This is a genomic window from Psychrobacillus sp. FSL K6-4046 (assembly GCF_038624605.1).
Lineage (GTDB): Bacteria > Bacillota > Bacilli > Bacillales_A > Planococcaceae > Psychrobacillus.
In genome coordinates this window covers 2,997,431-3,458,803 of the sequence record NZ_CP152020.1, presented here as the reverse complement: position 1 = coordinate 3,458,803, position 461,373 = coordinate 2,997,431, and the positions used below count along the sequence as shown (strand labels likewise).

Here is a 461,373-nt window from a genome sequence, read left to right as displayed (position 1 = left end):
ACCAATGTTGATTCAGATGCCAATTGTTATGGGATTATATTTTGCAATCTTATATTCAGCTGATATAAAATCACACGAATTTTTATGGTATAACTTGGGGTCACCTGATATCGCTATGACACTTATTGCTGGGGCTGTATATTTTGCACAAGCAAAAGTTTCTCTATGGACAGTGCCTGAGCAACAGCAACAACAAATGAAGCTGATGGTTTATATTTCACCGATCATGATTATGTTCATCTCGTTCAGTTCTATGGCAGCATTACCGCTATATTGGGCTGTAGGTGGTATCTTGTTAATATTCCAAACATATTTAGGTCGTAAGTTTTATTCGAACCATCCAGAAAAAGCAGAAGAATCTGTATAATAGAGAGAGGAGCTTTTTGTAAAAAGAGCTTCTTTTTTTTATGTCTAGCTCCACCGCCTTGCCCCTCGGGGGCAAATGGATAAAAGCTCCGGTGGCTGGGGAACTGCCTCCTCGCTTTTCTCCATTTGCCTGTCGGGGCAGACATAGGCGGTTTCGCTTTTCTTGTTGTCTAGCTCCACCGCCTTGCCCCTCGGGGTCAAATGGATAAAAGCTCCGGTGGCTAGGGAACTGCCTCCTCGCTTTTCTCCATTTGCCTGTCGGGGCAGACATAGGCGGTTTCGCTTTTCTTATGAAAAAGTTATAATAATTGGGTCAGTGCTTAGCCTGTCGGGTCAGAGATAGACTGCTTGCGCATTAAATGGTATCCAGCGCAAGCAGCCTTGCCCCTCGGGGTCAAATGGAAAAAAGCTCCGGTGGCTGGGGAACTGCCTCCTCACTTTTCCCCATTTGCCTGTCGGGTCAGAGACAGACTGCTTGCGCATTAAATAAATAGAGGTGTTCGTATGAAAAGAAATTGGATATTTGGTATTTTAATTGTAGCTGTTAGTATTGCTTCTTTAGTATTTATTATAAAAGGAGATATAAATTTAGCTGTTTTGTTTATGACTCTTATCTTTGTCTTAAGTAATGGTTACAGAGCTATTGTATTTAAGGAAAAAGGGCATGAACGAGAGGCGAAATGGATGAAAACAATGGCAATCGTTTTCGCTGTCCTATTTGTACTCGTATTATTTCTAACAATTACCTAAAAAAAACGTGAAATCATGTGTAGATGATTTCACGTTTTCTTTATTGTTTAGGAAATTATAAAGTTTTGAATCTGTGGATAAATTGATGTCTAGCTCCACCACCTTGCCCCTCGGGGTCAAATGGATAAAAGCTCCGGTGGCTGAGGAACTGCCTCCTCGCTTTTCTCCATTTGCCTGTCGGGGCAGACATAGGCGCTTGCGCTTTTCTTGTTTTGTTTAAAGTTCTTTAAGATTTAATAGCTAAACTTTTTTCTAGACAGAACAATGAGTATAATAGCTGGAACCGTGCAAAATGCCATTCCTAAAAAGGCTAGTTTTGGTTCTATATCATATAAATAACCACCAGCTAGTGTTAGGACGGCACTACTTAAACTCATGGATAGAGCAGCATAAATTCCTTGGGCAGCAGGTATGAGCCTTTTGTCTAGTGTTCTAGATATATATTGAATAAAGGCATAATGTGCAACTCCAAAAGAAACGGAATGTAGTGCCTGAGTGAGGATAAACATCCAAACCGATGGAAATAGATAGATTCCAATCCAACGAATGGTGGCGCCAATCCCGGCTAAGAGAAACATCCAAGATACTTTCTTACTTGAAAATAACTTGTCAGCAATAAGAAAGAATACAATTTCAAATATAACAGCAACATTTAAAATGATTCCGATATAAAGGCTGTTGACCCCGATATCCTGAAGATAAATAAATCCATAATTATTATATGATGCGTGAGACCCCTGTATAAGTACAGTTAACGTTAAAATAATGATAAATTGCTTAGAAGTAAAAAGTTCTTTCCATTTAACAGAGTTTTCTTTTGTTGTTCTCAAGGGTATTTCACTCAAAGAGGCTGGCATTGGTCTAGAGTAGGTCAGCATGATGATTGCAAGTGCAGCTAACATCGTCCAGAGTATTGCTTGCTCGTCCCATATAGCAGTTACTCCTCCGATAAACAACAGGGCAACCATGAAGCCGACTGATCCAAACGAACGGCTTTTTCCATAGTGAACTTTGTCCTTTTGCATGAGAATGGATGCACTACTCTCCATAGCAGGTAATAAGTTAGGATAGATTAAGCTAAACAAAACAGTAATAGTTAATAAAGAATAAAAAGAATTAAAGGGTATGTATAAAACAAGTGCTGCAAAGGAAAGTAACGCGAGCAAGCGAAGCACCTTCTGCATACTATACTTACTAGTAGCTCGTGGGAATAAGGCAAACGTGGAAAAGGCTCTTGCAAGCATTCCAGCACCCATAATAATACTAGCGGAGGTGACACTCAGACCTTTAGCATTGGTTAGATAACCGGTCCAATAGGGCATAAAAACTCCCCATGTGAAGAAAAATGTGAAAAAATTAATGGATAACCATTTTTGAGACTTCATAGAATGACCTCTTTACTTTCGACTTATTAAAGCTAAGTAAATGAGTTAGCTAGCTGTAATAACTGTCTAGATTTAATTTTTGGTGCGAATTTATTTCCGCATAAGTTACAATTTTGAAACGAGTTTAATAACATTATAAAGCATTTTAAATTGATTAGGGATAAGTTCTATGAAAAATGTTAAACTAGTAATATCGCTAATTGGAAAGAAGGAAGAGCAAGGGATGCAATCAAGATTTAGTTTAATGAAGGCAAAAAAGAAAAGAAAGTGGCCAAAAATTGTAGCTACTATTATTTTGGGTTTAATAGTTGTAACTGCCGTGGGATGGATTGGTATAAATGATTGGAATATAGATAAAAGTTTAAGGGCGTTAGGTATTACAGTTCAGGAAGAAAAACCTGAGGTTGAACTAGAGAAACCAACGCAAGTAATAGAGGAAGCAAAAGATCCAGTAAAAGAGGAGCCTCCAATTGTAGAGGAGCCTATAGAAGAAGTAGATCGTTCAGGGGCAAAAGGTTATGAAGGCAATGAAACTTTACCTGCCGAGCCAACCTATATAGATGGAATTTTAATAGCAAGCAAGCAATATCCCCTACCTGCCACTTATGCACCTGGGGAAAGTAAAGAAGCAAGACAAGCTTTCGAAGCAATGGCAGCTGAAGCAAGGCTTTCCGGTTACGAATTAGTAGCATTTAGTACATACCGTTCTTTTGACTATCAACAGCAGCTATATAATAGATATGTGAGCAATGATGGAGTGGAAGCGGCAGATCGATATAGCGCTCGCCCTGGATACTCTGAGCATCAAACTGGGCTTGCATTCGATATCGGAGAATTACACTTTGAGCAGCACTTCGCAAGAGAGAGCTTTGGAGAGACGCCAGCTGGCCAATGGGTAGCATCTAACGCCCATAAATATGGATTTATTATGCGTTTTCCGAATGAAAAAGAAAAAATTACAGGGTATATGTATGAGCCTTGGCATTTTAGATATATAGGATTGGACCATGCAGCTAAAATATATGAAGCAAATACAACATTAGAAGAATATTTAGGCATATAAGAAAAAGATCCCATCATTCGTGGGATCTTTTTCTTGTATTAAGGCAATGGCTTAAATCATCGTTTTATAAAATTGGAGATATCAGTCGAGCAAGTGATTCCTTAAACTTAATCATAGTCGACCGTTTTTCATAAAGTTCCCATGTAAGTTCAGTAGAAAGCTTCATATCCTCTTCAAATAACTCCGCTAATTGATGGGAAGTTTCATTGTCATAAATAAATGCGTTTACCTCGAAATTTAACTTGAAACTTCGAACGTCAATATTAGCAGTACCTACAGTAGAAGCTTCATCATCAATAACAATCATTTTCGTGTGTAGGAATCCATTTTCATAAATGAATACTTTTGCCCCAGCTTTGATAAGCTCTCCAACATATGAATAGGTTGCCCAGTATACAAATAAATGGTCAGGCTTGTTAGGTATCATAATTCTTACGTCTATCCCTGAAAGACAAGCTACCCGGAGAGTATCCATAAAGCTAGCATCTGGTATGAAATAGGGGGACTGAATATAAATGTATTTCTTTGCCATCATGATTAATTTTAAATAACCATTTTTAATTTGCTCCCACTCAGAATCAGGTCCACTCGAAACAATCTGTAATCCAACAGAACCTTTCAATGGGATAGCTGGGAAAAAACGATCGGAATATTCGATATCGTGTTCTGCAGAAGCTTGATTCCAATCGAGTATAAAACGAGTTTGGAGCGGATGAACGGAGCTTCCTTCAATTCTAAGGTGAGTATCTCTCCAGTAACCAAATTTCTTTTTCTTACCTAAGTATTCATCACCGACGTTGAATCCTCCTATGTACCCAATTCGTCCATCAATGACTACTATTTTGCGGTGGTTTCGGTAGTTCATCCGCGGATTAATCAATGGAAGAATGGATGGAAAGAATGCTTCCACGCGTCCCCCTAACTTAATGAGCTCATGAAAGTGTCGCTTTCGTAAAGAGCGAGAGCCTGTATCGTCGTACAGTATGCGAACCTTTACTCCTTGTTTAGCTTTTGCTAGTAGAACCTTATAAATCTCTTGTCCTAAATTATCTAAACGGAAAATATAGTATTGAATGTGTATATGGTCCTTTGCATTTTCTAAGTCGAACAAGAGGGCATCAAACTTTTCACGCCCGTCTGTAAAGATATCCACTTTGTTATCTTGTGTTAAAACGGCATGGTTATTATTAAGATGCATAATAATCAAATCTTTGTAATGACTAGCGTCATCCAATCTAAAATCAAAGGATTCATCTTCAATAGCTTCCATTTGAAACTCAATTAATTTATCGATACCTATTTTACTTTTCCCTTCCCAGCGAAAAAGGGTTTTGCGTCGCAATCTTCTTCCAAACAGTAAATAAATACCGAAACCTAGGATGGGGATAAAGAATAGAACTAAAATCCAAGCCCAGGTGGAGGACGCATCTCGTCTCTCTAAAAATATCAAGGCAATCGCTAAAGAAATATTTAAAATTAGTATGCCTGTACCAACAAAACCATATATACTTGCAGCCAAAATTACACCCCCAACCCTTTTATATCTGTCTTTTCTAGTATAGCCGATTTAGTTAAAAGAAAGAAGAATTGTAACATATTGAGTAAACCTATAAGCATAAGTAATTAGCAAAATGAAATATACATATAAGGTGTTTGAATAGTCTGATATAATCAAGGTGGGAATTTAGACTTAAGGAGATGGGAAAAATGCTTCAAGCAAAAAATCTTCAGAAGAAGTTTAAAACAAAAGAAGTAGTGAAAAAGATAAATTTGGAACTTGGTGAAGGAGAATCAATTGGACTGTTAGGTCCGAATGGAGCAGGAAAATCAACTACTATATCCATGCTTTCATCATTAATGAAGCCTACAAGTGGAACTGTTCTTTGGAATGGGACTTCCATTGAGGAGAATCCTCAAATGCTTCGTAAGAATTTAGGGGTGGTACCTCAAGAAATAGCCTTGTACCCAGAGCTTACAGCACAAGAAAACCTAGAGTTTTTTGGACGAATTTATGGGCTGAAAGGAAAAAATTTAGAAACACGGGTGGAGGATGTGCTTGAAAAGATTGGTTTAAGTGACCGGAGAAAGGACAGAGTAAAAACCTTTTCCGGTGGGATGAAGCGTAGACTTAACATTGGAGCGGCTTTACTACATAAGCCTTCCTTTCTCATTATGGATGAGCCTACTGTAGGAATAGATCCTCAGTCTCGTGCTTACATATTAGAGGCCGTAAAGCAGCTAGTAGAGGAAGGTATGACGTTACTTTACACAAGTCACTATATAGAAGAGGTAGAGCTGCTTTGCGAAAAGATATACATTATGGACCAAGGTGAAATTATTGCATCGGGAACAAAAGAGGAATTAAAGTCTTTAGTTTCCGACCAACAAACAATTGAGTTAAAAGGACATTCACTTTCAGTTGCATTTGAGGAAAGCTTACAGAAGCATTTTCCAACTGCTAACATCCACAGGGAAGAAGAAAAGCTTTTAGTCTCTCTTTCTAAGTTTATGGAGCCATTATCAAGTATTTTTGCAGTTGCTGCCGAAAACGAAGTGACGATTACTTCTGCAGTAGTTAAAATTCCTTCTCTCGAGGATGTTTTTTTACATTTAACAGGAAGAGCTTTGAGAGACTAGGGGGAAATAGAATGCTTTTTAACTTAATTAGTAAGCAACTAAAGGTGATTGTTCGTAATAAGCAGCCGTTTATTATCCTTTTAGCTATGCCTATTATCTTGATTACTATTTTATCATCAGCCTTGGCTGGGATCATGGATACAGACGGATCTTCTGCTATTCAGGCTCACTTGGTAATTATAGATGAAACTAGCTGGGAGAAGGAACAGGCATCTATTACAGCCTTTCTAAAAGAGTCTGGACTGGAAGGGTCAACTCTTAATACTCTTTTGCAAACGTTTGAAGAAAACGATCCTACTAATGTTTTGCAAAATTCAATTCTCCTCTCTAAGGAAATGGAGAAATATGTAAAAACGACTAACGAAGATATATCTAATCTAGAAGATTTAAGAAAGAGTAATAATGTGGATGGTATCTTAGTCATTCCTGATAATTTCAGATTAGATTATATTAAACAATCTTATTTTGACCAAGGAAATAAGCCGAGTTTTGAGTTGTTATTAAATCAAGAGAATGAAATAAGGTCATCTATAATTGCTTCGATTCTTGAGGAGTGGAAAAAAGGGTATAGCCAGTCAATGGCTTTAAATAAAGTGGGTATAACTCCAAACGAAGTAATAGGTCAAACAATTGCAGTACAAAAATTAGAGCATTTAATGAATGAGGGAGAACGAACTATTCCATCTTCCGTTTATTACTCTGTGGGAATGCTAGTAATGTTTGCTCTTTATATACCCTCCTTTTTGGCAGGATTTGCGTTACAGGAAGTATATTGGAAGGTTTATGACCGAATCCTTTTAGCAGGAGTATCCTCAACCTATTACACTCTTTCTATATTTATAACAGGGGCAATTGTAGCGTTACTGCAACAGGCGATTATATTGCTATATGGAAGCCTGGTGCTGGGAATAGACTGGATTGGCATACAGGCTATGATTGTAATAGTTGTTAGCTTCAGCTTATTTATCGGGGGACTTTCAGCACTTTTAACCGTCTTACAATTTAAAACGGGAACTGAAGGTATTGCTAATGTGTTTAATGGATTAGTGATTACTATTTTCTCCTTCTTAGGAGGCTCCTTCTTTAAGATTAGTGATGTATCCGAGACGCTTGGTGACATCGGTGGCTATACCCCTAACGGAGCCACAATGAAAGCAATTCTTTCAATTCAAACTGGTGATTCAGTTGGTGTGATTTGGCCACAGATGTATGTGCTATATATCGGCCTATTAATATGTGTCAGCTTGTCCATTATAGTATTTCCTAAAAGAGGTGTGACATCATGAAGGGCATTTGGATTGCAAGAGCTCAAAATTTAAAGCGAAAGCCGTTGGTTCTTCTAACAATGACCTTTATGACAGTTGTCCTCGCCTATGTTCTCAGTGGTGGTGTAGGTGGCCAGCAAGCAATTTTTATCACTAATGATCATTCCAAAACAAGTAGTGACGTATTAGATAAATTAAAATATTTAGAGGATTATTCCTTTCATCCACTATCTAAAACTGAGTTGGAAGAGAAGATAGAGGGAGACCCTGACTTAATAGGAGTGTTACTTACAGAGTCTACGTATACAGTCTTGAGCAGTGCAGAAACAGATGTCGTTAGAAATGTATCTTTAGTGATAGAAGCTGCATATAACGAAATGGCCTTTGAGAAAAGAATAGTAGAAGTTGGCGGTAGGGATAAGTGGAATGAAGTGAATAGAATTTTAGACGATGAGGAAGCCTTTGAAATCGAGATTAGCGCTATGAATGAAAAGCAGACCTTTCGATATGATGGAGCTCTGCAAAGTTTATTTGGTTATATGCTCTTTTTTGTATTTTATACCATCTCAACAAATGTTCAATTTATATTGGAAGATAAAAGAACAGGAGTGTGGAATCGTCTAAAGTTAGCTTCTATTAGCCGGACTAAATTATATTTCGGGCATTTATCTTTTAGCTTTCTAATTGGTTTTTTGCAAATGCTTTTAGTTTTGTTAGTGTTCCGATTTATCGTAGAAACTAATATGTATGGAGCATTCTCAGAAATAATTATTATATCGAGTATTTATGTATTATTAGTTTTGGCGATATCATTAATAATCATTTCCCTAGCCAAAACTGTTAGTCAAAGTGGAGTTGTTGTTTCCTTGCTGGCAGTGGCTTTCGCTATGTTAGGTGGGGCATATTGGCCACTTGAAATTGTTCAATCAGAAGGGTTACTGAATATGAAATGGCTGTCTCCTATTTACTATGCGATGGAAGCATTAAAAAGAGTTACCATTTATGGGGAAACCTTAAGTGCTGTATCCGCGTACCTATGGATGATGCTTTTATTAGCGGCTACGTTTATAGCAGGGGGTATATATTTATTAGAAAAGAAAACAGAACGTGGCCATTCTAGTGAGTAAAAAGGGGGAATGGAAATGTACTGGTGTAAAGTAGCGAGAACAAATGAAGAATTTGAAGCTATCGCAAAATTAAATTATGAAACATTCGTAGAAGAAATTCCGCAACATGAAAAAGATCCAAGTGGAATGAGAGTAGATCCTTTTCACCATGAAAACGTTTATGTGATTGTATTAAAAGACCAAGAGCTTGCGGGAATGGTAGCCTTTAGAGCGGAGCGTCCATTCTCGTTAGACAAGAAGCTAGGACCAGTAGAAAATTATCTTCCAGAGGATGCCCTAAAAGGGGCACTCTGTGAGGTCCGTTTACTAGCTGTAGATAAAAAGCATCGAAATGGGCGTGTTTTTTATTATTTAGCTAGAGCACTATCTGACTTTGCATATGAAAATGGATATGGAGCGGCCGTTATTTCGGGAACGGTAAGAGAGCAAAAGCTGTATAATCAGCTTGGTTTTGAGCCTTTTGCAAATCCAATCGGAGCAGAGGATGCCTTATTCGTCCCTATGGTATTAACGAGAGAGCGCTTTGATAATTCGGTTGCTGCACGCTTTAAGCAGAAAAGGTATTCTTTTTATCCAGGTCCTGTTCACCAGGTTAATGTAATCAAAAATGCTTTTCAGGAAGATCCACTCACCCATCGTTCTCATCAGTTTGAGGTTATGCTTGATCGAGTTAAGCACAGGTTAAATGAGTTGAGTGGTGCTAAATACGTTCACTTACTTGTAGGAACTGGTACTTTGGCGAACGAAGCAATGATCGCTCAATTGAAGGTGTTGGATGAAAGGGGTCTTATATTAACGAATGGAGCTTTTGGAGAGCGTCTTCAAAAACAGGCATTACGTTGGGGATTAGATTATAACGTGGTTAACTATGATTGGGGACAGGCGTATGATTTAGAGGCCATTGAAAAAAAACTTGCGCTTGGAAATTATAGCTGGCTACTAATGGTTCATGGGGAAACCTCGACAGGGATGCTAAATGAATTAGAAGAACTGAAAGACATTTGCCGTCGTTATAATGTATTGCTCTGCGCTGACTGTGTTAGCTCGTTTGGATCTCTCCCATTCTCTATGGAAGGATTATATTTGGCTACAGGAGTCAGTGGAAAGGCAATAGGTACCATGAGTGGAATTTCTTTTGTCTTTGCCAATTCAGAAATAGTCTCCTGTGAGCGTATTCCTGCCTATTTAGACATAGGCTTAACGACAAACTCCCACGTACCCTTTACAATGCCATCCCAACTTATCCATAGCCTAGAGAATGCCTTAATGGCCTATGACGATGGGGAAAGATATAAGCTTTTACATAAACGATGGATGTATATTGAAGAGGAAGTTAAACGACATAATATAGAGCTCTTTACAAATAACACATATCCTATGATATTCACATTACAAGAAAACCAATTTCCACACCTCGCTGAGGATGCAAGAATGTCAGGCTTTGATTTACATTATAAAAGTGAATATTTAAAAGAAAAAAGCCTTATACAAATATCCTGTATTCAGCCAGATTTTGAAGTTGCATGGACGAAATTCATCAATTGGTTTGCCAATTACCGTCTATATCATGAAGGAAAAAGTAAGTCGCTTTTTGAATCAAGTAGCCTGTGAATAGTGGGTAATAATGAACGCAACATTAAATAAGGCTCATTGTAACATTGGTTACAATGAGCCTTACTTATGTAAGTATGGAAAGATTTAATCTGTATTAATCTGTTTATAAGTCTCTTGGATAAAAGTTTTATAAGGAGTGTCTGGCATCTTGCTTACATTGTCATAAGCCTTTTTCGCAGCCTCTTTTGCTTTAGCTCTTTGACCAATGGCTTTATAGCACAGGGATAGGTATGCATCTTTCTCGTAAAAAATGGATAAATCAATCGGATGACTGAGAGCATCATGAATGACTACTTGCTCTAGCTGTTCAATGGCAGCTTCAAATTGCTTTAAACCGTAATAAGTTTTCCCTCGCTCTAATACAAAGTAAGGGGTAAAAATTTTATCTTTTGCTAATGTATATGTTTGAAATATTTTTTCAGCCTCTTCATATTGATATTTATAGGAATTTAAGTAATGGATTTTAGTAATCAAAGAGAAGTACTCGGCATCTGGATCATCTGCAAAGATTCCATATGCCTCTATTTTTTTTGCGTAATACTCTATTTTCTCCTCGTCTTTTTGCATCATTGCATGGGCAGAAGCGATTCTATAAAGGTCATCTAAGTGGTAAAAGGTTTTGTTTTCCTTTGAATACTCAATTGCTTGGTCCATTAGCTTTAAGGCAGATTCATAGTTTCCGATTGCGTAGTACAAGGCTGTCTCGGTATAGTCAAAGTCAAGTCGAGAAACGGGGTCAATCCATATACCAGTATTTTCTAGTTCCGCCCGTTCCTGTTGGAGAATATGCAAGGCGTCCTCGTAATTATGCTCCTGAAATTTGACCATTACTCTAACAATTCCTATTTTAGCTCGTCGTGAAGTAATGTTTAGCTTCTCATAAAGCTCTGCTGCTTGATTCAATGATTGTTCCCAGTCTTTTTTATGTACTTGGTACATACAACGACTGTACATTTCTAACAAGCGGGCTGACTCATACCCATGACCGATCTTAGGTAAATATGGCTCTACTAATTGTATTAATTGCTCATATTCATCGGATAGATCATTGTAGTGTGTATTAAAAAGATGCTCCGCCTTCTCAAGAACTACGCGTAGTTCTTGTCCACTTACTTCCTCTAATAACTCCGAAACATCTACGTTCAACTGTTTTGCGATATATTGAAGGCTTTCCATAGAAGGCTTCGCCTTATTATTTTCGATTAGACTGAGCATTCCCTTAGTTAGCTCAGAACCTGCAAGTGCCTCTAGAGTCATCTTTTGTTGCTTTCTCAATGTACGTATTCGCTCTCCAAGCGTCTGCATAGCTTCACCTCATTTACTGTTAGTTTAATTATATTAAACTTTTTGTTGAAATGGAAGAACGGATATGATATTATTTGTTTAATAAAATTAAACTTTTAGTTTTTTCAGAACAAATAGAAAGAAAAAGCTAAACAAAGGGGAAAAAATTATGGAAGAAATAGTGAAGTTGAAAAAAGCTACTTATCATTTATGGACATTCACCATTAGTAAGCTCATATCGATTTTTGGCGCTCAAGTTTATGCATTTGCTATCAGTTTTTATATTCTACAGCTAACTGGCTCTGCAACAAGCTTCGCGACAAACCTAATATGTAGTATTTTACCTAGAACTCTACTTGCTCCTTTTGCGGGGTATGCTGCTGATAAATACTCTAGAAAAGGAATTATTATTGGAGCTCAAATTGCCAGCTCGTTGGCGATAGGTGGATTATTAATCTTCAGTATAAATGCAGAATTGTCATTGATTGCGATTTATATAACAACGGTCATCTTATCCATTACCTCAACGTTTTCGGGAGTAACATTTAGTTCTTCCATGACGGGGCTAGTAGATGAAGCGAGAATACAAAAAGCGATGTCTTTAAACCAGATGTCTATTTCCTTTGCGGCGATTGGAAGCCCAGCGGTAGGGGGGATATTATATGGAACAGTGTCTATGCCGGTGTTTTTAGGAATTTATTTGACAGCGTCTATGATAGCGGTAGTTTTAGAATCTACAATGAACTTTAAATTATTTGCTACAAGAAAAGAAGTGGTGGAAGGGGCTCCTAAAGAGTCGATGCTACAAAGCATCAAAGAAGGTTTTAAATATTTAATGAAAAAGCCTGTCGTAAAAATAATCATTTTCATCTCTTTAATAGTGAACTTTTTGTTTGGGGCTTTTCAGGTTGGATATTCGTTTATCCTCATCGAAAAATTAAAGCTTGATCCAGTCCATTTTGGTTATACAGAGATGGCCTTTGCTGTTGGAATGCTGTTAATGTCTATTTACTTCTCAAGTACGAAGGAGTTAAAATACCCTCTTTTTGTTTCTAAATGGAGCATAGTATGCACAGGGTTTTTATTGGCTTCAATTGCGACTCCACTATTAATGAACATGTCTTATTTGGGGACCGTGTTATTTTATATTATAATCCTCTTTATTTTTGGAGTGACTATGATGGTCACTAATACACCAATAATGGTCATGATGCAAAAGACAATAGATGATGATTATAAAGGCCGTGTATTTTCTATTTTAGAAACAGGGTCAATGGCTCTAATGCCACTTGGTATGGTTGTTTTTGGGTTTCTGTATGATGTGTTTTCTGCAGAGCTTATCCTAATTACTTCGGGAGTTCTATTAGTAGCTACCGTTTTAGTGCTTGCAAGGCCATCGGTTATTAGAAAAGCACATCCAGAGCTTGCGAAAGGGAAAGTGGAGACTACACCAGCCCCACAGCCAGAATAAAATCTGCTCTGGCGGAACAAGAGGGGAGTTGGTCCATTACAACAGCTATAAAAATGGCGATTACCCAATAAGCCCCCGCTTCGAGGATGTTAAATGTGGATAGTTAACAGTCAATTAAAAGGAGGGGTTCTTTGAATAGCCCTATATTAAAGCAAATAGGAACATTATTTATTCCAGTAAGAAATATAGAACAAGCTAGAGATTGGTACTGCGATATTTTGGGGATAAAAGTAGACGGGGATATTCAGTATGGTCATCTTTACGTTTTACCTATGGAAGGCGCAGGGATAGTATTAGATAGTAAAATTTATTCAGAGGATAGCATATTCAAAGTGCCAGCATTTCATTTCAATACTAAAAACATTGAAGAAGCATTTCAATATATGAAGGATAAAGGAGTAAATCTTCTTACAAAAATTGAGCATAATCATTATTTTAATTTTAATGATCCTGATGGGAATACTTTAATGATATGTAAATGTTAAATTTGAGAGTAATTCAAATAAAGGCATCGTAAATTTAAAAATTTACGATGCCTTTACAGCTAATTTTATAGCCCATGTTTTAACGTTTTAGTGGATCTACGATATGCGAAAATTAAACCTATTGCTAATATCGCAAGAATCCCAGATAATACGTAAATATTATCTGGCTGCTTCGTAAACAACCATGCAAACAAGAGAGGACCGATGATGCGTCCGAGGTTATCCATTGAATAAGTCATCCCAGCTGCAGTCCCATATCGACCACCTGACTCTTTGGAGGTAAGGGATACAATGGTTGTTCTAGCAAGTGCATTACCTGCTGTGAAAACACAAAGGGATAATCCCGCCCAAAAAATATTAGTCGTAAACACTGTCATGACCAACCCTATAGCTGTAACTACTTGTGCATAAAGAAGCCAAGTCGTCTCCGTTCCGTTCTTGATACGTCGTACAACTCCACCTTGAATAGCTGCATCGACAAAGCCGCTGAACATGAATAGATAACCAATTTGTAATGGTGTTATAGCTACTCTTTCAATTTGAAATAACTGAAAAGTTGCCTCCAAGCCAGCAAGTAGGAAGGTAACCATAAAAGAAAAAAGGAATAAGTATTTTATACGGTAGGACCATAAGCTCAAAGCGCCTCTTGGAAGAATCGTTCGCTTATTGGCTTCACCAGTACGAGCTGGTTCTTTTAAAATGATTAACGCATAAACAAAAATGACTAATAATAGAATAGCTGAGACGATAAATGGAGTTTCCAAGCTAATATGACCTAGAATACCTCCAATTGCCGGTCCAAATATAAAACCTAAACCAATAGACATTCCCATGAAGCCCATATACTTATTTCTGTTTTCCTCATCGGATAAATCTGCTATAAAGCCAGTTACCGCAGTGTAAAGCGCACCTGAAAATAGTCCGCCGACTACACGAGAAAGGTAAAGCATTACCAATGAATCGAAAAATAAGGAGAATAACCAAAAGCTTAAGCTAAAGCCGATTAATCCCGTTAGAATAAGTGTTTTCCGTCCAATCCGATCAGAAAGCATTCCCCAAAGAGGAGCAGTGAAAAAGGAAGCTAAAGCATAGACTGTTAGTAGACCTCCTACATGAACCTCGTTATAGTTTTCCTGAAGTATAACCTCAGGCAGTACGGGAATAATAATTCCAAAACCTAAATAAACAAGAAATTGAACGGACATTAATATAAAAAGTGATTTTTTCATTGTCAAACCTGCTTTCTCAAACCTTACCATCTATAATACCTGTTTCGGAAGGAATTTTCACCTTGAAAAAGGTGAAGATAAAATAGTGAATGAAAGCATGATATATCGAGGTTTAACAAGAATATCACTAGCTGAAGAATTTTATCATCCTTTGTATACATTTTAACTGTCGGTAGATTTACCCTGGATAGGTTTTCCTACTCACATTAGCCGGGAAATGAACTTGCTAAGAACAGTTTAATAACTCCTTGGTTCGGATATACTTTGTATAGCTTCAGAGATTTCTTGTATATGGGGAAAAGGAAATGCTAAGTCAGCAAGTGACACAAAGCCTACTAACTCTTCATTTTCTACTACTGGGAGCCGGCGTACTTGATGCTTACCCATTAAAATTGAGGCTTCAGCTGTAGTTTCTTGAGGAGAAACTGAAATGACGGCTTTAGTCATAATGTTTTCTACTTTGCATTTAACATCTTTAGCCACTGCTCTTGTTACAATGTCCCTGTCTGTGATCATTCCAACTAGCTTTTTTTTGCTTACTACTGGTAAACAACCGATATCTAATGAACGCATTTGTTCAGCAACTTCGTTTACATAATCATTAGGGCTACACGTAACCACTTGCTTACTCATTACATCCTGTACAATCATCGATATCACTCCTTTAGAGGTTATGATGGTTTACAAATGCGTAAAATATGTAATAAAAATGAAAGGTTTAGGCCATGTAAAAAGTGGTATTATAGGATAAAGAAAAATAAATAAAATAAAAGAAACCTTTTAAATATATATTCGTAATAATAAATGGAAGGGACTGAGGTGGATTGGCTAAGGAAGTTGATTTAAAGAAAATTGTAAGTAATCTATCAAAACTTGGTGTGACTGTTACAATGACAAAATCTAGGCTTGAAATACTTAAAGCTTTATCACCACCCGCACAAAGTCCACATGTGCAATCCTAAAAAAAGAGTGACTGGAAGCCTCGTTAAAACGAATGCTTCAGTCACTCTTTTTTTATTTTTAGCTTAATCTTCATCCTTAGCAAACATATATGTTCTATGGTGAAACTTCATACTAAAGACTAAACCGATAGCAAGCATATTACCCATCAAGGAACTACCGCCGTAACTTATAAATGGTAGTGGGATCCCCGTTATAGGCAGGAGCTGAATTGTCATACCAACATTCTCAAATACATGGAAAGTAATCATGGCAATAATTCCAGCGCATACATAGGTGCTGTACATATCCTTGAGCTGTAAGGTTATTTTGGTTAAGTGATAGATCAGTAGAAAGTAAAGACTTATTACTATACTAGCACCAACAAATCCATATTCCTCGCCAATGACAGCAAAGATAAAGTCCGTATGATTTTCTGGTACATAAACAACTCGGCCACCATAACCTTTACCGAATATTTCGCCTGAGCCAATCGCATTTAGGGCCGTAATAAGATGCATCCCCTCATTGGAAGCATATGAATATGGGTCTATCCAAGAATAGATACGAGCAAATTGGTAAGGGTCAAAGGCAAAATATTTAGCTAAGAAGTCTTGTGCATATAAGGCCATCCATAAGAGAAGGCCACCTATTCCTAGCCCACCTAAAAATAACGGTAAAATAATTTTCCAAGTAATACCTGCCACGACTATTAAGGCAGCAGTGATTGCTAAGAAAACTAACGAGGTACCTAAATCAGGCTGAAGCATGATAAAAGCTAACGGTATAATTAAGGTGATACCTATTTTCCCTAATAGAATAAAGTCTGTTTTAACAGTTTTCATCACATACTGTTCATGATGATAGGTAATAAGACGCGCTAAACCTAAAATATAAAAGGTCTTCATAAATTCGGCAGGCTGAATGTCCCCTATTGGTAAATGGAACCAGCTTTTTGCTCCATTACGTGGTGATACTAAAGCCATGCTCTCTGGTAGGATAGCAAGGATGGCTAATAGGAAAATTCCTATTCCGTATATATACCATGCCATTTTTTTGTATTGCTCGGGCTCAAAAAACATGACCATCCCAATAATAACGCACCCAACTACATACCAAAAAAGCTGTTTGGATACAAAGTTATACGCAGCGTATTGACCGGTAGTCTGAGCCGAGGAAATGGCTAGTAAGCTAACGATCAGAAATAATAATAAAATAAAAGCTAACGTCCAATCGAAGCGATCAGCAAAGCCTTTTTTATTTTCCATAAAAATCACCTAGATTTCTTTCTAAATATACATTTTTTTGTTTCATTTCCATTCTCTTATATAGAAGGAAACACACTTTTTCTATTATATCGTAAATACTCTTTTTTGGCTTGTGAGTAATATAGACGATATTACAAAAACAGTTGTTTCGTTTAAATAAAATTATGCTAATATATATCTTATATGAGGAGTGAAAATTCAGTGGCTAAAAAAGAGAGAGACTTAGATGACTATTTAACTCATCTATACGTTCATGCAAATGAGATAGAGCATTTTACATTATTTAGTGGTATTTCAGTTCAACTATTTTTAAAATTTGCTAATTTGTCTTCCCTTTTGTTGTTAAAGCATCGTTACGAAGATGCTTCTTTTAATATCCATACACAAATGGATTTTATAGGGGAAAATCAATTTGGACATTTTTTAAAGGAGTCCTCTGAAAAACCTACTTCCCTTTGTTTTTTGGATTTCTCAGATGAGCGACGATTAAATCTGCTGACTCCTCAAGAACAAGCAGAGCTTTTATATATAGCACACAAAAAAGAAGCGTTTCGATCACCATTTTATCATCACCTTCAAAATCGATTTGTCTATATGACCGATGAAGATGAGCATATTACTAAAATTTATTTTCGAGATATAGAAGATTTTTACGGTTTAATCGCTGACTTATTCAATCAAGTGATTAAAGAAAAAACGAAATCTACTGCATTTTGGAGAAAAAAGAATAATATTATATTGCCAGAGTTGTCCTCTGCAACTGTGGAAAGGTACACCGACTTTTATGAAGACGGAGTTCTCATGTCTTTGTTCCGCGTGGATAAGACTAATTATGGAATTGAAATTCGTTGCTTACCGGAAAATATTTTTCCTGACGAGGTGCTAGAGGATATTAAGCACCATGTTAAAAGACCATATGATTTCTTAATAGAAATATAAGAGGACGCTTTTGCTACATACTGTTGCAAAAGCGTCTATTATGTATATGAGGTGATAAATAGTGGCGTGGATTTTACTTATAGTTGCAGGCATAACTGAAATTATATGGGCAATTGGGTTAAAGGAAGCTCATGGTTTTACAGAGCTTATCCCTTCTCTTATCACCATAATGTTTCTAGTGATTAGCTTTTTTTTATTTGCACAGGCGATGAAGACGATTCCGATTGGAACTGCATATGCTATATTTACGGGTATTGGAGCTGCCGGCACGGCGGTCGTAGGTGTTCTATGGTTTAATGAACAAGTAAATGCAGGTAAAGTCGTATTCTTATGTCTGCTACTTTTCGGTATCGTTGGTTTAAAGCTGATTGATACAGAGGAGGCAAATTAATGGAATGGATTATACTGATTGTAGCTGGTCTTTTTGAGGTTGGTTTTGTAGTTTGTATGAAGCTTTCTAATGGCTTTAAAAATAAGAAATTCTCTATACTTACCATTATTACGGCATCTTTAAGTTTCTTTTTACTATCCTTAGCCCTTAAGGATATATCTGTAGGTACAGGATATGCTGTGTGGACTGGGATTGGGGCAGCAGGAAGTGTATTGGTCGGTATGTATTTGTTTAACGAAAAGAAAAGCCGTCTAAAATTATTCTTTTTAAGCTGTATTATAGGTGGAGTAGTTGGTCTCAAACTATTTGGCTAACAATTCATGTATAGATACAAGAAATGATAAAATAGAAATATCCAAAACGTGGAGGTCAAAGTGATGAAATTGAAATTAGGATTATTATATGGTGGGAAATCTGCGGAGCACGAGGTTTCTTTGTTAACGGCAAGAGCGGTTTCGCAAGCAATAGATTTTGCTAAATATGAAGTGTATCCTGTCTTCATCTCGAAAGAGGGAGAATGGAGAAAGGGACAAAAACTATTAGGGCCAGTTGAATCGGTTGAAACGCTTCAATTTGGAGAAGATACAGGAAAAGCGAATGATATAACAAGTTTCCTTCCAACTGATAATACCCCTAAGAACCTTGCGACTGCGGAAGGTAAAGAAGGACTAGACGTAATCTTCCCATTGCTGCATGGACCTAATGGTGAGGATGGAACAGTTCAAGGACTACTAGAAGTATTAAACTTGCCTTACGTTGGAAATGGAGTTTTAGCTTCTGCTGCTGGAATGGATAAAGTAGTTATGAAGCAACTGTTTGCTCAAGCAGGCTTAAAACAGGTTCCTTTCGTTCATTTCATTCGACGTGAGTGGAAGAACAATCAAATAGTTATACTTGAAAAAATTGAAGAAAGCTTAAAATGGCCGTTGTTTGTCAAACCAGCTAATCTAGGATCAAGTGTTGGGATTACAAAGGTAAACAATCGCGAAGAACTTATAAAAGCAATCGACCTAGCGTTTAAATATGACCGTAAAATCTTAGTAGAGCAAGGTATTGTCGCTCGTGAGATAGAAATGAGTGTATTAGGAAACGATTCTCCAAGATGTTCAGTAGCCGGTGAAGTATTACCAACTAAAGACTTCTACGACTACTCTGCAAAATATATAGATGGAACGACAAACTATGCAATACCTGCAAATGTTTCAAATAGATTGCAAAAATCTTTAGAGGATGCAGCTATTCGTGCATTCAAAGTGTTAGATTGCTCTGGTTTAGTTCGTGCAGATTTCTTTGTCACAGATACAGAAGAGGTGCTGATCAACGAAGTAAATACGATGCCTGGGTTTACCCCAATTAGCATGTATCCAAAGCTGTGGATGGCTTCGGGCTTATCCTACTCAGACTTGATCGAGGAGCTAATATCACTAGCGATTGAACGCTATGAGGAAAAACAGCAACTGGAACATTCTAAGGACGGAGAGTGACTTAAGTTGAAAAAAACATTAGCACATATCGCAAAGTGGTTAGGTTTAGAACAACCATCTAGTAACCCTTTAGTTACAGGAGTTTCTATTAACACCCGTACGTTAAAGCCGGGAGATCTATTTATCCCCTTTCGAGGAGAGAATGTGAATGGTCATAAATTCGTAGAGAGCGCATTCGATAAAGGGGCAGCTGCAGCATTCTGGTTAAAGGATGAGCCAAATCCTCCAAAGAACGTTCCTTTGCTATTTGTAGACAGTAGTGAAGCAGCACTACAACAGATGGCAAGAGCGTATCGAGAAGAGTTATCTACCGTATTCATAGGAATCACCGGATCAAACGGTAAAACATCCACAAAGGACCTAATAGCAGGAATGCTTTCGCCTTATTACCGTGTGAAGAAGACGGAAGGAAACTTTAATAATGAACTAGGACTTCCTCTGACTATTCTATCCCTTGAGGAGGATACTGAGTATGCGGTACTTGAGATGGGAATGAGCTCATTTGGAGAAATTGAATTCCTTTCCAATATGGCAAAACCAACGTATGCAGTAATCACAAATATTGGAGAGGCGCATATGAAGGACCTTGGATCTAGAGAAGGAATTGCGAAAGCGAAGTTTGAGATTATAGTTGGCTTAAATAAGGATGGGCTACTCGTTTATGACGGTGACGAACCTCTTTTGAAACCGTTTATATCGAATGCACCAGGTTTAAATACTAAATCCTTTGGTACAGGAAATAAAAATGATTTATGTATTGAACAAGTTACATTTACTGAGCAGGGAAGCAGCTTTATTGTAAATGGAGAGCTAAATGAAGAAATGTCTATACCCATTCTAGGGGAGCATCAAGTGAAAAATACGTTGGCTGCATTACTTGTTGGGAAAGAAATAGGTTTGTCGAGTCAACAGATGCGTGATGCCTTAAAGCAAATCGTACTAACAGATATGCGCATGCAGGTAATTGAAACTAACAATGGCAGTATTTTTATTAACGATGCATATAATGCTGCCCCAACCTCTATGAGAGCAGCTATTCAATTTTTAGAGAAGTCGACTATTAAACCCGATAAATGGCTTGTGCTTGGGGATATGCTGGAGCTTGGTCCGGATGAAAAATCATTCCACGAAGAAATTGGTGAGTATATATCCAATGATGTGTTCTCAGGTGTTTGTTTATTTGGCTCACGTATGAAATGGTTAAAAGACCAACTATCAGACAAGTTTGATGAACAACAGCTGAAATGGGTAGAAAATGATTACGAGTCACTTATATCCTTTTTAGATTCAAAAATAACAAATCAATCTATTGTTTTAGTTAAGGGATCAAGGGGAATGAAGTTAGAGAAGGTAATTGAACCCTTTCAAAAATAGTAGAAAGTAGGGATGGCATGAAAACAGGAGTACTTTGCTTACATGGTTTTACTGGGGGTCCATATGAAGTCCAACCTTATGTGGATTATCTAGAAGTAAATACTGACTGGAAAATTGTAGTTCCTACCTTACCTGGCCATGGGGAAACACTGGAGTTAAAAAACCTAACAGCCGAATCATGGATGATGGCAGCGGAGCAGGCTTTGCGTTTGCTGCAAAAGGAAGTAGATCGAGTGTTTGTGGTTGGTTTTTCCATGGGCGGGATTATTGCCATTTACTTGGCTCTACGCTATAAAATTGAAAGATTGGTTTTATTAAGTGCTGCCGCAAAATACATAAATCCAACGCAGTTGCTACATGATATAGGAGACGTCGCCAAAAAAATAGTTGAAGGTAAAGCAGAAGAAAATACGCTGTTTCAAATCTATAGTAACAAACTTCGTGCAACTCCTATTCAAGCTGCTTTAGAATTTGTTCGAGTGGTGAAAATGGTCGAACCTTATTATGAACAAATTACTATCCCAGTATGTTTAGTTCAGGGAAAGAAAGATGGAATTGTTCCTTTTACGACAGCACCCTTCTTATTTGACCATATCCGTTCTACAAACAAACAGCTAATTTTTTCGGAGAGCGGGAAGCACCATATTTGTTATAGCGATGATTGTCAGGAATGGTTTCCACAGGCTCTTACATTTTTAAGGGAAGAAATGTAGAAGAAAAGTTCGGAGCTACTGACTTTAAATTCTAATTCATTGCAACTGGGACAATTGCATGCTATACTACGTTTAGAACAATGGATACATTTTGTGCGAAGACTCTTCAGCATTTATTGAAGAGTACTTTTTTTTGAACATAACGGTTTGTTTACGTAAGAATTAACGAACCGCTCGGCAAAAGACCGGGCTTTCCCTTTATATTAGACCCCTCTGATTGAAACCACAGAGAATTTTAAGTAACGGAAACGTTCCTCGTATAGGCTCGAATTTGCCGCAATTTCATCTGAAAATGTAACCATTTGTCAAAACAGAACAAAAAGGAGATTAAAATTTTGACAAATTTTTCAGAATTAAATATTAGCGCTTCTACACTAAAATCCGTACAACGAATGGGATTTGAAGAAGCAACACCAATCCAAGAAGGTACTATCACTCATGCTATGGAAGGCCGCGATATTATTGGCCAAGCACAAACAGGTACTGGTAAAACTGCCGCTTTCGGTATTCCAATGATTGAAAAGGTTGATCCTAAAAACCCTAACATTCAAGCTTTAATTATTGCTCCAACTCGTGAGCTTGCAATTCAAGTTTCTGAAGAGCTTTATAAATTAGGCTATGATAAAAAAGTTCGTTTACTTTCTGTTTACGGAGGACAAGAAATTGGCCGTCAAATCCGTGCGCTTAAAAACAAGCCACAAGTAATCGTTGGTACACCTGGTCGTATTCTTGACCATATTAACCGTCGTACTTTAAAGCTTGACCAAGTGGAAACATTAATCTTGGACGAAGCGGATGAAATGTTAAACATGGGCTTCATTGATGATATCAATACAATTTTAGAAAGTGTTCCAGACAATCGTCAAACATTATTGTTCTCAGCTACTATGCCGGGACCAATTCGTAAAATTGCTGATAAATTCATGAAAGATCCAGTTGAAGTTAAGATCAAATCAAAAGAAATGACTGTTGAAAATATTGAACAGTTCTATGTAAAAGCTACTGAGCGTGAAAAATTCGATTTCCTTTCAAGAATATTGAATGTACACCAACCAGAGCTTGCAATTATCTTTGGACGTACTAAACGTCGCGTAGACGAGCTTTCAAATGCCCTAAGCATCCGTGGTTACTTAGCAGAAGGAATTCATGGAGACTTAAGCCAGGCGAAGCGTATGTCTGTATTAAAACAGTTCAAATCAAATAAAATTGATATTCTTGTTGCAACTGATGTAGCTGCTCGTGGATTAGATATCTCAGGCGTTACTCACGTTTATAACTTTGATATTCCACAAGATCCAGAAAGCTATGTTCACCGTATCGGTCGTACAGGACGTGCTGGTAAAAGTGGTATTGCGGTAACATTTGTTACTCCAAGAGAAATGGGCTACCTTCGTATTGTTGAAGACACTACGAAAAAACGTATGACAGCTCTTCGTCCACCAAGCTCAGATGAAGCATTAGTAGGGCAACAACGTGTAGCGATTGAAGCTCTTACTGAAATTATTAACAAAAATGATTTAGGTGACTACCGTACACTTGCTGCAGAAATGCTTGAAAAGCATGAAGCAGTTGACGTGGTTGCAGCAGCAATCAAGTCAATGACGAAAGAGCCAGACGATTCACCAATCTCACTTTCAGAAGAACGTCCATTACCAGCTCGTAGAGAGCGTAGTGGCGGCGGCGGATACAAAGGTAACCGTAGCAGCGGCGGTGGCGGACGTAGTTCTTCATCACGTGGAGGAAGCGATCGCGGATCTTCTCGTTCAGGAAGCGGTTCACGTCCAAGCGGTCGTCGTAGCAGCGGTCCACGTGACGGTTCTACACAACGTAGCACAAGAACTCGTACACCACGTAACGAAGGCTAATTTTATATAATCCTTTAAGGCGAATCCACTTTGGTGGATTCGCCTTTTGTGTGCTTAGCATGTAAAAAGATAAACGTTTAGCCTGTATGACTCGCAAATAAAATTAATTTAATGAATCTAATTATAAAGTTGAAACATTTTTGTGTAATATTCGTATACAATGACAAGAGAAGAGGTGGATGATAATGAGAAAAGAACCAATTAATCGAATATCCGTAAAAGGTTTAAGAGTGTGGAGAATTTATGGCATCATACAAACCCTAATTGTTTTGTTATTAGGCATTGGTACAGGAGTAATCAATTATTTTACGGGAAACTACATATGGTTATACATAGTGGCAGGAGCAGTAGTATTGCTATTTGGATATTTATTCATTTATTTATTTCCAAAGGTAAGATGGAGCAGATGGAGATACGAGGTAAGGGATCAGGAAATAGAACTACAGCATGGTCTATTTGTTGTGAAGAGAACGCTAGTCCCAATGGTTAGAGTGCAACATGTAGACACAGAGCAAGGACCGATTTTACGTAAGTATGATTTGTCGTCTATTACTATCTCAACGGCTGCTACCAGCCACACAATTCCCGCATTAATAACAGAAGAGGCGGATGAGCTACGAGGAAGAATTTCGGTGCTAGCAAGGGTGGCGGAAGAAGATGTCTAAAGAAAAGTATAGACTTCACCCAATTTCTGCCGTTATAAATTTTGTGAAAGTCTTAAAGGAAATGATTCTACCGTTAATCGTTCTAGTGTTAGTCAATGGTTTTGGAGACGATGCAAACTTTTGGTCTGGACTTTTCACTTACGGCATTTACGGAGTACTGCTTTTGTTCATGCTAATCAGTGGAATTATTAAATGGAGAAGATTTCGCTATTGGTTTGAAGATGGGGAGCTGCGAATAGAGTATGGTCTTTTTGTAAAGAAAAAGCGATATATCCCTTTTGAACGTATTCAGAGTCTTGACTATACGGAAGGTATATTCCATCGACCATTTGGATTGGTAAAAGTAAAGGTGGAAACAGCAGGTGGAGGTCCTACAAAAGAGGCTGACGCTGAGCTTACTGCTATTAGGAAAGAAGCCGCCGAGCAAATAAAGAAAGAAATCATGCTCGCTAAAGGTCAAAATGTACCTATTATAGAAGATGATTTAGAGGTTGAAGAGACAATTATAGAAGAAAAGAAGCCAATTTTCCGAATGTCCACAAAGGATCTTCTCGTACTAGCGAGCACTTCAGGTGGTGTAGGAGTATTCTTTTCAGGTCTTGCAGTATTTGCATCCCAGTTCTCAGAGTTTATACCCTATGAAACTATTTATAACGAAATTATGATTTTCATCAAATTTGGAGTGCTTATGGTAGTCTTAGTAATCTTCGCTGTTTTACTTATGGCTTGGATTGTTTCAGTTCTGTTAACCTTTATCAACTATTATGATTTTACAATAAAGATAGAGGATGACGAGATTATTATTACTAGAGGACTTTTAGAGAAAAAGAAAATTACAATTCCTTTAACTCGGATACAAGGGATCCGATTAGTAGAAAACCCTCTTCGTCAGCTTACTGGATATGCTACGGTAACGGTAGATAGTGCAGGAGGGTCAATGGCAGAAAAAGATGAAACCATTCGTTTATTGCCATTAATAAAGAAAGCAGAGATTTATCCAATCTTAGAAGAAATTTTCCCTGATTTTCAAATGCAACCTAACTTTCAAAGAGTGCCAAGTAAATCTCGAAAATTCTTCTATCGCTTAGATTTGCTGTGGATTTTACCTATAGCTGCCACAGTTATTTACTTCTTTTATCCATATGGATTATTATCACTTCTACTAATCCCCGCAAGCTTTGGATTAGGCTTGTGGCAGAAGAGAACAGCTGGTTTTTATATAGAAGAGACACAGTTAGTTGCCCAATATCGATTATTTAGTAGAGTGACTGTTTGGATGGAGAAAAGAAGGATTCAATCGATGACAGCTCGTACTACGTACTTTCAGAAGAAATCAGACGTTTCTTCTGTAGTAGTAACTATAAAATCAGGGGTTGGCGGGGCAGAAACAGTGATTCCTCATATCGAGAAGGAACATTCTGAAAACCTATTAAGCTGGTATGAGCCAATACGAAAGCCTAAAATAGATATAGAACAAGAGATGGAATGATAATTATTTTGTCCATAAAAAAACGTGAAATCGGAAAAACTCGATTTCACGTTTTTACTTTCTAAGTAAGAAATCTTTCTATTCTAGTTGTTTTGTGTACAATAGTAAGTTACTTAACCACTCTGTATGGATTCTTCTTTTTCTTCCAGGAAGCAATTCGTTTAGGATGAAAAAAGATCATTCCAAGTATAAATCCTGTGATTAGACCGCCAAGATGAGCGGTCACCCCTACATTCGGTTGTAGGAATGATAGAATGACACCAATTACGATGATAGGTATGATAATCTGTCTGAGCTGGGGTAATAAGTGTTTCGTGTAATAAACTAACGCAGCAAAAGCACCTAAAATTCCGTATATTGCTCCACTAGCTCCAAGGCCAGCGTAATTCCAGTCATGAATCAAATAAGTTGCTACATTACCCATGAAGCCTGATAGGAAGTAGATGGTTAAGAACCTAGCTTTACCAGTAAGCTGTTCCAACTCTGGACCGAAGATGTATAAAGAGAACATATTAAATAGTAAGTGAGCAAATCCTGCATGCAAGAACATGGAAGTGATTAATCTCCAATATTCACCCTCTGCAATGAGTAGGTTAACCCCCATCCCCATATACCGCAAATAGATTCCATAAACCGGTATAATAGTTAATAGGAAGATAAAAATATTGATGGCTAATAAGGTAGAAACAATCGGATATAATTTTATGTATTGTTTAAAGCTTTCTCTTCTGGAGAACATACTCTCACCTCGAATTTCTTATTAATAGTATATCTTGTAAAGACCATATAGGAAAGGAAGAACATTCATGATAACTGGTATTGGTTTAGACATAACTGAAATAAAAAAAATAGAATCCATTTTAACTAAAACTTCAAAGTTTGTTACGCGTGTTTTAACAAAAAAAGAAAAAGAAATTATGGAGACTTTATCAGGTGCTCGGCAATTAGAATTTTTAGCTGGAAGATTTGCAGCTAAAGAAGCATTCTCTAAGGCAATAGGCACCGGTATTGGGAAGCAATGTAGCTTTCAAGATATAGAAATTTTAAAAGAAAGTTCTGGGAAACCTATATTATATTTTAAGGAAAAGCCTATAAATGGCTTTGTTTCTATCACTCACACAAAAGATTATGCTGCTGCACAAGTAATTCTTCAATCATAACCGGTCGTCCACCTACATACAATGAACGAAGGCAGTGATAATAGAAAGGGTGGACAAAATTGAAGAGCCTAGTGGCTAGACTGGTAGTTTTATTTGCAATGATTCTGGTACTATCTGCATGTGGAGCTGAATCGAAGGAAGACGTAGTAAAGAAATTGAGCAACAAATGGAGTGACGCAAAGGGATATGAACTAACTGCAGAAATGAGTATTCTAACAGGTGCAGAGCCAAGAGTTTATGATGTGGAAGTTTGGCATACTAAACCAGACTTTTATCGTGTTAAAGTTTCTGATGCAAATGCAGAAAACACACAAATGATTGTTCGTAATGCAGAAGGTGTTTTCGTCGTTACACCTGCCCTTAACAAAACTTACAAATTCCAAAGTAAGTGGCCTTCAGAAAATAGCCAAGCGTATTTAATTGGCTCGTTAGCAGAGGACATTAAGAAAGACAAAGCTGCTACATTTAAAGAAGAAGGAAATAAATATGTATTTGAAGCTAAAACTACTAATAATCACAAAAATATGCTTCCGACTCAAAAAATCTATATCGACAAAAAGACGATGTTACCAACAGACGTTTCGATATTAAATGAAAATCAAGAGGAACAGATTCATATCAAGTTTGATAAAGTCTCTTTAGGAAAAACACGAGCTGCTGGAGACTATAAAATTGAACAAACACCTGCTGCTCAGGCTGAAGGAAATACAGTCGAGGCATCAGCTGAGTTAGAAAATAGAGACTTTGAAACGCACTACCCAGTTATTAAATGGGAAGATACTCATCTAATGGAAGAGAAGGTTATACAATTAGAAAATCAAAAACGAGTAGTGCTGACTTTTAGTGGAGGAGACAAGGATTTTACAGTCATCCAACAATTGAGCGATGCCTCAATGCCGTCTACTATTCCGGTGTTTGCGCCTGGTGATCCAGTTGATTTAGGTGTGGCAATAGGAGCAGTTACAGATCAATCTATTAGCTGGGAACAAGATGGGATGTCGTTCTTTATTGCCTCCTCTTCACTAACTAAAGAGGAAATGATAGAGGTAGCAGCTTCGATGACAGTTACTGAATTAAAGTGATTATAGGTTGACGACCTCTTCTTCCAAGGAGCATAATAATTTTAAAGACTTGGAAGAAGAGGTTTAATAATGTCACAAAAGCTATATAGACCAACTTTTATAGAAATAGATTTACTAGCAATACAAACTAATATAGAGCGGTTAAAAGAGACTTTACCATCTTCCACTCAAATAATTGCAGTAGTAAAAGCAAATGCATATGGACATGGAGACATTGAGGTGGCACAAGCTGCTCTTCAATCAGGTGCTTCTATGCTTGCTGTAGCCACTCCCGAGGAAGCATTACATCTAAGAGGAGCTGGCATAAAAGCTGAGATTCTTGTTTTGGGAGCTGCGCCACCTTCTTTTTTACCGGAGGCTAATGCCCAGAATATTACTCTTACAGCTTATTCATGTGAATGGATTTATGCTACAAAAGAGTTTAAAAGTAATGTGAAGATCCATATTAAAATAGATAGTGGTATGGGAAGAATAGGATTCTCAAATAAAGAAGAACTGAAAGAAGCTTTAGCTTTTATAAAGGAATCTAGTAGCTTAGAAATTACGGGTGCTTATACCCACTTTGCTACTGCAGACGATGAGGATACCGAGTATTTTAATAAGCAAGTCAAAAAATTTAACTCCTTTTTAGGGTTATTTGAACAAAAGCCTGCTATGATTCACGCTTCCAATAGTGCTGCTGCACTGCAACATCCTAGTCAAAGCTGGGATGCAGTCCGTTTCGGTATATCTATGTATGGAATAGCTCCTTCACCATTTTTGAATAATCATCTTCCTTTCCCTTTGGAAAAGCCTCTTTCTTTGTATACAGAAATAATACATGTAAAGAAGGTTAATGAGGGAGACTCAATAGGATATGGTGCGTCCTATACAGCTAAAACCGAAGAATGGATTGGCACATTACCAATTGGCTATGCGGATGGGCTACTTAGAAAACTCCATACAGAGCATGTGTTAGTTAAAGGGAAAAGAATGCCGTTCGTCGGAAAGATTTGTATGGATCAATGTATGATACGTCTAGATGGCCCAACGAAAGTCGGAGAAAAAGTTGTCTTAATAGGAAAACAAGGAGACGAGGAAATCGAGGTTGAAGAATGGGCAAAAACGCTTCAAACGATTCCATATGAAGTATGCTGTACCTTATCTACTAGAATACCTAGAATTTATCGCAAGTAAACTGTCGACAAAACGTAGTTCTTCATGCATAATTTGTCTAACCATTTCTTATAATGTCTTTTATTTCACGCCCAGTAATGGTAAGATGAAGTATATTGTCAGATAGGGAAATGTTTTGTCGGAGGTGTTTGCTGTGGTAAGTGATAAAAAGAAAAAAGAAGCGCTTATAGAGATTCCAATGCAAATGGGTAATGAGGAAAAGCAAGCTACACAATCATTACCAGGTAGGGAAAGCGTTGCTCGTGTACATGCAAATGAATATATAAAGAAAGGCCAGGCAAATCTTATAAGAGAAGCTATGATGAAAGGCTATGTTGAGATGTCTCATATTAACTTATCCATATGTACAGAGTGTCTACATGCGGAATATGAAGCCCAACATACGACAGAGCGACTCGTAAGTGGAGGATGAAAACTTGATCGTAAAACGTGGGGACGTTTTTTTTGCAGATTTATCACCAGTAGTCGGGTCTGAGCAAGGTGGAACCAGACCCGTATTGGTGATACAAAATGATATCGGGAATCGGTTTAGTCCGACTGTAATTGTGGCAGCAATCACCGCTCAGATTCAAAAAGCGAAATTGCCAACACATGTAGAAATCAATGCAAAAGAGTATGATTTTGAACGTGATTCAGTTATATTATTAGAACAATTACGAACTATTGATAAGTCGAGGCTTACAGATAAAATTACACATTTAGATGAAGATGTAATGGAAGAAGTCGATCATGCACTAGGCATCAGTTTAGGAATCGTAAAATTTTAAATACATAGACAAGACGCAATGTGTAGCCGACAAATACGCATTGTGTTTTTTTATTTTCTTTTTATATGAGTTATGTGGAGAGTTTTCATTTAGAGTGAAAATTATTTTTCTTTAAAAATAAGAATTGCGCCATATAGAGTGGTATTTATATAGATTTCTTTAAATGATTTACTGTGTGTAGAGTAGATTATGTTGCTTTTAAACAGCATAAAAAAACCTGCAAAGATATTAATAGATGTAAATTCTTATAAGATTCGTTACAATATAATTACCATTTAAATAATGAGGAGCTGGGAACAACCAAATGAATAAACAAATTGCTACATACATTCGCGATAATATCGATATAATATTGGAAAAATGGAAAGTTAAGATGGAAGACGAAAAAGATGACCGTTTTTTTCAAATTATGTCAGATCAAGTTATTGACCATACTGCACGCGAATTTGGGGAATTAATGATATCGAGTCTTACTGAAGATCAGGAAATTTATACAGGGAAGCTAAACGACTTTTCCGTACAAATTGTGCGCTACGGATGGTCCATATCTTTTGTTTTAAAATCATTGACTAACTTTACAGAAGTTATCTATGAAGATATGGAAAGTGCCGGACATTTAAATGAAAATAATTATAAATCTTATCGCTCTATTTTGAACAATTGGCTTACGCCTCTTACTCATACAATTGTAGAAGCTTACTCTATTGTGTGGGAAAAAACAGTTAACCTACAAAAGATAGCACTGCAGGAACTTTCAGCCTCTCTTATTCCTGTGTTTGAGAAAATCTCAGTGATGCCATTGGTTGGAACAATTGACACTGAGCGTGCAAAGCTTATAATGGAAAACTTACTGCAAGGAGTAGTGAAGCATCGTGCAGAAGTAGTGTTATTGGATATTACAGGAGTTCCAGTAGTAGACACGATGGTCGCTCATCATATTATTCAGGCTGCCGATGCAGTTCGTTTAGTAGGGGCAAAGTGTTTCTTAGTGGGAATTCGCCCAGAGATTGCTCAAACAATTGTAACGCTTGGTATTAATTTAAATGATTTTACAACAACAAGTACTTTGCAACGTGGAGTGGAACAAGCATTGGCACTAACAAATAGAGCGATAGTTGAGGTGAAATCATAATGATGACGCGGATTCCAATTTTGAAGTTAAGGGATTGTTTAATTGTATCCATACAATGGGAGCTAGATGATCAAACTGCTTTGTCATTTCAAGAGGATTTATTGGACAAGCTGCATACGACAGCTGCTAGGGGAGTAGTTTTAGATTTAACACCGATAGACTTTATTGATTCTTTTATCGCTAAAGTCCTTGGAGACGTCATTAATATGTCAGGTCTAATGGGAGCTAAAGTAGTGATAACGGGAATACAACCGGCCGTTGCAATCACATTAATCGAGTTAGGAATTAGACTTGAGAATGTAGTAACTGCTTTAGACTTAGAAAATGGATTGGAAAAACTTGAACGAGAATTGGAGGACTAATCCATATGAATATGAAGTCTTCTGTTCACATTATAAGTGAGTGGGATATAGTAGCGGCAAGGCAACTGGGGAGAAACGAAGCAAAAGATGCTGGTTTTGGAACAGTTGACCAAGCTAGAATTACCACCGCTATTAGCGAGCTCGCTCGAAATATATATTTATACGCTGGAAAAGGAAATATTGAGATCAAACAAATTGTAGAAGGTAATCAAAAAGGGATTTTGATTATTGCTGCTGATGAAGGACCTGGTATTGCTGATGTCCGTAAAGTTATGGAAGATGGATATACCACTTCAGGAGGCTTGGGAGCAGGGTTACCAGGGGTGAAACGACTAATGGACGATTTTAAAATCGAAACTGCAGTTGGAGATGGGACAACAATTATTGCCACTAAGTGGTTAAGGTAGGAGGTAAGATAAATGCCTCAACAATTTAAAAAACAGTATAAGGAAATTTTGAGACAGTATACGTTAAGTCAAACGGAGCATAATTTATATGAAGGTCAAAATGTTAGTAGAGAGCTCATACAAAAAAGTATTTCTCCGGAGGAAGTAATCAGTATACATAAGGCTTCTTTGGAAGAGATTATGCCTGATTTACCGGAAGAGGTATCTCATTCGTTTGATTTTTTGATAGAAGTTATGATTAGATATGGCTTGGCCTTAAAAGAACATCAAACACTTATTGAAAAACAGCAAAATTTTAAAATGGAAATGGAACTGGCAACTAATGTGCAGCAAACACTGCTTAAATCCAAAATCCCAAACATGAATAACTTGGATATAGGGCTAATCTCTGTTCCGGCGAAAGAAATGAATGGAGATTACACTCACTTTTTGAGTAATGACCATGCAATAGGTGTCGCAGTGGCTGATGTCATTGGTAAAGGGATACCTGCAGCTCTTTGTATGTCCATGATTAAATATGGTATGGATAGTTTGGATGGTCCAGACACTGATCCAGTAGTTGTTTTAGATATCATCAATCGAATTGTTGAAAAAAGTGTTAGTGATTCTATGTTTATATCGATGTTTTACGGAACATACGATACAGCACTGAGTGAATTCACTTATGCTTCAGCAGGACATGAGCCACCATTGTTCTATTGTGCTCACACAGGAGAGTTTAAAGAACTTCAGGCAAAAGGCTTATTGCTTGGTGTAGTTCCTAATGTCAAATACGAGCAACATTCTATTACGTTAGAAAAAGACGACTTTGTTGTAATGATGACCGATGGTGTAACGGAATGTCGTTCGAAGGAAGGCTTTATTGACCAAAATATAATACTAAGTATTATTGAAAGCGTAAAAGATAAGCCGGCTCAAGAAATGGTCGAATATGTATTCCATAAGCTAGAGGAATTGCAGGAATTTGAACAACGTGATGATTTCACTCTAGTCATTTTCAAGAAATCGCTATAAAAATGTTTAACAATGATTGTATCGTGGTATAGATACGTATATATAGTGAAAACGGGGGATAATTTGATTATGAATATATCAGTAGAACTATACGAAGAAGAAATGCGTATCAAAGGAATTATTAAAGGTGAGATTGATGCATTTACAGCACCTTTGTTAAGAGAAAAGCTTTCAGAAATTAATTTAAAAGAAGATTCACGTGTCGAGTTAAATTTATCGGACGTATCATATATGGATAGTACTGGATTAGGTGTATTTGTAGGTTTTTATAAAAGTGCTAAAGAGTCTAATGTCCACATGGAATTAACGGGACTTTCACCTCGCCTTAAAAGATTGTTTGATATAACTGGGTTAGGGGACATAATGGACATTCAAGCAAGCGAAGAGGTGAAAATAGATGAAACCGTTTGATTATGTAGAGATTCGTTTGCCTGCAAAGCCTCAATATGTGAGTGTAGCACGTCTTACAATTTCAGGGCTGGCGAATCGGATGGGCTTTTCTTATGATGATATTGAAGATTTAAAGATTGCAGCGAGTGAAGCAATTACTAATGCAGTTCAGCATGCTTATGCAGAAGATGAGGACGGCGAAGTAGTAATTGGTTGTGCGTTATATTCTGATAGAATCGAAATTATGATTGCAGACCATGGAAAAAGTTTTAACTTTGAGGAAACAAAAGCGCAAGTGGGACCTTACCATGATTTAGAGGAGGGATCATTCTTACGTGAAGGAGGGCTTGGCTTATACCTTATCGAAACATTGATGGATGAAGTAAAAGTTCATCACCAAGAGGGTGTAACTGTATTTATGACGAAGCATGTCGGAGTAAAGCAGGTGGATGATAATGTCGAACACATCTCTTCCTAAAGAGTCAAAGGAACAAATATTAAAGTGGATTAAAGAATATCAAACGACAGAAAGCGAAGAGGCTCAAACAAATCTTGTGTTAAACTACGAGCGTTTGGTTGAGTCGATTGCTCGTAAATATTCTAATGGTAAGTCTCATCATGAGGATATAGTTCAAGTAGGGATGCTTGGTCTATTAGGGGCCATTAGAAGATACGATCCGTCCTTTGGTAAAAACTTTGAAGCTTTTGCCATTCCGACGATTATAGGTGAAATAAAAAGATTTCTCAGAGACAAGACTTGGGCAGTTCATGTTCCAAGAAGAATAAAAGAATTAGGTCCACGTATTAGATCGGCAGTGGAAGTGCTAACAACTGAGTTTCAAAGATCTCCCTTAGTCCCGGAAATTGCAGATTATCTGGATGTAGAAGTTGAAGATGTTCTAGAAGCAATGGAAATGGGCAAAAGCTATCAAGCATTGTCAATGGATCATTCCTTAGAATCCGATGCAGATGGTAGCACTATAACGTTGTTTGATGTAATTGGTCAGACAGACGGGGAGTTTGAAAAAACGGATCAGCGCTTACTTGTAGCCGAAGCTTTTAATGTGTTGTCGGAAAGAGAAAAAGAGATAATTTTACTTACATACATGGAGCAGCTGAGTCAGAAAGAAACAGGCGACCGTCTCGGTATTTCGCAAATGCATGTATCGAGAATTCAACGCAAAGCAATAAAGAAATTACAAGAGGCAATATTATCGTCAGGTGGAATTGTAAATTGATAAACTACTCAGATGAAAAAGTCGAGTTGCTAGTCTTTCAGGAAGCAAAAACAGGGAATTCGGAATCTGGTGATACTTACTATGTATCTAAGCATGAAGATTTTATGCTTTGTGCAATTGCAGATGGATTAGGGAACGGTCCAATAGCAAAAGAATCAGCTGACGTAATACCAAACATTTTAGAACAATATCCTGAGGAGACATTGGATAACTTATTGTTAAAATGCAATGAGCTTATGGTTCAAAAACGAGGAGCAGCAGTTGCTCTTGTGAAAATAGATTATAAAGCTCAAACTATATCTTATAGCTGTGTAGGCAATATAAAGTTTTATATGTACCAACGCTCCACTGGGAAAATGATTTATCCATTGCCAGTCATGGGATATCTGTCAGGACGTAAACAAAAGATTAATACACAAACATATCCATGTGCTAAAGATGACTTGTTCCTTTTGCATTCTGATGGGGTAGTGATGAAGAGTCCAAAGTCCACTATTAAGGAGTCTAGCGGTACTAAATGTTTGTACGAAACAGTTTATAAAGAAATAGAACATGGCGACGACGCCACATTCATTGTAGGAAGCTTACTCTCATAATTAAAGGGTAAGCTTTTTTGCTGCGTTCAGAATATGTTAAAATAAGGTTAGATAGAAAGGATGGGTTTGTTTTGGAACTAAAGAAAATGCTTCAGCTCGTATCCAAAGAGACGGGCACGAAAACATCGCAGGCAGAGCAAGTAATAAAATTATTAGAAGAAGGAAACACAGTACCTTTTATAGCTCGATATCGTAAAGAACAAACAGGCTCATTGGATGAAGTACAAATAAAAGCAATAGAAGATCGTTATCATTATATCCAACAGCTCGAACAACGCAAAGAGGAAGTTCTGCGATTAATAGAAGAACAAGGGAAACTTACTGAAGAACTTTCAGCTTCTATACAAAATGCGACTGTCCTTCAACGAGTAGAGGATCTGTATAGACCATACAAACAAAAACGTAGAACGAAAGCTACTATAGCAAAAGAAAAAGGGCTGGAACCTTTAGCTACGGAACTACTTGGATTCCCCAAAGAATCTATTCAAACCCAAGCAGAAGCTTATGTAAATGAAGAATTAGAGGTAATGACTACTGAAGACGTGCTTCAAGGTGCTCGTGATATATTAGCAGAACAGTTTGCAGATGATGCTAAAATACGGGAACAAATACGTAACCTAACGCGCACCGACGGAAGAATTGTATCCTCTTTGAAAAAAGCAGAGCTCGATGAAAAAAACGTTTATGAAATGTATTATGAATATGAAGAGCCAGTGAAAAAAATAGTACCTCATCGAATTCTTGCCTTAAATCGCGGTGAAAAAGAGGATGTACTTAAAGTTGGTCTACAAACACCGCAGGACAAAATTTTAAGAGTAATGGAAGCACAATGGATACCGAATCATGCTACTAGTGAAGCAGTGGAACAGGTGAAGCTAGCGATAGAGGATTCTTATAAGAGATTGATTCAACCTTCCGTAGAAAGAGAAATTCGTGCAGAGCTTACAGAAAAAGCTGAAGCGCAGGCTATTCATATTTTTTCTGAAAACCTACGTAACCTCTTACTTCAGCCACCATTAAAAGGAAAAGTGGTACTTGGAGTGGACCCGGCCTACCGTACTGGCTGTAAACTTGCAGTGGTTGATGATACAGGTAAGCTATTAGAGGTATCTGCCATTTACCCTCACGCACCTAAAATGGATGTAGAAGGCTCAAAAAAGAAAGTTCTTTCTTACCTTAAGAATTATCCGATTTCTCTTATAGCGATTGGAAATGGTACGGCATCTCGTGAAACAGAGCAATTTATCGTAGATTGCCTGAAGGAAGTGACAGGAGAGGTTGCATACGTAATTGTCAATGAAGCAGGTGCTTCGGTGTACTCAGCTTCAGAAACAGCAAGGAACGAGTTTCCCGACCTTCAAGTTGAGCAACGAAGTGCCGTATCAATTGCTAGAAGACTACAAGACCCTTTGGCGGAGTTGGTAAAAATAGATCCAAAGGCAGTAGGTGTGGGACAATACCAGCATGATGTGTCACAAAAGAAACTGTCGGAATCTCTTTCTTTTATAGTAGAGACTGCGGTTAACCAAGTAGGCGTAAATGTAAATACAGCATCGGCTTCATTACTTCAATACGTATCTGGCCTTTCTAAAACTGTAGCAGAGAACGTGGTAAACATGCGAAATGAACAAGGACGTTTCACTTCAAGAGCTCAGCTTAAGAAAATTCCTCGTCTTGGAGCTAAAACATATGAACAGGCAATTGGTTTCCTACGTGTTCCAGACGCTAAAAATCCGTTAGATGCAACAGGAATTCACCCGGAAAGCTATAAGGCAGCGGAACAAGTCCTTGAAATTGCTGGACTAACTAAAAGCCAAATAGGTTCTAAGGAAGCAGAAGAAGTACTAAAAACTATTTCTATAGAAGAAACTAGTAAAGAATTAGGGATTGGTGAGATTACGCTAAAGGATATTTTGGATGCATTGATTAAGCCAGCACGAGATCCACGTGAAGCTTTCCCGCAGCCATTACTTAAAAAAGATGTACTAAAGTTAGAGGATCTAAAAGCAGGAATGGAGCTTCAAGGTACAGTTCGAAATGTAGTCGACTTCGGCGCCTTTGTAGATATAGGTGTTAAACAAGATGGACTTGTACACATCTCCAAGCTTAAAAAAGGATTTGTAAAGCATCCTTTAGATGTAGTCTCCCTTGGGGATATCGTTACTGTATGGGTAGAGCAGTTCGATGCCAACAAAGGAAGAATTGCATTAACGATGCTTCCACCTGAACAACAAGTCTAATAATAACCAGAGTTGTCCATTGATGAACATCAGTGGACAAGCTCTTTTATCTAGGAGAGAGTATAGTGACAGATGAACAATTGAGTGAATTAGTAAGTAGCATATCAATGCAGATTTTTAAAAGGAAGTTTCACCATAAAGCTTATTTCAATAAAAGACTGCGCAGTACCGGCGGAAGGTATATGTTAAGAACACATATGATTGAAATAAATCCTCTAGTGTTAGAGAAACATGGAATGAATGAGTTGATTGGAGTTATTAAGCATGAGCTTTGTCATTATCACTTACATATAGAAGGGAAAGGGTATAAACATAGAGATGCAGATTTTCGTCAGCTTCTAAAACAGACAGATTCACCTAGATTTTGCTCTACACTCGTAGCACCTAAAAGTCAAAAACGTACTAAACTGTATGTGTATGAGTGCGCAAAATGTGGTTTGTTATATAGACGGAAAATTCGAGTAAATACGCAGAAATTCAAGTGTGGCAAGTGTTTTGGGGACCTGCATTTAAGTTCTTTTAAAAAAATGAAAGAAATTTGATGAAAAGTGTTGACGTTTGTCCAAACCCTCTCTATAATAGAAAAAGTCGAGTAGAACAAAACGACATAAATTATTCCGAAGTAGCTCAGTGGTAGAGCAATCGGCTGTTAACCGATCGGTCGTAGGTTCGAGTCCTACCTTCGGAGCCATCTTTAAATGGCCCCTTGGTCAAGCGGTTAAGACACCGCCCTTTCACGGCGGTAACACGGGTTCGAATCCCGTAGGGGTCACCATTTAATTGAATTAAAGATACATAGGTCCCGTGGTGTAGCGGTTAACATGCCTGCCTGTCACGCAGGAGATCGCCGGTTCGATCCCGGTCGGGATCGCCATGTTGGGGTATAGCCAAGCGGTAAGGCAACGGATTTTGATTCCGTCATGCCCTGGTTCGAATCCAGGTACCCCAGCCATTTCGTTTCGTGAGCCATTAGCTCAGTTGGTAGAGCATCTGACTTTTAATCAGAGGGTCGAAGGTTCGAGTCCTTCATGGCTCATCATATTACAATAATTGTTGACAAGCTCATGAGAGTAAGTTATAATAAACATCTTCCCATTTTATAACTACGCGGTCGTGGCGGAACGGCAGACGCGCTAGGTTGAGGGCCTAGTGGGGGTTAACCCCGTGGAGGTTCAAGTCCTCTCGGCCGCACCAAGCATTGTCTCTTACTAAGCGCCCGTAGCTCAATTGGATAGAGCGTCTGACTACGGATCAGAAGGTTGTGGGTTCGACTCCTGCCGGGCGCGCCAAACAAACAATTATTTAATATATTATATATGCGGGTGTAGTTTAGTGGTAAAACCTCAGCCTTCCAAGCTGATGATGAGAGTTCGATTCTCTTCACCCGCTCCAATTATACTAAAGTAATACATGAACATTGAAAACTGAACATGCAAAACGTTAAGACATACAGCATCAACAAGCTTCGGTTTGATTGACGCAAAACAATTTTTGACATCATTTAATGATGATGCCAGCAAAACAAAATGAGCTTTTTAAGTTCTCTATTATGGAGAGTTTGATCCTGGCTCAGGACGAACGCTGGCGGCGTGCCTAATACATGCAAGTCGAGCGGATGATGAAGAAGCTTGCTTCTTCTGATTTAGCGGCGGACGGGTGAGTAACACGTGGGCAACCTGCCCTGTAGATTGGGATAACTCCGGGAAACCGGGGCTAATACCGAATAATCCATTACCTCACATGAGGAAATGTTAAAAGACGGTTTCGGCTGTCACTACAGGATGGGCCCGCGGCGCATTAGCTAGTTGGTGAGGTAACGGCTCACCAAGGCGACGATGCGTAGCCGACCTGAGAGGGTGATCGGCCACACTGGGACTGAGACACGGCCCAGACTCCTACGGGAGGCAGCAGTAGGGAATCTTCCACAATGGACGAAAGTCTGATGGAGCAACGCCGCGTGAGTGAAGAAGGTTTTCGGATCGTAAAACTCTGTTGTGAGGGAAGAACAAGTACGAGAGTAACTGCTCGTACCTTGACGGTACCTCATTAGAAAGCCACGGCTAACTACGTGCCAGCAGCCGCGGTAATACGTAGGTGGCAAGCGTTGTCCGGAATTATTGGGCGTAAAGCGCGCGCAGGCGGTCCTTTAAGTCTGATGTGAAAGCCCACGGCTCAACCGTGGAGGGTCATTGGAAACTGGGGGACTTGAGTACAGAAGAGGAAAGCGGAATTCCAAGTGTAGCGGTGAAATGCGTAGAGATTTGGAGGAACACCAGTGGCGAAGGCGGCTTTCTGGTCTGTAACTGACGCTGAGGCGCGAAAGCGTGGGGAGCAAACAGGATTAGATACCCTGGTAGTCCACGCCGTAAACGATGAGTGCTAAGTGTTAGGGGGTTTCCGCCCCTTAGTGCTGCAGCTAACGCATTAAGCACTCCGCCTGGGGAGTACGGTCGCAAGACTGAAACTCAAAGGAATTGACGGGGGCCCGCACAAGCGGTGGAGCATGTGGTTTAATTCGAAGCAACGCGAAGAACCTTACCAGGTCTTGACATCCCGCTGACCGGCCTAGAGATAGGCTTTTCCCTTCGGGGACAGCGGTGACAGGTGGTGCATGGTTGTCGTCAGCTCGTGTCGTGAGATGTTGGGTTAAGTCCCGCAACGAGCGCAACCCTTGATCTTAGTTGCCAGCATTCAGTTGGGCACTCTAAGGTGACTGCCGGTGATAAACCGGAGGAAGGTGGGGATGACGTCAAATCATCATGCCCCTTATGACCTGGGCTACACACGTGCTACAATGGACGGTACAGAGGGTCGCAACCCCGCGAGGGTGAGCAAATCCCATAAAACCGTTCTCAGTTCGGATTGTAGGCTGCAACTCGCCTACATGAAGCCGGAATCGCTAGTAATCGTGGATCAGCATGCCACGGTGAATACGTTCCCGGGCCTTGTACACACCGCCCGTCACACCACGAGAGTTTGTAACACCCGAAGTCGGTGGGGTAACCCTTTTGGGAGCCAGCCGCCGAAGGTGGGACAGATGATTGGGGTGAAGTCGTAACAAGGTAGCCGTATCGGAAGGTGCGGCTGGATCACCTCCTTTCTAAGGATATATTCGGAATACAGATCTTTATCTGTATCTTAACGTTTTGCAGTTCAGTTTTGAATGTTCATTCTATATGAGCATTTAAAGCTTTTTAACTTGCTCCTGCGATTACTCGTCGCAAAGGAACAAGCTTTGTTCTTTGAAAACTGGATAAAACGACATCAAAAAAAGAAACAAACGCAAGATATTCAAATTGTGATCACTTACGTGATTGCAAGTGTAGTACTTTTAACTTTTAGGTTAAGTTAATAAGGGCGCACGGTGGATGCCTTGGCACTAGGAGTCGATGAAGGACGGCACTAACACCGATATGCTTCGGGGAGCTGTAAGTGAGCTTCGATCCGAAGATTTCCGAATGGGGAAACCCACTGCCCGTAATGGGGCAGTACATTTGCGTGAATACATAGCGCATCTGAGACACACCCAGGGAACTGAAACATCTAAGTACCTGGAGGAAGAGAAAGAAAATTCGATTCCCTGAGTAGCGGCGAGCGAAACGGGAAGAGCCCAAACCAAGAGGCTTGCCTCTTGGGGTTGTAGGACACTCTATACGGAGTTACAAAAGAATGAGCTAGACGAAGCGACCTGGAAAGGTCCGCAGGATAGGGTAAAAGCCCCGTAGTCAAAAGTTCATTCCCTCCAGAGTGTATCCTGAGTACGGCGGAACACGTGAAATTCCGTCGGAATCCGGGAGGACCATCTCCCAAGGCTAAATACTACCTAGTGACCGATAGTGAACCAGTACCGTGAGGGAAAGGTGAAAAGCACCCCGGAAGGGGAGTGAAATAGACCCTGAAACCGTGTGCCTACAAATAGTCAAAGCCCGTTAACGGGTGATGGCGTGCCTTTTGTAGAATGAACCGGCGAGTTACGATTACATGCGAGGTTAAGTTGAGAAGACGGAGCCGCAGCGAAAGCGAGTCTGAATAGGGCGAATGAGTATGTGGTCGTAGACCCGAAACCAGGTGATCTACCCATGTCCAGGATGAAGGTGAGGTAACACTTACTGGAGGTCCGAACCCACGCACGTTGAAAAGTGCGGGGATGAGGTGTGGGTAGCGGAGAAATTCCAATCGAACCTGGAGATAGCTGGTTCTCTCCGAAATAGCTTTAGGGCTAGCCTCAAACGTTAGAATCTTGGAGGTAGAGCACTGTTTGGACTAGGGGCCCATCCCGGGTTACCGAATTCAGACAAACTCCGAATGCCAATGATTTATGTTTGGGAGTCAGACTGCGAGTGATAAGATCCGTAGTCAAGAGGGAAACAGCCCAGACCACCAGCTAAGGTCCCAAAGTATTTGTTAAGTGGAAAAGGATGTGGCGTTGCTTAGACAACCAGGATGTTGGCTTAGAAGCAGCCATCATTTAAAGAGTGCGTAATAGCTCACTGGTCGAGTGACGCTGCGCCGAAAATGTATCGGGGCTAAACAAATCACCGAAGCTGTGGATTGATACCTTTGGTATCAGTGGTAGGAGAGCGTTCTAAGGGCGTTGAAGTCAGACCGGAAGGACTGGTGGAGCGCTTAGAAGTGAGAATGCCGGTATGAGTAGCGAAAGATGGGTGAGAATCCCATCCACCGTATGACTAAGGTTTCCTGAGGAAGGCTCGTCCGCTCAGGGTTAGTCGGGACCTAAGTCGAGGCCGATAGGCGTAGACGATGGACAACAGGTTGATATTCCTGTACCACCACCCCACCGTTTGAGTGATGGGGGGACGCAGTAGGATAGGGTAAGCGTGCTGTTGGTTATGCACGTCCAAGCAGTGAGGTGTGAGTGTAGGCAAATCCGCACTCTGTAACATTGAGCTGTGATGGCAAGGACGTATGTCCGGAGTTCCTGATTTCACACTGCCAAGAAAAGCCTCTAACGAGGTGGGAGGTGCCCGTACCGCAAACCGACACAGGTAGTCGAGGAGAGAATCCTAAGGTGAGCGAGAGAACTCTCGTTAAGGAACTCGGCAAAATGACCCCGTAACTTCGGGAGAAGGGGTGCTCTTTTGGGTGAATAGCCTAGAAGAGCCGCAGTGAATAGGCCCAGGCGACTGTTTAGCAAAAACACAGGTCTCTGCAAAACCGTAAGGTGAAGTATAGGGGCTGACGCCTGCCCGGTGCTGGAAGGTTAAGAGGAGTGCTTAGCGCAAGCGAAGGTGCGAATTGAAGCCCCAGTAAACGGCGGCCGTAACTATAACGGTCCTAAGGTAGCGAAATTCCTTGTCGGGTAAGTTCCGACCCGCACGAAAGGCGTAACGATCTGGGCACTGTCTCAACGAGAGACTCGGTGAAATTATAGTACCTGTGAAGATGCAGGTTACCCGCGACAGGACGGAAAGACCCCGTGGAGCTTTACTGTAGCTTGATATTGAATTTTGGTGCAACTTGTACAGGATAGGTAGGAGCCTTAGAGCCCGGAGCGCCAGCTTCGGAGGAGGCGTCGGTGGGATACTACCCTGGTTGTATTGAAATTCTAACCCATACCCGTAACCCGGGTAGGAGACAGTGTCAGGCGGGCAGTTTGACTGGGGCGGTCGCCTCCTAAAGTGTAACGGAGGCGCCCAAAGGTTCCCTCAGAATGGTTGGAAATCATTCGAAGAGTGTAAAGGCAGAAGGGAGCTTGACTGCGAGACCTACAAGTCGAGCAGGGTCGAAAGACGGGCTTAGTGATCCGGTGGTTCCGCATGGAAGGGCCATCGCTCAACGGATAAAAGCTACCCCGGGGATAACAGGCTTATCTCCCCCAAGAGTCCACATCGACGGGGAGGTTTGGCACCTCGATGTCGGCTCATCGCATCCTGGGGCTGTAGTCGGTCCCAAGGGTTGGGCTGTTCGCCCATTAAAGCGGTACGCGAGCTGGGTTCAGAACGTCGTGAGACAGTTCGGTCCCTATCCGTCGTGGGCGTAGGAAATTTGAGAGGAGCTGTCCTTAGTACGAGAGGACCGGGATGGACACACCGCTGGTGTACCAGTTGTTCTGCCAAGGGCATCGCTGGGTAGCTATGTGTGGACGGGATAAGTGCTGAAAGCATCTAAGCACGAAGCCCCCCTCAAGATGAGATTTCCCATTACGCAAGTAAGTAAGATCCCTCAAAGACGATGAGGTAGATAGGTTCGGGGTGGAAGCGTGGCGACACGTGCAGCTGACGAATACTAATCGATCGAGGACTTAACCAAATGGTTTGTTTCTAATATGATGTCTTTTATCCAGTTTTGAGTGAACAACTCTGAGGGTTTCAAGGCGCAAGCAGTGCTAGGAAACGAGTGAGTGAATGAAGGAACGTACTTACGTACGTGACTGATTGAACGAACGAAGTTGACAACGCAATGCGAAGTGTATTGAAAGCCGAAAAAGTCTAGTGATGATGGCGAAGAGGTCACACCCGTTCCCATACCGAACACGGAAGTTAAGCTCTTCAGCGCCAATGGTAGTTGGGGGTCTCCCCCTGCAAGAGTAGGACGTCGCTGGGCACCAAAGAAAGTCGTTACCGAGTAATCGGTGGCGGCTTTTTTGTTTTGTCTTTAAAAAAGCCGAAGGCACTCTCTTCCTATGTAAGTGAGCAAGAAATCGGAGGCTTTTTCACACCCGTTGATTCAATAAGAGATACTAGTTTTGGTAGCAAGTATCATACTCGTTTTTCATTAGCAAACTTTTACAAGCTAAACCATTTTCGTGATAAATCTCTTTATCAATTTCTAATTCGATGCTTCTATTTGAATTTGGAAATTCAGGTTCATCATTTATTATATAAAGGGTATCTTCATCCACCCATTCCATAGAAAAATTCCCTTTTGCATCCCCATAATAAACAGTTTTAACTTTATTTTCTTTATTTATATATGTAATTTCAACCCATACATTGACTCCTCCAGCTGCACCACCATATGGTTCATAAAATGCGTTAGCAGTATATTTTTCTGTAGGTGATGTTATAGGTCCAGGTCCGTTTTGAGTATATTGTTTATTAATATCACTGAATGTAAAAAAGTACATTTCATATATATAAATTGAAGACACCAGAGCAGCGCCAGATAACGTAGCAATCAATAATTTTTTAGGAAATGTTTTCTTTTTAATGAGAAAAATTATTATGTTAATACATAAGATCAGAAATAATAAAACAGTCATGAAAGAAATTAAGATACTAAATAAAATTAAAATAAGATTCCCCCCATAACTTTACTTTGAATAAATAACGTTTTATAGAATAAATAAGTTTCTCTAAGTATTAATAAACAGAATCTAATTTATGAATGAGAATCTGATGGGAATCTCTTCTCAATCTAGAAAGTAAAGATGAAGTTTTCACTAGAAGATATTCAAGAAAAAATATTGTTCCAGAGTACATTTATGTCGAATAAAACCTTTAAGTTCCTCCTCTAAATTGACATTTCCCGGGAAATAGAAACTATATACGACAGAAACAATCAAAATAAAATTTTCAAAGTGTAATAACGAGGAAAATAGAAAAAAGAGCTGATAATTGGAGGCAAAATAAAAAAGTTATTAAATGTGTAAAATTTACATTTTCTAAAATTATGTTATATTATGCAAAAAGGAGGGAAGATTTGATTTTAAAAGAGCAGGCTATTAATTATAATTATATTGGCTTACAAGCACTATATGAACGCTTAGGTAATAATCATGCACTAAAAGAACGTATTCACTCCAAAATATTATCTGCGAAAGCAGGTATTATAGGAGAGAAAAATGTAGAAGTCATTTTCCGTAAATATAGTTTTCCTTTTGACTATGCAGTTTTGTTAGACTTAAATCTGAGTTCTAATGGTAAATTTCAAATTGACACCTTATTCATTACTCGACATTATATACTAATCTTAGAGTCTAAAAATATTGTTGGAACCTTGAGTTTTGAAAGAGATCCATTCTGTTTAAGAAGAGAGTTAGAAAGTGGTCAGGTAGATATATATGAGAGCCCAGAGGTTCAATTAGAACGAAATATTAATTTGCTTCAAAAATGGTTAAAAACGAAAGGTTTAGATATTCCAGTTATAGGAGCAATAATATTAGGATCTACAAAGTCAAGAGTTCATAAATCTCCAGTCACCTCTCCTATTATGTATCCTACTACTATCCCCAACTTTATATGGGGGCTCTCGAGAGAGAAGGCTTACCTATCGCTAGAACAGTTTCAGCAGGTGACTAATAGTTTAAAGAACAATCATGAGGATTATTGTCCTTACCCTATGTGTGGAACCTGGGGAATAGATCCGAAAGATTTGATTAAAGGTGTTCAGTGTCCTCTGTGTTCTTTGTTCGGAATGAAGAAAATTAAAGCTGGTTGGTATTGTGAGGCGTGTGGACAAGTAAATCGTAAAGCACACGAAAAAGCAATAAATGAATGGTTTGTTCTAGTAAAAGACAGCTTGAATAATAAAGAATGTAGAGAATTTTTACAGTTAAACTCGCAGCAAGCAACTTTACGAATTATAAAGTCGATGGATTTAAAGGAATGTGGATCGAATAAGAGAACCTTTTATAGAAAAAGAGATAATCGGTTGGTTTAATGGAATAATCGGTCGGTTCGAGTAAAAAATCGGTCGGTTTTTCCAAATAATCGGTCGGTTCCAGTGAAAAATCGGTCGGTTCTCCCAAATAATCGGGAATGTAAAATATTTTGTGTAAATGTATTACTATCTTTATTCTAAACACATACTTACTTTATCCGTTAAGGGGATAAGGCTCTGCTGAAGAGCAACCTGAGCACTTAACCGATGGCCAAAAAGGAGAGGGTTTTTCTCTCTCTTTTTCTTATCTTTTTGGTCTAAATAAAGCGTAAAACTTTTGGGTGTAGCGTAGCGGAGCCCAACACGACTGTACATGAACAAGGGATAATCCTACTAAATCCGCCCCTCAAAAATAATTTTGAATTGTCCCTCACACTCTAGCCATCCTGGAATAGGCTTATTCCATTTTTTTATGGCATCCATCGTGGCCAAATAAAGAATCTTCTTTAGTGAATTGTCCGTAGGATAGGCTGTTTTTGTCTTTGTTACCTTTCTCAGTTGGCGATGGAATCCTTCCACTGTATTGGTCGTATAAATGATTTTCCGTATCTCCGTCGGGTAGGAAAAGTAAGCTGTAAGCTCCAACCAATGTTCCTCCCAAGAACCAATAACCTTCGGATATTTATCTTTCCATGATGCCTTTACTTTTCCAAACTCAAGTTCAGCTTGCTCCAAAGTAGAAGCCTTGTATACCTTCTTTAAATCGGTCATAAACGGGTTTCGTTCCCTTGAAGGCACATACTTCATGGTATTTCGTAATTGATGGATCACACACAACTGAATATGCGTCTTTGGAAAGGTGCTCTGGATCGCTTCTGTAAAGCCAGAAAGTCCGTCCTTACACGCAATAAAGATATCTTCTACACCACGACTTTTAAGGTCTGTACAGACACCTAGCCAAAAGCTCGCGCTTTCATTTTCACCTACCCATATACCAAGGATATCCTTAATTCCATCGGAATTAATGCCGAGAACAGTATAAGCAGCTTTATTAATAATACGGTTCTCGTGCTTCACCTTGAAGTGGACCGCATCCAAATAAACAATTGGATACACACGGTCTAAAGGGCGGGAGTGCCATTCGAAAATCTGAGGTAAAATTTTATCTGTTACCTTACTAACCAAGCTAGGAGATACTTCGACACCATATATATCTTTCATATGTGACTCGATATCTCTTGTGGACATTCCTTTGGAATACAAAGCTAAAATCTGTTCTTCTAAGCCATTGATGGACGACTCGTAATTCTTCACGATTTGCGGTTCATATTCACCATTGCGGTCTCTAGGTATATTTAATTCTGTATTTCCAAACTTTGTTCGAATCACCTTTGAACGATAGCCATTTCTACTGTTTCCGGTATTATTTCCTGTCGGGCTATGTTTGGAGTAGCCAAGGTGGTCTTCGATTTCGGCCTCAAATACAAGCTGTAATGTTTCTTTAAAAAGATTTTTCATCATCTCGATGATGTCATCAACAGATTGACACTCTCTAGCTAAATCCTTGATTCTCATATTTTCGTAATTTTGCATAATGATCATCTCCTATAGGAAAGTTATGGTCATTTACACAAAATTTTATACGTTCTCAAATAATCGGTCGGTAAGACAACCCCCACTCAACTTCCGCAAAAAATATCAAAATATTCAAGCCTATACCATATAAACTGTAGTTAATAGGAGGTGCATGAGCGAATGAAGATCATTCATCAGACGATCAACTGGTTGGAACAGAAAATGGAGGAGCCAGTTCGACATGAAGAAGTGGTACAAGTCACTGGCTATTCTTTTTATCATTTCCATCGGTTATTTCAACAAAAGGTTGGAATGTCGTTACACGAATATGTTCGTAATAGGAGACTTACCTTGGCAGCTCAAAGACTAATTTATACAGATGAACGAATTTTGGACTTGGCCTTAACTTATCAATTTGAGTCCCAGGAAGCTTTTACGAGAGCTTTTCGTAAGGTGCATGGTTTGCCACCAGGGAAGTATCGAACACTCATGCGAACCTTACTAGAAAAACCAGAGGAGGTAGAGGTTATGAATGGTTGGTTTTTAAGTGGGGCAACCCCACAAAACTTTGAGATGGGTAGAGATTTTCAAGTGGTGCACAAGGGAAATGCTTCCGGTTATTTGCGTTCCATTAAGGCAGTAGGAGAAGAACAGTTTGGGACAGTTATGCAACAGTTCCATGCTAGTAAATATTGTGGGAAACGATTAAAGCTCTCTTGTTTTATTAAAACTGAGGATATACAAGGATTTGCAGGTCTTTGGATGCGCATTGACGCCAAGGATGGCGATACCCTTCAGTTTGATAATATGAGTAATCGTCCTATTACTGGTACAACTGGGTGGAACTATTATAGTGTCGTCTTAGATGTACCCGAGCATGCAGGAGCGATATATTTCGGTGTTTTACTACAAGGCTCCGGAATGGTATGGATGGATGAGTTTACTTTTGAAGAAGTAGATGAGAAAACTCCAACAACCAATTTAAAAGCTCCGGATAATATGCCTGCAGAACCGATTAACTTAAATTTTGATATAGAGCTAAATTAGTCGTATGAATTTAAAAAATATAGTAGGTTATCTTTTAATAGGTTTTACATTTGTAATAATTATTCTTATCAAGTTCTTTATCGGCAATAAATTCTTTGAGTTCTTGATCACATCCTAAGGGTGTGATTTTTTTTTATTGTCCAAATTGTATAGACAATTATATTTTTATGTTATATACTACATTACATCACTAATGCACTAACTTTAGATTGAGAGGAGACTTACCGCAATGATTTTAAATTCGGATAGTGCAAAGCCCATCTATGTACAAATTGCGGAATGGTTAGAGAATGAAATTATAGCCGAGCATTTTAAAGATGATGAGAAAATTTACTCCCAATACCAGCTTGCAGAGCTGTTTAATATTAATCCAGCGACTGCGGCGAAGGGGTTAACAATACTAGTAGAAGAAGAGATTTTATATAAGAAAAGGGGACTGGGAATGTTCGTAGCGACAGAAGCCAAGGCAATGATTTTAGCTAAACGGAGAGATCAGACGTTGACACAAATGGTGTCAGATTTAGTGATGGAAGCTAAAAGATTGTCAATAACCAAAGAGGAGCTAATTCAACTCATACATAAATGTGAGGAGGAAGTCTAATGAAGGTAGTTGAATGTCGAAATGTCAAAAAAGTTTTTCATCGAATGAATGCTTTGGAGGATATAAGCTTCGAGCTAAGTGATCGGAAAATTACAGGGCTAATTGGCCGCAATGGAGCTGGGAAAACAACCTTACTGAAAATACTATCTGGTTTTACCAGCCATAGTTCTGGAGAAGTGCGCGTTTTCGATAGAAGTCCCTATAATGATTTGTTAGTATCTGCGAACAGTATTTTAGTGGATGACCAAATGACTTTTCCTGACACACTGAATTTAGAAGAGATTTTGAACATGGCTCCAGCCTTTTATAAAAAATGGGATGGAGAGCTTGCTAAAAGACTAATGGATTATTTCAAATTAAATCCTAAGCTTAATCACTCTAGCTTATCTAAAGGAACAGCTGCTACGTTTAATCTAATTTTTGGGCTCTCTACTCGCTGTGAGCTAACCCTGCTTGATGAACCGATGAATGGGATGGATGAAGCAGTAAGGTCAGACTTTTACCGAGCATTGTTAAAGGATTATATAGCTCATCCACGCTCTATTTTAATCTCTAGTCATCATTTAGCAGAGATAGAGCACTTGTTGGAGGATATCCTCTTGGTTCACCAAGGAAGGGTGGTCTTACATCAACCGCTTGATGAAATAAAAGAGTATGCCGTGGGATTACAGGGGAATGCAACTGACATTGAAAGATGGACGCAAGGGGAAGAGGTTTATTTCTCCAAGCAGTTAGATCATCAAAGAAAATATGTTGTTGTAAAATACAATTCTTCTATAGAGAAGGCTCGTACAGAGGGTGCTATGCTTGAGGCTTTATCGGCGAGCGATGTGTGTATGTATGTGACGAGTGAAACAAAGGAGGGGATTGATGATGTTTTTAAGTAATGTCAGTTTAGCAAGTGTGATAAGGACACAGGTGAAATTCAAACTACAGGCATATATAGGGGCTGTTCTCTCGCTTATATTTATACAACTATTAGGTTTACTTCTTACTAGTAACACTGGAATGATAGGAACAAGCAGTATTGGTACAGAAATTACTATCAACACATACACACTTGATGGTGTCTTATTCTTTGTAGCTGCATGGGCAGTATTTATAGGGAACTTAATCACTACGAAGGCGTACCGTTATGATGATTTTACGTTTGTTTCCACACGGCTAAGTAACAACATCGCGAATATTGTGGTGTTGATGATTGTCAGTGCCGTTGCAGCGGTTACTACTTTTTTATGTACGTATTTGTTGAGATTATATCAAGTGTTGTTTAGTAACGTGGAGTTTATTGATGGTCCGGGAATACTGGATGAGCCTATGGAGACCATAGAAACTTTGCTTTTACTATTTATCTTAATATGGATGTTCACTTCCTTTGGATATTTAATCGGATCCTTGGTCCAAAAGCATAAGGCATTGATATTAATTTTTCCGATAGTTCTCGTTGGGATAGTAATGAGTTCTATAGGGCTTAATATTATAGAGTTTTTCTTTATAGTAGAGGGAAACTTGTGGGTATTCATGCTTAAAATATTTGGTTTATCAGTAATTTTCTTTTTAATTTCAGTTGCAGTATCTAATAGATGGGAGGTAAGAGCGTGAGTGGTGTATGGATAGCGTTCATAGTAGGCCTGCTCCCTATTGTTCTAATATTATTAATATCCTTTGTATTGATAGGTGGTATAAAGAAAGGTACAAAAAATTTACATGGTTCCTTGCAGCTTAAAAAATATATCGTTTTCGCTTATATTGTCATACTATTTATAGCAATGTTAGTTTATGAGCTCATGCCTAATAACCATTTAGAGCTGTTGGCGGAGGAAGAAGTTCAGGTGCTAGAAGTAGAAAATATTGAATTAGAAGAAGCTTTAAAAAACTACGAGGAGAATAATCTTACTGAAAGATTTCTAATAGATGAGTGGTCTCATGAGTTAAGTGGAAATACGTTATCTATAGGCTATGAAGGCACTGATTCTTATTCCACTAGATTTGTTGTAGAATGGACAGATGCTAAAAATCAATTGATAGAAGGTAAAGAATATAGATCTAACTTTATTATAGAAGGTATTCTCTTAGATAAAATAATTCCCTTACATGAGCTATATTGGGCTGGCAACCATTTATCTGTGAAGGAGCCAATAGGAATAAATCTGGAGTTTAGTGAGTTTTCTAACCGTTTAGTAAATCTACCAAAAGCTAGCAGTGGCGAAACCTATTCCTATCAGAATGTAAGAGGTATGACCTATATTCACTTAAAGGTTCCAAAGCATATAGAGATTGATGATGCTTTAGGATTGCAAATTTATTAAGGGGAGGAAATAGTTTTGGATTTAATAGCTGGAATAGCATTAGTACTTATCGTGTTTTTCTCTTCTAATATAATCGAAAAGAGATTAAAAAACATGGAAAGACAAAACGAGCGTGTCATTGAAATTTTAGAAAAAATACGGGATAAAGAATAGTAAAGTGCCTGCTAATGCGGGCACTTTTCTATCTTATAAGGAAAAATCCAAAGCTGGCATCCTTCCATCAGCTCTTATAGTTTTACATCAAATAAGAACTTAAGACGCCATAGTAAAGACTTTGAAGGGAGAAGGGGAAAGATCCAATCACGAGCAGCTGCTATTGGGCTAAAAGAAATTTGGGCAATTGCTCCAATTTGTCTGGAAAGACGAATTACCTTTCCGGTGCGTGCTACTCGTTTTTCATTGTAAAAATCTAATACGCTTCTTATATCTTCAAATTGTTTAAAGCCATTGCCGAGGACTATTGCATCTTCAATAGCTTGTCCAGCACCCTGCCCCATATTTGGCGTAGTCGCATGGGCTGCATCACCTAATAGGACAACTCGATCGAACACAAAATTTCGTAGTGGCTTGATATCTGAAATGTCATGATGAAGCAATTTTTCCTCCGGAGTACTTGCAATAATATCTGATGCTACCCGTGGAAAATGTTCAAAGAGAAATGACACTTCTTTAGGCTTTAAGTATTGAAAGTCAGGATTTTTTGGAGAAGTGTTAATACAAGCAAACCAATAAATGAAACCATCTTTCATAGGTGCCATACCAAATCTCCCTTTTGTGGACCAAAGCTCTGTGGATGTAAATTCTTTTACTCGACCATTGTTTTCAGTTATCCCTCTCCAGCAAGTATACCCAGCATATCTTGGTTTAGATTCAGGAACGAGCTGTTGGCGAATAGGAGAATTAATGCCGTCTGCCGCTATAAGTAGCTCAGCTTCAAAGACTGTCCCATCCTCGAAAAAAGCAGTAACCTTATGCTCATTTTGCTCAACACGTATACATCTTTTATTATATTCAATGGTATTTGGTTTTAGATTTTCGAGAAAGGTTCGATGAAGATTTGCTCGATGGATGGTGATATTCTCTTGTCCAAACATTTTTTTTAGAACCGAGAAATCGATCGTATTGAGCACTTTTCCATGCATGTCCTGAAAGACTTGTGTGTTTAGGATATAGCCATTGCGGAATATCTCCTCTCCAACACCAATCTCCATTAGTGCTTGCATAGCATTGGAGCCAATTCCTATTCCAGCACCAATTGGGTGGAAAACTGGAGCAGACTCAAACACGTGCACCTCATGACCTTGCTTTTGCAGAGTAACTGCTGCACAAAGTCCTCCAATACCACCTCCTACGATGGCAATGTTCACTGAAATCACTCTCCTTAAGTACCTCTAGTCTAGCAGAAATTTTATGATATGCTAATTAAAAGAGGAGGGAGAAATATGATTTCATTGGTCATTTATGAGTCCAAGCATAAAGAGGCATTAGAAAATTATCCGTTGTCTAAAGAGCAATTAGGCTTCACAGGACACCCAATAGAAATGCTTAAAAAGGTTGAAATGTGTCCTACCTATACACCGGTTGTTATTTTAGACGGTGAACAGGTGGCTGGATTTTTTGTATTGGACACTGGAGACGATAAGTTAAATTATACGGATATGAAAGAAAGTATCCTACTTAGAGGTTATTCCGTTCATCCTAGTTTCCAAGGGAGAGGAATAGCAAAGTTTTCTATGCAGCTTTTACCCCAGTTTGTAATGGAGCATTTTCCATCTATTAAGCAGGTTGTGCTCGGTGTAAATGAGGCTAATAAAGCTGCACAGGCTGTCTATTTAAAAAATGGGTTTATCGACGAGGGGCACAGGTACTTAGGAAGTGCTGGAATCCAATTAGCTTTGTGTCTTAAGGTTGACCAGGTAATAGTAAGGAAAGCAATGCCTGGAGATGAACAAGGGATCGTGGATGTATGTGTGGCAGCCCAATGGAACACATACAAGAATTTATATTCCATGGAATACATAGAAGGTGTAATTGAAAAGTTTTATACTGTGGATAGAATTGAAAAGGAAATTGCAGAAACCAATCGTTTTTGGAACGGATACTTCGTCGCTCTATTGAACAATGAAATAGTTGGAGCTATAGGCGGTGGGGTAGATGAAGAAGGAATTGCTGAAGTATACGTTCTTTACTTGGATCCAGAGAAACGAAATAAAGGGATCGGGACCAAGCTTTTAAACTATTTATCGGATGTTCAGAAATCGAAGTATGGTGCGCACGAGCAATGGGTGTCGGTAGCCAAAAACAATATGCTTGGAATTCCTTTTTACGAGTCACGTGGCTTTATCTTTCAACACGAGGAGCAATCTTATGAGAGTAACCTAGAGGACCAAGCAATTTCCTTAAAATATAAGCGAAAGATTTAAAGGTAAGAGGCTGGATATACCTCCCATAAAAAAGTGAAACCGGAAAATCCGATTTCACTTTTTTACTTCCTTTATTTAGTTTAATTTATATAAGATATCATCTTCTTCGCTTGGATTACCACGTCCATCGGTATTATTAGTGACAAAGTACAACGATTCCCCATTAGAGAAGACATCACGTACCCTACCGAAGCCAGTGATGGATTGTTCAACCTTACCAGTTTCTACATTCATGACCTTTACAGCTTCTCCGCGTAGGGAAGCGACATATAGCTTTCCTTTGTGAAAGGTTATTCCAGAGGGTGCCCATGTCTCGTTACTGCCAGAAGTGATAAGCGGTGTTACATAGCCGTTCTTAGTTTCAGATCCTTCAATGATGGGATAGCCATAGTTCTTTCCTTGCTCAATTAAATTGACCTCATCATTAGCTGACTGGCCATGCTCTGCCTCAAAAAGAGTCCCATTCTCGTGCCAGGCAAGTCCCTGTGGGTTACGGTGACCAGAGGAGAAAATTTGGAATGATCCATCCTCTTCCATTCGCACAATTTTACCGTTCAAGGAATTTTCGTCCTGAGCAAGCTCAGGGTCACCTGCATCTCCAATAGTTACATATAGCTTATGATCAGGACCTATCTCCAGTCGTCCACCATGATGGATATTACCGGTCTTAATGTCATCGAGGTGTATTTCAGTTTCCTGCCACTGATTATTCTCTCGTTTTAGAGTCACTACACGATTAAAGGATTCCCCGTCTTTGTCATACGTATAATAGGCAAATGCCTCATTGGTTTTACTGAAGTCAGACTTTAATACAAAGCCGAGAAGTCCGGCTTCTGCCGCGGAGGACAAGGTATCCGAAAAAATGACTTCCTCATGGGTAACGGTAGACCCATCAATGACAGCTATTGTACCTACTCTCTCTGATATATAAAAGATACTGTCCTGTTGGTTGATTGCCCAAGGGATTTCTAAATTGGTTGCTATTTTATCTGCGGCTTCTTTTTCTGGTTCAGCTGCTTCTTCTGAGCAACCAACTAATAGAAGTGTTAAAAGTATGAGTCTTTTCATATAAAAACCTCCTCTAGTTACTACTTCTAGGAAAGAAATGCAGATTCCTGCTCCTTACCATAAGTTTTACAAATGAGAAACGATAGATTCTATCAAATTTACTTATCATAAATGGAGGAGTATGCTGAATTAACAGAGAAGTTTAGAAAGAAGGAAAAATAATGGAATTTCTAATATTTTTTATTATTGGGATTGCAGGAAATATGGTTGGTACGCTAGTTGGAGGGGGAGGACTGATCAGTCTTCCAATGATGCTGCTAATGGGCTTACCGATTCATTCAGCTATTGGTGCCAACAAGGTTTCAAATACTGTGAGCTCCCTATCTAGCTTTTTAGTTATTTTTACTAAAAAGGAAGTGTCAGCGAAAGAAGCGTTGTCTGTTCTAGTATTTTGTTTAGGTGGAGGAATTTTAGGGGGACTTACGGCATCCTTTCTAAGTGGGGAGACACTCATGGTCATAGCCATCCTGTTATTAAGCTTTGCTTTCATCAACTCATTTATGGGAAAAGGAAATTTTGATGGGACATCGACCTTTCAGTTGAATAGAAAAACAATACCATCCTTATTAGGTATAGGCATTTATGATGGAATGTTTGGCCCAGGGAGCAGCACCCTTGCCCTTTACTTGTATGCTAGCGAGAAAATTGCATACATCAGGGCTGTTGGCCTTGCTAGAATCGGTGTATTCGCAAGCTGCTTTGGTGCTTCTATTACGTATATATCCACGGGGAAGATCATGTGGCCAGTGACCATTGCTTTAATGATTGGTGCAATTATTGGAGCGCAGCTAGGTGTAAGGCTTGCCCGAAAATTAAAATCAGAGCATATTAAGCCTTTACTAAGAGTAGTAACCGTATTATTGATTGTGCAAATAATTTGGGATTATGTGAAATAATAAGTGAGGAGGAAATGACGATGAAATTACAATGTGCAATTTTAGATGACTATCAGCAGGTCGCTTTAAAAATGGCAGACTGGGCGACTATTGAGGAGCAGGTGGAGGTACACTCCTTCTCACAGCATTTCGAAAACGAAGAAGATTTAATAGAGGAAATCAAAGAGTATGAAATTATTGTGATTATGCGAGAACGAACTGCATTCACGGCTTCTTTATTTGAAAAATTACCTAAATTAAAACTCTTAATCACCTCAGGGATGAGGAATGCCTCGATTGATTTAGCTGCTGCTTCAACGTATGGAGTAACTGTTTGTGGTACTGCGAGCTCCTCGGAGCCACCGACTGAGCTTACTTGGGCTCTACTCTTAAATCTCGCTAGAAATATTACTTTGGAGAATAGAGCTTTAAGAGAAAACGGTCCATGGCAAAGCACAGTAGGAGCGGATTTACACGGAAGAACGTTGGGACTCCTTGGATTGGGTAAAATCGGAGGACGTATGGCCACGATAGCCCAAGCATTTGGGATGGACGTTATTGCATGGAGTCAAAACCTTACGAAGGAAGATACAGATAAACTAGGAGTTCGTTTAGCAAATTCAAAGGAAGAGCTCTTGAAAACAAGTGACTTCGTGTCGGTTCACCTTGTATTAAGTGACAGAACAAGAGGAATAATAGGCAAGCAGGAATTAGAGCAGATGAAGCGTAGCGCCTATCTCATCAATACATCACGAGCAGCAATCGTAGACCAAGAGGCATTAATAAAAGCACTAGAAGAAAACAGGATTGCAGGAGCAGGCTTAGATGTATTTGAGGAAGAGCCAATGCCAGAGAAACATCCATATCGTACGCTACCTAACGTCCTGGCAACCCCTCATTTAGGATATGTAAGTGAACATAATTACCGCGTCTACTTTACAGAAGCGGTAGAGGACATTGTAGCTTTTCTTGAGGGAGCAGAAATTCGGAAGATAAATTAAGCCAGTGGGCCAATAATTAGGGGGACCGACCGATTAATAGCGCGAACCGACCGATTATCCGGGAAAACCGACCGATTATGAGCGAGAACCGACCGATAATGAATGAGAACCGACCGATAATCCGGCAAAACCGATCGATTATGAATGAAAACCGACCGATTCATACAAAAGAGGCACAAGACTATCCCATAGTCTTGTGCCTTTTTCTATCTTACTTCAAATTTTCTAACTGTCTGCCTAGCTCTCTTAAATCAGCAACTTGCTCTGAGGTAGTTGTTTTTAGTAAAGCTTTTTGATTGGTTAATGATTGTTTGAGTGATTCAATTTCTTCTGTTAAGTCAGCATTTTCTATGTCGCTTTTTTCTTTAAGAGAATGGATGACTTCGTACAGATCTTCATGACCAACAATTCTTCCAGCACCCCACATCAGCTTTTGGGCAGGTGCATCTATCACGTAGTCTGTGAAGTAATCAAATACTTCTTGATCGAAATCATAGGCATACCAGTTGTTATCGATGTTCCATAAATATTCATCCAAAGGTGTAGCAAGATCTCCATCTTCTAACGCTTCAATAGAAAGCGATAAATTATTTATATTGTTTTGTGCGTGCTCGTAAGGGAATATAACAACGTCTTCCCAAGTCAGGCGAGTGAAGCTGTCCTCAGCATGCTTGAATGCAGCTAATAAATCACTATTAAGCTGACGGCTTTCGTTATAAAGCTTTTTAGCCGCAGCTTGGTCGTCTTTAGCTATGGCATTTAAGTAATCCTCATTAATCTTTGCAACTCTTTTGTTTACATCCTTTGCTGTATCCATTACATGGTCAATTTCGTCAATCAGCTCGTCCTTAGATACCTCTGCTTGTTCAAAGGCATTTTCATCAATTGTTTCCTTCATAGCATTCAAACGAGTGGTAAAGTCTAAAGGCACCACAGCTGTTTTGTCGTAATGCATAGTTAGAAGACCATATAAATTCAAGTGGAATTTAAAAGCGTCCTCATTATACGTTTCTTCGGTATCAAATTGTGAATGGTAATGAGAGCGCATAAAATCGCTATCTTGGAAATCATTGCGTAAAGCTGGAACCCCTGCAATATTAAAGGAAAAATCATCTGACCAAGTACGCAATGGAGATATTACAGAAATTCCATCCTTATAAACACCTTCTACCGCTGGAACATCTTTAGAGAATTCTGTAAGGTAATTGTTCAATTCGTATGTAGCACGAATTTCGTCCTGCGTCGTGTGCTCATATGCAGGGAGCTCAAAGTTCATGTTAGCAAATGCTTTTCCAGCCCATTCTGGGTGAATGTTAAATATTTGATTGTATGCACCAGTGGACCAGTCATAGCGAGAGTTTGAAACTCCCCACTCTTCAGCAGCAAGTGCGTTAAAGATAATCGTTTTTTCTGGCTGATAGCCGCTATCGATTAGACCCTTGGCTACTCCCATCAATAATCCTATGGCAGCATGATCATCCTGGAATCCTGTGAAGTAGGAATCATAATGGGCAGATAAGATAATATAAGACTCTGGATCCTTCCCTACGATTTTTCCATAATAATTATAGGATTTGCCATCCATTTCAACAGTAGATTTTGCATCAAATTTCACTTTCAAGGAGCCCGTCTCACTAGCTTCCAATGATTTTTTTAACTTATTTCCATCCGTTTGGGACATGGAAAATGCAGGAGCATCATCCGGTCCACAAAAATCTTGAGCATTTAAGGCATCTGGAGAGACTTCTCCATAACCAGCTTCCTGTACAGCTATAACTCCTGCTGCACCTTTTACATGAGCTTGGTATGCGGGGTAGTTGATCCACCATTCCTCACGCTGATTTATGTCTATTAAAACGAGCTTGCCTTCGATGTCGAGTCCATCTAAGTCCTCAGCTGTGGCCTTGCCACCGTAAACAATGTCGTATTCCTTGACGCCATTTGTATTGAAATTAACCTGGTAGCCACCAAGAACCGCTAAATGCTCTTTACCGTTTTCATCCGTAAACGTTAAATCGGCTTTTTCAAATGTCCAAGTATCTAAAGTAAACTCGTCCTTCGTTACTTCTGTAAGGCCGATTTTCTCCATTTCTTGTCCAATTTTTTCTCCGGTCTTGAGTTCTGCCTCAGAACCAGCTGTTCGGTATCCAAGCTTTTCATTTGTTTTAAACTCTTCTAAGCTTTTAGTAAATTCATAGGCATAATCTACATCAACAGATGATAAATAATCATCTTTTAACTGATTGATTACTCCGTCCTTTACTTTATCTTGATCATCTTTTGCCTCTTCGTCCTTACAGCCTGTAAGAGTAAGCCCTACAAGAAACGATATTGCAAGTACTTTTGCTAACTTTTTCATTTATCACATTCCTTTCCTCTCATGTAGAAATTAATATTATCAAAAAATAATAATTTTTACCACTTTTCTTTGTGAATAGAAAGGAGTACGATAGGATAAAGTTACGTAAAGGAGAGCGATCATATGTTTAAAAAGTTGGCGTCAGATGCATTGGGTATTTCAGACATTGGAGTGGTTGTTTCTAAAGCAGATTTTGATAAAACGGAGTCTGATGATTTTGTCATGCATGAAGCAGGTGAAGTGGTTTATTTTCTTATTAAAACTAAGGCAGATGAATATTGCTTTACTAACCTTGCTTTAATTCATGTAGACGGAGAGAATGCCCTTAGTAAGAAAAGAACGCTTCGTCGCTATGATTATGCTTACTATCCAATCACCGATGTAGCGCTTGAAACTGCAGGAACTATCGATCTGGATATGGAGATTAAGTTCACGATTGGAAATGTGCCATTAAGCATAGATATCCATAAAAAGTTTGCTACGGAAATCAAAGATCTTTATAAGGCAATCCATACCATATCAACTCAAATGCTAGACAACAAAAAGAAATTTGATATTGCTCAAAATAGCTTAGGCTACGCTGCCCAGTCAGTAGGAAAGATGGAAAGTAAAGACATTACTCCATTGTCTTCGTTCGAATCGATAACCCAGTTTTCCTCCAACTGGATGCTAGAGCAAAAAGACAAATACATGAAAAAAGACTTCAAGGACGTATTTGAATTATTTATAAATGCTTAAAAAGTATGCCACTACCTATTAAAGGTAGTGGTTTTTATATTTTATCTCGTAACTAGGAGCAGTGTTAGGTTCCCAAAATATCTTCTTATTTCTGAATAAATGGTCTATTATTGATTGTATACCATTTATAGGGAGTTGAAGTGGATAATGGAATCACTTGAACCGAGAAATAGAAGTCGGATGCGTATCTACTTTGGGAAGAAGTATTTCCGTATGAAGCGTTATATGGATTGGTATGCTGGGAAGAAAAAGTATGCTTTAAAAAAGCAATCAACCAGAAAATCGGAGATCATTGCGACTCATCAAACCCAGTTGCTACGTGAATTAAAAGACGTAGACATGTGGCTGCAGCACAATAAAATTACTAATCTTAAAATAGCTATTAAGCAATTAAATGGTGTCATCGTCCAACCAGGTGAAACATTCTCTTATTGGCGATTAATTGGAAATACGAGTAAGAGAAAGGGATACGTTGAAGGAATGATTTTACACTATGGAAAAGTTACTGTTGGAGTAGGTGGAGGGCTTTGCCAGCTATCAAACCTTATTTACTGGATTACATTACATACACCACTTCAGGTGAAGGAAAGGTATCGACATAGCTATGATGTATTCCCGGACTCTAACCGAAGTCAACCTTTTGGAAGTGGAGCTACATGTGCATATAACTACCTGGATTTGCAAATCAAAAATGATACTAAGCAGGCTTATCAACTAGTACTGTATCTAACCGATACCCATCTAGTAGGGGAATGGAGAGCAGATAATCCTTCTACTAGAACATACGAGGTGTATGAGAAGGATCATTTGATTTCCTTGGAATATTGGGGTGGCTATGTCCGACATAACAGTATTTATAGGAGAGCCTATAATATGCAAAGTGAATTAATAGACGATGAGTTTATTGCTCAAAATCATGCAATCATGATGTATGAGCCAATGTTAACGACATCTAGTGAGTAATAGGAGTTGGTAAAAATGGAGGAAAGAAAACAAAAGTCCTTGAGTGATAAAATTTTATACGCGGTATTTTGGTTAATCTGTATTTTTTTCTTTGGCTCATTCCTCTTTATTGTAATTGTTTTAACTGGAAATATGCATTATATCTCGCTGCTGGCTACTGGAGTGATTGTACTGTATTTATTTTACCTATTCCATTTGTTTAATTTTTTTACTACTAAAAAAAGAAAGCAGTGGGTTTTAGGGATCATGGGAGTGGCCTTAGTGATCAGTGCAATTACTCCAGTCAAAAAAATATATGAGAAAAATATTCCGACGGTAGATGCAGAATTAAATGTTTGGGACTATCAACCATTCATGGAGCCTTTAAAAATTGCAACTCTAGAGGAGGAGTCAACATTTAAAATTACAGAGGACTTACCAAGGTTGGATGGAGCAACGGCTTTGTATCCTTTGTATGCTTCTTTTGCTCAAGCGGTTTATCCCGATAAAACATATGAGCCAAGCTCCAGTGAAGTCATGGTAAATACGACTCCTGATGCTTACAATAATTTGATTGAAGGTAAAGTAGATATGATCTTTGTTGCAGGCCCCTCTAAGGCGCAAATCAATTATGCAAAGCGTAATGGTGTGGAGCTTAAACTCACACCGATTGGCAGAGAAGCATTCGTGTTCTTTGTCCACCAAAAAAATGAAATTAATGAGCTCAGCCTTCAACAAATTCAGGATATTTACTCAGGGAGCATTAATAATTGGCAGGATGTCGGGGGAAGCGACGATTCTATACGAGCATTCCAGCGTCCCGAAGGCAGTGGGAGTCAAACGGCTTTAGAAAATCTAATGGGAGAAATTCCTTTAATGGAAGCACCGACTGAAGATATTGTTAGTGGGATGGGGGGAATCATTGAAGAAGTAGCTCAATACAAGAATTATAAAAACGCAATCGGGTACACATTCCGATTCTATTCGAACGAAATGGTTAAGAACGATCAGATTAAACTATTAAATATAAACGGAATTGCACCTACAATAGAAAATATTCGTAACAACCAGTATCCGATTGCATCTGAATTTTATTTAGTGACAACTAATACGGATAATCCTCATGTTGATGAGTTTATAGAATGGATTCTATCTCCTCAGGGTCAGGAGCTGGTTGAGAAAACGGGTTACGTGCCAATGATTGAATAACAAAGAGCTGCTCCTACCCGAAGCAGCTCCTTGTTATTCCGAGATAGAATTTAAATTTTCGTTCAATTTTTTGGCTTGTAGACGGAAATAGTAGTAGAATGCCAGCCAATGTAAAATATAAACAATAATGAAAATTGCCAGGCCAATTCCAAAGCTTAACAAAGTAAATGGTATCCAGCCAATAAAGAAAGCTAAGATAAAATATGCTACGAAGACGGTAAGAAAATGGAAACCGGTAGCCTGCATCATAGTAAAACGCTTATTCTCAAAGTAGAGTGGGGTTACTGTAAATAACCAACCACAAAATATAGAGCCTAAAGAATTTTTTAGAAACAAAGCCCCGTTTAACGTTTCTCTGTCGCTAAAGAGTACTACCCCGCTTGTAAAAACTACTGATATGAATGCTCCAAAGAAAATCCCAATCATACTTCTAAACAAAAATGTTTTCATTTATTTTTTCCTCCTATTCATTTTCAGTGCGTCCTTAATGTGAGCGACGTATGTCCTAGACACATATTCCTTTGCTCCGGATTTAAAATACACACATAGCGTTCCATTGAAAGAAGCTTCAAATCGATTAAGCTCATAGAGGTTTGCTATAACAGATTTTGATAAACGTATAAATTTGCTTGATGGTAGCATTTCCTCTAGCTCATATAGCTTTTCCTTTAATTTGTATGAGCCGGTTTCTGTTACTGCATAGACTGCTTCCTGATCTGTATGAAAATAATGAATATCCGCGGGCTTTAAGATGTGTTGCATTTCATCGATTTTTCCAACTAAAAATTCTATTTCACTGCCTTTTATAAATTCCAGTAAGTCCTGGACTGGTCCATCTAGCGTAGGTGTTTCAATTTTAACCAACGTCTCTTTAAAATCACTATCAATATTTAACGATACTTTCATCTTTGACACCTCTCTTCTTTAATAGTGTAAAGGTTCTGATAATAATTGTCTTTAGATTTTCCGCTTGTGCATGAAGCGAATAATAAGAACCGATACAAATAGAAGTACTCCAATATAGCTTCCAGCGAGAATGGTTTCAATAGTTAGAGAGAGCTGGCCGTTCCATACATCTATAAACATGTTATTCATATGATAGAGTGGGTTAAGCTTTGCTGATACTTGTATAAAGTTTGGCATTAGGTTAATTGGCTGTGCGAAGCCGCCGGTAAAAATAATGATTTGCATAATAACGATAGAAAATACAAGAGCACTGTTTATATTATCAAATAAGGAATAAATAGCAGATGCCATGATTAGTAAGACAATGTTCATAGCTATAAAAAAAGCATAGGAAGAAAACATATCGAGTAGGACGAAGGATAAATCATACATAACTAATCCAATGCTAAGTATCATAAGATAACCTAAGGTCGTAATAATAATCGCTCGTAAAATGCTTGAGGCGAGTAAAATGTTTTTGGGAACAGGAGACAAGCGTATTCGTTTTTCCACACCAGTTATACGGTGGTTAACCTGATCAAAGCCAAAAGCAAAAAATATTACCGTAAATGTGATGAGTAATATAAAGGATGGTGTGTAAGATTGAGCATAGTTTAGACCATGATCATACGTCATTTCCCCATATAACTGTCCCATAAAAATATACGTTACGGGTGGGATAATAATGGTGAAAAACATATAAAAGACTTCTCTACTAAACATAAGGAAATCATATTTTAATTGTGTAGCTAGCATTAGAATTGCCTCCTAAATATCAACTTTTTGAAGATAAAAATCATGTACAGAACGATAGCCTAAAGCTAAAATACTGTCAGTAGTTGAAAAAACTTCAGTTATTCCATTATTGATAAGTAAAACCTTGTCACAGTATATCTCCACCTCATCCATATTGTGGGTAGTCAAGATGACAGTGCCCCCAGTGCGTTCATTGTATTCAGTAATATAAGACCATAACAAATTACGCATATGTGGATCTAATCCGGTAGTTGGCTCATCTAATATAAGTAGCTTGGGCTCGCACAAAAATGCAATCGCTAGGCTAACAATCTGCTTCCAACCACCTGATAATTTATCGAAATACTTGTGGCGATGGGGATCTAAATTGAAGTCTTGTATAATTTTTTCTAAAGCAATGGAGGACCTATAGTAAGACCTAAACAATTTTAATAATTCCTCCACCTTTAATGTTCGATAAAATTGGGTTGGCTGAAGAACGACAGCAATTTGTTTTCTAAGTTCTTCTAAACGGCTCATGGAGGCTAATCGAATGTCTTCTTCCAGCACATAGACAATTCCTGTATCAAATTGTTTGATGGTCATAAGAATTTCTAAAAAAGTAGATTTACCTGCTCCATTTTTTCCTATCACCCCTATGACTTCTCCAGGTGACGCTTGAAAATCTATTCCTTTTAAAACCTCCTTCTCCCCGTACGATTTTTTTAAATTTCTAACTTCAATGATATGCACAAATATCACTCCCGTTTTTCTTATAAACTAATTGTATGATGAGATGAGGAGGTATTCGAGCGTATTTCGGTAAGAGGTATTTTAGTTTGGCCAACCTGTAGGAATTGATTGGTCAGTTGCATTTAACTACTAAAAGGAAGTATATTGATAGTATCAAAGGAGGAATTCTAATGAGTCAATCATTCTTAAACAAAGTAACCCCCCTTATCAATCATGAAGAGAGATTGGTCAGAGAATTTGCATCGTATGTACTAAATCAATTTCCATTTACACCTAGCAAGGTGGTAAATGAACAACTGACGAATGCACTACATGCTGATGAACAAGAAAGAGATACTATTCTAGTCTGGGGACAAGAAAATAACGTTACAGAAGAAACGTTCCCGATTCTGATGAAGCTCCTCCAAAAGGTAAAAAAATCGAAAAGACATCTAGTCCTTCAATATGTCATGAACCTTCCTTCACGGGTTCTTGTAGACAAAGCCGAACAGCTTACTCCCTATATAGGAACAGAGTATACTGATTTCAATTAGCTACTGTTGGAGGCAAGCGAGGATACACTTTGGAAAACGTATGAGGACGTTGTGGGTGACGTTAACCGCGATGGCTTTAATGCACTTGAATTTCAGAAGTCGAAAAAGCTGCTTGGGCGACTGATTGATGTTGGCAGCTATGGGAAGCAGGAAGTAGAGAAGACCCTTCAGCAAGAACTAGGGGAAAAGTTTTTCTCGGTGTTTGGTATTTTAGCAGTAAGAGCGGTTGGCCTACTACAGTTAAACGAATATATACCTACACTTGTATCCCTACTAGGTAGAGAAGAAGAAATTCTATTAGAAGAATTGGCAGTTGCGTTAAGTAGCTTTCAGACGGATGACGTAGTAGAAGCAGTTGCTCCATATGCGATGAAGAATGAGACGTGTATTTATGCTGCTAGTATTTTAAAAGAAACAAAAACTGAAAAGGCAATAGAAGTGCTGGTAAAGAGCTACGACAAATTAGATGAAAGTGGTAAAGAGACGGTTATCGAATCCCTGACAGCCCAATTAACAGAGCAAGCCTTCCCGTTGATAGAGGATTATCTCCATAACGGCTATCATGGTGGATTAATTGATCTTGAACAGACGCTTTATGCGTTCTATACAGTAATGGGACGTTCCCATCCATCTATGGAAGAGTGGAAGCAAATTGCCGAACAAAACGCCATAGAATTCGAACAAGAGCAACAAGCACAAGCACCTCAGCCAGCAGTAAGCGAAAAGGTCGGTAGAAATGATCCCTGTCCTTGTGGTAGTGGAAAAAAATATAAAAAATGCTGTGGGAAATGAGATATTAAGCATAGCCATTTAAATATAAAATGCTGCCGGACTCATATGCCCGGCAGCATTTTATGCTAGCTTAAATTTATTTATTTCCTCTTGTAAGTCCTGTGCATTTTGTGAAAGTTCAATTGCTACACCGCTGACCTGTTCCATGGTAGCAGTTTGTTCCTCAATAGCGGCAGCAATACCTTCAACATTGGTGGAAGCATTTACAGCCCCGTTAGCGATTTCCATGGCAGAAGCAGAAACTTGTTCAGCAGATGCGGAAATCTCTTCAGAAGTAGCTGAGATCTCTTCGATTTGAACGTTCATCTGTTCTACTGCAGTAACGATTTCTTGAAAAGCATGACCGGCATCTCCAATAATCTTCACTCCAACTGTTACAGATTCTAGTGATTCCTCAGCTGCTTTTTCTACATTGCCTGTATCTAGTTTGATATCCTTTATCAAATCAACAATTTGATTGGCGGATTGTCTAGATTCCTCAGCAAGCTTACGAACCTCGTCTGCAACAACTGCAAATCCTTTCCCATGCTCGCCAGCTCGTGCTGCTTCAATCGCCGCATTGAGTGCTAGTAGGTTAGTCTGCTCTGTAATATTCGTAATTACATTAGTTATATTTTCAATTTCCAAGGTTTGTTTACTTAGTTTTTGAACTAAATTATTCATCATCTCAGAGGAATGATTTATGGTGTTCATCTGTTCACTTGCCTGTTGAATAATCTTACCTCCAGCCAGTGCCGTTTGATAAGTTTGGTTCGAGTTGTCGTATAAGTGCTGTGTCGATTCGGCAATTCGTTGAACTCCCGTTGCAGTCTCTTCCATAGCTCGAGAACTTTCATTGGCCGACTGGGCAGCAGAAGATGAGGCTTCTAAAGTATCATTAGCTCGGTTAGCCATTTCATTTGTAGAAGCAGTTACCTCTTCGGTGCTTGCGGATAGCTCTTCGGCAGCCGCACTTAGATGCTCTGAATTTTCATGGATTCTTTTAAGTAACATTTGAAGATTATTTTTCATTTGATTAGTAGCTGTAGCTAGCTTTCCAATTTCATCATTGGAAGAGTAGTTCAAATCCTCCACCGATAAATCTCCAGTAGCAATTATTTCGGCTGCGTCTACCATTTTTATTAACGGATTAGAGATTTGCTTACGAGTGAACCACATAAGGAGAACTCCATTTAGCAAAACGAATACTAACATAACAATTGCTACAATGTTAGATAGAGTCATTGCACCATCTGTTTCTTGAGAGATTTTTTTCAGTTCTTTATCTTGATAATCAAGCATTTTTTGTGCAACTTCTAATATACCATCGTTAGCGGGAGTAATTCGGTCCTTTAAAATTCTAGACCCAGAGCTAATAACACCAGTTTTGGCATACTCCAAATATATATCTGAAGCTTCATTGAACTCATTTTTATAAACATAAATCTCCTCTACATAAGCTTTCATTGTTTTAGAGTTTGCAAGAGAAGCTATTTGAGCAATTTGCTCATCCACATACTGGATATAGTATTCAAGCTGCTCCTTCGTTTCCGGAGAATTATCGATTAACAATTCTTGAGAATATTGCCCCTGCATTCCAATACCAAAACGTATTTCGTCAATTACTCGTAATTGGGTGACTCTATAATCAAGCGCCTCATCCACCTTAGATTCTACATTAGCAGATGTAAGCATAGCTGTTACAGTAGAGATTAATAACAAAACTATAATGACGATAAATGCGATGTTTAACTTTTTTCCGATACTCATAAGCTGCCTTCTTTCCCGTAAATATAATCACCTCGTTTTTATCGGCTATTAGTATTGGTATTTGAAGTGTGATTATGGAAAATTATTGATAATTGGAAGTTATTGATAAAAAATTAATAAATAATTTATCTTAATAAAACATGGTGACATGGAGTTAACTCCACCCTTTAAAGTAAGAATGGGGGAGGGGTGCTATATGGAGATAATCGTGTACAGTTTAATATGGATGGGATATTAACAATAGTTGCTGGAGTGTTACAATGGAAGGAAAAGGGTTTTATATATCCTACGGTATTAGTAGGTCGGTTAACTGGAGGGAAAAGGGATGAGACCACAACTAACTAAAGATATAAACATAGAAAAATTTAAACAGTATTATTGGTTAAAGGAAGAGCTCCAAGCGTTTTGTAGAGAGCACCTTATAAGCCCAGCCGGTTCGAAAGGAGAAATTGCTAATCGAATAGAGGTATTCCTTCACTCAGGAGAAATACTCCAGCCAGTCAGAAGAGCTAAAATCTCTAAAGTAGATGAACCACTTTCTTTGGATACTGTTATAACAGAAGGACATCGGTGTAGCCAACAAGTAAGGGCATTTTTTCAGGAAGCTATAGGACCGAAATTTCATTTCTCTACTTATATTCAAAATTATTTTAAAAACAATATAGGAAATACATATCGGGATGCAGTGAACGCTTGGATGGAGGAGGAAGAACGTAAGAGAGATCCGGCTTTCTCGAAAGCGATTGCACCTCAATTTGAATATAACCAATTCACGAAAGATTTCTTTGCAGATCCTAACAATAAAGGGAAGACACGTCAGGATGCTATTCAAGCATGGAATACTATTAAGCAGCTACCAGGAAGTAATAAATATCAACAATAAAAAGCCGTACATTCGAATTGCTTCGAGTGTACGGCTTTTATCAAATTAATTCCGAAGAATTAAAGTTTTACGATGTTAACTGCTTGTGGTCCGCGGTTACCTTCTTCGATATCAAATTCAACTTTTTGACCTTCGTCAAGAGATTTGAATCCGTCACCTTGGATAGCTGAGAAATGAGCGAATACGTCGCTTCCACCTTCAACCTCGATAAATCCAAAACCTTTTTCTGCGTTAAACCATTTTACTGTACCTTGTGTCATGTAAAAAACCTCCATAAAATAAATTAAATAATATAAATCTTTCAACAGATAAAAAAATTCACATATTAGAAAAAGTATCGACAAACATTTCACGATCACTTTTTGTAATATGTGAATTCAATGTTTTCTTTTGAAGCAATTTAACTATTGAACTTAGTATATAACGTTTAATGTCATTTGTCCAGTAATGTACTTAGGTTATTTAAAATTCTTTTATTAACCGAATAAGTAGAAGCACTTAAGTCTACTGCTTTTCTTAAAGGTAACGCAGTGATACCAGCACTTGAAGACCTTAAATAGAGTGAATAGTCATTCATTTTATGGTATTCTTTTCTAAAATAAATCTTTGTTTATAGGGGTGGTTGAGATGCTTTTCAAAAAACAATTCGATGTTTCGACTAAAAGTGGGGTAATAATGGCGAATGGAAAGGTGTCTTTTCAAGGCGTGAGGTTAAATGTACATTGTTTCGTGGTAGATGGTGTCCTCATTGATACGGGATCACAGTCACTAGAGAACGAGCTCAAACCTTTCTTGAAGCAGCAAGAGGTGGAGAAGGTCATGATTACTCACCATCATGAGGACCATACTGGCTGTGCTGCTTATTTGCAGGAGCTGGGAAAACCCATTTATATGAAAGAACATTTTATAGATCACTGTCAAAAGAAAGCAGACTATCCGCTTTACCGTAAGCTTTTTTGGGGAAAGAGACAGCCATTTAAAGCTAATCCGTTAGGCGATACATTTACCTCTAAAAATGCTACTTGGGATGTTATCCCTACACCTGGTCATGCCAAGGATCATGTAGCCTTTCTCAATAAACAAACGGGTCAATTGTTTACAGGTGACCTTTATTGCCAAGAACGAACAAAGATTATACTTCGAGAAGAAAGTATTCCAACCATCATAGAATCCCTTCAACGGGTCCTCACCTATGATTTTGGGGATGTCTACTGCTGTCATGCAGGGTATTTAGAAAAGGGAAGAAGATACTTAGAGAGAAAGTTACATTATTTATTAGAGATGCAGCAAAAGATTTTGCAGCTTCACGCCGAGGGGAAAAGTGAAAAAGAGATTACCAGTATTATTTTTCCAAAGAAATATTCTATTAATCGGTTTTCTCTGGGTGAGTGGAGCTCCTTTCATATCATCCGGTCGGTTATTAACGAGCGGTAGTATGAAAAGGACTAATTACATAGTAGAGTCCTTGCCTGACGGGTGGACTAGCTTTTCGTGGTTTATATACAAGCCATATTTACTAATGTGATACTCTATTCGAGCAGAAATAGACCCTGCTAAAATACATTAAATAGAATACTTGCATAAGTCTACTCCCAAAAGTAGTTTTTACTCGATGAAAACCGCTTAATACCGTATGATTAAAGGAGGAAGGTGAATTTATTTGAAAGCTTATATTTTAAAATTATCATTTGAGCACGTAGATCCGAAGGTGTGGAGACGGGTTATTCTGCCGGCAGATGCGACATTTAATAGACTTCATGAGACCATTCAATACGTGACAAATTTCCGAAGCACGATGGAAGCTTATCATTCCTTTGGAATAGCAACAAACGATAAATACATTACGAATAATGAAACGATCTTACATGAGTATAAAGGAAAGAAGTACGAGGGTAGAGAGGTTAAACAGCCAACCCGTATCAAGATTGACTCGTATCTTCAGGAACAGGGTCACCTCATTTATAACTACGACTTCGGAGACGATTGGCGTATTCATGTAGAGTTAGAAGAGACAGTTGAGGATTACTATTTTGGTTTTCCTACTATATTAGAGGGAGAAGGAACTGCCCCACCCGAAGATGTCGGTGGTCCCCCAGGGTTTGAAGAGTTTAAAAAAATTATGGATAATCCAAATCATCCTGATTACTTACATATGTTTGGATGGGCAGAGCAACAGGGGTATAAACCATTTGATATAGACAGAACAAATGACTTGTTAAAATTTGTGAAATACAAAAAAACAGAATGGGACAAAATCGACCATGATAACTATCTTGTTCTTTCGGATAAGTATCGAGGTGTGAAATCCAGCCCACAAGGTGAGATAGAAGATAAGGAAACGGTATTAAAATATGTAGTTGCTTGTACCAACCTTTACGGGGTCATTGTTTTCCCTAAATTTCTAGAGATTTATAATGCACAAAACAATAAAGCATTGACGAGAAATGAATTATTGTCATTTGTAGATAATTCTTTGGAATCGCTACAAAATCAATCTGTACGTGTGGAAAAAGATGAATTCATACATACAACGATACGTCCCAATGACTATAAAATCATAAAGGATAATGCGAACGGGAAGCCTTATTATATCCCGGCAAAGGAAGAGCTTCTGCGCTATGCGGATGCGAACTATTATGAAGCAACAATCTATCAAGAAAAGCTTGCTTCCATGATGCAAAAGGATTTCTTTGGTGGCAGCTCCTTAATGATTAAAGAAAACATGGATCAACTAATCCGTGAGATGCAAACAGTTGGCAGCAGTATTAATATGGTTGCCCAGCAATTTGCGGTGCGTCATCAAATACAAGATCAAGAACTTTTTAATAAGTATGTACAGGCAATTGCCTTCGTATCTGTAACAACTCGCCTTTGGATCAATAGAGGACATACGCCTCACGAGATCACATTGATGGAGCAGCCAGACCTAAAAACAGCCTCAACTAAAGCAGAGACTACAAGAACTGATACAAAGGTTGGCCGAAATGACCCTTGTCCTTGTGGCAGTGGTAAAAAGTATAAAAAATGCTGTGGTAAATAAGTTAGAGAAAGAGATCAGGACAAAAGTTCCCTCAAAATAAGCGTAGTTGTTTTCCGTTACAGCGGACGCTTTCCGGGGGCACGGCTTAGGCCAACAGGATGTTGGTCAGGAAAACGTTGTCACACGATGTGACGTTCTTAGTTTTCCCTCCTTGAAATTCCCTCGCTGCGCTCAGTCCGGGGCTTTCAGCTCGTGCTTTTCCCCCAGGAGTCGCCGCTCTCCTCTCCAAACAACAATAATAGAGAGTTTTTTATTAAAATCGGTTACCACTATAGTAAAGACGTGAAATCAGCAACTTGATTTTACGTCTTTTAATTTATTGACTAGTTATATCCCAGCTCTTTTATATTTCAAAAAATTTCTCAGAATGCATTTTACCTTTATAATAGGTGCGTTCTGCAAAAGTAATGTTTTGGTTTTCGTCCATTAGCAAAACAGTCGAGGAGCGTGTACCGTAGTTTGGCATTTTGATAAAAAGAGGAGATAGGCTGCGTTCAAGCTCTATTCCCACACCAGTATCCGGAAGCTCAGAATCCTGTGCTACTTCTTCGTCTTTTAACAGCTTAAATAGAGGCTCTACCTCTATGTTATCTAATAGAAGATATTCATCTAATCTCTGCTTTCCTTTCTCCACTTTAGGCCAAGGGGTGTTCAAGGTGTGGTTGCTTAAGCTATGTGTACCAGGTGAAACTTCATTCATTTCATCCAGGATGTTGTTATAGTGGAACAATTGATGACTATCCCCAATGACAATATTATAGCCGCCATAGCTGTCTCTACTTTTCTTTAATTCCTCGATAAAGTCTAGTGGGTCTTGATGTCCGATCAAAAAGTCTCGAACAATATCTCCACGAGAAAGATGACCGGGCTTAAGCTGTGGATCACGAAAGTTTGTCAACGCAGCAAAGCGACCAGCTTTAGAAACTCCAAGCCATGTACCCATTTGCAGTAAATCACGTCCTGCAAGTATAGTTGGATGGTCTTCCCAAAAATGAGCCGGCTCAGTTGGACGCTCATAAAACTCATCACGATTGGCAACAACTATGAGGGGATAGTTAGGATGCACTTGAAATTGAAAATTAACGAGACACATAACGATTGCTCCTTTTTATACTAGTTTGTCAGAAGATCACAGAAACTCTACTTATATACTTATCTTATTATATCAACTCAAATTTAACGAGTGTCTGCTTTTATTAATGAAAAGTGGTAGGATAAAATGGAATAAACGATTTAATGGAGATGAACGATATTGAGTAATACACATATTTTTTCTAAACGAGAAGAGCTAGCAAATGCAATCATACATGGCGTTGGTACGCTTCTTAGTATAGCAGCACTTGTTATTTTGATTGTTTCATCCGTCAAGTATGGGGATGCATGGCATGTGGTGAGCTTCACACTGTTTGGAGCATCCATGGTGCTATTGTTTACGTCGTCGACCCTCGTACATGCTTTTCCGGCAGGGAGAGCTAAAGACTTTTTTGAAATCATGGACCACTCTTCTATTTATTATCTGATAGCAGGCTCCTACACACCACTTCTGTTTATAGTAGTAAAAGGGCCGCTTGGTTGGACGTTGTTTGGTATCATGTGGGGGCTAGCGATAGCAGGTACTGTGTTCAAAGCCTATTTTGTTAAGCGTTTTTTACATACCTCCACGATTCTATATGTAGTGATGGGCTGGCTAATAGTATTTGCATGGAAGCCCCTAATCACGAACATGTCTACAGAGGGCCTTGTTTTACTAGCACTTGGTGGCTTGCTATATACCGGAGGAGCAATCTTTTACGTGTGGAGAGGCTTTCCATATCATCACGCAGTATGGCATGTATTTGTTCTTGTAGCTGCTATTTTAGTTTTCTTCGCTATCATGACACTATTGCCTATTCCTGCATAACCAAGGAGGAAATCGCATGTATGACCCAACTGTCTTCGAAAATGTAAAGGTAGCATTTGAGAATCATGTATATGATCTAGACAACATAGAACGTAAAATTAATATAATCAACCGAACAGACCGGATGGACTTCTCTATTATAAAAAGAGATTTCTCTATTGAGTTTGTCCTATTCGATAAACCCGCAGTCTCAGCTGAGATTATTATAGAAGCTTCCTTGGAGGAGCTCGCATCAGAAATCTTGGAGACTCCGGGAAAGAATCCTGGCTGTACACTTCAGTTGAAATTTCAAAAAGATGTAATGGATGTGCCTACAGAGTGTAGGAGTATTGAGTTAGCCCTAAAGCAAATATGGGAAGGTGACATAACGATCAAGCAGCATGTGAGCTTTGAATACGGACACTTGGAGCAAAACTACGTAAATACAACTTTGCTAAGCTTCCAGCAAAAAATCAATGAGGATAACATGAGTGAAATAGAGGACTTCCTCGCTAGTGTAATCGAATCGTTGGAACTTCTTCATGATATTTAATGCGTCTGTATTATATATTGCAGGCTCTTTAATAGAAAAAGATTAAAGCAGCGAAAAGTAATGTTGTTACTTTTCAGTTGCTTCTTTTATTAGAGAAAAGCGATATGTCTATTTAATAAGTTGTCTAGATAGATTGGAGAAGGCGCGGGCTGGATAAACAAATATTCGCAAACGGTAAGTGATAGTCTAATATATTTATAGAAGGAAAGTATTTTAAAATGTATTGGATACACTTATTACAAATCTAGAAAACCCTTTGTTAATGCTAACTTTGAGGAGGTAATAACGCTTTACTAAATTCTTTTTAAAAAAGTTTTTAAAAAGTGTTGACTTATAATATAAACGAGAGTAATATTGTAGAAGTCGCCAAGAGGTAAACAAGTTTGGCTGACACAATGAACATTGAAAACTGAACATGCAAAACGTTAAGACATATAGCATCAACAAGCTTCGGCTTGATTGACGCAAAACAATTTTTGACATCATTTAATGATGATGCCAGCAAAACAAAATGAGCTTTTTAAGTTCTCTATTATGGAGAGTTTGATCCTGGCTCAGGACGAACGCTGGCGGCGTGCCTAATACATGCAAGTCGAGCGGATGATGAAGAAGCTTGCTTCTTCTGATTTAGCGGCGGACGGGTGAGTAACACGTGGGCAACCTGCCCTGTAGATTGGGATAACTCCGGGAAACCGGGGCTAATACCGAATAATCCATTACCTCACATGAGGAAATGTTAAAAGACGGTCTCGGCTGTCACTACAGGATGGGCCCGCGGCGCATTAGCTAGTTGGTGAGGTAACGGCTCACCAAGGCGACGATGCGTAGCCGACCTGAGAGGGTGATCGGCCACACTGGGACTGAGACACGGCCCAGACTCCTACGGGAGGCAGCAGTAGGGAATCTTCCACAATGGACGAAAGTCTGATGGAGCAACGCCGCGTGAGTGAAGAAGGTTTTCGGATCGTAAAACTCTGTTGTGAGGGAAGAACAAGTACGAGAGTAACTGCTCGTACCTTGACGGTACCTCATTAGAAAGCCACGGCTAACTACGTGCCAGCAGCCGCGGTAATACGTAGGTGGCAAGCGTTGTCCGGAATTATTGGGCGTAAAGCGCGCGCAGGCGGTCCTTTAAGTCTGATGTGAAAGCCCACGGCTCAACCGTGGAGGGTCATTGGAAACTGGGGGACTTGAGTACAGAAGAGGAAAGCGGAATTCCAAGTGTAGCGGTGAAATGCGTAGAGATTTGGAGGAACACCAGTGGCGAAGGCGGCTTTCTGGTCTGTAACTGACGCTGAGGCGCGAAAGCGTGGGGAGCAAACAGGATTAGATACCCTGGTAGTCCACGCCGTAAACGATGAGTGCTAAGTGTTAGGGGGTTTCCGCCCCTTAGTGCTGCAGCTAACGCATTAAGCACTCCGCCTGGGGAGTACGGTCGCAAGACTGAAACTCAAAGGAATTGACGGGGGCCCGCACAAGCGGTGGAGCATGTGGTTTAATTCGAAGCAACGCGAAGAACCTTACCAGGTCTTGACATCCCGCTGACCGGCCTAGAGATAGGCTTTTCCCTTCGGGGACAGCGGTGACAGGTGGTGCATGGTTGTCGTCAGCTCGTGTCGTGAGATGTTGGGTTAAGTCCCGCAACGAGCGCAACCCTTGATCTTAGTTGCCAGCATTCAGTTGGGCACTCTAAGGTGACTGCCGGTGATAAACCGGAGGAAGGTGGGGATGACGTCAAATCATCATGCCCCTTATGACCTGGGCTACACACGTGCTACAATGGACGGTACAGAGGGTCGCAACCCCGCGAGGGTGAGCAAATCCCATAAAACCGTTCTCAGTTCGGATTGTAGGCTGCAACTCGCCTACATGAAGCCGGAATCGCTAGTAATCGTGGATCAGCATGCCACGGTGAATACGTTCCCGGGCCTTGTACACACCGCCCGTCACACCACGAGAGTTTGTAACACCCGAAGTCGGTGGGGTAACCCTTTTGGGAGCCAGCCGCCGAAGGTGGGACAGATGATTGGGGTGAAGTCGTAACAAGGTAGCCGTATCGGAAGGTGCGGCTGGATCACCTCCTTTCTAAGGATATATTCGGAATACAGATCTTTATCTGTATCTTAACGTTTTGCAGTTCAGTTTTGAATGTTCATTCTATATGAGCATTTAAAGCTTTTTAACTTGTTCTTTGAAAACTGGATAAAACGACATCAAAAAAAGAAACAAACGCAAGATATTCAAATTGTGATCACTTACGTGATTGCAAGTGTAGTACTTTTAACTTTTAGGTTAAGTTAATAAGGGCGCACGGTGGATGCCTTGGCACTAGGAGTCGATGAAGGACGGCACTAACACCGATATGCTTCGGGGAGCTGTAAGTGAGCTTCGATCCGAAGATTTCCGAATGGGGAAACCCACTGCCCGTAATGGGGCAGTACATTTGCGTGAATACATAGCGCATCTGAGACACACCCAGGGAACTGAAACATCTAAGTACCTGGAGGAAGAGAAAGAAAATTCGATTCCCTGAGTAGCGGCGAGCGAAACGGGAAGAGCCCAAACCAAGAGGCTTGCCTCTTGGGGTTGTAGGACACTCTATACGGAGTTACAAAAGAATGAGCTAGACGAAGCGACCTGGAAAGGTCCGCAGGATAGGGTAAAAGCCCCGTAGTCAAAAGTTCATTCCCTCCAGAGTGTATCCTGAGTACGGCGGAACACGTGAAATTCCGTCGGAATCCGGGAGGACCATCTCCCAAGGCTAAATACTACCTAGTGACCGATAGTGAACCAGTACCGTGAGGGAAAGGTGAAAAGCACCCCGGAAGGGGAGTGAAATAGACCCTGAAACCGTGTGCCTACAAATAGTCAAAGCCCGTTAACGGGTGATGGCGTGCCTTTTGTAGAATGAACCGGCGAGTTACGATTACATGCGAGGTTAAGTTGAGAAGACGGAGCCGCAGCGAAAGCGAGTCTGAATAGGGCGAATGAGTATGTGGTCGTAGACCCGAAACCAGGTGATCTACCCATGTCCAGGATGAAGGTGAGGTAACACTTACTGGAGGTCCGAACCCACGCACGTTGAAAAGTGCGGGGATGAGGTGTGGGTAGCGGAGAAATTCCAATCGAACCTGGAGATAGCTGGTTCTCTCCGAAATAGCTTTAGGGCTAGCCTCAAACGTTAGAATCTTGGAGGTAGAGCACTGTTTGGACTAGGGGCCCATCCCGGGTTACCGAATTCAGACAAACTCCGAATGCCAATGATTTATGTTTGGGAGTCAGACTGCGAGTGATAAGATCCGTAGTCAAGAGGGAAACAGCCCAGACCACCAGCTAAGGTCCCAAAGTATTTGTTAAGTGGAAAAGGATGTGGCGTTGCTTAGACAACCAGGATGTTGGCTTAGAAGCAGCCATCATTTAAAGAGTGCGTAATAGCTCACTGGTCGAGTGACGCTGCGCCGAAAATGTATCGGGGCTAAACAAATCACCGAAGCTGTGGATTGATACCTTTGGTATCAGTGGTAGGAGAGCGTTCTAAGGGCGTTGAAGTCAGACCGGAAGGACTGGTGGAGCGCTTAGAAGTGAGAATGCCGGTATGAGTAGCGAAAGATGGGTGAGAATCCCATCCACCGTATGACTAAGGTTTCCTGAGGAAGGCTCGTCCGCTCAGGGTTAGTCGGGACCTAAGTCGAGGCCGATAGGCGTAGACGATGGACAACAGGTTGATATTCCTGTACCACCACCCCACCGTTTGAGTGATGGGGGGACGCAGTAGGATAGGGTAAGCGTGCTGTTGGTTATGCACGTCCAAGCAGTGAGGTGTGAGTGTAGGCAAATCCGCACTCTGTAACATTGAGCTGTGATGGCAAGGACGTATGTCCGGAGTTCCTGATTTCACACTGCCAAGAAAAGCCTCTAACGAGGTGGGAGGTGCCCGTACCGCAAACCGACACAGGTAGTCGAGGAGAGAATCCTAAGGTGAGCGAGAGAACTCTCGTTAAGGAACTCGGCAAAATGACCCCGTAACTTCGGGAGAAGGGGTGCTCTTTTGGGTGAATAGCCTAGAAGAGCCGCAGTGAATAGGCCCAGGCGACTGTTTAGCAAAAACACAGGTCTCTGCAAAACCGTAAGGTGAAGTATAGGGGCTGACGCCTGCCCGGTGCTGGAAGGTTAAGAGGAGTGCTTAGCGCAAGCGAAGGTGCGAATTGAAGCCCCAGTAAACGGCGGCCGTAACTATAACGGTCCTAAGGTAGCGAAATTCCTTGTCGGGTAAGTTCCGACCCGCACGAAAGGCGTAACGATCTGGGCACTGTCTCAACGAGAGACTCGGTGAAATTATAGTACCTGTGAAGATGCAGGTTACCCGCGACAGGACGGAAAGACCCCGTGGAGCTTTACTGTAGCTTGATATTGAATTTTGGTGCAACTTGTACAGGATAGGTAGGAGCCTTAGAGCCCGGAGCGCCAGCTTCGGAGGAGGCGTCGGTGGGATACTACCCTGGTTGTATTGAAATTCTAACCCATACCCGTAACCCGGGTAGGAGACAGTGTCAGGCGGGCAGTTTGACTGGGGCGGTCGCCTCCTAAAGTGTAACGGAGGCGCCCAAAGGTTCCCTCAGAATGGTTGGAAATCATTCGAAGAGTGTAAAGGCAGAAGGGAGCTTGACTGCGAGACCTACAAGTCGAGCAGGGTCGAAAGACGGGCTTAGTGATCCGGTGGTTCCGCATGGAAGGGCCATCGCTCAACGGATAAAAGCTACCCCGGGGATAACAGGCTTATCTCCCCCAAGAGTCCACATCGACGGGGAGGTTTGGCACCTCGATGTCGGCTCATCGCATCCTGGGGCTGTAGTCGGTCCCAAGGGTTGGGCTGTTCGCCCATTAAAGCGGTACGCGAGCTGGGTTCAGAACGTCGTGAGACAGTTCGGTCCCTATCCGTCGTGGGCGTAGGAAATTTGAGAGGAGCTGTCCTTAGTACGAGAGGACCGGGATGGACACACCGCTGGTGTACCAGTTGTTCTGCCAAGGGCATCGCTGGGTAGCTATGTGTGGACGGGATAAGTGCTGAAAGCATCTAAGCACGAAGCCCCCCTCAAGATGAGATTTCCCATTACGCAAGTAAGTAAGATCCCTCAAAGACGATGAGGTAGATAGGTTCGGGGTGGAAGCGTGGCGACACGTGCAGCTGACGAATACTAATCGATCGAGGACTTAACCAAATTGTTTGTTTCGATTAATGATGTCTTTTATCCAGTTTTGAGTGAACAACTCTGAGGGTTTCAAGGCGCAAGCAGTGCTAGGAAACGAGTGAGTGAATGAAGGAACGTACTTACGTACGTGACTGATTGAACGAACGAAGTTGACAACGCAATGCGAAGTGTATTGAAAGCCGAAAAAGTCTAGTGATGATGGCGAAGAGGTCACACCCGTTCCCATACCGAACACGGAAGTTAAGCTCTTCAGCGCCGATGGTAGTTGGGGGTCTCCCCCTGCAAGAGTAGGACGTCGCTGGGCACCAAAGGAAGTCGTCACCGAGTAATCGGTGGCGGCTTTTTTGTTTTGTCTTTTTTTAAAGTCTAAGGATAACCTCTATTTTACTAGAAGATTTAATCTTTCACCTGAAACCTCACATTATTTTAAACGAAACCATATTAATGTTACTCTAGTAATAGATAAATAAAGCAAGGGGGATACTATGTTCTTAGAGGATCTAACAAAAAAACTACAGCATAGCCAGCCACTATTTATTGGGGAGGAAACAGCTCTGCGCTCAGCTATTCTCCTTCCACTTGTGCAAGTGGAAGGAGAATGGCATATGTTGTTTGAGGTGCGTTCCTTAACGATGCGAAAACAGCCCGGAGATATTAGTTTTCCAGGCGGTCGTATCGACACTACAGATGCATCTCCATTGGAAGCTGCAATAAGAGAAACACATGAAGAGTTAGGAATAGACCCGACATCTATAAAAATTCTTGGTCAATTGAGCCCTTATATTGCTTCTTCATCTTTCGTAGTCTATCCGTTTGTGGCGACCATTGATCATCACCAAATCAAAAGTTTCAACAAACAAGAGGTTGAAGAAGTATTTACGATACCAATTAGCTGGCTCTTAGATTATGAGCCTTATATGCACACTGTCTCTGTTCAACCTATGCCACCGATGGACTTTCCTTATGAAAAGATATTTAATGGGGACAAATATCAATGGAGACCTAGAGACATTGAGGAATGGTTTTATGATTATAAAAACTATACAATTTGGGGATTAACTGCACGAGTGTTAAAGCATTTTGTGGAAACAATCAGAAGTATTAATAGATAAGCAATAAACTCTAAATAGGTTTCTATTACGAATGATTCCAAGATTTAAATAGTATTTCAAAAAGATTCTCTATTGTTTAGAGGGTCTTTTTATTTTTATAGTAATGATTCCAAGATACTATACTTATTTAATTCTAAATACTTAGTTTTATATAGCTCGCTGTATTTCTTCTGAATCATTTTAGTGCTAAATACTAGACTTCCCTTTACCTTTCTATATAAAAAATGGAATATTATAGATAATGTAAGATTGCTAGAGGAGGAGAAATGATGTCTATCTGGTGGGGAATATTGTATAATAAAGAAAATTGGAAATGCTTCATTGTACCCGATTCAACGAGGGTATGCCTATGAAAATACTAGACGTAGACTTACTTCAAGATGGATTGCAACGTAATATAGCTATGCTGGAACGTTTGCAAAATGAAGTGGGGAATATTCAAAACACAGTTAAAGAACTAGTAGCAATGGAGGAGGTATTGAAAGGGGCTGGAGGTAGTGCAATCCGAGGCTTTTACTCGGATGTTCATTTACCTTTCCTTCATTTTTTCCTTGTTTTCTCCGATAGTTACAAGCAAAAGCTCCAACAAATTGAAGCTGCTCTTTTGTCGTTAGAACCAGATACGGCAGGGTATATCCTTGAGCAATTCTTAGAGGGAGAGTTGGAACAGGGACTGACGCTGATTGCCAACATAACGGAAAGACTTACAAACGAAGCAAACAGTATCATGGATACAGTAAGTGATATCGTTGCGCTACCTCATCTTAATGATAGTGAAGTACAAGAAGGAGTTCAAAATTCTAAAAAGAAACGTGACGACACGGTTTTACAGCTGCATGAATTCGATAGCTCTCAAACCACATCACTAACCACAGTCGAAGCAGATATTCAAACGATGGGCAATTGGCTTGTGGATATGGAGGGAATGTTTACATCAGGGGTAAAGGACATTACTTTCCAGCCGAGTCAGTGGAATGCAATTACGTTTGGAAGCGAGATTCGGACAGAGCTATTCCCGAAGGTATATTTAGAGCCTCATAAACTATGGGTAGATGAAAGAGACAAAATAATCGGCACGATGATCACTGCCAAAACCTTTCAAGCGCTAGAGCTGAAAAGGATGATTACAATTGATGAAAACGTGGGAGAGAATATCCAATACCATCAATATGCAAATGGTCTACTTATCAAAGAATACTCGGAAAACGGGACAGTATACTACGAAATCGTTTCTAAAGTAGAATACAAGGAAGAAGCAGTCCAAGTGGAGCCACCAAAAGAAAATAAACTGTTGGATGGTTTTCAATTTGTATTAGATCTAGCAGGGTTAATACCAGGAATCGGAGAAATAGCCGATGGTTTAAACGGAGTAATCTATTATGCTAGAGGAGATAAGTTAAACGCAGGTCTTTCCTTTGCAGCAATGGTTCCATTTTTAGGCTGGGGAAGTACCGGGACTAAAATTGTAAATAAAGGACGTAATTTTTTTCAGCCCAAAAATGTCCTAAACGATGAGATAGTAGAATCAGTGTCTACTTCCGTTTATCGTGATATGGTGAATAGTCCACTGATTGGTTCGCAGTCGCAATTAAATCTGTTTACTAGCTTACAGAATCGGACACCGTATACCAATAATAGTCCATTCATGTTCAACATGCCAACATCTAAAACTCCCAGTGGCGGTGTTCATCCAGAGATCCAGAACCCGAACGTTGCCAATAAGACTCCCGATTTGGACGGCAATGGAGCGAATACAAATAAAGGACAAGCATCTGCAGTCCAGCCGCCATCTAAAGGGAATACACCTGAAGCCAAAAGTGCGGTTGCCAGCCCTACTAAGGGGAATCCAAATGAGCAGATACAGGATCTGCCGAAGGTCGTTGGTGGCAATGGAGATCACATAAACCTTAGCAGTACTACGATACCAAATAAATCTACTAAAACAGTCACTACTCCAACGGCAAAAGCGAACAACCCAGCCCCAGTTAATAGTGGAAAAGCAAATGTGAAATCAGAGACACCAAATTCGAATATACTGGCTAAGCCAAAAGTTGTTGGAGGAAATGGAGATTACACAGTTCCTCCTAAAAATACGAAGACAATAAATACGCCATCTGCAAAAGTGGATACTACACCAACAAATAAAAGTATTGATAGTAATGTTAATTCAGATGTAAAGAGTGTGGATGTTGAGACTAAGGGTACGAATAAACCAGTAAATTCGTATTTAAAAAATATTAATGAGTTTTTATTGAAAAATAAGGAATTTGATGAGGTTTTAGATGATTATGCTACTGCTTATGCAGAAAAGGTAAATTCAAATGTTCCTTGGAAGTGGAGGAACATTCCAGGAGGGGATACACTAACGCAAAAACAATTAAAATTGATTAGAGAACGGGCAAAAGAGCTGGGAGAGGTACTCGATGTTCCTATGAAACCAAGAACAAAATATCCAGACTTCGAAAAAGCTGATTTAATTATAAAGATAGATGAAAAAGCAGTCGTTATTATGTTACCAAAAGAATATTGGAAGAAAACAGACCCAGAACAATTTAGTTGGCTTGATTCAAAAATCTTTGGTGGAAAACGTCCACCAGGGACAACTTGGCATCATTCTGAAATTGACGGTAGAATGGAATTAGTTCCTTTTGGAATACATAATTCAGTTTATCATTCAGGAGGAAGGGTCCAGGTGGATGGGCACATGGAAAAAGATAAAAAACTAGGAGGGGAAAAAAATGAAAGTAGATACGAATACCATTGTCTCACCGTTGCCAACGGATGGATTGCTGGACGTGGTCGAACATAGTTTAAGGGTTACATTTCCTGAACCATATAGAGAGTTTATAAAAAAAAATAATGGAGCTGTGCCAATTACAAACATCTTTTCTTCCAATGAAAATAATTATATTATTGAAAGGTTTCTCTGCATCCTTGAAGAAAGTGAATCTGATGAAATCAATGGGTGGTATGATATTGAAGTTACAATTACACAAATTGGTGAAAGGTTAACTGACGATGAAGACTTAATAGGAATGAATGTGGTTCCAATTGCAGCACTCTTTACAGGAGATTTTGTTTGTTTAGATTATAGCAACAGGGAAAATCCAACTGTGGTTGTTTGGTACCACGAAGAGTCTGAAGAATTTTCACCCGTAACTAAAACAGTTGCCCAAGATATATCTGAATTTTTCACGATGTTTAAAGAGTAGTTATTATTTTTATATTACCGAGGATGGCATTTAATTTAAATTTCAAAACACTTGATTGCATTTTATACGTCAAGTGTTTTTTGCTTTTTTTATAAGACAATTTTGCTTGATAACAAGAAGGAAGCTTATAAAATGCTAAAAGAGCTCCACTACATCCTTATAAAGGAAAGTTAAACCCATTTTATCCAATGGATGAGACAACTAGAGGTGCGTTTCAAATCTATAATTATCGGAAAATACGAGGAAAAGAAGCTTTAGGAGAAAGATAATATGAGCATATTGCCTGAGAGGCTAGACGAAGTTCTAGGAGAAGAAATATATAAACGTGAAGATAGCAATCTAGTACAGGATGCTTTAATAAGGCTAGGTGTAAACGCATCGGATACTTTCCAAAAATTTTATATCCAGTATGCAGGACCTTTTTGGGAAGAACATGTACCCTTTGAATTACTAGATATAGCATATGAAGAAAACAATATTGAATCATACACACTCATTTCTAGAAAAGATCATGGTTTTCCGAAGCAATATCTGGTTTTATGTGAAATGTCAGCAAATGCTATATTAGTACTGGATACTGATCAATAATAGGGGATGTTAGAAGTGTTAAAATATGTTATAAGTTAATATTTTTTTGAAATTATCAAGAAATAATGAAAAACATATCTAAATAATTGAAAGAAGTTGATGTACAAATGAGGGGAATAGAAAACTTAATGAATAGTATATGGTTTGGAGAAAAACCTAATCTATCCTAACCTGAAATCAATGAAATATTTTAAAAGCTGTAACAGAACGAGAAATTTTAATGAACTTAATAGAATTATTTAAATTAGGAAACTTTGTTCAAAAACCATTATTGATTCAACTATGAATCAAACAAAAGATGAAGCTGTCTTAAACTTATGTATTAGAGTGTTTCTAGCTATTTCAACTCATGAAGACTTAGAGAATTCGAACAACCTTGATTTTCTAGGAGGGGCAACCGAAGAAACTATAAACACTTTCGCATCTGGGGCTATAACCTCACTTTCTTTTCGTGTAATCCCACACCTTTTAGCCTTACTTGAAGAGTGGGAGGGTATTAGCGATACAACCATTATTATCAAAGATTCTATTGATTCTTTCCTGAATTTAGAAAATCTAAATAATGCAGAAGCAACAGTAGATGAAATTGGAGAACTATATTTTATGCTTTGTGAAGCCACCCAGAGAGAGAAATATTACTTTCAAGAAAACTTAGTTTTCCCGGGAGACTTAACAAAAAAATTAATACAGAGAGTAATGCTAGCAGTAAATAAAGGAGAACCGCTAAGAATGGAATTAATTCCTTCTTTACTGTCTATTTGGACAGGTGAAAGAGTGCCTGGAGATTACAACACCATCATTAATAGGGGTAATTATAAAGATTTCATCAATTATGTAAGTGTGATTTCCAATATAAAATGGGAAAAAGGTAAAAATACTTTTATGGACATAAAATATAAAAATACAACAGAGTTAAAGAATATTTATAGAAGGTGATTATATGTGGAGAGAGCAAGTTAGGCAGATTTCTCAAATAAGAGGGGAAAAACTCAATTTACCTACGAATAAAAATGAGTTATCAAGATTTCGTAAATCTGTAGAGGAAAAATTTGGTGAAGATATTTTGCCACAGCAATATTATGAATTTTTACAAACGATAAATGGATTTGAATTTAATGGACTTATAGTTTATGGAATTGACCCAAATTTTTTGGATTCTATACCACTAAATCAGGTGGATAGTTTTTTCGATGCCAATGAAGTATGGGAAGCGATTAAAGAGGAAGATGAGCTAATTTTTTTTGGAGATTCAGATATAGCCTGGTATTGTTATAATATTTCTAAAAAAGAATTTGTGGAACTAGATAAACCTTCAGGTGAGCACATGGAAACTTTTAATGATTTTAATCATATGCTGGAATCTGCTTTATCTTCGGCACTTAGCTAGCTCTAGGATCTAATGCTAATTTACTTGACTTATATTTTGATGATCTAACTATTATTTCTATAAAAGTTTAATAGTTATTAAACTTTGTTTAGCTAGGAGGCTTGGAAGGCTTTTTTATTTATGGTAAACATAGTGTTAGTCACCCAGATATGGCAGGGACTCTTAATTTAGAATAATGATAACCCTGTTATTCTAATTCCAAATAACTAATTAACTGAAAATTAATATTTCTTTCGAATCATTTTAGAGTTACATGGGAGTCCACACTTTACCTTTCAATATAAAAAATGGAATATTATAGATAATGATAGATTGCTATAGGAGGAGAGATTATGTCTATAATATGTAAGGAAGTGTTATATAATAAAGCAAATTGGAGATATTTAAGCCCTAATTCTATGAGGGCATGCCTATGAAAACGTTAGATGTCAACCTACTTCAAGATGGTCTACAACGCAATATGGCTATGCTGGAACGTCTAGAAACGGAAGTAAGTAATATTAGTGATTCTATTAAGGGACTTGTTGCAATGGAGGAAGCATTGAAGGGCGCTGGAGGCAGTGCAATTCGAAATTTCTACTCGGAAGTTCATCTACCATTCCTTCATTTCTTCTTTGTGTTCACAGAAAGATTCAAGCAGCAGCTCCAACATATAGAGACAGCACTCACATCGTTAGAGCCGGATACTGCTGGTCACATCCTTGAACAGTTTTTAGAAGGAGAATTGGAGCAGGGACTTACCCAGATTGGTACTTTAACTGAAAGATTCACCAACGATGCAAACAGTATTATGGAGACCGTCAGTGATATCGTTGCTTTACCACCGCTAGATGATAGTGAGGTACAAGAGGGAGTTCGAAATTCCAAACAGAAACGTGACAACACAATTACAGATCTACATCAATTTGATACTTCCCAAACTACATCATTAAGCACCGTTGAACAGAATCTACAAGAGTTAGGCTTATGGATAGTACTTATGGAAGGAATGTTTGGGGCAGGGGTAAAGGTCACTTCTTTCCAGTCCAGTCAATGGAAAGCCATAACTTTCGGTAGTGGGATTAGAACAGAACTCTTTCCTAAAGTATACTTAGACCCTAACAATCTATGGGTAGAAGAATATGAAGAGTTAATTGGAACAACAATCAATTCGGATACTTTTGAGACCCTTGAAGGGATGAAAGTCTCGCTAATTGAAGAAAACGTGGGAGAAAATATAAAGTACCATGCGTACGCAAATGGTTTAATCATTAAAGAAACAATGGATGGTGGAAAATCTAGCTATGAAGTTGTCTCCGAAGTAATATATAAAGAAAACGATCAAGCCGATGAACCGCAGGAAAATAAAGTCCTCGATGGTATTCAGTTGGGATTAGATATATTAGGACTGATACCAGTTGTGGGAGAAGTAGCGGATGGTGTAAACGGGATAATCTATACCGCTAGAGGAGATATGCTAAATGCAGGACTTTCCTTTGGATCGATGATTCCATTCGTGGGTTGGGGCACTACTGGAGCTAGATTTGCAATAAAAGGAGGCCGAGCAATAGAAGATGCTCGAGACGTCAATCGAGTTACGGAAAATGTTAAACCGGGATCTCAGGGGATGGACGACACTACATCATACTTTAGGGTTCAAGGTGGAGAAATGCCAAATGCAAGCCAAGTAAGGATTCAAGTCGACAATAATGGAAGAATGATCATTCCTAACAAGGATGCAAACTTAAACGTTAGCGCAGGGACTAGGGAACATGCCGAATATTTCTTGGAGAAAAGAGGCGCTGGTGCTGAAATTGTAGAGATTGAAGTGCCAAGATGGTTTGACGATTTTGTGCAAGAAAGCGCAATACCACAGTTTAGATATAAAAACAATCCACTTAATCAGGGAGGGACAGCACCAAAAGTGGTTGACCCTAGTACACCGGGAACATCATTTGAATTTCCCTCACCATGGATTGAGTGGCTTGAGGAATATGGTAAGATAAAGAAATAAAATACGAAACACTTAATACAACTGGGAGATGATACATTGTTTAACAAACCCAAATATGCTGAAAACATAATAGTTTTAGTTAAATACAACACATCATATAGATGGTTTGTTACAGATAAGGAAATATGGTTTCTAGATTTAAATAAATTAATATCTTCTTATCTGGAGAAAGGATTTGAAATTCCTAATCCTGATGACTTTTCTGACAGGTTTGATATGGCAGTAGTAAATGAAGATAATGTGGAAGATTTTCTACATGAAATCAGAGAATTAGAAGTAAGTAATGAAGAGTTAAGAAAAAGTTTAGTGCATAGAGAATATAGTCATATTTCAGATATGATACCTTCTTTATATGTTGATTTTGATGATAAGAAGCTTACTTCTTTTTATCCAGAACCGGCATCCTATGAATTATATGTACCGAATGGGTGGCTAGGGAAGTATGAACAATTCATGGAAAACATTCCGGTAGACTATCAATATTGGATAATCACTGGCGAAAATTTATTTCAAAAGGAGAATGACGATGAATAAAACAGAAACCTTTACTATAATGAAAGAAATGTTTGGGAAAGAGGGAAGTGAGGAGCAAGTAGAAGGGCTTACACTTATAATTGATGGTAAGCTGAAAGAAGTCTTTGATACTATCATCGATAAATCAGATGACTACAATAATTATACTGACGTACTTAGTAGTATAGTTGTACACGGGGTAAATGGAATTATTAATGAGCTAAAATAATTGCATGCTATAAGAGTTTATTGGGTCAAGTTGAAAAATAGTTAATAAATGAGATTATACAAAGAAACAAATAGCAGGGTGATTATGGTCAAATACCATCATTATCAATCTGCTTTTTTTTCTTTTTCTTCCATGGATTTAGAAAGATAAGGAATTATAAAGTTTAAAGATCATAAAATAAAACCTTGATCAGCCAAAGCTTTTCAAGGTTTCTTCCTTCTATTTATGCCTTTCTATTTGCAAAGTTAATTGGACTGCTACTTACCCTAAATTCTTTCAGCCTTCTTTTCGAAATACCAATGTAATCGATATTCACAAATCTCCCTCGTCCAATTAAAGATGATTTCATTCACATGTTTACTCACATCAAAGTTTAGAGCAAATTCTCCATCTACATATCGAATTTTCCCTTTTGAAGAATTACTCCATTTGGTCATAGGCATGCGACCAATTAAGGAAGCCGTTTTTTTATGATCTGGTACAATGGAATCGATTTTTCTTCTATATTCCTTAGTGGTTAGAAAATCAATAAAGTAGGGAGCAACAGTCTCTGCAGTGACTGGCTCAAACCAGTGATTTACCCCACGCGATAACATGTAGCTCAGGAGTACCATCTTATAGCTTTTAGTCATAGCTGTTTTTTCTACTTCTTCAACCCATTCCTGATAAAGGTTATACGCCTTTAGTTCTTGTTCGGTTAACTCCTCAGCATCCTTCAACATACCTACATAGGAGCCAAACTCACTTTTGACTTGGGTTGTTATGATTCCTGATTTTAAATGGTATTCTAGGTAGGAAGGACGGGTTCCTAGTTCCTCTTTTAATCGGAAGTATTCATAAATCATTCGTTGCTTGTGGCTAGCAGCTTTTTTCTCCATTTCTTTAATAAGGTCAATGATCTCCGTTTCTAATTCGATAGAGCAATATTCAGGTATAGCAGCTTGTATTGTATACAGGTTTGGTTTATCCATTTGCTCTGCTGAAAAGATAGACAGCTTCGTGTCTGCATTCCTATAATTTCCTATTAAATCAATAATGACACAATGCGTTTTTCCGTCAGCAAGACGCAAGCCTCGACCAATCTGTTGCGTGAATACTGCAACAGATTCAGTGGGACGGATAAAAAGAAGAGTATCAACTATGGGAATATCCACTCCCTCATTAAATAAGTCTACGGTAAAGATGATATCTAATAATCCATTCTCCAGTTCTTTCCTCGCATTTATACGTTCCTCTCGAGGAGTAGCACCGCTTAAGGCAACTGAATTATATCCTGCTCCAGAAAAATAATTGCTTAAGAAATTAGCTTGTCTTACAGAAGAACAAAATCCAATCGTTTTACTTTGTTTACGGAGCTTCCAGGCCTCTAATATTTTCTTAGCCATTTCTTCACGTAATTGAAAGCGAGCTAATTCGTCCTCATCGTATCTATTTCCTAGCCAACGAATTTGAGAATAGTCCGTTTCATCATAGACCCCATAATATCGGAAGGGAGCTAACCAGTCCCGCTCTATCGCATCAATGAATGGAATGCGAATGGCTACATTTCCATCACAAATACTGTAGACATCCTTATTATCTAAACGGTCTGGAGTAGCTGTGATACCTAATAAAAATTTGGGATTAAAATATTCGATAACCCGCTCATAGCTTGGTGCAGCAGCATGATGAAATTCATCGACAACGATTAAATCAAAGTCATTTGAGCTGAATTGATCGAGGTGATACTGCTGGGAAAGCGTATGAATAGAAGCAAAAATAAAATCTGCATGTACATTCTTTTCAACTGCGTTGTACATGCCGGCTGACTGGTTAGGGTGGACATGTAGAAAAGAGTTTTTTGCTTGGTATAATATTTCCTCTCGATGTGCGATGAAAAGTACCCGTTTAAACTGTTCTGCGAAAAAAGCAGCCAAATAGGTCTTGCCTAAACCAGTAGCTAGAACGACAAGAGCCTTGTCATAATCATCTTCTATCGTTTTCTTTAGCGCTTGCAGTGCCAATACCTGAGCGGGGCGAGGAGTAAGCTTACTTGGTCCAGTCGTGTATTCTTCTTTGGGATCAATAACCATCGACTCTCCATTAGCTGTACCGAACATGATCTCCTGTTCCTCATTTGCTGACCAGGTATTACTAATCGCTAAATCCTTGTTCACTTTGTTATAGGCCTCTTGGTAGCCTGATAAAGTTGCTGTGTTTAAGGAAATAGTTGAGGCTGAATAAAATAGCTTCATAAATTCATTTGTTGCTTCCTCAAAAACAGTTCCACTTACTACAGCAGGGGCATAGAGATTCCATTCTATCCCATTATGTAACGCAGAGGAGGATAAATTAGAGGAGCCAACAATCAGGTGACTATCTTCATTAGAACGAAACATATAAGCCTTTGGATGAAAGGAAATTCCATTACTTCTATAGATTCTAACCTCTGCATGAGGAAGTTCCTCTAGTAAGAGCTTAAGTGCCTCGGGCTGAGTAATGTATAAATAGTCACCAACTAGTAGCTTAAGCTCTGCCCCACGTAAACTTGCCTCCTTTAAAGAAGGGAGTACATGCTTCACGCCTGATTTCATAGCGAATGCAGTAATCCAGTAAATACTAGTTGCATCGCGAGTAAGAATTTTCAAGTCCTCGATCAGATTAGATGTGATGAGTCTTAGCTTACTCATCCTCAACCTCTATTAAATAGATTCCTTCGTTAAATCCTCCGCGCTTCTCCTTTTTGGCAAGGCGAATTTGCTCAAGCTCCTCATAGGTAGCTTCATGAATAGGAAGAGCTGCATGGATTAATTCTAGTATATCTGCCAGCTCCTCAAGTGCGTCTTTGCGGTTATCCGTTGCTTCAAATTCCTTCACTTCTTCAAATAGTTTGTTTTTTATTTCGGTTAAATGCTCGGAATTATCTAAAATGAGCGTGGAAAACTTACTTCCAGATTTCTCGATTACCTGAGGGATTAGGTCACGTACTAGCTTGTTGTAAATTGGCATAATTGTTCCTCCTTACTATTGATTTAGTTTGCTACTGTTGATATTAATCTTAAACCTTTCGTCTATATCTTTACAAATGTCTGTTTAACCTATTACCTGCTGCCTATAATAGGACGGGCTAATATTATGATTGGCCTTAAACAGCTTAGAAAAGTAGTTGGCGTCATTAAAGCCACTTTTTGCTGCTATTTCGTTGATAGTTAGGTTGGTCTCCTGAAGTAGCTGCATGGCATGGGTGAGTCGTTTCTTGGTAACGTATTGCTTGAAGGTTGTAGCGTTTGTTTTCGAGAAAAGCATACTTATATAACTAGGACTGATTCCTAAAAAATCTGCGAGTTGATCAAGGCTAAGCTTATCGTCTGTATAATGGAGGTCGATGAAGTCCAGTGCGGCATTTACGTAGTCGAACTGGCCTTTTTCTTTTTGTTTTTCTACCTGATTCATTATGTCCTGACAGAGGAGGACGATTTCCTGGATAATCGTGTAAAGGACTGGATGATTTAGAATGAGTTCAAAGAGTTGATTGTAGCGATGTTCCAAATCTATTCGTTTCTCCATTTGGTATTTAAGCATGAATCTCCGAATTTGTGCGAGAATACTAGTCAAATGGATGCGAATAGTGTCCGGATGATAATAGGTTTTGATGGTAGAGATGCTATATAAAAAATGCTTGATTGTCTGGACGTCATTTTGCTCTAGGCTCGACATCCAAAGTCGTTGCTGTTCCATTGTTAAAAATGGGTCCAAACTTTGAAAGGTAGGAAGTTCGCTCACAAGAAAAAGTTGCCCGAAACCATGTTGAAAACGTAGTTTTAGAGTTTCCTTTATAGCTTGGTACATATCCTTTACGGATTTTCTCGGTAAATCATAGATAGCTATATTTAAGTTGGCATTCTGTGTGTTAGACCATTCCCTTATAATTGCCTTTGCTTTTTTACGAAGCTCCTCCAGAGTTTCTTCCGTTGAGAACGCCACAATACGCTTAGAGAGGGGGAAAAGGGTCAAATGATTTAGAGATTCTAACCAATGGAAAAGCGGTTCATTATGCTCCAAAATCTCAGACTCTAACATCAGACAAAATGTAAACTCTTGCTCTATCACATATTGATCTAAAAATAAGGAAGGGTAAATCGAATGCTCTCCTACTAAAGGTAGATTCTCTTGTTGTGCTTTCAATTGATTTCTAACTGCATGAGTTAAATATTGTTTAAGCAAGCTTAAATCTAGTGGTTTAACTAGTAGGGTGAGCGCTCGCAGGGAAAGTGCTTCTAAAGCATGCTTAAAAAGTGGCTCTGCAGTCATCCCAATAATGTGAGGGGAATGAAGCGATAATGCTTTTCTCAATCGATTCGAATCACCATGAGCAAGTAACTCCATTTCGATTAAAATAATATCTGGGCTCTCGGCCTCGATCTGCTCCACTGCCTCGTTAAAATTTCCTGCCTCAAAAACAGTCATAACATTTAACTGATATCGCTTGATAAACCACTGGATACCATTTCTTTCCGTTTGATCCCTGTCAATAATTAAGAGCTTCACTCTGTTACACCCCCTACTAGTTGTACTTATTTAACTTTAAATTAACATTGAGGTATTTTCTTATCATTTTATACATTGATTCATAAAATCATAAATTATTCCCTATTTATCTTTATAAAATTCCACCTCATCTAATAAAATTCCTTTATTTTAAACCTGGATTATATATATATTATTTTTTCTGAATTTTACAATTGGTAAAACAGAGGGATTTGTTTATAAGACCCTTTCATTAAGCGTATTTTTATTATTTTAAAGGGAGTGTTGTGTGATGGAACATGTTATGCAAAATATTAAAGCACCAACAGGGAGTCAGCTTTCCTGTAAAGGATGGACGCAAGAGGCGGCAATGCGTATGCTCATGAATAATTTGGACCCAGAGGTGGCTGAAAATCCGGATGAGCTAGTCGTTTACGGGGGAATAGGAAAGGCAGCCCGAAACTGGGCGAGCTATGAACAAATAATTGAGTCGCTGAAAAAGCTAGAAAATGATGAAACGCTACTCATTCAATCGGGTAAGCCGGTAGCGGTGTTCCGTACGTATGAGCACTCGCCACGAGTATTGATTGCGAACTCTAACTTGGTACCAGCTTGGGCTAACTGGGAGAACTTTTATGAGCTAGAGGATAAGGACTTGATGATGTATGGCCAAATGACTGCAGGTAGCTGGATATATATTGGTGCTCAAGGAATTTTACAGGGAACTTATTTGAGCTTTGTAGAGGCAGGTAAAAAGGTGTTTGGTAGTGCAGACCTCCGCGGAAAACTAATTTTAACAGGTGGTATGGGTGGGATGAGTGGTGCTCAACCATTAGCAGGGAAAATGGCAGGGGCAGTGATCTTGGTTGTAGAGGTCGATAAAAAACGGATTGAACGGAAAATGAAGGAAGGCTATTGCGATTATTTAGTAGAAGATTTAGATGTGGCACTGAAAATGGCGAAGGAGTTACAGGATAAGAAAGAGCCAGCATCCATTGGGTTAGTTGGAAACTGTGCGGATATTTATAGAGAAATATATGAGCGTGGAATCGTTCCAGATCTAGTGACAGATCAAACAAGCGCACATGATCCGTTAAATGGATATATTCCAAATCATATGTCTTTAGAAGAGGCACTTAAGCTTCGTAAGGAAGACCCAAAGGCATATGAGCATAAGGCAAAACAGGCTATGGCAGATCATGTTCTGGCCATGCTCGATTTCCAAAAAGTTGGATCAGAGGTGTTTGATTATGGTAATAACATTCGGAAGTATGCACAGGAGATGGGTGTAGCGAATGCTTTCGACTTCCCGGGATTTGTGCCAGCTTATATTAGACCTCTGTTCTGTGAGGGGAAGGGCCCTTTCCGCTGGGCTGCATTGTCCGGGGATCCAGAGGATATTTTAAAGACGGATGCGCTGGCTAAGGAAATGTTTGCAAAAGATGAGGCGCTTGTAAACTGGATTGATATGGCACAGAAAATGGTGAAGTGGCAAGGTCTCCCTGCTCGAATCTGTTGGTTAGGCTATGGTGATCGCCACCGCTTTGCGCTAAAGGTAAACGAAATGGTCGCTTCAGGAGAACTTAAGGCTCCCATTGTGTTTGGGCGAGACCATCTAGACTCAGGCTCTGTAGCATCCCCTAATCGAGAAACAGAGGGAATGAAGGACGGCTCTGATGCAGTTTCTGATTGGCCGATCTTAAATGCGCTAGTGAATGTTGCCGGTGGAGCAAGCTGGGTGAGTGTACATCACGGGGGCGGAGTAGGAATGGGATATTCCCAGCACGCCGGTCAGGTGCTTGTGGCAGACGGCACGGAGATGGCAGCAGAAAAAATTAGCCGAGTACTCATATCGGACCCTGGGCTAGGAGTTGCACGCCATGCGGATGCTGGGTATGAAATTGCCATTAAAACTGCCCAAGAGAAGAATGTTCATATACCAATGCTAAACAAAAAAGGATGAGGATACATGACATTACTAATCACAAATGCCAACCAATTAATTACACTAGCATCGGCTAGTAAAAAAGCACGCACAGGAAAAGAAATGAGCGAGCTTAACATTATAGAAAGTGGAAGTATGTTAATAGAAGATGATCGCATTGTCGCTGTCGGTACAAAGGAAGAGCTTCAGGAGCAGCATCCTGAGCTCATCAAGCAAGCACAGATTATAGATGCATCAGGCCATATAGTTATGCCGGGTCTAGTAGACGCCCATACGCATCTTGTCTTCGGAGGAACTCGTGAAAACGAATTCCAAATGCGTTTAAACGGTGCTACCTACATGGAAATCATGAATGCTGGTGGAGGAATTCATGCGACCACAAAGAAAACGAGAGAGTCATCGTTCGATCATTTATACGAGAAAACATATAATCATCTAAATGATTTTCTTCGCCACGGGGTAACGACGGTAGAAGCGAAAAGTGGCTACGGGTTGGACTGGGAGACCGAGCAAAAACAGCTACTTGTTGCAAAGAAGCTTCAGGAAAATCATCCGGTCGACGTTGTTCGAACGTTTATGGGAGCCCATGCGGTACCTGCTGAGTACAAAGCAAATCCAGATGCGTTTGTCGATCTGATTGTGAATGATATGATTCCAATGGTTGTGGAGCAACAGTTAGCAGAGTTCAATGATGTTTTCTGTGAGAAGGGAGTATTTACTCCAGAGCAGTCTCGTAGGATTTTATTAGCAGGCAAGGAGCACGGGCTTATCCCTAAAATTCATGCAGATGAAATTGAACCATATGAGGGGGCGGAGCTAGCAGCAGAGGTTGGAGCCATATCTGCAGAGCATTTATTGGTAGCATCGGATAAAGGAATACAAGCAATGGCGAAGGCTGGAACTGTTGCTGTTTTATTGCCAGGGACAGCATTTTTCCTGAAGGCAGCTTCTGCTCGCGGAAGGCTAATGATAGATGAAGGGGTGCCAGTTGCTATATCCACTGATTTTAATCCAGGTTCTTCCCCAACAATATCTATGCCTTTTATCATGAATTTAGCGTGCATGAACATGGGTATGACAATGGAAGAGGTAATCACTGCGACTACTATTAACGCAGCCTATGCTATTAATCGTGGAGATGAGATCGGTTCTCTAGAGGTGGGTAAGAAGGCAGACGTACTTATTCTAAATGTAGCAAACTATCAGCAATTGCAATACTTCTACGGGATGAATCATACAAAAACTGTTATCAAAAATGGAAAAGTAGTTTGGGACAACGGAGTGATTACCGATGGACTATAATAAAGCTCCGATAGAGCACTCGCCATTTGATTGGCAAAGGACAGTACATCAGGATATGAAAGTAAAGGATTGGATAGTTCCTCAGTGGCAAAGTGAGAAAAAAGATTGGAATGTAGTGCTTCTAGGAGCACCGCTTTCCAGATCCTCTATTAGTGTTTCAGGAGCCTCCGAGTTTCCAAATGCCTTTCGCCAATCGTGGGAAAAATTCTCAACCTACTATATTGATGAAGATATAGATATTCGTGAGTTAACCGTAGCAGATATCGGAAATGTAAAGATGCATGTTACTGATATTTTGCGCTGCCATCAACACATCGAGGATGCGATGGAGAGTGTCGCAGAGACTTATCCAAATGCACTGAAGGTGACCATTGGTGGAGACCATTCGGTAACGGCAGCAACTATTCGTGGACTAAAGAAGGTAATGCCAGAGAAGAAGATTGGTATTTTACAGTTAGATACTCATTTGGATTTACGTTCGACAGATGACCACGGTCCGACGAACGGAACCCCCATTCGTCAATTAATAGAGGGTCGAGTGATTGAGGGAAAGCATGTCTATAATATTGGATTGCATGGGTTTTATAACGCTCCTTCTCTAATCGAGGCAGCAAACGATTATGAGGTTCATCGTGTTCGTTTAAAGGAACTGCGTCAAAAGGGTATCGAGCAAACGATACAAGATATACTATCCGTTTTGATGGAGCAGGTAGACTTTATTTATGTAACGGTAGATATGGACGTTCTGGATATTTCATACGCTCCTGGTGTCCCAGCCTCTACTCCAGGTGGCATGAGATCTGATGAGCTATTCGAAATTTTGTATGAGGTCGGGAAATGCGATGGAATAGGAGCGATCGACTTTGTATGCATTGATCCAACGAAGGATAATTCGGTGGAGGCAACTGTAAAGACAACCACCTATGCCTTTTTAACATTTTTAGCATCTTTTTATCAGCATCGAGTGAAGAGATATTAGGCCTTATAAGGCTTAGATGAAGCACAGTCGGATAGAGAACTGTTTTAAAGAAAGCGTTTGGCTGCCTCTAGTCAAACGTTTTTTTGAAGAGACCCAGCAGCGTGCCATCTTTTTAGATAGGGGTAGCTCTAAGTGTTTCTTCGTTATATATTCAGTCATGAATAAATGGATTTCTTTGAATAATTATCTGAAAAATTAATCTTTTTTATATAATTTCGCGTATAATAATAGTAAATGGGACAGGGAGGAATTGTATGATTAAAAGGATATCCACTGCGTTTACCCAATATAAAAATAAAATTTCAAGGTTTACAGAATCCATTTTTATTCTAGGAGAGAGGACAAAGGAAGAAGTCACGGAAGAGAGTCGAAGAGCCATCCGGCATATGAAAAGGATGTATCAGTATGATTGGTATGTAGATTTCAAGAGTCAATTTGAACAGGATTGGGATCATCACCCGGAGATTTTACAATTTATGAGCGGAGTAGACGTTAAATCTTTAAACAACGAGGAGAGCAAGAAGAATTTTTTAGAAAGCTTTCATCAGCTATTGGAGAATTTAAAATGGACATAATAAGCTAATCCAAAAAGAAACGAGACTTTCGTTATTCTTTTTGGATTTTTGTTTGTACAAATAATGAGGAAAGAGTAGCGTAGGACGATCGAAATCATTCTAGATGAATCATCACAGAGCCCATACGAAGGGAGAAAGTGCCCCATAAAGCGAGTCGTAGCGCCCGTAAAAAGGAGAAAATCGCCCATAAATTCAACTAGCGCCCGTAAATATGCGCAGGGCGCCCATACGAGGGGAGAAAGTGTCCCATAAAGCGAGTCAGCGCGCCCATAAAGAGGAGAAAATCGCCCATAAATTCAAATAGCGCCCGTAAATATGCGCAGGGAGCCCATACGAGGGGAGAAGGTGTCCCATAAAGCGAGTCGAAGCGCCCATAAAAAGGAGAAAATCGCCCATAAATCCAAATAGCGCCCGTAAATATGCGCAGAGCGCCCATACAAAGGCAAGAAGTGTCCCATATCCATAAAGCAATACCGTTACGTCCATAAAATCGATTACCAACCCAGTATCAAAGGAGGCGATATCCCTTGATACAGCGGTGATCATCTAAACAACCAACCTAAACCCGGAATCCATGCTAGACATAGGTTTAATAAAAAAGACTGGTGGTATTTGTAATTAACACTACCAGTCTTTTGATATTTTTATGTTGTGGAATTAATAGACATTTGATGAATTATTTCTCAATCTAGTATGATATAAAGTCTTTCCTTTCTCTGAATTTTTTAGTTGTTTTGAACGAAAACTTCTATTTTTTTATTTAGAGGGTTTGTTTTTTGAAGTTTTGGGGCAATACTCTAAAGAGTTTACGAAAAGAGGTACAAAGGAGGAACTTTATGTTCAAGGTTAGGACTATTTTATTTGTAGTGCTATTGATGTTGACCACAAACACAGTAGCGCATGCAGAGAGTCTATTCTCCCCTATAACTCAAGAGGATGAATCGATTTTTCTTACCGACACTTCAGACCACAGGAATCTAGTAGACAAAAAAACTGACTTAGAGAACGATATGGACGACTTTAATATACATTTTGATGATTTATATGCAATGAAATTGCTTATGAAGCTTCGTTCAGAGCCAGTAACTTATACGGTTGCCGAGGGGGACAACCTCTATAGAATTGCCCTTGCAAATGATTTGTCACTCAATGAACTTATGGATATGAATAATATAACAGGAGATTTAATATTTCCGGGAGACGAACTCATTGTAAAGCAGGGGACAGGAGACTTAGAGGACACACCGAAAAGACAAGTAATGGGAGTTACTGCCCCACCAATTGAACCAGTAGCTCCAAGTGCAGCTTCAACACCGAATACAGCTTCTACAAAAGTTGCTACATCAGCGCCAGTTGTAACAGCAGAACCTAAAACAGAAGGCTCTGTTGAAATGACGATGGAAGCCACAGCATACACAGCCTACTGTACAGGATGCTCAGGAACGACTGCCTATGGAATTGATCTAAGGGCCAATCCAAATGAAAAGGTAATAGCCGTTGACCCTCGTGTTATACCCCTGGGGACAAGGGTATGGGTAGAGGGCTATGGTGAGGCAATCGCTGGAGATACTGGCGGGGCTATCAAAGGGAATAAAATTGACGTATTTATCCCATCCTATGATAATGCAATACAGTGGGGTAGAAAACAAGTTAAACTCATCATATTAAACTAACGTAAAAAACCCATGTAATTTTACATGGGTTTTTATAGTTACATACTATATAAAAAGTACTTGAGAAGATGAATAGAATAAAGGATAATGAAAAATTAATATGACTAATAAAGGGTGGCATTCAAATGGATGAAATACAAATAAATAAGCATCGAAAAACACAGGAAAATAAAGGCCGACTGCTAGTAAAATGTCCAGACAAACCTGGAATAGTGGCAGTATTATCGACCTTTTTATACAAGCATGAATGTAACATCATTGAGTCTAGTCAGTATTCAAGTGACCCAGAAAACGGAACATTCTTTATACGGATTGAATACCATGGTCTCCAGTTATCTACTAGAGCGGAGGATATGGAAAAAGATTTTAAACAAATAGCGCTAGCACATGGAATGGAATATAAGTTTTCCTATCCTGCAGAACGCATTCGTTCGGCAATTTTTGTATCCCGAGAAACTCATTGCCTAATAGAGCTTTTATGGGAATGGCAAAATGGGGACCTCGACACAGATATAGTGGCAGTCATTAGTAATCACGAAACTGCCCGTCCAATGGTAGAGGCACTAGGAATCCCCTATCATTATATTCCGGCTAATAAGGATATTCGTAAGCAGGTGGAGGAAGAGCAAATCCGCTTGATGCAGCAGTATGATGTAGACTTACTTATTTTAGCTCGATATATGCAAATACTAACTCCAGATTTTGTTGCTCATTTTGAGAGTCGCATCATTAACATTCATCACTCCTTCCTACCTGCCTTTATAGGAGCAGGTCCTTACGAACGTGCATATGAGCGTGGAGTAAAGCTGATTGGTGCCACTTCTCACTATGTAACGAACAATTTGGATGAGGGCCCAATTATCGAACAGGACGTAGAACGGGTAGACCACCGGGATGATGTAACGGAACTTAAGAAAATTGGACGTAAAATCGAAAGACGTGTACTTGCGAGAGCTGTAAAATGGCATCTTGAAAACCGAGTAATCGTAGAGGGCAATAAAACCATTGTATTTCATTAATAAAGAAAGCTTCGAGGTATTGATCTATTTCAATACTCCGAAGCTCTTATTTTTTACATGAAATTAATTAAATCATTTTTTTATTTATAGCAGTTAGTTAAGTTTTTCAGCCTATATATTTCCTTTAGCTAGCCATGGTAAAAATCCATCTAGAAATCGTTCGGTTGCTGGCATGAAGTAGGAGCCAAAATGATAGTCAGGGTCTAGGGTAGTAATAATCCAAGTTCCATTAGTGCTCACCTTGTCGACGTAAAGGACAGCACCACCATCCTCGGTCGTAATAAGTTTGTGAGAACCTTCCACTGGCCAAAATACACCGTGCTGGTGCCACGTAGCATCTCGCAAAGTTATATAGTTGAACAAATCATACTCCGGGTCAGCTAGCACTAATCCACTATTTGCATCCTTTTCAAGCCACCACCAAAAATTAGTTTCTCGTTCCTCCCATTTTTGGTTTGGAAGCCATTCCCAAGGCTGCGGTCCAAAGGCTACAACGATTCCTCCCGCATTTGCAAAAGCATGGATTTTCTCCTTCGAAGCCATCAATAAATGTTCATTTAGCTGTGAAGGTACAAACAAAACATCTATCCCTTCCAATGAATCATTTTGGAAATCTGGGAAGTAGATTAGTCTGTCTATATATTGTTTATATTTTGGTTCATTGAATGTTCTATGATGAGGTGCATGTCCACTATAAACTACAGCAATTTTTCTCATTTGGAGCTGACCTCCTTTTGTAGTGCCTTATATTCATCTTGAATCCATTGTAAGAGCTGGATGCTGATACGATCCGTTGATTTATTTTGCATGCGATGAGCAAAGAGATCACGACCAGAATGAACTAAAATTGTTCCCTTCGTTGACTGGCGATCAATATATGTAATAGGCATTCCATCGCGGAAAGTTAGAAGCACCTCTGCACCATTTGGAACAGGGGAGTGAGTCACTCTTGCGAAGAAGCCGGCCACTCCTTTGTTGTAGGTCATATCATCGGTATCTACTCCCTTAAAAATAGGATGATCTATTTTCTTGAAAACATGGTAATCTTCATGGCTTTCAATCGTTCTAGGTGTAAAGATAGGACAGCCAGGAAGCCATTCTCTAAATAAGTGCCCACCGAATATGACAACTTTCCCTGCTTCTAAAAATTCTTCTATAACTGCTTTATGTTTATATAAGTACTCTTGATCTGCAAAATCGTGCACGACTATACAACAGTACGGCTCTAACGGATGCTCGGTTAATTGATATTGATCGATAATCGTAAAATGTTCGTTCATAAAAGAATTGGTACGGTTGGACAATCCAAACGCATGACCTGGATCCAAATAGAGTATGTTATTTATGTTAGTCAAAAAGAGCCCTCCATCGCTTGAAATAATTGATAACTATTCTCATTTAATTGCATCATAACATATGCACCTTAAAAATAAAAAGGCAAAATTTTACTATATTGCATTCTGAATATTGTTTTTTTATTAAGCATTCTTGACCTTTCGGGATATTTATTATAAGTTAGTTAGGTATTGAAAATGATTCTCAATGAGAATGGAGACAAATATAATGATGAAACGACCATATAGATACATAATTGCCTCTGCTTCTATCGCATTATTATTAGCAGGTTGCGGTAATGATAATGAAGTAAAAAATAAGGATTTAGAGGCTAGTCAAGAAACAAAGATAATTGTAGACGAATTAAATAGAGAGGTAGAGATTCCTGGAAAGCTAGACAGCATTGTAATGGGAGGGATACTACCGTACTTCTCCACATGGTTTATCGCTACCAATTCTACTGAAGAGATTGCAGGTATCCATCCAAATTCTTATAATGCAGCTTCTCACTCTATTTTAAAGGAAATTTCTCCATCTATACTAGATGCTAAAACGAACTTTATTGAAAATGGGGAAGTAAACGTAGAAGAGCTACTTTCTTTAGATCCAGATGTCTATTTTGAGATTGCTAACCAAGAAAAAACAGTGAAAAAGCTTGAAGATACAGGAATAACAACTGTTGCGTTAGACACTGCAACCGATTCACTTAATCCGTTAGATACATTAAATCGTTGGTTAACTTTAACAGGAGAAATTACTGGTATAACAGATCGTCCTGACGAGATTATTGCTGAAGGTGAAGAAAACCAACAAATGATTTACGACACGCTCGATGAAGCAGGTGTCAAAGAGAAGGACATGCCACGTGTGATGGTATTGCAATACCATAATGATGGAGAGATTTCTGTGGCAGGAACGGGAATGCACGGAAATCGTTGGCTGAACTCCACTGGCGGAATAGATGTAGCAGCCGAAGAGGTCGATGGTATTAAAGCAGTAAATATGGAGCAAATTTATAAATGGAACCCTGATATCATTTATATTACTAATTTTACGGAAACTCAGCCTGAGGACTTGTATAACAACGTTTTTGAAAGCCAAGACTGGAGTGAAGTAAAGGCCGTTCAGGATAAAAAGGTTTATAAAATGCCGCTCGGTATCTATCGCTGGTATCCACCAAGTGGAGATGCACCATTGATGCTAAAATGGATGGCACAAAAAAATCATCCTGAGCTATTTACGTATGACATGAACGAGGAAATAAAAGACTATTACAAACGCTACTATAATTATGAGCTATCGGATATGCAAGTGGATGAAATCTTAAATCCACCATCGGAAGCAGCAAAATACTAATAAAAAGGTGTCTATATAATGAAGTCTAAATTAATCAAGATATTACTTTGGACATTGCCTATCATAGTTGGGTTGATTTCGATTGGGGTAGGTCGGTATCAAATTGATTTCGTTGTTCAAATCAAAATACTGCTCTCTCAAATAGTACCTATGGAGCAAACATGGACAAACATGGAAGAAACAGTGGTCATGAATGTACGCCTACCAAGGATTTTATTGGCTATGCTAATTGGTGGTGGATTGTCCATCGCTGGTGCAGCATTCCAGGGAATGTTCGCGAATCCATTAGTCAGTCCCGATATTCTAGGTGTGTCAGCTGGGGCTGGATTTGGAGCTTCGATTGGAATTTTACTGTTTGGTAATAGCTTCACGATGCAAATCATGGCATTAGTAATGGGTATGCTAGCGATTGGCTTCACCTTTCTAATAGGTGGAGTAAAGCGAGATATGCCTATATTTATGCTAGTTCTTGCGGGAGTTGTCACTAGTGCATTGTTTCAGGCGTTAATCTCGCTTGTGAAATTCCTCGCTGACCCCGAGGAAAAGCTCCCGGCAATTACATATTGGCTAATGGGAAGTCTTGGTACTGCCAGCTATAGCGATTTAATGATTGGTGGTCCAATTATTTTGGTTGGAATTCTGATATTATATGTCCTTCGTTGGAGACTAAACATCCTGTCACTTTCAGAGGAAGAGGCATTGTCATTAGGGGTATCTGTTAACAAGCTAAAATGGCTAGTTATTTTAGGAGCAACGTTGATTACTGCAGCAGCAGTATCCATTGCCGGTATTATCGGATGGGTAGGGCTAATCATTCCGCATATCGCTCGAATGATTGTAGGAAGTAACAACCAATATGTACTTCCAGCATCTATTTCCATTGGAGCAGTGTACTTGTTATTCATCGATAATCTTGCTCGTAGTCTAACGGCAGCTGAAATTCCACTTTCTATTTTAACAGCTATTATTGGAGCTCCGTTTTTTGCATATTTGCTCCGTAAAACAGGAGGTGGCTGGAATTGATTTTACAGGTGAAGGATGGAAACTACTTTTATAAAAAGGTGAAGGCTCCTGATTCTCAAAAATTTTTGTATATGAATGATATTAACTTTGAGCTTCGTCCTGGAGAGATCCTGTCCATTCTGGGTCCAAATGGAGCGGGAAAGACGACGCTGTTAAAATGTATGATGGGTTTACAGGAATGGAAAAGAGGAGAAACTTTACTAGATGGTAAGCCACTTTCTCAGATGAATTCCAAGGAAGTTTGGACAAAGATTGGTTATGTACCCCAAGCATCTAGTATGACATTCAGCTATTCCATTTTGGATTTAGTGACAATGGGGAGAGCAGTATATATTCGTTCCTTTGCCCAGCCATCTAAAAAAGACTATGCCTTGGCTTTAGAAGCCTTAGACTCAGTAGGCATCAAGCATTTAGCAGAGGAATCCTGCACATCTGTCAGCGGAGGGGAGCTACAGTTAGCGCTAATCGCCCGAACCCTAGTGGCAGATCCAGAGATTTTAGTACTAGACGAGCCGGAATCCCATTTAGATATGCAAAAGCAAAAGGTGATCCTGCAAACAATAAAAAAACTAGCAAAAGAAAAGGGCTTGGCCTGTGTCATCAATACTCATTATGCAAATCATGCATTTTATCTAGGAGATAAAGTACTTATGGTTGCGAAAGAAATGCCTGTAATAACTGGGAGTGTTTCTGATATTATGACGGAGAAAAATATTTTAGATTATTTCCAAATTGCTGTAAAGCGTCTGAGACATGAACTGGACGGACAAATTTATGAAACGGTTGTTCCTACGTATTTTGGCAATGATCTATAGGACGACTGGACAGCAGAGCATAAAGGACAAAAGAGTAGACGTTTACATGTCTACTCTTTTTATTGGAAGAATCTATGTACGCGATAATAAATTATTGCATATCATAAAGTAATTCATAAGTAATAATAACCCTAGAGTCATATGTGGAAAAGTAAGGCATATTTGACCAGCAATAAGTTGAATGTATATTGATTTGTGTATATAATATCAATAAATAAGCAAGTTAAAGGACTGGATACTGCAATATCCAGTCCTACAATATGCAGCCGCAGAAAGAGCGGTTGGTCCTAGGTCAGAAATAACCGTCAAACCTTTGCCAGGGGACGGTTATTTCTTTTTTATGAAGAAAATAATCAATGTCACTACGATAGAAAAAGCTGTTAGGAAGACAGCACTTAACTGCATTAACAAATTGATCGATTTGTAAATTGTCATTGGCATCACCCCTTTGAAAGAAGTGACCGCCGCCCAACCTGGTATGCAATTGCACTTTCTATTATAACATATTTACGAACTAATGTTCTATTTTATTTGTGTAATACTTGTTTAAATATTAAAAAACCGCCATGTGGCGGTTTTTAAATCTCTATCTGCATTGGTCTTTTCGCGCGGATATCTCCGAGCAAAAATTTACCATATGGGATAACATTTTGAATGATAATAGAAATAATGATTGGAATAACTGTACATAATATAGTGTAACCGACAACTCCATATTCAAAGTAATCGTTCAAAATCATGTCCGTAAAAATATGTAAGTACATAATAGCTATGGAATGATTTTCAATTTTTCGAAGCCATTCCAGTGAAAGAATTTTAGTTATTCTTTGGAAAAAGCCTACGATTACAATGATAAAGGAAATCGGGATAATTAAATCTAATAGCATATGATCATAACGAAGAAATTTCATGCTCAGTTTGTAATTTATCAATCCATTTTGATCTAGTAGAATCATTCCAAAAGCTAACGCTCCTGCGCTGAATAGCCAAGGCTTAGTCACATTCATCCACAGTGATTTACCGTAGTAGCCTAAAGAAAAGTATACTACTGCCATCAATACGACATCTAAATTCCATACCATTGGGATAGATTGTGCTGATTCTACTGCTGATTCACTGATTACTTCTCTAGCAAAAATACTTTGAAGATGCGCTGCAATATAGCAAAACGCAAGGAGACTTATTTGTTGTACTTTGCTTAAATATTTTGTCATCCACATAAATAATAGATAAGTAAAGAATAGAGTGGTGACAAACCAGAAAACTCCGTAAGCACCCCGTACGAATCTACCGGCAATGAATAATTTCCATAAATCATTTAAATACCAAGAAAAATCATGGTTTCCTTGGGATATTTCCATACCATATCGAATACCTGTAATCGTTAAAAGGAAAAATAGATAAGGTACCATTAGTTGTAGAAATCTTTTCTTTACTGTTTTATTAGATGTTGTATCTTCTTTGATTTCTTTGAAGAAGATTCCACTCAATAGAAAAAATGCTGGCATATGAAACCAGTAAATATACTTTGATAGAGGGAAATCTAGTTCTCCAGGGTAGTGTCCTATAACAACGAGGATCATTAAAAAACCCTTTGTTACGTCTACCCATGTGACTCGTTTCTTGTTCATGATGTTCCTCCATAGCCGTCTCATATGTTTGTATAGCCACTTTTTAGTGAATATAAACTTAAGGAGAGAAAAAAATAATAGAATGGAGGCTTGATAAAAATGACAACTGTTGTTTGTTTTGGTGATAGTATCACCGCTAGAAAGGAAGGTAATCCAAGTCCGGCGCTTACGTATAAGCTATCTCAGAAATTACCGAACTATAATTTTATCAACGCCGGAGTCTCGGGCAATACTACTGAACAGGCGATTGAACGTTTCGCTGCAGATGTAATTGCTAAAAAACCTGACTATGTCACAGTTCTTTTTGGTTCGAATGATTCTGCCACATATCGTTTAGTAGACTTAGAATTATTCAAGCGTAATATAACCACCTTTGCGAAGGTCATTGGTCCAAGTAAGACGATTCTTATTTCACCGCCTCCAGTAGATGAATCTTTTCAGGAGAATCGCTCTAATGAGTCCTTGCTACAATATACAACCGTTGTAAGAGAGGTAGCTGAAGAGACAGGTAGTCACTACATAGATTTTTTTACTGCTATGTATTCAAGAGAAGATTACAAAGAGCTATTAGTTGGCGAAAAGAACGATGGTCTTCATTTTGGGGAAGCAGGCTATGACATGCTGTCCGATTTAATCGCTCAAAAACTTATCGAGATAAACTTGAATCATCCTAAAAAGGGTTTATTGGAAAAGGTAATCGGCTTGTTTTTTGAAAAAGAAAAATAACGTATGTTATTACTGGCATTGGGAAACTCTATACATGAGTATCCAATGAAGGAGTGATAGCAATGCTTCAGTTAAACACAGAATTAGAAGATAAGACAGCATTTTTTGGAGATTTACATGACCGTATCTCGAGTTTAGGTTATACAATCGGAGGGAACTGGGATTACCATAAAGGTAGCTTTGATTCTATCCTTTGCCGTGAGGAAGGAGAAACCATCTATCTTCGTATCCCTTTTACGGTGACTCAAGGAGAGCTTGATGATTATGAGGCACATATTAAATTCCAATCTCCTTATTTAATCAAACATGTCGTTAACGTTGGTTTAGATAAGGATGAAAATTCGTTGCTAACAACGACTGGATTTGATCAGTTTCAATCACCCGTAGATCAAGACGGTAACATTACCGACAAGAACCGCTGGGAGCATGCTGGCGAGCAGGAAGTAGAAAAAGTGCTTCGATTATTGCAATAACATTAATAGAAGGGCTGTCTCACATAGGTGAGGTGGTCCTTTTGTTTGTTGGAATAGGGATTCGCAAGCTGGTAGGGGATAGGGAAGGAGATGTGGGAGAGCCTGCGATTGATTGTCGTAAAAGATGTGAGGATTGTAGTAATCTAGAGGTTGATTGTAGTAATCCAGGGGTTGATTGTCGCAAACTACCGGTTGATTGTAGTAATCTAGGCTTTGATTGTCGTAATCGGAGCATTCAGCTATCTGTTAGAGCTGTTCTTCATTCAAAGAGTTCTGTACATATAAATGTCCTAGAGTTACATTATGAGCGGTTATTCTTTATAATAGAGTCAAATAGATTTGTACTTGAAAGGAAAGCGATCGATGATGTATGAGCGATTGATTGATTCGGAGCTGGAGACGGAAGTTTTGGCCCGACAGCTAGCTGAGTTATTACAGCCTGCAGATGTCCTTACATTAGAGGGAGATTTGGGAGCAGGGAAGACAACATTTACGAAAAGTGTGGCGAAGGGTCTTGGAATCACAAGAAACGTGAACAGCCCAACGTTTACCATAATGAAGCAATATGAGGGTAGGTTACCTTTAAACCATTTGGATGTTTACCGTTTAGCGGATAGCGATGAGGATCTGGGCTGGGACGAGCTTTTTTACGGTGATGCAGTAAGCATTATTGAGTGGGCTCATTTAATACAGGAGGATTTGCCGCCTGAACGATTGGCAATACAGATTCATCGACTGGACAATGACAAGCGTCGATTTACGTTTGAGCCTTTTGGGAAGAGATATGAACAATTATGTGAGGAGCTTTTTGAATGATTTGGTTAGGAATAGATACATCTCATACACCGCTTGCGGTAGCAGTCGTAAAGGACGGGCAGGTGCTTGCAGAATATAAGTCCTCTGTGAAGGTAACTCATTCCATTGGAACGATGCCAGCAATAGAGGAGCTTATGAAAAAAGCTAATATTCAGCCTAACGAGCTAGATGCGATTGCGGTGGCAAAAGGGCCAGGCTCTTATACGGGAGTGCGAATCGGTGTGACAATCGGAAAGACGCTCGCTTGGACGTTAAATATTCCAATTTACTCGGTTTCAAGTTTGCAGGTGCTTGCAGGGAACGCACCATATTTCCAAGGGACGGTGTGTTCCATTATGGATGCTCGACGTGGAAATGTATTTGCGGGAATTTATACGGACGGTAAATTAGTTAAGGAATCTCATATGTCTATGGCAGATTTGCTATCTACTTTAGATGAGATGGGGCAGCCCATTTTATTTGTAGGAATGGATGTAGCTCTTCATTGGAACCAAATAAAAGAGGTGCTTGGCGATAAAGTCCACCAAGCAGGAGCATCATTTTCATTACCAAGTGCTGCAGTCCTAATAGAAATTGCGCAAAATATGGAGCCAAAAGACGTACATACTACGGTTCCAGAATATTTACGAATAACAGAGGCAGAGGCAAACTGGATGAAAGAGCAGAAGAAAAATGGAAACTAAAACGATTACCTATCGCAAAATGACTATAGAAGACATAGACCAGGTGCTTTTAATAGAAGAAGAGGCATTCGCACATCCATGGACTAGAGAGGCATTCGAGCATGAAATGACGACTAATCTATATTCCTACTATTTAGTAGCGGAGACAGAGGAAAAGGATATTGTCGGCTATTGTGGGATGTGGATTGTCATGGATGAAAGTCATATCACGAATGTGGCAGTAGCAGAACGTATGCGAGGCCATCGAATTGGAGAAGGCTTGATGCGTGAGGCGATCCGTATTGTAAAGGAACAACAAGGAGTACTTATGACGTTAGAGGTACGCGTATCCAATACGGTTGCAAAAAATTTATATTACAAGCTTGGCTTCCAGGATGGAGGCATTCGTAAAAATTATTATACAGATACACAAGAGGATGCTCTTGTAATGTGGGTGGAATTCAAATGACAAAAGATCAATATATTTTAGGAATAGAAACAAGCTGTGATGAAACAGCGGCTTCCATTGTCAAAAATGGAACAGAAATAATATCCAATGTCGTAGCATCACAAATAGAAAGTCACAAGCGCTTTGGTGGAGTAGTTCCAGAGGTTGCTTCTCGTCATCATGTGGAGCAAATCACACTGGTTATCGAAGAGGCTTTAAAGCAAGCGGACATGACTCCTCAGGATTTAGATGCAGTGGCAGTAACCGAAGGCCCTGGGCTAGTAGGTGCCCTATTAATAGGAATAAACGCTGCAAAAGCATTCTCGTTTGCAAACGGTCTGCCTTTAGTAGGAGTTCATCATATTGCGGGGCATATTTATGCAAATGCGTTGGTCCAGCCGATGGAATTTCCGTTACTTGCTCTAGTAGTATCAGGAGGGCATACCGAGCTAGTGTTGATGAAAGAAGACGGTCAGTTTGAGCTAATCGGAGAAACACGCGATGATGCAGCTGGAGAGGCTTATGACAAAGTAGCTAGAGTCTTGAATCTCCCTTATCCTGGCGGTCCACACATAGATCGTCTAGCAAATGAGAGCGATCAAGCAGTGCCTTTCCCAAGGGCTTGGCTAGAGGAAGGCTCTTATGATTTTAGTTTTAGTGGCTTAAAATCAGCAGTCATCAATTATCAGCATAATGCGGAGCAAAGAGGGGAAGCAATCAATCCTAACCATCTTGCCGCAGGCTTCCAAGAGAGCGTAATAGAAGTACTCACTACTAAAACGCTTCGTGCAGCTAGGGAGTTTAATGTGAAGCAAGTAATTGCTGCTGGTGGTGTAGCAGCAAATAAAGGACTGCGAAAAGCATTGGAAGAAGCATTCCAAAAAGAGAATATTCCTTTTTATGTGCCTCCGATCAAATTATGTACAGACAATGCAGCCATGATCGCAGCTGCTGGTAGCTCTAAATTTTCAGCAGGGCAAATAGGGGATTTAGCGATGAATGGTCGTCCTGGGTTAGAATTAAATAGCTGGAACTAAACGAAATCCTCTTTTCTTCGACAAGAAAAGAGGATTTTTTACCATGTATTATTTCGGTTGTCAATAGAGAACATTCGTACTTATGCACAATTTGTTGATAACTTGTTAGTAAGTTGTGTGTTTTCAATATATTGTGGTTATTTATACTCACAACTTGTGGAAAACTAAGTTTTTAATCTGTGGACAATGTGGATAAACCTGTTGATAGATTGATATGACAGTACTTTTGATGTTAATAAATATGTGGAAAAAGATTTTTAGGAAAAAGGGGCTTGACCTATATATGCCATCGTTCGACAAAATACAACATGGGTATCTGATATCCTGTTAGAGCGATTAGATAACTTTGTACCATAAACCGACTCGATCAATTTAATAATTGGTTGGCTTGTCCCATTAATCTGACTGTTTTCTTTATAAATTGAATAGTTAATCCCAAAAACAAATAGTTCGACATTATATATTTTTCCCCATATAAAAAAAGGTAAACCGAGTCAATCGGCTTACCCTGTAATTTCTTCTAATTGTTCCTGTAGCTCCAGCCATTCATTGGAGATAGTGTCTTGCTTTACCTTAAGGTTATCGAGCTCACTCTGTAATTTTTGGACTGCCTCATGATCCTGGAAGACTTCTGGATCACATAGCTTTTCCTCGAGTAATGCGATTTCTGAATCGATAGCAGGAATTTGTTCCTCGAGCTCATCGATTTGACGTCGAATTTGTCTTTCCTTTTTCTTCGCTTCTTTATCAATCGTCGAGGTATTGACCTTTTGGACGACTGTATTTTGTGCAATCGAGCTTTCCATTGCTAATTCCTCGAGCTCTTCCTTTTTCTCTAGATAATAGTCATAGTCACCTAAAAACAGTGTTGCTTCTTTGGAGGAGAGTTCAATTACCTTTGTTGCAATTCGGTTAATAAAATAACGGTCATGTGACACGAAGATAATTGTTCCAGGGAAATCGAGCAAAGCATTCTCTAAAACCTCTTTGCTATCTAAATCTAAATGGTTCGTAGGCTCATCTAGAACTAGCGTATTTGATTTCAATAGCATGAGCTTGGCAAGTGCAAGTCTAGCCTTTTCTCCACCGGATAGCGTAGAGACGGTTTTTTGCACATCGTCTCCAGAGAACAGGAAGCGACCTAGTACATTGCGAACATCCTTTTCATTCATGAGAGGCCATTCATCCCATAGCTCTTTCAAAACGGTTTTATTGCCGGAAAGAGCTGCCTGTTCCTGGTCATAGTAACCAAATTGCACATTCGTCCCGTATTGAATATGCCCGCCAGCAGATGGAAGCTGCTTCATAATTGTTTTCAGCAAGGTGGATTTACCGACGCCATTCGGTCCAACTAATGCAATCCGGTCCTGCTTGTACACAGAAAATGAGATGTTAGAGGAGACGGTTTTATTGGAGTAGCCAACTGCCACGTCCTCTAAGCGCAAAACGTCGTTACCACTAGGCCGGTCGATGGTAAAACCGAAGTTAGCAGATTTTTCATCGCCATCAGGTGCATCCATCCAGTCTGTCTTCTCGATTACTTTTCTTCGAGACTGCGCCATCTTGGTTGTGGAGGCACGAGCCAGGTTACGACTAACAAAATCCTCTAGCTTTGCCTTTTCCTCTTGTTGCTTCTCATACTTCTTTTTATCCAGCTCATAATTTTTTGCCTTTTGCGTTAAATAGGCACTGTAGTTACCAACGTATCTCGTAACATTATGGCGAGAAACCTCGTACACTAGATTTACTACCTGATCTAGGAAGTACCGGTCATGGGATACGATTAAAATGGCTCCACTATAGTTTTTCAAATAGTTTTCTAAGAAGCTGAGTGTTTGGATATCCAAATGGTTTGTAGGCTCATCGAGTATGAGTAAATCGGGCTTACTTAATAGCATTTTAGCTAAAGCTAGGCGCGTTTTTTGTCCGCCAGATAAGGCTTGTACAGGCTTGTCATAGTCGTCCGGGAAAAACTGCATCCCATGTAAGATAGAGCGGATGTCAGATTCAAAGCGATAGCCACCAGCCTCGTTAAATGCAAGCTGTAACTCGTCATATGTAGCAGCTACTTTAGCGTAGGCTTCTGAATCCTCATAGACAGCAGGGTCAGCCATTTGGGCTTCTAATGAACGTAATTCTTTTTCGGAGTCTATTAAATGACTGAAGATGGATTTCATTTCCTCCCAAATGGTCAGCTTGGATTCTAAACCGGCATGCTGTTCTAAGTAGCCTAGTCTAATATTTTTTGGCAGGATAATGTCACCGGAATCATAGGACATTTCTCCAGCAATTATTTTAAGTAAGGTAGATTTCCCAGCACCGTTACGACCGACTAGTGCAACTCGGTCACGGTCTTGAACCTCTAGCTTTACGTTTGTTAATATATCTTCCCCGTTAAAGGATTTAGTTACTTGGTTTACTTGTAAAACGATCACGATTATTTGCACCTCAATTCTATCCTAAGTGTAATAGATAGGACTTGTCGTTGCAACGTTCTCCCTTTACAATGAAAGAAAGGTAACGTGAAAAAATGAATTTGCCTTATACATTAGGAGGATACTTATGAAACGTGATGTACCTCGCATTCCTCAAGCGACGATGAAACGACTTCCTTTATATTATAGATTTTTGCAAAGCTTTCACAATGCAGAGCATAAACGTATTTCATCCCAACAGCTAAGTGAAGCGATGAAAATCGACTCGGCAACCATCCGGAGAGACTTTTCTCATTTTGGTGCATTAGGTAAAAAAGGCTATGGCTACGATGTACCCCATCTACTAGAGTTTTTCAGAAAAACATTAGATCAAGACGAAGCCGCGAAGGTTGCATTGATAGGTGTTGGTAGCTTAGGGACAGCATTTGTAAAATATAATTTCCAAAAAAATCATAATACTAGAATAGTAGTCGCATTTGATACGAAGGCACCACTCGAAGGAACCATTATTAGCGATATCCCAGTTTTTCATTCCAGTGTGATGCTAGAAAAACTGAAGGAATACGGAATTGAATTAGTCATTTTCACTCTTCCAAGCCGTTCTGCCCAAGAGGTGGCCAACCTCCTAGTTGGATCAGATGTAAAAGGGATTTTAAATTTCACCCCTGTTCCAATCAGCACACCGGATGAGATTCGCGTACATACGATTGACCTTTCGGTTGAACTTCAAACACTAATCTATATGATTCGAAACGATATATAGAAAAGCGAAGGCGCCTGTCACTGCCCCGACAGGCAAATGGGAAAATGCGAGGAGGCAGCTCCTCAGCCACCGGAGTATTTACCCATTTGACCCCGAGGGGCAAGGCGCCGGAGCTGGACACCAAGAAAAGCAAGGCGCCTGTCACTGCCCCGACAGGCAAATGGGAAAAAGCGAGGAAGCAGTTCCTCAGCCACCGAAGTTTTTTCCCACAAAAATATCTAAGAAATAAGCCTTCGACTATAATTTAGTCGAAGGCTTATTCGTATATTCTCTAGCAAGAAGGGAATAAATGACAAGGTCGATATAGCGTCCCTTTTCAAATTCATGTTCCCTTAGAACACCATCTCTGTGAAAGCCTAGCTTACTTACTAGGTGAAGGGAGGCATCGTTTTCTGACGTGATTTGAGCTTCAATTTTGTTTACATTTAACTCTGAAAAGGCAAAGTGAATAACAGCCTTTAGTGTCTCTGTCATAATTCCCTTTCCCCATGATTCAGGGGAGAGGTCATAGCCTATTTCTATCCGATTGTGTTCAACCTCATAGTTTAAATAGCCACACGTACCAATCACTTTTTTGTTTACCTTCTCTTCTATTACCCAACGCAAACCAGTTTGCTCCAAAAATATTTTCTCGTACCAACTAATCTCGCCTTTTGCATCTTCAATAGAAGTAAACGGATCGAGTGGCATATGCTCTACAACATTTTCATTGGCATACAATTCTAGAATGTCGTCGGAGTCTTGTTCGGTTGCTTTTCGAAGAATAAGTCTTTCTGTTTCTATTATAGGAAGCTTCGTAAATGAAAAAGTCATAGTGATTCCTCCTTATTGCAACATTTCTGCTAATCTTTCAAAGAAGTTAATGATTTCTTCATTATATAGTTGTGCAATTACTACGAATCCGTTTAAAAGCATATGGGCAATAATAGAAGTAATGATTCGTTTTGTCTTATAATAAATGAATGCGAATATAAAACCAGACACAGCATATATTAGTATGTGCGTAAACTCAAAATGGATGACTGCAAAGGACAGTGAGCTTATAAGTGCTGCTACAAAGAAGTTTGTTTTAGGTAATAATGTTCCGAAAATGATACGACGGAAGATGAGCTCTTCTAAGATTGGGGCAAAGAATACGATAGAGAAAAAAACAAAGGGCACCGAACTAGCTAGTTCCATGAAATCTTGTGTATTTTCAGAACCGGGCTCGATTCCAAAAAATTTAATCTCTATATTAGCAGCAAGGGCCTGGCCGTACAAAACCATTATGAATCCCAAAACTCCCCAGGCAACTGATTTGAGTGTGCTCGAAGCTTGTCCCTTTAAAGGTCGGATAAAGCTCTTGTCTTTTCGGATGATAAGTAAAGTGATGATTGTTGCAGTCCCCATTCCGATGAAAGTCCACCAGCCGTTAGCCAGTAACATAGGATTTTCCAGGTTATAGTATTTAAAAACCATAAATAGCAGAGAAGCAAAGATGATTCCGGAGAGCTGCATGACACAGTAGGTGATTAATATGTATAAGGCTGTTTGTTGTTTTTTCATCTAAATATCCTTTCCGTCTTCTATAAAGATTCTATTGCATAGCATACTGGTAATTATTATATGTGCTAGCCTTATTGTAATGGAAAACTAAAATAAAATCGCTTGTTAGCTATTTTATTCTTGGACAGTTTTAGTATTGAAAAGGGACTTGCTTTCGCACAAAGGCAAGGTGAAATACTCATGATCTAAGAGGAGAAAGAAGATAATAAAATTTTAAAAAAAGTTTAGGTTCTGACTTGCAAAATTTCCATAGTTTAATTATTATTATAAGTGTGTTAGCACTCAAAGTGTGTGAGTGCTAATAAATATTAAATTCAACTTATTTTAGGGAGGTAGTTTCACTTGTTAAGACCATTAGGTGATCGTATTGTAATCGAATTAATCGAAGCTGAGGAAAAAACAGCATCTGGCATCGTACTTCCAGACTCTGCTAAAGAGAAACCACAAGAAGGTAAAGTCGTTGCAGTAGGTACTGGACGAGTACTAGAAAACGGAAACCGCGTTGAATTAGACGTAACAGAAGGGGACCGTATTATCTTCTCTAAATATGCTGGAACTGAAGTAAAATATGAAGGCCACGACTATTTAATCTTACGCGAAAGCGATATTCTTGCTGTAATCGGCTAATAAAAGAAATTAAAAAGAACAATTAGGAGGGCATAATAACATGGCAAAAGAAATTAAATTTAGTGAAGACGCTCGTAGTGCAATGCTGCGTGGAGTAGATAAATTAGCAGACGCTGTTAAAGTAACATTAGGGCCAAAAGGTCGTAACGTAGTATTAGAGAAAAAATTTGGTTCTCCACTTATTACAAATGATGGTGTAACAATCGCAAAAGATATCGAGCTTGAGGATGCTTTTGAAAACATGGGTGCAAAATTAGTAGCTGAGGTTGCTTCTAAAACAAATGACATCGCTGGTGATGGTACAACAACTGCGACAGTTCTTGCACAATCTATGATCCGTGAAGGACTTAAAAACGTAACAGCTGGTGCTAACCCAGTTGGTATCCGTAAAGGAATCGACTTTGCTGTAGCTGCTGCTGTAACAGAGCTTAAAGCAATCTCTAAACAAATCGAAGGTAAAGATTCAATCGCTCAAGTAGCTGCTATTTCTTCTGGTGATGAAGAAGTTGGTGAATTAATCGCTGAGGCAATGGAGCGCGTTGGTAACGACGGAGTAATTACAATCGAAGAATCTAAAGGATTCACAACAGAGCTTGATGTGGTAGAAGGTATGCAATTCGACCGCGGATATGCATCTCCATACATGGTAACGGATTCAGATAAAATGGAAGCTAACTTAGACAACCCATATATCTTAATCACAGACAAAAAAATCTCAAGCATTCAAGAAATCTTACCAGTGCTAGAGCAAGTAGTTCAACAAGGTAAACCACTTTTACTAATCGCTGAGGATGTAGAAGGGGAAGCGTTAGCTACTCTAGTAGTAAACAAATTACGTGGTACATTCAATGCAGTAGCTGTTAAAGCTCCTGGATTCGGTGACCGTCGTAAAGCTATGCTTGAAGACATCGCTATTCTAACTGGTGCAGAAGTAATCACAGAAGACTTAGGCTTAGACTTAAAATCTGCGAACATCACTCAATTAGGACGCGCTTCTAAAGTAGTAGTAACAAAAGATAACACAACAATCGTAGAAGGTAACGGAGATACGAAAAACATCTCTAGCCGTGTTGCTCAAATCCGTGGCCAATTAGAAGAAACAACTTCTGAATTCGATAAAGAAAAACTTCAAGAACGTCTTGCTAAGCTTGCTGGTGGAGTAGCTGTCGTGAAAGTTGGAGCAGCTACAGAAACTGAGCTAAAAGAACGCAAACTTCGTATTGAAGATGCACTAAACGCAACTCGCGCAGCTGTAGAAGAAGGTATCGTATCTGGTGGTGGTACTGCACTAGTAAACGTATACAACAAAGTAGCTGAGCTTGCAGAAACAAAAGAGGGCGACGTAGCAACTGGTATCCGTATCGTTCTTCGTTCATTAGAAGAACCAGTTCGTCAAATCGCTAACAACGCTGGTTTAGAAGGATCTATCGTTGTAGATCGCCTAAAACGCGAAGATATCGGCATGGGCTTCAACGCAGCAACTGGCGAATGGGTTAACATGATCGAAGCAGGTATCGTAGACCCAACTAAAGTTACTCGTTCAGCTCTTCAAAACGCTGCATCTGTAGCTTCTCTATTCTTAACTACAGAAGCAGTAGTAGCAGACATTCCAGAACCAGCAGGAGCAGGCGGCATGGGTATGCCTGACATGGGCGGAATGGGCGGCATGATGTAATAAGCCTTGTTAACCCATGATTCATAAGGGTTACGATGTGAAGTGAAGTTTAGAGATTAACATATAGGATCGTTTAAAAATAGAAGCTTCTCAGTAGTTGTAATAACTAGTGGGAAGCTTTTTTTATTTCTTGCTACTTTTTCCTTCATTTGTAGAGAGTACGTTAATTAGCTGATAAAAGGAATTGAAATTTAATCAAATAGTTTAAACAAAAGAAAAAAGGGCACTTAAAGTAGTAAGGAAACAAATTTCAAAAAACAGACAGGAGGAATAATGGATGACACAATTTGCTACGTATAACAACGAACTGACTAATACCGAGGAAGAGAAAAATGGAAAGCTTATAAAGGGCTTGGTAGTGGGGGCTGTTATCGGCGCGGCTATTGCAATGCTTGATTCCAATACACGAAACAAAGTAACATCCACAACCAAAAACGTGAAAGACTCAACATTGGATATGTATAGCCAAGTTAGAAACAATCCAGGAGAAGTGAAAAACGATCTACAAGAGCGACTGAAATCTGCCTCTACGGTTCTGAAAGACGCAATAAACGACGCACAATCTCTATATGAAAAAGTGAACGAGAACATTCTTGCACCAGTTAGTCAAGTAAAGGAAGATTCAAGTGGGATTATTTCAAGTGCTAAAGAGATCACGTCTGATATAAAAGAAATAAGTGGAAAAGTGAAAGAAGCGGGAGAAGAAGTGGTAGATGGCAGTAATGGAAACAATCACACTAAAATTTAATATCTAAACTAAAACAGCACTTACTTTATTCTGCTAGAGTAAGTGCTGTTTTATTAATTAATAGCTGGTATCAGAATTTCAACAGTAGAATCTGGATCATTCACATTACCATTGAATACATATACAGGCTGATAATAACCTTTAGTATCATAAGTTATAGTCTATGCGAACATCCGTTATCGTTAACTTATCTCCTTTTTGTAGAGGATTGAATAAGCTAAACTCCCCATTTAGTAATGCCTTATATGCTTCCTGTTGGGATATAACTTCCTTCTCCCTAACCAATTTATTATCACTCACGTCATAAATGATGCTATCAGGAGTTTGTTTATCAGAAAGGTTAACTACGATAAATCCTTGAGAAAAATCCTCACATGTAGATTGTACATTCTCTCGCTTTTCTAAATCCCAACGAATGGTACGTTCATCTTGCTTCTGATAGGTAGCATTACTAGGGAATAAACCTTCATTTTCTAACCAATCTTCCATAGACCGTTTTTGCTGTTCTATGTCTACTTTTGGAACCTCTTCGCTATAAGCATCAGATGAAAAGGACCATGAACCATTGGACATGAAATAAGTTAAGTAATAGAATTCACCTTCCTCATCTATCAGCTGTAGCTGGCGATTTTCCCCTTCCATTCGTATACCACCGTGCTGTTGTAAAGCAAATTGATCGGAGATGGATTGTGAGACTGTTTTAAAATTATTAATATCTCTAACATCTGAATTGTGGTACATACAAGCATTAGTCGATTTGTTAGATAGCTGTGTCTCTAGTTGCACATCAATTTGCTCCATACTTTGTTTTTGTACAGGCTTAAATGCCAGGTTTCCAAACTCTTGTGCATTATATACAACACTTGCTATACCGAATAACAGAACAAAAATTAGTGGAATAGCAAATGCTTTTACAATTGGAGCTAGTTTTAACTTTCGTTGCTCGATGCTTGTCATGATGGCCATTACTAAAAAGTAACCTGCTAGACTTCCGATTGTATTATGCAGAAGGTCGTCAAATTCAAAGATCCCTTTACCAGAAATGTACTGGAATATTTCTATACAAAGAGTAAATACAATCGAAATAATGAATACTCTCCAGAACCGTTTCATTTTTGGATGGATCAACGGCAATAAAACACCTAATGGAACAAACATTAACATATTAAAGAGGATTAACTGTAATTCAGGCATGGACCATTTGTTCCAGGCATTCACATAGCTACTGAACAGACTAGGATTAAATTGGCCAGTAAACATTGCAGGCCTACTTAAAGTAGTGATCCCTAATACGACGGTTCCCCAGCAAATCAGTAAAGGGATTAAAATAAATTTGGACAGACGTATTAGTTTTTTCCCCAGATAAACCTTTTTAAAAAGGAAAAACCCAATGATTAAGGCAATGAAAATAAAAATAGAATATTTTACATACGGCAAAAGACCAGACACTATACTTATTAAATCCATGAGAACGTAACCTCCTAAAATTAATTGGTAAGTTTATGGTAACCAATAAATCTTAAGGGGATATTAGGATAAATCTTAAGGTTTTATGAGTATTGAAATATAAGGAATTCTCAAATTACGTGATACAAATCTGGATGTCTATTTAAATATTTCTAGCTTATTTGTCATTTTTCGTTCATATATGCTCCTATAGCTCTGAAAAGATAAAGGTAGGGACTCTGCCGTAAATAGATCTTCATAAAAGGTAGAGGGATTATTTGATCCATTATCGTCGTTGTTTTTTTCTATAAGACCCCATATTTTTGGAGAGAGAGAAGATACTTTAGGTAATGCAGGAGATAGTGTTGTTTTTAAAGGGATAAATTCCGTATGGGCAGCATCATATTTCTTAAATTTAGGGTTAATGCGTATAAAGTCCTCCTCCGAGTTAAAAACGATGTTTGTTTTAAGTACCTCTTTATTATTCTCCATTAATTTATTATATGTTATATCGTACTCAGATCCGGAATCATCGTTTTTCCACGCGATAAATTGGACTGCTCGCGGTAGGTCTATAAATACATTGTTTTGAAAGGTAGGGTTAAGGGCGCCACTAGCCATAATTCCTCTATTCGAGTTGTATTCACCTGGGTCAACATTTTTGATGATATTATATTCTATTGTTGAGTTGCTCCAGTTCATGACGCGTATGGCATCCTGACGCATTTTTTCTATTTTATTATTTCTAATAACAATATTATCGTGATATTTACCACCCGAATATTTATGAGTACCGATTGCCCGGTCTAAGTCATAGAAGACATTGTCCTCTATTAGCATATTGGTGTTTGGTGTCTTGTCGAATTTACTCCATTTAGAGCTCCAGCCATTCGTCAGCTTGTCAGGGGTATCGATATTAATGGCTTCTTTTATTTCAGTTGGAGAGGCTTTTGAATTCATAAACTTGTTGTTGGATATAACAGCGTTCCTTGTGGCATCAATTTCGATGAAATGACCAGAATACATGTTAGTAAAATGGATATTCTCAATTTTAATGTTTTTATTATGTCCTGCAATAATAGCAATTGCATCCTTATCAAAATTTAAATCCATGGTCGCTGTTCCTGCTCCAATGAACGAGATATTTTTTTCACCTTCGTGCTTACCATAGACACCTTCCTCTTTTCCTAATGAAGGTCGGATAAGATGGAAAAGTGATTTATCGGCATCGAGCTCAGAGGTGCCAGTTTTATCACTATTAACAAGCTTTGCGCCATCTTCTAATTTAACCGTTACATTAGAAGGGACAAAAAGTACATTGGATACTGTGTAAGTGCCTTTTTCTATGATGAGTGTCCCACCGTTTATTTTTTCAAGCTGTTCCAGATAGGAACGTAGTAAATAATAATGTTTCGTATGAGAATTGTATGTAGAATAGCTCTCGAACTTATGATTGTATGTATCGCTGGATGGGGTAATCGTATATGTTTCTGCCTTAGCTTCAATAGGACCTGTAGGAAAGACAACCCATAGTGCCCAAATGACTAAGGTCAGTAAAAGTTTTTGCATGATTTCTTTCTTCCTCCTGGCAACTGCTTATAGTCTAGTCTTTGAATTTTTCTAGATTACTAGACTCTATAAAGTATTTACCCGAAATAAGAAATAATAATCAGAGAGTCATTTTAGCGAAGTGAATTGCACGTGGGAAGGGGAACAAAACAACACGGATATTTTTCATCTGGGAGAAGTATATTTATTAGGTGAAGGAAATAAGGAGTATGTATAAAGTGATGAGCTGGGAAGTGAAATTCCTAGCTCATTTTTTTCTTCGGTATTTTAGGAGAGCGTTTTAGTCATTATTAAATCTATCTGTTCTTCATCACCCATATAAAAGGAGTGATCGCTGGTTTGAACAAACCCCATGTTCTTATAGAAAACAATTGCATTTTCATTCTTCTCCCATACACCTAACCAAATTTTCTTTTTATCGCTTTCCATTGCGATTTCTATCGCCTTGTTGAGGAGAAGTTTTCCAAGTCCTAGCTTTTGAAACTTATTCTTTACATATATCCTCTCTATTTCAAGTGATTCCTCATCCATCTTTTCAGACTGTGCCTCATCAACATTGACCTTTAAGTAACCGGCAACTTCATTGTTATGATAAACAAAAAAGAATTGCGAGGAAATATTGGATAATTCTTTTTCTAATTGTGTTAAATTAAATGCTCGTTCTAAATAAGTATTCATATTTTCAGGTGAATTTTGATGCTTAAATGTCTCATCAAATGTTTCATAACTAATTTCTTGAAGCGTATGCAAATCTTCAAAGGTACATTTTTTAAGAGTTAAAGTCATTTATATATATCTCTCCTTTAAGTTCATTTGAATAAAGCTGTTTGTTTAACATTAGTGTAGCATCCCTAAGACGCTTCAGAAATAGTAAATACTCTTTTGGGAGGGGGGGATGACTTATCCTTATCCTACGAAAAGTGTGAGATAGAGACAAAATCAATTAAAAAGCCTTCAAGCAAAGAAAGCTTGAAGGCTGTTGACATGATTAATTTTTTGAGTTGATCGTCTGTTTTTTCCCTTTGATAAAGAACGATAAAATCAAACCAACTACTGCTAATGCAATAGCATATTTGAAAGACGTTTGCACGCCATAGATAAATGAATCGATGGAAGGAATAGTAGTACCTTCTTCCTTCATGAATGAAGTTTGAGCAGTGGACATGATTGTAATTGCGACTGCTGTACCGATTGCACCAGATACCTGCTGAAGCGTGTTCATTAATGCAGTGCCATCTGGATATAAATGACGTGGTAATTGGTTTAAGCCATTTGTTTGAGCCGGAGCCATAACAAGCGATACACCAATCATCATAACACTATGAAGCACGATTATCGTAAGTTGAGAAGTTTGTTGGTCAATTTGCATAAAGAATACGAACGCAATACCGATTAAAATAAATCCTGGCATTACAAGAACCTTTGCACCATAGTCGTCAAATAGCTTTCCGACAATAGGTGAGAAAATACCGTTAATAACACCACCAGGCAATAGAACAAGTCCTGCTGTGAATGTTGCTAAAGCTAAGCCTGTTTGTAGGTAAAGCGGAAGCAAGATCATGGTAGAAAGAATACACATAAAGGCGATAAATACCGCGATTAGGCCAAGTACAAACATAGGATATTTTAGTACTGCTAGATTGATCATTGGTTTTTCCATGTTCAGCTGGCGCCAAGTGAATAGAGCTAGACCGATTATACCTGCAGCTAATGCAACAATTACAATAGTACTCCCCCAGCCATTTTCTCCTGCCACACTGAAGCCATACACAATTCCTCCGAATCCAATACTGGAGAAGAGAACAGATAGTACATCAATCTTTGGATGAGTTAGTTCATTCACATTTTGCATATAGAAATAGCCGAAAACTAAAGCAAATACAAGGAATGGCAGTGTCGTCCAGAAAATCCAGTGCCAAGTTAAGTATTCTAAAATTATTCCAGATACGGTAGGGGAGATTGCTGGTGCAAACATAATAACAAGTCCCATGATACCCATTGCGGATCCACGTTTTTCGACTGGGAAGATTAATAGAACCGTATTAAACATTAAAGGTAATAGAATAGCAGTACCAACTGCTTGTACAATACGTGCCATTAATAAGAAGGCAAAGGTTGGCGCAAGTCCTGCAATTATTGTCCCTACGATAGAAAATGTTAAGGAGGTTAAGAATAGCTGACGAGTCGTAAATTTTTGGATTAGCAATCCAGAAATCGGTACAAGTATACCTAGGGTCAGCAGGAAGCCAGTTGTCAGCCATTGAATCGTTGTATGTTCAACGCCTAGCTCGACAGTTAGTTGTCCTAATGCCATGTTTAGTGCTGTTTCACTGAAGAGACCTACAAAGCCCGCTATTAAGAATGCAGAAAGTATAGGTAATTTTTTAATTGGTTGTGACATGTAAATCCTACTCTCTATTATAAATTACTGTTTTGGTGGTACTAAATTGGGTATTTGTTTGGCGATAGCTCTTAATGGATCACCAGAAGCACTTGTGACGCTCAACAATATCCCACCTTCAAATAATGCGTTTAATGTTATGGCAAGATTAGTTGCACATTCTTCCGACATACCATAATCGATAAACTTCTCTTTCACTAATTTTTGCCAACTTTTAAAAACGTGATCACAGGCTAGACGAATCTCATTGTTTTTAAGAGCCATTTCTCCTGCAATATTACCAATAGGAACACCATATAATTCATGCTTTTGCTCAATTTGAGTAGCAATCATATTCAATTGATTTAATAACATTTCAATAGGATCAGCAGATTTGTTCAATAGATTTTTTGTATCACTTAGTAACAAATCTCCTGTATATTGGATAGCAGCAAGGAGTAGCTCTTCCTTACCGTTCGGAAAGTGATGATAAAGGGCGCCTTTAGTTGTGTTGCTTTCGTTGATAATAGTGGAGATTTTTACCGCTTCAAAACCATAACAACTAAATAAGTGGCCTGCAGTCTTGATAAGGTGCTGTTTAGTTTCCATCCCTGGGGGCATCTTATTTACTCCTTTCTAAAACAGAACGGTCGGTTTGTTTTTTGCACAAAGACTAGTATATAGGCTATTGAAAGACAATGCAAGATTAAAAGAACAGAAGAACTAGATATCATATGTAAGCAAAATAAAAGAACTCTAATGTAGCATCGCTGCACCGGAGTCCCAAAGTTTTATATTATAATGTACCTCTGTCTACTTGCTCCTTCAGGATCTGTAGGTTTCCTAATACGTTTTTGGAAACCTCTAATGTCTCTTCGATGGCATTAGCTTTTTCGTCCGCAAGCTGGTAAATGATTTCATTAAACAGTAGCTCCATTTCATCTAAAATGGCTAAGGTCGCCACATTGTATAATCGCACATTTTCAAACTTAGCTGGTTCAAAGATGGCGGTATCCAGGTAGGGTTTAAAGTTATCAAGCATCTCTGGTAAGTTTGTATGCATCCGATTAAATCCAACACGCAAACTTTCCATTAGGACCTCCATTTCTACTAGAGGCTCTAGAGCACTGGCAACGGCACTTTTAACTCTTTGCTCATAATCTGTGAATATACTCATCAACAAGCTGATTGGATTTCCATATATCGCGATATTTTGAGCGGCCTTTACTGCGACAATAATGGCAGTCAATGCAGCTTCTATTAAAAGTACAATACGTTCCAGTCTAGAAAGGATAGGTCTTAATATCGTTGTTCCTACAGTCACAATTGTATTATGAGCTAATTCTACTTGGACTTCCTTCATTTTCATTCCGATTACTAAATAAGAAGATTCCTGAATTGTTTTAATTTCTGTTTTTTGAACAGCATCTACACGTTCTCCTGGTGTGGCTCCCGAGTGGATAGCATCAGCTAGGCTCACATCTCGATTAATAAAAGAATTGGCAATGTCGTTAACCTGCGCTTCATATTCTGTTAACTGAGTGTACACCTCTTCTTTGTTTATCTTTAGGACGTTATAATGTGCCGCAAGCTCCCCTACAACAGCATCAACGAAATTGTCTGTGCCTCCTCTAAATAGTTCAGGGATTTCGTTATAAAGGATATTGTGGGCACTAGCGACTAGGTAATCTACATCTTGCTTGAGTTGGTTTAAATAGTCTCTAGCCGGAGCAAAGAGCGTTTCTACACTTATGTTAGTGGAGGTAATAAACTCAATAAGTTCTGCAGGCTTTGAGTTTAGAATGCTGTTTAAGATGAGACAACGTTCCTCAGCCTTATTCAGAAGGTCGATTAAGTCATCGATTGCCGCTTTGATAATGGCCCCTGTCTCCGCTATTCCCTTAAAAAGTGGGTCTACAGCTATTTCCTCCAACTTTTGTTGGAATGTCTCTTGAAGTGTGGTGACACGCTGACTAAATTTTGCATTCTCATCTTCCACAATACTGACTGAGTTACTTATATACTCTTGAACATTGGTAATTCGACCCTTTACTTGGTCTCTAATACCATTGGAGAGTAAAATCATGTTTTCTTGGTTAATCTCAATTTTTTCGCTATAGCCTCCATAAATAGGCTGCCCTGTCCAAATACTCGTTACAATATGATCGTCGGCCCCAATATGGATAAATCCATGTCCAGGCTGTCCCTTTATGCCAACTTCAATGACAAAGTTCCCATCTTTATCTGGATCTACGTAGCCCGTATGATTCGGGGCAATCATGGAAAGGAGGGGAACCCCATTATTGATGCTATACTTTTTCCCAGGTATTCTATTACCTAATCCTAGCGATTCCTCTGTACTTGTAAGAAAGTCAAAGCGGCTATAGTAATTGGTTATATTATCGTACATCATTGTAGGATCTACTAAACCAGCAGGAAGGATGGCTGGATTTAAAGTGACAGCCTTCACCTGAGGATTTTCAATAGCGACAGCATTAGTTAATCCTCCACCTAGGGAGTTACCTGTTACGGAATCTACTTTACCAAGGTTAGTATTTACCCAGTCAAAGTAGTCTTGTGCATCACCTACTTGTGCAGGGGGAGTGTCAGCGAGTAGCTTTGCATTCGTATCAATCCAATCCTTATTGTCCTCGCTCCCAATATAAACTACCGTCAATTCCTTCGTTTCATGGTTTTGTACAGTAACAGCATCTAGCCCAGAGGACATCCCATATTGGGTATCTACTACTTTAAAAATTTTATCGTTTACGGTTATAATTTTACCGGTTTGATAATGTCGGTAAGCATGAAAACCAGCTAATTCTACTAAATCTTGGTCAGTTGTCTGGACGTTAGAAACAGGATTAATAGTAGTCACCTAGATTTTCACTCCTATTCTTTTCTAATTTCATTCAAGGCAGTTTTGTTTAATGAGCTTTTTTTGGAGCCGTCAGCATATTCTGCGTTTATCAAGTTATCATGTAAAATGACGGAATAAGAGCCTCGTGGTAGGCCTTCCATTTGCTCGATATCAGAAACTATTTTGTCATAAAGCACTTCATCTGGGTCAGTATCTGATTCTTTCATATATAAAGTAATCGTAATAAGCATTAGATTTGAATTTAAATCATACTTTTTCATTGAGCTCTTTAACTCTTCTTTGCTAATGGTAGGATTTTCTATATATTTGTTGTAAAGCTCGGTAAAGTATTCACCAGCAGCGCTTGTATAATAATAGGGAGTTGCATATCCATTAGCTCCTACCTTTTCAACTGCCTCCATACGGGTACCTACTAAAGGATTTTCTTCAGTGAGTTTCTCTAAGTAGTTATCAAGTGTAGAAAATTCCTGATCATGGATCATCGCATAAAGCCCAGTAGTAATGGCATCTTCTATCTGTCCCTCTTGAGACCATACTTTATCTACTTCTACTTTTTCATTCTCAACATCAATAGGTACAATAGCAAATGTATAAAAATGAGGTTCCCTTATAGATTCCACGAATACAGAGGCACCATCCACAGCTCCCACAATGTTATGGATTTTCACTTCTGTTTTATAGTTGTTTAAAAAGAAGTCCTTTACCGCTTGTTCAATTTCCTCTCGATTTGCTTCAGCTATTTTATCTGTTTCCTCCCCGTCCTGTAGGGCATATTCCTCCCCAGTGTAATCTTGAACACTAACAAAGCTTGAAGAATCTAAAGCCACATCTCCTTTACCAATTATTTCGGATTCCTTTTTGCTTTCTACTTCCATATTGCAGCCTCCTAATAAAAGTGTTGTGCTAACAATTGCTACGGCCATTTTGTTATTCTTCATTTTAATCCTCCCGCTTTAATGCTCAAACTATCGGTTTTTATTCATTGTAATCAAACCTTAGAAGATATGAAAATGATAGCTTCATATTTTATTTGAATTTTGAGAAAATGGGCGAAAGGGTCTATGGTTAACAAACAAAATGAGGACTTTGGTTGAATAAGGGTTAGATCTGCCTATCCTCTTTATACTGGGGAAGAACATATAAGGAATAGGAGATAATTAGTGGGAAATATATAAATCGTTAGAAAAAGTGAAACTTTTCTGTGAAGTTTCTGTCTGATAGATTATAGGAGGGATTATATTGAAGAAACTTCTCATATTAATGCTCCCGTTTATTTGGCTAGCAGGATGCGATTCTAGCACAGAAAAGGATTTAGCTGTTGATGTTCCAGTCCCTGAAGAACAAGCTAGCGAGCTTGATGGAACAAAGGAAGCCTATTTAAGCAAATTAGACGAGATTGAAGATAGTTTGAAAGAATTTGATAAGGTGTATGAATCTGGAACTCAAGCGGATATGAATCAAGCTAAGTCAGAGACATTCAAAAGATGGGACGAGGCATTAAATGAAATTTATGATGTTCTTAAAGAACAGCTTACTGAAAGTGACTTCGAGGATTTAAAGAAGGAACAAGAAGACTGGATTGTGCAACGTGATCAAATAGCAGAAGAAAAATCACAGGAAGCTGAAGGTGGAACACTTGAACCATTCCTGTATGCGAGTGCTCTAGCCGATCTCACTAAAGAAAGATGCTATGAGCTAGTAAATAAATACATGAAGTAAGTAAACCGCCTCTCGTTTGAGTGGCGGTTTTTACTACATATACCAGCACTTATACTAATCGATTTAAATGAATAGTTAAAATCTTAGGAAAATATATGTTTCTAATTTCCATATATTAGTTTAAAATATAATTATTACCGTAAAAGGGGGACTATTTTTGAAGAAGATGGGAATTATTTTAACTGCTTCCGCGTTATCACTGGGAATGTTATCAGCTACTGCAAATGCATCAAATACGACAGGAACACAGCCTTATAATGTTGTGGCGCAAGTTGCTGCTACAGACGTTTTGGTGTCTAAAGAGGAATTACTTAAAAAGTTTAAGGCTAGCTTTCCAGGTGTTTTCGACTCAATCAAGCCTAGCGAATTCTACATGCATTCCTACGATAATCCATATGAAAATACAACTAGGCATAGTATGTCTTTTCATAAGCAGGAAAAAGGGAAGGAGATCTCGGGCAGCATAGGTTTTTATGGGGATAATTATGAGATAGAGTCTTTTCAATATGAACCAGTTGCCACTGCAGATTCTTTATTTCCAGGCAAAGTATCTAAAGATGGAGCTAAACAAATTGCCCATGATTTTATGAAAAAGTATATGAAGGACGGTAGCTACCAGTTAGAAGAAGGACTTGAAGATTTTTATTATAGTTCACAAATTTTAACTCGACCAATTCGCTATACTTTCTCTTTTAACCGAATGCAGGATGGTGTCGCTGTTGGGGATCAACAAGTTAATGTGACTGTGCTAGGAAATGGAGAGGTAGTAGGATTTAATCGGGCTATTCCAAGCAAGTCTTCTACCTTCGATGATGTAAAAAAGGGTAAAGATGCTGAAGTTATTCTAAATCAGATAAAGGATAATTTGACGGCTAAGCTGCAATATCAAATTACCTATCCAAACGAAGGTAATAAGCCTGATGTGAAGTTAGTTTATAAGCCTGAAATACTAAGTGTAAATGCTATTACTGGGGATTGGTTTAATTCCTATGAGTTTTTAAAGGAGTATCCTGCTCATAAAGGATCTGAAATGATTGTAGAAAAGGCATTGCCTGTCAAACACAATGGCATTACAAAAGAAGCGGCTAAGAAAACAGCAGAGAACTTATTGAAGGTCGATTCAAGTAAGATAAAATTAACGATTCAATCGGTAGAGGAAATGAAAAATTATAATGGACAAGAAGTGATCAGTGTTCACTACATGTATCATTTTTCTAATGGCTCAGGATCTGGGTCTAGTATAGAATTCGATAAGAAAACAGGAGAGTTAGTTCGTTTTCATAGTATGCAGCAAGAAATTAAGGAAATGTTAGACGAGAATAAAGATCCGAAGTCCCTATCATATGAGGAAGCATTAGCTAAGGCTGTGGAGTATGCAAAAGAGTATTTGCCTTCTTATCTTCATGAGTATGCGCTTCCTTCTGAGACCAGCTATGCCGATCCAATGAGTGGTTATTACTTCATTTTCCCTCGCATTGTTGATGGAGTATTGGTAGTGGGTGATCAGATAAATGTAAATATTCACAAGGACGGTTCATTAAGTAGCATAAGCATAGATAGACCTCTGATTGACGAGTGGCCATCAAAAGACAAAGTTATTTCTGAGAAAGAAGCAACAGAGACTTTTAAAAAGTCCGTGATGCTAAAGACAAGCTATATGAAAGAATATATGAAGCGAGAAAATAATCACTACTATTTAATTTCTTCTCCATTGTTTAATGAAGAAGAATTTCAGGTTTTAGAGGCAAGCACTGGTAAATGGTTTAACCAATACAACAGAGAGGTACTACCAGAGGTTTCTCATCCAACTGCAGCCGCCGAATTAAATTACTTAATCCAATCTAAAGTGTTAACGGTAAAAGACGCAAAGTCTTTTAATGGAGATGCCGCAGTATCTAAAGGGGAAGCTATTAGGATAATGATGAATTCCTTAACATATATGTACCATGGCTATCCTATGGATGACTCCGAAAATGCTAAACAAACCTTTACTAATATCGATTCGAAGCATACTTCCTATCAGGCTGTTGAAAGAGCAGTAGAACTTGGTGTAATAGCTGCAGACAAATCAACCTTTGATGTGGATAGTCCTATTACTAAAGAGGAGCTATCTATATGGTATATTCGTGCATTAGGCTTAGAGGAAGCAGCTAAGCAAACTAAGATATACAAAAATGATTTCGCGGATAGCAAGAAAATTAAAGATGAATATACCGGCTATATTGTGTTGGCGGATTCTCTAGGACTATTAAAGGCAGAGAAAAATCAGTTTAACCCTACCAAGCAAGTGACCTATGCGGAGCTAGCTGTTTCTACAATTCGTTTGGGCCATGAGATGTCTAAAAAGGGAAGAGATTATAGATACGGCTATTAATCTAATGTTAGTAGGATGGATTTCAAGCGAATGATACTGAACCTTGCAGAGGGGGAGAGAAACCTTGCGGAGACGGAGGAGAACCTTGCACAAACGAGGTTGAACCTTGCGGAAAAAGGCTAGAACCTTGCAGAAACCAGGTTGAATCTTGCGCAAACCCTAAAACTAGGCGAAGACGCTTATATCTGCACCTGCTTAGTAGTAACTTCATTAAATTAGAAAAACTCACCAATATTTAGCTTGGTGAGTTTTTGTATTACTTCAGTTTTAAATAAAACCAAATGGCATTGATGAAGGTTTGTACCTGACCTTTACTAGAGGTGTCATCAAAGGATGTTAAGAAAGGATTGAGCAATGGCTGAAGCACGCTTTTGCGAACTCGTTCTTTGTTGAGCTCAGAAATAATGGCCTCATAGAGATCCTCTTGCTCCATCGTAAAATTCTCTTCCTCTTCAATGTTCTTTGCCATTTTCATGAGCTCGCTTAACTCTACTGGCTTTCGATCTATATTCATCCTCATTAAATGGACGGAAGAAGGTTCAATTAAAGAAGTATTATGTTGAAGCATATAGGGAATGATAAGACCGATATATTGGAGTAGGACTGCTACAATTCGATGAAGTGAAAACGTTGCATTTGTTACACGTTTTGTAAATAGTAAGTGCTGGAGCATGCCGTGAAATAGTATAGCACTTTCAAAGGCATTTTCAGAAATTTCCTCTCCAAATACGGAAATAAACCGAATCGCTAACCACTCTAGCTCGAATATACGATGCTGCATCACAAGTTTTTTTAGATCTATTTCATTGGAGCTAAGGATTGCATCAAAGAGAGCATATAGGCTTCTTTCTTCATTTAACTGAATAATACTATATATTTGTTGAGCTAAAATCTGTTGGTCCTTTTCGTTTTTCCCAACTTGGATTTGCATACGGAGCTGACTAGCATCATATCGTAATCCTTCTAGTATTTCTGCGATACAATCATTTTTTGAACTAAAATAATTATAAAAGGTTCCTTTTGAAATAGCTGCTCTATCAATGATGTCCTGGATAGAGGTTTGTTGTATTCCTTTTTCTACAAATAGCTTTAAAGCTACATCTGCAACATGTCTTTTACGTTTATTCATAAATCCTCCGATAGTAATCTGATGGCTTTAGTATATATATTGTGAACACAAAGTTCAACTATATTTAAACTAGGTGTACAAATATATTGAAAAAAATGAACTAATGGTTTAATATAATTCGAGTAATGAAGTAAATATAGAAAAATAGAATAGGGGAAAACGAAAGATGAGTGACACTGAAAATAAAAAAGCTACGTATTTAATGCTCGCAGTACTCTTTGTTGGAGCATTTGTATCGTTTTTAAATAACTCCCTTTTAAATGTAGCATTACCTTCCATTATGGTGGACTTAGACGTGGAATATTCTACTGTCCAATGGTTGGCAACTGGTTATATGTTAGTGAGCGGAGTGCTAATACCTGCATCAGCCTTTTTAATAAGAAGGTTTTCGAATAGAACATTATTTCTTACCTCCATGGCAATATTTACGTTAGGTACTGCTATGGCAGCAGTTGCTCCAAATTTTGGCTTCCTTTTAACAGGGCGTATGGTTCAAGCAGCTGGTTCCTCTGTAATGGGGCCTTTACTGATGAACGTAATGCTTGTTGCCTTCCCACGTGAAAAACGAGGAGCGGCTATGGGGATTTTTGGATTAGTTATGATCACAGCCCCTGCAATTGGGCCGACATTATCGGGGTTCATAGTACAATACTATGACTGGCGAGTTCTTTTCATCATGATTTTACCGTTAGCCGTTATTAGCTTGTTACTAGCTGTTTGGAAGCTAGGGAATGTTATGACAACTGACAAAACTGCAACAATTGACTTTGCCTCAATAATCCTTTCGACATTCGGTTTTGGTGGTCTGTTATATGGAGTCAGCACAGCAAGCACAGCTGGCTGGGATGATCCAATTGTAGTAACCACACTAATAGTGGGATTAGTAGCAATAGTTATTTTTGTAATTCGCCAGTTAAAGTTAGAACAGCCATTGTTAGATTTACGCGTATATAAGTATCCGATGTTTGCTTTAGCATCCATTATTTCAATTGTTAATGCAGTTGCTATGTTCTCGGGTATGATTTTAACACCAGCCTATGTGCAAAGTGTACGCGGTATATCTCCCTTAGACTCTGGACTACTAATGCTACCTGGGGCAATTGTTATGGGAATTATGTCTCCGATAACAGGGAAACTTTTCGATAAGTTTGGTCCCCGTACTTTAGCATTAATAGGATTGGTTATTACAGCAATTTCTACTTTCGAATTATCTAGACTACAAATAGATTCTACCTATTTATTTATTGTTATAATCTACACGATACGGATGCTAGGGATGTCTATGGTTATGATGCCAATCATGACAAATGGTTTAAATCAGTTACCAACACGTTTAAACCCGCATGGTACAGCTGTTAACAACACAGCTCAGCAGGTTGCTGGTTCCATTGGTACGGCAGTGCTAGTTTCTATAATGAACTATGTAACCACCAAAGAAGGGGAAAGCCTAATGGCCAACGTTGACCCTGCTACACTGACAGAGCAAACCATGGGCTTACTAGGTCAACAAGCTCTATTAGCAGGGATTCAATACTCCTTCCTAGTTGCTTTGGTTATGAATATAATCGCGTTAGTCTTAGCCTTCTTCTTGAAACGAGTAGATGTAAGCCCTGAATCATTACGTAAAATAGAAGAAGAACACCAAGAACCAAAAGCTTCTAATTAATTTTATTTAAAAAGGGCTAAGACAAATGTCCATTAAAAAACGTAAAATCGGAAACTCGGTTTTACGTTTTTTCTTTTAGTTGCTTGAAGAGGAGGGGGCCCAGGTAAATTGCGAGTCGAAAGCCCACCCTCTGTAACGGAAAAACACTCCAACCAAATATAGATAGAAAACCCGAAATTTTACTCATCGTAAAACTTCGGGTTTTTTATTTTGGAAGTAGATTTATCCTAATATCTTTCATTTTTTCTTTTATGCGTGTTTTGAAAAAAAATAAAAAATAAATATTTAATAAAATGTCTAATTAAAAATAAAAGTGGGTAATAGATTAAAAGGTGTTGTGAAAAAAATAATAGAATATTCCCATAAAATTACTAAAGAGAGAGTGAGAGTTGGAAAATGTTTAATACGTATGAGGTTAAACCCTATTTTGATGAGATGCTAAAATCATGTGGAGAACCAAAACTACATTATCAAAACTTTTACAATATACTTAACCGGTTTTCTGTAGAAGAACTAAAAGAAAAACATGAAACAGCCCAACTTTCCTTTTTAAGACAAGGCATAACCTTTACAGTTTATAACAATAATACGGGAGCGGAACGTACTATGCCTTTTGATTTCATTCCAATTATCATTCCTCCTGAAGATTGGGAGACAATTCAAAAGGGAATGATACAACGCACAGAGGCTTTAAACTGTTTTTTACAAGACATTTACCACAAACAGAAAATTATAAAAGATGGAATTATCCCTCGAGATTTGATAGAGAATAATAAATATTACTATCACAAGCAAATTAAAAATATTAAAATACCATTAAATAACAACATATTTTTAGCAGGTATAGATTTAATTCGTGATGAAACGGGTAAGTATTTGGTGCTTGAGGATAATTTAAGAAACCCATCTGGTCTATCTTATGTATTCCAAAATCGATACGTTATGCGTCAGGTCTATCCCGAATTTTTTGCTAACCACTCCATTCATGCTTTGGAACAGCAAATAACCTATATCTATGAAGCAATCGTAGAACATGCTCCAGAAGGAGTAACTAACCCTAAGGCAGTACTGCTTACTCCAGGAATATATAACTCTGCGTATTACGATCATGTATTTTTAGCTCAACAAATGGGATTGCAGTTGGTCGAAGGCCGTGACCTAACAGTAGTTGATAACATTGTATATATGAAAACAATCCGTGGACTTGAAAAAGTAGATATTATTTATCGTAGAATTGATGATGACTTTTTGGATCCTTAAGAGTTTCGTGAGGATTCTACTCTTGGAGTTCCTGGTTTAATAGATGCATATAAATTAGGCAATGTGGCAATATTAAATGGTATAGGAAATGGTGTTGCTGATGATAAAGCAGTGTATACCTATGTTCCTGATATGATTAGATATTATTTAGAGGAAGAGCCGATTATTGATAACGTGAAAACCTATCGTCTGGATAATATAGAACAGAGGGAATGGGTACTTCAGCATTTATCAGAACTGGTCGTAAAAAATGTTGGTGCCTCAGGTGGCTATGATATGTTAATAGGCCCACATGCTACTAAAAAAGAAATAGAGAGATTTAGGGAAAAAATTTTAAAGACACCGGAGCAGTATATTGCGCAGCCGACTATTCAGCTGTCAAGAGCACCTGCGTATCAAGGAGAAGCGTTTTATCCATGTCATGTAGATTTACGAGTGTTTGTCATTAGAGGAGAGGATACACATGTATTTCCAGGTGGTCTTTCACGTGTAGCATTAAAGAAAGGCTCGCTAGTAGTAAACTCCTCACAAGGTGGTGGAGGTAAAGATACATGGGTCATGAAATCAGGGGGTTTTAGTTCATGTTAAGTCGTGTAGCAGATTCTTTATACTGGATGTCTCGAAATTTTGAGCGAGCGGAACAAAATGCAAGAATTTTAGATGTTCATTTAACTCAAATGGTTGAAACCTCTAGTGATGAATCATTTAAAGAGACACAGTGGAAGCTATTATATGAAGCGTGTTCTACTCTAGATGAATTAGAGGCATTGAAAAATAAAAAGAATAGCAAAGAGGAAGACCTAATATTCTACTTGGCATTAAGTCATGAAAATCCAAATTCGGTTTTCAATTGCGTACGTATTGCTAGAGAGAATGCAAGGGTTTGTCGTGATCACATACCTAATGAACTGTTTGAAGTGTGGAATGACGTCTTTCTATATACAAAAGATGCTCAAAATATCCCTTATTCTCTTCAGAACATGAGGTTATTTCTAAGCCAGATTAAAAAGGCTTCTTTCACTATTCAAGGAATTATTGAGTCAAACATGTCTCGTGGTATAGCTTACCATATGATGAAAATAGGAAATTGGTTAGAACGGGCTGAAAAAACTGCCAGAATTTTAAATGTAGTGTGTGAACATACAAGTGAAGCGGAGCTTTCTTATAAAAGAGATGAATATTATGCGTGGCTATCAGCACTTAGAATGCTGAATGGCTATGAGGCCTATTTGAAGGTGAATAGACCAAAAATGGATCCACGAACAATTCTTGCTTTTCTTATTGTCGATGAAACCTTTCCTAGATCCATTCATTACAATATGAATAGTGTGCAAAATGCAATTGATAATTTGGGAGGACAGAAGGCTAAACACTCAGAAAAGCTCCATTATCTTTTACAAAGGCTTCATCAAGACTTTGATGAAATGACTATTCAGGAGTTAGACTCCGAAGAAATGATGGAATTTCTGAATCGTTTTCAAAACCAATGTAATGAAATTGGGCAAACTTTCTCTGAAACCTATTACTTAATAGAACCAGTTTCTACATCTTCTACACTCCATATTCAAGTACAGACACAGAGTGACAATCATTGGATGAGTGGATCTCAGGTTTCAAATAATGAAAAAGCTTCCTCTTTAAAGTACAAAATTGAGCATACTAATATTTTCGATTATGAAACGATGGTCGATCAAAGTATGAATTCAATTCGTTTAAAGCCGAGAACAGACGAATGTCAACGATTGCTTTCCTACCGCGCAGAAATTAATCCTGTTGCCTTAACTAAGGAACACGTGGATATATGGGGAAACACAGTAGAATCATTTTTTATAGCAGACCATCATCGGCATTTAGAGGTTAAGACAACCTCTATTGTAAGTATTCAAAGAAGTCCGTGGGTTCATCGTATTGATTATTCGCCTGAAATGTACGCAATTTTTCATTCGAATCTTTTTAGAAGTCATTATTTAGCTTATTTAAGTAACACTGCTTACACTTATTTGACTCCAGAGCAAATAGAAAAGGTGGATAATGAAATAGGAGAAATGGTAAATCCGGTTAAATACTCAATTGATTTAATGGGATATTTGTTCAATCATTTCACATACGATGGCTCATCTACTACAGTTACGACTAAGGCGATTGAATCCTTCGACCTTAAAAAAGGTGTTTGTCAGGATATATCGCATGTGATGCTCGGAGTGTTAAGGACAAAGAATATACCAGCTCGGTATGTTAGTGGTTATTTGTATGTTGGAGAAAACTCTGCTTTAGTTGGTGATGCTGCTAGTCATGCATGGGTGGAGGTTATGGTACCTGGAATCGGCTGGGTAGGACTTGATCCAACGAATAACGTGGAGGCGTTAGAAAACCATATACGTGTAGGTGTTGGACGGGATTATAATGATGTTAGCCCTGTCCAAGGAGTATATAGAGGTGGAAGTCATTCGTTAGATGTGAAAGTATCTGTAAGTTTAATCGAGCAATAAGAAAGGCCTCAGCTTCAAAGTTGAGGCTTAATTAATGAGGCTCGACAGACCTATTTTTAAAAACAATGTGTTTAATCGGAAAGATTAAGGGAACATTTTAAATAGAATAAATTTACAAAGGAGGACAAGCAAATGAAGCATTTAAAAGCACTTCTTATTAAATTTCTGATGATAGCAGTAGTCCTTTTAGTTGTTTTGACTTTAATTTTTGATGTCCCATTCCTGGATTCTATATGGACTAGCTTAGTCTTAACTGTTTTAGCTTACATTTTAGGAGACTTCCTATTGTTCCGCCTAGCTGCTAATCGTTCAAGCCAAAATGTTCGAAATATGATTGCCACAGGTGGAGATATTATATTAGCATTCTTAACCATTTGGTTTATGCAAATTGCATTAGTAGATGCTGACGGAAATCTAGCGCTTGGAACACTTATTGCTGCATTAGTTATTGGTGGAGGCGAATGGTTCTTCCATAAATATTTGGATGGAAATGTATTTTACAAAAATAAACGTACAACAGCAGATGTCGCTGCCGATTATGGAGATTAACAAAAAAACCCTCTTTTCTAAGGGGGTTTTTGTTATGGTTTGTTATTCTATTCAAGAAGAAGTGTTCGGGTGTCTAAAGAGTTACTTCAACGGCAAGCTGCTAATTGTTTTCGATCTAGCTTTCCTAAAGTGGTATAAGGTAATTGGTCAACAAAGATTATATCCTTTGGAAGATGAATACGTGGAATCCTTAAGCTAAGCCACTCTAATAAAGTTATCTCTGTTAATTGTTCGCCTTCGTTGTTCAGTTCGACGTATGCTATTAGCCTTTGACCATATTGTTCGTCAGCTATGCCTAAAATGGCCACTTCTTTTATCAAAGGATGATGTATTAATACTTGTTCTACTTCTTTAGGGTATATGTTGACCCCTGCAGAAACTATAAGATCGTCTGTTCTCCCACACAAGTAGTAATATCCGTTTGTATCCCTATATCCCATATCTCCAGTCTCCATCCAGGAAGCTTCTTTGTTTTTTATAGACCATCTGTTCTTTGTACATAGCTGTCCAATCTGTCCTTCTTTTAGTTGATTCCCATTTCCAATCACTTCTAGTATCCCCCCTTTAACTAATCGGCCAATTGTGTCAGGAGAGTATTGCAAGTCTTTCGGTGTAGCAATCGTATTTAGACCAGCTTCGGAAGTGCCATAAAGGTTGTAGAGAATGGGTCCTAGCTTATTGTTGACCTCTTCTACTAGCTTGGCATTAAGGTGTGCTCCCCCTGAAGCAATACATTGTAGAGAGGTTAAATAATCAGGTTTATGCTTAACCAATTTATGAATCATAAGAGGTACAACTGTTATTATTTCGACTTTATGTCTTCTAATGATTTGACTAGCCTTTTCTGCTTGAAAGTACTCTGAAAGGATTACTTTTTTCCCTAGAGCGATAAAGGTAAGCAAAATTGCGATACCATACCCATGATAGAGAGGCGTTGCAATATATGCCGTACGATATTGCATTAGCCTCAATCGTTCTAACACAGTTAAAAAGGGATGTAAGTAGTTGATTAAAGAAGGTTTATGGATTGCTTTTTTAGGTGTCCCAGTTGTCCCGCCTGTTAGCAATATGAGCCTACCTTTTGACGATCTTTTCATCGATGTAGCTTTTAGTCTGATATCTTCATGAATGAAATAGTAAATGTAACTACTTTCAATTGCCAAGTGGAGTAAGGAGTAGTTGAAGATCTTTTAATAGTGATCTGGCTTCTTCATCATATATGTATAAATCGAAATGATAGGTGTCTACTAATTGCTTAAATTGAATGGTACTCATCGTTGGATTCATCAAATAAACATTAGTTCCTAAGCGGGAAGCAGCAAAAATAGAATGAACAAAATGATGATGATTTTTGCTTAAAATAGCTACATTTTTTACCTGAACTTAAATGCCGGTTGTCTTTCAAGTAAATAGAAGCAACCTCACAGTTCCTTGCTAATTGGTTATATGTAATACTTTCGGTGTCGGTTACTATGGCTATCTGATTGCCAAATCTTTTTTCCGCAAGCCGTACTAAAACCATTAAGTTAATACCTTCTTTATAAATCGTAAAGATTAAACGAAACAAGCCAGAAGGAGAGAGGAGCCCTATCTTCCATATTACTTGCAGTAAGGAAATAATCATTTGTTAAGCCCTCTTTTCTGAAGGAGTTTAGGCAATACATAATCCCATCCTCTTCGGCCGACTAATGAACCTATTTGACCGAAAATCAGCCACCAAGGTTGAAAAGTTTTTCTTTTTGTATAAAGGAAATTTGCTATAATCTTTGCAACATGTAAAGGACTCATGGCAGGTGTATTACGATAGGCAAGGGTAGGCTCAATCATTGGAGTCCTAACTAATGGTAGGTATACCGTGGTAGTTAAAATACCCTTTCCATTTATTTCGGGAGACACGGAGCGGAACCATGTATCAAATGCAGATTTAGACGCCTGATAAGCGGCCCAAAAAGGTATAGGAAGAAGCAAGGCATTAACTGTCGACACATTTACAATATGCCCTTTATTTTTTTCTATTAAAGGTATGGTGGACAATAGCAGTTGCACGGGAGCGAAGTAATTAATGGCCATCGTCCTAGTGAAATCATGATAACGATTTAATGACTTGTCAATCGAACGATTAATGGACAAGCCTGCATTACTAACGATAATATCCAGTCCATTGGGGAGCTGATGCAAAAAGCGTAGTAATCTTTCCAGATCTTTATCTTCTCTCATATCTGCCGAAATAATGCTTACCTTAGCTTTGTAGGATTCTATATCTTCTTTTATTAGCAATAGTTCTTTTTCGCGTCTTGCTACCAATACAAGGTGTACGTTTATATTCTTTAAAACAAACGCAAGCTCTCTACCTATTCCAGAGCTAGCTCCAGTAATAAGAACTGTTTTAGCATCAAGTTTATCTTCTAGCTTTCTTTCATCCAAATGAATAGAAGGGAAGAGTATTTTTTCTACAATAGAATAGTTAACCATTTTAAACAGCCCTTTATGATTAGAAAATTTAGTTATATACATTTTAACACCTAAACCAGACACAAAATACAAAAATCGGAAAATTTAGAATCTAATTATTAGCTTTCTACGTTTTAATATGATATTATTACCTCGAATTAGAGATATATTGAACTGAGGTAAGTCGTTAGTTTATAGCTTTACCTGAAAGAGCAAGTTTTGTATTTAAAATGTTTGGGCAAAATAAATAAGAGCAAAGGTAGGAGGAAAAGATATGTTGAAAATAGGTATTATTTTAGGGTCTACCCGTGAAGGTAGATTAAGCCCACAAGTGGGTAACTGGGTGAAAGAAATAGCAGACAAGCGTGGAGATGCTCAATATGAAATTATTGATATTGCTGAATTCAAGCTCCCATTACTTGGAGAAGCTGGTGTAGATGCTTCTGGTGCCGCAGCCTGGTCTTCAAGAGTTGCTAATTGTGATGGATTCGTATTTATCGTGCAAGAATACAACCATTCCATTACAGGTGCATTAAAAAATGCGCTAGATTATCTACGTGTGGAGTGGAACAATAAAGCAGCAGGAATCGTATCTTACGGATCAGTAGGTGGAGCTCGTGCAGCCGAGCACTTAAGAGGTATTCTAGGAGAGCTATTAGTAGCAGACGTACGCGTACATCCTGCCCTATCATTATTTACCGACTTTGAAAACGGTACAGACTTCAAACCAGCTGCCGTTCAAACAGACTCAGTAAACCAAATGCTAGACCAAGTCATCCCATGGGCAACAGCACTAAAAACCATTAGGTAACAAGAAAAGCGAAAGCGCCTATCCCTGCCCCGACAGGCAAATGGGAAAATGCGAGGAGGCAGCTCTTCAGCCACCGCAAACGCTCTTGTTTTCGACGAGCTTGCACAGGAGCAGTATTATCCCATTTGACCCGAGGGGCAAGGCACAGTAGCTAGACACCAAGAAAAGCGAAAGCGCCTATCCCTGTCCCGACAGGCAAATGGGAAAATGCGAGGAGGCAGCTCCTCGTAATAGCTTACAATTACAAAAATCCACTCTACTGTATAAGAAGAGTGGATTTTTGCATTCATACGATGTTGCAAAGAATTACAAGCTAATCAGGTTGTTGGAACTTCTTTTGGCGAGCGACTAGTAAGATTTTTCTCTTTCATTGAAAAACCAGTGAGTCCGTAAACAAACGTAAAAATTGGAGTTAGCAATGCTAAAAAGCAGAATGGAAGATAAGTCAATGTCGGTACTCCTAGCGTAGTTGCAGTGAAGACGCCACTTGCTGTCCAAGGTAGCAAAGCACAGCCCTGTGTTGCGGTATCTTCCATAGCCCTTGAAAGATTTTCAGGCCGTAAATTAAACTTATCAAACAGTGGTTTCATGAATGTTCCAGTCATAACTCCTGCAAACGAGAAGCTTCCCCCAAGACCGAGTGTAAAATAGGACATGATCATCGTTACAAAAACGAGTAATGCTCTACTCTTAATCATTTTAATTATAGAATCAATGATGGTTACTAGCACTCCCGAGATATTCAATAAACCCCCTAAGCCAAGGGCGAAAATAAAGATTGCTACCATTGGCAGCATGCTTACTAATCCCCCTCGCTGTAGCAAGGAATCAATCGCTTCAATACCTGATTCTACAAAAAAGCCATTATAAGCTACTCCCAAAATACTTGTCATATCTATACCTTGGTAAAAAATAGCGATAAGGGCACCTGCGACCCCGCCTAAAAAAACGGAGATAATAGCGGGTTGTTTTGTAATTAGTAGTACAAAGAGAAATAGTGCTGGAATAATAGAGATAATACCTAAATTAAAGTTTGCTGCTAAATATCCAGTCAAGCTATTAACTTCAGCTGAATTAACAGCTGCCACTTCGGTATTTAAACCGATAAGGGTAAATATAATTGCTGATAAAACGTAGGCGGGAACGGTTGTCCAAAGCATGTGCTTCACATGTGTAAAGACATCAATGCCTACTACTGCGGCAGCAAGGTTTGTTGTATCGGATAAGGGAGAAAGCTTGTCTCCAAAGTAAGCCCCACTTACGATCGCTCCAGCTGTCATCGCCAGAGAAACATCTAAGCTTTGACCTACCCCAATCATAGCAATCCCTGCTGTGCCTAAAGTTGCCCAAGAAGAGCCTGTAGCCATGGAGACCACAGAACAAAATAAAAGAGTAGTTACCAAGAAAAATTGAGGAGAAATAGATTGAATTCCATAATAGATTAAAGTAGGAACTGTACCAGATGCTATCCATGTACCGATTAATATTCCTACTGACATTAATATTAGGGAAGGCTTGAGGGCTTTAAGCATGGAAGCAAACATTGCTTTTTCAATTTCTTCATAAGAATAGCCAAGACGCAAAACAAAAGGGATGAGAACAACGATCGCAGTGAACAGCATAATTTGAATAGGGGCTTCCAATAGTATCAATCCAGTGGATATAACCGCAACCATTAAAATGAGGATGAATAATGAATAGGATAAAGATGGTTTTTTTATTGTTTTTTCCATTTAATCACTCCTTTTATTAGATATAAAATCAAGAACTAAAGCTAATACTATGTTGTTATATTATTCAGAAAATATAATAGTGGTAACTAGATACCCTCTTTTTGTGTATTATTAACATTTTTTTGAGAAGTTTTTGTACATTTTTCTAAATGGAGCAGTTTGAGTGGGGGCTTTTTAATAAATTAGAAATAAAAGAAAGCCCCATCACCGGGTGATGGAGCTGATGATATTATTATTATTTTTGTGTTGCTCGGAACCCTGCTGCTTCAGCTTCTTCCTTACTGCAAAACATTTCTTCGGCAACTGTCATTTCATAATATTGCTGACCAGGGACATGATAGATTTTCTCACCCTTAGAATTGATATTACCTTTTATTGTACAATCAGTAATACTATCCGGTTTCTTTTCCTCATTAGCTTTTTTAACTGCTTTCACTTCTTCAACCGCATCTTTATCGTAGCCCCTGTTCGTAACATAATTCTCCACTGACCATATCCCGATTGCTTGCTGTTGAGCTTTTTTCTGAATGGCTTCAAACCAGTTTACATGCTTAGTATTAGGTGCGTAAATGTAAGCAACTCGGGCAAGACCTTGTTTTAACAGTTCTTCTTGCAGACTCTTTCCATCAGAAGTATAGATATAAGCAAGAAGTCGATTATATTTATCTCTATAGGAGACATCGAACTCTAAAAAGACAGTATCCTGCCCCTTCAGTAATTGTTTCGTAAAATCCTTTGCATCCTGTCCAAAAGGCTGTTCTCCTAGCTTAGGATGGTTAGTTTCGGGAGTGTCTACCAATAAAAAGCGCACGTTTTCATTTGCACCATTGTATTTTATTTTAATCGTATCCCCGTCGATCACGCTGACCAATGGAAATTCCTCAAGCTTAGAGACGTCATGAGTAGTGCTCGACGTAGCTTCAGATGATTCTTTTTTTGTAGCTGTCTCCGAAGTTTTCTGCTCAGTGATTGGATTTTTGTCCTCCACCACTAACTGATCTATACTGCTGCATGCTCCTAGTAAGATGGTTAAGGATAAAATATACATAATCCATTTTTTCATGTTTCATACCTCTCTCTTTCAATCGGTCACTATCTTAACATACAAGTAAAAGAGAGTGAAAGAGAAATCGAAGAATTCAGTACGTAAGATGTAGTCATTTTCCATTTTAATATTTTTCATTTACATTGAACGTTTTTATGTAAATTAACGTCTAACAGTTACAAAAGAGGGGGAACAAAAATGGAGCACCTAGTTAGGAAAGCAATCACAGGAGATGACGATGCTTTCTTACAGCTAATGCAAATACATCGTGATGTTCTATATAAAACTGCCTTTATATATTTAAAAAATGAACATGATGTGTTGGAGGCTCTTCAGGAAGTGACGTTTCGAGCCTATACCAAGCGTCACCAAGTAAAGGAACCGTCCTTCTTTCAAACTTGGCTAGTGAGAATCCTGTTGAATTATTGTATGGACACATTGAAGAAGCAGGGCAATTTATTTTCGTTAAATGAAGATGTAGAAAAAGAACAACATTCCTCTAACCAGGATCTTATGCTTGCACTTAGAGAGTTGCCGAGTGCACAACGAGAGCTCATTCATTTAAAATACTTTAATGATTTAAAGGTGAGCGAAATTGCAAGAAGGCTAAAAATTCCAGAGGGGACAGTTAAGTCAAGATTACATCATACGCTAAAGAAAATTCGTGTTTTTATGGGAGAGAGAGGGGGCGATGTTTAATGACCAACGTAAAACAAATTAAGCATTTAGTAAATGAACAAATGGAAGCTATCCAGGTTAGTTCAGCTACTGGAGGCGCCATATTAAACGGTATTAAGATAGCACAAAGAAAAAAACAGCGCAGGTCTAAGATAGGATTTAGCCTCTCAGCTATAGCCGTGCTTTTCCTTGGCTTCGCCTTTATGACACGCATTTCTCCAGCCTTTGCCCAGATTTTTGAGGATGTACCGGGCTTGGGGGCTATTGTAGCGATCGTAGAATATGACAGGGGGGTAGAAGATAGTGTCGTAAACAACTATTTTGAGGCAATTGGTGTTTCTGTAAAAGAAAATGATGTTACTTTTACGTTAGATGCGGTGATAGCGGATGCTACTGGTATGCTACTCTCGTATACCCTCGAGTCTCCTAATCCCGTAAATGATTATCATCTAGGAGACACAGTCCTGCTCCAAAATGAGGAAGAGCTTGGTCTTGCTTACGTAACTTCCGAGCATACTCAAGAAGATGTGATTCAAAAAATGGAGAGCACCATTAGGATCTCTGACCCTAGTGGTGTGATTGATTATAATAATCCAGACTTTACATTAAAGTTTTCAATACGTGGAGAAGAGGATTTAAAATTTGTCATACCATTTGAGTTGAAAAATAAAGTTGCCAAGCCAAAGCATTACAAGCTAAATCGTGAGGTGGTAGTAGAAGGACAAAAATTTACTGTAGAACAAGTAAAAATATCTCCTTTGCATGTCGCGATTGATATAAAAACGGATCCACAAAATGATATGGTTATTTTTAATTTTTCTTCTATTAAATTGCAGAATGAAAGAGGAAACGTATGGGGAAGTGGATCCACATCCATTAGTAGCTTTGGAAGTGCTGATACTACGAAAAGAACGATTTATTTAGAAAGCAATTATTTTCAGGAATCAGAAGAATTATATTTAGTTATCGGTGATATTTTGGCTATGCCAAGGGATGAACGAGAGATCGTTATAGACTTTGATAAAAAAGAAGTGGCTTCTATATCTAAACAATATCCTTTGCAGCTAGAAATAATAGATGAGTCTAGCTTCAAGGTGGATTTTGACAATAATTTAGGCTTTAATCAAACCATTTTCACTAACGGCGAGGATAGAAATGGCCGTAAAGTGCCGCTAGCTATATCTCATAGACTTTCTGACACCACTAATTCTCAAGTATTTACTTTAGAGCAAGGAACCAAGAATAATCCAGTAACCTTTGTACTGCAGGGATATCCTAACTATTTGAAGAACGATACACGCATTAAGGTTAAATAGGGAGTGCTTAAAACACAGTCATTAAAAAAAGAAATTTAATACCATTTAGTTTCTTGTTGTGGGATAATTAGGAAAAACGTGGGAGGTACTATGGCACTTTTTCTAGGATTATTATCTATGTTGTTTGGTTCTCTTTTTATGTCATTGACAGTTGATGAGCTAGGTTCGATTGGTAACTTATTTTTATTGATCTATGGGATAGGTTTATTTTTGCTTGGTGCATTGGTGCTTGGCTCGAGAAAAAAGAAACGAGTAAGAAAGCCTATGAACATCAAACGAACAGGTATTTCCTTAGCTGTTTTAGGGCTCATTTTATTATTTGGAAGTTACATTCAGAAGAATATACCTCTAGTCTACCTTGGCTCTATCCTATTAATAGCTGGTGTTATTTTTATGCTAACTAAGCTTGAAGAAGTTCAGTTAAATGTAAAGCCAATAGTAATATGCATATATATGATTACATTTGGAATGGTGATGGTTATCACTACATTTTTGGGATTACCAAATGAAGATTTAAGAACCTTCGGATTTGTCCAGTTAATGCTGGGGATTATTTTTGCCGTGCTTGAAAGCGTGAAGGAAATAAAACCTCCAGCTAAGCAAATGTCCTTTAAAGCAAAATAATATATTTTTTCTCCAAATGAGGGTACTCTAAATGTGTGAGAAAAACTTATACATAAGGAGAGATTTGCATGCAAGCAATTACAGGGAAAACAGCATTAATCACTGGTGCAGGTCGAGGCATTGGTCGCGCAACAGCTATAGCCTTTGCTAAAGAGGGTATTAACCTTGGACTTTTAGGAAGAACAATCGAAAACTTAGAGGCAGTTGCAAGTGAGCTACAAACATATGGTGTAAAAGTTTCCATAGCTGCTGCTGATGTATCCAACATGGAATCTGTGAACAGTGCAGTTGAAAAAATCCGTGGGGAGCTTGGCCCAATCGAAATCTTGGTAAACAATGCCGGCATCTCTAAATTCGGTAAATTCCTTGAAGTAGATCCAGAGGACTGGGCTAAGATCATTCAAGTAAATGTGATGGGCGTGTACTACGTAACTAGAGCAGTACTACCAGACATGATCGAAAAAAATGCAGGGGACATTATTAATATCTCTTCTACTGCAGGACAAAAGGGAGCTCCAGTTACAAGTGCTTATAGTGCATCTAAAGCTGCGGTAATCGCACTAAGTGAATCTCTAATGCTAGAAGTAAGAAAGCAAAATATCCGTGTTGTTACATTAACACCAAGCACTATTGCTACAGACATGGCAATCGAATTAAACCTGACAGACGGAAATCCAGAAAAAGTAATGCAACCAGAAGACATCGCTGACTTTATGGTAGCTCAGCTGAAAATGAACCCAAGAATTCTGCTTAAATCTGCAGGACTATGGTCAACTAATCCATAATAATTATAAAATGGTCGCGATGAAAATCGCGGCCATTTTTTTGGTGCGCCCGGCATGCGCATGAACTATAGGGTGCAAGTCCCGAACCGCGAAGACAGAAGTAGAGGTTAGCCAAGAGCAAGGGTGTCCGTAGTGATACGGAATCTGAAGGAAGCTGGAGGCAAAGCACCGGTCCGAGGAACACGAACCTCATAGAAGGCTAGGTATGATTGAGCGAGTTTGCCAAACAAAACAAAGCTCTTTCTGTCGAAGGTCATACCAAGTAAATGAGGCGGATAGATGGTGTGAAAGTGCATGCGCTTACCCGGGGAGGTCTGACAGAGACGTGAAGTACCCTTCATAACCTGCTTGGTGACAAGCAGCTGAACTGTCAGAAGTCAGCAGAGGTAATAGTACGAATGGGTCTAGAACCACTCGGAAGGACCGAACAATTAAGAGAGAATAGCCCTTGGCTTTCCAACTTGGATGTTTGAACACAGAAAACTAGTGCCTCACGCTTAGAAAGTAGTGGTGAATCCCACGAGGGTATTTGCGGAGGGTGTAGTCCAGTTGGGCAAAAGAAGATAAGCTATTCACGGAAAGGAACGAAATGGTGATGTTGAATCAGATACTTGAACGGAAAAACATGATGCAAGCGTTAAAGCGAGTGGAAGCGAATAAAGGAAGCCATGGAGTAGACATGATGCCCGTACAAACCTTACGACAGCACATCCTCGAAAATTGGAAAACCATTAAATCGCAGATTTTAAATGGAACCTATGAACCACAGCCAGTACGTCGAATCGAAATCCCGAAACCAGACGGTGGTGTGCGTCTATTAGGTATTCCAACCGTGACAGATCGTTTGATTCAACAAGCTATATCGCAGATACTATCTGAGGAATATGATAAAACATTTTCGGATTACAGTTATGGATTCCGACCAAATCGGAGTGCCCATGATGCCATTCGAAAAGCAAAGGGTTATATAAAAGAGGGTTATCGATGGGTTGTGGATATGGATTTAGAGAAATTCTTTGATAAGGTCAATCATGACCGACTAATGGCAACGTTAGCGAAACGAATTTCAGATAAACCTTTACTAAAACTCATTCGTAAATATCTCCAATCCGGTGTCATGATAAATGGCGTAGTTTCCAGTACAGAAGAAGGAACCCCGCAAGGTGGACCTCTAAGTCCACTCTTATCAAACATCGTATTAGACGAACTTGATAAAGAGTTAGAGAAACGTGGACATAAATTCGTACGGTACGCAGATGATTGCAATATCTATGTGAAGAGTGAACGGGCAGGGGTACGAACAATGGCGAGTGTACAACGATTTATTGAAGGAAAACTTCAACTGAAAGTTAACGAAAAGAAATCGGCAGTGGACCGCCCTTGGAATCGAAAATTCTTGGCGTTTAGCTTTACTGCTCATAAAGAACCGAAGGTTCGTATTGCAAAAACAAGCCTACAACGAATGAAGAAGAAAATACGAGAAATTACCTCTAGAAGGATGCCATATTCCATGGAATATAGAATCGAAAAGTTGAACCAATATCTAGTGGGTTGGTGTGGATATTTCGCCTTAGCAGATACACCTACCACATTTAAAACACTGGATAGCTGGATTAAACGAAGGTTACGTATGTGCCTGTGGAAGGATTGGAAGAAACCTCGAACAAGAGTTAGAAATCTTACTCGATTAAAAGTTCCTTATGGGAAAGCATACGAGTGGGGAAATACTCGAAAAGGGTACTGGCGCATTTCTAAAAGCCCCATATTACACAGAACCCTCGGCAAATCCTTTTGGGAAAGCCAAGGGCTGAAAAGTCTGCAAGTTCGTTACGAAACTTTGCGTTATTCATCTTAATTGAACCGCCGTATACGGAACCGTACGTACGGTGGTGTGAGAGGTCGGGGGTTAATCGCTCCCTCCTACTCGATTTTTAGTCATGTCAGCTCGGACTCCTACAATGCCTGGCTAGATTACTACAATCAACTCAAACTTTACGACAATCAAGAAATGGATTACGACAATGCCACCACGAATTACTACAATCCAAATGGACTATGATAATGACCGGATAGATTACTACAATCAACTAAAAATTTACGACAATCGAGCAATGGATTACGACAATGCCACCACGAATTACTACGATCCAAATGGATTACGATAATGACCGGCTAGATTACTACAATCAACTCAAACTTTACAACAATCGAGCAATGGATTACGACAATGCCCACATAATTTACTACAATCCCTTTTTCACTTCACGACACTCACCCAAATAGTTCTTTGTCACCCACTCTAAATACTCTTTTACCTATCAAGTCAAAAAAACTTATTTTAATTGGAATATTCTAATTTTATGGAGCATATATATAAATAAGTTTGTGTTTAAAAGGGAGGAGAGTTAGGAAACAGATTATGTTCAAGCAACCTATTCCATAGATAAGTTAATAGACAAGCATAGGAAGATATAGATATGAAAATATAGTAATAAATTGGGGGACTATTTAGGTGAGATTAAATAAGCTTGGGATTATTTTAACTTCATCGGCATTGACCGTTGGGTTATTTTCTACTACTGTAAGCGCTGCTCCAAATGGGACGAATCAGACTAGTAAACCGATTGTACAGGTAGCTGCTTCAAACGTTGTTTATACAAAGGACGATTTAATTAAAAAGTTTCGCTCGTATTTTCCAAAGCAGTTTGATTCATTGAAAAGCAGTGATTTTCAGATGAGTAGTGGCAATTATTATACTCCAGAGGATGAGACATCCCGGTATAGTCTTAGCTTTACCCAGACAATAGAAGGTAAACGAGTTTATGGAAGTGTTGGGTTTGTTGGAGATAATTTAGATATTGAGCATTTTTCATATTCTCCACCAATTGGATCAGATGCCTTATTCCCGGCAAAGGTATCTAAGGACGAAGCTAGAAAATTAGCCGTAGACTTTGTGAAAACCTTGTTGAAGGAGGATTCCTATCAGCTCGAAAGCGATAATAATTACTATTATCCAACAAGAATTTTAACAGAACCAATTAACTACTCTTTTTCATTCACTAAAACTAAAAATGATATATCTATATCCGATAACCGTGTAGATATAAATGTTCTTGGAAACGGTCAAATTACTAGTTTTTATAAATATCCCTCTACACAAGAAAAGAATACATTTGATGAAGTAAAAAATATTAAGTCTGAAAAAGATATATTAAACAAATTAAAAGAGAATCTAGAGGTAGAGCTTCAATACCAGGTAAATATTGACTATCAATCGGGAGAGCGTACGGTTAAGCTAGTCTATCAACCGACAGGTAATTTTCTTGGATTGAGTGCTGCTACAGGTAAGTGGTTAACTCCAAATGGATATACGGATCAATTTCCATCCAAAGCAAAGCTTAAAAAGATTGTAGAGAAGCCTCTGCCTGCAAAGCAGAAGGGGATCACTATGGAACAAGCGAAGAAAGCAGCTGAAAAGCTGTTAGAAAATAAATCTGACAAGCTTAAATTAAGCATTCAATCTATTGATGAGATTGAGAACTATAATGGTCAGACGGTTTACAGTATTCAGTATATGTATAACCATAGAAACGGTGGTAGCGGTGCTAGTATTGAAATTAACAAGGCTACTGGGGAAGTCATTCAATATCACAATATGTTAGGGTATTTAATGAATGAACTTGGAGAGAAACAGGAAGTTGCCAAGCCAATTTCTCAGAAGGATGCTTTAGCGAAAGCAACAAGCTATATTAAAGAATGGTTCCTTCTTACTTACACAACTTTAGTATGCCTGTCGATGAGCCTTATTATGAGGAAAATATGGGCGCATATAACTTCTCCTTCCCACGAGTTGTTAATGGCATAATAGTAAGTGGAGATTCCATAAACGTTGGAGTTTCAGCAGATGGTTCCTTGAGCAGCTTATATGTAAATGAACAAAAGGTGGAAGAGTGGCCTTCTCTTAAGGAAGTGATTTCCGCAAAAGAGGCAAAGACACTTTTAAATAATTCTTTAAAAGTTAAACTGAATTATTCAAAGCAAATGCAAAAGAAAGATAATAAACACTATGACTTACTATATGTGCCTGTATATAACGACAGCTCTTATAGTACCCTAGATGCTACGACTGGTAAATGGAGCAGTCTGTTTGGTGGAGAGCAAAGCTCTGTGGTTGTTTCTCATCCAACTGCACAGGAAGAACTAAACTATCTAATAAGCACAAAAATTTTAGATGTAAAAGATGCTAAGGCTTTTAATGGAGATGCAGCTATTACGAAGGGCGAGGCCTTAAAAATATTAATGAATTCCTTAACCTACTTCTATGAGGGAAGGTATTATTATGGCAATGAAACGGTGGAGCAAACATTCGATAATATAGATCCAAAACATCCATTATTTCAGTTGATTGAACGTGCTGTAAGTGCTGAAATTATAAAAGCGGGGGATAAGAAGTTTGATGTTGATTCACCAGTAACAAGAGAAGAACTTTCTGCTTGGTATATCCGTGTGCTAGGGCTAGAGCATGCGGCTAAGCATTATGATATATACAAGGTTAACTTTGAGGATACAAATAAAATTAAATCCGACTACATTGGTTATGTAGCGTTAGCGAATAAGTATGGTTTATTTGCTACTGAAAAAAATCAATTTAATCCGCAACAGGAAGTTACTTATGCGGAAATGTCGGTTTCTACTATACGCTTAGCCCATGAAATTGCTAAAAAGGGAAGATACAATAATTATTAATCATTAAGCTAGGAGCCCTCGTTGAAGCGAGGGCTTTTCTACTTCTATCATTTGGTTAGTGGGGTGTAAAATGGTAAACAGATGGATCACTTTTGATTTAGATGGAACGATTATGCAAAATCCTTTTATTGATTATGTATTTCCTGAAATACGCAATGCCATTTGCGAGGAGAATAGGAACTTAACAAATTGTGTAGAATCATTTGTTGCTGAGCATAGAAATCGCCTGAATCAACGACAATACGTGGAGGCATATGATTGGGAAGAAATCATTACTTCCTATACCCAGTTACATGAGTTAAATTTGTTGATTAACGTAGAAGAGATAGTAAAAAAAAATTGTGTTCCAGGTGCCATCTATCTTTTAGAAGAAGGAATTTTAGAAGTATTGCAGGAGCTAAAACTAAGAGGCTATTCTCTTGCGATTATAACAAATGGCTACTCTAAATTTCAGATGCCAGTAATGAATGCTTTAGGACTGACCCCGTATTTTGATAGAATAATTACACCTGACATGATTGGCTATGCAAAGCCAGATGAGGGAGTATTTATGGAGTTAGGCGAAGTTGTAGCTCATATAGGAGACCGAATTGATCACGATATTATACCTGCAAATACTTGGGGTGCTAAGGCAATCTGGATTAACAGAAGCTTACCGGAGCAACTTAAGTCTATCAAGCTAGAGTTAAGAACCCGACATGAAATGCTCAGGGATATTATCCTAGCTAAACTGAGTAGAGAATCACAGGTTAATTTAAGAGCTATTCCAAGAGAAGCTATACCTTATTCTGTAATTTATAAATTGGAGGAGCTATTGGATATTTTTTTGTAACCTCACTTGCACTTACTTACAAAGGTTGGTAATTTAAGTAGTATCAAAGTTAAAGTAGGGAGTAAGAGCAATGGAGCAGTTCATGGTACCAATTCAATATAATATATTAAAGGAACAAGCCAAAAAGTTAGTAAAAGGTCTCAGTGTTACTAGGGATAGATCTGTTATAAAAGCATTAAAAGAGCTTGTTCAGGAAAAAAGTGCTGAGGTTTTTACAGGTATAAATGAAGAACAGCAAATGTTAATCGATAGAGTGTTGGAGCTAGAAAATAAAGAGCAACTCGAAGTGTATTTGGCAGAAGCTAAGAACTACGTTATTCCTTTCCCAGAGATTACGGGACAAACCATTAAAAAGTTTTTTCCAAAAGATAAGAAACTCAAGGCACCTAAGCTAACAGTTGAAGAAAGAAGCAGCATAGTATATTTTTGTATAACTGACATAGGTACTAACCGTAAATATATTATTTATGAAAATGCTGGTGAGCTTTTTGGAAGACGGGGAACATACGGAAACCAAGTGAAAAAAGGCATTTGCGCCATCTGTAACCACTTAGAAGAAGTAACCTTGTTTATGATGAATTCCAAAAAAGGTAGTGAGGGGACATTCACGAAGCAAGGAAATACGATCTGCATGGATAGCATAAAATGCAATGAAAATATAACGGATTCTACTAAGCTGACAGAGTTTTTTGGCAATGTAAAATAATTCAAAAATTCTCATTGATAGAAGCAAGTCAATCAATGAGCATATTTTATATACACCCCCTTTGAAGATTCCTAAAATAGTTCAATCAAACAACTTATTAAAGAAGCAGGCATTAATTTTATGCCTGCTTCTTTTTCTGTTCTTTAATGTGGGACTAGACAATATATTGGTGTATAGGGATATGTAAGCGTGTTAAAAGACGGATAAAGGGGACCAAAAGTATGCTTTCTAAATTCTTCTCTAAGCAAAAGCTGAATATCTACGCACCGTTTAGCGGCATTGTAAACCCTCTAGATCAAGTTCCAGATCCAGTATTTAGTGAAAGGATGCTAGGTGAGGGGGTAGCTATCCTGCCAGTTAGCGGAGATGTTTTCGCTCCTTGTGATGGTTCTATTATTCATCTTGCGACCACAAAGCATGCGATCGGTCTTCGAGCAGGAGATGGGACGGAGATACTCATTCATATCGGTTTAGAGACCGTGTCCTTGGGTGGACAAGGCTTTACTGCATGTGTAGAACAAGGCGACATAGTAAAAAAAGGACAATTACTAATCCAGGTAGATTGGGATTTTTTACGTGAAAAAGCCATAAATCTAGTAACTCCTATTGTAGTGACTAATAGTAACGAGAAGAAGGTCAATTTAATAGACACTCCACAAGCTGAAGAAGGAAAAACAATTCTTATGACGGTTTCTTCGAAATAAACGAATAGAGGTGAAAGTAGTATAAGAGTTTGTGGAATTAGTTAAGGCAATCATTATCTTTTATCCCATGAATCTATGAAAAGAATAGGAGATGCAAACAATGAAGAGCTATATTCAAAGGCTTGGTCGTTCATTAATGCTTCCGGTTGCAGTACTACCTGCTGCAGCAATACTGCTGGGAGTGGGGTATTGGCTCGACCCGACAGGCTGGGGAACTGACAATGTAGTTGCCGCTTTTCTTATTAAAGCAGGCGGGGCAATATTAGATAATCTAGCGGTCCTTTTTGCGGTTGGTGTGGCGATTGGACTTTCGAAGGAAAGAGATGGTGCGGCAGCACTTAGTGGGCTAGTTGCATTTTTAGTCGTAACTACTATGCTTTCTCCAGCTACCGTTTCCTTGCTTCAAGGAATTGATGTGGGCGAGGTAGATGCAGCATTTGGAAAAGTAAATAATGCCTTTGTCGGAATCCTTTCAGGAATGATAGCGGCTGCAATGTTCAATCGCTTCAGTCATGTAAAGCTTCCAGACTTCCTTGCTTTTTTCAGTGGAAAACGAATGGTACCAATTGTTACTTCTTTTGTGATGCTGGCTATTTCCGTAGCCCTATTCTTCATTTGGCCGATTGTTTACGGAGGGTTGGTTTCATTTGGAGAAACAATCAGTGGACTAGGAGCAGCGGGAGCAGGGCTTTATGGCTTCTTCAACCGTCTTTTAATCCCAACAGGTCTTCATCATGCTTTAAACGCAGTTTTTTGGTTTGATACGATCGGGATCAGTGATATTAAGAATTTTTGGTCAAGCACAGGGGAAAAAGGGATAACAGGTATGTATCAAGCAGGTTTTTTCCCAATCATGATGTTTGGTTTACCAGCAGCAGCGTTAGCTATGTACCATACAGCTAAAACGAAGCGGAAAAAACAAGCGGCATCCTTAATGCTTGCGGCTGGTTTTGCATCCTTCTTCACTGGTGTAACAGAGCCTCTTGAATTTGCCTTCATGTTTTTAGCACCTGCTTTATATGTGGTTCACGCTGCTCTAACAGGTCTATCCTTATTTATTGCTGCATCCTTTCAGTGGACAGCCGGATTTGGTTTTAGTGCAGGTTTTATAGATTATTTCTTAAGCTTGAGTATTCCAATCGCCAACCAGCCTTATATGCTCATAGTGCAAGGATTGGTATTTGCAGTTATTTACTATTTCTTATTCCGTTTCCTAATTATAAAATTCAATTTAAAAACGCCTGGAAGAGAAGATGAGGATGAGGTAGAGGTGGTAACAGAGGCAACTTCTGCTGATAATAAGTTTGCAGTAATGGCTACTAAAATTTTTGCTGGACTTGGTGGCAAGGAAAATGTAACGTCTGCAGAGCATTGTGCTACTCGTTTACGTGTAGAAGTTAAAAATATGGATCTAGTAGACCAAATGAAAATCAAATCGTCCGGGATTCATGGCATTAATGTAGTAGGGCCTAAAAGTATTCAAGTCATTGTTGGCACAAACGTTCAATTTGTTGCTGATGAGGTAGATAAATTGAGAAAGTAAAAGATTATATGAGTAATTAAACTAACTTAACATAGGCCGACTCTGAGAGGAGTCTGCCTCTTTTTTCTATTAAGAATTATGGAGGAGAAGCGATGGAAAGACATTTTAAAGTTACCGCTACAGAGGGTATACATGCAAGACCAGCAGCTATACTAGTTTCAGCGATAAAACCATTTATTTCAGCGGTTGAGCTGAAATATAATGGCCAATCTGCAAACTTACGATCCATACTTTCTGTGATGACTCTTTGCGTTCCAGTACACGCAATGATTACGATTGTTGCCGAGGGAGATGATTCCAAAGAGCTGTTGGATAAATTATCTGAAGTGATATTTTCACAAGGAATTGGTGAAGGATGCGAGAACTAGAGGGAATTGGCGCTTCAAGTGGATTGGCTATTGCTCCTGCATATTGTTTAATTGAGCCCAATCTCATCTTTGACCCAAAGGGAGTCCATGATACTGAGATTGAAATGGAACGATTGAAACAGAGCATCTCTAGTACAAAGAAACAGTTAAAGCTTATATATGATTCCACCAAACAATACATGGGGGAACAGAAGGCAACCATTATTGCTGCTCAGGAATTAGTGTTAGAAGATCCTGCCTGGTTAACTGCGATTTCAGATCAAATCAAACTAGGCAACAATGCAGAGATGGCCCTAACTAAAGTTGCCGATGTATATGCAACGACATTCGCTGAAATGGAAAATGACTATATGAAAGAGCGGGTAGCTGACATTCGAGATGTGGCCAAACGTATGCTTTCCAATTTGATAGGTGTAAATTTACCCGACCTTAGCTTAATTCAATCAGAGGTAATACTAGTTGCAGATGATTTAGTGCCATCTCTTACAGTTCAATTGAATAAGCAATATATAAAAGGAATTGTCACGAACGTTGGTGGAAAAACCTCTCATTCGGCTATATTAGCGCGTTCACTTGATATTCCAGCGGTAGTCGGTACAAAAAAGGGAACAATAGATATAAAGCATGGTATCCCTCTCATAGTAGATGGAGAAATGGGAAGAGTAATTATTGATCCTGTAGATGATATAAAAAGGTTTTATTTGAATAAACAAAAGGTATTAGTAGAAGGAGGCAAGTCTTTAAGGCATTACCTTTCTGTTCCTAGCACTACTGCCGATGGGCATACCGTTCATATCGTTGGAAATATCGGTAATACTCATGATATAGATGCCGTGCTCGCTCATGGAGGAGAGGGTGTTGGTTTATTTCGTACAGAATTTCTCTACATGAACAGAAGTGGGCTGCCAACTGAAGAGGAACAATTTGATGTCTACCGAACAGTGTTGTTAAAAATGCAGAATAAGCCTACTGTTGTTCGTACAATGGATATTGGTGGAGATAAGGGTTTATCATATTTAGGTCTTCCTAAAGAGAGTAACCCGTTTCTAGGGTATCGGGCAATTCGTATCAGTCTTGGTAGACAGCACATTTTTCGGACACAGTTACGTGCGCTATTAAAGGCTAGTGTTCACGGTTATTTAAAAATTATGTTTCCGATGATTTCAATACTTGAGGAATTTCGACTTGCCAAATCTATTCTGTTAGAAGAAAAACAAAAGCTTTTAAATGCAGGAATTCCTGTCTCAGAGAAAATTGAGATAGGCATGATGGTGGAAACGCCTGCTGCTGCAATGGTTGCCGACTTTTTTGTACAGGAAGCTGATTTTTTTTCCATTGGCACAAATGATTTAATTCAATATATGTTTGCAGCTGATCGCATGAACGAGCAGGTTTCCTATCTATATCAGCCCTACCACCCTGCTATTTTAAGAGCAATTCAGATTGTGGTAGAAGCAGCACATAAGAAAGGCAAATGGGTTGGGATTTGTGGAGAGATGGCAGGAGACCAAATAGCTATCCCGCTTTTATTAGGACTTGGAATAGATGAGTTCTCGATGAATCCTTCTGCTATTTTAAGGGCTAGATCTCAAATTACAAAATTAAACAAAGAAGAATTAAGCGAACACCTTAAGCACATATTAACGTTGGCTACCGACAAAGAAGTATCACAATATGTAAAAGAACATCTTCTGTGATCTTACTTCTTTCTTTTTACTAGTAAATGTGTAATGATGAAATATCAAGTGAAAGTAAAAAGGGTACTTGAATAGAACTTTGTTAGGAGGAGATTGGAATGGAAGAAAATACTGGAAAAGTAGAAATTGGCGACATTTTTACTGTAATTGATGAAAACGATGAAGAACAGGATATTGAGGTTTTAGGTTTACTAGAAGTCGAAGGTGAAACCTATGCAGCTGTTGGCTTTGCTGATGAAATTCAAAAAGAAACAGAGGAAGATTTCGATGTGTTCTTTTTACGTATAGAAGGCGAAGATGAACTAGCTAATATCGAAAGTGATGAAGAATTCGATAAAGTATCTGCTGCTTTTATGGCTGCAGAAGCTGAATAACATAGAAAATTATCTAAGGCTATAATCTACCTTAGAATCGAAAAGCACGAGAAATTTTACCAACCGTAAAATTTCTCGTGCTTTTTTAGCTGATTCATAGTTATGGTATGTATAAAATATCGGGGGACGGAGATTATAAAGGAGAGAAAGGATGATTCAATGTGGAAGATTATAAATTTGCAGAGTTAGATCAAGAACAGTTGCAGGAATTGCACGAGTTAGAAGAAAAACTAGGTGTGACTTTAATTGCCTATAATGCTTTTTTTACCAACTCAAGCACCACAACTGATCATTCTGCTACGATTTAAATAATCACAACTCTCATAGTAGTTTTTCGTTTTTGTTCACTTTAAAATAAAATAAATAATTTAAAAGAAATTTTTTTGGAAAATGAAAAACTATTAAAACTTTTATCAGTAGAGCTAGAGATATATCTGGGCTAGAGGTTAGTAAAGCCTTGTCTCCTTCTTACAATCAAAGAAAAAACCGTGAAACGTATAGTTTCACGGTTTTTATTAATAGAAGCTAGTTACAGCTTCATTCTCTAGTTGTTGAGGAAAAGATAAGTCTTCTTATAGGAACTACGTCAATCTTTGTAAGATAATTGAAGAGTTTACGTTTGTTTCATTACCGTCATCTTCAATTGATAGGAAAATGGAAAGATCAGAGCCATGGTTTCTTAAAGAAATAACATTTCCAGCATTTAAGAATACAATGGCCTGACCATTGTTTTGTTGAGTCCCGGCACGTGTACCGTAAAGAGTTTCCGGTAGTGGAGTTTCATTAACGAATATTGCAAATTGGTTATTTTCGATTCCTGTAACAGAATAGGTAATTAGATAATATCCTGAATTACCGACAGTGATAGTAGCTGTGCCAGGAGTGTGGGTAATATCACCAACTATTGGTCCAGTGGTATCAAATGTTACGGATCCGCCTACAGGTACTGTTTGTGTAGATCTGTTAAAGACCTGAGCAAATTCTGTAACAGCTGGTGCCCCAGTAGCCCCAGTAGCGCCCGTAGCTCCCGTAGCTCCCGTAGCACCTCTTGCCCCGGTAGCCCCAGTAGCCCCCGTGGCTCCAGTAGCCCCAGTAGCCCCAGTAGCCCCAGTAGCCCCAGTAGCCCCAGTAGTGCCCGTAGCCCCAGTAGTGCCCGTAGCCCCAGTAGTGCCCGTAGCCCCAGTAGCTCCAGTAGCTCCAGATACCCCGGTAGCCCCAGTAGCCCCAGTAGCCCCAGTAGCTCCAGTAGCTCCAGTTACACCCGTAGCTCCAGATACCCCAGTAGCTCCAGTAGCTCCAGTAGCTCCAGTTACACCCGTAGCTCCAGATACCCCGGTAGCCCCAGTAGCCCCAGTAGCTCCAGTAGCTCCAGTTACACCCGTAGCCCCAGTTACACCCGTAGCTCCAGATACCCCGGTAGCCCCAGTAGCCCCAGTAGCCCCAGTAGCCCCAGTAGCCCCAGTAGGTCCAACAGGTCCTCCTGCAGGTCCCGTAGGCCCAGTAGGTCCAGTAGGACAATTTCTACATTTATTACAATCATCATTTCTGCTAAAGTAATTATTTAAATCCATTGTTTCACCTCCTCTCTGTCACATCCTATTCGTTGAAAATAGATTGGAGGAGGTCAAAGGACTACTTGTCTAATTAAATTTCAAAAAAAAGCCACTTTTTTTGAGGAAAGTGGCTTTAAATAGGTAAAATGATTAATATACTAGGTTCTATTCTTCTAGACTATCTTTCAATATTTGCTCAAAGTATTTTTTATTACCTATTATTCGTTCATCGGTAGGTCTATATTTTCTTGCTTCCTCGTTATGAGAGTGAGCAATTCTATGTTCTTGAATTCGATCATAAAGAACGCAAAGTTGCAGGTGAGGTAACCAGGTAGAGAAATTAGTGTTTTGGAAACTGAGTAACTCTTTATTCTTATAGTTAAGAGCTTTCTTATACCAATAAATAGCCTCATGATTTTTATTTTGTTCCATAAAATGGTATCCTATTCTGCAACAAGCCTCTGGGCGTGGTATATCATAGGAAAGAGTTCTTAGCGTTGATAATAATGTTTGATGATGGTTGCCTAATTCATAGTAGCAGTCAGCAAGCTTGAAGCATGCTCTTATATTATCTTCAATCCATCCCTGATTGGACTGTAGAAATAATTCATAGTAAGTAATTGCATCATCATATTTAGCATGATCCATTAATTCGTTTGCAAAATAAAACGTATCACGTGGAGTTAGTTGTTTGCCGTCATCTATCATTTTTTGGTAGATACTTAAATTTCTATTGGAATCATGACTCAAAGGCAGATGACTCACTGCAACATCACTATCTAAAAGGTTACCTTCTACTGCTAAATATTCGTGGACCTGACCTATCCATTTAAATTGTTTTTTTCTATTAACAAGTCTATACCTACGTAATAGATAGGTTACATTCCCATTTTCATCGAAGGCTAAATGGTACTTCATAGAAATAGCGTCATAGGAATGATCAAGAGACGTTTTTAGTTGTTTTAGCTTATTTCGATCGTCCTCTGTAAAAACATCATCTGCATCGAGCCACAATATATATTCTTTGGTTGCTTGCTCAAAAGAATAATTTCGAGCCGCAGCAAAATCATCTATCCACTTAAAATCAAATATGCGATTTGTATATTGTTTAACTATTTCTTTTGTTTGATCAGTTGAGCCAGTATCGACTATATTAATTTCATCAACTATGTCTTTAACTGATGCAAGACATCTCCCAATAACTTCTTCTTCATTTTTTACTATCATACATAAACTTATAGTAATCATATTCAATCCCCCTTTGCTCCTTATATTTATATGTAAAATGTAAGGAGCCGGTTCTTTTATATCGCATACATATGTATGCCTGTTTTTGGTATAATAGAAAGAAAATTCGGTAAAAGGATGATACTTGAATGGAATGTACTATCGAATTCGCTAGAAAGCTTGATCAAGAGGATGATATAAATCATTATCGTCAAGAGTTCTATATCCCAGCAAATACTATATACATGGACGGCAATTCGCTAGGACTTTTATCTAGACGAGCTGAATTAGCCGTTTTAAATTTATTGGATTCATGGAAAAATTTTGGAATTGATGGTTGGACAAAAGGTGAGCATCCCTGGTTTCATCTTTCTGAAAAGCTTGGGGAAATGTGTGCCCCATTGATAGGAGCTATGCCAGAGGAAGTAATAATTACGGGTTCCACGACAACTAATCTACATCAGTTAATCGCTACCTTTTATAAGCCTCAAGGCAAGAAAACGAAAATTGTAGTAGATGAACTGAACTTCCCATCTGATCTGTATGCTGTTAGCAGTCAGTTATCCTTACATGGGAAATCACCAGAAGAGGATATTGTAATGGTGAAGGGGAAGGATGGGCTTTTACTCGAGGAAGATATAATAGAAGCAATGACTGAAGAAGTAGCCATGATTGTATTACCTAGTGTTCTATATAGAAGTGGCCAAATTTTAAATATAAAAAAGCTGACAGATGAAGCACATAAAAGAGATATTTTAATTGGCTTTGACCTATGCCACTCGATTGGGGCAATTCCTCATTCTTTAGATGAATGGGGAGTAGATTTTGCGTTTTGGTGTACTTATAAGCATTTAAATGGAGGTCCGGGATCTGTAGGTGGTCTTTATACAAATCAAAAGCATCTTGGCAAGAGTCCAGGACTTGCAGGCTGGTTTGGCTCTCGAAAAGAGAAGCAATTTGATTTAGAAATCTTCATGACACCTGCTGGCCAAGCTGGTTCTTTTCAAATAGGAACCCCTCATATATTAAGTGCAGCCCCTTTGTTAGGCTCTCTTGAAATATTTGGGGAGGTGGGCATACACAAAATAAGGTCAAAGTCAGAGCAACTAACAGAATTTATGAGAATTCTAATAGAGAACGAGCTAAGTAACTTTGAATTTACAATTATTACACCAAGTGAAAGAGAACAAAGAGGTGGTCATCTGTTTCTAATGCATAAGGAGGCAGCAAGAATATGCAAAGCGTTAAAATCTAGGAATATAATTCCTGATTACCGACCTCCTAATGGTATACGCTTGGCACCTGTAGCTCTATATAACACGTTTGAAGAGGTTTGGAAAACTGTAAATATATTAAAAGAAATTATGGAAAAGAAGGAATACTCCCAATATGATAATGAAAGAGAAGTAATAGCCTAGAAAGGGGAAAGCTTTTGTCTAATCCAATTGCTAATTCTGAAGAGAGAGAATCTAACGAAAACGGGATTCATACAAATTTTGTACAGGATATGACCTATGGAGATTACCTTAAACTGGATACCATTTTAGCTAGTCAAAATACGTTATCTACTCATCACGATGAGATGCTTTTTATAATTATTCATCAAGTGAATGAATTATGGATGAAGCTTATTCTTCACGAATTGACTAGTGCTATTCAAGCTATTCAAGAGGATCATTTACAAACAGCCTTTAAAATGTTAGCGAGAGTAACAAAAATACAATCACAGTTAATTCAAGCCTGGGATGTATTGTCTACTTTAACTCCTGCAGAATATTTAGAGTTTAGAGATCATTTAGGGAAGTCATCCGGTTTTCAGTCTTATCAATATCGTAAAATTGAGTTTGCTCTAGGGTACAAAACAGCACACATATTAAAAATTTACGAAAAGGATACGGCACTACACGAAGAGCTGAAGTTGGCGTTTGAATCACCAAGTATTTATGATGTGTCCATTGACTGTTTGGCTAGAAGAGGATTTCCTATTAATCCTGATTTATTGAAAAGGGATTACTCAATCACATATTCCGGTGACGACAGTGTCGCTGAGGCGTGGAAGACAGTATACAAAAATGTTGATCAGCATTGGGAGCTTTATCAGCTGGCAGAAAAGTTAATAGACATTGAGGATTGGCTACAACAGTGGAGATTCCGTCACATGAAAACAGTGGAACGAATTATTGGCTTTAAAGTAGGGACAGGGGGCTCCTCTGGAGTAAATTATTTACGAAAGGTTCTAGATCATCGTTTTTTTCCAGAGTTATGGGATTTGCGAACTAATCTATAGGGGTGAGGGAATATGTCTAATAGGTGGATAGATATTACGCTACCATTATCTAAAGAAATTGCGGTTTGGCCAGGAGACACACCATTTAGCTTTGAAGTGGTGCATACTAAGCAACAAACAGGTTCCGTGAATATAGGACAGATTACTGCAAGTGTGCATACCGGAACTCATGCAGATGCACCATTTCACTTTAATAATAGTGCCGATACGATAGAAAAGTTAAATATTAATAATTATATTGGAGCAGCTAAAGTCGTTGATGTAACAGGCTTGGACTTGATTGGTCGTGAGGAATTAGAAGGCTTTCATTTAGATGGTACAAAACGATTGTTATTGAAAACGAAAAAAGTGACGAATGTTGAACAGTTTCCTAGCTCCATACCTTTGTTAAGAGAGAATATAGGTGAGTTTTTACAAGAAAAGGGGATATTTTTATTGGGCTTGGATATTCCTTCTGTAGATGATATTGAAAGTAAGGAACTTCCGATACACCATACTTTATATCAGCATGGAGTAAATATTATCGAAAACCTATACTTGCAAGATGTTGCGGAAGGGGAGTATGAGTTAATCGCGTTGCCCTTAAAAATAGTTGGAGCAGATGGAAGTCCGGTCAGAGCTGTTCTAAGAGCACTTTAAATCTTAGATCAGAGAGTAGAATTGATTTCCGCCCCAGCCGGACGCTTTCCTCGGGGTGAGCGATAAGCCATCACCCATCGCTTACGCGCGTGGTAGTGATGTCTTATCTGTCTCACTCATCCCGTAGGAGTCGCCGTCTGGCGCTCCAATCAATAAATAGGAACCTCTTTGATGCATCGATAAATTGCTTATAAATTTACTCGCTTAAACAAAGCCGAAAAACTGTCACCAACCCCAATTTCATAATTTATTTGTCATTTGAAGGTCACTTATATAATGTTTACAGTCTATATATAAAAAGAATTGTTAGTCAAAATCAACCTATAACTTTAACAAAGCTTTTTAAAATAACACCAAAAAGTATGTATAGCGACTGCCTCCTATTAGATTAAATTTGACAATCCTGTAAACGTTCCTTCAAAATCATCCTGGAGAGTGAGAGAAATCATACTATATCCTTTTATACATGTTTATACTTAAGATAACATGGTATGTATGAAGCACAGGAGGAGTGATTACTTTGAAAAAGGTAGTTGTCGTAGGTGGGGGAATAACAGGACTTTCAGTCATGCATTATTTGCACCAGCTCAAAAATGAAAAATCCTTACAATTTGAAATGACCTTGATCGAATCAAATGAATACTTAGGAGGCAAGATTCATTCCGTACATAAGGATGACTTTATTATGGAGGTAGGCGCAGATTCTATAGTCGCGCGTCATGAATCAGTATTACCTTTAGTGGAGGAACTGGGATTAGAGGATGAGCTAGTATATAATGCAACAGGAATTTCTTATTTATATACGAATAATGAACTGCATGCCATTCCGGCTGATTCTGTGTTTGGGATTCCTACAAGTGTAGAATCGCTTGAAAGTAGTACCCTTGTGTCAGATGAAGGGAAAGAGGAAGCCTTAAAGGATTTAGATATGCCGAACGAAGGGTTTACGAAGGAAAGCTCTATTGGCTCTTTTTTAAAGCATTTTTTAGGGGAGGAGCTTGTGGAGAAACAGGTTGCTCCTGTTCTTTCTGGCGTATATTCTGGGGACTTGGACAAGCTGACTATGGAAACAACGTTGCCCTATTTGGTCGATTATAAAAATCAATACGGTAGTATTATCAAAGGACTCGGGGCTAACAAGGAGCGATTTCAAAAGTCTGCTAATAAGAAGTTTATTTCCTTTAAGGATGGCTTGTCTACACTAATTAACGGTATAGAAAAAGAGCTTATAGACTCTACTATTTTTAAAGGTGTTTATGTCACTAATATAGAGCAAAAGGATAGTATGTATTATGTGTCATTATCGGATCATCAAGTAGTAGAAGCAGATTATGTTATTTTAGCAACACCGCATGACGTAGCACAAAAAGTATTAAATCATAAGGAATTAGATACTGACTTCCATAAACTTAAAAACTCGTCTCTCATCAGTATTTATCTTGGTTTTGATATACCTGATGAGCAGCTACCTGCAGAGGGTACTGGTTATATTGTATCGGAAAACTCAGACGTGAAATGTAATGCTTGTACATGGACTAGCCGTAAATGGAAGCATACATCAAAAAATAGTAAGTTATTGGTTCGTATGTTTTATAAGAGCACGAACCCAGAATTTACACAGATGAAGCATATGACTGAGGAAGAACTAATTGAGGTTGCAATGAAGGATATAAGAAATAGTCTTAAGCTAGATGGTATTCCTCAGGTAGTAGAGGTAACAAAATGGAACGATATGATGCCAAATTATCATTTGCAACATGCAGAAGCGATCAAATCCCTTGAGAAAAAAATGAATGAGCTATTCCCTCAAGTATTATTGGCTGGTTGCTCATATTATGGAGTAGGAATTGGCCCTTGTATCAAAAATGGTAAAGAAACAGCGGAACAAATTGTAGAAAAGATGAAGTAATGCAAGACAAGATTACAGAGGACATCCCAAAGAAGAAATTCTTTGGGATGTCCTCTTCTGTTTTTCTGCTCAAATGAATGGTTCTTTATTGTAAAAAGAGTAACTAAGAGTGCAAATAAATCATACATATAGAAAGTATGAGGTTAGGTTTGTTATAAAAAACAGTAAGGAGCACAAATTATGCCTACAAGCTGGTATCAAGCAATCCCTGAAATTGTGAACTTAGTAGTGAAAGACGCTCCAGGGTCAATTTTAGATATAGGTGTTGGATTTGGAAAATATGGATTATTATTAAGGGAAGTTTTTGATATTCCTTATGAACGTTATGAAAAGGAATCCTGGCATCTTCAAATGGACGGTATAGAAGGCTTCAAGGAATATAATAATCCAGTACATGACTATGTATATAATAATATTTATTATGGGAATATTTTCGAGGTGCTTCCTACTTTAAAGAAGAGATACGACACTCTCTTATTGATAGATGTACTGGAGCATTTCGATAAAAAAGATGGATTGCAACTAATAGACGACTTATTAAAAATCACGAATAAATCTATTATTATATCAACCCCGCTATATCCAGCAGTGCAAGGGGAGTACTTAGGGAATGATCTAGAAACCCATAAAAGTCGGTGGAACATCATTGACTTCATTGATTATGATTTCAGATATAGTCAGGTAAAAATTCATGATAACGGGGCAAGTTTATTTAAAATATATCCGTCCCCTCAGAAGAAGCCTTCTTCTCCAAAAAATCATTTAAAGATTGGCTACCTTTTACCTCACCAGGGCTTAACCGGAGGAGTGAAGATGCTGTTATCGCAAATGGAAATGCTTCGCAAAAAAGGGCACCACATAACCGCGTTTTTTAGAGGTAATTTGGAACAGGAGAAGGTCATTCCTTCTTGGTCAGATCTTGAAGTGGATAAGGAGGTTATTATCCCTTACGGTGCACCGACAAATAGCTATGTAGAAGAGTGTGACATAGTCGTCGTAGGTTGGGTATACCAAATGGCGGAGCTAAAGGATGTAAAGCCTGCAGTTTTCTATTGGGAGCAAGGGCATGAAAGATTATTTGGAGACATTCCTGAAGTAAACTATGAAGAAGTAAGGAATACATTAAAAAACTATTATAAAACGGGGATCCCTGTTGTAAGTGTATCTAACTGTATCGCTCATATATTGAAAATTAAATATGGCCTGGATACCGAGATTATTCCTAATGGGATAGATACTGAAGTTTATAGACCTATAAGCAAGATAGATGTTAATGAAATACCAACTATTCTACTGGTGGGCAACCCAAGTCATGAATTTAAAGCATTTGGGGATGCTATGATTACTTTGAATTTATTATGGATTAAGGGTTATAAGTTTAAGGTGAAATGGGTGTGTCAATCGCATCCTGGTTACACTACGAATTTTCCTATGGAATTAATTGTCCATCCCCCTCAAGACGTTTTAGTACAAAGCTACCAAGAAGCTGATCTCTTTTTATTTACCTCGCTTTACGAAGGCTTTGGAATGCCTCCTTTAGAAGCAATGGCTTGTGGGTTGCCTGTAGTAACAACAGATTGTGGAGGAGTAAGGGAGTTTGTGATTGATGGCTATAATTGCTTACTGGCGGATCCTGGAGATACTCATCAATTATCAGGGCATTTGGAGAAGCTTCTGAATGATATGGAACTAAGGAAAATGTTAGCCGAAAATGGAAGGCAAACTGCATTAAGCTTTCGATACGAGCATGTAGTAGATCAAATAGAGGAATATATGAAGAAAATTATATAGGATATAAACTAATTTATTTAAATTAATCTTCTTACATCTTCTAAACATTTATTCTTAACTGAAGTGCCCAAATAAAAGTTTAAAAAACGAGGATGATTGTGATTTTTCATAATCACCCTCGGATTTACAGAGGTCAATATTGATTTAGAGAAAATAGATTTAACGTACAACTTCTGTGCCATTCTTCACTCTTTTTAGCTGGACTACTATTATTATGCTGATAATTACAAGAAGAAACCAAGAACTAATCTTTCCAATATGAACGATGGACCATACTTGCTCTTGGTTAGGATATTGCCAAGCTCCTAAAAAAGTAGTTATGTTCTCAGCAACCCAAATAAAGAAACCAATTAACAAGAAGGATAGAATAATAGGCATTTTATATACCTTTTCATTTACACGAAAACTGACGACAGTCCGGAAGAATGTGAGGAATAAGAGGGCCTTAAAATCCAGCGTATATCGTAAAAGTAATGATGTGTAAAAAAGTTCAAATAAATTAAAGCGCCTATCAGCACTGCAAAGATGGATGCGGGCCATCGATAAATATGCAGGTCAAATCTGCGCCATGCTTGACAAATGTAGCTTGCTACACTTGCATACATAAATCCGCTATAAAGCGGGACACCAAAAATTTTACTGTGTGCATCCTCTGGATAAGCCCATGAACCCATATGAACTTTAAAAAGTTCTAATGCTAAGCCAATCACATGAAATAGACAAATAACCTTAAATTCATCCCAAGTTTCTAATTTAGATGCTAGCATAAAGACCTGGCCAATAATACAAATAATGAGTATGAAATCATAGCGAGGCAAATACGGTATAGAAAATATCTTGGAGAGCGCTAGAGCTCCAAAAATAATTACAGGAAATAGGCATGAAATGGCTTGTAGATAACCAAAATATATAAAGTTCTTCACGTCATGGATTACCTCCTAACTGATGGTCTTTTTTGGTTTAAACAAACACATATAAAAGGGGACGAATAAAAAAAGAAGAAGTTTCTGAACTTTGATAGTCTATAAGGACTAACGGTTTCGAGAAATATTTAGAAAATATTCCTACCTTAATGACGCTTAATAGGATATAATATTCCTCGTAATCAGAGATATATTAAATGTCCGTAATAAGGGGTAATTTTAACAAAGGAGAATGTATGTGAGCGCTGAAAATAGTTCGGTTGATAGAAGAGTGAGAAGGACAAAGAAAATATTCAAGTCTCATTTTATAGAATTAGTGAAAGAAAAAGGCTATAAAAACGTTACCATTACGGATGTAGTAGAAAGAGCAGACTACAATCGAAGTACGTTTTATATATATTATAAGGATAAAGAGGATCTTGCGGAGGAGCTAGTGCTAGAAACTTTAAAGGATTTAGAATATGCCTTTCACAGTCCCTTTTTAGGCACTGCAGTTGTAGATTATCGCAAAATTATTTCTACATCAAATGCTTTTTTCAAACATTTATATGATCATAGAAGCGTTTATAGTCTTTTATATGTCAAAGATTCTATTCCAGGATTTCAAGAGTGCTTTTTAAATAAATTCAAGGAAATATTCTACGGTATAACCTATCTAAATGAATCGAATGAAGTCATTGGGATTAAACACTTCAATACTTATAAAATGTATGGGTCATACGGTGTGATTATAGAATGGCTACAAGAGGGCTGTATAGAAACACCAGAAGAAATTGCAGATATACTTTTAGAAATCTTTAAAACTTCAGAAAGTGCCTTTAAACTAGAGAAACCTTCTAATAGAAATTGAGATGCTAAGAAAACAAAACTTCCCATAGGCAATTTATAAGAAAAAGCACTTCTGTTCTCCTTGAACAGAAAGTGCCTTTTTTTATCGGTTTTTAACTTCACATTAATAAATCTCACAAAAAGAGTGGGCCAGTATTTTCAGCTACTAGCCCACTTTCTTGGAAATATATATTATATTTGTTTTTCTTTTTCAGAGTCCACAAGTTTTTTATCATCTTTTTCTTCATCATTGATAATATCTCTCGTAGAAGTTTTAAATTCTTTTAAGGTTTGACCAACCGCTTTACCTAGCTGAGGTAGTTTGGAAGGACCAAAGATTACTAGAGCAATAATTAAAACTAGTATTAGACCCGGGATACCTATATTTGGCATATTGTTTCCTCCTTGTCTGTAATTTGAATGACGGTGCACGTTTACTATAACATATCATTACAGAAAAATGGTCTTCCCTAGCTTAGATTCGTTGACTAATCTATATAGAGATTACACTAATTCTTTTTCTTTTTTCGCAGAAACTAATTGTCCGCCACCATTTTTAAGGTATTTAATCATACCTTCAGTTGCTCTATACGTAAGGGCAGCAGCAGTTGGTGTTGGATTAGTAGGTCCAAAGTGAGGGAAAGCAGATGCTCCACATACAAATAAGTTTTCTGCGTCCCACATTTGAAGATAATTATTTACTGCAGACGTTTCAGGATTCTCACCCATAATTGCTCCACCAGCATCATGTTGGAATGTGAATCTTCCACCGAAATGTTCTGCCATTGGGATTACGTCTATTATGTCAGCACCCATTTCTTTTACTACCTCGGCACATTTTTCTACAAGGAATTCATTACGCTTATGGTCTTCTGCTGTATAGTCGAATGTAACACGGATCAATGGATCTCCATTATCATCTTTATATACAGGATCTAAGTCTAAATAATGTTCCTTATGCGGTAAAATAGCTCTTTGTGAAACAACCGATACATTTCTATGGTAGTAATGTAATGAGTTTTTCTTGAATTCTTTACCCCAAGTTGGTGTTCCAAAAGGAGCTGGATTGTTCGCAATTGGTTCGTTTCCAAATAAGTGCATCTCTACTTGACCACCATGGATAAAATCGACATCACTATGGTCAAAGTTATCGGCATTGAAATCATTAAATGCTGAACCTAATGAACCTGTTCCAATGAAACTATTGAATTTCTCTTCTTCAAAGTAACCAATTGCTCCGGTAATTGTATGATGATCTGTATAGTTTTTTCCGATTACTCCAGTACCTGTTTTAGGATTATAAGGTTGTCCTATTCCAGATAAAAGAAGTAGACGAACATTATTAAATGTATAGCTTGTTAAAGCAACGATATCAGCTGGTTGCTCAAATACTTCACCAGTTCTAATATCTTTGTACAACACGCCTGTTGCTTTTCCATTTTCATATAGTACACGAGTAACTAAAGAATGAGTGCGTAATTCAAAGTTACCTGTCTTCTTAGCGGTTGGGATAACCGTTACAATCGGATCTGCTTTAGCCCCGTATTCACAACCATAGTTACCACAGAATGCGCAATATTGACAAGCGTTTAGTTGTTCTCCATCTGGATTTACATATGTTTCTGATACATTTGCAGTAGGAACTACAAACGGATGGCAACCAAGCTTTTCTGCTGCTTCATGGAACATTTTCATTTGTTTGAGTTTCTTTAAAGGTGGAGTAGGGTAGTCAATAGATCGTGGACCTGCCATAGGATCCACTTCCCCAGAAATACCAGCCATTTGTTCAAACTTAGAGTAGTATGGCTCTATTTCATCGTAAGTAAGACCCCAATCTTGGATAGTTACATCTTTCCCGATTTTACCTTCGCCGTACTTTTCAATTGTCTTACTGCGAATTTCAAAGTCATATGGGAAGTAACGATACGTTTGACCGCCCCAGTGAGCACCGCCGCCGCCAGTACCTGTACCTACAACTAGCGCATTTTCACTGCGGACTGGAGTTGCCTCATCATTTAATGTGTTTCTAAAAGTAATTGTATCTTTATTTAGTTTTTGCATTAGTTCTTTACGTACATTGTATTTTAGCTCATCGTGTCCATGAAGATAATCTTCAATAGATCTTTCAACTCCACGTTCAAGACCAACTACTTGATAACCAGCTTTAGTCAGCTCAGCAGCAACTATTCCGCCAGTCCAACCCATACCAGTTGTCACAACGTCTACTTTTGGTAATTTTGTAACCATAACCTTAGTAACCTCCATTTTTAAATTGCTTAGTGTTGATGTCCACCTAGACTAACAGGTGCTATTGAAACGAATTCTTCTTCATCTAAATAGGCAGTGTAAGACATTTGAGCTCCAGGGAATTCTTTCATCTTCCAGCCAGCCATGTCTTTGTTTCCACCATATAGTGGGTCAGCAAAGCACCCTTGAAGTGTTAGAGTTCTTAAATTAGTGAAGAATACTGCAGAGTTCATGAATTGCATTTCTACCTCACCCATTTGGAATGCAGTTAAAATCGCAATTTGTTGTTCCTCTGATAAATCTTTAAATAAAGTTCCATCGTGCTGTTTCTCAGAAACCTCGTTTAGCTTACGGACACCTTGAAGTAAAATTTCACTGTTGTCCAAAGGAATCTCACCAGCCTTAAATGGTCCCTTGCGGTAATCATCCGCATTAGTTCCCCATGGGCTAGCTAATGCCTTGTCGATAAAATATGGTACTCCTAAAGCAATAGCTCCTGGACCATGCTCATCCTCTGGATAGATTAGCTCAGTGGCAGCAGCTAATGCATCAAAGTCCTTTTGACGAACAAAAAACTGACGAGTCTCACTATAGTCTACGGCCTTATGAGTAGCGTCTACAGCAGTTTGAGTATTTTCTGACTTTCCGGCTACTAGGCTTCCAAGCGCTCCACCTAGTACGATACCTCCGACAGTAAGCCCGGAGTTTTTAATAAATTTACGTCTCGAAGAACGTTTATCTAAAAAAGTTTGTTTATTTTCTTGTTCTGACATTTTGGTAAACCTCCTATTATGATTTGCTTAATGGAATAAAGAATGCCAATTGTATATTAGTAAAAAGAAGCCTGTAAAAACTAGCAAACTGGCAATGAAATAAATCTGTACTTTTTCTGCCCAGCAAAGAACAATAATAGCTAAACCAATACCTGCACCAAGTAATGCAAACCAAGGGAAAGAACTGTGAGAGAAATGAAGAAAAAGTGCAAAGTCCGCTACTAGAAAGAGAGCAAGCAATATTTGATTCAATAACACTAGTTCTTCTCTATTATAATTAGACATTATTATCCTCCTTTATAAGTTGAAATTTTCTTAAGATGCTATTTCTGTAGAACTATGTAACGAAAGAATTTTATCAGTTAAAAGTATTATCTTCAATCATTAATAAAGGGACAATCGACTACTCACACAACATATTCATTGAAAGTGTCCATTTTTGCTAAATAATTAAGTTAGTTTCATAAATAAAATTTTTCCTACTAGATACGAACAAATTTTCTTAAATGGTTGAAACTATCTGCAGTGCCCATAGGTGATATGAAATGAAAAAAGAATAATCAACGATGATTATTTAAAAGAATACATCTTAGGTCTTAGTGGCTTTCCATCTGCAGTCTCTTCATAGAGTTTTCTCTTTAAGAGATGATAAAGAAATAAAGAAGTATTGTTCGTGGGGTGGGAAGATGGAAAAGGCGGTTTATATTGTATTAAGTGACACAGGCACCTGGTTTTCTAGGTTGATAGGAATGTATACAGGGAAAAGTAAAAATCATGCATCGATTGCTTTTGATGAGGAATTGAATGAAGTATATAGCTTTGGAAGAAAGCAACGATACAATCCTATTAACGGAGGATTTGTGCAGGAAGATGCTCGTGGTGGATTACTGTATCATGCTAATTGTTCCATTTTAAAATACAAAGTATCTTTGGACGAATATGATCGGATGCGTGACAAGGTGCTTACTTTTAAAGCAGAGCAAAAGAAGTATAAGTATAACTTGCTTGGTTTGTTTGGAATTGCTCTTCAGTTAAATATTCAAAGGGAGAATGCCTTCTTTTGTTCGCAGTTTGTTGCTACTATATTGAACGAGTCAACTATAGATATAGCTAAACCATCTTATGTTCAGCCGCATCATTTTGCTGAATATCCTGACATCGAACTAATTTATGAAGGTAAGCTAATTCACTTTTTAGTGGAAGAATCGATTATTTTAATAGAAAAAGAGTTCGTATTATAACTACTTCCTTTTTCCTATGCTGGAATATTTACTTATACATTTGGACAGAATGGAATAGAAGTAAAGTTAAAGCTAGGAGGATAAAAATTGGAAAAAGATCATTCTAACAACGAGACTAATCGTGAGACCGAGGATACGCTGACAAATAGACAGGGACATCCAATTACGAACAACCAAAATATAAGAACAGTTGGAAACCGTGGTCCAGCAACGCTTGAAAATTATGACTTCATAGAAAAAATAAGTCATTTTGACAGAGAGCGGATTCCAGAACGTGTAGTTCATGCACGAGGGGCTGGAGCACATGGGTATTTTGAAGCGTACGGAGCAGTTGGTAATGAAAGTATATCGAAATATACTAGAGCTAAGCTATTCCAGGAAAAAGGAAAAAGAACACCGGTTTTTGCTCGTTTTTCTTCCGTTATTCATGGAGGACATTCACCTGAAACGCTACGTGATCCTAGAGGATTTGCAGTGAAATTTTATACGGAGGATGGCAACTGGGATTTAGTAGGAAACAACTTAAAGATTTTCTTTATTCGTGATGCGATGAAATTTCCTGATATGATTCATGCATTTAAGCCAGATCCTGTTACAAATATTCAAGATGCAGAACGATTTTTTGATTTTTGTGCAAGCTCTCCGGAATCCTTTCATATGGTTACATTCATTTATTCGCCTTGGGGAATTCCAGCGAATTATCGCATGATGCAAGGCTCAGGAGTAAATACGTATAAATGGGTAAATAAAGATGGTGAGGGAGTCCTGATCAAGTATCATTGGGAGCCTAAACAAGGAATTCGTAATTTAACTCAATCAGAAGCTGAAGAAATTCAAGCGAAAAATTTCAATCATGCTACTCAAGACTTATATGATGCTATTGAAAAGGGAGATTTCCCTGAGTGGGAGTTAAATGTTCAAATTATGAGTGATGGTGAACACCCTGAGTTAGATTTCGATCCGTTAGACGATACAAAGTTATGGCCGAATGATCAATTTCCATGGATGCCAGTTGGGAAAATGGTGTTAAATCGTAATCCTCAGGATTATTTCATGGAAGTGGAGCAAGCAGCATTTGGTACAGGGGTATTAGTAGATGGATTAGATTTCTCAGATGACAAAATGCTTCAGGGACGGACCTTCTCCTATTCTGATACTCAACGTCATCGAGTAGGAGCTAACTATTTACAGCTGCCTATTAATGCACCGAAAAAGCGTGTGGCAACCAATCAAACAGGCGGCCAAATGGCATACCGATTAGATAGAGGCCCTTTCCAAAACCCTCATATTAACTACGAGCCATCTATTTTAGATGGATTACATGAGGCTGAACAAACTGGCAAGGAATACACCCCAATGATTAAAGGAAACTTAGTTAGAGAATCGATAGATCGCCAAAGTAATACGAAGCAAGCAGGGGAAACCTATCGTAATTTTGAACAGTGGGAGAAAACAGAGCTACTGTCTAACCTAGTGAATGATCTCTCTAAGTGTGACCCAAGAATTCAGGATAAGATGATTGCTCTAGCAGAGGAAGCGGATGAAGAGTACGGAAGACTTCTTAAGGAAGGCTTAAAAAATGCACCTAAAGGTGGCTCTAGTCAACATCCACTTGGGGACGTAAATGGAGAAAAAGCTCCACAGCAAGCGGTAGAAAATAGTCATGAAGCTGATCCTTATTGATATAAAAATTTAATACTCTAATATAAACAAACGTGAAATCGTTCCTTGATTTCACGTTTTTATTTTTTCTCAGTTGGTAACTATAGAGCTACGGGGGGAAATGACAGGGCCTAAGGAGATTAAGGATTTAAAAATTCAGAGAGCTTTTCTTATTTTTCTTACTTTTAAAACCTATTGTTGTACTAGGGAATAGAGTTCCTATATACTAATGATAATATAATAAATCTGTTTTTCTTAGACTTTAAATAGATTAATAATGAGGAGATGTAGGATATGTCAAAAATTTATATTATTCATGAAAATGATGAGTGGACAATTCATTTAACTAAAAGATTAGAGGAACTTAATCTGCCTTATGAAAGCTGGCATTTAGACCAAGGAATTGTAGATTTAACGGTCGAACCACCAAACGGTGTATTTTATAACCGCATGAGCGCATCTTCTCATACTAGGGGGCATAGGTATGCACCAGAATTGGCTGGAGGTATGCTTACATGGTTAGAACATCATGGAAGAACAGTGTTTAATGGAACAAAAGCATTAAGCTTGGAACTAAGTAAAATCAATCAGTATGCAGCATTAGAAGCAAGCGGTATTCGAACACCTAAAACAATAGCTGCCGTTGGTAAGGAACACATCGTTTCTGCTGCCGAGAAATTAGGGGTTGTCCCTTTTATAACCAAACATAATAGAGCAGGGAAAGGACTAGGGGTTCAATTATTCCAAACAGTCGATGCATTAAAGGAATATATTTATGGCCCAATGTTTGATGAACCTGTGGATGGCATTACATTAATTCAAGAGTATATTCAATCTCCAGAATCGTATATTACAAGAGCAGAGTTTGTCGGAGGAAAATACTTATATGCTGTTAGAGTCGATACCTCTGAGGGATTTGAACTTTGCCCGGCTGACTCGTGTCAAATTGGTGATGCCTTCTGTCCAGTGGGAGAGGAGCCAACTGTTAAACCAAAGTTTGAGATCCAAGAGGATTTAGAGGAAGGATGGATTGCAAAATATGAAGCCTTCCTTCAACAAAACAAAATAGATGTTGCAGGTATTGAATTCATACGGGATAGTAATGGTGAAGTCTACACCTATGATGTAAACACGAATACGAATTATAATGCGGACGCTGAGGAAAAGGCTGGAAAATATGGCATGCTAGAGCTTGCTAAGTTTCTAGGAGCAACACTAGAAAGCTTAAAAGCATTTAACTAAGGATATGGTTAATTTGTGAGCAACCAACATAGCTATAACAAATAAATAAAGGAGAGGTACCGTAATTTCATGCCTCTCCTTTAATAGTTATGTGATATCTTAAGAGAAATCCTCTTTTAAAATGGAGTAAATTTTCAAATCTACATGTTTCCCTTTTACTTTCATCCCTTTTCTCATAGTACCCTCATAGGACATCCCCACTTTTTCCATTACACGCGAGGAGCCGACATTCTCGACAAAGCATCTAGCCTGTATGCGTATTAAATCCATGTGGTTAAAGCCAAAATGGATTAATGCTTCGGCTGCCTCAGTAGTTAACCCTTGTCCCCAGTATTCAGGGGAAAGAACGTATCCGATTTCAGCACTATCATGTTTAATTTGCCATTGGACGAAGTCGATAGTTCCGATCAACTGACCTGTTTCCTTATATTCAATCCCCCACGGTGCAATATCTTTTTTCTCGTACTGCTTTAGGATAAAATGAATGAATACCTTCGTGTCCTCTATTGTATTGTGCTGATCCCAAGTAACATACTTAGATACTTCTGGATCGGATCCATATGTATACATATCCTCTGCATCACCTAACGTAATTTTCCGCAGTAGGAGTCTTTCTGTTTCCAATTGTGGCAAGTCCCCGTAAATCGTTTGAATTTCCATTCCATAACCTCCTCCTTTTGTTAGTTCTTTTCATTATAATTTATTTAGCTTTGTTAAAGATATGGGTTTATTTTGACTAACCATTCTTTTTTATAGTGACTGTAAACATAAACAAAGGTACTTTCAAATGTCTGTTAAATATAAATAGATGATGAAATTGGGGTTGGTGACCATTTTGAAGCTTTGTTTATGCTAGTAAATTTTTAGCGATTAATCGATGATAAAGCTGTTCCATTTATTGATTGGAGCGCCAGACGGCGACTCCTACGGGATGAGTGAGACAGATAAGACATCACAACCACGCGCGTAAGCGATGGGTGATGGCTTATCGCTCACCCCGAGGAAAGCGTCCGGCTGGGGCGGAAATCAATTCTACTCTATGCTTTAAGATTTCTTGCATCATAAATCAACCCTAACCTTTAACATAGCCATTTATTTTTAAAAAAAGAAAGACTATTTAGATATAATGGTAGTAAGCTAATTAAAAGAGAAAAGAGGGGGAAGTATGAGGAAATATGAGATTATCTTATTTGATTTGGACGGAACGTTGTCAGATCCTAAAATAGGAATTACAACCTCTATCCAATATGGGTTAGAAAAAATGGGGATTTTGGAGAAGGATCTTGAAAAGTTAGAGTGCTTTATCGGACCACCATTACAGATTTCTTTTGCAGATCATTATGGCTTTAATGAAAATCAATGCCACCAAGCCATTGCTTTTTATAGAGAGAGATTTATAGAAACTGGCATGTATGAGAATGAACTTTACAAGGGCATTATCCCGTTGTTGGAAAAGTTAAAAGCGACAGGGAAAAAGCTTGCAGTTGCAACCTCTAAGCCTACGGTATTTGCTATCGAAATTTTAAAGTATTTCCAAATTGAAGATTACTTTGATGTAGTGGCTGGTAGTGAATTAGATGGAACTAGGTCAGCTAAGGCAGAAATCATACAATATGTTCTAGACGAGTTTCAGGATAATACGAAGGATAGTTTTGTCATGATTGGAGATAGAAAGCATGATATGATTGGAGCTAATTTAACGGGCATAGATTCCATAGGGGTAACGTATGGATTTGGATCGTCTGAAGAGTTGGAGCATGCGAGTGCTACTTACATTGTTGATAGTATAGAGGAGCTAGAGAAAATAATTGCTTAAAGAAAAAATAGATTAAGCGAAGCTATTCTAAATGGTGATATAAAAGGAGTTGTGACAATGAGCTTTGTAGCGTTATTGATCAGTCTATTAGTAGTTGTTTTTGGTGTAGCTATTTTAACAGGAATCATCTATTTGTTGATGAAAGCATCTAAGAAGTAAAAGGATTTTAGCTGAAAGTAAAAAGACCGATTGCTAAGTAGCGTTCGGTCTTTCCTTTTAATATTTATAGGATTGTCCACCATCGATTGTAATCACGCACGCATTTACAAACTTAGATTCATCAGATAACAAGAATGCAACAACGTTTGCTACCTCTTGAGGTCTACCGAAACGTTTCATAGGGTTAACGGAAACAAATGCTTTTCCAGCCTCTTCCCAGCCTTCTTCTCCACCAATTTGCTTTAAAGAAGCTTCTACCATAGGAGTCATGATGGCACCAGGAGCAATTGCATTAATATTAATACCGAATTGACCATATTCAATACCAGAGTTTCTAGTAAGGCCGACTACACCGTGTTTACTAGCAGAGTAACCCGACTGATTGCCGACACCACGAATACCGCCGACAGATGCAGTGTTTACTACAGAACCAGCTCCATTTTTTTTCATCTCAGCTAGTACATATTTTAAGCCATAAAATACTCCGTTTAGATTAACATTCACGACCTTGTGAAACTCTTCGATACCGAAATCCTCTGTCAGGTTTTGTTTGCCCTCTATTCCAGCATTGTTGAAAAATCCATCTATACGTCCAAACTTGTTAACTGTTTCATCCACATAGTTTTTAACTGCTGCCTCTTCTGCAACGTTTGCTGTAACTAGGAGTAATTCAGTATTTGGTGCCACTTCTAGGATACGACTTTTAGTTTCCTCTAGGCCATTGCTATTTAAATCTACCAGTGTCAGTTTAGCTCCATCCTTCGCCAAGGTTATGGCAGTGACCTGTCCTAGACCTGAACCAGCTCCAGTTATAATAATTACCTTTTCATTAAAACGTTTAGTCATAAACAGTTCCTCCATTTGTTAGTCTTTACTATATCTCGCATGCTATTAAATAGTACAAGTTAGGTTGCCTCGAAAATGGCTTACTATACATTGGTTTCCTTGTTAATTTACAGACCTTTTAGTTTCCCTCTATAATAAAAGAGTTATATAGTGCGCTTAGTTTTTGAGTCGTATGTGTGAAGCTCTTTATAATAGATGTCTCAGCTACCTCTCATTATGTATTTAAGCGCTTTCTTATTTAGGAGGTACTAAAGTGAAGTTCGTTTCGTGGAATGTCAATGGGCTGAGAGCCTGTGTAAATAAAGGATTTTTAGATTACTTTCAGAAGGTAGATGCTGATGTTGTATGCCTTCAGGAAACCAAGCTGCAAGAAGGTCAAATCTCACTTGCTTTAGATGGTTATGAGCAGTATTGGAACTATGCATTGAAAAAAGGGTACTCGGGAACTGCTATCTTTACAAAGATTAAACCTATTTCAGTTAAATATGGAGTAGGAGATTTAGAAACCGAAGATGAAGGACGCATTATTACAATGGAGTTCGAGGATTTCTATTTAGTGAATGTTTACACTCCAAATGCTAAACGTGATTTAACAAGACTTGCTTATCGATTAGAGTGGGAAGACGACATGCGTACATATTTAAAGCAGTTAGATACTATAAAGCCTGTTCTCATGTGTGGAGATTTAAACGTGGCTCACGCTGAAATAGATTTGAAAAATGCTAAATCCAATAAAGGTAATTCAGGATTTACGACAGAGGAAAGAGGGAAGATGACCTCGCTATTAGCAGAAGGGTTTGTCGATACCTACCGATACTTCCATCCAGACCAAGAGGGCGCGTACACGTGGTGGTCATACATGAGTAAGGTGAGGGAGCGCAATATCGGGTGGCGCATTGATTATTTTATAGCATCCGAAAGGTTAATCCCCCGACTGATCAGTGCTTCGATTGACGCAGATGTGTTAGGTAGCGATCATTGTCCCATTTTATTAGAAATAAAGACGAAAAGTCATGAATAGCTTATAAAATATTCAATATATTAAGGGAAAGGATACTATCCCTTAATAAAATAGAGTACAATGTGTTTAAAATAGAAAAATTCTGGAGGTACCAATAGATGAATGCTTTAGCTGTCCAATTAAATGAGAAAATGCAAAAAGAAAATCCTGCAATTTTTAATATGTTATCCGATTTAGGCAAAAATCTATACTATCCAAAAGGAATATTAAGTCAAAGTGCAGAAGCTGGAAAAAAAGCACATCGCTTTAATGCTACTATTGGGATTGCTATTGAAAATGGAGAGCCTATGCATTTTCGTCATATTCAAGATAAATTAGATTATAGTCCTAGCGACATTTATCCATATGCTCCACCCCAAGGGAAGGAGGCACTTCGTTCTGCTTGGAAGGAAAAACTACTGATCGACAACCCCTCTTTACAAGGGAAAAACTTTGGATTACCGATTGTTACTAATGCATTAACTCATGGACTAAGTATTGTTGCCGATTTATTTATGAATCCTGGTGATGTAGTAATTACCCCCGATCAATACTGGGGTAATTACAATACAGTCTTTCAAATAAGAAGAGGAGGAAAGGTGGAAACTTTCCCTCTATTTAATGAAAATGGTGGCTTTGACGTAGAAGGCTTCCGAGCTACACTTTTAAAGCAGACAGGAAAAGCTATTGTATTATTAAACTTTCCTAACAATCCTACTGGCTTTACTCCATCTGTTCAAGAAGGAGAAGCAATTGTCGAGGCTTTGAAGGAAGCGGCTGATGGCGGTTTAGATATAGTAGTGGTATTAGATGATGCCTATTTCGGTCTTTTTTATGAGGATTCTATGAAGGAATCACTATTTGCCCTACTAGCGGGTGCCCATTCTAATATATTACCTATTAAAGTAGATGGAGCAACGAAAGAAAATTACGTTTGGGGTCTCCGGGTTGGTTTTATCACCTATGCTGCTTCTCCAGACGTATTAGACGCACTAGAGCAAAAGACAAAGGGTATTATTCGAGGTACCATCTCAAGTGGTTCCCATATTTCCCAAACGATGATTTTAGAGTCGCTTCAATCAGATGACTTCCAAAAGGAAAAACAAGAGAAGTTCAATATTATGCTAGGAAGAGCAACTAAAACAAAAGAAGTGCTTGCAGATGCAAGATTTGATGCTTACTGGACGTACTATCCATTTAACTCTGGCTATTTTATGTGCTTAAAACTTCATGGTTTAGATGCAGAAACGCTTCGTTTACATTTACTAGATCAATATGGTGTTGGCGTTATTGCTAGTAATACAACTGATATTCGTGTAGCCTTCTCTTGTGTAGAAGAAGAGGACATTGAAGAACTATTTAACCTAATCTATAAGGGCTGCCAAGATCTAACTAAATAATTTGACCTGTTAAAACTACCTAAGAAAAACTTAGGTAGTTTTTTTGCGGTTTTAAGGAGTTTAGCATTCTAAACTCAGAGATAGCATAGTGGAAATCTATAGCATATTTTATCTTATAGAGAGATTTGAATACGACAGGAAACTTATCGGCCGTTCCATTACTTATATTTATTAAATATGTGATTGTATTTCCTTCCGAGAGAATTAATACCAATTGGTACGCATATTTTATAGAGTATTAAATCTATTTTCTTTAGTAGTTCGAAAGAAAGAAGGGAGGATTGAAATGCGGAGAAGAAGAGAGTCATCGGTCATATTTCAAATATTTATAGGTAGTTGTATTGCTATGGTCGTTTTGTTTAGTTTGTACCTTATTGCTGATAAGGATAAGGAAGAACGGTCTGTGGAGCGAGAGGAGGTTGACGTAGTTACGGAGATTGAACAAGAAGAGCCACAGGTAGAAGGAAAGACGACTCCGAGTCCTTCAAATCCTAATGTTAAAGTAGAATACTCTTCTAAAGAATGGGTGACTCACGGTGGAGATTACTATAATAGGAGATATTCGGTACTCGATCAAATTACATCAGAGAACATTGGAGATTTAAAGCCAACCTGGGTAACTAGTTTAGGTTCTGGAGCAGAGCCTAAGTATTCAGGAGAGGCAACTCCATTAGTCGTGGATGGAATTATGTATGTGGCAACGGGTGCTAATGATATATTTGCTTTAGATGCCAAAACTGGAGAACTGATATGGGCCTACGAGCCGGATATTAGCCAAGAGATGGATACTGTATGCTGTGGTTGGACAACGCGAGGTCTAGCTGTAGGAGATGGGAAAGTATATGCAGGTCTACTAGATGCACGTCTTATCGCTTTGGATCAAAAAACGGGAGAATTGCAATGGGAGACAAAGGTTGCAGAATGGGAGGAAGGCTATACCGTCACTAGTGCCCCTCTTTATTATAATGGTAAGGTTTACACCGGAGTGGCAGGAGGTGAATATGGAATCCGTGGTCGCGTAATGGCGTATGATGCGGATTTAGGATACGAAGTATGGAGATTCTATACCATACCAGGTCCAGGTGATATAAATGGCGATACTTGGCCAGACAATGATTCTTGGTTGACTGGTGGAGGACCTGTTTGGAATACTCCAGCTGTAGATCCTGAGCTTGGATATATTTACTTTGCTACTGGCAATACAGCACCCGACTTAGATGGAAGCAACCGAGAGGGTGATAATTTATATGCTAACTCGGTTGTTGCTGTAAATGCAGAAAATGGAGACTATGTTTGGCACTTCCAAGAGGTGCATCATGATATATGGGATATGGATCCAGCCAATCCTGTTGTTTTGTTTGACGTAGAAAAAGATGGTGTGATGAGAAAAGGACTTGGCCAGGCAGGGAAAACTGGCTGGGTGTATTTCTTAGATCGAACCGACGGGACACCGCTTATTGGTATTGAAGAAAAGCCCGTTCCACAATTGGCAGAACAAAAAACCTCTCCTACACAACCGTTCCCAGTTGGGGATGCATTCGTTCCTCAAGGAGTTTTTCAGGATGACGTTGATAAAGACTTAGGAGATACATTTGAAGGGCAAATAGGAGACATATTTACTCCTTTCTGGGAGGAACCAATCACACTTAAGCCGGGTCCAGCAGGCGGAGCAAATTGGCCACCTTCTGCTTACAATCCGGATACAGAGTTATTCTATGTGCTAGGGAATGATAATTATTTTTCCTTTGCAAGACAAGAAGATGAAGCGTTCGAAGAGGGTTCTATGTATATAGGAAGCATAATGCAGCCAGTTTCTAATGCACCTGTAAGAGGTACAGTCACTGCGTTAGATGTGAAAACAAATAAAATAGTTTGGCAGCAAAATTGGGATGCACAAGCATACAGTGGAGTATTAACAACTAAGGGGAATCTAGTTTTTGTAGGTCACAACGATGGAAGGCTGATAGCCTTTGATGCAAAAACAGGTAACCAATTATGGGAGTATATGATGGATGCGGGGGCCAATGCTCCTTCTATCACATATGAAATAGACGGAGAGCAGTATATTTCTATTTATGCGGCAGGCAATGCTTTAGCGGGATCGAAGCATGGAGATAAAATATATACCTTTAAGCTTGGAGGTAGCTTACCTGAAGGGCAAGTGATTGATGGCTCTGTTAAAGAAAAGGTAAGTGTGAATGAAGAAACGGAAGGAGCAACAGTTAGTTCTGACTTTGGTCTGTCTGTTTATACAAACAGCTGCATAGCTTGTCATGGAGATCAAGGTGCCAATGGACACAATGGGCCAAATCTTCAAGATAGTAAATTTGCAGAAAACAGAGAAAACGTAATAGATCGAATAACTAATGGAGGAACTACTATGCCTTCGTTTAATGAGACATTAACCCAAGAGGAAATAGATGCAGTTGCGGATTATGTCTTGACGGCCATCTCTCCTTTAGGTAAATAATAAGATAGGCAGTTTAGCCAGTCCTGTTAGGGGGCTGGCTTTGTTGTGGTTAATTTTCCATGCGAAAGGGTAAATAGTGTATACTAAGTTCAATAGTTATTAGAAGGAGATCATCATGAAAAAAATTTATGCCGATGACAGTTTAGCATTACATACTGATTTATATCAGATAAATATGGTGGAGGCCTACTGGGCTGATAATATGCATGAGAGAAAAGCAGTGTTTGAATTATTTTTCCGAAAGCTTCCTTTTGGGAATGGTTATGGCATTTTTGCTGGTCTAGAAAGATGTCTGGATTACTTAAGAGATTTTCATTTTTCGGAAAGCGATTTAGAGTACTTGCAAAATGGACTAGGGTATCGTGATGATTTTATAGATTACTTAAAAACGGTTCGTTTTACTGGTGATGTTTATTCGATGAAAGAAGGGGAATTAGTATTTCCTAATGAGCCAATTATTCGAGTGGAATCTACTCTAGCAGAGGCACAATTAGTAGAGACCGCTTTGCTTAATATCGTGAATTATCAAACGTTAATTGCTACTAAAGGATCTCGTATTAAACAGGTTGTCAAAGACGAAGTGGCAATGGAATTTGGCTCTCGACGTGCTCAAGAAATGGATGCTGCAATTTGGGGAACTCGTGCAGCCTTTATCGGAGGGATTGAGGCGACTAGTAATGTTCGCGCTGGCAAAATGTTTGGTATCCCTGTCTCTGGAACACATGCACATTCCATGGTGCAAGCATATAAAAGTGAGTATGATGCCTTTCACTCATATGCTAAAAGACACAAGGACTGTGTTTTCCTCGTAGATACATATAATACCTTGAAAACAGGTGTGCCAACTGCTATTAAAGTAGCTAAAGAGCTAGGGGAGAAGATAAATTTCATCGGTATTCGCTTAGATTCAGGAGATATCTCGTTCTTATCGAAGGAAGCTAGAAAAATGCTAGATGCAGCAGGGTTTCCAAATGCTAAGATAATCGTTTCTAATGATTTAGACGAGTATACTATTTTGAACTTAAAGGCTCAGGGAGCAAAGGTAGACAGCTGGGGTATTGGCACTAAGCTGATTACAGGATATGACCAGCCTGCACTTGGTGCTGTATATAAAATTGTATCTATTGAAAATGAAGCAGGGGTAATGGAGGATACTATCAAAATCTCCTCTACTACTGAAAAAGTTACTACTCCTGGGCAGAAAAAGCTCTTCCGTATTATAGATAAGGAAAACGGTAAAGCCGAGGGTGATTACATTGCTATGCATGATGAAGACCCTGCTCATGAGGAACGTCTAAAAATGTTCCACCCTGTCCATACATTCGTTTCTAAATTTGTCACGAACTTTGAGGCTAAGGATTTACATGTAAAGGTAATCGAAAACGGGACAGTAATTTATAATAACCCAGATCTTGCGGAAATTCGGAATTATGCTCATGATAATTTGGATTTACTTTGGGAGGAATATAAGCGTTCTCTTAATCCAGAGGAATATCCTGTTGATTTAAGCCAGAAGTGCTGGGACAATAAAATGCGTAACATTCAAGAAGTGAAGGAAATGGAGCAAAATCTTATTTCAAACAATGGAGGGATTTAAGATGTCTGACAAACAAAGAGAAATTATCGAAGCCTTAAAAGTAAAGCCGGAGATTGATCCAAAAGAGGAAGCTCGTATAAGTATCGATTTTATGAAAGACTATTTAAAGAAGCATCCATTTTTAAAAAGTATGGTTTTAGGTATTTCAGGTGGCCAAGACTCCACTTTAGTGGGCAAGCTTGCCCAAATGGCAGTGAATGAGTTGAATGACGAAATGGGAGCAGGCACGTATTCATTTATCGCGGTTAGTTTGCCATACGGGGTGCAATTTGATGAATCTGATCGTCAGGATGCACTGAACTTTATTCAGCCAAGCAAACGTGTAACCATTAATATTAAAGAAGCCGTAGACGCAAGTGACCGTGCGTTGAAGGAAGCAGGCATAACCCTTAGTGATTTTGCAAAAGGAAATGAAAAAGCGAGAGAACGTATGAAGGCTCAGTATTCTATAGCAGCAACATATAACGGTGTAGTACTAGGTACAGATCATGCGGCCGAAGCGGTCACTGGCTTTTATACTAAATATGGTGATGGTGGAGTAGACTTAACCCCAATCTTCCGTCTCAATAAAAGACAAGGGAAGCAATTGCTAAAGCATCTCGGTGCACCACAGCATCTCTACACTAAAGTTCCGACAGCCGACCTAGAGGAAAATCGTCCAGCTCTACCGGATGAGGTTGCACTTGGAGTGAGCTACGATGATATTGATGATTACCTAGAAGGTAAGAATGTATCTCCAGAAATAGAAGAGAAAATCGTTGGCTTCTATGATCGTTCTGAACACAAACGACAGCTGCCAATAACCATTTTTGATGACTTTTGGAAATAAATAAAGGCATGGAATCTCTTATCGTAGAGACTCCATGCTTTTTGGTTGGATTAGATATTTTGAAGGCTGCTGAAAAAATAATTTAAATTGTTTTATCTTCCTTTTTTGGTTATGCTTATACTGTATTATAAAAATTTTCTAACTAATCATTTAATGATAATTTTGGGGGAAAACAGATGAATGAAAAATTACAGATAGAAGCAATTATTTCTAATATAGAAAAAGTAATGATAGGGAAGAAAGACATTGCAGAATTAGCAGTTGTATCTCTTTTGGCAGATGGACATGTTTTGCTCGAGGATGTTCCTGGAGTGGGAAAAACCATGATGGTTCGTGCGCTCGCTAAATCTATCGGGGCCGATTTTAAAAGAATTCAATTTACTCCTGACTTATTACCATCCGACGTATTAGGAGTCTCCATATATAACCCCAAAGAAATGGAATTTGAGTTTCGACCAGGACCTATTCTTGGGAACATTGTGTTAGCAGACGAGATCAACCGTACATCCCCGAAAACACAATCAGCATTACTAGAAGGAATGGAAGAAGCTTCCGTTACAATTGACGGCATTACGATGCCACTTCCAAAGCCATTTTTTGTTATGGCTACCCAAAATCCAATTGAGCATGAGGGTACATACCCTTTACCTGAGGCTCAGTTAGACAGATTTTTGTTGAGATTAAAAATGGGCTACCCTAATCAACATGAAGAGATTGAAGTATTAAATAGATTAGAGCATGCATCTCCTATTGATAGCCTCCAGCCAGTAGTTTCTCTTGAAGAGCTTATTCACCTCCAGAAACAAGTAAAAAATGTTAGCGTAGATTTGACAATGAAGGGATATATTGTGGATTTAGCTAATAGAACACGAGTAGATACTTATGTTTATCTTGGAGTGAGCCCTCGAGCATCCATTGCGTTGATGCGTGCCTCTCAGGCCTATGCCTTACTACAGGGAAGAGATTACGTGATTCCAGATGATATTCAATATTTATTGCCATTTGTTTTTGGGCACCGTGTTATTCTTCGTCCTGAGGCAAGGTATGATGGTATTTCTTCTGAGGAAGTACTTTCCCGTATTGTTAAACGAACTCCTGTCCCTATCAAGAGGAAGGTACACGGATGATTGAGCGGACAGAAGGATTAAAGAAGTATAAAGGTTTTATTGGTATCCTTCTTCTCTTGGTGGTGGCATTTGTGTATGCAATGTTTCAGGGGGGCTTCGTCAGTTGGTTTCTTTTTTACCTCATTGTTCCTGTCTCTATATACTCAATTCTACTGTTTTTTTACCCCCTCTCTAAGATAGAAGCAGAGAGGATAATTGAAACACGAAAAGTGTATAGCGGGGGAAGGTTTTCTGCCACGGTCAGGGTGACAAGAAATAATCGTTTTCCTCTGTTGTTTGTGTGGTTTGAGGAAAGGGTCGGACCTTCTCTTAGGCACACAGGGTCAAGAAGGCAGCTTGTTTTTTGGGGAATAAAAAAAGAGTTTACCTGGACGTATGAAATAGAACATATGCCACGCGGTGAGCATGTATTAGAGGGGACTACAATTGAAGTGAGCGATCTGTTTGGATGGATGAAAAAAAGTATTTTTATTTCGAATCCAAAAACCTTACTAGTCTTTCCGAATCTAACCGATATGATTTATATTCCAATGGAAACTAGGTATGATCAGGGAGCAGCTGCATCAAGAATTCAAGTGATGAAGGATACGACTATGGCGACAGGGGTACGTTCCTATCAGCCTGGTGATCGAGTTTCTTGGATACATTGGAAGTCATTTGCCCGTACCCAAACTCTTAAAACTAAGGAATTTGAAGATCGTCAATCTCAGGATTTGTTCATCTTAATCGATCGAACGTTGACTCCTATGTTTGAGGACGTCGTAGATTTATCTGCCTCTATTATGCAGGCCATTGTTCGCCATCAAGCCAGCAGTGCATTTTTATCTCTTGGAGAAGATCGTTTCTTCTTGCCAAATGTAGAGAATGAGACCCAGCTACATCAAGTCTTATATCATTTAACAAAAGTGCAACCTGATTTAAACAAGCCTATTGACCAAGTCATATCTCAGGAGCCAGCATTAGCTCAAGCAACTTCGTTATTATATATAACAAGTGAGCTAACACATGAGTGGATTGATGGGATAAACCGTAACGCAGGGAACCTACGTTTATGTAGGTGCTTTGTCGTAAAAAACAAAAACGAGAAACCAAATAAAAATGAGAATGCACTGTACCAATACGCGAAAAGTAGAGGAGTAGACGCTCATAATATTACAAAGGACCGTTTTGCCCAAGCATTTATGGAGGTGAATCGTTCATGAAAGATAACTACCTGCAAGGAATCATTTCCTTCCTAATTTATACGTTCACCTGTTTTTTAATAGTAGAATGGTTGAAGCCGGTTATGGAATTGACTAATACCGACCATTTGTCATTGTTTGTCATATATCTGTCTGTATCCTTCTTTTTTTACTTTATAAAGCTTAACTGGAAGTTTACGATACCGATCAAGCTAGTGTTTATCAGCTGGACTATTGTTCATATCTACACGGATTATTCTTTTTTATCTAGAGACGCATTGAATTATTTAAGTGAAGCACTTCAACACAACTTTGCCTCTATTTTTAGCCAGGAATGGGGAGCGATAACGGATCCGTTTCGGACCTTTTTGTTTTTTGCTCTACTTTGGATGACTACCTATTTACTAAACTATTGGATCACCATTAGAAAGACAATTTTATTGTTTTTCATACTGACCGTTTTATTTATCACTATTTTGGATACATTCAGTCCTTACAATGCTAAGAATTCTATAGTCATTACATTAATTTCTGGGTTTATCATTATGGGATTACTCTATATCCAAAAATTAATAAAAGAAAATCAAGTCTCTATTAGAGGAACCTTTGTCACAGCTTCTATTACTAGTTTAATCGTATTAGTTATGATCAGTGGTATAACGGCATATGCAATGCCAAAAGCAGGTCCGATATGGCCCGATCCCGTCCCTTTTTTCACTACCTCTACACTTGAAGTAGATGAGCGTGAAGGGAATGGAGCTAGTGTAAATGGTGTGAAGAGGGTTGGCTACGGAGAAAACGATGAGCAATTAGGAGGAGCCTTTCAAAGTGATGATACGCCTGTTTTTTGGGCAAAGACTGATACCCCGCAATACTGGAAGGTTGAAACCAAAGATACTTATACCTCTAAAGGTTGGATACAATCCGAGGAAGAGACACCTTTACTAAGCTTTGGGAGTGGAGAACTATTTGAAACGGATTTCCCACCAGGAGCAGAAGAATATACGGAGGAAGCTAATATAATGTTGGCGCAAGAGTTTCCATTAATTCTTCAGCCTTATGGTATGAAAAGCATACAAACGAATGAAGAAGCTTTGTTTACAAGTAATCCACTAACCCAAAAAATTTCTGTTCTTAATAGCAGTAATTCTGTTCTATGGGATTACAATGTGACATTTAGTGAGCCTAGTTATAGTCTTAAAGCGATGCGGGAAACCTCTGTAGAAGATTTAAGTTTGGTGCCTGCTGAATTGCAGCGATATTTACAGCTGCCTGACACACTACCTGAGAGAGTAAAAGAGCTTGCCGTCAGCATTACGGAAGATCGGATAAGTCTCTATGATAAGGCGCTTAATATTGAACGCTATTTCAGAGGGAATAACTTTAGCTACAATCAAACGATGGCTGCGGTTCCAAGGGGCGACACAGACTATGTAGATCAGTTTTTATTTGAAACGAAGGTAGGCTACTGTGATAACTTTTCAACTTCAATGGTCGTCCTTCTACGCTCCCTTGATATCCCTGCACGATGGGTTAAAGGGTTTGCTCCTGGAGAACGAGCGAATGTAGAAGGTCTTGGAAGTGTTTATGAGGTTACGAATAATAATGCACACTCGTGGGTAGAGGCTTATTTTCCAAACGTAGGGTGGATAACATTTGAGCCGACAATTGGCTTTTCCTCAAGTGCCAATGTTATATACGATATAGAGTCACAGACTGATGAACCTCAGACTCCAGAACAGCAGGAGGAGAAACAAGAGGAGCAAGCTACAACAGGAAAAAAAGATGATGATGTTTCCTTTAGCTTAACGACCTTCCTTCAAGATACTTTAGAATGGATGACGGAAAGAAAGGCAGCTATCATTTGGGGTCTTATAATTCTTGGAATCATAAGCCTGTTTGCTTATAGCCGTCGCGGAAAGTGGTTACCTAAGGTATTAATACCAGTAGGTAGAATGCGTAAAAATGATTGGAACTCTTTCGAGAAAATGTACCATCAGCTTCTACAGCAGCTAAGTCTCCATGGGATGCGAAGAGAGCAAGGACAAACCTTATTGGACTTTGCTAAAAAAGTGGACAAGGATATCGGTACCAACCATATGACTGATCTAACCAAGGTGTATCAACAGGGCTTTTATGGGAACAATAAAACGGAACTTAATTATGCGTCGATTAGAGAAAGTTGGGAATATTTAATCAATCGTATAAGCGGTTGATTTTACCCTCAACAACCTGTAAACTGAAGTCAAATTAAATTTGACCAAGTTGCCCTCGTATATGTCCGATAATATGGTTCGGATGTTTCTACCAAGTTACCGTTAATAACTTGACTATGAAGGTGAATGCAGTCATGTCTTTTTTAAGGACATCTGCATTCACCTTTTAATGTAGAAAGCAAAAACGCGTAGAAAGAGGAACTTTCGCACGCGTTTTTTTAATACGTATTGGGTTTAACGGATTGGGATAAATATATATAGAAGAGGTGGAATGCATATGTCTTCAACTCCATTGTTGAAAGAACAAGAAAAAATTGTCGTTCTAGATTTCGGCAGTCAGTACAATCAGTTAATCACTCGTCGGATTCGTGAGTTTGGAGTGTATAGTGAATTACATCCCCATACTGTAACTGCCGAGGATATTAAAAAAATGAACGCCACTGGTATCATTTTTTCAGGTGGACCTAACTCTGTATATGATACGAATGCTTTTCATATCGATGAGGCAATCTATGATTTGAATATACCTATTCTAGGAATTTGCTATGGTATGCAGTTAATGGCTTATCAATTTGGCGGAAAAGTAGAAAAGGCTTTTTCAAGAGAATACGGTAGAGCAGAGATCGACATTAAGAATCCGACAGCTTTATTTGGCGACCTTCCTTCTAAGCATGTAGTTTGGATGAGTCACGGAGATCATGTAACTGCTGCACCAGAAGGCTTTGATGTGATTGCGACAAGCCCATCTTGTGATGTTGCTGCAATGGCAAATGTTGAAAAAGGCTTATATGCGGTACAATTCCACCCAGAAGTACGTCACTCTATATACGGTCTAGAGCTACTTCGCCAATTCGTATTTGACGTTTGTAAGGCAAAAGGCGATTGGTCAATGGAAAGTTTCATTGAAATGGAAATCGAAAAAATTCGTGAAACAGTTGGGGACAAGAAAGTCCTATGTGCGCTAAGTGGAGGAGTAGATTCCTCAGTAGTTGCAGTCCTTATCCATAAAGCAATTGGTGACCAGCTTACTTGTATGTTCGTAGACCATAATCTACTTCGTAAGGATGAAGCGGAAGGTGTAATGAAAACCTTCTCTGAGGGCTTCAATATGAACGTTATAAAAATTGATGCGCGTGAGCGTTTTATGAATAAATTAGCTGGAGTTTCTGATCCAGAGAAAAAACGTAAAATTATTGGTAATGAATTTATTTATGTGTTCGATGATGAAGCGTCTAAATTAGAAGGTATGGATTTCCTTGCGCAAGGAACACTGTACACAGATATCATTGAAAGTGGAACAGCTACTGCTCAAACAATCAAATCTCATCATAACGTTGGTGGACTTCCAGAGGACATGCAGTTCAAATTAATTGAGCCTTTGAAAACTTTATTCAAAGATGAGGTTCGTGCATTAGGCTCAGAGCTAGGCTTAGCTGATGAAATCGTATGGCGCCAACCATTCCCTGGTCCTGGACTAGCTATCCGAGTTCTAGGAGAAGTAACAGAAGAAAAACTAGCAATCGTACGTGAATCGGATGCAATCCTACGCGAAGAAATAGCTAAGGCAGGCTTAGACCGCGATATCTGGCAATACTTCACTGTACTTCCTGATATCCGCAGCGTTGGTGTAATGGGTGACGCAAGAACTTACGATTACGCAATCGGTATCCGTGCAGTTACCTCTATCGACGGTATGACATCTGACTGGGCACGTATCCCATGGGACGTTCTAGAAAAGGTATCTGTTCGATTAGTAAATGAAGTACCACACATCAACCGAGTGCTGTATGACATTACGAGTAAACCACCAGCAACGATTGAGTGGGAATAGGACTGTATTTAATTATAAACACAGTCATACCTTGTGATTAACATATCTCAAATATTAAATCCTCTTTTAGTTATTGATAACAGATAACTAAAAGGGGATTTTTATTTGGTTAAAAAATAGTTGAAAGATGATGTTTAATTGAATAATCTTATTTAAGATTGTAAAGGTAAGTATATGAATACCTTTTGGCGATGAACTGTTATACTAAGTTTTTAATGTTTTTACTGATATATGGAACGTTAGCGGGGAATATAAAGTATAAGGTTAACTTCAGTAAGATAAATATTATATTTGTTGAACAGATTCTCTATAAGGGTTAAGAAAAGTAGGTGAACAAATGGGAAAATATCAATTGGATACAAAAGGTAAGGCGGCCGTGGCCAAGTATCATGAAAAACAAAAGCCAGCTAAATTTGATAAAAAGCAGCAACTTGAAAAAATACGTACAGAGTATTTGAAGAACAAGCAAAAACAAGCAGATAAAGAATAGGAATGTAAATATAGGAAGACCATGTCCATCTTGTTTAAGGGTTTTAAAGTGATGAGTAGTTCAGGTAATTTCAAGGATTCATCCTACTGTAGAATTCCCCTAAGATGACGTTAAATGACAACTAGTGGTAGAGCTTGGAAACTGATTTATTGGTTTTCAAGTTTTTTTATTTGTATTAATAGGCCTATTTTCCTTTAAAAAATGCTTTACCTATAAGCAGAAAACGAACTATTATTTGGTTAATGAAAAAAATGTTCGGTTTTTCTATTGATTTCGTCATAATTCGATGTTATATTTACTACATAATTTAATTATGTCGTCGTATAACGTTGGGAATAAGGCCCAAAAGTCTCTACCGGATCACCGTAAATGATCCGACTACGATGAGTGATGCTTATTTATATTCACTTATTGGGGATAGTAGAGGTATACGACCAGAACTGGTTGTATACTTTTTTTCGTTGTCGCGATAAAAATGGAGGAACTTATGAAAAAGTATTTTCGTTTTGAGGAATTAGGAACAAACTATCGCCGTGAGATTATAGGTGGTTTGACAACATTTTTGGCAATGGCTTATATCTTAGTGGTTAACCCGATGACTTTATCTCTTGAAACAATCGAAGGGTTACCAGAGTTTATGTACATGGATAAAGGATCTGTGTTTACTGCAACAGCTATTGCTGCAGCAATCGGATCTATATTAATGGGTGTGCTGGCTAGATACCCAATCGCACTTGCACCAGGTATGGGATTAAATGCATTCTTTGCTTACACAGTTGTACTTGAGTTCGAAATTCCATGGCAAATCGCTTTAACAGGCGTCCTGTTCTCTGGTCTCATCTTTATCTGCTTATCTCTCTCGGGAATAAGAGAAACGATTATTAATGCTATACCATCTGAGTTGAAATACGCAGTAGGAGCAGGTATCGGTTTATTTATCACATTTGTCGGCCTACAAAACTCTAAGATTATCGTTTCCAATCCAAATACAGTAGCTGGCTTAGGTGATTTAACAGACCCTAACATTCTATTGACAATCTTTGGACTTGTAATTACTGTAATTATGATGGTTAAAGGAGTTAAAGGCGGTATTTTCTACGGTATGTTAATTACTGCAATCGTAGGGATGGTTTTAAGCTTAGTACCAATCCCTGATGCTGTAGTAGGCAGTGTTCCTTCAATGGCTCCAACTTTCGGTGCTGCATTTGACGTATTTTTTGAAGACCCAGCCGCACTACTGACAGCTCAATTTTTAATTGTTGTGTTAACATTCTTGTTCGTAGATTTCTTTGATACTGCAGGTACTTTAATCTCGGTAGCAAATCAGGCGGGATTAATGAAGGGTGAAAAATTACCTCGTGCTGGTAAAGCATTATTAGCGGATTCTATTGCTACAGTAGCGGGAGCTGTTTCCGGAACATCCACTACTACTTCTTATGTAGAGTCAACAGCTGGTGTAGCTGCGGGAGCAAGAACTGGGTTCGCCTCAGTCGTAACAGGGGTTCTGTTCTTACTTTCTTTATTCTTTTTCCCACTGTTAGATGTCATTACTTCTTATGTAACAGCACCAGCATTAATTATTGTTGGGGTACTAATGGTTTCTTCTATTGGTCAAATAGACTGGAAACGTTTTGAGATTGCAGTACCAGCCTTCTTTGTAATTATAGCAATGCCGTTAACCTATTCTATAGCAACTGGTATCGCTATTGGATTTATCTTCTATCCAATTACTATGATCGTTGCAGGTCGCATAAAAGAAATTCATCCAATCATGTATGGCATGTGGGTAGTATTTGTAGGCTATTTCATATTCTTATAGAATAGAATGATATAAAGAGGGGCTCATGCCTCTCTTTTTTTGGTTTTTAAGAGGGATATAGATTATAGTGATAGAAATATACTCTAATAGAAGAAACTCACTTTAAGTTTGGAGGAAGTTGAGAGTGATACATATAAGAAAAGCAGTACCCTCAGATGCAAAAGGAATTGCCAAAGTTCATGTGGAAAGCTGGAAGACTACTTATATCAATATTGTACCGGAGGACTTTTTAAATAACCTGTCTTTTGAAAAGAGAGCGGATTACTGGTTTTCTGCTATTCCGAACGGGGGAGTTTATGTAGCTGAAGCTGAAAACAATCAAATCGTGGGCTTTGTTTCTGGCGGGAAGGAACGGAGCGGGAACTATTCTAATTATAATGGGGAAATTTATGCGATCTACATTTTAAAAGAATATCAGGGAATAGGTATCGGTAAGTTATTAATCGAACCTATGGTAAAAGAGTTAACGAACCAGGGGGTCTTTACTATGTTAGTGCTAGTTCTAGAAGACAACCCTTCAAAATACTTTTATGAAAAGCTTGGTGCAAAGAAGATAGATAGGATAATAGTAGAAATCGGTGGAACAAAGCTTAATGAGCTAGTATACGGGTGGGAAGATATTATGCCCTTAGCGGGTATATAGAAGTCTATGCTTTAGGTTCTATAAAGCCTATATCATTCTTATAGATTTATCTGAATAAATTGTTATTATTTTTAAGCGTATTTTATTAAAAATAGTGTTGACGAATAGTTTGAAAGGGTGGTATAGTAATCAAGTTGTTACTTTTACTTCTGATTTGAAAAAACAAATTTTAAAAAGTTGTTGACAATGATAATCAGATTTGATAAGATGATAAAGCTGTCGAAACAAATCGACACAATGAACATTGAAAACTGAACATGCAAAACGTTAAGACATACAGCATCAACAAGCTTCGGCTTGATTGACGCAAAAAACAATATTTGACATCATTTAATGATGATGCCAGCAAAACAAAATGAGCTTTTTAAGTTCTCTATTATGGAGAGTTTGATCCTGGCTCAGGACGAACGCTGGCGGCGTGCCTAATACATGCAAGTCGAGCGGATGATGAAGAAGCTTGCTTCTTCTGATTTAGCGGCGGACGGGTGAGTAACACGTGGGCAACCTGCCCTGTAGATTGGGATAACTCCGGGAAACCGGGGCTAATACCGAATAATCCATTACCTCACATGAGGAAATGTTAAAAGACGGTTTCGGCTGTCACTACAGGATGGGCCCGCGGCGCATTAGCTAGTTGGTGAGGTAACGGCTCACCAAGGCGACGATGCGTAGCCGACCTGAGAGGGTGATCGGCCACACTGGGACTGAGACACGGCCCAGACTCCTACGGGAGGCAGCAGTAGGGAATCTTCCACAATGGACGAAAGTCTGATGGAGCAACGCCGCGTGAGTGAAGAAGGTTTTCGGATCGTAAAACTCTGTTGTGAGGGAAGAACAAGTACGAGAGTAACTGCTCGTACCTTGACGGTACCTCATTAGAAAGCCACGGCTAACTACGTGCCAGCAGCCGCGGTAATACGTAGGTGGCAAGCGTTGTCCGGAATTATTGGGCGTAAAGCGCGCGCAGGCGGTCCTTTAAGTCTGATGTGAAAGCCCACGGCTCAACCGTGGAGGGTCATTGGAAACTGGGGGACTTGAGTACAGAAGAGGAAAGCGGAATTCCAAGTGTAGCGGTGAAATGCGTAGAGATTTGGAGGAACACCAGTGGCGAAGGCGGCTTTCTGGTCTGTAACTGACGCTGAGGCGCGAAAGCGTGGGGAGCAAACAGGATTAGATACCCTGGTAGTCCACGCCGTAAACGATGAGTGCTAAGTGTTAGGGGGTTTCCGCCCCTTAGTGCTGCAGCTAACGCATTAAGCACTCCGCCTGGGGAGTACGGTCGCAAGACTGAAACTCAAAGGAATTGACGGGGGCCCGCACAAGCGGTGGAGCATGTGGTTTAATTCGAAGCAACGCGAAGAACCTTACCAGGTCTTGACATCCCGCTGACCGGCCTAGAGATAGGCTTTTCCCTTCGGGGACAGCGGTGACAGGTGGTGCATGGTTGTCGTCAGCTCGTGTCGTGAGATGTTGGGTTAAGTCCCGCAACGAGCGCAACCCTTGATCTTAGTTGCCAGCATTCAGTTGGGCACTCTAAGGTGACTGCCGGTGATAAACCGGAGGAAGGTGGGGATGACGTCAAATCATCATGCCCCTTATGACCTGGGCTACACACGTGCTACAATGGACGGTACAGAGGGTCGCAACCCCGCGAGGGTGAGCAAATCCCATAAAACCGTTCTCAGTTCGGATTGTAGGCTGCAACTCGCCTACATGAAGCCGGAATCGCTAGTAATCGTGGATCAGCATGCCACGGTGAATACGTTCCCGGGCCTTGTACACACCGCCCGTCACACCACGAGAGTTTGTAACACCCGAAGTCGGTGGGGTAACCCTTTTGGGAGCCAGCCGCCGAAGGTGGGACAGATGATTGGGGTGAAGTCGTAACAAGGTAGCCGTATCGGAAGGTGCGGCTGGATCACCTCCTTTCTAAGGATATATTCGGAATACAGATCTTTATCTGTATCTTAACGTTTTGCAGTTCAGTTTTGAATGTTCATTCTATATGAGCATTTAAAGCTTTTTAACTTGCTCCTGCGATTACTCGTCGCAAAGGAACAAGCTTTGTTCTTTGAAAACTGGATAAAACGACATCAAAAAAAGAAACAAACGCAAGATATTCAAATTGTGATCACTTACGTGATTGCAAGTGTAGTACTTTTAACTTTTAGGTTAAGTTAATAAGGGCGCACGGTGGATGCCTTGGCACTAGGAGTCGATGAAGGACGGCACTAACACCGATATGCTTCGGGGAGCTGTAAGTGAGCTTCGATCCGAAGATTTCCGAATGGGGAAACCCACTGCCCGTAATGGGGCAGTACATTTGCGTGAATACATAGCGCATCTGAGACACACCCAGGGAACTGAAACATCTAAGTACCTGGAGGAAGAGAAAGAAAATTCGATTCCCTGAGTAGCGGCGAGCGAAACGGGAAGAGCCCAAACCAAGAGGCTTGCCTCTTGGGGTTGTAGGACACTCTATACGGAGTTACAAAAGAATGAGCTAGACGAAGCGATCTGGAAAGGTCCGCAGGATAGGGTAAAAGCCCCGTAGTCAAAAGTTCATTCCCTCCAGAGTGTATCCTGAGTACGGCGGAACACGTGAAATTCCGTCGGAATCCGGGAGGACCATCTCCCAAGGCTAAATACTACCTAGTGACCGATAGTGAACCAGTACCGTGAGGGAAAGGTGAAAAGCACCCCGGAAGGGGAGTGAAATAGACCCTGAAACCGTGTGCCTACAAATAGTCAAAGCCCGTTAACGGGTGATGGCGTGCCTTTTGTAGAATGAACCGGCGAGTTACGATTACATGCGAGGTTAAGTTGAGAAGACGGAGCCGCAGCGAAAGCGAGTCTGAATAGGGCGAATGAGTATGTGGTCGTAGACCCGAAACCAGGTGATCTACCCATGTCCAGGATGAAGGTGAGGTAACACTTACTGGAGGTCCGAACCCACGCACGTTGAAAAGTGCGGGGATGAGGTGTGGGTAGCGGAGAAATTCCAATCGAACCTGGAGATAGCTGGTTCTCTCCGAAATAGCTTTAGGGCTAGCCTCAAACGTTAGAATCTTGGAGGTAGAGCACTGTTTGGACTAGGGGCCCATCCCGGGTTACCGAATTCAGACAAACTCCGAATGCCAATGATTTATGTTTGGGAGTCAGACTGCGAGTGATAAGATCCGTAGTCAAGAGGGAAACAGCCCAGACCACCAGCTAAGGTCCCAAAGTATTTGTTAAGTGGAAAAGGATGTGGCGTTGCTTAGACAACCAGGATGTTGGCTTAGAAGCAGCCATCATTTAAAGAGTGCGTAATAGCTCACTGGTCGAGTGACGCTGCGCCGAAAATGTATCGGGGCTAAACAAATCACCGAAGCTGTGGATTGATACCTTTGGTATCAGTGGTAGGAGAGCGTTCTAAGGGCGTTGAAGTCAGACCGGAAGGACTGGTGGAGCGCTTAGAAGTGAGAATGCCGGTATGAGTAGCGAAAGATGGGTGAGAATCCCATCCACCGTATGACTAAGGTTTCCTGAGGAAGGCTCGTCCGCTCAGGGTTAGTCGGGACCTAAGTCGAGGCCGATAGGCGTAGACGATGGACAACAGGTTGATATTCCTGTACCACCACCCCACCGTTTGAGTGATGGGGGGACGCAGTAGGATAGGGTAAGCGTGCTGTTGGTTATGCACGTCCAAGCAGTGAGGTGTGAGTGTAGGCAAATCCGCACTCTGTAACATTGAGCTGTGATGGCAAGGACGTATGTCCGGAGTTCCTGATTTCACACTGCCAAGAAAAGCCTCTAACGAGGTGGGAGGTGCCCGTACCGCAAACCGACACAGGTAGTCGAGGAGAGAATCCTAAGGTGAGCGAGAGAACTCTCGTTAAGGAACTCGGCAAAATGACCCCGTAACTTCGGGAGAAGGGGTGCTCTTTTGGGTGAATAGCCTAGAAGAGCCGCAGTGAATAGGCCCAGGCGACTGTTTAGCAAAAACACAGGTCTCTGCAAAACCGTAAGGTGAAGTATAGGGGCTGACGCCTGCCCGGTGCTGGAAGGTTAAGAGGAGTGCTTAGCGCAAGCGAAGGTGCGAATTGAAGCCCCAGTAAACGGCGGCCGTAACTATAACGGTCCTAAGGTAGCGAAATTCCTTGTCGGGTAAGTTCCGACCCGCACGAAAGGCGTAACGATCTGGGCACTGTCTCAACGAGAGACTCGGTGAAATTATAGTACCTGTGAAGATGCAGGTTACCCGCGACAGGACGGAAAGACCCCGTGGAGCTTTACTGTAGCTTGATATTGAATTTTGGTGCAACTTGTACAGGATAGGTAGGAGCCTTAGAGCCCGGAGCGCCAGCTTCGGAGGAGGCGTCGGTGGGATACTACCCTGGTTGTATTGAAATTCTAACCCATACCCGTAACCCGGGTAGGAGACAGTGTCAGGCGGGCAGTTTGACTGGGGCGGTCGCCTCCTAAAGTGTAACGGAGGCGCCCAAAGGTTCCCTCAGAATGGTTGGAAATCATTCGAAGAGTGTAAAGGCAGAAGGGAGCTTGACTGCGAGACCTACAAGTCGAGCAGGGTCGAAAGACGGGCTTAGTGATCCGGTGGTTCCGCATGGAAGGGCCATCGCTCAACGGATAAAAGCTACCCCGGGGATAACAGGCTTATCTCCCCCAAGAGTCCACATCGACGGGGAGGTTTGGCACCTCGATGTCGGCTCATCGCATCCTGGGGCTGTAGTCGGTCCCAAGGGTTGGGCTGTTCGCCCATTAAAGCGGTACGCGAGCTGGGTTCAGAACGTCGTGAGACAGTTCGGTCCCTATCCGTCGTGGGCGTAGGAAATTTGAGAGGAGCTGTCCTTAGTACGAGAGGACCGGGATGGACACACCGCTGGTGTACCAGTTGTTCTGCCAAGGGCATCGCTGGGTAGCTATGTGTGGACGGGATAAGTGCTGAAAGCATCTAAGCACGAAGCCCCCCTCAAGATGAGATTTCCCATTACGCAAGTAAGTAAGATCCCTCAAAGACGATGAGGTAGATAGGTTCGGGGTGGAAGCGTGGCGACACGTGCAGCTGACGAATACTAATCGATCGAGGACTTAACCAAATTGTTTGTTTCTAATATGATGTCTTTTATCCAGTTTTGAGTGAACAACTCAAAAGTCTAGTGATGATGGCGAAGAGGTCACACCCGTTCCCATACCGAACACGGAAGTTAAGCTCTTCAGCGCCGATGGTAGTTGGGGGTCTCCCCCTGCAAGAGTAGGACGTCGCTGGGCAACTAAAGAAAGTCGTCACCGAGTAATCGGTGGCGGCTTTTTTGTTTTGTCTTTTATAGGAAAGAACCGAAGGCAATCTCTTACCTTAAGAAAGTATGCGAGAAGGCAAGGGAGAATGGCTCAGATGGTCTTTAAAGAGCTTTGTGCACTTTAGGGCGTATTTACTTTAAAGGTTCATTTTAGGCATTATAATAAGGTTTTCACAGATGATTCATTCTTGATAACTACTTAAAATGTCGAATCAGGAATTCTGCTTAATCCCTCTAATTTACATTTCCCGGGAAATAGAAACTATATATGACAAAAAACTTAAAAATAAAATAATTATAGTGAAATTTAGTGTATTTTAAATTAATGAGTACGTAAATCTAGCCAAAATAAAATTATTGTAGAAATAGTTAAATTTACAAAATTTATAAGTATGATATCATGCAGAAAAGGAGGAGAAATTTGATAAATGATTAGCAAAAGAAGTTCAATTAATTATAACTATCATGGATTAAAGGTACTTCATGATCGATTAAACAATGGGCATCCGTTAAAAGGATTAATTCATTCTAAATTTATGTCTGTGAAGGCAGGAATTAAAGGTGAGGAAGTTGTGGAAGGAATATTTAATAAATATACTTTTCCTTTTAATTATTATGTTTTATTCAATTTAAATTTAAGTTCTGATGGAAACTTCCAAATCGATGCTTTAGTTATTTCTCAACATTATTTATTAATATTAGAGTCTAAAAATATTATCGGAGAGTTGAGTTTTGAGAGAAATCCATTTTGCCTAAAAAGAAAGTTGGGAAATGGTCAGCTTGATATTTTTGAAAGCCCAGAAGTTCAGTTAGATAGAAATATAAAAATGCTACAAAGATGGCTAAGTAAAAGGTCATTAAATATTCCAATAATAGGAGCGGTTGTTTTAAGTACTATGAAGTCAGAAATAGTAAAGCCACCAATTAGCCACACTATTATGTATCCTAGTAACATTCCAAACTTTATTTGGGAACAACCTAGAGATAATGCTTTTATGACTGCTGAACAATTAGAGGAGTTAAGGATAAGTCTTCTTTTAGACCACAATGATTATTATCCCTATCCCATGTGTCGTACATGGGGGATAGATGTTAACGATTTAATTAAAGGAGTGAGGTGCACAGAGTGTAACTGGATGGGGATGAAACGTATCATACGTAACTGGCAATGTCCAAACTGTCTTCATCAAAACAAGGAGGCTCATGTTAGTGCAATTAAGGAGTGGTTTATGTTAGTGGGTGATGAGATGACTAATAATGATTGTCGAAATTTTTTGCAGTTAGAGATGAGTCAGACTGCAAATAGATTAATGCATGGTATGGAGTTAAAGAGTGTTGGATTTGGCAAAAATACTAAATACAAAATGGAGAGGGTAATGTTAGACAAGATCTTAGAATGACTTTTTATATCTTATTTGAGAATGGTATAAGGATGCATCCCAAGCAGCTAGAGTTAAAACCTGTTTTCTACTAATCGGTGATAAATCTCAGCGAACGGTGATAAAACTCACTGAACGGTGATAAAACCACGATGAACGGTGATAAATCTCTTCGAACGGTGATAAATCGAAATAACTCTCCTAATCGAGCCGCACTCTCAATGTAAAAGACCCCGAATGAGCTAGAAAAGAGATGAAAATGCAAAATGGTTTGCTGAACGATAATAAAACCCAGCCAACAGCGATAAACCGAAATCACTCCCCAATTGAGCTACACTCTCTATGTCAGACATCCATGAAACCAGCAATCACTAAATTTGCTTAAACTTTCTTAATACAGCTTATTTACTTTCAAGAAACTCTAATCTCCACAAAATTTATAAAAACTTTCGAAGCTTATCCTCTATAACTTCTCATTCTAATCTTACCTACCCTACTCCAACTTCCTTTCCTTGATTATATATGTTCATAAAGGGTATATATTAGAATATCTTCTACCTATGAGGAACTATTATTTAAAGGAGTTGGAAGAATGTTAGAAAATGCATGGATTATGGTGTTGACGATTTTTGTCATTAACATTGTATACGTTACGTTATCCACTACTAGGATGATTCTTACACTAAAGGGGTATCGATATATTGCTGCATTGATGAGTATTGTAGAGGTTACTGTTTATGTAGTAGGGCTTGGCCTAGTGTTAGATAACTTGGATGCTATTCAAAATCTTGTTGCCTATGCACTTGGTTTTGGTACGGGAATCATTGTTGGTTCTAAGCTTGAGGAAAAAATGTCTTTAGGATATATTATGGTTAATGCTATTTCTGTAGAAAGTGATGTAAACCAATTATCCAATATTCTCCGAGAGGAAGGGTACGGGGTTACCGATTGGACGGTAAATGGTTTAGCAGGGCATAGACAAGCACTTCAAATATTAACTCCTAGGAAATATGAGAAAAAGCTATATGATCGATTAAAGGAAATTGATCCGAAAATCTTTATTATTGCACATGAGCCCAAAACGATTCATGGCGGGTTCTGGGTTAAAACGATTAGGAAAGGGAAGCTCTTTAGATGAAGCAAGAAACACAATGGTTTGAAGTGCAAGAAAATGAAAGCATTGCAGCCTGTATGGAAAAGATGGCAGAGCAGGGCTTTCAAGTGGTTGGTAGGAGAGAAGAGCCTTTGTTTGCAGAGGTGGATGGAAAACCTGTTCCTATCAGGCAAATTATTCAATTAAAAGGTATTAAAGAAAAGAAATAATAGAAAATACATCAAAAACCGAACATTATAGTTTTCTGAAAATTTATTGTTCGCTTTTAGGCGTTGACGTTACTATCTAGACTTGTTAGAATATTAATAGTAATAGAACGATTTGATCCCCATATATGCTAAAGAATTGGCTTTAGCGTTTCTACCAAGTCACCGTAAATGACAGGACTATGAGGGAAAGCGACTTTTGGAAACTGCTAAAAGGGTGTGTTCTTCTATGCATATGCAAGTATCAAACACCCTTACTATGTTCCTCAAGTAAACTGCTTTTCTTCTTAAAGAAAGTAGTTTATTTGAGGAATTTTTTGTTTAAAAGGAAGGGACGAAAATAATGAACGCAAAAATTGGTGTAATTATGGGTAGTTCTAGTGATTGGGAAACGATGAAGCATAGCTGTGAAATATTAGATGAGTTACATATTCCATATGAGAAACAGGTGGTATCTGCACATCGCACTCCTGATCTTATGTTTGAATATGCGGAACAAGCCCGAGGAAGAGGGATTCAGGTAATTATTGCAGGAGCAGGAGGAGCGGCACATTTACCAGGAATGGTGGCGGCAAAGACGACACTTCCGGTTATAGGTGTACCAGTACAATCCAAGGCATTGAATGGATTAGATTCTTTATTATCAATTGTTCAAATGCCTGGAGGAGTTCCAGTAGCAACGGTGGCAATAGGTAAGGCCGGTGCTACAAATGCAGGTTTACTTGCTGCACAAATTCTTTCCATTCATAATGATGAAATTGCTATTCGGTTAGAAAATAGAAGAGAAGCAATTAAAAAAAATGTCTTAGAAAGTAATGGTGAGCTACGATGAAGACAATCTATCCGGGACAAACAATAGGGATTATTGGCGGGGGACAGCTCGGGAGAATGATGGCCCTTGCAGCTAAAGAAGCGGGATTTAAAGTGGCTGTCCTTGAACCGAAGATGGACTCTCCTTGTGGTCAGATTGCAGATATTCAAATTGTTGCACCATATAACGATGAGGCAGCTTTAGAAGAGCTTGCCGAAGTTAGTGAAGTGATAACCTATGAATTTGAAAATATAGATTATGAAGGTTTAAAGAGACTTACAGAAATTGCTTATGTTCCTCAAGGAGCGGAGCTTGTAAAAATTACACAAGACCGTATTTTGGAGAAGAGATCGATTCGAGCAGCTGGAGTGCCAGTGGCAAAATTTATAGAGGTACAAAGCTTTGAGGAGCTATCCTCCAACATAGATAATATCGGCTATCCATGCGTGGTGAAAACTACACGTGGAGGGTATGATGGAAAAGGACAGCAGATTGTTAAAAGTAAGGAAGAGTTACAACTAGCTAAGCCTCTTTTTCAACACTCACCATGCATAGCGGAAGCATTTGTACCATTTACTAAAGAGATTTCAGTAATTGTACAAAGAAATGGAAATGGAGAAACGTATTGCTTACCAATCGGAGAAAATATTCATGTGAATCATATTTTACATGAAACTATAGTGCCAGCGAGAATTAGTAAATCTCTATCTCAAAAAGCGGTAGAGGCTGCGGAAGTAATTGCGAACCATTTGAATCTTGTAGGAACGCTTGCTGTAGAAATGTTTGTGCTTGAAGGCGACAAGATATTAATAAATGAGTTAGCTCCTAGACCTCATAATTCAGGTCACTATTCTATAGAAGCTTGTAATGTATCTCAATTCCATCAGCATATAAGAGCGGTGTGTGGCTGGCCTTTAAGACAACCGAAGCTATGGACGAACTCAGTTATGGTCAACATACTAGGACAGCATGTAATTCCTGTAACAAACTCGCTCAGCAAGTATCCAAATTGGTCGCTACACCTGTATGGCAAAAGTGAGGCTATGGAAAACAGAAAGATGGGACACGTTACGATTCTTTCGGACGATATTGAGAAAACACTAGTAGAAATCGAACAATCAAAAATTTGGTCTTAATTTGGAGGAATAAAAATGATAGAACGTTATACACGCCCTGAAATGGGAGCGATTTGGACAGAAGAAAACAAATACAATGCCTGGTTAGAGGTAGAAATTTTAGCCTGTGAGGCATGGGCAGAAATAGGTGATATTCCAAAGGAGGATGTCGCACTTCTTCGTAAAAATGCTTCCTTTTCGGTAGACCGTATTTTAGAGATTGAACAAGAGACAAGACATGATGTTGTAGCATTCACTCGTGCAGTATCTGAAACATTAGGAGAAGAGCGTAAATGGGTACATTATGGATTAACTTCTACAGACGTAGTCGATACTGCTCTTTCTTATGTGATTAAACAAGCGAACAGTATACTACGAAAAGACATTCAAAGCTTTATCGAAATCTTAGAAAATAAAGCAAAAGAACATAAATATACGGTAATGATGGGACGTACTCATGGTGTTCATGCAGAGCCGACTACATTCGGTTTAAAGCTAGCACTATGGACAGAAGAAATGAAGCGTAACCTGGAGCGCTTTGAAGCAGCAGCTAAAGTAATTGAGACAGGTAAGATGTCAGGAGCGGTTGGTACGTATGCAAATATCGATCCATTTGTAGAGCAGTACGTATGTGAAAAGCTCGGATTAGCAGCTTCTCCAATCTCTACTCAAACCTTACAGCGTGATCGTCATGCTCAATATTTAAGTGTAATAGCGCTAGTAGCTACTTCTATCGAAAAATTTGCTACAGAGATTCGTGGACTGCAAAAGTCAGAAACTCGTGAAGTAGAAGAGTTTTTCTCAAAAGGACAAAAGGGTTCATCAGCAATGCCACATAAACGTAATCCAATTGGATCTGAGAATATGGTTGGGATGGCAAGACTTATTCGTGGTTATATGATGACTGCCTATGAAAACGTAGCGCTATGGCATGAAAGAGATATCTCTCATTCATCTGCAGAGCGTGTAATCTTACCGGATGCAACCATTGCATTGAACTATATGTTGAATCGTTTTAGTAACATTGTGAAGAACCTTACCGTGTTCCCTGAGAACATGAAACGTAATATGGATTCCACGTTAGGTTTAATATATTCACAGCGAGTTTTACTTGCATTGATCGACAAAGGGCTGGCGCGCGAAACAGCATACGATACGGTACAGCCACTTGCTATGAAGGCATGGGAATCTCAAAAGGCATTCCGTAGCTTTGTGGATGCAGATGAAAAAATTACTTCATTATTAACTAAAGAAGAATTGGATGATTGCTTTGACTACAATTACCACATTCAGCACGTCGATATGATTTTTGACCGCTTAGGCTTAAATAAATAGAGTTAACAAAAACATCAAGACATATCTGATTATATGGGGGAAACTATCGTGATAAAAGGCAATCTATTATACGAAGGTAAAGCAAAAAGATTATATGCAACGGAGAACGAAGAGGTTCTCTACGTTACATATAAGGATAGTGCAACTGCATTTAACGGAGAGAAGAAGGCAGAAATCAATGGTAAGGGCATATTAAATAACAAAATTACTACTATTCTTTTCGAACAGCTAAAGAAGTATGGGATTGAATCTCATTTTATTGAGCAGCTTTCTGAAAATGACCAACTGGTAAAGAAAGTAGAGATTATCCCGCTTGAGGTTGTTGTAAGAAATATAGCTGCCGGAAGTCTTTCTAAGAGACTTGGTTTGGAAGAGGGGACCCTTCTAAAACATCCAATTGTTGAGTTTTATCTAAAGGATGACGAGCTTGGTGACCCACTTTTAACAAATGCACATTTAGATTTATTGGAAATTGCTTCTTCTGAAGAAATAGATACGCTTCAAACGATGGCACTTAAGGTTAACCAAGTGCTTCTCCCAATATTCTCTGATATTGGTGTTACTTTAGTAGATTTCAAATTAGAGTTTGGTAAAACAGCTGACGGTTCTATTTTGCTTGCCGATGAAATCTCTCCGGATACTTGTCGACTTTGGGACAAGGAAACAAACCAAAAACTAGATAAAGACGTGTTCAGACGCAATTTAGGAAGCTTAACAGAGGTTTATGAGATTATACTTTCCCGTCTAGGAGGACTATCAAAATGAAAAAAGTTAAAGTATATGTGACACTTCGTGAAAGTGTATTAGATCCACAAGGGAGTGCAGTAATGGGTGCACTACATTCTATGGAATACAAAGAAGTTACGGACGTGAGAATTGGTAAATATCTGGAGCTCCAAATAGAAGAAGGAACACGTGATTTAGATGCAATGATAAGAGAGATGTGTGAAAAGCTTTTAACGAATACAGTAATCGAAGATTATCGCTATGAGGTGGAGGAGGCTGTCAGCAAATGAAGTTCGCTGTCATCGTATTTCCAGGATCCAATTGTGATTTAGATATGTACCATGCGATTAAAGATGAGCTTGGCGAAGAAGTAGAATACGTTTGGCATGATGAGAAGGATTTAAGCAAATTTGATGCCATTTTACTGCCAGGTGGGTTCTCTTATGGTGACTACCTACGTTGTGGTGCCATTTCTCGCTTCTCAAATATTATGTCTGAAGTGGTGAAGGCTGCAGAAGCTGGTAAGCCAGTTCTAGGTGTTTGTAATGGATTTCAAGTGCTGACAGAGGCTGGCCTTTTACCAGGTGCCTTATTGCGCAACAAAGACTTAAAGTTTATGTGTCGCACGGTTGACTTAAGAGTAGTAAATAATGAAACCCAATTTACCTCTGCTTATAAGAAGAATGATGTGATTCAGATCCCGATTGCCCACGGAGAAGGTAATTATTATTGTGATGAATTAACATTGATGTCACTAAAGGAAAACAACCAAATTGTCTTTACCTATGCTTCTGACAATCCAAATGGAAGCATAGAAGATATTGCAGGTATTGTAAACGAAAGAGGAAATGTACTTGGGATGATGCCTCACCCAGAGCGCGCTGTAAGCGAAATGATGGGTGGAAGTGATGGATTAGCATTATTCAAATCTATTTTGAAACAGTGGAGGGAATCTCATGTCAGTCATGCTTGAACCGAATGCGGAGCAGATTAAAGAACAAAAGCTATATGCTCAAATGGGAATGTCCGATGAAGAATTTGCGATGGTGGAAAAAATCCTAGGAAGACTGCCTAATTATACAGAGACTGGTTTATTCTCTGTTATGTGGTCGGAGCACTGCTCTTATAAAAATTCTAAGCCAGTTCTACGTAAATTCCCTACAAAGGGACCTCAAGTTTTACAAGGGCCAGGAGAGGGTGCAGGTATTGTCGACATTGGTGATGGGCAGGCTGTAGTTTTTAAAATGGAATCGCATAACCATCCCTCTGCAATCGAGCCTTATCAAGGAGCTGCAACAGGAGTAGGCGGAATTATTCGAGATGTCTTTTCAATGGGAGCACGTCCAATTGCTATGTTAAATTCTTTGCGATTTGGTGAACTAAAAACACCACGCGTTAAATATTTGTTTGAAGAAGTAGTGGCAGGTATTGCTGGCTATGGTAACTGTATTGGTATTCCAACAGTTGGCGGAGAAATTCAGTTTGATGACTGTTACGAGGGTAACCCACTAGTAAATGCTATGTGTGTCGGTTTAATCAACCATGAGGATATCCAAAAAGGAATAGCAGCTGGTGAAGGTAATACAGTGATGTATGCTGGAGCAAAAACAGGACGTGATGGAATTCATGGTGCGACATTCGCCTCGGAAGAATTGACGGAAGCTTCTGAAGAAAAGCGTCCTGCAGTTCAAGTAGGGGATCCATTTATGGAAAAGCTTTTATTAGAAGCATGTCTAGAGGTTATTAAATCGGATGCAATTATCGGGATTCAAGACATGGGAGCAGCTGGTTTAACTTCTTCCTCGGCAGAAATGGCTTCAAAAGCTGGGCACGGAGTAGAGATGAACTTAGACTTTGTTCCACAGCGCGAAACTGGTATGACTGCCTATGAAATGATGCTATCTGAATCACAGGAACGCATGCTAATTGTTGTTAAAAAGGGCCGTGAAGAAGAAATCGTTGAGGTTTTTGAAAAGTATGGTCTAGATTGTGTTGCTGTAGGTAAGGTAACAAATGATAAAATGCTTCGCCTTCTTCATAATGGCGAGATTGTAGCCGAGGTTCCAGCAGATGCACTTGCTGAGGAAGCACCGGTTTATCATAAGCCTTCTAAAATTCCTGCTTATTACACAGCATTCCAAGCTATGGAAAACAAAGAACCTGTAGTAACGGACTATAACGAAACGCTTTTAAAGCTTCTTCAACAGCCTACAATTGCTTCAAAGGAATGGGTGTACGATCAATATGACTATCAGGTTAGAACTAGTACAGTAGTTACTCCTGGTTCCGATGCAGCAGTTGTACGTGTTCGTGGGACAAATAAAGGCCTTGCTATGACGACAGATTGCAACTCTCGCTATATTTATTTAGATCCAGTAGCCGGAGGGAAAATTGCAGTGGCAGAGGCAGCTCGTAATGTAGTGTGTTCAGGAGCTAAGCCATTGGCAATTACTGATTGTCTGAATTTCGGTAACCCTGAAAACCCGGAAATCTTCTGGCAGTTAGATCAGTCAGCAGAAGGGATAGCTGCTGCTTGTATCGCCTTAGACTCACCGGTAATTGGAGGAAATGTGTCCCTTTATAATGAAAGAAGTGGAACAGCCGTTTATCCAACACCAACCATTGGTCTTGTAGGATTAGTAGAGGATTTGGCTCATGTAACAACTCAATTTGTTAAGCAAGCGGGAGATCTCGTTTATTTGATTGGTGACACTAAAACAGAATTCGGTGGATCGGAGCTACAAAAATTAGTAGAAGGTCGCATTTTTGGTCAAGCACCTTCCATTGATTTAGAGGTAGAAGCAGCTCGCCAACAAGCCTTATTATCAGCTATTCAAGCTGGTTTAGTACAGTCAGCCCACGATATCGCAGAGGGTGGTTTTGCAGTAGCATTAGCTGAAAAAGCATTTGGCGCTAAAGGTCTTGGAGTAGAAGTGACGGTTCAAGGTTCTGCAGTAACGACTTTATTTAGTGAATCGCAATCCCGTTTCATCGTGACGATCAAGCCAGAGGATGCTGATCAGTTTGAAGCAATTGTAGAAGATGCTGTGAAAATTGGCCAGGTAACTGATACAAATAATCTAGTAATCTCTCAAGAAAACGGAACTACATGGATCAGCGGTTCTGTTGACGAATTCCGTTCCGCTTGGAAAGGAGCCATACCATGCTTGCTGAACTCAGAGGCTTAAACGAAGAATGTGGTGTGTTTGGTATTTGGGGTCACACCCAGCCAGCGGCCATGAGTTATTATGGACTGCATGCATTACAGCACCGTGGACAGGAGGGTGCAGGGATCGTTGTAACCGATGGCAAATCCTTACGCGCCGTAAAAGGCGAAGGCCTTGTGAATGACGTGTTTAATAATGGAAAGCTGGAGCAGCTGGAAGGGCACTCGGCTATTGCTCATGTTCGTTATGCAACAGCAGGAGGATCTGGACTAGAGAATGTACAGCCTTTACTATTCAATTCTACGACAGGCAGCTTAGCCATTGCGCACAATGGTAACATCGTCAATGCTACTCGTTTGAAGCGTAACCTAGAGCAGCAAGGAAGTATTTTTCAAACGACTTCAGATACAGAAGTGCTTGCTCACTTATTAAAAAAGAGTAAATTACCCTCCTTTGAAGAGCGTGCAAAGCAATCTCTTCGATTACTAGAAGGAGCCTTTGCCTTCATCATTCTGACCGAGGATGGCATGCTAGTCGCACAGGATCCGCAAGGCATGCGTCCTCTTTCCCTAGGGAAATTAGACGATGCTTGGGTAGTAGCTTCTGAAACAAGTGCCTTCGATTTAATCGGAGCAGAGCTAGTACGCTCTATCCATCCAGGAGAGCTATTAATTATTAATGACGAAGGTTGTCGTTCGGAACGTTATATTGAAAAAAAGGACCGTGCGATATGTACAATGGAGTATGTCTACTTTTCTCGCCCGGACTCTGATATAGATGGCATAAATATTCATATGGCAAGAAAGCGTTTAGGAAAGCAACTAGCAAATGAAGTATTCATCGATGCAGATGTGGTAACAGGTGTCCCAGACTCCAGTATTTCTGCAGCAATAGGATTTTCAGAATCAACGGGTATTCCGTATGAGCTAGGTCTGATCAAAAACCGTTATGTTGGCCGAACGTTTATCCAGCCATCGCAGGACTTGCGTGAGCGTGGAGTTAAGATGAAGCTATCACCAGTTCGTCAAGTCGTGAAAGGCAAGCGTGTTGTTATGGTTGATGACTCTATCGTTCGTGGAACTACCTCTAGAAGAATTGTAAATATGCTAAAGGAGGCAGGAGCGACAGAGGTTCACGTAGTTATTAGTTCTCCTCCTTTAAAGAATCCGTGCTTTTATGGGATAGATATTAGTTCTGATTCTGAACTGATTGCAGCAAATAATTCTATTGAAGAAATGCGTGAATTGATTGGTGCAGATTCCCTTTCCTTCTTATCGGTGGAGGGAATGGTAGAAGCGATTGGCAGACCAGACGGTGAAAAAAATTGTGGTCATTGCTTAGCCTGCTTTACTGGAGAATACCCGACAGATATATTTCCAGACACAAAATTACCACATGAAAAAGAGCTTGTTCGATAGGAGGATTATAGATGTCAAAAGCATATGAAAAAGCTGGTGTAAATATTGAAGCTGGCTATGAAGCAGTTGAACGCATGAAATCACATGTCGAACGTACAGCTAGAAAAGGAATCATGGGTACTTTTGGTGGCTTTGGAGGAATGTTCGACTTATCTTCTTTAAATTATAAAGAACCAGTCTTAATCTCTGGGACTGATGGTGTAGGAACAAAGCTTAAGCTTGCCTTTATGATGGACAGTCACGACACAATTGGTATCGATTGTGTTGCTATGTGTGTAAATGACATCGTTGCACAAGGAGCAGAGCCTTTATTCTTCTTAGATTATGTAGCGGTAGGTAAGGCAGTACCGACTCGTATCGAACAAATTGTAAAGGGCGTTGCAGATGGATGTGTTCAGTCTGGTGCAGCCTTAATAGGCGGAGAAACGGCAGAAATGCCAGGGCTTTATGAAGAGAATGAGTACGATTTAGCGGGGTTTGCTGTTGGTGCTTGTGAAAAAGCAAAAATAGTAACAGGTGAGCAGATTAGTGAAGGAGATGTATTAGTTGGTATAGCCTCTAGTGGTGTTCATTCCAATGGATATTCTCTTGTACGTAAAATAGTATTTGAAGAGCAAGGGTATACAGCAAATACGATAGTGGAGGGTTTTGAGGACCTTGGAGAAATTGGCAAGGCTCTCTTAACTCCTACTAAGATTTATGCAAAACCAGTAATGGAGTTACATCAGCAATTAAACATCCATGGTATGGCGCATGTAACTGGCGGAGGGTTCTATGAAAACCTTCCACGGATGATGCCTGAAGGGTTGGCAACTGAAATAGATCTTGGTTCTTGGGAAGTGCTACCGATATTCCAATTCCTCAAGGAAAAGGGGCAGCTGACTGATAGAGATCTTTATAATGTATTTAATATGGGAATTGGCTTTGTACTAGCTTTAACTGAGGAAGAGGCAGAAAAGGCGATTGCTATAGCTGAGACTCATGGAGAAAAAGCATACACAATCGGTCGTGTGGTAAAAGGGGAAGGCGTACTATTCAACGGAACACATGACGGGAGTTTAGTGTAATGAGTACAGGTCCAAAGTTTGCCGTCTTCGCTTCAGGAAGCGGCACTAATTTTCAAGCAATCTATGATGCGGTTAGGGCGGGTAAGCTGGTAGGTGAACCCGTCTTAGTTGTAACAAACAGACCAGATGCATATGTTGTGGATCGTGCAAAGACAGTAGGAATTGAAACGCTAATATGTAAGCCATCCGATTTTTCTACAAAGGAAGCTTATGAGCAGGAAATTTTAAACGAATTACAAGAGTTACAGGTAGAATGGCTAGTGCTTGCTGGTTACATGAGATTGGTTGGCAATGTGTTACTGGATGCATATCCGAATCGTATAGTTAATATTCATCCTTCCTTGTTACCCGCCTTCCCTGGAAAAGACGCTATCGGTCAAGCGATGGAGCATGGAGTGAAGGTTACAGGAGTTACTGTACATTTAGTAGATGCTGGCATGGACACTGGACCTATATTATCTCAATGTGCAGTAGAGGTTGTTGCTGATGACCGAGAGAAGACTGAGGAAAGAATTCATGCAGTAGAGCATGAATTATACGTAAAGGCCTTGCAACAGCTGTGGAGCTAGCCGACCTTGCTTTCTGCCAGCATAGAGCTTATGGAAAGATAACTTATTTAAAAATTAGGACCAATAGATCACAGATTTGCGCTTTCGGCGGACGCTTTCCGTGGGGTGAGCGATAAGCCATCCCCCGTCGCTTACGCGCGTGGTTGGGATGTCTTATCTGTCTCACTCTTCCCACTGGAGTCGCCGCCTACAGCTTTAATCACATGTAGTGCAGGTAGGGAAATTAGAAGGGCAAAGTTAAATTAATCCTTTATTTTATGTTATGCATGAAACTTAACATATTTAACTTTCACTAGAGGGGCTAACGAATAATTTACAATTGCTGTGGAGCTACCCCCGTACTTTTCATTTAAATATTTAATATCGATTTTTAAAAAAATTAGGAGGAATTATTGTGTCTAAACGTGCGTTAATCAGTGTATCTGATAAATCAGGAATTCTTGAGTTTGCAAAAGAGCTGGAACAGCTTGGGTATGAAATTTTATCAACTGGAGGTACCAAATCATTTTTAGAGAAAAATGGAGTTGCTATTACCTCTGTTGACCAAGTAACTAATTTTCCAGAGATTTTGGATGGTCGAGTAAAAACATTAAACCCAATGATTCACGGTGGATTACTAGCAAAGCATGATGATCCCTCTCACCAAGCTCAATTAGAAGAACATAACATAACCCCAATCCAAGTGGTTTGCGTAAACCTTTATCCTTTCCGTGAAACTATTTCAAAACCTGATGTAGCATTTGAAGATGCTATTGAAAACATCGATATTGGTGGGCCGTCTATGCTACGCTCAGCAGCTAAAAATCATCAGTATGTAACAGTAGTTACTGATACAACTGATTACGAAGAAGTGTTAAGTCAGCTAAAAGAAACTGGAGAAACTACTATTGAAACACGTCGTAGACTTGCAGCTAAAGTATTCCGTCACACAGCAGCTTATGATGCGTTAATCGCAGATTATATGACAAATCTTACGGGAGAAGAATTCCCTGAGCTATTAACTCTTACATATGAGCGTAAGCAAGCTTTGCGTTATGGAGAAAATCCTCATCAACAGGCTGCATTCTACAAACGCCCACTTGGTTCTGATTTCTCGATCGCATCGGCTAAGCAATTACACGGTAAGGAGCTTTCTTATAACAATATCCAAGATGCAAATGCTGCTATCCAAATTGTTAAGGAATTTGAATTACCAGCTGCAGTTGCTGTGAAGCATATGAATCCATGTGGAGTAGGTACAGGAAACACAATTTCCGAGGCATTCCAAAAAGCTTATGAAGCAGATTCTACATCTATTTTTGGAGGAATTGTGGCTTTAAACCGTGAAGTGGATGCTACTACTGCTAAAACATTAGCAGGCATTTTCTTAGAGATTATTATTGCTCCGTCCTTCTCCGAGGAAGCCATTGCAATGCTAACTGCTAAGAAGAACATTCGTCTTTTAACTATTTCCTATGAGCAAACGAAAAAAGACAAATGGAATACGGTCTCAGTAGAGGGTGGATTATTAATACAATCTCCAGATACTTACGGGTTAAAAGATGCAGATGTTCGAGTAGTTACAGAACGTCAGCCTACAGAGGAAGAATGGAAATCGATGACATTGGGATGGAATGTTGTAAAGCATGTTAAATCTAACGCCATCGTGGTAGCGAATGAAGAAATGACAGTAGGTGTAGGAGCAGGCCAGATGAACCGTGTAGGATCTGCTAAAATTGCTCTTGAACAAGCAGGTGATCTTGCAAAAGGAGCTAGTCTTGCATCAGATGCTTTCTTCCCTATGAATGATACGGTAGAGGCAGCTGCCAAAGCTGGTGTTACAGCAATTATACAAACTGGTGGATCTGTGAAAGACCAAGATTCAATTGATAAAGCAAACGAGTATGGAATTGCGATGGTATTTACTGGCGTGCGCCATTTTAAACATTAAGGAGGCTTCCCACATTCATGAATATTCTTGTTATTGGTAGTGGAGGGAGAGAACATGCTATTGCTAAGCAGTTCCATCTATCTCCGTCTGTTCAGAAAGTGTTTGTAGCACCTGGGAACGCAGGGATGGAAAAGGACGTTCAAATTGTTCCGATTGATACGTTAGCTTTTGACGAGTTAGCCAAGTTCGCAAAAGAAAACAAGATTGATTTAACGTTTGTCGGACCAGAACAGCCTCTTGCAGAAGGGATTGTAGATTTCTTCGAAGGTCAAGGCTTACGTATATTTGGCCCAACGAAGGCTGCCGCACAAATTGAAGGAAGTAAAACCTTTGCAAAAGAATTAATGGACAAATACAAAATCCCAACAGCTGCTTATGAAACATTTACAGAGGTAGACAAAGCAAAAGCATATATTGAACGTCTTGGAGCTCCAATTGTTGTGAAGGCGGATGGTCTTGCTGCTGGGAAAGGAGTAGTAGTTGCGATGTCGGTTGAAGAGGCGACAGCCGCAGTAGAGGACATGATTGGTAACCAATTGTTTGGAGAATCTTCCTCTCGTGTTGTTATAGAAGAGTTTTTAGATGGAGAAGAATTTTCATATATGTCCTTTGTCCACAACGGAGCTATTTATCCAATGGTAATAGCTCAGGATCATAAACGTGCTTTCGATGGGGATGAAGGCCCGAACACCGGAGGTATGGGTGCATATTCCCCTGTGCCACAAATCTCTAAGGACGTAATAGAGACTGCTTACCAAACGATTGTGGAACCAACCGTTCAAGCAATGACTGCGGAAGGTTATCCTTTCACAGGTATTTTATATGCTGGTCTTATCCTGACAAAGGAAGGTCCAAAAGTTATTGAATTTAATGCTCGTTTTGGAGATCCTGAAACTCAAGTAGTTCTTCCTAGAATGAAGAGTGATTTTGGTGAATTTATGGAAGCGTTGATGGAAGGAACGTCTTATCATGTAGAATGGTCCGACGAGGCAATGTTAGGTGTGGTAATTGCTGCTGAGGGATATCCAATGAATCCGGCAAAGGGTGCAGTGATTCCTAATTTAGATTATTTGACTGAAGAGGGACTACATATATTCCATGCAGGTACGAAGTTGCAGGATGGAGAGCTAGTAGCAAACGGTGGTCGTGTCTTATTAGTAGCGGGAAAAGAAGCAACCTTAAAGGCTGCACAGCAAAATGTCTATGAGGAACTTTCTAAAACAGAGTGGAATGGTTTATTCTATAGAACCGATATTGGTTGGCGAACATTTAAATAATTTGAAAAAGAATGTCCGATATACGCTTGGACATTCTTTTTTTAGAAACGTGCGAGAACAGATTGTACTTCTCACGGAAGGTAATGTTTCATTAAGTGATAATACCTAATAATAGCAAAATGCAACATTTGACCACTTGTTTTAGTTTAGAGTTGCTAATGGACTGTGAAAGTGATACTAAGTCAGTTCTTTATTTCCGAAATACCTATGATTAAAGCGACAGGCGGGCCTTAAGTAGAGCTTGCTTATCGCTCACACCACAAAAAATTCTTCGCTAGATAAGTGGAAATCTGCCATCACGTGTTAGTTCTAAACAATGACCTTTTTAAAATTTATCATAATTTCCTTTAAGGAGACTATTATATAAGAGAAGGCTATGCGATAGATTTTCTAAACTACCATATACCAACTTTACTTGTCTTTAAAATAGAGATTATTCGGTCGATAAATATAGTAGCAGATAAATTTACCTATTTGTTTATCAGAATTTACAAAAAATATAATTCAACACTTTGATTTACTAAAGTACTGTGCTAGTATTATTTTTATGAATAGAATATACGGGAAGGAGAAGGGTTACATGCATTATCCAATATGGAAAATCGAACACATAAGGCATCAAATAGAAGTGGTTAACGGTACAAAAGCACCCGACATTCTTATTAAGAATGCTACTTACTTACATAGCCATTTAAAAAAGTGGATAAGTGGAAACATTTGGATTGTCAAAGACCGCATCGTTTATTCAGGGTCTGAAACACCTCTCATTACGGATGAGACTGAAGTATACGATGCTGCAGGGCAAAAGATTGTACCTGGTTATATTGAACCCCATGTACATCCATTCCAGCTTTATAATCCACAAACATTTGCAGATTACGCTTCACAGCTTGGAACCACAACATTTATATCAGATAATTTAATCCTTTTCCTGATGCTTGAAAATAAGAAAGCGTTTTCAATAATGGATGAGTTAAAAAAATTACCCTTTTCTTTTTATTGGTGGGCTCGTTTTGATTCCCAAACAGAATTAGAAAATGAGGAGCAGCTTTTTAACTCCAAAACAGTAGGAGAATGGATCAATCGACCGGATGTCATTATGGGTGGTGAGCTGACGGGATGGCCTAGATTACTATCCGGAGATGACCAGATGCTGTATTGGCTTCAGCAGGCTAAAACCAAAGGAATGAAAATCGAAGGACATTTTCCTGGTGCATCCGAGAAAACACTTGCTAGAATGAGATTATTAGGGGCAGACGGTGACCATGAGTCTATGACAATCGAGGAAGTAGAAAGACGGATACTGCATGGTTATGCAGTTACCTTACGTCATTCTTCCATTCGTCCAGATTTACCAAACCTACTAAAGGATATTTTAGAGAAGGATCTACGTATCTTTGATCATTTAATGATGACTACAGATGGTTCGACACCATCTTTTCATACTGACGGTGTAATGGACAAATGTATCCAGGTAGCATTAGATGCAGGTGTAGATCCGGTTGATGCGTACTTGATGGCGTCATTTAACGTTGCAAAGTACTATAATCTTTCAAATTTACATGGTGTTATTGCAACAGGTAGACTTGCAACATTGAATTTTCTAGAGGACGAGCGAAATCCTGTCCCAATCGCCGTTTTATCAAAAGGAGTATGGTTAAGAAAAGACGGAGAAAAAGTTCGTGGATTAGAAGAGGTAGATTGGTCTAATATGCCGCCGCTTCAGCTAGACTTCGATTTAACCGATAGCGATTTTCAATTCTCGATGCCATTTGGTATTGAAATGGTGAATGACGTCATTACTAAGCCTTATTCTATTAGTGTTGATACAACGGACAATGAATTGTCTCAAAGTCACGACCAAAGCTTCCTGCTACTTATAGATAGAAATGGTAAGTGGAAAGTATCTACTTTAATCAAAGGCTTCGCAACGTCCTTAATGGGATTTGCTTCTTCCTATTCGAATACTGGGGATATATTATTGATTGGGAAGAGTAAAAAAAGTATGATGCAGGCCTTTGATGAAATGAAGAAAATGAACGGCGGGATCGTCATTGTAGAAGATGACCAGGTTGTCTGTTCAATCAGTCTTCCAATAGGTGGAGGGCTTTCTGATAAGCCAATGGAAGAGCTTATAGAGGAAGAGATAGTGTTAAAGAGAGAACTAGCTAATAGAGGATTTAAGCATGGGGATGCTATATACACACTGCTGTTTTTACAATCTACTCATTTGCCGTATGTCCGTGTAACTCAAAAAGGGATATTCGATGTGATGAAGAAGAAGGTTTTATTTCCAGCAGTAATGAGGTAGGAGGCTTTAGCGTGTTAAAAAAATGGGGAATGATTGCTGTTGTTTGTGTTTTACTTTCAGGGTGTTCAAAGGAAGCAGTAATAGAGGAAGTAGTTGCTGAAGATATTAAAGAAGAGGTAGAGGAGAGTGTGGCTGAAATAATTGAAGAGGAACCGACAGTCTTGCCGTTCAATGCTCCATTTACTGGGGTTGGATCAGAAGAAGAGTTAAAGCAAAGACCAGTTATGGTAACTATCAATAATCATCCACAAGCACGTCCGCAATCAGGGATATCTCAAGCAGATCTAGTTTATGAAGTCATTGCAGAGGGAAATGTTACTCGATTTTTGGCAATTTTTCAAAGTGAGATTCCAGATAATATTGGACCAGTTAGAAGTGCTAGAGATTACTTTGTAGAGCTATCCAAAGGGTTAGATGCCTTTTATGTGGCACATGGCTATAGTCCAGATGCACAGAAAATGTTAAACGCTAGAGTAGTAGATAATATAAACGGTATGCAGTATGATGGAATCTACTTTAAGCGTTCAAAAGAAAGAAAAGCACCACATAACTCTTATATTTCAGGTGAGAATATTTTAGCTGGAGCAGAACGAGTAGGGGCTTCAATGGAATTGAACAAAATACCGACCTTCTCTTTCTTAGAATCTATAGATGGTGCTAAGATTGGAAATCCAGCTTCCAATATAACTATTCGCTACGGTAATGGTACTAGCTTTGAGAACGAATATAATTATGTTTCAGACGAAGGGATTTATGAAAGAAAGTCTGCTGGAGTGCTTACAACCGATAAGGAGAACGAGACTCCTGTAAAACTTTCAAATCTTATTTTTATGGAAATCCCACATAAAACCATTGATAATTCTGGGCGTCAGCAGTTAACATTAGCTAATGGAGGGAAAGCATATCTTTTCCAAGCCGGTATTATGAAGGAAATAGAGTGGAAAAATATAGAGGGCATATTGGTCCCTATGGATAATGGTGTACCAGCAAAGCTAGTTCAAGGGAAAACATGGATTAGTATTGTTCCGACAAATCCTGGGATAGAAAATATGGTTAAGTATATACCGTAAACGACTAAAGAAAGGAATGAATACATTGCAGATTGAAAAAATTAAAGGTAAACAAACAGACCAACTATTCAATGCTATTCTGCAGTTAAAGGATATAGATGAGTGCTATCGATTTTTTGACGACTTATGCACGATTAGCGAAATTCAATCACTTGCTCAGCGATTTGAAGTAGCCCATTTGCTTCGTCTAAAGAAAACTTATGAATCTATTAAAAAAGAAACTGGTGCAAGCACTGCTACTATTTCACGTGTTAGACGAGCATTTGATTATGGCAATGATGCGTATGACGAAATGCTAGATAGATTATATCCAGACGAGAAACCAGTGTTAAATAGAAAAGAGTAATAGAGAAGAGCTCTCTCCGAAACTTATTCGGGAGAGTTTTTTTGTTGTTAAGGAAATTATAAAACTCGGAACCTGTGGATAAATTGATGTCTAGCTCCACCGCCTTGCCCCTCGGGGTCAAATGGATAAAAGCTCCGGTGGCTGAGGAACTGCCTCCTCGCTTTTCTCCATTTGCCTGTCGGGGCAGATATAGGCGCTTGCGCTTTTCTTGTTTGAAAGAGAAGTACTTAATAGCTTTGGAAAATAAATTTACGGGAAATCTCTTGACGTATGTTGAATTATTATTACAAATTTGGATTCCTCATGGCTTATGAGCGATGTCAGCAGGTATTTTTGGTATAATGGAGTAATGTTATCAAACAACAATTGTGTAGGTGAAAAAATGGATTATAAAGAGTGGAGACATATATTTAAGCTAGACCCTGCGAAGGAGATTTCTTCCGAGGCATTAGAGAGGGTATGCGAATCTGGAACAGATGCTATTATTATTGGCGGTTCTGATGGCGTGACCTTAGACAACGTAATAGATCTATTAATGAGAATTCGTAGATACGCAGTTCCGGTAGCGTTGGAAGTTTCTACGATAGATAGTATAACCCCTGGTTTTGATTTTTATTTTATTCCTAGTGTTTTGAACAGCACCGATACGAGATGGGTGAAGGACCTGCATCATAAGGCGACAAAGGAGTTTGGTGAGGTTATGAATTGGGAGGAAATAATCCCAGAAGGCTATTGTATTTTAAACCCTGACTGTAAGGCAGCTATACTGACACAAGCGGAGCCAGTTGAAACAATCGATGATATAATTGCCTATGCTCAAATGGTAGAGCATATGTTCAAATTCCCTGTCTTCTACATGGAATACAGCGGAAAATATGGTGACGTTCAAACTGTAGCCAAGGTAAGATCTGGTTTAAAACAAACCCAGCTCTTTTATGGTGGGGGCATTAAAACAGAAGCACAAGCCCGCGAAATGGCTGCCTATGCACATACCATTATTGTAGGAAACCAAATCTACGATAATTTGAATGAAGCGTTGAAAACTGTTAATGCAGTAAAATGAATTGAGGAAATAGATAGCCGAGGTTATAATAGAAAGAACAAATGTTCTTGTAGAGGAAGTGTAGTAAAGTATGGAACTTATAGCTAAAACCCTATTAAACGGGATGAATAAAGAGCAAGAGGAAGCAGTGAAATCAACTGACGGTCCACTACTGATTATGGCTGGAGCTGGATCTGGTAAAACAAGAGTGCTAACACATCGCATAGCCTATCTAATCGTGGAAAAGGAAGTTTATCCTTCTAAAATATTGGCCATTACCTTTACCAACAAAGCTGCCCGCGAAATGCGAGAGCGTATCAATAGTATTTTAGGAGAAGGCACTGGAGAAAGAATGTGGGTTTCTACGTTTCACTCGATGTGTGTACGTATTTTAAGAAGAGATATCGATCGAATTGGTTATTCTAAAAGTTTCTCTATATTAGATACTTCTGACCAGCTGACAGTTATTAAAGGTATTTTGAAGGATTTGAATATTGATACGAAACAATATGATCCTCGCTCGATGCTGAATGCTATTAGTAGTGCAAAAAATATATGTATTGATGCAGACACATATAAGGCTCAAATGAATGATTCCAATCCTTTTGAGAAAACAGTAGCAAAGGTATACGAAGGGTATCAAAAACGTCTGAGAAAAAACCAGTCGTTAGACTTCGATGATTTAATCATGACTACCTTAACATTGTTTAAGCGAGTGCCAGATGTATTGGAATACTATCAAAATAAGTTTCAGTATATCCATGTAGATGAATACCAGGATACGAACAAGGCTCAATACGAGCTAGTTCAAATGCTTGCAAACAAGTTCAAAAACATCTGTGTTGTAGGTGATTCTGATCAATCCATATATCGCTGGCGCGGCGCGGATATACAAAACATCCTTTCCTTTGAAAAGGACTATCCAAACGCGAAAGTGATTATGCTGGAGCAAAACTATCGGTCATCTCAAAGAATCTTAAAAGCAGCAAATGACGTCATTTGTAATAACCAAAGTCGTTATCCAAAAGTGTTGCGAACTGAAAACCTTGAAGGTGAAAAGATTGAGTTGTTCCGTGCAAATGAAGAACAGCAGGAAGCTCAATATGTTGTTCAAAAGATTCAAGAGCTAATAGAAACAGAAAACAGAACGCTAAACGACTTTGCTATCTTATATCGAACGAATGCCCAGTCACGTGTAATGGAGGAAGTGCTCGTTAAATCGAACATGGCCTATACGATTGTTGGAGGTACCAAGTTCTATGATCGGAAAGAGATTAAAGACTTACTTGCCTATCTACGACTGATTGCCAATAATGATGATGATTTATCACTTGCTCGAATTATTAATGAGCCTAAGCGCAACATAGGAGCAACCTCATTTGACCGAATAGCGAGATATGCTATAGAACAGGATCGTTCCATTTTAGATGCTTTAAACGAGGTAGACTTCATGGGATTACCTGCTAGAGCAGTGAATTCTGTAGTAGGCTTCCATGGACTCATTCAAAACCTGACTCAAATGCAGGAGTTCCTGTCAGTAACTGAGATTGTGGAACAGGTATTAGAGAAAACTGGATATAAAACGATGCTAAAAAATGAAAAGACAATTGAAGCAGAAAGCCGTCTAGAGAATATCGAGGAGTTTTTATCTGTAACGAAAGCCTTCGAAGAAAAAAGTGACGATAAATCCCTTGTTGCATTTTTAACAGACTTGGCGCTCATTTCAGATATTGATAAGCTCGATGAAGATGAGGACAAGTCACAGGGCAATATTATCCTGATGACAATGCATGCAGCTAAGGGGCTGGAGTTTCCTGTAGTATTTATCATTGGAATGGAAGAAAATATTTTTCCACATGCTCGCTCCATTGGAAACGACGAGGAGATGGAGGAAGAACGTCGTTTAGCATATGTAGGTATTACTCGTGCTGAGGAAAGATTATTTATCACATGTGCACAAGCACGAACTATATTTGGACGCAGTAGCTTTAACAGTCCCTCTCGTTTCATCGCGGAGATTTCAGATGAAATTATTGAGGTTGTAGGGTGGTCCAGAGATATCCGCAAAAACAAAAATAGAGATACAAAAGTAATTGCACCAGTTCCTCGCGCTGCAGTTTCTAGACCAGCGTACCAATCGACCGGTGGAGAGCGTTTAGGCTGGCAGGTTGGTGACAAGGCAGCCCATAAAAAATGGGGCGAGGGTATGGTTGTCAGTGTTCGTGGCGATGGTGAGAATACAGAGCTTGATATTGCTTTCCCAAGTCCGACTGGGATCAAGCGATTACTTGCTAAATATGCACCGATTGAAAAAGTATAATTTTCTTAGCGGAGGAAAATCGATGGATAAATTAGAAAGAGTAAAAGAGCTTCATAAAATATTGCATGACTATAGCTACTCATACTATGTATTAGATAAACCGACAGTACCCGATGCTGTTTATGATCAATATTTGCATGAGCTGATTGCACTAGAGGAAGAAAATCCGGACTTGATTTTCCCGGATTCTCCCACTCAGCGTGTAGGATTAACTATAAGTGAAGGATTCAAAAAGGTTACCCATGCCAATCCAATGCTAAGTTTATCCAATGCATTTAATGAAGAAGATATTAGAGATTTTGACAAACGTATTCGAAACATTATTGATGAGACACCGGTCTACGTATGTGAACTAAAAATAGACGGACTTGCTGTTTCACTTTTATACGAGAATGGACAACTCGTTCGTGGAGCAACTCGTGGTGATGGAACAACAGGTGAGGATATCACAAGTAACATTAAAACGATTCGTGCTGTCCCTTTACGTTTACAGGAAAATGTAACGCTAGAGGCTAGAGGAGAGGCGTATATGCCTAAATCTTCTTTCCTAAAGCTAAATGAACAACGAGCAGAAGATGGGTTAGAATTATTTGCGAATCCGCGCAATGCAGCTGCTGGTTCCTTGCGTCAGCTAGATCCTAAAATTGCAGCAAGCCGTAATTTGTCCATGTTCATTTATGGCATGGGGGGAGACGGAGAAGAGTTTAATATTGACGATCACTCGGAAGCACTTAAGTATATGAGAAAGCTAGGATTACCTACTAATAACGAAACGAGAGAATGTCATTCCGTTGAAGAGGTTATGGCTTTTATTGAAGAATGGACGACCAAAAGAAATGATATTCCTTATGAGATAGATGGAATTGTGATTAAGGTGAATAATTACTCGCAGCAAGAGGAACTTGGCTTCACAGCTAAAAGTCCACGTTTTGCTATTGCCTACAAATTCCCTGCTGAAGAGGTAGTTACGACGATAATTGGAATCGACCTAACAGTGGGACGAACTGGTGTAGTTACTCCAACTGCATTGTTAGAACCAGCACAGGTGGCAGGTACAACAGTACAAAGAGCTTCCTTGCATAACGAGGATCTTATTCGCGAAAAGGATATACGAATAGGCGATCGAGTAATCATTCGAAAAGCTGGGGACATCATCCCAGAAGTAGTGGGAGTAATCCTTCAAGAAAGAAAGGATAATCTAGTCCCTTATGAAATGCCGACAAACTGTCCTGCATGTGATAGTGAACTGATACGTATTGAAGAAGAGGTCGCTCTACGATGTGTTAATCCGCAATGTCCAGCTCAAATTCGTGAAGGAATTTATCACTTTGCTTCCCGCAATGCGATGAATATAGAAGGTCTAGGTGGTAAGGTTGTAGAACAGCTCTATAGAGAAGAACTTATAAAGGATGTTTCGGACTTATATAAGCTTACGATCGAGGACTTGGTAAAGCTAGAGCGAATGGGTATGAAATCTGCTACTAATCTTGTCGAGGCTATTACAACTTCAAAATCCAATTCAATGGAGAGAGTATTATTTGGATTGGGCATACGCCATATTGGTGAAAAGGCTGCAAAAATTCTTTCTGAAAAGTTCCTAGATTTTGATGCACTAATGCATGCTACACGAGATGAAATTACTGACATTCATGAAATTGGTGAAAAGATGGCAGATTCTCTTGTAACTTATTTTGAACAGGAAGAGGTTCAAAAGCTAATTGATCGATTAAAAGAAGCAGGATTAGCAATGAGATACACAGGTAAGGTTATTGATGCTGCTACAATGGAAAACAGTCCATTTGCCGGTAAAACGGTTGTCTTAACAGGGAAACTCACACAATTGACACGTCCAGAGGCAAAAGAAAAAATAGAATCATTAGGTGGTAATGTAGCTGGCAGCGTAAGTAAAAAAACAGACTTAGTTATTGCAGGAGAGGATGCTGGATCTAAGCTAGAAAAGGCTACTAGTCTTGGTATTGAAGTCTGGGATGAGCAAAAGCTATTGGACCATTTAGAAGGATAAAAGGAGTTAAAAGCATGACCAAAAAATATTTAGTGTTAGCTCTTTTGATTTTGGCGTTAGTTATAACGGGATGTACTCCGAATCAAAAAAACGATACAGAAGTTGTGCAAAATACGGAGGAAGAAGCGAAAACAGTCGTGATTCCAAGCATTCAGCTGGATGAAACCTATTATCGTACTTTGATGCCGTATGAAGAGAGTGCAAGCAGAGGATTAGTTGTCTCAAATCTTAATACGAAATACGACATGAAAGAAGTAGAATTAGGTCTATTTCGAATTTCTCAAACAGAATTTTCACCAGATAAGTATATGTTCCAAGAAGGACAATACTTAAAAGGAGATACTTTAAAATCTTGGCTTGCAAGAGAGGGACAAACAAAGGATGGGTTAAATCCGAATGCAGAGGGTCTAACAGGGGAAGAAAAAGCATTAAAAGCACCTGTTTACATTACACATATTGTCGAACAAAACTATCTAGAGGTCGTAGATAATAAAGCTAGACTAGCGGGTGTATCTGTAGGTCTTTCCTTAAATTCAATTTATTATTATACAAAGGAAGAATATGGGGCAGAATATGAACAAGCCTTAACAGATGAGCAAATCAAGCAAAATGGGGAAAGAATAGCTAAAGAAGTTGTAAGTCGTATGAGGAAAATTGCTGGCTTAGAAGAGGTACCTATTGTTGTAGGTTTATTTAAACAAAATAGTAATAATGCTATTGTTCCAGGTACTTATTTTGAATACGGTGTTGCTTCTAAAGGAGGGAATTTGTCTGATTGGAAGCCTATCAATGAAGAATATATTATGTTCCCGTCTTCCGATGCTGAAAAAAAATATCGTGACTTAAATACAATCTTTAGTAACTTTAAGAGGGATGTGGAAGAGTATTTCTCTAATTATACTAGTGTTATTGGCACAGGATACTTTAAGGACGAGCAACTACAGAAGCTAACTATTGAAATACCAATACAGTTTTTTGGTTCTGCAGAGTTAATTGGATTTACACAGCAGCTTGCGGGATATATGAAAGCCAATTTCCCTGCTTCGATGAATGTAGAAATTCAAGTGAACTCATTGGATGGTGCTGAGGCATTGCTAGTTAAAGAGGCTGGTGAAGAGGACGCATTTGTTCACATTTATAACCATTAAGGAAACGATGCGTACTCTGTTCAACTAGTGTGAAAAATGATATGATTATTGTTATGGTTTATTGAATTCGGAGGTGTAAAAATTGGCGAATATTTCAAAAGAAGAAGTAAAACATGTTGCGCATTTAGCTAGACTTGCTATTACTGAAGAAGAAGCGGAGATGTTTGCAGAGCAACTAGCTGCAATTACTAAGTTTGCAGATGAGCTGAACGAATTAGACACTACTGATGTAGCTCCAACTACTCATGTATTACCATTAGTGAATGTGCTTCGTGAGGACAAATCAGTACCTGGCTTAGAACGTGAGAAAATGATGAAAAATGTTAAAGAAGAAGAAGCAGGACAAGTAAAAGTACCAACTATTATCGAATAAGAAAAAGTTAGGAGGGCATCTGATGACATTATTCAAACATTCAGCAGTAGAACTTCAAGATTTGATCAAAAAGAAAGAAGTATCTATTGAAGAGCTAACTGCTGAATCCTATAAAAGAATTAATAAAGTGGACGGAGAAGTTCAAGCTTTTCTAGCGTTAAATGAAGAGCAAGCAACTGCTCAAGCAAAAGAAATGGATCAAGTTCCTTTCGAGGAAAGAGGCCCCCTTTTCGGAATGCCAATCGGAGTAAAAGACAATATCGTAACAGAAGGTATTGAAACTACTTGTGCAAGTAAAATTTTAGAAGGCTTTAACCCTATTTATGATGCAACTGTTGTACATAAACTACGTGATGCTGGATTAATAACAATTGGTAAGTTAAACATGGATGAGTTCGCAATGGGCTCTTCGAATGAAAACTCTGCCTTTAAAAACACAAGAAATCCTTGGAATTTAAATCATGTACCTGGTGGATCTTCAGGTGGTTCGGCTGCAGCTGTAGCAGCAGGAGAGGTACCATTTTCATTAGGATCTGATACTGGTGGATCTATTCGTCAGCCAGCTTCATTCTGTGGAGTGGTTGGGATGAAGCCAACATACGGCCGAGTATCACGTTTTGGATTAGTGGCATTTGCTTCTTCTTTGGATCAAATCGGACCTGTTACACGTAATGTAGAGGACAATGCCTTTTTACTAGAGGCTATTTCTGGTTTAGATGCAAGTGACTCTACTTCTGCAAATGTGGAAGTACCAAGCTTTACTAAATCATTAACAGGTGACATTAAAGGACTTCGTATTGCTGTTCCTAAAGAATATTTAGGACAAGGTGTCGGAGAAGCATCTAAGCAATCTGTACTTGACGCTCTAAAAGTTTTAGAATCACTTGGAGCAACATGGGAAGAAGTATCGTTACCACATTCTAAGTACGCTTTAGCAGCTTACTATTTATTGTCTTCTTCAGAAGCTTCCTCTAACTTAGCTCGTTTTGATGGAATTCGTTATGGCTTCCGTGCAGACAACGTAGAAAACTTAATGGAGCTTTATAAAGAAACTCGTGCACAAGGCTTTGGTGATGAAGTAAAACGTCGTATCATGCTAGGAACTTATTCACTTAGCGCTGGTTCTTATGACGCTTACTACAGAAAAGCACAGCAAGTACGTACTTTGATCAAGCAAGACTTTGACAATGTATTTGATAAATACGATGTTATCATTGGACCAACGACACCAACTCCAGCATTTAAAATTGGGGAAAATGTTAAGGATCCATTAACGATGTATGCCAATGATATTTTAACAATTCCAGTAAACCTTGCTGGCGTCCCTGGAATTTCTATTCCTTGCGGATTCTCAGACGGTCTACCACTAGGATTACAAATTATCGGTAAATACTTTGATGAAGCAACTATCTATCGTGTGGCACATGCTTATGAGCAAGCAACAAGCTTCCATAAACAAACTCCGCAAATATGGGAGGGAGCAAAATAATGAATTTTGAAACGATTATTGGATTAGAGATTCATGTAGAGTTAAAAACAGACTCTAAAATGTTCTCACCAGCACCAGCTCACTTTGGAGCAGAACCAAATACAAATACACATGTAATTGACCTAGGTTACCCTGGAGTATTACCTGTTGTAAATAAAACAGCAGTTGAGTGGGGTATGAGAGCCGCTCTTGCACTTAATATGGACATTGCACCTATAACTAAATTCGACCGTAAAAATTACTTCTATCCGGATAATCCAAAGGCTTACCAAATCTCTCAATTTGACAAGCCAATCGGTGAAAATGGTTGGGTAGAAATTGAAGTGGGCGGAGAAAAGAAACGTATTGGTATTACTCGTCTTCACTTGGAAGAAGATGCAGGAAAGCTTACACATACAAGCAATGGATACTCTCTTGTTGACTTCAACCGTCAAGGTACTCCTTTGATTGAAATCGTATCAGAGCCAGACATCCGCACTCCTGAGGAAGCTTATGCTTATCTTGAAAAGGTTAAATCTATCATCCAATACACAGGAGTTTCTGACTGTAAAATGGAGGAAGGTTCCCTTCGTTGTGATGCGAACATTTCCTTACGTCCATATGGTCAAGAAAAATTCGGTACGAAAACAGAGCTTAAAAACTTAAACTCCTTCAACTTTGTTCGTCGTGGTCTTGAGCATGAACAAATTCGTCAAGCAGAGGTTCTATTATCAGGTGGGGTAATTCCACAAGAAACTCGTCGCTATGATGAGTCAACTGGTAAAACTCTTTTAATGCGTGTTAAAGAAGGAGCGGATGATTACCGTTACTTCCCAGAGCCAGACTTAGTGCAAATTGTCATTGATGATGCTTGGAGAGAACGAGTTCGCTCTGAAATTCCTGAGCTTCCAGATGCACGTAAAGTTCGTTATATCGAGGAGCTAGGCTTACCTGCATACGATGCAATGGTACTTACTTTAACAAAAGAAATGTCAGATTTCTTCGAGGAAACTATCGCCCTTGGTGCAGATGCTAAGCTAGCATCTAACTGGTTAATGGGTGAGGTATCTGCTTATCTAAATGCAGATCAAAAAGAATTGAAGGATATCAAGCTTTCTCCTTCTAATCTTGCTGGCATGATTAAGCTAATATCAGATGGTACCATTTCTTCTAAAATCGCGAAGAAAGTATTTAAAGAGCTTGCGGATAACGGCGGAGATGCTGCTGATGTAGTAAAAGCTAAAGGCTTAGTACAAATTTCAGACGAAGGCGCTTTACGTGAAATCGTAACGGCTACTTTAGATGCTAACCCACAATCGATTGAAGACTTTAAAAATGGTAAAGATCGTGCCATCGGCTTCCTAGTAGGACAAATTATGAAAGCAACAAAAGGTCAAGCGAATCCACCTCTTGTTAACAAAATCCTAAACGAAGAAATCGTGAAACGATAAAAATAACATGACTGGGACAAAACCTCCCATCGAAAAATAAAAGGCTCCTAAAATTTTACGAATAGTAAAATTTAGGAGCCTTTGTTTTCTTCTACAGTGGACACTTTCCGGGGGACGGCCTCAGCCTTCAACCCCAGGAGTCTCGCCATACTCCAAACAACCATCAATAAGCCTTAGAATAGCTAGATACAATAAGAAATGTGAAATAACCTAGCTATTCACTTTTTTTATTTGGTGTAATAAGTTATGTCTTAGTCATTTTTTTAAAACTGATCTAACAAAGTTGTAAATACTTTTAATTTTAATGATGCTATCATGAGATATATGAAAAGGGGGATTAGTATGGAGCTTTGTTTTATCGGCGGGGGACATGTGTTAAAAGGTGAGCTTAATGATGTTTTTGAAGAATTAGAGTGTAAAATAAGTCCGAGTACGAAAGTGCTGGTCGTGCCCTTTGCAACCGATGAATCTAGATATGAAAGTTGGATGGAAAGCCTGCAGCAGGCGTTTACACGTATTCCAAACGTGACGCTTGGTTTATTGCATGAAAAGCTACCAAAAGAAGACATGATTAATATGATGGAAGAGTATGATGTTCTTTATATTATAGGAGGAAAACCTGAGCGTTTACTTCAGGTTATTTTGGATAAAGAGCTGACTGCAGCAATTAGTAGTTTTCCAGGCTTAATGATTGGCTATAGCGCAGGTGCATTAGCTTTTTGCACAGACTGCATATTAACAAAGGATGAAGACTACCCCGACACAATTATTTTGCAGGGATTAGGATTAGTCGATTTTAGTGTAGAGGTTCACTATCGCCCAGAATCAGATGATGAGCTGCTGACTCTTTCTAAGGATAGACCAATCTATGCCCTACCAGACGGCAGTGCAATCTTCTATAAAAATGACAACATACATACGAGAATAAATGAAGTCATTACCTTTAAGAACGGGACTAAGAAAAACTGTCTCAGCCAGTGAGGGCGGCATGGACTCGGACCGACCGATTATAAGAGAAAATCGACCGATTTTTAGCCAGAACTGACCGATTATTGCATATAACCGTCCGATTATAAAAAAACACCCCTGCAGACAGGCTAGTGCAGGGGTGTTTCTATCCTTAACCGGTGAACACTTGGTCATTTGGATATTTATATTTAACCTTTTTCGGTTTAGTTAAGATGAAAAATAACGTGAGTGGTCCAATTCTACCTAAGAACATCAACACACAAATGAATACCTTGCCTAACTCTGAAAGCTGAGAGGTGATGCCCATTGAGATACCAACAGTTCCGAATGCGGAAAACACCTCAAATAGCAAAGGGAGCAGAGGAAGCTGCTCTGTTATAGTTAAAGCAAAAGCAAATATAAAAACGGTTGCTAAGCTAACTGTGCTAATAACGAGAGACCTGATAATTATTTCTCGTGAGATGGACCTTTTAAATAGCACTGGGTCCTCCTGCTGACGGAAAAATGCAAACGTTGCTGCTATGATGACAATAAAGGTAGTAAGCTTTATGCCAGAAGCCGTAGAGGCACTACCTGCACCGATAAACATGAGAAGCATTGTGAATAATAGAGATGGGTCCTCCATTTGGCCATAATCGATCATATTAAAGCCTGCCGTTCTTGGAGTTACTGCATTAAAGTAGGAGGTCATCATCTTCTCGAAGATTCCCATTTTGCCAATTGTATCATTATTATTAAACTCTAAGATTAAAAGAATAAGTGTAGCTATTGCATTTATTATTAATGTGCCCACGATCATAAGCTTGGTATGTAGTGACCATGCACGAAATTTATTTTTGCGAGAGATATCTATTACTACGACAAATCCAATTCCTCCAATGATTATTAGACTAGTAACAATCAATATAACTAGAGGATCACTAGTGAAGCCCATTAAATTGTCCGAAAACAAAGAGAAGCCTGCATTATTAAAAGCAGAAATTACGTGAAACAAACTATAATATAATGCATCTCCAAAGCCAAACCTTGGTATCCAGTGGAGTGTTAAGAAGACGATAGCAATACTCTCTGTAATAAGAACAAATAAGAGAATATGCTTAGCTAGCTTGACGATACCTCCAATAGAAGGCTGATTAAAAGACTCCTGCAAATAAATTCGGTGCTGCAAACCAATTTTTTTGCGAAGAAGAATAAGTATAGCGACTGCAAACGTCATTAACCCAATACCACCACATTGAATTAAGACTAGTAATATAATTTCCCCAAACATGGTTAGAGTACTACCAGGATCAAAAACACTGAGACCTGTAACCGTGGTAGCTGATGTAACTAGAAAGAATGCATCTACCCAGGAAATCGGAGTTGTCGTAGCAAAAGGAAGCTTCATCAAAACTGTTCCTAGAAAAATTAAGGTGGCAAAGCTACTTGCAATCACAACAGGCGGTGAAAAAGAGAGCTTTTTCTCCATTGGGACACTTCCTTTTATTGGATGTAAAATAATAACTACTTTAATCCTGAACAGGTCGCCTGTCAACAACTTGTTTGAAACAAGTGGCTAAAGAAAGTATACTTAAGGAAAAAGGGGGATTTTTCATTGAAAACTGAACAACAATATTTTGAAGAAGCTAAAACCTTAGAGCAGTATATGAATGATATGACTACCAAAAAAGAGGAATCCTTTCGTATATACGACCAGTTTCAAGTTCCAGCGGATGATGAATTCATTGAGATATTAAAAACAGAAAAGCCGCATATATTAGTTATTACAGAAGACTGGTGCGGTGATGCCATGATGAATAATGCTATCGTACGAAAGATTGCAGAAGCTGGAAATTTGGACATTCGCACTGTCTACCGCGATGAGAATCTAGAGCTGATGGACCAGTACTTAACAAATGGAGGGCGCTCCATTCCAGTTTATTTATTGCTAAGTCAGGACGGAGAAGTAATTTCTAAATGGGGTCCTCGTGCTGAAATGGTCCAAAAATTTGTGATGGAAGGAAGAGCCAAGTTTCCTGATAAGGAAGATCCGGCATTCGAAGACATCCAAAAGAAATTTTATGAGCAAATGACACAGGAATTTATAGCAAACAAAGAGTTTCACTTGGCAGTTTACGAAGAAATCCGCAGTAGCTGGCTGCCTATTCTTCAAAAATAAGCGAACCGCATATTTAAGGGAGTCGGCTTTAGTCGGCTCTTTCATATGTTAGGAACTTTTTGTGAGGAAATAGAGTCTTTATAATGAAGAAATTGTAAAGTAGAAAGGAAATCCGTATGAAGCGTGCAAGAATTATCTACAATCCTACCTCAGGGAGAGAATTATTTAAGAAACATCTTCCAGAAGTTTTGGAGGCTTTAGAAATAGCTGGATATGAGACGTCCTGCCATGCAACGACTGGTGAAGGAGATGCAATTAGTGCAGCAAAAAAAGCGGTAGAAAATAATTTTGATATAATTATTGCCGCTGGGGGAGACGGAACACTGAACGAGGTTGTTGCTGGTGTAAGTGAATTTGAAAATCGCCCAAAAATTGGTCTCATTCCAATGGGAACGACAAATGATTTTGCTCGAGCAGTTCATATTCCTCGGGATATTAAACGCGCAGTAGATATTATCGTACAGGGTGATACTATTCCAGTGGACGTTGGTCAAGTAAACGACCGTTATTTTATTAACATTGCTGGCGGAGGAAGAATTACAGAGCTTACTTATGAGGTTCCTAGTAAATTAAAGACAATGCTTGGACAACTAGCCTATTACTTAAAAGGAATTGAAATGCTTCCATCGATTAATGCCACGAAGGTTCGAATTGAATATGATGGGGAAGTATTCGAAGATGAAGCGATGATGTTCCTTGTGGGTCTAACCAACTCTGTAGGCGGCTTCGAGAAGCTTGCTCCAAATTCAAGTATTAATGACGGGAACTTCTCGTTGCTTATCTTAAAGAAAGTAAATATTGCAGAGTTTATAAGACTTGCCACTTTAGCTATTCGTGGAGAACATTTAGAAGATCCTCATGTCATTTATAAAAAAGCCCAGCACATTAAAGTGACCTCTGAAGATAAGGTTCTCTTAAATCTGGATGGAGAGTATGGGGGAACTATTCCTGCCACTTTCCAAAACCTATATAGACATATAGATGTCTTTGTTCCAATCGATGAGATTCGTGAGCAAGATAGACCATAAAATGAAGCGGTTTTGACAAAACTCTCCTCAACATAATAAGGCCTCGGAAATTTTACGATTTAGTAAAGTTTTTGGGGCTTTTATTCTAATTATCTGTAGTGTTCTTCGTAACTGCGTACGCTTTTTCAGGAGCACTTCTCCATATCTCTTCCTATAATCCTGCGGTGCTTTCGGAGGTGCTGGTCTCCTAGGAGAGTTGCCATCTCCATAAGCTAGCTTTATAAAGTAGTGAAAACGTGAAATCCAACTGCTGATTTCACGTTTTTTATTTACAGCTATGCTAAAAAAGCCAGTTTAAGAAGGAACTATTCGATTGTACAAAAATGGAGAAAAATTATTCAGGGATTGGCTCTTTTATTTTTGGTGTCCTTCGTTATCTTTTATTTTGTTCGTTCGTATTGGATTGATATGCAAATAGAAAAAAGTAGGTTATAAACAGATCTATTTGGAAGAACGGTATCCTGGAGAATACCTCACGGTAGAACGGCTATGAATGCTTGTGGAGTACTTCTGAATTACAAAATGATTCTAATAACCTTATGCATTTAGAAGTTTTAGAAGACTAATCAGTGTTTATTATGAATGCGATTTTCTCTTATTGAAGTGAACATTAGTCTGTCTTATTTTCTTGTCTATTGCAAAAAGATTTTTATTTTTTGACTTTCCTCTCTAAAAGGTTATGAATCCAATAATATTGGGAATAATTTAATAATAAATCTGGGCAACATAAAGGAGGAATGGTTAGTGTATAAGAGACAAGAGAGATACTTAATGTGGCTCGCCTTTGTAGTGGCAGGTATTATGATACTATCTATTGCTGGAAGAATTTTTGGAGGGTGAGGAGAGTCAAGTATGGGAAATGCTGATTCAGTTTTCTATAGTCGTGTCTTAACGGAGTTAACCTTATCTTTTCATATTATTTATGCGACAATCGGTGTTGGAGTTCCACTAATGATTATGATTGCTCAGTGGGTTGGTATAAAAAAGAATGATGAACATTACATATTACTAGCAAGGCGCTGGGCAAGGGGATTTGTTATTACGGTTGCCGTCGGTGTAGTAACTGGAACAGCAATTGGAATGCAGCTTTCCTTATTATGGCCGAATTTTATGGAGTTAGCCGGCAATGTGATTGCCCTACCCTTGTTTATGGAGACCTTTGCTTTCTTCTTTGAGGCTATTTTTCTTGGAATTTATCTTTACACTTGGGATCGTTTTGAAAATCAGAAGAAGCATTTATTATTGCTTATACCAGTTGCAGTAGGGGCTTCCTTTTCCGCAGTGTTTATCACGATCGTAAATTCTTTTATGAATTCACCGCAAGGATTTGACATGGTAAATGGGCAAATGGTGAACATTAATCCAATCCTAGCAATGTTTAACCCTGCGATGCCTACGAAGGTAGCCCATGTAGTGGTAACCGCATATATGACATCTGCTTTTGTACTGGCTTCCATTGCAGCCTTCCGTTTGTTAAAGGGTTCTAATCATGTTTATCATAAAAAAGCTTTGTATTTAACTGTAAAATTAGGATTAATCTTTTCAATTGCAACTGCTATTATAGGCGACTTTTCCGGAAAATATTTAGCGGAGTATCAGCCGGAAAAACTAGCAGCTGCCGAATGGCATTTTGAGACACAGGAAAATGCTGAACTTGTTTTGTTTGGAATATTAGATGATGGGGAAGTGAAATATGCTATTAAGGTACCTTATGCCTTGAGTATATTAGCTTACTCTAACCCAACTGCAGAGGTTATTGGATTGGATCAGTTCCCAGTGGATGAAAGACCTCCACTTTATATCCATTATCTTTTTAATATTATGGTAGTAATTGGGATGGGTCTGGCAGCTCTCTCCGCATTTTATTGGTTAGGTAAACGTTTAAAGTGGTCCTTTGTAGATTCTAGGTTGTTTCGATGGCTTCTCGTCTTAGGAGGACCTGCTGCTATTATTGCAATTGAGGCAGGTTGGTGGCTAGCGGAGGTAGGAAGGCAGCCTTGGATATTAAGAGGAATCATGAGGGTGGAGGATGCAGCAACAACAAGTGGGCAGGTAGATTTTATGTTAGTTCTGTTTGCTGGCCTTTACTTAGTTCTTGGAGTTGGAAGTGTTGTAGTACTTACTCGGATGTTCCGTAGAAATCCTGTTGAACAGGAGATAGAGGATAGAAAATCAGATAAAGGCGGTGATATTACATGAGTTTAGAGATTATTGGTCTCACCGTTCTATGGGCTTTTCTATTTGGCTATGTAATAGTAGGCTCCATTGATTTTGGTGCCGGCTTCTTTAATGCATATAGCTTAATAACTGGTAAACAACATATACTGAGCAATATTATTCAACGATACTTATCCCCAGTATGGGAGGTAACAAATGTATTTCTCGTATTTTTCTTCGTTGGTATTATTGGTTTCTTTCCTAAGACTGCCTACTATTATGGAACTACTCTTCTCGTACCTGTGGGCATAGCATTAATATTGCTTGGCATCAGAGGGTCCTACTATGCCTTTGAAACGTATGGATCCAGAGGACACAAAGGGTATTCTTTTATGTATGGTTTATCTGGATTGTTACTACCGGCTTCATTATCTATCGTACTAACTATTTCAGAGGGTGGTTTCGTTGATATGATCAACGGATCACCAAGTTTAAATTATGATGCCTTGTTCACTAGTCCGTTAACTTGGTCTATTGTCGCCTTAAGCTTGACCTCTGTTTTGTATATTTCCGCAGTTTTTTTAACTTGGTATGCCAATAAGGCAGGGGACCCAAAAGCAACTCAACTGATGAGAAAGTACGCATTGATTTGGTCTTTTCCAACGATTATAACTGCAGGCGGAATAATGGTAGAATTACGCTCACACAATGTGGAGCATTATAATAATATGCTTGATATTTGGTGGACGTTTGGTTTGTCCTTCCTCCTGTTCTTAGGTACCGTTTGGTTACTGTGGAAAAAGAAAAAATATGGTCTAGCATTTGGACTTCTAGCAGGACAATTTTTAATCGCTTTTTTTGCTTATGGGTATTCTCATTTACCGTATTTACTTTATCCATACTTATCTATACACGATAGCTTTACAAATGAGGCCATGGCAATTTCATTAATCATTGCATTTGTTCTAGGGCTAGCCTTATTAATCCCCTCCTTATATTTGTTACTAAAGTTATTTCTATTCAACAAAGATTATGTTAAAGGGAAAAAGAAAAATCACGCTTAGGAGGAATGAACGTTATGATGGAATTCCTAATATTCTATGCTCCCTTCATCGTACTGATTGGCTCCATTATTATAGCCTTCTGGGTATCTACCATGGATGGACCAGTAAGAGATGAATAATTGTCCAGGACCTCAGGTTGGGGTCTTTTTTTCTGCTCATTTCCTTCCCAGGTGTTAAAATAAGCTTAGAGAGGTGGAGAAATAAATGAAGTATGACGTAATATTGTTCGACTTGGACGATACCTTATTCGATTTTGGAATGACCGAAAGAAATGCATTCCATCAGTTATTTTTAGAATATGGACTGCCAAACGGTTTGCAAGATTACTTAGGCAGCTACAAGACAATTAGTAAGGTTTTATGGGAAGAATTAGAACAGGGCGTTACAACGCTAGAGCTACTTAAAATAGAGAGATTCAAACGTTTATTTTTAGAACATAATCTAAAGTTAGATCTGGAAGCAGTAAGTCATAAGTACATAGAAAATCTAGGTAGGGAAATCCACTTAATATCTGGGGTTGAGGAAATGCTGGCTAGTCTGGCTGGCTGTCGTTTAGCTATATTAACAAATGGATTTCAAATTGCTCAGCATGCTAGGATCAAGGGTTCACCATTGAAGGATGTGTTTGAAGCTATCATCACCTCAGAAGAAGCTGGTTATCAAAAGCCACAGCCTGCTATATTTGAATATACATTTAAGAAATTAGGAATAACAGAAAAGTCTAAAGTATTGATGGTTGGTGATTCTCTTACTTCTGATATACAAGGCGGAAACCAATTTGGAATAGATACATGCTGGTTTAATCCAAACCAAAAGGAAAACACAACAACTATAATACCAACATATGAAATAGAGAATTGGAGTCAGCTCAATGGAATTGTGAATGGTCAATTAATAGAGAAATAAATTAGAAAAACTCCCATTTAGTTAAAATAATTTTTTAAAATCTTCCAAATAATGTATACAATATTTCCAGTATATGCGATAATAATCTTATAACAATATTATTGTTAAAGACATAACCTGGAGTTGACCATGTTTGTGATAGCACGTAACACAAATGGTGTTACAGAAGTGTTGAAAAACTCAAATAGCCAAATGGTAAAAGTATTTTATGATTATGAAGAGGCAGAACGGTTTGTAACTCGATTAAACAAAAGTGTATTACCTAATAAACACTGGTCTGTTATAGAGGATTCGTCTATATTAAAGTTAAATGAGTAAGGAATGATTCCTTACTTTTTTTGTGTCTAAAATTAGTTGGAAATTTTTATACATAAGCTACCTAATACTATTGGACGCCGTTATTTGATATAATAATATCCATTACACAAGAACGGAGATTTAACGTGAACACACCAGTAAATAAGAATGATCAGTTAACAGTTTATATAGAGGATTTGACACATGATGGGTCAGGAGTAGCAAAGGTCGATGGCTACCCACTGTTTATCCACGGGGGTCTTCCTGATGAAAAAGCCGAGGTACGTGTTGTAAAAACATTAAAAAACTATGGCTTTGCTAAATTACTTCATATTGTAGAGCCTTCTCCTTTCCGTGTGGAAGCACCATGTCCAGTATTTTATGAGTGTGGTGGCTGTCAGCTTCAGCACATTAATTATGAAGGTCAGTTGAAATGGAAGGAAAATATGGTTCGAAATGTCATGCAAAGACTAGGTAAGATTGATGCACCAGTACTACCGGTAAAAGGAATGAACAATCCTTGGGAATATCGCAATAAATCTCAAATTCCATTTGGCTTAGTCGATGGAAAGGTGATTGCAGGGTTCTATCAGGCTAAATCACACCGCATTGCAGACACACCGACTTGTCTAATTCAATCCGATGAAGCAGACCGATTGATGAGAGCATTTAAGGAAAGTGCCTTAAAACTAGATTTAGTCCCTTACAATGAAGATACAAAAAAAGGTCAGCTACGCCACTTAGTAGTACGCAAAGGCCGAGCTACTGGTGAGGTAATGGTCGTCCTAGTGACGAGACATCCTAAGCTTTTCAAAATGGAAGCTATTATTGAGCTTATTAGAGAGGTAGAGCCAAAAGTGACCTCCATTATGCAAAATATAAACTCCAAAAATACAAATGTGATCTTTGGTGATCAAACTAACCTATTGTGGGGAAAACCAACGATTGAGGATCTAATCGGAGATGTACGCTTCGAAATATCCGCTCGTTCCTTCTATCAGGTGAATCCAGAGCAAACAGAAGTGTTATACCAGCAGGCGCTTGATTATGCACAACTTTCAGGTGGCGAGACGGTCATCGATGCCTATTGCGGTATTGGCACAATTTCTTTGTTCCTTGCTCAAAAAGCGAAGCAAGTACTTGGTGTGGAGATTGTTCCCCAAGCAATTGAGGATGCAAAAAGAAACGCGGAGTTGAACGGCTTTACGAACACGTTCTTTGAAGCAGGCCCAGCAGAGGAAGTCATTCCACGCTGGTACAAGGAAGGGAAAACAGCAGATGTATTAGTTGTTGACCCGCCAAGAAAAGGCTGCGATGAGGCACTACTAACAACAATCATCGAACAACGCCCGAAACGTGTTGTATACGTTTCCTGTAATCCAGCAACTTTAGCGCGTGATCTTCGCATCTTAGAAGACGGTGGCTATAAAACACAAGAGATTCAGCCAGTGGACATGTTCCCGCAGACGACACACTGTGAAGTTGTTACTTGGTTGGAGTTAGTGTAATAGTGAATTAAATAGCAGACGGGTTAGAGGTGTTGGTATCGCACTTCTAAGTTCCGTCTGCTTTTTATTTATGAATGAAGCAAGGCACTTATTATAAAGTGATCACCACTTTACCTTGAGCGTGACCTTCCTGGAAATATTTGAATGCCTCCGTTATTTCACTTAACTTAAACCGTTTATCAATTATAGGTTTTACTTTTCCACTTTGAAGTAACTCTTTTACATCATTTAAGTCATTTTGATTTGCTCTCTGTAATAGGCTACTCATTTTCCTGCTTCCAGTCATTGAAATAAAATTCCCAAGAATTAACGTTTGATAAAGCTGAGACTCAGAACCTCCTACGTGAACAAATTTCCCATTTGGTTTTAGAACCTTTTTATAAGCTGAAAGGGAATTAGACCCATTGACGCCGAGAACTAAATCATAGGATTCCTTATGTTGTGAGAAATCCTCTTTTGTATAATCGATGATATGATCTGCTCCTATAGAACGCAATATTTCAACGTTTCGTGAACTGCATACGCCAGTTACTTCAGCACCGAATGATTTAGCGATTTGTACCGCAAAAGTACCAACGCCTCCAGATGCGCCATAGATTAATACTTTATGCCCCGATTGAATCCCACCTTTATCTCGTAGGCCTTGTAAGGCAGTCACTCCTGCCATAGGACTCGCAGCAGCTTCCTCAAAGGAGATATTGGTTGGCTTTAAGGCTAAAGCATACTCGGGGGCCGTTACATATTCAGCAAAACCACCCCAGCCACAACCAGAGAGGTCACCAAATACTTCATCACCTACTTTAAATAACGAAACGTTTTCTCCAACCGCTTCAACTGTACCAGCTACGTCACCTCCTGGAATGGAGTATTTTGGTTTCGTTAGTCCGAACGCAAATCGGGCTAAGAAGGGTTTGCCCTTCAAAAGAACTAAGTTGCCAAAATTTAAAGATGCTGAATGAACCTTTACCAATACTTGGTTCTCAGTAGGGAAAGGTTTTTTAATCTCTTTTAATACAAGCACATCGGGCGAACCATATTGATCACAAACTATCGCCTTCATAAAAATCTCCTCCAAATGTTAATATCTTTGATTAATTTTAATAATAACAAGAGGATAAAAACCGTTCATTGACTTAAGTTAATTTCTAGATACTTTATAAATTTTTTATTTGTAAACACAAAAGGTAAGGGTGATATATAGTTCAATGATATTTGGTAAGTCAGTCTTCGGTGCTTAGTTGCTACTTTGAAGGAGGATAATTGGTGGGATGGAATTTTTTTTATAATGTATTTTTTTTAATACGTTTTTTTATTCTACTTAACGATTCAGGAGTAATTCCAAGATAACTAGCTAATTGATGTTGTGGTACACGTTCAATTAACTCGGGGCGTTTCCTTAAAATGGATTCGTATCGTTCCTCTGGAGAAGAACCAATAAATTCACCGAATTGATCTTGTATTTCACCAACGTTTATTTCCATCATTTTACGGATCATTATTTCAAGTTGTGGGTATTTGTTTAACATCGTATTTTCAGAATCAATATCACCAACAACTAATCTGCAATCTTCAACACAGACTAATGAATACTTTGATAAGTCACCTTGAGTCTTTTCGTTGATAATTGGAATAGCTTGTTCTTCAGTAAAAAAATTTGATGTTACTTCTTTACCTGATTCATCTATAAAAAACTGCCTAACACACCCTATTAATACGAAATAACATTTAATAGCAGAAAGTTCTCCTTGTCTAAGAAGATATTGTCCTTTTTTATATTCATCAATTCGTAAACTTTCTGAGATTGCCCGCTGTTCATCTTCGCTGATTAAAGTAAAGTCAGACATATATTTTAATAGTATATCCATCATGTATTCTCTCCTTTCTAATTAAGGCAATTTAAATGTATCTTATCATTTCAATACCTTTAACCGTTTTACCTTTTTAGATAGAAACACAATCGAAATAGTATCTCTTTTACTATTCAATTAACGGATGCTTTAGTAAAGAAAGGATTTATAATAAAGCATATAAAAATTAGTCTTATAACATTCCAAAATAAAAATTTAGGCATATTAAAAGGGCTAGGTTCTATGATTGTAGGACCTAGCCAATTACTTAAACCTACCAGCATCAATGTGTTGCCACATACATTCCACACATTATGAAGCGGTTGCTTGGTTGGAGTTAGTTTAATAGTAAATAAAGCCAAAAAGCAGACTGTTTAGAAGGGTATTGTCCGTGTGCTTGTCATCTCCGGGGATGGGGTATTCTGGTTTCGTTAGTCCGAACGCAAATCGGGCTAAGAAGGGTTTGCCTTCAAAAGAACTAAGTTGCCATAGTTTAAAGAAGCTGAATGAACCTTTACTAACACCAATTCCCTTAACTAGTTAGGAGGTTATTAGAATAAAGTAATCAACTTTTGAATATTAAATAGGAAGATATTCCATTCGAACGGGAGTGTTGTACTTGAGAATCCTTGTAACTGGTTCAACCGGAAAATTAGGGTCGGCTTTGTTAAAGCAGTTAAAAGATTTAGATTATCAGGTAAAAATAACTTCGAGAAGAAAACCAGAAGGAGAAGACTTCACATGGGTTTACAGTGATTTATTATCAGGTAAAGGTTTAGAAGAAGCAGTAAAAGATGTTGATGTCATTATTCACGCAGCAACTAGTCCGATAAAAAATTCTAAAAGCATTGAGGTTGCTGGGCTAGAAAAATTATTAAGCAAGCTGAATCATATACAACTTTTTATTTATCCATCCATTGTAGGAATTGAGGAAATCCTCTTCCAATATTATAGACTTAAATACAAAGCAGAAGAATTATTAAAAAATAGTTCTGTACCCTATACAATTGCTCGTGCAACTCAGTTTCATAGCTTTGTTGAGGATTTACTCTTATCAAAACCTTTCTTTAAAAGATATATAATCCCTGGAAGGGTGAAATTTCAAAGTGTCGATGTTAATGAATTCGCTAGATATTTAATCGATTTAGTTAATGAAGGTCCACAAGGTAAATTAGATGATTTTTGTGGACCAGAGATAATGACATTAAGAGAAATGGCGGAGTTAAAAATTAAGGTGAACAATGTAACCAATGATGTTTTAAGAATTCCTTTCTCAGGAAAACTATATAATTCTTTAATTGAAGGGAAAAATACAAATCCTCTGCAGAGAAAAGGAATAATTACTTTTGAGGAATATCTAAGGAATAAACTGAATTAAATTACTGAGTGGATTTATCAAGAAGGTGTCAAGTAAACAGTATATAATGTGGTTTCAATTTTTTTGAAAGGAATGGAATTGAAAATTGTAAATTTTTTCTCTTGTGCATTACTCAGCATAGCTCTTGCTTCCTCTTAATATCTCTAATTTCTTTGTATTAAAGCCTTTTATGATTAACCATGTTGCCAAACTTAACTCATAGATAGCGATTGGCAAGGCGATAATTCCCTTTATAGTAGAGAATGAGCCAATGATACCAAACATATCGAGTAATCCGGCAAGGAATACCATAACAGCCGTCAACATTCCGAATATCGCTAGTCGTTTTGGTATGATTTCCGTTTTATTTAATAAATAACTGTACAAGAGTGTATTCAAGCCGAGCATCAAGTTTGGTCCCAATATAGCAGTCCAAGCATGAAATGATTGAAGAACGCTTCCTATTTGATGATATGCTCCTTCATTAACAAATTGTCCAACTCCGTAATCAGAACTAAGACCTAGCAAACCTAATATACTCACTACGCCCATCGCTATAAATACAGCCTCCATAAATCGAAAACAAAGATAAGCCAATGCGGAATGTTCATTCCATAATCGTACATACGGAAATAACATAACAGCGGTTCCAACTGCCGTCACAATGAGCAAGATGTCATTCATTACACCAACCAAAATGGCTGTTTTCGAACCATTCACCACAGCCATATACCAATCTCCTGATAGTAACGGCTGATACAATAGTACAGCAATAACAGCACTGGCTGCAGCCACGATATAAAATATACCGATTAATATTCCATTCACTCTATCCTTTTTCACTACGTTTACCTCCTTGAAATGATTTCTCCTTATTTGCAACGTTATATTCTGAATAACCTAGGAAGGGAAGGAACCCTTATGGATCATTATAAAATTATTGAAAACTCGTTAACTTTTATTGAAGATCATATGGAGGAACCTTTGTCAGTGGAGTCTGTATCTAAAAATTTCAACATGTCGAAATTTTATTTTCATAGACTTTTTTCCGCAATTATGGGTTGTTCCTTGAACCAATACATATTGTCGAGACGGTTAAATAGCGCGGTTAAATTAATACAAGAAGATCGATTATCATTGACGGAGATTGCCTATCAGTTAAACTTTGGATCACAATCCTCATTCACTCGTGCTTTTAAACGCCAATTTAAACTACCTCCTAGCTCACTGAAAGAAGAAGATACCGACATATCTCCAGAACCTATACCTTCAGTCGTTAAACGCCCTTTAAAAAACATTAATGGTGATGTAGTAACAGAATTTACCTTAACGGAATTCGACGCTATCAGATTGACGGGCATCGCATTTGAAGTTGATTTGGCATGTGAAGATTACAAAGCACAGATTCACGCTCATTCGAAAATGCTATTAGATACAATAGATGAGACCATATCTGGACCTTGTTTTATGGTCTATTCCAATTGCCATCCAAATTCAACTCGTTTCAATGCTTTGTTTGGCATTCCATGTGACGTACAAATAGATAAACCGTTCTACTTCAACGTAGATGTGCCCCCAATATTTTGTGCTAAGTTCCAATACTCTGGTGACCTTCTTGATGTAGGGGATGTGTTTAAAACCGACTTCGCAAGATTTTTAAAAATTGCAAAGCAAGAAAGAGAACAATCAGATATTGAACTAATTCAAGTTTTTAGAGGCGTTCATCATCCTGATTCGGACTATCATATATTTACTCCTATTAAAAAGCTGCCGATTGATTCAAATTATTAATTTGGATTGATGATAATCACAATTTATATGATTCTGTTTGAATTGGCCAAATCCATTGATCTAAATTTATCACTGCAGTACTTTTTCCACTATCCATATCTTGCTGTAAAAACAATTATTTTACTTCATGAACGACTCCAGATATTGTGAAGAAACGATTAGATAGCTATTGTTAGGGGATAATGTTAGCATCCTTTGTTGAACTTTTCTGAGTAAAAAAACATAGAACTACTCCACACATGTGAGAAATTATATTGATATACTATACTAGCTAGGTAGTTAATAAAATCGTCTTTGACCATCCGATATGGCATTGCTTATGAGTGGCCCAAACCAATAAGAAAACAGACAATGTAAAGTTTGTTCTAGATAAAATATAGAGAAAAATTCAAGCCTGTTAAAATTATCTTTAAACAAGGTTTATTAAAAGGAGAAAACATGCAAACGATTAAAAAATACTTTGGCGAATTTAATATGACATGGCCAAAAGTTATCATTTTAGCTGTTATTACAGCATTATATACTGCATTGATCAATCAGGTTTCATTTTTACAAGACACCTCCTTTCAGGACATAGCCGTTTATCCTGACTGGTGGTTTCTATTTGCTATATTTATCATTGTTAACTGCAAAAAGTGGTGGGAAGCCTCGCTTAAATGTTTCGTGTTCTTCCTTGTCAGCCAGCCCCTCATTTATTTGATTGAGGTTCCGTTTTATGCATACGGTTGGGACATATTCCGTTATTATGATTATTGGTTTAAAATTACCGTCCTGACCTTACCTGGTGCTGCAATAGCATTCCAACTTAAAAAGAAGAACTGGATCAGCGTTTTAGTTTTGTCTGTGGCTACTGGGTATCTTTCTTGGGCAAGCGTGCACTATTTCAGAGCTGCACAGGCCAATTTCCCGAATCATCTGTTAAGCGCCGTATTCTGCCTTGCTCTGGCAGTTTTTTTTGTTTTTATTTTGCTGGATAAGAAGAAGCATCGCATCACTGCCCTTGCTATTATAGCTGCCGTTTTTATTGCAGTTTTTGCCTTCACCAAAATAGATGACACTATGGAAATGTACCTTGACGAGGGAAAATGGACCTTCTCGGCTGAGGATAAATCAGTTGTAACTGTGGAGATTGTAGAAGGGAACCATGTGACGATGTCAGCAATACACGATGGCACTACTTTTATCCGCTTTGAAAACACTGCCGGTGTCGAAAGAAACTATCTTGTTACTGTAAGCGGTGGCAGCATATGGATTGATGCGATTGACGAAGATTGAGCTTTTACTTCATTGAATGGGGAAACTAATCCTAAAATTAGCCTTCGAAGTACTTGGTTTAGAGCGAGTGTATGTTGGATACGAGGTTAAGAATAGTGCTTCTGGAAAAGTATTTAGTCGTTTAGGCATGACATGTGAAGGAATCCTTCGTAAAAGGGAAATGATAAAAGGAGAACTAGTAGATAGTATATATCATTAGATAATATTAAAAGACGAGTATTTAAACATCGAAAAATGAGAATAGGACAGGTAGTACATGGTAAAGAATAATTTTAGTATTACTATTTGTTAATACGAAAAGAACATCCAAAAGATGACCCCGACAGTTGAAGGGTCGTCTTTTTGGTTTAGAGAAAAGGTTGGGCGGAGAATGTAAAATTGACATTTCTTATTAATTACCATATAATGTCAAAAAAAGTTGCTAAAATGGCAGTTTACAGAAAGTTTGTTTATTGTGTAAAGTTACATTATTTTAATGAGACTTTTGTAGATAGTGAATGGTTGTTGCATAGGATAATAGTTAAGGAGATGATTCAAATGAAAAAATTAATACTTTGCACTATCACGCTCTTACTAGTCTTATTAACTCTTTATGCTTGCAGTGACGAACAGGAGGAAAACAAAACAGACATAGAAGAGCCAGGGGAAGGTATTATCGATAGTGAAAACGAAAGCAACGAAAACGAAGTAGATCCAATTTCCATTGGAAAAATTGAAAATTATGAGGGAATGGAAATTACCGACTGGATCGATGAGCATACTGTTGTTCTTGCAAAAGAAAACCAGGAATTTGAAAAAATGAGTTTGTTAGAAAATGCAGAGTTCTATCCTAGAAGTATATATACGTACAATTTGGACACAAAGGAATTTAAAACGATTAAAGCTCAAAAAGATATGTTTCTCGGTGGGGCAACTTTGTCTCCGGATAAAAAACACCTCTTATATTATGAAAACTCTATTGGAGATATCGCCTATTATATGATGAGTTTAGGGGAAGGGGAGAAAACGCTTGTTACCGAGGATATTATTGGTAGTGTCTATACCGCTGAGTGGACTGACGAGAACCAGGTAATCGGTGCTTCCTATGCGGGTGGTGCAGTTATGGCTGATACGGAGGGGAATGTAACTCCGATTGCCGAGCTTCAGGAGGAGCAGTTGTTTAATGTTCATAAAATGCAAGAAAAAATCTACTATATAACAACAGAAAACCCTTCCTTTCAAGTATATAAGATGGATTTGAAGACCAAAGAAGAAAAGAAGCTTCCATTGGAAAATGCAGAAAGAATCACACTTTCTCCGGATGGAAATCAATTACTTGTTACGCAGATAACAGGGAATACGAAAAAGCTAATAATTGCGGATACTGATGGAAATATACAAAGTACAATTGCGGAAGGCTCTGATGTGACAGGTGCGTCCTGGTCTCCGAATCAGCAAATGATTGTATATCAGTCAAACTCTGTCATAAACGGTGAAGAAGTTAGTGGACTATACCTATATGAGGTATCAACGGATGCATCCATACAAATTGTTCAAGACATTGGAAATGTGAAAACCAAATGGAGTCCTTCAGGCAAAAAGATTTCCGTTGTTGAATTGGACGAAAGAATTTATAACAGCAGTATTATAACTATTAAATAGTGAAGGTTACAGGTTTTGCTGGTGGTAAAGGAGCATTTCAGAAGTTACGTATACTTTAAAAGATATAGAAAAAGCAGATCGTCTAGAAGTGCTAAAATGCATATCTAGACGATCTGCTTTTATCTTTATGGTCAAATGGGTACAAGATAGTATCATAGATGAATTTTAGACAAAATAGATCGAAATATCGTCTAAAATTTTCTGATTATTTAACTGTATAATTTACCCTTTTAGTGTATATTTAGGTTAAGTGAAAAATAATAAGTACGCTGTAAGGACTACTTTAGTTGAAAGGAATGTATTATGAGAAAAATTATCTTATCGACAGAGAGTGGAGCGGATCTACCGGAGGACCTGGTAGAAAAATATCAAATTCAAGTGGTACCAATGCATGTCGTCATGGATGGGAAAGATTATTTGGATGGGGAGCTGCCTGTAGAGGATGTCTTCGATTATCATAGTCGCACAAAAAAAATTCCATCTACAACAGCAACGAATGTACATGAGTATCAAGAGTTGTTTACAAAAATTAGAACAAACTTTCCTGAGAGTATCATTATTCATATTGGATATACGTCAAAAGCATCTGCGTCCTTTCAAAGTGCACTAATTGCAGCAGAGGATTTTGAAAACCTTTACCTGGTCGATACGCTAAATGTCACAGGAGGTCTAGGCGCAGTGGTGTTGTATGCGGCCGCCTTACTAGAGGAGGAGCCTAACATAGATCATGTTAGCCTCATAGAAAAAATAGAAACTGTGGTTCCAAAAACAAAGCTGGCTTTTATCCCTGGTAGCTTAGACTTTCTAAGATCAGGTGGACGGGTAAGTAACATGGCTTACATTGGAGGGTCTTTGCTAAAAATAAAGCCATGCATTGAATTAAAAGAAGGAAAGCTTGTTTCAACTAGAAAATACCGTGGGAATATGAGCAAAGTGGCGGAAAAGCTCATAGAAGATTATTTGAACCAATATGATATTGATCGAAAGCAGCTATACCTGATTTACTCTATCGGACTCGATGAAAGTATTAAGAGTCGAATAGATGAAATGGCCAAGGAAGCAGGCTTTAGAAATATAACATGGATGCAGGCCGGCGCCATGATTTCTACCCATGCTGGACCTGGAGGATTTGGAATTGCAGGGATAGAAAAGTAGAAAGTATAAAAACATGCAGCCTCATTAGGCATGATTATTCCAGAGACATATTCAACGGTAATTGGGATAATTATTGTAGCGGCGATTTTTATTATTAATCATCTTAGAAGCAAGAAAGCTCCTAACGTAATTACAGTAGGATAAGCGAATAAAAGGATGCTCTCAAGGTCACTATGACTGATGAGAGCATCCTTTTTAGTCATAATAAATATATTCCACAAGAGCATCTAATCTATCCTAAGTGACGTAACCTGTATCGAGTGTTATTTACGAATTAAGATAATCAATCATTATTAGAGCAAGAAAGGCTGTTTAATGGTATCCTTAATAAGTAAATTTTAACGTGAATAGGAGAACTACATGATTGAAGTAAAAAAGTCTGAAGTAAGTGATGGCGAATTTAACAGAGGATTATTTGCAACTAGAGATATTAAAAAAGGTGAGCTTTTACATGAAGCCCCGGTCATTTCTTATCCTAACGAGCAACATAAGTATATAGAAAAAACTACACTAGGTGATTATGCCTTTGAATACGGTATCGGAAGATCAGCTATCCTTCTCGGTTATGGGATGCTGTTTAATCATTCGTACGAGCCAAATGCTACCTACGAGATTAATTTTAAAAACGAGACATTCGACTTTTATGCGTATACCGACATAAAAGCTGGAGAAGAGATTTTCATTAATTATAATGGTGACGAGGATGACCAAGAAGAGCTTTGGTTTAATAAAGAATAGAAAAATTCATCTAGCTTATGCTAGATGGCAGAGTGTAGACAAAAGGGTTGGAAATCGAAACGATTTCCAACCCTTTTGCTATTATCACAGTTTACATTCTGGAAAAAGAGCTAATTCAACTCTCGATTTTTTTGTTTTACGCCATTTTTGGCATTTTCCAGGTCCAGCTGGCCAACTTCTTAAGATTTAAGGCAGCAAAAGTTAGCATCGCCTGCATGGACAATTTTTTAAGACCCTTTAAGGTTGTCCATCGCATACCATGCTTTTCTTTGGCATCGGCAAAGACACGCTCGATCGTCTCTTTACGCTTCCCATAAATTTCTTTCATTTCATAGTTATGACGTAAGTCCTCAGCTACATCCAAATAATCTTGCCAGATATGACGTTGAATCATCTTTTGTTTATTCTTACTCTGCGTGCATTGGTCAATCACTGGACACGTGGCACAAATAGAAGGAGTTGAGGCATACTGGCGATAACCTTCCTTCGTTGTTGTTCGGTAGTTAAGAACCTGTCCTTCGGGACAGAGATAGCAGTCATAATGTTCGTCATAAACATACTCGTGTTTTTTAAAGAAGTCTTCTTTTGTCATTGGTCGTTTGTACGGAAGTGCAGGAAGGACATGATTCTCTAAAAGGAAATTCGCAATAGCTGGTGTCTTGTAGGCTGCATCAGCGGCAACAACGACTGGGCGTCCCACCCGGTCGATGACCTTCTGAACCAGTGGTTCAAGCATATGGCTGTCGTGAACATTTCCAGGTGTGACAATGTTTGCAAGCACAAAACCCTTCTCGTCTGTTGCAGCATGAAAAGAATAGGCGAACTGCTTTGTCCGTTCATCTTTTACGTAGTAACCACTTTCAGGATCTGTTGTCGATTCCTTAATCTCCTTGTACTCTTCCTTTTCAAACTTTTCAGGTGGGAATGGTTTCTTCCCATGCTTTTCCCGGTCGAGGTTGAGCTCCTCCTGGAGCCTCTTTTCATAAGCCCGCGTCTCTTTACGAACAACCTTCTTCTCAAACTTTCTCTTATTCGCACTAGCTTTCACATGGGTCGAATCAATAAAGACATGATCCGGGCTTAGGAGCCCACGATCTGCGACCTCCTTTAATACTCTGTAGAAAATCTGCTCAAATAGATCTGTGTCTGCAAAACGACGGACATAGTTTTTCCCGAAAGTTGAGAAATGGGGAACCTCGGTATGGAAACCAAAGCCTAGAAACCATCGGTATGCCATGTTGGTTTCAATCTCTTTAATGGTTTGGCGCATGGACCGTATACCAAAGGTATATTGGATAAAAGTCATCTTGATAAGTACCACTGGGTCGATACTAGGTCTCCCTATTGTCGAATAAAGATTTTCAACCAATGGATAGATAAAGGAAAAATCAATTGCCTCATCTAACTTACGAACAAGGTGGTCTTGTGGTACCAACTGTTCAATAGTCAAGATTTCTAATTGTTCGCGTTCATTGGTTTGATTTTTCGTCATCATATCCATCACCTCATTCATTTTTTAGAAGGCCCCGTTGATTGGAGCGAAGAACGGCGACTCCCTCTTAAAATGTAGTCGTACCAATGGTTTCATTACGTATTTTAAAGTGAAAAAATTTTTTTTAACTCGTCTAACTGATCTTTTGCGCCCTTATTAAACCACTTATTAAAAATATTGGAAACGAAGGCTGTGCTCCGCTAAAAATCTTGGTTAAAAATTCCATAAATATACTATTCTTGGATGCACTCTGTTTCTCTGCAGAACTTATGATGACGTACCCTCCCATATCTCTTTGCGTCGCACGCATACATTCCTTCGTTCGGTCTAGTCATAAGGCAGAGGCCGGCTATGCTCCAGCAGGGACTTGAAGTCGAATGTCGCGGTTGTGCCAGCTCTCTATGTCATCCAACTAAGTTAAACAACTAATGAAATGGTTCACGCTGCCGTTTGAAGAACAGTCAGGTCTTGTATCATGCGTTCTGACTGAAACATCTGTTTCTTCGTACAGAGGCCATGTGCGATTTTTAATAGTTTGCCACATAAGACCACCATGGCTTCTTTCTTTCTTAAAGGGTTTACTGGGCGTTCAATATAATAATGATACAGTGCCTTAAAGGCAGGATTGTAACGAATCATAGGCAAGATGGCTCGGAAGAGGGCTGCACGCAATTTTCTGCGTCCTCGTTTAGAAATCTTCTTTTGTCCCTTTTGTTCACCCGAGGAGTTCTCCCGTAATGTCAGTCCCGCTAGTTTGATAATTTGGCGTGGACTATGAAAGTTAGTGAACGGCCCTACCTCTGATAACAGCTCGACGGCTGTATTGGGGCCGACCCCCTCGATAGATATCAAAAAGAGATAATCGGGCATATTCTGAGCGATTTCTTGTAACCGTTCTGCCAGTAATTCATACTGTTGTTGAACGAGTCTATATTGCATAACCAAGGTATGAATCTCAAATCGAGCCATCTCCAGGCCTTCGGTCAACCCGATCGAGATTTCAGCGGCTTCCTTGAGTTTAACTATTTTGGGAGAAGAGACACACTTTAACCCAGCAACCTCTTTGTAGAAAGGGAGTAGCTCCGCCACTTCTTTTTCTCGAAGGTCCTCTGGTAATGGTGTTTTCTCCAGCACTGCCAGGGCGGTTTTCCCGATGTCTTTAAAGACATGTTGGAATTCTGGGAAGAACCGATCTGTCCATCGAATGATTCGATTGGTAATGATGCCAAGCTCTTTCTGAAGCGAGGCGCGATGGGATGCACCATTGCGCAGTTCCGCTTCGATGCCTTCTAAAATGCGTGGGAAGCTGAACCGCCCATCGCGGATTAGCTTGGCGATGACCATCGCATCCTTCACATCGTTCTTTGTCTGTAGATTGTCATCCAATTCTTTGGATTTCTTCACGTGACTAGGATTCACAAGCACATAGCGGATGCCATGCGCTGTTAAATGGGCCGCTAGGTTCATCCAGTAGTGTCCCGTTGGTTCGAACCCAACAAGGATTTCTGATTTCTCGTGTTTGTTTTTTAATGCGAGTAGCTGTTCATAGAAGGTCGTAAATCCTTCTGCCGACTGTCTGATAGGGAATGACTTATGCAATACTCGTCCACGGTCGTCTACAGCACATGCGTAATGTTTGCGCTTGGCGATATCGATCCCAATGACCAACGTCTTTTCACTCACTTGATTAATTTTATGATTCGTACTATTATTCATAAGAGGCCCTCCTATATATGTTTTGAGTATTCAATTGGTTGTTGTTACTCTAGCATCATATAAGAGGGTTCTTTTTTTTTCAAGAGCCTGTAAAGTAATCATACAGGAATGCTCCAGCGGGAACAGCGCGAGCTGAAGACCCTGGACTGAGCGCAGCGAGGGAAGCGGCTGAAGCCGTGCCCGCGGAAAGCGTCCGTTCGTAGCGGAAATCAATTCTTCCTCGCGTTACTTCTATTTTAAAAGAAAAAAGACTGTAGGCAAACTCCAAAATTTTTGGAGTTTGTCTACAGTCTGTCATCTAGCTTATGCTAGATGGATTTTTTTTATTGTTAAGTAAGGGGGGGAAGGAAGGTAGCAACCCTAGAGGTAGCTGCCTTCTTATTTTTTATCATTCCTGAAATTAGGCATTTGGGGTTAACCTTAAGAATAAATTGTAAGTAACTAGATGAAAACTGAGAATGAAATATAGGTTATAATTACTAGGAAATCATAAAAAAAGTAAATGAAGGTGACAGATGAATATTCAATTAAACTCAATAATAAATGCCGATGAATGCTATAGGCAAGCCAATCAGAAAGCCGCCCAATATTTTGATGAGCTTCATATACAGGTTAAGGAAAAAAACTATATCCCCCTTTTAACGGAAGATATAAGGATTTGGAAATCTAATCATGTTAATAATCCCATCCTATCCCTTTTTACAAAAACAAAAGGAAACGCTGATACGAAGGATTTTAACCATTACATACAGTATTTAAATTACAGAGGTAAGCTAGACAGTTACTTAAATCGAAGCATTTCATACATTTTTCTCCGTGATTTAGGAAAATCCCTTGATTCTCATGAAACTCAAGACAGGATTTCGGATGTAGTAAGTAGCTTAAAGGATAAGCTGACGAATTCAAGCGGGGAAGACAAGGAAGCACAAGCGTTTAATGTCGTCGAATTATACCGTATGGCTAAAAAGGAAAATGTAGAGTTAACGTATATTTGGTTATTAAACAAGCTAAAGCAAGTATCCAAACATATCCCAAAAGGAATGGATGCAGCACACGCACAGCGAAAACTTGTTAAAATTATAGCAGGGGTTATCATGCAAGAGATTGAAGAGATGGACAGCGATGTATCTCCTGAAGAGCGTTCTAAGAGGCTCGACAAGGCAATCAGACTGGGTTATTCCTATGGATTGACCTATCCATTTATTGATGATTTGCTAGATGCCAAAATACTTTCGAACGAAGAGGAAAAACAATATGCCAATTTAATAAGAACAACACTCACTACGGGTATTGTGCCTGTACTTGGAGAGTGGCTTGGCGAAAATGCAGAGTTGATAACTTATATACACCAAGAGCTTGGAGAGGCTTTTCAGTATATTGAGCAAAATCAGCGACCTGAGACAAGGAAAAAATTCTTTGAGCAAGCGTATGTGTTTTTTCATTCGCAGGAAGTGGATCGTGATAAGAGTTTAATGGATTCGAGCTATACTAATCAGGAGCTTTATATACCGGTTATATTAAAAGCCTCCTCATCAAGGCAAATTGTTCGTTCAGTCCTTAGTACTTCTGACAATCAAGAGATGGATAACCGTACATTTTTTTATGGTATTTATAATCAGCTCTCAGATGATTTCGCTGATATGTTCGAAGATATGAAGGACGGAGCAGTGACTCCTTATACGTATTATTTAAAGTATCATAAAGAACGTTCAGACCTGATCAATCCTTTTGAATTGTATTGGGCTGTTATTAGTAATTTAATTCATAATGTCTATCATTCCGACCAACAAACACGAGAAGTAATATTAGATCGAGCTATTAATGGACTTAAACGCTTAAAGAAGCGGGTAGGCAAAAGTAAATACAAAGAAATTATGGATCTCTTTCGTTTCGGGACACCAGGTTTTAATAAGCTCCTACAAAAGATGGTTCGAAAAGCAGATGATGTGGACTTCTTTGATAAATTACTAAGAGATCATATGATTACAGTATTAAAGAGTGAAAGTAAAGAAAGAGAGGATTTCTCTAATACGATAAAAGTAGTTCGTAATGAAATTAACGAGACATTGTCTATTACTTCTTCTAACAATACCGATTTCGAAGACTCTATAACTGAAGCGTCCAATTACAGCTTAGAAGGAGATGGTAAAAGGCTAAGACCGATCGTAGCATGGTTTATGGGAGTGAAGATTTACAAGTTAGATGAAGCATCTATTGCTCCACTACTAAAATCATTGGAATATCTTCATACTGCCTCTCTTATATTTGACGATTTACCAGCTCAGGATAATGCTCCAATAAGACGCGGACGCTCTACTCTTCATGAAGTTTATAACGTAGCTGTTGCGGAATTGACAGGTCTTTTCCTCACTCAAAAAGCTATTGAGGAGCAAACTAACTTAAAACAATTTGATGCAAATACTGTGCTACAGATGATTCAATATTCTTCCCACACAATAGCTGAAATGTGTAAAGGTCAGGCGATGGACTTGGACTCTAAAAATAGAACACTTACGAGGGAGCAGTTAAATACCTTATGTTTTTATAAGACAGGAATAGGATTTGAAGCCGCCTTGGTAATGCCTGCAATTTTGGCCAAAGCAAATGAAGAGGAGATTGCTGCTCTAAAGAAATTTGCTCGTTATGCTGGCATCGCCTTTCAGATTAAGGATGACCTGCTCGATGTGGAAGGAGATGCAGAGCTACTAGGAAAAGGGTTAGGTAGAGATGCAGAAAACAATAGCACGACATTCGTTTCTATTATGGGTCAGGAGGGTGCCGCTATAGAAATGTGGGAGAACTACTGTCTAGCTATGGATTCTCTTCAAAACGTTTCTATAGATACAACCTTCTTAAAACACTTTTTAAACTATCTTATCAATCGCGAACATTAGAATTGTTGTACAATGTCTAAATACTTATAAAGCAAAATGAAAGGCATCCCTAGAAAATCAAAGGATGCCTTTTAATTTTATCTATGAAAAACATATGCTTTACTAAATGCTAATTTCCTCAATCACTATGGAAGATTTTCTTAAATATTCATCAAAATAAATGCTCATCTCATGTAGGATTTCTTCCCTAGAAATTCCTTTTGCTGCTTGTGTATTGATGTTAATATGACCAGCACCTAGTTTTATATTAGCCTTGATCGCCGTCCTCTTCATGGCGGGTAGAGATTTTATAAACTCATCACCATCGAATAAAAAGACAGTTATAAATACTTGTCCTTGTATCGTGTATGTACCTAATTCCTGGACACGCTCCCATCCGATAAAATCCTTACTAGCAATTGCCGAGGAATAATCATAAAACCCCTTTTCATTCACAACAAGTATTTTCTTTCCAACAATGAAATCTTTAATTATATACAAAAGACAGAAACCGAAAAATAGTATTCCTAATATACCAATAGCGATAAAAATGATGTTCCTTGAATCTTGGCTCCCAATTCCCGTCAGGAAGACTAGTAAACTAGCTGCAACCATGACTATTGCAAGAAAAACAAACTTTAATTGTTTTCCTTTACTTTGATAAACTACAAGCTCCTTCATCGTGATATCCCCTTTGCAAAAAAATATTTATTCCTTAATTTTACATAAATTGTATCACTTTGTCTCTTTGTAACATTAACTATGAGATTAGAAGTATAAATTGATAATCTATCGAATAAAGTCTATATAAGAAGTTTAAAAATAAGGGGCAGTGCATATGAAAATTTTCGTAATTTATCTACTTAGCGCTATTTACTTTTTCCTGTCTTTTTCAATGGATCATATGCGATCGATAGGTTTATATTTAATTATTTCAGTTGCCTTGTTTTTCTGGGGGACTTGGGAATGGAAGAGGAGAAATGAAGAGATTAATGAAGTGAATAGAAGAATCACAGAAGAGATTCTAGACGAAATTCCACATACTCAGAAACTAGTGTCACCAAATAATCTCAATGCTTTACTCATAAATGAGGTCACGGAAATTCTCTATATAGCTAGTAGAGACGAGCTAGGAAGTGATTTTGAAATAAAAGATATATCTTTTAATAAAGTATTAGAGGCAGCCTTAATAGAAGACGGAAAAACGATTTCCGTATTCCCTAAAGAGGGGATACTTAGTAGTCCTATTAAGTTAGAGGATAAGGAGGAAAATGAAGAACTAGAAGAAGAGTATGAGGAAGAAGACGAGGAAGAGGAGCTAGAATTCAATCTTTGCTTTAAAATCGTCACGGATGATTTATCGCAGCCGATTCACTACTTTACCTACTTGGAAGATTATAAAGAAGAGTACAAGGAATATGAGGAATACGAAGAGGCTAAGGGAGTTTGTAATGAATGGCATCAAAAGTTAAGCATTATTATTAGACGTTATCAGTATGACCGAGTGATGGTGAATAAATGGAGTTAAGAGGAATTGGTTCAGGTCGGTAGCTGATATGTATATATGTTTTAGTTAGTCTGTAAAGGGAAGAAAAGAAATAGACTACTATTTTGTTAGGAGGAATACAATTGAGTAAAACAATTTTTATCACTGGAGCCGGAAGTGGCCTTGGAAGAGGTACTGCTATAGGACTAGCTAAAAAAGGGCATCGCTTAATTGCAACCACCGAAACAACTTCCCAAAAAACGGATTTACTTAGAGAAGCTAGAGATCTAGGCTTAGAAATGGAAATTTTTAAATTAGATATAACGAATGCTAGAGATCGGGCTCAAATGGAAGACTACGACTTTGATATATTTGTAGCAAATGCCGCTATTAATGAAGGTGGACCACTTGCAGAGGTGCCAATGGATCGTTTTCGTGCATTGTTCGAGGTAAATGTGTTTGCTACCTTAGAAACGGCACAAATTGCAGCACGTAAGCTAGTGAAAAAAGGGAGCGGTAAAATTGTTTTCCTTAGCTCAGTAGCAGGTCTATCGGCTACTCCATATGTAGGACCATATACGGCAACTAAGCATACAGTGGAAGCAATTGCGAAAACAATGCAGCAGGAGCTTAAAGAATTCGGTGTACAGGTAGCCACAATCAATCCTGGCCCGTACGATACAGGCTTTAACGATCGAAGTGCAGAGGAAAAATATAAATGGTTTAACGAAGAACAACATTTCACGAAGAAGGAAGACATGAAAGAGCAGGAAGAATCCTTGAAGGATCAATATGACCCAGGGGACATGATTGATAAAATGATTGAGATCATCCCGGCAGATAACCACAAATACCGTACTACATGGCCAAAAGAAATCGAAGAGAAAATGAAAAAAGATGAACAAGAACGCTGGGAACTAGAAGTCTAGTTCAAGAGGAGAGCATCGCTATTAAGCGATGCTCTTTTTTTATTATTAACATGATATATTTATAAAAATAATCGTAGCTACCATAAAACAGCACATCAAAAATTAGGAATCGGTCGGTTGTTGCCAATAATCGGTCGGTTTTTCCGCAAAATCGGTCGGTTCCGGCAAATAATCGGTCGGTTCACACGAATAATCGGTCGGTGCCCATAAAATATCAATCCTCACCAAATAGATAAAAGGAAAATCATCCAGCTAACCCGAATAGTATTATAGTAATAAAAACGGGTGGTGAGCTAGTTGGAAGAGCGATTTATCATGCTTTCGGTAGAGCATTGGAGTGCGATAGCTGCATTTATTCTTTTCATACTTATTCTTTTTTTCACAAGGGATCGATGGCTAAAATCGGAGAAAGGACTTCTTCGTGTGGAACGTCTATTTGGATTGTCGTTATTAGGGATGGATATTGTATATCATATTTGGCTCATTCAAACAGACCGATGGGAGCTAAGGAATTCACTGCCTCTTGAACTATGCAGTATTAGCCTTCTACTGACAATCGTTCTACTATGGACGGGTAACCGTTTCGTTTACCAGTTTGTTTTTTATGCAGGCATAGGTGGTGCAATACAAGCCATGATTACTCCTGTATTGGATATGAATTACCCGCACTTTAGATATTTTCATTTTTTTTATACACATGCGGGGATTATACTGACAGCGCTCTACTTTACTTGGGTGAAAGGATATCGACCGACATTTAAGGGAATTCTTGCAACGATGCTTGCTTTAAATATTTTGCTGCCATTTGTTTTTTGGATTAACTCGCTGGTGGACGGAAACTATATGTTTCTACAAAGGAAGCCAACTGGAGGAAGTTTGTTGGATTTCCTTGGGCCATATCCGTTCTATATTCTATCATTAGAGTTTGTTGCATTTATAATATTCATATTTTTATGGTTTCTTTTTAAGAAAAAGTAAATTAAACTTATATCTTGGAAGTTGGAATTTTTAAAATAGGTAGAACCTTTTACTTGTTTTTCCGTCTAATCACTTACCAGGAAAGGATGATTGTATATGAAACAACTACTATCAAATAAAATGTCTATGCTTCTCCTTACAACTTTAGGAGCACTTTTACTGTTAGGTGCTTGTAGCGACGAGCCGAAGGAAGAAGAGGCAAAGGAAGAGAAAAAAGAAATGCTAGCCTACGTAAGAGACTTCGATCTACCAAATAAAAGTCTAATCATTGATGAAGTAGAGTGGATTGAGGAATCCGATACGGATCGTATCAAGGAACTAGGGCTAGATACGGAAAAGGATTTAGCTACAGGATTTATGATTTACGATGAATCACAAAAGGCAGAAAGCTTAAAGCTAGCTGAAGATGCTGAGTTCTATTTGGTTAATCAAGACGATACAGCCAAACCAAAGCAAGTAGAGGAAAAGGAATTCGTTTCTTATTTAGCAGTTGTTAAAGGGCCATATGATATAACTTTAGAAGATGGAGTTGTAGTGAAGGTCTCTGAAAAATATACTCCGTAATAAAGAAAACACTTGGTAGCTTGAAATAGCAACCAAGTGTTTTTTGTTTTGTGGGTAAGGGAAGAGGCAGAGCTTGCATACATATCCCCAAGCTCAATTTACTTTGCTGCTATTTTCTCTAAGCGTTAGTGCAATAGAGAGGTTTCTTTAGATGTATTTATTATCTGTTTTTCTTCCCATTCTGCACGCAATATACCCATTTTAATTGCATCAAAATATTCACCGTCAACTATTCTAGCATTTCTTATTCGTGCTTCTTCTTTCATCCCAATTCTTTCTGCTACCTTCATCATCCTTACATTGCCTGACCACGTTGACATTCCTAACCGATGTAAATCAGTAGAACTAAATAAAAAGTCTATCCAGAGTTTATAAGCCTCAGTTCCATAGCCACCATTCCAGTAATTGTTATCATAAATGACTATTCCGGTTTCTAACCAATTCGTGTTTTGATCTACCCAATAAGAGCCTACCGTTCCAATTAGTTTATCTCCTACAAAAATGATTAGTGAATTGGGAGTGTTGGGTGCAATTTCATAGTCTTTATCCCAATTTATTTTAAACTCTTCTTTTGTTATTTTAGTCTCAGGTATGTAAGGGCCATTCCATTTCTTAGCTTCTTGTTTTTTATCTTCATACTTCCAATAATATAAGTCATCAATATCTTGTTGGTTAGCCTCTTTCAATTCAACTTTTTGTCCAATAATTTTTATCATATTTGTGAATTTCCTCCTTAACTTCTTTCAAATTAATATTAACATAATATTCAACTAGTTTTAGGGAGAGGGATTCTTGTATAAAGTCCTGTAAGTTGAAAAATGTGTATTTAAATTTCAAGCCATTCATTCACATTAGTCATGCCACAATATGTTTTATTCCAAGCAATGTGTTCTTTTAAGAATTCAACTCCTGCATTAGTAAGTTGTGGCAGTTTAAGTTCAACCGAGTGAATTGTTTCATCAAACCACTCATCATCACCATAGTAATAAATAGAAATCCCCTTTAGATATCCTACATCATCAATCGCTTCCATAATTTCAGCCCACATAAATAATTCTAAATTGTAATCTATATGATTAGGTATGCTCCCATTATTTATTTCAACCAATATACTGTACATCAATTTTTTCTTATTCAAGTTACTCCTCCTAAAAAACTCTTACCTTTTACATTACCGGCGTTATCTAAAAGCTAATCCATCCTCTTTATAAATCCCCTCACCTCATCACTCATGGTTTCTGATTGAGTCCAATGTAAATAATGATGACCCTCTAAAGGAACAAGCTTACTTAAAGTGCTGTTTTTTAATTGGGTTTCATAAAAGGTAATATTCGATTTACCGTCCTCATTTGTCTTTTCGGCGTCACTCGTAAATATCATGACAGGCAAATCTGGAGGAAAGGTAAGTTTCTTGGTTAACTCCATATTTTCTTGGATAAGGTTGGTTTCATTAATGACATTTCGGTTATATCCACTCCAGGATGAAATAAGCTTAGTCATTTTTAAGTTCTCTTTAGAATATGTATTTTCCGCTGCTATAGGTAAAAAACTATCAGGGGTAATGTACATAGCCAATCGCGCCAACCCACTAGGAGCAATAATGCTTAAAGCCTTTGGCATGGTGGGAGCGTCTTCTTCAAAGTACTCAAGAGCCTGGGGCAAGGTTGGATCAATGCCTATAATTGCTTTTATCTCTTCAGGGTACTTGTTCGCATAATACATGCTATAAACACCGGAAATAGAATGTGGCATGAGAATATATGGTTCTTGAATATCTAACTGTAATATAGCAGTCCTTATTTCCTCTGTGATGTTTTCCACGCTACGTTTTTTATCAGTTTTCTCACTCCAACCGTATCCAAATGGCTCTACAACAATAACTCTATTGTCTACTGATAGTTCTTTCACTAGTGGCTCGAAGTCAAGGGCAGGGGCAGCAGTTCCGAGTCCTGTTAATAAAACAATGGTGTTATCTCCTGCTCCTTTTTCATATACATGCATTTCTTTTCCATCTACCTCAACGTGTTGGCCGATTGCCTCATATTTGTTTTTTTCATATAAAGACATTAGCTGATGACCAACAAACCATAGAACAAATAGAGCAACCGCTCCTAAAACAATACGCTTCGTAATCTTCCATATCTTATAAATCATAGGTTTCATCCTTTAGTTTTATTTTTATATTCAATGAATATTACGAATAAATGGTCTTTAAGTTCCTTGAAGGCTAGAAAACCCACTGTTATACAACAAAAAGGTGCGGTAGGGAAAGTATAGTACAATTTTTTATTGACAGTTTGAAAACTCCTTGTTATATTGTGTGTAACCGGTTACACATTTAAAAGAGAAGGGGAAAACAGATGGCAAACATTAGAGACGTAGCAAAAGAAGCTGGTGTTTCCGTTGCTTCTGTATCCCGTTATTTAAATAGAAAAGGGTATATCAGTGAAGATACAAAGCTCAAGATTAAAAGAGCAATCGATAAATTAGAATATATACCAAACCAAGTAGCAAGATCTCTAACGACAAAACAAACAAACTTTATAGGGTTAATCGTTCCTGATATTATGAATCCATTCTTTCCAGAGCTTGCTCGAGCAGTGGAGGATATCGCATTATCCTATGGATACACAGTAGTTTTGTGTAATTCAGATGAAAAATCTGAAAAAGAAATACATTATATAGATACTTTAAAGCAAAAATATGTAGCAGGGTTTATCGTAACGACGAACCAGCTACGTGCAAGCCACTATGAAGATTTAAAAGTACCACTTGTGGCGTTAGATCGCATGATACATGAATCTATTCCGACCGTTTCTTCTAATAATATTGACGGAGCGTGTATGGGTACCAACTACTTGTTAGAAAAAGGCTGTCAAAATATCGTATTTATGCGAGGTCCTAAAGGTCTCGGTCCTGCTGATGATCGACTCACTGGATTTCTTAAGGCTGTAGAAGGAAAAAAGGTGCAAACTCATATTATCGAAAGTCCCTTTCACTTTGAAGAATCCGAGAAGATTGCAAGGACATTCTTAACAAATATCAAAGGTGTAGATGGCATATTTGCAAGCACGGATGTTTCTGCTGCCGGTGCTTTGAAGGCTGCACATTCATTAGGCATTAGCGTTCCTGATCAGCTACAAATTATGGGGTTTGATGGAATTTCACTTGGAGGAATGTTGACTCCAGGACTGACAACGGTAGCCCAAGACATTTACAAAATGGGTGCTTTGGCAACCCGTATACTTATTAAAATTATTGAAGAAATTGAAATAGAAGAAAGAGTAATTCAAGTACCTGTAGAGCTAGTGGAACGAGGAACGACAAGGAGTGGACAACGATGATTACAGTTATAGGCAGCATGAATATGGACATTGTAGTACAAACAGACAACTTTCCCGTCCAAGGGGAAACGGTTTTAGGACAACTCTTTACGACTATCCCCGGAGGCAAAGGAGCAAACCAGGCTGTTGCTGCAGCACGCTTAGGAAGCAATGTACATATGCTTGCTAGCGTTGGAACAGATAGCTTTGGAAGAGAATTATTAGAGGACCTGAAAGCAAATGGAGTAAATACCGATTCAGTTATGCAAACAGAGGAGGCTGCAACTGGAATCGCTAATATTTTATTATCCGAAGGCGATAACAGAATTATCGTCGTCCCTGGAGCAAACTATTTGTTAACTGAGGCAAACATCAAAAGGATGAAAGAAACAATTCAGCAAAGCAAGTTTGTGATCATGCAGCTAGAAATTCCAATTCCTGTGGTGAAATACACGCTAGAGCTTTGCCGAGAGTTAAACGTTCCTGTATTGCTTAACCCTGCGCCAGCTAGTGGTTTTCAGCTAGAATTTATGGACTATGTTGCCTATTTAACACCAAATGAAACGGAGTGTGAGCTAATATTTGGTCAAAATATGGAAGCAACTTTAGAGAAATATCCAAACAAGCTAATTGTGACGTTAGGTAGTGAGGGTGCTAGATATTTTGATGGAACGAAACATATACTCGTACCCGGATTTAAAACAACTGCAGTAGATACGACGGGTGCAGGTGATACATTTAACGGAGCACTCGCTCATGCACTTGGACAAAGTTTAAGTTTAGAAGAAGCGGTTCGTTACGCAAATGCATCTGCCTCTTTGTCTGTAGAAAAATTTGGTGCTCAAGGCGGTATGCCAAGCCATACGGAAGTAGTAAAAAGATTAGAGGGTGTTAGCAATTGAAAAAACATGGCATATTAAATCGTGATTTAGCTGGAATTTTTGCAAAGCTAGGACATACCGATCAAATTACAATAAGCGATTGTGGGTTACCAATCCCTGATGGCGTTACGTGCATCGATTTATCTTATATCCTTGGGAAACCATCATTCGATGAAATTTTAGCAGTTGTGTTAGACGATTTAGTAGTGGAAAAGGCGTATGTTGCAGCTGAGATGAAGACCGCTAATGCAAAAATGCACTATGTAGTGAATAAATCCATTGAACAAATTTCTGAAGTCTCACATGAGGAATTTAAAGCAATGACTAGACAATCTAAAGTTATTATAAGGACTGGTGAGGCTAGTCCTTATGCAAATATAATCTTACAAGCTGGTGTCATATTTTAAAGGTGGTGGAAGCAATGATTCAGATGACTGGTATTACAAAGGCCTTTAATGGAAATACGGTGTTAAATAATGTGGAATTCGAAATAGCACCAGGAGAAATTCATGCGCTAATGGGAGAGAACGGTGCAGGTAAGTCTACCTTGATGAAGATTCTTACAGGTATCTATACAAAAGATTCTGGTGAAATCACTATTAAAGGAAAACCTGTTGAATTTAAAAACCCAAAGGAAGCAGAGCAGGCTGGGATAGCTGTAATCCACCAAGAGCTTAATATTCTTCCAGATCTATCAGTGGCTGAAAACTTATTTCTTGGGAACGAAAAAACCCTTGGTAGATCGGGTATTTTAAAAACAAAAGAAATGAACAAGGCTGCTAGAGAGGTGCTACTAAGTCTGGGCTTAGATATAGACGTAAAGACGACTGCAAGAAATCTTTCAGTTGGTAAGCAGCAAATAGTTGAAATTGCAAAGGCCATTTCTTCTAATGCAGAGGTCATCATCATGGACGAGCCGACCGCAGCATTAACCGATAGAGAAATAGAGACACTTTTTGAGACTATTAGAGCATTGCAGGCGAAAGGTGTATCCTTCGTCTATATTTCCCATCGAATGGAAGAAATCTTTGCTATATGTGACCGCATCACTATTCTACGTGACGGAAGCTATGTAGGTGTTAGAAATATAAAAGAAACAAACTTTGATGAAATTGTACAAATGATGGTTGGGAGAGAGCTAGGCGGACGTTTTCCAGATAGAGAATCTAAAATTGGGGATGTAAAGCTAGTAGCAAAAAACTTAACTAGAAAAGGTTACTTCGAGGATATTTCGTTTGAGTTACGAAAAGGAGAAATACTTGGTATCGCTGGCCTAATGGGTGCAGGAAGAACAGAGGTAGTTCAATCCCTATTTGGTTATAAAAAGCTCGATAGTGGAGAGCTAATACTTGATGGTAAACAAGTGAAAATAAATACTCCGCAAGATGCGATAAAGCTCGGTTTCGGCTTCGTAACAGAGGATAGAAAATCTGAAGGATTGATTTTAGATTTCTCCGTAAAAGAAAATTTAGGTATTACAAATTTTAGTAAAATATCTAAAAATGGTGTTGTGAATACGCAAAAAGAAAAAAGCCTCTATGATTCCATGGTAAAAAGACTAGGTGTACGTACTTCTGGTCCAGATCAAACCGTTAAATCATTAAGTGGAGGGAATCAACAGAAGATAGTCATTGCCAAATGGCTAGGTATTGAGCCAGACATCTTAATATTGGATGAACCGACACGCGGTGTAGACGTAGGCGCGAAAAAAGAAATTTACTCCATTGTTAACACACTTGCAGAAAATGGAGTATCTATCATTATGGTATCCTCCGAGCTTCCTGAAATCATTGGAATGGTCGATCGAGTGCTCGTGATGCATGAAGGAAAGTTAACCGGTGAAGTTACCAAAGAAGAAATGACACAAGAAAAAATAATGCATTACGCTACCGGAGGGGACAAAGTTGCTAAAATCTAGTTCACAATCAGTACTACAAAAATTAGGACCGTTGCTAGGACTTATCTTACTAGTGGTCATCATCACTATATTAAGCCCAAATTTTTTAACCGTAAATAACTTAATGAATGTACTTAGACAGGTTTCTATTAATGCGCTTATCGCGTTTGGGATGACCTTCGTTATTTTAACTGGAGGGATTGATTTATCAGTTGGATCAATTTTAGCTCTGACAGGAGCAGTTACAGCAGGATTACTTGCTAGTGGAATGGATCCAATTTTAGCTATGCTAATAGGTCTTATTTTGGGAGCTGTTCTAGGAGCAATTAACGGAATTATTATCTCTAAAGGAAATGTTGCTCCATTTATCGCTACTTTAGCAACAATGACTATATACCGAGGATTGACATTAGTTTACACAGAAGGTAGACCAATATCAGGTTTAGGCGATTCTGTATCTTTTCAAATGATTGGGAAAGGATATTTCTTAGGAATACCTGTACCAGTCGTAACAATGGCTGTTGCATTTGGAGTTCTATATTTTATCTTGAAAAAGACGACATTTGGTCGTCGAGTTTATGCGGTAGGAGGTAACGAGGAGGCTTCTCGTCTTTCTGGTATTAAGGTTGGCCGTATTAAAATATATGTTTACGCATTAACAGGTGCACTAGCAGCACTTGCTTCTCTTATTTTAACGTCTCGTTTGAATTCAGCTCAGCCTACTGCAGGTAACATGTTTGAACTAGATGCCATTGCAGCGGTAGTACTTGGTGGTACAAGCTTAACAGGTGGTCGTGGTTGGATTGTTGGTACTTTAATCGGGGCACTTATAATCGGTGTCTTGAATAATGGTCTAAATTTAATTGGGGTATCCTCCTTCTTCCAGCAAGTGGTGAAGGGTGCAGTTATATTATTAGCAGTATTAATCGATCGTAAAAAAACAGCATAAAGGAGAAATAACTTCATGAAAAAACTTTATTTTGCTTTACTGTTAATCGTATCAATGTTTCTAGCAGCATGTTCATTGGATTCACCTGGCTCTGAGAAATCTGATTCTGAAAAAGGATCCACTGGTTCAGAGGGTGATTACAAAATTGGTTTATCTGTTTCAACTTTAAACAATCCATTTTTCGTAACATTAAGTGATGGAGCAGAAGCGAAGGCTAAGGAATTGGGTGCAGCCGTAACGGTAGTAGATGCACAGGATAATGCTTCTAAACAAGCAAGTGATGTAGAGGATTTAATCCAACAAGGAGTAGACTTGATTATTATTAATCCAGTTGACTCTCAAGCGGTAGTTTCATCTGTGGAATCTGCAAATGCAGCTAATATTCCGGTAGTAACAGTTGACCGTAGCTCAGAGGGTGGAGAAATTGTAGCTCATATCGCATCAGATAACGTTGCAGGTGGAGAGCTTGCAGGTGAATACTTACTTGAATTAGTTGGAGAAGGTTCAGCTGTAGTTGAATTAGAAGGTGTTGCAGGATCTTCTGCTGCTCGTGACCGCGGAGAAGGATTTAACAATGTTGCCGATGGTAAATTAGACGTAGTAGCAAAGCAAACTGCTAACTTTAACCGTGCAGAAGGCTTAACGGTAATGGAAAACATTCTTCAAGCTAATCCAGACATCAAAGGTGTATTTGCTCACAATGATGAAATGGCACTAGGAGCTTTAGAAGCAATCGAATCTGCAGGAAAAGACATTATTGTCATCGGTTTTGATGCTACTGATGATGCTGTAAAATCTGTAGAAAATGGTAAGCTTGCTGGTACAATTGCACAAAAGCCAGAACAAATTGGTGAAAAGGCAATGGAAGCAGCTATCAAAGCATTAAAAGGAGAAGAAGTGGAAGCTTCTATCCCGGTTGACTTAGAGTTAATCAAAAAATAATATGTAAAAGACTGCATACCCACTCAAAGAAATTTGAGGCGTGTATGCAGTTTTTTTATGTATATGATAAAGGTAGATGTTGATTTAAAAGCCTCCCTCATTAGTTAAAAATGAAGATGTAAATTATAATCAGCAAGGAAATCGCTATGATAGATTTAATCCATAATATTTTTTTACTTATACCAGCTTTCCCTTCAAGATAATTTAAGTAAATCATTGTTAAAGGAAAACCTACCAATGCAAATGAAGCATTCCCACCGACGGTTTCAACATATTTGAATAATCCTACTAAAATAACGAGAAGTCCTAGTGTACCAATAGCCATATTAAAATATAAAGTGCCTCTATCCTTTTCCTCCATTTATTTTCCCCCAGTTTTATATCTCTATTTACTATTCTAACTTTAAAAATTATTCCTTCTCAACTTAATTACAAGTCTAGTTTATTAAAGTCCTTACTCCTAATTGAAGTAAAGATACCCTGTTAGTTGAAAAGGAAATATTTTATATACTTCCCATTACGGAATAAATAAATAATAATGCCAAAGCAGTTCCCATTACATATTTGGAAACCTGTTTAAGTCTATCACTTTCATATGTCTTGGTTAACAAGTAAAAAAATCCGACTACCCAGATACCATCTAAGAAAAATTTAGAAATTATATTTCTAAACATATTAAAATAGAAAAATGCGTCCATTAATATTCCTCCCATACCTAAAATATTTTATTGCATTTAACTGAACTACTTCTTGAAGGAAAGTACCCGGTAGTTTAATAAGGAATCACTCATAAGTCTTTTCTCTTTTGATATGTTTAATAAAATTATCACCTGAAACAATAATATCCAAAATTCCTTCCGGATAGAATGGTCTTTCGCTTATTTGAGAAATTGTACGCCAAACAAGCTTGATACTTGGTACTTCTTTATGCAAAAGATAATTCATTGTATTATTACTTGAACACCAATGGATTAAGGTGCAATCATGCCTTCTCTTCCCATCATACAGAATAATACTTTCACAAATACAAGCAAGTTGGCCAATATTCAAAGCTAAATCAAATTCTTCAATTAGCTCCCTTTTTATAGCTTCACCTGCTGTTTCACCGAATTCTATACTTCCACCTGGAAGACGGTAAAAACTTTCAACAAAATCACATTGCACAAGAATTTCCGTCTTATCTTCATTAACGATAATCCCTTCAGCCCTTAACAAAGGCAGATTCACATAACCAGCTCCTTAATTGTTGTATATTCACCTTCTACCTCTCTATTCAAAAACCCTTTCAACTAAATTGCATCTTTAGTTGAAGTGTAACATTTCAAAACAAACAATCTTATGGAAAATAAACTACCCTTTAACGTATTCTTTTATATATATAGTGCGTTGTGCTGAACAAAATTACCTAGTATCCAAGCCTATTTCCATTTCAAATCTCACATACATAAATATAGTTAATTAGTAAATAAATAATAAGGGGAAAAACTGTTATTTTATATCCATTTCATATACTATTAATAGAGTGAAAAACTATAAAAAGGTAGGAATTAAACATGGGGGATAAATTAAAGCTCGGCCTACGTTCTAAAATTACTGTCGGCTACATTATTATTATTGTATGTTTATTTGCTTCCGTTATCATATTAAACAGTCAAATTCGTTCACTCCAACAAGAGAGAAATAATTTAATAAAATATAATACTGAAGTTGAAACATTGACAAATAATGTAGAAAAATATGTTATGGATATGCAAGCTGGTCAGCGAGGGTTCATCATCACAGGTAATGAAAGTTATTTGGAGCCATACTATAAGGCTGAAGAGCAATGGCAGTTAGAGTTTGATCAGCTCTATAACTTATTAAAGGACAAGCCAAATCAGCAAGAAAAGCTAGCAGAGGTTAAAGGGACCATTGAAGTATGGATGGCAGAAGCAGGCGAACGCGCCATCGTATTTAAAAGAAATAACGATGACGAATCAATTCAGCAGTTCTACGCAAATGATCGCGGTAGAGAATATATGCAATCTATTCGAAACCAGTTCAATGAGTTTAGAGAGATTGAAAGAGACTCGGCACAAAATGATGCTCAGAAATTAGATGATCGAAATAATATGCTGACTATAGCGTTATTCGGTATTTTATTATTTGTATCAGCTATTGCGATAACGATGGCTAGTCAGATTTCTAAATCAATCGTCAAAACGGTTAAAGATGTTACGGACACAATTAAAAAGATAGCATCCGAGAACGGAGACCGTAAAGAGAGAATAGTTGTTACTACAAATGACGAGATTAGAGACTTAGCAGATGCAACAAATGAATTATTAGATAATCTAGAAGATAGAGAATGGCTACAAACAAGTCTTGCAGAAACAGTAACGAAATATCAAGGAGTAGGATCCATTGATAAGCTTGCTCGTGTATTTATGTCCGAGATATCTAAACTGACCAATTCTTCTTATGGAGCATTTTACGTGAGAGAGTCTAACGAGCAAGAAACACGTTTTGTGAAGAAAGCTGCTTTTGCTGATTCTAATCCAGAAAAAGAGATTGGAAGAGAAAGCTTCCGTTTAGGACAAGGATTAGTTGGACAATGTGCCCTTGAGAGCAAGGCATTTGTTTTCAATGAAATTCCAAACGATTATCGTTTCATTTCTACTGGACTTGGGGAAGTACCACCAAAAAGTATATTTATAGTTCCAATTTTGTTTGAGGGTGAAGTAATAGCAGTGCTAGAACTAGCCACTATGTCTCAGTATGACAAACTTCAGCAACAGCTTGTAACACAGATAGTCGAAACGTTTGGTTTATCTGTTAACAGTGTAATGGGCCGTATGGAAATTGTACGACTTCTAAACGAATCTAGAGCCATGACAGAAGAATTACAAGCACAATCAGAAGAACTACAAACTCAATCTGAGGAGCTTCAAACACAATCGGAAGAGCTTCAAATGCAAACAGAAGAACTAACTCAAATAAATGAACAGTTAGAAGAACGAACAAAGGATGCAGAGGCTAAAACAGAGGAACTAGAAAAGATTCGTCAAGAATTGGAAGATAAAGCAGAACAGTTAACACTTCATTCCAATTATAAATCAGAGTTTCTAGCAAATATGTCACATGAATTACGAACACCATTGAACAGTATTTTAATACTGTCAGAAATGCTTTCAGAAAACGGAAAAGAGAACTTAACTGAAGACGAGGTAGAGTTTGCGAGAGTTATTCATTCGTCTGGTGAAGATCTTCTATCCTTGATCAATGATATTTTAGATCTTTCCAAAGTAGAAGCAGGGAAGATTGACGTATTATTTGAGGAAGTTAATTTAAGCGAGCTTCCGACTCAAATGGATCATATATTCTCACCGGTTGCACAAAAGAAAAACCTAGAGTTCCATGTTACGAAGGAACAAGATGTACCGGATATTTTCTTCACAGATGAAAAACGATTCCAACAAATTATTAAAAATTTATTATCAAATGCATTTAAGTTTACTGAAAAAGGGTCCGTAGATTTATCAATCAAGCAATTGGAAGCTAAAAAACAAACTAAACAAATGCAAGAAATCAGTAAAGAATGGATTGAGATTTCCATCACTGATACTGGAATAGGTATTCCTAAAGATAAGCATGACCTAATCTTTGAATCATTCCAGCAAGCTGACGGGGCAACAGTCCGCAAATATGGAGGAACTGGTTTAGGATTATCTATTTGTAGAGAGTTTGCTAATCTCCTTGGAGGTTGGATTACTCTTCAAAGCGAGGAAGGGTTAGGTAGTACCTTTACTCTAGTTGTACCAAGTCTTCCTAATGGTCCTATTATGGAGCAGATACACTTAGGTCTAGAAGAAGTAGCTCTTACAGACCATTCTGTGGAAGAAGTCCAAGAAGTAGTGGAGGAACATCCAACACTGGAAGAGCAAGAACAGAAGATAAAAGCCCAAGAAGAAAAGCTGGAGTCTCTACCTGAGGACGCAAATGTATTCTCAAATAAAAACGTATTAATAGTAGACGATGATTACAGAAACATTTATGCACTGAAAACAGCTTTAGAAAGAAGAGGTATTAATATTCTTGTTGCGAAAGACGGCTTAGAATGCTTAGATATAGTTCAAAGTAACTCAGAAATAGATGTGGTACTCATGGATATCATGATGCCTAATATGGATGGATATGAGACAATGTCTAGAATTAGAAATGAACTATCTCTAACGGAATTACCGATTATCGCATTGACTGCAAAAGCGATGAAAAATGATAGAGATAAATGTCTAGAAGCAGGAGCTTCTGATTACATTAGTAAACCATTAAATCTAGATCAATTATTCTCAGTTCTTCGAGTTTGGTTAGCATCTTAAGGGAGTAATGATATGGACAATTATTATGAAAATGGTGAGCTCGAGGGAGTTAATATTCAGTATGAGGAAATGGAAGTAGATTTCCTTCTAGAAGCTATATATCGGTTATCAGGATTTGATTTTAGACAGTACAATAAATCTTCTATTTCACGTCGAATACACAATCGAATGAAAATAAATGGCATTTCTACAATAACGGGCTTGCTAGAAAAAGTTATCCATGAAGAGGGTTACTTAGATCAGTTGTTGAATGACTTTTCGATTAATGTAACAGAAATGTTCCGTAATCCAAGCTTTTTTAAGGCGTTTAGAGAAGAAGTAGTTCCAATTCTAAGAGAATACCCTGAAATCCGCATATGGCATGCAGGTTGTGCAACTGGGGAAGAGGTATACTCGATGGCTATCTTATTAGAAGAAGAAGGTCTGAAGGATAAAGCAGTTATTTATGCCACTGATATGAACGAGCAAGTGTTAGAAAAGGCTAGCAAGGGGATTTTCCCAATTCAAAAGATGCAAGCATATACGAAAAACTATATGCTTGCCGGTGGGAGCAAAGCCTTTTCTGAATACTATAAGGCAGACTATCAACATGCTTACTTTCATCCATCACTTTTAGAAAATATTATCTTTGCCCAGCATAATCTAGTAACTGATCAGTCATTCAATGAATTTCATGTAATCATTTGCCGGAATGTACTCATTTACTTTAACTCTGAATTACAGGAGCAAGTGCAGGAATTGTTTTATCAAAGCTTAAGTCCCGCAGGAGTTTTAGGCTTAGGTGATAAAGAAACCTTGAAGTTTTCGCGTGTAATGGAAAACTATCAAGAATTAGTTGGTAGCGAAAGAATCTATCAACGATTTAAATAAAAAGAGGAAAAAGTGAAATCAAGATATTTGATTTCACTTTTTTTGAAGTTAAAAGATCTTATCACATAGCTAATTTTTGTCGATATTAAAAAAGTAACATTAAAAAAGCTTCGAAGATTTATTTTTTTTAATCTTCGAAGCTTCTCATTTTATTTACACTGAATCATTAAGACACACATGTCATCCGGTTGATCCTGTTGTTTTTCCTTCGGTAATAGATTATCAATTAAAGCATGAGAATGATCCCATTTTTTAGATGTTAATATTTCAATTTGCTTTTCAGACTCTATCTCATCTGGTCCCATTCCTTCTAGAACTCCATCTGTGTATAAAACAATTTGAATATCCTTTTCATAGGTAATGACTTCTTTCTTCACTTCAATTTCATCAAAGAAGCCAACTGCACAGCAGCTTTTACTTATAGGCACAACCTTTTCATCATCAATTAAAGCAAATCCAGGTGGATGCCCGGCATTGACGTATTCTATCGTTTTTTGATCCGTATCTACTACCATATAAACAGCTGTAAAATAATATGGTATGCCCACCTTTTCATTATGTATCAAAACCATATAGCGATTTAGCTCTTTAATTACAAGCTCTGGCTCTACTAATTGTTTAATGGCCTCTCTTAAAACAGAGGATATGAACATACATACTAGGGAAGCAGATATACCATGCCCCATCATATCTAGTAATATAACAGCATATCGATTGTCACTTATTTTATGCCAATAATACATATCTCCGGCTAAATTAAAGGAAGGGAGGTAGGACACTTCGATTTGAATATCATCTCTTTTTAGAGGAGGGCTTAAAAGGCTTCTTTGCACATGAGTGGCCAAATCCAATTCATACTGGATTTTGTTTTCATGCTGCTTATGCCAATCTAACTCTGCTTTTAAACGAAGGGCTACTCTAATTCTAGCTAATAGCTCTACTTTGTTGATCGGCTTCGTTATATAATCACTGCCACCGACATCCAATGCCTCTGCTAATTTCTTCTTATCCTCTAAGGCTGTTACAAAAATTATTTGGATATCCTTATATCTTTCTTGCTGTTTAATTTGTCTACAAGCTTCAAGTCCATCTATTTCAGGCATCATAATATCTAGTAAAATTAAATCTACCGAATTACAGGTTGGATTCTGCTCATTGATCTGTAAATAGTCAAATAGCTCCTGGGCTGATTTAAGAGATACTGTATCTTTATAACCAGCACTATCTAACATTTTTTCTATTACAAATAGATTGACCGTGTTGTCATCTACCAGTAAAATTGTCATCGCTTTTTCCCCCTGTAGCTAATAAAGCCAATCTAAGTTTATATACGAAATTTTCTTCCCTTTTTATTATACAAAAGATTATACACATGGGGTATTTAAATGACTTTAAATGACAAATATTAACACGGAGTATACATCCTCTTGGCCAGAAAGGAGAAACAAACTTATGCCAAATACGTTTCAATTTCCTTGGTTGTCTGAGTCATGGAACGGATACTAAATGGGATGATTGTTATCTTGAACATTACTACAAGGCTTATGCTGGTTCTCCCAACGTTGATTAAATGTTCGCGTTGTTGGATTTGATTTTTAATATATTCATTAACAGGAGCAATGAGTTGATTGGAGAGGAGAGCAGCGACTCCAGTGGAAATCAACATACTCAAGCTATTTACTAGTTGATATAAAAAAGTTAGAATTAATAAATATTTGTAAAGTGTGGGGAAATGAAAAGTGGAGGTGCAAAATGGATTTATCATTTAAAACAGACGAGGGTAGGTTTAATTATCGTGTTGCAGGATTAATTATAAACGATGGGAAAATATTAATTATGAAGGATGAAAGGTCTCCTTATTATTACGTTCCTGGAGGAAGGGTTAGCCTACATGAAAAGAGTGAGGATGCCATTCACAGAGAAATTAAAGAAGAACTCTCGACTGAAATTTCCGTTGATCGACTGTTATGGGTGAATGAAAATTTTTTTGAAGAGGAAGTTTCCAAAGAAAGATTTCATGAAATATGTTTTTTCTACCTTCTCTCTTTAAAAAATAAAGATTTATTAAGCAAGGGCAATCCTTTTATGGAAAATGAAAATGGAAAAATTCATACATACTATTGGAAAACTTTTGATGAATTACAAAAGCTCAATGTCTATCCTTTATTTCTAAAAGAAAAGTGTTACGACTTGCCACAGCAGATTACTCATTTAGTAGAGACTAAATAGCGTGTAAATCGTTTTATATAGTATGACTTTTCTCAAAAAAGTTCATGCTAGTAACGAGGAGGTGTGATACTAATGGCTAAAGATGTACTTTGTGAAGTGAACAACTGTAAATTTTGGAGACAAGGGAACAAATGTAATGCAAAAGCTATTTATGTAGTTAGTCGTAAAGGGAACCAAGCTTCCAACAGTGATGAAACAGATTGTAAAACGTTTGAACCGAAGTAACTTATCTAATGTCTATTAATACTCACCTAATCACACGTTCATAAACGTGAAAAAAAAGTACAGCTAGTGTAAGCATCACTAGCTGTACTTTCACAATGAGTATTAATAAGTTGTAATTTTAGTATAGGTTTGGAAAGCATAAATCCAACGCTGCCACCAAGTGAAATTGCTTTGATATTCATCTACCTCTACAGTATACATAGCATCCTCATTGTTCCATAATCTATGAAAATATTGCTCCATCTCTAAGGCTAATTCACTCTCATTGGGGGCAATGATTCTTACGTTACTTTCTAGGTTATAATTTTCTAAAGCACGTTCTGTATAATTTGCTGCACCGCTTGAAATCACTGTATGCTCTGGTGTTTGAATCCATATAGTCTTTGTGTGATACTGACCGATTACGGTATTATACCATCGTATATTAATCTTCTCATTCGTATCCTCCACTAGTTCTTGTACGACTGGGCGATTTGGTAGTCCAGACTTTTCTCGACCAAAGGAGTTTTCGTTCGGATCTAATATAAGATTTACTTCTACCCCTCGATTTGCAGCCTCCACTAATGTATTGACTATACTCCGTTCGGCTACAAAGAACATGCCTAGCCAAATGGTATCTCCTTTTTTAGTATCATTTATATCGTTTAGCAATGCATCCAATATTTTTTTCTCTGTTAAGTATTGGGCTTGATACTCACCTTCTGCGTTCTCCGTTTTTATTCTAGGAAGCTTAGGACCTCCGGAAAAAAGAGAAACTGCCTCTTCTGCTTCTAAAATATCATTAATGATTGGTCCATCTAACTTCAAAGCAATATTGCCGTGAAAGCCACTGGCATCGTGGGGATTAGAGGTTGTTATTATAGCGGCCTTCTCTGTTACCAAAGCCTTCCGATGGTTTGCCTTTACATTCAATAGAGTCATATAGGAAGCTATAGTCATTTTAGGCGCGTCACTTGCCATAGCATTAGCAATCCAACCTTTTCCACCAATATCGAACCATTGAAAGAAAATACGATAAATACCAGAATAAACAGGTGTAGAATCCCTTAGCTCATCTAAATCTGTATATACAATTTCAACACCCGCATCACGCATTTTTTTAAACCATTCACTTTCGTAAGATCCATACCCTCGATTAAGTGGATCGGTAATAAAAACGATTGGCATGTCAGGGTTAGCCTTCTTCTTTTTTGCGACAGTGGAGGAAAGTGTCTCTGCTATATTAGGGAAGTCCTCATCTTCATCATAATAGCCATCCATCAAAAAGAAATCTAACACCACAAATTCCTCAGCTTCTTCAATCGTTCGATATACCTCATCAAAAATATGATTTTCATGAATGGTATTTGTACCTTTTTGATCTTGTGCAAAGGTCAAATCCGTTAAAAGTTGAATGTTATTCGTCTTATGTAACTCACCTGCAAAGGAAACTCCTTGGGGAAGCGGTTTAAATGTATGCCAAGCAATAACGATTATGTAAATAAGAGCAAACACGCCTATTAAGGAGACTATAATGCGCTTTTTTTTGCTCCATGGCTTTTTAGTTTTTTTAGCCATGAGAAAACTCCTCCTATAAAACTTCTATTTTAAATATAATATTCCCATATTAGTAGTCAGCAAAACTACTAATCCATCAAATATGTACAATTATTTAATTATTATATGTTTTTAAAATCACTATTGTAATAAAGTAAAGTTTACGTTATCATGATAATGATAATCGTTATCAATTAAAAATGTAGGAGATGAAACTATTGAGTATGAAAAAGTATTGGATGTTAGGCGCGACAGCAGTGCTAGCTCTAAGTTTAGCTGCTTGTGGAGATAAGGAAAAAGGCTCTACAGAAAAAGCTGAAGTTGAAGCGGAATCAACAGAAGCTTCAGCTGATGGGTTAGATACAGAACAAACAATTACATATTTAGGGGAAGACTATGTAGTACCCTCCAAAGTAAATAATATTGTAGCAGCGAGCTTGGAGTCCATGGAAGATGCGGCTATTTTAGGTATTAAGCCAGTAGGAGTGCTTGCAATTGCAGATGCCATCCCTACCTATTTAGCGGATGAGCTAGAAGGAGCAGCACTGGTTGGAGATAAGTTTGCCCCCAATAATGAGGCAATCCTAAATTTAAATCCCGATGTTATTTTAGGTTCTTCCAAGCATGGAAAAGAAGTTGTTACAGCATTAAATAAAATTCAAACGATGATTCCTTATTCGCATGTATCTACGAACTGGAAAGAAAATCTTACTCTCTTAGGACAATTAGGCGATAAAGAAGCAGAGGCAGAAAAAATTATCACAGACTATGAGGAAAAAGCTGGACAAGCTAAAGCTGAATTAGGTGAAGCATTGAAGGATAAGGAAGCACTTGTATTACGTATACGCAAAGGAAGTATTAATGCTTATCCTGAATCTATTTACTTTAACCCAGTTCTTTATAATGATTTAGGACTGAAGGTTCCAGATGTAGTTGCAAAAGCAGAGGCGCAATCAGAATTATCTCTTGAGGCTTTAGCTGAATCGAACCCAGATTACATTTTTCTTCAATTCGAAACTAGTGAAAATACAGATAATGCAGCAGCTTTAGATGAGCTTTTAGCCAATCCGATTTTCGGTAGCATAGAAGCAGCGAAAAATGAACAGGTGTTTGTAAACGTAGTAGACCCTTTAGCGCAAGGTGGTACTGCTTGGTCTAAAGTGAAATTCTTAGATGCAGCGATAGAGAATTTATCGAAGTAAAGTTAGGTGCGATGAATTATGAAAAACAAAAATACGTTAGCTGTCATCATTTTAATAGTTTCTCCACTGTTCATCGTACTAGCAATAGCTTTATCTATTTTATATGGTGCTAAAGATATTAGTCTATTAACAGTTTGGCAGGCGATTACGCAATTCGATGGAAATAATGTGGACCATAACATTATTATGACATCACGATTACCACGCGTAATCGCTGCTTTATTGGTTGGAGCTTTTCTAGCTGTTGCTGGGGCAATTATGCAAGGGATTACACAAAATTATTTGGCATCTCCTTCTATAATGGGAGTAAACGATGGATCGGCATTTGTTATTACAATAGCAATGGTCTTTTTCCCGGGGCTTCCTAACTATCAAATGATTATTCTTTCGATGATTGGCTCTGCTATTGGTGCAGGTCTTGTCTTTGGTTTTGGCTCCTTGATAAAGGGTGGTTTATCACCTGTTCGATTGGCCATTATTGGAACAGTCATTGGAACATTTTTAAGCAGTATAGCTTCTGCTATTGCGATGTACTTTCAAGTGTCTCAAAGCGTTAGTGTTTGGTATAACGCAAAATTACATATAGTAAATCCTGATATGCTATGGCTGTCCATTCCTTTTGGTCTAATCGGGTTAATGCTAGCATTAGGGATTTCGAAGTCAATTACCATTGCCTCGTTAGGTGATGACATTGCAGTAGGTTTAGGGCAACGAACAAAAATGGTCAAAATCATTAGTATTCTTGCGGTAGTTTGCCTGACTGGTACGGCAGTTGCCTTAGTAGGAAAGATAGGGTTTGTTGGATTAATAATTCCTCATATTACTCGATTTCTTGTAGGGGTTGACTACAGAGTTCTAATTCCATGCTCTGCAGCAATCGGAGCGTTGTTTTTAGCTTTTTGTGATGTAATTAGTCGCTTTATCAACTTTCCATTTGAGACTCCCGTTGGTGTAGTAACGGCTATTATTGGTGTTCCTTTCTTCCTTTATCTAATTCGGACGAGAGGGGGAGGACAGCGTGCATAAAGGTCCGTTTATACGTTTCATCACGATGCTGTCTATCTTTGTTGGGTTGACTCTTATCGCTTTCTATTTTCACATTACTAATGGCGTCTTTGATATGACGATCCTGGAGGTTCTCAAAACTTTTTTGCGAATTGATCCAAATGACAAACACGATTTGGTTATATTTGAATTTAGATTACCAAGGATTGTCATTGCAGCCTTAGTAGGAATCGGTCTTGGGATTTCAGGAACTGTTATACAAGGAGTGACAAGGAACGGCTTAGCGGATCCAGGCATATTAGGTATAAATGCTGGAGCAGGGGCTTCTATTGTGATTTTTATGTTCTTCTTTCAAATGTCTGCTTCCAATTTTGTGGAAGATGGCTGGTATACGATTTTTCTAATGCCACTCTTTGGCTTTGTGGGAGGTGCGCTTGCAGCTTCAATTATTTTCATCTTTTCTTGGAAAAATGGAATTTTGGATATGCAAAGATTGATCCTCACGGGTATTGCAATAGGTAGTGGCTTCGGAGCCTTATCCTTATATGTATCACTTAAGATGAATGCAAGTGACTATGAGATGGCCGCAGTTTGGATTTCCGGGAGTATTTATAATGCTAACTGGGCTTTCGTTTTATCCATCCTCCCTTGGGTGCTTATCCTTAGTTCTGTGATTTATAGGAAGAGTCACTTGTTAGATTATCTCCAGTTAGAGGATGCTAATGTGAAGAGTCTTGGAATTTCAGTAGAAAAAGAGAAATCCATCCTATTACTATGTAGTATAGGACTTGTCAGTGCCTGTGTATCGGTGTCCGGTGGGATTGGATTCATAGGGTTGATGGCACCACATATTGCTAAAAGGTTAGTTGGCATCAAGCATAGATTCGTCGTGCCCATGAGTGCTGCAATCGGAATGTTCCTATTGGTACTCTCAGATTACATTGCTAAGACTGTTTTTGAGCCTTCCGAGCTGCCGGTAGGAATCGTTGTTTCTATAATTGGAATTCCCTACTTTTTATATTTATTAATCAAAACGAAGGCATAGGAGGATACCTATGATAGAGAGTATATTACGCGTTGAAGCGCTTAGCTCTGGCTATGACAAAGAAACAGTGTTTACAAATTTAAATACGTCCATTCAAAAGGGGAAAATAACGACCATTATTGGTCCCAATGGATGTGGAAAATCAACTCTATTAAAAACAATCGGACGTATTCTTCAGCAAAAGAACGGAAAAGTTTATTTACATGGGGAAGATATGATGTCGATGCCTACAAAGGCTATTGCGAAAAGGCTTACTCTGCTTTCTCAAAGCCCTGTAGCTCCTGCTCAATTAAAGGTAGATGAGTTAATCTCTTATGGAAGGTTTCCACATCGAAAAAACATTGGAACACTATCAAAAAAAGATATGGAAGTAATTGAATGGGCAATGACTGTCACCAAAACAATCGAATATCGCAATAGGGAAATTAACCAGCTATCAGGTGGTCAGCGTCAAAAGGTATGGCTTGCGATGGCACTCGCACAGGAAACAGAAATTCTCCTGCTCGATGAACCAACCACATACCTAGATATGGCCCATCAGCTAGAGATGTTGAAAATTGTGGAGCAGCTAAATAAGAAGCATCAATGTACAGTAGTGATGGTATTGCATGATATTAACCATGCTGCTCGCTTTTCGGATGAGCTTATCGCAATGCGAGGCGGAGAGATTATTACAACGGGTACTCCTAAGGAAATATTAACAAAGGAAGTTATGAAAAAGGTGTTCCAAATAGATGCAAAGATTATGTTCGATGAAGAAACAGAGGCACCTGTTTGCTATGGATACGAAACTTTAGAGGAGGTTTAATAGATGGATAAGGTACTGTTAGAAAATACAGAGCATTTTCAAATCGATTCCGAGCACACAAACTATTTGTATGATATAAAAGTTTCAATCCCAAATGTGGAGCCTCCTAAGGAGGGTTTTCCTGTCTACTATGTGCTAGATGGAAACTGGTATTTCCAGCTTGCAAGAGATGTAGTGAAGCTGCAATCGAAAAATCCCCTTAAAACACGTATTTCTCCTTCCATTGTGGTTGGGATTGGACATTCTGGTAAGGAAGAGGATGCTCGCAAAAGAAGATTTTTTGATTTTACTCCCAAGGCAGAAGCATATATCTATCCAAAGCGTTTAAAGGGGAAGGAATTAGGAGAGCATGGTGGATCAGAGAAGTTCCTAGCGTTTTTAAAGGATGAGCTAATGCCGAATGTACACAAGCATTATCCAGTTAACCAACAGAATCAGGCACTTTTTGGTCACTCCTTAAGTGGCCTTTTTGTTCTGTGGACATTATTTAAACAACCAGCCTTATTTTCCTGCTACCTACCGATAAGTCCTTCTGTATGGTGGAATGAATACGAGCTATATAAGGAAGCAGAAAATTTTGTGCGTTTGCAAACCAATCTTCAACATAAAAAACTGTTTATATCAGTTGGTAGCAAAGAAGGCTTTATGTGTGAGGATGCAAAACATCTATATAGGGTGTTACATGAAAGTATAGAAACGGAAATATTTATAGCACAGGATGAAAACCATGCCTCAGTGGTGCCTACGGTTTTGAGTAGGGCATTTCGCTATTTACACTAAAGACTAAAAGAGAAGTGGTGTACCATAGCTACTTCCCTCATTAGTGAAGAAAATTCTTTTTTATAGTGACTGTAAACATTATAAAAGGGACATTCAAATGATTATTAAGATTATAAATAGATTATGAAATTGGGATTGGGTACAGTTTTTCGGCGTTGTTTATGCGAGTAAATTTATTAGTACTTATCGTTGCATTAAAGCTGTTCCCATTTATTGATTGGAGTGCAAGACGGCGACTCCTACGGGATGAGTGAGACAGATAAGACATCACAACCACACGCGTAAGCGATGGGTGATGGCTTATCGCTTACCCAGAGGAAAGCGTCCAGCTGGTGCGAAAAATCAATTCTAATTTCTGTTCTATAGATTTCTTTGCATCATAAATCAACTCTACTCTTTAACATAGCCAAACAAAAAAATAGAAAAGTATCTCCTAGCTCATGGTTATTCTTTGACTATATTTATATCAAAATTCATATGATTTACATCCCAAACATCTTCATCCGTATTAGAAAAGACAGTTACTTCGACATTTTGACCAATATTATACCTCTTCACATCACCAACAGGTATTTCGTATACATTTCCTCCTCGTGTGCCCTTATAAATGTTGTTGTGTTCTTTAATAACTAATATCTCTTCTTGAGCGTCTAATTCCTCGACAGTTCCTGAGAAAGTAAAACTTTCTTGGTAATCATCAGCACAACCAGCCAAAAATAAACAAATCAATGATATAAAACTTATTGTAATTTTAATTTTCAACACAAACGCTCCCTCGTTAGATTCATCATATGTAAAGATTCAGAGAGACTATTGACTAAGTTTCCTTCATTCGTTCTAAAATTTGATAATCTTTAGTTTTTTGGATTGATATAGAATTTTGATTTGCAAAATCGAGTAAATCTAAGAATACGTTGTTAGGCTCGAAGTTAAAAACACGAATATTGAGGCCCTTATTGATTTGTATAATAGCACCTTTAGTAGACCAACCAAAACGGACAAATTTAATATTTATTATTTGGTAGGGGTGTATGACTCGTTTATAAAGAGGCATTTTGATGAATAGGAATTGATACGTCAGATAACCATCCTTTATTTCCAGTTTATATTGAATAAAAAATGAAAACAGTGAAAATAAAAGAATAATAATATGAAAATATAACAATCCTTTGGAAAAATTATTCCCTATAATATTTGAAAGTAATAAACCCACCGTCATTACAAATAAAAAAAACATAATTCCTCGCTGGACTTTTGCATTGTATGCCAACTTTTCCCCTCCTTGTTGTTTAACTTGTAATTCGTGTGACTAAACCGGCTCTTGGATGATTTTATAAGTTTTAATTAATTTATGATTTCTTATTTTAAAAAAACTAGCACATTTAGAAGGGTATTTGTGGAATACAGTAGAATTGATTTCACTCTGGCGGATGCTTTTTATAACAGCATCATGTTGATTGTAGGAGCAGTTTTATAATAAACTGCTATTTATTCATTTGACTTATTTAAGTTAATTTTAACATAAATATCCATTTTATTTAAAAATAATTTAATTATTTGTAAGTTGGTTATCTACGTTGAAATTAGTTAGACTATTGAAAATATTTAAATTAATACTTACAATTAAACTTGTAAGTGCTTTCACCAAATTAGTTTAATAGAGAGGTGAGACAATGGGGATATTGAATGGGTTAAAGATTTTAGATTTCTCTACTCTTCTGCCGGGACCTTTTGCCACGATGATGTTAGCCGACATGGGAGCAGATGTCATTAAAATCGAGGCTCCAAATCGAGAGGATTTTTTAAAGCATATTGAGCCTAAGGATGGTGAGGTTTCTGCAACATTTGCTCATCTAAACCGCTCTAAGCGATCGCTAGCAATAGATTTAAAACTAGCAGAATCGAAGGATATTATCTATAGGCTAATAGAGGAATATGACATTGTCATTGAGCAGTTTCGCCCCGGTGTTATGGATAAGCTCGGGATTGGCTATGAAAAGTTAAAGGAAATAAACCCTAAGATCATTTTCTGTTCCATTACAGGATATGGACAAACTGGTCCTCTTCGAAATAGAGCAGGACACGATATCAACTATTTATCTATAGCTGGAGTAGCTAGCTACTCTGCTCGAAAAAATCAGGCACCTGTTCCTGGAGGTATTCAAGTGGCAGATCTAGCTGGAGGATCCATGCCAGCTGTCATTGGAATCCTTGCAGCTGTTTATCATCGACATAGTACTGGAGAAGGACAGCATATTGATGTAAGCCTCACAGATGTTGCTTTTTCCTTGAACGCTATGTATGGACCGAATTTTCTAGTTGGCGGGGAAAATCCGAAGGAAGAGGAAATGCTGTTAAATGGCGGAACCTTTTATGATTACTATGAGACAAAAGATAGTCGTTATTTTTCAGTTGGAAGTTTAGAGCCGAAGTTTCAGCAAAAACTTTGTGAGCTATTAGGAGATAGAAATCTTATAAAGCTTAGCAACAGCAATAATATGGAAGACCAGCAGGCATTCAAAGAAATCGTGACAAAGGAATTTAAGGCAAGAAACTTTGACGAATGGATTAGTATTCTTGGGGATGATTTTGATGGCTGTGTAGAGCCAGTATTAAGCTTTGGCGAAGCAGTTCAGCACCCTCAAATACTGGCTAGAAATATGGTGACCACTGTGCCGAAAAGTGAAGGAGGAGAGCAACAGCAAATTGCTTTCCCTATAAAATTCTCAGCAAGTAGGCCAGAGTACCGCTTTGCAGGTGTTTCAACAGGTAAGCATACTCAGGAAATATTGAAGAGTTTAGGAATGGACTTGCCAGAGATTCAGTCCCTTGCCGAAAAGGGTGTTTTTGGAGAAATCAAAGCATAAGAATGAATCTACTCAAATAAAATAAAAGCAAAGAAAAGGAGCTGGTAATTATGTTCTCACCGTTAACGCCGTTAGATTGGAAACGAAGAGCAGTTAAGTATTATCCGGAAAAAGTAGCTGTAATTGATGGAGAAAAGGAATTTACATATAAGCAATTTTCACAGCGTGCTGACCAGCTATCCTATTCTTTATACAAGGCAGGTATTCGAAAAGGGAATCATGTAGCAGTTATGCTTCCTAACACTCATTATATGCTGGAGTGCTTTTATGGGATCTGTCAGCTGGGAGCAGTAATGGTACCATTAAATTACCGTCTTAATGCGGAGGATATTGAGTATATTATCAAGCATAGCGACTCTAAGATGTTGATAGTAGATGCAGAGTTTACAGGCCCGATTGAGAAGATAGCGGAAGATCTACCTTTTGACCAAATCGTAGTAGTGGCTGTTGCCGGACATAGTCATACATTGAAAGCAAAGGATTATGAGGACTTTATCACAGCAGGGAAAGAGGTAATAGAATTCCCAGAGATAGATGAAAATCAGCTGCTTACCTTAAACTATACAAGTGGAACGACCTCTAAGCCAAAAGGGGTTATGCTGACACATCGAGGAAATTATTTGAACGCAGCAAACTTTATGTATCATTTAAATGTAAATCACGATGATGTGTATCTTCATACTTTACCTATGTTTCATGCAAATGGCTGGGGAGGAGTCTGGGCACTCACAGCAGTAGGGGCTACCCATATTTGTTTGCGAAAAGTAGATCCTCCGTTAATACTAGATTTATTTGAAAAGCATAAAATATCTTTATTATGCGGTGCTCCAACCGTTGTTAATATGCTTGTTAATGAACCGAAGGCAAAAGATGTGAAAATCACAACTAATCCGCGTATGGCTACTGCAGGGGCTCCGCCTGCCGCGGCGTTAATCGCAAAAGCGCAATCAATCCTTGGACTTAATATGATGCATGTATACGGTCTAACGGAAACATCTCCATTCATTCTATATTGCGAATGGAAAAAAGAATTTAATGATCTAACTGTAGATGAACAATCTACTGTTAAGGCGAGACAAGGAATCGAGTTAGCGTTTAATGGAGAAACAAAGGTCGTTAATCAGGAGGATGGCAAGGAGGTTGAATGGAACGGTAAGGAGCTAGGAGAAATTATTACACGTGGCAACGTAGTAATGGAAGGATATTATAAGGACCCGGAAAAAACTGCCGAAGCGATTAAAGATGGTTGGTTTTATACAGGTGATTTAGCAGTTACCTATCCAGATGGATATATTGAGATACAAGATCGTATTAAGGATATGATCATTTCAGGAGGAGAGAATATTTCTTCTACTGAAATAGAAGGTGTGCTTTATAAGCATCCAGATATATTAGAAGTAGCTGTCATTGCGGTACCTGATGAAAAGTGGGGTGAGGTACCAAAGGCAGTTGTCGTACTTCAGCCGGAAAGTAGCATTACAGAACAAGAGCTAATTGATTATTGTCGCTCTAAAATGGCTCACTTTAAAGCTCCAAAAGCAGTTGATTTTGTAGAGGCACTTCCTAAAACCGCTACTGGTAAGCTACAAAAATTCCGTCTACGAGAAATGTATTGGAACGGACCAAAGAAAGTAAATTAAAAATAAGACCCCATCGCTTGATAGCTTTGGGGTCTTATTTAAAGATAGTCTAAGCTTTAGAATAGTAAAAGTAACCCAGCAATTCATACAATCCAAGAAAGAGCAGAATCTTTACTTTTTGCTAATCTATTGCTAAGTTTTTGAAGAAAGGGATGTAGACAGTGACTAAAAATGCTATAAAAGATCATCAATAATAGATAGGGTAGAATCATCATTGTATTGTATAGTACAAGAATAGATACTTCACTCTGGGAGTGTTAGATGTAGGCGTATGAATTAATAGGATTCATGTCGAGGGGATCCACATTTAAGGTTGGTTCGAATTCGCATATAATTTTGTATTAAACCAGCATGTCTACCGGACTCGGTATAACGATTCACTAAAGGGCGAAGTCTTTCGAGGAATTCACGATCGCAGATACACGGACCTCTACCACTATCATAACAAAGGTCATGCATCATACAGGCAGCATCTACCTCATTAACTGGAGCTCCCGGACCGCTGCATCCAGGTCCGCACCAATTATAGCCTGGAAGACAAAAGCCACGTTTGTTATTTCTTCTTTGTTGCAAACTAACACCCCCTTATCCTTCATGTTTATAGGGTATTCCTGTGTTGATTTACGAACAAATACAAGCACCTAGCTGTCCAATTTTTATTTTTTAAAATCACTAAAAAAAGCAGTCTAAAAAAAGGACTGCTAAGTGAATTGAAGTTTAAGATAAGTAGAGAAGTCTTTTGAATATGGAATATTGAATAATTGTATCGGCAGTTTCATTAGTAACGTTTTGAAACAGACTATTATTACCACCCTTTAAGCTAAAGAAAATACCATCATATAAGTCTTCTAAAGTCATCGAGTATAAAGAGTTTTTATTCCTTTTGTCAGTCAACATAAGCGTTTCTCCGTGAAGCAGGAGGTTAGTTGCCCATTCGTCTTGATAGATTCCTAAAGGCTTGTTACTCCAGATAGACTGGTCATCTTCCTGATGTATGGACCATTTCTCATCCTCTAACAATGCGCTCATAATATTTTCAATAGTCTCTTCTGTAATTGAAATTGTTACTTGTAATTCTTTGATGTGTGTTTGTTGATTCATTTCTTCATCCCCTTACATTGTTTTCCCATCCATTTAAATTTACTATGAATTCACAGAAAAAAGAATAATCCAAATAGTGGTAAGAAATGATCGGGGATTTTATTTTTCATTTTGTTCAGATGAGTCGATATCTCTATCCTTAGGACTTCTCCTGGTTGTCTTCTATTAACCATTATCGGGAAGATACTACTAGGAAGCGAACAGGCTTGTCCGTTAAGTTATACCAGTAATGTAATAGATTTGCGTCAAACATCGTCGATTGCTGTTCCTTCAGTTCCATCTCTTTACCATCGACTACTACGGTTAAGGTTCCTTCTACTACAAATAGAAACTCATGACCGCTATGGGAAAAAGCATTTCCTTTGTTTTCTCCAGATTGAAGTGTAACGAGTATAGGTGTATAGGCAGCATCCTGGATGCCATTGGATAAATTTTTGTAATAAAACTGTTGTCTAATTTCAGCCAATTCATCATGTGAAGTTACATCCGGAAAGAAAACGGTCGGGTTGACTTTCAGTGCATCTGCTATTTTTTTGAGAGATTCTAACGTTACACTAGACTTTCCTCTTTCGACTTGTGAGAGGAAGCTAATTGATACATTAGTCATCTCTGCAAGTTCCTTTAGAGTGAGCTTACGTTCTTTTCTTAAATTTTTTAGAATAGATCCTATTAAATTTGAAGACAATATGTATCTCTCCTTTTTCTTATCTATTAGTTATCATACCTACTAATGAGGCATCGCTCAACGATTCCTATCAAATACCCGTTGACAGAAAATTAAAAACTATCTAAAATAAAGTCTAGGGAGAAATTAAAGTGGTACTTCAATTTTGAAAGGGGAGAGGGAAGATGGACCAAAAACAAATGAGGAAGGTCTGGATTGCTAGCTTAGTAGGGAGCTCTATTGAATGGTTTGATTACTTTTTATATGGAACAGTTGCTGCACTTGTTTTTAATCAAATATTCTTTGTGACAGAGGAGCCAACAGTAGGGTTACTGCTTTCATATGCATCCTTCGCATTAGCATTTTTTATCCGACCATTCGGTGGAATCATATTTAGTCATATCGGTGACAGGATTGGTAGAAAGAAAACATTAGTTATAACATTAAGTCTAATGGGGGTTGCTACTTTTGGTATGGGGCTACTGCCTACTTATCAAGCGATTGGAGTATGGGCTCCTATTCTATTAATTACGCTGCGCTTAATCCAAGGACTGGGTATCGGCGGAGAGTGGGGAGGAGCACTATTACTGGCAGTTGAATATGCACCAAAGGAAAAACGAGGTTTGTACGGAGCAATCCCACAAATGGGTGTAACAATTGGGATGGTAATGGGGACAGTTGCTTTATCTATTATGACTCTATTACCTGAAGGTTCTTTTATGACATGGGGCTGGCGTGTTCCATTTATCATGAGTGCCTTGCTTGTTATTTTTGGCTTGTGGATTCGTAAGGGAATTGAAGAAACACCTTCCTTTAAAAGAGTACAAGAGTCAGGTGAGATTCCAAAGCTCCCTATCGCGGATACGTTAAAGTATCATTGGAAAGAAGTTATCATTGCAGTAGGGGCTAAGGTAGTTGAAACGGCACCTTTCTATATTTTTGGTACTTTTGTTGTTTCTTACGCTACTGCTGAGCTAGGATTCTCACGTACTGCTGTATTAAATACAGTGATGGTAGCAACAATAGTGACGACTATTCTTATACCTATAATGGGAAGTCTATCAGATAAAATCGGACGTAAAAAGGTTTACGTGGCTGGAACCGTTGGGATGATTTTGTTCGCCTTCCCTTACTTTTGGATGCTTCAGCAACAGTCGCTTGCGTTACTTGTAATTGCAACCATTATTGGGCTGGGAATCATTTGGGCACCGATCACGGCCGTGCTAGGAACGATGTTTTCAGAGATTTTTGACGCTAAGGTTCGCTATACAGGAATCACGCTAGGCTACCAAATTGGAGCGGCCTTAGCAGGTGGAACAGCACCATTAATAGCTACGAGTCTAATGCTACAATTTGATGGATCCTATGTTCCAGTTGCATTCTATATTATCTTCACAGCGGTCATTTCTTTATTGGCAATCTGGGCTGTTAAAGATAGAAGCCAACAAAACCTGGATGAGGTGACTGCAGTTAAAAAAGATGAGTCATTAGCAAAGGCAGAAAAAGAACTTAGTAAAGTATAATGATGTAAACATAAAGTTCGTCTTACGCTACTTAAGGCAAGACGAGCTTTTATTTTTAGGGAGGGTTTTAAATAATGCTAGTAGTTAATGAACAGGAGATTATGTGTACATATAAGATGAAAGATGCAATAGAGGATGTCAAAGGGATATTAAAAGCAAAGGCAGCAGGGAAATTAGCGAGTCCACATAGAACAGTAATTGAATTTCCAAAGCATGAAGCATCTGCATTGTATATGCCAAGTGCTGATTTAATAGGGGAGGTTACAGCTGTAAAGGTAGTGACCATTTTCCCGAACAATCCGTCACAAGGAAAGCCAACTACACAAGGCGTCGTTTTACTATCGGATGCAAAAAACGGAGAGCATTTGGCCATGTTAAATGCCTCCTATTTAACCAGGCTAAGAACTGGAGCACTTAGTGGTGTTGCTACAGATTATCTAGCAAAAAAGGATTCGAAGGTGTTGACCATAATCGGAACAGGAGCAATGGCATTTGAGCAGGTGCTTGCAGTGCTAGCTGTACGAGATATCGAACGAATTTTGCTAGTTAATAGAACTTCTTCAAAAGCAGAGCAATTTGGACAAAAACTAGTAGAGTTTGGGATTACTATTCCTTATGAGGTGTTTAAGGACGTTTCAGCCGCAGTGCGAGAGTCAGATATTATCTGCTGTGCAACGAGATCTAACGAGCCTGTTTTTAATGGGAAGGACTTAAAGGCGGGGACTCATATTAATGGAGTTGGCTCTTATTTACCCCACATGCTTGAAATGGATGTAGCGACGATAACCAAGTCTTCTAAAATTGTAGTAGACGATTTGGCTGGAGTTAAAGGTGAGGCAGGGGAACTCATGCATGCTTCTGAAATTGGCGAATGGTCCTTCGATAAAATCCATGGAGAAATTGGAGAACTTGTTACTGGAACAGTGGAAGGTCGACAGCATGAAGAGGAAATCACTTTATTCAAATCTGTCGGAGCAGCGTACTATGATTTAGCAGTTGCAAAGGGTGTTTTTGTAAAGGCAAGGGAACAGAGAATTGGTACAGAAATAGATGTATAAAAAAGGGGCCGAGTAGCAAACTAGCTGTTCGGCCTTTTTTAATTGTGTAGGAAACTATAAAAATTCTGAAACTTGGTAGACATATGTCCTTGCGCTTTTCCCCATTAGCCTGTCGGGGCAGGGATAGGCGCCTGCGCTTTTCTGATTGTCTAGCTCCGGCGCCTTGCCCCTCGGGGTCAAATGGAAAAAAGCTGCGGTGGCTGAGGACCTGCCTCCTCGCTTTTTCCCATTTGCCTGTCGGGGCAGGGATAGGCGCCTACGCTTTTCTGATTGTCTAGCTCCGGCGCCTTGCCCCTCGGGGTCAAATGGAAAAAAGCTGCGGTGGCTGAGGACCTGCCTCCTCGCTTTTCCCCATTAGCCTGTCGGGGCAGGGATAGGCGCCTACGCTTTTCTGATTGTCTAGCTCCGGCGCCTTGCCCCTCGGGGTCAAATGGAAAAAAGCTGCGGTGGCTGAGGACCTGCCTCCTCGCTTTTCCCCATTAGCCTGTCGGGGCAGGGATAGGCGCCTATGCTTTTCTGATTGACTTCTATTTTTTTACATGATAAAATTATCTCGAATTAAAGATATTTAAATTAGAGATAAAACAGGAGGTTTACCATATATGAATCATTTAAAGGGATTACACCATGTAACGGCAATTACGAGCAGTGCAGAAGAAAACTATCGATTTTTCACATACGTATTAGGAATGCGATTAGTAAAGAAGACGGTGAATCAAGACGATATTCAAACGTATCATTTGTTTTTTGCAGATGATGTTGGTGGAGCAGGGACAGACATGACATTTTTTGATTTTCCGGGAATTCCAAAAGGTACACATGGAACGGATGAAATATTCAAAACGTCATTTCGCGTTCCGACGGATGATTCCCTCCATTACTGGGTTAAACGATTTGATCGCTTGAACGTTAAACACAGTGGTATACAGGAGCAGTTCGGAGTGAAGGTTCTCTCTTTTGTTGACTTTGACGACCAGCAATATCAATTAATTTCTGATGAGTATAATACAGGAGTGGAATCAGGAACACCTTGGCAAAAAGGGCCTATCCCTTTAGAGCATGCCATTACTGGACTAGGACCGATCCACATTCGAATTGCACAGTTTGACTATATGAAAGAAGTTTTAGAAAAGGTATTACTGTTTAAAGAGATTGCCCAGGATGGAGATTTTCACTTGTTTGAGGTTGGAGAAGGTGGAAACGGAGCACAGGTGATTGTAGAAAAGAATGTTGTTCTTCCACCTGGTCGTCAAGGCTTCGGAACAGTGCATCATGCGGCATTCCGCGTAGAAGACAGAGCGGTTTTAGATGAGTGGACAGAGCGAATGGAAAGCTTTGGATTCAATACATCGGGATTCGTAGATCGCTTTTTCTTCCAATCCCTATATGCGAGAGTGGCAAATGGAATATTATTTGAGTTTGCGACTGACGGTCCTGGATTCATGGGTGACGAGCCCTATGAAACTTTAGGAGAAAAGCTTTCCTTGCCACCATTTTTAGAGTCGAAACGTGCTCAAATCGAAGGCTTAGTGAGACCTATAGATACAGTAAGAAGCACGATTGAGTTTGTAAAGGAATAAAGTAAGAGCCCTCCATAATGGAGGGCTCTACTTTTTATATGAGTTCCTTAAATTTTAAGCGTTTATTTAAGGCAAGCATTAATGGAATACCTACTGCCATAACTACAAATTCACCTAAAGCGACTGTATACCAAGTGTAATAAAAAGGATTAGCAATATCGAAATCAAAATATAGTTCAATATTGAATGCAAGATGCAGCTCGATTGCGATGATAAACATAGTAAATGTAAATAAAATGGTGTTTAAAATCATATGCCATAGCTTATTTTTTACAAATTTCCCTATGAGTATACTAATAGATAAAGTGATGATGGAATGACCTACACCAAAGGTTAAATCGTAAAGCCCCAAAGTGGAAAACAGGTTGGTAATAAATACTCCAATCACAATACCAAAGAAATACTTTTTGTTAAATACTATTAGGTGATTAAACATCTCGGATATCCGAAACTGAAAAGCACCGAATGCAAAGGGTGCCACTAGCATAGATACAGCCACATATAAAGCTGCAATAATCCCGCTCGTAGCCATCGTTTTTATGTTCATATTCATTTCTCCTTAGTTTTTTACCGTGGGAGGTTCTCGAACCACGTTAATTTATCGAACAATCCATAATAATAGGCTAATAGAGGTAGGATGTCAAGAAGTTCCAACATAAAGGTAATTTAAAGATTAGCATGGGAAATAAAAAAAACCAGGAATAGGCTGGGACCACTCATGGTTTAAGTTGTCTTTTATAATGATTTGTCACGAAGGAAATTTTGAACTATATGCTTTTCTTCTTCATATGTTTTAAGTGTGTAGCCTTCCTCTTGTAGCCATTCAATAATAAGAGGGAGTGCCTTAGTAGTTTGGCTTCTATCATGAAGGAGTATAATAATGTCTTTGTCACCCGATTTGTACGCTTTCTCTGTTTCCAACTGAACGTTTTTAACAATTTCTTTATACTGCTTATCAGTGTATCTCCAGTCGTTAGAGTCCACATCCCAATCCCAAAGCTTATAGTTTTGTTTTATAAGTTTATCCTGCATGGCTGTTGTTACATGTGGCTTGCTTCCGTAAGGTACACGAATCAGCCTTGGATTGTGCCCCGTCATCTGCTCAATCAGGCTAACCCCGCTATTAATTTCTTGTATAAAGGCTTCTGCGTTTTTGTAAACCTTAGTCTTGTCATGCGTCATGCTATGAGTCCCAATATAATGCCCATTTTTTGCTACAGCTTTCACAATGGATTCATGTTCCTTCATATGCTTTCCTAAAAAAAAGAATGTGCCACTAACCTCGTATTGCTTAAGGGTTTGAAGGTTAATAGTTGTAAACTTATTTGGCCCATCATCAAAGGTTAAGTAAACGTTAGCTTTCTTTGGTGAGGGTGGGACGGGAGGACGGCTATCTTCTATTTTCATATTTAATAATCTGTTAATATGTTTTTCTACAACTGTATGATCCACAGATGAATTGCTTTCAGTGGCGAGACTAACCGATGGAAATGGTAGAATAAAAACTAGTAATGTCAGACTGAAGGATAATAGAAGCTTTATCATATTGGAATCACCTATTTTCTTTCTACGAGTTTTATATGACTGCAATATTTAAATATATTCAACTCAAACACCATATAGAATAAAAAATGATTATTTTAAAAGGGGTCTTCACATGGAAATGCTGAAAACGTTCGACCATAGAGGAAATGTTACGGGAGTGGCTACTCGTGAGGAAATACATAGGTTAGGACTTTGGCATGAAACCTTTCATTGCTGGATTGTCTGTAGAGAAGAAGGAGTGGATTACATCTATCTCCAGCTAAGGAGTGATAAGAAAAAAGATTACCCAAGCTTATTGGATATTACGGCAGCTGGTCATCTGTTATCAATAGAATCAGTAGAAGACGGGGTAAGAGAGGTAGAAGAGGAACTAGGGATCGAAGTGGCTTTTAGGGAGCTGGAGTCCTTAGGGGTAATAGGCTACACGATTATCTCAGAGGAGTTAATCGATAAGGAGTTTGCTCATAACTTTGTTTATAAAGCTACTCCCACATGGGATGCATTTACATTACAAACAGAAGAGGTAGCTGGAATTGTTAGAACTGAGTTTTCTTCTTTTATGGGGTTATGGAAAGGTAACGTAGAATCTATTAAGATAGAAGGAATATTGATCAACGAGCAAGGAGTAAGGTGTAGTATAGAAAAAAATGTAGGTAAGGGCAACTTTGTGCCTCATCCATTAGATTATTTTGAAAAAGTTCTAGAGAGAATAGAGGAAAAGCTAAGGGTTACTGAATGAATTATAAAGGAGGACGGGACATAACTCTCCTCAAAATAAAAAATAGTTGTTTTCCGTTACGACGGACGCTTTCTGCAAGGCATGGACTTCAATCTCCTCGTCACTTTGCTCCTGCGTAGGCTTTTGCGCTAGCTTGTTCGACCTGGAGTCGAAACAATAGGAACGTAGAGAGTCTTACAAGAAAACAGCTGGCGTATAAAGCAGAAACAACGTGAAATCAATTTTTTCTGATTTCACGTTGATTTAATTTATTTACTAGTATTGTCTATCCTTTTAGAATCTTAAAAACCAAATAGTTGCAGAATAATCCAGCTTGATGCGTAAAATACCATAAACTGAACACCAGCTCCGATACCTAAAATGCGATTTAAAAGGCCGCCTACTGTAGCAACTGTAAGTGTCAACACTATCCCAACAAGCTGAGCTTCATGATAAGCTAATAAACATGCTAGCCCTATAAACATTGCAATAATTGCTTCTTGACTAACGTATTTTAAGACTAGGACTGATGCTTTACGAGCATAGTTCATCGAAAATGGATATGCAATTAAAGAAGCAACTGTAATTCCAATTAAACCAAAAATAAAGAAATCCCACGACGTTAAATAGGTGTGTAGATTATTTATTGGTTCTACTGTAAAAACGGGTGGAGCATTAAACAAAGGAGAAGCTGGTCCCAGAGCAACTGGGCTTAACGGAATTCCAAAGGCTATAAGTGGAATAATTGCTTCTGCAATATAAGTAGATTCTGTTACCCCATTCATAACCGTTAAGCTAGTAGTAGATTTTTTATAAGCCCCCTTTGTTCTAGACCCTACGATTTCTCCCATGAGAGAAGTCATCCCAACTGGACTAAATACAAACGTAAGAGATGATATAAATGTAGTTATCGAAGTAAAGATTGTCTGTCTTCCAGTTAGAATTTTAAATGGATTAGGAAAATACCCTTTCCAAGATTTTGTTTCTGGAGCTAAATGATATTCGTTCGCTTTGTTTCTTAAAACACTTTTCCTTGCACTAGAAGAAGCAGCGATTAATATATCAGATAACATGGGACCTATTGCAATTCCAAGAAAGAAAGTGATTGATAAATGTTTGTCTAAAATTGAAAAGCTTAATGTATCTAGACTTTTTATAAAAAATGCAAACGGAATAATTAATAGAACACTGGCCCATCTTCCTTTTGAGAAGTAAGCAATTAAAAATGCAGCTAATGTAAAAATAAGACCTGAAGATGATTTGAAAAAATCTGCGAATTGCCCTAAAAACTGTCCAAGTAAAACTGCAGTAGGTAATGCAATAAACGCTCCAATGATTCCGCCTGAAATCATTTTTCTTAAAGCTATATGAGGCATGCCCATTCGTCTCAATGTATTGGCATGATCAATTAAAGGGACTGCTGTAGTATCACCCGGAATACCCATTAATGCTGTAGGAACAGCGTGTGTTAAATGTTTTGCTAAAACTGCTGCCATGAAAAAGGCAAATACACCTTCAGGCGGGGCTCCTAAAAGAATTACCAGTAAGGTAAGGGGGACCATAATAGCTGTTTCATCAGTTCCTGAAATGAGCCCGATTAAAGAAAAGACAATTGCTCCAAGTAAAGCAAACAACAGGGCAACTAAATAAATACTCATTTATTAGCCCCCTTTTGAGGAAGGTTAAAATTTGAAAGTACTCCTAAGTCTTCAAGCTCTTTTCTTGTAATAGGATCATTTTCTATTAAACTAATTTCTTCTTCATAATCAAGCTGCAAGTCTTCATAAATTTCAGCCATATTTTCTGAAGAAATCTCATCTTCGACAAGAATTCTCTTTGGTTTAAAAGCTATAGAATTAACGATTAATATGGTAACAGTTCCAGCAATACCTAGTAAAAGAGAATAAGAGTTAACCATTTGTGCTTCTGCAATTTTAGGAAAAATAAACTGGCCTAATTTATACCCGCCTATACTAACAAAAACGCTAAGTAAAATAGAGAAAATAAGTTGTTTTCCAGAAATGGTGTCCCCCAATATTTCTACAAAGCTTTCATTTTTAGCTTTGTCTACTAAACTATGTTTATTCAACTTTTCCTCCATTCTAGCCCTCCTGAACTTCTTTAGTTAATTGCAAGATTCTGTCGTAGCGTAAATCTTTTTCATGTATAGCTTTTTGAACAATTAAATCTATATTTTCCTTTTTCGCACCTGCCATTACAGCAAGGTTCTTTGCATGAAGGCGCATATGACCAGACTGAATGCCTTCTGCAGCTAAAGCTCTTAGACTAGCCGCGTTTTCTGCTAAACCAACTGATGCAATGATTCCAGCTAACTCTACAGCTGATGTAATATTCATTATTTTGAGTGAAGCTTTTGCTACAGGATGTGTCTTAGTAGCACCTCCAATTATTCCAACAGCCATTGGAAGCTCGATAGAACCTACTAGATTTCCATCTTCATTTATCTCCCATGTGGTTAAAGAACGATATCTCCCAGTTCTTGAAGCATAAGCATGCGCTCCAGCCTCTACAGCTCTTGTATCATTTCCTGTTGCTAGTACTACGGATGTAATCCCATTCATCACTCCTTTGTTATGGGTAGCCGCCCTATATGGGTCAGCATCAGCAAACTCGTAAGCGCTTACAATATTCTTTACAACTTCAGGCCCCCCAAGTGCTTGAGCAGAGAATACACCTCTAGATCTAATTAATCGTTTGTCTGCAAGATTAGTTATGATTCTTAGTACAACCCTTCCACCTGTTATCTTTTCAATAAGGGGGGAAACTCCTTCAGCCATTGTATTAACAGCATTAGCTCCCATTGCATCCTTTGTATCTACCAGTAGGTGAACGACTAACATTGTTTCTCTGACAGTATTTATTAAGTGGACTTCTAAATCTTTAGCCCCGCCACCTAGTTTTACTAACGTAGGATCTTTTAAATTACAATTTGCTAGTATTTCATCCTTATTCTCAAATATTCTTGCCTTAGCTCCATGTGGATCAGATATCTCCAACACTTGAATTTGCCCTCTCATGATTGTTCCTGTGGAAGAAGTATAAAATCCACCTAAATCGTAAGCAGCTCGGGCAGCATTGCTAGCTGCTGCAATGACTGAGGGCTCTTCTGTGGCCATAGGTATAAATACATCATTTCCGTTTACCTTAAAATTAGCAGCAACCCCAATTGGTATACTAAATTGTCCAATGACATTTTCGACCATAGAATCTGCAAGTGACATTGGAAATATTGTTTCTCCTGTAAGGATATTTTTCTCTTCAGCAGTTAATCCTTTATCTTGAGTTACAATATTTACTCTGTCTTCAAGACTAAGGTGATAAAAACCTTTAATTCTAGAACTAGACATATAAACTCCCCTTTCAACAAATAAACTGTGATTCAACAAAGTTGAATAACATTATACTCAATGTATAATATTATATATTGTTTGTAAAGTTAATATGCTATTTATTTAGAATTTTTTAATTATTATCTATATAGATTGTTAAAACAGTGGTATGTTGTTGGCTATTGGATAAAAAAATGTGAGGTTTTTTACCAGAAAAGTATGCAGAATCTCCAATATTCATTTCATATTTTTTCCCATCGTAAGAAAGAATAATGGATCCTGTCAGTATAAGAATAAACTCATCATTTTCATGTATATATGGATCTACAGTTTCAGCGCCAGGTAAAACACTAACTATAGTAGGAGTGATTAAACTCATATTCTTTTTATTTGCTAATAATTCATATTCGTATCCAATTTCATTTTTCTCTTCAATTGCTTCACGATTATCCTTTCGAACAATGGAGAGTTCTCCATGTTCTTCTTGTTCTATAAACCAAGATGTAGGGCTATCAAGAGCCTTAGCAATTTTTGAAAGAGTTACTAGAGTAGGGGTAGTCAAGCCATTTTCAATCTTTGAAATATGACTTTTTGTAATTCCGGCAAGATCTGCTAATACTTGCTGAGTTAGTTTCCTTTTAGAACGAACACTTTTAATTTTTTTTCCTATATCTTTACTATTCATTTATTGTGACTCCTTATCTATGTATTTATAAAAATCAAGTAGTATATACTCTCCTAGTATAACCATATTAAGTCGATAAAAGAGATGTTACAAACAATTTCTAGTGTAGAATAATAAATTTAGAATTAGTATATTTAGGGAATTCAGTAATAAATAAATTTTATTGTTCACAATGACAGAAGCAACCGAAAAAAGGCGGTACCAGTGAAACGAATAAATATTATAATCGACAGCAACTTGAAATAAAGGATAAATAAAAAAAGACTACAAACACGTTCAAATCTCTTTGAGTGTCTGTAGTCAACGCTATTCAATGCTTTTTAAATCCTATTCCAATATTTTAACCGTTACATTTTTGCGTCCCCATTTGTAAGCCTCGTTCTTAGTAGGGAAAAATACATCAATTTTGTTGCCTTTAATTGCTCCTCCCGTATCGCCTGCGATTGCATAACCGTAACCTTCTACGTGTACTTTTGTCCCAATTGGAATAATACTTGGGTCAACAGCTATTACTTTTACATCTGGATTTTTCTTTAGATTAATACCAGAGCTAGTGATACCAGAGCAGCCATTACAGTTTGCAGTAAATGCACTTGCTGAAACGGTAATTTCTTTTGTTACTTTGTCGTTAGATCTAGATGGTGTTTTAGATTTTTCTTTTTTTGCTGGAGCAGCAATAGTTAGTTTTTGATTAGGTTTAATCTTATCTGTAGTTAATTTATTCCATGTTTTTAAGTTGTTAACGGAAACTTTGTACGTTTTAGAAATCGTATATAAAGTTTCTCCTTTTTTTACTGAGTGAGTCGTGGTTGCGGCAAAAGCAACATTTACTCCGCTGACCAATAGTACAATCGTTATGATAAGTGTTCCTAAGATTCTCTTCAAATACACTATCCCCCTGCTATTTAGTCTAAACATATAGTAGCAGTTAAATGTTACAGGTTGATTACAATGAATTTCCATTATCGTTACAATTGACAGTATTTTCTGTTAAATTTCGTGGTTAGATGAAACTTATTAGGTTATAAGTCTATTTTTTACTAATTTATATATAGTATGTTGTGGCTATGAGAGTTCTATAAGACCTGTAAAGACGGTAGTCGCAGGACCTGTCATATAAACTGTGTCCTCTGTATAGCGAATGATGAGCTCTCCACCAAGGAGCTTTACAATCACATCGGTATTCTTCTCGCAGTAACCATTTAATACGGAGGCAACCACTGCAGCACAAGCTCCGGTTCCACAAGCCAATGTTTCACCGCTTCCTCGTTCCCAAACACGCATTTTAAGTGAATTCCTATTTTCAATTTCAATGAATTCCGTATTTACACCGGCTGGAAACATAGGATGATGCTCGAATTTAGGCCCAATAGTGGGAAGATCTAATGAAAGGACGTCATTAGTAAATATTACTCCATGTGGATTACCCATAGATACTGGGGTAATAGCATAGGTCTCATTATCGATAGTAAGAGGGAACACAAACCCTTCAGATTGGTTACCGCGTAGATCCACAGGGATTTCAGCAGGGTCCAATATTGCTTGCCCCATATCCACAGTGGCAGAATGCATCACACCATTTTCTATATGCAATTCAATTATTTTAACCCCGCTTAGTGTTTCTATTTTTAAAATCTCTTTTGGGACAATGTCGTTGTCATATATATATTTAGCTACACAGCGAATGGCATTACCGCACATTTTTCCTTCACTTCCATCTATATTAAACATTCGCATTTTAGCATCAGCCACTTCAGAAGGACAGATTAAAACAATACCGTCTCCACCAATACCGAAATGACGGTCGGATACTTTCTTGCTTAACAATTCAGGATTTTCTATTTCATTCTCAAAGCAATTGATATAAATATAATCGTTTCCACAGCCATGCATTTTCGTAAAAGGTATCATCATTTTTCTTAACCTTCTTCCATTTGGCAATTTGTTTTATTATAGAATTAGGGAGAAAGGTGGTCAATAAATATTCTAAATAGTGTCAACATATTTTTATAATGCTTTTCTTTACAAATAAAAACCCAATGCATCATAGCTATTGGGCTTAGGTAGTTATTTATGGGTTTTTAATATTAAATGTGTCTCCGCCTTTAATAGTTCCGTTTTCAAAGCCTTTATAAAACCATTGCTTCCGTTGTTCCGACGTACCGTGAGTAAAGCTTTCCGGTACCACATAGCCTCGGGCTTTCTTTTGAATAGTGTCGTCTCCAACAGCACTTGCAGCTGTTAGTGCTTCCTCTAAGTCACCTTCCTCCAATAAGTCCATTCCTTGCGCATGCTTTGCCCAAACTCCAGAATAATAATCAGCTTGTAGCTCAAAGCGAACAGAATATTGATTGTATTCCTCTTCGCTTAACTGTTGTCTTAGGGAAGCTAACTCGTTGCTTTTTCCTAATAGGGTTTGTACATGATGACCAACCTCATGAGCTATGACGTATGCCATAGCAAAATCCCCTGGAGCCTCGAACTGTGTTTGGAGCTCCTTATAAAAACTCAAGTCTATGTAAAGCTTTTGATCTCCTGGACAGTAAAACGGTCCTACAGAAGCACCAGCTGTACCACATGCAGAATTTACACTATTTGTGTATAAAACAAGTGTTGGTTCCTCATATGTAAGTCCATTTTCTTGAAAAATTTTCGTCCACACCTTTTCTGTGTCTGCTAAAACGACCGAAACAAATTCGACGAGTTCTTGTTCCTCTGCCGTTTCCTCATAAGGGACAGAGCTAGTAGTTGCTTCATTTCCATTTAAACTTCCTAAGAGCTCCTCGGGATTTCCTCCGAGCAGCGTAACTAAAAGTATAATGATTAAACCAAATCCGCCACCAACACCAGCTATTGCTTTACCGCCACTCATACCTCGACGATCTTCTACGTTTGAACTACGTGCACGACTTTTATATTTCATGCTCCTCACCACCTATTTCATGTCTTCTATCTTCTTATACCCATTTAGCAAAAAGAATAGGCATCCAAATGATGGGGTTTGAATTATAATAAAGGAAGGGGGGATAGGATCATGTTAACAAAACCTAAAATGCTTCAACGTGGAGATAAAGTCGCAACAATTAGTTTGTCGTGGGGCGGAGCAGGTGAGCCTGAATTAAGGTGGAGATATGAGCAAGGGGTGGAAAGATTAAAAAATGTATTTGGTTTAGAGATAGTAGCTATGCCAAATAGCTTAAAGGGAGCAGCTTATTTATATGAAAACCCTCAGGCTCGAGCTGAGGATTTGATGAATGCCTTTAAGGATCCTTCTATTAAGGGGATAGTATCCAATATTGGAGGTAGTGAGAGCATACGATTACTCCCTTACATAGACTTTGATGTAATCCGCGAGAATCCTAAAGTTTTTATAGGGTTTTCAGATGCTACTATTACGCATTTGTTTTGCCATAAGGCTGGTATTTCTTCCTTTTATGGCCCAGCTATTCTAACTGACTTTGCAGAGAATGTGCAGATGCATGAGTATACCGTGGAGTCGATTAAAAAAACACTTTTCTCTAATGAAGTGATTGGTGAAATTAAACCGTCACCAGTCTGGACTAGTCAAAGATTAGAATGGGTTATTGAAAATAAGCACATCAGCCGAGAAATGAATGAAGATAATAAAGGATATGAATTGCTACAGGGAAAAGGCATTGCACAAGGAAGACTAATTGGTGGATGTATTGAAGTGTTGGAGTTTGCGAAAGGTACCTCACTTTGGCCAGATAAAGCATATTTTAAGGATTCCATATTGTTTTTCGAAACGTCAGAGGATCTTCCTATTCCAGCTAACATTGAATATTGGCTAAGAAATTACGGAACCCAAGGAATACTACAAGAGGTAAACGGTATTATTTTTGCAAAGCCTCAGCACGAAAAGTATTATGAAGAATACAAAGAATCCATTGCTACCATTTTACATGAGCTTGGATTAAATGAATTGCCAGTTTTATATAATTTAAACTTTGGTCATACAGAGCCTAAGTTTGTCATTCCATATGGGGCAATGGCAGAGATTAATTGTGAGGAAGTTAAGTTTTCGATTATAGATAGTGGAGTTGAGTGATAGATGTCTTCTTATGTAGTAGTAGGCGGTGGAATCTTAGGTGCTTCTACCGCTTTTCATCTCGCAAAGTTTGGTGTGAAAGTAACTTTGGTGGATCGCCAGGACAAGGGGCAAGCTTCCGCTGCAGCAGCGGGTATAATATGTCCCTGGATTTCCCAAAGGAGAAATAAGAAATGGTATGAGCTTGTAAAAAATGGTGCCAAATACTATAAGCAACTAGTAAAAGAGCTAGAGGAATTAGGGGAAAATGCTACCGGGTATAAGCAGGTAGGTGCGATTGCTTTACAGAATGATGAAAAGAAGCTGCGAAAGATGTTAGAGAGAGCGTTGGAAAAAAGAATGGATGCTCCAGAAATAGGAGAGCTAAAAATCCTTTCTCCCGAAGAAACGAAAGAAAAGTTTCCTATTATTTCAGGTGAATGGCATGCTCTTTTCGTAGAAGGGGGAGCAAGGGTAGATGGCAAGGCTATGAGAGATGCTCTAATCAATGGAGCTAAAAAGCTAGGCGCAGAGATAGTGTATGGAGAAGCTGTCTGGAAGAACAATGAATTATGGATCGACGGAGTACGGACAGATGCAGAGGCTGTTATATTAACGGCTGGTGCTTGGGGGAATGAGATTCCATCCACGTTAGGCTTAGATCTAAACGTGACCTTTCAGAAGGCTCAAATAATGCATTTTCAATTGGAGAATGATATGTCTACGGGGGAATGGCCAGTAGTCCTACCTCCAACTAATCAATATATGCTATCTTTTGAAAATGGGAAAGTGGTTGCCGGATCTACCTATGAAGAAAATACTGGGTATGATTCTCAAGTGACTGAGGAAGGGAAAAAAGAACTGCTTGATAATGCAATAAGTATTGCAAAAAGCCTAAAAGATGAGAAAATAAAGGAAGTAAGAGTAGGCTTTCGTCCGTATACTCCAGATTTTCTACCTGTGTTTGGTAAGCTGGAGGGACAGAACGGTTTTTATTTTGCGAACGGTCTTGGGGCATCTGGTTTAACGGCTGGGCCATTTGTTGGTTCAGAGCTAGCCAAGCTAGTGTTAGGAAGAGAAACGATACTAGATTTAGAAAAATATACACCCAATTAAAAGGGCGTGGGGGAAGAAAAATGAGTTACATACAAACAGAAGAAGTTAATGATATGACCGTGGTAGAGGCGCTAGAAAAAAACTTGGCGATTATTCGTTTTGATATGAACCGTCGTGTGGCGTATGTTAATGAAAATTTTGCAAAAGAACTTAACTATACTGTAAGTGAAGTAAAAGGCATGCATCACAGAGAATTCTGTTTTCCAGATTTTGTGAACAGCCCGGCATACGAAAAGCTTTGGAAGGATCTGTTTGCGGGTAAGTCATTTTTCGATAAGGTAGAAAGAAAAGATAAACATGGCAATAGTGTGTTTTTAGAAGCTTCTTATATGCCTATTTTTGGGGGGAACGGCAAGGTGCTTGGGGTTACCAAAGTCGCTACTAACGTAACAGGACGTCATCAAATTCTAATGGGTGTTACAGAAGAATTAAATCATATGTCTGAAGAATTGAGTAATCGTGCCGAAGTGGGGATTAAAAGAAGCGAAGACCTTCTAGAAAGAATAGATGAAATTGCTGCTGGTTCTAGAGAAAATACAAATACATTAGAAAGCCTTCAAAAACAGGCAGATTCAGTTAAAGGGATTGTTCAAACTATCAGAGAGATTGCAGCACAAACGAACTTACTAGCATTAAATGCTGCTATTGAGGCAGCACGAGCTGGAGAGCACGGCCGTGGATTCAACGTTGTCGCTCAAGAAGTGCGTAAGCTGGCTGGTAGAGTCGAGGCTTCAATCGTAGAAGTAAGAGAGAATATTGAAGGAATAGCTAAACAAGTTGATAAGGTAACTGCGAGCAATAGTCACTCGCAGACGGTTATCGAAAAAAGCCAAGAGGAAATAAGAACTGCACTAGAAGAGTTTAAGGATATTTCAACTGCTTCTGAAAAACTGGAGCATCAGACTAAAGAATTTAGCAAGCTTATCTAATTTTGTTTAGAAGAAACGGAATTTCATCCAAATTGTCTATCGTGTAGTCGGCATTAGCGTCAGGCCAATACATGTCTCTTTTCCATATCGTATGAAGTCCAACATTTTTGGCGGCAGTTATGTCATTTATAGGATGATCGCCTATATAGACAGCTTCTTCAGCGTTAACATTAAGCTGTCTAAGAGCCTTTTCAAAGATCCGAGGGTCTGGTTTTTTCATGTCCTCCCACTCTGAGATTAATATAGTTTTAAAATAGGGTCTGATTCCTAAAGAAACAATGTTGTCCATTTGAAACTGTCCTTTTCCGTTGCTGATCATTCCAAGCGACAGGGACAGTTTTTTTAATTGATCCAGCATGGATAATAGATTTGAAAATGGTACACAATACGAATGGAAGTTGGTTATGTAATGATTCAATAATTCCATTTCTGTTATATCCTTTATGTTAAATTCTTGTATTAGGGTCTTATAAACAAAATCCTTCCACTTATAGCCTCGATCATCTAACTCTATAAAACGACTACAGAATTTTTCCTTTGGAACATGACCTAAATGAGTGTGGAGCACATTACATTGCCAGCTAATAAATTTCTTTAAAGATTCCTCTCTGTTTAACAAAGTCCCATCTAAATCAAAAAGCACTGCTCTTATCAACCGACATCACTCCTTATGGTTTAATGATTATATAAAAACATGTTACACTATTAAGTGTTATAGGAGGTGCCGTTTTGAGTGAATATACTATCATTTATATCGAAGTTAAGAGAGAAATCGATTTCTATTTTCAGATGCAGCATATAGAGTCTAGCTTTACTCTGCAGATGGACGGAATGGCAATTGTCTCGGCTCAGCATCAATTTAAATTTCAACATGTTCATGATATATCCTATAAGCCCTTTTCGTATGGAGCAGGAATACTATATCTGCATACCAATCAAGGTGTCTTTTCCTACAACATTAAAGAAAATCCTGCTTATTTTATAGAGGCCTTCAAAACATTAAAATCATCTTATAAATAATCCCCACCCCAAAACACATGAGCCTATCATGTGTTTTTTTATAGCTAAGATATAGACAGTTTTTGTATTGCAGATTTATTACAGGTGCCTGGCACCTGTAATATGAACAGAATTTTAAGAATGATTGAACTTTTTAACTCATTATTGTAAAAGAATTTTACCGTGCTATAATGAGAACAATCAAATTTCGTATACTCGTATAATAGCAGGGATATGGCCTGCAAGTTTCTACCGACTTACCGTAAAGAAGTCGACTATGAGTGGCATGGTTAAATGATTGGGACACTTTGTGTACCATCTATTTTATTATTCGATTTATAACTCGAATGCCATTGCTCCACTCTTAGGGTGGGGCTTTGTCATTCGAGTTTTTTTGTATCCAAATATGAGGAAAGAAGGAATCCAAGTGAAGTTATTAAAGGATAAAATTGTAGAAGTAGGCAAGGTTTTATCAAAGGACGTTTTAAAGGTGGATGCTTTTTTAAATCATCAAATTGATCCTGTTGTGATTAAGGCTATTGGTGAAGAAATAGCCAATCGTTATAAGGAAGCGGGAATAACAAAAATCTTGACGATTGAGTCTTCTGGGATTGCTCCTTCTATGTTTGCGGGTCTTGAACTTGGGGTTCCTGTTGTATTTGCGAGGAAAAGCAAATCTGTAACTCTGTCTGAAAACTTACTGACGTCACAGGTACATTCCTTTACAAAAAATATTACTAGCGATATTTCTGTCTCAAAAGATTTCCTGCACGAAGGAGAAACTGTATTAATCATCGATGACTTCCTAGCAAATGGACAAGCTGTCCTTGGATTACTTGAAATTATCGAGCAAGCAGGAGCTACTACTGCTGGTGTAGGTATTGTTATTGAAAAAGGTTTCCAGCCTGGTGGGAAATTGATTCGCGAAAAAGGTATTCGCGTAGAATCACTAGCCATTATTCAATCCTTGGAAGATGGCAAAGTAGAATTTTTAGAAGGTGCACCTACATATGAATAATATATTTAAAAACACCACACTTGGCTTACAGCACGTATTAGCAATGTATGCAGGAGCAGTTATTGTACCTCTTATAGTAGGAGGGGCTCTTGGGCTCAGCTCAGAGGAGTTAACCTATTTAGTTGCAATCGATATTTTAATGTCCGGAGTTGCAACTATTTTACAGGTAATGAGCAATCGATTTTTTGGGATTGGTTTACCAGTAGTTTTAGGATGTACATTTACAGCAGTGGGACCAATGATTGCAATCGGTGGAGATTATGGAATATCTGCTATTTACGGAGCAATTATTGTTTCTGGTATTATTGTTATTTTGATCAGTGGTTTTTTTGGTAAGTTAGTTCGATTTTTCCCACCAGTAGTAACCGGCTCAGTTGTTACTATTATTGGAATTACTCTAATTCCTGTTGCTATTAATAACATGGGTGGAGGACAAGGTGCAGAAGATTTCGGTTCTATTCAAAACGTATTATTGTCATTTGGTACGCTAATTTTTATCGTTTTATTATACAGATTTTCCACAGGGTTCGTTAAAGCTATTTCTATATTAATAGGTATTATTGGTGGAACGGTTGCTGCTTATTTTATGGGTATTTTAGATTTTACCGCTGTGAAAGAAGCAGACGTTTTTCATATGATTCAGCCTTTGTATTTTGGGATGCCTACATTTGAATGGTCTCCTATTCTTACGATGACTCTAGTAGCTATCGTTTCGTTAGTAGAATCTACAGGGGTATATTTTGCACTTGGGGATATGCTTGGGAAAAAAATAGAGAAGAAAGATTTAACAAAAGGTTACCGAGCTGAAGGAATCGCAGTGGTATTAGGTGGATTCTTTAACTCTTTCCCATATACTACATTTTCACAAAATGTAGGGCTCATGCAGATTTCTGGAGTTAAAACACGCAAGGTTATTTATATTGCGGGAGGTATGCTAATATTTCTAGGGTTTATACCAAAGATATCTTCACTTACTACAATCATTCCAGAGGCTGTCCTAGGCGGGGCAATGATTGCGATGTTTGGGATGATAATCTCACAAGGAATTAAAATGCTAAGCACCATTATTTCCGATTCAGATTCACCTGATAACGCTATGATCATTGCGTGTTCGATTGGTATAGGTCTAGGTGTGACGGTTGTTCCTGACTTATTCATATCCTTACCAGAGAGTGTCCGAATCTTAACAAGTAATGGTATTGTAGCGGGAAGCTTCACGGCAATCATATTGAATATATTGTTCAATATGCTACCTACTAGAAAGAAAAAACAGTAGATTCAGAATAATAAATGCTTATAAACTGATAGTGTTGTATGATAAAGGTAACTACAATTATTGGAGGAATGTTTATGTTAGTAACTACAACGCCTACCATTGAGGGAAAGACAATTGAAACATATCACGGCATCGTGTCTGGAGAAGCTATTATGGGAGCAAATGTTGTACGAGATCTTTTTGCCTCAGTAACAGATATAGTAGGAGGAAGAAGCTCTGCTTATGAAAATAAGCTATCTCAAGGCCGAGAAATAGCTATAGAGGATATGAAGACTCTTGCTAGTAAGCTTGGAGCTAATGCTGTAATTGGTGTAGATTTAGACTTTGAAACAATCCGTGAGGGCATGATGATGTGTGTAGCTACAGGTACTGCAGTTACATATAGGGACTGATTAGTTAAAGTCAAAAGTCGTAAACCCAGCCTAGGGTTTACGACTTTTTTTGAGAGTTCTTTTTTTATACTATAGTACTATTTAAATAACTATTACGTAAGTCGAAATAATATATGGATTTGCAAGAATAATACTAGGTGAGGTCAACATCATGAGAATTAGAGATTGGAATCGTAGTTTACAGGTTCGTTTGTTTGGTGAATTTTTTAGTAATTTAAGCTTTTGGATGGTCTTTCCGTTTTTAGCTATCTATTTTGCAGATGAATTCGGGGCTAGTATGGCAGGGGTATTGCTGGTCTTATCCCAAGTGTTTTCTGTTGGAGCTAATTTAATCGGGGGTTATTGTGCGGACCGATTCGGTAGAAGGACGATGTTATTTTTCTCTGCAACCGCAGAAGGTTTTGCTTTTATTTTATTTGCCTTTGCTAATTCTCCTTGGTATGATTCACCAATGCTTAGCTTTGTCGCATTTACGATAGCGGGTATGTGCGGATCATTTTATCACCCTGCAAGTCAGGCAATTGTTGCTGATGTTGTGCCAGAAAAGGACAGAAGTACGGTGTTTTCTGTATTTTATACATCTATTAATATTTCGGTTGTCATTGGACCTATAGTGGGAGCTGTTTTATTCTTTAACCATCGTTTCTTATTGCTTCTAATATCAGGCGTTATCTTCTGTTTAGTAGGATTAGCACTACGTTTCCTAACAGAGGAAACATTACCAGATGAGGTAAAGCAGCAATTAAAAGAAAGTGGTGGAAACGGTTGGGTTCAAGTAGTTATTAATCAAATAAAAGCATATGGACTAATTGTTAAGGACAAAGTATTTTTCCTATTTATCATTGCGGGAATCTTGCTAGCCCAAACATATATGCAGTTGGATATGCTAATTCCTGTCTATATGAAGGAAGCAATTGATGTTCAAGTTCTTGGTAACCTATTTGGTCGTGAATGGGCGGTAACTGGAGCAGGCTCCTTCGGTATACTTTTATCTGAAAACGGCTTATTAGTAGTTATTTTCACCGTGTTTGTCACTCGTTGGATGACGAAGTATCCGGAGCACAAAGTATTCTTCTTGTCGTCGCTCTTATATGCGATTGCCATGCTCATCTTCCCTATGACGGCTAACTTCTGGGTATTCGTGTTTGCTATGGCTGTATTTACTTTAGGAGAACTAGCAACAGTAGGATTGCAGGAAAGCTTTGTATCTAAGCTAGCACCAGAGGATATGCGTGGACAGTACTTTGCGGCCGCTAGCTTAAGATATACTATAGGGAGAACGATAGCACCGCTTGTTCTGCCGCTTGTCACATGGGTTGGCTTCACGTGGACGTTTGTTCTACTTGCTGTTTTGGCATTACTCAGCGGATTTATCTATCTACTAACGTTTAAGGAATACTACAAAAGACAAAATAGTCTAGCGAAAAGTAGCGAATTATAACAACAGCCCCGACGTATCAGAGATACATCGGGGTAACTTTATATTCTCCAATAAATTGGACAAGGGCTAATCTCCATTGGAGACCAGCCCTTGATTTGTATGAGGTAAAACATAATCTTTGAATTTTTAAATTTCATCCCGAATGTTCGGTGAATAATTTCCATGAAAGGTTTAAGCTTTCAATGCCGCGGTAAATTGTTCCACTGGTTGTCTTCTAACCTAAGCAACGTAAACCCTACCTTCTTTTACGTCCTTGCGACCCTATAATCGCTCCAGTGTGAATAAGTATGTTCAAAAACACGTTTGTAGAATGCCAAATTTCTTTTTTATGTTCTACCTAAATTGTTAACAACCTATAATATATCATATTTTTTATTGAAGGTCAATAGATTTATGATAAACTATTCTAAACAATGACAAGGCTGGTGGGAAAATGGAAGTATGGGATACGTTTAATCATTACAGAGAGAAAACAGGAAAAACTCATATCCGTGGAGAAGAAATGGAAGAGGGGGTCTTTCATGAAGTTGTCCATGTTTGGATCATGAATGATGAAGGACAGCTTTTAATACAAAAACGTCAGGCTTGGAAAACAGGCTGGCCAAATATGTGGGATTGTGCCGCTGCAGGATCTGTATTAACTGGAGAGACCTCAGAAATGGCTGCGGTCCGTGAAACAAAGGAAGAGCTGGGAATTGATATAAATATGGAGCAAGCAGAGGTTTTATTCACAGTTAAATTCTTACGAGGCTTCGATGATAATTATTTAATAAAACAAAATGTAGAGAAAGAGGATTTAAAGCTTCAATATGAAGAAGTGGCAGATGCTAAATGGGCAACGATTCAGGAAATAAAAGAAATGGTGAAGCGTGGAGAGTTTATTGCTTATCATATATTAGACAATGTATTTGACATAATAGCATCAAAAATTAGCTTAAGAAAAGCAACAATAGAAGATGCGCAAGTGCTATATGAAATTCAAAAACAAGTATTCCTGCCACTTTATAAAAAATATGAGGATCATCAAACGACTCCTGTATTACAAACTTTTGAACGATTTCAAGAACGCTTGCATCAAGGTATCTTTTATAAAATTATAGTAGAGGATGAATTAGCAGGTAGTGTACATGTGTACAAAAAATCATCGCAAACAATGCGTTTGCATATGATCAATATATTAGAAAGCTTTCAAGGAAAGGGTTTGGCTCAACAGGTAATGACACGGCTAGAAATGATCTATCCTGAAGTGACTAGCTGGGAGCTCGATACCATTCTCCAAGAAGAAAAAAACTGCTATTTATATGAAAAAATGGGCTATGTACGTACAGGAGAACAGAAAAAGATTAACGATAACATGACTATAATTTCTTATGAAAAACATATAGGACTTAGCCAATTACAACCTTTATAGGAGGAATACCGATGCCAGAAATCAATCATCAAGTATACATTAAGGAAAGTATTGCTAGAGTATTTGATACACTAACAACGGCAGAAGGATGGAACGCTTGGTTTACTGATCAAACATCAATACATCAAGAGTCAGATGGAACTGGTGAGATACGTTTGAGATGGACTGGCTTAGGTAAGGACAAAAAGGATTTAGTGGATGGCGGTAAGATATTGGAGACCATTTCGAATAAATCCTTCATTTTTCAATGGACTCCAGGAGAAAGTGTTACAACAATTGAGTTTAAATTAGAACCTTATCGAGATGGTACACTTGTTGTATTTAAGGAAACAGGCTATTCCAATTCAGACAACGATATAAAGGCCTGCCTAAACTGTGCAGTTGGCTGGGGAGAAACTTTAACACTCCTAAAGGTGTACTTGGAGGAGGGGCTAGTATACAAAGAGGAAAGTAAAGAAATCCAGCAATGCTAATAAGTCGCTAGAAAGAGAGAGCGACTTGTGGATTGTAGTAATCTACGGGTTGATTGTCGTAAAGTAAGGCTGGATTGTAGTAAATTATGGGGTCATTGTCGTAAAATTTTCTAGAACGAGAGAGCTGCTGAATGAGTGTAGTAATCTACGGGTTGATTGTCGTAAAGTAAGGCTGGATTGTAGTAAATTATGGGGTCATTGTCGTAAATTTTTCTACAACGAGAGAGTTGCTGAGAGATTGTAGTAATCTACGGGTTGATTGTCGTAAAGTAAAGCTGGATTGTAGTAAATTATGGGGTCATTGTAGTAAATTTTTCTAGAACGAGGAAAATCTGTATCAGAAACACTGGCAATTAAATAAAATTTTTTAATAGTGACTGTAAACATTATAATAAGAAACTTTCAAATGGCTATTAAGAACATAAATAGATGATGAAATTGGGGTTGGTGACAGTTTTTAGCTTTGTTTATGCGAGTAAATTTATTAGCGCTTTATGATGCCAAAGCTGTTCCCATTTATTGATTGGAGCACCAGACGGCGACTCCTACGGGATGAGTGAGACAGATAAGACATCACAACCACGCGCGTAAGCGATGGGTGATGGCTTATCGCTCACCCCGAGGAAAGCGTCCGGCTGGGGCGGAAATCAATTCTACTCTCTGATTTAAGATTTCTTTGCATCATAAATCAACCCTACCCTTTAACATAGCCATATTTTATTCCCCTGTAACTTGTTTTTTCTCTAAATCTATATTTGTATATTGGATACGATTCTTAATGGAGCAAAGTTAATGTTTTGGACATAACAACAGACAACCGAAATGAGGGTCATGTTTTCTAAAGCATACTATTAGAAAGTACCACATATAATCGCCTCTAATCTACTGTTCCTAACACATCTGTATTAGGAGGTTCATACCCCATCTGGCGTGCCATAGCCATAATCTGTCCTTTGTGATGGAATTCATGAGTGATTGTATGCATGAGCAATTTACGAGGTGTCATTGATATCGGTTCTCCTCCTTCTCTCCAAGGAATCTGCCTCTTAATCGGCTTATCCATTTGTTGTGCGAATACTTCAAATACCTCATTTACATAAGAATCTACTTGTTCAAAGTGTACTTTTATTTCATTCCAACCGAGTTCCAACAGTTTTTCCTTTGAAGTGAGAGGTTTCTTTGTTTTCAATAAAACAAATGAGCCAAGCCAAGCATGATAACAGTCTGCTATGTGAACCAGCGTGTCTCTTACACTTTGCCAACCAAAGTTATTTTCTTGAGTAAAGTCACTTGGATCTAGTTCACTACAAAAGTCAAGAAGTGTCATTCGAGTCTGTCTAACCCATTCATATTCGTTTTGAGTCACTATACCCACCCCTTATAGATGTCATACCTTTATATTCTCTATTTCGAACTAGATTCCTTCTTAAACTACCTTCTCACGTGAGTTTAAATGTAACATTTAACACAATTCTGCCCTACAAAAATCTAACCATATCTTTAACATAGTCATAATAAAAAAGTCTCAGAAATTTTACGAATGGTAAAATTTCTGAGACTTTTGAAATTTCTAGGAAGTCACATCATACTATCACAGGAGCAAAAAACTCCTGATAAAGTTCTCGAAGAATTTTGTTTTCATTGCTTTGATGAACACCAAAGGAAAGGCTGACTTCTGACGATCCTTGGTTAATCATTTCAATGTTAGCTCCAGTTCGAGCAATGGCTGTGGCAGCTCTAGCTGCTAGGCCGGTGCTATTGTTCATGCCCTCTCCAACGACTACAATCATGGAGAACTCATGTCGGAAATGGGCATCTTCTGCGTGTAATTCCTCCTTGACCCTCTTTACTATTCTGTCCTCTTTTTCGGGTGTTAGCTGGTGGCTTCGAAAAATCACAGATATATCATCTAAACCTGAAGGAGTATGCTCATAGGAAATATGCTCTTCCTCTAGAATTTGAAGTAGCTTGCGGCCAAAACCGATCTCTCGGTTCATCAAATACTTACTGACGTATAGTATAGAGAATCCACTATCAGCTGAAATCCCAGTTATAGGTCTTCGATTCACTTTTCTGGATGAGACAATCTTGGTGCCAGGTGCAGAGGGGTTATTCGTATTTTTTATGCATACCGGAATTTTAGCCTTGTATACCGGCATTAATGCTTCGTCGTGGAATACAGAGAAACCGGCATAAGAAAGCTCGCGCATTTCTCGGTATGTGATTTCCTCGATTTCCACAGGACAGTTAACTACTTTCGGATTTGCACAAAAAACCGAATCCACGTCGGTAAAGTTTTCGTAAAGCTCAGCTTGAATAGAGGCTGCTAATATGGAACCGGTTATATCTGATCCACCTCTATCAAAAGTCCGTAGTAAGCCCTTTTTTGTATAACCAAAAAATCCAGGGAAAACAATCACTTCACTAGTATTTTTTAGACTCGTATGGAGGTTTTTATAAGCCTCCGGGAGTGCCATTGCCCGCTCGGGTAAGTCATTTATTAACAGACCTGCTGACTTTGGACACATGTATCTAGCTGGAATTCCGATGCTTGTGAAATAAGTAGAAATAAGCTTCGCATTATTATCCTCTCCGCTCGCTTTTAAGGAATCCATAAATAAACTATGATTTTCTTGTTTCATAGATAGCCTTGAACGTAAATCCTCTTCAATTACATCACAAATGAGTAAATCTAAGTCTAAGCCCAGAGCAATTTCCTTGTAGCGATCTAACACAGCATCAAGGCAAGGCTCTACATTTTCACCATGTAAGGCAGCGTTGCCTAGGTTTATTAATAAATCGGTCACTTTTTTATCTTGTTCAAAACGTTTGCCTGGTGCTGAAACGACTACGTATTTTCTTTTAGAATTAGCCTTTACGATTTCAGCAACCTTTTTAATTTGTTCTGCGCTCGCTACCGATGTTCCTCCAAATTTACTTACGATCATCTCATCAAATCCTTACTATTTTCGATTAATTGTATTTATGGGAAAAACAAATGATTTTATACAGTGTACAAATATTAATCATATTCGTCAATACGTTAGTCAATATTTAATAAAAAATATTTCATATAAGTGTATGATTCTGTGATTAATTATATTATTGTTCGTAATTAGGTTAATTAATTAAATAAAACAACGGATTGTCCATCTTTAATCATTTTATATACGAATAATAAATATTTTTAATTTTTTAAAATAGCATAATATCAACGTTTATATACGATGTAATAAAATGATAGCGTTTTCAAGTTTTCAAACTATATTGACAACTAAAAATATCCTGCGTATGATAGGGATAATTCAATAAGTGATAAACGATTTTGACAGAGATAAGCTTTACATTTTGTAAATCTACAGAGAGCTGATGGTTGGTGCAAATCAGTGGTTTCGTATGTGAGGTAGCACTCTTGAATCGGTGGGCTGAAGTCAGTAGGCTCATCCGTGAATGCGCGTTAAGCATGTGACTTAAGAGGCTGCAGTATGTTTGCAGTAAATTTGGGTGGTACCGCGTGAGTTATTTTAGCTCTTCGCCCCTTACATTAATGTAGGGGACGAAGGGCTTTTTTGTTTTTCCAAAATAAGGAGGAGATTTGTATGCTTCAAGATCAAACCATTTTACGTATTCCAGGACCAAGTCCAATTCCACCGAGTGTGCAACGAGCGATGAATCAATCAATGATTGGTCATAGAGGAAAAGAAACCTCAGATATGCTTAAGCGTATTACCCCTGGGTTGAAGAAAGTGTTTGGTACAGACCAAGAGGTTGCCATTATTGCTGGGAGTGGGACTGCAGGTTTAGAAACGGCAGTTGTGAATGTCGTAAAGCCAGGGGAAGAAGTGCTTGTTGTAGTAACAGGTGCGTTTGGAGATCGTTTCACTAAGATTTGTGAGGCCTATCATATTAAAACACACGTATTAAGTACTGAATGGGGCAAGGCATTAGATCCACAAGAAGTTAAGGCATTTCTAGTAAAGCATCCACAAGTAAAAGCAGTATTTTCTACTTATTGTGAGACATCCACTGGAGTTTTAAATCCAATTGATCAGCTAGCTTTAGCCGTACAAGAGGTGTCAGAGGCTTTAATCGTAGTAGATGGAGTTTCATGTGTGGCAGGAGTAGAAACGAAAATGGATGAGTGGGGAATCGATGTAATGGTCACTGGTTCTCAGAAGGCATTCATGCTTCCTGCAGGTTTAACGTTCGTCGCTGCTAGTGCAAAAGCTTGGAAAGTGATCGAAGAAAACGATCAGCCTAGATTTTATTTGAACCTAAAAAAATATAGAGATAATTTACTAAAAGATACTACACCGTTTACTCCCGCCTTGTCATTATTATTTGGACTTGAGCAGGTGCTGAACTTATTGGAGACAGAAGGTCTTGAAAACGTATATGCTCGCCATGAGCTAATGAAAAATATGACTCGTGCAGCGTTTAAAGCACTAGACATTCCATTACTGACAACAGATAAGGATGCTTCCCCAACTGTTACAGCTGTTCAGCCAGAGGATTTTGATGCAGAAGAGTTCCGTAAAATTCTGAAGAATGAATTCGCGATATCCATAGCAGGCGGCCAACAGCATTTAACGGGCAAAATCTTCCGAATTGGGCATATGGGCTATTGCTCTCCAGCAGATCAGCTGCAGATCATTAGTGCGATAGAGATAGCTCTAAAAAAAATAGGTAAAGATATTGAGCTTGGAAAAGGAACAGCAGCGGCGCAACGAGTTTATTTAGCATAAGTAAAACTTAATGAGAAGGAGCAGATGAATGATGACTTACAATATACTAATTAGCGACCCACTTAGCGAGGATGGTATTTTCCCTTTAAGGGAGGCAGAGGGATTTAATATAGTAGTAGATACAGATTTAACCCCTGATCAACTTGCAGAAAAAATTGGAGAATTCGATGCTTTGCTTGTGCGAAGTCAAACTCAGGTCACTCGAGAAATTATTGAAAAGGCAACGAACCTAAAAATCATAGGCAGAGCTGGAGTTGGAGTAGATAATATTGATCTTCCTGCAGCAACAGAGCGTGGAATCATTGTTGTTAATGCACCGGATGGCAACACCAACTCTGCTGCTGAGCATACTATTGCAATGTTAATGTCGCTTGCTCGAAAAATTCCCCAAGCATTCCATTCCTTAAAAAATAAAAAATGGGATCGCAAAACGTATATTGGAGTAGAGGTAAAGAATAAAACATTGGGTGTCGTTGGATTTGGTCGAATCGGTCAAGAGGTTGCAGTTCGTGCAAAGGGTCAACGAATGAACGTAATTGCCTACGATCCTTTCTTAACCCCTGAAAAAGCAGAAAAGCTTGGCGTACAATTTGGTACAGTGGAGGATGTTATTAAAGCAGCAGATTTCATCACTATACATACTCCTTTACTTAAAGAAACACGCCACTTAATTAATAAGGACGCATTTGAAAAAATGAAGGACGGTGTACAAATCATTAACTGTGCCCGCGGCGGAATTATCGATGAGGATGCTTTATATGATGCGATTCTTTCTGGTAAGGTGGCTGGGGCGGCACTAGATGTGTTTGAAGAAGAGCCATTCGTAGAGCATAAGCTGTTAACATTGCCACAGGTTATTGCTACCCCACATTTAGGGGCTAGCACAGTAGAAGCACAAGAAATAGTAGCGATTGACGTGTCATACGATGTAGTGAGCTTTTTAACAGAAGGAGTCGTAAAAAATCCAGTTAACCTTTCTTCAGTACCGAAGGACATATTGGCAAAAATTGAACCATATTTCAACCTGGTCGAACAGCTTGGATCCTTCTTGAGCGATTTAGTGGAGGGACCTCCAGAAGAAATAAATATTACCTACGCTGGCGAGCTTTCTAATTTTGATACACGCCCATTATCTCGAAACGCAGTTAAGGGCTTCCTAAAAAGCAAGTTAGGCGAGTCTGTAAACGATGTGAACGCAAAATTCCTTGCTGATCGTCTTGGCATTTCTATTAATGAATTAAAAACGACAAACTCTAAAGGATTTACAAGTCTAATTACAGTGGAAGTAAAAACTGCTACTGAATCACGAAAAGTGTCTGGGACATTATTGAATGGACTGGGCGGACGAATCGTTCGAGTGGATGACTTTATCGTAGATGTGGTCCCTAACGGATATTTACTATTTATTCGTCATAAAGACCAACCAGGTGCAATTGGGCGTGTAGGTATGCTGCTTGCAGAGGAAGGCGTGAATATTGCAACGATGCAGGTGGGACGTTCTGAAGTAGGCGGTGATGCAATCATGATGCTTACAATCGACAAGCATATAGAGGGTAAAGGCATTGAGAAACTAAAAGGACTAGCAGATATATTCGATGCAACACCTATAGATTTATAAGTGAAAATTTAAAAGCTTAGTTTAAAATTGAAAAATCATCTCTCGAGGTCTTCTGAGAGGTGATTTTTTATTGGATATTTATGTTAAAATTATTATACGTGTTGAAGGTCTGCCTCAAACTAACTTTCTCACAAGGAATATTAAACTTGCCTTCTTGGGTATATACTCTATTTCATAGAGGAGATAAGTTCTAAATCTGACATAATAAAAAGGAGTCTAGCTCATACATATGGTCATCCTAATTATCATCATCACATTGTTGCTTTATGGCGGTCTCGTCTATTATATTGGCTGGCGGGGATATCGCTGGCTCCGTCCGGAATCGTCAAGTAGCCGCTTCAAATTACTTTACAGCTTCATCGTAGTACTGGCAGCCAGCTCTTTAATTGTCGGTTTTACATCGGGAATCACCTTTATAAATATTGTGGGTGCTTACTGGATGGCCTGCTTTTATTTACTGTTGCTATTAGTTCCTCTTGCTCATATAACAGTTATCCTATTACGTTATACCAGGCTACCGAGACACAGTACACAAAAGTGGGCTGGTTTCGTCACTTTGGGTCTAGTTGTTTTTTTTCTTGCATACGGCACCTATAACGCATACAATCCCATTGTTCGTAGCTATGATATTAAGATAGCTAAAGGCTCCTCAAATCTGGATGGTCTTCATATTGCATTGGCAGCAGATACACACTTTGGTTTGCTGTCTGGTAAAAGTCACGCTGAGCGGTTAGTTAAGGAAATCAATGCGCTCAATCCAGATATAATCTTACTACCTGGTGATCTCTTCGATGATGATATTCAACCATTTCTTGATCAGAGAATAGATCAGATATTATCTAAACTTCATGCACCTTATGGAGTTTATGCTTCTCTCGGCAACCATGATAGGCATGACGGTACCATGCAAGAACTAATAGATGCATTGGAGAACAGCGGAATCAATATACTTTACGATGATATAGTAGAGGTTCAAGGAAAATTTACGCTCATTGGCCGAAAAGACCGCATCGACAAGGACAGGTTACCTTTAGATTCACTGATGAATGATGTGAACCTTTCAAATCCAACTATTTTATTGGATCACCAGCCATATGAGCTTGATATAGCACAGCAGCAAGGCATTGACTTGATGGTTTCAGGTCATACGCATGGGGGACAAGTCTTCCCAGGCAATTTAATTACTGGTGCTATTTATGAAAATGATTGGGGTCATCTGCAAAAGGAAACGATGCATTCTGTTGTGACATCCGGTTTTGGCTTTTGGGGTCCGCCGATTCGGATTGGTACACGCTCAGAGATTGTGATGATACAAATCGAGTTTGAATAAAGGGAGCCGTTCCAAGCTGCAACGTGACATTCCAAATAGAAGGGGCAATAAGTAGAGAGCCATCGACGTCAACGATGGGGAAGGCTTATTGCTCACCACACGAAAGAGGGAGGAGAATAAATTCTACTTTATTAATTTGAACTCCCTGAAATAAATCCTATACCAGTACCTACCCATATTCCTATTAATATACTAATTGTAAATAATCCGATTCCCATGCCTTCCCAACCACCAATTCCAATTACGCTAAAAATAATTAGGCCAATGCACATCATACTTAGTACAGTAGAAGTGGAAAATAAAGATTTTCTTGAAACTTTACGAGATGTTATAAACATCCCAATTGCAAACACAATTCCGCTAAGCAATATAGGAGTCCATCCTTCTAACATCAAAGCATCCATTTAATTACCTCCTGTGAAGTTTTTCCGCAACATACCTAAGATTTTTACTTGAAAAATTTCATCTTAGCTTGATTTATTCATAGTTAACTTTAATGGGACCATATCGCGACCAGCCATCGTATCCGCTAAATTCGAACTTTAAAAACCCAATGGGTTCTACTTCATGTATCGTTAAAACAACTACTGCTTTTGATGGTTCCCTTGTATTATAATAAGCTAAACTCTCTTCCGCTTTTCCACCGTTATCAATGTAGTAATGCAAATACAAGCTTGTATCTCTTGATTTAATCTCTTTGCTGCTTCCAGTAATTTGGGCTGACTCTCCAGCTTTAAGACTTTTTATCGTCCCGACCTCTTCAAAGACTCCGTAAGCGGCACTATATGAAAAAATTAAATTAGATAGATCTTGATTACTCAAATTATTAACCTCTATAGTAACTCCTTTATCATAATCTCTAAACTCTCCTTGGTTTTCCATTTCCCAAGTGTATAAAACATAATAAATAAATATTACAAATGCAACGATTGGCAATGTAAAAGTAAGTACTACAGCTCCAACTATCTTCTTCAAAATAATATCCTTCTCCCTTTCGAGGATATACTCTTTTTATGACCATAATTCTTATTTTAACATAAATATCCAATTCAAAGGTTTACCTGAAAATAAACGAGTGGAGTATTCTGAAATAATTTTTTGGTAGTAGCGTTATATAAGCAAACTGTTAAAAGGCAAGAGTGCTGATTTAACAGCATTCTTGCCTAATTTAAAATAATAAATTATATAATTATTGTTCTAATATATTAAGTAGATCATGTAAACTTTTAATGGTATACGTAGGCTGAACTTCCTCCGATACCGGCTTAGCTTCTCGATTGATCCATACGGATTGAATACCCGCACGAGATGCTCCAAGGATATCGGTCATTAAATTGTCTCCAACCATTAATACTTCTTCCTTGCTAACTGAAACGAGCTCAAGGGCATGCTCAAAAATAGATGGATCTGGTTTTCCTTTTCCGAATGCTCCAGAGATTATAATATGATCAAAGTATGGTGAAATTTCTGGAGTAATTTCAAGCTTTGTGTTTTGCAGGCTAGGAGAGCCATTTGTCATTAGTAGAAGCGTATAGTTATTCTTTAATTTGTCTAGTACTTCAAATGTTTCTTCATATACAAATGGACTTTCCTTGCGCATACGTGGAAAATAACTTGCTAGTTCCTTTCCAAGGGTCTCGTCCTCGACGCCAAGCTTTTGTAAGCCTTGTGTCCATGCGTGTTGTTGATAGTCAGCGATTAGTAGCTTCATCTTTTGAAAATCTTCCCCTGGATCATCAAATGTGCCCCATAGTCCCTCAAAAGGATTAATACCAATCATTTGGGTGAATGGACGTGTTTCATATGAATCATATAACTGGCTTGCCGAGTCACGAACGGATTTTTCGAGCTCTTTGGAATTTACGCTAGCCTTTGCAGCAGCATAATCACAGGTTTTCTGAAAAGCCGTTTCTACGCTTTTCTTGTCCCATAGTAAGGTGTCGTCCAAATCAAAAAATACAGCTTTTTTCTTCATCTATGTACCCCCTCCACTAACTTACTTATTACTTTACCTCAGTAAAGGGAGATATGTCACTAGCGTTAGCTAAAATGTTAATAATGTATTGAGCGGGCCTTCTGTACGAATAATATCTTCTATTGATTTAATAGGAATCGGAAAGTAAGGAAATCCATATACATAAGGGGTAATCTCGTAGAGTTGAAAATAAATGACGATAGTATGATCGGCCAGATAGTAATCCTGGTCTGGTCTGATAGTAGTAAAATCCTCCAAAAGAGGAACATCCCATGCTTCTATTTTCATCGAAATAATTTGAGATAGCTTCTCTACATAATTACTATTTGGGTTAAACAAGTCCTTTAATGAATATTGCTTTCCAGTCATAACATCGAAGGTTAGGGACTTAGTAATAGTTAAACCATGAGCACCGCCTGTAAAGGAATAAACGGTAAGGCTTAAGCTTAAAATATTTCGCTCGTTTGTCTTAATTTCATAAGTTCCTACCAACTCCACTAATGACTCATTATAAAAGCCCTGTTTAATAAGGAGGTTATTTAAAAGAGAAACAATATCTCCATTAATCTTTTTTTCTGTTAAAGAATGAGGTAAGTTAGTAATATGAGGATAATTAACAGAAATGTTAGGTTTTGAATGGGTAATGTTTTTGTTTGTAACGCAAACTGGAAAATCCACTGTTCACAACCTTTCAAACATAATAGTAATTATATGAATGAAAGGAGTTTCATATGTTTTTAAAAAGAATAATGATTAGAACGGATCAAGAAATATCAAAGGATGAATATCCCTTTACTATACCTACAATCCAGAATTTTAGGGAACTTGAATTGACCAATAGCGTCACCTTCTTTGTAGGTGAAAATGGCACAGGAAAATCGACTCTATTAGAAGCAATTGCAGATCAATGTGAGTTTAATACAGCAGGTGGTGGCAGAAACAACTACTATGAGGTAGATGCTGCAGAGAGTGCATTAGGAAAACATTTGAAGCTCTCTTGGATGCCAAAGGCGACGAACGGCTTCTTTTTACGTGCAGAGACATTCTACCAATTTGCTTCCCATGTGATGGAAAGTGGAAGTGTTGGATCCTATGGAGGGAAATCACTTCATGAACAATCACATGGTGAATCATTTCTATCCTTATTTTTACATCGCTTTAATGGAAGAGCTATTTATTTATTGGACGAGCCAGAAGCAGCACTTTCCCCGCAAAGACAGTTGGCCTTTTTAAAAATAATGCATGACTTAATACAAGAAGAGGATTGCCAATTTATCATAGCTACACATTCTCCTATTATTTTAGGCTTCCCAGAGGCAACAATTTATAGCTTTGATGCTGGACATATTGAAGAAGTAGAATATGAACAAACAGCACATTATCAAACAACTAAATATTTTCTAGATCACCGGGAGAAATTTTTAAAAGAGTTATTGGAAGGTGATTAGATGCCAGTGATTATAGATTATCTAGATGAGATGCTTTATGCTATTATGATTTTTTTACCGGTCCTGATTATTTGGCGGCTCATTCGATGGAAACGACGTGGTTTTCATTTAAGGGAAGGGTTATATGAGCTGGGCGTGCTATTTCTTATTGCAGTATTAGTGGGATTATTTTCGCAGACAATTGTTCCTAAGCCTGAAGAGGAGCAAGCATATGTGCACAGTATAAACTTAGAATTATTTCGAGTAATAGAGGAAACTTGGAACGCTATTATTTACTTAGGGTATTGGGAACCCTTTTATATTAACTTCCTTGGCAATATAGTTTTATTTATACCAATAGGCTTTCTTTTTCCACTTCTATTTAGACGCATGGAGATTTTTCCTTTTCCCGTACTTATGGGTTTCTTAATTTCGTTATTTATAGAAATTGTTCAGATTCCACAAAATAGAAGTAGTGATGTAGATGACCTTTGGTTAAATAGCTTAGGAGCACTAGTAGGTTATATTTTTTATCTAATTATTAAAAAGAAATTTCCTGCTTTTTGTAGGGTGTTCAAAAAAAATCAACCTACGAGTTTATAATGGTTCCGGTTTGGGTAAATATGAAACGGACAGTATAAAGCAAGGAGACATCAAGAATGATGATACAGAAGGACACACAAACAGAAAAAAGAAGAGACAATATTATAGAGGATTTAGTAAACAAAGGTGTTTTTAAAATTGATGGAAAACAATTATATGAACTGAATTTTTATCAATTAATGAAGCAATATATAAATGATGAGAAACAAACAAATTAGTGCCTATTAAAAGGCACTTTTTTTAATTGCATTAATCTACTTATATGGCTAATGGTCGATAATAAAAATGTGGTACACTTGATTCAAACACAGATGAGGTGGAGAAAAACTTGACAGTTATACAGAATTTAAATGAAACATTACAAAAAAAATGGGCAGAGGCTGAATTTGCATTTGAAATGCCTATCCAAACCCAACTAATCCCGCATATGCTTAACGGTTCAGATATAGTAGCAGAGTCCCCGACAGGAACAGGTAAGACATTGGCTTACGTTCTTCCTTTACTACAAAAGGTTGATCCTTCTAAAAAACAGATACAAGCGCTAGTCGTAGTCCCTTCACAAGAATTAGGGATGCAAATTGTAGAAGTATTTAGAGAATGGTCTACAGGAACGGGTGTCTCTGTAGCTCAATTAATCGGTGGAGCGAATATTAATCGTCAAATTGAAGGATTAAAGAAAAAGCCAAATATTGTAGTTGGAACACCAGGTAGGCTGCAGGAGCTTGTAAAAGTGAAAAAGCTGAAAATGCATGAAATTAATACAATCGTATTAGACGAAGGAGACCAGCTCCTAAGCAGAGAGCATCGTACAACTGTAAAGGGTTTAATAGATGCTACTGTTGAAAGACAGCTTGTCGTAACCTCTGCTACGATCACTGAGGAAATAGAGCTAGTTGCAGAGCGTATGATGAAGGAGCCTGTCCGAATCCATGTGACAGCCGAGGAAGTGCCAGCTAAAGGCGAAGTCATCCATAGCTTTGTTAAAACAGAAACGAGAGACAAAACAGAGCTTTTAAGAAAGCTGTCTCACTTACCAGGCATGAGAGGGCTAGCATTTGTGAACAGCTTAGATCAGTTGCTTATGAAGGATTATAAGCTCTCCTACAGAGATGCACCTATCGTTTCCTTGCATTCGGAGATGAAAAAAGAGGAACGTAAAAAAGCATTAGACGATTTTAAAAATGGAAAAGTGAGTATCTTAATAGCGACGGATGTTGCAGCTAGAGGATTAGATATTTCTGGACTTACACACGTCATTCATGTAGATGTTCCACATTCTATTGAGCAGTACCTACATCGTTCAGGACGTACGGGACGAGCAGGCAAAAATGGAGAAGTTTTAACACTTTTATCATATAACGATGAAAAAACCTATAAAAAATGGACAAAAGAGATTCCAGGTAAAGCCGTTCAAAAAATATGGTATCGTGGTGAATTAATAGAAGGTTCATCCAAAACGATCGATAAAAAGGGGAAGTAAGTAATGGGGTTCCAACAAAATCTTGAGGAATATGCTGAGTTAGTTGTTAAGGTTGGCTTGAACATTCAAAAGGGACAACCGCTTTTAATTAATACCACTACAGATACGATTGATTTTACAAGACTTATTGTTAAAAAGGCATATGAAGCAGGAGCAAAAAGGGTTGAGGTCAATTATACAGATGAAGTAAATGCTAGATTGTTTTATGATATGGCACCTGATGAAGCATTTCATGAAGTCCCAAAATGGGTGGTTGCACAAAGAGATGAATTGATTGAAAATAAAGGTGCCTTGTTATGGATTGATGCAGATAATCCAGATTTGCTAGAGGGAGTGGCGATAGATCGTATTTCGAACTATCAAAAGGCTTCAGGTAAGGCATTAGAAAATTATCGCAAGGCCGTAATGAATGATGTGATCACTTGGTCGATTGTAGCAATGCCTTCTAAAAAATGGGCAGCAAAGGTATTTCCTAACCTAGACGAAACAGAACAAATGGATGCATTATGGGAGCTTATTTTCAAAGTAGTGCGCATTGGAAAAGGAACTGCGGTTCAACAATGGCAGGAGCATATTAACAATTTAGAGTCACGTGCAGCATTATTGAATGAGAAAAGATATAAAAAACTGCATTACAAGGCAGAAGGTACAGATATTGAAGTGGAATTGCCAAAAGAACACATCTGGCAATCTGGAGCTAGTAAAAACGCTCAAGCAGTGCCATTTACCGCTAATATGCCTACTGAGGAGGTTTACACTGCGCCACTCAAAACTGGTGTGAACGGTTTTGTAAGCAATACTAAGCCTTTTGTCTACCAAGGGAACGTGATTGATGGCTTCAAATTGACATTTAAAGATGGTGAGATTGTTAAGGTTCAGGCAGCTTCTGGTGAGAAGCTTCTGCAAGAGCTGATTCAAACGGATGAGGGCGCAAAATATTTAGGTGAAATCGCATTGGTACCACATGAATCGCCTATTTCAGCATCTAATGTATTGTTTTTCAACACTTTGTTTGATGAAAATGCCTCGAATCACTTTGCCATCGGAGAAGCATACCCGACATGTGTAGAGGGAGCTAGAGGTTTAACCGCAGAGGAATTAGAAAAAATGGGTATTAACACTTCTATCGTCCATGAAGACTTTATGATCGGAAGCGCAGGTATGGATATAACAGGCGAATTAGCAGATGGAACGAAGGAACCAATCTTTATTAAAGGTGCATGGGCATTTTAAGGAGCTGAACTTCAGTGAAAAGATGGATAAGTTTACTTATGATTCTTTTAATTTTATCTCCTGTGTATTCAGTAGAGGCAAAGTCGCCAGAGGTTTATATTCCTTTAGGTGATTCACTTGCCGCGGGTCAAACACCAAATATGGCAATTGATGCAGGATATACGGACTTAATTTCACAAGAGTTGAAGAGAGCCAATCTGCTTGGATTCTACTCTAAAGGACTAGCATTTCCAGGATATACAACTAGTGATGTCTTGAAAACCGTTCAGTCAACTGAAGCGAAGGAACTTCTGGCAAATGCCACACTTGTTACCATCTCTGCAGGGGCTAACGATTTGTTAAGGCTAGTTCAGGTTAAGCCTGCAAGTGGGATGGTCGCTTACTCGCAAGTTTCCGCCAATTTTGCACTAAATAATGTTAGAAAAAATATGCAAGAAATCATAAAAGAAGTTCAAGCTACTGCACCCAAGGCTAAAATATACGTGATGGGATACTATTTTGCATATCCTCATGTGCATGAGTCTCAAAAAGAAGGTGTCGGCAAAGAGTTAGATAAGCTACATACGATTCTACAAACTGTAGCAGAGCAAAATGGAGCAACTTATATCTCAGTGGAAGAGTCTTTCGATGGGAAAGAAAAAGAATTAGTACCAAGTGTTGGTGATGTTCATCCTACACTAGAAGGCTACCGTCAAATGGCTAATTCATTCTTTAGTAAGTACAACTCCCGTATGCTTGTGTATGAGCACGAATTGCCTAAGCCTAATCCGTTAACCTTTGAAGAGCTTATAGAAAATAGAAACCAAAGTAATAATGGTTCAACGCAAACGCAAGCAAATGCACTGCCAATTAATCGCTATCTATCGTTTACAAACGGTAATTATATAGCTATGGTCTTGCAACGTATTTTATCATAAATAACTTGCTCAAATTTAATATCCTTAAAAGAAGCAATCAAATCAGCTGAGAACTTCAAGAGCCCCCAAATTTTAGGGTTCATAAAATTGGGGGCTCTTTTTTTAGCAAATAGTAAAAGACTAAAGACAAACTGAAAGATCTTTGAGTTTGTCTTTAGTCTTTAATTTCTTTTATATAGCTTTAGCGTAAAAAGTTCAGCGCTTAACTGTTTTTTTCGATTTTAAGACTTTACGAACAATTGGATATACTACTGGTGCCCATTTAATTGCTGACTTAACTAATCTGCCTACTTTCATAATCAATCCGCTCCTTGCTTTTCTATACTTATCTTATTCCCATTTTAGAAGCAATTAAACATCATGACGTAATACCTTGATTCCCTGGACAATGTTCCAAATGAACAGAACTATATTAATCAACGTATATAAGCCTATAAAAATTAATGCTGTAGTCATGCTAGACCACATGTTTGTTGTGTCGCCTGAATAACTCAGTGGGGAAAAGTTTGCAAATACTGCTAACATAAGAAACACAAAGAAAATAGTAGGAATAATATGTGAGATTAAAGACCTTTTTGCATGGTATTTTACCCCTTTATCTGTCGTAAGGAAGTAAACAATTATTGGAAGAATAAAGGGAGCAAATAAAATAGAAAAATAGGTTGATGCACTTAAAATTTTATTGGTATCCATACATGGTCTCCTCACATATTCTCGCTACTTTTTTAATTAGTCTAAGACAAACTTAACAAGTATGTCTTTATATTCCTCAACGGATGAAATAGAAACCGATTCCTGATCCCCGTGCCAATCAGAGCCGCTTGGCCCGAACTCTATGGCTACCGCACCCTTCGCTGCATAATAACGAGTATCTGCAGCACCATGCTGTCCGAATAGGGTAGTTGGGGTTTGTCTGATAGCGTTACAAGTAGCTAAAAGCTTCTGGATATACTTATCATCTTCTTTATTAGTGATAGCTGGAGTATGACCTTGGAAATGTATTTCACTGCCAGGGTATTTCTCTAAAAGGCTTCTTAACTCTTTGGAGATTTCCTCGACGTCTTGTCCAGGAACAAATCTTAAAGAATAACTTATGATACATTCGTCTGGTACCATATTATATCGGTCTCCTCCTTCTATTTTTGCCAAATTTAGAGAAGGATATTCATAATATTCATTACTAGCCTGCATGAACGAGCATTTTCTTAAGTCTTGGTCAAATAACATGGCTTTTTCAATTGCATTTACTCCTTCCCACGGACGGCTGCCATGAGCAGATTTACCTTTTAGGTGAACATCCCATTGTAAAATACCTTTTGCTTGGAGTCCGATGTTAACATGAGTTGGCTCACCGCAAATAACAAAATCACCATGATAACCTTGTTCAACTAAGTGCTTGGATGTTTTTCCTCCTGTTTCTTCATCGGTAGCTATGTGTAGCTGTACTTTTTTGGTAAGTAAATCTTGTTTTTCTGAAAGAACCGCGAAAGCTTCCATCATTGCAGCAACACCAGCCTTCATATCAGCTGAGCCACGCCCATATAGTCGGTCTTCTACAATTTTCGGTTCAAATTGCTCTGGGTTCCCTGGAACTACGTCTATATGTCCGTTCCATATGATTGTTTCTTCACCTGTTCCAATTTCAGCTACAAGCATTTGTTTGTTGTTTAGCTCATACGTTTTTGTTTTAACGCCTCTTTTTTCTAGCCAATTTTTACAGTATTGCAGTGCCTCATTTGCACCTTCCAAATTATCACTCTTTATTTTAATTAGATCTGTTAGTAAATTAATCAATTATTACACCCCTAATAATAAATTTGTATTATTATATAATACCAATCGGGGTTGCATTCTAAACACCTATCGGCTACAATGAACTCAAATAAAATAAATTCGAAACCACAAGGGGCGTCGCTACAAAGCGGCTGAGATAGTACCCTTAGAACCTGTAAGTTCATACTTGCGTAGGGATGTGGATGGAAACTGGCAATCGCGCGATGTCTGGCTCTGTCCCTTCGGCGTTTTTTTGTGGTCAAAAAAGGGGATTACAATGAGAAATCAACGTGTTGTGTTACTCGTAGAGATTGCTATTTTTGCAGCATTAGGCTATGTATTAGATTTAATTGGTTTTGGTATGCCACAGGGAGGCAGTGTTACATTTGTTCTCGTTCCAATCATATTAATTGCCTTTCGTCGAGGTATAGTGGCAGGCGTAGTGACCGGCTTTTTAATAGGGCTGTTGCAGGTTGTGACAGGACGCTTTTATCCAGCACCCTTATCATTTGAAATAGTAATTATGCAAGTGGGTATTGATTATTTTATAGCATTTATGGTTGCAGGGCTTGCAGGATTATTAAGACCAGCATATATTAAAGCATATGAACATCAAAATAAGATGAAAATGACAATAGCGGTTGTGCTGGGTGCTTTAATTGCTTCATTTTTACGTTATTTAGCCCACGTATTATCGGGGATATTATTCTTTGGGGAATTTGCTGAGGGCCAAAATGTTATCGTATATTCATTAGTTTATAATTCTACTTATATGATACCTGTATTTCTATTTGCAGCTTTTATCTGTTCGATCCTATTCGTAAAAGCCCCGCGCCTATTACTCCCGAAGTCATAAGATATATGATATGATATTCATACATCTAAGTGAAGAAGGGATCTTGTAAAGATGATAGTAAAGACAAATGAAGAATTAGAAATGTTAAAAAAAATTGGTCACATTGTAGCTGAGGTAAGAGATGCAATGAAGGTAGCAACAAAACCAGGCGTGACTACTAAAGAACTTGATGAAATTGGCGGTAAATTATTTAAAGATAAAGGCGCTGTTTCCGGCCCAATGGGAGAGTATGATTTCCCGGGGTATACTTGTATAAGTGTAAATGAAGAGGTTGCACATGGAATTCCAGGCTCTCGAGTGATTAAAGAGGGAGACCTTGTTAATATTGATGTTTCCGGTTCATATGAAGGTTTCTTCGCAGATACTGGTATCTCGTTTGTAGTAGGAGATGGCTACGAGGATAAGGAAAAACTTTGTCGGGTAGCAGAAAGTGCATTTAATCGTGCTATGACTAAAGTAAAAGCAGGTTCTCGTCTTAACCAAATAGGTAAGGCAGTGGAAAGAGAAGCAAAAGAAAACGGTTTACATGTCATCATGAATCTTACTGGTCACGGTATTGGGAAGTCCTTGCATGAAGCACCTCAGCATGTGTTGAATTATTATGATGCATGGGAGTCAACAATCTTAAAAGAAGGAATGGTTCTAGCAGTGGAGCCTTTCATTTCCGAAAAGGCAGAACATATCGTGGAATCAGGTGATGGCTGGACATTTGTCACTCCAGATAAATCCTTAGTTGCTCAAATCGAGCATACGGTGATCGTTACAAAAGACCAACCAATTATTTTAACTAAAATAGATTAAATAAAAAACGCTAACGAAATTTAATTTTTCGTTGGCGTTTTTTTTATAAATAGTATTCCAACCACTAAGACTGTGCTTAGGAAGAGGGAGGCTGCAGATATTAATAATTCGTTTACATTATGACGTACAGCGATTCCAATGAAAGCCCATATAAAGACTAGAACGATTGCTCGGTCATCATAATGATATCTAAAGTGTAAGGCAATTGCAGTAGCTAACGTTAGGAATATAACGACCCATAAAGAAGTAGTTATTCCAAAGCCGCTAAACTCATAATATGTTAAAACATAATCAAGATTTGCTATAGTGGCTACAAAAATCCATCCTAGGTAAATGGAAATAGGTATTCTTCTTTTCCAATTGGATTCACTACTTGAGTAAGTTAAATATAAAAGGAATAAGGACCAAAGCAGCGCTAGTATTGTAATTAAAGCGTAGCTAAAATGCTCATAATGCCATAGTAGAATCCAAGAAATATTAAATAGGCACGTTGCTAGAAATAATACTACTCTTTGTAAGGGAATCTTATGTTCAATTCTATATTCTCTTATAATATTCCATATCCAAAAAGCTAATAGTATATAAATAACAATCCAGATGGAAAATACATAACCAGCAGGTGTAAAGAGGGCTGGAATTCTAGCAGAGATTTCCCCAGTCGTTTGACCATTAATAGGTAACGTATTAGCAAGTATATTTACAAGGATTGTTGCGAGATAACCGCAAATCAAAAGGATTATTTTGACCAAAAGATTCGCCTCCTTCTATATTTAATAAGTATACCTTTCAATCTAAGAGCACACAAATTCAATTATAGAAATTATGTGACAAAAAAATGAATAATTAGGAAAGTAATTCATGATATAATGAAAAATGTAAAAGTTTTTAAAATAGGGGGAATATTCAGATGTTAAAACAAAATTATCCAATCGTCTGGGATTTAGATCGATTTTTCCGTGGTGGTAGCAGCTCCTCTGAATTACGGGAGCATCTAGATAAAGTTAAGGAAAAACTAGGAAAATTTGAAATAAATGTTAAGGAAATAGTTGTCCCAGCCTCAGCTCAAGAGTCTAACCAAATTAGGCAAATAATCGAGGAACTAAAAGATGTAGCTGTCCATTTAGCAGAAGCAGGGGCAGTTATTGGCTGCTATCTAGCTCAAGATACAACAGATAAAAAAGCGACGCTTTTACAAGGCGAGGTTGGTTCATTGTATGCAAGGTTATCTTCGTTAATGATTACAATACAACAAGCGCTTAGCAAGACAGAATCTACCGTATGGGAAGAGCTTTTAAATACGGACGAATTAACCCCATTTAAATTTATATTAAATGAATGGAGAGAGCAAGCGAGTAAAATGCTTTCCGAAAAAGAAGAGGATTTAATAACTACCTTAGAAGTAGACGGTTATGATGCATGGGGCCAACTATATAACATGCTTGTAGGGGACATCCATATAAAAATGACTATCGATGGGGAAGAAAGAATACTTTCGGTAGGACAAGCTGATAACTTAAGCTCGAGTGATAATGCTGAAATTCGTAAAAATTCCTTTGAAGCGTTAGAAAGTGTATGGACTGAAAAAGAAGAAGTTTTTGCGAAAACGCTTAATCATTTAGCTGGCTTCCGTCTGGCTACGTATAAAAAAAGAGGCTGGGAATCTGTCTTAGAAGAACCTCTTGCCATCAATCGTATGAAACAAGATACATTGGATGCAATGTGGGGAGCAATCTCTAAAAATAAAGCACCATTTGTGGAATATTTAAATAGGAAATCGGAGATGCTAGGCGAAAAAGCGATGCATTGGTATAATTTAGATGCACCTATCAGTACGTCTACCGAAAAAATGGAGTTCCAACAAGGAGCGGAATTTATCCTAAAGCATTTTAAAGAGTTTGGACCGAAGCTAGAAGCCTTTTCAAGAAATGCTTTTGAAAATGGATGGATTGAAGCAGAGGATCGTCCTAATAAGAGACCGGGTGGCTTTTGTACAGGAATGCCTGTATCAGAGGAATCCCGTATATTTATGACTTATAGTGGTTCCATGTCAAATGTTTCTACACTTGCTCATGAATTAGGTCATGCATTCCACTCATATGCTTTAAGACCAGTGCATTGGATGAACCGGAGATATGCAATGGGAGTAGCAGAAACTGCATCTACCTTTGCAGAAATGATAGTGGCGGATGCCTCTGTTTGCGAAGCAAAGTCCAAAGAAGAGAAAATTGCTTTGTTGGAGGATAAAATTCAACGCAGTGTTGCTTTCTTTATGAACATTCACGCCCGCTTCTTGTTTGAAACTAGATTTTATGAGGAACGAAAAGACGGCATTGTTTCTGCAAACCGGTTAAACGAGCTAATGGAAGAAGCACAGAGAGAAGCCTATGGGGATGCTTTAGACACGGTACATCCGCATTTTTGGGCATCTAAGCTCCACTTCTATATTACAGGAGTTCCTTTTTATAATTTCCCTTATACCTTTGGCTACTTATTTTCTTTAAGTATATATTCAAAGGCAAAAGAAGAAGGATCTGGTTTTGAGGAGAAGTATATTGCTTTATTACAGGACACAGCAGTAATGTCTGTAGAGGATTTAGCGATGAAACATTTACAAGAGGATATAACGAAAGAAGCGTTTTGGAAGAAGGGAATTGACCTTTGCATTCAAGATGTTGAGGAGTTTTTGCAATTAACTAACACTAAAGGGTGACGGTACTTGATTTATCTAGAAGGAGCAAGTTGTTACTTAAGGACTTTAAATGTAAAGGATGCACCTGCTCTTGCAAATTTAGTCTATGACAACAAGTTGTACTGGTCTGTTTTCGAACCATTACACCAAGAAGAATATTATACTGCTAGCGTCCAAAGAGAGAAGATTCGTGAATCAATCATGCTCATGCAGGAAAAAAGGGAATATAGCTTTGGTATTTTTTCTCATGAACGAGATGTTTTGATAGGCAGCATTTCACTTTATAGCCTGAAAAGAATGCCGTTTTCTAGTGGTTTAATTGGCTATTCGGTTGACCAGAAGCAAATTGGTAAAGGAATTGCGTCTGAGGCTGTTCGACTAGTAAAGCAATTTGGCTTTAATGACGTTCAATTAAATCGAATAGAAGCTTATGTATCCCCTAGAAATTTTGGCTCTATCAAAGTGCTAGAGAATAACAAGTTTGTTCGTGAGGGATTGCTGCGTAAGCTATTATTCATTAATGGGAAATGGGAAGATCACTATATGTATTCCGCTTTAAGAGGAGAATAATAGGGGCTATAAATGAGTCTGTTGGTAAACTTAGTTTATCAACAGGTTTTTTGTATTATGTGGTGGACAGAAGGTTAGGTAGGTTGCTCTTAACACCAAATAGCAAAAAAAGAGCTTGCCATGGCGTTAACCATAAGCAAGCTCAAAAAAATTGGCGATTTCCCGGGAAATACATTATTTTTTGTCGATTTTACCGTCTGTTACCAAATCAAGTCGTCCCGTGTGAGGATCGATAATTAGTCCATGAACTGGAATTTCAGAAATCATCAACGGATGGTTACGTATCATTTCCACACTATGTAAGACACTTTCTTTCACGTCTGAAAACCCTTCAAGCCATTCTTCCACTTCAATACCTGAGTTTTTCAGTACATCAAAAGTGGAAGGATTTACTCCACGAGCTGTCATTTTTTCAAGAATTTTATCTGTTTGAATGGAGCTCATTCCACAATCGTGGTGACCAATTACATAAATCTCATCTGCTTGAAGCTCGTAAACTGCAACGATCAAGCTGCGCATAATACCACCAAATGGATGGTTAATAACAGCCCCTGCACTTTTAACAATTTTTACATCTCCGTTTTTAAGATTCATTGATTTAGGAAGCATTTCTACTAAACGTGTATCCATACAAGTAAGAATAACTATTCGCTTATCAGGAAACTTAGTAGTTACATAAGGTTCATACAGCTTGTTTTCTACAAATGATTTGTTATAGGTTAGTATGTCGTTTAAACTTGGCATAGTAATTCCTCCTTCTTAATATATTTTATACGAAAAAGAAGAAATTTACTTAATATTTGTTTAAAGAAATTATCTTGCAATGTTTCTTTTGCGATCATGGATAAAGAAAGACTTCCCTGTACCGATTACAACTGACTGTAATGGTTCTGGTGCAAGGTGGACAGGTACTTCAATTACACCGCTAAGCCATTCCTTTAATCCTTTTAGCAACGCTCCGCCACCAGTCAATATAACTCCATGGTCTACGATATCTCCTGAAAGCTCAGGAGGACAAATTTCTAGTGTCGCACGAATTGCTTCTAGAATTGTCTCTAATGATTCTTTTAAAACTCCCTGTATTTGAGTAGAAGATAGTTTCACTATTTTTGGTAACCCCGTCACTACATCTCTTCCTCGCACTTCCATTACTTCTTCTGTATGAGGTACCAGGGCATACCCTATAGTCGTTTTTATCAATTCTGCTGTAGGCTCACCAATTATCACATTAAACTCTTTACGTACATAGTGGATAATTGCCTCGTCCATTCGATCTCCTGCAGCTTTCACAGTACTAGACGCGACTACACCTCCGTATGAGATAATCCCTACCTCTGTAGTACCTCCACCGATATCAACAATCATGCTTGCTACTGGCTCATTGACTGGCAACCCAGCACCAATTGCAGCGGCAACAGGTTCTTCCATTAGCTGCACTTCTTTAGCGCCACTTTGACGTACCGCATCTTGGATGGCACGGCGTTCTACAGAAGTTGCTCCTGAAGGTGTGCACACAATCACAGTAGGCTTACGTAAAGAAGTACCAAGTTTTTTGCTAGCTTTTTGCATAATAAGTTTTAACAACTGGGTAGTAACATCAAAGTCTGCGATCACGCCATCTTTTAGAGGTCTAACTACTTCAATAGATGTTGGTGTTTTACCTATCATCTTTTTGGCCTCTGATCCAAAGGCAATTATTTCTTTTGTTTTTGTGTTTACTGCCACCACAGTTGGCTCATCTATAAGTAATCCCTTATTTTTTGTATAAACTAAAGTATTAGCAGTTCCTAAATCAATACCGATATGTGAATTTGACAACATATGTCTTCCTCCATTTCACTTGCTCTACGTTATTATAATGGAAAATAGCACAATTGCCATTTGTAACATAATGGAATTTTACGTATGTTTCAATACTTTGTGGGTAGTAAGGGGCATTTATAGGAAAAAAAATAATGACAAAAACCTATTTTGTATTCGTTTTGTAATACAAACTTATCTAAAATGAAATGAAAAAAATAAGAAATAATAAAGAAAAGCGGAGGCGCCTGTTCTGCCCTGACAGGCAAATGGGAAAATGCGAGGAGGCAACTCCTCAGCCACTGGAGTATTTTCCCATTTGACCCCGAGGGGCAAGGCGCAGGAGCTAGACATCAAGAAAAGCGGAGGCGCCTGTTCTGCCCCGACAGACAAATGGGAAAATGCGAGGAGGCAACTCCTCAGCCACTGGAGTATTTTCCCATTTGACCCCGAGGGGCAAGGCGCAGGAGCTAGACATCAAGAAAAGCGGAGGCGCCTGTTCTGCCCCGACAGACAAATGGGAAAATGCGAGGAGGCACGTATAACGGATAATTGCCTGGTACAGGTAGACACGAGACACTTAATCAGGGGTATCCGCACGTAAAAGTAGAGAAAGCGACACCTAATCGGAGCAAAAGCGCACCTAGAGCGTAGAAGAGTGATACCTAAAAAGTAGAAATTTTCACCTAAATAGGAAAACCGCACGTAAACATTAAAGAAGTGTCACCTAAACTAGGCAAAAGCGCACCTAAAGCATAGAAGAGTGATACCTAAAAAGTAGAAATTGTCACCTAAACAGGGGGACTGCACGTAAACATTAAAGAAGTGCTACCTAAACTATGCAAAAGCGCACCTAAAGCATAGAAGAGTGATACCTAAAAAATAGAAATTGTCACCTAAACAGTAGAAATTTTCACCTAAACAGGGGGACCGCACGTAAACATTAAAGAAGTGCTACCTAAACTATGTAAAAGCGCACCTAAAGCGTGGAGAAGTGATACCTAAAAAGTAGAAATTGTCACCTAATTAGGGGAACCGCACGTAAAAGTAAAGAAGTGCCACCTAAACGAAGTATAAGCGCACCTAAAGCATAGAAGAGTGATACCTAAAAAGTAGAAATTGTCGCCTACATAGGGGAACCGCACGTAAAAGTAAAGAAGTGCTACCTAAACTAGGTAAAAGCGCACCTAAAGCGTAGAAAAGTGATACCTAAAAAGTAGAAATTGTCGCCTAATCATGGAAACCACACGTAACGTAAAGAAGTGTCCCCCACAACCCCTACATATAAAGTAATAATGTAATAAGCCCATAGCGGCTTGAATTAGTAGGCAACTACAGGTATTTTAGTACAAAAAAAACAACCGCGACTGTTAAGTCGCGGTTGACATATTAAAACTTATTAGTTGGTTTCGGATCGACGATAATTGCATCTTGGTTGTTCATTGGTTTAGAGAAGTAAAACATGATTACCGCTCCAATGGCTAAAATACCGCCAGAGAACCCAAGAATTGTAGCTATGAATAAGCCCATTTTTAACACCTCACTATTCATATTAATATCATTATAACTTATTTACACTAAATTTGTAACACTAAAACATTAAATTTATGAATAGATTGTGATTAAAATGCCCAGTTTCCGTTTCTAAACACAGGTTCCTTAGTACCATCCTCTTTAATCCCATCAATATTCATATTTTCAGAACCAATCATGAAGTCTACATGAGTGATACTTTCATTCAATCCGTTTTCTGCAAGCTCTTCACGACTCATTTTTTTACCGCCTTCGATACAGAACGCATATGCACTACCGATTGCTAAATGGTTCGAAGCATTTTCATCAAACAATGTATTATAGAATAACAGGTTAGAGTTAGAGATTGGTGAATCATGTGGTACAAGTGCAACTTCCCCAAGGTAATGGGAGCCTTCATCCGTATCAACTAATTGCTCTAGTACTTCTTGACCTTCTTTTGCCTCTACTTTTACAATGCGACCATTTTCAAAAGTGATAGTGAAATTATCAATAATATTTCCACCATAGCTTAAAGGCTTCGTGCTTGCTACATACCCGTCAACCCCTGTTTTTAAAGGAACTGTAAATACTTCTTCTGTAGGCATGTTAGCCATAAAATCTTCGCCTTTTTCGTTCGTGCTACTAGCTCCGCACCAGAGATGGCCGTTCGGAAGTTCGATTGTTAGGTCAGTGCCTGGAGCTGTGTAATGAAGTTTTTTATAATTTTTTTCGTTTAAGTAGTCTACTTTTGTGTGCAACAAACGATCGTGCTCTTTCCAAGCAGATACTGGGTCTTCCAGGTCAGCTCTTACTGCACTAAAGATAGATTCCCATAATGCTGGAACTTGCTCTTCCTGAGGAAGCTCTGGAAATACTTTTGCAGCCCATTTTTTAGAAGGTGCCGCAACTACAGACCAGCTAATTTTATCTGACTGAACATACTGGCGGTATTTGGACATAGCTTGACCTGCAGCTTTTTGGAAAGTTGAGATTTTACTAGAATCTATACCCTTCAGTAAATCGGGACTTTGACTTACGATACTCATAAAAGCAGCGCCTGATTCAGCAAGCTGCTCTCTTTCTTGAACTTTCCATGGTGGATAGAAGTCGAAAGAGTCTTTTGAGGCTAGCTCATAACGGATGCGTGTTAACTCATCATCAGAAAAATCTACGTAAACAGTCTTAGCTCCAGCTTCATAAGCTTTTTTAGTTACAAGTCGGACAAATTCTACTGTTTCTGTAGAGGCCGCAATATATAAATCTTGCCCTTTTTGTATATTTACTCCTACTTCAACAGCTAAAGCAGCATACTTTTCTAAATTGTTTTCAAAGGTTGACATATCCATACATCCTTTCTTTTCTTAAGATTATAGTATCAGTTTATAGAGGGATTTATCAATGACTCTCTGCCAATTAAGACAAAAAAGAGTTCAAATTAATTGAAATAAAATTTATAGTTAGAAACTAATATTAAAATCCTGATATATTAACCGAAATAAAGAACAGAAATAGAATGTGGGGGTTTATGAATTGGATAAGTCTACAGTAATTGGTCTCGTCTTAGGAATTGTTGCGTTAGGTGTAGGAATGGTTCTGAAGGGAGTAGGATTAGCTGCCCTGTTGAATCCAGCAGCTATTTTAATTATTATCGTTGGAACAATTGCGACTATCGTAATTGGTTTCCCGATGGATGAGCTAAAAAGAATACCTAAGCTTTTCGGAGTAATTTTTAAAGAACAGAAGTTAGTGCCAGATCATGAAGTTATTAAATTGTTTTCTAACTGGGCTGATTTAGCTCGTAGAGAAGGGTTACTTGCATTAGAGAGTAAAACAACCGATGTGGAAGATCCATTTTTGAAAAATGGACTTACTTTAGCTATCGATGGACAGAATGCAGATTATATTAGAGATGTGTTAACAGAAGAAATTAATGCCTTGGAAGAAAGACATTCCACTGGTGCTCAGATTTTCACGCAGGCAGGTACATATGCACCTACTCTTGGAGTGCTAGGTGCAGTAGTTGGTTTAGTAGCAGCGCTAGGCGATATGAATGATATAGAAAAATTAGGACATGCAATTTCCGCTGCATTCATCGCTACATTATTAGGGATATTCACAGGTTATGTGCTTTGGCATCCATTTGCCAACAAGTTAAAACGGAAGTCAAAGCAAGAGGTTAGACAAAAAACTATGATGTTAGAGGGAATCCTTTCTGTCTTAGAAGGAGATGCACCACGTGTGATAGAGCAGAAATTGGCTTCTTATCTATCTATGTCTGAACGTAAAAAAGTTTTAAATGAAAGCGGGGAGGCAGGCCTTGGCAAAGAAGCATAAGAAACATCAGCATGAAGAGGAAATGAGTGAATCTTGGCTTCTTCCTTACGCAGATATTTTAACTTTACTACTTGCACTGTTTATTGTGTTATTTGCTTCTAGTACTGTTGATCAAGAAAAGCTAAACCAAATGTCCGCGGTATTCAATCAAGTGTTTGACGGAGGTACCGGACTAATGGAACAGCCTTCGCCAATGGATGTACCTAGAAACAATAATAGCGGTGATTCCAATCAAAGCATGGCTTACATCGAAGATCAGCAAGCTTTATCTGAGATTCAAGACAGTGTTGATGAATACATAGCGGTTAATGCGCTAGAGAAACAATTTGCAACTGAGTTAACAAGCGAAGGTCTTTTAGTGACAATTAGAGATAGCATTTTATTTGACTTGGGACAGGCAGAGGTAAAACAAGAGTATCGACAAATTGCAGAAGATATATCAGATTTACTGGTGTTTGATCCGCCTCGGAATGTTGTGATTACAGGACACACGGATAATATTCCGATATCTAGTAGTGTTTATGCCTCTAACTGGGAGTTAAGTGTTATGCGCTCGGTGAACTTTTTGAAAATATTAGTAAACAATAACACGATTGATCCTCTGTACTTTAGTGCGAAGGGCTACGGAGAATTCAAGCCGGTTGCTGCTAATGATACGGAAGAAGGCAGAGCAAAAAATAGACGTGTCGAAGTGCTGATACAGCCTCGAGTATTAGAGGATGGCAGCTTAAACGACCAACCCCAATAAAATGAAACTGACAATTATTTAAAATAGTTGTCAGTTTTTCTTTGACTTTTTAAAACAAAAGTTTATAATTAAAACAAATGTTTGAAGAGGGGAGGTTGTCCTAATGGAATCCAAGGAATTAAAAGTTCTGACCTATTTGCGTAACAATCCTTATGCATCACAACAAGAAATGGCAGATGCCTTAAAGATGTCCAGGCCAGCAGTTGCTAATATCATTTCTCAGCTCATTAAAAGTGGGAAAATTATTGGCAGAGCATACATTTTACCAGAGAACAAAGAGATTATTTGTATAGGTGGAGCTAATGTAGATAGAAAGTATATAGTAAAAGATCAATTACAAATGGGTACTTCTAATCCTACTACAAGCCTGCAAAGTATAGGCGGAGTTGCAAGAAATATTGCTGAAAACTTAGGAAGGCTTGGCAATACCGTCAGGCTACTTACAGTTGTCGGTAACGATATGGAATACGCTTCTATCGAAAAGGCATCTAGTCACTGGATGAACTTGTTTTCTGTAGAAAAGCTTGTTAACTACTCTACTGGAACGTACTCAGCCGTACTAGACCAACAGGGGGAAATGCTTTTTGCCCTGGCTAATATGGATATTTATGATCAGCTAACAGTGGACTACATGAAAAAACAAGAGGCTTATCTTACTAATGCGCAAATGCTCATAATAGATATGAACTGTCCAAAAGATGTAATGGAATACATTCACGCATTGGCGGTCGGCAATAAGATTCCTCTTGCAATTATCCCAGTGTCTTCACCGAAGATGAATCGAATGCCGGAGAATCTGGAAGGAATAGAGTGGCTTATAACAAATAAGGATGAAGCCGAGACATACTTTCAAACGCAGATTGTGGATGAGGAATCTTGGAAACGTACAGCCGAGGCATTTGTCCAAAAAGGCATACGCCATGTCATTATAACGAATGGCAGCAAGGGAGTAGTATGTGCTGGGAAAGAGATCGAGACATTGTTTATGCCTGCTATCCAAACAGAGCAGGTAGTAGACGTGACTGGTGCAGGAGATGCCTTTGTTTCTGGGGTTCTTCATGCTTCGTTGGATGGAGTAGAAGTAAAGCAGGCTGTGCTGACTGGGATGATTAACGCTACTAAAACACTCCAATCTGTAGACACAGTACGAACTGAACTAACAAAATTGAAGTTAACTAATGAACTGGAGGAATATTTAAAATGAAAAAATATCTAACGTACTCACAAGAGGTTGAACAAGGAATGGCAGAAGGAAAAGCGATCGTAGCATTAGAATCTACTATCATTTCTCATGGGATGCCTTATCCACAAAACATTGAAATGGCAAGAAAAGTAGAACAAATTATCCGTGATAACGGAGCAGTTCCTGCAACAATTGCAATTATGGACGGGAAGATTAAAATTGGTTTATCCAATGAAGAATTAGAAACTTTAGCAACTAGCAGCAATGCTCGCAAAACTTCTAGAAGAGATTTACCATATGTAGTCGCTTCTAAGGAAATCGGTGCTACTACTGTGGCAACAACAATGATTTGTGCGGATCTTGCAGGAATTCAAATGTTTGTAACGGGTGGTATCGGCGGAGTGCATAGAGGTGCTGAGACAACAATGGACATTTCAGCTGACCTTGAAGAGTTAGCTTCTACAAATGTTGCAGTTGTTTGCGCAGGTGCTAAGTCAATTTTAGATATCGGATTAACGTTAGAATACTTAGAGACAAAAGGTGTACCAGTAGTAGGATTCCAAACGGAAGCTTTCCCAGCATTCTATACTTCCACTAGCCCTTTTAAATCAGACTTCCGTATGGACGAAGAAAAAGAAGTTGCTGAAATGCTAAACGTTAAATGGGAGCTAGGCCTAAATGGCGGAGCGATCATTGCTAATCCTATCCCAGCAGAATATTCATTGGACGAGGAATACATGAATAGAATCATTCAAACAGCATTGCAAGAAGCTGAAGATAATGGCATTAAGGGGAAAGATGTAACACCATTCCTTCTTGGTAAAGTAAAAGAGTTAACAGAAGGTAAGTCATTAGAATCTAACATAGAGCTTGTATACAATAATGCAAGAGTTGGAGCTAAAATTGCAGTAGAGTTAAATAAGCTATCTAAATAAGAATTGGTCCTTCCCTATAAAAGTAGGGGAGGATTTTTTTATTTTACGTGCAATTGGTTTCCGCTATCGACCGCTTTCCATGGTATGAGCAATAGTTAGTTAGGGCTTAGGAAGGAATTTCTGTCTGTAGTACCGAAGTAAATAACGGATAAAAACATCATTTGATTGGAAAGGTTGCTCATTATGTATATTCCGAAATATTATAAGGTGACAAATTGGGAAGAGATTAAGGAATTCATTCATACAAATTCATTTGGAGTTCTTATTACGACGAAAAAAGAAAAACCGATTGCAACTCACCTACCATTGCAGATCCATAATGAAGGGGAAGATTATTACGTCACAGGGCATATGGCGTATGGGAATCCTCAATGGAGAACATTTGAAACAGCTGAAGATGTATTGGTTATTTTCCAAGGACCTCACTCTTACATATCTTCTTCGTGGTATGAACATGAAAATGTCCCAACATGGAACTATCAGGCTGTCCATGTATATGGGAAGGCCGTAATATTGACCGAGGACGAGTTAAAACAAGACCTGACATGGTTGCTGCAAAAATATGAGAAACATCGAAAAAATCCTGTTTTATGGGAAAATCTTTCTCCACAATTGTTAGAAAAAGAACTGAAGGGTATTGTTGGATTTAAGATTAAGATACAAGAAGTTCAGGCTGTTGATAAACTAAGTCAAAACCGTAACGAAGCGGATTACCAGAACATCATTCATAAACTGTATGAGGAAAAGACTACGAACTCTCACCAAGTCGCAAAAGTAATGGAAAGGAAACTCCAGAAGGATAATTAATATATAAAAAAGAGAGGTAGCCTTTGTATAAACAGGTTACCTCTCTTTCATTATAAAGAATTATAAAGTGATTACTTTCTTAAACTACCAAGTTCTGCGACGATTGCTTGCATTTCACTTGGACTAAAAGAATCGCGTTTGTTGACCATTTCATACAAATATACAAGATCCTCATAGGCTGTAGCTTTAAAGTCCTCAGATTTCATGGCATCCACATTGACCATACGTAATTTTTCCTTGATTGTTTCAAGCATAAAGCTAATATTCTCAACGGAAGGTTGATTTAAATCCATTCTTTTGTACCTGCCTTTCATACATTAGAAATATCATTTCACGCATAGCCTAGAATGTCAAATACAAATTAAGCCTTGCTGGCAAGTTTTTCTTCCTTCAACTTCTTCTGAATACGTTTTGTCTCATACACGACAACACCCGATAGTCCAAGCAAACCTATTAAGTTAGGAATTGCCATTAATGCATTGGTAATATCAGAGAATGTCCAAATCAAATCTAGGGAAACGACTGACCCTATGAATACCATAGCAACGAATGCAATACGATAAACAATTAACAGCATAGGATTCTTAAATAAGTATTGGAAACATTTCTCTCCGTAATAAGCCCAGCCGAAAATCGTGGAGGAAGCAAAGAAAATTAAACCAACTGCAATGATGATTGGTCCCCAATCTCCAAGGAAATGACCAAAGGCTGCGGAGGTTAAATCTCCACCACCTATACTAGTATCCTTATACATACCAGACATTACGATTGTAACTCCTGTAATGGAACAGATAATAAAAGTATCTATAAATACTTGCGTCATGGAAACGAGTGCTTGACGTCCTGGTAAATCTGTTTTTGCGGCAGCAGCAGCAATTGGAGCGGAACCAAGGCCGGCTTCATTGGAGAATACACCACGAGCAACACCATAACGAATAGCCGCACCAATAGCACCACCAGCAGCTGCTTCTCCAGTAAATGCTGATTTGAAAATAATTCCGAACGCTTCAGGGACAGAGCTAATATTGGTAACCATGATGAAAAGTCCAGCTAGTATATAGAACAAAGCCATCACCGGGACAAACACGGCTGTTACATTACCAATAGATTTAATACCACCCAAAATAACAAGAGCAGTGAAAATGGCCAGAACTAGACCGGTAATCCAAGTTTCTACTCCAAAAGTAGATTCTACTGCAGAAGATACAGAATTAGCCTGTGTTCCATTACCAATTCCAAAAGCAGCTAATGCACCAAAAATAGCGAATAATACAGCTAACCACTTTTGCTTTAAGCCATGTTCTATGTAGTACATTGGGCCGCCTGCCATTTGCCCTTTGGCATCCTTTACTCGGTACTTAACGGCAAGGATGGCCTCACTATATTTAGTCGCCATTCCAAAAAATGCGGATAACCACATCCAAAAAACGGCACCAGGACCTCCAAGTAATACTGCAGTTGCCACACCGACAATGTTACCAGTTCCGACTGTTGCTGCAAGTGCAGTAGTCAGGGCTTGAAATTGTGAAATATCTCCTTCGGCCTTTTTGTCATGCTTTCTAGAAAAAGTAAGTCTTAAAGCTACCGGCAGTAATCGTATTTGTAGAAAGGCAACTCTAACCGTCAAAAATATTCCGGTTCCTACAATGAGAATCAGTAAAGGGATGCCCCATAAAACATCCGAAACACTTTTTAAAATTTCTAGTAACTTATCCAATTGATAACCTCCTTGGTTGTAATTCAGTCTAGGAAAAATGCTATAGCTTTCATATCCTTTCAATAAATTTGTCCTTTTAACAATATTCGTAAAATTCTCTTAAATAGTCAAGCTTATTTTTGTAAAATATTATTATTAATAGTTTGATTCAGAGAAGCCAGGGTATAATAAAATTAATATAAAACGATATATATGGAGGTAATTAGTATGAGTGAAAGTAAATTTGTAAAAGGTGTATTGTGTGGCGCAGTACTTGGCGGCGCATTAACTATGTTAGATCGCAAGACAAGAGATTCCGTAATGAACCGATCTAGAATGATTAGAAATGAAATTAAATATTACAACCGAAACAGAGACGAGTTAAAGAAAGTCCTTGATCAACAAGTAACTAAATGGCAATCGGTTTATAATCAATTCTCCTCAGATGCTAAATATATTTCACAAAAGGTGAACGAAGTAAAAGAAATTACTCCTCAAGTGAAGACACTTGTTTCCGAGACGAAGGATACATTCTCCCAATCCAAGGAAGAGTATAAATCCATAGTTGTTCCAGAGGAAGATGAGCCTAAAAGTATTTACGAGCCAAAATTACATTAAACAAGGAAGGGAGAGGAATAGATGGTTTCACACATGAATAGAGATGATAAGAATAATAAAAAAACTTCCTCTCCAACTTGGTATACGAAGTTAAAGTTTTTAAATTTTAAAAAGAAGGAGAAAAAGAAAACGGAAAATCATGATTTAACTACATGGTCAGGCTACTTCAAGCATTTAATAACGCATATACAGAAAACGGATATTACAGGGCTTGCAGCTCAATTAGCTTACTTTTTCCTTCTGTCACTATTTCCTTTATTAATTTTCTTAGTTACATTATTGCCATATCTAAATCTAGATGAGGCTCAAATCTTCCGCTTTTTAGAAAACTATGCACCGGGTGAAGTATATACATTAATTGAGGGAACGATTTCTGATGTCTTAGTAAGTCGGAACGGAGGCTTATTATCAATAGGGATTCTTGGTACCATTTGGTCTGCTTCTAATGGGATGAACGCAATCGTCAAATCCTTAAATAGATCTTATGATATAGAGGAAACGAGACCCTTTTTTATAGTTAGAGCATTATCAGTGGTATTTACCTTATTAATGATTTTACTTTTTGCTGTAGCACTAGTATTACCAGTTTTCGGAGAACAAATTGGTACAATTTTATTTTCTTATTTTGGTTTCCAAGATGACTTTATTAATTTGTGGAATAATATTAGATGGACGCTTAGCCCTATTATTATGTTTATCGTACTTGCTGCATTATATTGGATAGTACCAAACATAAAGTTAGGCCTAAAGAGCGTTTTCCCGGGTGCAGCATTTGCAACCTTGGGATGGATCATTGTATCTCTAGGATTCTCTTACTATGTAAGTAACTTTGGTAATTATTCTGCAACTTACGGAAGTATCGGGGGTATTATTATCCTCATGCTATGGCTCTACATTTCAGGAATCATCCTGTTGGTCGGTGGGCAGATAAATTCTGTTATGCAAGAACGAAAGTTACAGATGGATAATAAAAAACGACGTAAATAAAACAAAAAAACACCCATCGGTTGGAGACTATTTGACTCCAATCCATGGGTGTTTCTTTGTTGAGGTAATAAAAGCAGAGATGGCGACCCTGCTTAAACTGGAGGGAGTGTCCTATAAATTGTAGAAGGTTAGCGGAAAGTGTCCCATAAAAGGTGATAAGTCGCCCATAAAGAGGGTTTGCGCCCATAAGGGGAGCATAAGTGTCCCATAAAGTGTAAAAGGTGGCCCATAAACTAGCGGGAAGTGTCCTATAAAAATGAGAAATTCGCCCATAAAGAGGGTTGCGCCCATAAGAAGGGCCTAAGTGTCCCATAAAGCGTAGAAGGTGGCCCATAAACTAGCGGGAAGTGTCCCATAAAAATGAGAAATCCGCACATAAAGAGGGTTTGCGCCCATAAGGAGAGTCTAAGTGTCCCATAAAGCGTAGAAGGTGGCCCATAAACTAGTGGGAAGTGTCCTATAAAAATGAGAAATTCGCCCATAAAGAGGGTTGCGCCCATAAGGAGAGTCTAAGTGTCCCATAAAGTGTAAAAGGTGGCCCATAAACTAGTGGAAAATGTCCCATAAAAGGTGAAAAGTCGTCCATAAAGAGGGTTTGCGCCCATAAGAGGAGCATAAGTGTCCCATAAAGTGTAGAAATTGACCCATAAACTAGCAGGAAGTGTCCCATAAAAAGGAGCAAGTCGCCCATAAAGAGAAGTTTCGCCCATAAGAAGAGTCTAAGTGTCCCATAAAGCGTAGAAGGTGGCCCATAAACTAGCGGGAAGTGTCCCATAAAAATGAGAAATCCGCCCATAAAGAGGGTTTGCGCCCATAAGAAGGGCCTAAGTGTCCCATAAAGCGTAGAAGGTGGCCCATAAACTAGGGGGAGTGTCCCACAAAAGGTGATAAGTCGCCCATAAAGAGGGTTGCGCCCATAAGAAGGGCCTAAGTGTCCCATAAAGCGTAGAAGGTGGCCCATAAACTAGTGGAAAATGTCCCATAAAAGGTGATAAGCCGCCCATAAAGCCAAATCTCTCCCCATAGAAGGTGTTTATGTGATGGCCCCCTACAATCCTAAGTGTTTCAAACAATTAGCTATAAAAAAAGTATCCAACCTAGAAAGGTCGGATACTTGATGAACAACTTTAAATGTTGCGGTTTAACATTCGCAATCCATTTAAGATTACTAGAATGGTGCTTCCTTCATGTCCAATGACACCCATAGGCAAGTCTACTACTTGCAAAAAGTTGGAGATGATCAGAAGAGCGATTACTGTGATAGAAAAGAAAATGTTCTGTTTGACGATTCGTTGCATTTTTCGAGACATTTTCACAGCGTATGCTATTTTGCTTAAATCATTTTTCATTAGAATGACATCGGCAGTTTCTAATGCTACGTCTGTTCCTTCACCCATTGCAAATCCAGTTGTTGCTGTTGCCAAGGCAGGCGCATCGTTAATCCCATCGCCTACCATTCCAACAAATTTGTGCTCTGCTAAAAGCTCCTTCATGTGTTGTACTTTAGTTTCTGGGAGACACTCCGCAATGTACTGGTCAATTCCTGCTTCTTTAGCAATTACATTTGCCGTTTTTTCATTGTCCCCAGTTAGCATGACTGTTTTAATACCTAGTGATTGTAACAGCTTAATAGCTTCTTTAGCTTCCTCTCGAACTGTATCCTTCAAAGCAGCTGCGGCAGCTATTCCTTTACTATCACGCATAAATATTACAGTCTTTCCTTCCTCCGCTAGAGCAGCCGCAACTCCTCCTTGGAATGCAAAAGCCTCGTCTTTGTTTACAAACTCAGGTTTACCGATTAAGATTTCTTCGTCATTTATAGTAGCCTTTAGCCCAAATCCTGGTTTGTCTTCAATAGGAATAATTGGTAGCTGGCTGATTCCTTCCGCAAATGCGAATGTAGAAATTGCTTGAGCTAACGGGTGATTCGATTGTGATTCGATGGTAGCAAGCAATTTAAGTGCTGATAGTCGGTCTAAGTCATCTCGTACAAAGAAGTCTGTCACTACTGGCTTACCTTGAGTTAAGGTACCTGTTTTATCTAGAGCTATAGCTTTCATTTCACTTATATTTTCTAAGTGCATTCCACCCTTAAACAAAATGCCGCTTTTTGCACCGTTTGAAATTGCTGCTAGCGTAGCTGGCATGATGGATGCTACAAGGGCACAAGGGGAAGCAACTACTAATAAAACCATTGCTCGATAAAAAGTAGTGGTCCAATCCCAGTCAAGTAAGTAATGAGGGAGAACCATCATCACTGCAACAGCAATTAAAACTACTTTTACATAAGATCCTTCAAATCGTTCGATAAATTGTTGGGCTGGAGATTTTTCATCTTGAGCCGTTTGGACAAGATCGATTATTTTTTGAAACAAGGAATTTTCATTGGTTTTAGTCATTTCCATCGTAATCGCACCACTTAAATTTACTGTACCAGCAAAAAGTGTATCGTTCGGCTTCTTGGAAAGGGGGAGAGACTCACCACTTATAGCTGCTTCATCAACTGATGTTAAGCCATTAATGACGATACCGTCAGCAGGAATTCTTTCTCCTGGTTTCACAACAAGCTTGTCACCGAGTATTAAATCCTTTATAGATACGCGTGTAGTACTTCCATCTGCTTGAAGCTTCCATGCTTCCTCAGGTTGGAGTTCCATTAACGAAGAGATTTCTTTTTTGCTTTTATTCATTGTATACGTTTCTAAGGCACCACTTACTGCGAATATAAAAATGAGAATCGCACCTTCAGTCCAGTAACCAATTATGGATGAACCAATGGCTGCAAGAATCATTAGCATTTCTACATTTAATTCTTTTTCTTTTATCGTTGCTTCAATACCTTCTTTAGCCTTAGCGAATCCACCAATTACAAAAGCTAACAGGTAGAAGATGATGGAGGCTGTTTCAAAACCTGAATTGCCTATAAGCCAAGCGATTAATATTAAAAGACCAGAAAATAGTGCTGCAACTAGTTCTATATGGGGCATTACTTTAGATAAAAATGTGTTTTTTTCTTCTATAGTTGACATTTAAATCCTCCTCTTGATATTGATTTTCATTATTATTTCTCTCTAAAATAAAGGAAAACTGGATTTTCACTAAGGAAAACCCAGTTAATTAAATTAAGTATCACTTTATAATCATTATAATCTAGAGAAATTTAACTGTCAACCATTTGATTTAAGCGAATACTGGCTCCTTGTACAAGGCTAATTTCTCTAATGAGGATTTATCTACATCTGCGTGAAGACTATTGCCGTGAGAGTCCATTGTAACAACAGCTGTGAAGTTTTCTACACGTAAATGCCACATTGCTTCAGGAATTCCAAATTCCATCAGATCAACACCTTCTACGTCTTTAATGCAGTCTGCGTAGTATTGAGCCGCACCGCCGATTGCGTTTAAATAAACACCACCATGCTCATGAAGGGCTGCTAGTGTTTTTGGTCCCATTCCACCTTTACCTATAACTGCGCGTATACCAAACTTTTTCATAATGTCACCTTGATATGGCTCCTCGCGAATAGAGGTGGTAGGGCCTGCAGCACGGACATGCCATTTTCCAGCCTCGTCCTTCTGCATAACTGGACCACAATGATAAATAATATGACCATCTAAATCAACTGGAGCATCGTGGCTCATTAAATGATGGTGGATAGCATCACGCCCTGTGTACATACGTCCAGTGATAGAAACAACATCGCCTACTTGAAGTGAGCGAATTTGTTCTTCTGTAATAGGAGCAGAAAGCTCGACAACTCTTTTTGGTGTTTCATTTTGAGCTTCATCTTTAAACTCAATTTTTTCACCATCTTGGTAATGCCATTCTGTAATATCTCCAGTAGAAGGATCAATATTTATGGCCATACGGCGATAAGCCCAGCAATTGTATGCTACTGATACATAGAAGCTTGCAGGAATACGGTGCATGACACCAATCTTACAACCTAGTAGAGTTGCCTCCCCACCAAAGCCCATTGTTCCAATTCCTAACGTGTTCGCTTTTTCTACGATATAAGCTTCTAGTTTTGCTAAATCTTCATTTGGATTTATATCATCTACAGAGCGGAATAACTGCTCCTTTGCTAAATCGTATCCTGAAGAACGATCTCCACCAATTCCGACGCCTATAAAGCCTGCTGAGCAGCCTTGACCTTGAGCTTGATACACTGAATGCAGAATACATTTACGTATACCATCCAAGTCTCTCCCTGCACGACCAAGCCCCTCTAATTCAGTAGGTAGGCTATATTGTATGTTTTTGTTTTCACATCCGCCACCCTTAAGGATCAGCTTCATTTCTATGTAATCTTTTTCCCATTGTTCAAACTTAACTACTGGAACACCTTCTCCTAAGTTATCTCCACTGTTTTTTCCAGTTATAGAGTCTACAGAGTTAGGACGTAGCTTAGCGTCTTTTGTAGCAGCAACAATAGCTCGTTTAATAGCTTCCTTAATTTCTAGTTGGTTCACCCCAACTGGAGTTTTTACCTTGAAGGTAGGTAGTCCAGTGTCCTGGCAAATTGGAGAAATATTTTCATCTGCCATTTGAATATTATTTGTAATGGTATCTAAGCTCATTGCAGCGCGAGTGCCTTCATTTTCAGCAGCCTTTGCTTTTTGAATGGCTCTTCTTACATCCTTAGGTAAGTTGGTAGAAGTCTCGGTAATCAGTTCATAGATACTTTTCTCTAATTGTCTCATTTGCATTTAGTTATGCCCCTTTAAATGTAGTTACAAACATTAACAAGTATACTATTTTACAAGAATGAAAAAAAGAGCAGTATAAAAGGCATCAGAAATATAATTTTCCGATGCCTTTAAATACTACTCCTTAGAGTCTTTAAATTGTTCCATTTTTAGTTCTAAGTCATCCATCATTTGAATAAGTCTGTCTATATCTTCTAAATTAGTCGTCTCAGGTTCAATAGAATCAAGTACTTCTAAAAACATTTGAAGTCGGTCTTTTAAATAAGATACTTGTTGTTCTGAATTTGATATTTGTTTGCCCACAGAAAAACACCTCACTTTATAAGATAAGAATATAACAAGATGAACTTAAAAGATAGGTAAAAAGAGTTATTTTATAAATTAGTGTATTTAAAATATTTACACTATTCAGTTTATATGATAAAGTAACATTAAGTTATACGAAAGGAGGCCGTAGTGAAGAGTCGAAAACCAATTAACCATTTGAAGGAGGCGGTTCAGACATTTCACCGGCAAAATAGCCGCAAATGCAGTTATGAATACTCACAAGGATATAAGTAATATATAAAGGCTCAGTCAATCTTAAACGATATTGACTGGGCCTTTTGTTGTTTATAGAAAAGCTAAATTTTGTTATGATAACCTGTATGAAAATTAAATAGTGAAGAGGTTATCTTATGCAACAATTTACAGCTACAGAGAGCAGACGATTTAAGATTTTAGTTATTATTGTTTCAATTTCAGGTTTTTCTCAAGGAATGCTTTTACCACTAATCTCTGTTATTTTTGAGCAGGATGGGGTAAGCGCTACATTAAATGGGTTAAGTGCTACAGGTTTATACATAGGTACTTTATTAATATCACCTTTCATTGAGCTTCCATTACGGAAATACGGATATAAGCCGATGATTGTAGTCGGTGGTCTTATAGTTATCGTTTCACTTCTACTTTTTCCTTTATGGAAAAGTGTTGCATTTTGGTTTGTCCTTCGGCTGTTAATAGGAATTGGTGATCATGCTCTTCATTTTTCTACTCAAACATGGATAACAAGTTTTTCTCCTCAGCATCGTTTGGGAAGAAATATAGCCATCTATGGATTATCTTTTGGAGTTGGCTTTGCAGTTGGTCCTTTGTTCGTTCAATTGGTAGAAATTTTTGAAGGACTTCCTTTTATCGTTTCTGGACTTTTATGTTTGTGTGCATGGGTATTGGTGTTTTTTATAAAGAATGAGAAGCCCGAAGCCTTTTCCTCATCAAACTCCGCAAATGGAACTTGGAAACGATTTGGTGCAGCCTTTGGAGTAGCATGGATAGCTTTTATCCCTCCGTTTAGCTATGGCTTTTTAGAATCATCTTTAAATGCGATCTATCCTGTATATGCGTTACGAAATTCGATAGAAATTAGTGATCTATCGTATATTCTAGCTGCATTTTCTATTGGTGGTGTAGTCTCTCAATTACCGCTTGGTATGCTGAGTGACCGCCTTGGAAGAAGACAGGTGCTATATAGTATGCTTGGATTGGGTGCTATCACATTCGGATTAGCCAGCTTTTTTGAGGCTTCTGCTATAATTGTAGGTACATTTTTCTTCATAGCAGGAACTTTTGTAGGTTCTACATTTTCTCTTGGAATTGCTTATATGACCGACCTCACACCAAAAGAGCTTTTACCAACCGGTAATTTAATTTGTGGTATATTTTTTAGCTTAGGAAGTCTATCAGGTCCTTTCTTTGGTGGGTTGTTCATTCAATTATTTGAGGGAGTCAGCTTTTTGTTACTTATTTCGCACTATTAGGCGTAATGGCTATCATAATATTTTTTACTAAAACTAATCGTTCCAATACAGTATAACCAATTTCAAAAAATGGATTCAGACCACCAAAGTTCACGGAGCTATGGTGGTCTAATTTTATTTATTATTCTAACTTCTCTCAATTCTATTGACATTCAAGTTTCATTTATTATAATTGTAAAGCTTCATTTACATTTGATTTTTAAAGAAAAGGAGAACAATTTATGTGGTTTATATTTGCTCTAGTAACTGCCCTTGCATGGGGAGGAGCAGACTTATTTTATAAAAAGGGAACAGACCCTAAGGATAAATTTAGTCATCTTAAAATAGTTGTAATGGTAGGCTTGGTTATGGGAATCCACGGAACATTTTATATGCTCTTAAAGGGTATTCAATTTGATCCAATGGATATGTTGTTATACTTACCTGTGTCGGCCCTTTACATATTGTCAATGGCTATTGGTTATATAGGGTTGAGATATTTAGAATTATCAATAGCATCGCCTGTTCAAAACTCATCAGGAGCTATTACAACCATTCTATTATTTATCTTCTTTACGCATTCGTTAAGTGCATTAGAAATAATTTCAATTATTATCATTACTCTAGGAGTAATTGGACTTGCCGTCTTTGAAAAACAAATGGAAAAACAAGTGCTTCAAGCAAACCCTAAGACGATAGATACGAAATACACGATTGGTTTTATGGCTATTATTTTCCCAATTTTATATGCCTTGATTGATGGGCTAGGTACTTTTGCGGATGCTGTGTATTTAGATGAGCTTAGTCTAATAGGAGAGGATGCAGCTCTACTTGCTTATGAGTTTACATTCTTTATTTGTGCTGTAGTTGCTTTTGTTTACCTAAAAGCTATTAAGAAGGTTCCTTTTAATATATTTAAAGAGCGAGATAAAACAAGCGCTGCCATTTTAGAAACAATAGGTCAATTCTTTTATGTATTTGCTATGTCTTCAAATGCAATTATTGCAGCACCAATCATTGCTTCATATAGTATTTTTTCAGTACTACTCTCCAGAATCTTTTTGAAAGAGAAGCTCACGAAAAAGCAATATGCTGTAATTATTGTAGTGATTGTCGGAATTGCACTATTAGGAATTGCAGATGAACTATAAAAGATGCTAGGACAAGACTAAAAAAACACTATTTTTCTCATCGAGAAAATAGTGTTTTTTTGCATAAAGAAAATTGATTTCCATTCCGGGTACGCTTTCCGGGGGCACGGCTCGAGTCTGTAGTCTCTCACTCGTGCTGTTCCCCCAGGAGTCGCCCCTTCACTGCAATCAATTTAAAGATTATCAGATGCTTACTAGGGATAAAAGCTACTTGTTTTTGAAAATTACGCTTATGTCCCAGCCTCGTTTGTTTGTATTACGGTTTTAAAACAAATTTAATGCTTTCTTCTTCATGGTCATGGAATATTTTATATGCTTCACTAGCCTGCTCAAGTGGAACGCTATGTGTAATGATTTGTGTAGGGTCAACGTCACCTTTTGTAATCATTTCATATATCTTTGGCATATAGTGTACTACAGGCGCTTGTCCTGTTTTAATATTAATATTTCGCTCGAAAATATTTCCAAGAGGGAACATATTGTAATTCGATCCATATACACCGGTTAATTGAATTGTACCAAATTTACGTACAGCATCAATTCCAATATCAAGGGCACTTAAAGTACCACCTTGGAGTTTTAGTTTTTGCCCAACTTTTTCTAATGTAGACATTTTACCATCCATACCTACACAGTCGATTACAACATCTACACCACCATTTGTGATTTCTCGAATATATTTTCCCATGTGATCATACTCTTCAAAGTTATACGCTTCAACTTTATTCATCTTTACAGCATGATTCAAACGATATGGTAAATGATCGACAGCTATAACACGCTTAGCACCTTTCATCCAAGCAAACTTCTGCACCATTAATCCGATAGGTCCTGATCCTAAAACAGCGACCGTATCACCTTCTTTCATACCTGAATGCTCTACGCTCCAGTAAGCTGTAGGTAGAACATCTGAGAGAAATAATAATGATTCATCCTCTAGCTCACAAGACTCAGGTATTTTAAATGGTAAATAATTTCCGTATGGTACGCGTAAATACTCTGCTTGACCTCCAGGATAGTCACCGTATCGTTCTGTAAATCCAAAGTATGCTCCGGAATCTATTACCGGATTTTCATTGGAATTGTCACACTGACTTTCCATTTCATTTTGACAATAAAAGCATTCACCACAGGAAATGTTAAAAGGAATTACAACGCGGTCACCCTTTTTAACTTTTGTAACAGAGGGGCCAACTTCTTCAACTATTCCCATTGGTTCGTGACCAATTACATAATCCTTACGAGCTGGCACTGCACCTCTGTAAATATGTAAATCGGACCCGCAAATAGCTGTAGTAGTAATACGCACGACAATATCATCGCTTTTTTCAATTTTTGCATCTGGTACTTCTTTTACTTGAACATCTTTTGCACCTTGATAAGTAACAGCCTTCAAATGATCTCCTCCTATTAATAAGTACTTTTTCTATAATAATTATTACCCTAAGTAAGGTAAAAAAAACTCTTTTTTGAAAGAATCAGTCTTTTATTATTTTGTTAAGAGTATCTTCTTTCCCATTCTCATTATTAGGTAAAATGGATAACTCACCGTTTGGCTCCAAAATGACAGCACGGACTTCTTCCATAGATAAATTACTTTCTAAACGAACAGCTTGAATCATTTCATCTTTACGAATTCGTTCCTTCTCCATCGTTTTAACGAAAAAATTACCATTGTAAAAGAGTAATGCTGGATCGCTAGTAACTACATCATCAAATGTATTACTTTTCCTACTACTAAAAGAAAAAATCCATTGTAAAGCTACCAATACAAATAATGCAGCTATCCCATCAAAAATGGAAATCTTACTATCGAGCATGATAGTAGCTAATACGGATCCAATAGAAACAGTAATAACAAGATCAAAAGCATTTAGCTGAGCGAGTGACCGTTTACCAGCTACCCTTAATAAGATAATCAAGAAAATATAAGCCATTATCCCTAACAAGAATATTCGTCCAATTTCCATCCAGTTTAAATCAAACAATTATTAGCCTCCTAAAAATGTTTATTTTTCTTTACCACCATCTATATAAATAAAACATGAAGAATGCTAACAACTTAAAGAATAGGAGTGGATTCATGAAAAAATTATATATGTTTTCGTTAATTTTAATACTTTCCTGTATATTAGCGGCATGTAGTCAGAAAGAGAATAGTAAAACAACTGAAACTGATATAGCGGAGGAAGTAAATGAGGAACAAGACCACGATCACGATGATCACGAGGGACATGACCACGAAGAAGATAGTGTTGAATTAGATTATAAAAAATTAGATGAAGCAATTGCAAAAGTCCTAAATGAGATTCCGAGCTTCTCAGTTCAAAGTGAAATAGAGAGAGGTACAAAAGAAGATCTTGTTAACTATTTTAATGCAGATAAAATGGAGTTTCGCTTAAAGGTAGAGCGTGTTATAGGCAATCAGGAGTATAATAGTGAAGAACTAAAGGCATATGCCGAATACTATGTGGAAGAGAACTTATTAGCAATTGATATCGCTAAGAAAAAGTATAATATTGAAGTTACTAAATCAGAGGTAACAAGTTTTATAGATGATAATGTAAAAGCTGTAGTGCCAGAAGAGAAGAAGCTATATGCAAATAGTATAGGGGTCACTTTAGAGGAACTAGACAACATTTTTGATAGGGACATCTATATAATGGACGTGCTATGGTCTAAGCTTACTCCCATACTAATGGAAAAGCATCCCCAGGCTGTTGGGGAAAGCGAAGTAGAATATATGAATAGGCTCACGAATGACTTCTATGATATATAAGAGAATACTAATTGAGTCAATTTCGCAATTACTGGAGTTTTATATGAATAAGTAGAATTGATTTCCGCTCTGGCTGACGCTTCTTCGCGGGGAGGGGGGAGCGATAAGCCATCACACATAGCTTATGCGCTTGTTGTGATGGCTTAGCTGTTTCACTCATCCCCTAAAACTCACTGAAAACGCGACAATCCAAACAGAGAGAATATATAAATGAATTTACTCAGTTGAATAATCGCACCCGACGGCAGAAATGGTAATGGGGTAAGTCTATCTCTTTTAGTAGGTTAATAATTCTTTTTTTGAAACAATACGCCATTCATTTGCTACAAGTTTGTCTATATAGTCATTGATACAAATTTCCTCTAATTCACTTGCAAGTGGATATAGAGATACATAGCATTCATTTGTCTCATAATTTATAGTAACTTTCACTACCTCATATCCATTATGAAATCTTGCGTCAAATCCGGGGTCATCAATTATATCTCCTTTAACAGGACGAATCGTTGATTCAAATGTTTTCATTACCAATTGAGTCCTATTATTTTCTATTTGTTCTTTCGAAGATGTTAGTAAAATGAGCATTTTGATTTTCATTGTTTGTCTCCCTTAAATCAATTAATTTGTTACTTATAGTTTGTATCATGTCACCAAAAAGTTCCTTCACAGAAAATCAACCATAGCCTTTTCAAATAAAACTACGCTCGCTAACCTATTTTTCGTAAGCTTTTTTAGAGGATAAATAATTCTATAGCGCTTCATCTTTTTCCAACTTCATAGAAGGATGACAGTGACAGTCAATTGTATGGTCATTGATCATTCCAACTGCCTGCATATATGAATAACAGACTTTACTTCCTACAAATACAAAGCCATCCTTTTTAAGACGCTTACTCATTGTATCGCTTAGCTCATTGAAGATGGGGACTTCATTTATAGAAGTCCAATGATTGAGGATAGGGGTTCCATTTACAAAACTCCAAATGTAATTAGAAAAAGATCCATGTTCTTTTTGAATTCGGAGAAAAGCATGTGCATTTGTCAACACACTAAGTATTTTTACACGATTTCGGACGATCCCGCTGTCTTCTCGGAGAGATTGAATTTTATCCTCAGTGTATTGAATGATTTTATGAGCATCAAAGTGATCAAATGCTCGACGATAATTATCTCGTTTCTGTAGAATTGTCCACCAACTCAAACCAGCTTGAGCTCCTTCTAAGCATAGCATCTCAAATAATAGCCTATCCTCATAAATAGGAACGCCCCATTCATTGTCATGATAGTCTAAGTATAAAGGATCTTTTCCAACCACCCACGCACATCTAGTAACCAATGTCATCAACCTTTCTAAAAGGGAACGTATATTCTATTTTTATTGTAAGGTAAATTCAGAAAAATAGCAATATATATATAGTCTAAAGTGTATATGAAAGAAGCCTTTTGAAAAAGCTTTGTTAAAGTTAATGGTTGATTTTGATTAAAGAATTCTTTTTTATGTGACTATAAACATTACAAAAGTGATGATTCAAATGACTATTAAGAACGTAAGTAGGTTATGAATTAGGGGTAGTGACAGTTTTTGGCTTAGTTTAGGAGAGTAATTTTATAAGCACTAAGCCCAACCCTATAACATAGCCTTTGAAAAAGATAAAATTAGTTTTACTTGAGAAAAAGAGCTTCGAAAATTCTACTGTTCGTAGTATTTTCGAAGCTCTTGTTATTCCATATTATCGATCTTTATCTTCATCGCCCCAGCACTCTACTTCTCCAATGTCAGGAACATTCTTCTTGTAGAATACAGGATCTAAACCTTTTTTACGTTGTGATACATAATCATTAATAACACGTTTAGCAATCTTCCAAAGCATTAAAATAGCTAACAGGTTAATGATTGCCATTACAGCCATAAAGAGATCCGCTAAGTCCCAAACTAACTGAACTTTTGCAACAGAACCAAACATAACGAAAGCTACTACTAGCACACGGAAAATAAGCAGCATAGTTTTAGATTCCTTGATAAAACCGATGTTCGTTTCCCCGTAGTAGTAATTCCCTATTACTGAGCTGAAGGCAAACATGAATATAGCTATAGCTAAAAATGTACTTGCCCAGCCACCTAAATTATCAACTAAAGAAACTTGTGTCAGGTTGACCGAAGCAGCTTCTGAATGAAGGTAAGCATCGCTCATTAAAACAATAGCAGCGGTTGATGTACAAACAATGATTGTATCAATAAATACACCAAGTGTTTGAATAAGCCCTTGTTTTACAGGGTGAGTTACCGACGCAGTAGCAGCTGCGTTTGGCGCAGAACCCATACCAGCTTCATTTGAGAATAACCCTCGTTTAATTCCATTCATGATAGCAGCTCCGACCATACCAGCAAAAGCCTCTTCGAAGCCAAAAGCAGATTTGAATATAAGGATGAATACATTTGGTAGCTCACTGATATTCAAAAATACTACAAGGAGAGCAACTGCAATATATGCTATTGCCATAACTGGTACTAAAATTTGCGTAACGCTAACTATACGTTTAAGACCACCAAAAACTATGATAGCAGTAATTATAGATAAAATAACGCCAACTACTACTCGGCTTGATCCGAAGCTTTCTTCAAATGCAATAGTAATTGTATTAGCTTGGACCGCGTTAAACACAAACCCATAGGTAAGGGAAATAACAACTGCAAAAAGAATTCCCATCCACCGCTTGTTTAAGCCTTTTTCCATGTAATAGGCTGGACCACCGCGATACATTCTACCATCTTTAACTTTATATACTTGGGCTAAAGTGCTTTCAATTAAAGAAGATGCTCCGCCGATAATAGCAATCATCCACATCCAAAAAATAGCTCCAGGACCACCAAGTGCAATAGCGGTTGCAACCCCAGCAATGTTACCAGTCCCTATGCGAGAGGCAGCGGATATCGTAAATGCCTGAAAGGAGGAAACTCCTTTTTTTCCTGTACTATCGATCGTGGCTTTTTCCGAAACAACACGGAACATTTCTGGTATTAATCTAATCTGAATAAATCTAGTTTTTATTGTAAAAAACAATCCCACTCCTACTAAGAGTACGATCAGGATGTAGGAATATAAAGCATTATTCACATCCTGTAACATACTTTCAAACAAATCCATTATTAATTCCTCCTAAAAATCGGTAACGCTTATTATGTAATCTTCATATATAGATTGCTTTTATTACGCTATTCTATAACACGTCACAAGAATAAAGTGAAATGTGCTGGATAAATAAATAGAGCTGGTTTATAAAAACCAACTCTTTATTTACTAACTGAAATATTACAATTACTAATAATTTTATAACAAAAAAATCAAAGAGGAAAGCGTAAATATATTATATGTGCAGGAGATATAAAAAAATATGGATAAAAAGATAGCTCTTTTTATCCATAAATTAGTTAAAGAGGAGATAGCTCTGCTCTTTCCTTATCTGTAAATACACGAGAATGAATATGAAATGAAATTCCTTCTGTACTTTCAAGAGAAAAGGCAGCTCCCATGCCATCAACAACATCTAATATTAGCTGTGTATGCTGCCAATAAGTATAGTGGGACTGATGCATATAATATGGTGCATTTCCAACAGTACCAAGAAGCAAGTCACGACTTCCTATATAGAAGTCACCTTGCTTATAGCACATTGGAGCAGAACCATCGCAGCAGCCAGCAGACTGTACGAACATAATTGCCCCATGCTTTGCCTCAAGCTCTTGAATTAGATCAAGAGCTTTATCCGTTGCTACGATGCGTTCTACCATTCTGTCATCTCATTTCTAACTTCTTAGAAGAAGCCCATTGCAGATTTATTGTAGCTTACTAACATACATTTTGTTTGTTGGTAATGCTCAAGCATCATTAAGTGGTTTTCGCGACCGATACCTGATTGTTTGTAACCGCCAAATGCAGCATGTGCTGGGTATTGGTGATATGTGTTTGTCCAAACACGACCTGCTTGGATTGCACGACCTGCACGGTAAGCAGTGTCAATGTTACGAGACCAAACACCAGCTCCTAAACCAAACTCAGAATCGTTAGCAATTTCCATTGCTTCGTCAAAGTCTTTGAATGTTGTAACAGAAAGTACTGGTCCAAAGATTTCTTCTTGGAAAATACGCATTTTGTTGTCGCCTTTAAATACTGTTGGAGCAATATAGTAACCGCCTTCGTGGTCACCTTCTAATTTATTTTGAGTTCCACCGATTAACAATTCAGCGCCTTCTTCTTTACCTATTTCGATATAAGAAAGAATTTTTTGTAATTGTTGGTTAGAAGCTTGAGCACCCATCATAACTTCTGTATCAAGTGGGTTACCAATTTTAATTGCTTTAATGCGTTCTAATGCACGCTCCATGAATTTTTCATAGATTGATTCTTGAACAAGTGCACGAGATGGACAAGTACAAATTTCACCTGAGTTAAGTGCGAATAATACTAAACCTTCGATTGCTTTGTCTAAGTACTCATCATCTGCATCCATAACATCCTCGAAGAATACGTTAGGTGATTTACCACCAAGCTCTAATGTTACAGGGATAATATTTTCAGTTGCATATTGCATGATCAAACGACCAACACCAGTAGAACCAGTGAATGCTACTTTTTGAATACGTGGGTTAGTTGCAAGTGGTTTCCCAACTTCTGCACCGAAACCGTTTACAACGTTTAAAACGCCTTTTGGTAAAATATCTTGAATAAGCTCTAAAAGGACCATTAATGAAGCAGGTGTTTGTTCAGCAGGCTTCATAACGATTGTATTACCAGCAGCTAAAGCTGGAGCGATTTTCCAAACAGCCATTAATAATGGGAAGTTCCAAGGAATAATTTGTCCAACTACACCGATTGGCTCGTGGAAGTGGTATGCTACAGTATCGTTATCGATCTGGCTGATTCTACCTTCTTGAGCACGGATAGCTCCTGCAAAATAACGGAAGTGGTCAATTGCTAGTGGGATGTCAGCATTCAATGTTTCACGAACTGCTTTACCATTGTCCCAAGTTTCAGCAACTGCAATTTTTTCTAGGTTTTGTTCCATGCGATCTGCAATTTTGTTTAAAATAATTGCGCGATAAGCTACAGATGTTTGAGCCCAAGCACCTTTAGCAGCATGAGCAGCATCTAATGCAAGCTCAATGTCAGCTTCAGTGGAGCGAGCTGCTTGAGTAAATACTTTACCGGTAAGTGGTGAAACTACATCAAAGTACTCTCCATTAACTGGAGCTACCCATTCTCCACCGATAAAGTTATCATAACGTTCTTTAAAATCAACTACTGCACCAGCAGTATTAGGATTAGCATAAATCATATATCTTACCCCCAAATTTTTATAGTGCGATTTGCTAGACGTCAGACGACGTTGTAGCAATAATCAAATCATGCACCAATTAAAAAAAGAATGCAAGATGAATTTTCAATTTTTATTCACATTTTAAAATAAAAGTTTCTTTTTAATATTGAAAATATACAATTGGTTTTATTACTACAAATTGCCATAAGTAGTTGGTCTATAACAAGATTAAGCTAATAAGATAAGGGAGAGTATATGTGTTTTATAACAGTTGAAAAATGAATATACATGTATTTTTATACAGTTTAATTAATTCCTAATGCTGTTTCTAATGAGCAGCCAATGAATCATTCCATAAAGTAGGTTTTTTCCCCTAGTCGAGCGTTCGCCCATTTCATAAGATCAACAACAGCCACCTTGGCACAAATATTTTGCAATATTCTTTTGAAAAGTGAGAGACATAACTAGTCTCACAATTTAAAAAACGTGAAATCGAATATTTCCGATTTCACGTTTTCATTTATAGAGCAAGTCCATAAACTTTCTACTTTAGTTGTTTGAAGAGGAGGTGGAGACTACTGCAGGAATAGCGTGAGCGTAAAAGCCTAAGCAGGAGCAAGCCGAGGAGATTGAAGCTTCGCCCCCTGCAACTCGAAAACAATTACAGATCACTGGAATAGAAGCTCCGAAAACTTTACCAGGTCGTAAAATGTTCGAGGCTGTTTCTTTTCGGAGTGTTGGTTGTCCGTACCCCAATAGTTAACCTCTATATTTAATAGCTAATCCCTTTAAGAAATTCCGGGCAAATTTATCGCCACATTCTTTATAGTTACGGTGGCCTTCCTTGCGTAGGATGGCACTTAGTTCGCTTTTCGTGATAGCCACTCTAGCTTCCTCCAAGATATCAATCATGTCCTCACTTGTTAAAGCAAGTGCAATCTTTACTTTTTTTAGAAGCATGTTATTAACACTTTCTGTACTACCAGATGTAGAGGGAGGGGCCACTGGTTGTCCTGGCTTTGGCTCCTGGGGTCCTCTTTTAAAAGTAATAAGACCATTTAAAAAGGCTTCTAACGTTTTATTGTTGCACTTGATTTGATTGTCATCATCCTCAATATCATCTTCATATTCATTATCAAAGTGATCCTTGGATTTAGTTAAAAGCTTCAACACATCTTCTTTTGAAATTTCTATACCACCAAGCTTAAAGATTTCTACCATTTCTTTGTTCTTGATATCTAAAGCGTATCGCAAACGTATTAATATGTCGTTATTTTCCATTTTATATGAATCCTCCTAGCAATATCAAAATACATCCTCAGTTATGTAATAGCCTTCCCGGTAAAGGGATAAACGATTAGAAGAAAATCCGAAAATCATTCAGATTCTCGGATCCTTCTTACATAATGTGCAATTATTTAAGTGTAAGTAGTGTAACTACTTCAATATGGGCTGTTTGAGGGAACATGTCCACGGGCTGCATATATTGAACATCATAAAGCTTCGTTAGCTCCTGCAGATCCTTTGCAAGAGTTGAAGGGTTACAGGAAGTATAAACAAAGCGTTTTGGTTTTATCTCTAATACTGTTTTTAGTAGTTCCTCGTCTAAACCAGTTCTAGGAGGATCTACTGTTAGCACGTCAGGTACAAAGCCTTCACTCTGCCATTGCTTCAACCATTTCTTTGCAGTGCCATGAACATACTTTGTGTTATCAAAGCCGTTGCGTTTCGCATTTTTCTTAGCGTCCTTAATGGACTCTTCGATAATATCCATACCACGAACCTCTTTAGCATTTTTAGCTAACCAAAGTCCGATTGTCCCGACACCACAATAAGCATCAACGACAGTTTCCTTACCAGTTAATTCGGCTGCCTTTTCAATTTCATCATATAAATGCTCAGTTTGTTCCGGATTTAGCTGGAAGAAGGCGCGAGCCGATAGGTCAAAAGCTAATTCTCCAAGCTTCTCATGAATAATTTCTTTACCAAATAAATTAAAAGTTGTGTCACCGAATACTAACGATGTTTTTCCAGGATTAATATTTTGGCTAATGGATACGATATTAGAATCGATTTTACGAATCATTTGTACAAGGTCTTCTTTGTTGGGCATTTTCTTTTGTGTTGTAACTAATGTTACTTGAATTTGTCCAGTTTTCATCCCAGTTCTCACAACAATAGTACGAACAATACCTTGAGGATTTTTCTCGTCATATATAGGTATTTTAAGCTCTTTTAAGTAGGCTTTAATTTCATTTGTAATCTTAGTGGTAGCAGGATGTTGAACCATACATTCATTAATATCAATTAACTTGTTAGATCCTTCTGCATATAAACCAGCAATTACATCATTACCAAGCTGTCTTGTTTGGAATTGGCTTTTGTTTCGATACAGCCAAGGATTTTCCATTCCAAGTGTAGGTTTTACCTCAATTGACGGAGCAAGGTCTCTCACATAACGCTCAAGGGCTTGAATGACTATGTCTCTTTTTTCAATAAGCTCTCGTTCATAGGTCATATGTTGAAGCTGGCAACCTCCACATGCCTCATAAACAGGGCATGGTGGTTTTACTCTGTCTGGAGAAGCTTGACGAATTTTTTTTATCGTTGCTTCCGCATACTTTGGATTTACAGTAGTTACTTCAGCAGTTACTACCTCTCCAGGAAGTGCTCCCTTAACGAAAACTACATTTCGTTTAAAGAAGCCAACTCCTTCTCCATTAATACCAAGTCTTTTTATAGTAAGTGGAAATTGTTGTCCCACCTGTATTGCTGTTTGTTCTTTCATTATTTCCTTCACGTCCTTTATCAACCAATAAAACAGTATAACTTTTTTATGGGGTTGGTTGCAAGCAAAAGGTGCCAGTTAAAAACTGGCACCTTAGTTACATTATATCTATTATAAAGGAAATTACTGTGGAAGAGAATACTCAGGTATATCCAATTTGGATATATTGAGGTCATTGATCTTTCCAAAGGAATATCCGCGTTTTTTCGCTTCTTTGATAAATGCCGGAAGACCCTCAGCATTGTCAGGCGAAACCGTGTGCATAAGAATAATAGCTCCAGGATGGATTTGTGTAATAAGCTCGTTATAAGCATATTGTCCACCCTTTTTTTGATCCCTATGCCAGTCGATAAAAGCAACAGACCAGAAAAAATGCTGGTGACCAATTTCGTTTGCAGCTGCTAGTACATCTTCATCAAAGATTCCTTCCGGTGGTCTCGTGACAGTTGTTCTTTCTAAAGAAGTGAGCTCCTTTAGTCGGTTATCAAATTTTTGTAATTCCTTTTTTATTTCATCCTTTGACAGCTTAGCTAGGTTTGGATGTCCATAGGAATGGTTACCTATTTGATGTCCGTCTTCAATCATCCGTTTTACTAGTGGTGTGGCACTTTCGAGGTAATGACCAGTTAAAAAGAAGGTGGCGCTAATGTTCTCTTTCTTTAATGTATCTAAAATGCTTTCGGTATAGCCGTTTTCATAGCCATTATCAAATGTCAGGTAAATAACCTTTTTGTTAGCTGGTCCTTTATAAATGGCTCCATGCTTTTCTAATAATGCATCCAGCTCTGCTCCGGCCTCTGGTGGTACCTCATCTCTGGCTTTTTTAAAACCCCAGTGAATTTCTTTTGCTTCCGCGGTAAATGGCTCATAGGAAAAGCCGAGGCTTATAATAAAGGCTGCTATAATAATTCCTATTACATGATGCTTCCACATGATTTTTGCTCCTTTTTAATATATATTTGCATAAAAAAATGCAATCAACTTAAAAGTAGATTGCACTTGGGTTTGATATTTATTCATTTTTGCTCGTTGGTTAGTTTTACTATATGAAGCAATATCATAATTCCCTTTTAAGAAAAGGTTATATTAAAGGATAGGGTGAGCAATAAGCCATCGTCTGTGGAAATTGGCTCGATTACTGACTATATATATTAGTCAATGCGCTCGTAAGTTCTGGGTATTTAAAGGAAAAGCCATTAGCTATTAATACGTCTGGAACTACTTTTTGCCCTTCTAAGACAAGCTGACTTTTTTCACCAAGCACTAGCCTCAAAGCAAATGCAGGTACTGGGAAGTAATGAGGTTTATTTAATACTTTAGCCAATGTTTTACTAAATTCATCCATCCTTCGAGGATCTGGTGCAACTATATTAAAAGGTCCTTGAATATTATGTTCAATAGCGTAAAACAGGGAACTAGCAACATCTTGGATATGAACCCATGACATCCAATTATCTCCCTTTCCAATTGGACCACCAACAAACATTTTATAAGGTAATGCCATTAAGGGAAGTGCTCCTTCTTTTCTATCTAATATAATCCCAAATCGACCTAAAGCTACGCGGACTCCAAGCTGCTCTGCAGTTAATGCCTTTTGCTCCCAATCTGCAACTGTTTTGGCTAGAATATCATGACCCTGTTGTGTTGATTGTTCATTATAAACTTCTGTATTGGAAGCTGGATAAATTCCAATAGCACTTGCATTGATCAAAACTTCGGGTTTTTTCTTTAATACTTGTATAATACGTATGACTTCATCAGTAGCTTCCATCCTACTATCATAAATTTTTGCTTTTTGCTTTTCTGTCCATCTACCGTTGTTTATAGATTCTCCAGCAAGATTTACTATTGCATCAATACCTTCTAAATATACCTCAGGTTTAGAATTATTTGTAAGCCAGTTAATATAAGTAACATTGTTTGCTGAGTGCGAGCTCGACCGTGATAAAATAATAGCCTCATGTCCCTTTTGCTGCAGTAGCTCAGTCAAAGCCCTACCTACAAAACCAGTTCCACCAGTAATTGCTACTCTCATCGAAATCAGCCTCCTTAACACAATAATACCAGTTCAATCATTTATCACATATTAATTTTTACGCTATAATTAAGGAAAGCGAATGGAGAGATTAACAAAATGCCGGTTATTACAAAAATAGGACGTCAAAAAAAAAATAATGAACGGTATAATTTATATTTAGATGAAAAGTATGCCTTTAGTGTGGATGAGGCAGTACTGATAAAATATCAGCTTACAAAGGGTAAGGTAATAGAGGCCTTTACCTTAGATGAAATTGTTTTTGATGATGAAGTAAGAAAAGCATATAATAAGGCGATTAATTATTTGAGCTTTCGGATGAGAAGTGAGCATGAGGTAAAGCAAAAATTACTACAAAGTGAGTTTGGAGAAGCGGTCATTTTAGAGGCAATTCGAAAGCTATATGAGCACGGATTTTTGAATGACGCTAGCTTTACGAAGGCTTTAGTAGAAACTCAAAAGAATAGCAGTAAAAAAGGCCCTGCTGCAATTAGACAGGAGCTCAAAAAGAAGGGAATAGAAAAAGAGCTTCAAGAGGAAGTACTTGCCGCTTACTCGGAGGAAGAACAAGTTTCTATTGCTAAAACACTTACAGAAAAAATTATCAATCAAAACCAAAATAAGACTCCACGCCAAATTAAACAAAAGATCCAGGAGAATCTTCAAAGAAAAGGGTATAACTTTGGCATCATTTCTCAGGCAATCGAATCTTTTGATTTAGAGAAAAAGGAAGACGAATGGCTTGAAATAATTGCTGCACAAGGAGAAAAGATTTGGAGAAAGTATTCTGCAAAATATAGCGGCTATGATCTGAAAAATCGTGTGAAACAGGCCCTTTATATAAAAGGTTTCCCGTCAGAGCACATAGATATGTATATAGAAAATAAGGAGCTGGAATTACAAAATGAGCAATAAAAAATATAGTCAGATGACGGAGCAAGAGCTTAGAACTGAAATTGCTAACCTAAAGGAAAAAGCAAGAAAGGCTGAGCAACTAGGCATTGTTAATGAGTATGCAGTATATGAACGAAAAGCAATGATGGCTCAGTCATTTCTAACAGATGTAAATTCTATAAAACCTGGTGAAATGTATAGAATTAGCGGTGATCCTGGGATGTTTTTTCAAGTCGAATACTTAAAGGGAAAATTTGCTTGGGGCTACCGTTTAGGTGGAGACAAGTACGAGGAAGCATTACCAATTTCTATACTACAGCCGTTAGAGGAGGGAAAATAATATGGAAACTAAAATAAATGAATTAACAGAGTTATTACTTGAAAAAAACGACAAGCTTTCCTTTGAAAAGGCAAGAGCATGGATTGAATTACTTTGGTCTGACTTTGAATCATCCTATGCACGTGCAGGCTATGAATATAAAGGTGCTGCAGTAACAGAGATGGTTATTAAAAAGTGGATAGATGGATATGGTGAACAACTACACGAGTTTGCGGGTACTAACGAAAAGTACAAGCATTTATTGGAAACAGACTAAACGCTAGGAATTTAAATTCCTAGCGTCTCTGTTTAATGTGGTAAAAAGTCTAATTTTTTTCTTAGCTTATCTTCGCTGAAAATCCAACCAGTGTAAGAGTTGATGATATTAAGGTCTTCATCCAAATGTACAACTGCTACAAAAGGATAGTAATCATTACTTCTGTAACGCAGATCGATTAACCGAACCTCATGGATATGATCGAATTGAGTTATTTCCCATCTGTAAATAGGGGAGAACGAAGTAAAGGCACTTAGATTTGTATCCTTTAAGGCAGCTTTTACTAAAGGAGAGTCTGGAATTTCCTCTCGTTCAAACTTGTCGTATATCGTTATGGAACGCCCGTATGCTCGGCCAACGTAATGATGCGTCTCGGAGCTTGCGGCAATCCTCCATTGAAAAAACTTAATAGTTGGAGCCACAATAATTTCTGTGGTATCCGGAATTGTTTTTCTCACGCTATTTTTAACCGCACTTTGGACTGCAAAGCGTAGTATATAATAAATGGCGATAATAGCGTACATGGTTAGGAATGTAGGTACTGGGTTAAAGCCAAACATCCATAGTAATAATCCTAATACATGAAAGCCAAAGATAATCGGATCAAATGTATTAATGACACCTAGTGCAACCCATTTCTTAGAAAAGGGTCGTAATGCCTGGGTACCATAGGAATTAAATATATCCACGAAAACATGAAGAAATACTGCTAAAAATGTCCAAAGCCAAAGATGAAGCCAGTTCACCTCTGGAATAATTAGCCACAATACTCCAGATATAAGTAACGGCCATAGTAAAACGGCTGGAATAGAATGAGTTATACCACGATGATGACGTATGTATATGGCATTATTTTTTAATTTTAGAACAGTATCTATATCAGGGGCTTGAGAACCAATGATAGTACCTGCAATAACAGCAGTAGTAGTCAAAGAACTACTTGTAACGACAGGATCTGCCATTGCCAAACCACCAAGTGCAATACCCATGACTATATGTGTGCCTGTATCCATGTGTGACCAGCTCCTTTTAAGGAAACAAGTTATCTTAATCATAAGATAAAGTATATAAATTAACAAAGCAATTATTAGTGTTATACCCTATTATCGCATACAATAATCGCCAGAAAGGATTCTAACTGTGAACGAATTATACAATAAGCAAATGAGCGAGGCATTAGTTTCCTGGTTTTTAGAAGAAAAACGTGATTTACCGTGGAGAAAAACCACGGATCCCTATAAAATTTGGGTTTCCGAAGTAATGTTACAGCAAACAAAAGTTGATACAGTTATCCCTTATTATGAGAGATTTGTCTCTAAATATCCCTCGCTTGAATCTCTTGCAGAAGCTAATGAGGGAGAATTGCTAAAAGAGTGGGAAGGTCTGGGCTATTATTCTAGAGCACGCAATCTCCAAGCTGGAGTAAAAGAAGTTGTAGAACAATACGATAGCATCATACCGAACAACCGAAAGGAAATATCTAAGCTAAGAGGCGTTGGACCATATACGGCTGGAGCGGTGCTAAGTATTGCTTATGGTGTTCCAGAGCATGCTGTAGACGGGAATGTTATGAGAGTATTATCTCGGATTTTACTGATAAAAGAGGATATTGCTAAACCAAAGACGAAAAAGATATTTGAAGATGCCGTGATGAGCTTGATGTATGAGGAAAATCCCTCTGCCTTTAACCAAGGTTTAATGGAACTTGGTGCTATTATATGCACTCCAAAAAAGCCGAAATGTTTACTTTGTCCAGTAAGAGAATTTTGTTCAGCATTTTATGAAGGAGTTCAAGAAGAGCTTCCGGTTAAAACAATTAACAAAAAGACAAAATTACATAAAATGAAGGCAATAGTGATCCAACGAGATGACGGTAAGATTCTTTTAGAGAAGCGACCTTCTAAAGGTTTACTTGCTAATATGTGGCAATTTCCAATGGTTGAGCTTCCAACAGCGACTCACACTGTTGAAGAGGTAGTGGAGTTGGACTATGGAATAGAAATTCAAAAAGGAAATGAATTACTTTCTTTTAAGCATGTTTTTTCACATCTAGTATGGGAAGTTGAAAGTTTTGAAGCAAAGCTTATAAATGAAAAAAAATTATCCTTGAATAGCCAGTGGTATTCTATAGAAGAAGTGAACAATCAACCTATGCCTATTCCAGTATTAAAAATATGGAATGCGTGGAAGGAAAGGAAGAACATCACATGACAAATCCAGTAGCATTAGTAACAGGCAGTAGCAGAGGACTAGGAAAAGCAATTGCCATTGAGCTTGCAAAAAGTGGTTATGATATTGTAGTGAACTATGCTCGCAGTAAAACGGCTGCATTAGAAACGGTTTCAGAAATAGAGGCATTAGGACAAAAAGCTTTACTTGTTCGTGCAAATGTTGGTGATGTAGAAAAGCTTCGGGCAATGTTTCAAACGATAAAAGAGGAGTTCGGTCGTTTAGATATTTTCGTGAGTAATGCTGCATCCGGTGTTCTTCGACCAATCATGGAGCTCGAGGAGTCTCATTGGGACTGGACGATGAACATTAACGCAAAAGCAATGCTTTTTGGAGCACAGGAAGCGGCAAAGCTAATGCCGAGTGGCGGGAAGATATTAGGCATCAGTTCATTAGGGTCTATTCGATATTTGGAAAACTATACGACAGTAGGAGTTTCTAAAGCTGCTATTGAATCCATTACAAGATATTTGGCGGTAGAGCTAGCAGAAAAAGGGATTGCCGTTAATACTGTTTCTGGTGGAGCATTAGATACTGATGCTTTAAAGCATTTCCCAAATAGAGAACAATTATTAGAGGATGCGCGTGTAAATACTCCGGCAGGACGAATGGTTGAAATTGAGGATATGGTAAAAACAGCTATGTTCCTGCTTTCAGATGATGCCAGCATGATCCGAGGACAAACTATCATTGTAGATGGCGGCCGTTCGATTAAAATGTAGAAGTTATGCAACATTAATCTTTACGTATTCGGATAGACAAGGTCTTAATTTTTAAATTTAACAAATTAAAAATTCAAATGAATATTATCTCCGAAAGTGCACAAGATATATTTTGTACGGAGGTGAAATCCATGAAAAAGAATAACAGTCAATCATCAAACAGAAGTCAAGAATTTGCTTCAGAAACTGTAATTCGACAAGTTAAAGAGCAAAACCGTCAAGCTGAAATGAAAAAACAACAAGCAAGCGGGAAGTTTTCAAAAAGTTCTTATAACCCATCAAAATAACATGGATTCACCAAAAATCAGCGAGAGCATTTTGCTCTCGCTGATTTTTTTACTACAGTTTTTTCCTATGGATTGCTATAATATGAAAATAAGTATAATATTCAATTTTGCGCTTGATGAAAAGGTGGCTAAATCATGGCGATTCCAACAGAAGGAGAAATTATTCAAATTCACAGCTACAAGCATAATGGCCGTATCCACCGTGTCTGGCAGGAAACGATGGTTTTAAAGGGGACCAAGAATATTGTAATAGGAGCGAACGAACGAACTCTTGTAATTGAATCAGATGGAAGAACCTGGATTACTAGAGAACCGTCAATCTGTTACTTTCACGCTGAACATTGGTTTAACATTATTTGTATGCTAAGAGAAGACGGTGTGTATTATTACATTAATATTAGTTCGCCATTTGTCTATAACAATAAAATTCTGAAATATATTGATTATGATCTAGATGTGAAGGTTTTCCCAGACATGACCTACACAATTTTGGATGAAGATGAATACGAACAGCACAAAAGGGAAATGAATTATCCAAATGAAATGGATTCTATTCTTGATCGAAATATAGAAAAACTTATTTCTTGGATTAAACAAAGAAGAGGTCCATTTGCCCCGGACTTTATCGAGGCTTGGACAAGTCGTTATCATTTTTATAAACAGCTGAACGAGTAGTAGGAGAACCTGTTGAATTTGCAACAGGTTCTTCCGTTTTAAGAAAGGAAGTAGTTTTATGAGCACCATGAAAAGATATATGGAATTCGTAAAACCTTATAATTGGCAAATCTTTTTAACGATTATTATAGGGGTTATTAAATTCGCAATTCCATTGTTTATACCCATTCTGATTAAAATTGTCGTAGATGATATTATCGGTGGGGATATGGCAACAGATGAAAAAATTCAACAACTTGTTTATTGGTTAGGTGGAACCGCATTAGTGTTTCTAATCGTTCGACCGCCAATTGAGTATTATCGACAATATTTAGCACAATTAGTCAGTAATAAAATTTTGTATGATATCCGTCAAAAGCTATACATACATCTTCAAAAGCTAAGCTTAAAGTATTATTCAAACACGCGAGCTGGAGAGGTCATTTCTCGAGTCATCAATGACGTAGAGCAAACGAAAAATTTTGTCATGATTGGCTTGATGAATGTTTGGCTCGACTTAGCTACAATTCTTATAGCTATTGGAATAATGCTTACGATGAATGTAAAACTTACACTTGTAACTTTAATCGCGTTCCCATTTTACGCATTCAGTGTAAAGTACTTTTTCGGAAAGCTTCGAGACTTAACTAGAAAGAGATCGCAAGCATTAGCTGGAGTACAAAGCTATCTTCATGAACGTGTACAAGGCATGAGTATTATTAAAACCTTTACGCTCGAAAAGCATGAACAAAAGCTGTTCAATGAGACGAATGGAGAATTTCTGGATAAGGCCGTGGACCAAACGATATGGAATGCAAAAGCGTTTGCGGTCGTTAATACAATTACCGATATAGCACCACTGTTAGTTATTGCCTACGCAGGATATGAAGCAATTCATGGAAGACTATCTGTTGGGACAATGGCTGCTTTCATCGCCTACATAGAGCGATTATATAGCCCTTTAAGAAGATTAGTTAATTCATCCACGACATTAACGCAATCTTTCGCGTCGATGGACAGAGTATTTGAGCTGATGGATGAAAAATACGATATTATCGATAAGCCTGGTGCGAAAAATTTAGGAAATACTTTTGGGGAAGTTACCTTTTCAAATGTCTCCTTCCAATATGAAAAAGGTGGACAAACAATCCTTAACAATATAAATCTCCAAGTCAATAGTGGAGAAACAGTTGCTTTTGTAGGTATGAGTGGTGGAGGGAAATCCACCATCATTAGTTTGATTCCCCGCTTCTATGATGTATCTGATGGCAGTGTGAAAATTGACGGCAAAGATGTTCGCGATGTAACGATTGAATCACTGAGACAACAAATAGGAATTGTCCTACAGGATAATATTTTGTTTAGTGACTCAGTCAAATCGAATATTTTAATGGGAAAACCAGGAGCTAGTGATGAAGAAGTAATAGAGGCTGCAAAAGCAGCTAATGCACACGATTTCATTATGGAGTTACCTGAAGGATATGAAACAAAAGTTGGGGAGCGGGGAGTTAAGCTCTCTGGAGGTCAAAAGCAACGTGTAGCAATAGCACGTGTATTTTTGAAAAATCCTACAATATTAGTTCTAGATGAGGCTACTTCAGCATTAGATTTAGAAAGCGAATCATTAATCCAAGATTCCTTGGAGCGTTTAGCTCAAAATCGGACAACGATTATTGTAGCGCATAGACTTTCCACTATAACGCATGCAGATAAAATATGTGTAATAGAAAATGGAGAGCTAGCAGAAGAAGGTTCTCATTCTGAACTCATGAAGAGTAAAGGTGTATATTATAATTTATTTCAAATACAACAACTAGATACTGTGGACTAACACACACACCCTATAAGGCGATTCTGTTCTTATTGGGTGTTTTTATTTACCTATTTTACAAAAAGTTGAAATATGACAAATGTTTCAAAAAATATAAAAAGTATTGCATAAAAAGTATGTATGTGTAAAATATCAATATGAACAAATATAAAGAAAATTTTAAATAATCTCGTAAAAAAGGAGAATTATCATGGAACAAGGAAAAAAAGTGCTAGAAGTAAAAGGGCTTCAAACTTCCTTTTTTACAGATGATGGTGTCATTCCATCTGTCGATTATGTAGATTTCCATGTTAGAGAAGGGGAAATTTTAGGCATCGTTGGCGAATCGGGCTGTGGTAAAAGTGTTACCTCTCTATCTATCATGGGGCTAGTTCCTAGTCCACCGGGAAAAATCACCAATGGAGAAATCCTATTTAAAGGTAAGGATTTAACAACCTTCTCGGAAAAAGAGATGCGGAAAATAAGAGGAAATGAGATTGCAATGATCTTTCAGGAGCCAATGACCTCTTTAAATCCATTATTTACAATTGGTAATCAGCTGATAGAAGCAATAACCCTACATAAAAAGGATTGGAGCAAGAAGCAGGCTAAGGATAGAGCGATTGAGATGCTAAAGCTTGTTGGACTTCCGAGAGCAGAGGCACTTATGAAGGATTACCCACACCAGCTCTCTGGAGGGATGCGTCAGAGAGTCATGATTGCGATGGCCCTTGTATGTGACCCAGAAGTATTGATAGCTGATGAGCCAACGACGGCATTGGATGTAACCATTCAAGCTCAAATTCTAAAGCTAATGAGAGATTTGAATAAAAGATTAAACACAGCAGTGCTCTTAATCACTCATGATCTTGGAGTAGTAGCAGAGACATGCGAACGAGTAGTGGTCATGTATGCAGGTAAAGTAGTAGAAGAAGGACTAGTGGAAACCATCTTTAAAGATCCACAACACCCCTATACAAAAGGACTGCTTGCATCAGTTCCTGACATGAGATATAAAAAGCAACGATTATATTCCATCCCAGGTAATGTGCCGAAGCCAGGAACTATAACAACAGGCTGCCGCTTTGCAGCTAGATGTGAATTTGCATTCGAACGCTGTGTTCAGGAAAATCCTCCTCTGTATGAAACATCGGAGGGACATAAAACTAGATGTTTCTTATATGATTCAAAGGAGGTAACAGATTATGACAGAGCCGCTGTTAAAAGTTGATGGACTGAAAAAGTACTTTCCCATTCGTTCCGGTTTGTTGTCAAAAAAAGTCGGCTATGTTAAAGCAGTAGACGATATTTCTTTCTTTGTAAACGAGGGAGAAACTCTAGGGATAGTTGGAGAATCTGGCTGTGGTAAATCTACTACAGGAAGAATGCTTATGAGATTACTAGAACCTACAGAAGGTAAAGTGACCTTTGAAGGAAAAGAATTAACGTCAATCTCTGACTCTGCTATGCGTAAGGTTAGAAGAGATATCCAAATGGTGTTTCAGGATCCTTATGCATCATTAAATCCTCGGCACACGGTTGAGAAAATTTTGATGGAGCCACTGATTGTTCATCAAATTGGAGATCCAAAAACTCGCAAACAAAAGGTTCATGACTTTTTAGAGATTGTAGGATTGAGCAGCTATCATGCAAAACGATATCCTCACCAGTTCAGCGGAGGGCAAAGGCAGCGTATTGGTATTGCGAGAGCTCTTATGACTAATCCAAAGCTGATTATAGCAGACGAGCCAGTTTCAGCACTTGATGTATCTATTCAAGCTCAAGTTTTAAATCTGATGCAGGACTTGCAAAAAGAATTGAAACTAACCTATATATTTATCGCTCATGACCTGGGGGTAGTACGCCACATCAGCGACCGGGTTGGAGTTATGTACTTAGGGAGAATGGTTGAGCTTGCACCTAGTGAAAGTTTATATGCGGAGCCGCTCCATCCTTATACAAAAGCACTTCTTTCTGCTGTGCCAGTACCAGATCCACAATTTCAAAGGGAGCAAATTATATTAGAGGGAGATATCCCAAGCCCTTCTAACCCGCCTACAGGTTGTACATTCCATACACGTTGTCCTTTTAAAATGGATGTATGTACAACCGTTAAACCGAAGCTTGAGGAAGTAAAGAACAGTCATTTTGTTGCCTGCCATCTATATAACGAGGCAGTACAGCATTGATAATATAAATTTGGAGGGGTCCATGTGAGAAAAAAGAAATTATTGTCATTTATGTTTTTAATGATACTTGCTGCATTTACAATCGTTGCTTGTTCAAGTGATGAATCTGATGGAGATAAAAAAGGAGAATCGTCATCATCAGAGAATAAAACATTAGTATTTGGTCGTGGAGGAGACTCCGTTTCTCTAGATCCAGCTACAGTTACAGATGGTGAATCTTTCAAGGTAACACAAAACCTTTTCGAGACACTATTAAACTTTGGCGAGGAAGATACTACAATTCAGCCAGGACTCGCTAAAGAGTGGGAACCGTCTGATGACGGATTAACGTATACATTTACTTTAGAAGAAGGAATTAAATTCCATGACGGAACAGACTTTAATGCTGAGGCAGTCGTGAAAAACTTTGAACGCTGGGCTAATGGATCAGAGGAAAAATTCTATTACTACGGTTCTATGTTCGGAGGTTATGCTGGTGACGAAGGCCATGTAATTGAATCTGTTACAGCTGACGGTGATTACAAAGTAGTGTTTAAGCTTAAGCGCCCTCAAGCACCTTTCTTAAAAAATATTGCTATGAGTCCATTTGGTATTGCAAGTCCAACTGCATTTGAAAAAGATGAAAAAGCATTTGGTGACAATCCAGTAGGAACTGGTCCATTCAAATTCGTAGAGTGGAAACGTAATGCAACTATTACAATCGAAAAATATGAAGATTATTGGGTAGATGGTATGCCTAAGCTTGATAAAGTCGTATTCAAAGCGATACCAGACAACGCAGGTCGCCTTAATGAGCTACTATCTGGAACTATCGACTTGGCTGATGGTGTGAACCCGTCCGATCGTTCGACAGTAGAAGGTGAGGCTGCTCTTCAATTGTATGAGCGTCCTTCTATGAATGTTGGTTACTTAGGCTTAACAACTACAAGACCTCCGTTTGACAATGTGAAAGTACGTCAAGCAATGAACTATGCAATCGATAAGCAAGCAATTGTAGATGCTTTCTTCGAAGGTGGAGCAGAGGTAGCTAAAAACCCAATTCCGTCATCTATTAGTGGATTCAATGATGAGATTCCTGGATATGAATATGATCCAGAAAAAGCAAAAGAACTTTTAGCAGAAGCAGGATTTGCAGATGGTTTTGAAATGGAGCTATGGGCAATGCCAGTTCCAAGACCATATATGCCAGATGGAGCTAAAGTTGCAGAAGCAATTAAAAATAATTTAGAAAAAGTAGGCATCAATGCTAAAATCGTTTCTTATGAGTGGGCTACTTATTTAGAAAAAGCTCGTTTAGGAGAAGCAGACGCTTTCTTACTTGGATGGACTGGTGATAATGGAGATGCAGATAACTTCCTTTATGTTTTACTAGACCAAGATAATATCGGAAGCAATAACTATACGTACTATAGTAGCGACCCATTACATGAGATTCTTATCCAAGCACAATCAGAAGTAGATGAAAACAAACGTATTGAATTATATAAACAAGCACAAGAAATAATATTTGAAGATGCACCATGGGTACCACTTGCTCACTCAACACCATTATTAGCTGGTAAAGCAGAATTGACTGGATTTACACCACATCCAACAGGTTCAGACAAACTAGGGAACGTTGACTTTAAGTAAGGAATAGAGTGGAGGGGGTCTTATGGATTCCCTCCTCTTTTAAAGATTAGGTAGTTTCACATTTTAGAATAAAGAGGGTGAAGAAACATGCTTCACTATATTGGAAAGAGGCTACTACAGCTTATACCGGTATTGCTTGGTATGACTTTTTTAGTTTTTATGATTATACGTGCAATTCCTGGTGATCCAGCACAGGTTATTTTAGGACAATTAGCTTCTAAGGAGGCAATTGAGTCACTAAGAGCAAGCCTAGGCTTAGATAATCCTTGGTACGTGCAATATTTTGATTACTTATTTGGACTATTACAAGGAGATCTTGGGGAGTCGATGCGAACTGTCAAACCAGTGGCTACGGAAATATGGCCGTACCTTGCTGCTACGTTTGAGCTAGCTTTCTTCGCTATCCTAATAGCTGTTGTAATAGGAGTGAATGCAGGAATTATATCTGCATGGTTTCAAAACTCATGGTTTGATTATTTAGCGATGGTAATAGCTTTGATAGGGGTGTCCATGCCAATCTTTTGGTTAGGGCTGATGGAGCAATGGATTTTTTCTGTAGAATTACAGTGGCTTCCACCAGGTGGAAGAGACGATGCAAGAGATCCAGTTACAGCGGTTACAAATTTATATGTGATTGATACGATTATGAATGGTCGTTTTGACCAGCTTGGTGACGTGCTTAAACATTTAATATTACCTAGCATTGCTTTGGCAACAATTCCAATGGCCATTATTGCTCGTATGACAAGATCTAGTATGCTTGAAGTTATGAGAGCAGATTACGTGCGAACAGCAAGAGCTAAAGGACAAAAAATGTTTTGGGTAGTATACAAGCATTCATTGAAGAATGCTATCATCCCAGTTTTAACAGTAGTGGGGCTTCAAATGGGATTACTTTTAGGAGGCGCTATTTTAACTGAAACTATCTTTGGATGGCCAGGAATTGGTCGATACATTTATGATGCTATTCAGTATCGTGACTATCCCGTTATACAATCTGGAATATTAGTAGTTGCTTTTATATTCGTTATGATTAATTTATTGGTTGATATTCTATACGGATTAATTGATCCACGCATCAAGTATGACTAAAAGGAGAGATGATGATGACCCAAATGGTTCCAAAAGCACCGGATAATTTATTGGCTACCGAAAAGGACATATCAGCTGGTCCTTGGAAAGAAGCGTGGAGAGGTTTCCGTAAAAACAAAGTGGCGCTTATTGGCACTTTTATCGTATTGTTCTTTATAGTAGTAGCGTTAATAGGGCCTTTTCTGGTCCCGCAGGGCATTGATGAACAATCCATTTCAGATAAGCGACTCCTACCCCCGTCTAGCCAATATTGGTTTGGCACAGATGATTTTGGTAGAGATATTTTTTCACGAATTGTCCATGGGGCAAGAATTTCTTTATGGGTAGGCTTTTTCTCTGTAATTGGTTCTGTCATTGTAGGGAGTGTATTGGGAATTATAGCAGGCTATTATGGAAAATGGGTTGATATGATTATATCTCGCCTATTTGATATTCTTCTTGCTTTTCCAAGTATTCTATTAGCAATTGCAGTCGTGTCTGTGCTAGGTCCATCTCTGCAAAATGCTTTAATTGCAATAGCAATTATTAACATCCCTAACTTTGGGCGTTTGATAAGGTCGAAAGTGTTAAGTATAAAAGAAGAGGAATACATAACCTCCGCCAAGGCAATTGGTATGAAGGATGTTCGTATCCTTTTTTCGCACATCTTACCTAACTCTATGGCACCTGTAATCGTGGCGGGAACTCTGGCTATAGCTTCTGCAATTATAGAAGCAGCAGCACTAGGTTTTCTTGGCCTAGGGGCACAGGCTCCAACTCCAGAATGGGGTAAAATGCTGGCGGATGCTCGAAATCACCTAAGAACTGCTCCATGGACAATGATTTTCCCTGGGCTTGCAATCATGCTGACAGTTTTAGGCTTTAACCTGATGGGTGATGGGCTTCGAGATGCACTGGATCCAAGGATGAAAAACTAAGATAGAAACAAAGCTCCAAAAATAAAAAGTGAAATCGTTTAGGCGATTTCACTTTTTTTTGACGAACATGGCGAGTATACCTAAAGAAAAAGAAATCTGCATAGAGCCTATTACTGAATGAAACCCTGAGCATTTACATTATGTAAAAGTTCAGGGTTTCACTTTTTCTGTGAGTATTAATCGATAAATTTAGTATGTTTCTTCAATTTGAACGGTTAATTCATTGCTATGAAAGTTCTGATACGAGGTAATTAGTCTATCGACATGCTCCAGCTGTTCCTCATACTTTAATATAGAAGATACTAGATGAAGCAGGTGATAGGTAGAAAATTCCTCATCTATTTGTGTTATCGCAATCTGCTGAACAAAAATATTCATAACCTCTTGCCTCTGGATAAATGCATCGGGACCATGCAACTCTGTATGGTCTGTTTTCAGCTTGCCGATAAACTTGAGGTGGAGCTGTTCATGATAAGTTAAAAGCAGGTCAAGTCTTTCCGTGATCATCATTCTAAAATGCTCAGGAAGATCATTTAGTTCATTTTCATGAAGGTGTAATCTATTCAATACTTCTAGGCTATTATGGGAGATTTCGATAAGCTCGCGGTAAACGACGGCTTTTCTGCCCTTTGAATGGGTAGCCTTTTTGGTATAAACTCTTTCCTCTTTGAAAAAGGAGTATATTTGGTCAATACGTTCTAATCTATCCTTCAGCTGCGTAATAGCTTGTTTGGTAGATTGATGGTCACCAGCATTTCTAGAGGCAATCCGAATCCATCTTATTATTTCATCCTGTGTATAATGGATGGAGTTAAAAAGCTTTGTCTCAAACTTTGGTGGGATAAATACAAGGTTTACAACAAAGGCAGAAATCACACCAACAAGAATCGTGCAAAAACGAATTAACGCAAAGGTTAAAAATTCGTCGCTTTGTATCTCCATAATAGCTATTACAGTTACTAATGCTAAGGAAACCGTTTTTTCTAATTTAAACTTTAGCATGATAGAAATAGCCACAATTGCTGCGAATCCAACGGCAATAATATGGTTACCAAATACTAATGCAAACAAGACGGCGATGGCTGCTCCAATTAGATTAGACTGTATTTGTTCAATTACAGTTAAGTAAGATCTATAGATAGATGGTTGAAGTGCAAAAATAGCGGCTATTCCTGCAAAGACAGGATTAGGAAGCTGAAGTAATTCAGCTATAAATAAGGCAAATACTATAGCCACTCCAGTCTTAAATATACGTGCTCCTAATTTCATTCCATCCTATCCCTTCGTTAACGGTTATTTCATTGAATTATTTAATTGGGCAAAAGCATTATTGACCGCTTTAATTGTCTCTACTATATCATGTTCTGTATGAGCGGTAGTAATAAACCAAGCTTCATACTTAGAAGGAGCCAAGTTAATGCCTTGTTCAAGCATAAGCTTAAAGAATTTAGCGAACATTTCACCATCACTAGCCTCTGCTTGCTCGTAGTTTTCTACTTTAACATCGGTAAAATAAACAGAAAGTGCACCTTTTATGCGATTGATTGTAATCGTAATATTATTTTCCTTAGCAGCATCCAAAATTCCTGCCTCTAACAGTGCACCTAGTCTATCTAGTTCTTCGTATAGACCAGGAGCTTGAAGTACTTCTAAACAAGCGATGCCTACTTGCATGGACGCCGGATTACCTGCCATCGTTCCAGCCTGATAGGCAGGTCCAAGTGGTGCCACCTGCTCCATAACTTCTTTTTTGCCGCCATATGCACCGATGGGAAGACCTCCACCAATAATTTTTCCTAATGCGGTTAAGTCTGGTGTGTGACCAAGCAAAGTAGATGCCGCTCCATAGTGGAATCGGAACGCAGTAATTACCTCATCATAAATCACAAGAGCTCCTTTATCTTTAGCGATTTCATGAACTAAAGATAAAAACCCTTCATTAGGCTCCACCATTCCAAAGTTTCCTACGATCGGTTCAACTAATATACAGGCTAGTTCTTCTCCCCATTTTTCCATCGCATCCTTGTAGGCTTGAGGATCATTGAACGGAATCGTGATAACCTCTTTTGCGATAGATTGTGGCACCCCTGCAGAATCTGGAGTTCCAAGAGTAGCAGGACCTGAACCTGCAGCTACTAACACTAAATCAGAGTGCCCGTGATAACAGCCAGCAAATTTCATTACCTTTGTTCTTCCGGTATATGCACGAGCCACACGTATAGTAGTCATCACTGCTTCCGTCCCTGAATTCACGAAGCGAACCTTATCCATTGAAGGGATTGCATCTTTCAGCATTTTAGCAAAAACCACTTCATGCTTTGTAGGGGTACCATATAATAGACCCGTTTGTGCTGCTTTTGTAATAGCTTCAGTTATGTGCGGGTGGGCATGCCCGGTAATGATAGGGCCATAAGCTGCTAGGTAATCGATATATTTATTGCCGTCCACATCATAGAAGTATGCACCTTCCGCTCTTTCCATGACAACGGGTGCTCCGCCACCAACGGCTTTATAGGAACGTGAAGGACTATTTACCCCACCAACTATATGTTCTAATGCTTGTAACTGAATTTGTTCAGATTGTGTATGTTTCAAATGTTTTTACCTCCATTATAAATGTATGTAAGATGAAAATTATAACTTGTCTATCCTAAAACTTCTAGTAATAGTTGGGTATTTTTATATTTTAGACAAAAAAGAGGAAAAAGGCTAAAGAAATTGAACATACTTATAAAGTTAGTTACGATATAACTAATTAATCGAGGAGGGATATTGATGGAAAAATTAGAAGGAATGGTTGCCCCCAAGTTTTCATTAAAAAATGAAAAGGGTGAAATTATATCGCTGGATGACTTTGCTGGAAAACAGTATGTTGTTCTGTACTTTTACCCTAAAGACTCTACACCTGGGTGTACGACAGAGGCTTGTGAATTCAGAGACGCAAATGCTGATTTTTCGGATTTAAATGCAGTTATTCTGGGAGTAAGTGCAGATGATGAGAAGGCGCACACTAAGTTTATAGAGAAGCATGGACTTCCGTTTTCATTATTAATAGATGATACTCATGAAATTTCTGAGGCTTACGGTGTTTGGAAATTGAAGAAAAACTTCGGAAAAGAATATATGGGTATCGAACGAACAACCTTTTTAATAGATCCAACCGGAACTGTTGTGAAGGAATGGAGAAAAGTTAAAGTAAAAGATCATGTAGAAGAAGTGTTACATACATTAAAATCCTTAATCAAAGATGGTGAATGATTGATGAAAGTACTTTTTTCTTTTTTACCAAAGGAAGAGCAACAGTTAAGGTTAACCAATCAGTTTCCACAAATAGATTTTATCTTTCAAAAAGGATTAAATGAAAAAGAGTTAGAAACTGCCGATGTTGTTGTCACATATGGAGAAGACCTTAAAGCCTTCCATATAAACTGTGCAAAAGAGCTGAAGTGGATTATGGTCGCCTCAGCTGGATTAGAAAAAATGCCTTTACAAGAAATAGCAGCTCGCGACATATTGCTAACAAATGTTAGAGGAATTCATAAGACTCCGATGGCCGAATCGGTTTTAGCTCATATTCTTTCTATAAAGAAGTCGTTGCCAGTAGTCGCAGAAAATCAACGCAATGCAAATTGGTCAAAAAGAGTTCCTTCTTCGGAGCTTTTAGGCTCGACTGCCTTAATATTAGGGCCAGGAGCAATAGGTGGAGAAGTGGGAAGATTATTGCAGGCCTTTGGGGTTAGGACAATCGGTTGTAATCGAAGTGGAAATACTGCTTCCTACATGGACGAGATGATATCTTTTGGGTCTTTAAAAGAAGTGCTACCTCAAGCAGATATAGTAGTATCTATTCTGCCAAGTACGGAGGAAACAAGAGGGCTGCTGACATATAAGCATTTTCAGTCTATGAAAGAGAGTGCTATCTTTATGAATTATGGACGTGGAGATCTAGTGAAAGAACTGGACCTATTAAAGGCACTAGAAAACAAATGCATTGCTTACGCAGTGTTAGATGTGTTCGAGCAGGAACCGTTAGGAAGTGACCATCCTTTTTGGCGTATGCCAAACGTGATTGTTTCCCCACACATTTCTAGTCATTCCTCACAATACGTAGTGAGAGCGCTTGAAATTTTCTCTAGAAATTTAGTGGCGTTTCTAAAACAAGAGAATGATATGGAGAATGTAATAGATGCTACACGAGGATACTAAAAAGGTATAATACTATGTTAATAGCCGAAAAATTTGACATTAAGTACAGTTCCTCTTTATAATAATTATAAACTTATCATTTAATAATGATTATAAAGAGAGGTGCATAGCGATGACGGAAGTACATTTAAGAGACGCTTTAGATACATTGAAATCAACCGGTGTACGTATAACGCCTCAACGCCATGCGATTCTGGAATTTATTATTCAATCTATGTCCCATCCCACAGCGGACGATATATATAAAGCGCTTGAAAGTAAATTTCCTAGCATGAGCGTTGCCACAGTCTATAACAACTTACGTGTGTTTAGAGAAGCTGGCCTAGTAAAGGAATTAACATATGGTGATAATTCAAGCCGTTTTGATTTTATCACAAATGATCACTACCATATGATTTGTAACTCTTGTGGTAAAATAGTTGACTTCCATTATCCAGGATTAGATGAAGTAGAGCATCTTGCCTCTCACTTGACCGGATATGATGTTAGCTCTCACCGAATGGAGATCTACGGTACGTGTCCTACTTGTAAAGAACAAGCAACTAAAGTCCAATAAAAAACCGAGCGTTTATTCGCTCGGTTTTTCTTATGGTTAAATAGGGCGGGCGTTTATGACCGCACTCAATACATAAGAAATTCGTGATAAATTTGTAAGCAAGCCTTACATATGCAATTGTCTCATTTGTTTGAAAGAAGAGAACTCATTTCTTAAGGTTTACAAAGAGGTGGGGTAGAAAAGTTTTTCTTATATTTTCCCTTTTAGTTTCTTGACTAGTATACTATGTTAATATAAAAAAGCACTTTGCCTAAAAGCAAAGTGCAGAAATTTATTTCTTTCTATTGTAGCTAACATCAAATTCTTCGCCTTCAAGAGTAGGATCTAATGTAAGTGGTTCTTTACAATACATACACATATCTACTCTACCTAAAACTTTCGTATGTTTTCCGCAATTGGGGCAGACTACTTGAACGGCTCTAGTAGATAGTAAACCTATCCAGCCATAAACAACTGTACTTCCTATAATAGAAAGTAACCCAAGTGTCATGAAAATAGTTACTAGGATTGGGTTTTCTCTGAAAAATATAGCGCCGTACATAATGATAAAGCCAAAGAAAATTAAGCCAAGCGCAAAGGAACGGATTCGATTTATTTTGTTTTTATAGGGTTTCATATTTTTACCTCCTAATTGTATATACACTATAACATATTTTTATATAAAGGAATGTCCTAAAAGTTTAAAGAGGAAATATCAAATAATTGTCGAAGAATAATACATAAGTTTAAAAAGGAGGCTTTCACATTGGAAGCATTGTTAAGACCTATTTATCAAGAAAGAGCAAGTGATTCAAATACTTTAGGCATCATATTGATAGAAAAAATAGAAGAGGTCAGTCCAATTACGGATACCTTTGACTCTATACTATTTATAATAACAAAAGATTCCTCTAATCCTGTTTTTACAAAGCATTATACGTATAGCGACAAAAAAGCTGCCCTGCATATAATTACAGAAAAACAAATACGAAAATGGTTTATAGTTGGAGCCAACCCTAAGCTAGTAGATTGGATGATCAACGGCCGAGTTGTTTTTGATAGAAATGAATATGTAGAAAACCTAAAAAGGGAACTACAAGAGTTTCCGATAAATGGTCGGAACGTAAGGATGGGAATTGAATTTGCTAAGTTAAGTAGAAGTTATATGCAAGCAAAGGTGTTCTTTGAGCAACTAAATTATCTAGATGCTTATACTCATATTGTAAACTCACTTCATCATTTAGCGAGATTAGCTATTATTGAAAAGGGAATGCACCCAGAGGTTATGGTGTGGAAGCAAGTAAAGCAATTAGATCCTTCTATATATAAATTGTACGATGAGCTAGTATCAAGTCGAGAAACATTAGAGAAGAGATTAGAACTATTATTTTTAGCTAGCGATTTTCTAATTCATTCTAGAACAAAGGATGGGGCACGTCATATAGTAGAAGTACTTTCTACTAAAGAGTATTGGACCATTCAAGAGATTCATGAACAAGAGGAATTGAAAAACTATTCTGTAGACCTAGAAGTATTTATAGAATTCTTAGTGGACAAAGGGTTAATTATAGTCGAAAAACAACCGACGAAAAGTAGCCATATCGAGCATAGATACTACAAAGTTAAAGGGTGAAAATGAGTCAACAAAAAACGTTTTAAAAAAATACTCGTTTTTTGTTGACATATGTATTAATTGTGCGGTATTATAATAAGCGTCGTCAAAAACGAATTAAAAAACAGCAGAAACTTAATAAAAAATGTTTTTTAAAAAACTTCTTGACTAGCCGGTTGAATGGTGATAAATTAGAGAAGTCGCAAAAAACGACAACGCAAAAATGAACATTGAAAACTGAACATGCAAAACGTTAAGACATACAGCATCAACAAGTTTCGGCTTGATTGACGCAAAACAATTTTTGACATCATTTAATGATGATGCCAGCAAAACAAAATGAGCTTTTAAACTAGTTCTATTTAGAGGGTTTCGAGACACGAGCAGTGCTAGGAAACGAAGGAGTGAGTGAGGGAGCGTACTAACGTACGTGACCGATTGAACGACTGAAGTTGACGACGCAATGCGACGTGTATCGGAAGCCGACTATTATGGAGAGTTTGATCCTGGCTCAGGACGAACGCTGGCGGCGTGCCTAATACATGCAAGTCGAGCGGATGATGAAGAAGCTTGCTTCTTCTGATTTAGCGGCGGACGGGTGAGTAACACGTGGGCAACCTGCCCTGTAGATTGGGATAACTCCGGGAAACCGGGGCTAATACCGAATAATCCATTACCTCACATGAGGAAATGTTAAAAGACGGTTTCGGCTGTCACTACAGGATGGGCCCGCGGCGCATTAGCTAGTTGGTGAGGTAACGGCTCACCAAGGCGACGATGCGTAGCCGACCTGAGAGGGTGATCGGCCACACTGGGACTGAGACACGGCCCAGACTCCTACGGGAGGCAGCAGTAGGGAATCTTCCACAATGGACGAAAGTCTGATGGAGCAACGCCGCGTGAGTGAAGAAGGTTTTCGGATCGTAAAACTCTGTTGTGAGGGAAGAACAAGTACGAGAGTAACTGCTCGTACCTTGACGGTACCTCATTAGAAAGCCACGGCTAACTACGTGCCAGCAGCCGCGGTAATACGTAGGTGGCAAGCGTTGTCCGGAATTATTGGGCGTAAAGCGCGCGCAGGCGGTCCTTTAAGTCTGATGTGAAAGCCCACGGCTCAACCGTGGAGGGTCATTGGAAACTGGGGGACTTGAGTACAGAAGAGGAAAGCGGAATTCCAAGTGTAGCGGTGAAATGCGTAGAGATTTGGAGGAACACCAGTGGCGAAGGCGGCTTTCTGGTCTGTAACTGACGCTGAGGCGCGAAAGCGTGGGGAGCAAACAGGATTAGATACCCTGGTAGTCCACGCCGTAAACGATGAGTGCTAAGTGTTAGGGGGTTTCCGCCCCTTAGTGCTGCAGCTAACGCATTAAGCACTCCGCCTGGGGAGTACGGTCGCAAGACTGAAACTCAAAGGAATTGACGGGGGCCCGCACAAGCGGTGGAGCATGTGGTTTAATTCGAAGCAACGCGAAGAACCTTACCAGGTCTTGACATCCCGCTGACCGGCCTAGAGATAGGCTTTTCCCTTCGGGGACAGCGGTGACAGGTGGTGCATGGTTGTCGTCAGCTCGTGTCGTGAGATGTTGGGTTAAGTCCCGCAACGAGCGCAACCCTTGATCTTAGTTGCCAGCATTCAGTTGGGCACTCTAAGGTGACTGCCGGTGATAAACCGGAGGAAGGTGGGGATGACGTCAAATCATCATGCCCCTTATGACCTGGGCTACACACGTGCTACAATGGACGGTACAGAGGGTCGCAACCCCGCGAGGGTGAGCAAATCCCATAAAACCGTTCTCAGTTCGGATTGTAGGCTGCAACTCGCCTACATGAAGCCGGAATCGCTAGTAATCGTGGATCAGCATGCCACGGTGAATACGTTCCCGGGCCTTGTACACACCGCCCGTCACACCACGAGAGTTTGTAACACCCGAAGTCGGTGGGGTAACCCTTTTGGGAGCCAGCCGCCGAAGGTGGGACAGATGATTGGGGTGAAGTCGTAACAAGGTAGCCGTATCGGAAGGTGCGGCTGGATCACCTCCTTTCTAAGGATATATTCGGAATACAGATTTTTATCTGTATCTTAACGTTTTGCAGTTCAGTTTTGAATGTTCATGTATATTAATACTTTTAATAGATATGGAAATTCAAAGAGGGCCTATAGCTCAGCTGGTTAGAGCGCACGCCTGATAAGCGTGAGGTCGATGGTTCGAGTCCATTTAGGCCCACCATACCTTTTTAATTTCGGGGCCTTAGCTCAGCTGGGAGAGCGCCTGCCTTGCACGCAGGAGGTCAGCGGTTCGATCCCGCTAGGCTCCACCATTAAAATGTAATTGTTCTTTGAAAACTGGATAAAATGACATCGAAAAAGAAACAAACGCAAGATATTCAAATTGTGATCACTTACGTGATTGCAAGTGTAGTACTTTTAACTTTTAGGTTAAGTTAATAAGGGCGCACGGTGGATGCCTTGGCACTAGGAGTCGATGAAGGACGGCACTAACACCGATATGCTTCGGGGAGCTGTAAGTGAGCTTCGATCCGAAGATTTCCGAATGGGGAAACCCACTGCCCGTAATGGGGCAGTACATTTGCGTGAATACATAGCGCATCTGAGACACACCCAGGGAACTGAAACATCTAAGTACCTGGAGGAAGAGAAAGAAAATTCGATTCCCTGAGTAGCGGCGAGCGAAACGGGAAGAGCCCAAACCAAGAGGCTTGCCTCTTGGGGTTGTAGGACACTCTATACGGAGTTACAAAAGAATGAGCTAGACGAAGCGATCTGGAAAGGTCCGCAGGATAGGGTAAAAGCCCCGTAGTCAAAAGTTCATTCCCTCCAGAGTGTATCCTGAGTACGGCGGAACACGTGAAATTCCGTCGGAATCCGGGAGGACCATCTCCCAAGGCTAAATACTACCTAGTGACCGATAGTGAACCAGTACCGTGAGGGAAAGGTGAAAAGCACCCCGGAAGGGGAGTGAAATAGACCCTGAAACCGTGTGCCTACAAATAGTCAAAGCCCGTTAACGGGTGATGGCGTGCCTTTTGTAGAATGAACCGGCGAGTTACGATTACATGCGAGGTTAAGTTGAGAAGACGGAGCCGCAGCGAAAGCGAGTCTGAATAGGGCGAATGAGTATGTGGTCGTAGACCCGAAACCAGGTGATCTACCCATGTCCAGGATGAAGGTGAGGTAACACTTACTGGAGGTCCGAACCCACGCACGTTGAAAAGTGCGGGGATGAGGTGTGGGTAGCGGAGAAATTCCAATCGAACCTGGAGATAGCTGGTTCTCTCCGAAATAGCTTTAGGGCTAGCCTCAAACGTTAGAATCTTGGAGGTAGAGCACTGTTTGGACTAGGGGCCCATCCCGGGTTACCGAATTCAGACAAACTCCGAATGCCAATGATTTATGTTTGGGAGTCAGACTGCGAGTGATAAGATCCGTAGTCAAGAGGGAAACAGCCCAGACCACCAGCTAAGGTCCCAAAGTATTTGTTAAGTGGAAAAGGATGTGGCGTTGCTTAGACAACCAGGATGTTGGCTTAGAAGCAGCCATCATTTAAAGAGTGCGTAATAGCTCACTGGTCGAGTGACGCTGCGCCGAAAATGTATCGGGGCTAAACAAATCACCGAAGCTGTGGATTGATACCTTTGGTATCAGTGGTAGGAGAGCGTTCTAAGGGCGTTGAAGTCAGACCGGAAGGACTGGTGGAGCGCTTAGAAGTGAGAATGCCGGTATGAGTAGCGAAAGATGGGTGAGAATCCCATCCACCGTATGACTAAGGTTTCCTGAGGAAGGCTCGTCCGCTCAGGGTTAGTCGGGACCTAAGTCGAGGCCGATAGGCGTAGACGATGGACAACAGGTTGATATTCCTGTACCACCACCCCACCGTTTGAGTGATGGGGGGACGCAGTAGGATAGGGTAAGCGTGCTGTTGGTTATGCACGTCCAAGCAGTGAGGTGTGAGTGTAGGCAAATCCGCACTCTGTAACATTGAGCTGTGATGGCAAGGACGTATGTCCGGAGTTCCTGATTTCACACTGCCAAGAAAAGCCTCTAACGAGGTGGGAGGTGCCCGTACCGCAAACCGACACAGGTAGTCGAGGAGAGAATCCTAAGGTGAGCGAGAGAACTCTCGTTAAGGAACTCGGCAAAATGACCCCGTAACTTCGGGAGAAGGGGTGCTCTTTTGGGTGAATAGCCTAGAAGAGCCGCAGTGAATAGGCCCAGGCGACTGTTTAGCAAAAACACAGGTCTCTGCAAAACCGTAAGGTGAAGTATAGGGGCTGACGCCTGCCCGGTGCTGGAAGGTTAAGAGGAGTGCTTAGCGCAAGCGAAGGTGCGAATTGAAGCCCCAGTAAACGGCGGCCGTAACTATAACGGTCCTAAGGTAGCGAAATTCCTTGTCGGGTAAGTTCCGACCCGCACGAAAGGCGTAACGATCTGGGCACTGTCTCAACGAGAGACTCGGTGAAATTATAGTACCTGTGAAGATGCAGGTTACCCGCGACAGGACGGAAAGACCCCGTGGAGCTTTACTGTAGCTTGATATTGAATTTTGGTGCAACTTGTACAGGATAGGTAGGAGCCTTAGAGCCCGGAGCGCCAGCTTCGGAGGAGGCGTCGGTGGGATACTACCCTGGTTGTATTGAAATTCTAACCCATACCCGTAACCCGGGTAGGAGACAGTGTCAGGCGGGCAGTTTGACTGGGGCGGTCGCCTCCTAAAGTGTAACGGAGGCGCCCAAAGGTTCCCTCAGAATGGTTGGAAATCATTCGAAGAGTGTAAAGGCAGAAGGGAGCTTGACTGCGAGACCTACAAGTCGAGCAGGGTCGAAAGACGGGCTTAGTGATCCGGTGGTTCCGCATGGAAGGGCCATCGCTCAACGGATAAAAGCTACCCCGGGGATAACAGGCTTATCTCCCCCAAGAGTCCACATCGACGGGGAGGTTTGGCACCTCGATGTCGGCTCATCGCATCCTGGGGCTGTAGTCGGTCCCAAGGGTTGGGCTGTTCGCCCATTAAAGCGGTACGCGAGCTGGGTTCAGAACGTCGTGAGACAGTTCGGTCCCTATCCGTCGTGGGCGTAGGAAATTTGAGAGGAGCTGTCCTTAGTACGAGAGGACCGGGATGGACACACCGCTGGTGTACCAGTTGTTCTGCCAAGGGCATCGCTGGGTAGCTATGTGTGGACGGGATAAGTGCTGAAAGCATCTAAGCACGAAGCCCCCCTCAAGATGAGATTTCCCATTACGCAAGTAAGTAAGATCCCTCAAAGACGATGAGGTAGATAGGTTCGGGGTGGAAGCGTGGCGACACGTGCAGCTGACGAATACTAATCGATCGAGGACTTAACCAAATTGTTTGTTTCTGAGATGTCAGTTTATTCAGTTTTGAAAGAATAATTTTTTATTAAAAAAACCCTTGTAATAATCTACATAGTTGATATAATAGAAAATGTCTTTCAGTAATTATTCAGGTCTAGTGATGATGGCGAAGAGGTCACACCCGTTCCCATACCGAACACGGAAGTTAAGCTCTTCAGCGCCGATGGTAGTTGGGGGTCTCCCCCTGCAAGAGTAGGACGTCGCTAGGCGGATATTATTCCGAAGTAGCTCAGTGGTAGAGCAATCGGCTGTTAACCGATTGGTCGTAGGTTCGAGTCCTACCTTCGGAGCCATTTCTAGGAGAGCTGTCCGAGTGGCCGAAGGAGCACGATTGGAAATCGTGTAGGCGGGTAACACTGTCTCAAGGGTTCAAATCCCTTGCTCTCCGCCAGATAGATTTCTCTTATACATAATGGCCCCTTGGTCAAGCGGTTAAGACACCGCCCTTTCACGGCGGTAACACGGGTTCGAATCCCGTAGGGGTCACCATTTATTTTTAAACCAGCATTACGGAGGATTAGCTCAGCTGGGAGAGCATCTGCCTTACAAGCAGAGGGTCGGCGGTTCGAGCCCGTCATCCTCCACCATTTTAATCACACTTAGCATTGTCGCGGGTGGAGCAAATCGCTTCACGAAGAAAGCAAAGCGTGGAAGACGTAAAACTCACTAAATGCGTAGTTGATTTAAATTTCAACACTTATATTATCGCGGGGTGGAGCAGTTCGGTAGCTCGTCGGGCTCATAACCCGAAGGTCACAGGTTCAAATCCTGTCCCCGCAACCAAATGGTCCCGTGGTGTAGCGGTTAACATGCCTGCCTGTCACGCAGGAGATCGCCGGTTCGATCCCGGTCGGGACCGCCATTTATCTTTAATGTACGTATGTGGCTCAGTAGCTCAGTCGGTAGAGCAAAGGACTGAAAATCCTTGTGTCGGCGGTTCGATTCCGTCCTGAGCCACCATTACGCCGGAATAGCTCAATTGGTAGAGCAACTGACTTGTAATCAGTAGGTTGGGGGTTCAAGTCCTCTTTCCGGCACCACTGTCTAGTGGAGGGGTAGCGAAGTGGCTAAACGCGGCGGACTGTAAATCCGCTCCTTAGGGTTCGGCGGTTCGAATCCGTCCCCCTCCACCAGTTATTAGGGGCATAGTTTAACGGTAGAATAGAGGTCTCCAAAACCTTTGATGTGGGTTCGATTCCTACTGCCCCTGCCAAATAATAAGTTAACTTTGAATAATGGCGGTTGTGGCGAAGTGGTTAACGCACCGGATTGTGATTCCGGCATTCGTGGGTTCAATTCCCATCAGTCGCCCCATATTCTATCTGGTTAGCTCTTTTTTTTATTCTGTGGCGGTCGTGGCGAAGTGGTTAACGCACCGGATTGTGATTCCGGCATTCGTGGGTTCAATTCCCATCGGTCGCCCCATTGGGGTATAGCCAAGCGGTAAGGCAACGGATTTTGATTCCGTCATGCCCTGGTTCGAATCCAGGTACCCCAGTTATTTGCGGAAGTAGTTCAGTGGTAGAACACCACCTTGCCAAGGTGGGGGTCGCGAGTTCGAACCTCGTCTTCCGCTCCAAATTAAGGCGGCATAGCCAAGTGGTAAGGCACAGGTCTGCAACACCTTTATCACCGGTTCAAATCCGGTTGCCGCCTCCAATTTTTAAAAAAGTATTTACTGCCTTCAATATGCCGGTGTGGCGGAATTGGCAGACGCGCGGGACTCAAAATCCCGTATCTTCGGATGTGTCGGTTCGACCCCGACCACCGGTATCATATTCATGACATAAAGTCATACCTATCAAGACTTCTAACTACTTTGTTAGAGGTCTTTTTTGTTGTTTCCTAAAAGGACGTAATCCCATGTATAAAGGTATTCTGAATGTCTAGATGAAGTAATAGTTAATCACTAAAAGCGTTAAGACTTCTGTTAATGAAAATAAACATTGCATTAGAAAGCTCTTAAGAATCATTCAATATCTTTTTTTCCTTTAATAATAAATATGTACATTTCTATGCTTACGTCTTAATTCATGAAATGAAAGAGTATCTATATTTTCGTTTCCTATATTAATTCCTTTTGTATATTTTTATATTCGATTGACAAGATAGTCATATCGACATTCATACAAAAACTCAAACTGGATGGACTCGTGAGACAGAGAGGAATAGATGCATGTTTTCCACGATACTAATGGGATTGACTATTTTATTTATGGTAACAACCTTGTACTATTTCTTTTCAGGTCGTAAATATAAGATGAGCTATTTTCAGTCAACTTTATTTCAAAAGCTATTTTTCGCTATGCTTGGCATTACCGTTGGATTTGCTATTCTTTATTATTTATTGGCCATGGATGGGGAGGTAATAAGAATTAGCACCGAAGAAGGGAAAGAGGGAGGAGAAAATTTCTGGGATTATCTCTATTTTAGCGGAGTCACCTTATTATCTGTTGGTTATGGAGACTTGGTACGAGGGCACTGAAAAAGTGCCTTTAAAACGTTTAGAGGTAGAGTATGAATGCAGGTTCTGTTCATCTTCTACTATTTTCTGAATCCATGTCTTTCCGTTCCGAGCGGATGCTTTCCAGGGGGCGGCCCGGCAAGCCTTCTCCCTCGCTGCGCTCAGTCCGGGTGCTCGCCGTGGCCGCTAATCCCCTAGGAGTCACCGCTCTGCACTCCAATCCAATCCACTTTTCTACCTGTTATAGAATTTTTTAAAATGTACTCAGACCGAAAAATTATTTTCTTGCTATACTAAAGAAAAGTAAATGCAGGGGTGCTCACAATGATTTCAAACCAAGAAACGCTGAACTTAAGTCCATACATGGCGTTATATGATTTAATAATTCCAAAAGACAATATGCTTCGTCAAATCAATGAACTTGTTGATTTTTCGTTTATTTTAGAAGAACTTCAATCAAAATATTGTTTGGATCATGGTCGTAAAGCGATTTCACCCATTCGTATGTTTAAGTATTTATTATTAAAAGCAATTCATGATGTGTCCGATGTGGATTTAGTGGAACGTTCAAAATATGATATGTCATTTAAATACTTCTTAGGAATGGCTCCAGAGGATGAGGTCATTGAACCAAGTTCACTTACAAAATTTCGTCGACTTCGTTTACAAGATGTAGATTTGTTAGATATGTTAATTGGGAAAACCGTTGAAATCGCACTTGAAAAAGAAATCATCAAAAGTAAAACAATCATTGTGGACGCAACGCATACGAAAGCACGTTACAATCAAAAATCGCCCAAAGAATTCTTACAAGAAAAATCAAAGAATGCCCGAAAAGCGGTCTATAAAATAGATGAATCTATGAAAGAGAAGTTTCCAGAAAAACCGACTTCTAACGAAGTGTCAGATGAAGTGACTTACTGTAAAAAAGTCATTGAAGTGATAGAGAAAGAGCCACAAATAGCGCAAGTGCCTGCCGTGAAAGAACGTTTAAATACATTAAAAGAAATCGTAGAAGACACACTATTTCATCTGAATTATTCAAGCGATACCGATGCACGTGTCGGACATAAATCAGCAGATACATCTTTCTTTGGTTATAAAACTCATATAGCGATGAGCGATGAACGAATTATTACAGCAGCGATTGTAACAACTGGTGAACAAGGTGATGGACAACATTTAATAGATTTAATTGAAAAAAGCCAACGTACAGGTATGAAAATAGAGAAGGTGCTTGGAGATACAGCATATTCTAGTAAAGACAATTTAATATATACCAAGACAAATAAGGTCCAACTCATTTCAAAATTACATCCGCTGATTACAAATGGCCACCGTAGAAAAGAAGATTTATTTGAATTTAATAAAGACGCTAATTTATATGTTTGTCCAGCGGGTCATTTAGCAAAAGGAAAAACTATAAAAAAAAGAAATACAGATGACAACCGTAACCCTCAAATCAAATATAATTTTGATGTTGAAAAATGTAAAATATGCCCTTTCAGAGTTGGGTGTTACAAAGAAGGATCGAAATCTAAAACATATTGTGTCACAATCAAATCGACAGAGCACCTTGAACAAGAGGCATTTCAGAATACCGAAGAATTTAAACAGCTTGCCAAAGAGCGATATAAAATCGAGGCAAAGAATAGTGAATTAAAGAGTGGACACGGCTACGATACAGCGATTAGCACGGGTCTTTTTGGCATGGAAATACAAGGAGCCACAACCATATTTGCGGTCAACTTGAAGCGAATCCTAAAGTTACTTAACGAATGAGAGCAAGAATAAGGCAATGAAAAAGGGTACTTTCTGTTCAGTTTGAACAAAAAGTACCCTTTTTTAATTTTCAAAAACAAAATTATTATAAAAACGTAAGTTTTTCAGTGCCCTCAACGAAGCGACGAGGAGATTGAAGCCGTGCCCCCGGAAAGCGTCCACTGTAACGGAAAACAACTACAGGTATATTTGAATAGAAGCCTCGAAAAATTACAAGGTCGTAAAATTTTCGAGGCTTTTTATTGTTGAGGAGCGTTTTGTCCTAGCCCCGTTTTTTCCCTTAAATCAATAGATGGTTCTTGCAGACTTCCTGTCCAGTGAACAAGAAGTCTCTTTGTTAGTGGAAACAGTGTCTTTTTGCCTAACTAAATGGGTAGGTTACGATATTTCACCTATTTAGATATAAAACCAAATAGTGTAAAATGTTTCATGCTTTCTCGATACATAAGAAAAGGAGAATTAATAGCATGACAGGAAACACACATATTATAGGCGGTCTTGCAGCAAGTCTTGCTATCTCACAGATGACAGATTATGACCCGGTATTGCTGGTCGTAGGGGGTGTGGCAGGTGCGATTCTACCGGATATTTGCCACGGTGGAAGTATGATAGGAAGACGCTTTCCACTCATATCCAAAATTATTAACAAGGTGTTTGGTCATAGATCCTTTACACATAGTCTATTGTTCATTCTTCTATTAGTTGCATTGATGAATTATTTTAGCTGGGACAAGTCAATTATGATGGGAGTTTCAGTTGGGGTAGCAAGTCATCTTCTTTTAGATATGGCTACGAAAAATGGGGTTAAATTATTTTTTCCAATACCTGTGACAGTTCGTTTTCCTATAACTACGAGAACTGGGGGAACAGTGGAGAGTATCGTGTTTGGTATATTATCAGTTCTTACCGTTTATTTTGGATACGGGGCTTTCACTACATATTTTTAATCGGTTATAATGGTATGAATATCCAGTAGAGGGGTGGAAGTTTGAAGAAGGTATTGGTTTTAGGTGGAACTCGTTTTTTTGGTGTTCATTTAGTGGAGGCACTTTTAAATGAAGGAATAGAAGTAACTGTCGCAACTAGAGGAAATACAGCACATGTTTTTTCTAAAAAAGTAAATCATATGGTTATAGATCGATCCAGTTTGTTGGCTGACAAAGAGAAGCTTCAATCCGAGAAATGGGATGTTGTTTTTGATCAAATCTGTTATGCCTCTAGAGATGCGTTGGACGCGGTAGAAGTGTTTAATGGACATACGAAAAAGTATGTTCTTACTTCTTCAAAGTCTGTTTATGAGGGAAAAGAGCTATCTAAAGAGGAAGATTTTATTCCAGAAAAGCATTCCATAGTCATGGGAACGAAAGAGAACTTTACCTATGCGGAAGGAAAACGCCAAGCGGAGGCTGTCTTTTTTCAGCACGCGGAGTTTCCAGTAGCCGCTGTTCGACCACCAATCGTCATTGGTGAACATGATTACACCAACCGATTGAAATATTATGTTGGGAAAATTATGAGCGGAGATGAATTTCATCTAGTAAACTCGGATGCTTATATAGATTTTATCTCGGAGGAAGAGATTGGACAGTTCCTTGCGTGGATTGGACTCTCTACATTTACCGGAGCTGTGAATGCGACCAGCAACGGTAAGATTAAGCTGAAGGATTTAGTTCAATTAATCGAAGCTGAGGCGGATAAAGAGGCGAGAATTAGTCTAAAACCCATTGAGGGAGAAGATTCTCCTTACAATCTATCAAAAACTTGGCTGATGAGTAATGAACGTGCTAAAAGCTTAGGATATTCTTTTCAAGACTTGCATGACTACTTGCCAAAACTGCTAAAAAAATTGTAAATCTATCACTCTGTCTAAAGCTATTAAGCTTGGGCAGAGTTTTTTTGTTGTTTAGGAAACTATAAAGTTCTGAAGCTCCGGTGGCTGAGGAACTGCCTTCTCGCTTTACTCCATTTGCCTGTCGGGGCAGGAATAGGCGGTTGCGCTTTTCTTGTTGTCCAGCTCCACCGCCTTGCCCCTCGGGGTCAAATGTATAAAAGCTCCGGTGGCTGAGGAGCTGCCTCCTCGCTTTTCTCCATTTGCCTGTCGGGGCAGAGATAGGCGGTTGCGCTTTTCTTGTTGTCTAGCTCCACCGCCTTGCCCCTCGGGATCAAATGGTTAAAAGCTCCGGTGGCTGAGGAGAAGCCTCCTCGCTTTTCTCCATTTGCCTGTCGGGGCAGAGATAGGCGGTTGCGCTTTTCTTGTTGTCTAGCTCCACCGCCTTGCCCCTCGGGATCAAATGGTTAAAAGCTCCGGTGGCTGAGGAGAAGCCTCCTCGCTTTTCCCCATTTGCCTGTCAGGGCAGACATAGGCGGTTGCGCTTTTCTTGTTGCATCGGTGTACAAATCTCTCTTATTCTCATAAGTTTATATGTCTTGAACATATATTGGCTTGAGCGATAAACGATAGGAGGGAGAGTAATATGAGGAATAAAAGCGGAAAGCTGATTTTATCTACATTGGTAGCTACTTCAGCAATAATTGCCGTGACTCCAGGGTCTCAGGTTGAAGCCACATCAAACTTAAACCAGTTAGTTGTGGATGCACAAAATGCAGGAAATGTATTGAAGTGGGCTATTTCGGTGGAGGGGTCGGCAGATGGGGTCACTCAGCCGTGGAAACAATTTAATAATGCGAAGCAAGCAATTGGAAAAGTGGAGGCTGCCCTTGCAAAGGCTAGCTTTTCGGAGAAATTAAAGTACGAGTCTTTATTGATAGAGCCCAAAACTCAGCTACAGCGTGCACAGGGCTATTTAGATGCTATTACAGCAAGCAGTAAAATACATGCAAAGACAAATGCGCTATCCTTAGCGGTAAAGGCAAATAATTTAGATCAAGTGGAAAAGGCTTATCATGAAATGACAGCGGAATTCCGAAAGCAGACGATTCTGTTAGACCGTGTATATGGTCAATCGACACGTGATCGAATTAGAGGAGCAGTAAAAGGCCCGGCTGAAAAGCTAATATCAGAGCTAAAAAATGATGTGACGGTTCATATGCTTGCTAAGGGTGCACAAGAGGACTTAAACAGAGGACGATACACAGAGGCTTCGGCTAAAGTATATGAGGCACAGGCAATTTTAACTGCTGAAACATTAAAGTGGGAAAAAAGCCTACAAGCAACAATTAATAATATTAACAATACATTGCCGATGAATGCAGTAGCTGTCACTCGTGTCGATAACACGACAGTACTCGTTAAGTTAAATAGATTTATTTCTTCTGTAAAGGCATCCGATTTCACAGCCAATAATGGGATGACTATTAGTAGTGCATCTCTAAGCAGTGATGGATTTAACGTTACATTAAAAACATCAGTTCAGGTACCTGGAACTACCTATACGATTAAATATAAAAATGGTTCGGTGAGCTTTGCAGTTCCAGGAAATATATCACCTGTTTATATAGGCGATAAAAACATTCAGCATAAAGAAACCACAGAGGTTTTGTCACTCTCGACTGTCTTTAAAAACACGAGTAATCAAGCAGTTCGAATTGATATACCAGCTGGCGTCAAGCTAATCTCTGTAAATGGAGCAGCTAACAATAATGCAGGTGCTAAGTCGGTTAATGCTCAGACGGATAAGAATGGAGCAATACAAATTGTTTTCACAGCCAATAATTCCAATCAAGCTGCGTTAGATAAAACTATTGCTATTCATAAAATTGTTAAAAATAAGGCTGTAGAAACGCAGACTTCTGGAGTGTTTAATCTTTATGCTCCGCCAAAAGAAGGTGCGATTGGGAATAAAGCAGTGAGATTTATCGACAGTAAAAACAATTATTTTGTGACCACAGAGGGAGTTAAGTATAGCTGGAAGATATATAATGACATCTTTCAAAATGAAGGAATAAATGTGTCGCTGGACAGCTTTAAGAGTGGGCTGGATATTGGCGACACTATTAATGGTGAATACCACCAAGTTTCCACCTCCTTATTTAATATATCAAAGAATGCATCAATAGCAGCAGTCAAGCTAGACACAAAATTTGCGGTCAAGGCAGGCACTTCCGGTTATCGCATCCATGGGAACAAAGTGGAGCTAAAAGGCACAGCAGAACCTAACTATGAATTGTTTTTCTTCAAGAACAATGGCACATCCCTCGGTAAGGCAAAGGCCGATAGTAAAGGGAGCTGGACCTTTGTAGCTGAAGTAGATACAAATGCCGTAATTGATTTCTCTATCTTTCAGCAAACTGCAGGTAAAGCTATACCGGCTTACGTAGGATGGGGAGAAACAACCTTGAGGGTAGTCGAAGGACCATTTGCAGTGGGGAGTATAACAGAAGGAACGAGCAAGGACGATGACCTATCCAACGAAAAAATCACCTTCACCATTTCGCCAGTCCAATACGCCAATGGCGCAGTAATCGCACAAGACCAAGCAATCATTACTAAACAAGCCTCTATTATAGTAGTAGATGGAGATGGCACGAAGGTTAAATACACCAACAACCAAAACAAAACCATCTTCTCCCAAACTAAAGGTGCCTTCTCAATAGACTTCGGTCTACTCAGCACAAGAAAAAGCGATGGCCAACTCATAGACCAAGGAAAAGACCACAAGCTAACAGGTCCACTTACCATCGTCTCGATAGAAGGAATAACAAACGAATACGGCCTACAAATCCAAACAAAACCAACAAACCAAATCAAAAACTACTAACATTATTACAGGTGCCTGGCACTTGTAAAATATCTCAGTATAACAATTCACACCGATTAAAACAAAGTGAAAACTATACCAATATTATTACGAGAGCATTGCAGGTGCCTGGCACCTGTAATGCTCTCGTAATGCACTCGATTTAATAACGTTGTTTAATAGACAAAACTGCACCCCCAGCGTTGGCGGGGTGCAGTTTTGTTGTTATATAGATTATTTATGGTAGTTATATTTACTATAATAATTTTACTTATGATTACGTTTAGTAAAATTTGTCGATTAGATTATTGTACTCGAGCGAAACCGAATCCTGAAGCGTAGTCGTCTCCAGTTGCTGCTCCGTAACCGCCTTTAATATCTACTGCTTTTGCTCTATTTTGTAAGTTTGTGCGAAGTTGAGTATGAGACCAAGATGGGTTTTGTGCCCAAATTTTAGCAGCTAGTCCAGCAACGTGTGGAGATGCCATAGATGTTCCGCTAATTGTGTTGTATCCACCATTGTACCAAGTAGAGTAGATAGAAGCTCCAGGTGCAGAGATTTCTACATCCCCTTGTTGAATTACATAATCACCGTCTGTAGAAGCATAGCCACGAGAAGAGAAGTTTGCTACACGATAAGTCCCATTTTCTTGTACATTTTCAAGTGCCGCTACAGCAACAGCGTTTACTAATGCTCCTGGATATCCGATTGTTCCTTGCGCGTAACCGGAGTTTCCAGCCGCTGCAACTATTAATACACCTTTACTATACGCATAGTTCACTGCACTTGATATTAAACTATTATTTGCAGAAGATCCTAATGACATATTGATAACTGTTTTTGTTCCTGTAGAAACCGCTTGATCAGCAGCGTGTCTGATAGCTGCTGCAATATCATCCGAGCTACCTGAGCCACTATTGCTTAACACTTTGTATGCCCATAGATCTGCTGCAGGCGCTACACCGTAAACTCCTGATTTGTCACTGCCGCCATCTGCAAGGGCTGTCCCAGCAACGTGAGTACCATGTCCATTACCATCAGAACAGCTATTGTTGATCACCGTAGTAGAACCTGTAAAGTCTTTACACTGTTCTACTCTATTTACTAAATCCGTATGATTTCTATTTACTCCCGTATCTAATACCGCGATATTAATGCCATTTCCACCTGAAGTGGAGGTTAAACTACTATTATTGTAAATTGCTTTAATGCCCCAAGGAGTCTTCTGAGATGCGTTTGCTGCAGTCTCGAAATCTGCTGGTTGAGTAGTAGAATCTTCTGCTGGCAGATCAAGCGTAACCGTTGGAACCTTTGTTACGGTAATGTTTTTGTTTTTTTGAAGAGCTTGGAACTGCTTTTCATTCATATCCGTAGAGAACCCATTTTCCGAAAGCTCCCATCTTACTTCGTACTGATTTGCCAAGGACGCTTTGTTCGCCTTGTTATTGGCTTCTACATACACCCGAAACTTTTCTACCCCAGCATTAGAATTTCTGTCCTCTACTGAGGATGGTGTTTCTTCCGGTGAGCTTGCTTGGACCGGTGCTGCAAGTGAACCTGCAATTAAGAGGCTTGCTAGTGCGATTTTAAATTTGCTCATCTGTGAAAACTCCTTTTCGGTTTAGTTTTGTAGTACAATATTAAAACTAACACATTTTGAAAATTATGTTTATTGGGAAAAAATATCTTACAATAATTAGGAGGGGTACTATGAGGATTGGCTCGCTAATAAAATTTTATCGAACAAAGAGAGGATTAACGCAAACAAGTCTTGCTAATGGAATATGTTCTGTGCCTCATCTCAGCAAAATAGAAAATAACAGTAAGGAAGCAAATGTTGAGACAATCCGTTTGTTGCTGGAGCGTTTAAAAATTGATTTGCAGGATGTACAGGCAAATGAAAAACAAATTTTCGATTTAATAAAGGATTTCTTATGTCATATTCATTATTTAGAAGAGGAAAAGGCAACAGAAGTATTCAAAACTTTAGAGGGCTATCATGAGCTTATTGTGTTTACGGATCATATTTATCTATACGAACTTTATAAACTACGCTATTACCTATTAATAAATAATAGAGACGCTGCAGAATATCAGCTAAAATGGCTACATGCCCAGAAACAAAATTTTTCCCAATATGAGAAGTATTTACTTTTATACATGGGTGCTTTAATTTTAATGTTAAGGGGGAGATTTGAAGAAGCAGATAAGCAACTTACTCGAATTATTCATGATCAAGCTGAGTTAGGATCGTTTACCGGAGAGCTTCACTATCATCTAGCAGTTGTAAAGGGACATTTAGAAGAGTCCAGCCTAGCGATCATATACGGTAAGCAGGCCTTGCAATTTTATAGTAACCAATACAACTTCAAACGAATCCTTCATACACTTATGTCGCTTGCTTTAAACTACTCACGGGCCAAAATTTTCAATGAAGCATTAAATACGTATACCCATTTGTTAAGAAGCATAGAATTGCTTAACCAGCAACATCTCCTTCCAAAAATCTATCACAATATAGGTGACTTACATCTGCGGATGGGAGATTATTTGCAAGCTTTAGAGTACTTTCAAAAAAGTAAAGCCATTATCCCTGCGAATTCCGATAATTATCTCTTGTGCCTATATAATTTGGCGCAAACCCAGTTCCGCTTAGAGCAATGGGAAGCATGTAAGGAAAGCTTTACTTTGTTGAAGTCCGAGGCTAAAAAGCAGCAAATCATGCATTATCGATTGTTTTCCAGCTTTTATTTATTTTTGTTGGAGGGTGAGAGGGAAAAGGCGATGACCTTTTTAGAGGAAAAATTAGTTCCCTATACAGCAAGAGGAGAAAACCTTAAAGAGATTCACCATCAATTCCTTGTTATCTTAACGGATTATTACCGACAAGAAGGTAAATTTGAGAAAGTCGTTCTACTAACTAATCAATAGAGGAGAGTGTCCATATGAAAAAATCTACAAAAGCTCTAATTTTAACTACATTAGCAGGTGTTGCAATCGCTTTTATTCCTATCCATCCACCAATCGGATCTAGTGCGAGCGGCGAAGTAAACTCTATCCCGATCCACCCACCGATTGGCTCAAGCACAAACACTATTCCAATCCATCCACCAATTGGCTAATTCAAAAAGAGAAATCCTTCGGGGTTTCTTTTTTTAGTTTCATAGAATTTTGCAGAGACGGGGGACAACCTAGCAAAAGAAGAAGCAGAACCTTGCGGAAATGAGTGAGAACCTTGCAGAGAGCAAAAAACCTTGCAGAGAAGGACGTAAACCTTGCGGAAACGAATCAAAACCTTGCAGAGAAGAAGCAGAACCTTGCGGAAACGAGTGAGAACCTTGCAGAGAGCAAAAAACCTTGCACAGACGCGCATAAACCTTGCGGAAACGAATCAGAACCTTGCGGAAACGAATCAAAACCTTGCAGAGATTAAAAAGAACCTTGCGGAAACGAATCAAAACCTTGCAGAGATTAACAAGAACCTTGCGGAAACTAGCAAACCTAGGAAAAGCACAAAAAAAGAACCGTCATCAACATGACGGTCCACGATTTTATATTCACTTAAACAAATAAGTTAGATTTTGTACATAACTGTTAATCGTTAGGTTGCCGATCATCATTGTAATCATGAGTAAGAGTGCAAAGTATAGAACGATGTATAAGAGGAAGCCATATAATGGCTCGAAGTTTTCTTGTTTGCTCGTAAGTATAGCACTGATGACATAAAGCGGGATGAAGAAAACAGCTAATAACAAACACACGGTTAGCATTCCGTTCCCGAAGGCGAAAGATTTTAAAGACATAAGGATCACGGAAAGAGCAGTGCCAATGATCACAATTGGTAGCTGTCCTGCATAGAAGCTAATAATGCTTTTAAAAGAGTGCTGTGGTCCAAAAATAGTGTTTATAAAAAAGATGGATAGGATTGCGATTAATGTTAAAACAAACGTGACGAAGAAAACTTCCATAAATGTTGATAAAAAGCTGGGTGGATTGCTCCAGTACTGGTTAACTGCAAAAAGATAAATCGAGAAGGAGAAAAGAGCTGTAAATAGAAGAATACTTACAGTAGCATTCGGGAATTCGCTTTCTCCTTTGCTATATGTTAACGAGGGACTTTTAAGCTGGCGCATAAAATAATTGGAATACTGCTTTGTGTGGTTTTTCAAAGTTGCCAGGTGGTCTTTTACTGCAATGGGCGCCTCTGTTGCAATAGCAGCTTCCTTAATAATCTCTCTTTGATGCCTCAGTAAATAGTTTCCACAATCTGAGCAATAATTTCCTGATACTTGATCATGATTGCAATTTGGACATTGCATGTTTCTTCCTCCTTTTTTGTTCTAGCCTATAAATCTAGCAAGCTCTTCATTAAACTTTTCCTTTTCTTCATAAAACAAACCATGCCCACTATATTCAAAAGGGACTAACATAGAATTTTGAATTTGCACGTACATCAGCTCCCCTAGTTCATAGGGACAGATTAAATCCCATTTGCCGTGGAGGATAAGTGTAGGAGTATGAATGCGGGTAAGATCACTTCGGAGGTCTTCATCACGCAGTGTTTCTAAGCATTGCGCAGTTGCATGGCCAGACGCAGTAAGACAAAGATTTTGGAACCAGTGCTGAAAACTTTCGCTTAAGTGACGGTGATAGAACAGATTGCCGAAATCCTGCACCATTTTTGGTCGGTCATTATACGTATCGCTTATTAATTCGTTTACTACAGTTATAGGGGTGCCATAAGGAAAATCGGGCTGCATCGTAAACATTGGAGCAGCTGCACCAGCTAAGGCCAGCTTATCGACCTGATGACCTTTGTAACGAGACATATATCGGATGGCAACTGCCCCACCCATCGAGTGACCTAAAAGCGTAATGTTCTCCAGCTGTAGCGTGTCTATAATAACTCGGATATCGTCAGCCATTCTGTTGTAGGAGTAGCTTTCCCAGGGGTTAGAGGATTTTCCAAAGCCACGCAAATCAAGACCTATACAGCGGTAGCCAAGTGCGGGCAGCTGGTTGAATTGATACTCAAACATTTGGTGGTTAGCTGGCCAGCCATGAATAAATAAAATCGTCTTGTCGGCTGATGGGTTAATATCCTCTATGTATATATTCACACCTTTTTCAACCTTTACATAATATCCCATATAAGCCCTCCTATATTATCCGATATATCAATATATGAGGAAATACATAAGGTTATTCTTTAGTGACAGTTAGGATTGGAGACTGATAGACCATGATGCTCAGCATAAATAAATTTTTGGAAAAAACGATGGCTTATTTTATTCCAGTCAGTGTAGTAATCGGGGTATTAGTATCCGATTATATTGTTGACTTTGCATGGCTAATACCATGGATTTTTGCATTTATGACCTTTGCGGGTAGCCTAAATTCAAATTTCGCTTCCTTCAAGGATGCTGTTTTACATCCACTTCCAATCTTCGTGACATTCACCATTTTGCATATTATTATGCCCTTGCTGTCGCTTGGAATCGGTCATCTCGTGTTTCCAGGAGAAATGCTGACGATTACAGGGCTAGTACTTGCAATGTCTATACCTACAGGGATTACTAGCTTTGTATGGGTTGCAGTGGCAAAAGGAAATAATGTGCTGGCACTTACGATTATTTTATTAGGAGCGCTTCTTTCACCCGTAATTGTTCCTTTAACACTTCATCTTCTAGTAGGTGAAACAGTAGAGATTGATGCACTCGGTATGATGATCGGACTTCTTTGGACGATTGTTATTCCTTCCATTGTAGGAATGATTTTAAATCAGGTAACGAAGGGCAAGGTAGTCGATATTTTAAGTGCTAGGCTTTCTCCGTTTTCTAAGGTAGGCATGGGAATAGTAGTAATGCTAAATGGGGCAGTAGTTGCTCCGTTTTTATTGGAAAGAGGGTTTGCTTTAGTAGGGCTTGGAATTGTTGTAATCATCATCGCTTTTCTAGGCTATGTTCTTTCTTTTTCAGCGGGGAGATTGTTGAAACAGGGGAAGGAAACGGTAATTGCAATGGTCTTTACTGGAGGGATGCGCAACATAAGTGCGGGAGTAGTTCTAGCTACGGCCTATTTTCCAGCAGCTGTTGCTATTCCTGTTGTGCTTGGCATGCTCTTTCAACAAGTTCTTGCTTCCTTGTTTAACTCCTTTATTGAACATTACTACAGAAAAATGTAATTATTTTTATTTTTAAATAATTACGACTTTTGACAGTTCAATTATGCTAAAATATTTTCATAATAATAAAGCCCAGTGGTAATATGTCAAGCGAAAAAAAGAAATGAATTGGAAATTACTTAAGTGATACTTTCCAAATGAACACTTTTTGCGCATACCAAATAAACCTCTCATTTTTCTGCTTTTAAAAAAGAAAAAAATGGAAGTTATTTAACGGGTGAAAGGTTGTGAGTTGGTTAACTCAGTCTCTCCTTTCTGGTGGTATGTACAGCTGATTCGTGCGTAGTAGCGAATGCACGAGGCGTACTAGTTTTCTAGCGGTTAAGACGAGAGCGCGTTTATGTTGGTGCTTGGTTACTTCTTGGTATTTCTTTTGATAAAAGGCTTTATATTCAGTGTCATATTTACGTACCGCATCTGCTGCTTGTACAAGATAATACCGTAGGTATTTATTGCCGGTTCGCATCCGGCTAGTATTTTCGGCTTCAAATTCGCCAGATTGATACTGTGTCCAAACGAGTCCAGCATATTTCGCTAATGCGTGGTGGTCATCAAAACGCTTGATATCTCCAATTTCGGCGAGCAAGCCGGCTGCGTACACGGGTCCAATGCCTTTTACGGAAGTTAATGTTTGGGTGAAACCTTTCATCATACGCTCGATTTCCTTATCCAAACGTTTGACTTGGGATTCCATATGGCGAATCGTACTTAAAATCACGGATAGTGAGATGTTAACGGGATCAGCCATGGCCTTGTCTAATCGAAAGGAATTACGTGCAAGCTTTTGAAGATATTTAGCGATTTCTTCTGGCTCGGCAAAACGTTTTTTGCCTTTCTCCTGTAAGAACTCAACCAGTTCTTCTAAAGGCATCTCGGCAATGGTTTCCGGATCTAGCTCTTCAATGACAGCGAGACTGGTCGTACCGAATGTATTCGAGAACGGGTTATCTTGGCGTAGGCCACTAAACTTTAAAAACAGTTGGTTCATCATGTAGGTTTTATTACGTGCAACTTCATGCATTAGATGGAATCGGGTACGTGTTAAACGACGAAGTGCTTCATATTGTAAGGTTTCTTGCATTTCATGTGGCAGACGTCCAAAGCGTAAATGATCCGCAATTACCCAGGCGTCAATTCGATCGTTTTTCGGTAACGTATCGTACCCCTTTTTAAAGCGAGATACTTTACGTGCATTTAACATATAAACCGCTGTTTGAAACGTTGGTTCATAATTGTGCAATTGATTCTTTAAATAATGAGCAACGTGCCAGCTATACTGGTCTGTCGCTTCTAATCCAATTTTAATATGTTCGCACTGATTTTTTTCCGCTGTTCCTAAAAGCTTTTGAATTAAGGTGTTCGCACCTTCTGTATCATTGGAAACAGAAAAATCAGCGAGCGTATGTCCCTCTCCATGCATGAAATGGACATGATGGGAGCGCAAACTCACGTCGATACCGACTAGCATTTGTGACATGCCAATCACCTCCTAAGGTGGGATTAATCAAGATTGTCTCAGACCTGGGTGCCCATCAGAATCATCGATGTCTGCCTCGTTATTAGCAATCAAAGTGAAAGAAGACCAAAATGAGCGCTACACTCTCTTCTTCCTCAGCGTCGCAGCCAGTGGTTAGACCTTCCATAATGAACGATGGGTAGCAGGCTTATTAAGCAGTGCACTAAGTGCCCGCAAGGGGGAAAAGCTATTTCCTGTGTCAACCTTGTCCGTTCCATTGTCTCATGGGCACGGTCTGAGAGAAAAGTAGATTGAAATAAAAAAGGACGAAGTACTGAAATGGAGCATCCTCCAATCTTCGTCCAAACGATATGAAGTTAGGCAACTCAAATAAGCAGGTAAGCACCTGTCAGCTTTATTTAGTCATGTTAAAAATAGACTTTTCCTTTTTGGCTCCCTCGGTAAAGCAGGGGTCAAACAGGTAAAACATAAAAAGGGTGAGGGAGCCAAGAGGCGACCACTTCCTATAGGAAATCCAACAGATCCTCCAGCTGTCCGGATCAACTGGAAATTCTATCGGAAAGAGCTCTTATTACTAATATACGAGGGGGATAAGAAATGGTAAATAAAATAGAGATGATGGGGCAATTCGAGCAATATGCAAAGGATCTCATAAAAGAACACAAAATCCCTGGGGTAGGTATTGCTTTTAATCAAAACAATGAACGAATTTATGAAAAAGCCTTCGGGTATCGAAATGTGGAAAAACAGCTTCCCATCGATGCAGACACGATTTTCGGCATAGCCTCCATGACGAAGTCCTTTACGTGTGTAGCCATTATGCAGCTTCAGGAGCTTGGTAAACTGTCTGTCCATGACGAGGTGGTTAAGTATTTACCAGATTTTCGAACGCAGGACGAAGAAAAATCCAAGAGAATTACAATACATCATTTGATGACTCATACATCAGGTCTTCCGCCAATTGCAACTCATGTCTATGCAAGGAAGCGTAGTATCGATCAGGATCCATCCGCAAAGGATTATGGTCTAGACCTAGTGAATAATCCAGAACCTGCTATTGACACGTATGAGGAGTTGCTTCATTACATTGCAAAACAAGACTTCGACCTGCTTGGTGAACCAGGGGAGGAGTTCAGCTATTCCAATGACTGCTACGGAATTCTAGGAATAATTATTGATCGAGTGAGTGGTCAATCCTATGAAGATTACGTAATGGATCATATTTTAAAGCCAATCCAAATGAATAATAGCTTTTTTGATTTGGATGAATTAAAGAAGAAAGAAAATGCGACTACACTTTATATGTCACGCTACTCTGCAGAGGGGGTGGACGTATATGAGGCTCCGCTTTGGTGGGATGCACCTTCCATGAGAGCAGCAGGTTATTTAAAATCCACTATAAATGACATTCTGAAGTATCTGGCTATGTTTTTAAATGAAGGAATGGCTGGCGAGAATAGAATTCTACAACCAGAAAGTGTACAGCAGATGGTCTATCCCCATGTAGAGTTCGAAAAGGGGCGCTTTTACGGGTACGGTCTACGAATCATTCCCAATTACTTTGGGACTACCTTTATTAACCATGGTGGGGGCTTGAAGGGAGTTTCTTCGTTTATGGGAATTTTACCTGAGAAAGGAATTTCTGGAGTGCTACTAAGCAGTCTAGCAGATGTTCCATCCGACAAGCTGTTCCTTGGAGCACTTAATGGCATAGAGGGTCGGGAGCCGGCTACCAAGCATATGCATTTTCAAACACACGATGTGCCAGTAGAGAAGCTCTCCAAATATAAAGGAACCTTTATTTCTGGAGAGGGTATGAAGGTAAGAGTGGATATAGTGGATGGATGCCTAGCCATTCTAACGGCAAGTGGTCCCAATCCCTTAAAATGTGTAGAAGGCAATTTGTTTATCGGAACTTTAGAGGATCAAGAAAATCTAATTGAGTTTCTAAGTGGAGCAGACGGAAACATAAATCGTATTTTCTATAGCTCCCGTCAAATATTAAAAAGCTCGGATCAGGTGTAGTGCATAGCAGCCCATTATTCGGGGGTGACCGACCGATTATGTGGAAGAACCGACTGATAATTCGGGGTGACCGACCGATTATGTGGAAGAACCGACCGATTATTCGGGATGACCGACCGATTATGGCACAAAACCGACCGATTAGCTAAATGAACCGACAATTGGGCCAAACACTAGCAAAGTTTATCTTTCCAATTAGAAACAGACCAACGTGATTACGATAAGAAGGAGTGAAAATTAATTGAAAATAGTAGATACGCATTGTGATGCGCTTTTGAAGCTACAGCTGGCTAAGCAAGGAAGAATATACAAGGTAAATCCATTAAGCTTTGCTGATGCACCGGAGTTGGAAACGAATATGGTGCGGTTGATAGAGGGCGATGTTCTTGTGCAGTTTTTTGCAGTTTTTATATTTCCGAATGTGCCGGATGACCAGAAATGGTTATATGCCTTGGAGCAAATAGACTTGTTTTATACAGAGGTGTTGGGAAAAAATCCGAGAATGAAGCATATAAAGAAATGGGAGGATTTAAAGAATTTAAAGGATGGAGAAATTGGGGCGGTTTTGGCATTGGAGGGTGCTGATGCATTTGGAAATGATTTGATGAAGCTTCGTCAGCTTTACAGGTTAGGTGTACTATCAATAGGACTCACATGGAATAATGCTAATTTATGTGCAGACGGAGCAGGTGAGCCGAGAGGTGGAGGGCTTACGCTTTTTGGTAAGGAGGTAGTGCTTTTAAATAATGAGTATGGTGTTTTGACGGATGTCTCTCATTTAAGTGAGAAAGGATTTTGGGATGTGATGAATCTTGCGGAGTATCCTTTTGCTTCGCATTCCAATGCTGCTGCTATATGTGAGCACCCAAGGAATTTGAATGATGACCAAGTTAAAGCGATGTTTGCACGTGGTGGGCATATCCATGTAGTTTTTTACCCTCCTTTTATTAACGGGAACCAGACTGCTGAAATTCCAGAGCTTATTAAGCATATAGATCATCTTTGTTCTTTAGGTGGCGTAAAGCAAATTGGGCTTGGGTCTGATTTTGATGGAATGGACTTTTACACAAATGGCCTTTATAATTCCTCCGATTTTCCAGTCTTGATCAATGAGCTATTAAAAAGCTTTTCAGAGGATGAGGTGAAAGGGTTCGCTTACCAAAACTTCTTAAATATGCGAGCAATCCAATGAAATTTAACTTTCATATTATTTACTAAATTCAAAATTAATTGTATAATACAGGAAAATATTAAGGAGGTTTCTATGAAACCAATTATCGGTGTTTCATCTAATTTAACGGAGCTTGTACTTTCCGTCCCTACAGATAACATTCATGCGGTAACAAGATTTGGAGGTGTTCCAATCGTATTGCCGAATATGGAGACTGAATTGATAGATTCTATTGCAAACTTAATAGATGGTTTACTTTTAACAGGTGGAGGAGATATTGACCCGACACTTTTCGGCGAAGAACCACATAGAAGTCTCGGAAGTATTGTCCCAGAACGAGATGAATTTGAAGTTGAGCTTATTAAAAAAATGCTGGAGCAAAATAAACCAATTTTAGGACTATGCCGAGGTGCTCAAATTATGAGTATTGCAGCTGGTGGAGATATGTATCAGGATATTTATGGTCAAATCGAAACAACCTTACTTCAGCATGATCAAAAAGCTCCGCGTACTCATGCTTCTCATTTTGTGCAGCTAGTAGAAGGAACTGTGTTAAAGCATATTATTGGAAAGGACCGCATTAAAGTAAATAGCTTTCATCACCAGGCGGTGCGCAAAATTCCACAGGGCTATCAAATTTCGGGTATTGCAAGTGATGGAATAATTGAAGCATTTGAAAGTCAACATCATTCCTTTGTTATTGGTATTCAATGGCATCCAGAGTGCTTAGTCACAACCGGAGATGATTCATCCGAGGCAATATTTAAAGGATTTATTGAAGCATGTAAAAATTCAAGTAAACGACTGTCTTTTCAATAGGCGGTCGTTTTTATTTTGCTCAAAAGCTTAAATCTCATTCATGATTTTGATTCGTTTGGGAAAACTAATGAAAGAATTAAAAAGGAGGTAAAACATTCATGCGCTTGCTTATTAAAATAATGTCTGTCGGCTTTCTATGTCTATTTTTTGCCTCCGAGGCTTCGGCTGCCGAAGAGCTTACGCGCGAGCAAATTCTAGATAAGCGGATGGAATACTATATAAAGTACTCCACGGATACATTACCATGGTATTACTTGGCTGCAGTGGACCAATATGAGCGGAATATACAGGAGGTAAGGAAAGATTTGCCTGGGCGAGATGGTGTTGTTGCCGTACAATTTACGGATGATTTTTGGGTAGGGCCGCTTAATCCGCTTGGAGACGACACTAATCTGACAACCATTTCTTATTTTGAAGGTCAAGGAAGAGATGGCGATAATGATGGAATTGCGGATCGCCAAAATGATGAGGATGTCATGTTCACGCTTGTCCAATATTTAAGCCCCCAAGTTCATTCAGAGAAGGATTTTGAAAAGGCTTTAAAGCGATATTATGACAAAGATCTAACGGTGAAACAAATATTGACGAATGCAAAGATTTATAAGACCTATGAGGTATTAAATCTGGATAAGCGGGCGTTTGTGCTTGCCATCAGCCACAATTATAGTTATCGCAGTACTTGGGGAGATAAGCGCGGCTGGGGTGGACGACGAATGCATGAGGGCACTGATCTTTTTGCCTATAGCGGTGTTCCAGTAAAATCGGCAACATACGGTATAGTGGAAACCAAGGGCTGGAATGACTACGGTGGCTGGCGAATTGGTATTAGAGATGTGAATAATACGTATCATTATTATGCTCATCTTTCAGGGTTTGCTAAAGGAATTGAGGAAGGGAAAATTGTTGAACCTGGTACAGTCATTGGTTACGTAGGCAGCTCTGGATATGGAAAAAAAGGGACTGCTGGTAAGTTTGCTCCACATCTTCATTATGGAATGTACAAATACAATGGTCGCACGGAATGGGCATATGATCCTTTTCCTTTGTTACAAAAATGGGAAAGGGAAGAGAAAACTCGCTATAAGTTAAATCCAGCAGCTAGGTAGTTGCTGGATTTTTTTATGCAATGAAGAGTACATATATCCAATAAATATGCTTGAACAAGACGAAGGCATATAGGAATAGTGCTCCCGCTATAAGTAACTGTAAAAAGGCATTTGGCTTTAATTTTGTAATTATCAATATGAATAAAATCGGTAAGATAATTTTAATCGAAAAAAAACCAAGGATGCTCGTTTCATACATATAACGCATCAGTGGATTGGCTTCTTCTATATATCCGTTGCTTAAACCAAAATGGGTGATAAAGCTATCACAAATAGCTAACAATAAAAGAAGTATGGCTGTGTAATGCCATCTATTTTGTTCTGTAGCTTTACTTTTAATTTTTGTGTCCATAAGACCAGCTTCCTTTCTTTAGTTAACTGATATCAGTATGAGGACGTTCGAATCTTATTAACCCTTTTTATGGAATAAAATTTAAGAAATACAAATAATGTTAACTATTTTAAAAAATAAAAAATTAAAAATATGACTTATAAAATAATAATTTGTTATTTCTTGTAGAATTAGCAAATAAAATAGAAGGACTATAGAATCATAAACTGATATTCAATAAACTAAATTTTCTTGAAATTAAATAGACTGATAGATAGAATTGAAAATAATATGTATATCTTTGGAAAATATTGTGGCTGAATGAAATGGTTTAGCAGCAAAATATTTTAAAAAGATTTATATAAAAATAGGGGGAATCGGAAGCTTATGAAAAAATTAGTTGTGGCAATCGTATTAGTAATATCACTTCTTTCGAATTCGTTTGTGGGGGCAGCTTATGCATCTCCACTTGAAACGGTTGAAAAGGCTCAGATCCAAATAGAAAATGCGAAAAAGACTTCTATTAAATCTCCTTTTTTAAGTTCAATCATTGATCAAACTGTCGCTAAATTATTTATGGCGATGCTTTATGTAGTGCCGCCCGCTTCAAAGGTGAAGGAAAGTGATGAAAAAGTGATCAAGGTGGTTCGTGCCACTTATGAAAAGCTAACAGCAAAACAGAAGAAGCTAGTAGATATAACTAGATTAGTGGATGCAGAGAATGCTTTAATCGCATTAAAAGCAGCTAAGGAAGATAAGAAAATTGCTGCAAAAGTTGTAGAGCTAATCGATCAAATTAATAAAGAGTCTAGTGCAAAACAGTATAAACAAGCAGTTACCGTTGCACTAACTGAATATAATAAACTAACGGACAAGCAGAAGGCATTGGTTACTAATTCGGCTAAGCTGACGAAAGAAGCAGCTGATTTAAAAGCTGCTGAACAAGAGGCTGCAAAAATTACACCGTCAGCAATTGGAGAACTAGTTGAAGGAGATATTTTAGTTAATAAAATTTCTGCTTTAATTGGCGAGGATTATACGGTGACTTTATTGTCTACACCTGAAGGAATGGTTGTAGATGGGAAAATTGTACAGCCTGAAATTGGGCAAGCGGATAAGTCAGGGACAGTGGTAATGCTACTTACAAGAACAGACGGAACAAAGGTAGAGCATTCTATAGAGCTTACGGTTAAAGCTAAAGTCAATTTGGACAAAGGACTTTCACAAATTAGCTTATTCAAGGACAGTACCTCATCTAAGATTGACTTTACGACCATTTCGAATTTTGCTTTAAAAAATAAAGAAACGAACAAAGTTTATAACGTAGGAACTACACCGAACAACCAAAAGAATGTGTATCAGATGAAGGATCTTCCGACTGGATCGTATACGATTGAGTTTAACGCACCAGATGTGTTCCAAGTCCATAGCATTCAACTTGGGGATTCATATAAGGAAACGATTTATGATCCTGCTAGTAATCCTCTAGTCATTACGAAGGATAAAACAACCTATGTGAAAATCATTTTAAAGTCGGAAATCACTTTACAGGAAATTAAACCGTTGGAAAACTTAACAGTACCTTACGATATTTCTTATGATGATTTTGTAGCTGCACTACCAAAGCAAGGTAAAATTGTAGATTCAAGAGGACAGGAGCACACCGTTCCATTGAAATGGGATGTGCGCCCATTCCAGTTTGAAAATTACACGAAGCCAGGAACTAGAACTTTATCTAGTGAATTCTTTAATTTACCTTTAGAGGTATCTAATAGTACGCCAGCACAACGTCTGGAAATGACTATTCAAGTCATATTTCCAGAGCCAGAAAAAAGCAACTCGCATATTAGCTTATACAAAGATAGTACATCCTCTATGAATAAAATTGATTTTACAAACATTAGTAATTTTAGCTTGAAAAACAAAAAGACAAATAAAGTGTATCAAGTAGGCACTACACCGAGTAATCAAAAACATGTGTATCAAATGAAGGATATTCCTGAAGGTTCTTATACTATTCATTTTGATACATCGGATTCGATGAGTGTAAGTCATATTGAGCTTGGGGAAGCCTATAAAGAAACAATTTACAACGCAGATACTAATCCATTGGTGATTACGAAAGGGAAAACTGCATATGTGAAAATTGTTGTATCGTCTGAGGTAACTCTCGAAACCATTAGTCCATTAGAGACTTTAACCGTTCCTGCAGATATTACGTATGATGATTTCCTAGCTCAATTGCCGAAGCAAACAACTATTATTGATTCGGATGGGGAAGTGCATACAGTAGCGATTACATGGGATGTGCGTCCATTCCAGTTCACTAGCTACAAAAAGCCTGGAACCGTTTCGTTAACTAGCCAGTTCTTTAAGCTGCCAATTGAAGTGTCTAACAGCACTCCAGCCCAACGCTTAGAGGTAGGCTTGCAAGTGGTTTTCGCGGCACCGGATGCACCTGACGCAGTAGAGGAAGAGGAACTATAATATAATTTGAATGAAAGAATCTCTTTAGGGCCACGTGGTCTTAAAGAGATTTTTTATTATTTGGAGGTAAAGGAGTGATTTTATTAGAATAGGGAAGCTTCATTAATGGAAGAAGTGTTAGTTACTTAAAGAAAGTAAGGTTATTATGCTAGTTATTGGGTATTTTAATAAGGTATATTTAATTGGACAAAATACATAGAACAATGGAGGCAGAAGATGGCGAAGATGAATAAAGGAATTATAACGGCGTTATCAGCAATTGGATTGGCTCAAGGATTAAAGGTGTTTACCCATAAAAAAATTACTGGCGAATGGGATTTAAAACAAGCATTTACAACTGGTGGAATGCCAAGCTCTCATTCAGCAGGTGTAGCAGCTCTAGCTTCATATGTAGCAGCAAACAGAGGCACACGCCACACGGAAACAGCATTAGCAGTTGTGTTTGGAGCAATTGTTATGTACGATGCACAAGGTATTAGACGACATACTGGAGAAATCGCTCAGCTAGTGAACGATTTAGAGGAAAACGTTGTAGCTCTATCTGGAAATTTCCCTAGCTTTGAGGTTGTAAAAAGAGAAGAGGAACTAAAGGAATTACTAGGCCACCAACCAGTAGAGGTACTAGCTGGAGCAGCACTAGGCACAGTGTTTGGAATACTTTGCGCCAGACTTGAAGATCGATAACGTGGGACGAGTGTGGATGAGATGTTATTTCAGAGGAAATAAAAAAGGCCATGGCGATCAGTTAAATCGCTTTGGCCTTTAGTGTTTTAGTTGACTGCGTAATTTTTTGTTTCACCATCATCATATTGGATGTCTAGGTTAAACGCAGTGAAGTCTTCTACTTCAAATGCTTTTGAAACCTCTTCTACTACATCCTCCGTATTCATTTCTTTCGTTAAATTTAGGTCTTTAAAGATAGGATCAAGTGTTTCAGCTGCTCCTTCACCTTCTGCGTTTACAGCCGTGTGCATATTTTTATAAACTGCTGAAGATGAGTCCAATTTATACTCTACAATGACAGCATCTTCGTTGTCTGGAGTATCGATAATTAAAGTGAATTCCTGGAAGCCATAGTCTGTTTCAGGATTAGTAACAACTTGTGCAGAATCATCAACTGGGTTTGGCTCAACTACGTCGGATTTCAATACATTTTCATCATTCTCATCGTTATTATCATTGCAAGCTCCTAATAAGAATGTAGTTGAAAGAATGGATGTAATTATTAACGCTCTTTTTTTATTTATCATCATGTTGCTCCTTCCTTGATGTTCTCGTACTTACTCTTTTAATATCCAAATATAATATACGTTAAACAAATATTTTCCTAAAAGTGGGATAATACTACTTTTAATAGCTAGGATGGAACCAATAGATTATTATCATTATCATTATTACAGGTGCCTGGCACCTGTAATAATGAACACCTGTAATAATGATGTTGATGTGTAATAGTGGTTTAATGGGTAGCTTATAGGGTATGGAGAATGATGAAAGGGTAGGGTGATTTTTGTGACGAGTTATAAGGAAATTACGAGTGTTGATGAATGGAAAGATGTATTAAAGCTTTCTGATGCCCAGAAGATTTTGGTTTTAAAACACAGTACTACTTGCCCAATTAGTGCGAGGGCTTTTCGAGAATTTGAATCATTTGACACGCCATTAGAGAAGTATTTAGTTAAGGTGAGGGAGAGCAGACCGGTTTCAAATGAAATGGAGAGTGATTTGGGCGTTAAGCATGAGTCGCCACAGGTCTTTTTAGTCGGAGACGGGAAAGCTGTTTGGAATGCATCTCATCATCAGATCAATCGAACAGAGCTAGCAATCGCCACTAAATCTTCTTAAAAGGTGTGTAATTAAATGAATGAAATTTTAACTGTGAGTGAGTACCTTGTAAAAAATGCAGAAACAATTGGAGAAGAGCTAACCAAACGTGTTGTTGCGGAAGCACAAAGCATGGATGAAAATATAAATATTGAACCATATATAACAACAAAAAAAAGAAATCAAGAACTTATATCCATTTTAGGAGCAGCGCTTAATAAACCTAAAAATATCGCTGAAGAGGAATTAGCTCATTGGATCAATGAAGTACGAAGTGATGAAATCGCTAATTTTTCAAGCTTTTCTGCCCATATCGCGACTACTGTTAAAAGTAGAACCATTTTTTTAGAATATCTGAATGAAATTTGTTTGTCGTTACATGTAACCTCAGAAAGCATTGTAAGCATCAACAGTCAAATTAGTTACTTGTTTGATGTATGGATGGTTAATAAAATGCATGTCTATGAGGACCATAGGGAGCAAATGATCATAGAGCATCAAAGAGCAATCAACGATTTGAGCGCTCCGATCGTACCAATTCAACATGGAGTAGCAGTTCTTCCTCTTGTTGGGTCTATAGATTATATTAGAGTACAGCATTTGTTGACCTATGTATTGCCTACCATTCCTGACATGGACATTGATTTTTTAATCATTGATTTTTCAGGTATTCTAACAATTGACGAGGAAATTGCTCAGCATATTTTCACCATTCATAATGTATTAGAGCTGCTTGGCATTCATGTGTTGTTCACCGGCATCCGACCTAATCTTTCCATGGTTATTGTCAAAGCAGGAATCGATTTTAGTTCCTTCCAAACCTTTGGTAGTGTAAAGCAAGCGATAGAAAGTATAAATAATAAGTAAGTCGTACTATAACTTTAGCTTCTTTCATAGAGCTGTGGTGGCATAGAGCTACTACAGTTTTTATTTATGCAAAAATAGGATTGTAGAAAAAAGTACAAAGGAATTTCTCAAATAAAATAGCGCATAGCGAGCGAAATGGAATCTTCGCGAGCTTAATGATGATTAGAATAGCTATTTTTTCTTTCATTAGTAAAAGTGCAAGTGAAATTTCATAAATCAGAGGACCTAAAAATAGGAAGTATATAGGATATTTGATTTGCATGTGTCAGGCTGATTATTCCCCTTTTGATAAATTCTTTAGTTTAGAAGAATCGTAGGAGGGGTAGATGGAGGTTGGGAACATTTATAAAACAAAGGAGGACATGGAATGTTTGATGAATTATATTGGAGGAACACCCTTCACTTTTTACCAGAGCTTTTATTAGCATTATTGGTCTTATTAATAGGTTTTTTTGTAGCTAAGCTACTAGAAAATGCTACCTTTAAGCTTTTAAGGAAGTACCGTGTCAATGAAAGACTTGGCAATATTAAGGGTGAGTGGTCAGTAGAGAAAATTCTTAGTAAGGTAGTTTTCTTTATTGTATTAATCTTTGCATTTATCCTGTTCTTTTCTATTTTAAATATGGGTAATTTAGTATCTCCATTTGTCTCTATGTATTCAGGGATTACAGGTGGTGTGCTAAACATTTTGAAAGCTGGTCTCATCTTATTGTTTGCATGGGTTCTAGCTACGCTTGTTAAAAAAGTTATTAAGATGACTGGAAATAGATTTAGTCTAAATAAATACATTATGAAAACCGGAGGAGACCCTTCCAAGGTAGACCAAGTTAAATGGACAGATACTGCTGCAAATGTGGCATATTATTTAATCTTCCTTTTGTTCATTCCGGCAGTACTAAACGCGCTTGGAATTGATGGATTAAGTGGACCTTTGGAAGTTATGCTTGCTAGCTTCTTTAATTTCATACCTAAGCTAGTGTCAGCTGCAATCGTGTTTGCAATCGGTTGGTTTGTAGCTAAGCTTGTACGTACATTAGTAGAGAAGTTTCTACAGGCTGCAGGAGCAGATAAGCTTGCAGATAAAATGAAGCTTTCTAGTTTCATCGAAGGTACGAGTCTTTCTAAGATTGTAGGAATCGTTGTATTTGTATTAATCATTATTCCGGTTTCCATTACTGCATTGGAAATTTTAGATTTACAAGGCATTTCACAACCAGCAATTGCAATGTTAAATAATATTCTAGCAATGCTGCCTAAGATTTTCGTAGCAATAGTACTAGTGCTTGTAGGTATTGTTGTTGCTAAGTGGGTCAAAGATGTGGTTGTTACTTTACTACAAAACCTTGGCATCAACTCGATATTTGGTAAAATGGGCTTCGCTTCCACTGGAGGATCCGCTCCTTCCTTTGCAGCAATAATTGGTACTATCGTTCAAGTGTTTATTATTTTATTGTTTGTAGTGGAAGCTCTACAAGTGTTAGAACTAGAGTTTATGGTTACTCTTGGAACAGCGATATTTGCTTATTTACCACATGTCCTTGCGGCAGTTGTTATATTGGCAGTAGGATTTTGGTTAGCAAGTTTAGTAGAGAAATTAGTAGGAAGCGTTATGAAGCATTCATCAGGTACTCCGCATTTCCTACGTTACGTTGCTAAGTACGCTATCTTAGCCTTTGCATTTTTCATGGCATTAAGTCAGTTAGGTATTGCAGCAGCAATCATTAACTCTGCATTTATCCTAATCTTAGGTGGAGTTGCTTTAGCGTTCGGTCTAGCGTTTGGTTTAGGTGGACGTGAGCACGCAGCTCGTTATTTAAGTAAAATGGAAAAAAGTATTGAGGATGCAGACGTTTCAAAGGAAAGATATAAAGCGGAAGCTAAGGGAATGAAAGAATCATTTAAAGAAAATTTCCGTGATCCTTCAGAAGCAGAAAAAAGTTTAAGAAGAGGAAAAGGGCCACATATCGATGAGGTTAAACCAGTCGGAGACTTCGAACCACAAAATGGTGTAGATACTCCTACAGAAAACCCTATGGATGCAGCTCATGAAGAGGATTCACCGAGCACTGGATATAACATCCCGTCAACAGATGATTTACATCCATATGATGATCTTCCTTCAAATGACGACGATAACAGAAATAAATAATACACAGACACCCTAGCATGCAATTGCTAGGGTGTTTTTACGTTACTAAGGTAAGAGAATTGATTACAGAAAGATTGCAGGTGCCAGGCACCTGCAATCTTTCTGTAATTTTAAAAAATTTAAACGGCGTTCAATTTTTAGTTTTATTTTGTTTGTTTGGATTGTATAATTGTTAATAGTAACAATTTTCTGAATTAAGTAAGGAGGGGATGTTGGTGAAGGCTGCGTTTTTGACAGAGGAGCATGAGCTATTTCGGAAGTCTTTAAGGAGAATGCTAGATAAGGAGGCATATCCTTTTTACGAGGAGTGGGAGACGAAGCGGGAGATTCCTCGTTCGTTTTGGTTGAAGATGGGGGAGAACGGCTTTTTGTGTCCATGGGTTGATGAGGCGTATGGAGGTTTAGGGTTAGATTTCTCGTATTCTATGGTTCTAACGGAGGAGTTGGAGCGTGTTGGTCAAGGGTTGGCAAGTGGTATGTGTCTTCACTCGGATATTGTAAGCCCTTACATTGCGGAGCTTGGGACAGAGGAACAAAAGCAAAGGTGGCTGCCACGTTGCGTTACTGGGGAGCTTATCAATGCTATTGGAATGACGGAACCGGGTGCAGGATCTGATTTGGCGGGTATTAAAACAACAGCTCGTCGCGATGGTGACTATTATATTTTAAATGGAGAAAAGACGTTTATAACGAATGGGACGATTGCTGACTTTGCAATTATCGTTTGTAAGACGGACCCTTCCGCACAGCCCGCGCATAGAGGCATCAGCTTGCTTGTCGTGGAAAAAGACATGGAAGGATTCAAGCATGGGAAGAAGCTCGATAAAATCGGTATTCATAGCGGTGATACTGGTGAGTTGATATTTGAGGACGTTCGAGTCCCAGTAGACAATTTATTAGGGGAGGAAGGCAAAGGTTTTTATTATTTAATGCAAAACCTTCAGCAGGAACGACTAATTGTAGCTATTCAATGTCAGGTAGAAGCGGAGGAAATGCTTCGAATCACACTAGATTACATAAAGAATAGAAAAGCATTTGGTCAGTCTATCAGTAAGTTTCAAAATACCCAGTTTAAAATAGCTGAAATGGCAACGGAAATTGATATCGGGAGAACTTATATTAACTCATTAACTGCTCGTCACATCGCTGGAGAGGATTTAGTGAAGGAAGTGGCGATGGCCAAATGGTGGATTAGTGAAATGGCGAAGCGAGTGGCTGCAGAATGCTTACATTTGCATGGAGGATATGGGTATATGGAAGAGTACGAGATTGCTAGAAGATATCGGGATATTCCCGTAGCTAGTATTTACGCAGGTACCACTGAGATTATGAAGATGATTATTGCTAAAAAGCTAGATTTGTAAATGCGCAAGGAGGTAATCCTTTTGGCAATCTCACCAAATAAAATTAGGAAAAAGAAAGAGGAAATTATACTTTCTGCAGTGAGGATCATGAATGAAAAGGGACATCAGCGAGCGACGATGGAAGAAATCGCAGCAGAGCTTCAAATGACGAAGGGGTCACTCTACTATTATTTTAGGAATAAGGAGGATTTGATCTTCCGATGTCATGAGCTTGTACTTGAGCAGGCAATTGACGAGCTTCGCGAGGCTTTTCATTCCAACGTTTCCAACGAAGTAAGGCTTCGCCAAATGATTGCTATTCATGTGAAATATGCAGTAAAGGAAAAGGAATCCTTTAACATGATTATTAAGCCGGATGAAACATTTTCAACGGATCACCTTCATCCCATCTTAAAGAAAAGAAATGAGTACGAGGGCTGGTTCGACCGAGTAATTCTTGCTGGTATAGAATGTGGAGATTTCAATATTAATGAACCTAAAATTGTACGAATGATGCTATTGGGTGCTCTAAATTGGATTCAGCAATGGTATAAGAAGGCTGGAGATAAATCTCTAGAAGAATTGCAACAAATTTATAGTGATTATTTATTGAAGGTAATGAAGTGAGTTTAATCAATTAAAAAGGAGATTGGTTATTATGTTAATTACTGAACAATTGGCATCACATGTAAAAGAGCGACCTAATCACATTATTACGCAATTCAATGGAAGAGAGATTACTTATTCCGCATTTTATGAAAAAGCAAAACGGCTTGCTGGCTTTTTTCAAGCAAAGGGCTATAAACAAGAGGATGTTATCGCCCTATATTTAAATAACTCGGATTACTTTTTAATCTGTTATTATGCATGTCAGCTCGGTGGTTTTACAGTTATGCCGGTTAATACAAAGCTTGCTGCACCTGAAATTGAATATATATTCAAGCATTCGGAGGCGAAGACACTCGTTTATGATGTTCGATTGGAACCTGTATTGCATGAAATACCGGAGACATTTGAAGGATTTTTACACACCATACAGGTTGGTGGGGATAATACACTAGAGGCTATATTTGCAGATTCAAGCTTAGTTATGAATGAAGTCGCTATAAATGAACAACAGACAAGTGTCATTTTTTATACGTCTGGCACAACTGGGAAGCCAAAAGGGGTCATGCTTTCTGCTCAAAATGTATATGCGACCGCACAAATATGGGGAGAAGCAATGGATCTGAATGAAAGGGATCGAATGCAGATTGTTGCACCGCTATTTCATTGCGCAGCGAGTCATGTCTTTAGCATTCCAGTAATTTATGCGGGAGGGACAATTGTCATAGAGGAGGCATTTTCTCCGGAGCAGGCGTTGACTACAATGGAGCAAGAGAAAGTTACTATATTTTTTGGAGTACCTGCGATGTACAGTATTTTACTGAACACGTCAAAAATTAAACAAATAGAGCTTCCAAGTTTGAGACTATTGACTTATGGTGCTGCTCCAATGCCTTATGAGCTCGTTCGAAAGGTGAAATCTTTATTGCCAAATGTAAAGGTTCAAAATCTCTACGGGCAAACAGAGAATTCTCCGGCAGCAACAACCTTAAAGGACCATTTTGCACTGGATAAGGTCGGGTCTGTAGGAGAAGCACTACCGAAGACAGAAGTTCAAGTGGTTGATGAGTTTGGAGATCCGTTACCACATGGCCAGGTAGGAGAAATTGTCGTGAAGGGTCCTCAGGTGATGAAAGGTTATTTAAAGAACGAGGAGGAAACGAATCGGGCAATCCAAAATGGTTGGTTATATAGCGGGGATTTAGGTAGGTTTGATGAAGATGGCCTGCTTTATATTGTTGATCGAAAGAAGGATATGATTATCCGAGGCGGAGAGAATGTTTATCCCGTGGAGGTGGAAGAAGTTCTCTATCAAGTTCCCGAGCTGCTAGAGGCGGCAGTTGTTGGAGTCCCTCACACAGTGTATGGGGAAGTGCCTAAGGCGTTTGTTGTTTTAAAAGATGGAAATGAGATAACGGAGGAAGAAATATTGGCATTTTGTTCTAAACGCTTGGCAAAATTTAAAATGCCAGTAGAGGTCGACTTTATGGAAAGCCTTCCTAGAAATGCGAGTGGAAAGGTTTTAAAGAATTCTCTTCGAAACAGTTAGGAGGAATAGTGGATGAAAACAGTTTATTTAATAGACGGAGCAAGGACAGCATTTACGAGCTTTGGAGGATCCTTTGCTCAAGTTAAAGCAGATGACTTAGGTGCAGCAACAGCAAGAGAAGCAATGAAACGATCTGGAGTCGGGCCGGATCAAATCGATCATGTCATATATGGAAACGTCATTCATTCTAGTACGAACGCAGCTTTCCTTTCACGTCATATCGGATTAAAGGCGGGTATACCAGTAGAGGTTCCAGCGATGAATGTGAATCGCTTATGTGGCTCCGGCTGTCAATCAATTGTATCGGGTGCTCAAATGATCTTGTTAGGCGAAGCGAATATTGTTCTCGCAGGTGGTGCTGAAAATATGTCGATGTCTCCCTATGCAAATTTTACTGCTAGATTTGGTGGTAGTAAGATGGGGACAATGAAGTATGAGGATATGGTGCTTAGCACGTTAACGGATGAGTATATAGGAAGTGGCATGGGGATGACTGCTGAGAAGCTAGCAGAGCAATATAGCTCATCTCGAGAAGAGCAGGACGAGTTTGCCTTACTTAGCCAAAAACGAGCAGCTCATGCACAGGAATCGGGCAGATTTGCAGAGGAAATAGTAGCTGTAGAGGTTCCTTCTAGGAAGGGAACTATAATGGTGGATCAGGATGAGCATATTAAGGGTGAAGTTACTCAGGAAAAACTGGCATCCCTTAAGCCTTCCTTTATGCAAAATGGAACCGTGACGGCGGGTAATGCTAGTGGTATTAATGATGGAGCGGCTTCGGTTATTATAGCAAGCGGTGAGGCCGTGGAGAAGCATGAGCTTAAGCCTTTAGCTAAGATTATCTCGTGGGGGATAGCGGGCGTTGATCCGTCCATTATGGGGATTGGTCCCGTACCGGCAATTAAACAAGCACTTGCTCGTGCAGAAATGACGTTAGAGGAAATAGATTTAATAGAAGTAAATGAAGCCTTTGCCTCTCAGTATTTAGCGGTAGAAAAGGAGTTAGGATTAGATAGAGACAAAACAAATGTCAATGGAGGAGCAATTGCACTAGGTCACCCAGTTGGGGCAAGTGGTACTCGTGTCTTCCTTTCTTTAGCATATGAGCTTAAGAGAAGAGGGTTAAAATATGGAGTCGCAAGTCTTTGTATTGGTGGTGGCCAGGGAATTGCCGTCATTATAGAGAATGTAAATTAATTTAGTATAGGACTTTTACTTTTTTTAAAGTAGAAGTCTTTTTTAGAGCTATTTAATTGGATTATTAGAGGTAGACGTTTTACATATGATTTTATTGATGGATAGTGTTCGTCTATTATTTAAGTAGTTATTTATACTCGGGAGCAATCAATTTTACTTTTAAACCATAATTTACATGTTTCTCTAGATAACTAATGGAATAGGAAGTATAATGTTATTATTAGATAATATTCTGATAATTGAAGCTAGATATGTGTCAAAAAGAATAATGAGGGAATAAGGATTACAAAGAACATCTAAGAGTTTTTAGGAGGTTATCATGATGAAAATTGGTGTATTAGGTGCAGGTACCATGGGAAATGGCATTGCACAAGTAATGGCTTCAGCGGGACATGAGGTCACGCTTTGTGATATTGATAACGAGATACTAAGAACAGCGGCATCTACAATCGATGCTAATTTATGGAGGCTTTATAAAAAGGAAAATAAAGAGTTTAGTGAGATTGGGCGGGTACTAAGCAGAATTACGCTCACTACTGATAAAACCAAACTAGCAGGACTTGATATAGTAATAGAGGCTATATTAGAAAATCGTGATATTAAGAAAAGAGTCTTTGCTGAACTGGATGCAATTTGTGACCCAAAAACCATTTTAGCTTCCAATACCTCTGGTTTAAGTATTACGGAAATAGGATCCGCAACTGGGAGACCTGACCGTGTCATTGGGATGCATTTCTTTAATCCTGTGCCAGTCATGAAATTAGTAGAAATCATAAAAGGCTCTGAAACTAGTGATGAAACATATGATACCGTAAAAAAACTAGTAGAAGACAGCGGAAAAGAAAGCATTACTATATTAGATGCTCCGTTATTCGTCGTAAATCGTATATTAGTTCCAATGATCAATGAAGCTATCTTCGTTCTAGGAGAAGGCATCGCTTCTGCTGAAGATATAGATAAAGGGATGGTGTTAGGAACAAACCAACCAATTGGTCCACTAGCGCTAGCGGATCTTATCGGATTGGACACACTTTTATCAGTAGCAGAGACATTATTTGAAGAAACTGGAGACACCAAATATCGAGTTGCCCCCCTATTAAGAAAATATGTTAGAGCCGGTAAGCTAGGTCGAAAAACGGGCAGAGGCTTCTATACGTATTAAAATACAAAACCACATCCACCATGGATTGTGGTTTTTTTATGTGCAAAACGTAAATCCACCGTGTATATTTCACGGATAAAAAGGCTTAGAGTTATTTACAACTCTAAGCCTTTTCTACCTTCCTTAAATAGCGACTCCGTTAGCACCACAAAATGAAATTTTTAAAATACCTATTTTGGGCTTACTCAAACAATTGGATATTCGGTTCTTGTTTTAGAACATGAACAATCATTGAGTGCAGCTGCCCACGGTGATGAAACAGGTGAGCTTGAGTATCTAATAGCCATTCATAACGTGAATGAACTACTCCAAAAAATGAAGTCGTTTCCTGTAACAGCTCATCTTCCCGTAATCCTGCTATGCCGTTTTTTAGATAGTTATAATTGTTAATTAGAGCATCAGCTATTGCCTTCCGATTCGTTTCCGGCTCAGCTTCCTCATAGAAACGGTCCATCTCCTCCTCCGAAGCTCCAGCTCCAATCAGATAGTCGGCTTTACATATAACTGACATGTGCGATAGTAGCTCTCCAATCGACCATTTTCCTTCAGTTGGTTTAATATTTAAATCTTCATCGCTCAAAGTCTCTATCAACTTAATAATAGAGTTAACCGCCAAATCCATCTCTTTAAAAACACCTTTACAGTAAACGTTCATACCGTATTCCCCTTTTGTAAAAAGCTTTCTACTCGCTTCTTGTTGGATAACAATGTATTCAACAAGAAATTATATTATTCCTTCTGCTCCATTACATCTTGTTATATTTAACTTATTTTGATTGTTGTTTTTATATTTTTGTGCGAAAAAATGTTTCGGATGCCAAGTATGTTACAGGTGCCAGGCACCTGTAACATACTTGGCACCTGTAACAAACTGGGCCCATATAACACAGCATCTGAACAAATAAAAATGGTATTTATAATGATGTTTTTAATGTTTTCTGTAATGTTTTTGTAATGGAATGGAGAGTTGGAGAAAATTTTTGATGGAAGTTATTATGAGTTCAAGTATCTTCGAACTAAGATATTTGATAGATGCTATGTTACAAAAAATGGGTCAAAATAATTGGTTTATGTTAAGAATGATAAATTATTGATATTTTAGTTTGAATAATAAATTATCTAGAGTAAAAATATATTATTAAATTTAAAATATTAAATTAACGGGACAAAAGTCTATGAGCGTTTAGTTCTAAGGTTATTTTTTGATTTTTTTGGATGCTTTGACTACTTAGTTTGAGAATGTTATTTATTATATTAGGCAATGGACTTAAACTCCTTTTAATCTCTAAAAAAAATATAAGGTAAGAGGTTTAGAGATTACCAAATAGGGGGATATGGCTATAGTAAATGGTTTTTTTAGTAAATTAAATAGTTAGAAGTATATTAAAAGTAAAAAATATCCATTAACAAATATTTTCTGTAAAATATTTGTAATGTATTTGGTAAAAGAAGTAAAGTGTATTGGAAGTATCTGTGAAGGAACGGCAAGTTCATCTTGTAGTTAGCTCTCACAGTTATTTTATAAATTCATCAAAATACTAAACAAAAGGGAGATGTATGAAATGTCAGGAATTATTCGCGTAACACCAGCTGAGTTGGATGCAATGGCATCACGTTACAGTCATGAGTCAAGTGAGGTTGCTTCTCAAATCGGTCGTTTGGACGGTATGATCGGTGAATTGCAATCTATGTGGGAAGGTGCTTCTAGTGCAGCCTTTGCTGAACAATATGAAAGACTTAAGCCACATTTCAATGATATGCGTGAGCTATTAAGCGAAGTTAGCGTACAGTTAAGCCGCACTGGTCAAGCTCTACAAGATGCAGATCAACAAATTGCAAGCCAAATCAGAGGGTAACTTGGAGTATTGTTCAGGATGCAATATATAGAGCGTCATTCCATATTGGAAGGCGCTTTTCCTTCATTTTCAACTATTTTAAGCAAGCTTACACTCTTTAGGAGAGGTGTTACATTTTGTATATAGAAATTACAGTTGACCTTTCAAAGTATAACGGGAAAGTTATTGACCTCCGACTATCTGATTACTACACGATGAAAAAGATGATTGATATTGCGTGGCAGGCCGCTTCCATTTCCAACCCAAAGCGTGAGGGTCATTGGATACGCGTGGTAAACAAGGATAAATTATTCCCTGGGCATTTAACAATGTCTGAATGCGGCATTACGACCGGCGACCGAATTGAAATCATTTGAAGGAGAAATGGACATGGCCCCTAAACAGAAAGATATGAGCAAAACAAAAACCAAACTTAAAGATAGACCATATACATATTTGAAAAATCGTACGGGTGCGGAAATTAATGAGGAAGCCAATAAAACCACCTTTGTATTTCAAAAGGAAAGAGTTGCTTTTAAGCGTACCGAGGAAATAATCTTCCTAAAAGAAGTTAACCCAAAGATCTCTAAGGAGATTGTTATTACTGACGACGAATTAATCGTTCAAGCCGAGATTCCAAAAGACCATATGCGTTTTAGAGACATTCATCGAGAAGAAGAAAAATCTAGGTGGATGCTAGGTTATCAGCTAGTAGAAAAGGTTTACTCTCACCCTTATCCCCGACTAAACCTAATAGTATGCCCGGAAAATATAATCTTTAGCAAGGCTTTGGATCCAATGTTTCTTTACTATGGTGTATTAGGAAGTTTACCTCCGTATGAAACAGATGAAGATAGGCTCTGGCTTGAAACAAAAGCAGTGGTAGCAGCAGCCATAGACAATTCATTCACCTTTGAAGAGTACTTAAAGTACTCCGAAATATTAGAGCTCAAGGAAGTTGGAGCTACCATCATGGGTATGAAGGATAACCAAGCTCTATTGGACTATATTACAGAAAAAATGGAACAGCTTGAAATCGTAGAAATGGGCAATATCAAGCTACCAAGAAAGAAATGGAAGTGGACTAAATACTTAGCAATCGGACTTGGCATTCTAATTCTTCCTGCAATCATTTTTACTATCATTTATTTTGTACATGAAAAGCCAAAGAACGAAGCTTATACACTTAGCCATGAATACTTTCTAGGACAAAATTATAGTCAGGTAGTGACCTTATTAGAACCTTATTCGATAAAAGGGATGCCCTACATTGTTCTGTATGAGTTAGCGTACGCATCGGTTACTAATGAAAGATTAGACGAAGAACAAAAGAAAAATGTGTTATCTAATATAACCCTTCAAACAGATGCAGAGTACTTGAAATATTGGATTCACCTAGGTCGAGGTGAGGCAGAAGATGCAGTGGATATAGCAAGAGCGATGGAGGACGGAGAGCTAATTACCTTTGGGTTACTAAAAAGACGCGAGGAAGTTAAAGCAGACAAAGACCTTACTGGTGAAGAAATGCAAATTCTTCTGAATGAAATTGACCAAGAGGTAGAGGAATTTGAAAAGCTAATGCTAGAAGCTGAGGAAGCTGAAAAAGAGGCAGAGGAAGAAGCACAGAAAATAGAAAAAGAAAAAGAAGCAAAAAATGAAACAGCAGAACCGGAGGCTGCACCAGTATCAGAAACCGCACCAGCAGAAACACCAGCACCTGCGACTCCGGAAACACCAACTGCAACCGAAGCACCACCAGCTGCACCAGAAACACCAGCAGCTGAAGAAAACGCAGCTAATTGATGTTAGAAACTACTCACTTATTATTTGGCTATTTTAATAAACTATCAGGGTACGAAAGAGGGTGTTCAGGTTGTTACAGCTATGGGTATTTTATGGAGAAGATTATCAACGATTAGAGATAAAACAAAGAGAGTTTACAACACTAACCATTGGCCCTGCTATAGAGCATGATGTGACCGTCCAAAGTTTCCCTTTTCTTTTTGGAGAAATAAGGATTGAAAATAAGGAAAATCAATTAGTCCTTCACGACGGGGCACAAGAATTGGGAGTGTTGACAGAAGAAAGTGGTCTTGCAATTGAGCAGAGAGATAAGATCTTAAAAGTGTTCGTATCTTCTTTACCGGTTCAGACAAAAACTTATTTTATTGATTATACAAACGAAGTGTCATTCGACAGTCATGAGGAACAAGCAACCTTTCATCGCACGAATATTATGTTCCCTGAAGTGGAGACTGGTCATTTCTCTTTCAATAAAATCAATGATGGCTGGATTATCAAAAAGGATTTTGCATGTCCTTTATATCTAAACGGAAAACGTTGCGGTACTAACCAAATTATTCAGCTCGGCGATGTACTACAATGGGCTTTTATGGAGATTAAACTGGTTCAAAGAGATTTAATCGAAATAGTGACAAGTAAGGAATATATAAGCACGCTACCTGAAATAGAATTACCTAAAACGGAAAGATATGCTATGTACCCTGAATATAGAAGAACACCTCGGATGATTTATGACTTACCAGAGGATAAAGTATCTATCTCCTTTCCGGCTCAGGAAAGTGATGCAGCAGGTCGAGGATTATTGATGACGATTGCACTACCGCTTGTCATGCTAATTGCGATTGGAACGATTACCATTTTTGTTCCACGAGGGGTATTTGTCATCATATCGATCACGATGTTCATGGCTGTCCTTGTTACATCTACGATTAATTTCTTTAAGGAACGTAAAAAGAGAAAAGAAAACGAAGCGAAGCGAAGAAGAGTTTATGCGGCCTATATGGCAAATTTACGAGAAGAGCTGGATGGCTTATCGGAAAAGCAAAAGTTTGTGCTCGAGTATCATTATCCATCCTTTGAAAAAATGAAGATAATGACAGAGGAGTTATCGGGACGAATTTGGGAGAAAAGTTTAGAAAGCCATGACTTTCTGCAATTTAGATTAGGCATTGGGGATGTCCCATCAAGCTATGAAATAAAGCTTAGCTCTGGGGATTTAGCAAACAGAGAAGTGGATGACCTACTTGAAGAGGCGCAAAGAATGGAAAAAGTATATCAAACCATCCAATCTGCACCAATAACAACCGATTTACATCAAGGTATTTTAGGATTGATTGGTAAGGAAAATGTGGTCAAACGGGAGCTTCAACAAATAATTGGACAGCTAGCCTTTGCTCATAGCTATCATGATATTCGTGTGATTAATATTTTTAATCACAAAGAATACAAGGATTATGAATGGATGAAGTGGCTCCCTCACTCCACACTTCCAAACATGCATGCGAAAGGCTTAATCCACAATGAGGAAACTCGTGATCAGTTGTTGTCCTCACTTTACGAAATAATTCGGGAAAGAGATGTGGATGAGATGAAAGGGAAAGTAAGATTTGCCCCTCATCTAGTATTTATCATTTCGGATACATCTTTAATAGCAGAACATGTCATCATGGAATACTTAGAGAAAAAGAATACAAAGGAATTAGGTTTCTCGGTAATTTTTGCTGAATCGGCTGAGGAACGGATGACCGAGAATGTTCATACACTCGTTCGATATGTAAATGATCGTGAAGGAGATATTTTAATAGAGGAAGGTAAGGCTGTAAACAGACCCTTCTATTTGGATGACTACGACGCTACAACTAATGAGCGATTCTCTCGTATGCTGCGAACATTGAATCACCAAATAGGTATGAAAAATTCGATTCCCAATTCAGTTAGCTTTTTAGAAATGTTTGAGGTAAAGGACGTAGAAGACGTTCCTGTTCAACAATATTGGAAGACAAATGAATCAGCTAAATCTCTTGCAGTTCCGATAGGGCTCAAAGGGAAAAAAGAGCTTGTTCACTTAAATCTACATGAAAAAGCACATGGCCCTCATGGATTGCTGGCTGGTACAACTGGATCAGGGAAAAGTGAATTTCTTCAAACATATATTTTATCACTTGCGGTTCATTTTCATCCGCATGAGGTTGCGTTTTTACTTATCGATTATAAAGGAGGGGGAATGGCACAGCCGTTCAAGAAAATCCCTCATCTGTTAGGAACAATAACGAATATTGAAGGTAGTAAAAACTTTAGTATGCGTGCCTTAACATCTATCAATAGTGAGCTTAAACGTAGACAGCGCTTATTTGATCGGTATGAGGTTGCTCATATCGATGACTATACAACGCTGTATAAAAACGGTCTTTCTCTTGAACCACTTCCACATCTTTTTCTTATCTCTGATGAGTTCGCAGAGTTAAAGAGTGAGGAGCCAGAATTTATACGGGAGCTAGTAAGTACTGCTCGTATTGGACGTAGCTTAGGAGTACATCTAATCCTTGCTACTCAAAAACCCGGCGGAATCATCGATGAACAAATTTGGAGTAATGCTCGCTTCCGAGTAGCGCTGAAGGTTCAGGATGCAAACGATAGTAAGGAAATCCTAAAAAATAGTGATGCAGCTTCCATTACCGTGACAGGTAGAGGATATTTGCAGGTAGGAAATAATGAGGTCTACGAGCTGTTCCAATCTGCTTGGAGTGGTGCGCCATACATGGAAGAAACGTTAGAAGGAGAAGAGGACATTGCAATTGTCACTGATTTAGGGCTAATTCCACTAACGGGCATTGAAACGAAGGTAAGTAAGAAAAAGAGTAAAATGACAGAAATTGAGGCAGTGACTGCTAAAATTGCTCAAACTCAAGAAGAAATGGCTATCCAAAAGCTCCAAAGTCCATGGCTGCCACCTTTGGCTTTAAGGATTACTCAGTCCAAGCATATAGAAGAAATTGAGGATGCCTTCCTACTTGGAATGATAGATGAACCAGAAAAACAGGCGCAAAATCCAATTTATTACGAATGGAAGAAGGACGGGAATGTAGGAATCTTTGGTTCCTCAGGTTATGGGAAATCTTATACATTATTAAGACTCTTACTAGGTATAGCAGACAATCTAAGCCCTGCCGAGGCTCACCTTTACATTTTAGATTATGGAAATGGATCTCTTCTTCCTATGAGGCAGCTGCCACATACAGCTGATTACTTTACGATGGATGAGGAGTTAAAACGAGATAAGCTTATAAAGCTAATAAAGGATGAGATATCCAACAGAAAGATAGCTTTCCAATTGGCAGAAGTGAGTAATATCCATATGTACAATAAAGTATCAGAATCTCCATTACCTCTTATTTACATAGTAGTGGATAACTATGATATTGTACGTGAGGAAATGGAAGAGCTAGAGGCACAGCTCATCCAGTTTGGCCGAGATGGACAATCATTAGGTATTCATCTGCTTGTATCTGCAACAAGAGTACAGTCCATTAGACAATCACTCATGAACAATTTAAAAACTAAAATAGTCCATTATTTAATGGATAGCACAGAGTCGTATGGCGTAATTGGAAGAGTTCCATTTGACTTAGAGCCTTTCCCAGGTAGAGCGATTATTAAAAAAGAAGAAGCGAAGTTTGCACAATTATTCCTCCCAGCACATGGAGTAGACGATTTCGAAATTTTAGAATCTATTAAGTCAAAAGTGCAAGCATTGAAGAGTGCTTATGCAGATATGCCTGCACCAAAGCCAATTCCAATGCTGCCGCTTGAGTTAAACAGCGACAACTTCCAAAACTATTTAGAGGATGACGTAATGCCTGGAATAGTACAGCTTGGCTTAGATGAAGAAACAGTTAGAACGATTCCGATTAACTTTAATAAAAATCGTCATCTAATGCTGATTGGTCCGGTTCAAAGAGGTAAAACGAATACGATTAAGTGGTTATTACATCAATTATTAGAAATGGAGAATGGCTTTATTGCTATCTTTGATTCATTTGATCGAGGTCTTGCAGCATTCTCAGACGAACCAAAAGTAGACTACTTAGAAACGAAAGATCGATTGGTAGATTGGATTACCAACGTGGAGCAACATTATGTAGAAGTGGAAAGTAGCTATCTAGAAAGCTTGCAAAACGGACAATCACCAACAATCGTCCCTGCCTATTTCATCATTGATGGCTATACAAGATTTTTACAGCTCGCAGATGTAGGCATTCAGGATCGTCTATCTAAGCTAATGAAAAAATATACTCATCTAGGCTTTAATGTGATTATATCGGCTAACAACTCAGAAATTACAAAAGGCTTCGATGCATTTACGAATGAATTGAAGCTCGTAAGACAAGGATTAGTATTTATGAAAAAATCAGAGCAAACGCTGTATACAGTACCTTATGAAAGAAAAGAGGCAGAACTGCCGTTAGGCTATGCGCATTACGTATTCAACGGAAACGCCACAAAGGTGTTAATTCCGTTATGTAAGATGGAGAGGAAGATCACCCAATGAAAAATTTAAAGGGAACGGGATTATGGAAAATAGTTGCTGGGATTGTTCTAATATTAGCTCTCCCTATTTTGTTCTTCCAGCTGATGGGGGTCAGCATATTAGATTTAGACAATCCAAATAAAAGAGTTATTGCTATTGTCAATGAGGATCAGGGAATCACAAAAGGTCAGGAAAGTATTGACATGGGGGTAGAGGTAGTGACGATACTAGCTACCGATTCACCATATGAATGGAAGGTAGTCGGCCGAGGGGCAGCTGAAAATGGGTTGAAGTCAAATCAGTATGAGGCAATCGTTTATATCCCTTCTAACTTTTCTTCCAATGTAATGTCTTATGATCAGCAAAATCCGGAAAGAGCAGAATTCTCTTATAAGGTGCATTCACAAAAGGCTGGGCTACGAAAAGAGAGAGTGCTGCATGAGATCGAGTCAGCTACCAATCGTGTAAATGAAAAGGTGTCTACTCTTTATTGGACATACGTAGCACAGGAAATGGATCATATTAAAAAGGAATTTGCGAATATATTAGGTAAGGAAACTGAGTTTCTATCGACGATGTCAGCTTACTATAAGCCGGAATCTGAAACACTTGCTGAAGAAATGAAACGACAAAAGGAACAGATGGCTGGATTGCTTTCAACAATGAGTTCAGCTAATAATTCTCACGCTGCAAGGATTGAAAATGCAGAAACCTTCGGGAACCAAATGACTGGATTTATCAGCTACGTCCAGCAATATAAAACGTTCCAGGATAGTCAAAAAGAAATTTTAAGACAAGTCCAAGATGACAGTCTTGCAAAGATAAAGGTTGCTGCCGCTTCTCAAGCAGAGCATTTCAATAAAACCGTCCAGCAGCTAGAAGATAGCAACGAAAAGTTAAATGATGAAATTTACAAAGTGAACAATATTATAGATGCCAACCAGGAGAAGTTCAATGCATTGTCTGAGCTCCGAAAAAGTGAGGTAGATCGCCAGCTTAATGACTTACTTGTCGTTCAAAAAACTGCAATCGATCGCTATAACTACTCGGTGCTTGCAAGCTTAGAAAAAGGAATTGAGGCAAGAAAGAACGGTACTGCTGTACTAGGGATAATGGATGTTGGAACTGATCCACAGCAACTAGTTCCAATCGGTACAGAAATGGAACAAAAGGCTGCAGCAAAAACAGGGACACTTCTTCCTACTTTAGAGGAGGAGCGTACAAAGGTTAATGAAATCCTTACAGCTCTACAGTCTTTAAAAACAAAAATAGCTGAAACAGATCCAGAGTCTACATTGTTAACTGATTTGGATCAGCTACAAGGTGAATTGACAAATGTCACCGCGCTTATTTCTCAAAAAGAAAACGTGTGGAGCAGTTCCAATCAAGAAGGAACAAATGATTATGCTACTGCTGCTAAGGAATATACAAGTCTTTTAACAGATTATCAGGCCGTATACAGGGAATATCAATCCGTGCAGCAAATTATAGACACCTACCCGGCTGATACGGTAAGGATAGGGTTGGAGATTAGTCAAAAAGAAGAAGCATTATTGACTCATGCTAATCTAACAGCCGAACAGAAAACTAGATTACAAGAGTTATTTAGTAAAAGAGTTACCAATACAGAGCTAAGCTCTTTATTGTCCTATTATGCAACTTTAGAGCAGTTTGAATATACGTTGAATGAAGGAGGGGAAAGCACCAACAAGGATGCCCTGCTAGAAGACGAAATTTTAACAGCCTTACTTAAAAATGTGGTAGATGTTAATGAATTAGAATTAGAAGGCTGGACTGCAGTAGAAGAAAGTATACCGGAAACTCAATTAGGAATGACCGATTTAAGCACAACCTTTGCTGCTATTATGTCCGGTCAAAGAGAAACAGTGGAAGGGCAGCATTTATCGTTACTAAATGATTTAGATACGATTGATAAGCAGGCGAATTTATTGCTGCAGCAAATTCAAAACCCAGCTACTATGTTAGGTGCAGAACCTCAGCAAACAGTAGGTGAGGGAGAAGTTGCATCCAGTCAACAAAATGTAAGTAATCAGCTAGTTTCTCTTAGTCAAATGATGAATACGTTATCGGACCGTCAGAATAACTTGGTAAATTACGCAAATGAATTACACGCAAAAGCAGATAACATTAAAACTACATCTGATGAGTTTAGTAACAAATGGGAGACAAACGTGGATGCTATGTCTGATTTTGATGGGGACATACAAAGCTTCCTAGCAAACACTTATGTAGATGGACAGGAAAATGGTTATGCATTTAACCATTTTGTGAATCCACTAGGAGTAAAAGGAGCAGCTGCTGTCTCAGAGGAGGGCCAAAAGGTTCCACCAGTTATCTTATTTATCGTCCTACTGATTAGTAGTCTACTAATAGGTTACTTTACGTATCAATTAAAGGATGGGGCAGTTGGACTTCGTATAGCAATGACCATCATCTTATCTCTTTTAGTTGGGATTATTATTAGCCTATACAGTATTAATATGTACATCTTAAACGACGATCGTGCCATTCAATGGACGATATTTACGGTGCTATTACTATTAGCAAGTGCATCCATTGTTCGAGCAGCATTAGAGTTTGGTCAGGCAGCCGGCTGGCTAGCTGGAATAGTACTTATGTGTATTTACATTATTCCACTGCTGATTTTAGCGGTGCCAGATGTGAACGTACCTGATATTTTATCAAACGTGTATCTTTCAATAAAATATGAGGCGGAAACAAACTTTATAATGGGAGTAATCATTACAGGCGTTATAGCAATCATAATGCTAGTAGTATCCTATTTTGTAAGCAAGAACAATGGCCAAAACGCTACGACAGTAGATGAAGCGTATGAAGGCTAATAAAATCATTTTAATTGTCCTCTGTACAGCGCTACTTTGTTTTCCTAAAAGTGGGGTAGTGCTAGCAGATGAAAATAAAACAATCGATGAATTAGAGCCTTTGTTATATGAAAAGCTTGAATTTAAGAAAAATACGGATTATCTGCATGATGTGAAGAAAACAGAAATGAAAAACACGATTCCTATTAAGCAGTTTGATATATATTTTGATGGTAGGAAGAAGCTGCCTAATCGTACTGACTCATCTTTCCTTTTCCTAAGTGATGAAAGAGGTGAGAATAGTACGGTGGCAGCACGCTCCTTAGAATTAAAGCTTTTCACTTCTGGGGAGAAAGAGACAAGAACAAAAGGGAACTTCTCACAGCAACAGCAAGAAGGAAGTTCAAATGGCAACCTGCTTACACTTGTTTTCCTATTGATGATAGCCAGTGGGATTATTATTCTCTTTGTAGTATTTTTGCCAAAGCTCGCACAAACGTCAAACGGTACTCCAAAAAAGAAGAAGGGTATAAGGGAGGGTGAATTAATTTGATTATGTATTGGTATATGAAGCTAGCAGAAGTTAAAGCGAAGATAGCTAGGTTAAATGCGTGTCAAGCTTCTCTCACAGGGAAGCAGGGAGAATTCCAGTCCAATGAACCTAAATGTAAGGAACCGGAGCTTACTCCTACTACTTGGCATGGGACGCTTGCGACAGCCTTTGATGATATTCGTGAATCGGGAATACGTCAACCGTATTTAGAGATTATAGGAACTCAATTTAGTGCTGTATTTGATGCAATTGCCGCAAAAATTGCTGAACTTCAAGCAGAGATAGTTAGTATCCAAGCGACTATTGATCGGCTTTTAGCTGAGGAAGCGGCTAACAATATGAAATAATAGCGGGGGTGTATGTATATGTCAGAGGAAATAAAAATTGTTTATGCGGATGTAGAGAACCAATTAGAGCAAATGACAGCCTCAAATGAAGCGTTAAATCCTACAAAAGAGGCGCCAATTGAAGGAAATGTGCTAGATGTGGCTACTAAGTTAAATGAGCTCTCCGTAAATCTAGAAACTTTGTTAATAAAATATCAACAGCTATTAGGTGAAAATATCCTTACTACTACTAGTTCGGTTGAGTTTATGAAAGAGACCGATGAGACAATTTCTACTGGTATAAATGGGTCAGGTGGACACAAGATGCTAGCGAATTAACATTGACAATAGGAGAGGCTCTTCTATAAGCAGAAGAGTGTCTCTTTTTTAGAAAAAGAGCGGTTAGAAATTTTAAATATGCTAAGTCTATTTTTCATTTCTTTTGATACATTTACATATTTTAGTTAATTTCATTATTACGGTACCTCCAGAAAAAATATGAGATTTAGTATCTTAATATACGTTTGAAATTCGAGAAAGCTTTAAAATAATCAGACGAAAGAGTGATCATCCATGGGAATTGAATTATGTTCTTTGCTATTTGACAATGTGCTTTCCTTTCAAGTAAAAGATAAAAAAGAAAATTGGCAAGAAGGAATATTCGAGTTGGAAAACTTTACGCTAAATAATGAAGTGTACAAAAATGGGCCTATCTTTTTTTCCTATAAAGAGGACGATAACGATGCAGAAACTGGTTTATTTAATTACTATTTACCAATAAGTACAGCAGTCGTATTAAATGAAGATGCTCATTTTTCATTTATCGAGCACTTAGAGGTTGAAAAGGCCCTGCTATTAAGACAAGCAGAGCAGGAAGTAGATTTCACGGCAGCCTATGACAAAGTAAAATCCTATGCAATAGAAAATGACATAGAGCTAGAAGATAACTATTATTGTGTCCTGTTAGATGTTTACGGTGAATTTATTATTGATTTATATGTACCTGTAATAGGGCAGGGGGCTGAAAAATGATAGTAGCGAACCATCAAATTGCCTATCGGAATGTAGCTTCTAAGCTTTATAATTTTCTCCCTGAAGAAATTGACTTAGCTATTGCCGATTTTATCCAAATTTTAGAGAAGTATAATTACACGCCTACAGGAACTATGTTCTTCTCAATCATTAGTGACCCTACCGCAGAGGTAATGACTGCACAAATCTTCCTGCCTATTGAAGAAAAATACTTCTCTGTGCCTGAGGAAGAGGCGGTCTTGTTTAGCAGCTATTTTCTTGTAGACAATCTGCTAATGACTAGAATTATGCATGACTTCGACATAAAATCACAGGAAAAATACTGGGAGCTATTTGGCTATGCAGAGCAGAAGCAGCTAACACAAAAAACACCCATTTTTGTCCAAATGAAACAAATGCATAACTCCGAAAAAAGCTTCGTAGAAATGAGTCTAGGTGTACTATAATCATTATTTTTTTAGTTGGTATGTTACAGGTGCCAGGCACCTGTAACATACCAACTAAAATCTAAGCGTAATGACTATCGATGTTTTGGATAGAAAATATAACACTGATTAGTGGAGGTATCCTTATGAAAGTCCTTGATGTTCGTCCTTTTCAAGACGGTATACAGCGAAACACAGATATGCTCACACGGGTAGAACAGGAAATGCAGCAAATTCAAAAGACAATCAGCGGTCTCGTCGCAATGGAGGATCATTTAAAGGGTCAAGGTGGAAATACCATTCGTGCATTTTACAACGATTGTCACATCCCTTTCCTTCAGTTTTTTACGATATTTCAAACAGGATTTAAGGAAAGGCTTTCTCAGATGAAGCTAGCTTTAGAGGGGTTAGAGCCAGATCCAAATGGTTATATTAAGCAAACATTTTTAGAGGGAGAAGTGGAAGAGGGACTAACCGCCATTTCTAAAATTACAGAATCACTTACAGACGAGTCTAATTCTATTATGGATCAGGTATCTGATATTGTTGCGCTCCCACATTTAAACGATAGTGAAGTACAGCAAGGCGTTAATGATTCTCGAAAAAAGAGAGATCTAACGGTTTCGGATTTATGTGAATTTGATATGACTCAAACGAATAATCTCCTTTTTGTTGAAAAGGATTTATTAAGTATGGAACAATGGTTATTAGACATTGAGGGCATGATGAATGATGGACTATCAGACATAGATTTCCAGGCGGATGTATGGAAGGACTATACGGCGGAACACCCCCTTAAAACCGAACTAGATACCCAAGACCCATCCTTAGAACATGTAGAGGATAAGGATCAGTCCAGTGACCCAAATGACGTGGCTAATACCAAAAGTGATGTGGATAAGATTAAAGAGGAAGTAGGGCTCCTAAAACGTATTAATACTGCTACTACTGGTCTAGTATCAAGTTATGGTATGTATCAAGCCGGTAAAAAAGGAGTGTTAAGAACTTCACGTGTATATGACTCGAAAACAGGAAAGTATACACATAAGATTCAGGCAAACGGTGAAGCATTGAAGCATTTAAAAGTAGTTCCTGATGCTGAAGCACTTAGAGACTTTAACAAAGGTCTTCCTAAGGGAGATAAAAAATGGAGTAAAAAACATCACGAAAAAGCAATAAATAATACTACGGATTTAAAGTATGCCACACAAAAACCAAATTCTAGTGGGTGGTCAACTACCGGGGATGAGGTATTAAAAAAACATCCTAATCTTGCATATTGGAATGACAAGGCTACTAGCGTTGAAAAAGCTAAAACTGTTGGTACCGCTACAGCAAAAGGAATAGGAAAGTCTTTTAAGGATATTGTAGACATTAAAGGAATGGCTCAACCTGGACTTAAAGGCGTAACCAAAGCATTAGGACCAATAGGAGCAGCAGCCAATTATTTTAGTAATTATAATACAGCTAAAAGTGAAGGGCTTAGTGGTGGGAAAGCAGCCGCCAGAGCAACAGTTGACACAGCTGTAGAGACTGCGGTTGGTGGAGCAGTCCAGACTGCATTTACCGTAGGTTTCACAGTTGCGATTCCTATTCCAGGTGTTGGAACTGCTATTGGTGTAGGTTTAGGGATACTTGCTAATATAGCATTGACTAGTAAGAAAGAGGGCGGAAAATCTGCTATGGATCATATTAAAGGATGGTTCCGCTAAAGAAAGTGTGGGTTTAAGATGAGATTAGTAGAAGAAGATTTTTCAGTATTGAGGGGACCGTTGGAATCGGGCAGACAGAGTCCAAGCAATATTAGTTTTGTTTTAATAATAAGTATATTTTTACAATCACTACTGTATGGAGTCCTCTCATATTTGACAAAGGGAGAGACTTTATTCCCTAATCATGAGAAAATTTTAAGTGTTCATTTATGGTTGACTATAATTCTAAGTGTATTTTCTATTATTTACTCCATACCTGCAGTATATAGAAAAAGTAGTAGAATCCAATATTTACTGAGTATCCTTGTTACGCATAATATGTCTACATTCCCTTTTTTACTATTGTCCCTGTTTTTATTAGGGTCTACATACGGGGGGGCAATAACTAGTACAAAATCTTTGTTAATGGTTACGTATGTTATTTTATCCCTAGGTTTATTTATTCTAATCTCCACATTTATACGTTTTTATATTTTGCTTAAAAAAGGCCAATATCGTAAGGGCTCTAAAAAGGATGAACAAAGAAGTAAATTAGAATCTATGTCATTTCTTCCAGGTGCTATTGCAGGTGGAGTTGGAGTAGTATTTGTTATACAGTATCTTGCTAAAAATTCAGCTTTCGATGATTCTAATTTTGCTATTCTCATTGTAGGGGGCATCCTCACCTTTTTTGTGATGATGTTCATTTTACCAGAACAACTAGTCATCTTATATTGTAAGTATAGATATAAGAGTTTTAATTTTAATGAGCGAGGCTATTTGTATTCCAGTGAGGATCAAAAGGTTAAAAGAAAACGAGGGATAGAAGCTTAATAAATGAATGGAGTTGACTCATTAAAATAATGGGTAGATTAAGGGAGGAAGATTTTGCAGTTTTAAGAGGACCGTTAGAATCTGGCAGACAGAGTCCAGGAAGTCTTGGATTTGCATTAATACTAGGTATTTTTATACAAGCATTAATGTTTGCTTTACTCTATTTTATGGTGAAGGACGTTACCACATTTCCAAATAAGGAAGAGATAATGAATTTTTATTTTTGGCTTACTGCCGTCTTAATTGGATTATGTGTGCTTTATTCCATTCCCTATGTTTATAACAGAAGCGGAAGAATACAATATCTAATTTCAATTATTGTTACACAAAATATGTCATCCATTCCTTTTTTACTTGTATCCTTGTTTTTAATAGGGATGGAAAATGGGGGCATAAACACGAATAAAGACTCTTTATTGCAAATCACCTATATTATTTTGGCTATAGGAATTTTAATATTTATAGTTACGTTTATCCGTTTTTATATTTTGCTAAAGAAAGGTCATTATCGAAAAGGCTCTAAAAAAGATGAACAAAGAAGTAAATTAGAATCTATGTCCTTTCTTCCAGGCGCAATAGTAGGTGGAATTGGACTAGTATTTGTAATTCAGTACATCTCCAAAAACTCCAATTACGATGACAGTAACACTATTGCTATCATTATTGGGGGAATCCTTGCATTTTTCGTAATGATGTTCATATTACCCGAGCAGCTAGTCATCTTATATTGTAAGTATAAATATAAGAGCTTTAATTTTAATGAACGAGGCTATTTGTATTCTAGTGAGGATCAAAAGGTTAAAAGAAAACGAGGGATAGAGGCTTAAAAATGAATGGGGAGTTTAGAAAGACTAATGGGTAGATTAAGGGAGGAAGATTTTGAAGTATTAAGGGGACCGTTAGAATCTGGTAGACAAAGTCCAGGAAGTTTAGGGGCAATATTATTTATAACAGTTTTTCTACAAGCCTTAGTATTTTTATTAGAATATTTCATGGTTGGTCCAAATACAGTGTTTCCTTATAAAGAGAAAATTATAGAGATTCATTTATATTTTACAGTTGCTTTAATTATACTGTCGCTTGTTTTTGCTATACCAATAGTTTATAGAAAGTTTGATAGAATTCAGTATTTAGTCTCTATATTAGTTTCGCAAAATTTATTATCCTTCTCTTTGTTTATCTGTGCCCTATTTTTAATTGGAGAGGATACAGGGGGAGAAGTGGTAAGTGCAGAGAAATTGCTCAAGGTTACATATCTTATCCTTAGCTGTGGTTTCTTGGTCTTCTTCGCTACATGTATAAGATTTTATATTTTATTGAAAAAAGGACATTATAGAAAGGGAAGCAAGAAGGATCAGATTAGAGGTCAACTAGAAAAAAATACTACTCTTCTAATTTTTCCTGCTGTTGTCTTTGGTTTAATTATAGTGCTCATTATGCAATATGTTGTAAGAGTAATGCCTGAGTTTAATATAGACTCTGTTTTAATCATTACGATTGGTATCGGTCTCTTTTTTGTCATGCTGTTTGTCCTACCTGAGCAGTTAGTCATCTTATATTGTAAGTATAAATACAAAAGCTTCAATTTTAATGAGCGAGGCTACTTGTATTCTGTAGGAGATCAAATGCTTAAGAGAAAACGAGGGAAGAAGCTTAGCAAAGAGATTAGGAGTTGACTAGTAAATGAGGGGCCAATTAAGGGAGGAAGATTTTGAAGTATTAAGGGAACCGTTAGAATCTGGTCGCCAAAGTAGAGAAAGTATTAGTGTTGTATTAATACTAGGTATTTTTTTACAAGCATTAATGTTTGCCTTAAATTATTATTTAGCAGCACCTTACTCTCTTTTTCCGTTTAAAGAGGAGATAATTAACATACATTTTTGGCTTACTGTTGGTTTAATAGGGTTGAGTATTGTGTATTCTATCCCGTTTGTTTATAAAAGAAGTGAAAGGATACAGTACGCACTTTCCATTTTGGTTTCCCATAATGTCGGTTCCATTTCATTCCTGATTATTTCCCTATTTACAATAGGTTTAGAGGATGAGGGCATGACAAATGATGCGGATACCTTAATGCAAATTGCCTACGTTATTTTAGCTGTAGCACTCTTATTATTTATTATCATAATGGTCCGTTATTATATCTTGCTTAAAAAAGGGCACTATCGAAAAGGCTCCAAAAAAGAAGAGCAAAGAAACGAACTAGCAAATATGTCGTTTGTTCCAAAAGTCGTATTAATAGGGGGAGCTCTATTTTTACTTATAACGAAGTGGATCTCTCATAACTCTAATTACTACGACAGCAGTACTCCGGGTATCCTTGTTTTGGGCATGATTGTATTTTACGCAATGATAGCAGTCTTACCGGAGCAGCTAATCATTTTATATTGTAAGTGTAAGTATAAGAGTTTTAACTTTAGTGAGCGAGGTTACCTTTACTCCATAGGAGAACAAAAAACTGAGCGAAGAAGAAAACCAAGGATAGAGGCATAACACTATGTTACAGGTGCCTGGCACCTGTAACATATCATAAAAAAGCATATAAAAAACGCATCCGTTTTTAAATAGGGGTGCGTTTTGCTTTTAAGGGAAATGTATTTTATTTTGAGGGTTGATTTTAAAAACTCATAATTATTAGGACAGAGGAACGGTGCTTCATTATCGTTGTTTTTTGACTTGAATTCTTGCTACTTGGTTTAAATTGATAGTGTATTTATTTTCAGTTTCCACGAACATTCCACCATTTATGTATTCGCGCTCTGCTGTTCTAATGTCTGTGTTTGTTTCAAATAATAGTTGATGGCCATCGTGAAAGGACAATAAAAATTTATATTTTTTTATTTCATCGACGTTTTTCAACCAATCACCTCCTTTTGTAAATTGTATCATTTATATGTATTAATTACAATATAATTGGGAATTATACAGTATTATTTAATTGCTTTTTTAAGGGAAATATAAAAAATAGGTTTTAATGAGCACATAGTATATAATTAATGGACAAACATAATGTGTTTAAGATGAAATTTAAAGGAGTATGAATTGATTGAGTAAAAAGTCTATAAAAAATGAGTTACCAGAAAACTATGAGGATCTTAAAAAAGCAGCTAACCGTACTGGAAGCTGGAGAACTCGTTTAAGTGCTGTTGAAGAGTTGGGAAATTATAATACAAGCCAAGTGATTGATATACTAAAAGTAAGATTAGACCATGACCCAGTTTTTCAAATTCAAGAAGAAGCATATCGCTCATTGCTTGAGTTAGGGGAAGATGTCGTATTACCAAAGCGTAAAAAATTCGAATTGGTAAAAGGAGCAAATAAAGTATTTGTTCGTGTGAAAAAGAGCTTACCAAAAGATCATACGATTGACGACTACTTAACTAAGCTAAAAAGAATGCGTATCGATGTATATGATGCATATGAAGGCGAAAAAGGCTTAGAATGGCTAGAAGAAGAATGGAAAAAATTATAAGGAATTCTGGAAAAGGTCAATTTGCATTGACCTTTTTTTGTATATTTATGGATGAAATATTACAGGTGCTAGGCACTTGAAATAATGTAAAATAAACTATATAAATATAAAAAATATTTTGTTAGGAGGATTAGTATGAATAAGCTTTTATGGGATACGCCAGATCGACTGCGTGAATTATTGTGTGAGCTTGTGAGCTGGAACAGTATTACGTTAACGGATGGAGAAAGGGAGTTTGCTCCTAAGTTAATAGAAAAGATTCGAGAGCTTGAGTATTTTCAAACTCATCCGAGTCAGCTCCAGCTTCACGATGCAGGCTTGGGAAGACAGGTAGTGACGGCATTATATAAGCATCCTTCTGCAACAGAAACAGTTGTGCTTATTAGTCATTTCGATACTGTGCAGACAGAAGAATATGGTACTTTGGAGCCTTTAGCTTATTTTCCGGAGGAGTTAACTAGAAAGTTAATGGAAAATCCTAGTGAGCTACCGGAGGATGCTCAAGAAGATTTGGCAACCGGGAAGTATTTGTTTGGTCGTGGAACGATGGATATGAAGATGGGATTAGCCTTACATATGCAGTTGATTGAAAAAGCTACTGTGGAAGAATGGCCAATTAATTTAATTCTCACAAGTGTACCTGATGAAGAGGTAAATTCTGCTGGTATGCGTGCGGCTGTTACTCAGCTAGTTCGAATACGTGAAGAGTTTAATTTATCATATAAGCTATTTTTAAATAGTGAACCTTCGTTTTCACAGGTGCCAAAGGATATTGACGAGTATATCTACTCTGGTACGATCGGTAAAATTATGCCCGCTGCGCTGTTTTACGGAAAGGAAACTCATGTAGGAGAGCCGATGAAAGGGATGACGGCTAACTATATTGCTTCTTTCTTAACACAGCGAATGGAATATAATCCTATATTTACAGAGCATGACCTTGGAGAAAGTACTCCGTTGCCAGTTTCTTTACAGCAAAAGGATTTGAAAATGTCTTATTCAACGCAGACACCGTACCGAGCAGTTGCTTTGTACAACGTGTTTTTATTAAGAAGAACTGCTTCTGACATTATGGAACTGTTTGAACAGGTTGCGAATGAGGCAATGGACGCTTTGAATAAAACCTATCAACAAATTTGTGATAGAGAGCAGGTCCAAGGAATTGGACAGGTCAGAGTTTTGAAATATGACGAGCTGCTTGCGTATGCGAATAAAAAATTAGGCATAGAGGAAGTTCAAAGACTTAAGCAAGAAGTACTTGCGGAAGAGGAATGGGACGATCGTGAAAAATCACTTCGAATAGTAGATAATCTCATGATTCAATGCCAGGAGCTTTCACCAGCTACCGTGTTGCTCTTTGCTCCACCATATTATCCAGCGGTTAACACATCCAAGGATCCACTGATTATAGAAGCGGTTGAGTTAATGAAGCAATCTGCACAATCCTTTAATAATACAGTAAAACAAATACATTATTTTAATGGGATATGCGATTTGAGCTATGTAAATTATGAAGACGATGGAAACGGCTGGACAGCATTTGAAAGCAATACACCAGTATGGGGAGATACCTATGATATCCCATTTGATGATATGGCTAAATTAAAGGGACCTGTACTGAACGTAGGACCATTCGGCAAGGATGCTCATCAAAAAACAGAAAGACTACATATAGACAGTGCTTTTGTTGAAATGCCAGTAATGCTAGAAACCCTTATTAAAAGCTTATACAAATCGAGTAGGAGGGAGTGATTAACTCCCGACCTCTCACACCACCGTACGTACGGTTCCGTATACGGCGGTTCAATTAAGATGAATAACGCAAAGTTTCGTAACGAACTTGCAGACTTTTCAGCCCTTGGCTTTCCCAAAAGGATTTGCCGAGGGTTCTGTGTAATATGGGGCTTTTAGAAATGCGCCAGTACCCTTTTCGAGTATTTCCCCACTCGTAAGCTTTCCCATAAGGAACTTTTAATCGAGTAAGATTTCTAACTCTTGTTCGAGGTTTCTTCCAATCCTTCCACAGGCACATACGTAACCTTCGTTTAATCCAGCTATCCAGTGTTTTAAATGTGGTAGGTGTATCTGCTAAGGCGAAATATCCACACCATCCCACTAGATATTGGTTCAACTTTTCGATTCTATATTCCATGGAATATGGCATCTTTCTAGAGGTAATTTCTCGTATTTTCTTCTTCATTCGTTGTAGGCTTGTTTTTGCAATACGAACCTTCGGTTCTTTATGAGCAGTAAAGCTAAACGCCAAGAATTTCCGATTCCAAGGGCGGTCCACTGCCGATTTCTTTTCGTTAACTTTCAGTCGAAGTTTTCCTTCAATAAATCGTTGTACACTCGCCATTGTTCGTACCCCTGCCCGTTCACTCTTCACATAGATATTGCAATCATCTGCGTACCGTACGAATTTATGTCCACGTTTCTCTAACTCTTTATCAAGTTCGTCTAATACGATGTTTGATAAGAGTGGACTTAGAGGTCCACCTTGCGGGGTTCCTTCTTCTGTACTGGAAACTACGCCATTTATCATGACACCGGATTGGAGATATTTACGAATGAGTTTTAGTAAAGGTTTATCTGAAATTCGTTTCGCTAACGTTGCCATTAGTCGGTCATGATTGACCTTATCAAAGAATTTCTCTAAATCCATATCCACAACCCATCGATAACCCTCTTTTATATAACCCTTTGCTTTTCGAATGGCATCATGGGCACTCCGATTTGGTCGGAATCCATAACTGTAATCCGAAAATGTTTTATCATATTCCTCAGATAGTATCTGCGATATAGCTTGTTGAATCAAACGATCTGTCACGGTTGGAATACCTAATAGACGCACACCACCGTCTGGTTTCGGGATTTCGATTCGACGTACTGGCTGTGGTTCATAGGTTCCATTTAAAATCTGCGATTTAATAGTTTTCCAATTTTCGAGGATGTGCTGTCGTAAGGTTTGTACGGGCATCATGTCTACTCCATGGCTTCCTTTATTCGCTTCCACTCGCTTTAACGCTTGCATCATGTTTTTCCGTTCAAGTATCTGATTCAACATCACCATTTCGTTCCTTTCCGTGAATAGCTTATCTTCTTTTGCCCAACTGGACTACACCCTCCGCAAATACCCTCGTGGGATTCACCACTACTTTCTAAGCGTGAGGCACTAGTTTTCTGTGTTCAAACATCCAAGTTGGAAAGCCAAGGGCTATTCTCTCTTAATTGTTCGGTCCTTCCGAGTGGTTCTAGACCCATTCGTACTATGACCTCTGCTGACTTCTGATGGTTCAGCCACTCCTCATGGAGTGGGTTATGAAGGGTACTTCACGTTTCCATCAGACCTCCCCGGGTAAGCGCATGCACTTTCACACCATCTATCCGCCTCATTTACTTGGTATGACCTTCGACAGAAAGAGCTTTGTTTTGTTATGCAAACTCACTCAATCATACCTAGCCTTCTATGAGATTCGTGTTCCTCGGACCGGTGATTTGCCTCCAGCTTCCTTCAGATTCCGCGTCACCACGGACACCCTTGCTCTCGGCTAACCTCTACTTCTGTCTTCGGGGTTCGGGACTTGCACCCTATAGTTCATGCGCATGCCGGGCGCACATAAAAAATAGACGCCCCCTCTAACGTGGGCGTCTATTTTTGTGTCTTCTTGAAATATATTACAGGTGCCAGGCACTTGTAATAATATAATGTAAGTAATCGTTAGAGTTTAAATTTGTTTATGAGGTTGTGAAGTTGTTGTGCTACTTCGGATGTTTCAGCGGAATGCTGTGAAATCTCGTCTATAGAGGCAGAGGTTTCTTCTGTTACGGCTGAAATGGTTGTAGTCACTTGTTCAATTTCTCTTATAGATTCAGTTAGATTTTCGATAAGATCTACTACTTGCTTCGAGTTAGCAGCTTCCTCGGTTGTCATCTTAGATATCCTTGAGATTTCCTCTACTGTCTTACCGACAGCTGTAGAGATATTCTGCAAGGATTGAGAAGTTTGCTGAACGGTTGCATTTCCAGTTTCGATTAGTTTGGTGCTGGTGTCCGTAGAGGTTACTACGTGTGAGATGTTTTCTGTTATCTCTTTTACGATTTCTTCTACTTGTTTAACCTCTAGGTTAGACTGTTCTGCTAGCTTGCGAACTTCTTCTGCTACAACTGCAAATCCTTTACCATGCTCACCAGCACGAGCTGCTTCTATAGAGGCATTAAGTGCCAGTAGATTTGTTTGAGCTGCTATGCCCGCGATGGACCCAGTAATTTGCTGTATTTTATTAGTTGCTTCATCAAGCTTCACAATCATTGCGCTAGTTTCAATGGAAGCGTTTCTTATTTTGTTCATGTCTCGACTAGTTTCTTCGGCTTTCTTGAGGCCTTCTTGAGCAATCTGCATAGTGGTCATCGATTGTACCGAGCACTGGTCCGCAGTTTCCTTTGAATGTTGTAAGCCGGTAGCTAAATTGTTTAAGATAACGGTTGAGCTTTCAGCAGATGCAGTACCCGTTGATATAGATGCAACATTTTCGCTCATATTATTGGCGATCTGATGCGCTGCTTCCTTCATTTCAATCAAAGAGGCTGTAGTTTCTTCTGCATTTTTCATTAATTGGGAGGAAGTGTTTTGAATCGTTCCAATCATCGTACGTAAGTTACCAGCAAGTGTATCAAGCGTCCTACTTAAGTTTCCAACCTCATCCTTGCTTGAAAAATTTGTGTCTTTAACGGATAAGTTTCCTTTAGCAATCTCTTCAGCATGAGCAATCAAAACAGATAAAGGCTTTGTTTTTCTTCTAATTAAAAGAAGAGTAACTATAGATGCTAACAATAAAGGAATAATACTTAATAGTAATCCTTTACTAACTACATCCCATGTTCTTTCAGAGACGATGTCCGCATTAAAATCTATTACACTAATAGCAACAATTTTTTTCGAGGGGTCATGATCCTCGAAAATTGGAGCATAGCCAGACAAACGATTCATCCCAGCGTACTCATAGCTTTCTGAGTAGGTAGGGTGTCCCATCTTGACAAGCATATCAATCGCTTCTTGATCTATGTAAAATTGATCTCCTGCATTAAAACCAGTTTCTTTTAAGTTATCATCAGTAGCTAATAGGTTTCCTTCTAAGTCAATTATATATTGTGTCTCAAAAATATCTTTATGAGCAGTAGTCCAGTTTAGCTGCTCACCTACGCTTTTAACGGCAGCAGTGTCTCCAGCAAGTATTTTATTAATATCTTCAGGTGTAATTAAACCAGTAGTAATATTAGCACAACCATATGCTTCAATCCCAGCTGCTTTGTAAAGTTCGCCATAGGCAGTTTTATAAGTAGCTACAGAAGTAATCGTAAGCATAACAATCATTACCCCGACGATAATTGTCCCGAGATGTAGAGTAAGTGTATTTTTCCATTTCAGTTTCACAATAGTAATCTCCTATTCTTTTTTGGCAAATAATAGTTAACCCTCTATTTATAACACATATATCCTATGGATAGATAGAGGAAAATAATAAAAATATTATAATTCATGCTAATAAATTAGGCATATTGTACTTATTTATTCAAATTTAAAACGGGAGGAGAGTCTTAGTATATTTTTCGGCTTGTAATCTTATTGTTACACAACTGTAAAATCACTAATGTTTAAACCGTGTTAGTATGGGTATAGAGAAATTTTTAACGAGAAAAAATAGAGAAATTTTTCAATACTTCTTTGGGGGAACATCAAAATTGACTTCTTTGTTTAAAAAACTAATCACGATCTTAACACTAACTCTAGTTTTAGCCATGGGAACATTTGCGGGAAATACAGAAGCAGCTAGCTCTGTAAAATCCAACGAAATAGTATCAAGTGCGAAAAGTCTAATTGGAACTAAATATCGTTATGGTGGCACAACGAAGGCAGGATTTGATTGCTCTGGATTTATTGGGTACGTGTACAAAGGTAAAGGTGTCTCTCTTCCGAGAACTGCTGCTGGAATGTACAGTAAAGGAACGCCAGTAAAAAAAGCTAAACTAGCAGTTGGGGATTTAGTATTCTTCAATACGACTGGAAAAGGTGTTTCACATGTTGGAATGTTTATCGGGAATGGCCAATTCATTCATGCTTCATCATCAAAAGGTGTAAGAATCGATAAAATTAATGATCCTTATTACTGGGGTAAAAAATACGTAGGCGCTAAAAAAGTTGCTAACGTTCAAGTAGCTAAAAAATAATAAAATATAAATAATGTAACCGTTTCGGCTAATGAGCTGAAACGGTTTTTTCGTTGAAATGTAAATTTCTATTTTTTAATAACAAAGCTAACTGAAGTGCTAATGCATCCTGAAAGTTAGTAGGATTATAACCTGTTACTTGTGCTATTTTGTTTAAACGGTAGGTGAGGGTATGGCGATGAATCCCGAGTTCCTCAGCACAAATAGAGAGCTGAAGACTGCAATCAAAATATTTCTGCAAGGTATTTTGTAGTTTAATATCCAGTGGCTCTAGCATTTTTTTTGTATAGGTTTGAACCTCAAAGGAATCTTTGTTTTTAAACAGAGAGTAAATTTCTACCTCCTCGAAGGAAATGACTGGCTTGTTAGGATTCCCGTATTGAAGCGCGAGCTTGGCTGTTCGGTAGGCATAATGGACTTGCTCTAATAATTGCACTTCTCTCCCTAGCCCAATGGAAAGAGAATAATATTTCTTTAGTTTTTCTGCTAATAAGGTAACTTTGCGAGTGAATGTTGTTTTATCCAAGCCAGAAATTAAAATAAAATGCTCGCTTGCTTGGTAATGACCGACTAATATAGAATCTGTTTCTAGATAGTATTCTATTTCCTGAATAATATTTTGATAAGAGGAAGACTCTGGATCTACCTCAAGCATCATTGCATAAAATGGGGCTTTGTTTTGAAAGCCTATTTTGTGGAGCCTTTCCTGTAAATATTTCTGGATTGGCTGTCCACTCATTAATTCTTCGAAGACGAGCTCTTGTATTTTCCGCTTCCATTCTCTCTCAGAGACTATTAATGCTTGATGGACCATCATTTCAGTTGTTAACTGGAGAAGTGTTGCTATCTCCTCCAAGTCGGCAGGTTCTCCCGTTACTCCAATGATCCCGACTATTTCATTTTGATAGAATATAGGTAAATTAATGCCACACTTTGTTCGGGGAAAAAGGTGATTATTATCCTTTGTAATCCTTAGTGGGGACTTAGTTTTAGCTACTTCAATAGCACCTTCATGTATATGATTTACTCTTAGCTCGTCGCCAGAGGCAAGTATGACTCCGTTTGTCTGCATAACGTTAATATTTCGATGAAGACGAAGCATAGTTTGCTGTACTATTTGTTCGGCTAATTGCTTGGTTATCAATTGAATCACCTCAATGTATAAAAAACTAGCTGTTATAATACAGTTGAATTATACATTTAGTATAATGTAATCGTTTTTTCTTTGCAATATAATCTTTGTAAGCGCTTTAATCGGAGGAGAGAATATATGAAAATTGTTATTAGTCCTGACTCTTACAAGGGTTCATTGTCAGCAACTGAGGTTGCTAGGGCTGTTTCCAACGCGATTCATGAGGTTGATCCATCTATTGAAACTGTATTACTACCTGTAGCAGATGGTGGGGAAGGAACGTTGGAACCCCTTGTCATTGCAACTGGTGGAACATTTGTAACTGCAACCGTTCAAGACCCGTTAGGAAAACAAATAGAGGCGGTTTATGGGGTGTTAGGAGACAAAGAGACTTGTGTCATTGAGATGGCGAGAGCTTCTGGTTTGACTCTATTGTCGCAAGATGAAAGAAATCCGCTAAAGACATCAACGTTTGGAACAGGTGAACTGATTCGTCACGCGCTCGATCAAGGATTCCGGAAGTTTATTGTTGGAATAGGGGGGAGTGCAACGAATGATGGCGGGGCAGGGATGCTACGTGCATTAGGGGTTGAATTTAGGAATAAAGTAAAAGAAGAAATACAAGCTGGGGGAGGCTCTCTTGTAAATCTGGAAGAGATAGATATTAGTCAAATGGATAAGCGAATTCAACGTTCACAGTTCATACTAGCTTGTGATGTGGATAATCCTTTATTAGGCAAAAATGGAGCTACGGCTGTGTTTGGTCCACAAAAAGGGGTAACTCCACAAATGGAGGACCAGCTAGAGAATGGTTTAAAGAACCTTGCAAATAAAATAGCAGAAGTGAAAGGTATTAGGGTGCATCAGATGCCAGGTGCGGGTGCAGCTGGAGGACTTGGAGGTGCTTTTCTTGCTTTATTTCCTGTCCAATTAAAGCCAGGTATAGAAGTTGTCATGGAGGCCATTCAATTTGAAAAGCACTTAGAGGATACAGACCTCGTCATTACAGGAGAAGGTAAAACGGACAGACAAACTCTCTCTGGTAAGGCTCCGATGGGAGTTGCTGTTGCTGCAAATAAAAGAGGGATTCCCGTTATATTGCTCTCTGGCTTTATAGAGAAAGAAAGTAAAGTAGACTTGTCTACCTATTTCTCTAAGCTTGTTAGTATAGTAGATCATTCAGTGAGTATGGAAGAATCCTTGAAAGACCCGGTTCATTATTTAACTGTAAGGACTAAGGAAACAATGCAAGCCATTCTAAAGGAAGAGGTGTGAGGTCATGTTGTTTTTAGTTATTTTGTTAGGAGTTGTTTTTGTTGTAGTGGCAACTGCAGTGTTCAAGCTACATCCCTTTTTGGCTCTATTAATCAGTGCCTTCTTTGTAGGTATTGCTTCTGGTATGCCGCTGCTTACTGTTGTAGAGAATGTTAACTCTGGTTTTGGCGGTTTAATGGCGAGTATCGGAATTGTAATTGTTGCGGGAACAATCATAGGGGTTATTCTTGAGAAGTCTGGTGCAGCTTACCGAATGGCAGAGGTTGTCCTTCGTATTCTAGGTGAAAAAAGACCGCAGCTTGCCATGTCCATCATAGGGTTTATCGTATCAATACCTGTATTTTGTGATTCTGGATTTATTATTTTATCAAGTTTACAAAAGTCATTAGCAAAACGTGCGAAGGTCAAGGTAGCATCTATGGCAGTAGCTTTGTCTACAGGGCTTTATGCAACGCACACATTAGTGCCTCCAACTCCTGGACCAATCGCAGCAGCAGGGAATATTGGGGCAACAGATTATCTTGGTACTATAATTTTGGTCGGTTTGTTTGTAGCAATTCCTGCCACTATCGTAGGTTATTTATGGGCCGTGAAGGTTGGGACGAAAATCGACGTCCCAGCGGATCAGGAAGATGCACTGGATTACGAAGAGGTTATTAAATCTTTTGGGAAAATGCCATCTACCTTTAAAGCTTTTTTACCAATCGTACTACCAATTTTATTAATCGGCACGGGCTCAGTTGCAGCGTTAGTTGGCGATGAATCAGGATTAACGAATTTCTTGAGATTCCTTGGTTCTCCAACTGTGGCACTATTGTTCGGTGTATTAGCTTCCTTCTTATTGCTACCTGAAATTAGTGAAAAAACGCTGTCTGGTTGGATTGGTGAAAGCCTTAAGGAAGCAGCACCAATTTTATTAATCACCGGTGCTGGAGGCGCGTTTGGGACAGTTATTAAAAACTCTGGTGTAGCAGAGCTTCTACAGGAAATGGATTTAGGGGTATTGGCTAATGGAGCATTATTCCTACTAGTGCCATTCCTTATTGCGGCAGCTCTCAAAACAGCACAAGGCTCCTCAACAGCTGCTCTAGTTATTACTTCATCACTAGTAGCACCAATGTTACCAACTCTAGGTATAGAGGGTGCATTACCGTTAGCGCTAGTTGTTATGGCGGTAGGAGCAGGAGCGATGACAGTGAGCCATGTAAATGACAGCTATTTCTGGGTAGTGACCCAATTTAGCGGCATGAAGGTTACCGATGCGTACAAAGCACAAACAATGGCAACTCTACTCCAAGGTATTACAACAATCATCGTTACAGCAATCCTTTGGTTTATATTTGTATAATATGTTACAGGTATGTCTAGGCCACCTATGTTACAGGTGCCAGGCACCTGTAACATTATCTGCAATCAAGTGAAAAACCCCATCTAGAACCGGTGCATTCGCCGGTGTTTAGATGGGGTTTTGAGTTTAGTTGAAATTAATCATGTCATCGCGATAGTTTTGTTTTAGGTCAGATTCAAGGAAGTTCATATATCTAACAAGTAGCTGTGATGCTTTTCCTCTTGTAAGGACTTCGTTAGGGTTGATGCGATTTTTTCTATCTGGATCAATTAGACCTAGTTCACTTGCGACATAGATACTATCCTTAGCTGATTTTGGTATTTTGTTGTCGTCAATAAACTTCGTGGTGTAACCAGGGGTTGGTGCACGTCCCTCTAATCCAAGAGAGCGAATAATAATAGTTACTGCCTCTGCTCTAGTGATAGATTTATTTGCTCCAAATATGTCAGCATTCACTGGAGTTACAATTTCTTTATTTAGTGCGCTTTCAATATATACATAGTTCGGATCATTAATATCTAAATCTGAAAATAATGCTTTTCGTATATTCTTCTTGTTTTTTGGTTTTTCTTCTAGTACACGCAAGTCTACAGCTTTAGCCACAGCTACAGTGAAAAGGTCTTTTTTCATTGCTGCATCAGGAGAGAAGAAGTTACTTGTTTCATCAAAAATACCTAAAGAATATAGTTTTTCAATATTTGGCTTGGACCAATGCTTTTCAATATCACGAAACTTAGGGACGATAAGTCTTTCAATTGTTGGTGTTTTATCTTTATTAATGTATGCAGTCCCTGTTGTGTTGTATGGATTAAATGGAATCTGATAATCATATTCTGCTACCATGTTTGACTTGCTTACAACTGAGTGTCCACCTACAAAGCTTGATAGAGAGGGAATATGCTTTTCGTATTCTAATACTCTAGATTTACTGTCAGAAACCTTGCTAGATACAAATGAAGTCCCTTGCGGGGAATCTATTTCATAGTCAATCAACTGAGTGTCAGTGGAGCCCCAGAAATTTTTGTAGCCAACATTATTTCCTTCCATATAAACAGTAATTAAATCATTAATTGTTTCTCTTCCGATTTTTTGACTACGCTTATAAATCTTTCTTGCAATTATATTCCCCGAATAATAATCAGTTGCTGGGCGGTTATCAATAACCGAACCTTGAGAAAACTGATAATCATCCAAGGTAAATGTCGTTTTATCAGCTAAAGTTACTTTTTCGGAGTAGCTTTTAACTGTAGTTTGAGCCGTAGTTTGATTTTTCTTAACATGAGTTGTCAAATCAGTGATATAGACCACGCTTCTTGTTAATTTATCTCCATATTGATTACTTAAATTGAATTTATAAGTAGAAGTTAATTGGTTTTTACTTTCTTTTTCAGTGACAGTTGCTTTCCCTGTGAATGTAATTGGTGAGCCGCTTAGAAAAAATACCTCTTCATAAGAATACTCGTCTAAAATGCCACCATTAAAATCTGGAACCTTCGCGCTAGCTTCATTTGTCCCTAAGCTTAGTATAAGGAATAAAGCCATCAGGGTAACAATCGGCTTTTTCATAAGTTGATTTTTCATATGTATCCTATTTACCTCTTTCTCTATGTAATGGAGGGTATGCATGTACATACCCTGAGCAGTTAATCTACTAAAATTATTTTTGCTTGATAGTAACCATTATGAATCATGTAGAGTCGATCGTTCTTCTTCAAATCGCTGGATTTAATTATTCTTCCTTCTTTGATGAGCATTGTATTCGATAAATCTACATAGTTACGCTGATAAGCTGCTAGCCAGTCGCTATTATAGTGCTCACTAACGTCTTTTATACTTAATGTATTAGGATTCCAATGGATTGGATTATATCGACCGATGGAAACAGAATAGTCCGGTGTGGAATAGCCGACTATTTTAGATGCAATTATGTGGTTATCTTTTACATAGAAGTAACCATATTTTCCATTACTATAAGTGAAATCCTTTGTTAAGTTATTATAATCCTCTGTAACTACCGTATCATTGCTAAAGCTGAAGCTAGCATTCCCAGTGGAGTACCAATAGTTATTAGACAAAACCTGAGGAATGGATAGTGAAAGCTGATACTGATTCGTGTAATTTATTTGACCAAAGTATAATTGATAATCAGCTAAGTTAGCGCTTTGAAATCCATCGTTAGTAATATGGATGACATTTGCATATTGGTTAGACGAAGCACCGTTTGCAATAACAAATGCTTTACCGCTCTGCTGAAGTGCTGTCGGATCTACTAATCGTCCGTTTCTAATAATAATAGTTCCGCTATGATATGGAATGGTTCCGTAATTAGTTAATTTGATATTTTTATTCTTTGTATCTAGACCGTATAGGCTTTCATGTAGCGTCCGTTCATTTGTCTTTTTTATAATCATTTTCTGAATGATTTCTTTCCCAGACTGCTTTACCGTTACGTAGTAAATCTCGTTGTTTCGATAATTACGAAGCTGACTTTTATCAATCTTTTTAGTGCCGAGGAAAATAGGTGTCTTATCTGTAAAGCTCTTGGAATTCATGGCAGTATTAGTTGAGTTTCTCCAGTTCCAATTAATAAATGCCTTTTCATTTTTAATAACTAACTTATTTTGTTTTGAATCAATTTGCTGAATAACACCTTTGTATATATTTTCTACTTTGATACCGTCTGTAGTTATTTCGATGGAGGACAAAGTATTCGTGTCATGCTCTGATGTTTTCAGTTTTATGCGGTCTCCCACATATAAAACGCTTAAGTCTACGATTTTATTATCTTTATATATTTCTGTGTCCTCGTCTAAATAAAATCTCGTTGATTTTTTATCTTTGAGATTGATAGCGATATACTTAGCACCTTTATCAATTTCATTGACAGTTCCTGTAAGGCTTTGTCCGATTGCTTCAGATTTATTGTTCTCAAGAGATCCTTGCTCGATGTATGTGAATCCGTTAAGCTCTTGAACTGATTGGCCATCCACAATCGCTTCCACCCACAAGCCTTCCTTAAATGCACCAATTGTAGTAGGCGTCGAGTTGATGTACAAAGGGGTATATTTATCAATGGTTAGCCTTACTTCTTTTCCTTGTTCATTGATTAATATTACTTGTGAGAGTCTTTTCTCGGTTGTCTTGTCCTCAAGGGTTACTTCTTCATATATGGTTTTAAGAAAAGTCCGTTAACCGTGGAAGAAGCATTCGCAGGAACAGAAGAAAAAATGGTGCTTATGATTAGTAATAAGCTTAATATGTATAGAGCGTTTCTAAACACATATAAACCTCCTATCTTTTGGTATTTTACTATACTTATTTATCGGTTTATTTAAAGGGATATTAAGATATAATTCCTTTAAATTTACAAAAATGAAAAGTAGAGTTAAAAATACACAAAATTTTTAGAAAATTTTCTAAAAAAGGTGTTTTCAATTTTGAGAAAAGGAGTATAATTGCATATAATATATTGCACAGTTATAAAAGTTGCAATTTACTAAATAATTAAATTGATAGGGGTAATACAACATGAACAGTGTAAAAATCAAGTTTACAGAAAATGAAATAAAAAATGAGAAAACACCTGCCGGCCAACTTGCCTTTGGTACTAAATTTACAGATCATATGTTTATTGCAGACTATACAACAGGCATTGGATGGCATGATCATCGGATTGTCCCTTATCAACCGATTACGTTAGACCCTTCTGCAACTATATTACATTATGGGCAAACGGTATTTGAAGGCATGAAAGCGTATTTGTCTAAGGATGGTGTAGTTCGTTTATTTCGACCAGAACAAAACATGAAACGTATGAATATTTCCTGCGATCGACTTAGTATGCCTCAAATAGATGAAGAGTTTGCTATGGAAGCATTAAAAGAGCTGCTTGAGATTGATAAGGAATGGATTCCAAATGAACCAGGAACATCTCTATATATCCGACCATTTATGATTGGGACTGAAGCACATTTAGGTGTTTCTCCATCTAAGACTTATAGCTTTATGATTATTATGTCGCCCGTTGGCTCTTATTATAAAGAAGGTATCCATCCTGTGAAAATATTAGTAGAAAGTGAATACGTTCGTGCAGTGGCGGGTGGTACAGGAATGGCTAAAACAGCTGGTAATTATGCTTCTAGCTTAAAGG

General features: G+C 38.5%; 414 protein-coding genes, 26 tRNA genes, 12 rRNA genes, 5 pseudogenes, 6 riboswitches and 1 other annotated feature (2 of these 464 only partly in view). Of the genes and pseudogenes, 327 read left to right on the top strand and 130 right to left on the bottom strand.

From position 1 onward, the window contains the following. On the top strand, positions 1-367 hold the end of the coding sequence (gene yidC / locus MKY09_RS17005; protein WP_169361374.1) for a membrane protein insertase YidC. It extends 401 nt beyond the left edge of the window; 367 of the gene's 768 nt are visible here — the last part of the coding sequence; its start codon lies beyond the left edge, outside the window; the stop codon is at positions 365-367. 503 nt (positions 368-870) lie between these two features. Then, positions 871-1,116 (top strand): hypothetical protein, encoded by a 246-nt coding sequence (locus tag MKY09_RS17000; protein ID WP_251553334.1) that lies wholly within the window; start codon positions 871-873, stop codon positions 1,114-1,116. A 233-nt stretch (positions 1,117-1,349) separates the two neighbouring features. Here MKY09_RS17000 and MKY09_RS16995 read toward each other — a convergent pair whose 3' ends face one another. Continuing rightward, a complete protein-coding gene (locus tag MKY09_RS16995; RefSeq protein ID WP_298469932.1) occupies positions 1,350-2,501 on the bottom strand; it encodes a 3-phenylpropionate MFS transporter in 1,152 nt (383 codons plus the stop codon). A 169-nt stretch (positions 2,502-2,670) separates the two neighbouring features. Between MKY09_RS16995 and MKY09_RS16990 the strand changes: the two genes are divergently transcribed. Beyond that, positions 2,671-3,564 (top strand): M15 family metallopeptidase, encoded by an 894-nt coding sequence (locus tag MKY09_RS16990; RefSeq protein WP_342567165.1) that lies wholly within the window; start codon positions 2,671-2,673, stop codon positions 3,562-3,564. A 64-nt stretch (positions 3,565-3,628) separates the two neighbouring features. Here MKY09_RS16990 and cls read toward each other — a convergent pair whose 3' ends face one another. Then, positions 3,629-5,083, bottom strand: a complete 1,455-nt coding sequence (gene cls, locus MKY09_RS16985) for a cardiolipin synthase (protein ID WP_251553336.1) — start codon at positions 5,081-5,083, stop codon at positions 3,629-3,631. A gap of 188 nt (positions 5,084-5,271) precedes the next feature. Here cls and MKY09_RS16980 point away from each other — a divergent pair, with 188 nt between their 5' ends. The 4 genes from MKY09_RS16980 to MKY09_RS16965 are packed head-to-tail and all read left to right on the top strand — an operon-like array spanning position 5,272 to position 10,204. Next, a complete protein-coding gene (locus MKY09_RS16980) occupies positions 5,272-6,201 on the top strand; it encodes an ABC transporter ATP-binding protein (protein ID WP_298469936.1) in 930 nt (309 codons plus the stop codon). Between the two features lie 11 nt (positions 6,202-6,212). After that, on the top strand, positions 6,213-7,487 hold the full coding sequence (locus tag MKY09_RS16975; RefSeq protein WP_342567164.1) for an ABC transporter permease: 1,275 nt from the start codon (positions 6,213-6,215) through the stop codon (positions 7,485-7,487). After that, the gene (locus MKY09_RS16970) at positions 7,484-8,593 is read left to right on the top strand and encodes an ABC transporter permease (RefSeq protein WP_298469939.1); all 1,110 of its coding nucleotides are present in this window, start codon (positions 7,484-7,486) and stop codon (positions 8,591-8,593) included. The genes MKY09_RS16975 and MKY09_RS16970 overlap by 4 nt, the downstream gene beginning before the upstream one ends. A gap of 15 nt (positions 8,594-8,608) precedes the next feature. Then, positions 8,609-10,204 (top strand): aminotransferase class V-fold PLP-dependent enzyme, encoded by a 1,596-nt coding sequence (locus MKY09_RS16965; protein WP_342567163.1) that lies wholly within the window; start codon positions 8,609-8,611, stop codon positions 10,202-10,204. Positions 10,205-10,291: 87 nt separating this feature from the next. On the opposite strand, the gene MKY09_RS16960 is transcribed toward MKY09_RS16965, so the two are convergent. Beyond that, positions 10,292-11,512: a helix-turn-helix transcriptional regulator gene (locus MKY09_RS16960; RefSeq protein ID WP_169360963.1), complete on the bottom strand. Its 1,221-nt coding sequence runs from the start codon at positions 11,510-11,512 to the stop codon at positions 10,292-10,294. A gap of 148 nt (positions 11,513-11,660) precedes the next feature. On the opposite strand from MKY09_RS16960, the gene MKY09_RS16955 reads away from it, so the two are divergent. Both MKY09_RS16955 and MKY09_RS16950 read left to right on the top strand, forming a co-directional pair. Then, complete coding sequence (locus tag MKY09_RS16955; RefSeq protein ID WP_169360964.1) at positions 11,661-12,962, top strand: MFS transporter; 1,302 nt, start codon at positions 11,661-11,663, stop codon at positions 12,960-12,962. A gap of 131 nt (positions 12,963-13,093) precedes the next feature. After that, positions 13,094-13,447, top strand: coding sequence for a VOC family protein (locus tag MKY09_RS16950; protein ID WP_169360965.1), 354 nt, complete (start codon positions 13,094-13,096; stop codon positions 13,445-13,447). Positions 13,448-13,512: 65 nt separating this feature from the next. Here the strand turns inward: MKY09_RS16950 and MKY09_RS16945 are convergent, their stop codons facing one another. Together MKY09_RS16945 and MKY09_RS16940 are read right to left on the bottom strand one after the other, a co-directional pair. Then, positions 13,513-14,676: an MFS transporter gene (locus tag MKY09_RS16945; RefSeq protein WP_169360966.1), complete on the bottom strand. Its 1,164-nt coding sequence runs from the start codon at positions 14,674-14,676 to the stop codon at positions 13,513-13,515. A gap of 237 nt (positions 14,677-14,913) precedes the next feature. After that, complete coding sequence (locus tag MKY09_RS16940) at positions 14,914-15,327, bottom strand: CBS domain-containing protein (protein WP_169360967.1); 414 nt, start codon at positions 15,325-15,327, stop codon at positions 14,914-14,916. A 173-nt stretch (positions 15,328-15,500) separates the two neighbouring features. On the opposite strand from MKY09_RS16940, the gene MKY09_RS16935 reads away from it, so the two are divergent. After that, positions 15,501-15,638, top strand: a complete 138-nt coding sequence (locus MKY09_RS16935) for an Lmo0850 family protein (RefSeq protein WP_251553339.1) — start codon at positions 15,501-15,503, stop codon at positions 15,636-15,638. Between the two features lie 63 nt (positions 15,639-15,701). Here the strand turns inward: MKY09_RS16935 and MKY09_RS16930 are convergent, their stop codons facing one another. Continuing rightward, the gene (locus MKY09_RS16930) at positions 15,702-16,883 is read right to left on the bottom strand and encodes an FtsW/RodA/SpoVE family cell cycle protein (protein ID WP_169360968.1); all 1,182 of its coding nucleotides are present in this window, start codon (positions 16,881-16,883) and stop codon (positions 15,702-15,704) included. 201 nt (positions 16,884-17,084) lie between these two features. Between MKY09_RS16930 and MKY09_RS16925 the strand changes: the two genes are divergently transcribed. From MKY09_RS16925 to MKY09_RS16885, 9 genes are all read left to right on the top strand, one after another. Continuing rightward, positions 17,085-17,822, top strand: a complete 738-nt coding sequence (locus MKY09_RS16925; protein ID WP_169360969.1) for a hypothetical protein — start codon at positions 17,085-17,087, stop codon at positions 17,820-17,822. 61 nt (positions 17,823-17,883) lie between these two features. Further along, positions 17,884-18,213 carry a multidrug efflux SMR transporter gene (locus MKY09_RS16920; RefSeq protein WP_169360970.1) on the top strand — a complete coding sequence of 110 codons (330 nt, stop codon included), beginning with the start codon at positions 17,884-17,886 and terminating at the stop codon, positions 18,211-18,213. Next, on the top strand, positions 18,213-18,527 hold the full coding sequence (locus MKY09_RS16915) for a multidrug efflux SMR transporter (RefSeq protein ID WP_342567162.1): 315 nt from the start codon (positions 18,213-18,215) through the stop codon (positions 18,525-18,527). Before MKY09_RS16920 ends, MKY09_RS16915 begins: the two co-directional genes overlap by 1 nt. Before the next feature lie 63 nt (positions 18,528-18,590). Beyond that, the gene (locus MKY09_RS16910) at positions 18,591-19,697 is read left to right on the top strand and encodes a D-alanine--D-alanine ligase (protein WP_342567161.1); all 1,107 of its coding nucleotides are present in this window, start codon (positions 18,591-18,593) and stop codon (positions 19,695-19,697) included. A 6-nt stretch (positions 19,698-19,703) separates the two neighbouring features. Next, positions 19,704-21,071, top strand: coding sequence for a UDP-N-acetylmuramoyl-tripeptide--D-alanyl-D-alanine ligase (gene murF / locus MKY09_RS16905; RefSeq protein ID WP_342567160.1), 1,368 nt, complete (start codon positions 19,704-19,706; stop codon positions 21,069-21,071). A gap of 17 nt (positions 21,072-21,088) precedes the next feature. Continuing rightward, the gene (locus tag MKY09_RS16900; protein ID WP_169360974.1) at positions 21,089-21,784 is read left to right on the top strand and encodes an alpha/beta fold hydrolase; all 696 of its coding nucleotides are present in this window, start codon (positions 21,089-21,091) and stop codon (positions 21,782-21,784) included. 335 nt (positions 21,785-22,119) lie between these two features. Beyond that, the gene (locus MKY09_RS16895) at positions 22,120-23,649 is read left to right on the top strand and encodes a DEAD/DEAH box helicase (RefSeq protein WP_342567159.1); all 1,530 of its coding nucleotides are present in this window, start codon (positions 22,120-22,122) and stop codon (positions 23,647-23,649) included. Between the two features lie 185 nt (positions 23,650-23,834). Next, positions 23,835-24,314: a PH domain-containing protein gene (locus tag MKY09_RS16890; RefSeq protein WP_169360976.1), complete on the top strand. Its 480-nt coding sequence runs from the start codon at positions 23,835-23,837 to the stop codon at positions 24,312-24,314. Further along, the gene (locus MKY09_RS16885) at positions 24,307-25,803 is read left to right on the top strand and encodes a PH domain-containing protein (RefSeq protein WP_169360977.1); all 1,497 of its coding nucleotides are present in this window, start codon (positions 24,307-24,309) and stop codon (positions 25,801-25,803) included. The genes MKY09_RS16890 and MKY09_RS16885 overlap by 8 nt, the downstream gene beginning before the upstream one ends. 109 nt (positions 25,804-25,912) lie before the next feature. Here the strand turns inward: MKY09_RS16885 and MKY09_RS16880 are convergent, their stop codons facing one another. Next, on the bottom strand, positions 25,913-26,542 hold the full coding sequence (locus MKY09_RS16880; protein WP_169360978.1) for a rhomboid family intramembrane serine protease: 630 nt from the start codon (positions 26,540-26,542) through the stop codon (positions 25,913-25,915). Positions 26,543-26,609: 67 nt separating this feature from the next. Here MKY09_RS16880 and acpS point away from each other — a divergent pair, with 67 nt between their 5' ends. From acpS to rrf (MKY09_RS16750), 26 genes are all read left to right on the top strand, one after another. Continuing rightward, positions 26,610-26,963 carry a holo-ACP synthase gene (gene acpS / locus MKY09_RS16875; protein ID WP_169360979.1) on the top strand — a complete coding sequence of 118 codons (354 nt, stop codon included), beginning with the start codon at positions 26,610-26,612 and terminating at the stop codon, positions 26,961-26,963. A 59-nt stretch (positions 26,964-27,022) separates the two neighbouring features. Then, entirely contained in the window at positions 27,023-28,045 is a 1,023-nt protein-coding gene (locus MKY09_RS16870; protein WP_169360980.1) for an outer-membrane lipoprotein carrier protein LolA, read from the top strand. Positions 28,046-28,114: 69 nt separating this feature from the next. Then, positions 28,115-29,221, top strand: a complete 1,107-nt coding sequence (alr, locus tag MKY09_RS16865; protein ID WP_169360981.1) for an alanine racemase — start codon at positions 28,115-28,117, stop codon at positions 29,219-29,221. 178 nt (positions 29,222-29,399) lie between these two features. Then, on the top strand, positions 29,400-29,633 hold the full coding sequence (locus MKY09_RS16860; protein ID WP_240949796.1) for a transcriptional regulator: 234 nt from the start codon (positions 29,400-29,402) through the stop codon (positions 29,631-29,633). A gap of 4 nt (positions 29,634-29,637) precedes the next feature. Beyond that, positions 29,638-29,988, top strand: a complete 351-nt coding sequence (locus MKY09_RS16855; protein ID WP_144539613.1) for a type II toxin-antitoxin system PemK/MazF family toxin — start codon at positions 29,638-29,640, stop codon at positions 29,986-29,988. A 304-nt stretch (positions 29,989-30,292) separates the two neighbouring features. Next, complete coding sequence (locus MKY09_RS16850) at positions 30,293-31,120, top strand: STAS domain-containing protein (RefSeq protein WP_169360983.1); 828 nt, start codon at positions 30,293-30,295, stop codon at positions 31,118-31,120. Next, positions 31,120-31,482: an STAS domain-containing protein gene (locus MKY09_RS16845; RefSeq protein ID WP_169360984.1), complete on the top strand. Its 363-nt coding sequence runs from the start codon at positions 31,120-31,122 to the stop codon at positions 31,480-31,482. The genes MKY09_RS16850 and MKY09_RS16845 overlap by 1 nt, the downstream gene beginning before the upstream one ends. A 5-nt stretch (positions 31,483-31,487) precedes the next feature. After that, on the top strand, positions 31,488-31,889 hold the full coding sequence (locus tag MKY09_RS16840) for an anti-sigma regulatory factor (RefSeq protein ID WP_169360985.1): 402 nt from the start codon (positions 31,488-31,490) through the stop codon (positions 31,887-31,889). 12 nt (positions 31,890-31,901) lie between these two features. Next, the gene (locus MKY09_RS16835) at positions 31,902-32,903 is read left to right on the top strand and encodes a PP2C family protein-serine/threonine phosphatase (protein WP_169360986.1); all 1,002 of its coding nucleotides are present in this window, start codon (positions 31,902-31,904) and stop codon (positions 32,901-32,903) included. 69 nt (positions 32,904-32,972) lie between these two features. Beyond that, positions 32,973-33,314 carry an STAS domain-containing protein gene (locus MKY09_RS16830; protein WP_169360987.1) on the top strand — a complete coding sequence of 114 codons (342 nt, stop codon included), beginning with the start codon at positions 32,973-32,975 and terminating at the stop codon, positions 33,312-33,314. Then, complete coding sequence (rsbW, locus tag MKY09_RS16825; RefSeq protein WP_251553344.1) at positions 33,301-33,771, top strand: anti-sigma B factor RsbW; 471 nt, start codon at positions 33,301-33,303, stop codon at positions 33,769-33,771. The genes MKY09_RS16830 and rsbW overlap by 14 nt, the downstream gene beginning before the upstream one ends. After that, on the top strand, positions 33,749-34,531 hold the full coding sequence (gene sigB / locus MKY09_RS16820) for an RNA polymerase sigma factor SigB (RefSeq protein WP_169360992.1): 783 nt from the start codon (positions 33,749-33,751) through the stop codon (positions 34,529-34,531). The genes rsbW and sigB overlap by 23 nt, the downstream gene beginning before the upstream one ends. Further along, positions 34,528-35,127: a PP2C family serine/threonine-protein phosphatase gene (locus MKY09_RS16815; RefSeq protein ID WP_240949795.1), complete on the top strand. Its 600-nt coding sequence runs from the start codon at positions 34,528-34,530 to the stop codon at positions 35,125-35,127. Before sigB ends, MKY09_RS16815 begins: the two co-directional genes overlap by 4 nt. Before the next feature lie 71 nt (positions 35,128-35,198). Next, positions 35,199-37,367: a Tex family protein gene (locus MKY09_RS16810; protein WP_342567158.1), complete on the top strand. Its 2,169-nt coding sequence runs from the start codon at positions 35,199-35,201 to the stop codon at positions 37,365-37,367. A 65-nt stretch (positions 37,368-37,432) separates the two neighbouring features. Then, positions 37,433-37,909, top strand: coding sequence for a SprT family protein (locus MKY09_RS16805; RefSeq protein ID WP_169360990.1), 477 nt, complete (start codon positions 37,433-37,435; stop codon positions 37,907-37,909). A 74-nt stretch (positions 37,910-37,983) separates the two neighbouring features. Then, a tRNA-Asn gene (locus MKY09_RS16800) sits at positions 37,984-38,058 on the top strand. Between the two features lie 9 nt (positions 38,059-38,067). Next, positions 38,068-38,142, top strand: a tRNA-Glu gene (locus MKY09_RS16795). 23 nt (positions 38,143-38,165) lie between these two features. Continuing rightward, a tRNA-Asp gene (locus MKY09_RS16790) sits at positions 38,166-38,241 on the top strand. A 3-nt stretch (positions 38,242-38,244) separates the two neighbouring features. Further along, a tRNA-Gln gene (locus MKY09_RS16785) sits at positions 38,245-38,319 on the top strand. An 11-nt stretch (positions 38,320-38,330) separates the two neighbouring features. Continuing rightward, positions 38,331-38,403 (top strand) — tRNA-Lys (locus MKY09_RS16780). A 71-nt stretch (positions 38,404-38,474) separates the two neighbouring features. Then, positions 38,475-38,561 (top strand) — tRNA-Leu (locus tag MKY09_RS16775). 18 nt (positions 38,562-38,579) lie between these two features. Next, positions 38,580-38,656 (top strand) — tRNA-Arg (locus MKY09_RS16770). Between the two features lie 29 nt (positions 38,657-38,685). Then, a tRNA-Gly gene (locus tag MKY09_RS16765) sits at positions 38,686-38,759 on the top strand. A 154-nt stretch (positions 38,760-38,913) separates the two neighbouring features. Then, positions 38,914-40,467, top strand: a 16S ribosomal RNA gene (locus MKY09_RS16760). 241 nt (positions 40,468-40,708) lie between these two features. Continuing rightward, a 23S ribosomal RNA gene (locus MKY09_RS16755) occupies positions 40,709-43,637 on the top strand. A gap of 178 nt (positions 43,638-43,815) precedes the next feature. After that, positions 43,816-43,931 (top strand): 5S ribosomal RNA (gene rrf, locus MKY09_RS16750). The 16S, 23S and 5S rRNA genes sit together here with 8 tRNA genes alongside, the layout of an rRNA operon. 136 nt (positions 43,932-44,067) lie before the next feature. On the opposite strand, the gene MKY09_RS16745 is transcribed toward rrf (MKY09_RS16750), so the two are convergent. Continuing rightward, positions 44,068-44,478, bottom strand: coding sequence for a DUF5412 family protein (locus tag MKY09_RS16745; protein ID WP_342567157.1), 411 nt, complete (start codon positions 44,476-44,478; stop codon positions 44,068-44,070). Between the two features lie 551 nt (positions 44,479-45,029). On the opposite strand from MKY09_RS16745, the gene MKY09_RS16740 reads away from it, so the two are divergent. Further along, entirely contained in the window at positions 45,030-45,989 is a 960-nt protein-coding gene (locus MKY09_RS16740) for a nuclease-related domain-containing protein (RefSeq protein WP_342567156.1), read from the top strand. A 333-nt stretch (positions 45,990-46,322) separates the two neighbouring features. Here MKY09_RS16740 and MKY09_RS16735 read toward each other — a convergent pair whose 3' ends face one another. Next, positions 46,323-47,522, bottom strand: a complete 1,200-nt coding sequence (locus tag MKY09_RS16735; protein ID WP_169361554.1) for an IS256 family transposase — start codon at positions 47,520-47,522, stop codon at positions 46,323-46,325. Positions 47,523-47,684: 162 nt separating this feature from the next. On the opposite strand from MKY09_RS16735, the gene MKY09_RS16730 reads away from it, so the two are divergent. From MKY09_RS16730 to MKY09_RS16705, 6 genes are all read left to right on the top strand, one after another. Continuing rightward, entirely contained in the window at positions 47,685-48,551 is an 867-nt protein-coding gene (locus tag MKY09_RS16730) for an AraC family transcriptional regulator (RefSeq protein WP_298470207.1), read from the top strand. Between the two features lie 229 nt (positions 48,552-48,780). Next, positions 48,781-49,152, top strand: coding sequence for a GntR family transcriptional regulator (locus MKY09_RS16725; protein WP_169361120.1), 372 nt, complete (start codon positions 48,781-48,783; stop codon positions 49,150-49,152). Beyond that, positions 49,152-50,039, top strand: a complete 888-nt coding sequence (locus MKY09_RS16720; protein ID WP_342567155.1) for an ABC transporter ATP-binding protein — start codon at positions 49,152-49,154, stop codon at positions 50,037-50,039. The genes MKY09_RS16725 and MKY09_RS16720 overlap by 1 nt, the downstream gene beginning before the upstream one ends. Then, the gene (locus MKY09_RS16715) at positions 50,023-50,754 is read left to right on the top strand and encodes a hypothetical protein (RefSeq protein WP_342567154.1); all 732 of its coding nucleotides are present in this window, start codon (positions 50,023-50,025) and stop codon (positions 50,752-50,754) included. Before MKY09_RS16720 ends, MKY09_RS16715 begins: the two co-directional genes overlap by 17 nt. Next, positions 50,751-51,461 carry a hypothetical protein gene (locus MKY09_RS16710; protein WP_298470213.1) on the top strand — a complete coding sequence of 237 codons (711 nt, stop codon included), beginning with the start codon at positions 50,751-50,753 and terminating at the stop codon, positions 51,459-51,461. Before MKY09_RS16715 ends, MKY09_RS16710 begins: the two co-directional genes overlap by 4 nt. Before the next feature lie 15 nt (positions 51,462-51,476). Further along, positions 51,477-51,614: a hypothetical protein gene (locus MKY09_RS16705; protein ID WP_342567153.1), complete on the top strand. Its 138-nt coding sequence runs from the start codon at positions 51,477-51,479 to the stop codon at positions 51,612-51,614. Positions 51,615-51,688: 74 nt separating this feature from the next. Here MKY09_RS16705 and MKY09_RS16700 read toward each other — a convergent pair whose 3' ends face one another. After that, positions 51,689-52,828: an FAD-dependent monooxygenase gene (locus MKY09_RS16700; RefSeq protein ID WP_298470217.1), complete on the bottom strand. Its 1,140-nt coding sequence runs from the start codon at positions 52,826-52,828 to the stop codon at positions 51,689-51,691. A 75-nt stretch (positions 52,829-52,903) separates the two neighbouring features. Here MKY09_RS16700 and MKY09_RS16695 point away from each other — a divergent pair, with 75 nt between their 5' ends. After that, positions 52,904-53,884 (top strand): GNAT family N-acetyltransferase, encoded by a 981-nt coding sequence (locus tag MKY09_RS16695; protein WP_251557091.1) that lies wholly within the window; start codon positions 52,904-52,906, stop codon positions 53,882-53,884. Between the two features lie 75 nt (positions 53,885-53,959). On the opposite strand, the gene MKY09_RS16690 is transcribed toward MKY09_RS16695, so the two are convergent. Beyond that, on the bottom strand, positions 53,960-54,952 hold the full coding sequence (locus MKY09_RS16690) for a PQQ-dependent sugar dehydrogenase (RefSeq protein ID WP_169361126.1): 993 nt from the start codon (positions 54,950-54,952) through the stop codon (positions 53,960-53,962). 161 nt (positions 54,953-55,113) lie between these two features. Between MKY09_RS16690 and MKY09_RS16685 the strand changes: the two genes are divergently transcribed. Next, complete coding sequence (locus MKY09_RS16685) at positions 55,114-55,848, top strand: sulfite exporter TauE/SafE family protein (RefSeq protein ID WP_251557087.1); 735 nt, start codon at positions 55,114-55,116, stop codon at positions 55,846-55,848. Positions 55,849-55,868: 20 nt separating this feature from the next. After that, the gene (locus MKY09_RS16680) at positions 55,869-56,828 is read left to right on the top strand and encodes a D-2-hydroxyacid dehydrogenase family protein (protein ID WP_342567152.1); all 960 of its coding nucleotides are present in this window, start codon (positions 55,869-55,871) and stop codon (positions 56,826-56,828) included. Between the two features lie 211 nt (positions 56,829-57,039). On the opposite strand, the gene MKY09_RS16675 is transcribed toward MKY09_RS16680, so the two are convergent. Next, positions 57,040-59,187: a M28 family peptidase gene (locus MKY09_RS16675; protein ID WP_342567151.1), complete on the bottom strand. Its 2,148-nt coding sequence runs from the start codon at positions 59,185-59,187 to the stop codon at positions 57,040-57,042. A gap of 123 nt (positions 59,188-59,310) precedes the next feature. On the opposite strand from MKY09_RS16675, the gene MKY09_RS16670 reads away from it, so the two are divergent. The 3 genes from MKY09_RS16670 to MKY09_RS16660 all read left to right on the top strand — a co-directional run bounded on the left by MKY09_RS16670 (position 59,311) and on the right by MKY09_RS16660 (position 62,076). Further along, positions 59,311-59,925: a PH domain-containing protein gene (locus tag MKY09_RS16670; protein WP_169361130.1), complete on the top strand. Its 615-nt coding sequence runs from the start codon at positions 59,311-59,313 to the stop codon at positions 59,923-59,925. A 147-nt stretch (positions 59,926-60,072) separates the two neighbouring features. Beyond that, complete coding sequence (locus tag MKY09_RS16665) at positions 60,073-60,888, top strand: VanW family protein (protein WP_342567150.1); 816 nt, start codon at positions 60,073-60,075, stop codon at positions 60,886-60,888. A gap of 15 nt (positions 60,889-60,903) precedes the next feature. Continuing rightward, positions 60,904-62,076 (top strand): substrate-binding domain-containing protein, encoded by a 1,173-nt coding sequence (locus MKY09_RS16660; protein WP_342567149.1) that lies wholly within the window; start codon positions 60,904-60,906, stop codon positions 62,074-62,076. Between the two features lie 33 nt (positions 62,077-62,109). On the opposite strand, the gene MKY09_RS16655 is transcribed toward MKY09_RS16660, so the two are convergent. Genes MKY09_RS16655 through MKY09_RS16640 form a run of 4 tightly spaced genes read right to left on the bottom strand, consistent with a single transcriptional unit; the run spans position 62,110 to position 64,509 of the window. Beyond that, entirely contained in the window at positions 62,110-62,526 is a 417-nt protein-coding gene (locus MKY09_RS16655; protein WP_169361133.1) for a DUF3021 domain-containing protein, read from the bottom strand. Continuing rightward, the gene (locus MKY09_RS16650) at positions 62,527-62,982 is read right to left on the bottom strand and encodes a LytTR family DNA-binding domain-containing protein (RefSeq protein ID WP_342567148.1); all 456 of its coding nucleotides are present in this window, start codon (positions 62,980-62,982) and stop codon (positions 62,527-62,529) included. A gap of 51 nt (positions 62,983-63,033) precedes the next feature. Then, positions 63,034-63,777 (bottom strand): ABC transporter permease, encoded by a 744-nt coding sequence (locus MKY09_RS16645; protein WP_342567147.1) that lies wholly within the window; start codon positions 63,775-63,777, stop codon positions 63,034-63,036. A gap of 12 nt (positions 63,778-63,789) precedes the next feature. Next, complete coding sequence (locus MKY09_RS16640) at positions 63,790-64,509, bottom strand: ABC transporter ATP-binding protein (RefSeq protein ID WP_342567146.1); 720 nt, start codon at positions 64,507-64,509, stop codon at positions 63,790-63,792. Positions 64,510-64,679: 170 nt separating this feature from the next. Between MKY09_RS16640 and MKY09_RS16635 the strand changes: the two genes are divergently transcribed. Together MKY09_RS16635 and MKY09_RS16630 are read left to right on the top strand one after the other, a co-directional pair. Next, complete coding sequence (locus MKY09_RS16635; protein WP_342567145.1) at positions 64,680-65,042, top strand: hypothetical protein; 363 nt, start codon at positions 64,680-64,682, stop codon at positions 65,040-65,042. A 51-nt stretch (positions 65,043-65,093) separates the two neighbouring features. After that, positions 65,094-65,834 carry an SEC-C metal-binding domain-containing protein gene (locus tag MKY09_RS16630; protein WP_342567144.1) on the top strand — a complete coding sequence of 247 codons (741 nt, stop codon included), beginning with the start codon at positions 65,094-65,096 and terminating at the stop codon, positions 65,832-65,834. Between the two features lie 60 nt (positions 65,835-65,894). Here the strand turns inward: MKY09_RS16630 and MKY09_RS16625 are convergent, their stop codons facing one another. After that, positions 65,895-67,583: a methyl-accepting chemotaxis protein gene (locus MKY09_RS16625; protein WP_342567143.1), complete on the bottom strand. Its 1,689-nt coding sequence runs from the start codon at positions 67,581-67,583 to the stop codon at positions 65,895-65,897. Positions 67,584-67,772: 189 nt separating this feature from the next. Here MKY09_RS16625 and MKY09_RS16620 point away from each other — a divergent pair, with 189 nt between their 5' ends. After that, on the top strand, positions 67,773-67,928 hold the full coding sequence (locus MKY09_RS16620; RefSeq protein ID WP_342567142.1) for a hypothetical protein: 156 nt from the start codon (positions 67,773-67,775) through the stop codon (positions 67,926-67,928). Beyond that, positions 67,909-68,466, top strand: coding sequence for a DUF6434 domain-containing protein (locus MKY09_RS16615; RefSeq protein ID WP_342567141.1), 558 nt, complete (start codon positions 67,909-67,911; stop codon positions 68,464-68,466). The genes MKY09_RS16620 and MKY09_RS16615 overlap by 20 nt, the downstream gene beginning before the upstream one ends. A gap of 59 nt (positions 68,467-68,525) precedes the next feature. Here the strand turns inward: MKY09_RS16615 and MKY09_RS16610 are convergent, their stop codons facing one another. Next, complete coding sequence (locus tag MKY09_RS16610) at positions 68,526-68,726, bottom strand: cold-shock protein (protein WP_169361140.1); 201 nt, start codon at positions 68,724-68,726, stop codon at positions 68,526-68,528. A gap of 367 nt (positions 68,727-69,093) precedes the next feature. Here MKY09_RS16610 and MKY09_RS16605 point away from each other — a divergent pair, with 367 nt between their 5' ends. Both MKY09_RS16605 and MKY09_RS16600 read left to right on the top strand, forming a co-directional pair. Further along, positions 69,094-69,900, top strand: a complete 807-nt coding sequence (locus tag MKY09_RS16605; RefSeq protein WP_342567140.1) for an MBL fold metallo-hydrolase — start codon at positions 69,094-69,096, stop codon at positions 69,898-69,900. Between the two features lie 226 nt (positions 69,901-70,126). Beyond that, on the top strand, positions 70,127-71,506 hold the full coding sequence (locus MKY09_RS16600; RefSeq protein WP_342567139.1) for an SEC-C metal-binding domain-containing protein: 1,380 nt from the start codon (positions 70,127-70,129) through the stop codon (positions 71,504-71,506). A 343-nt stretch (positions 71,507-71,849) separates the two neighbouring features. Here the strand turns inward: MKY09_RS16600 and MKY09_RS16595 are convergent, their stop codons facing one another. After that, positions 71,850-72,599 carry an NRDE family protein gene (locus MKY09_RS16595; protein ID WP_342567138.1) on the bottom strand — a complete coding sequence of 250 codons (750 nt, stop codon included), beginning with the start codon at positions 72,597-72,599 and terminating at the stop codon, positions 71,850-71,852. A 159-nt stretch (positions 72,600-72,758) separates the two neighbouring features. On the opposite strand from MKY09_RS16595, the gene MKY09_RS16590 reads away from it, so the two are divergent. From MKY09_RS16590 to MKY09_RS16525, 14 genes and pseudogenes are all read left to right on the top strand, one after another. Continuing rightward, on the top strand, positions 72,759-73,406 hold the full coding sequence (locus MKY09_RS16590; protein ID WP_342567137.1) for a hemolysin III family protein: 648 nt from the start codon (positions 72,759-72,761) through the stop codon (positions 73,404-73,406). 16 nt (positions 73,407-73,422) lie between these two features. Continuing rightward, positions 73,423-73,938 (top strand): hypothetical protein, encoded by a 516-nt coding sequence (locus MKY09_RS16585; RefSeq protein ID WP_342567136.1) that lies wholly within the window; start codon positions 73,423-73,425, stop codon positions 73,936-73,938. A gap of 531 nt (positions 73,939-74,469) precedes the next feature. After that, positions 74,470-76,023: ribosomal RNA gene (locus tag MKY09_RS16580) — 16S ribosomal RNA — on the top strand. Positions 76,024-76,228: 205 nt separating this feature from the next. Beyond that, positions 76,229-79,157 (top strand): 23S ribosomal RNA (locus MKY09_RS16575). Positions 79,158-79,336: 179 nt separating this feature from the next. Further along, a 5S ribosomal RNA gene (gene rrf, locus MKY09_RS16570) occupies positions 79,337-79,452 on the top strand. Positions 79,453-79,633: 181 nt separating this feature from the next. Further along, on the top strand, positions 79,634-80,260 hold the full coding sequence (locus tag MKY09_RS16565; RefSeq protein WP_342567135.1) for a CoA pyrophosphatase: 627 nt from the start codon (positions 79,634-79,636) through the stop codon (positions 80,258-80,260). Between the two features lie 349 nt (positions 80,261-80,609). Then, a complete protein-coding gene (locus MKY09_RS16560) occupies positions 80,610-83,069 on the top strand; it encodes a T7SS effector LXG polymorphic toxin (RefSeq protein WP_342567134.1) in 2,460 nt (819 codons plus the stop codon). Further along, entirely contained in the window at positions 82,999-83,472 is a 474-nt protein-coding gene (locus MKY09_RS16555; RefSeq protein ID WP_251556092.1) for an SMI1/KNR4 family protein, read from the top strand. The genes MKY09_RS16560 and MKY09_RS16555 overlap by 71 nt, the downstream gene beginning before the upstream one ends. 270 nt (positions 83,473-83,742) lie before the next feature. Further along, the gene (locus MKY09_RS16550) at positions 83,743-84,060 is read left to right on the top strand and encodes an SMI1/KNR4 family protein (RefSeq protein ID WP_251556093.1); all 318 of its coding nucleotides are present in this window, start codon (positions 83,743-83,745) and stop codon (positions 84,058-84,060) included. Between the two features lie 107 nt (positions 84,061-84,167). Continuing rightward, a pseudogene (gene imm47 / locus MKY09_RS16545) lies at positions 84,168-84,959 on the top strand (Imm47 family immunity protein). Between the two features lie 41 nt (positions 84,960-85,000). After that, entirely contained in the window at positions 85,001-85,447 is a 447-nt protein-coding gene (locus MKY09_RS16540; protein WP_251556094.1) for a YrhA family protein, read from the top strand. Positions 85,448-85,859: 412 nt separating this feature from the next. Further along, on the top strand, positions 85,860-87,440 hold the full coding sequence (locus tag MKY09_RS16535; RefSeq protein WP_342567133.1) for a T7SS effector LXG polymorphic toxin: 1,581 nt from the start codon (positions 85,860-85,862) through the stop codon (positions 87,438-87,440). A gap of 36 nt (positions 87,441-87,476) precedes the next feature. After that, complete coding sequence (locus MKY09_RS16530; protein ID WP_169360483.1) at positions 87,477-87,974, top strand: hypothetical protein; 498 nt, start codon at positions 87,477-87,479, stop codon at positions 87,972-87,974. Further along, entirely contained in the window at positions 87,967-88,182 is a 216-nt protein-coding gene (locus MKY09_RS16525) for a hypothetical protein (protein ID WP_240949760.1), read from the top strand. The genes MKY09_RS16530 and MKY09_RS16525 overlap by 8 nt, the downstream gene beginning before the upstream one ends. Before the next feature lie 266 nt (positions 88,183-88,448). Here MKY09_RS16525 and MKY09_RS16520 read toward each other — a convergent pair whose 3' ends face one another. The 3 genes from MKY09_RS16520 to MKY09_RS16510 form a co-directional block, all read right to left on the bottom strand. Continuing rightward, entirely contained in the window at positions 88,449-90,851 is a 2,403-nt protein-coding gene (locus MKY09_RS16520; RefSeq protein WP_342567132.1) for a DEAD/DEAH box helicase family protein, read from the bottom strand. Next, the gene (locus tag MKY09_RS16515) at positions 90,844-91,170 is read right to left on the bottom strand and encodes a nucleoside triphosphate pyrophosphohydrolase (RefSeq protein ID WP_342567131.1); all 327 of its coding nucleotides are present in this window, start codon (positions 91,168-91,170) and stop codon (positions 90,844-90,846) included. The genes MKY09_RS16520 and MKY09_RS16515 overlap by 8 nt, the downstream gene beginning before the upstream one ends. Positions 91,171-91,254: 84 nt before the next feature. Beyond that, on the bottom strand, positions 91,255-92,709 hold the full coding sequence (locus MKY09_RS16510; RefSeq protein WP_342567130.1) for a helix-turn-helix domain-containing protein: 1,455 nt from the start codon (positions 92,707-92,709) through the stop codon (positions 91,255-91,257). Between the two features lie 271 nt (positions 92,710-92,980). On the opposite strand from MKY09_RS16510, the gene hutU reads away from it, so the two are divergent. The 6 genes from hutU (at position 92,981) to purU (ending at position 100,181) form a co-directional block, all read left to right on the top strand. Continuing rightward, positions 92,981-94,651 carry a urocanate hydratase gene (gene hutU / locus MKY09_RS16505; protein ID WP_342567129.1) on the top strand — a complete coding sequence of 557 codons (1,671 nt, stop codon included), beginning with the start codon at positions 92,981-92,983 and terminating at the stop codon, positions 94,649-94,651. Between the two features lie 6 nt (positions 94,652-94,657). Next, entirely contained in the window at positions 94,658-95,935 is a 1,278-nt protein-coding gene (hutI, locus tag MKY09_RS16500; protein WP_342567128.1) for an imidazolonepropionase, read from the top strand. Then, positions 95,925-96,914, top strand: a complete 990-nt coding sequence (locus MKY09_RS16495; protein WP_342567127.1) for an agmatinase family protein — start codon at positions 95,925-95,927, stop codon at positions 96,912-96,914. The genes hutI and MKY09_RS16495 overlap by 11 nt, the downstream gene beginning before the upstream one ends. A gap of 254 nt (positions 96,915-97,168) precedes the next feature. Further along, entirely contained in the window at positions 97,169-97,489 is a 321-nt protein-coding gene (locus MKY09_RS16490; protein ID WP_169360475.1) for a hypothetical protein, read from the top strand. Between the two features lie 836 nt (positions 97,490-98,325). Beyond that, positions 98,326-99,162 (top strand): 3D domain-containing protein, encoded by an 837-nt coding sequence (locus MKY09_RS16485; RefSeq protein ID WP_240949759.1) that lies wholly within the window; start codon positions 98,326-98,328, stop codon positions 99,160-99,162. Positions 99,163-99,287: 125 nt separating this feature from the next. Continuing rightward, positions 99,288-100,181, top strand: a complete 894-nt coding sequence (gene purU / locus MKY09_RS16480; protein WP_342567126.1) for a formyltetrahydrofolate deformylase — start codon at positions 99,288-99,290, stop codon at positions 100,179-100,181. 111 nt (positions 100,182-100,292) lie between these two features. On the opposite strand, the gene MKY09_RS16475 is transcribed toward purU, so the two are convergent. Then, a complete protein-coding gene (locus tag MKY09_RS16475) occupies positions 100,293-100,898 on the bottom strand; it encodes a hypothetical protein (RefSeq protein WP_298472419.1) in 606 nt (201 codons plus the stop codon). Further along, positions 100,895-101,536, bottom strand: a complete 642-nt coding sequence (locus tag MKY09_RS16470; protein WP_342567125.1) for a phosphate starvation-inducible protein PhoH — start codon at positions 101,534-101,536, stop codon at positions 100,895-100,897. Before MKY09_RS16470 ends, MKY09_RS16475 begins: the two co-directional genes overlap by 4 nt. 211 nt (positions 101,537-101,747) lie before the next feature. Between MKY09_RS16470 and MKY09_RS16465 the strand changes: the two genes are divergently transcribed. From MKY09_RS16465 to MKY09_RS16455, 3 genes are read left to right on the top strand one after another with little or no spacing between them, the layout of a single operon-like run. After that, positions 101,748-102,872 (top strand): ABC transporter substrate-binding protein, encoded by a 1,125-nt coding sequence (locus tag MKY09_RS16465; protein WP_342568262.1) that lies wholly within the window; start codon positions 101,748-101,750, stop codon positions 102,870-102,872. Positions 102,873-102,890: 18 nt separating this feature from the next. Beyond that, complete coding sequence (locus MKY09_RS16460) at positions 102,891-103,895, top strand: iron ABC transporter permease (protein WP_298472427.1); 1,005 nt, start codon at positions 102,891-102,893, stop codon at positions 103,893-103,895. Next, the gene (locus MKY09_RS16455) at positions 103,892-104,710 is read left to right on the top strand and encodes an ABC transporter ATP-binding protein (protein WP_342567124.1); all 819 of its coding nucleotides are present in this window, start codon (positions 103,892-103,894) and stop codon (positions 104,708-104,710) included. The genes MKY09_RS16460 and MKY09_RS16455 overlap by 4 nt, the downstream gene beginning before the upstream one ends. A gap of 578 nt (positions 104,711-105,288) precedes the next feature. On the opposite strand, the gene MKY09_RS16450 is transcribed toward MKY09_RS16455, so the two are convergent. Beyond that, on the bottom strand, positions 105,289-106,341 hold the full coding sequence (locus tag MKY09_RS16450) for an acyltransferase family protein (RefSeq protein WP_251556115.1): 1,053 nt from the start codon (positions 106,339-106,341) through the stop codon (positions 105,289-105,291). 99 nt (positions 106,342-106,440) lie between these two features. On the opposite strand from MKY09_RS16450, the gene MKY09_RS16445 reads away from it, so the two are divergent. From MKY09_RS16445 to tsaD, 7 genes are all read left to right on the top strand, one after another. After that, on the top strand, positions 106,441-107,067 hold the full coding sequence (locus MKY09_RS16445) for a GDSL-type esterase/lipase family protein (RefSeq protein WP_298467665.1): 627 nt from the start codon (positions 106,441-106,443) through the stop codon (positions 107,065-107,067). A 62-nt stretch (positions 107,068-107,129) separates the two neighbouring features. Further along, positions 107,130-107,540, top strand: a complete 411-nt coding sequence (locus MKY09_RS16440; RefSeq protein WP_342567123.1) for a YugN family protein — start codon at positions 107,130-107,132, stop codon at positions 107,538-107,540. Positions 107,541-107,581: 41 nt separating this feature from the next. Further along, on the top strand, positions 107,582-107,914 hold the full coding sequence (locus MKY09_RS16435) for a hypothetical protein (RefSeq protein WP_342567122.1): 333 nt from the start codon (positions 107,582-107,584) through the stop codon (positions 107,912-107,914). Further along, positions 107,904-108,356, top strand: coding sequence for a tRNA (adenosine(37)-N6)-threonylcarbamoyltransferase complex ATPase subunit type 1 TsaE (tsaE, locus tag MKY09_RS16430; protein WP_298467671.1), 453 nt, complete (start codon positions 107,904-107,906; stop codon positions 108,354-108,356). The genes MKY09_RS16435 and tsaE overlap by 11 nt, the downstream gene beginning before the upstream one ends. Continuing rightward, positions 108,353-109,039 (top strand): tRNA (adenosine(37)-N6)-threonylcarbamoyltransferase complex dimerization subunit type 1 TsaB, encoded by a 687-nt coding sequence (tsaB, locus tag MKY09_RS16425; RefSeq protein WP_298467673.1) that lies wholly within the window; start codon positions 108,353-108,355, stop codon positions 109,037-109,039. The genes tsaE and tsaB overlap by 4 nt, the downstream gene beginning before the upstream one ends. Then, the gene (gene rimI / locus MKY09_RS16420) at positions 109,029-109,487 is read left to right on the top strand and encodes a ribosomal protein S18-alanine N-acetyltransferase (protein WP_298467676.1); all 459 of its coding nucleotides are present in this window, start codon (positions 109,029-109,031) and stop codon (positions 109,485-109,487) included. Before tsaB ends, rimI begins: the two co-directional genes overlap by 11 nt. After that, on the top strand, positions 109,484-110,503 hold the full coding sequence (gene tsaD / locus MKY09_RS16415; protein WP_169360462.1) for a tRNA (adenosine(37)-N6)-threonylcarbamoyltransferase complex transferase subunit TsaD: 1,020 nt from the start codon (positions 109,484-109,486) through the stop codon (positions 110,501-110,503). Before rimI ends, tsaD begins: the two co-directional genes overlap by 4 nt. A gap of 503 nt (positions 110,504-111,006) precedes the next feature. Here tsaD and MKY09_RS16410 read toward each other — a convergent pair. Continuing rightward, on the bottom strand, positions 111,007-112,938 hold the full coding sequence (locus tag MKY09_RS16410) for an ABC-F family ATP-binding cassette domain-containing protein (protein ID WP_298467681.1): 1,932 nt from the start codon (positions 112,936-112,938) through the stop codon (positions 111,007-111,009). 127 nt (positions 112,939-113,065) lie between these two features. On the opposite strand from MKY09_RS16410, the gene MKY09_RS16405 reads away from it, so the two are divergent. Further along, entirely contained in the window at positions 113,066-113,701 is a 636-nt protein-coding gene (locus MKY09_RS16405) for a redox-sensing transcriptional repressor Rex (RefSeq protein WP_169360460.1), read from the top strand. 237 nt (positions 113,702-113,938) lie between these two features. Here the strand turns inward: MKY09_RS16405 and MKY09_RS16400 are convergent, their stop codons facing one another. Then, on the bottom strand, positions 113,939-114,514 hold the full coding sequence (locus MKY09_RS16400; RefSeq protein WP_342567121.1) for a GNAT family protein: 576 nt from the start codon (positions 114,512-114,514) through the stop codon (positions 113,939-113,941). Between the two features lie 12 nt (positions 114,515-114,526). Then, a complete protein-coding gene (locus MKY09_RS16395; RefSeq protein ID WP_251556121.1) occupies positions 114,527-115,246 on the bottom strand; it encodes a type II CAAX endopeptidase family protein in 720 nt (239 codons plus the stop codon). Between the two features lie 342 nt (positions 115,247-115,588). Between MKY09_RS16395 and groES the strand changes: the two genes are divergently transcribed. From groES to MKY09_RS16380, 3 genes are all read left to right on the top strand, one after another. Next, on the top strand, positions 115,589-115,873 hold the full coding sequence (groES, locus tag MKY09_RS16390; protein WP_169360458.1) for a co-chaperone GroES: 285 nt from the start codon (positions 115,589-115,591) through the stop codon (positions 115,871-115,873). Positions 115,874-115,913: 40 nt separating this feature from the next. Further along, positions 115,914-117,548, top strand: coding sequence for a chaperonin GroEL (groL, locus tag MKY09_RS16385; protein ID WP_169360457.1), 1,635 nt, complete (start codon positions 115,914-115,916; stop codon positions 117,546-117,548). Positions 117,549-117,825: 277 nt separating this feature from the next. Beyond that, entirely contained in the window at positions 117,826-118,296 is a 471-nt protein-coding gene (locus MKY09_RS16380) for a YtxH domain-containing protein (RefSeq protein ID WP_251556122.1), read from the top strand. 147 nt (positions 118,297-118,443) lie between these two features. Here the strand turns inward: MKY09_RS16380 and MKY09_RS16375 are convergent, their stop codons facing one another. The 7 genes from MKY09_RS16375 to MKY09_RS16345 form a co-directional block, all read right to left on the bottom strand. After that, entirely contained in the window at positions 118,444-119,763 is a 1,320-nt protein-coding gene (locus MKY09_RS16375) for a VanZ family protein (protein WP_342567120.1), read from the bottom strand. A gap of 138 nt (positions 119,764-119,901) precedes the next feature. After that, entirely contained in the window at positions 119,902-121,311 is a 1,410-nt protein-coding gene (locus MKY09_RS16370; RefSeq protein ID WP_169360454.1) for a right-handed parallel beta-helix repeat-containing protein, read from the bottom strand. A 267-nt stretch (positions 121,312-121,578) separates the two neighbouring features. Beyond that, positions 121,579-122,097, bottom strand: a complete 519-nt coding sequence (locus MKY09_RS16365; RefSeq protein WP_169360453.1) for a GNAT family N-acetyltransferase — start codon at positions 122,095-122,097, stop codon at positions 121,579-121,581. Between the two features lie 202 nt (positions 122,098-122,299). Beyond that, positions 122,300-123,712, bottom strand: a complete 1,413-nt coding sequence (locus tag MKY09_RS16360) for a DHA2 family efflux MFS transporter permease subunit (RefSeq protein ID WP_169360452.1) — start codon at positions 123,710-123,712, stop codon at positions 122,300-122,302. 24 nt (positions 123,713-123,736) lie between these two features. Beyond that, positions 123,737-124,312, bottom strand: coding sequence for a TetR/AcrR family transcriptional regulator (locus MKY09_RS16355; RefSeq protein ID WP_169360451.1), 576 nt, complete (start codon positions 124,310-124,312; stop codon positions 123,737-123,739). Positions 124,313-124,487: 175 nt separating this feature from the next. Then, the gene (locus tag MKY09_RS16350; RefSeq protein WP_169360450.1) at positions 124,488-126,569 is read right to left on the bottom strand and encodes a hypothetical protein; all 2,082 of its coding nucleotides are present in this window, start codon (positions 126,567-126,569) and stop codon (positions 124,488-124,490) included. Between the two features lie 14 nt (positions 126,570-126,583). Then, positions 126,584-127,510, bottom strand: a complete 927-nt coding sequence (locus MKY09_RS16345; protein WP_169360449.1) for a DUF1672 family protein — start codon at positions 127,508-127,510, stop codon at positions 126,584-126,586. A gap of 301 nt (positions 127,511-127,811) precedes the next feature. On the opposite strand from MKY09_RS16345, the gene MKY09_RS16340 reads away from it, so the two are divergent. Further along, positions 127,812-128,291, top strand: a complete 480-nt coding sequence (locus MKY09_RS16340; protein ID WP_298470158.1) for a lysozyme inhibitor LprI family protein — start codon at positions 127,812-127,814, stop codon at positions 128,289-128,291. A gap of 166 nt (positions 128,292-128,457) precedes the next feature. Then, positions 128,458-130,665: a YcdB/YcdC domain-containing protein gene (locus tag MKY09_RS16335; protein WP_342568261.1), complete on the top strand. Its 2,208-nt coding sequence runs from the start codon at positions 128,458-128,460 to the stop codon at positions 130,663-130,665. 256 nt (positions 130,666-130,921) lie between these two features. Here MKY09_RS16335 and MKY09_RS16330 read toward each other — a convergent pair whose 3' ends face one another. Further along, positions 130,922-131,794 carry a TetR/AcrR family transcriptional regulator gene (locus MKY09_RS16330; protein ID WP_169360446.1) on the bottom strand — a complete coding sequence of 291 codons (873 nt, stop codon included), beginning with the start codon at positions 131,792-131,794 and terminating at the stop codon, positions 130,922-130,924. Positions 131,795-131,960: 166 nt separating this feature from the next. On the opposite strand from MKY09_RS16330, the gene MKY09_RS16325 reads away from it, so the two are divergent. The 4 genes and pseudogenes from MKY09_RS16325 to MKY09_RS16310 all read left to right on the top strand — a co-directional run bounded on the left by MKY09_RS16325 (position 131,961) and on the right by MKY09_RS16310 (position 137,758). After that, a complete protein-coding gene (locus tag MKY09_RS16325; protein WP_298470153.1) occupies positions 131,961-133,460 on the top strand; it encodes a DHA2 family efflux MFS transporter permease subunit in 1,500 nt (499 codons plus the stop codon). A 396-nt stretch (positions 133,461-133,856) separates the two neighbouring features. Further along, a pseudogene (locus tag MKY09_RS16320) lies at positions 133,857-135,308 on the top strand (circularly permuted type 2 ATP-grasp protein). Next, the gene (locus MKY09_RS16315) at positions 135,302-137,209 is read left to right on the top strand and encodes an alpha-E domain-containing protein (RefSeq protein WP_298470151.1); all 1,908 of its coding nucleotides are present in this window, start codon (positions 135,302-135,304) and stop codon (positions 137,207-137,209) included. Before MKY09_RS16320 ends, MKY09_RS16315 begins: the two are co-directional and overlap by 7 nt. Before the next feature lie 132 nt (positions 137,210-137,341). Next, the gene (locus tag MKY09_RS16310) at positions 137,342-137,758 is read left to right on the top strand and encodes a DUF2512 family protein (protein ID WP_298470149.1); all 417 of its coding nucleotides are present in this window, start codon (positions 137,342-137,344) and stop codon (positions 137,756-137,758) included. An 86-nt stretch (positions 137,759-137,844) separates the two neighbouring features. On the opposite strand, the gene MKY09_RS16305 is transcribed toward MKY09_RS16310, so the two are convergent. From MKY09_RS16305 to MKY09_RS16290, 4 genes are read right to left on the bottom strand one after another with little or no spacing between them, the layout of a single operon-like run. Beyond that, a complete protein-coding gene (locus MKY09_RS16305; RefSeq protein WP_342567119.1) occupies positions 137,845-138,855 on the bottom strand; it encodes a fatty acid--CoA ligase family protein in 1,011 nt (336 codons plus the stop codon). Positions 138,856-138,910: 55 nt separating this feature from the next. Beyond that, the gene (locus MKY09_RS16300; protein ID WP_342567118.1) at positions 138,911-139,048 is read right to left on the bottom strand and encodes a hypothetical protein; all 138 of its coding nucleotides are present in this window, start codon (positions 139,046-139,048) and stop codon (positions 138,911-138,913) included. Between the two features lie 7 nt (positions 139,049-139,055). After that, positions 139,056-139,382, bottom strand: coding sequence for a hypothetical protein (locus tag MKY09_RS16295; protein WP_342567117.1), 327 nt, complete (start codon positions 139,380-139,382; stop codon positions 139,056-139,058). Then, on the bottom strand, positions 139,379-140,230 hold the full coding sequence (locus MKY09_RS16290) for an SDR family NAD(P)-dependent oxidoreductase (RefSeq protein ID WP_298470145.1): 852 nt from the start codon (positions 140,228-140,230) through the stop codon (positions 139,379-139,381). The genes MKY09_RS16295 and MKY09_RS16290 overlap by 4 nt, the downstream gene beginning before the upstream one ends. 253 nt (positions 140,231-140,483) lie before the next feature. Between MKY09_RS16290 and MKY09_RS16285 the strand changes: the two genes are divergently transcribed. Next, entirely contained in the window at positions 140,484-141,020 is a 537-nt protein-coding gene (locus MKY09_RS16285; RefSeq protein WP_298470143.1) for an NADPH-dependent FMN reductase, read from the top strand. 317 nt (positions 141,021-141,337) lie between these two features. Here MKY09_RS16285 and nhaC read toward each other — a convergent pair whose 3' ends face one another. Both nhaC and MKY09_RS16275 read right to left on the bottom strand, forming a co-directional pair. Beyond that, positions 141,338-142,753 (bottom strand): Na+/H+ antiporter NhaC, encoded by a 1,416-nt coding sequence (gene nhaC / locus MKY09_RS16280; protein ID WP_342567116.1) that lies wholly within the window; start codon positions 142,751-142,753, stop codon positions 141,338-141,340. Positions 142,754-142,988: 235 nt separating this feature from the next. Further along, positions 142,989-143,816, bottom strand: a complete 828-nt coding sequence (locus MKY09_RS16275) for a thermonuclease family protein (protein ID WP_342567115.1) — start codon at positions 143,814-143,816, stop codon at positions 142,989-142,991. Between the two features lie 180 nt (positions 143,817-143,996). Here MKY09_RS16275 and MKY09_RS16270 point away from each other — a divergent pair, with 180 nt between their 5' ends. The 16 genes from MKY09_RS16270 (at position 143,997) to MKY09_RS16195 (ending at position 158,479) form a co-directional block, all read left to right on the top strand. Further along, a complete protein-coding gene (locus MKY09_RS16270; RefSeq protein ID WP_298470140.1) occupies positions 143,997-144,497 on the top strand; it encodes a sigma-70 family RNA polymerase sigma factor in 501 nt (166 codons plus the stop codon). After that, positions 144,497-145,792 carry a DUF4179 domain-containing protein gene (locus tag MKY09_RS16265; protein WP_298470138.1) on the top strand — a complete coding sequence of 432 codons (1,296 nt, stop codon included), beginning with the start codon at positions 144,497-144,499 and terminating at the stop codon, positions 145,790-145,792. The genes MKY09_RS16270 and MKY09_RS16265 overlap by 1 nt, the downstream gene beginning before the upstream one ends. 90 nt (positions 145,793-145,882) lie before the next feature. Next, entirely contained in the window at positions 145,883-146,416 is a 534-nt protein-coding gene (locus MKY09_RS16260; RefSeq protein WP_298470136.1) for a hypothetical protein, read from the top strand. A 68-nt stretch (positions 146,417-146,484) separates the two neighbouring features. Continuing rightward, positions 146,485-147,201 (top strand): 3-ketoacyl-ACP reductase, encoded by a 717-nt coding sequence (locus MKY09_RS16255; protein ID WP_169360527.1) that lies wholly within the window; start codon positions 146,485-146,487, stop codon positions 147,199-147,201. 592 nt (positions 147,202-147,793) lie between these two features. Next, positions 147,794-149,056, top strand: coding sequence for a group II intron reverse transcriptase/maturase (gene ltrA, locus MKY09_RS16250; protein WP_342568260.1), 1,263 nt, complete (start codon positions 147,794-147,796; stop codon positions 149,054-149,056). A gap of 166 nt (positions 149,057-149,222) precedes the next feature. Continuing rightward, the gene (locus MKY09_RS16245; RefSeq protein WP_298470134.1) at positions 149,223-149,366 is read left to right on the top strand and encodes a hypothetical protein; all 144 of its coding nucleotides are present in this window, start codon (positions 149,223-149,225) and stop codon (positions 149,364-149,366) included. A 347-nt stretch (positions 149,367-149,713) separates the two neighbouring features. Then, positions 149,714-151,066, top strand: a complete 1,353-nt coding sequence (locus MKY09_RS16240; protein WP_342567114.1) for a YcdB/YcdC domain-containing protein — start codon at positions 149,714-149,716, stop codon at positions 151,064-151,066. Further along, positions 151,021-151,947 carry an S-layer homology domain-containing protein gene (locus MKY09_RS16235; protein ID WP_342567113.1) on the top strand — a complete coding sequence of 309 codons (927 nt, stop codon included), beginning with the start codon at positions 151,021-151,023 and terminating at the stop codon, positions 151,945-151,947. Before MKY09_RS16240 ends, MKY09_RS16235 begins: the two co-directional genes overlap by 46 nt. A gap of 70 nt (positions 151,948-152,017) precedes the next feature. Continuing rightward, positions 152,018-152,779: an HAD family hydrolase gene (locus MKY09_RS16230; protein WP_342567112.1), complete on the top strand. Its 762-nt coding sequence runs from the start codon at positions 152,018-152,020 to the stop codon at positions 152,777-152,779. 70 nt (positions 152,780-152,849) lie between these two features. Next, positions 152,850-153,485, top strand: coding sequence for a FusB/FusC family EF-G-binding protein (locus MKY09_RS16225; protein WP_342567111.1), 636 nt, complete (start codon positions 152,850-152,852; stop codon positions 153,483-153,485). Positions 153,486-153,706: 221 nt separating this feature from the next. Next, positions 153,707-154,189: a PTS glucose transporter subunit IIA gene (locus MKY09_RS16220; RefSeq protein ID WP_298470128.1), complete on the top strand. Its 483-nt coding sequence runs from the start codon at positions 153,707-153,709 to the stop codon at positions 154,187-154,189. Positions 154,190-154,289: 100 nt separating this feature from the next. Continuing rightward, a complete protein-coding gene (gene nagE / locus MKY09_RS16215; protein ID WP_298470126.1) occupies positions 154,290-155,732 on the top strand; it encodes an N-acetylglucosamine-specific PTS transporter subunit IIBC in 1,443 nt (480 codons plus the stop codon). 92 nt (positions 155,733-155,824) lie between these two features. Continuing rightward, the gene (locus MKY09_RS16210; RefSeq protein ID WP_169360521.1) at positions 155,825-156,100 is read left to right on the top strand and encodes an HPr family phosphocarrier protein; all 276 of its coding nucleotides are present in this window, start codon (positions 155,825-155,827) and stop codon (positions 156,098-156,100) included. Continuing rightward, on the top strand, positions 156,088-157,797 hold the full coding sequence (gene ptsP, locus MKY09_RS16205; RefSeq protein ID WP_342567110.1) for a phosphoenolpyruvate--protein phosphotransferase: 1,710 nt from the start codon (positions 156,088-156,090) through the stop codon (positions 157,795-157,797). The genes MKY09_RS16210 and ptsP overlap by 13 nt, the downstream gene beginning before the upstream one ends. A gap of 98 nt (positions 157,798-157,895) precedes the next feature. Then, a complete protein-coding gene (locus tag MKY09_RS16200; protein ID WP_298470122.1) occupies positions 157,896-158,171 on the top strand; it encodes a DUF1292 domain-containing protein in 276 nt (91 codons plus the stop codon). Positions 158,172-158,332: 161 nt separating this feature from the next. After that, a complete protein-coding gene (locus tag MKY09_RS16195) occupies positions 158,333-158,479 on the top strand; it encodes a hypothetical protein (RefSeq protein ID WP_342567109.1) in 147 nt (48 codons plus the stop codon). A 273-nt stretch (positions 158,480-158,752) separates the two neighbouring features. Here the strand turns inward: MKY09_RS16195 and MKY09_RS16190 are convergent, their stop codons facing one another. Then, entirely contained in the window at positions 158,753-159,742 is a 990-nt protein-coding gene (locus tag MKY09_RS16190) for a collagen-like protein (protein WP_342567108.1), read from the bottom strand. A gap of 147 nt (positions 159,743-159,889) precedes the next feature. Further along, positions 159,890-160,972, bottom strand: a complete 1,083-nt coding sequence (locus MKY09_RS16185; RefSeq protein WP_298470116.1) for a glycosyltransferase family 2 protein — start codon at positions 160,970-160,972, stop codon at positions 159,890-159,892. Positions 160,973-161,100: 128 nt separating this feature from the next. On the opposite strand from MKY09_RS16185, the gene kynU reads away from it, so the two are divergent. From kynU to MKY09_RS16160, 5 genes are all read left to right on the top strand, one after another. Next, positions 161,101-162,369 carry a kynureninase gene (gene kynU / locus MKY09_RS16180; protein WP_169360515.1) on the top strand — a complete coding sequence of 423 codons (1,269 nt, stop codon included), beginning with the start codon at positions 161,101-161,103 and terminating at the stop codon, positions 162,367-162,369. Positions 162,370-162,383: 14 nt separating this feature from the next. Continuing rightward, entirely contained in the window at positions 162,384-163,238 is an 855-nt protein-coding gene (gene kynA / locus MKY09_RS16175; RefSeq protein WP_298470112.1) for a tryptophan 2,3-dioxygenase, read from the top strand. A gap of 12 nt (positions 163,239-163,250) precedes the next feature. Then, positions 163,251-163,877 carry an arylformamidase gene (gene kynB, locus MKY09_RS16170; RefSeq protein WP_342567107.1) on the top strand — a complete coding sequence of 209 codons (627 nt, stop codon included), beginning with the start codon at positions 163,251-163,253 and terminating at the stop codon, positions 163,875-163,877. 520 nt (positions 163,878-164,397) lie between these two features. Next, positions 164,398-165,786: a protoporphyrinogen oxidase gene (locus MKY09_RS16165; protein WP_342567106.1), complete on the top strand. Its 1,389-nt coding sequence runs from the start codon at positions 164,398-164,400 to the stop codon at positions 165,784-165,786. 180 nt (positions 165,787-165,966) lie between these two features. Beyond that, a complete protein-coding gene (locus MKY09_RS16160) occupies positions 165,967-167,577 on the top strand; it encodes a glycosyltransferase family 4 protein (RefSeq protein WP_342567105.1) in 1,611 nt (536 codons plus the stop codon). Positions 167,578-167,736: 159 nt separating this feature from the next. Here MKY09_RS16160 and MKY09_RS16155 read toward each other — a convergent pair. Next, positions 167,737-168,500: pseudogene (locus MKY09_RS16155) on the bottom strand (DUF817 domain-containing protein). Positions 168,501-168,738: 238 nt separating this feature from the next. Between MKY09_RS16155 and MKY09_RS16150 the strand changes: the two are divergent. After that, positions 168,739-169,350 (top strand): TetR/AcrR family transcriptional regulator, encoded by a 612-nt coding sequence (locus MKY09_RS16150; RefSeq protein ID WP_342567104.1) that lies wholly within the window; start codon positions 168,739-168,741, stop codon positions 169,348-169,350. A gap of 170 nt (positions 169,351-169,520) precedes the next feature. On the opposite strand, the gene MKY09_RS16145 is transcribed toward MKY09_RS16150, so the two are convergent. From MKY09_RS16145 to MKY09_RS16130, 4 genes are all read right to left on the bottom strand, one after another. After that, positions 169,521-169,721 (bottom strand): twin-arginine translocase TatA/TatE family subunit, encoded by a 201-nt coding sequence (locus tag MKY09_RS16145; RefSeq protein ID WP_169360510.1) that lies wholly within the window; start codon positions 169,719-169,721, stop codon positions 169,521-169,523. Between the two features lie 111 nt (positions 169,722-169,832). Next, positions 169,833-171,575, bottom strand: a complete 1,743-nt coding sequence (locus MKY09_RS16140; RefSeq protein ID WP_169360509.1) for a GMC family oxidoreductase — start codon at positions 171,573-171,575, stop codon at positions 169,833-169,835. Between the two features lie 29 nt (positions 171,576-171,604). Further along, positions 171,605-172,348, bottom strand: coding sequence for a gluconate 2-dehydrogenase subunit 3 family protein (locus MKY09_RS16135; protein WP_169360508.1), 744 nt, complete (start codon positions 172,346-172,348; stop codon positions 171,605-171,607). Between the two features lie 27 nt (positions 172,349-172,375). Continuing rightward, on the bottom strand, positions 172,376-172,633 hold the full coding sequence (locus MKY09_RS16130) for a hypothetical protein (protein ID WP_169360507.1): 258 nt from the start codon (positions 172,631-172,633) through the stop codon (positions 172,376-172,378). A 401-nt stretch (positions 172,634-173,034) separates the two neighbouring features. Here MKY09_RS16130 and MKY09_RS16125 point away from each other — a divergent pair, with 401 nt between their 5' ends. From MKY09_RS16125 to MKY09_RS16115, 3 genes are all read left to right on the top strand, one after another. Beyond that, the gene (locus MKY09_RS16125; protein ID WP_342567103.1) at positions 173,035-173,589 is read left to right on the top strand and encodes a hypothetical protein; all 555 of its coding nucleotides are present in this window, start codon (positions 173,035-173,037) and stop codon (positions 173,587-173,589) included. A gap of 87 nt (positions 173,590-173,676) precedes the next feature. After that, positions 173,677-175,272, top strand: coding sequence for a catalase (locus MKY09_RS16120; protein ID WP_169360505.1), 1,596 nt, complete (start codon positions 173,677-173,679; stop codon positions 175,270-175,272). 273 nt (positions 175,273-175,545) lie between these two features. After that, the gene (locus MKY09_RS16115) at positions 175,546-176,493 is read left to right on the top strand and encodes an alpha-L-glutamate ligase (RefSeq protein WP_169360504.1); all 948 of its coding nucleotides are present in this window, start codon (positions 175,546-175,548) and stop codon (positions 176,491-176,493) included. Positions 176,494-176,592: 99 nt separating this feature from the next. On the opposite strand, the gene MKY09_RS16110 is transcribed toward MKY09_RS16115, so the two are convergent. Then, positions 176,593-177,153, bottom strand: coding sequence for a GNAT family protein (locus tag MKY09_RS16110; protein WP_298470088.1), 561 nt, complete (start codon positions 177,151-177,153; stop codon positions 176,593-176,595). A 505-nt stretch (positions 177,154-177,658) separates the two neighbouring features. Between MKY09_RS16110 and MKY09_RS16105 the strand changes: the two genes are divergently transcribed. Then, the gene (locus tag MKY09_RS16105) at positions 177,659-178,309 is read left to right on the top strand and encodes an HAD family hydrolase (protein ID WP_342567102.1); all 651 of its coding nucleotides are present in this window, start codon (positions 177,659-177,661) and stop codon (positions 178,307-178,309) included. A 216-nt stretch (positions 178,310-178,525) separates the two neighbouring features. On the opposite strand, the gene MKY09_RS16100 is transcribed toward MKY09_RS16105, so the two are convergent. Next, a complete protein-coding gene (locus MKY09_RS16100) occupies positions 178,526-179,314 on the bottom strand; it encodes an SDR family oxidoreductase (RefSeq protein ID WP_169360501.1) in 789 nt (262 codons plus the stop codon). Between the two features lie 253 nt (positions 179,315-179,567). On the opposite strand from MKY09_RS16100, the gene MKY09_RS16095 reads away from it, so the two are divergent. From MKY09_RS16095 to MKY09_RS15895, 41 genes are all read left to right on the top strand, one after another. Then, positions 179,568-180,335 (top strand): exodeoxyribonuclease III, encoded by a 768-nt coding sequence (locus tag MKY09_RS16095; protein ID WP_342567101.1) that lies wholly within the window; start codon positions 179,568-179,570, stop codon positions 180,333-180,335. Between the two features lie 98 nt (positions 180,336-180,433). Next, entirely contained in the window at positions 180,434-181,714 is a 1,281-nt protein-coding gene (locus MKY09_RS16090; protein ID WP_342567100.1) for an aminotransferase class I/II-fold pyridoxal phosphate-dependent enzyme, read from the top strand. A gap of 286 nt (positions 181,715-182,000) precedes the next feature. After that, positions 182,001-184,184, top strand: a complete 2,184-nt coding sequence (locus MKY09_RS16085; RefSeq protein ID WP_342567099.1) for a PQQ-binding-like beta-propeller repeat protein — start codon at positions 182,001-182,003, stop codon at positions 184,182-184,184. Between the two features lie 115 nt (positions 184,185-184,299). Then, positions 184,300-185,781, top strand: coding sequence for a nicotinate phosphoribosyltransferase (locus MKY09_RS16080; RefSeq protein WP_342567098.1), 1,482 nt, complete (start codon positions 184,300-184,302; stop codon positions 185,779-185,781). A 1-nt stretch (position 185,782) separates the two neighbouring features. Beyond that, positions 185,783-186,610 (top strand): ammonia-dependent NAD(+) synthetase, encoded by an 828-nt coding sequence (gene nadE, locus MKY09_RS16075; protein ID WP_342567097.1) that lies wholly within the window; start codon positions 185,783-185,785, stop codon positions 186,608-186,610. A 176-nt stretch (positions 186,611-186,786) separates the two neighbouring features. Then, complete coding sequence (locus tag MKY09_RS16070; RefSeq protein WP_169360495.1) at positions 186,787-187,737, top strand: MoxR family ATPase; 951 nt, start codon at positions 186,787-186,789, stop codon at positions 187,735-187,737. Between the two features lie 389 nt (positions 187,738-188,126). Next, the gene (locus tag MKY09_RS16065; RefSeq protein WP_342567096.1) at positions 188,127-188,939 is read left to right on the top strand and encodes a DUF58 domain-containing protein; all 813 of its coding nucleotides are present in this window, start codon (positions 188,127-188,129) and stop codon (positions 188,937-188,939) included. Next, positions 188,936-191,134 (top strand): transglutaminase family protein, encoded by a 2,199-nt coding sequence (locus MKY09_RS16060; protein WP_342567095.1) that lies wholly within the window; start codon positions 188,936-188,938, stop codon positions 191,132-191,134. Before MKY09_RS16065 ends, MKY09_RS16060 begins: the two co-directional genes overlap by 4 nt. 35 nt (positions 191,135-191,169) lie before the next feature. Then, positions 191,170-191,271, top strand: a riboswitch (purine riboswitch). Positions 191,272-191,411: 140 nt separating this feature from the next. Then, the gene (guaA, locus tag MKY09_RS16055; RefSeq protein ID WP_169360492.1) at positions 191,412-192,965 is read left to right on the top strand and encodes a glutamine-hydrolyzing GMP synthase; all 1,554 of its coding nucleotides are present in this window, start codon (positions 191,412-191,414) and stop codon (positions 192,963-192,965) included. A gap of 337 nt (positions 192,966-193,302) precedes the next feature. Beyond that, positions 193,303-193,455, top strand: coding sequence for a hypothetical protein (locus MKY09_RS16050; RefSeq protein WP_169360491.1), 153 nt, complete (start codon positions 193,303-193,305; stop codon positions 193,453-193,455). Between the two features lie 299 nt (positions 193,456-193,754). Next, positions 193,755-193,856, top strand: a riboswitch (purine riboswitch). A gap of 86 nt (positions 193,857-193,942) precedes the next feature. Next, complete coding sequence (locus MKY09_RS16045) at positions 193,943-195,274, top strand: NCS2 family permease (RefSeq protein ID WP_298473210.1); 1,332 nt, start codon at positions 193,943-193,945, stop codon at positions 195,272-195,274. A 127-nt stretch (positions 195,275-195,401) separates the two neighbouring features. After that, on the top strand, positions 195,402-195,917 hold the full coding sequence (locus MKY09_RS16040; RefSeq protein ID WP_342568259.1) for a GNAT family N-acetyltransferase: 516 nt from the start codon (positions 195,402-195,404) through the stop codon (positions 195,915-195,917). Positions 195,918-196,292: 375 nt separating this feature from the next. Next, positions 196,293-197,846: ribosomal RNA gene (locus MKY09_RS16035) — 16S ribosomal RNA — on the top strand. A 241-nt stretch (positions 197,847-198,087) separates the two neighbouring features. Then, positions 198,088-201,016: ribosomal RNA gene (locus tag MKY09_RS16030) — 23S ribosomal RNA — on the top strand. A gap of 56 nt (positions 201,017-201,072) precedes the next feature. Then, positions 201,073-201,188: ribosomal RNA gene (rrf, locus tag MKY09_RS16025) — 5S ribosomal RNA — on the top strand. 457 nt (positions 201,189-201,645) lie between these two features. Next, the gene (locus MKY09_RS16020; RefSeq protein ID WP_342567094.1) at positions 201,646-202,617 is read left to right on the top strand and encodes a nuclease-related domain-containing protein; all 972 of its coding nucleotides are present in this window, start codon (positions 201,646-201,648) and stop codon (positions 202,615-202,617) included. 571 nt (positions 202,618-203,188) lie between these two features. After that, positions 203,189-203,734 carry a DUF5698 domain-containing protein gene (locus MKY09_RS16015; RefSeq protein ID WP_251556588.1) on the top strand — a complete coding sequence of 182 codons (546 nt, stop codon included), beginning with the start codon at positions 203,189-203,191 and terminating at the stop codon, positions 203,732-203,734. Continuing rightward, positions 203,731-203,919 carry an NETI motif-containing protein gene (locus MKY09_RS16010; RefSeq protein WP_251556586.1) on the top strand — a complete coding sequence of 63 codons (189 nt, stop codon included), beginning with the start codon at positions 203,731-203,733 and terminating at the stop codon, positions 203,917-203,919. Before MKY09_RS16015 ends, MKY09_RS16010 begins: the two co-directional genes overlap by 4 nt. A 99-nt stretch (positions 203,920-204,018) precedes the next feature. Further along, positions 204,019-204,119, top strand: a riboswitch (purine riboswitch). Between the two features lie 140 nt (positions 204,120-204,259). Further along, positions 204,260-204,748, top strand: a complete 489-nt coding sequence (purE, locus tag MKY09_RS16005; RefSeq protein ID WP_251556585.1) for a 5-(carboxyamino)imidazole ribonucleotide mutase — start codon at positions 204,260-204,262, stop codon at positions 204,746-204,748. Beyond that, positions 204,745-205,863: a 5-(carboxyamino)imidazole ribonucleotide synthase gene (purK, locus tag MKY09_RS16000; RefSeq protein ID WP_251556583.1), complete on the top strand. Its 1,119-nt coding sequence runs from the start codon at positions 204,745-204,747 to the stop codon at positions 205,861-205,863. Before purE ends, purK begins: the two co-directional genes overlap by 4 nt. A gap of 15 nt (positions 205,864-205,878) precedes the next feature. Beyond that, positions 205,879-207,177 carry an adenylosuccinate lyase gene (gene purB, locus MKY09_RS15995; protein WP_251556581.1) on the top strand — a complete coding sequence of 433 codons (1,299 nt, stop codon included), beginning with the start codon at positions 205,879-205,881 and terminating at the stop codon, positions 207,175-207,177. Between the two features lie 48 nt (positions 207,178-207,225). Further along, a complete protein-coding gene (gene purC, locus MKY09_RS15990) occupies positions 207,226-207,942 on the top strand; it encodes a phosphoribosylaminoimidazolesuccinocarboxamide synthase (RefSeq protein WP_251556579.1) in 717 nt (238 codons plus the stop codon). Then, positions 207,939-208,193, top strand: coding sequence for a phosphoribosylformylglycinamidine synthase subunit PurS (gene purS / locus MKY09_RS15985; RefSeq protein ID WP_169360550.1), 255 nt, complete (start codon positions 207,939-207,941; stop codon positions 208,191-208,193). Before purC ends, purS begins: the two co-directional genes overlap by 4 nt. After that, positions 208,190-208,876: a phosphoribosylformylglycinamidine synthase subunit PurQ gene (purQ, locus tag MKY09_RS15980; RefSeq protein ID WP_169360551.1), complete on the top strand. Its 687-nt coding sequence runs from the start codon at positions 208,190-208,192 to the stop codon at positions 208,874-208,876. The genes purS and purQ overlap by 4 nt, the downstream gene beginning before the upstream one ends. Continuing rightward, a complete protein-coding gene (gene purL / locus MKY09_RS15975) occupies positions 208,860-211,091 on the top strand; it encodes a phosphoribosylformylglycinamidine synthase subunit PurL (protein WP_342567093.1) in 2,232 nt (743 codons plus the stop codon). Before purQ ends, purL begins: the two co-directional genes overlap by 17 nt. Next, positions 211,067-212,488, top strand: a complete 1,422-nt coding sequence (gene purF / locus MKY09_RS15970; RefSeq protein ID WP_298470737.1) for an amidophosphoribosyltransferase — start codon at positions 211,067-211,069, stop codon at positions 212,486-212,488. The genes purL and purF overlap by 25 nt, the downstream gene beginning before the upstream one ends. Positions 212,489-212,499: 11 nt before the next feature. Continuing rightward, positions 212,500-213,555, top strand: a complete 1,056-nt coding sequence (gene purM / locus MKY09_RS15965; protein WP_298470735.1) for a phosphoribosylformylglycinamidine cyclo-ligase — start codon at positions 212,500-212,502, stop codon at positions 213,553-213,555. Further along, complete coding sequence (gene purN, locus MKY09_RS15960) at positions 213,555-214,124, top strand: phosphoribosylglycinamide formyltransferase (protein WP_251556576.1); 570 nt, start codon at positions 213,555-213,557, stop codon at positions 214,122-214,124. The genes purM and purN overlap by 1 nt, the downstream gene beginning before the upstream one ends. Positions 214,125-214,518: 394 nt before the next feature. Beyond that, positions 214,519-216,054, top strand: coding sequence for a bifunctional phosphoribosylaminoimidazolecarboxamide formyltransferase/IMP cyclohydrolase (gene purH, locus MKY09_RS15955; protein WP_169360556.1), 1,536 nt, complete (start codon positions 214,519-214,521; stop codon positions 216,052-216,054). 17 nt (positions 216,055-216,071) lie between these two features. Continuing rightward, on the top strand, positions 216,072-217,331 hold the full coding sequence (gene purD / locus MKY09_RS15950) for a phosphoribosylamine--glycine ligase (protein WP_342567092.1): 1,260 nt from the start codon (positions 216,072-216,074) through the stop codon (positions 217,329-217,331). 580 nt (positions 217,332-217,911) lie between these two features. Further along, entirely contained in the window at positions 217,912-219,642 is a 1,731-nt protein-coding gene (locus MKY09_RS15945; protein WP_298470728.1) for an adenine deaminase C-terminal domain-containing protein, read from the top strand. A gap of 11 nt (positions 219,643-219,653) precedes the next feature. Beyond that, positions 219,654-220,712, top strand: coding sequence for a DUF3048 domain-containing protein (locus MKY09_RS15940; RefSeq protein ID WP_298470726.1), 1,059 nt, complete (start codon positions 219,654-219,656; stop codon positions 220,710-220,712). A gap of 25 nt (positions 220,713-220,737) precedes the next feature. Beyond that, positions 220,738-221,058, top strand: coding sequence for a YerC/YecD family TrpR-related protein (locus MKY09_RS15935; RefSeq protein ID WP_169360559.1), 321 nt, complete (start codon positions 220,738-220,740; stop codon positions 221,056-221,058). A 382-nt stretch (positions 221,059-221,440) separates the two neighbouring features. Beyond that, positions 221,441-222,121, top strand: a complete 681-nt coding sequence (locus MKY09_RS15930) for a heptaprenylglyceryl phosphate synthase (protein WP_251556590.1) — start codon at positions 221,441-221,443, stop codon at positions 222,119-222,121. Positions 222,122-222,191: 70 nt separating this feature from the next. Beyond that, positions 222,192-224,420, top strand: coding sequence for a DNA helicase PcrA (pcrA, locus tag MKY09_RS15925; RefSeq protein ID WP_251556573.1), 2,229 nt, complete (start codon positions 222,192-222,194; stop codon positions 224,418-224,420). A gap of 22 nt (positions 224,421-224,442) precedes the next feature. Next, on the top strand, positions 224,443-226,443 hold the full coding sequence (gene ligA, locus MKY09_RS15920; RefSeq protein WP_342567091.1) for an NAD-dependent DNA ligase LigA: 2,001 nt from the start codon (positions 224,443-224,445) through the stop codon (positions 226,441-226,443). Positions 226,444-226,457: 14 nt separating this feature from the next. Next, positions 226,458-227,591: a CamS family sex pheromone protein gene (locus MKY09_RS15915; protein ID WP_298470076.1), complete on the top strand. Its 1,134-nt coding sequence runs from the start codon at positions 226,458-226,460 to the stop codon at positions 227,589-227,591. Between the two features lie 82 nt (positions 227,592-227,673). Then, positions 227,674-227,964 carry an Asp-tRNA(Asn)/Glu-tRNA(Gln) amidotransferase subunit GatC gene (gene gatC / locus MKY09_RS15910; RefSeq protein ID WP_169360564.1) on the top strand — a complete coding sequence of 97 codons (291 nt, stop codon included), beginning with the start codon at positions 227,674-227,676 and terminating at the stop codon, positions 227,962-227,964. A gap of 22 nt (positions 227,965-227,986) precedes the next feature. Continuing rightward, positions 227,987-229,453 (top strand): Asp-tRNA(Asn)/Glu-tRNA(Gln) amidotransferase subunit GatA, encoded by a 1,467-nt coding sequence (gene gatA / locus MKY09_RS15905; RefSeq protein WP_169360565.1) that lies wholly within the window; start codon positions 227,987-227,989, stop codon positions 229,451-229,453. Next, positions 229,453-230,883, top strand: coding sequence for an Asp-tRNA(Asn)/Glu-tRNA(Gln) amidotransferase subunit GatB (gatB, locus tag MKY09_RS15900; protein ID WP_342567090.1), 1,431 nt, complete (start codon positions 229,453-229,455; stop codon positions 230,881-230,883). The genes gatA and gatB overlap by 1 nt, the downstream gene beginning before the upstream one ends. Positions 230,884-231,225: 342 nt before the next feature. Then, positions 231,226-231,864, top strand: coding sequence for a Type 1 glutamine amidotransferase-like domain-containing protein (locus MKY09_RS15895; protein WP_342567089.1), 639 nt, complete (start codon positions 231,226-231,228; stop codon positions 231,862-231,864). A 139-nt stretch (positions 231,865-232,003) separates the two neighbouring features. Here MKY09_RS15895 and MKY09_RS15890 read toward each other — a convergent pair whose 3' ends face one another. Beyond that, positions 232,004-233,320 (bottom strand): TrkH family potassium uptake protein, encoded by a 1,317-nt coding sequence (locus MKY09_RS15890; protein ID WP_342567088.1) that lies wholly within the window; start codon positions 233,318-233,320, stop codon positions 232,004-232,006. A 126-nt stretch (positions 233,321-233,446) separates the two neighbouring features. Between MKY09_RS15890 and MKY09_RS15885 the strand changes: the two genes are divergently transcribed. From MKY09_RS15885 to rlmD (MKY09_RS15855), 7 genes are all read left to right on the top strand, one after another. After that, positions 233,447-234,010: a thioredoxin family protein gene (locus MKY09_RS15885; protein WP_169360569.1), complete on the top strand. Its 564-nt coding sequence runs from the start codon at positions 233,447-233,449 to the stop codon at positions 234,008-234,010. 116 nt (positions 234,011-234,126) lie between these two features. Next, positions 234,127-235,038 carry a diacylglycerol kinase gene (locus MKY09_RS15880; RefSeq protein ID WP_169360570.1) on the top strand — a complete coding sequence of 304 codons (912 nt, stop codon included), beginning with the start codon at positions 234,127-234,129 and terminating at the stop codon, positions 235,036-235,038. A gap of 852 nt (positions 235,039-235,890) precedes the next feature. Further along, positions 235,891-237,237: a cytochrome ubiquinol oxidase subunit I gene (locus MKY09_RS15875; RefSeq protein ID WP_169360571.1), complete on the top strand. Its 1,347-nt coding sequence runs from the start codon at positions 235,891-235,893 to the stop codon at positions 237,235-237,237. Then, positions 237,234-238,259 (top strand): cytochrome d ubiquinol oxidase subunit II, encoded by a 1,026-nt coding sequence (locus MKY09_RS15870; protein ID WP_298470066.1) that lies wholly within the window; start codon positions 237,234-237,236, stop codon positions 238,257-238,259. Before MKY09_RS15875 ends, MKY09_RS15870 begins: the two co-directional genes overlap by 4 nt. 204 nt (positions 238,260-238,463) lie before the next feature. After that, on the top strand, positions 238,464-239,165 hold the full coding sequence (locus tag MKY09_RS15865; RefSeq protein WP_169360573.1) for a YjjG family noncanonical pyrimidine nucleotidase: 702 nt from the start codon (positions 238,464-238,466) through the stop codon (positions 239,163-239,165). Between the two features lie 129 nt (positions 239,166-239,294). Further along, positions 239,295-239,483: a hypothetical protein gene (locus MKY09_RS15860; protein WP_251556542.1), complete on the top strand. Its 189-nt coding sequence runs from the start codon at positions 239,295-239,297 to the stop codon at positions 239,481-239,483. A gap of 125 nt (positions 239,484-239,608) precedes the next feature. Then, positions 239,609-240,970, top strand: coding sequence for a 23S rRNA (uracil(1939)-C(5))-methyltransferase RlmD (gene rlmD, locus MKY09_RS15855; RefSeq protein ID WP_342567087.1), 1,362 nt, complete (start codon positions 239,609-239,611; stop codon positions 240,968-240,970). Between the two features lie 91 nt (positions 240,971-241,061). Here rlmD (MKY09_RS15855) and MKY09_RS15850 read toward each other — a convergent pair whose 3' ends face one another. From MKY09_RS15850 to MKY09_RS15840, 3 genes and pseudogenes are all read right to left on the bottom strand, one after another. After that, on the bottom strand, positions 241,062-242,030 hold the full coding sequence (locus MKY09_RS15850) for an NAD(P)-dependent alcohol dehydrogenase (protein ID WP_298470057.1): 969 nt from the start codon (positions 242,028-242,030) through the stop codon (positions 241,062-241,064). Between the two features lie 220 nt (positions 242,031-242,250). Next, the gene (locus MKY09_RS15845) at positions 242,251-242,838 is read right to left on the bottom strand and encodes a Crp/Fnr family transcriptional regulator (RefSeq protein WP_251556536.1); all 588 of its coding nucleotides are present in this window, start codon (positions 242,836-242,838) and stop codon (positions 242,251-242,253) included. Between the two features lie 378 nt (positions 242,839-243,216). Continuing rightward, positions 243,217-243,341 (bottom strand): annotated as a pseudogene (locus MKY09_RS15840) (NAD(P)-dependent alcohol dehydrogenase); the annotation flags it as partial. A 95-nt stretch (positions 243,342-243,436) separates the two neighbouring features. Between MKY09_RS15840 and MKY09_RS15835 the strand changes: the two are divergent. Continuing rightward, positions 243,437-244,195 carry an NAD(P)H-binding protein gene (locus MKY09_RS15835; protein ID WP_298470054.1) on the top strand — a complete coding sequence of 253 codons (759 nt, stop codon included), beginning with the start codon at positions 243,437-243,439 and terminating at the stop codon, positions 244,193-244,195. A gap of 108 nt (positions 244,196-244,303) precedes the next feature. Here the strand turns inward: MKY09_RS15835 and MKY09_RS15830 are convergent, their stop codons facing one another. After that, the gene (locus MKY09_RS15830) at positions 244,304-245,017 is read right to left on the bottom strand and encodes a DUF4386 domain-containing protein (RefSeq protein WP_298470052.1); all 714 of its coding nucleotides are present in this window, start codon (positions 245,015-245,017) and stop codon (positions 244,304-244,306) included. 78 nt (positions 245,018-245,095) lie between these two features. Here MKY09_RS15830 and MKY09_RS15825 point away from each other — a divergent pair, with 78 nt between their 5' ends. The 5 genes from MKY09_RS15825 to MKY09_RS15805 all read left to right on the top strand — a co-directional run bounded on the left by MKY09_RS15825 (position 245,096) and on the right by MKY09_RS15805 (position 250,774). Continuing rightward, on the top strand, positions 245,096-245,965 hold the full coding sequence (locus MKY09_RS15825; protein WP_298470050.1) for an AraC family transcriptional regulator: 870 nt from the start codon (positions 245,096-245,098) through the stop codon (positions 245,963-245,965). A 438-nt stretch (positions 245,966-246,403) separates the two neighbouring features. After that, positions 246,404-247,240, top strand: coding sequence for a hypothetical protein (locus MKY09_RS15820; protein WP_298470048.1), 837 nt, complete (start codon positions 246,404-246,406; stop codon positions 247,238-247,240). A 537-nt stretch (positions 247,241-247,777) separates the two neighbouring features. Beyond that, positions 247,778-248,881, top strand: coding sequence for a hypothetical protein (locus tag MKY09_RS15815; protein WP_298470046.1), 1,104 nt, complete (start codon positions 247,778-247,780; stop codon positions 248,879-248,881). Positions 248,882-249,184: 303 nt separating this feature from the next. Further along, positions 249,185-250,036: a DegV family protein gene (locus MKY09_RS15810; RefSeq protein ID WP_298470044.1), complete on the top strand. Its 852-nt coding sequence runs from the start codon at positions 249,185-249,187 to the stop codon at positions 250,034-250,036. A 360-nt stretch (positions 250,037-250,396) separates the two neighbouring features. After that, positions 250,397-250,774, top strand: coding sequence for an SET domain-containing protein (locus MKY09_RS15805; RefSeq protein WP_251556469.1), 378 nt, complete (start codon positions 250,397-250,399; stop codon positions 250,772-250,774). A gap of 136 nt (positions 250,775-250,910) precedes the next feature. Here the strand turns inward: MKY09_RS15805 and MKY09_RS15800 are convergent, their stop codons facing one another. Both MKY09_RS15800 and MKY09_RS15795 read right to left on the bottom strand, forming a co-directional pair. After that, on the bottom strand, positions 250,911-252,269 hold the full coding sequence (locus tag MKY09_RS15800) for an IS1182 family transposase (RefSeq protein WP_342568221.1): 1,359 nt from the start codon (positions 252,267-252,269) through the stop codon (positions 250,911-250,913). Positions 252,270-252,704: 435 nt separating this feature from the next. After that, positions 252,705-253,982 carry an IS110 family transposase gene (locus MKY09_RS15795; protein WP_342567086.1) on the bottom strand — a complete coding sequence of 426 codons (1,278 nt, stop codon included), beginning with the start codon at positions 253,980-253,982 and terminating at the stop codon, positions 252,705-252,707. 515 nt (positions 253,983-254,497) lie between these two features. On the opposite strand from MKY09_RS15795, the gene MKY09_RS15790 reads away from it, so the two are divergent. Next, positions 254,498-256,876, top strand: a complete 2,379-nt coding sequence (locus MKY09_RS15790) for a polyprenyl synthetase family protein (protein ID WP_342567085.1) — start codon at positions 254,498-254,500, stop codon at positions 256,874-256,876. Between the two features lie 102 nt (positions 256,877-256,978). Here the strand turns inward: MKY09_RS15790 and MKY09_RS15785 are convergent, their stop codons facing one another. Next, a complete protein-coding gene (locus MKY09_RS15785) occupies positions 256,979-257,536 on the bottom strand; it encodes an STM3941 family protein (protein WP_342567084.1) in 558 nt (185 codons plus the stop codon). A gap of 157 nt (positions 257,537-257,693) precedes the next feature. Here MKY09_RS15785 and MKY09_RS15780 point away from each other — a divergent pair, with 157 nt between their 5' ends. The 4 genes from MKY09_RS15780 (at position 257,694) to MKY09_RS15765 (ending at position 260,812) form a co-directional block, all read left to right on the top strand. Then, entirely contained in the window at positions 257,694-258,383 is a 690-nt protein-coding gene (locus tag MKY09_RS15780) for a hypothetical protein (protein ID WP_342567083.1), read from the top strand. 101 nt (positions 258,384-258,484) lie between these two features. Continuing rightward, a complete protein-coding gene (locus MKY09_RS15775; protein ID WP_342567082.1) occupies positions 258,485-259,270 on the top strand; it encodes an SDR family oxidoreductase in 786 nt (261 codons plus the stop codon). A gap of 297 nt (positions 259,271-259,567) precedes the next feature. After that, positions 259,568-260,248: a TIGR02206 family membrane protein gene (locus tag MKY09_RS15770; RefSeq protein WP_251556474.1), complete on the top strand. Its 681-nt coding sequence runs from the start codon at positions 259,568-259,570 to the stop codon at positions 260,246-260,248. A 96-nt stretch (positions 260,249-260,344) separates the two neighbouring features. Then, the gene (locus MKY09_RS15765; RefSeq protein WP_169360410.1) at positions 260,345-260,812 is read left to right on the top strand and encodes a hypothetical protein; all 468 of its coding nucleotides are present in this window, start codon (positions 260,345-260,347) and stop codon (positions 260,810-260,812) included. A gap of 125 nt (positions 260,813-260,937) precedes the next feature. Here the strand turns inward: MKY09_RS15765 and MKY09_RS15760 are convergent, their stop codons facing one another. The 3 genes from MKY09_RS15760 to MKY09_RS15750 all read right to left on the bottom strand — a co-directional run bounded on the left by MKY09_RS15760 (position 260,938) and on the right by MKY09_RS15750 (position 262,966). After that, the gene (locus tag MKY09_RS15760; protein WP_298470024.1) at positions 260,938-261,528 is read right to left on the bottom strand and encodes a GNAT family protein; all 591 of its coding nucleotides are present in this window, start codon (positions 261,526-261,528) and stop codon (positions 260,938-260,940) included. Between the two features lie 110 nt (positions 261,529-261,638). Then, on the bottom strand, positions 261,639-261,950 hold the full coding sequence (locus MKY09_RS15755; RefSeq protein WP_298470022.1) for a YjcQ family protein: 312 nt from the start codon (positions 261,948-261,950) through the stop codon (positions 261,639-261,641). Positions 261,951-262,003: 53 nt separating this feature from the next. Then, positions 262,004-262,966, bottom strand: a complete 963-nt coding sequence (locus tag MKY09_RS15750; RefSeq protein ID WP_298470020.1) for an alpha/beta hydrolase — start codon at positions 262,964-262,966, stop codon at positions 262,004-262,006. Positions 262,967-263,172: 206 nt separating this feature from the next. Here MKY09_RS15750 and MKY09_RS15745 point away from each other — a divergent pair, with 206 nt between their 5' ends. The 6 genes from MKY09_RS15745 to rbsB are packed head-to-tail and all read left to right on the top strand — an operon-like array spanning position 263,173 to position 268,804. Continuing rightward, a complete protein-coding gene (locus tag MKY09_RS15745) occupies positions 263,173-264,156 on the top strand; it encodes a LacI family DNA-binding transcriptional regulator (RefSeq protein WP_169360412.1) in 984 nt (327 codons plus the stop codon). Continuing rightward, on the top strand, positions 264,153-265,037 hold the full coding sequence (gene rbsK / locus MKY09_RS15740; protein WP_169360413.1) for a ribokinase: 885 nt from the start codon (positions 264,153-264,155) through the stop codon (positions 265,035-265,037). The genes MKY09_RS15745 and rbsK overlap by 4 nt, the downstream gene beginning before the upstream one ends. Next, positions 265,034-265,423 carry a D-ribose pyranase gene (gene rbsD / locus MKY09_RS15735; RefSeq protein WP_169360414.1) on the top strand — a complete coding sequence of 130 codons (390 nt, stop codon included), beginning with the start codon at positions 265,034-265,036 and terminating at the stop codon, positions 265,421-265,423. The genes rbsK and rbsD overlap by 4 nt, the downstream gene beginning before the upstream one ends. 14 nt (positions 265,424-265,437) lie before the next feature. After that, positions 265,438-266,934 carry a sugar ABC transporter ATP-binding protein gene (locus tag MKY09_RS15730; protein WP_169360415.1) on the top strand — a complete coding sequence of 499 codons (1,497 nt, stop codon included), beginning with the start codon at positions 265,438-265,440 and terminating at the stop codon, positions 266,932-266,934. Beyond that, positions 266,921-267,862 carry a ribose ABC transporter permease gene (gene rbsC, locus MKY09_RS15725; protein ID WP_169360416.1) on the top strand — a complete coding sequence of 314 codons (942 nt, stop codon included), beginning with the start codon at positions 266,921-266,923 and terminating at the stop codon, positions 267,860-267,862. The genes MKY09_RS15730 and rbsC overlap by 14 nt, the downstream gene beginning before the upstream one ends. Positions 267,863-267,877: 15 nt before the next feature. Continuing rightward, the gene (gene rbsB / locus MKY09_RS15720) at positions 267,878-268,804 is read left to right on the top strand and encodes a ribose ABC transporter substrate-binding protein RbsB (RefSeq protein WP_169360417.1); all 927 of its coding nucleotides are present in this window, start codon (positions 267,878-267,880) and stop codon (positions 268,802-268,804) included. Between the two features lie 100 nt (positions 268,805-268,904). Here the strand turns inward: rbsB and MKY09_RS15715 are convergent, their stop codons facing one another. The 3 genes from MKY09_RS15715 to MKY09_RS15705 all read right to left on the bottom strand — a co-directional run bounded on the left by MKY09_RS15715 (position 268,905) and on the right by MKY09_RS15705 (position 270,031). After that, positions 268,905-269,165, bottom strand: a complete 261-nt coding sequence (locus MKY09_RS15715; RefSeq protein ID WP_298470013.1) for a hypothetical protein — start codon at positions 269,163-269,165, stop codon at positions 268,905-268,907. Positions 269,166-269,307: 142 nt separating this feature from the next. Further along, positions 269,308-269,502: a hypothetical protein gene (locus tag MKY09_RS15710; RefSeq protein ID WP_169360419.1), complete on the bottom strand. Its 195-nt coding sequence runs from the start codon at positions 269,500-269,502 to the stop codon at positions 269,308-269,310. Positions 269,503-269,587: 85 nt separating this feature from the next. After that, positions 269,588-270,031 (bottom strand): NUDIX domain-containing protein, encoded by a 444-nt coding sequence (locus MKY09_RS15705; protein WP_298470011.1) that lies wholly within the window; start codon positions 270,029-270,031, stop codon positions 269,588-269,590. A gap of 326 nt (positions 270,032-270,357) precedes the next feature. On the opposite strand from MKY09_RS15705, the gene MKY09_RS15700 reads away from it, so the two are divergent. Together MKY09_RS15700 and MKY09_RS15695 are read left to right on the top strand one after the other, a co-directional pair. Then, positions 270,358-273,162, top strand: coding sequence for a CHASE3 domain-containing protein (locus MKY09_RS15700; RefSeq protein ID WP_342567081.1), 2,805 nt, complete (start codon positions 270,358-270,360; stop codon positions 273,160-273,162). 12 nt (positions 273,163-273,174) lie between these two features. Continuing rightward, complete coding sequence (locus tag MKY09_RS15695) at positions 273,175-274,032, top strand: protein-glutamate O-methyltransferase CheR (RefSeq protein WP_342567080.1); 858 nt, start codon at positions 273,175-273,177, stop codon at positions 274,030-274,032. Between the two features lie 149 nt (positions 274,033-274,181). Here the strand turns inward: MKY09_RS15695 and MKY09_RS15690 are convergent, their stop codons facing one another. Both MKY09_RS15690 and MKY09_RS15685 read right to left on the bottom strand, forming a co-directional pair. Continuing rightward, positions 274,182-275,318, bottom strand: coding sequence for a fused response regulator/phosphatase (locus MKY09_RS15690; RefSeq protein ID WP_342567079.1), 1,137 nt, complete (start codon positions 275,316-275,318; stop codon positions 274,182-274,184). A gap of 164 nt (positions 275,319-275,482) precedes the next feature. After that, a complete protein-coding gene (locus tag MKY09_RS15685) occupies positions 275,483-275,704 on the bottom strand; it encodes a hypothetical protein (RefSeq protein ID WP_342567078.1) in 222 nt (73 codons plus the stop codon). 80 nt (positions 275,705-275,784) lie between these two features. On the opposite strand from MKY09_RS15685, the gene MKY09_RS15680 reads away from it, so the two are divergent. Continuing rightward, positions 275,785-276,261 (top strand): NUDIX domain-containing protein, encoded by a 477-nt coding sequence (locus tag MKY09_RS15680; protein WP_298469991.1) that lies wholly within the window; start codon positions 275,785-275,787, stop codon positions 276,259-276,261. Between the two features lie 72 nt (positions 276,262-276,333). Beyond that, on the top strand, positions 276,334-276,486 hold the full coding sequence (locus MKY09_RS15675; RefSeq protein ID WP_144541288.1) for a DUF1540 domain-containing protein: 153 nt from the start codon (positions 276,334-276,336) through the stop codon (positions 276,484-276,486). Positions 276,487-276,588: 102 nt separating this feature from the next. Here MKY09_RS15675 and MKY09_RS15670 read toward each other — a convergent pair whose 3' ends face one another. Further along, positions 276,589-278,043 carry a phospholipase D family protein gene (locus MKY09_RS15670; RefSeq protein ID WP_251556492.1) on the bottom strand — a complete coding sequence of 485 codons (1,455 nt, stop codon included), beginning with the start codon at positions 278,041-278,043 and terminating at the stop codon, positions 276,589-276,591. Between the two features lie 203 nt (positions 278,044-278,246). On the opposite strand from MKY09_RS15670, the gene MKY09_RS15665 reads away from it, so the two are divergent. The 5 genes from MKY09_RS15665 to MKY09_RS15645 are packed head-to-tail and all read left to right on the top strand — an operon-like array spanning position 278,247 to position 282,862. Further along, the gene (locus MKY09_RS15665; protein ID WP_298470086.1) at positions 278,247-279,224 is read left to right on the top strand and encodes an ABC transporter substrate-binding protein; all 978 of its coding nucleotides are present in this window, start codon (positions 278,247-278,249) and stop codon (positions 279,222-279,224) included. Between the two features lie 18 nt (positions 279,225-279,242). Next, positions 279,243-280,250 carry an iron ABC transporter permease gene (locus MKY09_RS15660; RefSeq protein WP_169360426.1) on the top strand — a complete coding sequence of 336 codons (1,008 nt, stop codon included), beginning with the start codon at positions 279,243-279,245 and terminating at the stop codon, positions 280,248-280,250. Between the two features lie 25 nt (positions 280,251-280,275). Then, positions 280,276-281,274, top strand: coding sequence for an iron ABC transporter permease (locus MKY09_RS15655; protein WP_342568258.1), 999 nt, complete (start codon positions 280,276-280,278; stop codon positions 281,272-281,274). A gap of 10 nt (positions 281,275-281,284) precedes the next feature. Continuing rightward, positions 281,285-282,082, top strand: a complete 798-nt coding sequence (locus MKY09_RS15650) for an ABC transporter ATP-binding protein (RefSeq protein ID WP_342567077.1) — start codon at positions 281,285-281,287, stop codon at positions 282,080-282,082. Positions 282,083-282,085: 3 nt separating this feature from the next. Then, positions 282,086-282,862 carry an alpha/beta hydrolase-fold protein gene (locus tag MKY09_RS15645; RefSeq protein WP_342567076.1) on the top strand — a complete coding sequence of 259 codons (777 nt, stop codon included), beginning with the start codon at positions 282,086-282,088 and terminating at the stop codon, positions 282,860-282,862. Positions 282,863-283,306: 444 nt separating this feature from the next. Here the strand turns inward: MKY09_RS15645 and MKY09_RS15640 are convergent, their stop codons facing one another. After that, positions 283,307-283,624, bottom strand: a complete 318-nt coding sequence (locus MKY09_RS15640; RefSeq protein ID WP_342567075.1) for a hypothetical protein — start codon at positions 283,622-283,624, stop codon at positions 283,307-283,309. A gap of 55 nt (positions 283,625-283,679) precedes the next feature. Further along, entirely contained in the window at positions 283,680-284,132 is a 453-nt protein-coding gene (locus tag MKY09_RS15635) for a hypothetical protein (protein WP_342567074.1), read from the bottom strand. 403 nt (positions 284,133-284,535) lie between these two features. Between MKY09_RS15635 and MKY09_RS15630 the strand changes: the two genes are divergently transcribed. Continuing rightward, positions 284,536-285,729 carry a CaiB/BaiF CoA-transferase family protein gene (locus MKY09_RS15630; RefSeq protein WP_342567073.1) on the top strand — a complete coding sequence of 398 codons (1,194 nt, stop codon included), beginning with the start codon at positions 284,536-284,538 and terminating at the stop codon, positions 285,727-285,729. 50 nt (positions 285,730-285,779) lie between these two features. Continuing rightward, positions 285,780-287,369 carry a long-chain-fatty-acid--CoA ligase gene (locus MKY09_RS15625; RefSeq protein WP_342567072.1) on the top strand — a complete coding sequence of 530 codons (1,590 nt, stop codon included), beginning with the start codon at positions 285,780-285,782 and terminating at the stop codon, positions 287,367-287,369. A 276-nt stretch (positions 287,370-287,645) separates the two neighbouring features. Here MKY09_RS15625 and MKY09_RS15620 read toward each other — a convergent pair whose 3' ends face one another. The 3 genes from MKY09_RS15620 to MKY09_RS15610 all read right to left on the bottom strand — a co-directional run bounded on the left by MKY09_RS15620 (position 287,646) and on the right by MKY09_RS15610 (position 289,155). After that, positions 287,646-287,942 (bottom strand): phospholipase, encoded by a 297-nt coding sequence (locus MKY09_RS15620; RefSeq protein WP_342567071.1) that lies wholly within the window; start codon positions 287,940-287,942, stop codon positions 287,646-287,648. A gap of 144 nt (positions 287,943-288,086) precedes the next feature. Further along, positions 288,087-288,470: a hypothetical protein gene (locus MKY09_RS15615; RefSeq protein WP_251556501.1), complete on the bottom strand. Its 384-nt coding sequence runs from the start codon at positions 288,468-288,470 to the stop codon at positions 288,087-288,089. Between the two features lie 172 nt (positions 288,471-288,642). Further along, a complete protein-coding gene (locus MKY09_RS15610; protein WP_169360435.1) occupies positions 288,643-289,155 on the bottom strand; it encodes an XRE family transcriptional regulator in 513 nt (170 codons plus the stop codon). Positions 289,156-289,319: 164 nt separating this feature from the next. Between MKY09_RS15610 and MKY09_RS15605 the strand changes: the two genes are divergently transcribed. From MKY09_RS15605 to MKY09_RS15595, 3 genes are all read left to right on the top strand, one after another. Then, on the top strand, positions 289,320-290,657 hold the full coding sequence (locus tag MKY09_RS15605) for an MFS transporter (RefSeq protein ID WP_169360436.1): 1,338 nt from the start codon (positions 289,320-289,322) through the stop codon (positions 290,655-290,657). A 74-nt stretch (positions 290,658-290,731) separates the two neighbouring features. Next, positions 290,732-291,715: an ornithine cyclodeaminase family protein gene (locus tag MKY09_RS15600; protein WP_169360437.1), complete on the top strand. Its 984-nt coding sequence runs from the start codon at positions 290,732-290,734 to the stop codon at positions 291,713-291,715. Positions 291,716-292,317: 602 nt separating this feature from the next. Continuing rightward, positions 292,318-293,295 (top strand): ring-cleaving dioxygenase, encoded by a 978-nt coding sequence (locus MKY09_RS15595; RefSeq protein WP_342567070.1) that lies wholly within the window; start codon positions 292,318-292,320, stop codon positions 293,293-293,295. Between the two features lie 34 nt (positions 293,296-293,329). Here MKY09_RS15595 and MKY09_RS15590 read toward each other — a convergent pair whose 3' ends face one another. Together MKY09_RS15590 and MKY09_RS15585 are read right to left on the bottom strand one after the other, a co-directional pair. Then, positions 293,330-293,842 (bottom strand): QueT transporter family protein, encoded by a 513-nt coding sequence (locus tag MKY09_RS15590; protein ID WP_342567069.1) that lies wholly within the window; start codon positions 293,840-293,842, stop codon positions 293,330-293,332. Between the two features lie 6 nt (positions 293,843-293,848). After that, positions 293,849-293,893, bottom strand: a riboswitch (PreQ1 riboswitch). Positions 293,894-294,030: 137 nt separating this feature from the next. Next, positions 294,031-294,840, bottom strand: coding sequence for a polysaccharide deacetylase family protein (locus MKY09_RS15585; protein WP_342567068.1), 810 nt, complete (start codon positions 294,838-294,840; stop codon positions 294,031-294,033). A gap of 112 nt (positions 294,841-294,952) precedes the next feature. On the opposite strand from MKY09_RS15585, the gene MKY09_RS15580 reads away from it, so the two are divergent. Beyond that, positions 294,953-295,579, top strand: coding sequence for an NUDIX domain-containing protein (locus tag MKY09_RS15580; RefSeq protein ID WP_169360706.1), 627 nt, complete (start codon positions 294,953-294,955; stop codon positions 295,577-295,579). A 281-nt stretch (positions 295,580-295,860) separates the two neighbouring features. On the opposite strand, the gene MKY09_RS15575 is transcribed toward MKY09_RS15580, so the two are convergent. From MKY09_RS15575 to MKY09_RS15545, 7 genes are all read right to left on the bottom strand, one after another. Next, positions 295,861-297,216, bottom strand: coding sequence for a tripartite tricarboxylate transporter permease (locus MKY09_RS15575; RefSeq protein WP_251556509.1), 1,356 nt, complete (start codon positions 297,214-297,216; stop codon positions 295,861-295,863). Continuing rightward, complete coding sequence (locus MKY09_RS15570) at positions 297,213-297,659, bottom strand: hypothetical protein (protein ID WP_251556510.1); 447 nt, start codon at positions 297,657-297,659, stop codon at positions 297,213-297,215. The genes MKY09_RS15575 and MKY09_RS15570 overlap by 4 nt, the downstream gene beginning before the upstream one ends. Position 297,660: 1 nt before the next feature. Then, positions 297,661-298,926 carry a hydroxymethylglutaryl-CoA reductase, degradative gene (locus MKY09_RS15565; RefSeq protein WP_342567067.1) on the bottom strand — a complete coding sequence of 422 codons (1,266 nt, stop codon included), beginning with the start codon at positions 298,924-298,926 and terminating at the stop codon, positions 297,661-297,663. A gap of 115 nt (positions 298,927-299,041) precedes the next feature. Then, positions 299,042-299,593 (bottom strand): helix-turn-helix domain-containing protein, encoded by a 552-nt coding sequence (locus MKY09_RS15560; RefSeq protein WP_342567066.1) that lies wholly within the window; start codon positions 299,591-299,593, stop codon positions 299,042-299,044. A gap of 327 nt (positions 299,594-299,920) precedes the next feature. Next, on the bottom strand, positions 299,921-300,478 hold the full coding sequence (locus tag MKY09_RS15555; protein ID WP_240949775.1) for a 3D domain-containing protein: 558 nt from the start codon (positions 300,476-300,478) through the stop codon (positions 299,921-299,923). Between the two features lie 180 nt (positions 300,479-300,658). Then, positions 300,659-301,507 carry a diaminopimelate epimerase gene (dapF, locus tag MKY09_RS15550; protein ID WP_205964116.1) on the bottom strand — a complete coding sequence of 283 codons (849 nt, stop codon included), beginning with the start codon at positions 301,505-301,507 and terminating at the stop codon, positions 300,659-300,661. 157 nt (positions 301,508-301,664) lie between these two features. Continuing rightward, positions 301,665-302,516, bottom strand: coding sequence for a neutral zinc metallopeptidase (locus tag MKY09_RS15545; RefSeq protein ID WP_342567065.1), 852 nt, complete (start codon positions 302,514-302,516; stop codon positions 301,665-301,667). 111 nt (positions 302,517-302,627) lie between these two features. On the opposite strand from MKY09_RS15545, the gene MKY09_RS15540 reads away from it, so the two are divergent. The 3 genes from MKY09_RS15540 to MKY09_RS15530 are packed head-to-tail and all read left to right on the top strand — an operon-like array spanning position 302,628 to position 305,686. Beyond that, the gene (locus tag MKY09_RS15540; protein WP_251556522.1) at positions 302,628-303,662 is read left to right on the top strand and encodes a S66 peptidase family protein; all 1,035 of its coding nucleotides are present in this window, start codon (positions 302,628-302,630) and stop codon (positions 303,660-303,662) included. A 3-nt stretch (positions 303,663-303,665) separates the two neighbouring features. Then, positions 303,666-304,757 (top strand): FAD-binding oxidoreductase, encoded by a 1,092-nt coding sequence (locus tag MKY09_RS15535; protein ID WP_342567064.1) that lies wholly within the window; start codon positions 303,666-303,668, stop codon positions 304,755-304,757. 20 nt (positions 304,758-304,777) lie between these two features. After that, the gene (locus MKY09_RS15530; protein WP_169360710.1) at positions 304,778-305,686 is read left to right on the top strand and encodes a methyl-accepting chemotaxis protein; all 909 of its coding nucleotides are present in this window, start codon (positions 304,778-304,780) and stop codon (positions 305,684-305,686) included. Here the strand turns inward: MKY09_RS15530 and MKY09_RS15525 are convergent. Then, on the bottom strand, positions 305,679-306,341 hold the full coding sequence (locus MKY09_RS15525) for an HAD-IA family hydrolase (protein ID WP_342567063.1): 663 nt from the start codon (positions 306,339-306,341) through the stop codon (positions 305,679-305,681). The two genes, MKY09_RS15530 and MKY09_RS15525, sit on opposite strands and share 8 nt — an antisense overlap. A gap of 74 nt (positions 306,342-306,415) precedes the next feature. Between MKY09_RS15525 and MKY09_RS15520 the strand changes: the two genes are divergently transcribed. From MKY09_RS15520 to MKY09_RS15485, 8 genes and pseudogenes are all read left to right on the top strand, one after another. Continuing rightward, positions 306,416-306,706: a hypothetical protein gene (locus MKY09_RS15520; protein WP_251556523.1), complete on the top strand. Its 291-nt coding sequence runs from the start codon at positions 306,416-306,418 to the stop codon at positions 306,704-306,706. Between the two features lie 175 nt (positions 306,707-306,881). After that, positions 306,882-306,983, top strand: a riboswitch (purine riboswitch). Positions 306,984-307,112: 129 nt separating this feature from the next. Next, positions 307,113-307,703: a xanthine phosphoribosyltransferase gene (locus MKY09_RS15515; RefSeq protein ID WP_340882245.1), complete on the top strand. Its 591-nt coding sequence runs from the start codon at positions 307,113-307,115 to the stop codon at positions 307,701-307,703. Then, positions 307,696-308,979: a nucleobase:cation symporter-2 family protein gene (locus MKY09_RS15510; RefSeq protein WP_340882247.1), complete on the top strand. Its 1,284-nt coding sequence runs from the start codon at positions 307,696-307,698 to the stop codon at positions 308,977-308,979. Before MKY09_RS15515 ends, MKY09_RS15510 begins: the two co-directional genes overlap by 8 nt. 74 nt (positions 308,980-309,053) lie before the next feature. Next, entirely contained in the window at positions 309,054-309,371 is a 318-nt protein-coding gene (locus MKY09_RS15505) for a YbjQ family protein (protein ID WP_169360716.1), read from the top strand. Between the two features lie 151 nt (positions 309,372-309,522). Then, positions 309,523-310,812 (top strand): MFS transporter, encoded by a 1,290-nt coding sequence (locus MKY09_RS15500; protein ID WP_169360717.1) that lies wholly within the window; start codon positions 309,523-309,525, stop codon positions 310,810-310,812. A gap of 433 nt (positions 310,813-311,245) precedes the next feature. Further along, a pseudogene (locus MKY09_RS15495) lies at positions 311,246-311,728 on the top strand (NUDIX domain-containing protein); the annotation flags it as partial. A 48-nt stretch (positions 311,729-311,776) separates the two neighbouring features. Further along, positions 311,777-312,223 carry a GNAT family N-acetyltransferase gene (locus tag MKY09_RS15490; RefSeq protein WP_340885858.1) on the top strand — a complete coding sequence of 149 codons (447 nt, stop codon included), beginning with the start codon at positions 311,777-311,779 and terminating at the stop codon, positions 312,221-312,223. Positions 312,224-312,234: 11 nt separating this feature from the next. Continuing rightward, positions 312,235-312,696: an SRPBCC domain-containing protein gene (locus MKY09_RS15485; RefSeq protein WP_342567062.1), complete on the top strand. Its 462-nt coding sequence runs from the start codon at positions 312,235-312,237 to the stop codon at positions 312,694-312,696. Between the two features lie 877 nt (positions 312,697-313,573). Here MKY09_RS15485 and MKY09_RS15480 read toward each other — a convergent pair. Both MKY09_RS15480 and MKY09_RS15475 read right to left on the bottom strand, forming a co-directional pair. Further along, on the bottom strand, positions 313,574-314,062 hold the full coding sequence (locus tag MKY09_RS15480; protein ID WP_169360719.1) for a DinB family protein: 489 nt from the start codon (positions 314,060-314,062) through the stop codon (positions 313,574-313,576). 217 nt (positions 314,063-314,279) lie between these two features. Next, complete coding sequence (locus MKY09_RS15475; RefSeq protein ID WP_298470943.1) at positions 314,280-315,644, bottom strand: aspartate kinase; 1,365 nt, start codon at positions 315,642-315,644, stop codon at positions 314,280-314,282. A gap of 368 nt (positions 315,645-316,012) precedes the next feature. Then, positions 316,013-316,239 (top strand) — a binding site (T-box leader). 56 nt (positions 316,240-316,295) lie between these two features. On the opposite strand from MKY09_RS15475, the gene MKY09_RS15470 reads away from it, so the two are divergent. From MKY09_RS15470 to MKY09_RS15460, 3 genes are all read left to right on the top strand, one after another. Continuing rightward, positions 316,296-317,441, top strand: coding sequence for an alanine--glyoxylate aminotransferase family protein (locus MKY09_RS15470; protein ID WP_298470945.1), 1,146 nt, complete (start codon positions 316,296-316,298; stop codon positions 317,439-317,441). A 31-nt stretch (positions 317,442-317,472) separates the two neighbouring features. Continuing rightward, on the top strand, positions 317,473-319,059 hold the full coding sequence (gene serA / locus MKY09_RS15465) for a phosphoglycerate dehydrogenase (protein ID WP_251557036.1): 1,587 nt from the start codon (positions 317,473-317,475) through the stop codon (positions 319,057-319,059). Positions 319,060-319,288: 229 nt separating this feature from the next. After that, complete coding sequence (locus MKY09_RS15460; protein WP_342567061.1) at positions 319,289-320,389, top strand: metallophosphoesterase; 1,101 nt, start codon at positions 319,289-319,291, stop codon at positions 320,387-320,389. A 131-nt stretch (positions 320,390-320,520) separates the two neighbouring features. On the opposite strand, the gene MKY09_RS15455 is transcribed toward MKY09_RS15460, so the two are convergent. The 4 genes from MKY09_RS15455 to MKY09_RS15440 form a co-directional block, all read right to left on the bottom strand. Further along, entirely contained in the window at positions 320,521-320,793 is a 273-nt protein-coding gene (locus tag MKY09_RS15455; RefSeq protein ID WP_342567060.1) for a YesK family protein, read from the bottom strand. Between the two features lie 73 nt (positions 320,794-320,866). Further along, on the bottom strand, positions 320,867-321,364 hold the full coding sequence (locus MKY09_RS15450) for a hypothetical protein (RefSeq protein ID WP_342567059.1): 498 nt from the start codon (positions 321,362-321,364) through the stop codon (positions 320,867-320,869). A gap of 214 nt (positions 321,365-321,578) precedes the next feature. Then, complete coding sequence (locus tag MKY09_RS15445) at positions 321,579-322,364, bottom strand: HAD family hydrolase (RefSeq protein WP_342567058.1); 786 nt, start codon at positions 322,362-322,364, stop codon at positions 321,579-321,581. A 69-nt stretch (positions 322,365-322,433) separates the two neighbouring features. After that, positions 322,434-323,042: a DUF3298 and DUF4163 domain-containing protein gene (locus tag MKY09_RS15440; RefSeq protein ID WP_342567057.1), complete on the bottom strand. Its 609-nt coding sequence runs from the start codon at positions 323,040-323,042 to the stop codon at positions 322,434-322,436. Positions 323,043-323,095: 53 nt separating this feature from the next. Here MKY09_RS15440 and MKY09_RS15435 point away from each other — a divergent pair, with 53 nt between their 5' ends. From MKY09_RS15435 to MKY09_RS15410, 6 genes are all read left to right on the top strand, one after another. Beyond that, complete coding sequence (locus tag MKY09_RS15435; RefSeq protein ID WP_251557015.1) at positions 323,096-323,812, top strand: AAA family ATPase; 717 nt, start codon at positions 323,096-323,098, stop codon at positions 323,810-323,812. Continuing rightward, positions 323,813-324,394, top strand: coding sequence for a VanZ family protein (locus MKY09_RS15430; protein ID WP_342567056.1), 582 nt, complete (start codon positions 323,813-323,815; stop codon positions 324,392-324,394). A gap of 56 nt (positions 324,395-324,450) precedes the next feature. Continuing rightward, positions 324,451-324,612, top strand: a complete 162-nt coding sequence (locus tag MKY09_RS15425; RefSeq protein WP_169360728.1) for a Fur-regulated basic protein FbpA — start codon at positions 324,451-324,453, stop codon at positions 324,610-324,612. A gap of 110 nt (positions 324,613-324,722) precedes the next feature. After that, positions 324,723-325,874 (top strand): DEAD/DEAH box helicase, encoded by a 1,152-nt coding sequence (locus MKY09_RS15420; RefSeq protein WP_342567055.1) that lies wholly within the window; start codon positions 324,723-324,725, stop codon positions 325,872-325,874. Positions 325,875-325,877: 3 nt separating this feature from the next. After that, positions 325,878-327,107 (top strand): aminopeptidase, encoded by a 1,230-nt coding sequence (locus tag MKY09_RS15415; protein WP_342567054.1) that lies wholly within the window; start codon positions 325,878-325,880, stop codon positions 327,105-327,107. 14 nt (positions 327,108-327,121) lie between these two features. Further along, on the top strand, positions 327,122-328,024 hold the full coding sequence (locus MKY09_RS15410) for an SGNH/GDSL hydrolase family protein (RefSeq protein ID WP_342567053.1): 903 nt from the start codon (positions 327,122-327,124) through the stop codon (positions 328,022-328,024). Between the two features lie 351 nt (positions 328,025-328,375). Here the strand turns inward: MKY09_RS15410 and MKY09_RS15405 are convergent, their stop codons facing one another. Beyond that, positions 328,376-328,717 (bottom strand): DUF4870 domain-containing protein, encoded by a 342-nt coding sequence (locus tag MKY09_RS15405; RefSeq protein WP_169360731.1) that lies wholly within the window; start codon positions 328,715-328,717, stop codon positions 328,376-328,378. A 36-nt stretch (positions 328,718-328,753) separates the two neighbouring features. Further along, a complete protein-coding gene (locus MKY09_RS15400; RefSeq protein ID WP_169360732.1) occupies positions 328,754-329,818 on the bottom strand; it encodes a M20 family metallopeptidase in 1,065 nt (354 codons plus the stop codon). A gap of 100 nt (positions 329,819-329,918) precedes the next feature. After that, a riboswitch (TPP riboswitch) is annotated at positions 329,919-330,012 on the top strand. A 62-nt stretch (positions 330,013-330,074) separates the two neighbouring features. Between MKY09_RS15400 and thiT the strand changes: the two genes are divergently transcribed. Together thiT and map are read left to right on the top strand one after the other, a co-directional pair. Beyond that, positions 330,075-330,653, top strand: coding sequence for an energy-coupled thiamine transporter ThiT (thiT, locus tag MKY09_RS15395; protein WP_251557023.1), 579 nt, complete (start codon positions 330,075-330,077; stop codon positions 330,651-330,653). A gap of 51 nt (positions 330,654-330,704) precedes the next feature. Further along, positions 330,705-331,454 carry a type I methionyl aminopeptidase gene (gene map, locus MKY09_RS15390; protein ID WP_342567052.1) on the top strand — a complete coding sequence of 250 codons (750 nt, stop codon included), beginning with the start codon at positions 330,705-330,707 and terminating at the stop codon, positions 331,452-331,454. Between the two features lie 20 nt (positions 331,455-331,474). Here the strand turns inward: map and MKY09_RS15385 are convergent, their stop codons facing one another. Beyond that, a complete protein-coding gene (locus MKY09_RS15385; RefSeq protein ID WP_169360735.1) occupies positions 331,475-332,203 on the bottom strand; it encodes a tryptophan-rich sensory protein in 729 nt (242 codons plus the stop codon). A 158-nt stretch (positions 332,204-332,361) separates the two neighbouring features. On the opposite strand from MKY09_RS15385, the gene MKY09_RS15380 reads away from it, so the two are divergent. Beyond that, positions 332,362-334,164, top strand: coding sequence for a M3 family oligoendopeptidase (locus MKY09_RS15380; protein ID WP_342567051.1), 1,803 nt, complete (start codon positions 332,362-332,364; stop codon positions 334,162-334,164). Between the two features lie 6 nt (positions 334,165-334,170). After that, on the top strand, positions 334,171-334,713 hold the full coding sequence (locus MKY09_RS15375) for a GNAT family protein (RefSeq protein ID WP_251557027.1): 543 nt from the start codon (positions 334,171-334,173) through the stop codon (positions 334,711-334,713). A 174-nt stretch (positions 334,714-334,887) separates the two neighbouring features. On the opposite strand, the gene MKY09_RS15370 is transcribed toward MKY09_RS15375, so the two are convergent. The 4 genes from MKY09_RS15370 to MKY09_RS15355 form a co-directional block, all read right to left on the bottom strand. After that, on the bottom strand, positions 334,888-335,457 hold the full coding sequence (locus MKY09_RS15370) for a carbonic anhydrase (protein WP_169360738.1): 570 nt from the start codon (positions 335,455-335,457) through the stop codon (positions 334,888-334,890). 69 nt (positions 335,458-335,526) lie between these two features. Then, entirely contained in the window at positions 335,527-336,534 is a 1,008-nt protein-coding gene (gene mreBH, locus MKY09_RS15365; RefSeq protein ID WP_169360739.1) for a rod-share determining protein MreBH, read from the bottom strand. Between the two features lie 1,368 nt (positions 336,535-337,902). After that, positions 337,903-338,043 carry a hypothetical protein gene (locus MKY09_RS15360; RefSeq protein ID WP_169361478.1) on the bottom strand — a complete coding sequence of 47 codons (141 nt, stop codon included), beginning with the start codon at positions 338,041-338,043 and terminating at the stop codon, positions 337,903-337,905. Positions 338,044-338,135: 92 nt separating this feature from the next. Beyond that, positions 338,136-339,368 carry an aminopeptidase gene (locus MKY09_RS15355; RefSeq protein WP_342567050.1) on the bottom strand — a complete coding sequence of 411 codons (1,233 nt, stop codon included), beginning with the start codon at positions 339,366-339,368 and terminating at the stop codon, positions 338,136-338,138. A gap of 190 nt (positions 339,369-339,558) precedes the next feature. Between MKY09_RS15355 and motA the strand changes: the two genes are divergently transcribed. From motA to MKY09_RS15330, 5 genes are all read left to right on the top strand, one after another. Beyond that, complete coding sequence (gene motA, locus MKY09_RS15350; RefSeq protein WP_169361476.1) at positions 339,559-340,362, top strand: flagellar motor stator protein MotA; 804 nt, start codon at positions 339,559-339,561, stop codon at positions 340,360-340,362. Continuing rightward, positions 340,346-341,110 carry a flagellar motor protein MotB gene (gene motB, locus MKY09_RS15345; protein ID WP_251557032.1) on the top strand — a complete coding sequence of 255 codons (765 nt, stop codon included), beginning with the start codon at positions 340,346-340,348 and terminating at the stop codon, positions 341,108-341,110. The genes motA and motB overlap by 17 nt, the downstream gene beginning before the upstream one ends. 103 nt (positions 341,111-341,213) lie before the next feature. Further along, entirely contained in the window at positions 341,214-342,314 is a 1,101-nt protein-coding gene (locus MKY09_RS15340; RefSeq protein ID WP_169361474.1) for a carbohydrate kinase, read from the top strand. Further along, positions 342,311-343,228 carry a pseudouridine-5'-phosphate glycosidase gene (locus MKY09_RS15335; protein WP_298470978.1) on the top strand — a complete coding sequence of 306 codons (918 nt, stop codon included), beginning with the start codon at positions 342,311-342,313 and terminating at the stop codon, positions 343,226-343,228. Before MKY09_RS15340 ends, MKY09_RS15335 begins: the two co-directional genes overlap by 4 nt. Before the next feature lie 183 nt (positions 343,229-343,411). Further along, the gene (locus tag MKY09_RS15330; RefSeq protein WP_342567049.1) at positions 343,412-344,035 is read left to right on the top strand and encodes an FMN-binding negative transcriptional regulator; all 624 of its coding nucleotides are present in this window, start codon (positions 343,412-343,414) and stop codon (positions 344,033-344,035) included. A 71-nt stretch (positions 344,036-344,106) separates the two neighbouring features. On the opposite strand, the gene MKY09_RS15325 is transcribed toward MKY09_RS15330, so the two are convergent. Then, positions 344,107-344,328: a DUF1128 domain-containing protein gene (locus MKY09_RS15325; RefSeq protein ID WP_169361471.1), complete on the bottom strand. Its 222-nt coding sequence runs from the start codon at positions 344,326-344,328 to the stop codon at positions 344,107-344,109. Between the two features lie 68 nt (positions 344,329-344,396). Then, positions 344,397-345,752: a sodium:alanine symporter family protein gene (locus MKY09_RS15320; protein ID WP_342567048.1), complete on the bottom strand. Its 1,356-nt coding sequence runs from the start codon at positions 345,750-345,752 to the stop codon at positions 344,397-344,399. 207 nt (positions 345,753-345,959) lie between these two features. Between MKY09_RS15320 and MKY09_RS15315 the strand changes: the two genes are divergently transcribed. Together MKY09_RS15315 and MKY09_RS15310 are read left to right on the top strand one after the other, a co-directional pair. Further along, positions 345,960-346,349 (top strand): YtxH domain-containing protein, encoded by a 390-nt coding sequence (locus tag MKY09_RS15315; protein ID WP_169361469.1) that lies wholly within the window; start codon positions 345,960-345,962, stop codon positions 346,347-346,349. Positions 346,350-346,370: 21 nt separating this feature from the next. Further along, positions 346,371-347,336: a YihY/virulence factor BrkB family protein gene (locus tag MKY09_RS15310; RefSeq protein WP_251557035.1), complete on the top strand. Its 966-nt coding sequence runs from the start codon at positions 346,371-346,373 to the stop codon at positions 347,334-347,336. A gap of 1,127 nt (positions 347,337-348,463) precedes the next feature. On the opposite strand, the gene MKY09_RS15305 is transcribed toward MKY09_RS15310, so the two are convergent. From MKY09_RS15305 to MKY09_RS15295, 3 genes are all read right to left on the bottom strand, one after another. Further along, positions 348,464-350,365 carry a heavy metal translocating P-type ATPase gene (locus tag MKY09_RS15305; RefSeq protein WP_342567047.1) on the bottom strand — a complete coding sequence of 634 codons (1,902 nt, stop codon included), beginning with the start codon at positions 350,363-350,365 and terminating at the stop codon, positions 348,464-348,466. Between the two features lie 151 nt (positions 350,366-350,516). Further along, on the bottom strand, positions 350,517-352,046 hold the full coding sequence (locus MKY09_RS15300) for a fumarate hydratase (RefSeq protein WP_298470990.1): 1,530 nt from the start codon (positions 352,044-352,046) through the stop codon (positions 350,517-350,519). A gap of 117 nt (positions 352,047-352,163) precedes the next feature. Next, positions 352,164-352,349, bottom strand: a complete 186-nt coding sequence (locus MKY09_RS15295) for an SE1561 family protein (protein ID WP_169360745.1) — start codon at positions 352,347-352,349, stop codon at positions 352,164-352,166. Positions 352,350-352,723: 374 nt separating this feature from the next. Here MKY09_RS15295 and MKY09_RS15290 point away from each other — a divergent pair, with 374 nt between their 5' ends. Together MKY09_RS15290 and MKY09_RS15285 are read left to right on the top strand one after the other, a co-directional pair. Further along, positions 352,724-353,842 (top strand): MFS transporter, encoded by a 1,119-nt coding sequence (locus MKY09_RS15290; protein ID WP_342567046.1) that lies wholly within the window; start codon positions 352,724-352,726, stop codon positions 353,840-353,842. Positions 353,843-354,063: 221 nt separating this feature from the next. Further along, a complete protein-coding gene (locus MKY09_RS15285) occupies positions 354,064-354,972 on the top strand; it encodes an EamA family transporter (RefSeq protein ID WP_169360779.1) in 909 nt (302 codons plus the stop codon). 256 nt (positions 354,973-355,228) lie between these two features. Here the strand turns inward: MKY09_RS15285 and MKY09_RS15280 are convergent, their stop codons facing one another. Together MKY09_RS15280 and MKY09_RS15275 are read right to left on the bottom strand one after the other, a co-directional pair. Continuing rightward, positions 355,229-356,368, bottom strand: coding sequence for a zinc-dependent alcohol dehydrogenase (locus MKY09_RS15280; RefSeq protein ID WP_169360778.1), 1,140 nt, complete (start codon positions 356,366-356,368; stop codon positions 355,229-355,231). An 82-nt stretch (positions 356,369-356,450) separates the two neighbouring features. Next, positions 356,451-356,960 (bottom strand): YetF domain-containing protein, encoded by a 510-nt coding sequence (locus MKY09_RS15275; protein ID WP_169360777.1) that lies wholly within the window; start codon positions 356,958-356,960, stop codon positions 356,451-356,453. A 95-nt stretch (positions 356,961-357,055) separates the two neighbouring features. Here MKY09_RS15275 and MKY09_RS15270 point away from each other — a divergent pair, with 95 nt between their 5' ends. Continuing rightward, entirely contained in the window at positions 357,056-357,751 is a 696-nt protein-coding gene (locus MKY09_RS15270; protein WP_342567045.1) for a hypothetical protein, read from the top strand. A gap of 276 nt (positions 357,752-358,027) precedes the next feature. Here the strand turns inward: MKY09_RS15270 and MKY09_RS15265 are convergent, their stop codons facing one another. The 9 genes from MKY09_RS15265 to MKY09_RS15225 form a co-directional block, all read right to left on the bottom strand. Then, positions 358,028-358,348 carry a hypothetical protein gene (locus MKY09_RS15265; protein WP_342567044.1) on the bottom strand — a complete coding sequence of 107 codons (321 nt, stop codon included), beginning with the start codon at positions 358,346-358,348 and terminating at the stop codon, positions 358,028-358,030. Between the two features lie 151 nt (positions 358,349-358,499). Continuing rightward, the gene (locus MKY09_RS15260) at positions 358,500-359,087 is read right to left on the bottom strand and encodes a DNA-3-methyladenine glycosylase I (RefSeq protein ID WP_342567043.1); all 588 of its coding nucleotides are present in this window, start codon (positions 359,085-359,087) and stop codon (positions 358,500-358,502) included. 394 nt (positions 359,088-359,481) lie between these two features. Next, the gene (locus MKY09_RS15255) at positions 359,482-360,897 is read right to left on the bottom strand and encodes an alanine/glycine:cation symporter family protein (RefSeq protein ID WP_342567042.1); all 1,416 of its coding nucleotides are present in this window, start codon (positions 360,895-360,897) and stop codon (positions 359,482-359,484) included. 284 nt (positions 360,898-361,181) lie between these two features. Next, positions 361,182-361,541 (bottom strand): DUF779 domain-containing protein, encoded by a 360-nt coding sequence (locus tag MKY09_RS15250; RefSeq protein ID WP_169360772.1) that lies wholly within the window; start codon positions 361,539-361,541, stop codon positions 361,182-361,184. Between the two features lie 23 nt (positions 361,542-361,564). Next, positions 361,565-363,085, bottom strand: coding sequence for an aldehyde dehydrogenase family protein (locus MKY09_RS15245; protein ID WP_169360771.1), 1,521 nt, complete (start codon positions 363,083-363,085; stop codon positions 361,565-361,567). A gap of 741 nt (positions 363,086-363,826) precedes the next feature. Further along, positions 363,827-364,348, bottom strand: coding sequence for a DUF1456 family protein (locus tag MKY09_RS15240; protein WP_298471006.1), 522 nt, complete (start codon positions 364,346-364,348; stop codon positions 363,827-363,829). 133 nt (positions 364,349-364,481) lie between these two features. Then, positions 364,482-365,855 carry a 23S rRNA (uracil(1939)-C(5))-methyltransferase RlmD gene (rlmD, locus tag MKY09_RS15235; RefSeq protein WP_169360769.1) on the bottom strand — a complete coding sequence of 458 codons (1,374 nt, stop codon included), beginning with the start codon at positions 365,853-365,855 and terminating at the stop codon, positions 364,482-364,484. A gap of 123 nt (positions 365,856-365,978) precedes the next feature. Continuing rightward, positions 365,979-366,788, bottom strand: a complete 810-nt coding sequence (locus MKY09_RS15230; protein ID WP_169360768.1) for a polysaccharide deacetylase family protein — start codon at positions 366,786-366,788, stop codon at positions 365,979-365,981. Between the two features lie 202 nt (positions 366,789-366,990). After that, positions 366,991-367,890, bottom strand: a complete 900-nt coding sequence (locus tag MKY09_RS15225) for a TIGR01777 family oxidoreductase (protein WP_342567041.1) — start codon at positions 367,888-367,890, stop codon at positions 366,991-366,993. A 99-nt stretch (positions 367,891-367,989) separates the two neighbouring features. Between MKY09_RS15225 and recX the strand changes: the two genes are divergently transcribed. Genes recX through MKY09_RS15210 form a run of 3 tightly spaced genes read left to right on the top strand, consistent with a single transcriptional unit; the run spans position 367,990 to position 369,380 of the window. Then, positions 367,990-368,805: a recombination regulator RecX gene (recX, locus tag MKY09_RS15220; RefSeq protein WP_342567040.1), complete on the top strand. Its 816-nt coding sequence runs from the start codon at positions 367,990-367,992 to the stop codon at positions 368,803-368,805. Continuing rightward, on the top strand, positions 368,795-369,124 hold the full coding sequence (locus tag MKY09_RS15215; protein ID WP_169360765.1) for a YfhH family protein: 330 nt from the start codon (positions 368,795-368,797) through the stop codon (positions 369,122-369,124). The genes recX and MKY09_RS15215 overlap by 11 nt, the downstream gene beginning before the upstream one ends. A 1-nt stretch (position 369,125) precedes the next feature. Then, positions 369,126-369,380, top strand: a complete 255-nt coding sequence (locus MKY09_RS15210) for a YfhJ family protein (protein WP_169360764.1) — start codon at positions 369,126-369,128, stop codon at positions 369,378-369,380. Between the two features lie 32 nt (positions 369,381-369,412). On the opposite strand, the gene MKY09_RS15205 is transcribed toward MKY09_RS15210, so the two are convergent. Continuing rightward, positions 369,413-370,393, bottom strand: coding sequence for a metal-dependent hydrolase (locus MKY09_RS15205; RefSeq protein ID WP_169360763.1), 981 nt, complete (start codon positions 370,391-370,393; stop codon positions 369,413-369,415). Positions 370,394-370,544: 151 nt separating this feature from the next. Between MKY09_RS15205 and mutY the strand changes: the two genes are divergently transcribed. The 10 genes from mutY (at position 370,545) to MKY09_RS15155 (ending at position 380,912) form a co-directional block, all read left to right on the top strand. Next, a complete protein-coding gene (gene mutY, locus MKY09_RS15200) occupies positions 370,545-371,591 on the top strand; it encodes an A/G-specific adenine glycosylase (protein WP_169360782.1) in 1,047 nt (348 codons plus the stop codon). Continuing rightward, a complete protein-coding gene (fabL, locus tag MKY09_RS15195) occupies positions 371,588-372,331 on the top strand; it encodes an enoyl-[acyl-carrier-protein] reductase FabL (protein ID WP_169360762.1) in 744 nt (247 codons plus the stop codon). The genes mutY and fabL overlap by 4 nt, the downstream gene beginning before the upstream one ends. A 77-nt stretch (positions 372,332-372,408) precedes the next feature. Beyond that, a complete protein-coding gene (locus MKY09_RS15190) occupies positions 372,409-372,618 on the top strand; it encodes a gamma-type small acid-soluble spore protein (RefSeq protein WP_169360761.1) in 210 nt (69 codons plus the stop codon). 135 nt (positions 372,619-372,753) lie between these two features. Next, positions 372,754-373,293, top strand: a complete 540-nt coding sequence (locus tag MKY09_RS15185; RefSeq protein WP_169360760.1) for a DUF402 domain-containing protein — start codon at positions 372,754-372,756, stop codon at positions 373,291-373,293. A 58-nt stretch (positions 373,294-373,351) separates the two neighbouring features. Beyond that, the gene (locus MKY09_RS15180; protein WP_298471022.1) at positions 373,352-375,103 is read left to right on the top strand and encodes an ABC transporter ATP-binding protein; all 1,752 of its coding nucleotides are present in this window, start codon (positions 373,352-373,354) and stop codon (positions 375,101-375,103) included. A gap of 190 nt (positions 375,104-375,293) precedes the next feature. Continuing rightward, complete coding sequence (locus tag MKY09_RS15175) at positions 375,294-376,313, top strand: ABC transporter ATP-binding protein (RefSeq protein WP_251556933.1); 1,020 nt, start codon at positions 375,294-375,296, stop codon at positions 376,311-376,313. Then, a complete protein-coding gene (locus MKY09_RS15170; protein WP_251556934.1) occupies positions 376,288-377,271 on the top strand; it encodes a dipeptide ABC transporter ATP-binding protein in 984 nt (327 codons plus the stop codon). The genes MKY09_RS15175 and MKY09_RS15170 overlap by 26 nt, the downstream gene beginning before the upstream one ends. 24 nt (positions 377,272-377,295) lie before the next feature. Then, a complete protein-coding gene (locus MKY09_RS15165; RefSeq protein ID WP_342567039.1) occupies positions 377,296-378,903 on the top strand; it encodes an ABC transporter substrate-binding protein in 1,608 nt (535 codons plus the stop codon). Positions 378,904-378,990: 87 nt separating this feature from the next. Next, a complete protein-coding gene (locus MKY09_RS15160; RefSeq protein ID WP_342567038.1) occupies positions 378,991-379,995 on the top strand; it encodes an ABC transporter permease in 1,005 nt (334 codons plus the stop codon). Between the two features lie 23 nt (positions 379,996-380,018). Beyond that, positions 380,019-380,912, top strand: a complete 894-nt coding sequence (locus MKY09_RS15155; RefSeq protein WP_342568257.1) for an ABC transporter permease — start codon at positions 380,019-380,021, stop codon at positions 380,910-380,912. Between the two features lie 189 nt (positions 380,913-381,101). Here MKY09_RS15155 and MKY09_RS15150 read toward each other — a convergent pair whose 3' ends face one another. Both MKY09_RS15150 and MKY09_RS15145 read right to left on the bottom strand, forming a co-directional pair. Then, positions 381,102-382,181, bottom strand: a complete 1,080-nt coding sequence (locus MKY09_RS15150) for an aromatic acid exporter family protein (protein WP_342567037.1) — start codon at positions 382,179-382,181, stop codon at positions 381,102-381,104. Positions 382,182-382,205: 24 nt separating this feature from the next. Next, positions 382,206-383,507, bottom strand: a complete 1,302-nt coding sequence (locus MKY09_RS15145) for a glutamate-1-semialdehyde 2,1-aminomutase (RefSeq protein ID WP_342567036.1) — start codon at positions 383,505-383,507, stop codon at positions 382,206-382,208. Between the two features lie 180 nt (positions 383,508-383,687). Between MKY09_RS15145 and bcp the strand changes: the two genes are divergently transcribed. From bcp to perR, 3 genes are all read left to right on the top strand, one after another. Beyond that, positions 383,688-384,170 (top strand): thioredoxin-dependent thiol peroxidase, encoded by a 483-nt coding sequence (gene bcp, locus MKY09_RS15140; RefSeq protein ID WP_251556936.1) that lies wholly within the window; start codon positions 383,688-383,690, stop codon positions 384,168-384,170. A gap of 3 nt (positions 384,171-384,173) precedes the next feature. Continuing rightward, the gene (locus tag MKY09_RS15135; RefSeq protein ID WP_342567035.1) at positions 384,174-385,118 is read left to right on the top strand and encodes a D-2-hydroxyacid dehydrogenase; all 945 of its coding nucleotides are present in this window, start codon (positions 384,174-384,176) and stop codon (positions 385,116-385,118) included. Positions 385,119-385,230: 112 nt separating this feature from the next. Further along, positions 385,231-385,674, top strand: a complete 444-nt coding sequence (perR, locus tag MKY09_RS15130) for a peroxide-responsive transcriptional repressor PerR (protein ID WP_169360749.1) — start codon at positions 385,231-385,233, stop codon at positions 385,672-385,674. Between the two features lie 271 nt (positions 385,675-385,945). Here the strand turns inward: perR and MKY09_RS15125 are convergent, their stop codons facing one another. Next, positions 385,946-386,290, bottom strand: coding sequence for a YgzB family protein (locus tag MKY09_RS15125; RefSeq protein WP_169360747.1), 345 nt, complete (start codon positions 386,288-386,290; stop codon positions 385,946-385,948). Between the two features lie 129 nt (positions 386,291-386,419). Between MKY09_RS15125 and MKY09_RS15120 the strand changes: the two genes are divergently transcribed. The 27 genes from MKY09_RS15120 to MKY09_RS14990 all read left to right on the top strand — a co-directional run bounded on the left by MKY09_RS15120 (position 386,420) and on the right by MKY09_RS14990 (position 401,621). Next, the gene (locus MKY09_RS15120) at positions 386,420-387,286 is read left to right on the top strand and encodes a nucleotidyltransferase-like protein (RefSeq protein ID WP_169360746.1); all 867 of its coding nucleotides are present in this window, start codon (positions 386,420-386,422) and stop codon (positions 387,284-387,286) included. Positions 387,287-387,753: 467 nt separating this feature from the next. After that, a 16S ribosomal RNA gene (locus MKY09_RS15115) occupies positions 387,754-389,307 on the top strand. Between the two features lie 109 nt (positions 389,308-389,416). Next, positions 389,417-389,493 (top strand) — tRNA-Ile (locus MKY09_RS15110). A 15-nt stretch (positions 389,494-389,508) separates the two neighbouring features. Further along, a tRNA-Ala gene (locus MKY09_RS15105) sits at positions 389,509-389,584 on the top strand. A 116-nt stretch (positions 389,585-389,700) separates the two neighbouring features. Continuing rightward, positions 389,701-392,629: ribosomal RNA gene (locus MKY09_RS15100) — 23S ribosomal RNA — on the top strand. A gap of 121 nt (positions 392,630-392,750) precedes the next feature. Next, positions 392,751-392,866, top strand: a 5S ribosomal RNA gene (gene rrf, locus MKY09_RS15095). Between the two features lie 9 nt (positions 392,867-392,875). After that, a tRNA-Asn gene (locus MKY09_RS15090) sits at positions 392,876-392,950 on the top strand. A 6-nt stretch (positions 392,951-392,956) separates the two neighbouring features. After that, positions 392,957-393,048 (top strand) — tRNA-Ser (locus MKY09_RS15085). 23 nt (positions 393,049-393,071) lie between these two features. Next, positions 393,072-393,146, top strand: a tRNA-Glu gene (locus MKY09_RS15080). Positions 393,147-393,168: 22 nt separating this feature from the next. Further along, positions 393,169-393,244 (top strand) — tRNA-Val (locus tag MKY09_RS15075). Positions 393,245-393,363: 119 nt separating this feature from the next. After that, positions 393,364-393,440: transfer RNA gene (locus MKY09_RS15070), tRNA-Met, on the top strand. 3 nt (positions 393,441-393,443) lie between these two features. Beyond that, positions 393,444-393,519: transfer RNA gene (locus MKY09_RS15065), tRNA-Asp, on the top strand. Positions 393,520-393,541: 22 nt separating this feature from the next. After that, a tRNA-Phe gene (locus MKY09_RS15060) sits at positions 393,542-393,617 on the top strand. Positions 393,618-393,621: 4 nt separating this feature from the next. After that, positions 393,622-393,697: transfer RNA gene (locus MKY09_RS15055), tRNA-Thr, on the top strand. Positions 393,698-393,706: 9 nt separating this feature from the next. Continuing rightward, positions 393,707-393,790 (top strand) — tRNA-Tyr (locus tag MKY09_RS15050). Positions 393,791-393,796: 6 nt separating this feature from the next. Then, positions 393,797-393,870 (top strand) — tRNA-Trp (locus tag MKY09_RS15045). 25 nt (positions 393,871-393,895) lie between these two features. Next, positions 393,896-393,971: transfer RNA gene (locus MKY09_RS15040), tRNA-His, on the top strand. Between the two features lie 35 nt (positions 393,972-394,006). Continuing rightward, positions 394,007-394,082: transfer RNA gene (locus tag MKY09_RS15035), tRNA-His, on the top strand. Between the two features lies 1 nt (position 394,083). Further along, positions 394,084-394,155: transfer RNA gene (locus MKY09_RS15030), tRNA-Gln, on the top strand. Between the two features lie 6 nt (positions 394,156-394,161). Continuing rightward, positions 394,162-394,236 (top strand) — tRNA-Gly (locus MKY09_RS15025). A 6-nt stretch (positions 394,237-394,242) separates the two neighbouring features. Continuing rightward, positions 394,243-394,316, top strand: a tRNA-Cys gene (locus tag MKY09_RS15020). 32 nt (positions 394,317-394,348) lie between these two features. Beyond that, a tRNA-Leu gene (locus tag MKY09_RS15015) sits at positions 394,349-394,430 on the top strand. Positions 394,431-394,833: 403 nt separating this feature from the next. Further along, entirely contained in the window at positions 394,834-395,142 is a 309-nt protein-coding gene (locus MKY09_RS15010; RefSeq protein WP_342567034.1) for an ion channel, read from the top strand. Positions 395,143-395,445: 303 nt separating this feature from the next. Then, positions 395,446-396,903 (top strand): IS1182 family transposase, encoded by a 1,458-nt coding sequence (locus MKY09_RS15005; protein ID WP_251557258.1) that lies wholly within the window; start codon positions 395,446-395,448, stop codon positions 396,901-396,903. A 467-nt stretch (positions 396,904-397,370) separates the two neighbouring features. After that, on the top strand, positions 397,371-397,850 hold the full coding sequence (locus MKY09_RS15000; RefSeq protein WP_169361519.1) for a metal-dependent hydrolase: 480 nt from the start codon (positions 397,371-397,373) through the stop codon (positions 397,848-397,850). Positions 397,851-397,891: 41 nt separating this feature from the next. After that, on the top strand, positions 397,892-398,755 hold the full coding sequence (locus tag MKY09_RS14995; protein WP_298470596.1) for an NAD-dependent epimerase/dehydratase family protein: 864 nt from the start codon (positions 397,892-397,894) through the stop codon (positions 398,753-398,755). Positions 398,756-399,377: 622 nt separating this feature from the next. After that, positions 399,378-401,621, top strand: coding sequence for a hypothetical protein (locus tag MKY09_RS14990; protein WP_342567033.1), 2,244 nt, complete (start codon positions 399,378-399,380; stop codon positions 401,619-401,621). A gap of 284 nt (positions 401,622-401,905) precedes the next feature. On the opposite strand, the gene MKY09_RS14985 is transcribed toward MKY09_RS14990, so the two are convergent. After that, positions 401,906-403,201, bottom strand: coding sequence for a S8 family serine peptidase (locus MKY09_RS14985; RefSeq protein WP_342567032.1), 1,296 nt, complete (start codon positions 403,199-403,201; stop codon positions 401,906-401,908). Between the two features lie 110 nt (positions 403,202-403,311). Here MKY09_RS14985 and MKY09_RS14980 point away from each other — a divergent pair, with 110 nt between their 5' ends. The 3 genes from MKY09_RS14980 (at position 403,312) to MKY09_RS14970 (ending at position 405,034) form a co-directional block, all read left to right on the top strand. Further along, a complete protein-coding gene (locus tag MKY09_RS14980) occupies positions 403,312-404,532 on the top strand; it encodes a tetratricopeptide repeat protein (RefSeq protein ID WP_169361462.1) in 1,221 nt (406 codons plus the stop codon). Between the two features lie 14 nt (positions 404,533-404,546). After that, positions 404,547-404,723, top strand: coding sequence for a hypothetical protein (locus MKY09_RS14975; RefSeq protein WP_342567031.1), 177 nt, complete (start codon positions 404,547-404,549; stop codon positions 404,721-404,723). A gap of 113 nt (positions 404,724-404,836) precedes the next feature. After that, on the top strand, positions 404,837-405,034 hold the full coding sequence (locus tag MKY09_RS14970; protein WP_342567030.1) for a hypothetical protein: 198 nt from the start codon (positions 404,837-404,839) through the stop codon (positions 405,032-405,034). Between the two features lie 124 nt (positions 405,035-405,158). Here the strand turns inward: MKY09_RS14970 and MKY09_RS14965 are convergent, their stop codons facing one another. Together MKY09_RS14965 and MKY09_RS14960 are read right to left on the bottom strand one after the other, a co-directional pair. Continuing rightward, on the bottom strand, positions 405,159-405,920 hold the full coding sequence (locus MKY09_RS14965; RefSeq protein WP_298470440.1) for a hypothetical protein: 762 nt from the start codon (positions 405,918-405,920) through the stop codon (positions 405,159-405,161). A 21-nt stretch (positions 405,921-405,941) separates the two neighbouring features. Then, positions 405,942-406,751 (bottom strand): alpha/beta hydrolase, encoded by an 810-nt coding sequence (locus tag MKY09_RS14960; protein ID WP_298470442.1) that lies wholly within the window; start codon positions 406,749-406,751, stop codon positions 405,942-405,944. Positions 406,752-406,843: 92 nt separating this feature from the next. Between MKY09_RS14960 and MKY09_RS14955 the strand changes: the two genes are divergently transcribed. After that, positions 406,844-407,785 (top strand): bile acid:sodium symporter family protein, encoded by a 942-nt coding sequence (locus tag MKY09_RS14955; RefSeq protein WP_342567029.1) that lies wholly within the window; start codon positions 406,844-406,846, stop codon positions 407,783-407,785. 241 nt (positions 407,786-408,026) lie between these two features. On the opposite strand, the gene MKY09_RS14950 is transcribed toward MKY09_RS14955, so the two are convergent. After that, a complete protein-coding gene (locus tag MKY09_RS14950) occupies positions 408,027-409,262 on the bottom strand; it encodes an IS110 family transposase (RefSeq protein ID WP_251557253.1) in 1,236 nt (411 codons plus the stop codon). 597 nt (positions 409,263-409,859) lie between these two features. On the opposite strand from MKY09_RS14950, the gene MKY09_RS14945 reads away from it, so the two are divergent. From MKY09_RS14945 to MKY09_RS14930, 4 genes are all read left to right on the top strand, one after another. Then, positions 409,860-411,287: a serine hydrolase domain-containing protein gene (locus MKY09_RS14945; protein ID WP_342567028.1), complete on the top strand. Its 1,428-nt coding sequence runs from the start codon at positions 409,860-409,862 to the stop codon at positions 411,285-411,287. A 241-nt stretch (positions 411,288-411,528) separates the two neighbouring features. Continuing rightward, positions 411,529-412,479: a dipeptidase gene (locus tag MKY09_RS14940; protein ID WP_342567027.1), complete on the top strand. Its 951-nt coding sequence runs from the start codon at positions 411,529-411,531 to the stop codon at positions 412,477-412,479. A 72-nt stretch (positions 412,480-412,551) separates the two neighbouring features. Beyond that, positions 412,552-413,277 carry a gamma-glutamyl-gamma-aminobutyrate hydrolase family protein gene (locus MKY09_RS14935; protein ID WP_342567026.1) on the top strand — a complete coding sequence of 242 codons (726 nt, stop codon included), beginning with the start codon at positions 412,552-412,554 and terminating at the stop codon, positions 413,275-413,277. A 98-nt stretch (positions 413,278-413,375) separates the two neighbouring features. Next, positions 413,376-414,383 carry a M23 family metallopeptidase gene (locus MKY09_RS14930; protein ID WP_342567025.1) on the top strand — a complete coding sequence of 336 codons (1,008 nt, stop codon included), beginning with the start codon at positions 413,376-413,378 and terminating at the stop codon, positions 414,381-414,383. 13 nt (positions 414,384-414,396) lie between these two features. Here the strand turns inward: MKY09_RS14930 and MKY09_RS14925 are convergent, their stop codons facing one another. Continuing rightward, the gene (locus MKY09_RS14925) at positions 414,397-414,735 is read right to left on the bottom strand and encodes a DUF5658 family protein (protein WP_169358725.1); all 339 of its coding nucleotides are present in this window, start codon (positions 414,733-414,735) and stop codon (positions 414,397-414,399) included. 366 nt (positions 414,736-415,101) lie between these two features. Here MKY09_RS14925 and MKY09_RS14920 point away from each other — a divergent pair, with 366 nt between their 5' ends. Next, entirely contained in the window at positions 415,102-417,201 is a 2,100-nt protein-coding gene (locus MKY09_RS14920) for a hypothetical protein (RefSeq protein WP_342567024.1), read from the top strand. A 216-nt stretch (positions 417,202-417,417) separates the two neighbouring features. Then, a complete protein-coding gene (locus MKY09_RS14915; protein WP_169358727.1) occupies positions 417,418-417,885 on the top strand; it encodes a divergent PAP2 family protein in 468 nt (155 codons plus the stop codon). Positions 417,886-417,971: 86 nt separating this feature from the next. On the opposite strand, the gene MKY09_RS14910 is transcribed toward MKY09_RS14915, so the two are convergent. Continuing rightward, positions 417,972-418,454 carry a YusW family protein gene (locus tag MKY09_RS14910; protein ID WP_169358728.1) on the bottom strand — a complete coding sequence of 161 codons (483 nt, stop codon included), beginning with the start codon at positions 418,452-418,454 and terminating at the stop codon, positions 417,972-417,974. A 259-nt stretch (positions 418,455-418,713) separates the two neighbouring features. Here MKY09_RS14910 and ytxJ point away from each other — a divergent pair, with 259 nt between their 5' ends. The 8 genes from ytxJ (at position 418,714) to MKY09_RS14870 (ending at position 427,898) form a co-directional block, all read left to right on the top strand. Beyond that, positions 418,714-419,046 carry a bacillithiol system redox-active protein YtxJ gene (gene ytxJ / locus MKY09_RS14905; RefSeq protein ID WP_342560378.1) on the top strand — a complete coding sequence of 111 codons (333 nt, stop codon included), beginning with the start codon at positions 418,714-418,716 and terminating at the stop codon, positions 419,044-419,046. Between the two features lie 15 nt (positions 419,047-419,061). Beyond that, positions 419,062-419,892 (top strand): STAS domain-containing protein, encoded by an 831-nt coding sequence (locus MKY09_RS14900; RefSeq protein ID WP_298470460.1) that lies wholly within the window; start codon positions 419,062-419,064, stop codon positions 419,890-419,892. A gap of 367 nt (positions 419,893-420,259) precedes the next feature. After that, positions 420,260-422,041, top strand: coding sequence for a mechanosensitive ion channel (locus tag MKY09_RS14895; protein WP_342567023.1), 1,782 nt, complete (start codon positions 420,260-420,262; stop codon positions 422,039-422,041). Positions 422,042-422,256: 215 nt separating this feature from the next. Beyond that, positions 422,257-423,405, top strand: coding sequence for an acyl-CoA dehydrogenase family protein (locus MKY09_RS14890; protein WP_342567022.1), 1,149 nt, complete (start codon positions 422,257-422,259; stop codon positions 423,403-423,405). Between the two features lie 21 nt (positions 423,406-423,426). Next, a complete protein-coding gene (locus MKY09_RS14885) occupies positions 423,427-424,011 on the top strand; it encodes a TetR/AcrR family transcriptional regulator (RefSeq protein WP_342567021.1) in 585 nt (194 codons plus the stop codon). Between the two features lie 31 nt (positions 424,012-424,042). Then, positions 424,043-425,539: a long-chain fatty acid--CoA ligase gene (locus tag MKY09_RS14880; RefSeq protein WP_342567020.1), complete on the top strand. Its 1,497-nt coding sequence runs from the start codon at positions 424,043-424,045 to the stop codon at positions 425,537-425,539. Between the two features lie 12 nt (positions 425,540-425,551). Further along, the gene (locus MKY09_RS14875) at positions 425,552-426,736 is read left to right on the top strand and encodes an acetyl-CoA C-acetyltransferase (protein ID WP_342567019.1); all 1,185 of its coding nucleotides are present in this window, start codon (positions 425,552-425,554) and stop codon (positions 426,734-426,736) included. A gap of 319 nt (positions 426,737-427,055) precedes the next feature. Further along, positions 427,056-427,898, top strand: coding sequence for a 3-hydroxybutyryl-CoA dehydrogenase (locus tag MKY09_RS14870; RefSeq protein ID WP_342567018.1), 843 nt, complete (start codon positions 427,056-427,058; stop codon positions 427,896-427,898). A 181-nt stretch (positions 427,899-428,079) separates the two neighbouring features. Here the strand turns inward: MKY09_RS14870 and MKY09_RS14865 are convergent, their stop codons facing one another. Then, positions 428,080-428,553 (bottom strand): DinB family protein, encoded by a 474-nt coding sequence (locus MKY09_RS14865; protein ID WP_342567017.1) that lies wholly within the window; start codon positions 428,551-428,553, stop codon positions 428,080-428,082. A 907-nt stretch (positions 428,554-429,460) separates the two neighbouring features. Here MKY09_RS14865 and MKY09_RS14860 point away from each other — a divergent pair. From MKY09_RS14860 to MKY09_RS14790, 15 genes are all read left to right on the top strand, one after another. Next, positions 429,461-429,754, top strand: a complete 294-nt coding sequence (locus MKY09_RS14860; RefSeq protein WP_169358737.1) for a WXG100 family type VII secretion target — start codon at positions 429,461-429,463, stop codon at positions 429,752-429,754. Between the two features lie 116 nt (positions 429,755-429,870). Further along, positions 429,871-430,110, top strand: coding sequence for an EsaB/YukD family protein (locus MKY09_RS14855; RefSeq protein WP_169358738.1), 240 nt, complete (start codon positions 429,871-429,873; stop codon positions 430,108-430,110). Between the two features lie 13 nt (positions 430,111-430,123). Then, positions 430,124-431,536 carry a type VII secretion protein EssB gene (gene essB / locus MKY09_RS14850; protein WP_342567016.1) on the top strand — a complete coding sequence of 471 codons (1,413 nt, stop codon included), beginning with the start codon at positions 430,124-430,126 and terminating at the stop codon, positions 431,534-431,536. 70 nt (positions 431,537-431,606) lie between these two features. Further along, positions 431,607-436,085: a type VII secretion protein EssC gene (gene essC, locus MKY09_RS14845; RefSeq protein WP_342567015.1), complete on the top strand. Its 4,479-nt coding sequence runs from the start codon at positions 431,607-431,609 to the stop codon at positions 436,083-436,085. Beyond that, entirely contained in the window at positions 436,082-438,928 is a 2,847-nt protein-coding gene (gene esaA / locus MKY09_RS14840; RefSeq protein WP_342567014.1) for a type VII secretion protein EsaA, read from the top strand. The genes essC and esaA overlap by 4 nt, the downstream gene beginning before the upstream one ends. Next, the gene (locus MKY09_RS14835; RefSeq protein ID WP_342567013.1) at positions 438,918-439,460 is read left to right on the top strand and encodes a type VII secretion EssA family protein; all 543 of its coding nucleotides are present in this window, start codon (positions 438,918-438,920) and stop codon (positions 439,458-439,460) included. The genes esaA and MKY09_RS14835 overlap by 11 nt, the downstream gene beginning before the upstream one ends. 2 nt (positions 439,461-439,462) lie before the next feature. Continuing rightward, the gene (locus MKY09_RS14830) at positions 439,463-439,807 is read left to right on the top strand and encodes a DUF5082 family protein (protein ID WP_240949620.1); all 345 of its coding nucleotides are present in this window, start codon (positions 439,463-439,465) and stop codon (positions 439,805-439,807) included. Between the two features lie 18 nt (positions 439,808-439,825). Further along, entirely contained in the window at positions 439,826-440,125 is a 300-nt protein-coding gene (locus tag MKY09_RS14825; RefSeq protein ID WP_169358744.1) for a YwqI/YxiC family protein, read from the top strand. 234 nt (positions 440,126-440,359) lie between these two features. After that, on the top strand, positions 440,360-440,818 hold the full coding sequence (locus tag MKY09_RS14820) for a DUF5085 family protein (protein WP_251552701.1): 459 nt from the start codon (positions 440,360-440,362) through the stop codon (positions 440,816-440,818). Then, positions 440,815-441,264, top strand: a complete 450-nt coding sequence (locus MKY09_RS14815) for a DUF5085 family protein (RefSeq protein WP_169358745.1) — start codon at positions 440,815-440,817, stop codon at positions 441,262-441,264. The genes MKY09_RS14820 and MKY09_RS14815 overlap by 4 nt, the downstream gene beginning before the upstream one ends. A gap of 125 nt (positions 441,265-441,389) precedes the next feature. Beyond that, positions 441,390-442,955 (top strand): LXG domain-containing protein, encoded by a 1,566-nt coding sequence (locus MKY09_RS14810; protein ID WP_169358746.1) that lies wholly within the window; start codon positions 441,390-441,392, stop codon positions 442,953-442,955. Positions 442,956-443,108: 153 nt separating this feature from the next. Continuing rightward, positions 443,109-443,768: a hypothetical protein gene (locus MKY09_RS14805; RefSeq protein WP_240949612.1), complete on the top strand. Its 660-nt coding sequence runs from the start codon at positions 443,109-443,111 to the stop codon at positions 443,766-443,768. A gap of 29 nt (positions 443,769-443,797) precedes the next feature. Further along, positions 443,798-444,595, top strand: a complete 798-nt coding sequence (locus MKY09_RS14800) for a hypothetical protein (RefSeq protein ID WP_342567012.1) — start codon at positions 443,798-443,800, stop codon at positions 444,593-444,595. A 27-nt stretch (positions 444,596-444,622) separates the two neighbouring features. Then, positions 444,623-445,444: an ABC transporter ATPase gene (locus MKY09_RS14795; protein WP_169358749.1), complete on the top strand. Its 822-nt coding sequence runs from the start codon at positions 444,623-444,625 to the stop codon at positions 445,442-445,444. Positions 445,445-445,451: 7 nt separating this feature from the next. Further along, the gene (locus MKY09_RS14790; protein ID WP_342567011.1) at positions 445,452-446,261 is read left to right on the top strand and encodes a hypothetical protein; all 810 of its coding nucleotides are present in this window, start codon (positions 445,452-445,454) and stop codon (positions 446,259-446,261) included. Positions 446,262-446,426: 165 nt separating this feature from the next. On the opposite strand, the gene MKY09_RS14785 is transcribed toward MKY09_RS14790, so the two are convergent. After that, positions 446,427-446,627: a hypothetical protein gene (locus MKY09_RS14785; RefSeq protein ID WP_169358751.1), complete on the bottom strand. Its 201-nt coding sequence runs from the start codon at positions 446,625-446,627 to the stop codon at positions 446,427-446,429. 187 nt (positions 446,628-446,814) lie between these two features. Here MKY09_RS14785 and MKY09_RS14780 point away from each other — a divergent pair, with 187 nt between their 5' ends. After that, positions 446,815-447,240, top strand: coding sequence for a HEAT repeat domain-containing protein (locus MKY09_RS14780; protein ID WP_169358752.1), 426 nt, complete (start codon positions 446,815-446,817; stop codon positions 447,238-447,240). Between the two features lie 135 nt (positions 447,241-447,375). Continuing rightward, positions 447,376-448,992, top strand: a complete 1,617-nt coding sequence (locus MKY09_RS14775; RefSeq protein ID WP_342567010.1) for a M20/M25/M40 family metallo-hydrolase — start codon at positions 447,376-447,378, stop codon at positions 448,990-448,992. A gap of 55 nt (positions 448,993-449,047) precedes the next feature. Here MKY09_RS14775 and ltrA (MKY09_RS14770) read toward each other — a convergent pair whose 3' ends face one another. Further along, positions 449,048-450,310: a group II intron reverse transcriptase/maturase gene (gene ltrA, locus MKY09_RS14770; RefSeq protein WP_342568256.1), complete on the bottom strand. Its 1,263-nt coding sequence runs from the start codon at positions 450,308-450,310 to the stop codon at positions 449,048-449,050. 651 nt (positions 450,311-450,961) lie between these two features. Beyond that, the gene (locus tag MKY09_RS14765; RefSeq protein ID WP_342567009.1) at positions 450,962-452,674 is read right to left on the bottom strand and encodes a HAMP domain-containing methyl-accepting chemotaxis protein; all 1,713 of its coding nucleotides are present in this window, start codon (positions 452,672-452,674) and stop codon (positions 450,962-450,964) included. Positions 452,675-452,982: 308 nt separating this feature from the next. Here MKY09_RS14765 and MKY09_RS14760 point away from each other — a divergent pair, with 308 nt between their 5' ends. Beyond that, positions 452,983-453,468, top strand: a complete 486-nt coding sequence (locus tag MKY09_RS14760) for a C40 family peptidase (RefSeq protein ID WP_240949614.1) — start codon at positions 452,983-452,985, stop codon at positions 453,466-453,468. Positions 453,469-453,496: 28 nt separating this feature from the next. Here MKY09_RS14760 and MKY09_RS14755 read toward each other — a convergent pair whose 3' ends face one another. Continuing rightward, positions 453,497-454,612, bottom strand: coding sequence for a sugar diacid recognition domain-containing protein (locus MKY09_RS14755; RefSeq protein ID WP_342567008.1), 1,116 nt, complete (start codon positions 454,610-454,612; stop codon positions 453,497-453,499). A 126-nt stretch (positions 454,613-454,738) separates the two neighbouring features. Here MKY09_RS14755 and MKY09_RS14750 point away from each other — a divergent pair, with 126 nt between their 5' ends. Together MKY09_RS14750 and MKY09_RS14745 are read left to right on the top strand one after the other, a co-directional pair. Then, positions 454,739-455,875 (top strand): glycerate kinase, encoded by a 1,137-nt coding sequence (locus tag MKY09_RS14750; RefSeq protein WP_342567007.1) that lies wholly within the window; start codon positions 454,739-454,741, stop codon positions 455,873-455,875. A gap of 4 nt (positions 455,876-455,879) precedes the next feature. Continuing rightward, positions 455,880-457,223, top strand: coding sequence for a GntP family permease (locus MKY09_RS14745; protein WP_342567006.1), 1,344 nt, complete (start codon positions 455,880-455,882; stop codon positions 457,221-457,223). A gap of 126 nt (positions 457,224-457,349) precedes the next feature. Here the strand turns inward: MKY09_RS14745 and MKY09_RS14740 are convergent, their stop codons facing one another. From MKY09_RS14740 to MKY09_RS14730, 3 genes are all read right to left on the bottom strand, one after another. Further along, entirely contained in the window at positions 457,350-458,804 is a 1,455-nt protein-coding gene (locus MKY09_RS14740) for an S-layer homology domain-containing protein (RefSeq protein ID WP_342567005.1), read from the bottom strand. A gap of 62 nt (positions 458,805-458,866) precedes the next feature. Further along, a complete protein-coding gene (locus MKY09_RS14735; protein ID WP_342567004.1) occupies positions 458,867-460,225 on the bottom strand; it encodes a hypothetical protein in 1,359 nt (452 codons plus the stop codon). Between the two features lie 152 nt (positions 460,226-460,377). Next, complete coding sequence (locus MKY09_RS14730; protein WP_342567003.1) at positions 460,378-460,503, bottom strand: hypothetical protein; 126 nt, start codon at positions 460,501-460,503, stop codon at positions 460,378-460,380. A 248-nt stretch (positions 460,504-460,751) separates the two neighbouring features. Between MKY09_RS14730 and MKY09_RS14725 the strand changes: the two genes are divergently transcribed. After that, positions 460,752-461,373 carry the 5' portion of a branched-chain amino acid aminotransferase gene (locus MKY09_RS14725; RefSeq protein WP_169358759.1) on the top strand. It continues 452 nt past the right edge of the window, so only the first 622 of its 1,074 coding nucleotides appear in the window; its start codon is at positions 460,752-460,754; its stop codon lies off the right edge, out of view.

Coding starts and splice junctions, on each gene's coding strand:
- MKY09_RS15605 (WP_169360436.1), top strand. CDS start 289,320: ATGGACCAAAAACAAATGAGGAAGGTCTGGATTGCTAGCTTAGTAGGG.
- MKY09_RS16440 (WP_342567123.1), top strand. CDS start 107,130: ATGCTTCAGTTAAACACAGAATTAGAAGATAAGACAGCATTTTTTGGA.
- MKY09_RS16090 (WP_342567100.1), top strand. CDS start 180,434: ATGAATGCTTTAGCTGTCCAATTAAATGAGAAAATGCAAAAAGAAAAT.
- gatB (WP_342567090.1), top strand. CDS start 229,453: ATGAATTTTGAAACGATTATTGGATTAGAGATTCATGTAGAGTTAAAA.
- MKY09_RS16560 (WP_342567134.1), top strand. CDS start 80,610: ATGAAAATACTAGACGTAGACTTACTTCAAGATGGATTGCAACGTAAT.
- MKY09_RS16840 (WP_169360985.1), top strand. CDS start 31,488: ATGAATATGAAGTCTTCTGTTCACATTATAAGTGAGTGGGATATAGTA.
- MKY09_RS15270 (WP_342567045.1), top strand. CDS start 357,056: ATGAAAAAATTATATATGTTTTCGTTAATTTTAATACTTTCCTGTATA.
- MKY09_RS15355 (WP_342567050.1), bottom strand. CDS start 339,368: ATGTCAACCTTTGAAAACAATTTAGAAAAGTATGCTGCTTTAGCTGTT.
- MKY09_RS15325 (WP_169361471.1), bottom strand. CDS start 344,328: ATGGATTTAAATCAACCTTCCGTTGAGAATATTAGCTTTATGCTTGAA.
- MKY09_RS16610 (WP_169361140.1), bottom strand. CDS start 68,726: ATGACACAAGGTACAGTAAAATGGTTTAACGCAGAAAAAGGTTTTGGA.
- MKY09_RS16295 (WP_342567117.1), bottom strand. CDS start 139,382: ATGATTATTTCCTTACTGCAAGTAATATGGAAGATAGGGCTCCTCTCT.
- MKY09_RS14960 (WP_298470442.1), bottom strand. CDS start 406,751: ATGGGATATTATGTAAAGGTTGAAAAAGGTGTGAATATATACATAGAG.
- MKY09_RS16260 (WP_298470136.1), top strand. CDS start 145,883: ATGGCACTTTTTCTAGGATTATTATCTATGTTGTTTGGTTCTCTTTTT.
- MKY09_RS15370 (WP_169360738.1), bottom strand. CDS start 335,457: ATGCCAAGTTTAAACGACATACTAACCTATAACAAATCATTTGTAGAA.
- MKY09_RS15205 (WP_169360763.1), bottom strand. CDS start 370,393: ATGGATACAGGCACACATATAGTCATGGGTATTGCACTTGGTGGTTTG.
- MKY09_RS16255 (WP_169360527.1), top strand. CDS start 146,485: ATGCAAGCAATTACAGGGAAAACAGCATTAATCACTGGTGCAGGTCGA.
- purL (WP_342567093.1), top strand. CDS start 208,860: ATGTCAGTCATGCTTGAACCGAATGCGGAGCAGATTAAAGAACAAAAG.
- MKY09_RS16860 (WP_240949796.1), top strand. CDS start 29,400: ATGCAAATGGGTAATGAGGAAAAGCAAGCTACACAATCATTACCAGGT.
- MKY09_RS16650 (WP_342567148.1), bottom strand. CDS start 62,982: ATGAAAGTATCGTTAAATATTGATAGTGATTTTAAAGAGACGTTGGTT.
- MKY09_RS15415 (WP_342567054.1), top strand. CDS start 325,878: ATGGGGTTCCAACAAAATCTTGAGGAATATGCTGAGTTAGTTGTTAAG.
- MKY09_RS15190 (WP_169360761.1), top strand. CDS start 372,409: ATGAATATTATCTCCGAAAGTGCACAAGATATATTTTGTACGGAGGTG.
- recX (WP_342567040.1), top strand. CDS start 367,990: ATGCCGGTTATTACAAAAATAGGACGTCAAAAAAAAAATAATGAACGG.
- MKY09_RS15575 (WP_251556509.1), bottom strand. CDS start 297,216: ATGAGTATTTATTTAGTTGCCCTGTTGTTTGCTTTACTTGGAGCAATT.
- MKY09_RS16130 (WP_169360507.1), bottom strand. CDS start 172,633: ATGTCTAATTATAATAGAGAAGAACTAGTGTTATTGAATCAAATATTG.
- MKY09_RS15600 (WP_169360437.1), top strand. CDS start 290,732: ATGCTAGTAGTTAATGAACAGGAGATTATGTGTACATATAAGATGAAA.
- MKY09_RS15305 (WP_342567047.1), bottom strand. CDS start 350,365: ATGTCAACTATAGAAGAAAAAAACACATTTTTATCTAAAGTAATGCCC.
- guaA (WP_169360492.1), top strand. CDS start 191,412: ATGTCTTCAACTCCATTGTTGAAAGAACAAGAAAAAATTGTCGTTCTA.
- purQ (WP_169360551.1), top strand. CDS start 208,190: ATGAAGTTCGCTGTCATCGTATTTCCAGGATCCAATTGTGATTTAGAT.
- MKY09_RS16160 (WP_342567105.1), top strand. CDS start 165,967: ATGCCTACAAGCTGGTATCAAGCAATCCCTGAAATTGTGAACTTAGTA.
- MKY09_RS15895 (WP_342567089.1), top strand. CDS start 231,226: ATGGAGCTTTGTTTTATCGGCGGGGGACATGTGTTAAAAGGTGAGCTT.
- MKY09_RS16045 (WP_298473210.1), top strand. CDS start 193,943: ATGAAAAAGTATTTTCGTTTTGAGGAATTAGGAACAAACTATCGCCGT.
- MKY09_RS15290 (WP_342567046.1), top strand. CDS start 352,724: ATGCAACAATTTACAGCTACAGAGAGCAGACGATTTAAGATTTTAGTT.
- mutY (WP_169360782.1), top strand. CDS start 370,545: ATGAGCGAGGCATTAGTTTCCTGGTTTTTAGAAGAAAAACGTGATTTA.
- MKY09_RS16555 (WP_251556092.1), top strand. CDS start 82,999: ATGAAAGTAGATACGAATACCATTGTCTCACCGTTGCCAACGGATGGA.
- MKY09_RS15310 (WP_251557035.1), top strand. CDS start 346,371: ATGGTTTCACACATGAATAGAGATGATAAGAATAATAAAAAAACTTCC.
- MKY09_RS14880 (WP_342567020.1), top strand. CDS start 424,043: ATGTTAATTACTGAACAATTGGCATCACATGTAAAAGAGCGACCTAAT.
- ptsP (WP_342567110.1), top strand. CDS start 156,088: ATGCGAGAACTAGAGGGAATTGGCGCTTCAAGTGGATTGGCTATTGCT.
- MKY09_RS15215 (WP_169360765.1), top strand. CDS start 368,795: ATGAGCAATAAAAAATATAGTCAGATGACGGAGCAAGAGCTTAGAACT.
- MKY09_RS16290 (WP_298470145.1), bottom strand. CDS start 140,230: ATGGTTAACTATTCTATTGTAGAAAAAATACTCTTCCCTTCTATTCAT.
- MKY09_RS15750 (WP_298470020.1), bottom strand. CDS start 262,966: ATGATTTATAAGATATGGAAGATTACGAAGCGTATTGTTTTAGGAGCG.
- MKY09_RS15475 (WP_298470943.1), bottom strand. CDS start 315,644: ATGATCGTAAGTAAATTTGGAGGAACATCGGTAGCGAGCGCAGAACAA.
- MKY09_RS15615 (WP_251556501.1), bottom strand. CDS start 288,470: ATGAATCAACAAACACACATCAAAGAATTACAAGTAACAATTTCAATT.
- rimI (WP_298467676.1), top strand. CDS start 109,029: ATGGAAACTAAAACGATTACCTATCGCAAAATGACTATAGAAGACATA.
- MKY09_RS15180 (WP_298471022.1), top strand. CDS start 373,352: ATGAGCACCATGAAAAGATATATGGAATTCGTAAAACCTTATAATTGG.
- rsbW (WP_251553344.1), top strand. CDS start 33,301: ATGAAACCGTTTGATTATGTAGAGATTCGTTTGCCTGCAAAGCCTCAA.
- MKY09_RS16145 (WP_169360510.1), bottom strand. CDS start 169,721: ATGCCAAATATAGGTATCCCGGGTCTAATACTAGTTTTAATTATTGCT.
- purS (WP_169360550.1), top strand. CDS start 207,939: ATGAAAAAAGTTAAAGTATATGTGACACTTCGTGAAAGTGTATTAGAT.
- nagE (WP_298470126.1), top strand. CDS start 154,290: ATGAAGAGCTATATTCAAAGGCTTGGTCGTTCATTAATGCTTCCGGTT.
- MKY09_RS15860 (WP_251556542.1), top strand. CDS start 239,295: ATGTTTGTGATAGCACGTAACACAAATGGTGTTACAGAAGTGTTGAAA.
- MKY09_RS15810 (WP_298470044.1), top strand. CDS start 249,185: ATGAGAAAAATTATCTTATCGACAGAGAGTGGAGCGGATCTACCGGAG.
- MKY09_RS15690 (WP_342567079.1), bottom strand. CDS start 275,318: ATGACAATTTTACTGGTAGATGACAACACGGTCAATCTATTTGTAATA.
- MKY09_RS14910 (WP_169358728.1), bottom strand. CDS start 418,454: ATGATGATAAATAAAAAAAGAGCGTTAATAATTACATCCATTCTTTCA.
- MKY09_RS15135 (WP_342567035.1), top strand. CDS start 384,174: ATGAAAGTACTTTTTTCTTTTTTACCAAAGGAAGAGCAACAGTTAAGG.
- MKY09_RS15255 (WP_342567042.1), bottom strand. CDS start 360,897: ATGGATTTGTTTGAAAGTATGTTACAGGATGTGAATAATGCTTTATAT.
- kynU (WP_169360515.1), top strand. CDS start 161,101: ATGGAATGTACTATCGAATTCGCTAGAAAGCTTGATCAAGAGGATGAT.
- MKY09_RS15695 (WP_342567080.1), top strand. CDS start 273,175: ATGGACAATTATTATGAAAATGGTGAGCTCGAGGGAGTTAATATTCAG.
- MKY09_RS16100 (WP_169360501.1), bottom strand. CDS start 179,314: ATGACTAAACGTTTTAATGAAAAGGTAATTATTATAACTGGAGCTGGT.
- MKY09_RS15630 (WP_342567073.1), top strand. CDS start 284,536: ATGGGGATATTGAATGGGTTAAAGATTTTAGATTTCTCTACTCTTCTG.
- MKY09_RS15005 (WP_251557258.1), top strand. CDS start 395,446: ATGATTTCAAACCAAGAAACGCTGAACTTAAGTCCATACATGGCGTTA.
- rbsB (WP_169360417.1), top strand. CDS start 267,878: ATGAAAAAACTTTATTTTGCTTTACTGTTAATCGTATCAATGTTTCTA.
- MKY09_RS14895 (WP_342567023.1), top strand. CDS start 420,260: ATGTTTGATGAATTATATTGGAGGAACACCCTTCACTTTTTACCAGAG.
- MKY09_RS15660 (WP_169360426.1), top strand. CDS start 279,243: ATGAAAAACAAAAATACGTTAGCTGTCATCATTTTAATAGTTTCTCCA.
- MKY09_RS14860 (WP_169358737.1), top strand. CDS start 429,461: ATGTCAGGAATTATTCGCGTAACACCAGCTGAGTTGGATGCAATGGCA.
- MKY09_RS15010 (WP_342567034.1), top strand. CDS start 394,834: ATGTTTTCCACGATACTAATGGGATTGACTATTTTATTTATGGTAACA.
- MKY09_RS15700 (WP_342567081.1), top strand. CDS start 270,358: ATGGGGGATAAATTAAAGCTCGGCCTACGTTCTAAAATTACTGTCGGC.
- rlmD (WP_169360769.1), bottom strand. CDS start 365,855: ATGAAAGAACAAACAGCAATACAGGTGGGACAACAATTTCCACTTACT.
- MKY09_RS15585 (WP_342567068.1), bottom strand. CDS start 294,840: ATGATAAAGCTTCTATTATCCTTCAGTCTGACATTACTAGTTTTTATT.
- MKY09_RS15595 (WP_342567070.1), top strand. CDS start 292,318: ATGAATCATTTAAAGGGATTACACCATGTAACGGCAATTACGAGCAGT.
- purK (WP_251556583.1), top strand. CDS start 204,745: ATGAAGACAATCTATCCGGGACAAACAATAGGGATTATTGGCGGGGGA.
- MKY09_RS15565 (WP_342567067.1), bottom strand. CDS start 298,926: ATGTCTAGTTCTAGAATTAAAGGTTTTTATCACCTTAGTCTTGAAGAC.
- MKY09_RS14915 (WP_169358727.1), top strand. CDS start 417,418: ATGGCGAAGATGAATAAAGGAATTATAACGGCGTTATCAGCAATTGGA.
- MKY09_RS15645 (WP_342567076.1), top strand. CDS start 282,086: ATGGATAAGGTACTGTTAGAAAATACAGAGCATTTTCAAATCGATTCC.
- MKY09_RS15175 (WP_251556933.1), top strand. CDS start 375,294: ATGGAACAAGGAAAAAAAGTGCTAGAAGTAAAAGGGCTTCAAACTTCC.
- MKY09_RS16520 (WP_342567132.1), bottom strand. CDS start 90,851: ATGAGTAAGCTAAGACTCATCACATCTAATCTGATCGAGGACTTGAAA.
- rbsK (WP_169360413.1), top strand. CDS start 264,153: ATGATTACAGTTATAGGCAGCATGAATATGGACATTGTAGTACAAACA.
- MKY09_RS16210 (WP_169360521.1), top strand. CDS start 155,825: ATGGAAAGACATTTTAAAGTTACCGCTACAGAGGGTATACATGCAAGA.
- MKY09_RS16315 (WP_298470151.1), top strand. CDS start 135,302: ATGTTAAGTCGTGTAGCAGATTCTTTATACTGGATGTCTCGAAATTTT.
- MKY09_RS16850 (WP_169360983.1), top strand. CDS start 30,293: ATGAATAAACAAATTGCTACATACATTCGCGATAATATCGATATAATA.
- MKY09_RS16615 (WP_342567141.1), top strand. CDS start 67,909: ATGAGACCACAACTAACTAAAGATATAAACATAGAAAAATTTAAACAG.
- MKY09_RS15870 (WP_298470066.1), top strand. CDS start 237,234: ATGAGTTTAGAGATTATTGGTCTCACCGTTCTATGGGCTTTTCTATTT.
- MKY09_RS15875 (WP_169360571.1), top strand. CDS start 235,891: ATGGGAAATGCTGATTCAGTTTTCTATAGTCGTGTCTTAACGGAGTTA.
- MKY09_RS17000 (WP_251553334.1), top strand. CDS start 871: ATGAAAAGAAATTGGATATTTGGTATTTTAATTGTAGCTGTTAGTATT.
- MKY09_RS16495 (WP_342567127.1), top strand. CDS start 95,925: ATGGACTATAATAAAGCTCCGATAGAGCACTCGCCATTTGATTGGCAA.
- MKY09_RS16845 (WP_169360984.1), top strand. CDS start 31,120: ATGATGACGCGGATTCCAATTTTGAAGTTAAGGGATTGTTTAATTGTA.
- purU (WP_342567126.1), top strand. CDS start 99,288: ATGGATGAAATACAAATAAATAAGCATCGAAAAACACAGGAAAATAAA.
- gatA (WP_169360565.1), top strand. CDS start 227,987: ATGACATTATTCAAACATTCAGCAGTAGAACTTCAAGATTTGATCAAA.
- serA (WP_251557036.1), top strand. CDS start 317,473: ATGACTTACAATATACTAATTAGCGACCCACTTAGCGAGGATGGTATT.
- MKY09_RS15150 (WP_342567037.1), bottom strand. CDS start 382,181: ATGAAATTAGGAGCACGTATATTTAAGACTGGAGTGGCTATAGTATTT.
- MKY09_RS15845 (WP_251556536.1), bottom strand. CDS start 242,838: ATGATGGATATACTATTAAAATATATGTCTGACTTTACTTTAATCAGC.
- MKY09_RS16965 (WP_342567163.1), top strand. CDS start 8,609: ATGTACTGGTGTAAAGTAGCGAGAACAAATGAAGAATTTGAAGCTATC.
- MKY09_RS15285 (WP_169360779.1), top strand. CDS start 354,064: ATGTGGTTTATATTTGCTCTAGTAACTGCCCTTGCATGGGGAGGAGCA.
- MKY09_RS16185 (WP_298470116.1), bottom strand. CDS start 160,972: ATGATTACTATAAGTTTATGTATGATAGTAAAAAATGAAGAAGAAGTT.
- MKY09_RS15470 (WP_298470945.1), top strand. CDS start 316,296: ATGCTTCAAGATCAAACCATTTTACGTATTCCAGGACCAAGTCCAATT.
- MKY09_RS15795 (WP_342567086.1), bottom strand. CDS start 253,982: ATGAATAATAGTACGAATCATAAAATTAATCAAGTGAGTGAAAAGACG.
- MKY09_RS16515 (WP_342567131.1), bottom strand. CDS start 91,170: ATGCCAATTTACAACAAGCTAGTACGTGACCTAATCCCTCAGGTAATC.
- MKY09_RS16270 (WP_298470140.1), top strand. CDS start 143,997: ATGGAGCACCTAGTTAGGAAAGCAATCACAGGAGATGACGATGCTTTC.
- MKY09_RS16665 (WP_342567150.1), top strand. CDS start 60,073: ATGGAATCACTTGAACCGAGAAATAGAAGTCGGATGCGTATCTACTTT.
- MKY09_RS14820 (WP_251552701.1), top strand. CDS start 440,360: ATGGGAATTGAATTATGTTCTTTGCTATTTGACAATGTGCTTTCCTTT.
- MKY09_RS14865 (WP_342567017.1), bottom strand. CDS start 428,553: ATGAACGTTTACTGTAAAGGTGTTTTTAAAGAGATGGATTTGGCGGTT.
- MKY09_RS16940 (WP_169360967.1), bottom strand. CDS start 15,327: ATGATTGTACAGGATGTAATGAGTAAGCAAGTGGTTACGTGTAGCCCT.
- MKY09_RS16635 (WP_342567145.1), top strand. CDS start 64,680: ATGAGTCAATCATTCTTAAACAAAGTAACCCCCCTTATCAATCATGAA.
- MKY09_RS15930 (WP_251556590.1), top strand. CDS start 221,441: ATGGATTATAAAGAGTGGAGACATATATTTAAGCTAGACCCTGCGAAG.
- MKY09_RS15125 (WP_169360747.1), bottom strand. CDS start 386,290: ATGAAACCCTATAAAAACAAAATAAATCGAATCCGTTCCTTTGCGCTT.
- MKY09_RS16885 (WP_169360977.1), top strand. CDS start 24,307: ATGTCTAAAGAAAAGTATAGACTTCACCCAATTTCTGCCGTTATAAAT.
- MKY09_RS16990 (WP_342567165.1), top strand. CDS start 2,671: ATGAAAAATGTTAAACTAGTAATATCGCTAATTGGAAAGAAGGAAGAG.
- MKY09_RS16190 (WP_342567108.1), bottom strand. CDS start 159,742: ATGGATTTAAATAATTACTTTAGCAGAAATGATGATTGTAATAAATGT.
- MKY09_RS14870 (WP_342567018.1), top strand. CDS start 427,056: ATGATGAAAATTGGTGTATTAGGTGCAGGTACCATGGGAAATGGCATT.
- MKY09_RS15730 (WP_169360415.1), top strand. CDS start 265,438: ATGATTCAGATGACTGGTATTACAAAGGCCTTTAATGGAAATACGGTG.
- MKY09_RS15505 (WP_169360716.1), top strand. CDS start 309,054: ATGTTAGTAACTACAACGCCTACCATTGAGGGAAAGACAATTGAAACA.
- MKY09_RS16690 (WP_169361126.1), bottom strand. CDS start 54,952: ATGAAAAGACTCATACTTTTAACACTTCTATTAGTTGGTTGCTCAGAA.
- MKY09_RS16460 (WP_298472427.1), top strand. CDS start 102,891: ATGAAGTCTAAATTAATCAAGATATTACTTTGGACATTGCCTATCATA.
- MKY09_RS16565 (WP_342567135.1), top strand. CDS start 79,634: ATGTTCTTAGAGGATCTAACAAAAAAACTACAGCATAGCCAGCCACTA.
- MKY09_RS15780 (WP_342567083.1), top strand. CDS start 257,694: ATGAAAATTTTCGTAATTTATCTACTTAGCGCTATTTACTTTTTCCTG.
- MKY09_RS16305 (WP_342567119.1), bottom strand. CDS start 138,855: ATGAAAAGATCGTCAAAAGGTAGGCTCATATTGCTAACAGGCGGGACA.
- tsaD (WP_169360462.1), top strand. CDS start 109,484: ATGACAAAAGATCAATATATTTTAGGAATAGAAACAAGCTGTGATGAA.
- MKY09_RS15230 (WP_169360768.1), bottom strand. CDS start 366,788: ATGTGGAAGCATCATGTAATAGGAATTATTATAGCAGCCTTTATTATA.
- MKY09_RS16655 (WP_169361133.1), bottom strand. CDS start 62,526: ATGAAAACATTTTTGTTTAGAAGTATGATTGGGATTTTCTTTGGAGCA.
- MKY09_RS15210 (WP_169360764.1), top strand. CDS start 369,126: ATGGAAACTAAAATAAATGAATTAACAGAGTTATTACTTGAAAAAAAC.
- MKY09_RS15670 (WP_251556492.1), bottom strand. CDS start 278,043: ATGGCTAAAAAAACTAAAAAGCCATGGAGCAAAAAAAAGCGCATTATA.
- MKY09_RS15560 (WP_342567066.1), bottom strand. CDS start 299,593: ATGAATAGTAAAGATATAGGAAAAAAAATTAAAAGTGTTCGTTCTAAA.
- MKY09_RS14775 (WP_342567010.1), top strand. CDS start 447,376: ATGAATAAGCTTTTATGGGATACGCCAGATCGACTGCGTGAATTATTG.
- MKY09_RS16890 (WP_169360976.1), top strand. CDS start 23,835: ATGAGAAAAGAACCAATTAATCGAATATCCGTAAAAGGTTTAAGAGTG.
- MKY09_RS15865 (WP_169360573.1), top strand. CDS start 238,464: ATGAAGTATGACGTAATATTGTTCGACTTGGACGATACCTTATTCGAT.
- MKY09_RS14875 (WP_342567019.1), top strand. CDS start 425,552: ATGAAAACAGTTTATTTAATAGACGGAGCAAGGACAGCATTTACGAGC.
- MKY09_RS14955 (WP_342567029.1), top strand. CDS start 406,844: ATGATGCTCAGCATAAATAAATTTTTGGAAAAAACGATGGCTTATTTT.
- MKY09_RS16060 (WP_342567095.1), top strand. CDS start 188,936: ATGAAAGATAACTACCTGCAAGGAATCATTTCCTTCCTAATTTATACG.
- MKY09_RS15315 (WP_169361469.1), top strand. CDS start 345,960: ATGAGTGAAAGTAAATTTGTAAAAGGTGTATTGTGTGGCGCAGTACTT.
- MKY09_RS16335 (WP_342568261.1), top strand. CDS start 128,458: ATGGGAATTATTTTAACTGCTTCCGCGTTATCACTGGGAATGTTATCA.
- MKY09_RS15715 (WP_298470013.1), bottom strand. CDS start 269,165: ATGGAGGAAAAGGATAGAGGCACTTTATATTTTAATATGGCTATTGGT.
- essB (WP_342567016.1), top strand. CDS start 430,124: ATGGCCCCTAAACAGAAAGATATGAGCAAAACAAAAACCAAACTTAAA.
- MKY09_RS16370 (WP_169360454.1), bottom strand. CDS start 121,311: ATGCAAAAACTTTTACTGACCTTAGTCATTTGGGCACTATGGGTTGTC.
- MKY09_RS15335 (WP_298470978.1), top strand. CDS start 342,311: ATGAAAAAATATCTAACGTACTCACAAGAGGTTGAACAAGGAATGGCA.
- MKY09_RS15850 (WP_298470057.1), bottom strand. CDS start 242,030: ATGAAGGCGATAGTTTGTGATCAATATGGTTCGCCCGATGTGCTTGTA.
- MKY09_RS15815 (WP_298470046.1), top strand. CDS start 247,778: ATGAAAAAATTAATACTTTGCACTATCACGCTCTTACTAGTCTTATTA.
- MKY09_RS15785 (WP_342567084.1), bottom strand. CDS start 257,536: ATGAAGGAGCTTGTAGTTTATCAAAGTAAAGGAAAACAATTAAAGTTT.
- MKY09_RS14950 (WP_251557253.1), bottom strand. CDS start 409,262: ATGTCACAAATGCTAGTCGGTATCGACGTGAGTTTGCGCTCCCATCAT.
- MKY09_RS15455 (WP_342567060.1), bottom strand. CDS start 320,793: ATGGATGCTTTGATGTTAGAAGGATGGACTCCTATATTGCTTAGCGGA.
- MKY09_RS16400 (WP_342567121.1), bottom strand. CDS start 114,514: ATGACTTTTTCATTTACGAAGCTTCCTATAATAGAAACAGAAAGACTT.
- fabL (WP_169360762.1), top strand. CDS start 371,588: ATGACAAATCCAGTAGCATTAGTAACAGGCAGTAGCAGAGGACTAGGA.
- MKY09_RS16490 (WP_169360475.1), top strand. CDS start 97,169: ATGATTAAAAGGATATCCACTGCGTTTACCCAATATAAAAATAAAATT.
- MKY09_RS16110 (WP_298470088.1), bottom strand. CDS start 177,153: ATGGAAATTCAAACGATTTACGGGGACTTGCCACAATTGGAAACAGAA.
- MKY09_RS16285 (WP_298470143.1), top strand. CDS start 140,484: ATGTTGAAAATAGGTATTATTTTAGGGTCTACCCGTGAAGGTAGATTA.
- MKY09_RS16115 (WP_169360504.1), top strand. CDS start 175,546: ATGTCAAAAATTTATATTATTCATGAAAATGATGAGTGGACAATTCAT.
- MKY09_RS15535 (WP_342567064.1), top strand. CDS start 303,666: ATGTCTTCTTATGTAGTAGTAGGCGGTGGAATCTTAGGTGCTTCTACC.
- MKY09_RS15530 (WP_169360710.1), top strand. CDS start 304,778: ATGAGTTACATACAAACAGAAGAAGTTAATGATATGACCGTGGTAGAG.
- MKY09_RS15765 (WP_169360410.1), top strand. CDS start 260,345: ATGAAACAACTACTATCAAATAAAATGTCTATGCTTCTCCTTACAACT.
- MKY09_RS16725 (WP_169361120.1), top strand. CDS start 48,781: ATGATTTTAAATTCGGATAGTGCAAAGCCCATCTATGTACAAATTGCG.
- MKY09_RS15340 (WP_169361474.1), top strand. CDS start 341,214: ATGGAATCCAAGGAATTAAAAGTTCTGACCTATTTGCGTAACAATCCT.
- groL (WP_169360457.1), top strand. CDS start 115,914: ATGGCAAAAGAAATTAAATTTAGTGAAGACGCTCGTAGTGCAATGCTG.
- acpS (WP_169360979.1), top strand. CDS start 26,610: ATGATAACTGGTATTGGTTTAGACATAACTGAAATAAAAAAAATAGAA.
- MKY09_RS15745 (WP_169360412.1), top strand. CDS start 263,173: ATGGCAAACATTAGAGACGTAGCAAAAGAAGCTGGTGTTTCCGTTGCT.
- MKY09_RS15155 (WP_342568257.1), top strand. CDS start 380,019: ATGGTTCCAAAAGCACCGGATAATTTATTGGCTACCGAAAAGGACATA.
- MKY09_RS15590 (WP_342567069.1), bottom strand. CDS start 293,842: ATGAACATAAAAACGATGGCTACGAGCGGGATTATTGCAGCTTTATAT.
- MKY09_RS16125 (WP_342567103.1), top strand. CDS start 173,035: ATGGAAAAGGCGGTTTATATTGTATTAAGTGACACAGGCACCTGGTTT.
- MKY09_RS14810 (WP_169358746.1), top strand. CDS start 441,390: ATGAAAGTCCTTGATGTTCGTCCTTTTCAAGACGGTATACAGCGAAAC.
- MKY09_RS16995 (WP_298469932.1), bottom strand. CDS start 2,501: ATGAAGTCTCAAAAATGGTTATCCATTAATTTTTTCACATTTTTCTTC.
- tsaE (WP_298467671.1), top strand. CDS start 107,904: ATGATGTATGAGCGATTGATTGATTCGGAGCTGGAGACGGAAGTTTTG.
- MKY09_RS15435 (WP_251557015.1), top strand. CDS start 323,096: ATGTTTTTAAAAAGAATAATGATTAGAACGGATCAAGAAATATCAAAG.
- MKY09_RS14745 (WP_342567006.1), top strand. CDS start 455,880: ATGTTGTTTTTAGTTATTTTGTTAGGAGTTGTTTTTGTTGTAGTGGCA.
- MKY09_RS16225 (WP_342567111.1), top strand. CDS start 152,850: ATGGAGCAGTTCATGGTACCAATTCAATATAATATATTAAAGGAACAA.
- tsaB (WP_298467673.1), top strand. CDS start 108,353: ATGATTTGGTTAGGAATAGATACATCTCATACACCGCTTGCGGTAGCA.
- MKY09_RS14980 (WP_169361462.1), top strand. CDS start 403,312: ATGAGGATTGGCTCGCTAATAAAATTTTATCGAACAAAGAGAGGATTA.
- MKY09_RS16235 (WP_342567113.1), top strand. CDS start 151,021: ATGGGCGCATATAACTTCTCCTTCCCACGAGTTGTTAATGGCATAATA.
- purM (WP_298470735.1), top strand. CDS start 212,500: ATGTCAAAAGCATATGAAAAAGCTGGTGTAAATATTGAAGCTGGCTAT.
- MKY09_RS15890 (WP_342567088.1), bottom strand. CDS start 233,320: ATGGAGAAAAAGCTCTCTTTTTCACCGCCTGTTGTGATTGCAAGTAGC.
- MKY09_RS16085 (WP_342567099.1), top strand. CDS start 182,001: ATGCGGAGAAGAAGAGAGTCATCGGTCATATTTCAAATATTTATAGGT.
- MKY09_RS16080 (WP_342567098.1), top strand. CDS start 184,300: ATGAAAAAAATTTATGCCGATGACAGTTTAGCATTACATACTGATTTA.
- MKY09_RS16975 (WP_342567164.1), top strand. CDS start 6,213: ATGCTTTTTAACTTAATTAGTAAGCAACTAAAGGTGATTGTTCGTAAT.
- MKY09_RS16945 (WP_169360966.1), bottom strand. CDS start 14,676: ATGAAAAAATCACTTTTTATATTAATGTCCGTTCAATTTCTTGTTTAT.
- MKY09_RS16010 (WP_251556586.1), top strand. CDS start 203,731: ATGAAGCAAGAAACACAATGGTTTGAAGTGCAAGAAAATGAAAGCATT.
- MKY09_RS14740 (WP_342567005.1), bottom strand. CDS start 458,804: ATGAAAAATCAACTTATGAAAAAGCCGATTGTTACCCTGATGGCTTTA.
- MKY09_RS16550 (WP_251556093.1), top strand. CDS start 83,743: ATGAGCATATTGCCTGAGAGGCTAGACGAAGTTCTAGGAGAAGAAATA.
- MKY09_RS16395 (WP_251556121.1), bottom strand. CDS start 115,246: ATGAAAAAACAACAAACAGCCTTATACATATTAATCACCTACTGTGTC.
- MKY09_RS16960 (WP_169360963.1), bottom strand. CDS start 11,512: ATGCAGACGCTTGGAGAGCGAATACGTACATTGAGAAAGCAACAAAAG.
- MKY09_RS15800 (WP_342568221.1), bottom strand. CDS start 252,269: ATGATGACGAAAAATCAAACCAATGAACGCGAACAATTAGAAATCTTG.
- MKY09_RS16720 (WP_342567155.1), top strand. CDS start 49,152: ATGAAGGTAGTTGAATGTCGAAATGTCAAAAAAGTTTTTCATCGAATG.
- MKY09_RS15250 (WP_169360772.1), bottom strand. CDS start 361,541: ATGGTAGAACGCATCGTAGCAACGGATAAAGCTCTTGATCTAATTCAA.
- MKY09_RS14965 (WP_298470440.1), bottom strand. CDS start 405,920: ATGCAATGTCCAAATTGCAATCATGATCAAGTATCAGGAAATTATTGC.
- MKY09_RS14750 (WP_342567007.1), top strand. CDS start 454,739: ATGAAAATTGTTATTAGTCCTGACTCTTACAAGGGTTCATTGTCAGCA.
- ligA (WP_342567091.1), top strand. CDS start 224,443: ATGGATAAATTAGAAAGAGTAAAAGAGCTTCATAAAATATTGCATGAC.
- alr (WP_169360981.1), top strand. CDS start 28,115: ATGTCACAAAAGCTATATAGACCAACTTTTATAGAAATAGATTTACTA.
- mreBH (WP_169360739.1), bottom strand. CDS start 336,534: ATGTTGTCAAATTCACATATCGGTATTGATTTAGGAACTGCTAATACT.
- MKY09_RS16670 (WP_169361130.1), top strand. CDS start 59,311: ATGTTTAAAAAGTTGGCGTCAGATGCATTGGGTATTTCAGACATTGGA.
- MKY09_RS14815 (WP_169358745.1), top strand. CDS start 440,815: ATGATAGTAGCGAACCATCAAATTGCCTATCGGAATGTAGCTTCTAAG.
- MKY09_RS16220 (WP_298470128.1), top strand. CDS start 153,707: ATGCTTTCTAAATTCTTCTCTAAGCAAAAGCTGAATATCTACGCACCG.
- MKY09_RS15790 (WP_342567085.1), top strand. CDS start 254,498: ATGAATATTCAATTAAACTCAATAATAAATGCCGATGAATGCTATAGG.
- MKY09_RS16275 (WP_342567115.1), bottom strand. CDS start 143,816: ATGAAAAAATGGATTATGTATATTTTATCCTTAACCATCTTACTAGGA.
- MKY09_RS15675 (WP_144541288.1), top strand. CDS start 276,334: ATGGCTAAAGATGTACTTTGTGAAGTGAACAACTGTAAATTTTGGAGA.
- MKY09_RS16595 (WP_342567138.1), bottom strand. CDS start 72,599: ATGTGTCTCGTTAATTTTCAATTTCAAGTGCATCCTAACTATCCCCTC.
- MKY09_RS14935 (WP_342567026.1), top strand. CDS start 412,552: ATGAAACCAATTATCGGTGTTTCATCTAATTTAACGGAGCTTGTACTT.
- MKY09_RS15170 (WP_251556934.1), top strand. CDS start 376,288: ATGACAGAGCCGCTGTTAAAAGTTGATGGACTGAAAAAGTACTTTCCC.
- MKY09_RS16645 (WP_342567147.1), bottom strand. CDS start 63,777: ATGCTAGCTACACAATTAAAATATGATTTCCTTATGTTTAGTAGAGAA.
- MKY09_RS15330 (WP_342567049.1), top strand. CDS start 343,412: ATGTATATTCCGAAATATTATAAGGTGACAAATTGGGAAGAGATTAAG.
- MKY09_RS15710 (WP_169360419.1), bottom strand. CDS start 269,502: ATGGACGCATTTTTCTATTTTAATATGTTTAGAAATATAATTTCTAAA.
- MKY09_RS16930 (WP_169360968.1), bottom strand. CDS start 16,883: ATGGAAAATAAAAAAGGCTTTGCTGATCGCTTCGATTGGACGTTAGCT.
- MKY09_RS15000 (WP_169361519.1), top strand. CDS start 397,371: ATGACAGGAAACACACATATTATAGGCGGTCTTGCAGCAAGTCTTGCT.
- MKY09_RS15510 (WP_340882247.1), top strand. CDS start 307,696: ATGAATAATATATTTAAAAACACCACACTTGGCTTACAGCACGTATTA.
- MKY09_RS16900 (WP_169360974.1), top strand. CDS start 21,089: ATGAAAACAGGAGTACTTTGCTTACATGGTTTTACTGGGGGTCCATAT.
- MKY09_RS16310 (WP_298470149.1), top strand. CDS start 137,342: ATGAAGCATTTAAAAGCACTTCTTATTAAATTTCTGATGATAGCAGTA.
- MKY09_RS15445 (WP_342567058.1), bottom strand. CDS start 322,364: ATGAAGAAAAAAGCTGTATTTTTTGATTTGGACGACACCTTACTATGG.
- MKY09_RS15245 (WP_169360771.1), bottom strand. CDS start 363,085: ATGATTTATGCTAATCCTAATACTGCTGGTGCAGTAGTTGATTTTAAA.
- MKY09_RS16020 (WP_342567094.1), top strand. CDS start 201,646: ATGATTAGCAAAAGAAGTTCAATTAATTATAACTATCATGGATTAAAG.
- MKY09_RS16915 (WP_342567162.1), top strand. CDS start 18,213: ATGGAATGGATTATACTGATTGTAGCTGGTCTTTTTGAGGTTGGTTTT.
- MKY09_RS15820 (WP_298470048.1), top strand. CDS start 246,404: ATGCAAACGATTAAAAAATACTTTGGCGAATTTAATATGACATGGCCA.
- bcp (WP_251556936.1), top strand. CDS start 383,688: ATGGAAAAATTAGAAGGAATGGTTGCCCCCAAGTTTTCATTAAAAAAT.
- MKY09_RS15945 (WP_298470728.1), top strand. CDS start 217,912: ATGCATTATCCAATATGGAAAATCGAACACATAAGGCATCAAATAGAA.
- MKY09_RS14985 (WP_342567032.1), bottom strand. CDS start 403,201: ATGAGCAAATTTAAAATCGCACTAGCAAGCCTCTTAATTGCAGGTTCA.
- MKY09_RS15580 (WP_169360706.1), top strand. CDS start 294,953: ATGGAAATGCTGAAAACGTTCGACCATAGAGGAAATGTTACGGGAGTG.
- MKY09_RS16465 (WP_342568262.1), top strand. CDS start 101,748: ATGAAACGACCATATAGATACATAATTGCCTCTGCTTCTATCGCATTA.
- MKY09_RS15625 (WP_342567072.1), top strand. CDS start 285,780: ATGTTCTCACCGTTAACGCCGTTAGATTGGAAACGAAGAGCAGTTAAG.
- MKY09_RS15425 (WP_169360728.1), top strand. CDS start 324,451: ATGATGATACAGAAGGACACACAAACAGAAAAAAGAAGAGACAATATT.
- MKY09_RS15430 (WP_342567056.1), top strand. CDS start 323,813: ATGCCAGTGATTATAGATTATCTAGATGAGATGCTTTATGCTATTATG.
- MKY09_RS15485 (WP_342567062.1), top strand. CDS start 312,235: ATGCCAGAAATCAATCATCAAGTATACATTAAGGAAAGTATTGCTAGA.
- MKY09_RS14795 (WP_169358749.1), top strand. CDS start 444,623: ATGGGTAGATTAAGGGAGGAAGATTTTGAAGTATTAAGGGGACCGTTA.
- MKY09_RS15300 (WP_298470990.1), bottom strand. CDS start 352,046: ATGCAAATGAGACAATTAGAGAAAAGTATCTATGAACTGATTACCGAG.
- MKY09_RS15915 (WP_298470076.1), top strand. CDS start 226,458: ATGACCAAAAAATATTTAGTGTTAGCTCTTTTGATTTTGGCGTTAGTT.
- MKY09_RS16735 (WP_169361554.1), bottom strand. CDS start 47,522: ATGCAAAATTACGAAAATATGAGAATCAAGGATTTAGCTAGAGAGTGT.
- MKY09_RS16675 (WP_342567151.1), bottom strand. CDS start 59,187: ATGAAAAAGTTAGCAAAAGTACTTGCAATATCGTTTCTTGTAGGGCTT.
- MKY09_RS14990 (WP_342567033.1), top strand. CDS start 399,378: ATGAGGAATAAAAGCGGAAAGCTGATTTTATCTACATTGGTAGCTACT.
- MKY09_RS14945 (WP_342567028.1), top strand. CDS start 409,860: ATGGTAAATAAAATAGAGATGATGGGGCAATTCGAGCAATATGCAAAG.
- MKY09_RS16485 (WP_240949759.1), top strand. CDS start 98,326: ATGTTCAAGGTTAGGACTATTTTATTTGTAGTGCTATTGATGTTGACC.
- MKY09_RS16660 (WP_342567149.1), top strand. CDS start 60,904: ATGGAGGAAAGAAAACAAAAGTCCTTGAGTGATAAAATTTTATACGCG.
- purF (WP_298470737.1), top strand. CDS start 211,067: ATGCTTGCTGAACTCAGAGGCTTAAACGAAGAATGTGGTGTGTTTGGT.
- nhaC (WP_342567116.1), bottom strand. CDS start 142,753: ATGGAAAAAACAATAAAAAAACCATCTTTATCCTATTCATTATTCATC.
- MKY09_RS15265 (WP_342567044.1), bottom strand. CDS start 358,348: ATGAAAATCAAAATGCTCATTTTACTAACATCTTCGAAAGAACAAATA.
- esaA (WP_342567014.1), top strand. CDS start 436,082: ATGAAAAATTTAAAGGGAACGGGATTATGGAAAATAGTTGCTGGGATT.
- sigB (WP_169360992.1), top strand. CDS start 33,749: ATGTCGAACACATCTCTTCCTAAAGAGTCAAAGGAACAAATATTAAAG.
- MKY09_RS14900 (WP_298470460.1), top strand. CDS start 419,062: ATGAATGAAATTTTAACTGTGAGTGAGTACCTTGTAAAAAATGCAGAA.
- MKY09_RS16200 (WP_298470122.1), top strand. CDS start 157,896: ATGGAAGAAAATACTGGAAAAGTAGAAATTGGCGACATTTTTACTGTA.
- MKY09_RS16065 (WP_342567096.1), top strand. CDS start 188,127: ATGCCACGCGGTGAGCATGTATTAGAGGGGACTACAATTGAAGTGAGC.
- map (WP_342567052.1), top strand. CDS start 330,705: ATGATAGTAAAGACAAATGAAGAATTAGAAATGTTAAAAAAAATTGGT.
- MKY09_RS15360 (WP_169361478.1), bottom strand. CDS start 338,043: ATGGGCTTATTCATAGCTACAATTCTTGGGTTCTCTGGCGGTATTTTA.
- MKY09_RS14975 (WP_342567031.1), top strand. CDS start 404,547: ATGAAAAAATCTACAAAAGCTCTAATTTTAACTACATTAGCAGGTGTT.
- pcrA (WP_251556573.1), top strand. CDS start 222,192: ATGGAACTTATAGCTAAAACCCTATTAAACGGGATGAATAAAGAGCAA.
- MKY09_RS16525 (WP_240949760.1), top strand. CDS start 87,967: ATGAATAAAACAGAAACCTTTACTATAATGAAAGAAATGTTTGGGAAA.
- MKY09_RS16105 (WP_342567102.1), top strand. CDS start 177,659: ATGAGGAAATATGAGATTATCTTATTTGATTTGGACGGAACGTTGTCA.
- MKY09_RS16535 (WP_342567133.1), top strand. CDS start 85,860: ATGAAAACGTTAGATGTCAACCTACTTCAAGATGGTCTACAACGCAAT.
- MKY09_RS15380 (WP_342567051.1), top strand. CDS start 332,362: ATGTTAAAACAAAATTATCCAATCGTCTGGGATTTAGATCGATTTTTC.
- MKY09_RS16685 (WP_251557087.1), top strand. CDS start 55,114: ATGGAATTTCTAATATTTTTTATTATTGGGATTGCAGGAAATATGGTT.
- MKY09_RS16135 (WP_169360508.1), bottom strand. CDS start 172,348: ATGTCAGAACAAGAAAATAAACAAACTTTTTTAGATAAACGTTCTTCG.
- MKY09_RS15545 (WP_342567065.1), bottom strand. CDS start 302,516: ATGAAATATAAAAGTCGTGCACGTAGTTCAAACGTAGAAGATCGTCGA.
- MKY09_RS16230 (WP_342567112.1), top strand. CDS start 152,018: ATGGTAAACAGATGGATCACTTTTGATTTAGATGGAACGATTATGCAA.
- nadE (WP_342567097.1), top strand. CDS start 185,783: ATGTCTGACAAACAAAGAGAAATTATCGAAGCCTTAAAAGTAAAGCCG.
- MKY09_RS16445 (WP_298467665.1), top strand. CDS start 106,441: ATGACAACTGTTGTTTGTTTTGGTGATAGTATCACCGCTAGAAAGGAA.
- MKY09_RS16345 (WP_169360449.1), bottom strand. CDS start 127,510: ATGAAGAATAACAAAATGGCCGTAGCAATTGTTAGCACAACACTTTTA.
- hutI (WP_342567128.1), top strand. CDS start 94,658: ATGACATTACTAATCACAAATGCCAACCAATTAATTACACTAGCATCG.
- purB (WP_251556581.1), top strand. CDS start 205,879: ATGATAGAACGTTATACACGCCCTGAAATGGGAGCGATTTGGACAGAA.
- hutU (WP_342567129.1), top strand. CDS start 92,981: ATGGAACATGTTATGCAAAATATTAAAGCACCAACAGGGAGTCAGCTT.
- MKY09_RS16405 (WP_169360460.1), top strand. CDS start 113,066: ATGAAACGTGATGTACCTCGCATTCCTCAAGCGACGATGAAACGACTT.
- MKY09_RS15240 (WP_298471006.1), bottom strand. CDS start 364,348: ATGGAAAATAACGACATATTAATACGTTTGCGATACGCTTTAGATATC.
- MKY09_RS15540 (WP_251556522.1), top strand. CDS start 302,628: ATGTTAACAAAACCTAAAATGCTTCAACGTGGAGATAAAGTCGCAACA.
- MKY09_RS16680 (WP_342567152.1), top strand. CDS start 55,869: ATGAAATTACAATGTGCAATTTTAGATGACTATCAGCAGGTCGCTTTA.
- MKY09_RS16715 (WP_342567154.1), top strand. CDS start 50,023: ATGATGTTTTTAAGTAATGTCAGTTTAGCAAGTGTGATAAGGACACAG.
- MKY09_RS14800 (WP_342567012.1), top strand. CDS start 443,798: ATGGGTAGATTAAGGGAGGAAGATTTTGCAGTTTTAAGAGGACCGTTA.
- MKY09_RS16245 (WP_298470134.1), top strand. CDS start 149,223: ATGCCACCACGAATTACTACAATCCAAATGGACTATGATAATGACCGG.
- MKY09_RS15570 (WP_251556510.1), bottom strand. CDS start 297,659: ATGGAGGAAAAGTTGAATAAACATAGTTTAGTAGACAAAGCTAAAAAT.
- MKY09_RS16625 (WP_342567143.1), bottom strand. CDS start 67,583: ATGAGTATCGGAAAAAAGTTAAACATCGCATTTATCGTCATTATAGTT.
- MKY09_RS15760 (WP_298470024.1), bottom strand. CDS start 261,528: ATGATAAAAATTATTGGACAAAAAGTTGAATTGAAAGAGGCTAACCAA.
- MKY09_RS15500 (WP_169360717.1), top strand. CDS start 309,523: ATGAGAATTAGAGATTGGAATCGTAGTTTACAGGTTCGTTTGTTTGGT.
- MKY09_RS14930 (WP_342567025.1), top strand. CDS start 413,376: ATGCGCTTGCTTATTAAAATAATGTCTGTCGGCTTTCTATGTCTATTT.
- MKY09_RS16880 (WP_169360978.1), bottom strand. CDS start 26,542: ATGTTCTCCAGAAGAGAAAGCTTTAAACAATACATAAAATTATATCCG.
- MKY09_RS15805 (WP_251556469.1), top strand. CDS start 250,397: ATGATTGAAGTAAAAAAGTCTGAAGTAAGTGATGGCGAATTTAACAGA.
- MKY09_RS15665 (WP_298470086.1), top strand. CDS start 278,247: ATGAAAAAGTATTGGATGTTAGGCGCGACAGCAGTGCTAGCTCTAAGT.
- MKY09_RS15160 (WP_342567038.1), top strand. CDS start 378,991: ATGCTTCACTATATTGGAAAGAGGCTACTACAGCTTATACCGGTATTG.
- MKY09_RS16970 (WP_298469939.1), top strand. CDS start 7,484: ATGAAGGGCATTTGGATTGCAAGAGCTCAAAATTTAAAGCGAAAGCCG.
- MKY09_RS16910 (WP_342567161.1), top strand. CDS start 18,591: ATGAAATTGAAATTAGGATTATTATATGGTGGGAAATCTGCGGAGCAC.
- MKY09_RS16375 (WP_342567120.1), bottom strand. CDS start 119,763: ATGGATTTAATAAGTATAGTGTCTGGTCTTTTGCCGTATGTAAAATAT.
- MKY09_RS16365 (WP_169360453.1), bottom strand. CDS start 122,097: ATGACTTTAACTCTTAAAAAATGTACCTTTGAAGATTTGCATACGCTT.
- MKY09_RS14835 (WP_342567013.1), top strand. CDS start 438,918: ATGAAGGCTAATAAAATCATTTTAATTGTCCTCTGTACAGCGCTACTT.
- MKY09_RS16585 (WP_342567136.1), top strand. CDS start 73,423: ATGTATGACCCAACTGTCTTCGAAAATGTAAAGGTAGCATTTGAGAAT.
- MKY09_RS16695 (WP_251557091.1), top strand. CDS start 52,904: ATGATTTCATTGGTCATTTATGAGTCCAAGCATAAAGAGGCATTAGAA.
- MKY09_RS16955 (WP_169360964.1), top strand. CDS start 11,661: ATGGAAGAAATAGTGAAGTTGAAAAAAGCTACTTATCATTTATGGACA.
- MKY09_RS15650 (WP_342567077.1), top strand. CDS start 281,285: ATGATAGAGAGTATATTACGCGTTGAAGCGCTTAGCTCTGGCTATGAC.
- MKY09_RS16330 (WP_169360446.1), bottom strand. CDS start 131,794: ATGAATAAACGTAAAAGACATGTTGCAGATGTAGCTTTAAAGCTATTT.
- MKY09_RS15225 (WP_342567041.1), bottom strand. CDS start 367,890: ATGAGAGTAGCAATTACTGGTGGAACTGGTTTTGTAGGTAGGGCTTTG.
- MKY09_RS16540 (WP_251556094.1), top strand. CDS start 85,001: ATGTGGAGAGAGCAAGTTAGGCAGATTTCTCAAATAAGAGGGGAAAAA.
- MKY09_RS16380 (WP_251556122.1), top strand. CDS start 117,826: ATGACACAATTTGCTACGTATAACAACGAACTGACTAATACCGAGGAA.
- MKY09_RS15655 (WP_342568258.1), top strand. CDS start 280,276: ATGCTGTCTATCTTTGTTGGGTTGACTCTTATCGCTTTCTATTTTCAC.
- MKY09_RS16730 (WP_298470207.1), top strand. CDS start 47,685: ATGAAGATCATTCATCAGACGATCAACTGGTTGGAACAGAAAATGGAG.
- MKY09_RS15825 (WP_298470050.1), top strand. CDS start 245,096: ATGGATCATTATAAAATTATTGAAAACTCGTTAACTTTTATTGAAGAT.
- MKY09_RS15460 (WP_342567061.1), top strand. CDS start 319,289: ATGGTCATCCTAATTATCATCATCACATTGTTGCTTTATGGCGGTCTC.
- MKY09_RS16015 (WP_251556588.1), top strand. CDS start 203,189: ATGTTAGAAAATGCATGGATTATGGTGTTGACGATTTTTGTCATTAAC.
- MKY09_RS15680 (WP_298469991.1), top strand. CDS start 275,785: ATGGATTTATCATTTAAAACAGACGAGGGTAGGTTTAATTATCGTGTT.
- MKY09_RS14830 (WP_240949620.1), top strand. CDS start 439,463: ATGTATTGGTATATGAAGCTAGCAGAAGTTAAAGCGAAGATAGCTAGG.
- MKY09_RS16450 (WP_251556115.1), bottom strand. CDS start 106,341: ATGAACAAGAAACGAGTCACATGGGTAGACGTAACAAAGGGTTTTTTA.
- MKY09_RS16830 (WP_169360987.1), top strand. CDS start 32,973: ATGAATATATCAGTAGAACTATACGAAGAAGAAATGCGTATCAAAGGA.
- MKY09_RS14790 (WP_342567011.1), top strand. CDS start 445,452: ATGAGGGGCCAATTAAGGGAGGAAGATTTTGAAGTATTAAGGGAACCG.
- MKY09_RS14925 (WP_169358725.1), bottom strand. CDS start 414,735: ATGGACACAAAAATTAAAAGTAAAGCTACAGAACAAAATAGATGGCAT.
- purN (WP_251556576.1), top strand. CDS start 213,555: ATGAGTACAGGTCCAAAGTTTGCCGTCTTCGCTTCAGGAAGCGGCACT.
- MKY09_RS16050 (WP_169360491.1), top strand. CDS start 193,303: ATGGGAAAATATCAATTGGATACAAAAGGTAAGGCGGCCGTGGCCAAG.
- MKY09_RS16070 (WP_169360495.1), top strand. CDS start 186,787: ATGAATGAAAAATTACAGATAGAAGCAATTATTTCTAATATAGAAAAA.
- kynB (WP_342567107.1), top strand. CDS start 163,251: ATGTCTAATAGGTGGATAGATATTACGCTACCATTATCTAAAGAAATT.
- MKY09_RS16605 (WP_342567140.1), top strand. CDS start 69,094: ATGCTTTTCAAAAAACAATTCGATGTTTCGACTAAAAGTGGGGTAATA.
- MKY09_RS16265 (WP_298470138.1), top strand. CDS start 144,497: ATGACCAACGTAAAACAAATTAAGCATTTAGTAAATGAACAAATGGAA.
- MKY09_RS16140 (WP_169360509.1), bottom strand. CDS start 171,575: ATGGTTACAAAATTACCAAAAGTAGACGTTGTGACAACTGGTATGGGT.
- dapF (WP_205964116.1), bottom strand. CDS start 301,507: ATGATGATACCTTTTACGAAAATGCATGGCTGTGGAAACGATTATATT.
- purD (WP_342567092.1), top strand. CDS start 216,072: ATGAATATTCTTGTTATTGGTAGTGGAGGGAGAGAACATGCTATTGCT.
- MKY09_RS15185 (WP_169360760.1), top strand. CDS start 372,754: ATGGCGATTCCAACAGAAGGAGAAATTATTCAAATTCACAGCTACAAG.
- purE (WP_251556585.1), top strand. CDS start 204,260: ATGAACGCAAAAATTGGTGTAATTATGGGTAGTTCTAGTGATTGGGAA.
- MKY09_RS15880 (WP_169360570.1), top strand. CDS start 234,127: ATGAAGCGTGCAAGAATTATCTACAATCCTACCTCAGGGAGAGAATTA.
- MKY09_RS16360 (WP_169360452.1), bottom strand. CDS start 123,712: ATGTCACAACCAATTAAAAAATTACCTATACTTTCTGCATTCTTAATA.
- MKY09_RS16475 (WP_298472419.1), bottom strand. CDS start 100,898: ATGAGAAAAATTGCTGTAGTTTATAGTGGACATGCACCTCATCATAGA.
- MKY09_RS14920 (WP_342567024.1), top strand. CDS start 415,102: ATGAAAAAATTAGTTGTGGCAATCGTATTAGTAATATCACTTCTTTCG.
- MKY09_RS15405 (WP_169360731.1), bottom strand. CDS start 328,717: ATGGATACCAATAAAATTTTAAGTGCATCAACCTATTTTTCTATTTTA.
- MKY09_RS14825 (WP_169358744.1), top strand. CDS start 439,826: ATGTCAGAGGAAATAAAAATTGTTTATGCGGATGTAGAGAACCAATTA.
- MKY09_RS16355 (WP_169360451.1), bottom strand. CDS start 124,312: ATGCCCCCAGGGATGGAAACTAAACAGCACCTTATCAAGACTGCAGGC.
- MKY09_RS16980 (WP_298469936.1), top strand. CDS start 5,272: ATGCTTCAAGCAAAAAATCTTCAGAAGAAGTTTAAAACAAAAGAAGTA.
- perR (WP_169360749.1), top strand. CDS start 385,231: ATGACGGAAGTACATTTAAGAGACGCTTTAGATACATTGAAATCAACC.
- MKY09_RS16325 (WP_298470153.1), top strand. CDS start 131,961: ATGAGTGACACTGAAAATAAAAAAGCTACGTATTTAATGCTCGCAGTA.
- MKY09_RS16835 (WP_169360986.1), top strand. CDS start 31,902: ATGCCTCAACAATTTAAAAAACAGTATAAGGAAATTTTGAGACAGTAT.
- thiT (WP_251557023.1), top strand. CDS start 330,075: ATGAGAAATCAACGTGTTGTGTTACTCGTAGAGATTGCTATTTTTGCA.